At 67.9% G+C, this 441,991-nt stretch carries 447 protein-coding genes, 7 tRNA genes and 2 pseudogenes (2 of these 456 only partly in view); 249 read left to right on the plus strand and 207 right to left on the minus strand.

Annotated elements, in window-relative coordinates; genetic code table 11:
• Positions 1–674 carry the 3' portion of an ABC transporter ATP-binding protein gene (locus tag ACSG06_RS03700; protein ID WP_440988916.1) on the plus strand. It extends 433 nt beyond the left edge of the window, so 674 of the gene's 1,107 nt are visible here — the last part of the coding sequence; its start codon lies off the left edge, out of view; the stop codon is at positions 672–674.
• A gap of 13 nt (positions 675–687) precedes the next feature.
• Here ACSG06_RS03700 and ACSG06_RS03705 read toward each other — a convergent pair whose 3' ends face one another.
• Genes ACSG06_RS03705 through ACSG06_RS03715 form a run of 3 tightly spaced genes read right to left on the minus strand, consistent with a single transcriptional unit; the run spans position 688 to position 2,835 of the window.
• Positions 688–1,440, minus strand: coding sequence for a hypothetical protein (locus tag ACSG06_RS03705; RefSeq protein ID WP_440988917.1), 753 nt, complete (start codon positions 1,438–1,440; stop codon positions 688–690).
• A gap of 54 nt (positions 1,441–1,494) precedes the next feature.
• Complete coding sequence (locus ACSG06_RS03710; RefSeq protein ID WP_440988918.1) at positions 1,495–2,322, minus strand: ParB N-terminal domain-containing protein; 828 nt, start codon at positions 2,320–2,322, stop codon at positions 1,495–1,497.
• Between the two features lie 6 nt (positions 2,323–2,328).
• On the minus strand, positions 2,329–2,835 hold the full coding sequence (locus tag ACSG06_RS03715) for a GNAT family N-acetyltransferase (protein WP_440988919.1): 507 nt from the start codon (positions 2,833–2,835) through the stop codon (positions 2,329–2,331).
• Between the two features lie 126 nt (positions 2,836–2,961).
• Between ACSG06_RS03715 and pyrG the strand changes: the two genes are divergently transcribed.
• Complete coding sequence (gene pyrG / locus ACSG06_RS03720; protein WP_440988920.1) at positions 2,962–4,647, plus strand: CTP synthase; 1,686 nt, start codon at positions 2,962–2,964, stop codon at positions 4,645–4,647.
• Complete coding sequence (gene guaA, locus ACSG06_RS03725) at positions 4,647–5,564, plus strand: glutamine-hydrolyzing GMP synthase (protein WP_440988921.1); 918 nt, start codon at positions 4,647–4,649, stop codon at positions 5,562–5,564. The genes pyrG and guaA overlap by 1 nt, the downstream gene beginning before the upstream one ends.
• Positions 5,565–5,948: 384 nt before the next feature.
• On the opposite strand, the gene ACSG06_RS03730 is transcribed toward guaA, so the two are convergent.
• The gene (locus ACSG06_RS03730) at positions 5,949–6,377 is read right to left on the minus strand and encodes a GNAT family N-acetyltransferase (RefSeq protein WP_440988922.1); all 429 of its coding nucleotides are present in this window, start codon (positions 6,375–6,377) and stop codon (positions 5,949–5,951) included.
• Between the two features lie 76 nt (positions 6,378–6,453).
• Between ACSG06_RS03730 and thiC the strand changes: the two genes are divergently transcribed.
• From thiC to ACSG06_RS03745, 3 genes are all read left to right on the plus strand, one after another.
• Positions 6,454–7,869 carry a phosphomethylpyrimidine synthase ThiC gene (thiC, locus tag ACSG06_RS03735; protein WP_440988923.1) on the plus strand — a complete coding sequence of 472 codons (1,416 nt, stop codon included), beginning with the start codon at positions 6,454–6,456 and terminating at the stop codon, positions 7,867–7,869.
• A 66-nt stretch (positions 7,870–7,935) separates the two neighbouring features.
• Positions 7,936–9,363: an alpha/beta hydrolase gene (locus tag ACSG06_RS03740; RefSeq protein ID WP_440988924.1), complete on the plus strand. Its 1,428-nt coding sequence runs from the start codon at positions 7,936–7,938 to the stop codon at positions 9,361–9,363.
• Between the two features lie 522 nt (positions 9,364–9,885).
• Complete coding sequence (locus ACSG06_RS03745; protein WP_440988925.1) at positions 9,886–10,785, plus strand: PhzF family phenazine biosynthesis protein; 900 nt, start codon at positions 9,886–9,888, stop codon at positions 10,783–10,785.
• On the opposite strand, the gene ACSG06_RS03750 is transcribed toward ACSG06_RS03745, so the two are convergent.
• Positions 10,782–11,558, minus strand: coding sequence for a hypothetical protein (locus ACSG06_RS03750; protein WP_440988926.1), 777 nt, complete (start codon positions 11,556–11,558; stop codon positions 10,782–10,784). The genes ACSG06_RS03745 and ACSG06_RS03750 overlap by 4 nt on opposite strands.
• 114 nt (positions 11,559–11,672) lie before the next feature.
• Between ACSG06_RS03750 and ACSG06_RS03755 the strand changes: the two genes are divergently transcribed.
• Entirely contained in the window at positions 11,673–12,167 is a 495-nt protein-coding gene (locus tag ACSG06_RS03755; RefSeq protein ID WP_440988927.1) for a CinA family protein, read from the plus strand.
• A complete protein-coding gene (locus ACSG06_RS03760; RefSeq protein WP_440988928.1) occupies positions 12,164–12,667 on the plus strand; it encodes a metal-dependent hydrolase in 504 nt (167 codons plus the stop codon). Before ACSG06_RS03755 ends, ACSG06_RS03760 begins: the two co-directional genes overlap by 4 nt.
• 3 nt (positions 12,668–12,670) lie before the next feature.
• Here the strand turns inward: ACSG06_RS03760 and ACSG06_RS03765 are convergent, their stop codons facing one another.
• Positions 12,671–13,405, minus strand: a complete 735-nt coding sequence (locus ACSG06_RS03765) for a PHP-associated domain-containing protein (RefSeq protein WP_440990288.1) — start codon at positions 13,403–13,405, stop codon at positions 12,671–12,673.
• A gap of 218 nt (positions 13,406–13,623) precedes the next feature.
• On the opposite strand from ACSG06_RS03765, the gene ACSG06_RS03770 reads away from it, so the two are divergent.
• From ACSG06_RS03770 to ACSG06_RS03795, 6 genes are all read left to right on the plus strand, one after another.
• Entirely contained in the window at positions 13,624–14,586 is a 963-nt protein-coding gene (locus ACSG06_RS03770; RefSeq protein WP_440988929.1) for a phytoene/squalene synthase family protein, read from the plus strand.
• A 72-nt stretch (positions 14,587–14,658) separates the two neighbouring features.
• Positions 14,659–15,420: an Lrp/AsnC family transcriptional regulator gene (locus ACSG06_RS03775; RefSeq protein WP_440988930.1), complete on the plus strand. Its 762-nt coding sequence runs from the start codon at positions 14,659–14,661 to the stop codon at positions 15,418–15,420.
• A gap of 92 nt (positions 15,421–15,512) precedes the next feature.
• Complete coding sequence (locus ACSG06_RS03780) at positions 15,513–15,719, plus strand: HVO_0649 family zinc finger protein (protein WP_440988931.1); 207 nt, start codon at positions 15,513–15,515, stop codon at positions 15,717–15,719.
• 45 nt (positions 15,720–15,764) lie between these two features.
• Positions 15,765–16,664 carry an HFX_2341 family transcriptional regulator gene (locus ACSG06_RS03785; protein ID WP_440988932.1) on the plus strand — a complete coding sequence of 300 codons (900 nt, stop codon included), beginning with the start codon at positions 15,765–15,767 and terminating at the stop codon, positions 16,662–16,664.
• 58 nt (positions 16,665–16,722) lie between these two features.
• A complete protein-coding gene (locus tag ACSG06_RS03790) occupies positions 16,723–16,896 on the plus strand; it encodes a hypothetical protein (protein WP_440988933.1) in 174 nt (57 codons plus the stop codon).
• Between the two features lie 213 nt (positions 16,897–17,109).
• Complete coding sequence (locus ACSG06_RS03795; RefSeq protein WP_440988934.1) at positions 17,110–19,782, plus strand: valine--tRNA ligase; 2,673 nt, start codon at positions 17,110–17,112, stop codon at positions 19,780–19,782.
• 21 nt (positions 19,783–19,803) lie between these two features.
• Here the strand turns inward: ACSG06_RS03795 and ACSG06_RS03800 are convergent, their stop codons facing one another.
• The 4 genes from ACSG06_RS03800 to ACSG06_RS03815 all read right to left on the minus strand — a co-directional run bounded on the left by ACSG06_RS03800 (position 19,804) and on the right by ACSG06_RS03815 (position 24,651).
• A complete protein-coding gene (locus tag ACSG06_RS03800) occupies positions 19,804–20,640 on the minus strand; it encodes a CPBP family intramembrane glutamic endopeptidase (protein ID WP_440988935.1) in 837 nt (278 codons plus the stop codon).
• 68 nt (positions 20,641–20,708) lie between these two features.
• Positions 20,709–21,938: an MFS transporter gene (locus tag ACSG06_RS03805; RefSeq protein ID WP_440988936.1), complete on the minus strand. Its 1,230-nt coding sequence runs from the start codon at positions 21,936–21,938 to the stop codon at positions 20,709–20,711.
• Positions 21,939–22,001: 63 nt separating this feature from the next.
• Entirely contained in the window at positions 22,002–22,739 is a 738-nt protein-coding gene (locus ACSG06_RS03810) for a DUF1405 domain-containing protein (RefSeq protein ID WP_440988937.1), read from the minus strand.
• A gap of 76 nt (positions 22,740–22,815) precedes the next feature.
• A complete protein-coding gene (locus tag ACSG06_RS03815) occupies positions 22,816–24,651 on the minus strand; it encodes an asparagine synthase-related protein (protein ID WP_440988938.1) in 1,836 nt (611 codons plus the stop codon).
• Positions 24,652–24,870: 219 nt separating this feature from the next.
• On the opposite strand from ACSG06_RS03815, the gene pdxS reads away from it, so the two are divergent.
• A complete protein-coding gene (pdxS, locus tag ACSG06_RS03820) occupies positions 24,871–25,779 on the plus strand; it encodes a pyridoxal 5'-phosphate synthase lyase subunit PdxS (RefSeq protein WP_440988939.1) in 909 nt (302 codons plus the stop codon).
• Positions 25,780–25,789: 10 nt separating this feature from the next.
• Here pdxS and ACSG06_RS03825 read toward each other — a convergent pair whose 3' ends face one another.
• From ACSG06_RS03825 to ACSG06_RS03835, 3 genes are read right to left on the minus strand one after another with little or no spacing between them, the layout of a single operon-like run.
• Positions 25,790–26,212 (minus strand): hypothetical protein, encoded by a 423-nt coding sequence (locus tag ACSG06_RS03825; protein ID WP_440988940.1) that lies wholly within the window; start codon positions 26,210–26,212, stop codon positions 25,790–25,792.
• Positions 26,213–26,216: 4 nt separating this feature from the next.
• Positions 26,217–26,528 carry a hypothetical protein gene (locus ACSG06_RS03830; RefSeq protein ID WP_440988941.1) on the minus strand — a complete coding sequence of 104 codons (312 nt, stop codon included), beginning with the start codon at positions 26,526–26,528 and terminating at the stop codon, positions 26,217–26,219.
• A 40-nt stretch (positions 26,529–26,568) separates the two neighbouring features.
• The gene (locus tag ACSG06_RS03835; RefSeq protein ID WP_440988942.1) at positions 26,569–27,450 is read right to left on the minus strand and encodes a homoserine kinase; all 882 of its coding nucleotides are present in this window, start codon (positions 27,448–27,450) and stop codon (positions 26,569–26,571) included.
• A gap of 680 nt (positions 27,451–28,130) precedes the next feature.
• Here ACSG06_RS03835 and ACSG06_RS03840 point away from each other — a divergent pair.
• A complete protein-coding gene (locus ACSG06_RS03840; RefSeq protein ID WP_440988943.1) occupies positions 28,131–29,513 on the plus strand; it encodes an NAD(P)/FAD-dependent oxidoreductase in 1,383 nt (460 codons plus the stop codon).
• Between the two features lie 20 nt (positions 29,514–29,533).
• Here the strand turns inward: ACSG06_RS03840 and ACSG06_RS03845 are convergent, their stop codons facing one another.
• The 4 genes from ACSG06_RS03845 to ACSG06_RS03860 all read right to left on the minus strand — a co-directional run bounded on the left by ACSG06_RS03845 (position 29,534) and on the right by ACSG06_RS03860 (position 32,170).
• Positions 29,534–30,124, minus strand: a complete 591-nt coding sequence (locus tag ACSG06_RS03845; RefSeq protein WP_440988944.1) for a DUF6149 family protein — start codon at positions 30,122–30,124, stop codon at positions 29,534–29,536.
• 68 nt (positions 30,125–30,192) lie between these two features.
• Positions 30,193–30,390 carry a hypothetical protein gene (locus ACSG06_RS03850; RefSeq protein ID WP_440988945.1) on the minus strand — a complete coding sequence of 66 codons (198 nt, stop codon included), beginning with the start codon at positions 30,388–30,390 and terminating at the stop codon, positions 30,193–30,195.
• Positions 30,391–30,678: 288 nt separating this feature from the next.
• Positions 30,679–31,224, minus strand: coding sequence for an Hsp20/alpha crystallin family protein (locus ACSG06_RS03855; RefSeq protein WP_440988946.1), 546 nt, complete (start codon positions 31,222–31,224; stop codon positions 30,679–30,681).
• A 1-nt stretch (position 31,225) separates the two neighbouring features.
• A complete protein-coding gene (locus ACSG06_RS03860) occupies positions 31,226–32,170 on the minus strand; it encodes a hypothetical protein (RefSeq protein WP_440988947.1) in 945 nt (314 codons plus the stop codon).
• Positions 32,171–32,625: 455 nt separating this feature from the next.
• Here ACSG06_RS03860 and ACSG06_RS03865 point away from each other — a divergent pair, with 455 nt between their 5' ends.
• From ACSG06_RS03865 to ACSG06_RS03925, 13 genes are all read left to right on the plus strand, one after another.
• Complete coding sequence (locus ACSG06_RS03865) at positions 32,626–33,876, plus strand: NAD(P)/FAD-dependent oxidoreductase (RefSeq protein WP_440988948.1); 1,251 nt, start codon at positions 32,626–32,628, stop codon at positions 33,874–33,876.
• Positions 33,877–33,979: 103 nt separating this feature from the next.
• The gene (locus ACSG06_RS03870; protein ID WP_440988949.1) at positions 33,980–34,216 is read left to right on the plus strand and encodes a hypothetical protein; all 237 of its coding nucleotides are present in this window, start codon (positions 33,980–33,982) and stop codon (positions 34,214–34,216) included.
• Between the two features lie 61 nt (positions 34,217–34,277).
• The gene (locus tag ACSG06_RS03875; RefSeq protein ID WP_440988950.1) at positions 34,278–34,685 is read left to right on the plus strand and encodes a DUF7124 domain-containing protein; all 408 of its coding nucleotides are present in this window, start codon (positions 34,278–34,280) and stop codon (positions 34,683–34,685) included.
• Between the two features lie 48 nt (positions 34,686–34,733).
• Positions 34,734–35,147, plus strand: coding sequence for a hypothetical protein (locus tag ACSG06_RS03880; RefSeq protein WP_440988951.1), 414 nt, complete (start codon positions 34,734–34,736; stop codon positions 35,145–35,147).
• Between the two features lie 45 nt (positions 35,148–35,192).
• On the plus strand, positions 35,193–35,723 hold the full coding sequence (locus ACSG06_RS03885; protein ID WP_440988952.1) for a DUF5815 family protein: 531 nt from the start codon (positions 35,193–35,195) through the stop codon (positions 35,721–35,723).
• A gap of 74 nt (positions 35,724–35,797) precedes the next feature.
• A complete protein-coding gene (locus tag ACSG06_RS03890) occupies positions 35,798–36,034 on the plus strand; it encodes a hypothetical protein (protein WP_440988953.1) in 237 nt (78 codons plus the stop codon).
• 201 nt (positions 36,035–36,235) lie between these two features.
• Entirely contained in the window at positions 36,236–39,526 is a 3,291-nt protein-coding gene (gene carB / locus ACSG06_RS03895; RefSeq protein ID WP_440988954.1) for a carbamoyl-phosphate synthase large subunit, read from the plus strand.
• 148 nt (positions 39,527–39,674) lie between these two features.
• Positions 39,675–41,234, plus strand: a complete 1,560-nt coding sequence (locus tag ACSG06_RS03900; protein WP_440988955.1) for a methyl-accepting chemotaxis protein — start codon at positions 39,675–39,677, stop codon at positions 41,232–41,234.
• The gene (locus ACSG06_RS03905) at positions 41,231–42,133 is read left to right on the plus strand and encodes a 2Fe-2S iron-sulfur cluster-binding protein (RefSeq protein WP_440988956.1); all 903 of its coding nucleotides are present in this window, start codon (positions 41,231–41,233) and stop codon (positions 42,131–42,133) included. Before ACSG06_RS03900 ends, ACSG06_RS03905 begins: the two co-directional genes overlap by 4 nt.
• Positions 42,130–42,783, plus strand: coding sequence for a hypothetical protein (locus ACSG06_RS03910; protein ID WP_440988957.1), 654 nt, complete (start codon positions 42,130–42,132; stop codon positions 42,781–42,783). The genes ACSG06_RS03905 and ACSG06_RS03910 overlap by 4 nt, the downstream gene beginning before the upstream one ends.
• A complete protein-coding gene (locus tag ACSG06_RS03915) occupies positions 42,780–43,373 on the plus strand; it encodes a plastocyanin/azurin family copper-binding protein (protein WP_440988958.1) in 594 nt (197 codons plus the stop codon). Before ACSG06_RS03910 ends, ACSG06_RS03915 begins: the two co-directional genes overlap by 4 nt.
• Before the next feature lie 80 nt (positions 43,374–43,453).
• Positions 43,454–44,437: a PrsW family intramembrane metalloprotease gene (locus ACSG06_RS03920; RefSeq protein WP_440988959.1), complete on the plus strand. Its 984-nt coding sequence runs from the start codon at positions 43,454–43,456 to the stop codon at positions 44,435–44,437.
• Between the two features lie 220 nt (positions 44,438–44,657).
• Positions 44,658–45,389, plus strand: a complete 732-nt coding sequence (locus ACSG06_RS03925; protein ID WP_440988960.1) for an NAD(P)H-binding protein — start codon at positions 44,658–44,660, stop codon at positions 45,387–45,389.
• Positions 45,390–45,398: 9 nt separating this feature from the next.
• Here the strand turns inward: ACSG06_RS03925 and ACSG06_RS03930 are convergent, their stop codons facing one another.
• Positions 45,399–47,240 (minus strand): N-acetylmuramoyl-L-alanine amidase, encoded by a 1,842-nt coding sequence (locus ACSG06_RS03930; protein WP_440988961.1) that lies wholly within the window; start codon positions 47,238–47,240, stop codon positions 45,399–45,401.
• Positions 47,241–47,468: 228 nt separating this feature from the next.
• Positions 47,469–48,533 carry a glutamine-hydrolyzing carbamoyl-phosphate synthase small subunit gene (gene carA, locus ACSG06_RS03935; protein ID WP_440988962.1) on the minus strand — a complete coding sequence of 355 codons (1,065 nt, stop codon included), beginning with the start codon at positions 48,531–48,533 and terminating at the stop codon, positions 47,469–47,471.
• A gap of 104 nt (positions 48,534–48,637) precedes the next feature.
• Here carA and ACSG06_RS03940 point away from each other — a divergent pair, with 104 nt between their 5' ends.
• From ACSG06_RS03940 to ACSG06_RS03955, 4 genes are all read left to right on the plus strand, one after another.
• The gene (locus tag ACSG06_RS03940; protein WP_256400490.1) at positions 48,638–49,051 is read left to right on the plus strand and encodes an Lrp/AsnC family transcriptional regulator; all 414 of its coding nucleotides are present in this window, start codon (positions 48,638–48,640) and stop codon (positions 49,049–49,051) included.
• A gap of 168 nt (positions 49,052–49,219) precedes the next feature.
• Entirely contained in the window at positions 49,220–49,486 is a 267-nt protein-coding gene (locus tag ACSG06_RS03945) for a hypothetical protein (protein WP_256296783.1), read from the plus strand.
• 172 nt (positions 49,487–49,658) lie between these two features.
• Entirely contained in the window at positions 49,659–50,237 is a 579-nt protein-coding gene (locus ACSG06_RS03950; protein WP_440988963.1) for an NUDIX hydrolase, read from the plus strand.
• A 92-nt stretch (positions 50,238–50,329) separates the two neighbouring features.
• Positions 50,330–50,644, plus strand: coding sequence for a DUF7853 family protein (locus ACSG06_RS03955; protein WP_440988964.1), 315 nt, complete (start codon positions 50,330–50,332; stop codon positions 50,642–50,644).
• Here the strand turns inward: ACSG06_RS03955 and ACSG06_RS03960 are convergent.
• Both ACSG06_RS03960 and ACSG06_RS03965 read right to left on the minus strand, forming a co-directional pair.
• The gene (locus ACSG06_RS03960) at positions 50,641–50,985 is read right to left on the minus strand and encodes a DUF7977 family protein (protein WP_440988965.1); all 345 of its coding nucleotides are present in this window, start codon (positions 50,983–50,985) and stop codon (positions 50,641–50,643) included. The genes ACSG06_RS03955 and ACSG06_RS03960 overlap by 4 nt on opposite strands.
• Complete coding sequence (locus tag ACSG06_RS03965) at positions 50,975–52,015, minus strand: zinc-binding dehydrogenase (RefSeq protein WP_440988966.1); 1,041 nt, start codon at positions 52,013–52,015, stop codon at positions 50,975–50,977. The genes ACSG06_RS03960 and ACSG06_RS03965 overlap by 11 nt, the downstream gene beginning before the upstream one ends.
• Positions 52,016–52,104: 89 nt before the next feature.
• On the opposite strand from ACSG06_RS03965, the gene ACSG06_RS03970 reads away from it, so the two are divergent.
• A complete protein-coding gene (locus tag ACSG06_RS03970; protein WP_440988967.1) occupies positions 52,105–52,707 on the plus strand; it encodes a MogA/MoaB family molybdenum cofactor biosynthesis protein in 603 nt (200 codons plus the stop codon).
• A 411-nt stretch (positions 52,708–53,118) separates the two neighbouring features.
• Here the strand turns inward: ACSG06_RS03970 and ACSG06_RS03975 are convergent, their stop codons facing one another.
• A complete protein-coding gene (locus tag ACSG06_RS03975; protein ID WP_440988968.1) occupies positions 53,119–53,442 on the minus strand; it encodes a DUF7126 family protein in 324 nt (107 codons plus the stop codon).
• Positions 53,443–53,593: 151 nt separating this feature from the next.
• On the opposite strand from ACSG06_RS03975, the gene ACSG06_RS03980 reads away from it, so the two are divergent.
• Positions 53,594–54,286 carry a phosphoribosyltransferase gene (locus ACSG06_RS03980; protein ID WP_440988969.1) on the plus strand — a complete coding sequence of 231 codons (693 nt, stop codon included), beginning with the start codon at positions 53,594–53,596 and terminating at the stop codon, positions 54,284–54,286.
• A gap of 104 nt (positions 54,287–54,390) precedes the next feature.
• Positions 54,391–54,936 (plus strand): YbhB/YbcL family Raf kinase inhibitor-like protein, encoded by a 546-nt coding sequence (locus ACSG06_RS03985; RefSeq protein ID WP_440988970.1) that lies wholly within the window; start codon positions 54,391–54,393, stop codon positions 54,934–54,936.
• 27 nt (positions 54,937–54,963) lie between these two features.
• Here the strand turns inward: ACSG06_RS03985 and ACSG06_RS03990 are convergent, their stop codons facing one another.
• A complete protein-coding gene (locus ACSG06_RS03990; protein ID WP_440988971.1) occupies positions 54,964–56,409 on the minus strand; it encodes an MATE family efflux transporter in 1,446 nt (481 codons plus the stop codon).
• A gap of 117 nt (positions 56,410–56,526) precedes the next feature.
• On the opposite strand from ACSG06_RS03990, the gene ACSG06_RS03995 reads away from it, so the two are divergent.
• The 4 genes from ACSG06_RS03995 (at position 56,527) to ACSG06_RS04010 (ending at position 59,562) form a co-directional block, all read left to right on the plus strand.
• A complete protein-coding gene (locus tag ACSG06_RS03995) occupies positions 56,527–57,723 on the plus strand; it encodes an outer membrane protein assembly factor BamB family protein (RefSeq protein WP_440988972.1) in 1,197 nt (398 codons plus the stop codon).
• Entirely contained in the window at positions 57,716–58,162 is a 447-nt protein-coding gene (locus ACSG06_RS04000; RefSeq protein ID WP_440988973.1) for a hypothetical protein, read from the plus strand. Before ACSG06_RS03995 ends, ACSG06_RS04000 begins: the two co-directional genes overlap by 8 nt.
• Before the next feature lie 32 nt (positions 58,163–58,194).
• Positions 58,195–59,052: an S-methyl-5'-thioadenosine phosphorylase gene (gene mtnP / locus ACSG06_RS04005; protein WP_440988974.1), complete on the plus strand. Its 858-nt coding sequence runs from the start codon at positions 58,195–58,197 to the stop codon at positions 59,050–59,052.
• 72 nt (positions 59,053–59,124) lie between these two features.
• The gene (locus ACSG06_RS04010) at positions 59,125–59,562 is read left to right on the plus strand and encodes a hypothetical protein (RefSeq protein ID WP_440988975.1); all 438 of its coding nucleotides are present in this window, start codon (positions 59,125–59,127) and stop codon (positions 59,560–59,562) included.
• Between the two features lie 18 nt (positions 59,563–59,580).
• Here ACSG06_RS04010 and ACSG06_RS04015 read toward each other — a convergent pair whose 3' ends face one another.
• The 6 genes from ACSG06_RS04015 to ACSG06_RS04040 all read right to left on the minus strand — a co-directional run bounded on the left by ACSG06_RS04015 (position 59,581) and on the right by ACSG06_RS04040 (position 67,144).
• Complete coding sequence (locus tag ACSG06_RS04015; protein ID WP_440988976.1) at positions 59,581–60,531, minus strand: HEAT repeat domain-containing protein; 951 nt, start codon at positions 60,529–60,531, stop codon at positions 59,581–59,583.
• Between the two features lie 322 nt (positions 60,532–60,853).
• Complete coding sequence (locus ACSG06_RS04020) at positions 60,854–61,525, minus strand: helix-turn-helix domain-containing protein (protein ID WP_440988977.1); 672 nt, start codon at positions 61,523–61,525, stop codon at positions 60,854–60,856.
• A 91-nt stretch (positions 61,526–61,616) separates the two neighbouring features.
• The gene (locus ACSG06_RS04025) at positions 61,617–62,702 is read right to left on the minus strand and encodes a segregation/condensation protein A (protein ID WP_440988978.1); all 1,086 of its coding nucleotides are present in this window, start codon (positions 62,700–62,702) and stop codon (positions 61,617–61,619) included.
• Positions 62,695–66,282, minus strand: a complete 3,588-nt coding sequence (gene smc / locus ACSG06_RS04030; RefSeq protein ID WP_440988979.1) for a chromosome segregation protein SMC — start codon at positions 66,280–66,282, stop codon at positions 62,695–62,697. Before smc ends, ACSG06_RS04025 begins: the two co-directional genes overlap by 8 nt.
• A 33-nt stretch (positions 66,283–66,315) precedes the next feature.
• Positions 66,316–66,654, minus strand: a complete 339-nt coding sequence (locus ACSG06_RS04035) for a DUF7518 family protein (protein ID WP_440988980.1) — start codon at positions 66,652–66,654, stop codon at positions 66,316–66,318.
• Positions 66,655–66,736: 82 nt separating this feature from the next.
• A complete protein-coding gene (locus ACSG06_RS04040; protein ID WP_440988981.1) occupies positions 66,737–67,144 on the minus strand; it encodes a hypothetical protein in 408 nt (135 codons plus the stop codon).
• Positions 67,145–67,672: 528 nt separating this feature from the next.
• Between ACSG06_RS04040 and metG the strand changes: the two genes are divergently transcribed.
• Positions 67,673–69,769: a methionine--tRNA ligase gene (gene metG, locus ACSG06_RS04045; protein ID WP_440988982.1), complete on the plus strand. Its 2,097-nt coding sequence runs from the start codon at positions 67,673–67,675 to the stop codon at positions 69,767–69,769.
• A gap of 18 nt (positions 69,770–69,787) precedes the next feature.
• Here metG and ACSG06_RS04050 read toward each other — a convergent pair whose 3' ends face one another.
• Both ACSG06_RS04050 and ACSG06_RS04055 read right to left on the minus strand, forming a co-directional pair.
• Complete coding sequence (locus ACSG06_RS04050) at positions 69,788–71,590, minus strand: PAS domain S-box protein (RefSeq protein WP_440988983.1); 1,803 nt, start codon at positions 71,588–71,590, stop codon at positions 69,788–69,790.
• Between the two features lie 109 nt (positions 71,591–71,699).
• Positions 71,700–71,987 carry a GYD domain-containing protein gene (locus tag ACSG06_RS04055; protein WP_440988984.1) on the minus strand — a complete coding sequence of 96 codons (288 nt, stop codon included), beginning with the start codon at positions 71,985–71,987 and terminating at the stop codon, positions 71,700–71,702.
• A 138-nt stretch (positions 71,988–72,125) separates the two neighbouring features.
• Between ACSG06_RS04055 and pyk the strand changes: the two genes are divergently transcribed.
• The 5 genes from pyk (at position 72,126) to ACSG06_RS04080 (ending at position 76,830) form a co-directional block, all read left to right on the plus strand.
• Positions 72,126–73,895 carry a pyruvate kinase gene (pyk, locus tag ACSG06_RS04060; RefSeq protein ID WP_440988985.1) on the plus strand — a complete coding sequence of 590 codons (1,770 nt, stop codon included), beginning with the start codon at positions 72,126–72,128 and terminating at the stop codon, positions 73,893–73,895.
• 24 nt (positions 73,896–73,919) lie between these two features.
• Entirely contained in the window at positions 73,920–74,258 is a 339-nt protein-coding gene (locus tag ACSG06_RS04065) for a DUF7312 domain-containing protein (RefSeq protein WP_440988986.1), read from the plus strand.
• 54 nt (positions 74,259–74,312) lie between these two features.
• Positions 74,313–74,885 carry an NfeD family protein gene (locus ACSG06_RS04070; protein WP_440988987.1) on the plus strand — a complete coding sequence of 191 codons (573 nt, stop codon included), beginning with the start codon at positions 74,313–74,315 and terminating at the stop codon, positions 74,883–74,885.
• Between the two features lie 96 nt (positions 74,886–74,981).
• A complete protein-coding gene (locus ACSG06_RS04075; protein ID WP_440988988.1) occupies positions 74,982–76,151 on the plus strand; it encodes an SPFH domain-containing protein in 1,170 nt (389 codons plus the stop codon).
• Between the two features lie 61 nt (positions 76,152–76,212).
• Complete coding sequence (locus ACSG06_RS04080) at positions 76,213–76,830, plus strand: winged helix-turn-helix transcriptional regulator (RefSeq protein WP_440988989.1); 618 nt, start codon at positions 76,213–76,215, stop codon at positions 76,828–76,830.
• A 2-nt stretch (positions 76,831–76,832) separates the two neighbouring features.
• Here ACSG06_RS04080 and ACSG06_RS04085 read toward each other — a convergent pair whose 3' ends face one another.
• The gene (locus tag ACSG06_RS04085) at positions 76,833–77,318 is read right to left on the minus strand and encodes an HTH domain-containing protein (RefSeq protein WP_440988990.1); all 486 of its coding nucleotides are present in this window, start codon (positions 77,316–77,318) and stop codon (positions 76,833–76,835) included.
• 167 nt (positions 77,319–77,485) lie between these two features.
• On the minus strand, positions 77,486–77,725 hold the full coding sequence (locus ACSG06_RS04090) for a DUF7123 family protein (RefSeq protein WP_440988991.1): 240 nt from the start codon (positions 77,723–77,725) through the stop codon (positions 77,486–77,488).
• A 190-nt stretch (positions 77,726–77,915) separates the two neighbouring features.
• Here ACSG06_RS04090 and ACSG06_RS04095 point away from each other — a divergent pair, with 190 nt between their 5' ends.
• Positions 77,916–79,751, plus strand: a complete 1,836-nt coding sequence (locus ACSG06_RS04095; protein ID WP_440988992.1) for a flippase-like domain-containing protein — start codon at positions 77,916–77,918, stop codon at positions 79,749–79,751.
• A gap of 15 nt (positions 79,752–79,766) precedes the next feature.
• On the opposite strand, the gene yjjX is transcribed toward ACSG06_RS04095, so the two are convergent.
• Positions 79,767–80,285 carry an inosine/xanthosine triphosphatase gene (gene yjjX / locus ACSG06_RS04100; protein WP_440988993.1) on the minus strand — a complete coding sequence of 173 codons (519 nt, stop codon included), beginning with the start codon at positions 80,283–80,285 and terminating at the stop codon, positions 79,767–79,769.
• A gap of 232 nt (positions 80,286–80,517) precedes the next feature.
• Between yjjX and ACSG06_RS04105 the strand changes: the two genes are divergently transcribed.
• On the plus strand, positions 80,518–81,480 hold the full coding sequence (locus tag ACSG06_RS04105; protein WP_440988994.1) for a transcription initiation factor IIB: 963 nt from the start codon (positions 80,518–80,520) through the stop codon (positions 81,478–81,480).
• 1 nt (position 81,481) lies between these two features.
• Here ACSG06_RS04105 and ACSG06_RS04110 read toward each other — a convergent pair whose 3' ends face one another.
• Positions 81,482–81,985 carry a GNAT family N-acetyltransferase gene (locus ACSG06_RS04110; protein WP_440988995.1) on the minus strand — a complete coding sequence of 168 codons (504 nt, stop codon included), beginning with the start codon at positions 81,983–81,985 and terminating at the stop codon, positions 81,482–81,484.
• 90 nt (positions 81,986–82,075) lie between these two features.
• On the opposite strand from ACSG06_RS04110, the gene ACSG06_RS04115 reads away from it, so the two are divergent.
• The 3 genes from ACSG06_RS04115 to ACSG06_RS04125 all read left to right on the plus strand — a co-directional run bounded on the left by ACSG06_RS04115 (position 82,076) and on the right by ACSG06_RS04125 (position 84,984).
• Entirely contained in the window at positions 82,076–82,753 is a 678-nt protein-coding gene (locus ACSG06_RS04115; RefSeq protein ID WP_440988996.1) for a type I 3-dehydroquinate dehydratase, read from the plus strand.
• A gap of 120 nt (positions 82,754–82,873) precedes the next feature.
• Positions 82,874–83,248 carry a DUF7575 domain-containing protein gene (locus tag ACSG06_RS04120; RefSeq protein WP_440988997.1) on the plus strand — a complete coding sequence of 125 codons (375 nt, stop codon included), beginning with the start codon at positions 82,874–82,876 and terminating at the stop codon, positions 83,246–83,248.
• Between the two features lie 221 nt (positions 83,249–83,469).
• Positions 83,470–84,984 carry a DUF7289 family protein gene (locus ACSG06_RS04125; RefSeq protein ID WP_440988998.1) on the plus strand — a complete coding sequence of 505 codons (1,515 nt, stop codon included), beginning with the start codon at positions 83,470–83,472 and terminating at the stop codon, positions 84,982–84,984.
• Here ACSG06_RS04125 and ACSG06_RS04130 read toward each other — a convergent pair whose 3' ends face one another.
• The 4 genes from ACSG06_RS04130 to ACSG06_RS04145 form a co-directional block, all read right to left on the minus strand.
• Complete coding sequence (locus ACSG06_RS04130; RefSeq protein WP_440988999.1) at positions 84,985–85,329, minus strand: DUF7347 domain-containing protein; 345 nt, start codon at positions 85,327–85,329, stop codon at positions 84,985–84,987.
• Complete coding sequence (locus ACSG06_RS04135) at positions 85,322–86,026, minus strand: hypothetical protein (protein ID WP_440989000.1); 705 nt, start codon at positions 86,024–86,026, stop codon at positions 85,322–85,324. The genes ACSG06_RS04130 and ACSG06_RS04135 overlap by 8 nt, the downstream gene beginning before the upstream one ends.
• A 175-nt stretch (positions 86,027–86,201) precedes the next feature.
• A complete protein-coding gene (locus tag ACSG06_RS04140; protein ID WP_440989001.1) occupies positions 86,202–87,383 on the minus strand; it encodes a 3-dehydroquinate synthase II in 1,182 nt (393 codons plus the stop codon).
• A gap of 461 nt (positions 87,384–87,844) precedes the next feature.
• A complete protein-coding gene (locus ACSG06_RS04145; RefSeq protein WP_440989002.1) occupies positions 87,845–89,161 on the minus strand; it encodes a phosphoribosylamine--glycine ligase in 1,317 nt (438 codons plus the stop codon).
• Positions 89,162–89,378: 217 nt separating this feature from the next.
• On the opposite strand from ACSG06_RS04145, the gene ACSG06_RS04150 reads away from it, so the two are divergent.
• Positions 89,379–90,656, plus strand: coding sequence for a carboxypeptidase regulatory-like domain-containing protein (locus tag ACSG06_RS04150; protein ID WP_440989003.1), 1,278 nt, complete (start codon positions 89,379–89,381; stop codon positions 90,654–90,656).
• A 39-nt stretch (positions 90,657–90,695) separates the two neighbouring features.
• Here ACSG06_RS04150 and ACSG06_RS04155 read toward each other — a convergent pair whose 3' ends face one another.
• Positions 90,696–91,214 (minus strand): gamma carbonic anhydrase family protein, encoded by a 519-nt coding sequence (locus ACSG06_RS04155; RefSeq protein ID WP_440989004.1) that lies wholly within the window; start codon positions 91,212–91,214, stop codon positions 90,696–90,698.
• Between the two features lie 150 nt (positions 91,215–91,364).
• On the opposite strand from ACSG06_RS04155, the gene ACSG06_RS04160 reads away from it, so the two are divergent.
• Genes ACSG06_RS04160 through ACSG06_RS04170 form a run of 3 tightly spaced genes read left to right on the plus strand, consistent with a single transcriptional unit; the run spans position 91,365 to position 97,243 of the window.
• Positions 91,365–93,473 carry a type II/IV secretion system ATPase subunit gene (locus ACSG06_RS04160; RefSeq protein WP_440989005.1) on the plus strand — a complete coding sequence of 703 codons (2,109 nt, stop codon included), beginning with the start codon at positions 91,365–91,367 and terminating at the stop codon, positions 93,471–93,473.
• Positions 93,470–95,527: a type II secretion system F family protein gene (locus ACSG06_RS04165; protein ID WP_440989006.1), complete on the plus strand. Its 2,058-nt coding sequence runs from the start codon at positions 93,470–93,472 to the stop codon at positions 95,525–95,527. The genes ACSG06_RS04160 and ACSG06_RS04165 overlap by 4 nt, the downstream gene beginning before the upstream one ends.
• 15 nt (positions 95,528–95,542) lie before the next feature.
• On the plus strand, positions 95,543–97,243 hold the full coding sequence (locus tag ACSG06_RS04170) for an Ig-like domain-containing protein (protein ID WP_440989007.1): 1,701 nt from the start codon (positions 95,543–95,545) through the stop codon (positions 97,241–97,243).
• Between the two features lie 219 nt (positions 97,244–97,462).
• Here ACSG06_RS04170 and ACSG06_RS04175 read toward each other — a convergent pair whose 3' ends face one another.
• The 3 genes from ACSG06_RS04175 to ACSG06_RS04185 all read right to left on the minus strand — a co-directional run bounded on the left by ACSG06_RS04175 (position 97,463) and on the right by ACSG06_RS04185 (position 100,626).
• Complete coding sequence (locus ACSG06_RS04175) at positions 97,463–98,500, minus strand: NAD(P)/FAD-dependent oxidoreductase (RefSeq protein ID WP_440989008.1); 1,038 nt, start codon at positions 98,498–98,500, stop codon at positions 97,463–97,465.
• 216 nt (positions 98,501–98,716) lie between these two features.
• Positions 98,717–99,913 carry a redox-regulated ATPase YchF gene (locus tag ACSG06_RS04180; protein WP_440989009.1) on the minus strand — a complete coding sequence of 399 codons (1,197 nt, stop codon included), beginning with the start codon at positions 99,911–99,913 and terminating at the stop codon, positions 98,717–98,719.
• A 92-nt stretch (positions 99,914–100,005) separates the two neighbouring features.
• Positions 100,006–100,626, minus strand: a complete 621-nt coding sequence (locus ACSG06_RS04185; protein WP_440989010.1) for an SAM-dependent methyltransferase — start codon at positions 100,624–100,626, stop codon at positions 100,006–100,008.
• 94 nt (positions 100,627–100,720) lie between these two features.
• Here ACSG06_RS04185 and msrB point away from each other — a divergent pair, with 94 nt between their 5' ends.
• Complete coding sequence (gene msrB / locus ACSG06_RS04190; protein ID WP_440989011.1) at positions 100,721–101,137, plus strand: peptide-methionine (R)-S-oxide reductase MsrB; 417 nt, start codon at positions 100,721–100,723, stop codon at positions 101,135–101,137.
• 15 nt (positions 101,138–101,152) lie between these two features.
• On the opposite strand, the gene ACSG06_RS04195 is transcribed toward msrB, so the two are convergent.
• Positions 101,153–102,109, minus strand: a complete 957-nt coding sequence (locus tag ACSG06_RS04195; RefSeq protein WP_440989012.1) for a PfkB family carbohydrate kinase — start codon at positions 102,107–102,109, stop codon at positions 101,153–101,155.
• Positions 102,110–102,547: 438 nt separating this feature from the next.
• On the opposite strand from ACSG06_RS04195, the gene ACSG06_RS04200 reads away from it, so the two are divergent.
• Positions 102,548–103,504 (plus strand): nucleoside hydrolase, encoded by a 957-nt coding sequence (locus tag ACSG06_RS04200; RefSeq protein ID WP_440989013.1) that lies wholly within the window; start codon positions 102,548–102,550, stop codon positions 103,502–103,504.
• A gap of 19 nt (positions 103,505–103,523) precedes the next feature.
• Here ACSG06_RS04200 and ACSG06_RS04205 read toward each other — a convergent pair whose 3' ends face one another.
• The 3 genes from ACSG06_RS04205 to ACSG06_RS04215 form a co-directional block, all read right to left on the minus strand.
• The gene (locus ACSG06_RS04205; RefSeq protein ID WP_440989014.1) at positions 103,524–104,375 is read right to left on the minus strand and encodes a VOC family protein; all 852 of its coding nucleotides are present in this window, start codon (positions 104,373–104,375) and stop codon (positions 103,524–103,526) included.
• A gap of 160 nt (positions 104,376–104,535) precedes the next feature.
• Entirely contained in the window at positions 104,536–105,924 is a 1,389-nt protein-coding gene (locus ACSG06_RS04210; protein ID WP_440989015.1) for a S8 family serine peptidase, read from the minus strand.
• A 152-nt stretch (positions 105,925–106,076) separates the two neighbouring features.
• Entirely contained in the window at positions 106,077–107,489 is a 1,413-nt protein-coding gene (locus ACSG06_RS04215; RefSeq protein ID WP_440989016.1) for an FAD-binding oxidoreductase, read from the minus strand.
• Between the two features lie 143 nt (positions 107,490–107,632).
• Between ACSG06_RS04215 and ACSG06_RS04220 the strand changes: the two genes are divergently transcribed.
• A complete protein-coding gene (locus ACSG06_RS04220) occupies positions 107,633–108,550 on the plus strand; it encodes a helix-turn-helix transcriptional regulator (protein WP_440989017.1) in 918 nt (305 codons plus the stop codon).
• A gap of 16 nt (positions 108,551–108,566) precedes the next feature.
• On the opposite strand, the gene ACSG06_RS04225 is transcribed toward ACSG06_RS04220, so the two are convergent.
• From ACSG06_RS04225 to ACSG06_RS04245, 5 genes are all read right to left on the minus strand, one after another.
• Complete coding sequence (locus ACSG06_RS04225) at positions 108,567–108,785, minus strand: hypothetical protein (RefSeq protein ID WP_440989018.1); 219 nt, start codon at positions 108,783–108,785, stop codon at positions 108,567–108,569.
• 245 nt (positions 108,786–109,030) lie between these two features.
• On the minus strand, positions 109,031–109,309 hold the full coding sequence (locus ACSG06_RS04230; protein ID WP_440989019.1) for a hypothetical protein: 279 nt from the start codon (positions 109,307–109,309) through the stop codon (positions 109,031–109,033).
• A gap of 183 nt (positions 109,310–109,492) precedes the next feature.
• Complete coding sequence (locus ACSG06_RS04235; protein ID WP_440989020.1) at positions 109,493–109,732, minus strand: hypothetical protein; 240 nt, start codon at positions 109,730–109,732, stop codon at positions 109,493–109,495.
• Positions 109,733–109,800: 68 nt separating this feature from the next.
• Complete coding sequence (locus tag ACSG06_RS04240) at positions 109,801–110,040, minus strand: hypothetical protein (protein ID WP_440989021.1); 240 nt, start codon at positions 110,038–110,040, stop codon at positions 109,801–109,803.
• 429 nt (positions 110,041–110,469) lie between these two features.
• Positions 110,470–111,318: a potassium channel family protein gene (locus ACSG06_RS04245; RefSeq protein ID WP_440989022.1), complete on the minus strand. Its 849-nt coding sequence runs from the start codon at positions 111,316–111,318 to the stop codon at positions 110,470–110,472.
• 187 nt (positions 111,319–111,505) lie between these two features.
• On the opposite strand from ACSG06_RS04245, the gene ACSG06_RS04250 reads away from it, so the two are divergent.
• A complete protein-coding gene (locus ACSG06_RS04250) occupies positions 111,506–112,567 on the plus strand; it encodes a hypothetical protein (protein WP_440989023.1) in 1,062 nt (353 codons plus the stop codon).
• 443 nt (positions 112,568–113,010) lie between these two features.
• On the opposite strand, the pseudogene ACSG06_RS04255 reads toward ACSG06_RS04250, so the two are convergent.
• Positions 113,011–113,103: pseudogene (locus ACSG06_RS04255) on the minus strand (ion transporter); the annotation flags it as partial.
• Between the two features lie 110 nt (positions 113,104–113,213).
• Here ACSG06_RS04255 and ACSG06_RS04260 point away from each other — a divergent pair.
• Positions 113,214–114,077, plus strand: coding sequence for an LLM class flavin-dependent oxidoreductase (locus ACSG06_RS04260; RefSeq protein WP_440989024.1), 864 nt, complete (start codon positions 113,214–113,216; stop codon positions 114,075–114,077).
• A gap of 299 nt (positions 114,078–114,376) precedes the next feature.
• On the plus strand, positions 114,377–116,566 hold the full coding sequence (locus tag ACSG06_RS04265; protein WP_440989025.1) for a hypothetical protein: 2,190 nt from the start codon (positions 114,377–114,379) through the stop codon (positions 116,564–116,566).
• A gap of 55 nt (positions 116,567–116,621) precedes the next feature.
• Here ACSG06_RS04265 and ACSG06_RS04270 read toward each other — a convergent pair whose 3' ends face one another.
• The 3 genes from ACSG06_RS04270 to ACSG06_RS04280 form a co-directional block, all read right to left on the minus strand.
• Positions 116,622–117,071 carry a universal stress protein gene (locus ACSG06_RS04270; protein ID WP_440989026.1) on the minus strand — a complete coding sequence of 150 codons (450 nt, stop codon included), beginning with the start codon at positions 117,069–117,071 and terminating at the stop codon, positions 116,622–116,624.
• 42 nt (positions 117,072–117,113) lie between these two features.
• Positions 117,114–117,626, minus strand: coding sequence for a DUF7978 family protein (locus ACSG06_RS04275; protein WP_440989027.1), 513 nt, complete (start codon positions 117,624–117,626; stop codon positions 117,114–117,116).
• Positions 117,627–117,689: 63 nt separating this feature from the next.
• Positions 117,690–118,463: a Nif3-like dinuclear metal center hexameric protein gene (locus tag ACSG06_RS04280; protein ID WP_440989028.1), complete on the minus strand. Its 774-nt coding sequence runs from the start codon at positions 118,461–118,463 to the stop codon at positions 117,690–117,692.
• 539 nt (positions 118,464–119,002) lie between these two features.
• Between ACSG06_RS04280 and ACSG06_RS04285 the strand changes: the two genes are divergently transcribed.
• The 6 genes from ACSG06_RS04285 (at position 119,003) to ACSG06_RS04310 (ending at position 124,959) form a co-directional block, all read left to right on the plus strand.
• Positions 119,003–119,836, plus strand: coding sequence for an RAD55 family ATPase (locus tag ACSG06_RS04285; protein ID WP_440989029.1), 834 nt, complete (start codon positions 119,003–119,005; stop codon positions 119,834–119,836).
• 57 nt (positions 119,837–119,893) lie between these two features.
• On the plus strand, positions 119,894–120,790 hold the full coding sequence (locus tag ACSG06_RS04290) for an AAA family ATPase (RefSeq protein WP_440989030.1): 897 nt from the start codon (positions 119,894–119,896) through the stop codon (positions 120,788–120,790).
• Positions 120,787–121,386 carry a DUF8135 domain-containing protein gene (locus tag ACSG06_RS04295; protein WP_440989031.1) on the plus strand — a complete coding sequence of 200 codons (600 nt, stop codon included), beginning with the start codon at positions 120,787–120,789 and terminating at the stop codon, positions 121,384–121,386. The genes ACSG06_RS04290 and ACSG06_RS04295 overlap by 4 nt, the downstream gene beginning before the upstream one ends.
• A gap of 18 nt (positions 121,387–121,404) precedes the next feature.
• Positions 121,405–121,725, plus strand: coding sequence for a transcription factor S (locus ACSG06_RS04300; RefSeq protein WP_440989032.1), 321 nt, complete (start codon positions 121,405–121,407; stop codon positions 121,723–121,725).
• A gap of 235 nt (positions 121,726–121,960) precedes the next feature.
• Positions 121,961–124,675: a phosphoenolpyruvate carboxylase gene (gene ppc / locus ACSG06_RS04305; protein WP_440989033.1), complete on the plus strand. Its 2,715-nt coding sequence runs from the start codon at positions 121,961–121,963 to the stop codon at positions 124,673–124,675.
• A 92-nt stretch (positions 124,676–124,767) separates the two neighbouring features.
• Positions 124,768–124,959: a DUF7576 family protein gene (locus tag ACSG06_RS04310; protein ID WP_440989034.1), complete on the plus strand. Its 192-nt coding sequence runs from the start codon at positions 124,768–124,770 to the stop codon at positions 124,957–124,959.
• A 39-nt stretch (positions 124,960–124,998) separates the two neighbouring features.
• Here ACSG06_RS04310 and ACSG06_RS04315 read toward each other — a convergent pair whose 3' ends face one another.
• Positions 124,999–127,314, minus strand: a complete 2,316-nt coding sequence (locus tag ACSG06_RS04315) for a bacterio-opsin activator domain-containing protein (RefSeq protein WP_440989035.1) — start codon at positions 127,312–127,314, stop codon at positions 124,999–125,001.
• A 144-nt stretch (positions 127,315–127,458) separates the two neighbouring features.
• Here ACSG06_RS04315 and ACSG06_RS04320 point away from each other — a divergent pair, with 144 nt between their 5' ends.
• From ACSG06_RS04320 to ACSG06_RS04330, 3 genes are all read left to right on the plus strand, one after another.
• Entirely contained in the window at positions 127,459–127,965 is a 507-nt protein-coding gene (locus ACSG06_RS04320) for a YkgJ family cysteine cluster protein (protein WP_440989036.1), read from the plus strand.
• A gap of 52 nt (positions 127,966–128,017) precedes the next feature.
• Complete coding sequence (locus tag ACSG06_RS04325; protein ID WP_440989037.1) at positions 128,018–128,317, plus strand: hypothetical protein; 300 nt, start codon at positions 128,018–128,020, stop codon at positions 128,315–128,317.
• A gap of 84 nt (positions 128,318–128,401) precedes the next feature.
• Positions 128,402–128,980, plus strand: a complete 579-nt coding sequence (locus tag ACSG06_RS04330) for a hypothetical protein (RefSeq protein ID WP_440989038.1) — start codon at positions 128,402–128,404, stop codon at positions 128,978–128,980.
• Between the two features lie 6 nt (positions 128,981–128,986).
• Here ACSG06_RS04330 and ACSG06_RS04335 read toward each other — a convergent pair whose 3' ends face one another.
• The 3 genes from ACSG06_RS04335 to ACSG06_RS04345 all read right to left on the minus strand — a co-directional run bounded on the left by ACSG06_RS04335 (position 128,987) and on the right by ACSG06_RS04345 (position 131,331).
• Positions 128,987–129,631 (minus strand): FkbM family methyltransferase, encoded by a 645-nt coding sequence (locus ACSG06_RS04335; RefSeq protein ID WP_440989039.1) that lies wholly within the window; start codon positions 129,629–129,631, stop codon positions 128,987–128,989.
• Positions 129,632–129,675: 44 nt separating this feature from the next.
• Positions 129,676–130,569, minus strand: coding sequence for a ZIP family metal transporter (locus ACSG06_RS04340; RefSeq protein ID WP_440989040.1), 894 nt, complete (start codon positions 130,567–130,569; stop codon positions 129,676–129,678).
• Between the two features lie 72 nt (positions 130,570–130,641).
• The gene (locus ACSG06_RS04345; protein WP_440989041.1) at positions 130,642–131,331 is read right to left on the minus strand and encodes an SDR family oxidoreductase; all 690 of its coding nucleotides are present in this window, start codon (positions 131,329–131,331) and stop codon (positions 130,642–130,644) included.
• A gap of 128 nt (positions 131,332–131,459) precedes the next feature.
• On the opposite strand from ACSG06_RS04345, the gene crtID reads away from it, so the two are divergent.
• From crtID to cruF, 3 genes are read left to right on the plus strand one after another with little or no spacing between them, the layout of a single operon-like run.
• On the plus strand, positions 131,460–132,944 hold the full coding sequence (gene crtID, locus ACSG06_RS04350; RefSeq protein WP_440989042.1) for a bifunctional phytoene desaturase/3,4-desaturase: 1,485 nt from the start codon (positions 131,460–131,462) through the stop codon (positions 132,942–132,944).
• 27 nt (positions 132,945–132,971) lie between these two features.
• Positions 132,972–133,862: a prenyltransferase gene (locus tag ACSG06_RS04355; RefSeq protein ID WP_440989043.1), complete on the plus strand. Its 891-nt coding sequence runs from the start codon at positions 132,972–132,974 to the stop codon at positions 133,860–133,862.
• Complete coding sequence (gene cruF / locus ACSG06_RS04360) at positions 133,855–134,769, plus strand: bisanhydrobacterioruberin hydratase (RefSeq protein WP_440989044.1); 915 nt, start codon at positions 133,855–133,857, stop codon at positions 134,767–134,769. The genes ACSG06_RS04355 and cruF overlap by 8 nt, the downstream gene beginning before the upstream one ends.
• Positions 134,770–134,794: 25 nt before the next feature.
• Here cruF and ACSG06_RS04365 read toward each other — a convergent pair whose 3' ends face one another.
• Positions 134,795–135,451, minus strand: coding sequence for a DUF6517 family protein (locus ACSG06_RS04365; protein ID WP_440989045.1), 657 nt, complete (start codon positions 135,449–135,451; stop codon positions 134,795–134,797).
• A 256-nt stretch (positions 135,452–135,707) separates the two neighbouring features.
• Between ACSG06_RS04365 and ACSG06_RS04370 the strand changes: the two genes are divergently transcribed.
• Both ACSG06_RS04370 and dnaG read left to right on the plus strand, forming a co-directional pair.
• Positions 135,708–136,586, plus strand: coding sequence for an ArsR/SmtB family transcription factor (locus ACSG06_RS04370; protein WP_440989046.1), 879 nt, complete (start codon positions 135,708–135,710; stop codon positions 136,584–136,586).
• A 144-nt stretch (positions 136,587–136,730) separates the two neighbouring features.
• Positions 136,731–138,158 carry a DNA primase DnaG gene (gene dnaG, locus ACSG06_RS04375; protein WP_440989047.1) on the plus strand — a complete coding sequence of 476 codons (1,428 nt, stop codon included), beginning with the start codon at positions 136,731–136,733 and terminating at the stop codon, positions 138,156–138,158.
• On the opposite strand, the gene ACSG06_RS04380 is transcribed toward dnaG, so the two are convergent.
• Positions 138,155–138,604 carry a GNAT family N-acetyltransferase gene (locus tag ACSG06_RS04380; protein ID WP_440989048.1) on the minus strand — a complete coding sequence of 150 codons (450 nt, stop codon included), beginning with the start codon at positions 138,602–138,604 and terminating at the stop codon, positions 138,155–138,157. The genes dnaG and ACSG06_RS04380 overlap by 4 nt on opposite strands.
• Before the next feature lie 2 nt (positions 138,605–138,606).
• Entirely contained in the window at positions 138,607–139,986 is a 1,380-nt protein-coding gene (locus tag ACSG06_RS04385) for a DUF92 domain-containing protein (RefSeq protein ID WP_440989049.1), read from the minus strand.
• Between the two features lie 108 nt (positions 139,987–140,094).
• Between ACSG06_RS04385 and ACSG06_RS04390 the strand changes: the two genes are divergently transcribed.
• The 6 genes from ACSG06_RS04390 to ACSG06_RS04415 all read left to right on the plus strand — a co-directional run bounded on the left by ACSG06_RS04390 (position 140,095) and on the right by ACSG06_RS04415 (position 145,411).
• Positions 140,095–141,492: a PAS domain-containing sensor histidine kinase gene (locus tag ACSG06_RS04390; protein ID WP_440989050.1), complete on the plus strand. Its 1,398-nt coding sequence runs from the start codon at positions 140,095–140,097 to the stop codon at positions 141,490–141,492.
• A gap of 52 nt (positions 141,493–141,544) precedes the next feature.
• Entirely contained in the window at positions 141,545–142,153 is a 609-nt protein-coding gene (locus tag ACSG06_RS04395; protein ID WP_440989051.1) for an undecaprenyl diphosphate synthase family protein, read from the plus strand.
• Between the two features lie 114 nt (positions 142,154–142,267).
• The gene (locus ACSG06_RS04400; RefSeq protein WP_440989052.1) at positions 142,268–143,095 is read left to right on the plus strand and encodes a DUF4129 domain-containing protein; all 828 of its coding nucleotides are present in this window, start codon (positions 142,268–142,270) and stop codon (positions 143,093–143,095) included.
• Positions 143,092–143,664: a DUF7269 family protein gene (locus tag ACSG06_RS04405; protein ID WP_440989053.1), complete on the plus strand. Its 573-nt coding sequence runs from the start codon at positions 143,092–143,094 to the stop codon at positions 143,662–143,664. The genes ACSG06_RS04400 and ACSG06_RS04405 overlap by 4 nt, the downstream gene beginning before the upstream one ends.
• The gene (locus ACSG06_RS04410) at positions 143,661–144,914 is read left to right on the plus strand and encodes a DUF58 domain-containing protein (RefSeq protein ID WP_440989054.1); all 1,254 of its coding nucleotides are present in this window, start codon (positions 143,661–143,663) and stop codon (positions 144,912–144,914) included. Before ACSG06_RS04405 ends, ACSG06_RS04410 begins: the two co-directional genes overlap by 4 nt.
• Positions 144,911–145,411, plus strand: coding sequence for a DUF7519 family protein (locus ACSG06_RS04415; RefSeq protein WP_440989055.1), 501 nt, complete (start codon positions 144,911–144,913; stop codon positions 145,409–145,411). Before ACSG06_RS04410 ends, ACSG06_RS04415 begins: the two co-directional genes overlap by 4 nt.
• A 1-nt stretch (position 145,412) precedes the next feature.
• Here ACSG06_RS04415 and uppS read toward each other — a convergent pair whose 3' ends face one another.
• A complete protein-coding gene (uppS, locus tag ACSG06_RS04420) occupies positions 145,413–146,336 on the minus strand; it encodes a polyprenyl diphosphate synthase (RefSeq protein WP_440989056.1) in 924 nt (307 codons plus the stop codon).
• Positions 146,337–146,454: 118 nt separating this feature from the next.
• Here uppS and ACSG06_RS04425 point away from each other — a divergent pair, with 118 nt between their 5' ends.
• Together ACSG06_RS04425 and ACSG06_RS04430 are read left to right on the plus strand one after the other, a co-directional pair.
• The gene (locus ACSG06_RS04425; RefSeq protein ID WP_440989057.1) at positions 146,455–146,649 is read left to right on the plus strand and encodes a cold-shock protein; all 195 of its coding nucleotides are present in this window, start codon (positions 146,455–146,457) and stop codon (positions 146,647–146,649) included.
• A gap of 134 nt (positions 146,650–146,783) precedes the next feature.
• Complete coding sequence (locus ACSG06_RS04430) at positions 146,784–147,188, plus strand: DUF5778 family protein (RefSeq protein ID WP_440989058.1); 405 nt, start codon at positions 146,784–146,786, stop codon at positions 147,186–147,188.
• 11 nt (positions 147,189–147,199) lie between these two features.
• Here the strand turns inward: ACSG06_RS04430 and ACSG06_RS04435 are convergent, their stop codons facing one another.
• The gene (locus tag ACSG06_RS04435) at positions 147,200–147,793 is read right to left on the minus strand and encodes a GNAT family N-acetyltransferase (protein WP_440989059.1); all 594 of its coding nucleotides are present in this window, start codon (positions 147,791–147,793) and stop codon (positions 147,200–147,202) included.
• Between the two features lie 124 nt (positions 147,794–147,917).
• Here ACSG06_RS04435 and ahbB point away from each other — a divergent pair, with 124 nt between their 5' ends.
• The 3 genes from ahbB (at position 147,918) to hemA (ending at position 151,151) form a co-directional block, all read left to right on the plus strand.
• A complete protein-coding gene (ahbB, locus tag ACSG06_RS04440) occupies positions 147,918–149,063 on the plus strand; it encodes a siroheme decarboxylase subunit beta (RefSeq protein ID WP_440989060.1) in 1,146 nt (381 codons plus the stop codon).
• A 118-nt stretch (positions 149,064–149,181) separates the two neighbouring features.
• A complete protein-coding gene (locus ACSG06_RS04445) occupies positions 149,182–149,832 on the plus strand; it encodes a precorrin-2 dehydrogenase/sirohydrochlorin ferrochelatase family protein (protein WP_440989061.1) in 651 nt (216 codons plus the stop codon).
• Entirely contained in the window at positions 149,829–151,151 is a 1,323-nt protein-coding gene (gene hemA / locus ACSG06_RS04450; RefSeq protein WP_440989062.1) for a glutamyl-tRNA reductase, read from the plus strand. Before ACSG06_RS04445 ends, hemA begins: the two co-directional genes overlap by 4 nt.
• A 15-nt stretch (positions 151,152–151,166) precedes the next feature.
• Here the strand turns inward: hemA and ACSG06_RS04455 are convergent, their stop codons facing one another.
• Positions 151,167–151,985 (minus strand): hypothetical protein, encoded by an 819-nt coding sequence (locus ACSG06_RS04455; RefSeq protein WP_440989063.1) that lies wholly within the window; start codon positions 151,983–151,985, stop codon positions 151,167–151,169.
• Between the two features lie 141 nt (positions 151,986–152,126).
• Here ACSG06_RS04455 and ACSG06_RS04460 point away from each other — a divergent pair, with 141 nt between their 5' ends.
• Positions 152,127–152,402: a 4a-hydroxytetrahydrobiopterin dehydratase gene (locus ACSG06_RS04460; protein ID WP_440989064.1), complete on the plus strand. Its 276-nt coding sequence runs from the start codon at positions 152,127–152,129 to the stop codon at positions 152,400–152,402.
• Between the two features lie 2 nt (positions 152,403–152,404).
• Positions 152,405–152,782, plus strand: a complete 378-nt coding sequence (gene lwrS / locus ACSG06_RS04465) for an LWR-salt protein (RefSeq protein WP_440989065.1) — start codon at positions 152,405–152,407, stop codon at positions 152,780–152,782.
• An 18-nt stretch (positions 152,783–152,800) separates the two neighbouring features.
• Here the strand turns inward: lwrS and ACSG06_RS04470 are convergent, their stop codons facing one another.
• Positions 152,801–153,418, minus strand: coding sequence for a universal stress protein (locus ACSG06_RS04470; RefSeq protein WP_440989066.1), 618 nt, complete (start codon positions 153,416–153,418; stop codon positions 152,801–152,803).
• A gap of 159 nt (positions 153,419–153,577) precedes the next feature.
• Between ACSG06_RS04470 and ACSG06_RS04475 the strand changes: the two genes are divergently transcribed.
• Entirely contained in the window at positions 153,578–154,252 is a 675-nt protein-coding gene (locus tag ACSG06_RS04475) for an HAD family hydrolase (protein ID WP_440989067.1), read from the plus strand.
• A gap of 15 nt (positions 154,253–154,267) precedes the next feature.
• Here the strand turns inward: ACSG06_RS04475 and ACSG06_RS04480 are convergent, their stop codons facing one another.
• From ACSG06_RS04480 to ACSG06_RS04490, 3 genes are all read right to left on the minus strand, one after another.
• Positions 154,268–154,600 carry a DUF8000 family membrane protein gene (locus ACSG06_RS04480; protein ID WP_440989068.1) on the minus strand — a complete coding sequence of 111 codons (333 nt, stop codon included), beginning with the start codon at positions 154,598–154,600 and terminating at the stop codon, positions 154,268–154,270.
• A gap of 176 nt (positions 154,601–154,776) precedes the next feature.
• The gene (locus ACSG06_RS04485; RefSeq protein ID WP_440989069.1) at positions 154,777–156,693 is read right to left on the minus strand and encodes a molybdopterin biosynthesis protein; all 1,917 of its coding nucleotides are present in this window, start codon (positions 156,691–156,693) and stop codon (positions 154,777–154,779) included.
• Positions 156,681–157,910, minus strand: a complete 1,230-nt coding sequence (locus ACSG06_RS04490) for a molybdopterin molybdotransferase MoeA (RefSeq protein ID WP_440989070.1) — start codon at positions 157,908–157,910, stop codon at positions 156,681–156,683. The genes ACSG06_RS04485 and ACSG06_RS04490 overlap by 13 nt, the downstream gene beginning before the upstream one ends.
• 105 nt (positions 157,911–158,015) lie before the next feature.
• Between ACSG06_RS04490 and ACSG06_RS04495 the strand changes: the two genes are divergently transcribed.
• From ACSG06_RS04495 to speB, 7 genes are all read left to right on the plus strand, one after another.
• The gene (locus ACSG06_RS04495; RefSeq protein ID WP_440989071.1) at positions 158,016–158,798 is read left to right on the plus strand and encodes a GIDE domain-containing protein; all 783 of its coding nucleotides are present in this window, start codon (positions 158,016–158,018) and stop codon (positions 158,796–158,798) included.
• A 39-nt stretch (positions 158,799–158,837) separates the two neighbouring features.
• Complete coding sequence (locus ACSG06_RS04500; RefSeq protein ID WP_440989072.1) at positions 158,838–159,593, plus strand: hypothetical protein; 756 nt, start codon at positions 158,838–158,840, stop codon at positions 159,591–159,593.
• 89 nt (positions 159,594–159,682) lie between these two features.
• Entirely contained in the window at positions 159,683–160,039 is a 357-nt protein-coding gene (locus ACSG06_RS04505) for an Hsp20/alpha crystallin family protein (RefSeq protein ID WP_440989073.1), read from the plus strand.
• Positions 160,040–160,045: 6 nt separating this feature from the next.
• Positions 160,046–161,719, plus strand: coding sequence for an ABC1 kinase family protein (locus ACSG06_RS04510; RefSeq protein ID WP_440989074.1), 1,674 nt, complete (start codon positions 160,046–160,048; stop codon positions 161,717–161,719).
• A gap of 51 nt (positions 161,720–161,770) precedes the next feature.
• Positions 161,771–162,838 carry an aminotransferase class I/II-fold pyridoxal phosphate-dependent enzyme gene (locus ACSG06_RS04515; RefSeq protein WP_440989075.1) on the plus strand — a complete coding sequence of 356 codons (1,068 nt, stop codon included), beginning with the start codon at positions 161,771–161,773 and terminating at the stop codon, positions 162,836–162,838.
• Between the two features lie 117 nt (positions 162,839–162,955).
• Positions 162,956–163,333 (plus strand): translation initiation factor IF-5A, encoded by a 378-nt coding sequence (locus ACSG06_RS04520; protein ID WP_440989076.1) that lies wholly within the window; start codon positions 162,956–162,958, stop codon positions 163,331–163,333.
• Positions 163,334–163,338: 5 nt separating this feature from the next.
• A complete protein-coding gene (gene speB, locus ACSG06_RS04525; RefSeq protein ID WP_440989077.1) occupies positions 163,339–164,151 on the plus strand; it encodes an agmatinase in 813 nt (270 codons plus the stop codon).
• Between the two features lie 388 nt (positions 164,152–164,539).
• Here speB and ACSG06_RS04530 read toward each other — a convergent pair whose 3' ends face one another.
• Positions 164,540–164,914 (minus strand): 30S ribosomal protein S8e, encoded by a 375-nt coding sequence (locus ACSG06_RS04530; RefSeq protein ID WP_440989078.1) that lies wholly within the window; start codon positions 164,912–164,914, stop codon positions 164,540–164,542.
• Positions 164,915–165,006: 92 nt separating this feature from the next.
• Between ACSG06_RS04530 and ACSG06_RS04535 the strand changes: the two genes are divergently transcribed.
• Both ACSG06_RS04535 and ACSG06_RS04540 read left to right on the plus strand, forming a co-directional pair.
• Positions 165,007–165,471 carry a DUF2240 family protein gene (locus ACSG06_RS04535; protein ID WP_440989079.1) on the plus strand — a complete coding sequence of 155 codons (465 nt, stop codon included), beginning with the start codon at positions 165,007–165,009 and terminating at the stop codon, positions 165,469–165,471.
• 1 nt (position 165,472) lies between these two features.
• Positions 165,473–165,877, plus strand: coding sequence for a DUF7993 family protein (locus ACSG06_RS04540; RefSeq protein ID WP_440989080.1), 405 nt, complete (start codon positions 165,473–165,475; stop codon positions 165,875–165,877).
• A 1-nt stretch (position 165,878) separates the two neighbouring features.
• Here ACSG06_RS04540 and ACSG06_RS04545 read toward each other — a convergent pair whose 3' ends face one another.
• Positions 165,879–167,096 carry a cation:proton antiporter gene (locus ACSG06_RS04545; protein ID WP_440989081.1) on the minus strand — a complete coding sequence of 406 codons (1,218 nt, stop codon included), beginning with the start codon at positions 167,094–167,096 and terminating at the stop codon, positions 165,879–165,881.
• Between the two features lies 1 nt (position 167,097).
• Positions 167,098–167,577: a cation:proton antiporter regulatory subunit gene (locus ACSG06_RS04550; protein ID WP_440989082.1), complete on the minus strand. Its 480-nt coding sequence runs from the start codon at positions 167,575–167,577 to the stop codon at positions 167,098–167,100.
• Between the two features lie 130 nt (positions 167,578–167,707).
• On the opposite strand from ACSG06_RS04550, the gene ACSG06_RS04555 reads away from it, so the two are divergent.
• Complete coding sequence (locus tag ACSG06_RS04555) at positions 167,708–168,067, plus strand: DUF5830 family protein (RefSeq protein WP_440989083.1); 360 nt, start codon at positions 167,708–167,710, stop codon at positions 168,065–168,067.
• A gap of 10 nt (positions 168,068–168,077) precedes the next feature.
• Here the strand turns inward: ACSG06_RS04555 and ACSG06_RS04560 are convergent, their stop codons facing one another.
• Entirely contained in the window at positions 168,078–169,526 is a 1,449-nt protein-coding gene (locus ACSG06_RS04560; protein ID WP_440989084.1) for a DUF7115 domain-containing protein, read from the minus strand.
• Positions 169,527–169,659: 133 nt separating this feature from the next.
• On the opposite strand from ACSG06_RS04560, the gene ACSG06_RS04565 reads away from it, so the two are divergent.
• A tRNA-Met gene (locus ACSG06_RS04565) sits at positions 169,660–169,816 on the plus strand.
• A 277-nt stretch (positions 169,817–170,093) separates the two neighbouring features.
• On the opposite strand, the gene ACSG06_RS04570 is transcribed toward ACSG06_RS04565, so the two are convergent.
• Positions 170,094–170,888 (minus strand): hypothetical protein, encoded by a 795-nt coding sequence (locus tag ACSG06_RS04570; protein ID WP_440989085.1) that lies wholly within the window; start codon positions 170,886–170,888, stop codon positions 170,094–170,096.
• 172 nt (positions 170,889–171,060) lie between these two features.
• Between ACSG06_RS04570 and ACSG06_RS04575 the strand changes: the two genes are divergently transcribed.
• On the plus strand, positions 171,061–171,597 hold the full coding sequence (locus ACSG06_RS04575; protein ID WP_440989086.1) for a hypothetical protein: 537 nt from the start codon (positions 171,061–171,063) through the stop codon (positions 171,595–171,597).
• Position 171,598: 1 nt separating this feature from the next.
• Here ACSG06_RS04575 and phoU read toward each other — a convergent pair whose 3' ends face one another.
• The 5 genes from phoU to ACSG06_RS04600 all read right to left on the minus strand — a co-directional run bounded on the left by phoU (position 171,599) and on the right by ACSG06_RS04600 (position 176,878).
• Positions 171,599–172,270, minus strand: coding sequence for a phosphate signaling complex protein PhoU (gene phoU, locus ACSG06_RS04580; protein ID WP_440989087.1), 672 nt, complete (start codon positions 172,268–172,270; stop codon positions 171,599–171,601).
• A gap of 42 nt (positions 172,271–172,312) precedes the next feature.
• Entirely contained in the window at positions 172,313–173,182 is an 870-nt protein-coding gene (gene pstB / locus ACSG06_RS04585) for a phosphate ABC transporter ATP-binding protein PstB (protein ID WP_440989088.1), read from the minus strand.
• Between the two features lie 18 nt (positions 173,183–173,200).
• Entirely contained in the window at positions 173,201–174,859 is a 1,659-nt protein-coding gene (gene pstA / locus ACSG06_RS04590; protein WP_440989089.1) for a phosphate ABC transporter permease PstA, read from the minus strand.
• Position 174,860: 1 nt separating this feature from the next.
• Complete coding sequence (gene pstC / locus ACSG06_RS04595) at positions 174,861–175,820, minus strand: phosphate ABC transporter permease subunit PstC (protein WP_440989090.1); 960 nt, start codon at positions 175,818–175,820, stop codon at positions 174,861–174,863.
• 62 nt (positions 175,821–175,882) lie between these two features.
• Entirely contained in the window at positions 175,883–176,878 is a 996-nt protein-coding gene (locus tag ACSG06_RS04600) for a PstS family phosphate ABC transporter substrate-binding protein (RefSeq protein WP_440989091.1), read from the minus strand.
• Positions 176,879–177,206: 328 nt separating this feature from the next.
• On the opposite strand from ACSG06_RS04600, the gene ACSG06_RS04605 reads away from it, so the two are divergent.
• Together ACSG06_RS04605 and ACSG06_RS04610 are read left to right on the plus strand one after the other, a co-directional pair.
• Positions 177,207–178,202 (plus strand): PhoU domain-containing protein, encoded by a 996-nt coding sequence (locus tag ACSG06_RS04605; RefSeq protein ID WP_440989092.1) that lies wholly within the window; start codon positions 177,207–177,209, stop codon positions 178,200–178,202.
• A 590-nt stretch (positions 178,203–178,792) separates the two neighbouring features.
• The gene (locus tag ACSG06_RS04610) at positions 178,793–179,467 is read left to right on the plus strand and encodes a TVP38/TMEM64 family protein (RefSeq protein ID WP_440989093.1); all 675 of its coding nucleotides are present in this window, start codon (positions 178,793–178,795) and stop codon (positions 179,465–179,467) included.
• A gap of 4 nt (positions 179,468–179,471) precedes the next feature.
• On the opposite strand, the gene ACSG06_RS04615 is transcribed toward ACSG06_RS04610, so the two are convergent.
• The 3 genes from ACSG06_RS04615 to ACSG06_RS04625 form a co-directional block, all read right to left on the minus strand.
• Positions 179,472–180,023, minus strand: coding sequence for a response regulator (locus tag ACSG06_RS04615; RefSeq protein ID WP_440989094.1), 552 nt, complete (start codon positions 180,021–180,023; stop codon positions 179,472–179,474).
• Positions 180,024–180,119: 96 nt separating this feature from the next.
• Positions 180,120–180,251 (minus strand): HVO_2523 family zinc finger protein, encoded by a 132-nt coding sequence (locus tag ACSG06_RS04620; protein ID WP_440989095.1) that lies wholly within the window; start codon positions 180,249–180,251, stop codon positions 180,120–180,122.
• A 45-nt stretch (positions 180,252–180,296) separates the two neighbouring features.
• Positions 180,297–183,413, minus strand: a complete 3,117-nt coding sequence (locus ACSG06_RS04625; RefSeq protein ID WP_440989096.1) for an adenosylcobalamin-dependent ribonucleoside-diphosphate reductase — start codon at positions 183,411–183,413, stop codon at positions 180,297–180,299.
• A 361-nt stretch (positions 183,414–183,774) separates the two neighbouring features.
• Here ACSG06_RS04625 and ACSG06_RS04630 point away from each other — a divergent pair, with 361 nt between their 5' ends.
• Positions 183,775–184,014: a hypothetical protein gene (locus ACSG06_RS04630; protein ID WP_440989097.1), complete on the plus strand. Its 240-nt coding sequence runs from the start codon at positions 183,775–183,777 to the stop codon at positions 184,012–184,014.
• 20 nt (positions 184,015–184,034) lie between these two features.
• Here the strand turns inward: ACSG06_RS04630 and trpG are convergent, their stop codons facing one another.
• From trpG to trpD, 4 genes are read right to left on the minus strand one after another with little or no spacing between them, the layout of a single operon-like run.
• Positions 184,035–184,664: an anthranilate synthase component II gene (trpG, locus tag ACSG06_RS04635; protein WP_440989098.1), complete on the minus strand. Its 630-nt coding sequence runs from the start codon at positions 184,662–184,664 to the stop codon at positions 184,035–184,037.
• Positions 184,661–186,271, minus strand: coding sequence for an anthranilate synthase component I (trpE, locus tag ACSG06_RS04640; RefSeq protein ID WP_440989099.1), 1,611 nt, complete (start codon positions 186,269–186,271; stop codon positions 184,661–184,663). The genes trpG and trpE overlap by 4 nt, the downstream gene beginning before the upstream one ends.
• Positions 186,268–186,945 (minus strand): phosphoribosylanthranilate isomerase, encoded by a 678-nt coding sequence (locus ACSG06_RS04645; protein WP_440989100.1) that lies wholly within the window; start codon positions 186,943–186,945, stop codon positions 186,268–186,270. The genes trpE and ACSG06_RS04645 overlap by 4 nt, the downstream gene beginning before the upstream one ends.
• Positions 186,942–187,946, minus strand: coding sequence for an anthranilate phosphoribosyltransferase (gene trpD / locus ACSG06_RS04650; protein WP_440989101.1), 1,005 nt, complete (start codon positions 187,944–187,946; stop codon positions 186,942–186,944). The genes ACSG06_RS04645 and trpD overlap by 4 nt, the downstream gene beginning before the upstream one ends.
• Before the next feature lie 113 nt (positions 187,947–188,059).
• Here trpD and ACSG06_RS04655 point away from each other — a divergent pair, with 113 nt between their 5' ends.
• A complete protein-coding gene (locus ACSG06_RS04655; protein WP_440989102.1) occupies positions 188,060–188,785 on the plus strand; it encodes a PKD domain-containing protein in 726 nt (241 codons plus the stop codon).
• A 110-nt stretch (positions 188,786–188,895) separates the two neighbouring features.
• Positions 188,896–188,970, plus strand: a tRNA-Val gene (locus tag ACSG06_RS04660).
• Between the two features lie 37 nt (positions 188,971–189,007).
• Here ACSG06_RS04660 and ACSG06_RS04665 read toward each other — a convergent pair.
• From ACSG06_RS04665 to ACSG06_RS04675, 3 genes are all read right to left on the minus strand, one after another.
• Positions 189,008–189,529: a CNNM domain-containing protein gene (locus ACSG06_RS04665; protein WP_440989103.1), complete on the minus strand. Its 522-nt coding sequence runs from the start codon at positions 189,527–189,529 to the stop codon at positions 189,008–189,010.
• 75 nt (positions 189,530–189,604) lie between these two features.
• Positions 189,605–190,141 (minus strand): adenine phosphoribosyltransferase, encoded by a 537-nt coding sequence (locus tag ACSG06_RS04670; protein ID WP_440989104.1) that lies wholly within the window; start codon positions 190,139–190,141, stop codon positions 189,605–189,607.
• Positions 190,142–190,567: 426 nt separating this feature from the next.
• Positions 190,568–190,882: a lycopene cyclase domain-containing protein gene (locus tag ACSG06_RS04675; protein WP_440989105.1), complete on the minus strand. Its 315-nt coding sequence runs from the start codon at positions 190,880–190,882 to the stop codon at positions 190,568–190,570.
• 134 nt (positions 190,883–191,016) lie between these two features.
• On the opposite strand from ACSG06_RS04675, the gene ACSG06_RS04680 reads away from it, so the two are divergent.
• A complete protein-coding gene (locus ACSG06_RS04680) occupies positions 191,017–192,174 on the plus strand; it encodes a CBS domain-containing protein (protein ID WP_440989106.1) in 1,158 nt (385 codons plus the stop codon).
• Positions 192,175–192,209: 35 nt separating this feature from the next.
• Here ACSG06_RS04680 and radB read toward each other — a convergent pair whose 3' ends face one another.
• Positions 192,210–192,908: a DNA repair and recombination protein RadB gene (gene radB, locus ACSG06_RS04685; RefSeq protein WP_440989107.1), complete on the minus strand. Its 699-nt coding sequence runs from the start codon at positions 192,906–192,908 to the stop codon at positions 192,210–192,212.
• Positions 192,909–192,980: 72 nt separating this feature from the next.
• Between radB and ACSG06_RS04690 the strand changes: the two genes are divergently transcribed.
• The gene (locus tag ACSG06_RS04690) at positions 192,981–193,745 is read left to right on the plus strand and encodes a hypothetical protein (protein WP_440989108.1); all 765 of its coding nucleotides are present in this window, start codon (positions 192,981–192,983) and stop codon (positions 193,743–193,745) included.
• Between the two features lie 95 nt (positions 193,746–193,840).
• Here ACSG06_RS04690 and ACSG06_RS04695 read toward each other — a convergent pair whose 3' ends face one another.
• Positions 193,841–194,098: a hypothetical protein gene (locus ACSG06_RS04695; protein ID WP_440989109.1), complete on the minus strand. Its 258-nt coding sequence runs from the start codon at positions 194,096–194,098 to the stop codon at positions 193,841–193,843.
• Positions 194,099–194,401: 303 nt separating this feature from the next.
• On the opposite strand from ACSG06_RS04695, the gene ACSG06_RS04700 reads away from it, so the two are divergent.
• The 3 genes from ACSG06_RS04700 (at position 194,402) to ACSG06_RS04710 (ending at position 198,801) form a co-directional block, all read left to right on the plus strand.
• On the plus strand, positions 194,402–196,627 hold the full coding sequence (locus ACSG06_RS04700; protein ID WP_440989110.1) for a CDC48 family AAA ATPase: 2,226 nt from the start codon (positions 194,402–194,404) through the stop codon (positions 196,625–196,627).
• Between the two features lie 254 nt (positions 196,628–196,881).
• The gene (locus ACSG06_RS04705) at positions 196,882–198,462 is read left to right on the plus strand and encodes a CARDB domain-containing protein (RefSeq protein ID WP_440989111.1); all 1,581 of its coding nucleotides are present in this window, start codon (positions 196,882–196,884) and stop codon (positions 198,460–198,462) included.
• 105 nt (positions 198,463–198,567) lie between these two features.
• The gene (locus ACSG06_RS04710; protein WP_440989112.1) at positions 198,568–198,801 is read left to right on the plus strand and encodes a DUF8028 family protein; all 234 of its coding nucleotides are present in this window, start codon (positions 198,568–198,570) and stop codon (positions 198,799–198,801) included.
• A 1-nt stretch (position 198,802) separates the two neighbouring features.
• On the opposite strand, the gene ACSG06_RS04715 is transcribed toward ACSG06_RS04710, so the two are convergent.
• The gene (locus ACSG06_RS04715) at positions 198,803–199,720 is read right to left on the minus strand and encodes a DMT family transporter (RefSeq protein ID WP_440989113.1); all 918 of its coding nucleotides are present in this window, start codon (positions 199,718–199,720) and stop codon (positions 198,803–198,805) included.
• A 122-nt stretch (positions 199,721–199,842) separates the two neighbouring features.
• On the opposite strand from ACSG06_RS04715, the gene ACSG06_RS04720 reads away from it, so the two are divergent.
• Positions 199,843–200,478, plus strand: coding sequence for a ribonuclease H family protein (locus ACSG06_RS04720; protein ID WP_440989114.1), 636 nt, complete (start codon positions 199,843–199,845; stop codon positions 200,476–200,478).
• Here the strand turns inward: ACSG06_RS04720 and ACSG06_RS04725 are convergent.
• Entirely contained in the window at positions 200,475–200,936 is a 462-nt protein-coding gene (locus ACSG06_RS04725; protein ID WP_440989115.1) for a hypothetical protein, read from the minus strand. The two genes, ACSG06_RS04720 and ACSG06_RS04725, sit on opposite strands and share 4 nt — an antisense overlap.
• Before the next feature lie 496 nt (positions 200,937–201,432).
• On the opposite strand from ACSG06_RS04725, the gene ACSG06_RS04730 reads away from it, so the two are divergent.
• Positions 201,433–201,966 (plus strand): hypothetical protein, encoded by a 534-nt coding sequence (locus ACSG06_RS04730; protein WP_440989116.1) that lies wholly within the window; start codon positions 201,433–201,435, stop codon positions 201,964–201,966.
• 20 nt (positions 201,967–201,986) lie between these two features.
• On the opposite strand, the gene ACSG06_RS04735 is transcribed toward ACSG06_RS04730, so the two are convergent.
• On the minus strand, positions 201,987–203,228 hold the full coding sequence (locus ACSG06_RS04735; RefSeq protein ID WP_440989117.1) for an ATP-binding protein: 1,242 nt from the start codon (positions 203,226–203,228) through the stop codon (positions 201,987–201,989).
• 77 nt (positions 203,229–203,305) lie between these two features.
• Here ACSG06_RS04735 and ACSG06_RS04740 point away from each other — a divergent pair, with 77 nt between their 5' ends.
• Both ACSG06_RS04740 and ACSG06_RS04745 read left to right on the plus strand, forming a co-directional pair.
• Positions 203,306–203,755, plus strand: coding sequence for a hypothetical protein (locus ACSG06_RS04740; RefSeq protein ID WP_440989118.1), 450 nt, complete (start codon positions 203,306–203,308; stop codon positions 203,753–203,755).
• A gap of 198 nt (positions 203,756–203,953) precedes the next feature.
• A complete protein-coding gene (locus tag ACSG06_RS04745; RefSeq protein WP_440989119.1) occupies positions 203,954–205,045 on the plus strand; it encodes a hypothetical protein in 1,092 nt (363 codons plus the stop codon).
• A gap of 204 nt (positions 205,046–205,249) precedes the next feature.
• Here the strand turns inward: ACSG06_RS04745 and ACSG06_RS04750 are convergent, their stop codons facing one another.
• Positions 205,250–207,514 (minus strand): NADP-dependent malic enzyme, encoded by a 2,265-nt coding sequence (locus ACSG06_RS04750; protein ID WP_440989120.1) that lies wholly within the window; start codon positions 207,512–207,514, stop codon positions 205,250–205,252.
• A 539-nt stretch (positions 207,515–208,053) separates the two neighbouring features.
• On the opposite strand from ACSG06_RS04750, the gene ACSG06_RS04755 reads away from it, so the two are divergent.
• From ACSG06_RS04755 to bioD, 12 genes are all read left to right on the plus strand, one after another.
• Positions 208,054–208,563, plus strand: coding sequence for a COX15/CtaA family protein (locus ACSG06_RS04755; protein ID WP_440989121.1), 510 nt, complete (start codon positions 208,054–208,056; stop codon positions 208,561–208,563).
• A 37-nt stretch (positions 208,564–208,600) separates the two neighbouring features.
• Positions 208,601–208,819, plus strand: a complete 219-nt coding sequence (locus tag ACSG06_RS04760; RefSeq protein ID WP_440989122.1) for a hypothetical protein — start codon at positions 208,601–208,603, stop codon at positions 208,817–208,819.
• A gap of 153 nt (positions 208,820–208,972) precedes the next feature.
• Complete coding sequence (locus ACSG06_RS04765) at positions 208,973–209,755, plus strand: transporter substrate-binding domain-containing protein (RefSeq protein ID WP_440989123.1); 783 nt, start codon at positions 208,973–208,975, stop codon at positions 209,753–209,755.
• Between the two features lie 123 nt (positions 209,756–209,878).
• On the plus strand, positions 209,879–210,505 hold the full coding sequence (locus tag ACSG06_RS04770) for an amino acid ABC transporter permease (protein ID WP_440990289.1): 627 nt from the start codon (positions 209,879–209,881) through the stop codon (positions 210,503–210,505).
• Complete coding sequence (locus tag ACSG06_RS04775; protein ID WP_440989124.1) at positions 210,502–211,260, plus strand: amino acid ABC transporter ATP-binding protein; 759 nt, start codon at positions 210,502–210,504, stop codon at positions 211,258–211,260. Before ACSG06_RS04770 ends, ACSG06_RS04775 begins: the two co-directional genes overlap by 4 nt.
• A complete protein-coding gene (locus ACSG06_RS04780; RefSeq protein WP_440989125.1) occupies positions 211,257–212,150 on the plus strand; it encodes an amino acid ABC transporter permease in 894 nt (297 codons plus the stop codon). The genes ACSG06_RS04775 and ACSG06_RS04780 overlap by 4 nt, the downstream gene beginning before the upstream one ends.
• Before the next feature lie 66 nt (positions 212,151–212,216).
• Positions 212,217–213,167, plus strand: a complete 951-nt coding sequence (locus ACSG06_RS04785; RefSeq protein ID WP_440989126.1) for a hypothetical protein — start codon at positions 212,217–212,219, stop codon at positions 213,165–213,167.
• Positions 213,168–213,267: 100 nt separating this feature from the next.
• Positions 213,268–214,386, plus strand: coding sequence for a biotin synthase BioB (bioB, locus tag ACSG06_RS04790; RefSeq protein ID WP_440989127.1), 1,119 nt, complete (start codon positions 213,268–213,270; stop codon positions 214,384–214,386).
• A gap of 35 nt (positions 214,387–214,421) precedes the next feature.
• The gene (gene bioU / locus ACSG06_RS04795) at positions 214,422–215,525 is read left to right on the plus strand and encodes a (S)-8-amino-7-oxononanoate synthase BioU (RefSeq protein ID WP_440989128.1); all 1,104 of its coding nucleotides are present in this window, start codon (positions 214,422–214,424) and stop codon (positions 215,523–215,525) included.
• Positions 215,526–215,643: 118 nt separating this feature from the next.
• Positions 215,644–216,042: a hypothetical protein gene (locus ACSG06_RS04800; protein WP_440989129.1), complete on the plus strand. Its 399-nt coding sequence runs from the start codon at positions 215,644–215,646 to the stop codon at positions 216,040–216,042.
• 110 nt (positions 216,043–216,152) lie between these two features.
• Positions 216,153–217,367 (plus strand): aminotransferase class I/II-fold pyridoxal phosphate-dependent enzyme, encoded by a 1,215-nt coding sequence (locus ACSG06_RS04805; RefSeq protein ID WP_440989130.1) that lies wholly within the window; start codon positions 216,153–216,155, stop codon positions 217,365–217,367.
• The gene (gene bioD, locus ACSG06_RS04810) at positions 217,364–218,026 is read left to right on the plus strand and encodes a dethiobiotin synthase (protein WP_440989131.1); all 663 of its coding nucleotides are present in this window, start codon (positions 217,364–217,366) and stop codon (positions 218,024–218,026) included. The genes ACSG06_RS04805 and bioD overlap by 4 nt, the downstream gene beginning before the upstream one ends.
• Before the next feature lie 89 nt (positions 218,027–218,115).
• Here bioD and ACSG06_RS04815 read toward each other — a convergent pair whose 3' ends face one another.
• Both ACSG06_RS04815 and ACSG06_RS04820 read right to left on the minus strand, forming a co-directional pair.
• A complete protein-coding gene (locus ACSG06_RS04815) occupies positions 218,116–219,603 on the minus strand; it encodes a hypothetical protein (RefSeq protein WP_440989132.1) in 1,488 nt (495 codons plus the stop codon).
• A gap of 112 nt (positions 219,604–219,715) precedes the next feature.
• Entirely contained in the window at positions 219,716–221,215 is a 1,500-nt protein-coding gene (locus ACSG06_RS04820; protein WP_440989133.1) for a replication factor C large subunit, read from the minus strand.
• 330 nt (positions 221,216–221,545) lie between these two features.
• On the opposite strand from ACSG06_RS04820, the gene ACSG06_RS04825 reads away from it, so the two are divergent.
• The 4 genes from ACSG06_RS04825 to ACSG06_RS04840 all read left to right on the plus strand — a co-directional run bounded on the left by ACSG06_RS04825 (position 221,546) and on the right by ACSG06_RS04840 (position 224,880).
• Entirely contained in the window at positions 221,546–222,412 is an 867-nt protein-coding gene (locus ACSG06_RS04825; RefSeq protein ID WP_440989134.1) for a CPBP family intramembrane glutamic endopeptidase, read from the plus strand.
• Positions 222,413–222,543: 131 nt separating this feature from the next.
• Positions 222,544–223,125 (plus strand): flavodoxin domain-containing protein, encoded by a 582-nt coding sequence (locus tag ACSG06_RS04830; protein WP_440989135.1) that lies wholly within the window; start codon positions 222,544–222,546, stop codon positions 223,123–223,125.
• Between the two features lie 4 nt (positions 223,126–223,129).
• A complete protein-coding gene (locus ACSG06_RS04835) occupies positions 223,130–223,996 on the plus strand; it encodes a hypothetical protein (protein ID WP_440989136.1) in 867 nt (288 codons plus the stop codon).
• A gap of 47 nt (positions 223,997–224,043) precedes the next feature.
• Positions 224,044–224,880: an SDR family NAD(P)-dependent oxidoreductase gene (locus ACSG06_RS04840; protein ID WP_440989137.1), complete on the plus strand. Its 837-nt coding sequence runs from the start codon at positions 224,044–224,046 to the stop codon at positions 224,878–224,880.
• Positions 224,881–224,905: 25 nt separating this feature from the next.
• Here ACSG06_RS04840 and ACSG06_RS04845 read toward each other — a convergent pair whose 3' ends face one another.
• Positions 224,906–225,310: a VOC family protein gene (locus ACSG06_RS04845; protein WP_440989138.1), complete on the minus strand. Its 405-nt coding sequence runs from the start codon at positions 225,308–225,310 to the stop codon at positions 224,906–224,908.
• A 107-nt stretch (positions 225,311–225,417) separates the two neighbouring features.
• On the opposite strand from ACSG06_RS04845, the gene ACSG06_RS04850 reads away from it, so the two are divergent.
• Positions 225,418–226,086, plus strand: a complete 669-nt coding sequence (locus ACSG06_RS04850) for an HAD family hydrolase (protein ID WP_440989139.1) — start codon at positions 225,418–225,420, stop codon at positions 226,084–226,086.
• A 116-nt stretch (positions 226,087–226,202) separates the two neighbouring features.
• Positions 226,203–227,417, plus strand: coding sequence for an MFS transporter (locus ACSG06_RS04855; protein WP_440989140.1), 1,215 nt, complete (start codon positions 226,203–226,205; stop codon positions 227,415–227,417).
• A gap of 27 nt (positions 227,418–227,444) precedes the next feature.
• On the opposite strand, the gene ACSG06_RS04860 is transcribed toward ACSG06_RS04855, so the two are convergent.
• Both ACSG06_RS04860 and ACSG06_RS04865 read right to left on the minus strand, forming a co-directional pair.
• Positions 227,445–228,251 carry an arylamine N-acetyltransferase family protein gene (locus ACSG06_RS04860; protein WP_440989141.1) on the minus strand — a complete coding sequence of 269 codons (807 nt, stop codon included), beginning with the start codon at positions 228,249–228,251 and terminating at the stop codon, positions 227,445–227,447.
• Positions 228,251–228,832, minus strand: a complete 582-nt coding sequence (locus tag ACSG06_RS04865) for an NADPH-dependent FMN reductase (protein WP_440989142.1) — start codon at positions 228,830–228,832, stop codon at positions 228,251–228,253. Before ACSG06_RS04865 ends, ACSG06_RS04860 begins: the two co-directional genes overlap by 1 nt.
• 117 nt (positions 228,833–228,949) lie before the next feature.
• Between ACSG06_RS04865 and ACSG06_RS04870 the strand changes: the two genes are divergently transcribed.
• Positions 228,950–229,390: an SHOCT domain-containing protein gene (locus ACSG06_RS04870; protein WP_440989143.1), complete on the plus strand. Its 441-nt coding sequence runs from the start codon at positions 228,950–228,952 to the stop codon at positions 229,388–229,390.
• Positions 229,391–229,396: 6 nt separating this feature from the next.
• Here ACSG06_RS04870 and ACSG06_RS04875 read toward each other — a convergent pair whose 3' ends face one another.
• The 3 genes from ACSG06_RS04875 to ACSG06_RS04885 all read right to left on the minus strand — a co-directional run bounded on the left by ACSG06_RS04875 (position 229,397) and on the right by ACSG06_RS04885 (position 232,105).
• Positions 229,397–230,215: a DUF4097 family beta strand repeat-containing protein gene (locus ACSG06_RS04875; protein ID WP_440989144.1), complete on the minus strand. Its 819-nt coding sequence runs from the start codon at positions 230,213–230,215 to the stop codon at positions 229,397–229,399.
• 51 nt (positions 230,216–230,266) lie between these two features.
• Complete coding sequence (locus ACSG06_RS04880) at positions 230,267–231,232, minus strand: ZIP family metal transporter (protein WP_440989145.1); 966 nt, start codon at positions 231,230–231,232, stop codon at positions 230,267–230,269.
• Positions 231,233–231,571: 339 nt separating this feature from the next.
• Positions 231,572–232,105 (minus strand): hypothetical protein, encoded by a 534-nt coding sequence (locus ACSG06_RS04885; protein ID WP_440989146.1) that lies wholly within the window; start codon positions 232,103–232,105, stop codon positions 231,572–231,574.
• A 177-nt stretch (positions 232,106–232,282) separates the two neighbouring features.
• Here ACSG06_RS04885 and ACSG06_RS04890 point away from each other — a divergent pair, with 177 nt between their 5' ends.
• A complete protein-coding gene (locus ACSG06_RS04890; RefSeq protein ID WP_440989147.1) occupies positions 232,283–233,152 on the plus strand; it encodes a hypothetical protein in 870 nt (289 codons plus the stop codon).
• A gap of 310 nt (positions 233,153–233,462) precedes the next feature.
• On the opposite strand, the gene ACSG06_RS04895 is transcribed toward ACSG06_RS04890, so the two are convergent.
• Entirely contained in the window at positions 233,463–234,566 is a 1,104-nt protein-coding gene (locus ACSG06_RS04895) for a tyrosine-type recombinase/integrase (RefSeq protein ID WP_440989148.1), read from the minus strand.
• A gap of 334 nt (positions 234,567–234,900) precedes the next feature.
• Here ACSG06_RS04895 and ACSG06_RS04900 point away from each other — a divergent pair, with 334 nt between their 5' ends.
• On the plus strand, positions 234,901–235,176 hold the full coding sequence (locus ACSG06_RS04900) for a winged helix-turn-helix domain-containing protein (RefSeq protein ID WP_502306425.1): 276 nt from the start codon (positions 234,901–234,903) through the stop codon (positions 235,174–235,176).
• Positions 235,177–235,182: 6 nt separating this feature from the next.
• Here the strand turns inward: ACSG06_RS04900 and ACSG06_RS04905 are convergent, their stop codons facing one another.
• On the minus strand, positions 235,183–235,434 hold the full coding sequence (locus ACSG06_RS04905; RefSeq protein ID WP_440989150.1) for a hypothetical protein: 252 nt from the start codon (positions 235,432–235,434) through the stop codon (positions 235,183–235,185).
• 253 nt (positions 235,435–235,687) lie between these two features.
• On the opposite strand from ACSG06_RS04905, the gene ACSG06_RS04910 reads away from it, so the two are divergent.
• The 9 genes from ACSG06_RS04910 to ACSG06_RS04945 all read left to right on the plus strand — a co-directional run bounded on the left by ACSG06_RS04910 (position 235,688) and on the right by ACSG06_RS04945 (position 242,258).
• Positions 235,688–236,164: a hypothetical protein gene (locus tag ACSG06_RS04910; RefSeq protein ID WP_440989151.1), complete on the plus strand. Its 477-nt coding sequence runs from the start codon at positions 235,688–235,690 to the stop codon at positions 236,162–236,164.
• A 98-nt stretch (positions 236,165–236,262) separates the two neighbouring features.
• The gene (locus ACSG06_RS04915) at positions 236,263–236,688 is read left to right on the plus strand and encodes a DUF8023 family protein (protein ID WP_440989152.1); all 426 of its coding nucleotides are present in this window, start codon (positions 236,263–236,265) and stop codon (positions 236,686–236,688) included.
• Positions 236,689–236,941: 253 nt separating this feature from the next.
• The gene (locus tag ACSG06_RS04920; RefSeq protein ID WP_440989153.1) at positions 236,942–238,522 is read left to right on the plus strand and encodes an Env/VP5 family phage fusion protein; all 1,581 of its coding nucleotides are present in this window, start codon (positions 236,942–236,944) and stop codon (positions 238,520–238,522) included.
• Positions 238,523–238,536: 14 nt separating this feature from the next.
• Positions 238,537–239,100 carry a DUF8063 family protein gene (locus ACSG06_RS04925; protein WP_440989154.1) on the plus strand — a complete coding sequence of 188 codons (564 nt, stop codon included), beginning with the start codon at positions 238,537–238,539 and terminating at the stop codon, positions 239,098–239,100.
• Positions 239,097–239,903 (plus strand): hypothetical protein, encoded by an 807-nt coding sequence (locus ACSG06_RS04930; protein WP_440989155.1) that lies wholly within the window; start codon positions 239,097–239,099, stop codon positions 239,901–239,903. The genes ACSG06_RS04925 and ACSG06_RS04930 overlap by 4 nt, the downstream gene beginning before the upstream one ends.
• Positions 239,900–241,099, plus strand: a complete 1,200-nt coding sequence (locus tag ACSG06_RS04935; protein ID WP_440989156.1) for an ATP-binding protein — start codon at positions 239,900–239,902, stop codon at positions 241,097–241,099. Before ACSG06_RS04930 ends, ACSG06_RS04935 begins: the two co-directional genes overlap by 4 nt.
• Positions 241,096–241,257 carry a hypothetical protein gene (locus ACSG06_RS04940; RefSeq protein WP_440989157.1) on the plus strand — a complete coding sequence of 54 codons (162 nt, stop codon included), beginning with the start codon at positions 241,096–241,098 and terminating at the stop codon, positions 241,255–241,257. Before ACSG06_RS04935 ends, ACSG06_RS04940 begins: the two co-directional genes overlap by 4 nt.
• A 2-nt stretch (positions 241,258–241,259) precedes the next feature.
• Positions 241,260–241,625, plus strand: coding sequence for a PD-(D/E)XK family putative nuclease (locus ACSG06_RS22035; protein WP_502306426.1), 366 nt, complete (start codon positions 241,260–241,262; stop codon positions 241,623–241,625).
• 495 nt (positions 241,626–242,120) lie between these two features.
• Positions 242,121–242,258 carry a hypothetical protein gene (locus ACSG06_RS04945; protein WP_440989158.1) on the plus strand — a complete coding sequence of 46 codons (138 nt, stop codon included), beginning with the start codon at positions 242,121–242,123 and terminating at the stop codon, positions 242,256–242,258.
• A 91-nt stretch (positions 242,259–242,349) separates the two neighbouring features.
• Here the strand turns inward: ACSG06_RS04945 and ACSG06_RS04950 are convergent, their stop codons facing one another.
• Complete coding sequence (locus tag ACSG06_RS04950) at positions 242,350–242,637, minus strand: DUF7692 domain-containing protein (protein WP_440989159.1); 288 nt, start codon at positions 242,635–242,637, stop codon at positions 242,350–242,352.
• Between the two features lie 424 nt (positions 242,638–243,061).
• Entirely contained in the window at positions 243,062–244,987 is a 1,926-nt protein-coding gene (locus ACSG06_RS04955) for a tRNA-guanine transglycosylase (RefSeq protein WP_440989160.1), read from the minus strand.
• Positions 244,988–245,096: 109 nt separating this feature from the next.
• On the opposite strand from ACSG06_RS04955, the gene ACSG06_RS04960 reads away from it, so the two are divergent.
• Complete coding sequence (locus ACSG06_RS04960) at positions 245,097–246,176, plus strand: deazapurine DNA modification protein DpdA family protein (protein WP_440989161.1); 1,080 nt, start codon at positions 245,097–245,099, stop codon at positions 246,174–246,176.
• On the opposite strand, the gene ACSG06_RS04965 is transcribed toward ACSG06_RS04960, so the two are convergent.
• On the minus strand, positions 246,173–247,384 hold the full coding sequence (locus ACSG06_RS04965) for an HNH endonuclease (RefSeq protein WP_440989162.1): 1,212 nt from the start codon (positions 247,382–247,384) through the stop codon (positions 246,173–246,175). The two genes, ACSG06_RS04960 and ACSG06_RS04965, sit on opposite strands and share 4 nt — an antisense overlap.
• Positions 247,385–247,508: 124 nt before the next feature.
• Between ACSG06_RS04965 and ACSG06_RS04970 the strand changes: the two genes are divergently transcribed.
• The 3 genes from ACSG06_RS04970 to ACSG06_RS04980 all read left to right on the plus strand — a co-directional run bounded on the left by ACSG06_RS04970 (position 247,509) and on the right by ACSG06_RS04980 (position 253,117).
• A complete protein-coding gene (locus ACSG06_RS04970; RefSeq protein ID WP_440989163.1) occupies positions 247,509–248,261 on the plus strand; it encodes a hypothetical protein in 753 nt (250 codons plus the stop codon).
• Positions 248,262–248,328: 67 nt separating this feature from the next.
• Positions 248,329–252,651, plus strand: a complete 4,323-nt coding sequence (locus ACSG06_RS04975; protein WP_440989164.1) for a DEAD/DEAH box helicase — start codon at positions 248,329–248,331, stop codon at positions 252,649–252,651.
• Position 252,652: 1 nt separating this feature from the next.
• Positions 252,653–253,117 (plus strand): hypothetical protein, encoded by a 465-nt coding sequence (locus ACSG06_RS04980; RefSeq protein ID WP_440989165.1) that lies wholly within the window; start codon positions 252,653–252,655, stop codon positions 253,115–253,117.
• A gap of 445 nt (positions 253,118–253,562) precedes the next feature.
• On the opposite strand, the gene ACSG06_RS04985 is transcribed toward ACSG06_RS04980, so the two are convergent.
• The 9 genes from ACSG06_RS04985 to ACSG06_RS05025 form a co-directional block, all read right to left on the minus strand.
• Positions 253,563–255,179: a DUF7845 domain-containing protein gene (locus ACSG06_RS04985; protein ID WP_440989166.1), complete on the minus strand. Its 1,617-nt coding sequence runs from the start codon at positions 255,177–255,179 to the stop codon at positions 253,563–253,565.
• 93 nt (positions 255,180–255,272) lie between these two features.
• The gene (locus tag ACSG06_RS04990; protein ID WP_440989167.1) at positions 255,273–255,515 is read right to left on the minus strand and encodes a hypothetical protein; all 243 of its coding nucleotides are present in this window, start codon (positions 255,513–255,515) and stop codon (positions 255,273–255,275) included.
• A 133-nt stretch (positions 255,516–255,648) separates the two neighbouring features.
• Positions 255,649–255,719 (minus strand) — tRNA-Pro (locus tag ACSG06_RS04995).
• 55 nt (positions 255,720–255,774) lie between these two features.
• Positions 255,775–256,680 carry an RNA-guided pseudouridylation complex pseudouridine synthase subunit Cbf5 gene (locus tag ACSG06_RS05000; protein ID WP_440989168.1) on the minus strand — a complete coding sequence of 302 codons (906 nt, stop codon included), beginning with the start codon at positions 256,678–256,680 and terminating at the stop codon, positions 255,775–255,777.
• A gap of 3 nt (positions 256,681–256,683) precedes the next feature.
• Entirely contained in the window at positions 256,684–257,259 is a 576-nt protein-coding gene (gene cmk, locus ACSG06_RS05005) for a (d)CMP kinase (protein WP_440989169.1), read from the minus strand.
• Positions 257,260–257,330: 71 nt separating this feature from the next.
• Complete coding sequence (locus tag ACSG06_RS05010; RefSeq protein WP_440989170.1) at positions 257,331–258,236, minus strand: DUF106 domain-containing protein; 906 nt, start codon at positions 258,234–258,236, stop codon at positions 257,331–257,333.
• 36 nt (positions 258,237–258,272) lie between these two features.
• Positions 258,273–258,923 carry an adenylate kinase gene (locus ACSG06_RS05015; protein WP_440989171.1) on the minus strand — a complete coding sequence of 217 codons (651 nt, stop codon included), beginning with the start codon at positions 258,921–258,923 and terminating at the stop codon, positions 258,273–258,275.
• 114 nt (positions 258,924–259,037) lie between these two features.
• Positions 259,038–260,621, minus strand: coding sequence for a S8 family peptidase (locus tag ACSG06_RS05020; RefSeq protein WP_440989172.1), 1,584 nt, complete (start codon positions 260,619–260,621; stop codon positions 259,038–259,040).
• A 207-nt stretch (positions 260,622–260,828) separates the two neighbouring features.
• Positions 260,829–262,682, minus strand: coding sequence for a S8 family serine peptidase (locus ACSG06_RS05025; RefSeq protein ID WP_440989173.1), 1,854 nt, complete (start codon positions 262,680–262,682; stop codon positions 260,829–260,831).
• Between the two features lie 157 nt (positions 262,683–262,839).
• On the opposite strand from ACSG06_RS05025, the gene ACSG06_RS05030 reads away from it, so the two are divergent.
• A complete protein-coding gene (locus ACSG06_RS05030) occupies positions 262,840–263,301 on the plus strand; it encodes an NYN domain-containing protein (protein ID WP_440989174.1) in 462 nt (153 codons plus the stop codon).
• A gap of 63 nt (positions 263,302–263,364) precedes the next feature.
• Here ACSG06_RS05030 and ACSG06_RS05035 read toward each other — a convergent pair whose 3' ends face one another.
• Entirely contained in the window at positions 263,365–265,245 is a 1,881-nt protein-coding gene (locus tag ACSG06_RS05035; RefSeq protein ID WP_440989175.1) for a S8 family serine peptidase, read from the minus strand.
• A 273-nt stretch (positions 265,246–265,518) separates the two neighbouring features.
• The gene (locus ACSG06_RS05040) at positions 265,519–267,351 is read right to left on the minus strand and encodes a S8 family serine peptidase (RefSeq protein ID WP_440989176.1); all 1,833 of its coding nucleotides are present in this window, start codon (positions 267,349–267,351) and stop codon (positions 265,519–265,521) included.
• A gap of 189 nt (positions 267,352–267,540) precedes the next feature.
• Here ACSG06_RS05040 and ACSG06_RS05045 point away from each other — a divergent pair, with 189 nt between their 5' ends.
• The 4 genes from ACSG06_RS05045 to ACSG06_RS05060 all read left to right on the plus strand — a co-directional run bounded on the left by ACSG06_RS05045 (position 267,541) and on the right by ACSG06_RS05060 (position 275,559).
• Positions 267,541–268,380: a TatD family hydrolase gene (locus tag ACSG06_RS05045; RefSeq protein WP_440990290.1), complete on the plus strand. Its 840-nt coding sequence runs from the start codon at positions 267,541–267,543 to the stop codon at positions 268,378–268,380.
• A 144-nt stretch (positions 268,381–268,524) separates the two neighbouring features.
• On the plus strand, positions 268,525–269,112 hold the full coding sequence (locus ACSG06_RS05050; protein WP_440989177.1) for a DUF2150 family protein: 588 nt from the start codon (positions 268,525–268,527) through the stop codon (positions 269,110–269,112).
• Positions 269,113–269,180: 68 nt separating this feature from the next.
• A complete protein-coding gene (locus tag ACSG06_RS05055; protein WP_440989178.1) occupies positions 269,181–271,229 on the plus strand; it encodes a hypothetical protein in 2,049 nt (682 codons plus the stop codon).
• On the plus strand, positions 271,216–275,559 hold the full coding sequence (locus tag ACSG06_RS05060; protein ID WP_440989179.1) for a PKD domain-containing protein: 4,344 nt from the start codon (positions 271,216–271,218) through the stop codon (positions 275,557–275,559). The genes ACSG06_RS05055 and ACSG06_RS05060 overlap by 14 nt, the downstream gene beginning before the upstream one ends.
• Here the strand turns inward: ACSG06_RS05060 and artA are convergent.
• A complete protein-coding gene (gene artA / locus ACSG06_RS05065; RefSeq protein ID WP_440989180.1) occupies positions 275,550–276,434 on the minus strand; it encodes an archaeosortase A in 885 nt (294 codons plus the stop codon). The genes ACSG06_RS05060 and artA overlap by 10 nt on opposite strands.
• 108 nt (positions 276,435–276,542) lie before the next feature.
• Between artA and hmgB the strand changes: the two genes are divergently transcribed.
• Positions 276,543–277,880, plus strand: coding sequence for a hydroxymethylglutaryl-CoA synthase (hmgB, locus tag ACSG06_RS05070; protein WP_440989181.1), 1,338 nt, complete (start codon positions 276,543–276,545; stop codon positions 277,878–277,880).
• A gap of 354 nt (positions 277,881–278,234) precedes the next feature.
• Here hmgB and ACSG06_RS05075 read toward each other — a convergent pair whose 3' ends face one another.
• Positions 278,235–278,942, minus strand: coding sequence for a helix-turn-helix domain-containing protein (locus ACSG06_RS05075; protein WP_440989182.1), 708 nt, complete (start codon positions 278,940–278,942; stop codon positions 278,235–278,237).
• 99 nt (positions 278,943–279,041) lie between these two features.
• On the opposite strand from ACSG06_RS05075, the gene ACSG06_RS05080 reads away from it, so the two are divergent.
• Positions 279,042–279,689: a metal-dependent hydrolase gene (locus tag ACSG06_RS05080; RefSeq protein WP_440989183.1), complete on the plus strand. Its 648-nt coding sequence runs from the start codon at positions 279,042–279,044 to the stop codon at positions 279,687–279,689.
• Between the two features lie 66 nt (positions 279,690–279,755).
• A complete protein-coding gene (locus ACSG06_RS05085; RefSeq protein WP_440989184.1) occupies positions 279,756–280,256 on the plus strand; it encodes a GNAT family N-acetyltransferase in 501 nt (166 codons plus the stop codon).
• Here ACSG06_RS05085 and ACSG06_RS05090 read toward each other — a convergent pair.
• From ACSG06_RS05090 to ACSG06_RS05130, 9 genes are all read right to left on the minus strand, one after another.
• The gene (locus tag ACSG06_RS05090; RefSeq protein ID WP_440989185.1) at positions 280,253–280,894 is read right to left on the minus strand and encodes a DUF7978 family protein; all 642 of its coding nucleotides are present in this window, start codon (positions 280,892–280,894) and stop codon (positions 280,253–280,255) included. The two genes, ACSG06_RS05085 and ACSG06_RS05090, sit on opposite strands and share 4 nt — an antisense overlap.
• A gap of 248 nt (positions 280,895–281,142) precedes the next feature.
• A complete protein-coding gene (locus tag ACSG06_RS05095; RefSeq protein WP_440989186.1) occupies positions 281,143–281,832 on the minus strand; it encodes a GNAT family N-acetyltransferase in 690 nt (229 codons plus the stop codon).
• Between the two features lie 25 nt (positions 281,833–281,857).
• Entirely contained in the window at positions 281,858–282,535 is a 678-nt protein-coding gene (locus ACSG06_RS05100) for a GNAT family N-acetyltransferase (RefSeq protein WP_440989187.1), read from the minus strand.
• Positions 282,528–283,142 (minus strand): GNAT family N-acetyltransferase, encoded by a 615-nt coding sequence (locus tag ACSG06_RS05105; protein WP_440989188.1) that lies wholly within the window; start codon positions 283,140–283,142, stop codon positions 282,528–282,530. The genes ACSG06_RS05100 and ACSG06_RS05105 overlap by 8 nt, the downstream gene beginning before the upstream one ends.
• 74 nt (positions 283,143–283,216) lie before the next feature.
• On the minus strand, positions 283,217–284,671 hold the full coding sequence (locus ACSG06_RS05110) for a hypothetical protein (RefSeq protein ID WP_440989189.1): 1,455 nt from the start codon (positions 284,669–284,671) through the stop codon (positions 283,217–283,219).
• Between the two features lie 84 nt (positions 284,672–284,755).
• Positions 284,756–286,189, minus strand: coding sequence for a hypothetical protein (locus ACSG06_RS05115; protein ID WP_440989190.1), 1,434 nt, complete (start codon positions 286,187–286,189; stop codon positions 284,756–284,758).
• Positions 286,190–286,622: 433 nt separating this feature from the next.
• Positions 286,623–288,734, minus strand: coding sequence for a type B DNA-directed DNA polymerase (locus tag ACSG06_RS05120; RefSeq protein WP_440989191.1), 2,112 nt, complete (start codon positions 288,732–288,734; stop codon positions 286,623–286,625).
• Complete coding sequence (locus ACSG06_RS05125; protein ID WP_440989192.1) at positions 288,734–289,066, minus strand: DUF8156 family protein; 333 nt, start codon at positions 289,064–289,066, stop codon at positions 288,734–288,736. Before ACSG06_RS05125 ends, ACSG06_RS05120 begins: the two co-directional genes overlap by 1 nt.
• A gap of 1 nt (position 289,067) precedes the next feature.
• Positions 289,068–289,739, minus strand: coding sequence for a P-loop NTPase family protein (locus ACSG06_RS05130; protein ID WP_440989193.1), 672 nt, complete (start codon positions 289,737–289,739; stop codon positions 289,068–289,070).
• A gap of 304 nt (positions 289,740–290,043) precedes the next feature.
• On the opposite strand from ACSG06_RS05130, the gene ACSG06_RS05135 reads away from it, so the two are divergent.
• A complete protein-coding gene (locus ACSG06_RS05135) occupies positions 290,044–290,277 on the plus strand; it encodes a hypothetical protein (RefSeq protein WP_440989194.1) in 234 nt (77 codons plus the stop codon).
• Between the two features lie 4 nt (positions 290,278–290,281).
• Here ACSG06_RS05135 and ACSG06_RS05140 read toward each other — a convergent pair whose 3' ends face one another.
• A complete protein-coding gene (locus ACSG06_RS05140; protein WP_440989195.1) occupies positions 290,282–291,298 on the minus strand; it encodes a Cdc6/Cdc18 family protein in 1,017 nt (338 codons plus the stop codon).
• Between the two features lie 126 nt (positions 291,299–291,424).
• On the opposite strand from ACSG06_RS05140, the gene ACSG06_RS05145 reads away from it, so the two are divergent.
• The gene (locus ACSG06_RS05145) at positions 291,425–292,090 is read left to right on the plus strand and encodes a DUF7504 family protein (protein ID WP_440989196.1); all 666 of its coding nucleotides are present in this window, start codon (positions 291,425–291,427) and stop codon (positions 292,088–292,090) included.
• Here the strand turns inward: ACSG06_RS05145 and ilvD are convergent, their stop codons facing one another.
• Positions 292,091–293,821 carry a dihydroxy-acid dehydratase gene (gene ilvD, locus ACSG06_RS05150; RefSeq protein WP_440989197.1) on the minus strand — a complete coding sequence of 577 codons (1,731 nt, stop codon included), beginning with the start codon at positions 293,819–293,821 and terminating at the stop codon, positions 292,091–292,093.
• A 335-nt stretch (positions 293,822–294,156) separates the two neighbouring features.
• Between ilvD and ACSG06_RS05155 the strand changes: the two genes are divergently transcribed.
• Positions 294,157–296,328, plus strand: a complete 2,172-nt coding sequence (locus ACSG06_RS05155) for a glycoside hydrolase family 15 protein (RefSeq protein ID WP_440989198.1) — start codon at positions 294,157–294,159, stop codon at positions 296,326–296,328.
• A gap of 19 nt (positions 296,329–296,347) precedes the next feature.
• Here the strand turns inward: ACSG06_RS05155 and ACSG06_RS05160 are convergent, their stop codons facing one another.
• A complete protein-coding gene (locus tag ACSG06_RS05160) occupies positions 296,348–297,067 on the minus strand; it encodes a class I SAM-dependent methyltransferase (RefSeq protein ID WP_440989199.1) in 720 nt (239 codons plus the stop codon).
• A 184-nt stretch (positions 297,068–297,251) separates the two neighbouring features.
• On the opposite strand from ACSG06_RS05160, the gene ACSG06_RS05165 reads away from it, so the two are divergent.
• The 3 genes from ACSG06_RS05165 (at position 297,252) to pyrF (ending at position 300,235) form a co-directional block, all read left to right on the plus strand.
• Positions 297,252–298,208: a glycosyltransferase gene (locus ACSG06_RS05165; protein ID WP_440989200.1), complete on the plus strand. Its 957-nt coding sequence runs from the start codon at positions 297,252–297,254 to the stop codon at positions 298,206–298,208.
• A 157-nt stretch (positions 298,209–298,365) separates the two neighbouring features.
• Positions 298,366–299,328 carry a beta-ribofuranosylaminobenzene 5'-phosphate synthase family protein gene (locus tag ACSG06_RS05170; RefSeq protein WP_440989201.1) on the plus strand — a complete coding sequence of 321 codons (963 nt, stop codon included), beginning with the start codon at positions 298,366–298,368 and terminating at the stop codon, positions 299,326–299,328.
• Between the two features lie 67 nt (positions 299,329–299,395).
• A complete protein-coding gene (gene pyrF / locus ACSG06_RS05175) occupies positions 299,396–300,235 on the plus strand; it encodes an orotidine-5'-phosphate decarboxylase (RefSeq protein WP_440989202.1) in 840 nt (279 codons plus the stop codon).
• 1 nt (position 300,236) lies between these two features.
• Here the strand turns inward: pyrF and ACSG06_RS05180 are convergent, their stop codons facing one another.
• Positions 300,237–300,410: a hypothetical protein gene (locus tag ACSG06_RS05180; protein WP_440989203.1), complete on the minus strand. Its 174-nt coding sequence runs from the start codon at positions 300,408–300,410 to the stop codon at positions 300,237–300,239.
• Positions 300,411–300,600: 190 nt separating this feature from the next.
• On the opposite strand from ACSG06_RS05180, the gene ACSG06_RS05185 reads away from it, so the two are divergent.
• From ACSG06_RS05185 to ACSG06_RS05200, 4 genes are all read left to right on the plus strand, one after another.
• Positions 300,601–301,185 (plus strand): J domain-containing protein, encoded by a 585-nt coding sequence (locus ACSG06_RS05185; RefSeq protein WP_440989204.1) that lies wholly within the window; start codon positions 300,601–300,603, stop codon positions 301,183–301,185.
• 110 nt (positions 301,186–301,295) lie between these two features.
• Positions 301,296–301,667, plus strand: a complete 372-nt coding sequence (locus tag ACSG06_RS05190; protein WP_440989205.1) for a hypothetical protein — start codon at positions 301,296–301,298, stop codon at positions 301,665–301,667.
• A gap of 80 nt (positions 301,668–301,747) precedes the next feature.
• Positions 301,748–303,361, plus strand: coding sequence for a GTPBP1 family GTP-binding protein (locus ACSG06_RS05195; protein WP_440989206.1), 1,614 nt, complete (start codon positions 301,748–301,750; stop codon positions 303,359–303,361).
• Positions 303,362–303,464: 103 nt separating this feature from the next.
• Complete coding sequence (locus ACSG06_RS05200; RefSeq protein WP_440989207.1) at positions 303,465–304,418, plus strand: M48 family metallopeptidase; 954 nt, start codon at positions 303,465–303,467, stop codon at positions 304,416–304,418.
• 38 nt (positions 304,419–304,456) lie between these two features.
• On the opposite strand, the gene ACSG06_RS05205 is transcribed toward ACSG06_RS05200, so the two are convergent.
• The 3 genes from ACSG06_RS05205 to mch are packed head-to-tail and all read right to left on the minus strand — an operon-like array spanning position 304,457 to position 306,607.
• Positions 304,457–305,131, minus strand: a complete 675-nt coding sequence (locus tag ACSG06_RS05205) for an HAD family hydrolase (RefSeq protein WP_440989208.1) — start codon at positions 305,129–305,131, stop codon at positions 304,457–304,459.
• A 49-nt stretch (positions 305,132–305,180) separates the two neighbouring features.
• The gene (locus ACSG06_RS05210; protein ID WP_440989209.1) at positions 305,181–305,678 is read right to left on the minus strand and encodes a double winged helix-containing putative transcriptional regulator; all 498 of its coding nucleotides are present in this window, start codon (positions 305,676–305,678) and stop codon (positions 305,181–305,183) included.
• Entirely contained in the window at positions 305,675–306,607 is a 933-nt protein-coding gene (gene mch, locus ACSG06_RS05215) for a methenyltetrahydromethanopterin cyclohydrolase (RefSeq protein ID WP_440989210.1), read from the minus strand. The genes ACSG06_RS05210 and mch overlap by 4 nt, the downstream gene beginning before the upstream one ends.
• A gap of 228 nt (positions 306,608–306,835) precedes the next feature.
• Here mch and ACSG06_RS05220 point away from each other — a divergent pair, with 228 nt between their 5' ends.
• Both ACSG06_RS05220 and ACSG06_RS05225 read left to right on the plus strand, forming a co-directional pair.
• Positions 306,836–307,948 carry a helix-turn-helix transcriptional regulator gene (locus ACSG06_RS05220; RefSeq protein WP_440989211.1) on the plus strand — a complete coding sequence of 371 codons (1,113 nt, stop codon included), beginning with the start codon at positions 306,836–306,838 and terminating at the stop codon, positions 307,946–307,948.
• Positions 307,949–308,043: 95 nt separating this feature from the next.
• Complete coding sequence (locus tag ACSG06_RS05225; protein ID WP_440989212.1) at positions 308,044–308,865, plus strand: hypothetical protein; 822 nt, start codon at positions 308,044–308,046, stop codon at positions 308,863–308,865.
• Between the two features lie 69 nt (positions 308,866–308,934).
• Here ACSG06_RS05225 and ACSG06_RS05230 read toward each other — a convergent pair whose 3' ends face one another.
• From ACSG06_RS05230 to ACSG06_RS05250, 5 genes are all read right to left on the minus strand, one after another.
• Positions 308,935–309,255 carry an MTH1187 family thiamine-binding protein gene (locus ACSG06_RS05230; protein WP_440989213.1) on the minus strand — a complete coding sequence of 107 codons (321 nt, stop codon included), beginning with the start codon at positions 309,253–309,255 and terminating at the stop codon, positions 308,935–308,937.
• The gene (locus ACSG06_RS05235; RefSeq protein ID WP_440989214.1) at positions 309,255–309,704 is read right to left on the minus strand and encodes a universal stress protein; all 450 of its coding nucleotides are present in this window, start codon (positions 309,702–309,704) and stop codon (positions 309,255–309,257) included. Before ACSG06_RS05235 ends, ACSG06_RS05230 begins: the two co-directional genes overlap by 1 nt.
• Before the next feature lie 61 nt (positions 309,705–309,765).
• A complete protein-coding gene (locus ACSG06_RS05240) occupies positions 309,766–310,020 on the minus strand; it encodes a hypothetical protein (protein ID WP_440989215.1) in 255 nt (84 codons plus the stop codon).
• A 38-nt stretch (positions 310,021–310,058) separates the two neighbouring features.
• A complete protein-coding gene (locus ACSG06_RS05245) occupies positions 310,059–310,598 on the minus strand; it encodes a hypothetical protein (protein ID WP_440989216.1) in 540 nt (179 codons plus the stop codon).
• 514 nt (positions 310,599–311,112) lie between these two features.
• Positions 311,113–311,183: transfer RNA gene (locus ACSG06_RS05250), tRNA-Gly, on the minus strand.
• A gap of 283 nt (positions 311,184–311,466) precedes the next feature.
• On the opposite strand from ACSG06_RS05250, the gene ACSG06_RS05255 reads away from it, so the two are divergent.
• The 25 genes and pseudogenes from ACSG06_RS05255 (at position 311,467) to secY (ending at position 325,975) form a co-directional block, all read left to right on the plus strand.
• Positions 311,467–312,321 carry a putative RNA uridine N3 methyltransferase gene (locus tag ACSG06_RS05255; protein ID WP_440989217.1) on the plus strand — a complete coding sequence of 285 codons (855 nt, stop codon included), beginning with the start codon at positions 311,467–311,469 and terminating at the stop codon, positions 312,319–312,321.
• Positions 312,322–312,325: 4 nt separating this feature from the next.
• Positions 312,326–313,345, plus strand: a complete 1,020-nt coding sequence (locus tag ACSG06_RS05260) for a 50S ribosomal protein L3 (protein WP_440989218.1) — start codon at positions 312,326–312,328, stop codon at positions 313,343–313,345.
• Positions 313,346–313,348: 3 nt separating this feature from the next.
• On the plus strand, positions 313,349–314,101 hold the full coding sequence (gene rpl4p, locus ACSG06_RS05265) for a 50S ribosomal protein L4 (protein WP_440989219.1): 753 nt from the start codon (positions 313,349–313,351) through the stop codon (positions 314,099–314,101).
• Complete coding sequence (locus ACSG06_RS05270) at positions 314,098–314,352, plus strand: 50S ribosomal protein L23 (RefSeq protein WP_440989220.1); 255 nt, start codon at positions 314,098–314,100, stop codon at positions 314,350–314,352. Before rpl4p ends, ACSG06_RS05270 begins: the two co-directional genes overlap by 4 nt.
• Positions 314,353–314,355: 3 nt before the next feature.
• Positions 314,356–315,084, plus strand: coding sequence for a 50S ribosomal protein L2 (locus ACSG06_RS05275; RefSeq protein ID WP_440989221.1), 729 nt, complete (start codon positions 314,356–314,358; stop codon positions 315,082–315,084).
• The gene (locus ACSG06_RS05280; protein ID WP_440989222.1) at positions 315,081–315,506 is read left to right on the plus strand and encodes a 30S ribosomal protein S19; all 426 of its coding nucleotides are present in this window, start codon (positions 315,081–315,083) and stop codon (positions 315,504–315,506) included. Before ACSG06_RS05275 ends, ACSG06_RS05280 begins: the two co-directional genes overlap by 4 nt.
• Before the next feature lie 10 nt (positions 315,507–315,516).
• A complete protein-coding gene (locus ACSG06_RS05285; RefSeq protein ID WP_440989223.1) occupies positions 315,517–315,978 on the plus strand; it encodes a 50S ribosomal protein L22 in 462 nt (153 codons plus the stop codon).
• Entirely contained in the window at positions 315,978–316,898 is a 921-nt protein-coding gene (locus tag ACSG06_RS05290) for a 30S ribosomal protein S3 (RefSeq protein WP_440989224.1), read from the plus strand. The genes ACSG06_RS05285 and ACSG06_RS05290 overlap by 1 nt, the downstream gene beginning before the upstream one ends.
• 3 nt (positions 316,899–316,901) lie before the next feature.
• On the plus strand, positions 316,902–317,117 hold the full coding sequence (rpmC, locus tag ACSG06_RS05295) for a 50S ribosomal protein L29 (protein WP_440989225.1): 216 nt from the start codon (positions 316,902–316,904) through the stop codon (positions 317,115–317,117).
• Positions 317,117–317,494: a ribonuclease P protein component 1 gene (locus ACSG06_RS05300; protein ID WP_440989226.1), complete on the plus strand. Its 378-nt coding sequence runs from the start codon at positions 317,117–317,119 to the stop codon at positions 317,492–317,494. Before rpmC ends, ACSG06_RS05300 begins: the two co-directional genes overlap by 1 nt.
• Positions 317,485–317,817 (plus strand): annotated as a pseudogene (locus tag ACSG06_RS05305) (30S ribosomal protein S17); the annotation flags it as partial. The gene ACSG06_RS05300 and the pseudogene ACSG06_RS05305, both read left to right, overlap by 10 nt.
• Positions 317,818–317,831: 14 nt before the next feature.
• Positions 317,832–318,230: a 50S ribosomal protein L14 gene (locus ACSG06_RS05310; RefSeq protein WP_440989227.1), complete on the plus strand. Its 399-nt coding sequence runs from the start codon at positions 317,832–317,834 to the stop codon at positions 318,228–318,230.
• Positions 318,227–318,583, plus strand: coding sequence for a 50S ribosomal protein L24 (rplX, locus tag ACSG06_RS05315; RefSeq protein WP_440989228.1), 357 nt, complete (start codon positions 318,227–318,229; stop codon positions 318,581–318,583). Before ACSG06_RS05310 ends, rplX begins: the two co-directional genes overlap by 4 nt.
• On the plus strand, positions 318,580–319,281 hold the full coding sequence (locus tag ACSG06_RS05320) for a 30S ribosomal protein S4e (protein ID WP_440989229.1): 702 nt from the start codon (positions 318,580–318,582) through the stop codon (positions 319,279–319,281). Before rplX ends, ACSG06_RS05320 begins: the two co-directional genes overlap by 4 nt.
• A complete protein-coding gene (locus tag ACSG06_RS05325; RefSeq protein ID WP_440989230.1) occupies positions 319,281–319,799 on the plus strand; it encodes a 50S ribosomal protein L5 in 519 nt (172 codons plus the stop codon). The genes ACSG06_RS05320 and ACSG06_RS05325 overlap by 1 nt, the downstream gene beginning before the upstream one ends.
• Positions 319,796–319,972, plus strand: a complete 177-nt coding sequence (locus ACSG06_RS05330) for a 30S ribosomal protein S14 (RefSeq protein WP_256297180.1) — start codon at positions 319,796–319,798, stop codon at positions 319,970–319,972. The genes ACSG06_RS05325 and ACSG06_RS05330 overlap by 4 nt, the downstream gene beginning before the upstream one ends.
• Before the next feature lie 2 nt (positions 319,973–319,974).
• Positions 319,975–320,367 (plus strand): 30S ribosomal protein S8, encoded by a 393-nt coding sequence (locus ACSG06_RS05335; protein WP_440989231.1) that lies wholly within the window; start codon positions 319,975–319,977, stop codon positions 320,365–320,367.
• 4 nt (positions 320,368–320,371) lie between these two features.
• On the plus strand, positions 320,372–320,905 hold the full coding sequence (locus ACSG06_RS05340) for a 50S ribosomal protein L6 (protein WP_440989232.1): 534 nt from the start codon (positions 320,372–320,374) through the stop codon (positions 320,903–320,905).
• Between the two features lie 3 nt (positions 320,906–320,908).
• Entirely contained in the window at positions 320,909–321,616 is a 708-nt protein-coding gene (locus tag ACSG06_RS05345; protein ID WP_440989233.1) for a 50S ribosomal protein L32e, read from the plus strand.
• Positions 321,609–322,058 carry a 50S ribosomal protein L19e gene (locus ACSG06_RS05350; RefSeq protein ID WP_440989234.1) on the plus strand — a complete coding sequence of 150 codons (450 nt, stop codon included), beginning with the start codon at positions 321,609–321,611 and terminating at the stop codon, positions 322,056–322,058. The genes ACSG06_RS05345 and ACSG06_RS05350 overlap by 8 nt, the downstream gene beginning before the upstream one ends.
• Complete coding sequence (locus tag ACSG06_RS05355) at positions 322,058–322,609, plus strand: 50S ribosomal protein L18 (RefSeq protein ID WP_089735857.1); 552 nt, start codon at positions 322,058–322,060, stop codon at positions 322,607–322,609. The genes ACSG06_RS05350 and ACSG06_RS05355 overlap by 1 nt, the downstream gene beginning before the upstream one ends.
• A gap of 1 nt (position 322,610) precedes the next feature.
• Entirely contained in the window at positions 322,611–323,255 is a 645-nt protein-coding gene (locus ACSG06_RS05360) for a 30S ribosomal protein S5 (RefSeq protein ID WP_440989235.1), read from the plus strand.
• Complete coding sequence (gene rpmD, locus ACSG06_RS05365) at positions 323,255–323,719, plus strand: 50S ribosomal protein L30 (RefSeq protein ID WP_440989236.1); 465 nt, start codon at positions 323,255–323,257, stop codon at positions 323,717–323,719. Before ACSG06_RS05360 ends, rpmD begins: the two co-directional genes overlap by 1 nt.
• 2 nt (positions 323,720–323,721) lie before the next feature.
• Complete coding sequence (locus ACSG06_RS05370; RefSeq protein ID WP_440989237.1) at positions 323,722–324,222, plus strand: uL15m family ribosomal protein; 501 nt, start codon at positions 323,722–323,724, stop codon at positions 324,220–324,222.
• A 265-nt stretch (positions 324,223–324,487) separates the two neighbouring features.
• The gene (gene secY, locus ACSG06_RS05375; RefSeq protein WP_440989238.1) at positions 324,488–325,975 is read left to right on the plus strand and encodes a preprotein translocase subunit SecY; all 1,488 of its coding nucleotides are present in this window, start codon (positions 324,488–324,490) and stop codon (positions 325,973–325,975) included.
• 58 nt (positions 325,976–326,033) lie between these two features.
• Here the strand turns inward: secY and ACSG06_RS05380 are convergent, their stop codons facing one another.
• The 5 genes from ACSG06_RS05380 to ACSG06_RS05400 all read right to left on the minus strand — a co-directional run bounded on the left by ACSG06_RS05380 (position 326,034) and on the right by ACSG06_RS05400 (position 329,895).
• Entirely contained in the window at positions 326,034–326,750 is a 717-nt protein-coding gene (locus ACSG06_RS05380; RefSeq protein ID WP_440989239.1) for a hypothetical protein, read from the minus strand.
• A gap of 178 nt (positions 326,751–326,928) precedes the next feature.
• Positions 326,929–327,003, minus strand: a tRNA-Glu gene (locus tag ACSG06_RS05385).
• 75 nt (positions 327,004–327,078) lie between these two features.
• Entirely contained in the window at positions 327,079–328,326 is a 1,248-nt protein-coding gene (locus tag ACSG06_RS05390) for a helix-turn-helix transcriptional regulator (RefSeq protein WP_440989240.1), read from the minus strand.
• Between the two features lie 34 nt (positions 328,327–328,360).
• Complete coding sequence (locus tag ACSG06_RS05395) at positions 328,361–329,533, minus strand: metal-dependent hydrolase family protein (protein WP_440989241.1); 1,173 nt, start codon at positions 329,531–329,533, stop codon at positions 328,361–328,363.
• Complete coding sequence (locus ACSG06_RS05400) at positions 329,530–329,895, minus strand: YegP family protein (RefSeq protein WP_440989242.1); 366 nt, start codon at positions 329,893–329,895, stop codon at positions 329,530–329,532. The genes ACSG06_RS05395 and ACSG06_RS05400 overlap by 4 nt, the downstream gene beginning before the upstream one ends.
• A gap of 398 nt (positions 329,896–330,293) precedes the next feature.
• On the opposite strand from ACSG06_RS05400, the gene ACSG06_RS05405 reads away from it, so the two are divergent.
• A complete protein-coding gene (locus ACSG06_RS05405; protein ID WP_440989243.1) occupies positions 330,294–330,653 on the plus strand; it encodes a winged helix-turn-helix transcriptional regulator in 360 nt (119 codons plus the stop codon).
• 155 nt (positions 330,654–330,808) lie between these two features.
• On the opposite strand, the gene thyX is transcribed toward ACSG06_RS05405, so the two are convergent.
• The gene (gene thyX, locus ACSG06_RS05410) at positions 330,809–331,552 is read right to left on the minus strand and encodes an FAD-dependent thymidylate synthase (RefSeq protein WP_440989244.1); all 744 of its coding nucleotides are present in this window, start codon (positions 331,550–331,552) and stop codon (positions 330,809–330,811) included.
• 108 nt (positions 331,553–331,660) lie between these two features.
• On the opposite strand from thyX, the gene ACSG06_RS05415 reads away from it, so the two are divergent.
• Positions 331,661–332,587 (plus strand): HhH-GPD family protein, encoded by a 927-nt coding sequence (locus ACSG06_RS05415; RefSeq protein WP_440989245.1) that lies wholly within the window; start codon positions 331,661–331,663, stop codon positions 332,585–332,587.
• A 25-nt stretch (positions 332,588–332,612) separates the two neighbouring features.
• Here ACSG06_RS05415 and ACSG06_RS05420 read toward each other — a convergent pair whose 3' ends face one another.
• Both ACSG06_RS05420 and ACSG06_RS05425 read right to left on the minus strand, forming a co-directional pair.
• Entirely contained in the window at positions 332,613–332,924 is a 312-nt protein-coding gene (locus tag ACSG06_RS05420) for an amino acid permease (protein ID WP_440989246.1), read from the minus strand.
• 129 nt (positions 332,925–333,053) lie between these two features.
• On the minus strand, positions 333,054–334,343 hold the full coding sequence (locus tag ACSG06_RS05425; RefSeq protein WP_440989247.1) for an MFS transporter: 1,290 nt from the start codon (positions 334,341–334,343) through the stop codon (positions 333,054–333,056).
• Positions 334,344–334,531: 188 nt separating this feature from the next.
• Between ACSG06_RS05425 and ACSG06_RS05430 the strand changes: the two genes are divergently transcribed.
• Positions 334,532–335,266 (plus strand): helix-turn-helix domain-containing protein, encoded by a 735-nt coding sequence (locus ACSG06_RS05430; RefSeq protein ID WP_440989248.1) that lies wholly within the window; start codon positions 334,532–334,534, stop codon positions 335,264–335,266.
• A gap of 9 nt (positions 335,267–335,275) precedes the next feature.
• On the opposite strand, the gene ACSG06_RS05435 is transcribed toward ACSG06_RS05430, so the two are convergent.
• The gene (locus ACSG06_RS05435; RefSeq protein WP_440989249.1) at positions 335,276–337,804 is read right to left on the minus strand and encodes an efflux RND transporter permease subunit; all 2,529 of its coding nucleotides are present in this window, start codon (positions 337,802–337,804) and stop codon (positions 335,276–335,278) included.
• Between the two features lie 143 nt (positions 337,805–337,947).
• Here ACSG06_RS05435 and ACSG06_RS05440 point away from each other — a divergent pair, with 143 nt between their 5' ends.
• Entirely contained in the window at positions 337,948–339,183 is a 1,236-nt protein-coding gene (locus ACSG06_RS05440; protein WP_440989250.1) for a hypothetical protein, read from the plus strand.
• Positions 339,184–339,193: 10 nt separating this feature from the next.
• On the opposite strand, the gene ACSG06_RS05445 is transcribed toward ACSG06_RS05440, so the two are convergent.
• Positions 339,194–339,592, minus strand: coding sequence for a DUF7975 family protein (locus ACSG06_RS05445; RefSeq protein ID WP_440989251.1), 399 nt, complete (start codon positions 339,590–339,592; stop codon positions 339,194–339,196).
• Between the two features lie 434 nt (positions 339,593–340,026).
• Here ACSG06_RS05445 and ACSG06_RS05450 point away from each other — a divergent pair, with 434 nt between their 5' ends.
• From ACSG06_RS05450 to ACSG06_RS05460, 3 genes are read left to right on the plus strand one after another with little or no spacing between them, the layout of a single operon-like run.
• Positions 340,027–341,061 carry a thiamine pyrophosphate-dependent dehydrogenase E1 component subunit alpha gene (locus ACSG06_RS05450; protein ID WP_440989252.1) on the plus strand — a complete coding sequence of 345 codons (1,035 nt, stop codon included), beginning with the start codon at positions 340,027–340,029 and terminating at the stop codon, positions 341,059–341,061.
• Entirely contained in the window at positions 341,058–342,068 is a 1,011-nt protein-coding gene (locus tag ACSG06_RS05455; protein WP_440989253.1) for an alpha-ketoacid dehydrogenase subunit beta, read from the plus strand. Before ACSG06_RS05450 ends, ACSG06_RS05455 begins: the two co-directional genes overlap by 4 nt.
• Entirely contained in the window at positions 342,069–343,067 is a 999-nt protein-coding gene (locus ACSG06_RS05460) for an NAD(+)/NADH kinase (RefSeq protein ID WP_440989254.1), read from the plus strand.
• A 7-nt stretch (positions 343,068–343,074) separates the two neighbouring features.
• Here ACSG06_RS05460 and ACSG06_RS05465 read toward each other — a convergent pair whose 3' ends face one another.
• Entirely contained in the window at positions 343,075–344,568 is a 1,494-nt protein-coding gene (locus ACSG06_RS05465; protein ID WP_440989255.1) for a dihydrolipoamide acetyltransferase family protein, read from the minus strand.
• A 207-nt stretch (positions 344,569–344,775) separates the two neighbouring features.
• Between ACSG06_RS05465 and gcvT the strand changes: the two genes are divergently transcribed.
• The 4 genes from gcvT to gcvPB all read left to right on the plus strand — a co-directional run bounded on the left by gcvT (position 344,776) and on the right by gcvPB (position 349,320).
• Positions 344,776–345,879 carry a glycine cleavage system aminomethyltransferase GcvT gene (gene gcvT, locus ACSG06_RS05470; protein ID WP_440989256.1) on the plus strand — a complete coding sequence of 368 codons (1,104 nt, stop codon included), beginning with the start codon at positions 344,776–344,778 and terminating at the stop codon, positions 345,877–345,879.
• A gap of 2 nt (positions 345,880–345,881) precedes the next feature.
• Entirely contained in the window at positions 345,882–346,265 is a 384-nt protein-coding gene (gene gcvH / locus ACSG06_RS05475; RefSeq protein WP_440989257.1) for a glycine cleavage system protein GcvH, read from the plus strand.
• Positions 346,266–346,564: 299 nt separating this feature from the next.
• A complete protein-coding gene (gene gcvPA / locus ACSG06_RS05480; protein ID WP_440989258.1) occupies positions 346,565–347,905 on the plus strand; it encodes an aminomethyl-transferring glycine dehydrogenase subunit GcvPA in 1,341 nt (446 codons plus the stop codon).
• Positions 347,902–349,320, plus strand: coding sequence for an aminomethyl-transferring glycine dehydrogenase subunit GcvPB (gcvPB, locus tag ACSG06_RS05485; protein WP_440989259.1), 1,419 nt, complete (start codon positions 347,902–347,904; stop codon positions 349,318–349,320). Before gcvPA ends, gcvPB begins: the two co-directional genes overlap by 4 nt.
• A gap of 52 nt (positions 349,321–349,372) precedes the next feature.
• On the opposite strand, the gene sod is transcribed toward gcvPB, so the two are convergent.
• From sod to ACSG06_RS05500, 3 genes are all read right to left on the minus strand, one after another.
• Positions 349,373–349,975: a superoxide dismutase [Mn] gene (sod, locus tag ACSG06_RS05490; RefSeq protein ID WP_440989260.1), complete on the minus strand. Its 603-nt coding sequence runs from the start codon at positions 349,973–349,975 to the stop codon at positions 349,373–349,375.
• A gap of 260 nt (positions 349,976–350,235) precedes the next feature.
• A complete protein-coding gene (locus ACSG06_RS05495; protein ID WP_440989261.1) occupies positions 350,236–350,403 on the minus strand; it encodes a DUF7838 family putative zinc beta-ribbon protein in 168 nt (55 codons plus the stop codon).
• A 45-nt stretch (positions 350,404–350,448) separates the two neighbouring features.
• A complete protein-coding gene (locus ACSG06_RS05500; protein ID WP_440989262.1) occupies positions 350,449–350,679 on the minus strand; it encodes a hypothetical protein in 231 nt (76 codons plus the stop codon).
• A gap of 450 nt (positions 350,680–351,129) precedes the next feature.
• On the opposite strand from ACSG06_RS05500, the gene ACSG06_RS05505 reads away from it, so the two are divergent.
• Positions 351,130–351,663: a cob(I)yrinic acid a,c-diamide adenosyltransferase gene (locus tag ACSG06_RS05505; RefSeq protein ID WP_440989263.1), complete on the plus strand. Its 534-nt coding sequence runs from the start codon at positions 351,130–351,132 to the stop codon at positions 351,661–351,663.
• Here the strand turns inward: ACSG06_RS05505 and ACSG06_RS05510 are convergent.
• Positions 351,657–352,613 (minus strand): MBL fold metallo-hydrolase, encoded by a 957-nt coding sequence (locus ACSG06_RS05510; protein ID WP_440989264.1) that lies wholly within the window; start codon positions 352,611–352,613, stop codon positions 351,657–351,659. The genes ACSG06_RS05505 and ACSG06_RS05510 overlap by 7 nt on opposite strands.
• Positions 352,614–352,925: 312 nt before the next feature.
• Between ACSG06_RS05510 and ACSG06_RS05515 the strand changes: the two genes are divergently transcribed.
• From ACSG06_RS05515 to ACSG06_RS05545, 7 genes are all read left to right on the plus strand, one after another.
• Positions 352,926–353,153, plus strand: a complete 228-nt coding sequence (locus tag ACSG06_RS05515) for a DUF7553 family protein (protein ID WP_440989265.1) — start codon at positions 352,926–352,928, stop codon at positions 353,151–353,153.
• Positions 353,154–353,202: 49 nt separating this feature from the next.
• Positions 353,203–353,277, plus strand: a tRNA-Val gene (locus ACSG06_RS05520).
• A 173-nt stretch (positions 353,278–353,450) separates the two neighbouring features.
• Entirely contained in the window at positions 353,451–353,687 is a 237-nt protein-coding gene (locus ACSG06_RS05525) for a hypothetical protein (RefSeq protein ID WP_440989266.1), read from the plus strand.
• A 178-nt stretch (positions 353,688–353,865) separates the two neighbouring features.
• Entirely contained in the window at positions 353,866–354,252 is a 387-nt protein-coding gene (locus ACSG06_RS05530; protein ID WP_440989267.1) for a hypothetical protein, read from the plus strand.
• Positions 354,249–355,865: a DUF7845 domain-containing protein gene (locus ACSG06_RS05535; RefSeq protein ID WP_440989268.1), complete on the plus strand. Its 1,617-nt coding sequence runs from the start codon at positions 354,249–354,251 to the stop codon at positions 355,863–355,865. The genes ACSG06_RS05530 and ACSG06_RS05535 overlap by 4 nt, the downstream gene beginning before the upstream one ends.
• Positions 355,866–356,303: 438 nt before the next feature.
• Entirely contained in the window at positions 356,304–356,843 is a 540-nt protein-coding gene (locus ACSG06_RS05540) for a hypothetical protein (protein ID WP_440989269.1), read from the plus strand.
• A gap of 385 nt (positions 356,844–357,228) precedes the next feature.
• On the plus strand, positions 357,229–357,360 hold the full coding sequence (locus ACSG06_RS05545; protein WP_440989270.1) for a hypothetical protein: 132 nt from the start codon (positions 357,229–357,231) through the stop codon (positions 357,358–357,360).
• A gap of 13 nt (positions 357,361–357,373) precedes the next feature.
• Here the strand turns inward: ACSG06_RS05545 and ACSG06_RS05550 are convergent, their stop codons facing one another.
• The 9 genes from ACSG06_RS05550 to ACSG06_RS05590 form a co-directional block, all read right to left on the minus strand.
• Positions 357,374–358,087 carry a hypothetical protein gene (locus tag ACSG06_RS05550; RefSeq protein WP_440989271.1) on the minus strand — a complete coding sequence of 238 codons (714 nt, stop codon included), beginning with the start codon at positions 358,085–358,087 and terminating at the stop codon, positions 357,374–357,376.
• A 169-nt stretch (positions 358,088–358,256) separates the two neighbouring features.
• Positions 358,257–358,634, minus strand: coding sequence for a PD-(D/E)XK family putative nuclease (locus ACSG06_RS05555; RefSeq protein ID WP_440989272.1), 378 nt, complete (start codon positions 358,632–358,634; stop codon positions 358,257–358,259).
• Between the two features lie 145 nt (positions 358,635–358,779).
• Positions 358,780–359,988, minus strand: coding sequence for an ATP-binding protein (locus ACSG06_RS05560; protein WP_440989273.1), 1,209 nt, complete (start codon positions 359,986–359,988; stop codon positions 358,780–358,782).
• Positions 359,985–360,815, minus strand: coding sequence for a hypothetical protein (locus ACSG06_RS05565; protein ID WP_440989274.1), 831 nt, complete (start codon positions 360,813–360,815; stop codon positions 359,985–359,987). The genes ACSG06_RS05560 and ACSG06_RS05565 overlap by 4 nt, the downstream gene beginning before the upstream one ends.
• A complete protein-coding gene (locus tag ACSG06_RS05570; RefSeq protein ID WP_440989275.1) occupies positions 360,802–361,383 on the minus strand; it encodes a DUF8063 family protein in 582 nt (193 codons plus the stop codon). Before ACSG06_RS05570 ends, ACSG06_RS05565 begins: the two co-directional genes overlap by 14 nt.
• Positions 361,380–362,975 carry an Env/VP5 family phage fusion protein gene (locus ACSG06_RS05575; RefSeq protein WP_440989276.1) on the minus strand — a complete coding sequence of 532 codons (1,596 nt, stop codon included), beginning with the start codon at positions 362,973–362,975 and terminating at the stop codon, positions 361,380–361,382. The genes ACSG06_RS05570 and ACSG06_RS05575 overlap by 4 nt, the downstream gene beginning before the upstream one ends.
• A gap of 81 nt (positions 362,976–363,056) precedes the next feature.
• Positions 363,057–363,209: a hypothetical protein gene (locus ACSG06_RS05580; protein ID WP_440989277.1), complete on the minus strand. Its 153-nt coding sequence runs from the start codon at positions 363,207–363,209 to the stop codon at positions 363,057–363,059.
• Positions 363,210–363,230: 21 nt separating this feature from the next.
• Positions 363,231–363,620: a DUF8023 family protein gene (locus tag ACSG06_RS05585; RefSeq protein WP_440989278.1), complete on the minus strand. Its 390-nt coding sequence runs from the start codon at positions 363,618–363,620 to the stop codon at positions 363,231–363,233.
• Positions 363,621–363,682: 62 nt separating this feature from the next.
• Positions 363,683–364,963: a hypothetical protein gene (locus tag ACSG06_RS05590; protein ID WP_440989279.1), complete on the minus strand. Its 1,281-nt coding sequence runs from the start codon at positions 364,961–364,963 to the stop codon at positions 363,683–363,685.
• Positions 364,964–365,274: 311 nt separating this feature from the next.
• Here ACSG06_RS05590 and ACSG06_RS05595 point away from each other — a divergent pair, with 311 nt between their 5' ends.
• Positions 365,275–365,523 carry a hypothetical protein gene (locus ACSG06_RS05595; protein WP_440989280.1) on the plus strand — a complete coding sequence of 83 codons (249 nt, stop codon included), beginning with the start codon at positions 365,275–365,277 and terminating at the stop codon, positions 365,521–365,523.
• A 5-nt stretch (positions 365,524–365,528) separates the two neighbouring features.
• On the opposite strand, the gene ACSG06_RS05600 is transcribed toward ACSG06_RS05595, so the two are convergent.
• The gene (locus ACSG06_RS05600; protein WP_440989281.1) at positions 365,529–365,792 is read right to left on the minus strand and encodes a winged helix-turn-helix domain-containing protein; all 264 of its coding nucleotides are present in this window, start codon (positions 365,790–365,792) and stop codon (positions 365,529–365,531) included.
• 347 nt (positions 365,793–366,139) lie between these two features.
• Between ACSG06_RS05600 and ACSG06_RS05605 the strand changes: the two genes are divergently transcribed.
• Positions 366,140–367,204, plus strand: a complete 1,065-nt coding sequence (locus ACSG06_RS05605; protein ID WP_440989282.1) for a tyrosine-type recombinase/integrase — start codon at positions 366,140–366,142, stop codon at positions 367,202–367,204.
• Between the two features lie 260 nt (positions 367,205–367,464).
• Here the strand turns inward: ACSG06_RS05605 and ACSG06_RS05610 are convergent, their stop codons facing one another.
• The 3 genes from ACSG06_RS05610 to ACSG06_RS05620 all read right to left on the minus strand — a co-directional run bounded on the left by ACSG06_RS05610 (position 367,465) and on the right by ACSG06_RS05620 (position 368,847).
• Complete coding sequence (locus ACSG06_RS05610; protein ID WP_440989283.1) at positions 367,465–367,740, minus strand: hypothetical protein; 276 nt, start codon at positions 367,738–367,740, stop codon at positions 367,465–367,467.
• 22 nt (positions 367,741–367,762) lie between these two features.
• Positions 367,763–368,350, minus strand: a complete 588-nt coding sequence (locus ACSG06_RS05615; RefSeq protein WP_440989284.1) for a response regulator — start codon at positions 368,348–368,350, stop codon at positions 367,763–367,765.
• A gap of 194 nt (positions 368,351–368,544) precedes the next feature.
• Complete coding sequence (locus tag ACSG06_RS05620) at positions 368,545–368,847, minus strand: Sec-independent protein translocase subunit TatA/TatB (protein WP_440989285.1); 303 nt, start codon at positions 368,845–368,847, stop codon at positions 368,545–368,547.
• Between the two features lie 115 nt (positions 368,848–368,962).
• Between ACSG06_RS05620 and ACSG06_RS05625 the strand changes: the two genes are divergently transcribed.
• Positions 368,963–370,003: a DNA-methyltransferase gene (locus ACSG06_RS05625; RefSeq protein ID WP_440989286.1), complete on the plus strand. Its 1,041-nt coding sequence runs from the start codon at positions 368,963–368,965 to the stop codon at positions 370,001–370,003.
• 20 nt (positions 370,004–370,023) lie between these two features.
• On the opposite strand, the gene ACSG06_RS05630 is transcribed toward ACSG06_RS05625, so the two are convergent.
• From ACSG06_RS05630 to ACSG06_RS05665, 8 genes are all read right to left on the minus strand, one after another.
• Positions 370,024–370,761, minus strand: coding sequence for a YIP1 family protein (locus ACSG06_RS05630; protein WP_440989287.1), 738 nt, complete (start codon positions 370,759–370,761; stop codon positions 370,024–370,026).
• 52 nt (positions 370,762–370,813) lie between these two features.
• Complete coding sequence (locus ACSG06_RS05635; protein WP_440989288.1) at positions 370,814–371,416, minus strand: YIP1 family protein; 603 nt, start codon at positions 371,414–371,416, stop codon at positions 370,814–370,816.
• 3 nt (positions 371,417–371,419) lie between these two features.
• Positions 371,420–372,007 carry a thymidine kinase gene (locus ACSG06_RS05640; RefSeq protein ID WP_440989289.1) on the minus strand — a complete coding sequence of 196 codons (588 nt, stop codon included), beginning with the start codon at positions 372,005–372,007 and terminating at the stop codon, positions 371,420–371,422.
• A gap of 113 nt (positions 372,008–372,120) precedes the next feature.
• Positions 372,121–372,705 carry an NADPH-dependent FMN reductase gene (locus ACSG06_RS05645; protein WP_440989290.1) on the minus strand — a complete coding sequence of 195 codons (585 nt, stop codon included), beginning with the start codon at positions 372,703–372,705 and terminating at the stop codon, positions 372,121–372,123.
• 66 nt (positions 372,706–372,771) lie between these two features.
• A complete protein-coding gene (locus tag ACSG06_RS05650; protein WP_440989291.1) occupies positions 372,772–373,545 on the minus strand; it encodes a helix-turn-helix transcriptional regulator in 774 nt (257 codons plus the stop codon).
• Positions 373,546–373,594: 49 nt separating this feature from the next.
• On the minus strand, positions 373,595–373,939 hold the full coding sequence (locus ACSG06_RS05655; protein ID WP_440989292.1) for a 2Fe-2S iron-sulfur cluster-binding protein: 345 nt from the start codon (positions 373,937–373,939) through the stop codon (positions 373,595–373,597).
• Between the two features lie 403 nt (positions 373,940–374,342).
• The gene (locus tag ACSG06_RS05660) at positions 374,343–376,190 is read right to left on the minus strand and encodes an acetyl/propionyl/methylcrotonyl-CoA carboxylase subunit alpha (protein ID WP_440989293.1); all 1,848 of its coding nucleotides are present in this window, start codon (positions 376,188–376,190) and stop codon (positions 374,343–374,345) included.
• An 80-nt stretch (positions 376,191–376,270) separates the two neighbouring features.
• Complete coding sequence (locus tag ACSG06_RS05665; protein ID WP_440989294.1) at positions 376,271–376,945, minus strand: helix-turn-helix domain-containing protein; 675 nt, start codon at positions 376,943–376,945, stop codon at positions 376,271–376,273.
• Positions 376,946–377,160: 215 nt separating this feature from the next.
• Between ACSG06_RS05665 and ACSG06_RS05670 the strand changes: the two genes are divergently transcribed.
• Both ACSG06_RS05670 and ACSG06_RS05675 read left to right on the plus strand, forming a co-directional pair.
• Positions 377,161–377,754: a hypothetical protein gene (locus ACSG06_RS05670; RefSeq protein ID WP_440989295.1), complete on the plus strand. Its 594-nt coding sequence runs from the start codon at positions 377,161–377,163 to the stop codon at positions 377,752–377,754.
• Positions 377,755–377,834: 80 nt separating this feature from the next.
• Positions 377,835–379,235, plus strand: coding sequence for a cytochrome P450 (locus ACSG06_RS05675; RefSeq protein WP_440989296.1), 1,401 nt, complete (start codon positions 377,835–377,837; stop codon positions 379,233–379,235).
• Between the two features lie 27 nt (positions 379,236–379,262).
• On the opposite strand, the gene ACSG06_RS05680 is transcribed toward ACSG06_RS05675, so the two are convergent.
• Entirely contained in the window at positions 379,263–379,919 is a 657-nt protein-coding gene (locus ACSG06_RS05680; RefSeq protein WP_440989297.1) for a helix-turn-helix domain-containing protein, read from the minus strand.
• Positions 379,920–380,001: 82 nt separating this feature from the next.
• On the opposite strand from ACSG06_RS05680, the gene ACSG06_RS05685 reads away from it, so the two are divergent.
• The gene (locus tag ACSG06_RS05685; protein WP_440989298.1) at positions 380,002–381,354 is read left to right on the plus strand and encodes a cytochrome P450; all 1,353 of its coding nucleotides are present in this window, start codon (positions 380,002–380,004) and stop codon (positions 381,352–381,354) included.
• 25 nt (positions 381,355–381,379) lie between these two features.
• Here the strand turns inward: ACSG06_RS05685 and ACSG06_RS05690 are convergent, their stop codons facing one another.
• The 3 genes from ACSG06_RS05690 to ACSG06_RS05700 all read right to left on the minus strand — a co-directional run bounded on the left by ACSG06_RS05690 (position 381,380) and on the right by ACSG06_RS05700 (position 384,720).
• Positions 381,380–381,640: a DUF8022 family protein gene (locus ACSG06_RS05690; RefSeq protein WP_440989299.1), complete on the minus strand. Its 261-nt coding sequence runs from the start codon at positions 381,638–381,640 to the stop codon at positions 381,380–381,382.
• Between the two features lie 2 nt (positions 381,641–381,642).
• Positions 381,643–383,187 carry an acyl-CoA carboxylase subunit beta gene (locus ACSG06_RS05695; RefSeq protein ID WP_440989300.1) on the minus strand — a complete coding sequence of 515 codons (1,545 nt, stop codon included), beginning with the start codon at positions 383,185–383,187 and terminating at the stop codon, positions 381,643–381,645.
• Between the two features lie 120 nt (positions 383,188–383,307).
• On the minus strand, positions 383,308–384,720 hold the full coding sequence (locus tag ACSG06_RS05700) for a sodium-dependent transporter (RefSeq protein WP_440989301.1): 1,413 nt from the start codon (positions 384,718–384,720) through the stop codon (positions 383,308–383,310).
• Positions 384,721–384,953: 233 nt separating this feature from the next.
• Here ACSG06_RS05700 and ACSG06_RS05705 point away from each other — a divergent pair, with 233 nt between their 5' ends.
• From ACSG06_RS05705 to ACSG06_RS05720, 4 genes are all read left to right on the plus strand, one after another.
• Complete coding sequence (locus ACSG06_RS05705; protein WP_440989302.1) at positions 384,954–385,778, plus strand: alpha/beta fold hydrolase; 825 nt, start codon at positions 384,954–384,956, stop codon at positions 385,776–385,778.
• Positions 385,779–385,996: 218 nt separating this feature from the next.
• Complete coding sequence (locus ACSG06_RS05710; protein WP_256297293.1) at positions 385,997–386,143, plus strand: DUF8555 family protein; 147 nt, start codon at positions 385,997–385,999, stop codon at positions 386,141–386,143.
• 71 nt (positions 386,144–386,214) lie between these two features.
• Positions 386,215–387,930: a YcaO-like family protein gene (locus tag ACSG06_RS05715; RefSeq protein ID WP_440989303.1), complete on the plus strand. Its 1,716-nt coding sequence runs from the start codon at positions 386,215–386,217 to the stop codon at positions 387,928–387,930.
• An 84-nt stretch (positions 387,931–388,014) separates the two neighbouring features.
• Positions 388,015–388,215, plus strand: coding sequence for a DUF7479 domain-containing protein (locus tag ACSG06_RS05720; RefSeq protein ID WP_440989304.1), 201 nt, complete (start codon positions 388,015–388,017; stop codon positions 388,213–388,215).
• Here ACSG06_RS05720 and ACSG06_RS05725 read toward each other — a convergent pair.
• Positions 388,212–389,336 (minus strand): DUF63 family protein, encoded by a 1,125-nt coding sequence (locus tag ACSG06_RS05725; protein ID WP_440989305.1) that lies wholly within the window; start codon positions 389,334–389,336, stop codon positions 388,212–388,214. The genes ACSG06_RS05720 and ACSG06_RS05725 overlap by 4 nt on opposite strands.
• Positions 389,337–389,411: 75 nt before the next feature.
• Positions 389,412–389,879 carry an Lrp/AsnC family transcriptional regulator gene (locus tag ACSG06_RS05730; protein ID WP_440989306.1) on the minus strand — a complete coding sequence of 156 codons (468 nt, stop codon included), beginning with the start codon at positions 389,877–389,879 and terminating at the stop codon, positions 389,412–389,414.
• An 87-nt stretch (positions 389,880–389,966) separates the two neighbouring features.
• On the opposite strand from ACSG06_RS05730, the gene ACSG06_RS05735 reads away from it, so the two are divergent.
• Complete coding sequence (locus tag ACSG06_RS05735) at positions 389,967–390,134, plus strand: FmdB family zinc ribbon protein (RefSeq protein ID WP_440989307.1); 168 nt, start codon at positions 389,967–389,969, stop codon at positions 390,132–390,134.
• A gap of 51 nt (positions 390,135–390,185) precedes the next feature.
• Here ACSG06_RS05735 and ACSG06_RS05740 read toward each other — a convergent pair whose 3' ends face one another.
• Positions 390,186–390,992, minus strand: a complete 807-nt coding sequence (locus ACSG06_RS05740) for an inositol monophosphatase family protein (RefSeq protein WP_440989308.1) — start codon at positions 390,990–390,992, stop codon at positions 390,186–390,188.
• 118 nt (positions 390,993–391,110) lie between these two features.
• Here ACSG06_RS05740 and ACSG06_RS05745 point away from each other — a divergent pair, with 118 nt between their 5' ends.
• Entirely contained in the window at positions 391,111–391,368 is a 258-nt protein-coding gene (locus ACSG06_RS05745) for a DUF8072 family protein (RefSeq protein ID WP_440989309.1), read from the plus strand.
• Between the two features lie 6 nt (positions 391,369–391,374).
• Here the strand turns inward: ACSG06_RS05745 and ACSG06_RS05750 are convergent, their stop codons facing one another.
• Positions 391,375–391,770 (minus strand): DUF5788 family protein, encoded by a 396-nt coding sequence (locus ACSG06_RS05750; protein WP_440989310.1) that lies wholly within the window; start codon positions 391,768–391,770, stop codon positions 391,375–391,377.
• A 104-nt stretch (positions 391,771–391,874) separates the two neighbouring features.
• Between ACSG06_RS05750 and ACSG06_RS05755 the strand changes: the two genes are divergently transcribed.
• Positions 391,875–392,717 carry a winged helix-turn-helix domain-containing protein gene (locus ACSG06_RS05755; protein ID WP_440989311.1) on the plus strand — a complete coding sequence of 281 codons (843 nt, stop codon included), beginning with the start codon at positions 391,875–391,877 and terminating at the stop codon, positions 392,715–392,717.
• 206 nt (positions 392,718–392,923) lie between these two features.
• Here ACSG06_RS05755 and ACSG06_RS05760 read toward each other — a convergent pair.
• Positions 392,924–393,007 (minus strand) — tRNA-Leu (locus tag ACSG06_RS05760).
• Positions 393,008–393,060: 53 nt separating this feature from the next.
• Positions 393,061–393,666, minus strand: coding sequence for a hypothetical protein (locus ACSG06_RS05765; RefSeq protein WP_440989312.1), 606 nt, complete (start codon positions 393,664–393,666; stop codon positions 393,061–393,063).
• Between the two features lie 89 nt (positions 393,667–393,755).
• Here ACSG06_RS05765 and ACSG06_RS05770 point away from each other — a divergent pair, with 89 nt between their 5' ends.
• Positions 393,756–394,250: a DUF309 domain-containing protein gene (locus ACSG06_RS05770; RefSeq protein WP_440989313.1), complete on the plus strand. Its 495-nt coding sequence runs from the start codon at positions 393,756–393,758 to the stop codon at positions 394,248–394,250.
• A 6-nt stretch (positions 394,251–394,256) separates the two neighbouring features.
• Here the strand turns inward: ACSG06_RS05770 and ACSG06_RS05775 are convergent, their stop codons facing one another.
• The 6 genes from ACSG06_RS05775 to ACSG06_RS05800 form a co-directional block, all read right to left on the minus strand.
• Positions 394,257–395,174 carry a DMT family transporter gene (locus tag ACSG06_RS05775; protein ID WP_440990291.1) on the minus strand — a complete coding sequence of 306 codons (918 nt, stop codon included), beginning with the start codon at positions 395,172–395,174 and terminating at the stop codon, positions 394,257–394,259.
• Positions 395,175–395,238: 64 nt separating this feature from the next.
• On the minus strand, positions 395,239–395,952 hold the full coding sequence (locus ACSG06_RS05780) for an ABC transporter ATP-binding protein (protein WP_440989314.1): 714 nt from the start codon (positions 395,950–395,952) through the stop codon (positions 395,239–395,241).
• The gene (locus tag ACSG06_RS05785) at positions 395,949–396,770 is read right to left on the minus strand and encodes an ABC transporter ATP-binding protein (protein ID WP_440989315.1); all 822 of its coding nucleotides are present in this window, start codon (positions 396,768–396,770) and stop codon (positions 395,949–395,951) included. The genes ACSG06_RS05780 and ACSG06_RS05785 overlap by 4 nt, the downstream gene beginning before the upstream one ends.
• Positions 396,763–398,025, minus strand: coding sequence for a branched-chain amino acid ABC transporter permease (locus ACSG06_RS05790; RefSeq protein ID WP_440989316.1), 1,263 nt, complete (start codon positions 398,023–398,025; stop codon positions 396,763–396,765). Before ACSG06_RS05790 ends, ACSG06_RS05785 begins: the two co-directional genes overlap by 8 nt.
• 1 nt (position 398,026) lies before the next feature.
• The gene (locus ACSG06_RS05795; protein WP_440989317.1) at positions 398,027–398,938 is read right to left on the minus strand and encodes a branched-chain amino acid ABC transporter permease; all 912 of its coding nucleotides are present in this window, start codon (positions 398,936–398,938) and stop codon (positions 398,027–398,029) included.
• A gap of 7 nt (positions 398,939–398,945) precedes the next feature.
• On the minus strand, positions 398,946–400,265 hold the full coding sequence (locus ACSG06_RS05800; protein WP_440989318.1) for an ABC transporter substrate-binding protein: 1,320 nt from the start codon (positions 400,263–400,265) through the stop codon (positions 398,946–398,948).
• Between the two features lie 198 nt (positions 400,266–400,463).
• On the opposite strand from ACSG06_RS05800, the gene ACSG06_RS05805 reads away from it, so the two are divergent.
• Both ACSG06_RS05805 and ACSG06_RS05810 read left to right on the plus strand, forming a co-directional pair.
• Positions 400,464–401,303, plus strand: a complete 840-nt coding sequence (locus ACSG06_RS05805) for a proline dehydrogenase family protein (RefSeq protein WP_440989319.1) — start codon at positions 400,464–400,466, stop codon at positions 401,301–401,303.
• Positions 401,304–401,387: 84 nt separating this feature from the next.
• Complete coding sequence (locus ACSG06_RS05810) at positions 401,388–401,600, plus strand: hypothetical protein (protein ID WP_440989320.1); 213 nt, start codon at positions 401,388–401,390, stop codon at positions 401,598–401,600.
• Positions 401,601–401,631: 31 nt separating this feature from the next.
• Here the strand turns inward: ACSG06_RS05810 and ACSG06_RS05815 are convergent, their stop codons facing one another.
• Both ACSG06_RS05815 and ACSG06_RS05820 read right to left on the minus strand, forming a co-directional pair.
• Positions 401,632–402,066 (minus strand): cytidine/deoxycytidylate deaminase family protein, encoded by a 435-nt coding sequence (locus ACSG06_RS05815; protein ID WP_440989321.1) that lies wholly within the window; start codon positions 402,064–402,066, stop codon positions 401,632–401,634.
• A gap of 26 nt (positions 402,067–402,092) precedes the next feature.
• Entirely contained in the window at positions 402,093–402,275 is a 183-nt protein-coding gene (locus ACSG06_RS05820; protein WP_440989322.1) for a hypothetical protein, read from the minus strand.
• Between the two features lie 127 nt (positions 402,276–402,402).
• On the opposite strand from ACSG06_RS05820, the gene ACSG06_RS05825 reads away from it, so the two are divergent.
• Positions 402,403–403,419, plus strand: a complete 1,017-nt coding sequence (locus ACSG06_RS05825; RefSeq protein WP_440989323.1) for an Acg family FMN-binding oxidoreductase — start codon at positions 402,403–402,405, stop codon at positions 403,417–403,419.
• A 93-nt stretch (positions 403,420–403,512) separates the two neighbouring features.
• Here ACSG06_RS05825 and ACSG06_RS05830 read toward each other — a convergent pair whose 3' ends face one another.
• Positions 403,513–404,235 (minus strand): helix-turn-helix domain-containing protein, encoded by a 723-nt coding sequence (locus ACSG06_RS05830; protein WP_440989324.1) that lies wholly within the window; start codon positions 404,233–404,235, stop codon positions 403,513–403,515.
• A gap of 132 nt (positions 404,236–404,367) precedes the next feature.
• On the opposite strand from ACSG06_RS05830, the gene ACSG06_RS05835 reads away from it, so the two are divergent.
• Positions 404,368–405,150, plus strand: coding sequence for a M14 family metallopeptidase (locus ACSG06_RS05835; protein ID WP_440989325.1), 783 nt, complete (start codon positions 404,368–404,370; stop codon positions 405,148–405,150).
• A gap of 33 nt (positions 405,151–405,183) precedes the next feature.
• On the opposite strand, the gene ACSG06_RS05840 is transcribed toward ACSG06_RS05835, so the two are convergent.
• The 4 genes from ACSG06_RS05840 to ACSG06_RS05855 form a co-directional block, all read right to left on the minus strand.
• Positions 405,184–408,222, minus strand: coding sequence for a G8 domain-containing protein (locus ACSG06_RS05840; RefSeq protein ID WP_440989326.1), 3,039 nt, complete (start codon positions 408,220–408,222; stop codon positions 405,184–405,186).
• 128 nt (positions 408,223–408,350) lie between these two features.
• Positions 408,351–409,232, minus strand: coding sequence for a hypothetical protein (locus tag ACSG06_RS05845; protein ID WP_440989327.1), 882 nt, complete (start codon positions 409,230–409,232; stop codon positions 408,351–408,353).
• Positions 409,229–409,681: a UPF0179 family protein gene (locus ACSG06_RS05850; RefSeq protein ID WP_440989328.1), complete on the minus strand. Its 453-nt coding sequence runs from the start codon at positions 409,679–409,681 to the stop codon at positions 409,229–409,231. Before ACSG06_RS05850 ends, ACSG06_RS05845 begins: the two co-directional genes overlap by 4 nt.
• A gap of 25 nt (positions 409,682–409,706) precedes the next feature.
• On the minus strand, positions 409,707–410,105 hold the full coding sequence (locus ACSG06_RS05855) for a DUF5820 family protein (protein ID WP_440989329.1): 399 nt from the start codon (positions 410,103–410,105) through the stop codon (positions 409,707–409,709).
• Between the two features lie 997 nt (positions 410,106–411,102).
• On the opposite strand from ACSG06_RS05855, the gene ACSG06_RS05860 reads away from it, so the two are divergent.
• From ACSG06_RS05860 to ACSG06_RS05875, 4 genes are read left to right on the plus strand one after another with little or no spacing between them, the layout of a single operon-like run.
• A complete protein-coding gene (locus ACSG06_RS05860) occupies positions 411,103–413,175 on the plus strand; it encodes a PrkA family serine protein kinase (RefSeq protein ID WP_440989330.1) in 2,073 nt (690 codons plus the stop codon).
• Positions 413,175–415,463 (plus strand): PrkA family serine protein kinase, encoded by a 2,289-nt coding sequence (locus tag ACSG06_RS05865; RefSeq protein ID WP_440989331.1) that lies wholly within the window; start codon positions 413,175–413,177, stop codon positions 415,461–415,463. The genes ACSG06_RS05860 and ACSG06_RS05865 overlap by 1 nt, the downstream gene beginning before the upstream one ends.
• Positions 415,454–416,764 carry a YeaH/YhbH family protein gene (locus ACSG06_RS05870; RefSeq protein ID WP_440989332.1) on the plus strand — a complete coding sequence of 437 codons (1,311 nt, stop codon included), beginning with the start codon at positions 415,454–415,456 and terminating at the stop codon, positions 416,762–416,764. Before ACSG06_RS05865 ends, ACSG06_RS05870 begins: the two co-directional genes overlap by 10 nt.
• Entirely contained in the window at positions 416,757–418,760 is a 2,004-nt protein-coding gene (locus tag ACSG06_RS05875) for a SpoVR family protein (protein ID WP_440989333.1), read from the plus strand. The genes ACSG06_RS05870 and ACSG06_RS05875 overlap by 8 nt, the downstream gene beginning before the upstream one ends.
• A 15-nt stretch (positions 418,761–418,775) precedes the next feature.
• On the opposite strand, the gene ACSG06_RS05880 is transcribed toward ACSG06_RS05875, so the two are convergent.
• A complete protein-coding gene (locus ACSG06_RS05880) occupies positions 418,776–420,170 on the minus strand; it encodes a DUF7827 domain-containing protein (protein ID WP_440989334.1) in 1,395 nt (464 codons plus the stop codon).
• A 72-nt stretch (positions 420,171–420,242) separates the two neighbouring features.
• Here ACSG06_RS05880 and ACSG06_RS05885 point away from each other — a divergent pair, with 72 nt between their 5' ends.
• Both ACSG06_RS05885 and ACSG06_RS05890 read left to right on the plus strand, forming a co-directional pair.
• On the plus strand, positions 420,243–420,638 hold the full coding sequence (locus ACSG06_RS05885; RefSeq protein WP_440989335.1) for a secondary thiamine-phosphate synthase enzyme YjbQ: 396 nt from the start codon (positions 420,243–420,245) through the stop codon (positions 420,636–420,638).
• 45 nt (positions 420,639–420,683) lie between these two features.
• Positions 420,684–422,141 (plus strand): DASH family cryptochrome, encoded by a 1,458-nt coding sequence (locus tag ACSG06_RS05890; protein WP_440989336.1) that lies wholly within the window; start codon positions 420,684–420,686, stop codon positions 422,139–422,141.
• Here the strand turns inward: ACSG06_RS05890 and ACSG06_RS05895 are convergent.
• On the minus strand, positions 422,138–422,800 hold the full coding sequence (locus tag ACSG06_RS05895; protein ID WP_440989337.1) for a glycerophosphodiester phosphodiesterase: 663 nt from the start codon (positions 422,798–422,800) through the stop codon (positions 422,138–422,140). The two genes, ACSG06_RS05890 and ACSG06_RS05895, sit on opposite strands and share 4 nt — an antisense overlap.
• Before the next feature lie 136 nt (positions 422,801–422,936).
• On the opposite strand from ACSG06_RS05895, the gene ACSG06_RS05900 reads away from it, so the two are divergent.
• From ACSG06_RS05900 to ACSG06_RS05930, 7 genes are all read left to right on the plus strand, one after another.
• Positions 422,937–423,770 carry a hypothetical protein gene (locus tag ACSG06_RS05900; RefSeq protein ID WP_440989338.1) on the plus strand — a complete coding sequence of 278 codons (834 nt, stop codon included), beginning with the start codon at positions 422,937–422,939 and terminating at the stop codon, positions 423,768–423,770.
• Positions 423,771–423,902: 132 nt separating this feature from the next.
• Positions 423,903–425,876 (plus strand): endonuclease/exonuclease/phosphatase family protein, encoded by a 1,974-nt coding sequence (locus tag ACSG06_RS05905; protein WP_440989339.1) that lies wholly within the window; start codon positions 423,903–423,905, stop codon positions 425,874–425,876.
• A 33-nt stretch (positions 425,877–425,909) separates the two neighbouring features.
• A complete protein-coding gene (locus ACSG06_RS05910; protein WP_440989340.1) occupies positions 425,910–427,004 on the plus strand; it encodes a mandelate racemase/muconate lactonizing enzyme family protein in 1,095 nt (364 codons plus the stop codon).
• Positions 427,001–428,518, plus strand: a complete 1,518-nt coding sequence (locus tag ACSG06_RS05915) for an aldehyde dehydrogenase family protein (protein ID WP_440989341.1) — start codon at positions 427,001–427,003, stop codon at positions 428,516–428,518. The genes ACSG06_RS05910 and ACSG06_RS05915 overlap by 4 nt, the downstream gene beginning before the upstream one ends.
• A 122-nt stretch (positions 428,519–428,640) precedes the next feature.
• Positions 428,641–429,708: a zinc-dependent alcohol dehydrogenase family protein gene (locus tag ACSG06_RS05920; protein WP_440989342.1), complete on the plus strand. Its 1,068-nt coding sequence runs from the start codon at positions 428,641–428,643 to the stop codon at positions 429,706–429,708.
• 48 nt (positions 429,709–429,756) lie between these two features.
• Positions 429,757–430,821 carry a sensor histidine kinase gene (locus tag ACSG06_RS05925; protein ID WP_440989343.1) on the plus strand — a complete coding sequence of 355 codons (1,065 nt, stop codon included), beginning with the start codon at positions 429,757–429,759 and terminating at the stop codon, positions 430,819–430,821.
• Between the two features lie 176 nt (positions 430,822–430,997).
• Entirely contained in the window at positions 430,998–431,429 is a 432-nt protein-coding gene (locus ACSG06_RS05930) for an SCP2 sterol-binding domain-containing protein (RefSeq protein WP_440989344.1), read from the plus strand.
• A 46-nt stretch (positions 431,430–431,475) separates the two neighbouring features.
• Here ACSG06_RS05930 and ACSG06_RS05935 read toward each other — a convergent pair whose 3' ends face one another.
• Positions 431,476–433,956 (minus strand): DUF5059 domain-containing protein, encoded by a 2,481-nt coding sequence (locus ACSG06_RS05935; RefSeq protein WP_440989345.1) that lies wholly within the window; start codon positions 433,954–433,956, stop codon positions 431,476–431,478.
• Between the two features lie 156 nt (positions 433,957–434,112).
• On the opposite strand from ACSG06_RS05935, the gene ACSG06_RS05940 reads away from it, so the two are divergent.
• Both ACSG06_RS05940 and ACSG06_RS05945 read left to right on the plus strand, forming a co-directional pair.
• Positions 434,113–434,772, plus strand: a complete 660-nt coding sequence (locus ACSG06_RS05940; protein ID WP_440989346.1) for a helix-turn-helix domain-containing protein — start codon at positions 434,113–434,115, stop codon at positions 434,770–434,772.
• 62 nt (positions 434,773–434,834) lie between these two features.
• A complete protein-coding gene (locus tag ACSG06_RS05945) occupies positions 434,835–435,539 on the plus strand; it encodes an SDR family oxidoreductase (protein ID WP_440989347.1) in 705 nt (234 codons plus the stop codon).
• On the opposite strand, the gene ACSG06_RS05950 is transcribed toward ACSG06_RS05945, so the two are convergent.
• Both ACSG06_RS05950 and ACSG06_RS05955 read right to left on the minus strand, forming a co-directional pair.
• Positions 435,524–437,215 carry a sensor histidine kinase gene (locus tag ACSG06_RS05950; RefSeq protein ID WP_440989348.1) on the minus strand — a complete coding sequence of 564 codons (1,692 nt, stop codon included), beginning with the start codon at positions 437,213–437,215 and terminating at the stop codon, positions 435,524–435,526. The two genes, ACSG06_RS05945 and ACSG06_RS05950, sit on opposite strands and share 16 nt — an antisense overlap.
• Before the next feature lie 79 nt (positions 437,216–437,294).
• Positions 437,295–438,998, minus strand: coding sequence for a histidine kinase N-terminal 7TM domain-containing protein (locus ACSG06_RS05955; protein WP_440989349.1), 1,704 nt, complete (start codon positions 438,996–438,998; stop codon positions 437,295–437,297).
• A 114-nt stretch (positions 438,999–439,112) separates the two neighbouring features.
• On the opposite strand from ACSG06_RS05955, the gene ACSG06_RS05960 reads away from it, so the two are divergent.
• From ACSG06_RS05960 to ACSG06_RS05970, 3 genes are all read left to right on the plus strand, one after another.
• Entirely contained in the window at positions 439,113–440,405 is a 1,293-nt protein-coding gene (locus tag ACSG06_RS05960) for a M48 family metallopeptidase (RefSeq protein WP_440989350.1), read from the plus strand.
• Positions 440,406–440,767: 362 nt separating this feature from the next.
• Positions 440,768–441,385 (plus strand): TetR/AcrR family transcriptional regulator, encoded by a 618-nt coding sequence (locus ACSG06_RS05965; RefSeq protein WP_440989351.1) that lies wholly within the window; start codon positions 440,768–440,770, stop codon positions 441,383–441,385.
• A protein-coding gene (locus ACSG06_RS05970; protein WP_440989352.1) for an MATE family efflux transporter crosses the window boundary here: on the plus strand, positions 441,385–441,991 show its beginning. Its footprint extends 836 nt past the window's final position; only the first 607 of its 1,443 coding nucleotides appear in the window; the start codon lies at positions 441,385–441,387; its stop codon lies beyond the right edge, outside the window. The genes ACSG06_RS05965 and ACSG06_RS05970 overlap by 1 nt, the downstream gene beginning before the upstream one ends.

Consider the following 441,991-nt stretch of genomic DNA (forward strand, 5'->3'; position numbering starts at 1 on the left):
CCGAGCGCGCGAAGGAGCTGCTCGAACGCGTGGGGCTGTCGGCGCGACACGCCGACCGGTACCCCCACGAGTTCTCCGGCGGACAGCGCCAGCGCATCGGCATCGCCCGAGCGCTCGCGCTCGACCCGGAGTTCATCGTGCTGGACGAGCCGGTGTCGGCGCTCGACGTGAGCGTGCAGGCCCAGGTGCTCAACCTGCTGGAGGACCTGCAGGACGAGTTCGGGCTCACCTACCTGTTCGTCGCGCACGACCTGAGCGTCGTCCGGCACATCTCCGACCGCGTGGCGGTGATGTACCTCGGGAAGATCGTCGAGACCGGCCCGGTCGACCAGATATTCGAGGACCCCCAGCATCCCTACACGCAGGCGCTGCTGGACAGCGTCCCCCGCGCGTCGGTCGAGGAGTACGGCCGCCGCGGCGGTACGCTGGAGGGCGACGTGCCCTCGCCACGGAACCCGCCGCCGGGCTGTCGGTTCCACACGCGCTGTCCCCACGCTCGGGACGAGTGCACGAAGGAGCTCCCGCCGGACTACGACGCCGGTGCGGCCCACGAGGCCGCCTGCTTCCGCGTCGACGACGACCACGCGTACTGGGACAGCGAGCCGCTCCCGCACGCCGACGAGGCCGGTAGGGACGCCTCGGTCGGTGGCGGTATCGCCGACTCCGACGACTGAGCGGACCGCCCGCTCACGACCTCTTTCTCGTCGTCTCGACGTCGAGCGCGTCGGCGACGGTCTCGAACGCTTCTGCGACGTCCGCGTACCGGTTCGGCGAGTCGAACGCGAACTGCTCGGGCCTGTTCGGACCGAGGAGTTCGCTGGCGGCTGCGAGCACACCGTCGCCGCGGGCCCAGGACAGTCGGACCACGTGGTGCTCGCGGTCGACCTCGACCCGTTCGAGCGCGGCGAGGTCGAAGCACGCCGAGTCGTCGACGCAGAGCGACGGTGGCGCGAGTTCGTAGTGGGTCCCGTCCTCGTACCAGTCCGCGAGCCTCCCGGCCGGAAGCAGGCCCACGGGCTCGTCGGTGACGGCGCGGGAGACGGCGTCGGCGACGCCGTCGGAGGCCGCATCGTCCAGTTCGACGGTCGTGTGGTCCGGCACGTAGTGGAGGACCTGCCGTCCGTCGCGGAACGCGTCGAGGCGTTCCAGCGTGACGAACCGGTGGACGTCCGTCAGGTCGAGGAGTGCGGTGAGCGGGTCACGTATCTGGTCGACCGCGGCGCGAAGGACGCCGCCCTCGGCCTCGGTCGCGGCCCGGACCCCGTTCGCGATCTCGGGATGGTCCGACGCGAGGCCGTCGACGTCGAGCCGCAGTACGACCGTGTCTGTGTGGTCGAACACGGCCCGTACCGCCGCTGCCGTCGCTCGTGCCTCGGCGCTCGCGTCGCCACTCGTCGTGATGACGAGTACGTGCGTCGGGTCGAATTGGCGGTGGGACACGGACGGCAGAAAGGACCGGGTGGAGTAAACGGTGGGGTGTCGAACCGACGGTCGCTATCCGACTGACGTCGGGACGTCCGGATGGTCACGGTGCCGTTCGAGCGCCGGCGAACACGACCCCCGCCCGGTTCCGGCCAGCCGTTCCCTGACCCGCTGCCACCGCTCGTGCCGGCAGAGCACGTACACCGGTATCGACTCGATGCCGAGGATTTTCGCCACGCAGAGCCGCCCGAACCCCTCGCTCCACAGTATCTCGCCCTCGTGGCCGACGACCACCAGCGGCTCCAGCGAGTGCACGAACTCGCCCCAGTCGTCCGGGTCGTGCTCGACCGCACCGTTCGGTCGGTAGCCGTCGTCCCGCATCGACCGGTAGAGTGCCTCGTGGCTCTCGCGGCGGTCCCGCCAGAAGGAGTCGAAGTCCTCGTGGCCGCGCGGGAACGGCCCGTCGTGGTCCGCGTACCGCGCGACGAGATGGTCGTAGTAGTCGGTGTCCTCCCAGTCGAGCCCCTTCTCGAAGTGCTGGACGAGTCCTCGGTAGCGGGGGAGGTCCGCCAGCGGGAGCCGGTTCTCCCTACTGCTCCAGTCGCCGGTTCGCACGCGGCCGAGTCCCCACGGAAGTTCGACGTCCGGGACGTACTCCATCACCGCATCCGGGTCGACCTCGATGGTGGCCCACGGCTCGGTCGGCACGTCGTACCGGAGGCGGTTGTGGAGCGCCCAGAGCCGTGTGTAGAGCCGGAACTGCGTCTCGAGCGGCACCGGCTGTCGCGAGAGGGCGAGCGCTCGGAACCGGTCGGCGAGTGCGGGACGGATCGACCGGGCGAGGGACGCGGCGGCGCCCTGCCGGAGGACGGTCGGGTCCAGGAGGTCGCGCGGAGACATGGACTCTCAGTCGAGTGGTTTCTCGTACTCGAACCGTTCGGTTTCGAACTGCTCGTCGGTGGTCGTGCGTCGTTCGCCGAAGCCGACCGACTCGTAGAAGCCGACGCCGGTCTCGTTCTCGGCGAACACCGAGACGCAGAGGTGGTCGAAGCCGCGGTCGCGGAACGCCGTCTCCAGCCGGTCCAGCAGCGCGCTCCCGACGCCGTCGCCCCAGTGGTCGGGGTGAACGTAGATGCGGTACAGGTGGGCCACGTTCTCGTCGTCGGCGTCCGGAACGCCCTCGACGTAGCCGACGACTGCGCCGTCGACCGCGGCGACGAAGAACGGTCGTTCGTCGGGCTCGACGTCGTCCGCGACGAGTCTCTCGGGGTCGTACCAGTTCGCGACGATGTCGTCGACGGCGTCGGGCCCGAGGATGTCGTCGTAGACGGCGTGACAGGACGCGTCGGCGACGCGCTGGACGGCGCGGGCGTCGTCGGCCGTGGCCGCGCGCACGGAGAGCGGATCCGTCATGCGTCGACGATTCGATGCGGGACGGGAAAGGTCTGGGGTGGGGGTGTCACACCGTCCCAACGACACCCGTTCGCAAGCGTGGCCGCCCTCCGAAATCGTTTTCATCCGGCCCCGCGGACCATCGGTATGCCGACCGATTCCGAAACGGGGTACGACCCCACACTCGGGAACAAATTCATCTTCGTTACAGGCGGCGTGATGTCCGGACTGGGCAAGGGTATCACGGCCGCGAGCACAGGCAGACTACTGAAGAACGCCGGGTTCGACGTGACCGCGGTCAAGATCGACCCGTACCTCAACGTCGACGCCGGCACGATGAACCCGTACCAGCACGGTGAGGTGTACGTCCTCAAGGACGGCGGCGAGGTCGACCTCGACCTGGGGAACTACGAGCGGTTCCTCGACGAGGACATGACCTTCGACCACAACGTCACGACGGGCAAGACGTACAAGCACGTCATCGAGAAGGAACGGGCCGGGGACTACCTCGGCAAGACGGTCCAGATCATCCCGCACATCACGGACGACATCAAGCGCCGGGTGCGCGAGGCGGCCGAGGGCACGGACGTCTGCATCGTCGAGGTCGGGGGCACCGTCGGCGACATCGAGGGGATGCCGTACCTGGAGGCGCTGCGCCAGTTCGCCCACGAGGAGGACGAGGAGGACTTCCTGCTCACCCACGTCACGCTGGTGCCGTACTCGAAGAACGGCGAGCAGAAGACCAAGCCGACCCAGCACTCGGTGAAGGAGCTCCGGAGCATCGGCCTCCAGCCCGACGTGCTGGTCGGCCGCTGCGGCGAGCGGCTCGACCCCGAGACGAAGGAGAAGATCGCGCTGTTCTGTGACGTGCCGACCGACGCCGTGTTCTCGAACCCGGACGTCGAGGACATCTACCACGTACCGCTGGTCGTCGAGGAGGAGGGCCTCGACGCCTACGTGATGGACCGGCTGAACCTCGACGCGAAGGCGCTGCCCGAGGAGAAGCGCGACAACACCTGGCGCAACCTCGTCACCCGCGAGCGCGAGGGCGAGGTCGACATCGCGCTGGTGGGCAAGTACGACCTGGAGGACGCCTACATGAGCGTGAACGAGGCGCTGAAGCACGCCGGCCTCGCGAAGGGGGTCGACGTGAACGTCGTCTGGGTCGACTCCGACGAGATGGTCAACGCCGACGCCGACAGGACCCACCGCAAGCGCCTGGAGTCCGCCGACGGCATCGTCGTCCCCGGCGGCTTCGGCTCCCGCGGGACCGAGGGGAAGATCCACGCCATCCAGTACGCCCGCGAGCACGACGTGCCGTTCCTCGGCCTCTGCCTCGGCTTCCAGATGGCGGTCGTCGAGGTCGCCCGGGACGTACTCGGCTACGAGGACGCCCACAGCGCCGAGATGGACCCGGAGACGACGAACCCGGTCATCGACATCCTGCCCGAGCAGTACGAGGTGTCGGACATGGGTGGGACGATGCGGCTGGGCGCCCACCAGACCGACATCACCCCCGGCACGCTCGCCGAGGAGGTGTACGATGCCACCGCCTGCACCGAGCGCCACCGCCACCGCTACGAGGTCAACCCCGAGTACTTCGAGGACTTCGCGGAGACGCCGCTCGTGTTCTCGGGCCGTGCGGGCAACCGGATGGAGATCCTGGAGTACGAGGACCACCCGTACTTCCTCGGCACGCAGTTCCACCCTGAGTTCCGGTCCCGCCCCGGCCGGGCGTCGCCGCCGTTCGTCGGCCTGCTCGAGGCCGTCATGGAGCTGGCGGGTGTCGACGGCGCCGACAACGGTGTCGACGGTGAAGAGGTGACCGCCTGATGGTGAACGTCGACGAGTTCATCGACGAGAAGGTCGCCGAGATCGCCGACGCTGTCGGCGACGCAAACGCCGTCATCGCGCTGTCGGGCGGCGTCGACTCCTCGACCGCGGCCGCGCTCGCCTACGAGGCCATCGGCGACCAGCTCACGCCGGTCTACGTCGACACCGGCCTCATGCGCCAGGGCGAGACGGAGGAGATCCGCGAGACGTTCGACTACATGGAGTCGCTCCGCATCGTCGACGCCCGCGAGCGCTTCCTCGACGAGCTCGCCGGCGTCACGGACCCCGAGAAGAAGCGCCACGTCATCGGCGAGCAGTTCATCCGCGAGTTCGAGACGGTCGCCCGCGACGTCGAGGCGGACTACCTCGTCCAGGGGACCATCTACCCCGACCGCATCGAGTCGGAGGGGACCATCAAGTCCCACCACAACGTCGGGGGGCTCCCCGACGTCGTGGACTTCGAGGGCATCGTCGAACCCATGCGCGACCTCTACAAGGACGAGGTCCGCGAGGTCGCCCACGCGCTCGACCTCGACGAGCTCGTCGCCGAGCGCATGCCGTTCCCCGGGCCCGGGCTCGCCGTGCGCATCATCGGCGAGGTCACCGAGGAGAAGCTCGACGTCGCCCGGATGGCCAACCACGTCGTCGAGGAGGAACTGGAGGAGCACGAGCCCTGGCAGGCACTCGCGGCCGTCCTCGGCAAGGCCACCGGCGTCAAGGGCGACAACCGCGTCCACGGCTGGGTCGTCGCCGTCCGGTCCGTCGAGTCCCGCGACGGCATGACCGCCCGCGCCCAGGAGGTCGACTGGGACACCCTCCAGCGCATCCAGTCGCGGATCACGGCGGGTCACGACAACGTGTCGCGAGTCGTCTACGACGTGACCCACAAGCCGCCCGCGACGATCGAGTACGAGTAGCACGCCGGTATTCTTCCTGTCCCTTCGTTTTCAGGGCTGGTGGCTGCGACTGTCGTATCCACCAGCCAGAAAGCCCCTTGTTAGTGGTCAGTCATTCCAGCGGCAACAGCCAGAAAGCCCCTGCTGGCTCGACTCCCGGGACCCGCGCTGCGGTCCTCGCTCCGCTGCGGTCCTTGCGGGGTCCGGGTTCGTCGACCCAGCAGCCCCTTTCAGTCCCGGCCGCCGCACCCGCACCGCACCTCACCCCTCCCCAGCCTCTTGCGCTCCTCGCTCCGCTCCGGTGCTCATCCCTCGCGCGGATGGCTCGACGCGCTCGTTTCACTCGCGCCGTCTCGCCAGCCACGCGCCAGTGGTGGATGGTTTCCAGCAATCGGAAATGCTCGTTCACTCCTCGCCGATGCGGAGGAACATCCCCCGTGAGGCGGGCGCGGTTGGCTCGAACCCCCAGCGCTCGTAGAAGCCGTCGACGTCCGCCATGAGGTTCACGTAGGCGGATTCGGGGGCGGTCTCGCGGAGGTGGGTGACGAGCGCGTCGGTGATCTCGGTGCCGAGCCCCCGGCCCTGGTGGTCGGGGTGGACGACGATGTCGGTGAGCTGGAAGACCGTGCCGCCGTCACCGACGACCCGCCCCATGCCGACGACGGTCTCGGTGCCGTCCTCGCGTGCGACGACGGTGACCGCGTGGTGGCTGTTGGGGACGCCGGCGCGGGCGGCTTCGAGGGTCCGGTGGGACATCCCGGCTGCGTCGCGCAGTTCGACGAACCGCTCGGGTGTCGGCGGTTCCTCGCGGAGTTCGTAGGTCGAGGAGTCCATGTGCGTGCTCCTCCACGCCGGGCGAAAACGCTGTCGAACAGCAGGGTTATAACCTAGTAGTATTACCTAGTAGTCGATGACGCAGCTACGAGAAGCACGCAACGGAGCCGTCACCCCGTCGATGGAGCGCGTCGCCGACCGCGAGGGCGTCGACCCGGAGTTCGTGCGCCAGCAGGTCGCCGACGGGCAGGCGGTGATTCCGGCGAACGTCCACCACGACTCGCTGGACCCGATGATCATCGGCCGGGAGTTCGCGACGAAGGTGAACGCGAACATCGGCAACAGTGACACCACGAGCAGCATCGAGGCGGAGCGCCGCAAGCTCCACGTCGCGGTGAGCCACGGCGCGGACACGGTGATGGACCTCTCGACGGGCGAGGACCTGGACCGCATCCGCGAGGACAACGTGGAGCGCTCGCCGGTGCCCATCGGGACCGTGCCGCTGTACGAGGCGCTGAAACAGGCCGGGTCGCCGGAGGACATCACGCCCGAGATCCTGCTCTCGGTCGTCGAGAAGCAGGCGAAGCAGGGCGTGGACTACATGACCATCCACGCCGGCATCCTCGCCGAGCACCTGCCGTTGACCGACGGCCGCGTCACGGGCATCGTCTCCCGCGGCGGCTCCATCATGGCCTCGTGGATGGAGGCCAACGGGGCCCAGAACCCCTTGTTCACGCACTTCGAGGACATCTGCGAGATCTTCCGCGAGCACGACGTGACGTTCAGCCTCGGGGACAGCCTCAGGCCCGGCTCGGTCGCCGACGCCTGCGACGAGGCGCAGTACGCCGAGCTCGACACGCTGGGCGAGCTGACCCACGTCGCGTGGGACCACGACGTGCAGGTGATGGTCGAGGGACCGGGCCACGTGCCCATGCACAGGGTCGCGGAGAACGTCGAGCGGCAGCAGGCGGTCTGCGACGGCGCGCCGTTCTACGTGCTCGGCCCGCTCGTCACCGACATCGCGCCGGGCTACGACCACATCACGAGCGCCATCGGGGCCGCGATGGCCGCCGAGGCCGGCGCGGCGATGCTCTGCTACGTCACCCCGAAGGAGCACCTCGGCCTGCCCGAGGAGCAGGACGTGAAGGACGGGCTGGCGGCGTACCGAATCGCCGCGCACTCGGCGGACATCGCGAACGACCGGCCCGGCGCGCGGGACTGGGACGACGCGCTCTCGTCGGCGCGCTACGAGTTCGACTGGCGCGAGCAGTTCGACCTCGCGCTCGACCCGGAACGCGCCCGCGAGTTCCACGACCAGACGTTGCCCGGCGACAACTACAAGGACGCCCGCTTCTGCTCGATGTGCGGCGCGGAGTTCTGCTCGATGCGCATCGACCAGGACGCCCGCGAGGGCAGCGACCGCGAGCGCACCGTCGAGATACCGGACCTCGACGAGAGCAAGGCGGCGGAGGTGAACCGACCGCCCGTCGGCACGCACGACGCGAGCGCGATGGCCGACCGCATCGTCGAGCGCGCGAGTTCGGACGACTAGCTGTCAGAATCCGTATCGAAGATCCCTTCGCCACAGACTTTTGTTCGCACCGGAGAACTCGGAAGCATGGACACGCCCACCCGCCGTCGCCTCCTGGCCGCGCTGTCGGCCACGGCGGCGACCGCCCTCTCCGGCTGTTCGAGCGACGACGGCACCGCGAGCGAGACACCGACCGACACCCCGACGGGGACGCCGACCGCGACGGCGACCCCCACGACGACCGAGGAGCCGACGGCACAGGAGACGACCGCCGATGGGTCCGTCGACCCGGCCGCACTCCGGACCGAGGCCCGCGAGCTGACCCTCGCCCTGGCCGACGGCGAGTACGAGCGCGTCTCCGACGCCTTCACCGACGAGGCAGCCGAGGTGCTGACCCCGGAGCGTCTCGAGGGTGCCTGGCGGCAGACCACCGGCGACCGCGGGCCGTTCCGGGCCATCGCGAACGCCGCCTACACCGAGGGCGAGGACGGCAGCCACGTCGTCCTGGTCGAGACGACGTTCGACGCCGGCGCGCTGACCTTCCGCTGGACGTTCGACGCGAGCGGCGAGCCCGTCGGCCTGTTCATCCGCCCGCCGCAGGGCGAGTACAGCCCACCCGACTACGTGGACCAGTCCGCCTTCGCGGAGACCGAGCTCACCCTGCCCTCGCCGGCCTGCGACCTCGGCGCGACGCTCGCGCTCCCGACCGGCGACGGGTCGGTCCCGGGCGTCGTCCTCGTCCACGGCACCGGGCCGAACGACCGCGACCTCACCGTCGGCCCGAACAAGATCTTCCGCGACCTCGCCCACGGGCTCGCCACCCGGGGCTACGCGGTCCTCCGGTACGACAAGCGCACCTTCGCCTGCGACGTCTCGGTGGCCGACGACGTGACCATCGACGACGTGACCGTCGACGACGCCGTCACCGCCGTCGAGCGCCTCCGCGAGGAGGACCGCGTCGGCTCGGTCCACGTCGCCGGCCACAGCCAGGGCGGGCTCGCCGCGCCCCGGATCGCCCGGCGCGCCGACGCCGACGGGATGGCGCTGCTCGCCGCGCCCGCCGGCGACCTCTGGGAGCTGCTGCCGATGCAGAACCGCCACATCTTCGGGCTCGACGGCGAGATCAGCGACGCCGAACAGCGTCGCATCGACGAGATAACCGCGGAAGTGGAGCGCATCACGAACGGGAACTTCTCCGAGGACGAGGACCTGCTGGGCTTCGACGGGAGCTTCTGGGCCAGCCTCCGCGCGTACGACCAGACCGCCGTCGCTGCCGAGCTCGACATCCCTGCCATCGTCCAGCAGGGCGAGCGCGACTTCCAGGTGCCGCCCTCGGACATCGAGGACTGGCGGGACGCCATCGGCGACGACCGCGGCACCTACCACAGCTACCCGTCGCTCGACCACCTGCTGTTCCCCGGTTCGGGCACCTCCAGCCTCGCGAAGTACTACGAACCGAACAACGTCAGCGTGGACGTCGTGGCGGACCTCGACGCCTGGCTCGCCGCGCGGTGACCAGCGACGCAAGCTCACCCAGCGAGTTTACAATTAGTGTAAACTTCCGGCCTGGCGCGCGGCTGGCGAGCGTACCGAACGAAGTGAGGTCGCGAGCCATCCGCGCGAGGGATGAGCATCGTGGTTCGGGAGAGCGTAGCTCTCCCGCCATCACGAAAATCTCCGATTTTCGAACGACAGCGAAGCGAGGAGCGCAAGAGGCTGGGGAGGTGTGAGGTGCGGGTGGTGGGACTGAAAGGGGCCGCGTTCTCGCCAGCCGAGACGACGAAAGGACCGCAGCGGAGCGAGGACCGCAGCGAGTCGCAGGCGGCGAGAACGCGGGGGCTTTCTGGTGGTTCCAGTTACCAGCTCTCCCTGTCCATGAAGGGGCTTTCTGGCTGTTCTCGTCACCAGCAGTTCTTCCGACTCTGTGTACGTTCCGTACGGTCACGACCCATCTAATAGGATTACCACGTCCAGGCAATCCATCCACACGCACTCACGGACGCCAGTTTCATACAGACGCCGTCCGTCGGACCCGCCATGGACACCTATCGCGCGTTGCAGGTCGACGCGTTCACCGACGAGCCGCTGTCAGGCAACCCGGCGGGGGTCATCCCGGACGCTGACGGGCTGGAGGCGGAGCGGATGCAGGCGGTCGCGGCGGAGCTGGCGGTCTCCGAGACGGCGTTCGTGCACCCGAGCGGGAGCGCCGATCTCAGGCTGCGGTACTTCACGCCCACGACGGAGGTGGACCTCTGCGGACACGCCACCGTCGCCACCTTCGGCCACCTGTTCGAGGACGGCGTGGTCGACGCGGACACCTACGCCGTCGAGACGAACGTGGGGGTGCTCGACGTCACCGTCGAGGACGACGGCACGGTGTGGCTGGACCAGGACACGCCGACGGTCGTCGAGGTCGACCTGGACTACGACCGCGTGGCGGACGCGCTCGGCATCGATCCGGCGACGCTGCAGGACGTGGGCGCGGACCTGCCGCTGGCCATCGCGGAGGCGGGGGTGCGCTACCTCGTCGTGCCGGTGAACTTCCTCGAGCACCTGGGCAACGTCGACCCGGACCTCGGCGCCGTCGAGGAGCTCACGGACGAGGTCGACGCCACGGGGCTGTACGCGTTCACGTTCGACGCCGTCGACGCGGACGCACAGCTCCACGCGCGGATGTTCGCGCCGGGTGCCGGCATCCCGGAGGACCCGGTCTGTGGGACGGGTGCGGGCGCGGTGACGGCGTATCTGGACCACTACGGCGCGTTCGCCGACGAGTTCCCGGACGAGGTCGTGATAGAACAGGGGCACTTCGTCGACCGGCCGGGTCGGGTGCGTGCCCGCACCGCACCGTTGCGCGTCGGCGGCCGGAGCGTCACCGCGCTCGACGGCTCGCTGGTCGTTCCCGAGGCGGACGAGGACGAGATCCTGGAGGCCTAGGGCAGCGGGTCGTCGTCGCCGTCGGACTGCTTCTTGCGACCGGAGCGCGTCTCGTCGTCGCCGGAGACGGCGTCGGTCGCGCGCTCGCTGCGATTGGCGCCGTCGGATCCGCCGTCGTCGTCGCCGGACCCGGACGACCCACTCCCGCCGGAGCGGCTCCCGGACTGCGAGCGACCCGACCGGCCGGAACGTCCGCCGCCGGACCCGCTCGACGACCGTCGACTCCCGGACTGACCGGAAGCCGAGCTCGACCCCTCGCTCGTTCCCGAGGACCGCGCCGACCGCCCGCCCGACGCACCGCTCGAACGGCCGGCGGTGGTGCTGGTCGACCCGCCCGTGGAGACGCTCGTTCCCGCTGCGGGGGCGTCGTCCGCCGCGGCATCGCGTTCGACCTTCCGGATCTCGGCACGGAGGTCCTTCTCGACGCCGGAGAGCTGGTCGTTCACCACGTCGAGCACCTCGCTCTTGAGCTGCTCGTCGTCGCTGCCACCGGCCTCCACGGCGATGGCTCGCTCCATCGTCTTCGTCAGCGCGATGGACTTGCCGAGCTGCCAGACGACGAGGCCGACGACCGATAGCGCGATGGTGATGACGGGGTTCGCCGCCGCGATGGCGGGGTCGAACTCCGCCGGGAAGTTGTTGGACAGGATGGTGATGGTCTCCCAGAGACCCAGGTAGATGCCGAGGCCAACGAACGCCATCCCGACGCCGAACGACAGCCACGAGAGCAGTCGGTAGAAGCCGACCAGTTTGAACGTCTGCTTGGTATCCATGGCAGATGGGTCACGACGACAGACCATAACGCCTGCGGCTATCCGACCCGGTGAGCGGCGACGGGCCGTCGGTTAGCCCAACGATTGAAACCACTAGACTGCATGGGTCCGGACATGACGACACAGGCGGACCGACTCGGCGACGAGCTCCGCGACCGCGGAGAGACGCTGGCGGTTGCGGAGTCGTGCACGGGTGGACTGCTCGGAGCGCGAATCACGGCGGTTCCCGGCGCATCGGACTACTTCGACCGGGGACTGGTGACCTACGCCTACGGCGCGAAGGAGCAGCTGCTCGGTGTCGACCGCGAGGCACTGGACGAACACGGCGCGGTCTCCGAGCCCGTGGCGCGACAGATGGCCCGTGGCGTGCGCGACACCGCGGACGTGACCTGGGGGGTCTCCACCACGGGGGTCGCCGGCCCCACCGGCGGGAGCGAGGAGACGCCCGTCGGGACGGTGTACATCGGCGTCGCCTACGCGGGACCATGGGGAAGCGGCTCCTCCTACGCGACCGTCGAGCGATACGAGTTCGACGGCGACCGCGACGCCATCCGCGAGCAGACGGTCGACCGGGCGCTCGCGGACCTGCTGGCCGAGGTGGAGCGATGAACAAGAAAGGGCACGTGATGAACGCCGTCCTCCTGAGCATCGGCATCGGCTACATCCTCGAGCCCGCGGGCACGGAGACGACGTTCGTGCGCATCCTGGAGGTGGGCCTGCCCATCACGCTCGGGGCGCTCTTCCCCGACGTGGACACCGAGTTCGGCAAGCACCGGAAGACGCTCCACAACCTCCCCGTGCTCGGGCTGTTCGTGGCGTTCCCCCACTTCTTCGGCGGCAACCTGCAGTTCGTCTGGATCGGCATCCTCACCCACTACGTGCTCGACGTGATGGGGAGCAAACGGGGTATCGCGCTCTTCTACCCCTACTCGAAGGAGTTCGGGCTGCCGATCGGCGTCGCGGTCAAGAGCGACCACGCGGACCTGATGACGGTCGTCATCACCGCCCTCGAACTGGTCGTCGTCGCCGCCATCGTGTTCTACACGCCGTGGGACACGCTCCGACTCGGCGACAGCATCCAGCAGGGAATCCAGGCGATCGGCGCGTAGGAGTCAGTACACCGCGATGTCGTCGAACCGGCCCTCGTAGGCGATGTGCTGCGGGTGGGTCGGTTCGGTGCCCTGGAGGAACAGCCGGTCGATCTTCGACCACGAGTTCTCGTAGCCGAGGTGGGCGAACTCCGCGAGACAGCGGAGCTGATGTCGGACTCCCGTCCGGCGGCCGACGGTCCGCGGTGCGCCGTCCCGCAGCGCGTCGACGACGTCCGCCGGCCCCTCGACCTCCCGCTCGAAGCGGGTCCAGACCTCGCCGACGCTCGATTTCAGGTGTGCGTACGACGAGCCGAATGGGGGCCAGCCACCGTCCTCGACGATGCGCCGTGCACGCCGCCCGGCACGGGCGAGGAGCTTCGGGTTGTACGCCTCGACGCCGTGGATGCGGTCGCCGTAGGCCGCCAGGTCGGCGCTGGTCAGGCTGACGTTCAGGAACCCCGGGTGCGGCGCGAGGACCACCGCGCCCTGTCGTTCGAGCTCGCCCATCGCGCCCTCGAGCGTGATGAAGTCCGGGACGGGCTCCTCGAGGCCGACCGCGAGCAGGTGCTTGCGCGCGTGCCAGCTCCCGGTGAAGATCTCGCGCGCCGGCACGACGACCAGCTCGTCGTCGCTGAAGGCGGCGGCCCGCTCCCGGATCTCCGGCAACCTGACGAAGTGCGGTGCGTACACGAGTGCGTCCAGCCCGGCCGCTTTCGCCCGCTCGACGACCGCCTCGTCGAGCACCTTCACGTGCATGTCGACGCGGGAGCCCTCGCTGTCGCTCACGACGACACGTTCCCCGACACCAAATTTATCCGTTGCGTTTCTTCGACGTGAATCGTCGGGGCCGCTCGCCGCTGCCCCGACCAGCTCGGTGCCCGGAGCCCAACTGGTTTTGCACGGCACCTATTTTTATTCGCAGCGTGTACTACGATACGAGTAGCCCGCGCAGCCCTCACACAACGGACACTACCATGAAGAAGGACCAGGTCAAGGCAGGCAAGACGATTCAGCAGCAGACGGGGCGAACGTTCCACCTAGCGACGCGGCTCCTCCCGAAACGCATCAGACACGCGACCTACGTCCTCTACGGGTTCTTCCGTATCGCCGACGAGATCGTCGACGACCCCGCCGGTCCCGACCCCGACGAGCAGGCCGCACAGCTCGCCGACCTGCGCGCAGAGGCGCTCGGGCAGCAGCCGACCGACGAGCCCGTCATCGCTGCCTTCGTCGATCTCTGTGACGAGCACGACATCGACGACGAGTGGGTGATCGAGTTCCTCGACGCGATGGAGAGCGACATCGACACGGACCGCTACGAGACCTACGAGGACCTCGAGGGCTACATGCGCGGGTCCGCCGCCGCCGTCGGCGTGATGATGACCGACATCATGGAGCTCGACGAGGAGGAGTACGAGCGGGCGCTCCCGCACGCCATCAAGCTCGGCGAGGCGTTCCAGCTGACCAACTTCGTCCGCGACGTGCGCGAGGACGTCGTCGACCGCGACCGTGTCTACCTGCCCATCGAGACGCTCGAACGCCACGGCGTCGACCGCGACCAGGTCATGCGTCTGGAGTCGAGCGAGGAGTTCCGCGCCGCCGCCGAGGAGGAACTGCACCGCACCGAGGAGCTGTACCGGGAGGGCGTCGCCGGCATCCGATTCCTGCCCGAGGACTGCCAGTTCGCCGTGCTGCTCGCGGCGGTGCTGTACGCCGAACACCACCGGGAGATCCGTGCGGTCGACTACGACGTCATCAATCACGAGCCCGACCTCTCGACCGCCCGCAAGCTCGCTCTCGTCGCGAAGACGCGCTGGCACTGGCTCTGGAACAAGGACCCGGAGGCGGTGTTCCACCGCGTGAGCGCGGTGCCCGCCGGCGAGGCCAAGCACCACGAGCACGGGCGCGGCTGGATGCGCTGGCTGCCGACGCGGTGAGGCGACCGCCCCCACGACCTGTCCCCGCCGTTCGGAGGAAGCTATTTTTTCGTCGCGAAGGTATATCCGGTAATGAGTTACCGTATCGACGAAATCGACGAGCGAATCCTCTATCACCTCGCGGACGACGCGCGGAACACCACCGCGACCGAGATCGCCGAAACCGTCGACGTGACGCCGGTGACGATACGCCATCGCATCAAACAGCTGGAAGAGCACGGCATCATCGACGGCTACACCGCGAGCATCGACTACGAGCTCGCGGGCGAGAAGACACGCCACCAGTTCACCTGCACCGCGCCGGTCGAGAGCCGTCGACAGCTGGCCGCCGACGCGCTCTCCATTTCGGGGGTCATCGACGTCCGCGTCCTGCTCTCGGGCACCCGAAACCTCGTGGTCGTCGCGGTCGGGAACGACACCGACGACACCGCCCGAATCACCCGCGAACTCGCCGAACTCGGGCTCGACATCGACCGCGAGGACATCGTCCAGTCAGCCGTCACACAGCCGTATCAGCCGTACAGTCCCGACGCCGGGCACGCGCTCTCGGTCGCGGACTTCCGCAGCCTCAGCGGCGGCTCCGAACTCGTCGAACTCACCGTCTCCGAGGCGGCGGAGGTCGCCGGGCGGACGCTCCAGGAGGTCGGCGAGAACGGCCTCTTCGACGACGAAATCCTGATAATCAACGTCGAACGCGGCGACCGGAAGTTCACGCCGAAGGGGAGCACCACTATCGAGTCGGGCGACGTCATCACCCTGTTCTCCCGGGAACCGATTCCACAGGCGACCATCGACCGGTTCGACGGCGAGCCCTCTGAGGAGACCACACAGTGAGTGTTGCGTGTGGGGAAGATTTTAGCCGGCTATTTTCTTCGATGCGAAGGTTTGGCCCTAGATTTATATGCGATGCAAAACAATGTCAGTCCATGTCACGCAGTTGGAGTAGCGGTACCACGCCGTTCGACCGGCTCACCTCGCACTACGACGACGTCGACCTGAAGTGTCCGAGCTGCGGCTACGAAGACGAAGACGGCCACTGGAAGGCCGAGACGAACGGCGACACGGTCCTCTACCGGCATCTCTGTCCGAGCTGTGGCTCCATCCGCAAGCGGACGCTGAAGCTGCGGTCGTAGCACGGGAGTACAACCCTTTTGAGCACGTCGGGCGAACTGGCGTGCATGCAGACCCACATCGTCCCGGTCGGCTTCGACTACGACCGGCTCATCGCGCCCCTGGTCCGCGACCAGTTCGACGTGGACCGGGTCATCCTGCTGGAGGGCGCGGTGGGGAGCGAGGCCAACGTCGAGTACTCGCGCAACCTGTCCCAGAAGCTCGAGACGGACTTCCAGAACCTCCTCGGCGCGGAGACCGAGCGCATGGTCGTCGCCGACGTCTACGACTACGACGCCGCGTTCGAGCAGGCGTACGACCTCATCGTCGACGAGCTGGACCGGGGCAACGAGGTCTGGGTGAACATCGCCGCCATGCCACGGACCGTCTCGTTCGCCTTCGCGACCGCCGCCCACTCGCTGATGGTCGAGCGCGAGGAGGACCGCGAGTCCATCCACACCTACTACACCGCCCCCGAGAAGTACCTGGAGACCGAGCTCGCCGAGGAGCTCCGCCAGCAACAGGAGCTGCTGGGGGACCTCGCCGACGCCGGCCTCGACGACGACCTCCGCGAGCGCGTGGTCGCCCGGCTCGACGCCGCCGACGGGCTCCTGAAGGAGTTCGACGAGCGCGGCACCACCATCGGCGCGAAGGAGATCGACGGCACCCACGTCATCGAGCTCCCCGTCGCCTCCTTTTCCAACGTCAAGCCGTTCGAGGAGGTCATCCTGTTCAAGCTCGGCGAGGAGGGCGAGTTCGAGTCCGTGTCCGAGCTCGCGGAGGCGCTGTCGCGGGAGTTGAACGAGGAGTACACGGACTCGTTCCGGTCGAAGGTCATCTACAACGTCGACCGGCTGGGACCGGGCGGGAAGGGGTACATCGAGCAGGAGTCGGCCGGGAAGTCGTACCGGACGCGGCTGTCGCGCATCGGCGAGCTGTGGGTGCGGGCGCATTCGGGCGAGGAGTAGGCCGTCGGCCGTCGTCGTCGGCCGGCAGCTTTTCCTCGCGTGGATGATCGAATGAAACATGGCCGAAAACGTGTTCTCCGGGTGGAACAATCCGGAGTACCGATGGTACTACGCCGCGACGACGTTCCCGGTGATGGCGGTCGTGTTCCTGCTCACGATGAACCCGACGCTCACGATACTGACCGTCGCCGGCATGTCGTTCCTCTGGTGGATGGCCGACCTGGCGACGTGACCGCCTGCCACGGCACCGCTGGCTTTATACCTGCGCGACGACCTCCTTCGAGCATGGAGCACGCCCCTGTCGCCGTAGTACGTACGTAGGGCCAGACAGCGGTGTGCGTCGTTCTCTCGAACTCGCACGCGAGGAGCGACGGCACCGTCGACGCGGGACTGCATCGATTGTATTAAACGGCGATTGGACCACTGACAGCACAACGAGCACCACATGCCAGACGGAGACTACGACCCCCGAGCGACAGAGGAGGAGTGGCAGAACCGCTGGGTCGACGAGGAGACGTACGCGTACGACCCCGAACACGAGGAAGTCGACCCGAACACGGTGTACAGCATCGACACGCCGCCGCCGACGGTCTCGGGGAGCCTGCACATGGGCCACCTGTACGGCCACACGCTGCAGGACTTCGCGGCGCGGTTCCACCGGATGGACGACGGCGCGGTGATGTTCCCGTTCGGCTACGACGACAACGGCATCGCCTCGGAGCGGCTCACCGAGAGCGAGCTGGGTATCCGGCACCAGGACTTCGAGCGCCGCGAGTTCCAGCAGAAGTGCCGCGAGGTCTGTGCGGAGTACGAGGCCGAGTTCACCGAGAAGATGCAGGACCTCGGGATGAGCATCGACTGGAACCGCACGTACAAGACCATCGAGCCGCGGGTCCAGCGCATCTCCCAGCTCTCGTTCGTCGACCTGTACGAGCAGGGCCGCGAGTACCGGAAGAAGGCGCCGGCAATCTGGTGTCCCGAGTGCGAGACCGCCATCTCGCAGGTCGAACAGGAGGACGCGGAACGCCACACGCACTTCAACGACATCCGGTTCGACCTGACCGAGCCCACGGAGTCGGGCCGCGAGAGCTTCGTCATCGGGACCACCCGGCCGGAGCTGCTGCCCGCCTGCGTCTCGGTGTTCGTCCACCCGGACGACGACGAGAACGCCGAACTCGTCGGCGAGACCGCCGAGATACCCATCTTCGGCCACGAGGTCCCTATCATCGAGGACGACCGCGTCGACCTGGAGAAGGGCACCGGCGTCGTCATGTGCTGTACGTTCGGCGACCAGAAGGACATCGAGTGGTACCAGGCCCACGACCTCCCGCTGCGAGTCGCCATCGACGAGTCCGCGACGATGACCGACCTCGCGGGCGACTACGAGGGGCTGAGCACGCACGAGGCCCGCGAGGCCATCGTCGAGGACCTCGACGAGCTGGGCTACCTCGAAAGCAGGGAGGAGCTGACCCACACGGTCCAGGTCCACGAGCGCTGCGAGACGGACGTCGAGTTCCGCGTCTCCAAGCAGTGGTACGTCGAGATCCTCGACCACAAGGAGGAGTACCTCGAGGCCGGCGAGCAGATGGACTGGTTCCCCCAGAAGATGTTCACGCGGTACGAGCACTGGATCGAGGGGCTGGAGTGGGACTGGCTCATCTCGCGCCAGCGCGACTCCGGCATCCCGTTCCCGGTCTGGTACTGCACGGACTGCGGGCAGGAGGTCCTCGCGGAGAAGGCCGACCTGCCGGTCGACCCGCTCTCCGACGACCCGCCCGTCGATTCCTGTCCCGACTGTGGCCACGACGAGTTCGAGCCCGAGGACGACGTGTTCGACACGTGGGCCACCTCCAGCCTGACCCCGCTGGTCAACGCCGGCTGGGACTGGGACGCGGACGAGGGCTTCACGATGGAGAACCCGGAGCTGTACCCGTTCGACCTGCGCCCGCAGGGCCACGACATCATCAGCTTCTGGCTGTTCCACACGGTCATCAAGTGCTACGAGCACACCGGAGAGGTCCCGTTCGACGCGACGATGATCAACGGGCACGTCCTCGACGAGAACCGCGAGAAGATGTCGAAATCGCGGGGCAACGTCGTCGACCCGGCCAAGGTCGTCGCGGAGTACCCCATCGACGCCATCCGGTACTGGGCCGCCAGCACCGCGGTCGGTGACGACTTCCCGTTCAAGGAGAAGGACATCGTCGCGGGCGAGAAGCTGCTGCGCAAGCTCTGGAACGCCTCGAAGCTGGTCGAACACCTCGCGCCCGAGCCAGTCGACGAGCCGGACGAGCTCGCACCGCTCGACGAGTGGCTCCTGGCAGAGCTCGACGCCATCGTCGAGTCGACCACCGAGCAGTTCCGGAACTACGAGTTCGCGAAGGCCCGGGACCGTCTCCGGACGTTCTTCTGGAACACGTTCTGTGACGACTACCTCGAGATCGCCAAACAGCAGGTGGAGGAGGGCGCGGCGTCGGAGACGCCGCGAGACGGAGGCGGCGGAGCCGCCGACGCCGACCCGCGTTCGACGCAGTACGCGCTCCAGACGGCCCACCGGACGTTCCTGCAGCTGTTCGCGCCGCTGATGCCCCACATCACGGAGGAGCTGTGGCACGACATGTACGTCGAGGGCGACGCGACCGACAGCATCCACACCCGCGACTGGCCCGCCCCCCGCGGCTACGAGGCCGACCTCGAAGGTGGCGAGGCCGCGATGGCCGTCATCGGCGCACTCCGTCGCTACAAGTCCGAGAACCAGCTCCCGCTGAACGAGCCGCTCGACCACGTCGCCGTCTACGGGAACGTCGACGGCTTCACCGACGCCATCGCGGGCGTCATGCACGTCGAGTCGTTCGAGCTGCTCGATTCGGCACCGGAGATCACGACCGAGGTCGCCGACATCGGTCTCGACTACGCCACCCTCGGCCCGAAGTACGGCGGCAAGGTCGGCGAGTTCGACGCGGCCATCGACTCGGGGGAGTACGAGCTCGACGGCGACACGCTCTCGCTGGCGGGTGAGACGCTCGAAGCCGACGAGTTCGAGGTCCGCGAGGAGCGCACCTACTCCGGCGCGGGCGAGATGCTTTCGGCCGACGAGGCCGTCATCATCGTCAACTGAGGGCGCTTCCGGACAGCGGTGTTACGTTTTCGAGGGGGCGACCGACGGCACGAGCAGCCGTTCGGCCGCGACGAGGACGACCAGTGAGACGAGCGCGGTCGCCAGCAGCGGGAGCTGGAGGCTCCGGAACGCCGGCAGCCGCCCCGAGGCGTCGAGCGCCCGGGTGACGCCGAACAGGGCCATGCAGTTATGGAAGACGAGCGCGCCGTACAGCGACCGGCCGACGAAGAAGAGCAGGCCGGTTCCGAGGCTGACGACGGTGAGGGTCGCGATGGTCTCCGGCTCGTCGAACGGCGGGCTGTGCGCGACGTGGTAGAGGCCGAAGGCGACGCTCGACAGGAGGAGGGCGAGCCAGGTGGCGATGGCGACGGTGACGCCGCGTCGGCGGAGCCACTCCTCCACCGTTGCGCCGAGGAGTGCCCAGCAGACCACCAGCTCGGCGATGGAGACCGTGAGGACCTGCGCGAAGGCGTTCGTCAGGACGACGGGGTCGGTCGATGCGGGGTCCTGTGCGAGGAACAGCGCCAGCCCGGTGCCGCCGCCGACGAGGACGGCGACGAGCGTGCGCCGGGTCGAGGCGAACCCGAGCCGCTCGCGCGTGAGCAGGCCGGCCACGACGGACTGGCGCGCCACCCAGAGGGCGAGGACGGTCCCGACGAGGACGTTGGCGACGAGGGCGTACACGAGCCGGTCGCCGGCCGCGTCGGGGCGGAGCAGCGTGCGGATGCGGCCTTCGAGCAGGTACGTGACCGCCGTCCAGCCGAGGTAGGTTCCGACCGCGGCGAGCACGGCACGGAACAGCGCGTGCTGGCGACGGCGCTGGCTCTCGGGTGGGGTGGTGCTCGCGCTCGTGCCCATGACGTCCCCGACGCGGTGCTCCCCATTCGTTCTACGCTCGTTACCGCCAGCAGGCACGGGTTCCAGACCTAGCTCGTCGTCCCGTCGGCGATCGGCACCTCCCAGAGCAGGACGAGCGCGGAGCCGACGACGAGGACGGCCCCCGAGACCGCGAGCGCGGCGAGCGGCGTCGTCGCGTCGGAGAGCACGCCGCTGCCGAGCTGGAACGGGACGACGGTCAGCCCGCTCACCATCGCCAGCGCGCTGAGCGTCGTCGCCCGGCCGACCGTGTCGATGCGGTCGTTGACGTACTGGCCGGCGAGCGACCGGGTCACGTCGGCGAGCCCGCGGGCGAACAGGAACGTCGGCAGCGCGAGGATGGGGAGGAAGTACATCCCGACGAGCGCGCCGCCGACGGCGAACGGGAGGACGAGGAACCACGCGCGCAGGCCGATCCGGTCCTCGATGGCGCCCGTGTAGTAGCTCAGACCCGCCCCCACGAGGCTGTACGCCGCGTAGAACGCGCCGAGGAGTGGTTCGACCTGTGCGGGGTCGAGCCCGAGGTCGACGACGACCGTCTCGAACACGGGCTGGAGGTAGACGAACACGAGGTAGGTGACGGCGGCGTACAGCACGTAGTAGTAGACGACGAGCGCGCGGATGTCCCGCTTCGCGAGCATCCCACGGATCACTCCGAGCGACTCCCGGAACCCGAGGGCGTCGGCCGTGCTCGCCTCGTAGGTGTCCGACTCCTCGACTGTCAGGAGGACGAGCACGCCGACGGCGGTGACGGCGGCGGCGACGAACCACGGGTACGAGAGGTCGACGCTGCCGAGCGCGCCCCCGACGACCGCCGCGCCGGCGCCGACCGCCAGCGAGACCGACTCGCCGCGACCCCGGACGTGCGCGAACTGGTCCTCGGAGAGGTCGTCCGTGAGCGTGTCGTAGAGCCAGGCGTCCTCGCTGCCCGAGCGGAAGTTGTAGCCCATCGACCAGCAGACGTAGAGCCCGGCGAGTGCGAGGAACGAGCTCGCGAGGCCGATGCCGACGAGGGTCAGCGCGATGAGCACAGTCCCGACGAGCAGGCTGTTCCGCCGGCCGACCCGGTCGCCGACGTAGCCCGTCGGCACCTCGCCGAAGACGGTCGTGAGGTTGTAGATGGCCTCCAGCGTGGCGATCTGCGTGAAGTCCAGGCCCTGCTGGAGGAAGAACAGGTACATGATGGGGCGGTAGAACTCGACCGCCTTCGTCGCCTTGTAGAGGTAGTACCTCCCGACGTCGCCGTCCGGAAGCCAGTCTCGTGTCGCCGCGCCGGCCATTCGGGCCGACGTACCGCGGTCACCCACTACTGCGTTGCGGTCGCGAGGCACTGCGCCGTCCGTCTACCGCTCGCGCGCCAGTCGGCCCTCCAGCTTCTTCACCCGCGTCGAGAGCGCGAGGAACGTCGCGAGCAGCGTCAGCACGACCGCGCCGGCGGCGGCGACCCGGTGTGGCCCGGGCGTGTGGATGATTCCGGACGCCGTGTACTCCTCTGCCGGGATGAGCGTGTGGTGCGGCGTCCCGACGATGGGGACGAAGTAGTCCACCACGTCGTTGAAGCCGTACCACAGCAGGGCGACGGCGACCGCGCGCACCGGGAAGTCGCTGATCCGGTGGAGGACGAACCCCTGGAGCACCATCGCGAGGTGGCTCCAGAACAGGAAGTTGTACATCGCCGCGTGCAGGTACGAGAAGTCGCCCTTGAACGCGAGCAGGACGAACGGCGTCCACGCGCCCAGCTTCAGACAGCCGAAGAAGGCGAGCGCGGAGAGGTACTCGTTCGGCCGGTCGAGCAACCAGGCCGCGAACGCCAGCGCGATGAAGAGCGTGGCGACGGGGCTGTCCGGGACGACCGGCCACGCGACCAGCGGCTCGATGGCGAACTGGCTCGGGTCCGCGACGAACCCCGGCGCGAACGGGTCGATACCGTAGTAGTAGAAGCCGAAGGCGGTGCCGAGCACGTTCGTCAGGACGACCACCCACGCGAACCTGAGCCCGAAGTCCTCGATCGTCTCGGGTACCGGTGCGACGTACCACGGGAGGTCCTCGCGCGCCGGCGGGTCGGCGAATGGCCACTGCATCGTTCACCGTGTCGCCCGGTCCGCTGATAGCCGTGACGATTCTGGACGGGGACCCGGCAACGGTCGGTCGGACCGTTCAGTCGGCGCCGACACGCTGCCGGCCGTCCGTGGCCAGCCGCCGGGTGACCGGCATCTCGAGGAAGCTGGCGAGCGAGTACAGCGCTCCGAACTGGTTCTCGCCGGCCTCCTGGCGTCGCAGGAGCTCCTGGGCACCCCCCCAGTCGAGGAACGGGAGCGCCTCGAACAGGTCGCGGTTGCGCTCGAAGCAGTCGTGTACGAAGCCGTGCTCGCGGACGAGCTCGCCGTGGTCCGGCCACGGCCCGTAGGTGCCGTGGGCCACCGGCGGGTCGTCGGCGCGTCGTCGCTTGATGGCGGTCAGGTACCGCCCGGCGTACTGGGCGGGGTACGACCGCGAGAGCGACTGCCCGGTCGTGCCGTGGGGGATCGCCGCGAGGTCCGGCGACAGCCGTTCGACCGCGGCGTTGATCAGGCCGCCACGGCGCAGCAGCGACGTCGGTATCTGCAGGAACAGGTCGAGCAGCCGCGCGTCGAGGAACGGGGTCGTCGTCGGGATGGTCTGGGTGGTCCCGAAGTAGAAGAACTGCGAGGTGGCGTTCGTGAGCGGGCAGCGGCCTGCCAGCAGCGCCTCGCGGAGCGACTGGTACTCGACGCCGTGGTCGATGACCTCGCCACGGTCGTGCGTGTTCGCGGCGAGCACGTCCCGTGGCTCCGGGCCGTCGAGGAACGGTGGTGCGTCCGCGGCGCGGTGGTCGACGAACTCCTCGACGGTGTCGATGGAGCCGACCGGCACCTCCACGTTCCCGACCGGTCCGAGCGAGACGTTTGTCGACGGGAGGTGGTGCCCCTTGAACAGCACGTCGCCGTAGTGGCCGGTGAGGAGGTGGTCGACGCGCGAGCGGATGGCGTCCGCGAAGCCGGCGGCGTGGGCCTGGTTGAAGTAGCCGACGAAGTTCATCATCGCGGGGGTCCGCTCCAGCGCACGGGCCTGGTAGTCGGCGTCGCGTCGGCAGAAGACGAACGACTGGTCCGCGACGGCGGCCGATTCCCGTGCGACCCGGTACTCGGTGTTCTCCCACTCGTTCAGGTGGAACAGGGTCGCGTCCCTGTCGAGGGAGTCGAGCGCCGCGAGCACCAGTCGGGAGTCGCTGCCGCCGCTGAGCAGCAACCCGGTCCGGCCCCGGTCGCTGGTCCGGTCGGCGACGGCGCGCTCGAACCGGTCGGCCAGTTCGCGGACGAAGTACGACTTCGGTCGGTCGAGCGGACGGTGCACCGGTCGCCAGTAGCGGCCGTAGGGGAGCGTCCCGTCGCCGTCCGGGTCGACGACGCTCACCGCCGAGGGCTGTGTCTGGCTGACGCCGGTGAGGGGTGTTCTGACCCCGTAGGGGCGCTTGCACGCGAGGTACTCGCTGACGAATCCGGGGTCGAACCCCGTCGTCACGGCGGGATGTCTGTCGAGGGCCTGGATGTGGGTCGAGAACACGACGCCGCCGTCGATACGGACGTAGTAGAACGGACACGTTCCGAGGCGGTCCGTGAGGAGCTCGACCCGGTCGCCGACCCGGACGACGGCGGCGAACAGCCCGTTCACGTCCGCGAGCGCACTCCGACCCACCCGGTCGTAGAGCGACGCGAGGAACGCGGCCGGACGGTCCCGACACCGGCTGTCGCCGGCGTCGCCCTCGTAGCCAGCGATGTCGCCCCAGAGCCAGACGTCCACGTCGCCGGCGCTGGCCGGCTGCGGGCCGGCGACCGACGGATGGTTCGCGACGACGACGGCGAGGTCGTCGTCCCGGGTCGCCTGCACACGTTCGTCGCCTGTCCACCGGAGGTCGTCGACCAGTGCGTCGACGGCCTGAGTGCCGGCGCCGACGACGCCACTGATACCGGGCATGGGGGGCTCGATGGACGCGACGTATTCAGTTATCGAGGTTGTAAGCCGAGGGCGACGGGGTTTACCACATCGATAAACCGGGGCGAGCACCGTGAGCGCACTCGCGGGTCGTCCGGTCGGCTCCGGGTTCCCCGGTGCGGTGGCGCGTTGCAGAAACGTCCAACTCGCGTCGACCCCGGAAAGACACCGGTTAAGTGTGACCGAACCCAAGCCGCCGCTATGACCGAGGAGACAGACCTCGAGGAGCTCAAGCGTGGGACCGAACTCGTCAAGCGCGGGTTCGCCCGCATGCAGAAGGGCGGCGTCATCATGGACGTCGTGGACGAGGAGCAGGCGAAAATCGCCGAGGAGTGCGGCGCGGTGGCGGTCATGGCGCTCGAAGCGGTGCCGGCTGACATCCGAAAGCGCGGCGGTGTCGCGCGGATGGCCGACCCCGCCGACGTGGCCGACATCGTGGACAGCGTCTCCATCCCGGTGATGGGCAAGTCGCGCATCGGCCACCGGAAGGAGGCAGAGATCCTCGAAGCCGTCGGCGTGGACATGATCGACGAGAGCGAGGTACTCACGCCCGCCGACGACGCCTACCACATCGACAAGCGCGAGTTCACCGCGCCCTTCGTCTGCGGCGCCCGGAACCTCGGTGAGGCGCTCCGGCGAATCGACGAGGGCGCGGCGATGATCCGAACCAAGGGCGAGGCCGGCACGGGCGACGTGAACCAGGCCGTCCACCACCAGCGCACCATCAAGGGTGCCATCCGCCAGCTGGAGGGCATGAACTGGGAGGAGCGCGAGAAGTGGGCCCGCGAGCACGAGGCGCCCGCCGAACTCGTCCACGAGACCGCAGAGATGGGTCGGCTCCCGGTCGTCAACTTCGCGGCGGGCGGTATCGCGACGCCCGCCGACGCGGCGCTGATGATGCACCACGAGTGCGACGGCATCTTCGTCGGCTCGGGTATCTTCGGCGCGGAGAACCCCCGCGAGATGGGCACGGCCATCGTGCAGGCGGTGAACAACTGGGACGACCCGGAGACGCTCGCGGAGATCGCCTCCAACCTCGGCAAGAGCATGAAGGGCGACGCCAACGTCGACCTGCCCGAGGACGAGAAGATGCAGGGTCGCGGCGTCTGAAGGTCGGCACTCAGTTCTCGTCGCTGTCCTCGGCCCGGAGCCGTGCGAGCAGCCCGTCGAACGGTGGTCCCCCGAGGAGCAGCACCGTCCCGGCCAGCGCGAGGTAGCCGCCGAGGCCGCCCCAGAGCAGCGCGAACACGAGCGACGGTGCGACGAACGCGCCCACGACGGCGACGACGACGACAGCGGTCACCGCGAGCGGTCTGACGAGCGGCCGCTCCCACACCGACCTGACCAGCGCCACCCGCCGCGACAGGAGCAGTTCGACGCCGACCACGCCACCGGCGGCCACGAGCAGCATCGTCGTGTGGACGTCCACCTCGACGGCGAACCCGATGCCGACGACGATTGCCAGCGCGACCGCTGCGAGGACTGCATCGTCGGCAAGTCGTTCCCGTCTGGTCTTCCCGTCGGCCATCCCCTCCTCCGTCATCGGTTCACTCGAAGAACCCGGTCAGGATAAAACCCAGTCCGAGGAACCAGCATCCGACGACGACCCCCACCAGCCCGTAGTGGCAGGCGACGGCGAGCGCCGGGAGCGTCGCGGGGTCTGCTGCAGCGACAGTCACCAGCCGCGAGAGTGCCGTCCCGGCGGACCCTGCCTCGAGTGCGATGGCCGCCCCCGTCACCGCCGCGACGGCGAGTGCGAGGGCAGAGACGGCGATACCGAGCCGCTGGGCGAGTCGGCCGTACCACTCCGCGGTGGCCGGCTCCCGCACGAACGGCTGCTGGGGGCGGCTGGTTGCCACACCGAACCATGACACGCCTTGACAATATAAATCCACGCCTTCAGCGGAACAGCTCCGCGCCGCTGCCGACCGTGGTCTGGTACGCCCGGGCGTCGACGCCCGCCTCGTCGAAGCCCGAGAGCATCGCGGCGGCGACCCGGCGCCGGTCGGCTTCCCTGCGACAGACCGCGAGCACGCCCGGGCCGGCACCGCTGATGGTCACGCCGGTCGCACCCGCGTCGAGGGCGGCCCGCTTCGCCCCGTCGTAGCCCCGCACGAGCTCGGCGCGGGCGGGCGTGACCACGGACTCCTGCAGCCCGCGTCCCACGAGTTCGGGGTCGTTCCGGTGCATCCCGCTCGTGAGCGTCGCCGCGCTGCCGACCGTCTCGACCACGTCGTCCATCGCCACCGTCTCGGGGACGACCTCCCTGGCGTCCCGCGTCGAGACCACGATGTCCGGCAGGCAGACCACCAGCGGGAGCTCGGCGTCGACCGACGTGATGCCGTCCGCCCGGGCGATGGTGAACCCGCCGACGATGGCCGGCGCGACGTTATCGGCGTGGGCCGCCCCCGACACCACCGCCTCGCCCTCCGCGGCCGCCCGGACCAGCTCCTCGTCGGAGTACCCGCGGTCGTACAGCGCGTTCAGCGCGACCGCCGCACCGGCCGCGCTCGCCGCCGACGACCCCAGGCCAGACGCGGGGCGGACGCCCTTGTCGATCTCGATCCGCGCCGGGGCGTCGAGCTCCTGTGCGACCACGCCCGCCGTGTTCTGGTCCGGGTCGGTCGGGATGTACTGGCTGCCCGCGCCGGTCACCTCGATGGTCGTCTCCGCGGCCTTCTCGACGCGGACCACGTCCGCGGGGGCCGACAGCGCCAGCCCGAACACGTCGAAGCCGCTCCCGAGGTTGGCGCTCGTCGCCGGTGCGCGGACGGTGAGCATGGACTTCCCTTTCGATACTGCGGCCAAAAACCTAGCGGACGGTGCCGAATCTGCGTGTGAGAGTTCTGTGTCGTGGTGCCTCGGCTGCGGTTTCGGGAATCGCTGTCGGACCCGTCCAGAAAATCCCGTCTGTCGATGGCGTCTCAGGTTCCGATACCAGCCAGAAAGCCCCTGCTCGCTCGACTCCCGCGACTTGCGGCGCTCCTCGTCCCTGCGGTGCTTGCTGCGTCGGGGTTCGTCGAGCGAGCAGCCCCTTTCAATCCCACCCGACCGCAACCGCACCGCAACAGCCCTCGAACCTCCCCAGCCTCCTGCGTCCCCGGAAATCAGAGATTTCCGGTGGGCTCACGAGACGCACGCGTCTCGTGACCGCTCCTCGCTCCGCTGCGGTGCTCGTCCACTGCGAGAGCAAGCTCTCGCAAGCCTTCGGTCGCAAGCTCCCGAATACCTCGCGCGGATGGCTCACGGCCTCGCAGGGCTCGGCACGTTCGCCAGCGTGAGAGCGAAGCTCTCACTGGCCATCGGAATCGCTCCGCGATTCCGAGACAGCCGCGCGCCACCCGGGTGATTGGCTGTCGCCGCCAACTGCGGTTCACAATATTTGTAAACTCTGGGGTCGGATCCGAGTGGACCGACTAGCATCCAAAAGACACATCGCCCCTGATGCCGGACCACGAACCATGACAGTCGGCATCGTCGGCGGCGGCATCGCCGGGCTGGCCGCCGCGTACCGCCTCCAGCGCCACGGCCACGACGTGCGCGTCTTCGAGGCGAGCGACGACCTCGGCGGCCTCGCCGCCGTCTACGAGACGTCGGGCGACCCCATCGAGAGGTTCTACCACCACCTCTCGAAGTCCGAGGAGACCATCGTCGAGCTGGCGGAGGACCTCGGCGTCGGCGACCGCGTCGAGTGGATCTACGGCAACGACGGCTACTACGTCGACGGCGTCGTCCACCCGCTGAACACCATCTGGGAGATCGCCGCCTACCCGCACATGAGCCTCTACGACAAGTTCCGGCTCGGGATGCTCACGATGGAGGTCGACGTGCGCGGCGGGATTCCGAGCTTCGACACGTACGACGACCTCGAATCCTACGAGGACGTCCCCATCCGCGATTTCCTGGTCGAGCACACCACCCAGGGCGTCTACGAGAACTTCTTCGAACCGCTGCTGGACGCGAAGTTCGGCGACCGGAAGGACGACGTGTCGGCGGCGTGGCTCCTCGGCCGCATCAAGTTCCGCGGCGAGCGCGACCTGCTGAAGGGCGAGCAGCTCGGCTACTTCGACGGCAGCTTCGCGGTGCTCATCGACGCGCTCATCGAGGGCGTGGGGCGCGAGAACGTCCAGACCGGGGCGCGCGTCGTCGACCTCCAGACCGAGGCGGCGGCCGCGACGGCCGACGGCGGCGCGGTGGCTGGGGCCGCCGACGGTGACACGACGGCCACCGGTGCGGTCGAGTCCGTCACCGTGGAGACCGACGACGGGCGCGAGACGCACGACCTCGACGCGCTCGTCGTGGCCGCGATGCCGAACGTGCTCGAGGAGCTCACCGGCTTCGAGTGCGACATCGACTTCCAGGGTGCGGTCTGTGCGGTCGTCACGATGTCCGAATCGCTCATGGACGAGACGTACTGGCTGAACGTCGCCCACGACGCGCCCTTCGGCGCGCTCATCGAGCACACGAACTTCGTCCCGCCCGAGCGCTACGGCGGCGACCACCTGCTGTACGTCGCGAGCTACGTCCAGTCGCCCGACGAATGGCTCTGGCAGGCCGACGACGACGAGGTCGAGGAGCGCTGGCTCGAGCACATCGGCGAGATGTTCCCCGACTTCGACGACGAACAGGTCGCAGACGTCCGCATCTCGCGGAACCCCCGCGCGGCCCCGGTCTACGAGCGCGGCTACCTCGACATGGTCGTCCCGTACGACCTCGCCGACGAGGTGGCCGAGGGCGTCTACTACGCCGGGATGGCGAGCCGGGCGCAGTACCCCGAGCGGTCGCTCAACGGCGGCATCCTCGCGGGGTTCGAGTGCGCGGACCGAATCGACGAGAAGGGCTGAGCGGTCGGACAGCGGTCGATTTAGCCCTCGACCTCGTCCGGGTCGACGCCGGGCGCATCCTCGGGGGAGATGTCCTCGGGTTCGTCCTGCCCACCGACGACGACATCGCCGTCGGCCGTCTCCACGTACACGTCGTCCGCGAAGCCGCCCTCGGCGTGGGGGTGCTCCGGGTCGTCGAGCTTCTCGGGCGTCGAGGGTGCCTCGGCGACGCCACCTGCGGGCGTGAACTCGCCGAGTGGGTCGTCGATGGTGATGCCGTGGTCGGTGAAGAACTCGCGGTAGCGCTCGTAGTGCTCCTCGAGCTCGTCGGCGGGGAACTCCATCATCTCGGTCCAGCCGTGGTTGTAGAAGTCGAAGTTCGCCTGGACGTGGGTGATCTCGCGGGCCTCCGCCTCGGGCATGTAGTCGAGCGCGGCGAGGTAGGTGTCCATCGTGGCGTCGAAGAACTCGTCGAGGTGCTCGCGGCGCTCCTCGCGATGGGCCTCGTCCGCCCGGTCGAGGAAGATGCCGGTGTGCATGTCGACCAGCTTGTCGTTCGCCACGTCGCCGACGACCGGTGCCGTCAGCGCCGCCTTGAACGCGAAGTGCTTGACGTTCTGGCGTATCTTCATCGTGCCCACGGCTTGGGACTGCATCGGCAAGAACGTCCCGCTGGCGGCACCGTCGGTTCGGTGCCCGCTCAGTCGACGTACGCCATCGCCCGTTCCGTCTCGTCCGGACGTTCGATGCTGATCTCGTGGACCGGTTTGAGGTACGTGATTCTGACGAGTCCCGGTCCGACCGGCTCGACGGAGAGCGTGCTCGCGGCGTCGGGGAGGTTCATCACCTGGCCGGGAGCACACAGTTCGGATTCGACTTTGAAGTTGGTTCCGTGCATGGTAAGCCTTCGTTACCAGACGACCAGGCATGGAGCGCCCGGCCTCGGTTTCTGCCGTGCGTATCCGACCAGCCGTTATGTGTGTTGCGACGGCTCGGAGCAACTGGTAACCAAACGACCGGTAGAATAAATCAACTGACGGTAACGAGGTCGCAAGCGACTGTAAGAACGTATCTACTGGTCTCGAACCGGTCGGCACGCTCCCCGAGGTCGGTCTCCGAGATGGCGGCTGTGAGTGACACGCGCGCCGGTGGGCCGCCGGAAGCGGAGGACCGGAGGGAGTTGCTGCTACTGGAAACCGATGCGTCTGTGCCGTTCTCCCTCGCCCTTCGGCACGTCGATGACGCAGACGCCGTCCTCGTAGGCCGCCGTCGTCTCGTCGACGTCGACCGTCACCGGCAGCTGAACGGTTCGCTCCAGCCGCAGTGGCCGCTCACGCTGGAGCACGCGTCGGTCGCGTCCCTCCTCGACGGTCCGTTCGGCCGACACGATGAGGTGGTTCTCGTCCGCGTAGACCGAGATGTCGTCCTTCTCGAACCCCGGCATCTCCAGTTCGACGCGGAACACCTCGGCGAGCTCGACCACGTCGGCTCGCGGGACGCCGAACTCGACGCCCGGGCCCCCGAACTGCTGGCCCCCTGGCTGCGGAGCCGCCGTGGCGGCCTGTGGGGCTGCCTGCTGTCCCGAGACGGTCGTTCCCTGCTGTGCCGGCGCGGCCATCCCGGACGTGTCGACGCCCGACTGGGCCTGCATCGACGGCGCGTACGCCAGCCCGTACTGCGGGGGTCCGTACGGCTGTCCCTGCTGGGGCTGGTACGGTGGTTGCCAGCTCATCTCAGTAGGCCATCCCGCCGGGTATCTCGATCGGCGTCGCCTGCTGACGCCCCGGCGAGTAGGCGACCTCGGAATGCATCGGTGGGACGCGCTGCCGTGCCAGGAGCGACCCGACCGTGGTCACCTCGCCGGACTGGAGCTGGACCAGCTCGTCCAGCCCGACTCCCGCGGTGGGTGGCTGGCTCGCGCCAGCCACGGTGGACTGGACGCCGCTCCACGGGGACTGGCTCACACCGGCTGCGGACTGCTCACCGCCGAGCGGGATCTGGGCCAGCTCCGACCGGTCGCCAACCTGCCGCTGGATGCCCGGTTGCTGGCTCCAGATCGCCTGCGGCTGCTGCTGGATGGCGGGGAACTGTTGCGTCTGCGGGAACTGCTGTGCCTGGGGGAACTGCTGTGCCTGGGGGTACTGCTGTGCCTGGGGGTACTGCTGTGCCTGCGGGAACTGCTGGGAGGACGGGAACCGGGACCCGCGGGCGAACTGCCGACCGGGCTCGAACGTCCGGCCCGAGAGCGTGGCCTGCGAGTAGGGGGACTGGAGCTGGGGGACCGCCGCCTGCCGTCCGATACCGACGGGTTCCTGCATAGTCGGGAGGTGACCGCCGTGCTGGACGTGTTGCTGCTGGGCGGGCTGTTGCTGGACGGGCTGTTGCTGGACGGGCTGTTGCTGGACGGGCTGCTGGTACCGATCGACCGTCCCCTGCTGCCAGCTGGCCTCGCCCTGGTGTCGCTGTGGGTACTGCGAGACGCCGATGCCCTGGCCGGGTGCCTCGAAGCCGACCTGCTGCTGTGGCTGCGTGGCGGACTGCTGCTGTCCGTACGGGGCCGACTGCTGGTGACTCTGGAACCCACCGAAGGACTCCACGCCCTGCTGGGCGTAGGTGACGGGCTGGGGCTGGTCGGCGTACTGCTGGGACGCCATCCCACCCTGGAACTGTCCGGACATCGCGAGCGATGGATCGTGTGCTGTGCCTGCGAAACTAGTGTTCGGGTCCTGATACATTGTTGGTCTCTGGCTCCGTCGCACCGTCTCTCGAACGCGTGGAGCCAGACGGAAGCGATGCGAGAATTGGAGATAAAGCGGCGAGATAGTTCAGCGGAGTAGGTACTCGGTTCAGGTGGGTAACCGTGTGAGGGTGAAACATACCCGGCCGCGGACACGTACTCCGCGCGGAACGGTTCGAATCGTGTAGCGTCGCGTTTCCAGTTCGTAGGCGGTGCCCTGTCGCTCCCGCCTCGGATTGCACCCAGTTTCCAGCGTGTACGACCACGCTACTGAACGGCAGTGATGAGTCGTGTTAGCAGCCCGCGGTGGCGGCGTCTGGCGTAAACTCGTCAGTGATAGTCCGAGGTTTCGTGAGATAGCAATCCACTTTAACCCCCGCACCAAACCCTCGGGACATGACCGAGTCGTACGTCATCATCGGCGATGGCATCGCCGGTGGGTCCGCGGCGAAGACACTTCGGGAGGAGTCGCCCGACGCCGACATCACCGTCATCACCGACGAGGGTGAACCCCTCTACAATCGAATTCTGATCAAGGAGTACGCGAAGGGGAAGATCCCGATGGAGGACCCGCTGTTCCTCCACGACGAGGAGTGGTATGAGGAGCGCGACATCGCCCTCGAACTGAACACCCACGTCACCCGCATCGACCCGGACGGCCACGTCGTCCACACCCACGAGGGTGCCGAGTACGAGTACGACGGACTGCTCGTCGCGACCGGTGGCACGCCGCGACAGCTCCCCGTCGACAACTCCGACGCCGACGGAATCCACCACTTCTGGACGTTCCAGGACGCCCGTGGCATCGCCGACCACGCCGAGGAGTCCGAGAAGGGCATCGTCGTCGGTGCCGGGCTGCTCGGTATCGACTTCGCGGCCATCTGTGGCGCGCGGGGCATCGACGCGAACTACCTCATGCGGGGCGACTGCTGGTGGCGCTACGCGCTCAGCGAGGACGGCGCGGGCATCATCCACGACGCGCTCCGCGAGCTGGACGTCGAACCGGTGTTCCAGTCCGGCGTCGACCACTTCACCGTCGACGACGACGGTCACGTGACGGGTGCGGTCGACCCCAACGGCGAGGAGTTCGAGGGCGAGTTCGTCGGCGTCTCCATCGGCCTCCACTTCAACACCGAGTTCCTCCGGGGGAGCGGTATCGAGACCGACGACGGCATCGTCGTCGACCAGTACATGCAGACAAACGTCGACGACATCTACGCGGCCGGCGACATCACCCGGTTCTACGACGTCATCCTCGAGGAGCACGCCCAGAACGGCTCTTGGGACTCCGCGAAGAAGCAGGGCGCGGTCGCTGCGAAGAACATGGCTGCCGATGGTGACGCCGAGGAGTTCCGCCACGTCTCCTCGTACTCCATCTCTCACTTCAAGGACCTCCCGTTCGTCTCCTTCGGCCACCCGACCATCGGCGACGACGACCGCGAGCGCAAGTACTCCGACACGGAGTGGCGGCGGCTCACCTTCAAGAACGGCAAGCTCATCGGCGGCGTGCTCATCGGTGACCTCAAGCTCCAGTCGGTCTTCAAGCGCATCATCCGCGAGGAGCGCGACCTCGAGGGACAGAAGGACCTCCTGCTCGAGGAGGACTTCGAGATGGAGATGCTCGACGCGGCAGCTCAGGAGCAGTAGATACCGCGACGCCATCGGACCCGGCTCCCCGACGCTACCTGTCGATTCTCACCTCCGGTAGGCGAAGGTTTAAGCCATACCGTGTCATACGTTGGCATGACCCATGGCAGTTGGTACTACTTCGGGAAGACACGCTCGCCTCGCCGCACGCGAGGTCGGGACGGTTCCTGCAGACGCGACGGCGCTCCGCCACGTCGACCAGCTCGACGACGAGGCGTTCGACCAGTTCCTCCGCCTCGTCGACGGCGACACAGTGAACGTACCACGCGCCGCGGAGGCACCCTTCGAGGACGGCGAGATCATCGTCCACACTGCCTACTTCCGGGTCACCATCCAGTAGCTTCGTACCCCTACTCCTTCCAATCGACATCGTTTTCAGCGCGCCGAGGCGACCTTCTCGCATGAACGGCGACGGCACGATGACGCTGGCGCTCGAGCTCTCGGCGCTGGAGCGTCTCGCGAACCCCGAGGCGGTGTTCGACGACGCACGGCGCTGGAGCAAGTACGTCGGTGTCGTCTCCGACAAGCCCACCTACGTCGTGACGAACTTCACCCGGAAGAACCGCATCCGACAGGACTTCTTCTCGGGGCCGCGCGGCAAGGGCGAGAGCCTCGAGAGCGTCGGCGAGCAGTTCGACACGGACCGCCACGTCTTCGTCGGCACGACCGACGAGGACGCCGACCTCGCCGAAGAGGTCGGCTGGGAGTACCTCCCCATCGAGGACGCCGCCGACGCCGCCGGCTGGGAGATGGCCGAGCCCGAGGACGACGCCGAGCCCGAGGAACCGGTGCGGGACGACTGGCCCTGAGCGCCGTCAGCGTCTGCTTTTATTACGTCAGGGATTGTCGCTCGATGTATGGGAGACGACATCTCCGTAGACGTCGAGGTCGAGGTCGAGGTCGACTCGGAAGAGCTCGAGATCGAGATCGGTGGCAAACGCACGGCGGAGGCCGAACTGGAGACCGACGGCATCGAGATAGAGGTCGAGGTCGAGATAGAGGTCGAAGGCGAGGAGGACGACGAGGAACCCGAGCTCGAAGCGGAAGACGAGGCGGACGAGAGCGAAGAAGGGGACGAGGAAGAAGCGGAAGTCGAAGAGGAGGCGGAAGACGAGGACGAGGCCGAAGAAGCGGAAGACGAGGACGAGGCCGAAGAAGCGGAAGACACTGAAGACGAGGACGAGGCCGAAGAAGCGGAAGACACTGAAGACGAGGACGAGGCCGAAGAAGCGGAAGACACTGAAGACGAGGAAGACGACGAAGAGGAGTAGTCCCAGAGCGCGTCACTTTTCCTTTCGGGACGCCGAGAAGGCGGTATGACCGAGCCACGCGTCCCCGGCGGGTCCGGGACGGAGCTGTCGCTGCCGGACGGTCCGACGGTCGACGTCGGCGAGATCGACCTCGGGATGCGGGAGTACGTGCGCGACGGCGAGCGCTACGCGGTCGTGATGGACGTCCATCCGCCGTCACGTTTCTTCCCGGAGTCGCTGGTCGAGGTGTTGCGGGACACCATCGAACCGGCCGACGAGTTCGACGAGTTCGGAACCGTCCACATCATGGGTATCGTGATGGAGGAGTTCCCCGAGAAGGTCGCCAGCGCGGACGTCTCCGACGACGGCACCGTCGGCTGCTCGATGATCTGGCTGACGGAGTTCACGGACCGCCGGCTCCACGAGATCGTCGTCGAACTCGTCGTCGAGCTGATGGAGCACGCCATCAGTCACAGCGACGACGACACCGCCATGTCCGAGTTCGAGCGTCAGATGCTCGAGTTCGACGTGAGCGAGTTCGTCGAGGCGTACCGCGAGCAGCGGGACTTCGAGAGCGAACACGACCGGGCGCTCTGAGCCGGGACAAAGTGTCTGATTCTCTATGGGTGTCTGACGCCGTTTTATCAGGGTGGGCCACGTGAACGTCACCCATGCAGACCCGCCAGAGCGAGTTCGAACGGATACGCTCCGTTCTCGCGGCGGCGGACACCGACGAACCGATGTCTGCCCGGGAGATCGTCAGGCTCCTCGATGAGCACGACATCGAGATCGACAGCCCGCACCGGGTCGCGACGGTGCTCGGCAGGTACGCAGAGACGGGTGACGTGGAGGTCATCCGGTCACAGCCGTACAGATATCGGGTCCAGCGGTCCGACGCGTCGGGGTAGTTCGCGCCAGTACGGGGGCGGAGTCTCAGGGGTCACCAGTGGCGACTGCAGTGCCGGCAGTTCTGTCCAACGCCAACCGGCGAGCGACGCGTCTGTGCCGCGTCAGCACGCCACGGATTCGAAATTCGAAACGGCGTTACGTTTCTCGTAGTGTATCGTGGCGCTTATTACGATGTGCGAATTGGATATCGACAGACAACCATGACCGGCGGGACATCGGACGACACCGGCGACGGACGCACGATACTTCTCATCGGCAGCGGTCCCATCCAGATCGGACAGGCCGCCGAGTTCGACTACTCCGGCGCGCAGGCGTGCCGCGCGCTCCAGGAGGAGGGCGCGCGAGTCGTCCTCGTCAACTCGAACCCGGCGACCATCATGACGGACCCGGAGATGGCGGACAAGGTCTACGTCGAGCCCATCACGACCGACGCCATCGCCGAGATCATCCGGAAGGAACAGCCGGACGGCGTCATCGCGGGCCTCGGCGGCCAGACCGGCCTCAACGTCACCGCCGAGCTCTCCGAGGAGGGCATCCTCGAGGAGTACGACGTGGAGATCATGGGGACGCCGCTGGACACCATCTACGCGACGGAGGACCGCGACCTCTTCCGCCAGCGCATGGAGAAGATCGGGCAGCCAGTCCCGGCGTCGACGACAATCTCGCTCGACGAGGACGAGTCGGTCAGCGCGCTCACCGAGGACGACCTCGTGGGGCGCGTCGAGGACGCCGTCGACGCGGTCGGCGGGCTCCCGGTCATCGCACGGACGACGTACACGCTCGGCGGCTCCGGCTCCGGTGTCGTCCACGAGATGGACGAGCTCGTCAGCCGCGTGCGCAAGGGCCTGCGTCTCTCGCGCAACGACGAGGTGCTCATCACCGAGTCCATCGCGGGCTGGGTCGAGCTGGAGTACGAGGTCATGCGCGATGCAGACGACTCCTGTATCATCATCTGCAACATGGAGAACCTCGACCCGATGGGCATCCACACGGGCGAGTCCACCGTCGTCACGCCCTCGCAGGTCATCCCGGACGACGGCCATCAGGAGATGCGCGACGCCGCACTCGATGTCATCCGCGAGCTCGGCATCCAGGGCGGCTGTAACATCCAGTTCGCCTGGCAGGACGACGGCACGCCCGGCGGCGAGTACCGCGTCGTCGAGGTGAACCCGCGCGTCTCCCGGTCGTCCGCGCTCGCCTCGAAGGCGACGGGGTACCCCATCGCCCGGGTGACGGCGAAGGTCGCACTCGGCAAGCGCCTCCACGAGATCGACAACCAGATCACCGGCGAGACGACGGCCGCGTTCGAGCCGGCCATCGACTACGTGGTGACGAAGGTGCCGCGCTGGCCCATCGACAAGTTCGAGGACACCGACTTCACGCTCTCGACGGCGATGAAGTCCACCGGCGAGGCGATGGCCATCGGACGCACGTTCGAGGAGAGCCTGCTCAAGTCCCTCCGGAGCTCCGAGTACGACCCCGCCGTCGACTTCGGCGAGCTGGAGGACGACGAGCTCACAGCGGAGTACCTCGAGCGCCCGAGTCCCGACCGTCCGTACGCGATGTTCGAGGCGTTCGAGCGCGGCTTCTCCCTCGACGAGGTCGTCGAGGCGACGGGCATCTACGAGTGGTACGTCGAGCGCTTCCAGCGCATCGTCGAGGCGAGCAAGGAGGTCGTCGACGGGGAGTTCACGCCCGCCGCGACCGCGGGCTTCACGAACGCCGAGATCTCGGCGCTCGCGGGCAACGTGTTCGAGGACAGCAGCCTCACCTGGCTGCCGGAGACACGCGGTGCGTGGCGCGAGGCGACGGAGACGGTCGCCACCGCAGACGGCGAGACCGAGGAACTGCCCGTCTCGGCGGCCCGCGCGGGCGTCGGCGAGGTCGAGGCCGACGTGCCTGGCCGCACGTACAAGCAGGTCGACACCTGTGCCGGCGAGTTCGAGGCGTCGACGCCGTACTACTACTCCTCGCGCAAGCCCGAGTGGTTCTCCGGGCCCTACGAGGGTGCCGACGCCGCGGCGGGCGAACTGCAGGTCGACCGCGACGCCGAGAGCGTCGTCGTGGTCGGCGGCGGCCCCATCCGCATCGGGCAGGGCGTCGAGTTCGACTACTGCTCGGTCCACGCGGTGCAGGCGCTCGAGGAACTGGATATCGACGCCCACGTCGTGAACAACAACCCGGAGACCGTCTCCACGGACTACGACACCTCCGACGGCCTGTTCTTCGAGCCCATCACCGCCGAGGAGGTCGCCGACGTCATCGAGGTGACCGCCGCAGACGGCGTGATGATCCAGTTCGGCGGCCAGACCTCCGTCGACATCGGCGAACCGCTCGCCGACGAGCTCGAACGCCGCGGCATCGACTGCGACATCATGGGGACCTCGGTCGAGGCGATGGACCTCGCGGAGGACCGCGACCGCTTCAACCGGCTGATGGACGAGCGCGGCATCGCCCAGCCCAGCGGCGGGAGCGCCACGAGCGAGGCGGAGGCACTGGAACTCGCCCGCGACCTCGGCTACCCCGTGCTGGTCCGCCCGAGCTACGTCCTCGGTGGCCGCGCGATGCGCATCGTCCACGACGACGCGGAGCTGGAGGAGTACATCGAGGAGGCGGTGCGCGTCTCGCCGGACAAGCCCATCCTCGTCGACGAGTTCCTCGAGGACGCCATCGAGCTGGACGTCGACGCCGTGAGCGACGGCGAGGACGTGCTGCTCGGTGGCATCATGGAGCACATCGAGTCCGCCGGCGTGCACTCCGGCGACTCGGCCTGCGTCATCCCGCCACGCTCGCTCGACGACGCGACCGCGGCCCGGGTCCGCGAGGTCGTGGAGGAGATCGCCGATGCGCTCGACACCGTCGGCCTGCTCAACGTCCAGCTCGCGGTGAAGGACGGCGAGGTGTACGTGCTGGAGGCGAACCCCCGCTCCTCGCGCACGGTCCCGTACGTCTCGAAGGCGACGGGCGTCCCCATCGCGAAGCTCGCGGCGAAGGTCATGGCCGGCGAGACGCTCGCCGACCTCGACGTCGACGAGCAGGTGCCGACGCACTACTCGGTGAAGGAGGTCGTCCTGCCGTTCGACCGCCTCCCGAACTCGGACCCGCGCCTCGGCCCGGAGATGAAGTCCACGGGCGAGGTCATGGGCACCGCGAGCACGTTCGGGATGGCGTACTGGAAGGCACAGGACGCCGCGGGCAACGCCATCGAGCCCGGCGGCGTCGCCGTCGTCGACCTCGACGTCGAGGGCTTCGACGAGTACTTCGACGTGACCGCGTTCGACGACGTCGAGGCGGCGATCATCGAGGGCACGGTCGACCTCGTCGTCAGCGACGACGTCGACGCGCTGAAGACCGCCGTCGAGGAGGAGGTCGCCTACCTCTCCACGGAGGCCTCGGCGAGGGCGTTCCTGGAGGGACTGGCCGCGAAGGCGGGCGACCTCGAGGTGCTGCCCGTCGGGGAACGCCCCCGGACCCGCCAGCGCTGGGGCTGACCCGGCCGCGACGGGCGCGCCGCGGCGAGCTCTGACGGTTCCGCTCGCAGCCCGAAGCGAGGCGATTCGACGGACTGCACGGCTATTTTGGCCCAATTTGGGACGGAACTGGGAAAATTCACTTTAACTAATACGTTCAGGTACGCCCATGGTAACTGGGGTACTTCGAGGGGCGACGAGCCGGCTCCGGCGCGCGGTCGACCCGCGGGCGTCGCTGACGGGGAAGTTCGTGACCGCCGCGGTCGCGTCCGCCCTCGTCGCGGGCATCGTGGTGGCGGTCGCCGTGTGGCAGGCGACCGTCCACCTCGCGACGACGTTCGGGGAGGCACAGGCGATCTACCGCGGCGGCATCCTGGCGCTGGCCGTCGTCGTCTCGGGACAGGTCGTCGCGCTCACGCTCGTCGAGCGGTCGGTCGTGCGCGGGATCAGGGATCTCGACCGCGAGACGCGACGGGTCGCCGAGACCGGGCGCTTCGAGACCTCCTTCGAGCCGACGCGCCGGGACGAGGTCGGTCAGCTGGCGTGGAGCGTCGCGGAGCTGCGCGACCAGCTCGCCTCGCAGGTCGACACCGTCGAGTCGCTGAACCGGGAGCTCGCGACGACGGCGACCGCCCAGACGCGGACGCTGTCGGCGGCCCGCCGGGGCGACCTCACCGGTCGGATGGACGAGGAGACCGGCGTCCCGCAGTTCGACGCACTCGCGACGAGCTACAACGGGATGATGGACCAGATGGAGACGATGGTCGCCGAGGTACGGGCGTTCTCGCAGTCGGTCGCCGACGCCGCCCGCGAGGCCGACGAGAACGCCAGCACGGCACGGGAGGGTACCGCCGAGGTGACCGACGCGACGCAGTCCATCAGCGAGGGCGTCGACAGCCAGCACGCCCAGCTCGAGCAGACCGCGCAGGCGATGGCGGACCTCGTCGACCGCGTCGAGGCGGTCGCCGCCCGCGCGGAGACCGTCGCCGAGAAGTCGGAGGCAGCGGCCGCGGCGACCGACGAGGGGGCGGCCGCGGCGACCAACGCGCTGGACGCCGTCGAGACCATCGAGGAACGGACCGCGGCCTCCGTCGACGAGATCGAGTCGCTCTCGCGGACCGTCGCGGACGTCTCGGACCTCGCCGACCGGGTGCGCGACCTCACCGAGCAGACCGAGCACCTCGCGATGAACACCGAACTGGAGGCGAAGAAGACGAACGACGACGGCAGCATGACCCACCTCGGCCGCCAGATACGCGAGCTCTCGAACGACACCGAGGCCGCCGCGGCCGAGATCGAGGACGCGCTCGAGTCCGTCGAGGCGGACACCGCGTCGGCGCTCGCCGAGATCGAGCGCACGCAGGCCGCCGTCGAGCGCGGCACCGACACCATCGGGTCGGCGCTGGGCGCGTTCGACGCCGTCGAGGACGTGGTCGAGGAGTCCGCCGCGGACGCCGCTCGCATCGACGCCGCGACGGACGTCCAGACGGAGCGCGTCGCCGAGATGCGCGCGAACGTCGAGACCGTCCGCGAGATCGGTGCCGAGACCGCGATGGAGGCCTCGCAGGTGGCGACGACCGCCGGCGAGCAGGAGACGGTCATCGGTGCCATCGAGCAGCGCGTCGACTGGCTCGCCGAGAGCGCCGGCAAGCTCGAACGGGCGCTGGAGCAGTTCACCGTGCGGTCGCCGGAGTCGACGTCCGGGGCTCCCGTGGAGGGGCGTCGATGAGCGGCGACCCGGACGCCACGGCACCCTCGGCCGTCGGCCCGTCGCCCGACCTCGGGCCGGCCGACGCGGTCCGCGCACAGCTCGATGCCCTCGCCGCGACCGACGTCGACGTCGCCGCCGCGCAGGCCGACGGGGCGGTCCCCGACAGCGTGCGGACGCTGTTCGACTTCTCGGCACCGGCCTTCCGGACCGCCCACGGCTCGCTCGACGGCTTCGCGACGACACTGCTCGGCCCCATCTACGACCGGCTCGTCGGCGCGGACGCGATAGAGCGCGGTCCCACCGAACGCGAGGGCGAGACGTTCACGCAGGCCGTCCTGGCCCGGCATCCCGACGGCGACCGCACGTACGAGTTCGCCGTCTCCCGGCAGACCGGCGGGAAGTACGTTGGCTGCTGGATGACGACGGCCATCGACCTCGTCTACGACGGCCGGAGCCCGACGTTCCGGCGCACGCCGACGGTCCGGTTCGCGGACCGCGAGGTCACCTGCGAGGTCGGCGACCAGCTCCGTGCCGTGCTGCTCGCCGCCGAGGGACACTCGCCGCACAACGACGTGACCCAGGTCGCCAACTGTGGCGGCAACGGGCTCTGTGGCACCTGTGCCGTCGGGGTCGACGGCGAGGTGAGCGAGCCGGAGTCGCGCGAGCGACGGCGGCTGAACCTGCCACCCCACGACGAGGAGCGCGGCCTCCGGCTCGCGTGCCAGACCCGCGTGCAGGGCGACGTGACCGTCAGCAAACACCGGGGACTCTGGGGCCAGCACGTCGAGGACGTGCCTCCGGACGACACCGGGGCGGTGGCGGGCGACGACGACCCACCAGAACCGGTCCCGGTCACCGACGCCGAGTACGCCGGCACCCACGACTACGCCACGCTCGCCGGAGGTGCGTCGCGATGATGGACACCGACGCGGCCCAGACCGACGAGTCCATGCGCGACGGGCTCGGCATCGACAGCCTGCTCGGACTCGGCGCGGCGCTCGGCCTGCTCGGCTGGGGGCTCACGCAGTTCATCGCCGGCCGTCCCGGCGTCGCACTCGACGCGGTCGGGGTCGAGGGCACCGTCGTCGTGGTCGGTTTCTGGGCGGCCGCGACGGTCGCGATGATCGGTGTCGGCCTGCTCGCCGGCGCACGGACGGTGCGGTACAGCCCGCTGCTGTGGCTGTGGGTCGCGCTCGTCGGCGGCGCCCTGGCCCTCGATGCCGCCGTCGTCTTCGGGCTGGTGTCGTCGCCGGAGCTGGCGCGCACGCTGCTGTGGACGCCGTGGGCCGCCGTGCTGGCGCTCGGCTACCTGGTCACCGGCGTCGTCGCCACCCATCGGACGCGGGCGGCGTACCTCGTCGGCAGTCTCGCCGCCGGCCTCGTGCTGCTCGCGGCCGTGCTGTTCCCGTCGACGGTGCCGGACTGGGCGTTCGTCGCGACCGGCGTCGTCCACGCAGTCCCGCTGCTGGTCGACGCACGCCTCGGTGGCGGGACCGACGAGCAGCCGGTCGGAACCGGCTACGAGTTCCGCGACGTCCCGGCCGCGAACACGGAGGAGGAGTCATGAGCCGAGAGGATAGCGGGTCCGGCGGCGGGCGGGACGTGCGCCGACGCGACCTGCTCCGGACGACCGGGGTGGCGCTCGCCACCGCCGTCGGCACCGCCGGGTGCCTCTCGAACCCCTGGGGGCCCGAACGACGGGCCGCCGACGGTGGGACTGGCGGTACGGGCACGGACGACGACTCGACGACGCGGGGGTCGACGACAGCGCGTCCGGGGACGACCGCCGAGACGGAGCCGACGGCCACCGAGGCACCGACCGAGACGAGCGAACCGGCTACGACCGGCGTGCCGCCGGAGGAACGCGAGCCCGACCTCGTCGTCGATGTCGCGACGGACGGGTTCAGCTTCGCGCCGGAGACGTTCTCCATCGCGGCCGGCGACACCGTCCACTGGGTGTGGCAGAGTTCGGGCCACAACGTCCGGGTCCGGGAGAAGCCCGACGGCTCCGACTGGACCGGCACACCGGGGACGGCTTCGGACACCTACGACGAGGGGTACCTGCACGCCCACACGTTCCGGGCCAGCGGCCGGTACGAGTACTTCTGTGCACCGCACCAGACGCTCGGGCTGGAGGGCTCGTTCGACGTCGAGTAGGAACCGCGTGCGGTCGCACTGACCGGCTACGTACCTTGGCTGTACCTACTCCACGCCCCACAACGTAGAACCGCTGACAGATGACGGACCCGGGCGACGGCGACACGGGGGTCGCCACGGACGGCGGGTACGAGGTAACGGGCTGGGAACCACGGACGCATCTCGACCGGTTCGCCGTCCTCGTCTACGGTGGCATCGTCCGGAGCGCGCACTGGGCGGTCATCCTGCTCGCGCTGGCGACCTTCACCGCACAGCTCGGGCTGGTCGTCTACGGCATCAGCGTCAGGCCGACGCTCGGGATACTCACCGTCGCGTCGATCCTGCCGGCGCTCGTCATCGTCGGGGCCATCTGGCGGACGAATCCGACCGGGAGGGACCCGCTGGGGCCGCTCGCGGTGACGTTCCTGCTGTCGGTACTGTTCGCGAGCTTCGCCGCCGTGGCGAACTCCGCGTTGCGGTCGGTCATCGCGGCCGCCCTGCCGAGCACGCCGCTGTTCCCCGTCGCGCTCGTGGTGTTCTTCTTCCTCGTCGTCGGACCCGTCGAGGAGACCGTGAAGTGGCTCGCGGTCCGCATCTACGCCTACAACGGGAGCCAGTTCGACGCCGTCATCGACGGCGCGGTGTACGGTGCGGTCGCCGGCCTGGGCTTTGCCACCATCGAGAACGCTCTCTACATCACGCAGGCGGTCATCCAGGCCGGCTCCGTCTCGACCAGCGCGAGCCTCGCGGGCGCGGTGGACACGGCGACCGCCCGCTCGTTCGTCGGCCCGGGCCACGTGCTGTACTCCGCCATCGCCGGCTACTACCTCGGGCTCGCGAAGTTCAGCGACGACCACTGGGGCCCGATCGTCGTGAAGGGCCTGCTCCTCGCTGCCGTCATCCACGCGACGTACAACACCATCGCGACCCTCGTCGACTTCGGCGCGGCACCGTTCGTCGGGGGCAGCATCGGTTTCATCGCCTTCGTGTTCGCCTTCGAGGGCGTCGTCGGCTACGTCCTCTACCGGAAGCTCTCGAAGTACAACCGGCACTACCGGGCGGGTGCGACCCACGCGAACGGCTGACTGACGACCGAACGCAGCCCACTCCCGGGGAGCCACCCTGCGGGAGTGGACGGCTCGCACGACACGTAGCCCTCCGTCAACCCGCCGACGGAGACCGGGCGGAACCGCTAGCGGGAACGCTGGTCTTCGTCGGCGGGTTCGGCGACGGATCCCGCTGATAGGAAGCCGACCAGATGGTCGCGCGGAACGTTTTACTCACCACAGCACGTAGATTGTCACCGTGTCGCACGAATCGTTCCGCGTGCTGGTCGCCGACGCCTCGACACCGGTCGGTCGGGCACTCGTGAACTACCTCGCGGACACCGAGTACGTGGTTCGCGCGCTCGTTCCGGACCGGGGCGGGGAGTCCCTCGCGCGACAGGCCGGCGCGACAGAGGTCTGCGTCGCGGACCTCGCCACGGGCCGCGGTCTCGACGGCGCGGTCAGGGACGTCGACGCCATCTGCTGTAGCGTCAGGGACGGCGGCCTCGCACACGTCGTCGGACGACTCGACACGGGCGTCGGCGTCAGGAACCTCGTCGACGCCGCGAGCGACGCCGACCGTCCGTACGTGGTCCTCCACTCGAAGATCGGTGTCGGCGACTCGGAGAGCGGCATGGTGCTGCCGGTGCGGCTGGTCAAGTACAGGGTCCTCGGTGCGCTCGACGCCACCGAGCGCTACCTCCGTGACTCCGGCGTCCCGCACACCATCCTGCGGACCGGGCGGACGACGAACGCCGATGGGAGCGGGTCGGTCGCGACGAGCGAGGGCGAGGACACCATCGCCGGACGCATCCCCCGGCCGGACCTGGCGTGGGTGATGGTGGCCGCGCTCACCACGCCCGAGGCGCGCAACCGGACGTTCGAGGTGGCCGAGGTCGCCTCGCCGACGCACGAGGGCGTCGAGTTCGAGTGGCGCGGCCCCGAGGCGGGGCTCGTCGCCCGGCGGTCCGGCTACTCCATCCCGTCCTGAGGGGCGCGTTCAGATGTTGCCCGCGAGCGTCCGGTAGTGGTCCGCGATCTTCACGTCCCACTGGTCGTCGGTCGCGTAGTAGACGTTCATGCCGTCGAGCGTCGGGCCGTTGTAGCGCCAGTTGCCGGGTTCGAGGTAGAGGTCCGAGATCTCGCCCATCACGTGCCAGACGCAGTCAGCGAAGCTGTCGAACTCCATCGCCCCCTCGTAGGGGTTCGAGTCGACCGCGCCCCAGCCGAACAGGTTGCGCTTGTCCTGGGCGATCTGCGAGGTGCCCCACGCCGACTCGTGGATGGCGTGGGCGGCCTGGTAGACGGCGTTCACGCCGTACTCCTGCTGGACCGCGACGAAGGTGTCGCCGAGGCCGACGAGGGGACTGTCCGGCATCTCGGCGGCGATGGCGTCGTCGATCTCCTGGCCGGTCACGTCGACGGGCACCGTCAGGTCGGTCTGTACGTCGAAGTCGGTGCTCGGTTCGTCGCCGGACCCGCCTCCCGAATCGAGTTCGAGGTACTGCTCGACCGACCAGCCCCAGACGTCGGCGTCCTGCCAGTGCAGGCCCCACCAGGTGTAGCCGTCGGCGTCGACCGGGCCGTTGACGACCGCCGCGGTCGCGCCGTCCGAGACGGTGTCGACGACCGTCTCGCCGGTCCCGGGCTGTTCCCGCGTGTTGAGCGCTGTCGTCGCACGGACCGTATCGCCCTCGGCGAAGGCGGGCGAGCTGCCGTCGTCACCGTCGCCGTCGCCACCACCATCGCCGTGGCCGACGCCGTGCCCATCGACCGGGGCGGCGTCGAGGTACTCGGCGACGCACCAGCCGGTCATGCCGCTGTTGAAGGCGATGCGCCACCAGGTGTAGCCGTCGGCCTGCTGGGGGCCGGCGCGGACGTAGCCCGCCGACCCCTCGGGCGCGGTCCAGACGTCGGGTGCGTCGAGCGCGTGGTCGTCGTGGACGACGAGGTCCGCGGTCGTTGCGACGCGCTGGTCGTGCAGGAACTCGGTCGAGGCGGTGCCCTGGTAGCGCTCGACCGTCCAGCCGACGATGCCGTTCTCGTAGGCGATCCTGTACCAGGTGTAGCCGTCTGCCTCCTGCGGGCCGTCCTTCACGACCCCGCGGACGCCCGCCTGGTTGGTATGGCGGACGTTGTCGCCGATGGTCGGCTCGCTCCGGACGTTGACGGACGTGGTCGTCGCCACGACGTCGCCCGCCGAGAGGGAACCGCCGGTGGCGCCGTCCATCTGCTGGAGGAGGTAGTCCCAGTCCCAGGTGCTGCCGGGGTCGACCTTGCCGCCGGTGACCGTCGAGCAGTCGTAGGGGGACGGGACCTGCGAGTGGCCGATGAGCCCACCCTGACCGTCGTAGGCGCTGCAGGGTGCGATGTCGAAGGTGGGGTGGGTCTTGGGGATGTCGTAGCTCTCACAGAGCCACGCACAGAGCTGGCCGACGGCCTCGTACATGGCCTCGGAGAAGTCGGTCTCGTTGGCGTAGCCCTCCATCTCGATGGAGATGCCCGTGTCGTTGTAGTCGCCGTTGCCCTGTGTCCAGGCGACGTCGGACAGCTCGACCATCTGGGTGATGTTCCCGTCCGAGTCGACGACGAAGTGCGAGGAGACGTCCGCGTCGGGGTTCTTGAACCAGTTGATGCCCGAACTGGCCGAGCCCTCGATGGTGTGGACGACGATCCACCGCATGTCGCTCGCCGAGCGGCTGCTGCTCGTGTAGTTCGAGTAGTGTGCGCTCTCGAACGTCATCTGTGGTCTCTCTGTGGCGGTCGCACTTCCCGCAGCGCCAAGGAGGACGCTGCCAGCGACCGCGCCGGTGCCTGCCCGTAGGAACTTTCGTCGAAGCATCGTTCCGTGAAACAATCGGTGAAAATAAAAAACTACCGGTGATTACTGATAAAGACACGGCCAGGTTCGTGGCGAAGGATTTACGCCTCCCGGTCGCGGTCCCTGGCAGGACGGGCCGGAGTCACGAACCGGGCGACGGCAGCATCGCCACTCGCCGGTGCTGGCCATCAGCTCGAAGACCGGTACGTAGCGGCGTGGAGAGAACGGGCTGGGACGCCTACGTCCCGTTCAGTCGGCGACGATGGTTCGCTTCGAGGCGGTCATCCCGAGCACGTCGTCGAAGAAGGAGAGCGAGTCGTGCGGGCCGGGGTTCGCCTCGGGGTGGTACTGGCGCGTGATGATGTCGAGGTCCTCGCTGTCGAGGCCCTCCGGCGTCCCGTCGTTGACGTTGATCTGCGAGACCGAGAGCGCCTCGGGCGCGTCGGCGACCGTGTAGCCGTGGTTCTGGGTGGTCATCACGACGCGACCGGAGGCCTCGTCGCGGACCGGCTGGTTGACGCCGCGGTGGCCGAAGTCCATCTTCTCGGTGGTGCCGCCGAGCGCACGGGCGACGATCTGCTGCCCGAGGCAGATACCGGCGATGGGCACCTCGCCGACGAAGGTGTCGACGAGCTCGACCGCCGCGTCGAAGTTCTCCGGGTCGCCGGGGCCGTTCGAGATGAACAGGAGTTCCGGGTCGATCTCGGCCACGGCGGCCTCGGTAGCGTCGTACGGGAGCACGTGGACCGTCGCGCCGCGCTCGACCAGCGAGTCGACGATGGAGCGCTTCGCGCCGCAGTCGACGAGTGCGACCGTCGCGCCGTCGCCGTCGGCGTTGTGGACGACGGGCTCGTCGACGGAGACCTGTGCGCCGATGTCCGTGTGGTCGCTCATCGGCACGCAGTCCTCGAGCTCGGCGAGCGCGTCCTCCGGGGTCACGTCGTCGCCGACGGCGATGCCACAGGCCATCGCACCCTCCTCGCGGATGTCGGTGACGAGGTCGCGCGTGTCGAGGTGGTCGACCGCCGGCACGCCCTCCTCGGTGAGCCACTCGGCCACGTCGTCGGTCATCTCGCGGGTGACCGCGGCGCGCGGGTGCACCCGGTCGGACTCGAAGCGCTCCGGACGTACCCCGTAGTTCCCGATGAGCGGGTACGCGAAGGTGAGTATCTGTTCCTCGTACGACGGGTCCGTGAGGCTCTCCTCGTAGCCCGTGTACGCTGTCGTGAAAACCAGTTCGCCGTTTGCTGTGCCTGGAGCACGACCACGTGCCTCGACCACGTGGCCACCCTCCAGTGCTACGTAGGCGTCCATCGTTACGAAGTACGTATGATGCCACGTCAATAAACCTTGCTTTCGAAGCGTCGTTACGAATTTCGTAATCGTCAAGTGCGCCCCGGTGGTAGATGACCACCTCCATGGACGAACTCGACCGCGAGATACTGAACATCCTCCGGCGGGACGCCCGGACACCCTACACCGAGATCGCCGAGGAGGTCGGCACCAGCGAGGGGACGGTCCGGAACCGGGTCGAACGGATGACCGGCGACGACGTCATCGAACGATTCACCGTCGCCACGCGTACGGGTAACGTCAAGGCGATGATCGAGATCGGCGTCGCGATGGACGTCGAGACGACCCAGATCTCCGAACGGATGGCCGACTGGACGGAGGTGGACTTCGTCTGGCAGGTCTCCGGCGAGGAGGACGTCGTGCTCGTGGTCGACTGTGCCGACACGCAGGGCGTGAACGACCTCATCACGCAGGCCCGCGAGATGGAGGAGGTCGTCTCCACGAAGACCCGACTCATCCTCGACGAGCGGCTCGGCTGACGGTAGTAACGGGCTGTTGCCACACGGTATGGCCACGTTACGACTCGGCGCTGTCTGTCGATTCCGCCGATATCGCCGGCCACAAACACTTTATACCACTGTGGTTCTGGTAGGTAACCAACAGATAACTATATCTGGTAACCAACGGTACCGACAACTGGTACATACATGGCCACCCCCAGCAAGCGGTTCGGTGAGGACGACGTCAAACTGGAGGCGAGCGTCGACACGGGCGCGGCGTTCGTGATGATGATGCTCGCCCAGATGGTGCTGCTGTTCACGTTCTGGATCACGCTGTGGCCGACGGCCTTCGGTATCCCGCAGGACGTCCGGCTGGTGACCGCCATCGGCGGCTTCTTCAGCGGCGCTGCCGTGCTCGGGCTGTACGGCGGCATCAAGTCGCTGATGGCACAGACCGTCGAAGCAGAGGCGTGAACGAGACGAACTAGGGGTTGGGTGGTCATCCCAGGGGAACGGGAGACGGTACGGGCGTGCGGCCGAACGGGTCCACGGTTCCGGGCAGCGATGCGACCGGCGGGCTCGGGTCGTCGGTGGTGGCCCGTGACGAGTCGAAGTCCATTTTAGCAGGGTACTCGATTGTAGAGCCATGAGTACGTCTGACCCGTCCGACGGTACGGCCGAGGACCTCCCGCACAAGAACGCGCGGCAGGAGGTCATCGCGGTCGACCCGGACGACAACGAACAGGGACTCGTCAACCGGCTGGATGCCCACACCGGCGAGGGCATCCGACACCGGGCGTTCACGTCGCTGGTGTTCGACGAGGACGAGAACATCCTGCTCGCACAGCGCGCCGCCGAGAAGCGCCTGTGGGGCACCTGGTGGGACGGGACCGTCGCCTCCCACCCCGTCGAGGGCCAGAGTCAGGAGGAGGCGACCCGTGAGCGTCTCGAGGAGGAGCTCGGCATCACGCCCGACCAGTACGAGAACCTCCAGCTCACGGATCGGTTCGAGTACAAGCGCTACTTCGAGAACGCCGGCGTCGAGCACGAGGTCTGTGCCGTCCTGAAGGTCACGCTCTCCGACACCACGCTCGACCCCGACCCGGAGGAGGTCGAGGGCCTGATGTGGGTCCCCTACGAGCACCTCCACGACAACCCCGAGTTCTACCGTCAGCTCCGCCTCTGCCCCTGGTTCGAGATCGCGATGCGTCGTGACTTCGACTGAGGGGACCGACGCCCCGGAAAGTATGTGTTAACACGTAGCAAGGATTTATGCTGGGGAGGGTCGTAGCCCAACGTGGAGGCGGTCATCCACAGATGTCGTCAGCACGAACCCCACCCGAACCGACCGACCTGCGGCTCTCCCGTGGCGAACTGTGGCTCGTCCACCACGTGATGGTCGAGCGACTGACCGGGCACGACGAGGACGACCCACAGCCCTGGTGGGCGCTCAACATCGCCCGGAAGCTCGAGACCGGCGAGCCGACACTGACGACGTTCGAGGCGTGGCGACTGCGGCGTGACCTGCTCGACTACGTCGACCGGGAGGATACGCCGGCGTCGGACGTCTCGCGGGCGCAGACCATCGTCGACCAGCTGGAGGCGGAGTTCGGTCGGGTGCCGCTCAGCTAGGGTCGCGTCGTCCCCCAGACCGCGACGAGTCCGAGCAGCAGCGCCGGCAGCATCGGGAACGCGAGCAGCGCGACCCAGTACGGCAGCGACGGCGGGCGGTAGAGGATGACCACCGGCATCACGAGAAAGGAGAAGGCGATGACGCCAACGACCACCCAGCCGCGCCAGTCCCACTCCCTGTCGACGGCTTCGGGATGGACGCCGTCGGCCGGTCGGTGGACGTAGCCGTCGTCACCGTCACCGGCGGCCGCGGTCCCCCCGTCGATGGTCGTGGGTCCGTCACCGTCGGCAGCACCGGTCGAATCGTCCGCCTGTCCCTCCGAGTCGGCGTCAGAGCTCACTATCCGGAATTACGACCACCTTCCCAAAGCCCTCACGGTTCTCCAGCAGCTCGTGCGCCCGACCCGTCTCGCTCATCGGGAGCGTCTCTCGGATGCGCGGCTCGAACGTGCCGTCCCAGACGAGTTCGAGCACGGTCTCGGCCTCGCCGGGGGTCGCCATCGTCGAGCCGATTATCTCGAGCTGGCTCCAGAACACGCGGTTGACGTTCGTCGTCGCGTACGGGCCGGTCGTCGCCCCGCAGGTGAGCAGGCGGCCGCCGGGCGCGAGGCACTTCAGCGAGTCCTCCCAGGTTTCCTCGCCGACGTGGTCGACGACCACGTCGACGCCGCGGCCGTCGGTCGCCTCCTTGATCCACGACGCGAAGCGCTCCTCCTCGTAGTTGCAGACGTGGTCCGCGCCGCACTCGCGGGCGTAGTCGAGCTTCGCCTCGCTGCTCGCGGTCGCGTACACCTCCGCCCCCGCGTAGTCGGCGATCTGGACGGCGGCGTGGCCGACCCCACCGGAGGCACCGAGCACCAGCACGGACTCGCCGGCGGTCACGTCGCCCCGGGAGATGAGCATCCGCCACGCGGTGCCGAAGACCAGCGGCGCCGCCGCCGCGGTCTCCCACGAGACGTCGTCGGGCACCGGCACGAGGTTCGTGGCGGGGAGGACGGCGTACTCGCCGTGGACGCCGGGGAGGTGCTCGCCGATGACCTTGAAGCTCCGCGAGAGCGTCGGGTCGCCCTTCCGGGTGAACTCGTCGTCGTCGGTCGCGATGCCGGACCAGACCGCGACGTGGTCGCTCGGCTCGAACCGCGTGACGTCGGCCCCGACAGCTTCGACGACGCCCGCCGCGTCGCTGCCGGGGATGTGCGGCATCTCGAGCTCGAGACCGGGGAGCCCCCGTCGGGTCCACACGTCGAGGTGGTTGAGCGCGCCCGCCTTCACGTCGACCAGCACCTCGTCGGCGTCGGGCTCCGGGTCCGGATAGTCGTCGTACTCGATGACGTCCGCATCGCCATGCTCCGAGAACTGGACGGCCTTCATGCGCGAGGCGACTCGCGGTGCGGCAAAAAGCGTGCCGACGCGGGCAAGCCGGACAAGAGCTATGCCGTCGCCGACGGAACCCGCCGGACATGAGCGACGACGAGCACGGTGGACACGATCACCACGACCACCACGACGGACGCGACCACGACGGGCACGGTGACGAGACGGAACACGACCACGAGCATCACCAGCACGACGAACACCACCTCGGGGTCGCGGTCGTCACGGTGTCGAGTTCGCGCACGCTCGACGACGACCCCTCGGGCGACCGCATCGAGGCGCTCCTCACCGACGCGGGCCACGAGGTGGTCGTCCGCGAACTCATCGCGGACGAGTACGACAGCGTGCAGGGGACCGTCGACCGCCTCACCGACCGCGACGACGTGGAGCTCGTGGTCACGACCGGCGGGACGGGCGTCACGCCCGACGACGTGACCGTGGAGGCCGTCGAACCGTTGCTGGACAAGCGCCTGCCAGGCTTCGGCGAGCTGTTCCGGCGGTTCTCCTCCGATGAGATCGGCACCCGGACCATCGCCACGCGAGCGATGGCTGGCATCGACGAGGGCGTCCTCGTCTGCTGTCTGCCGGGGAGCGAGGCGGCCGTCAGGCTCGGCGTTGCAGAGCTCGTCGTCCCCGAGGCCCCACATCTGGTCGGACTGGCACGTCGCGAGGACCGAGCCGACGGCTGAGGGGTGTTCGGGTGCGTCGAAAGGGAAGGGGGAGTGATGCTGGATGATATCCAGTACCGGGAGACCACGCCTGTCAGGGAACGAGGGAGTGACCCTCTGACACCGACCTATCTGTGTCCTCGTGGTCTCCATCCGACGAGACTGCACCTATCTACTTGAACCGGTACAACCGTACAGACGATTTACCGGTTCTGAACGGTCTTGAACAGTCGTGAGTCCGTCTCGTCGCTGGGAAACGTGCGACTCGACCGCACACGGGATGACGAGCGGAAACAGCCGAATACCGGGTCTCTGGGTCGCCTCACCGTCGAAACCGTCCTCCACGGAGTCGCGGCGCTCTGTTCGAGAGGAACCTGTCACCGTCGGGACGATGTCGCGCGCGCGGCGGACGGTCCAGCCCGCAACAGCCAGTTACTGTCCCGCCAGCTCCTCGGCGACCGTCGCCGAATCCAGCAGCGCCGGGTCGACCGCCAGGTCGGCCTGGCCGCTGACGAACTCGGGGAGCGAGTCCGCGGAGTAGACGACGATCCGTACGTCCGGGTTCAGGTCCTTCGCGACCGGGATGCCGGTCGCCTGCCCCACGTCGGTCAGGACGAACAGGTCGGCGTCGACGATGCCGGCCTCCTCCAGCCCGGGGCGGTTCGCCACGCCGTCGACGACGTGGACCGTGAAACCTGACTCTTCGAGTTCGCGTACCAACTCGTGCTCGTCGGGACCAGCGAAAATCGCGTGCATCACCTCCACGAACGAGGCGGGAGGCTTTGTGCCTTTCCCGTCGGAGCCGCGGACCGGGTCCCCGTCCGCCGGCTCCGCTGGAATCGACGACGAGGGTGGCCACTCGCGGAACCTGAAAACGGTTAAGTGCCGACACGCGCGAGTGCCGGGTATGAGCGACCTCCCGGAGGATTTCAACTGCACCATCACGAACTGGGAGTACATCTACGGCCTCTGTCGGGACGTGAGCGAGGACGTCAAGGAGGACTCCTTCGAGCCGGACGTCATCGTCGCACTCGCCCGCGGCGGCTGGTTCGCCGGGCGTTGCATCTGTGACTTCCTCGGGATGGACGACCTGACGAGCCTGAAGATGGAGCACTACGTCGGCACCGCCCAGAAGGCCGACGAGCCCCAGGTCCGCTACCCGATGCCGGAGGGTAGCGTCGAGGGCAAGGACGTGCTCATCATCGACGACATCGCGGACACCGGCGGCAGCATCCGGCGGGCCGAGGAGTACGTCGAGGAGCGCAACGCTGGCACGGTGAAGACGGCGACGCTCCAGCTGCTCCAGACGAGCGAGTTCGAGCCGGACTACGTCGGCGAACGCCTCGAGGAGTGGGCGTGGATGGTCTACCCGTGGAACTTCATCGAGGACATGATAGACATCATCTCGGGGCTGATGGAGCGCCACGAGCAGTCCTCGTTCCAGAAGGCGGACATCCGCCACTTCCTCGCGGAGGACCACGACCTCCAGCGCATCGAGATGGAGATCGCCCAGCCGAACCGCATGACCGAGGTGCTCACCGAGATGGAGCGCCGCGACGTCGTCGAGCGGGCGGAGGACGGCGGCTGGACGCTGGTCTGAGTCGGTGGGTCGAAACGACCGACGGACGGGACCACCCGGACTAATTTCTGCCCGATTCGTATCCGTACGAAGATATTTGTGGTGTGGGGGCGACTGTCAGGGAGATGATCGACGACCTGACCGCGGCGCTTGCGGACGCGGAACCGCTCACCGTGACCAGTCCGGCGTTCGAGGACGGCGACCGACTGCCGGACTGGACCGGGTTCGTGAACGAGAACGAGCGCCCCGAGCTCCGTATCGGGGGCGTCCCCGACGCGGCCGAGTCGCTGCTGGTGACGATGGTCCATCCCGAGGCGGCCGACGTGGTGGACCACGAGTGGGTCCACTGGCAGGCCTGGGGCATCGACCCCGAGACGACCGTGCTTCCGCGAGACGAACCGCTCGAGGGCGCGACCGAGGGCTACAACGACTTCCTCCGGCAGGGCTGGGGCGGTCCGTCGCCGCCGCCCGAGCAGGTCGAGACCTACCGGTTCAGGGTGTACGCGCTCGATATGGACCTCGACCTCCCGGCGGCGACGCGACGTGCCCGCGTCGCATCCACCATCGGGCTGGAGGGGTCGGTGCTGGCCGCCGGGGAGCTGACGGGACGGTACGGTGCCGATCAGGGGAGCGTGTTCCTGACGGAGGGGCCACGCGGGCTGCGGCCCTGATCGGGCGACGAACCGCCGTCTCCCGGCTCAGTCCGCGCCGTGTTCGCTCCCGCCGTCGGTCACGGCGGGCTCGCGCTCCCGACCACCCTCGACGACTGTGTGCTTCCACGTGCCGCGGGTGAACCAGGCCATCGCGGCGAGCGCACCGACCACGTCGCCCAGTGCGACGGCCGCGAACACCCCCGTGGCGTCCCAGCCGAGGACGAACACGAGCAGGTACGTCGTCGGGACGCGCACGAACCAGAGCGCGAGCACCGAGAACACCAGCGCCGTCTTCGTGTCGCCGGAGCCGCGGAACGCGCCGAGGAACACGGGGAACAGCCCCATGAACACGAACGCGGGGGCCGCGATACGGAGGTACTCCGCGCCGTAGACCAGCGTCTCGGCAGCCTGCGCCGTGTCGGCGGTGAGCAGCGGCCGGAGCACCAGCGTCGGCACCGCGAAGATGACGACCGCGACGACGAACAGGCTCAGGGCCGCGAACTTCGCCGCGAGCCACGTCGCCCGCTCCGCGCGCTCCGGTTTCTCCGCGCCGAGGTTCTGTCCGACGACGGTGTTCGTCGCCTGCCCGAGCCCCATCGCGGGGAGGAAGACGAGCGAGATGACCCGGTTGCCCAGCCCGTACGCGGTGACGACCGCGGGCGGGAACGTCGCGACCATGCCCGTCAGCGCGATGAGCGCGAGCGAGGTCATCGACTGTTCGGCCGCCGAGGGGACGCCGATGCGGACGATGTCCCGGATGGTTCCGAGGTCGGGGACGAGGTCTGCCGCGCCCACGTCCGGTCCGGCGTTCGTCCAGAACAGCAGGTAGAGCCCGAGCAGGGTGGCGACGCCGCGGGAGAACACGGTCGCCAGCGCCGCGCCCTCGATGCCGAGCTCGGGGAACGGGCCGACGCCGAAGATGACCAGCGGGTCGAGCACGACGTTCAGCGCGACGGAGACGAGCATGATGCGCAGCGGCGTCCGCGTGTTGCCGTAGCCACGGAGCAGCGAGACGAAGACGAAGAAGCCGAAGAGGAACGGCATCCCGAGGAAGAAGATGCGCATGTAGTCTGCCGCCAGCGGGACGATGACCCGCTGGGTCTCGGGGTCCGCCGGTAGCACGGCGAGCATCGGGTCGGTGAGGACGTAGCCGACCACGCCGATGACGACCGAGAGCGCGCCGACGAAGCCGATGGTCTGGCCGGCGACCAGGCTCGCCGAGCCGTCGCTGTCGGCCCCGGTGTACTGCGCGACGAGGATGGCGCCGGCCGCGGTGAACCCGCCCCCGACGGAGATGAGGAAGAAGATGAGCGGGAACGCGAGGCTCAACGCCCCGACGGCGTTCGAGGAGTACGCGCCCAGCCACGCCGTGTCGGCGAGGTTGTAGGTGACCTGCAGCAGCTGGATGGCCACGAGCGGCCACGCCAGCCGGAGCATCGGCCGGGCGAGCTCCCCCTCGGTGAGCTTCGTGTTCGTGTGCGAGTCGACCATTACGATTCGAAAACGTCCCGCAGTCATATCAATGCGAGTAGCGGACGATAGCACGTGGCAGGGGTCGCGCGGACCGACAAGACACTTGGTCCCTGATACCATTGGCCGACACCAGTGATGTCACCACCTCGACTCTCCCGCCGCGGGCTGCTCGCCGGCGGCGTCGGCGCGCTGGCCGGCGGCCAGCTCCTGCGTTCCGACGTGTTCCGCGGCGCCTTCGACGCCGATCCGTCGGTGTCGACGGACGAGTGGCTCCTGCCGGGCCGGTCGCCGGCGCGGCGGAACCACGTGCCAGTCACCGGTGGCACCGAACTCTCCCTCGCGTGGGAGCGGTCGTTCGACGGCGGTTCCGGCTACCGTGTCGTCGTCGCCGACGGCCGGGCAATCGTCCCCGTTTCGGACGACGGGGTCTACGCCGTCGAACTGGCTGACGGCTCCACCGCGTGGCGCGCCCGTCCACGCATCGCAACGGGGTACGGGGTCGCACTGGGGGCCGGGCACCTCTGCTGTTCGACCGGCGACGGGTTCTACGTCCTCGGGCGTGGGGGGAACTCGAAGTGGTGGCTCCCGGGTTACCACTACCGGACGGTGGAACGTGCAGGGTTCCTGTCGACGTTCCTGCCGGTCGGGTCGACCCTGTTCACCGTCGGGCGACGGGGGCTGGAAGCCCGCGATATGGAGACGGGCCTCCGGCACTGGGTGGGTGAGCGAGCCGACGGCAGCCGACTCCGACTGGCCGCGAACCCGCTCGCGTTCGACGACGGGACGCTCTACTGTGCGGGGGGCCGCTACGGGACGTCCCCGTTCGTCGCCGTCGACGCCGAGGACGGGACCCAGCAGTGGACGACGGCCGAGTTCGAGTACGAGAGCCGGCACCTGGCCGTCGACGGGGACACGCTCCTGGCGACCGGCGAGACAGAGGACGGCGGCCGCATCCAGGCGTTCGCGGTCGACGACGGGGCCCTCCGCTGGCAGCAGCCGACGTCGACACAGCCAGTCGACCCGACGGTCGCCGATGACCTCGTGGTCTGTGCCAGCGAAGGGAGGCGACTCCACGCGTTCGACCGTGCGACCGGCGAGCGGCGCTGGACCGTCGACAGGCAGGCAGGAGTGCACGAACTGCTCCGTACAGACGACCACCTCTACGTCCACACTCCCCACGGGGTCGAGGTGCGCGACCCGTCGACCGGCGACAGACGGGTGCGCCACGAGCTCGCCGGCTCCGAACCGTCCGGGTTCGCCTACGCCAGCGACCACCTGTTGGCGCTCCGCGGCGACCGGCTCTTCGCCCTGGAGGTGACCGACGATGCCTGAATCGTCGCAGGGGAACGACGTACCGACCCTCGACGACGACCCCACGCTCGGAGAGCGGTTCGGGATGACCATCCCGCTGCTGGTCCCGGCGTGGCTCGTGACGTACCCGCTGCGCTGGCTGCTCGACAGACAGACGCTGGTCCCGGGTCGCCTCGGCCTCGTGTGCTGGGGCGGCATCGCCCTCGCGTTCGCGTACCGCGCGACGCACCCGGACACCGACGAGGTCGCCGCCGTCGTGTTCGCGGTCGTCGTCGCGGCCGTCTTCTACGTCGTGGAGGCGGTGATCGCACCGCCGTTCCCGGCGGTCCGGGGGCAACCGGTCTACCTCGCGGGTCCTGCCCTGACCGCCGTCGGTGCGCTCATCGTCGGCTACGTCGTGGCGTACCGCGGAGGGCTCGAACCCATCGTCGGGCTGTTCGGGGCTGACGACGACTCGTAGCGGTTTTACGCGCGCCCCGAGTTCGTGGAACCATGACTATCGGCGTCATCGGCGGCAGCGGCATCTACGAGGCCCTGCCCCTCGAGAACGTGGAGCAGCGCAGCGTCGAGACACCGTTCGGCGAGCCCTCGGACGACATCACGCTCGGCGAGCTCGCCGGCAAGGAGGTCGCCTTCCTGCCGCGACACGGCCCCGACCACCAGCACACCCCGACGAACGCGCCGTACAAGGCGAACATCTATGCGCTGAAGTCCGTCGGCGTGGACCGCGTCATCGCGACGAACGCGGTCGGCAGCCTGCGCGAGGACCTCCCGCCGCAGACGCTGCTCGTGCCGACGCAGATCTTCGACCGGACGAGCCAGCGCGAGCACACCTTCTTCGGCGACGGCATGGTCGTCCACATGGGCTTCGCCGACCCGTACGACCCGCCGATGGTCGAGCACCTCGCCGACGCGGCCGAGCGCGCCGACACCGACGCCGACGTCGAGGAGGGTGGTACGTACGTCTGCATCGAGGGCCCGCAGTACTCCACCCGGTCCGAGAGCGAGTTCTACCGCGAGCAGGGCTGGGACGTCGTCGGCATGACCGCCATCCCCGAAGCGAAGCTCGCCCGCGAGGCCGAGATGAGCTACGCGACGGTCACCGGCGTCACCGACTACGACGTCTGGAAGCGCGACAGCGAGGTCACGCTCGACGAGGTGCTCGAGAACGCCGCCGCGAACCAGGAGTCCATCAACGCGGTCGTCGAGGAGGCCGTGCGCTCGATGCCGGACGACTTCGAGAGCGACGCCTGGTCGGCCCTGGAGGGTACCATCAACACGCCGAGCGAGGCGATCCCGGCCGACACCCGCGAGCGCGTCGACCTGCTCGCCGGCCAGTACCTCGACTGAGCCCGCCGGCCGGCGAGAACGTCGCCGGTCCCACCGACCGACTTTTGCCGACCGGCCCCGTTCGTCACTCGCATGAACGTAGACGACGAGCTCGTCGAGCAGGTCGCGGCGCAGCTCGACGGCGACGCGGAGACCGCCCGCGGGTTCCTGGAGGGCATCGACGCCGCGGTCGGCTCCATCTGTCCGCTGTGTCGCGAAGGCTACGTCGTCGAGACCGACGACGAGCGCTTCTTCCCCTCGCGCGGCCGGCAGGCACGGTCGCTCAACCTCGGCGTGATGGAGCTGTCGCTGTCGAAGTCGCGGGAACTGCACGAGACGAACGAGGAGCAGGTCGTCACGCCGTACACCTGCACATCGGCGAACCCGACCGACGTCTGCGCGCTCGCGGGGCTGTTCCACGAGCAGGTCGCCGTCGAGACCGTCCGCGGCGTCGCCGAGACAGACCGCGCGGTCGCCCGACGACGGTCCTACGTCGCCGACCGGCTCCGCCGCGCCGGCGAACGCCTCTGACCGCCGCTCCTCACGGTGTCACTCGTCCGACTCGAGCAGCTGCTCGACCGGCGCATCGATGTCTTCGGCGAGCCACCAGAGCCGCTGTCGGAGGTCGTCGCCGATGGTCACCGACCCCGAGTACTCGGTCGCGACGGTGACGAACGCCGTAGCGGCGGCACGACTCACCCGGTCGTCGTCGTCCCCGATCGCGGTCGTGAGCGCGCTGAGCGCCTCGGGTAACCGGTCCGGGTGTGCGACCCCGACACGGCCGATGGCGTACGCGGCGGCCAGGCGCTGGCTCGTCGTCGCATCCAGGACGAGTTCGGCGAACAGTTCGTCGACCTCGGGGACGGTCGCCGGGTCGTTCACCGCGACGGCGGCGAGCAGGTCGATGGCCGCGGTCTGGAGTGCGGGCACCGGTTCGCGGGCGTTCGCCACCGCGTCGTCGACGACCGGGAGCACCTCCTCCGGGTAGCGCGTCGCCACGTCGGCCAGTGCGCCCGTCGCGTACGTCCGGACGTCCCACTCCTCGTCGTCCGTCGTCGCGTCGCGGAGCTGCTCGACAGCATCGAGAACCGTGCTCGGCCCGGAGGCGGCGAGCTGTGCGAACACCGACGCGACCGCCGCGCGGACGTACGGGTCGGCCGTCGAGAGAGCGGGTGCCAGCGACTCGACCCAGGCGCTGAACGTCCGTGGTGCGCCCGCTGCGATGGCGGCGAGCGCGTCGGCGGCGCGCCGGCGGGCGCTCGCGTCGTCGTCGTCGAGCCGTGTGATGAGCGCGTCGACGCAGTCGTCGAGTGCCGTCGGCTCGGCGCCGGCGATGTGGTAGAGCGCGTCGGCGGCGGTCGTCCGCGTCGTCGCGTCCCCGGCCGCGAGCAGGCCGCGTAGCTCGTCGACGTGCCCGACAGCGCCCGCCGGGTCCTCGCGCGCCAGTTCGCACAGCTCCTCTGCACGGTCGGTGTCGTCGGACCCACTCAGCAGTCCCATCTACCCGTACGTCGTCGTCGGAGACCAAGAATCCCTGTCATCGGTGAGAGAAACGCCCGCGGTGGGCTGGCGAAGCAGATCGCGGTGACGCCTGACGGATGTGATGGGCTTCGACTGACGGTGGATGCGGTGTGGGCCAGCCAGCCCGGCGAGCGTTCCGGCATCGCAGACCGCCTGACATCGGCGACCTGGCGTGCCAGACCGCCGCCCCCTTTCCCCCTCTGTGTGACCGGGACGACGGTCGGAAGTACATATTTCTTATGGCCACTTGATACCGATGCTTGCTATCTCAAATACTTTATATCCGCCGTCGAGGCGGGGCTCAGCCCCGTCGTGTCACGCGCTGATCCAGCTCCTGCTCGAGGGCCGTCTTGAGCACCGTCTCGGTCGCCCGTCGCAGCCGTTCCGACGCGGCCTGGTTCGAGATGTCGAACTCGTCGGCGATGTCGTCCAGTGTCGACTGTCGCGGGATGGCGAAGTACCCGTTCTCGACGGCACGAACCAGCGCCTCCCGCTGTTCCGGCGTCAGGTCGAGCGTCCCGTCCGGTTCGGCGGGCCCGTCGACCGACCGGCCCAGCCGGTGCAGGTCGAGCTCGTAGCCGTGCTCCCTCGTCCGTTCGTGGAAGCGCGTGACGCTCGTGTCGTCCGGGAACCTGACGCGGAAGAACCACCGGTCGGTCGCCCGGGCCTCGAGCACCGCCGCGTTCGTGTCCACGAAGATCGACAGCAGCCCCGTCGGCTCAGACCCCCACCTGAGCCGGTAGAGCACGCGGCCGTCGTGTCTTTCGAGCGTCGTGTAGCTGACCGCCGGTGCGGACTCGTCGATTGCTCGCTCGAACGCGTCGGTGTCGCCGGTCACCCAGACGTAGGGCGCCACGTCCCCCGACGTGGGCACGACCGGTTCGAACTGTAGCTGGACCTCGATCTCACCCCCGCCGACCGACGCCGGACCGAACGCGTCGGTGTCGACCGAGAACTCCGCGATTACCCCCATACAGAAAGTACAGGATATTTGAACATATCTATCTTCGGGTCGGTAACAGCGGCGAGGTCCGGTGAACGAAGTCGAGGTGACCCGTCGGCGGTCAGTCGGCGACGGCCTCGTCCGAGACTGACGCCGCGGTCGGGTCCTGCACCCAGAGGTCGCCGAACAGCTCGTCCTGCTGGAGCGTGACCTGTCCGCGGTGTGCGAGGAACAGCAGCGCGAGGAACGTCAGGACACGCGTCCCACCGCTCTCCTGGATCTCCGCGAACAGCACCTCGGCCCGGCCCGCGTCGTAGTGCTCGCGGAGCGACGCCCGCACGTCCTCGATGACCTCCTCGATCTCCTCCTCGTGGGTCGTCCCGGTCACGTCGTCCTCGGTCGGTTCGTCGTCGACGCGGCGGTCGTCGCCCGCGTGGTAGTCGAGCGTCTGGGTGCCACGGCGGAACCCCTTCGGCGAGTCGCTCGTGTCGTACTCGCGGCCCTCCTTCCACCAGGAGCCGCGCTCGGCCTCGCGCAGGTCCCGGACCAGCTCGTCGAGCGTCTCCGGGGTCCCACGGGCGTGTTTGCGTTCGAGCCGACGCTCCATCTCGGCCTCCAGCCCGGCGACGGGGTCGAAGTCCGGGTCCGCCGGCGGCGACTGCGGCTCGTCACCGAACGGCTGCTCCCACGGTGCGGGCTCCTCCTCGTCCTGCTCGTCGCTCCCGTGGATGAGCTCGTCGCCCTTCATCCGCAGGAGGACGCTCGCGTAGAACAGCGCCCGCCCCGACGTCCGGAGGTCGACCGACTCCAGCGCGTCGAGGAACCGGTCGGTCACCCGCGGGATGTCGATGTCCCACGGGTCGATCTCGCCCTTCTTCGCGAGCTGGACGAGCAGTTCGACCGGCTCGACCTCGTCGTCCTCGGTGTCCTCGATGGCGTCGTCGTCCGGGAGCACCGGGGCGATGCCGTCGTCGTCGTCGTCGGCTGTCTCCTCGCTGGCCGCCGACTCCGCGTCGTCCTCGTCCGGCAGCACGTCATCGACGTCGCCCTCGCCGTAGAACTCGTCCGGGTCGGCGGCCTCGTCTTCGCTGTCGTCTCCCGCTTCGTCGGCGAGGAAGTCGGCCTCCTCGCCGGGGGGTGTCCGGTCCTCGTGTCCCGCGATGGTGAGCATCTCCTCCGGATCGCCCTCGGAACCCTCCTCAGTCATCGGCAGAGACCTCCATATCCGCAGCATCGCCGTCGGAGAGGTCGATACCCGTCACCGCGGAGACGTTGTCGGACTGCATCGTCACGCCGATGGCGCGCTCGGACCGGTCGAGCATCGCGGTCCGGTGGCTGACGACGACGAACTGCGCCTGCCCGGCGAGCTCGTCGACCATCTGCCCGACGCGCTCGGCGTTGACCGCGTCGAGGAACGCGTCGATCTCGTCCAGCGCGTAGAACGGCGCCGGGTTGTGGCGCTGGATGGCGAAGATGAACGCGAGCGCCGTGAGTGACTTCTCGCCGCCGGACATCGCGTCGAGGCGCTGGATGGGCTTGTCCGCCGGCTGGGCCTTCATCGTCAGGCCCCCGTCGAACGGGTCCTCCTCGTCCTCGAGGTGGAGCCGCCCGGAGCCGTTCGAGAGCCGCGTGAAGATGTCCTGGAACTGCTCGTCGATGTCGTCGAACGCGTCCATGAACGTCTCCTTCTTCTGGGCCTCGTAGGAGTCGATGCGCTCGCGGATTGCGTCGCCCTCCTCGACGAGCGTGTCACGGCCCTCCTCGAGCTCGTCGAGGTCGGCGCGGACGTCGTCGTACTCGTCGATGGCGAGCATGTTCACCGGCTCCATCGCCTCCATGTCGCCCTGGAGGCAGTCGACCATCTCGACGACGACGTCGTGGTCCGGCACGTCCTCGGGGTCGTACTCGCCGACCTCCTCGGCCAGCGACTCGATCTCCCAGTCGAGCTGGTCGCGCTTCTCCGTGTAGGAGTCCAGCTTCGACTGCACCGCGTCGACCTGCTGCTGGACCGAGTCGCGCTCGGTCTGGGCCGACTGGAGCTCCTCGCGGAGCTCCTCGCGCTCGTCTTTCAGCTCGGAGAGCTCGTTCTCCAGCTCGAGCACCTCGCGGCGCTTCGATTCGAGCGTCTCCTCCTTCTCGGCGACGTCTTCCTCGAGCTCCTCGATCCGTTCCTCGTGCTTCGCCTTCTCGTTCTGGGCGGCCTCGATGTCGTCGTGGAGGTCCTCGATGGCCTCCTCGGCGTACTGCTTCTCGAGCTGGAGCTCGTTCAGCTCGGCGTCGAGCTCGTCCATCCGGTCCTCGATGTCGTCTATCTCCTCCTGGATGGACTCCTTCTGCCGGGTGAGCTCCGGGATGCGCGAGTCTGCGAGCTCGGACTCGATGTCCGCGACCTCGCTCTCGAGTTCGGAGATCTCGGCCTGCTTGTCCTCGATGTCGGCCTCGATCTCCTGCATCTCCTCGTCGACGGACTCGCGCTCGTCCTCGATCTCCTCGCGGCGGTCCTCGAGGTCGGCGATGCGCTTCTCCCGTTCCGCTATCTTGCGCTCCGCGCTCTCGATGTCGCTCTCGATGCCCCGGACCTCGTCGACCGCGTCGGACTTGCGGTCGCGGGCGTCGTCGAGACGTGACTCCACGGCCTGGATGTCCTCGCGGAGCGACTGCCGCTCCTCCTCGAGCTCGGAGATGCGCTCGGCGACCCGTTTCAGCTGCCCCTCGCCCGAGGAGTCGAACGAGTAGCGCGACCCAGACGAGGAGCCGCCGGTCATCGCGCCCGACTTCTCGACGAGGTCGCCGTCGAGCGTGACCAGCCGGAACTCGCCCTGCATGTCCCGCGCCGTATCGAGGTCCTCGACGACGAGCGTGTCGCCGACGACGTGGCTGAAGATGCCCGCGTACTCGTCGTCGAAGTCGATGAGGTTGTACGCGAAGTCGACGACGCCGGGCAGGTCGGGCGCGCTGGGGAGCGAGCGGTCCCGCATCTTGTTCATCGGGAGCATCGTCGCCCGGCCAGCGTTGCGCGATTTGAGGTGCTCGATGCACTGCTGGCCGACCACGTCGTCGCGCACGACGACGTTGGCCATCCGGCCGCCGGCGGCGGTCTCACACGCCGTCGCGTAGTCGGGGGCGACGCTGCCCAGCTGGGCGACCGCGCCACGGACCCCCTCGATGCCCGAGTTGAGAACCGTCGTCACCGAGCGTCCGAACGACGAGTCGCCGGACTCCCCGGCCTTGGCCTCCAGCTCGGCGTACTTCTGCTGTTCGGCCTGCAGGTCGTCCTCGACGTCGGCGAGGTCCCCCTGGTAGGACTCCTTCTCGGCCTTGAGATCCTCCACGACCGACGCGATGGAGTCGACGTTCTGCTCGGCCTTCTCCAGCTCGTCCTCGAGGTCCGAACGCTCGGCCTCGAGGTCCGGGATCCCCTCGCGTTGCTCCTCGATCTCCTCGTCTATCTCGCTGGCCTCGTTCGAGCGACGGCGGCGCTCGTCGACGAGCCGGTCCTTCTCGCGCTGGAGCTCGTTGACGGCGTCGCGTTCGGCCTCCAGTTCGGCCTTCTTCTCCTGGAGGTCGTTCTTCAGCTCGTCGTACTCCGTGTCGATGGCGTCGATCTCGGCCTGGACCTCCTCGAGTTCGCCCTCCTTGGTGGCCACGTCGGCCTTCAGCGAGGACTTCGACACCTTCGTCTCGCGGATGTCCGCCTCGACGTCGTCGACCTCCTCCTGCTTGCGGTCGATCTTCACGAACGACTCGCGCCGCTTCGTCTCGGCGGCCTCGATCTGCTCCTCGCTCGCCTCGATCTTGTCCTCCAGCCGGGAGATGTCGCCCTTGATGCCCTCGATCTCGCGCTTGATGGCGAGCTGTTCGTCCTCGCCCTTGCGTTCGATCTCGGCGTTCAGGTCCTCCAGGTCCTCCTGCAGGCGGACGACGGTCCCCTGCTTCTGGTCGAGGTCGCGCTGGAGCTCCTCCAGTTCGGCCTCCTTCTTCTCGATGCGGTCCTCGACGGACGCGCGCTCCTCGCGCTTGTCCTCGAGCTCCGCGGCTTTGAGGTAGCCCTCGTACTGCTCCTTCTCGCGGCGGAGCCGCCGGTAGCGCATCGCCGTCTGGCGCTCGTCCTCGAGCTGGTCGAGGCGCCCCCGCTTCTCCTCGATGCGGAGCTCGGCCTCGTTGATGCGCTCCTGTACCGTCTCGAGTTCGGCCAGTGCGTCCTCCTTCTTCGCGTCGAACTCCGCGACTCCCGCGATCTCGTCGATGATCTCGCGCCGGGAGTGCGGGGTCATGTTGATGATCTCGGTCACGTCGCCCTGCATGACGACGTTGTAGCCCTCCGGGGCGACCCCGGCCTGTGCGAGCAGGTCCTGGATGTCCGAGAGGTTGACCGAGCGGTCGTTGAGGTAGTAGTAGGAGTAGTAGTTGTCCTCGGTCTCCTTCACCCGTCGTTTCACGCGGATCTCGTCGACGTCGCCGACGTTGTCGCTGCCGGCGGCGTTGACGACCTGCGAGCGCGAGAGCGTGCGGTCCTCGTTGTCGAGGACGACCTCGACGATGGCCTCGCGCGGCCCGCCGGAGCGGTCGCCGTCGTCGTGGCCGGGGTTGTAGATGAGGTCGGTGAGCTTCTCGGCGCGGATGCCCCGCGTCCGGGCCAGCCCGAGTGCGAACAGCACCGCGTCGATGATGTTGGACTTGCCCGAGCCGTTCGGCCCCGTGACCACGGTGAAGTCCTCGTAGAACGGGATTCGCGTCTTGCGGCCGAAGCTCTTGAAGTTGTCCAGAACGAGTTCTTTGATGTGCATGGTGGTCAGGCGTCGGGGGCCGCGATGGGGGGATTACGCGACGATGATGTCGTCGCCGAGCTCGGACTCCTCGCTGTCGTCCCCGCCTTCTGCGTCGTGGTCCTTAGCGCCTTCGCTCCGGGCGCGAGCGGCCGCCTGCTCGACATCCTCCTGCTCGGCTTCGGAGCGGTCCTCGCCCGGAGTACCGGGCTCGGGAGCGAGCATCTCGTCGACGGACTCGGCACTCGAGTCGGCCGTTCGCTCCTCCTCGAGCTCGGATTCGAGAATACGAACGCGTTCTTTCGTTTCGACCAGTTCCTCCGTCAGTCCGCGAACGGTCGCTTCGAGTTCGTCCACGGTGGCCTCGAGGTCTTCCACCCGGTTCTTCGGCATGTTACATAACCCGTGCACGGGAGAACATAAACCTGCGTCAGACACGTCACTCGAATCTGACAGTTGTTGGGCGACGGACAGGTCAGATGTCGAGTTCGTGCCAGCCCGTCATCTCGCCGCCGTAGCCAACCCGCGCCCGGGCCCAGACCGTCTCCGGGAGCTGCCCGCCGCCCGATACGTCGCTGAACAGTAACTGCACGGAGATGTACTTCCGCTCGCCGGAGAGCCGCACCGACCGCTCGGCGCGTGCCGTCCGGTCGCCCACCGTCACCTCGCCCTCGGCCTCGAGGTCCGTCGGCACCGTCCGGTCCACGTAGAGGTCCAGGCCGAGGCTCACGTTCTCGCCGTGGGGGTCAGCGCTCACCCCCGTCACCAGCAGGTCCTCCGGCCCGCCGCCCGACTGCGGTGGGTCGCCGAACTCGGCACAGCCCGCGAGCGCCACGCAGCTCCCGACGCCGGCGGCTCGTCGCAGGAATCGACGACGGTCCATCTGTCGTGTGCTTCGCCGGTCACGTGGAAAAAGGGTGCTGTCGGCTCGCGGTTCGACTCGAACCGTGACCTGAAACACCCTGGATTCGTTAGCAGTGTCGGTTCGCGGGTGATGGAGGTAGCCGGCGCCAGCAACGGCGAGAAACCCCCGCCAGTCGTGAGTGTCTCTCGGACCCCGAACAGACAGAAAGTCCCGAGTCGCTGGCGTCGGGGGACCCGCTGCCGGAGCCGAGAAGCTCGGGGGGAGCTGGCTGTTGTCGGGACCAGCTGCCGCTCGAAACACTCCGATATCCAGCAGCGAAGCGTTTTTAGAGACTCCCCAGCAACCGGTACTCAGTGACGCAGCCGACCCATCGCGTCCCGACGAACCGCCGTATGCGCCTCGCGTGAGCCGTGCGTGGGGATGGACGACGGCGGACCGGGTCGGTCATACGACTGTTTCCTGCCGCGCCGAACTCCCGACGACGACGGGCACCGCAATCAGACCGGAATCAGCGGGTTTTAGGCCCGCACGAGAGTCAACGAGAACATGAGCCACGACGACTTCCCGACGGAACAGCCAGCGGTGGTGACGTGTGGATTGCCGTACGCGAACGGCGACCTGCACGTGGGCCACCTCAGATCGTACACCGCAGGAGACGTGCTGAGCAGGAGCCTGCGGAAGCTGGGCCAGCAGACGGCGTTCGTCTGCGGTTCGGACATGCACGGCACGCCCATCGCGGTGAACGCCGACGAGGCAGGCGTCTCCCCCGAGGAATTCGCGATGGAGTACCACGAGCAGTACCAGGAGACGTTCCCGCAGTTCAACGTCGAGTTCGACAACTACGGGCACACGCACGACGAGACGAACACGGAGCTCACCCAGTCCATCGTGGAGACGCTGGAGGAGAAGGGCTACGTCTACGAGAAGGAGATCAAGGTGGCCTGGGACCCCATCGAGGACCAGCCGCTCCCGGACCGCTACGTCGAGGGGACGTGTCCGTACTGCGGCGAGCACGCCCGCGGCGACGAGTGCGACGAGGGCTGCGGTCGCCACCTCGAACCCGGCGAGATCGAGGACCCGGTCTCGACGCGCACCGGGAACCCCGCCGAGTACCGCGAGCGGCCGCACCGGTTCTTCGAGGTGTCGGAGCTGTCGGAGTACCTGAGCGGCTTCCTCGACCGGCTGGAGGGCACCTCGAACGCCCGGAACCAGCCCCGGGAGTGGATCGAGTCGGGGCTCGAGGACTGGTGTATCACCCGCGACCTCGACTGGGGCATCGACTACCCGGGCGAGGAGGACCTCGTGCTGTACGTCTGGGTGGACGCGCCCATCGAGTACATCTCCTCGACGAAGCAGTACAGCGAGCGCGTCGGCGCTGACGAGTACGACTGGGAGCAGGTCTGGAAGGAGACCGAATCGGGCGAGGCCGGCGGCGAGGTCGTCCACGTCATCGGCCGGGACATCATCCAGCACCACACCATCTTCTGGCCGGCGATGCTCGAGGTCGCGGAGTACAGCGAGCCCCGCGCCGTGTGTGCGACCGGCTTCGTCACCATCAACGGCAAGGGCCTCTCTACCTCCCGGAACCGCGCCATCTGGGCGCAGGAGTACCTCGACGAGGGGTTCCACCCGGACCTCCTGCGGTACTACCTGACGACGATGGGTGGCTTCCAGCAGGACCTCGACTTCTCCTGGGACCGCTTCCAGGAGCGCGTCAACGGCGAGCTCGTCGGCACCGTCGGGAACTTCCTGTACCGGAGCCTGCTGTTCGCGTACCGGAACTTCGGCGGCACGCCGGACGTCGAGCTCTCCGCGGAGGTCGAGGAGCGCATCGAGGCGGCCATCGACGACTTCACCGCGGCTGTCAACGAGTACGAGATCCGCAAGGCCGGCGACGCCGCGGTCAAGCTCGCCCAGTTCGGCAACGAGTACATCCAGCGCAACGAGCCCTGGAAGCTCGACGACGAGGAGGCCGCGCCGGTCATCCGCGACTGCGTGCAGCTCGCGAAGGCCGTCACCGTCCTCATCGAGCCCGTCGCGCCGGGCAAGGCCGAGGCCGCATGGGCACAGGTCGGCGGCGAGAGCGACGTGCACGAGACCACGGTCGAGGCCGCGCTCGAACCGCCCGCCGCCGAGTTCGACGAGCCGGCCGAGCTGTTCGAGCAGGTCGAGGACGAGCGCGTCGCGGAGCTGAACGAGAAGCTCGCCGAGCGCGTCGCCGAGGCCGCGTCGGACGACGACGCCGGCGACGACGAAACCGAAAGCGAGGAGGCCACTGGCGACGAGGCATCCGACGTGAGCGACGAACTCGAACCCCTGCTGGAGGACCGTATCGGCTTCGAGGACTTCGAGGCGCTGGACATCCGCGTCGGGCGCATCGAGAGCGCCGAACCCGTCGAGGGCGCTGACAAGCTGGCGAAGCTCGAGGTCGACATCGGCTTCGAGACGCGACAGGTCGTCGCCGGCATCAAGCAGCTCCACGACCTCGACGAGCTGCCGGGGACGAAGGTCGTCCTGCTGGCGAACATGGAGAAGGCGGAGCTGTTCGGCGTCGAGTCCAACGGCATGGTGCTCGCGGCGGGCGAGCAGGCCGACCTGCTGACGACCCACGACGACGCCGAGCCGGGCACGAAGGTCCGGTAGGCCGGCGTCGCAGTGCTGCTACGGGCCGCTCCCGGGGCCGACCTCGACCTCGGTGAACTCGAAGCGCGCACCGCCGGACTCGCCTTCGGTGACGGCGACCGTCCAGCCGTGTGCGGTGGCGATCTGTTCGACGATGGCGAGCCCGAACCCGGTCCCGCGCTCGTTCGTCGTGTAGGATGCCTCGAGCACCTGTTCTCTGCGTTCTTCGGGGATGCCGACCCCGTCGTCCTCGACGTAGAACCCGTCGTCGAACGCGCCGACCCGGACCGTCAGGGGGTCGTCAACGGTGTCGGCGACGTCCGCGCCCGTCCGCTCGTCGGCCGTCCCGCGAGCGTCGCCGGTCGCGTGCTCCCGCGCGTTCCGGAACAGGTTCTCGAGGAGCTCCTGGAGCCGCCCGGAGTCCGCGGTGACCACGACGTCGTCGGGAGTCGCGAGCAGTGCGTCCGCGGTGTCGACGACGGACCAGGCGCGTGACGCCACCGCCGAGAGCGGGGCGGGCTGGACCTCGTCGACGGTGTGGCCGTGACGGGCGAGCGAGAGCACGTCCTCGACGATGTCGAGCATACGTTCGTGTGCCGTCTCGATGTCGTCGAGGTAGCGCTCATCGCCGTTCTCGCGGTAGATGTCGAGGCTCGCACTGGCGACGTTGATGGGGTTCCGGAGGTCGTGACTGACGACGCTCGCGAACTCGTCGAGTCGTTCGTTCTGTCTGCGCAGTCGCTCCTGACGGGCCTTGCGTTCGGTCACGTCCCGGACGACACCGGCGGTGCCGCGGAACTCGTCGGTGAACGGGAGCAGGCCGAAGTGGATCTCGGCGGGGAACGTCGAGCCGTCGGCCCGGCGGATGTCGCGTTCGACGGTCGCCACGTCGTGTGCCGAGTCGAGCAGCTCCTTCCGGGCCGCCCGTGCCCGTTCGAGGTCGGTCTCGTCGAATATCTCGGAGGCGTGCATCCCGACGAGCTCGTCCCGGTCGTAGCCGGTCAGCGTCGACATCGCCTCGTTGACGGCGGTGAAGTAGTAGTCCTCGTCGAACGTGTAGACGCCGTTGCCGACCGTCTCGACCATCGCCTCGTAGCGTTCGAGCTCGAGCTCGCGCTCCTTGCGTTCGGTGACCTCCCGGGAGTAGACCGAGAGCCCGTCGTCGTCGGGGTAGACGCGGACCTCCAGCCAGTAGTCCGCGGGCTCGTAGTACGTCTCGAAGACGGTCGGCTCCTGCCGTTCCATCGCTCGCTCGCAGTTCTCGTACAGCTCGGTCTCGGCGGCCGCAGGGAACGCCTCGAGCAGTCGCTTGCCGACGACCTCCTCCGGCGAGCGTCCGGTCCGGGCGGCCATCTGTGCGTTCCAGAAGGTGACACGCCAGTCGGTGTCGAGCGCGTAGAACGCGTCGGTGACGCGCTGGAGGACGTCCTCCACGGCCTCCCTCGTCGGCGAGGTCGCGTCGTCCCCCGCCGCGTCGAGGAGGCGGTCGGCGAAGGCCGCCGGCCGGTCGACCGCCACGTCGGCCGGGACGTAGTCCGTCGCGCCGGCGGCGAGGGCCTCGCTGGCCAGTCGCTCCGAGCCGTCGCTCGGACAGCAGACCACGGGGAGCGCCGGATACGCGGCCGAGAGGTCCCGGAGGAACGCACAGAGGTCGGTCGTCTCCCGGTCGTCGACCAACAGACAGTCGACCGCCTCGCGCGACGCGTCGAGATACGCACGGAGCGACTCGTCGGGGGCGGGTTCTGCGAGGGAGACGTCGGCGCGGTCGTCGTCGAGTCGGCGAAGCGACTCGACGACTGCAGGATCGGTAACTGCCGTCAGCACCCGTTTCTCGGCCGCCATGTACCGTTTCTCAAACAGTCACTCTCGCGAGCGGTGATAACGGTACTGGCTACCGCGACGGCCCAGTCGGGTGGACGATCGGGAGGGCTCGTCGGCGACTCGGAGTCGGTCAGATGTCGGTGACGAGTTCGGCGAAGTCGGAGGTCGGGATGGCCTCCATCGTCTGCATGTCGAGCCCGTGGCGCTCCATCGCCAGTGCGACCTTGAACGCCTCGTTGCGGCCGTTCGCGTCGAAGATGACGACGAAGTCGTAGTCACCGAGGATGGCGTAGGTGTGCTCCAGCGTCGCGTCGAACTCCTCGATCTCGACCTTCAGTTCGCCCCAGATGGTGGCGAGCTCCTGCACGTTGTTCACGTCGCGGTCGCGGACCCTGACCAGGGAGATGAACTGGGCCATGCTCTCGAAGATATGCCGCAGCCATGTGAGTCTGTTGCCGACGGTGATAGGTGGCGTCGGGCGACGACTCGGCGACGCGACTACTCGAAACCGAGTTAATCATGGGTCTTTTTGAACCGGTCGGCCGTATCGGGGGCCATGAGAAACGCGAAGATCGTCTGCACGCTCGGCCCGGCGACCGAGTCGGTGAGCGCGATCAGGGAGCTCGCCGAGGCGGGGATGTCCGTCGGACGGATCAACTCGAGCCACGGCACCCTGGAGAGTCGGTCGGAGCTCGTCGAGCACCTCCGCCAGGTCGACGAGGAGACGGCGGAGCCGGTGGCGACGATGGTCGACCTCCAGGGGCCGGAGGTCCGTACCGCACCGCTTTCCGAGCCCATCGTCGTCGAGACGGGCTCGACGGTCCGGTTCGTCGAGGGCGACACCGCGACGCCGACCGAGATCGGGCTCTCCTACGACATCGGTGCGGTCGACCCGGGCGACAGCGTCCTGCTCGACGACGGTCGCATCGAGACGACCGTCGAGCGCGTCGAGGACGATGTCGTCGTCGCACACGTCGACGCCGGGGGCGAACTGGGCGGACGCAAGGGCGTCAACACGCCCGGCGTCGACCTGAACCTCGACGTGGTCACCGAGAAGGACCGCCGCGACCTCGAGCTGGCGGCCGAGTACGAGGTCGACTTCGTCGCCGCGAGCTTCGTCCGGAGCGCGAGCGACGTGGTCGAGGTGTCGGAGGTGCTGGAGGAGCTCGGTGCCGACCTCCCGGTCATCGCGAAGATCGAGCGCGCCGGCGCGGTCGACAACCTCGAGGAGATCATCGACACCGCCTACGGTATCATGGTCGCCCGCGGCGACCTCGGCGTCGAGTGCCCGATGGAGGACGTGCCGATGATACAGAAACGCATCATCCGCAAGTGCCGCGGGACGGGGACGCCGGTCATCACGGCGACGGAGATGCTCGACTCGATGGTCGAACAGCGCCGGCCGACCCGCGCCGAGGCATCGGACGTGGCCAACGCCGTCCTCGACGGCACCGACGCCGTGATGCTCTCCGCGGAGACCGCGGTCGGGGCCCACCCCGTCGCGGTCGTCGAGGCGATGGACCGCATCGTCCGCCAGGTCGAACGCAGCGAGGAGTACGAGGAGCTGAACGAGCAGCGTGTCCCGGCACCCGGCGACTCGCGCACCGACGCACTCGCCAGGTCGGCACGCTACCTCGCCCGCGACGTGGGTGCGAGCGCGGTCGTCGCCGCGTCAGAGTCCGGCTACACCGCGCTCAAGACCGCGAAGTACCGCCCCGGCGTCCCCGTCGTGGCGACGACTCCGACGGACCGGGTGCGCCGCCAGCTCTCGCTGACGTGGGGCGTCGCCGCCCAGTACGCGCCCTTCGACGCCGACGGCATCGACGCCGTCATCCAGAACGCCGTGCAGGCCGCGCTCGACTCCGGCGTCGCCGACAGCGGCGACACCGTGGTCGTCCTCTCCGGGATGATGACCGAGCTGGAGGGCACCCAGACCACGAACACGCTGAAGGTCCACGTCGCCGCCGAGACGCTCGCGACGGGCCGGTCGGTCGTCTCCGGCTACGTCACCGGCCCGGTGGTCCGCGCGCCCGACGGTGACCTCACGGACGTCCCCGAGGGAGCCGTCCTCGCGCTCGACCCCGGCTTCGAGGGCGAGTTCGAGGGCGACGTGACCCGGATCGGCGGCATCGTCGACGCACGGCCCGGCATGACGGGCTATCCCGCGATGGTCGCACGGGAGGTCGACGTGCCGATGGTCAGCGGCGCGAACCTCGCGGACGTCCCCGACGGCACCACGGTCACCGTCGACGCCGACCGGGGCGTCGTCTACGAGGGCGAGATACGGCGACGGGAGGAGACCGGGGCGCGACCCACCGGGGTTTAGTAGCCGCGTCACCTACGTCCAGTCATGGAGGACGAACCGCCGCGCGACGGTGCCGACGACGACGCATCGACGCCGTCGCGGTCCCGCCCGTCAGCGGACGCCCCCGATGCGCCCGGGGACGAGGTGAGCGCCGGTCGCGACGACGGTGCCGACGAGTTCGAGTGGGTCGACGACGGTGACTGGGACCCGCCGAACGTCGAGCGGCGCGCGAGCGACGACGCCCAGGCCGTCTCGGTCGGCTACGTCGACATGGACGAGGTCATCGAACCGGGCGACGTGAGCGTCGAGAACGCGGTGTTCGTCGCCATCGGTGTGCTGGGGACCATCGGACTGCTGTTCTACATCGTCCAGCTCGCGGGTTGACTCCAGTCGACAGGGCTGCGAAATGTTAATCGGTCGCGGCTCCTAACTCCGACCATGGCACCGCTACTCGACGTCGACCTGCTCCCGTTCCTGCTGTTTCTGGCCGGAACGGGACTGATGATACTGGAGGCGCTCGCACCGGGTGCGCACTTCATCGTCATCGGCGTCGCCCTGTTCGTCGCGGGGCTGGTGGGGATGCTGTTCTCGCCGCTCGGCACCGCGCCGGCGATGGCGATGATGGTCCTCGTCGTCGGGCTCGCGACGCTGTGGGTGTACCGGGAGTTCGACTTCTACGGCGGGAAGGGCACCGGGCAGACGAGTAGCTCCGACGACCTGCGCGGCGCGCGGGCGACGGTCACGGAGACCGTCACCGCGACCGACGGGCAGGTCCGCGTCGTCGAGGGCGGGGGCTTCAACCCGAACTACAGCGCCCGGACGGAGTTCGGCGAGATCGCCGAGGGGACCGAGGTCATCGTCACCGACCCCGGCGGCGGCAACGTCCTGATGGTCGCCCCGACCGACCGGGAGGACGAGATCGACCGCGAACTGCGACGCGAGCGGGAACGGCGGGAACGCGAGACGGCGACCGATCACGACACCGAGAACGAGGACGTCGAACCCGCCTGACGGCGTCGTCGTCACCTTCGGACCATATCGACTCCAGACAAATCAGTTGTGTTACAAACGGGAAGGCTTTTGTCAGTCTCGTCGTGAGGTTTATTTATGGAACCGACTCCGCTACAGACGCTCCCGGCGCTCGGGTTCGTGTTCGCGATTATCGGAATCCTGATAATCGTCGCCCTGGCGTCGGCGGTCAAGATCGTCCAGCCGACGGAGAAGCGGACGCTCACGGTGCTCGGCCAGTACCGCGGTCTGCTCGAACCGGGCATCCACTTCGTCCCGCCGTTCGTCTCGAGCACGGTGAGCTTCGACATGCGTACACAGACGCTCGACGTGCCGCCGCAGGAGGCCATCACCCGCGACAACTCGCCGGTCGTCGCCGACGCGGTCGTCTACATCCGTGTGATGGACGCGAGCAAGGCGTTCCTCGAGGTCGAGGACTACAAGAACGCCGTCGAGAACCTCGCCCAGACCACCCTCCGGGCGGTCATCGGCGACATGGAGCTCGACGACACGCTGAACAAGCGTCAGGAGATCAACGCCCGCATCCGCGAGGAGCTCGACGAGCCCACCGACGAGTGGGGTGTCCGAGTCGAGTCCGTCGAGGTCCGCGAGGTCAACCCCTCGAAGGACGTCCAGCAGGCGATGGAGCAGCAGACCTCCGCCGAGCGCCGTCGCCGCGCCATGATCCTCGAGGCGCAGGGTGAGCGGCGCAGCGCGGTCGAGAAGGCGGAAGGTGACAAGCAGTCAGAGATCATCCGCGCACAGGGGCAGAAGCAGAGTCAGATCCTCGAGGCGCAGGGTGACGCCATCTCGACGGTCCTGCGTGCGAAGTCCGCCGAGTCGATGGGCGAGCGTGCGGTCATCGACAAGGGGCTGGAGGCGCTGGAGACCATCGGTACCAGCGAGTCCACGACGTTCGTGCTGCCCCAGGAGCTCTCGTCGATGCTCGGCCGCTACGGCAAGCACCTCACCGGCAGCGACATCAAGGAGAGCGAGAAGGACCTCGACAGTCAGGACTTCGACGCCGACACCCGCGAGATGCTCGGCCTCGACGACATCGAGGAGATCATCGGCCAGATCGACGAGGAGGCCGAGATGGACGTCGAGAAGATGGAACAGCAGGCCGAAGCCGTCAAGCAGGGGCAGGACCCGCGCAAGATCAAGAGCTCGGAGGAGGTCATCGACGAGGCCGACGACGAGTTCACCGGCGGCGACTACGACGTCTCCCAGGACATGAGCGAGGACGAAGAGCTGACCGAGACGGAGTAGTCGGCCCGGTTCGAACAAGCGAAGCGGTTTTATCGCTGGAGAAAGTACCGAAAGTTAGTTCATGGGAGAGCCGGGACCGGTCGACGAGCAGAAACGGTCGACCCTGAAGCGCTTCGCCGCGGTCGGAGCGGCGAGTCCGTTCGCCCGGTTCGCGGACGTCGATTCGACCGACACCGGCGAGAGCGAGGTCCGGGACGCCATCACGGGCTACCTCACCGCCACCCCCGGTGCGCACTTCTCGAAGCTCCGCGACGACCTCCAGCTCGGCACCGGGGAGACCCAGCACCACCTCCGTCGGCTCGTCGACGACGGGAGCGTCGAGGTGTACCGCGACGGCGACTACAAGCGTCTCTACCCTGCGGGTCGGTTCTCCGACTTCGAGAAGCGTGCGCTGGGCTACCTCCGCCGCGAGACGCCGCGTGGCATGCTCGTCGAACTGCTCCGGACGCCGGAGGCGACGGGGAGCCACCTCGCGGACGCGCTCGACGTCTCCCGGCCGACGGTCAGCAAGTACGCGGGCGAGCTCGACGACGCCGGTCTCCTCTCACGCGAGGACGGCTACCGCGTGGAACGCCCCGAGACGGTGCTGATGCTCGTCGTCAGGTACGCGGACTCGTTCGACGAGAGCGCGGCCGGGTTGGCCACAGAAGCGGATTCGCTGGTGCGGTTCGACGGCTAATCCTACGCGACGGTCGGGGCCGGCAGTTTCCCCTCCTCGAGATGGTCGACGTCCTCGTCGAGTGACGACAGGTACGAGAGCACGGTGACGTGGTCCGCCTCGCCGCGACAGCACGGTAGCACGGCGACGATGTCGCCCCCCCGCCGGACGACGGTACAGACCAGTGGCGTCACGAGCACCTCGTTGTGGTCGCCCGTGATGGCGTTGTCCTCGACGCGGTGCGAGAAGGCGGGTTCGAGCGTGACGCCCGTGCGCGCCGCCCACTCCGCGAACTCCCGGTACTGGTCGGTCACCTCGCTGGGCACGGTCAGGTCGACCGCGCTCGGCCAGGTGTGCACCTCGTAGTCCGCGATGGTCCCCCGCTCCGCGAGTTCCTTGACTGTCTCGATGGCGTGTTCTCTCGGCCCGATGGTCGGCGTATGCGCCCTGACGTAGACGTCGACCGTGAGCGATTCGGTGTCCATGACTCCCTGAATGTATAACATCATCGTTCATTATAAATCTGCGTGCTCGCGGTAAAATCTTCGAGAGTGTCCGGTCGGCAGGGGGAGTCGCGACGCGACTGGGGGGCCGCGTCGCTGTCGAACGTTGTGTGTCGCGGACCCGTCAGGGGCCCGCCACGAAAGATGACAGACGATCGTACGTATGAGCCGAGTCAGACCGTGACCTTCCAGGTCGTCGAGGAGGAGTAGCCCCACTTCTCGACGGCCACGTCGAACTCACCACGCTGGATGGCGGTCATGTTCGTCCCGACCTCCTTCGCGGTCATCTCGAGGTCCTCACCGATGAGCCTGGACTTGAAGTAGGTCTTCGTCTGGGCATTCTCGCGGAGGTACTCCAGAATCCGGTGCTGCTTGGTCGAGAGGTCGGTCGTCGCGGCCGTGCTCGTGCTCATACCTCACCGTAGGCGAACGACGACCTTAGGGGGTTTGGTACAGCCGGTTAATCCACTCACGTCGTGCGATTTTCTCCCGTTCGATGCCCGAAACGAACCGCGCTCGACTCCCGGTTGGTACGGGTGGTTAACGGGTCAGTCCTGGGACGGTTCAGAAAGTTCTTACCGACGGCTCGCCGAGGAACGTCCAATGAGCGAGGAGTCGGTCTCGGTCAGCGTCGTCCTCCCCGCCTACAACGAGGAGGCGACGATCAGGACGACCGTCGAGACCACGCTGTCGACACTCGCGGCCTTTCTCCCCACGGACTCGTACGAGGTCATCGTCGCCGAGGACGGCTGCGAGGACCGGACACCCGAGATCGCAGACGAGATGGCCGCCGAGGACGACCGGGTGCGACACTTCCACTCCGACGAACGACTGGGCCGCGGCGGCGCGCTCGAACGCGCGTTCCGTGCGAGCCACGGGGACACGCTGGTCTACTTCGACACCGACCTCGCGACGGACATGCGCCACCTCGAGGAGCTGGTCGAGAGCGTCCGCACCGACGGGTACGACGTCGTTACCGGCTCGCGCTGGATGGCCGAGAACGTCGCGGACCGTCCCGCCAAGCGGGGCGTCCCGAGCCGCGTCTACAACGGGCTGACGCGGCTGTTCCTCCGGTCGGACCTCCGCGACCACCAGTGCGGCTTCAAGGCGTTCGACCGCGAGGCCCTGTTCGCCCTGCTGGACGACGTGGAGGACCAGCACTGGTTCTGGGACACCGAGGTGCTCGTCAAGGCCCAGCGACGGGGATTCCGGGTGAAGGAGTTCGCGGTCGACTGGGAGCCCAAGGGCGACACGAAGGTCGACCTCGTCCGCGACGTGTTCGGCATGGGCAGCCAGATACTGCGGACGTGGTGGGAGCTGTCGGTCTCGCCGCGCGTGAACCGCCGGGTCGGCATCGTCGCCGGCACGCTGCTCACCTTCGTCGCCGTCTTCCTCATGGCGTTCCTCTACCTCGAACCGGACACGGTCTGGTCGCACCTGCAGGCGGCAGACCTGACGCTCGTCGCCGTCGCAGCGGCCGTCTACGTCCTCTCGTGGCCGCTCCGGGGGCTGCGCTATCGCGACATCCTCGAGGAGATCGGCTTCCGCTCGAAGGTCGGCTTCCTGACCGGGGCCATCTTCGTCAGCCAGACCGGCAACCTCGTGTTCCCGGCCCGGCTGGGCGACGGCGTTCGGGCGTACGTGATGAAGGCCCGGCGCGACGTGCCGTACTCCTCCGGGTTCGCGTCGCTCGCGGTCGAGCGCGTCTTCGACCTGCTCACCATCACGGTGCTCGCGGGCTCGGTGATGCTCGCGCTCGTCGTGACGGGCGATGCGAGCTCGGTCGCCAGCGCGCTCGCCGGCGAGACGGTCGGCCCGCGCTACCAGTCCGCCGCACGGTACGCGAGCTACGTCGCCGCGTTCGTGGGCACGGCTGCGGTGGCCGCCGTCCTCGCGATCGTCGTCTCCGCACGGTCGGACCGGAACCTCGTCCGCCCGGTCGTCGACCGCCTCAGCGACGACTCCTACGCGATGGAGGTCATCGCCGTCGTCGAACGGTTCGTCGGCGACGTCCAGACCGTGGCAGGCTCGCGGCGCTCCTTTGCGGTCGTCGGCGGGTCGAGCCTGCTCGTCTGGACGCTCGACGTCGTCACGGGTATCGTCGTGATGCTCGCGGTCGGCATCGAGCTCCCGGTCGCGACGCTCGTCGCGGTCGGCTTCTTCGCGGTCAGCGTCGGCAACCTCGCGAAGGTGCTCCCGCTGTCGCCCGGCGGCGTCGGCCTGTACGAGGGGGCGTTCACCGCGCTGGTCGTGGGGCTCGCGCCGGGCGTCACCGTCGAGCTCGCCGTCACCGCAGCCATCGTCGACCACGCGGTGAAGAACGTCGTCACCGTCATCGGCGGGCTCGGCTCGATGCTCGCGCTGAACGTCTCGCTCACGGAGGCCGTCGAGGAGAGCACGGAGGCCCGGGAGGCCGAGGCGGTCCCGAGCGAGTCCTGAAACCGCGTCGACCGGCTAGTCGTCGTAGCTCGCGGTGACGAAGGGCCCGAGCGCACCCGCGACGGCCGACCGGAGGGCATCCTCCCTGTCGACGGTCCCCCCGGTGAAGATGCCGATGGCGCCCTCGTCCCTGGCGACGCCGTCGCGGTCGAACTCGTCGTCCATCACCGGGCCGAGCTCCTCGCCCGACCGGATGCGTGCACCGAGGCTGTCGGGGAGACGGACGCTCGGCCCGGCCGCGAGCTCGACCACGTCGCCGTCGGTGACGGCGGCCCACATCACGAGGTACAGGTCGTCGGTCCCGAGGGATGCCACCCCGCCCTCGATGCCGACGGCGAGGGTGTACCCGCCCGTCTCGTAGGCACGACTGGCGCGGTTCCGGGCGCCCATCCTGGTCTCGTCCAGCCCCGTCGGCTGTTCGGCGACGCCGGAGTCGACCGCCACCGCGTCGACGGTCGCTCCGGGGAGGTCGCCGATGGCCGCCTCTGTCGCCGCGACTTTCACCGGGTTCTCGCTGCCGACTGCGACTCGCATACCCAGATGTCGCGGTGCGAGCGGGATGTGTGTTGTCCTCCGCGGCTCCGAACGACTATATATTAATGTTATGATTTTTAGCTACGAATCGTCGTTTCGGGCCACGAATCCAGAGGATACGAAAAGAGTTCCAAAACATTTATACGTAGTCACTACGACTCCTGTCTACAGCACCAGCGCTTCCGGTTTCTCCAGGCTGAAACCCTGGCCGGTAGCCCCCGCCTTCGCACCCATGACGAACGCACGAACCCGAACACGACCACGAGACGAGGAACAGACCGACGAACAGACCAAAGACAGCGGCCTCAGCTGCCCCGAGTGCGGCGGCCACGTCGTCAGTGAGGGCTCCGAGACAGTCTGTGGCGACTGCGGCCTCGTCGTCGAGGAGGACCAGGTCGACCGCGGGCCGGAGTGGCGCGCGTTCGACGCCCAGGAGAAGAACGAGAAGTCCCGCGTCGGCGCGCCGACGACGAACACGATGCACGACAAGGGCCTCTCGACCAACATCGACTGGCGGAACAAGGACGCATACGGCAACTCCCTGGGCTCGCGCCAGCGCGAGAAGATGCAGCGCCTGCGCAAGTGGAACGAGCGGTTCCGCACCCGCGACTCGAAGGAGCGCAACCTCAAGCAGGCCCTCGGCGAGATCGACCGCATGGCGAGCGCGCTCGGCCTCCCGGACAACGTCCGCGAGACCGCCTCCGTCATCTACCGTCGCGCCCTGAACGAGGACCTCCTGCCGGGCCGCTCCATCGAGGGCGTCGCGACGAGCTCCGTCTACGCCGCCGCGCGCCAGGCCGGCGTCCCGCGCAGCCTCGACGAGATCAGCGACGTGTCCCGCGTCGAGAAGAACGAGGTCGCGCGCACGTACCGCTACGTCGTCCGCGAGCTCGGTCTCGAGGTTCGCCCCGCAGACCCCGAGAGCTACGTCCCGCGGTTCGCGTCTGGACTGGACCTCTCGGACGAGGCCGAGCACCGAGCGCGCGCGCTGCTCCAGAACGCGAAGGAGAAGGGCGTTCACTCCGGCAAGTCGCCGGTCGGCCTCGCGGCCGCCGCCGTCTACGCCGCCTCGCTGCTCACGAACGAGAAGACGACGCAGGCCGCCGTCAGCGACGTCGCCGACATCTCCGAGGTCACCATCCGGAACCGCTACCACGAGCTGCTCGAAGCCGAGGACAACCTCGGCCTCGTCTGAGCTACAGCTCGCCGAACGCCGCGTCGTAGGTGACGCGACCATCGATTCTCCCCGCCACGTCGTCCACGAGCCACAGCACCTGGAACGCCTCGTCGGGCAGGTCGAACGGGTGTTCGAGGCCGTACGGCGTCGCCGGCTCGAAGCCGAACCGGCCGTAGAACGCCGGGTCGCCGTGGAGCACGACGAGCTCGTACCCCGCCTCCCGACACGCATCGAGCCCGTGGCGGATCAGTCGGCTCCCGGTCCCTTCGCCCTGTCTGTCGGGATGGACGGCGACCGGCGCGAGCGTGAGTGCCGCGTCGGTGCCGGCCACGGTGACTTCGGTGAACAGCACGTGGCCCACGATGCGTCCGTCGTCCTCGGCGACGATGGAGAGCTCGGGGACGAACGCGTCGCTCTCGCGGAGCGCGGCGACGAGGTCGGCCTCGTCGTCGGTCGGGAAGGCGGTACGGTGGATTGCCTCGACGGCGGCCCGGTCGGCGGGCGTCTCCTGACGGAAGTGCACGACCGACTCCACGACGGCGACGAGCCTAACTGAACCGGTAGCGCTGCCACCATCGCGCACGTTTTTGCCGGTCCGCACAGTAGGCCGCCCATGGACTTCGACTCGTTCGTCCTCTGTGCCAGCACGGCGGACCTCGCCGCCGAGCCGGCCGCCCGCGAGCACGCCGACGCCGTCGAGTTCCGGATGGACCTCGCGAGCGACCCGCTGGACGCGCTCGACGGCTACGACGGCGAGCTGCCGGTGCTGGCGACGAACCGCGCGCGCTGGGAGGGCGGCGAGGGAGGTGACGACGACGAGCGACTCGACGCGCTGGCGACTGCGGCGACGGACGAGGCGGTCGAGGCCATCGACGTCGAGCTGGCGTCGGTGCGGGACGGTGACGGCCAGCGCGTCGTCGACCGCGCCCGCGAAGAGGGTGTGGCCGTCGTCGTCTCCACCCACGACTTCGAGGGAGCAGGCGACGCCGAGACGATGGCGACCGCGCTCGACGCCGGACTCGAACACGGCGACGTGGCCAAACTCGCCGTCACCGCCGCCGACCGCGAGGACGTGCTCTCGCTGCTCGCGCTCGCGAACGAGTACGACGTCGACGGCGACGCCGTCGCGACCATCGCGATGGGCGAGGCCGGCCGCCACTCCCGGGTCGTCGCGCCGCTGTACGGCTCCCGGATCGGCTACGCACCGCTCGACCCCGCCGACGCGACTGCTCCGGGGCAGTACGACCTGGCGACGACCCGCCGGCTCGTCGACGAACTGACCTCGCGGTAGCGTCGACGCACGGACATCCCCACACGGGACAGGGCGTAGCCGGGACTGGGCGACCGACTCCGGTCTGGACGTCACCGCGACAACCCGAACCGTATTCACGCAGCCGACACACGTCAGGGTATGGGACGGATCCGGCGACTGGTCGCGGTGCTGCTCTCCCTGCTGTTCCCGGGGCTGGGGCACGTCTACGTCAGCCGGTACCGCCGCGGGCTCGGTTTCGCGGTGACGGCCGTGGGGGTGGTGCTCCTGCTCGGCCCGCCGCTCCCGACCAGTGGGCCGGTTCTCGAGTCGGCGCTCGCGGCCTGGGAGTCGGCGTCGTTCGAGGCCAACGTCGCCCTGAGCGCCGTCGAGTTCGCCGCGATGCTCGACGTGTACCTGCTGGAGCGGTCGACAGACGACGTCGACACCGGTGCGAGCTGCCCGAACTGTGGCCGTGAGCTGGACGAGTCGCTCTCGTTCTGTCCGTGGTGTGCCCACGAACTCCCCACGGACTGAGCCCCGTTTCACGACACTCGAATGACACTGTTACGTTCTGGATGGCCGACACTACGGTTGGTGTCGTTTATCTCCTGCTTCCCGGCGGCCTCGACGCGTCTACCCGGACATAACGACTGGTTACTGCGTGGTACGGGCAGCAAAAACATCGTCATTACTGTTAGAAATGAAAGACTAACTTGATATCATAGTACGAGTATCTTGTGGCTAGATTCAGGCACATGGATAGCACACCCTCGGAGACCCAGAATAGGGGGGTCTCGGAGCTGTTGGGGCTCGTCCTGCTGTTCGGGATGGTCGCGGTGGGCATCGCGGCGATACTACTGGCCGGTTCGGTGGCGGTCGACAGTATCCAGGAGGAGGCATCGGTGAGTTCGGCGCAGATGGGGATGCACGAACTCGACTCACGGGTCGGCGACACGGCCGGCGGTCCGGTGGGAATCGACCTCGGCAGCCGCGACGGCGTCTACCGGGTGGTCCGGAACGGGTCGGTCAGCTTCACGGTCAACGACCAGGCGACCTGCTCGGCGACGACCCAGCTCGGGAGCGTCCAGTACCACGACCGGCGGGGCAACCGGCTCGCCTACGAGGCCGGTGGCATCTGGCGGCTCGACAGCGACGGCGGTATCTCGATGGTGTCCCCGCCGGAGATCGAACACGAGGACGGCATGCTGCGCATGGACCTGACGAACATCTCGGGCGAGTTCGACGGCGGGCAGGCCGTGATGCGGTCGGCCGACGTGAAGGACGACGACGAGATCGTCAGGGAGCTCTACCAGGGCGGCAGCGGCTGCTTCCCGCCGGACAACATCACCATCACGGTCCAGAGCCAGTTCTACGAGGCGTGGGGTCGGTTCTTCGCGAGCAACCTGAACGAGTCGACGACGGTCGTCGACGATAGCGCGCGGACGGCGTCGGTCGCACTCCCCATCGACTCGACGTTCACGGTGAACGCCTCGAACGACTCCGTGACGTCGAGCACGCAGTTCAACGCGACGGTGGAGCTCCTCGGGACCGAGCTGTCGGGCCTCGACACGAACAACGACCGGGCGCTGTACGGGCCGACGACGTTCCGCGTCGTCGCCGGCAGTGACGAGTACACCCCGTGGCCCGACGGCGACCCGGACGACGGCGTCGCGAGCGAGGCCGCCGAGGACGACGTGAACGACCCGACCGAGGGCGAGCACCAGACACATCAGCTGACGGACGTCGCTCCCGGCACGCCCATCACGGTCCGGGCCACGTCGTGGAGCTGTAGCTGGTACAGCGACGCGGAGGACACCGGCCAGGACATCACCGTCGGCGGCGACGACTACGACCAGTGGCGCTGCACCGACGTCGACGACCAGCGCATCTCGTTGAACTCCTCCGGCGAGAGCTCGAACCTCGTCGTGCTGCAGGACGGCGAGCAGGTGCCCAACTTCGGCGCGGCCGGCGCAGAACAGCGCGGTCTCGACGAGATCCTCGGCTCGCGCATCGACGGGACGGGAACCCTCCAGCTCGCGCCCAACGAGTTCGTGTTCCTCTACGAGCTCTCCGAGGAGGACGCCGACCCGGACGACGCCGACGGCTCCGGCGACCCGGACTACAACGACGCGGTCGTGCTCGTGACCATCGAGCAGTCGTGGAACGGCGTCGGCGACTTCTCGATCCGCATCGAGAAGGACCAGATACTCGTCGAGGAGGACGACGAAGAGGACAGTCTCGCGGCGCCGTCGCCGCTCACCGGGGTCTGATCACGCCGTGGTGGCCGCGTCGAGCACCGTCGCGCCGACGACCAGCCCGAGCTCGGTGAGCTCGTAGCCCACGCCGTTCTTCTCGACGAGGCTGCCGCGCAGGCGACCCAGATGGTAGTTGAACTGCCCGGAGTCGCGTGTCCCGACGCGCGTCCGCAGCTCCGAGAAGGAGAGCCTGTTCTCGGTGGTCTCGTCGGCGTTGACGACGGCCAGCTCGCGGACGATGCCGAGGCGCGTCTCGTTGCTCAGCAGCTCGAAGACGCCGCTGAGGTCGAGGGTCGAGAGGTCGTCGTCGGCAGCCTCGACCGCCACAGCGGCCGCCAGCCCGGGGGCGGTTTCACTCATCGTCGAGGACGACCTCGTCGATCTCGACGTCGGTGACCGTGGGCTGGTCCGCGTCGTCCTTCCCCCACGAGAGGACGGGGTAGACGCGGTAGGATTCGGCGTCGCTGCCGTTCTCGAACCGGAGCGTCGCGGGCTCGCCACGCGCCAGCGACGTGTTCAGCTGCTGGCGGGCCGCCCGGTCGAACCGGTTGGTCCCCTGGACGCTCTTGCCCTGGCGCACCGCCACCACGTCGACCTCGAGCCCCGCTCGGCTCGTGCGCTGGTTCACCCGCAGCGGGACGGTGTGTGCGGGGTCGTCGAGTCCGGTGAACGTCAGCGTGGCATCCTCCGCCTCGGCGAGCGCGCCCATCTCGCGTTCGAGCTCCTCGTTGGCCTCCTGCATCCCCTGCATCGAGACGCGGAGCGAGTTGGCCACCTGGTCTTTCACCTGGCGGCGGAACTCGTCGACCACGTCGCCGAGGGGTTCGTCCTGCCGACCCGGGCCGGAGGGATGCTGTGGCCCCGGTGCGTTCTCGGGGCCCGAGGACCAGCCGCCCTCGGTCCAGACCGGCTCGGGGTCGGGCTCCGGCGGCGTCTCCGGGGGTCGGAGCCCGCGGTGGAGCACCTCCTCCCAGGAGAGGTCCAGCTCCTGCTTGCGCCGCTTCATCCGCTCGAACACCTCGTCGTCGTCGACCGTGATCCGCACCTCTCGTGCCATGATGTGAGTTCTAGATAAGCAAGATGATAAACCTTTCGCCAAAAACTCACACTGGACTCACATCGAAGTGAGTTCACGACGGCCAGCGCGGAACGGTCGGTCCGCCCCGGCTCGCGAGCGACGGGGCTGTCGCTCGGCAGGCAGGCGTGGAGAGAAAGACACGGCCGTCTGCCAGCTACTTCTCGACGATGCTCTCCTCGATGGCCTCGCCGAAGTGCCGCGCGGTGTCCTCGTAGTAGACGAGCAGTTCGTCGCCCTCCTCGACGTCGGTGATGGCCTTCCGGCCGTCGCGCGTGTGGACCTTGATGGTCTCGGCGTTCTGCAGCAGCGTCTCGAACCGGTCGCCGTCGCGCTCCAGCTCGACCCGGAACATCGGGCGCTGCTCGATCTTCGCCCGCCCGACGATGGCCTCGCGCGTGTGGCCCTCGGTGTCGACGACCTGCACCTCGTCGCCCGAGCCGACCTCGCTCAGGTACTTCGTCCCGCCGCCGGGCGTCCGGACGTAGGCGTGGACCGCCCCCGCGTTCACGCGGAACGGTCGCGACGCGACGTACGGCGACTCCGCGGTCTCGGCGTGGACGAACACCAGCCCGCGGCTCATCGACCCGACGAGCATCCCCTCGTCGTGGTCGAGCAGCGAGCCCGTATCCACGCAGACCCGGTCCGCGCTCCCCGTCTGCTCGACGGTCCGGACCGTCGCCCACGAGAGGTCCAGCTTCTCGCGTTCGGACTCGTCTCGCACCTCCACCGTGCGCCGGATCTCGTCCGGGTCGTCGCTGTCGAGCAGCACCGCGTCCGCGCCGAGCTCGAGGGTCTCGAACGCCGTCCGGGCGTCCTCCGCGTTCGAGACCCCCGCGACGAGGCTCGTCTCGTCGCCGATGCGCGCGATGAGGTTCTCCAGCGGGATGATGGTCCAGTCCTCGCCGACGACGACGGTGTAGTCGCCGCTCTCGGCCGCCGCCTCAGCGAAGCGCTCGTACTCCTGTCCGAGGATGCGGACGTACGCCCCGTCCGCGTTCCCCCGCCGCAGCGTCGAGAGGTCCGCAGAGCCGGAGAGGTCCGTCGGGAACTCGACCGTGCCGTCTCCCTCGCCCTCCTTCCCGACGATGTAGGCGTCGGGCTCGGCGGGCTCTTCCTTCTCGTCGTCCTCGTCCTCCGCGTCGTCGATGACGTCCACGTCGCCGCCGCTCCGGAACGCCGCGACGTTCACCGCGCCGAGCTCTCGCACCCGCTCGACGTCCCAGTCGTCGACGAGCACCCAGTCCACGCCGGCCTCCAGGCCGGCGGTGATGCGGCGCTTTCGCGCCTCCCAGTCGCCGACGGCGTCGTCGGCCTTCAGCCAGACTTCGCGTGTCATGGTCGCACCGTCGTCCGGTGGTGGCTTGAACGTGGCGTTCGTGACGAGTACAGCAGGTGTTAATGAGATCGTCTCCTGCTGGTGGGGACCGGAGTGTCTGGACCGGGAACAGCCAGAGTACTCCATCATCGACGAGAACGACTGGTTTCGACGACAGCCAGAAAGCCCCGAGGTGCTGGAGTCGGGGGACTTGCTGCGCTCCTCGTGCCTGCGGTGCTTGCTGCGTCCGCCTTCCTCCAGCGCCTCGCCCCTTTCAGTCCCACCCACCACGACCGCACCGCACCTCAGGCCTCCCCAGCCTCCTGCGGTGCTCGCTGGCGCTGCGCTCCTCGTCCCTCGCACGAGCGTCTGCGAGCGGCCTCACTTCGTTCGGCACGCTCGCCAGCCGCGCGCCACGGTGGCTGGTTCGGCACTATCGCGGCCGAAAGTTTACAATAATTGTAAACTCTACTGGGTTCGCGCTACGACTGTGGCCCGAGATACCCCCACGCCTGCAGGCGGTCCCCCTCGCCGTCGATCCAGCGTTCGCCGATGTCGTCGCGGTAGTACATGTTCGGCATGACGATGTCGTCGATGCGACCGTAGGCCTGTTCGCGGGCCTCGGCCATCGTCTCGCCCGTGCCGGTGACGACGATGGGCATGCCGTTGTCGCCGGCGACGCGCCACTGGCCGTCGACGTTCTTGGCGTCCTCCAGATGGATACCCTCGCGGCTCTCGGTCTCGAAGACGACGGCGGCGTTCCGTGAGTTCTCGTCGTACGTCTTCTCGTCGTCGAACGGGAACGGCGGGAGGACGACGCGGACGCCGATCTGGTAGCCGCTGTGGACGTCGAGGTCGGGGTCGTTGCCGTGGGCGAGGTCGTAGAAGAACTGGCCGGTGTTGGACTCGAAGGACTCCTCCTGCAGCGCGATGGTCGGGTAGCCGAAACGGGGCGTGAACTCGAGCGGGTAGATGCCGTTCGCGTTCACGATGCAGTTGACGTCGATGCTGCCGACGTAGCCCTCGTCGGCGAGCCAGCCCTCCAGCCTGCCGAGCGTCTCCTCGAACAGCCGGTTGCGCCCGCCCCAGAACATCGCGGTGCCCATCTCGCCGGTGGAGGGGCCGATGTTGCCCGGGAACAGCTTCTTGTGCTCGAAGTTGAAGTTCACCTGGTCGACGAAGGAGTTCCCGTCGAAGAAGCCACAGACGGCGATCTCGACGCCCTCGACCTTGCGCTGGAGCTGGAACCCCTTCATCCGGTGGCCCCAGGCCTTCTCGTACGCGCGGAGCACCTCCACCACGTCGCTGCCGTCGTCCTCGTTGCCGACGTACAGCAGGCGCTTGACGTTCTGGACCTCGCCGAGGGGTTTGATGACGTACGGCGCGGGGTGTTCCTGCACGTGCTGGATGGCCGCGCCGAAGTCGTGGAACACGTGGTGCTCGATGGTGTTGACGCCGTGTTCCTCGAAGATGTCCATCGCGTAGCCGCGGTCGTCCTCGAGTCGGTCCGTGTTCGATGTGCCGCCGACGACGGCGGTGCCGGCCGCACGCAGCTCCTGGGCGAGCTGGCCGGTACCCACCTCGTCGCCGACCCAGATGTCGTCGAAGACGACGACGTCGGCCCAGTCGACCTCGGCCTGCCAGTCGTCGGTCTTGGGGACGAAGCCGTCGCCGATCTCCCGGTCGCGCTCGCCCTCGATGTAGTACTTGACGTCGTGGCCCTCGCGGTGGACCTGCCAGGCGAGGTCGGTGATCAGTGCGGCGTCGGCTGAGACGAACAGGAAGTGTTTCGAGTCCATGGCTGTGAGAGTGTCCGGGGCGGGAGTCGGTTCGGGACCCACGGCGGACCGACGAGCGCCACGGTGAAAAAACGGCCCCGTGACGCGACCACCCGTTCCACCGGTCGATACGACACCCGTTCCACCGGTCGATGCGTCGGTTTCGGGGATTCGACAGGAATTACAGGGCCCGATACCGGAGAAATTTAAGTGAGTACGGGTTAGACACTGGGTCAACATGCGATTGACAGTGGCACTGGTCTGTGTCGCGCTGCTCGTCTCCCCCATGACGGTGGCCGCCAGCTCGATGGCTGCCCCGGCGAGTACGGCCGACACCGACGTAACACTCCGTGTGACCGTGGTGAACGCGCAGGGGGACCCCCTGGGCAACGCCGAGGTGACCGTATCGTACGATGGTGAGGAAGAGACGAGCGAGACGTTCTCCAACGGCGAGGCGCTGTTCGACGTCCCGGAGGGCGCGACCGTCGAGATCATGCCGAACCACCCGATGCTCGTGAAGAACAACCCGCTGACGGTCGAGAACGTCTCGGGCAACACCGAGATCACGGTGACCATGCATCCAGCCTCGACCGGACAGATCTCCGTGGTCGACGGGAACGGTAACGCCGTCGCCGATGCGGACGTCCAGCTCCGCAAGGAGGGCCGAACGGTGCTCGCCGACACCGGGACGACGGGCAGCGACGGGACGTACACGACGCCGGAGCTCGAACGTGGCAACTACACCGTCGAGATCACGAAACCGGGCTACTACGAGGAGCAGACCACCGTGATGCTCTCGGGCGACACCGACGTCTCCGTCGAGGTCGAGCAGGGCAGTGTCACGGCCGACTTCAGCGTCGTCGACTCACACTTCTCCCCCGCCGAGCCGGTCCGTGCGAACATCGAGATCGAGGACGCGACCGGGACCATCGGCACGTTCGAGACCGACGCCAGCGGGAGCCGCAGCGTCAGCCTGGACGTGAACACCCGGTACACCGTGACCGTCACCAAGGAGGGCTACGAGTCCGTCAGCAGCTCCTTCCGTATCGGCGAGCGCGACCGGAGTCAGACGTTCGAGATCCAGCGGACGCCCCGGCTGACGGTCGAGCCGATGAACACGCAGGTCGTGGTCGGGCAGAGCGTCCGTGTCGACGTCACCGACGAGTACGACGAGCCCGCGGTCGGTGCCGAGGTACGCATCGACGGTGAGACGGTCGCGACGACCGACGAGAGCGGGACCGCGACGCTCACCGTCGAGCAGACCGGCGAGGTCGAACTCACCGCGGTCAACGGCTCGGTCGAGTCGCCAGGGGTCGTCATCGAGGCGTTCGAGCCGCGGACCGACGCGCCGACGACCACGGCGCCGAACGCGACCGCGACGTCCACGATGACCGAGACCACGCAGGCACCGGGGACCACCGAGGAGACCGACGACGGCGGGACGCCCGGCTTCGGCGTGGCCGTCGCACTCGTGGCACTGGTCATCGCCGCACTGCTCGCACGGATCAGGGGCTGAAATCGGACCGGGCTCCCCCCGCGGTTTCTGCTGCCATCTCTACTCGAAGAGTTCCTCGTGCCGCGACGCGAGGTCGGTGTAGGCCCCCGACGAGTAGGCGGTCGCGATCTCCTCCGGGTCGACGCTCGTCTCCGACAGCGGCACGACCGTGGCGGGCACGCCGCGCGCGAACGACTCCGCTGGGACCGCGAACCCGTCGGGGAGGACGGTGCCGGCCGCGACGACGCTCCGCTCGCCGACGGTCGCGCCCGAGTTGAGCGTCGCGTTGATACCCACCAGCGACCCGGTCTCGACGGTGGCGTCGTTCAGCACCGCGCCGTGGCCCACCATCACGCGTTCGCCGACCTGGCTGGCGTGGAAGACGGCGGTGTCGCCGACGTGTGACTCCGCGCCCACGCGGACGGTACCCACGTCGCCACGGAGGACGACACCCGGCCAGACGCTCGCATCGGGCTCGACGCGGACGTCGCCGACGAGCGTCGCATCGCGGGCGACGAACGCGTCTTCGTGAACGGTCGGCGTCGTCGACTCGAACGCGTAGTTCCGACGATCTACCATGTCGTTCGGTAACGTGACACAGAACTAAAACGGTTCGTGTCGAGGTCGTTCGCGCATACCGATTCTGTCGAAATCGGGCAGTATGTGGCACTCAAACGTGTTTTAGCGGTAACCTTTACGTTCTCAAACGTCGTATAGTGAGTGGTTAGTATGGGGTACGATGAATCAACCGAACAGTCAGAGGACCACGAAACCGACGCGGGGGAGTCGGTCGACGTCGTGGACGGGGACACCGAGACCGCCATCTGGGGAGATGGACCGCACACCGAGGGGGACGGCGGGACGACCGAGCAGCCGACGGACCGGGCCGACGCTGCGGCCGGGGAGACCGCCGGCGGAGCGGAGCCCGAGTCCGTGGACGCGGACGACGTGACCGCGGACCGGACCGCCGAGACAGCGTCCACCGACGAATCGGCGCAGCGACCCGTCTCGAACATCTTCGAGGACCCGGCGGACGACCTGGTCGTCAGGCCCGACGAGGACGACAGCAACGCGGACTGGGAGATACTCGACGAGGGACTCGTCGAGGACCTCGTGGTCCGACCCGAGGAGGAGACACAGACGGAGGGCGAGGACGACGAGCTCGACGAGCTGGTGCTCTGGGTCGAACAGCAGGAGCCACCCGAACCCGAGGACATCCGCGAGACCGTCCTGGCCGAGGTGAAGGCGTACTTCGACGCCGCCGACCTCGACACCGAGTTCGCCGACCGACCGACCGACGAGTTCATCGACTCGCACTGGTTCGACTTCGCCTATCTGGACGACCGCGTCCAGGTCGAGCGCTACTGGGTGAACAAGCCCTACGCGTACGTCTCGGTGCTGTTCCACCCGGAGACGAAGGAGTTCAGCTACGAGGTCAGCGAGGTCGTCCTCGACGGCTTCGAGCGGTACGTCCGCGAGGACCTCACGCGCATCCTGCGCAACAGCCTCATGTACCACGACATCGGCGACGACGTCGAGCGCGAGACCGTCTTCGAGTCGAAGGCCAAGGAGATCATCGCGGAGCACGCGGCGACGGTGGACGACGGCTCCATCTACAAGCTGCTGTACTACCTGCTGCGGGACTTCCTCGACTACGGGAAGATCGACCCGCTGATGCGCGACGGCAGCCTCGAGGACATCTCGTGTGACGGCGTCGACGTCCCGGTGTTCGTCTACCACGGTGGCTATCGCGACCTGCGGACGAACGTCACCTTCGACAAGGACCGGCTGAACTCCTTCACGGTCCGACTCGCCCAGCGCGCGGGCAAGCACATCTCCGTGTCCAACCCGCTCGTCGATGCGAGCCTGCCCGACGGGTCGCGCATCCAGCTCACGCTGGGCAGCGACATCGCCACCCGGGGTGCGAACTTCACCATCCGCAAGTTCGCCGACGTGCCGTACACGCCGGTCGACCTCATCAAGTGGAACACGTTCGACGTCGACCAGATGGCGTACTTCTGGCTCGTCATCGAGAACAATCGGTCGCTCGTGTTCGCGGGTGGAACCGGCTCCGGGAAGACGACCAGCATGAACGCCATCGGCTTCTTCATCCCGCCGAACGCGAAGGTCGTCAGCATCGAGGACACCCGCGAGATCACGATGCCGCACGACAACTGGATCCAGTCCGTCTCGCGGCCGCCGGTCACCGAGGGTGGCCGCGGCGAGGTGTCGATGTACCAGCTGCTCCAGGCCAGCCTGCGCCAGCGCCCCGAGTACCTGCTCGTCGGCGAGATACGCACGGAGCAGCGCGTCGCACTGACGTTCTTCAACGCCATCGCGACCGGCCACACGTCGTACACGACCATCCACGCCGACTCCGTCGACGGCGCGCTCGCCCGCCTGCAGAACGCGCCGCTGTCGGTGCCGAGCCAGATGATCCAGGACCTCGACGTCATCGCCATCCAGAAGCAGATCTTCGACGACGACACCCGCGTCCGGCGCAACAACGTCGTCGCCGAGATCCGCCCCTCCGACGACCTCTCGGAGATCGAGACGAAGGAGGTGTTCCGGTGGGACCCGGCCGACGACGAGTACGATCAGGTCCGCGACTCCGAGCTGCTCGACGAGATCGCAACGGAGCGCGGCTGGACCGCCGAGGAGCTCGCCGACGAGCTCGCGGTCAGGGCGGAGATACTCCAGTACCTCGTCGACGAGGACATCACCGACTACGGCACGGTCACCGAGACCATCCACCGGTTCGACCGCGATCGTGACGGCGTGCTCGCACAGGTGCGGGCGGCCGAGCTGTCGGCGCCCGTCGAAGCGGAGGCGCGATGAGCACGCCCGGCGGGATCCAGACTCCGCTGAGCGAGGGGCAGACGCCGCTTCCCGAGTACGAGGTCAGCCAGTACTTCCCGCGCTCGCGGGAGATGACCGCGGAGGAGATGGGCGCGCTGCGCGAGCAGTACGGCTCCATCCGCGCGTACTTCAAGGCCCACCCGGGCCGGTACCGCGACACCCAGCGCTGGCTCAACCAGGCCCGCATCGGCACCACCTACGACGTGTACCTCACCCGGAGCGTCCACCTCGCCCTCCTCACAGGGGGTGCAGGGGCGCTCCTCGGCGGGATGCTCGCGTGGCTGCTGGCCGACGCCGGGGTCCTCGCGAGCCTCGACTCGCCGCTCACCGTCGGCGGGAGCGTCGGCCCGTTCCTCGCGGCCAACCGCGTGCTGCTGGCCGGGCTCCTCCTCACGCTCGTCGTGGGAGGCACGGCCGCCGGCAGCACGTGGCTGTTCCGCTACTACTACCCGCAGAACGTCGTCGCGAACCGCGAACGGGCGATCAACGTGATGCTGCCCCACGCGCTCACCTACATGTACGCGCTGAGCCACGGCGGCATGAACCTCATCTCCGTCTTCGAGTCGCTCGCGCGGTCCGAGGACACCTACGGCGAGGTCGCCGCGGAGTTCGACATGATCGTCCGCGACATGCAGCTGTTCGGCAACGACATGGTCACCGCGCTGCGCAACGCGCGCAACCTCACGCCGAGCGACGAACTCGAGCAGTTCCTCGACGACCTCATCGGTCTCCTCGACTCCGGCGGTGACGTGACGGCGTTCCTCGAGGACCAGGCCGACAACTACACCGAGGCCGCCAAGGAGGAGCAGGAGGGGTTCCTCGAGACGCTCTCGGTCCTCTCCGAGGTGTTCATCGTCGCGTTCGTGGCGGCACCGCTGTTCCTCGTCGTGACGCTGATGGTCATCAGCTTCCTCGGCGGGTCGACGCTGCTGCAGATGGCCGCGCTCATCTACGTCGGGCTCCCGCTCGGGATGCTCGGCTTCCTGCTGCTGATCGACCTGCTCTCGGCGCCCTACGTCCAGCCCGGCGACGTCCGGCTGGAGGAGGTGCGCGAGCAGCCCATCGACACGACCGCCGTCGCGGACGACGAGCGCTTCCACGCCTACGAGCGCGGCAAGCGCAACGAGCGCCTCGTCGCGTTCGCACGCGACCCGCTCGCCGCGCTACGGACGGATCCGCCGCTGACGCTCGTGTTCACCGTACCGGCCGCCCTCGCGTTCGTCGCCGGGATGGTGCTCCGGGGCACGGTGACGCCGTCGGTCGACGCGCTGCTGGCCGACCCGGTCACGGTGACGACCCTGCTGTTCGTCCTGCCGGCGCTCGTCGTCGCGGTCCCGCTGTCGTACTACCACGAACGCAAGCGGCGCCGCGAGAACCTGCTCGCCGCACGTTTCCCGGACACGCTGAACGTCCTCTCCAGCGCGAACCACATGGGCATCCCGCTCGTGGACGCACTGGACATGGTCGCGCGCTGGTCCAAGGGGAGCCTCGCCGACGAGATCCGCGTCGTCCGCAACGACGTGCGCTGGAACCACGACCTGACAGACGCGCTGCTGGGGCTGGGCAACCGCCTGAACGTGCCCCACATCAGCCGCACCATCAAGCTGGTCGCCGAGGGCGGGCGCTCGTCCGGTGACATGTCCCGCATCCTCGCCATCGCGGCCGAGGACACCCGGGCACGCCACCGCATCGAGCGCGCCCGCCGCCGGGCGATGTCCTCGTACCTGGCCATCGTCATGATCGGCTTCGGGGTGTACCTGCTCGTCATCGTGCTCATCGACGCGAGTTTCCTCGGCGCCATCGCCGAGGCGACCGCGACGACGCCCGACGACGTGCCCACCGGGGCCGGCGTCGTCGGGTTCACGAACGTCCCGCTGGACACGTACCGCGCGCTGTTCTTCCACTCGGTCGTCGTCATGGCGGCCGGGGCGGGACTGCTCGCTGGCAAGCTCGGGTCGAACGACACGCTGTCCGGACTGAAGTACAGCATCGGCCTCACGCTGGTCGCGCTCGCGACCTTCGTGCTGGTCTGAATCAGGGGGGATATCATGCACTACAGACACAACACCAACACAATCAGGGGGAACGACCGTGGCGTCTCGCCGGTCCTCGGAGGCATCCTCGTCTTCGGGCTGGTGCTCGCCCTGCTCGTGCTCGCGCAGGTCAGCCTCGTACCCGCGCTGAACCAACAGACCGAGTTCGAACACAACCAGCGGCTCGTCGACGACGCGACCGAGCTCCAGGGGAGCGCCTACCGGGTCTCCACCAGCGGCGGCACCGAGTCCGTCGAGGTCGGCACCGGCGTCCGCTACCGCCCGATGGCGTTCCTCGTGACGCCCACCGCCGGCAACGGCAGGGTGTACACCGAGGCCGGAACGGTCACCGTCAGCGGCGCTGTCGCCGCCGACCCCGAGGCCGCCGATTACTGGAACGGTGGCGACTGGTCGGAGTCCACCCGGAGCGTCGTCTTCGACCCTGCCTACCGGGAGTACATCACCGCACCCCAGACGCGCTACGAGGGGACCGTCGTCGTCAACGACTTCGACGGGACCACCCTGCTCGTCGACGAGGGCCGCCTCGTCGACGGTCGTCGCATCACGCTGCTGACGGTCGACGGCGAGGTGTACGAGGAGAGCACCCGCTCCGTCGTCCTGACGCTCCGGGCGGTCAGCCAGTCCACGCAGACGGTCGAGCTTCGCAACGAGACCGACCCCATCCGCATCACGGTGCCGAGCTCCCTCTCGCCCGAACAGTGGAAGGAGGACGTGCTCGCCGACCAGCTCGACGAGTCCGGCCTCCCCGACGGTGACCCGTCCGACGACCGTCACGTCCTCGACGTCGTCGACGGCCCGACCGCCGGCACCGTCACCGTCCTCCTCGAACCCCGAGTGACCTACGAGTTCACCATGGCACGCCTCGGCATCGGCAGCGAGTACGACACCTCGCCCGATCCGGCCTACGTCACCATCGTCGACTCGGGCAACGCGACGCTGCGCCCCGGCGAGGTGACGACCGTCACCTTCGAGGTCCGCGACGCGTTCAACAACCCCGTCGCCGGCGTCCCCGTCTCGACGACGGCGTCCGGCAACGCACTCGAACTGGACGCGGACAGCACGGTCTCGACGTCCTCGAACGGCCGTGCCACGTTCGTCTTCCGGGCGAACCGCGACGGACAGACGACCGTGAGCGCGAGCTTCGGTCCCGACGCCGCACAGACCGCCTCGACGACCGTCGAGGTCGTCGACCCCGAGATCACCGACCCGGACGACAGCGTCGGTGGCGTCATCAACCCCGACACGCAGGCAGGGAGCTTCGAGCTCCGGAGTGCCGAACGCATCGGCAGCCCTCCGGGCGGCGGTGACATCGTCGAACTGCGGTTCGACAACGACGGGATGGACCGCACGCTCACGCATGTCCGGGTCAACCTCTACATGCAATCGAACCCCGGTTCGGGGCAGAACGCACGTCCAGTCAACGCGACGTTGGGGAACTTCGATGGCTCCGAGACCTACGCGAACCTGACCATCGGCGGGCAGTTCGTCAACCTGCCGTCGGGTGACCAGCCGCTGTTCGACGAGGACACGCTCGTCGTGCTCCGGATGGAGTTCTACACCGACGAGGACCAGACGGGACGGTACTCCGGTCAGAACTCGGACGACTTCTTCGTCCTGACCCTCACCTTCGACGACGGGTCCACCTACGTGTACTTCGTCCCCTCACAGAATAGCTCCGACCCGCTACAGACGTAGTACTGCTTCGACTCGAACCCTGATTCGACCCTCGATTCTCTCCTGACCGTTAATGACCTCGCTCACGTCGTTGTAGACGTGCTTGGACGGCAGACGACGATGCAGTCGGTGCCAGCTGCGGGTGGGGCCGCGATGGCCGAGGCGAGACGACTCCTGTCATAGCTCGGCGGGGCGCACCACGCGACCCGTCACCTTTTCTGTCGAACGCGAGCGACGGCATCACTCGTGACCGAGGATGCGCTCGCCGACCGTCCGACCGTTCTCGAACGCGAGGTGGACACGACCCTCCCCGGCGACCCAGTCCCCGGCGACGAAGAGTCCCGCGTCCTCGGCACAACGGGCGTCGGCGGCGTCGATGCTCGAATCCGGGAGTGCGTAGCGCCAGCCCTGGTCGTCCACCCAGTCCGGGTCGGTGAGGCGGGCGTCGTCCAGCAGGTCGGCCACGAGTTCGGCCACCACGTCTGCCGCCGAATCCAGCGGCTCGTCGTAGCGCTCGACCGACCAGTCCGGGGCCATCTGGACGACGAGCAGGCTCTGGCCGTCGGGGACGTGGCCGGGCTTGCACTCCTCGCGGGAGAGCCAGCCGACGGGGTGTGCGCGGTCGGGGTCGACGAGCGCGTACCACGGGCGTTCTAGCTCGAACGGGTAGTGCAGCAGCACCGTCCGGATGGTCCGGAACGCGACCGCGTCGACGGCGACGTGGAGCCGGTCCAGCCGCTCGTCGTCCCAGTCCGTCGCGGCGAGCAGGTCGGCGGTCTGGGGTGCTGGCGGCGTCAGCACCACGGCGTCGAACGGGCCGTGTGACTCGCCGTCGGTGTCGGTCAGGGTCCACTCGCCGTCGTCCTCGTGGGCGATGGACTCGATGCGGGTCTCGGTGTGGACGGTCGCCCCGGCCCGCTTCCTGACCCGCTTCGCGAACTGGGTGATCCCCTCGGTGTAGGTCCACTTCGGCCCCTCGTCGCCGCGGCCCTCGGCGATGGTGCCGTCGGCGTCGTGGGTCCACACCGGCAGCTCGATATCGGCGAGGCCGTCGCTCCCGAGCTCGGCGAGGAGGTCGTCCACCCAGGCATCCTCGCCGGGCTTGATGTAGTTCGCACCGTGGTCGTAGCGACAGCCGTGCTTCCGCCGGGTGGCTGCACGGCCGGAGATGCCGCTGGCCTTGTCGTACAGCGTCACCTCGACCGGTGTGTCGCGGCAGGCGTCCGCCACGCCGACGCCTGCTACGCCGGCGCCGACGACGGCGATGTGTCTGGTCATCGGCCGACACTGGGGACTACGCCCCCATAGTCCCCGCGCCGGACTCGTTGGGTTGCCAGACCAGCCACTGATGCTGATGACGGAAATGGCGAACAGGCGACGCGCTGGCGGGCTACGTGGTCACGCGACGGTGCGTCGCACACCGGCCTCGGCCGTCGCGTGGCTCGTCGTCAGAACACGCCACGTCTGGCCGCGGCTTCGTACAAGAAGGGTCGGTCAGTTCGTCGTGACGAGCTCGACGACCTCGCGGTGGTCGAGCTCGGTGTCGCCGCCCATCTGCCGCTTTGTCCGGCAGTTGAGCCCATGAAGCAGGCCGTCGCCGATGTCGGAGTGGAGGTGGTAGGCGAAGTCGCTGGTCGTCGAGCCGCCGGGGAGGAGGAAGCAGTCGCGCATCACGCGGCCCTGTTCGTCGCCCATCGCTTCGGCACCGCCGGGGAAGACGGCGATGACACCGAGTTCGTCGAACAGCGCGGCCTCGATGGCCTGCTGGACGCCGGTGCCACCGAACTCGGTGACGAACTCGCGGATCTGCTCGAGGCCCTGCTCCTGCTCATCGGAGACGTCGGCGACGATGTCGAAGTCGTCGTCGCCGGCGTGGTAGTCGACGACGCCCTGCTCCGCTGCGTTCTTGAGTGCCTTCTCGGCGTGGGCGCTGACCGGGACGAACTGGAGGTGGTCGTAGTCCGGGTCGTCGGTGATCTCGTCCCAGTTCGCCTGCGCGGCGGGGGTGTCCATCTTGTTCGCGGCGACGACCATCGGCTTCGTGCGCTTTCGGATCTCGCGGGCGAGGGCCTCGCGGTCCTCGCGGTCCCAGGTCTCGGGGTCGAGTTCGAGTTCCAGGGCGAGGATGATCTGTTTGATCTCGTCCTTGTTGGTGCCGAAGGCGGACATCTGGTCGGCGAGCTCGATCTCGATGGAGTGATCCTCGGTGCCCTGATACCGGTTCTCGAACTTCTCGATGCCCGTCTCGAGGATGCCGACGTACCACTGGTCGAGCTCGTTCTCGAGGAAGTCGATGTCCTCGCGGGGGTCGTGGTCCTCGGTCGGCTCGCCCTCGAGGTCGGTCTCGCCGGAGAAGTCGACGACGTGGACCAGCACGTCCGTCTCGTTCAGGTCGGTGAGGAACTGGTTGCCCAGCCCGCGCCCCTCGTGTGCGCCCGGGACGAGGCCGGCGACGTCGACGAGCTTCGTGGGGACGTAGCGGGTTCCCTCGCGGCAGTAGCCCGTGTCCGGCGTGCAGGACTCTTCGAACTCCGGGGCGGCGCAGTCCACCCGGACGTACGCCTCGCCGATAGAGGGGTCGATGGTCGTGAACGGGTACGCGCCCTCGGGCACGTCGTTCATCGTCGCCGCGTTGAAGAACGTCGACTTGCCCACCGAGGGCTTACCGACGAGACCGATGTTGTAGCTCATTGCACCATCGGACGCCATCGGCCGGCATAAGGCTTGAAATCCGCGTTCGTGATGGTATGGGGTGGCATAGCTCGCGAATCGCCTGGCGCTGGTCAGCGCGACGACGGCTTCCGTGCGACGACGACCTCGGCGGCGTGCTCGTGCGGCTCGTCGCCCGAATCGTCCGCGAACACGAGTTCTCGGCTGTCGACGACCTCCCAGTCGTCGTAGTAGCCGGTCAGTTCATCCTGCCCGTAGAAGTGCTCGTTGTCGGTCCAGTCGGGGGGCGTCGGGACCTCCGGGTGGTCGACGAACGCGAACACCACGTGGACGCCGCCGGTCTTCGTCTGCGTCTTGAACTGCGCGAACTGCCCTGGGCGGTTCGACGGTTCGATGTACTGGACCGCGCCGACCGAGTAGAAGACGTCGAGCGACGTCGGTACGTCGAGGTCGTTCCCGTCCGCCCGGAGCGTCTCGACGGTGACGCCGCGCTCGCCCGCCAGCCGTTCGGCCTTCTCGAGTCCGGCCGGCGACACGTCGACTGCGTACACCGTCCAGCCCTGCTCGGCGAAGTAGACTGCGTCGCGGCCCTCGCCGGCACCGAGGTCGAGGAGGGTCGGGTCGTCGCGGTCGTCCGGCGCGTGCTCTAGAGCTTCGATAGCGAGGTCGTTCGGCTCTGTCCCCCAGTAGTACTCCTCGCGGCCGTACACCGCCTCCCGCTCCTCGTGGTTCATGTTCGCCCTCTCTCGTGGGGCTCCTAGTCTGTGTCGGTGCACGACCTCCACCGCGACCACGGCCTCTTTGCCCGTCGCGCACCTACGCTGAGTCATGAGCGAACGAGACAGCACGACCGAACGGGACGTCCCCGAATCCGAGTCGGAGTGGCGCGAACGTCTCGACGACGAGTCGTACCACGTGCTCCGCGAGCAGGGCACCGAGGCGCGGTTCTCCGGCGAGTACGTCGACCACTTCGCGGACGGGAAGTACCGCTGCAAGGGCTGTGGCGAGGTGCTGTTCGACTCGGAGACGAAGTTCGACCACGGCTGCGGCTGGCCGTCGTTCTACGCCGCGGACGAGGGGAAGATCGAGAAACGGGAGGACCGCAGCCACGGGATGCGCCGCATCGAGGTCGTCTGTGCGAACTGCGAGAGCCACCTCGGGCACGTGTTCGACGACGGTCCCGCGCCGACGGGCAAGCGGTTCTGCATCAACTCGGTGGCGCTGGAGTTCGAGGGCGAGGAGTAGGGGCCCAGCGCGGGCTCAGTTCTCTCGGTCGTCGAGCACGTGGAGCACCCGCTGGCGCCCGGGCACTGCCGTCTGCACGCCCTCGTCGGTGGTCGACAGCGCGGCCGCGACCGTCGCCAGCTCGACGGCACGCCCGAGTTCCGCGCCCGCCCCGAGCTCCGCCGCGAGGTAGCCCGCGAACACGTCGCCCGCGCCGGTCGTATCGACGGGGTCGACGGGCGGTGCGTCGACGTGGAACGACTCGCCACCGTCGCCCTCCTCCACCTCGACGCCGCGTTCGCCGAGTGTCCGGACCACGGTCCCGTCGAAGCCGTCGAGCGCGCCGGCCAGCAGCGTGGCCTCGCCCTCGTTCGGGGTCACCACGTCGACGGCGTCGTGGGCGAGCACCTGCGCCGCACCGTCGGCCGGCGCGGGGTCGTAGACGACGACCGGGCGGTCCTCGGCGTCCGAGAGCTCGTCCAGCGCGGCGAGCGCCGCCTCGGCTGGAAGTTCGTTCTGGATGAGTAGACAGTCGGCATCGCGGAGCCGGTCGCCGTGTCGGTGTGCGTACTCCGGCGTCACCCGCCCGTTCGCGCCGGCGACGATGGCGATGTGGTTCTCGCCCGTCTCGTCGTGGACGACGATGGCCGCGTAGCCCGTCGGCGCGTCGACCCGTTCGACGGCATCGACCCCGACGCCGCGCTCGGTGAGCGTCTCGACGACCGCGTGCTCGTCCTCGTCGGTGCCCACACGGCCGAGCAGGCTGGCGTCCGCTCCGGCGGCCGCTGCGGCGACGGCCTGATTCGCGCCCTTCCCACCGAGGAACGTCTCCGTGAGGTGCTCGTGAACCTCGTCGGGGACCGCGTCGACGCGCACCGTCTCGCCCGCGCCGGGAAACCAGTCGTAGGCGTCGGCCAGTTCGCGGATTCGTTCGCGGGAGAGGTAGCCCACGTGGTCGACGTTGACGCTCCCGAAGCTGACGACCCGTGCCATGGCTTCGTGGTTGGCGCGGGCGTATAAGACGATTCGGCTCTCAGTATCGGTGGTATCCGGTTGGAACTGCTGGAGTGGCTACGCGGCGACTGTAACTACCTCGAAAGCCCCGAGGCGCTCGGCTCCCGCGGCTCGTTGCGCTCCTCGTTCCTGCGGTGCTCACGTCGCCGGGGTTCGCCGACCGCCTCGCCCCTTTCAGTCCCACCCGACAGCACCGCACCTCGAACCTCCCCAGCCGACTGCGATGCTCGCTTCGCTGCGCGTCTCGTCCCTCGCGCGAGCGTCGGCGAGACACGCTCGCTGCGCTCGCGGTCTCGCCAGACCGCGCGCCACCCGGTTGATCGGGCAGCATCGCCCCCGGTTGCGAGCGACCGTCGCACAGCCGTCCGCGTTGCCACGTCCGGACGAACTAAGACCCGGGACCGCAGACTCCCGCGCATGACCCGTCGCGTCATCGTGGACACGGACACCGCGGGGGACGACACACAGGCGATCCTGCTGGGCGCGCTCTCCGAGGCCGTCGAGCTGGAGCTGCTGACCATCGTCGCCGGCAACGTCGAGTTCGACTACCAGGTGGAGAACGCGAAGTACACGCTCGAGCTGGCGGGCGTCGCGGACGAGGTGCCGGTGTACGAGGGTGCACGTCGGCCGCTGGTCAAGGAGTTCGAGCACGTCGACCACGTCCACGGCGCGGGCGGCCTCGGCGGCGACCTGTTCCCGGACACGGGCATCGAGTCCGCGGAGGGCTACGGCCCGGACGCTATCGTGGAGGCGGTCCGCGAGTCGCCGGGAGAGCTGACGCTGGTCTGCATCGGGCCGCTGACGAACATCGCGCTGGCACTCCGCCGCGAACCCCAGCTCGGTGAGCTCGTCGACGAGGTCGTGGTGATGGGCGGCGCGGTGAACACGCTCGGGAACGACACGCCGTCGGCGGAGTTCAACTTCTGGGTCGACCCGGACGCTGCGAAGGTCGTCATGCGCGAGCTGGACGTGACGCTCGTCGACTGGGGGCTGACGATGCGACAGGCGACCATGACGGCCGACGAGCTCGCCCCCATCGAGGCGGCGGAGACGCCCTACGCCGACTTCTTCACCGAGATCACCGCCCACCTGCGCGAGTTCAGCGAGGAGCGGTTCGGCTCGGACGCGACGACCCAGCCGGACTCGCTCGCGATGGCGGCCGTCATCGAGCCCGAGCTCGTCGAGGAGGCACCGGCGTACCACGTCGACGTGGACGAGCGCGAGGGACTCACCAGGGGGTACAGTATGGTCGACGAGCTCGGCATCACCGGGGGCGAGGCGCGCACGCGGGTCGTCGAGTCCATCGACGAGGACCGGTTCAAGACCATCTTCACCGATATGCTCGTCCACGGCGACCCCGACCGGTCGCGGTAGCGGTCGGGTCCAGTGGGTGTCAGGGCGTTCGGAGTCGGAGCGTGATGCCGTCGGGGTCCGTCAGCTCGAGGCCGTCGCCGTCCTCGGGTCGCCGGGCTGTTACGTCGGCGTCACGGAGCCGGGTCTCGACCGTCTCGAGGGCTGTCCCGTCCGGAAGGAGGAGCTCGAACCAGCGCAGCCCGCGCCCCGTCGGCGGGTCGCGCCGGTTGTTCCACGTGTTCAGCCCGAGGTGGTGGTGGTAGTCGCCGGCGGCGAGGAACAGCCCCGCGTCGGCGTAGCGCTGCCGGACGTTCAGTCCGAGTGCGTCGACGTAGAACCGTTCTGCCGCGGCGAGGTCGCTCACCTCCAGGTGGACGTGACCGACCGTCGTCCCGTCCGGGACACCCGACAGTCTGCAGGCGCGGTCGGTGAGGGCGTCGATGTCGAGCGGGTCGACCCCCATCCGGAGGCGACCGTCGTCGGTCACCGGCCACTCCGACCGTGGTCGGTCCCGGTACAGCTCGACACCGTTGCCCTCGGGGTCGGTCAGGTACAGGGCCTCGCTCACGCCGTGGTCCGACGCACCGGTGAGCCGCCAGCGTTCGCGGACCCGGCGGAGCACGTCGCCGAGGGCGCCCCGCGAGGGGAACAGGATGGCGACGTGGTACAGCCCCGTCTCGGTCGCCGTGCGTTCGGGGGCGTCTGGGTCCGCCCGGAGTTCGAGCAGCGGGTCGGTCGCCGTCCCGAGGGTCGCCCGCCCGTCGCTCCGAGACGTGACGTCGAGGCCGACGACGTCACGGTAGAAGTCGACCAGTCTGTCGAGGTCGTTCACGACGAGCGCGACGCGCCCCGGTCTGGTTCCGGCTGGGAGGTCGGTGTCGCCGTCGTTCATCCCCACACCATGGTCGCCCACCGGCAAAAGCACTCCTGCCGGTGACTGGACAGGTCGCAGGCGGTGACCGACCACGGCCCGTTCGGGCTCAATCGGGTCCGTGCCGTCGAAGAAAGACGCGTTCGGAGCCGCGTCGGGACGCGGTTCTGGTCGCCGGAGGCTACAGTGCGTCGACGATGTTCAGGTAGCCACTGCCGTAGTACTCCTTGCCGTAGCCCGACGGCACGTCGGCAGCTCGCTTGAGCGCCGACTCCAGCTGGTTGGCGTTGTAGTCCGGGTTCGCGCTCTTGACCAGCGCTGCGGCGCCGGCGACGTTGGGTGCCGCCATCGAGGTGCCGGCGACCCAGCTGTAGGTGTAGTCGATGCTCTCGATACCCGTGACGTTCCCGTCGCCGTCCGTCGCGTAGGTCGGCTCGGCGATGGTGTTCAGCACGAGGTCGTAGTACCAGCCGGGAACGTTCGCGCTGTAGGCTTCGGGACTGTAGTTCCCACCTGGTGCCCCGAGGTCGACGGCGTTGGTGCCGTAGTTCGTGTAGACGGCCGGCGTCTGGGCCGGCTGCTCGCCGCCGTAGTCGCTGGCGTCGTACCCGAAGCCGACGGGACCGGTCGCGGACACCGACAGCGCCTGCGCGCCCTCGTTCGGCAGGCTGATGACCGGGTTGCACTCGATCTCGCCGTCGTCGTCGAAGTCCATGCAGACCTGGCCGTCGTGCTGGAGGTCGGCGGCGTCGTTGCCCGCGGAGATGACCAGGAGGGTGCCCTGACTGTTGGCGTACGTCATCACGCGGTTCAGCACCTTCCCGTAGAAGGAGCCGAACTCCTGCCGGACTACCGGGTAGGCGCCGATGGAGAGGTTCGCGACGTCGGCGCCGATACTCGCGCTGTAGGCGACCGCCGCGAGGATGTCGCCGAAGGAAGCGAGCGCGTTCGGCGAGAAGACGCGGCAGTCGACGAGCTCGGTCGCCGGTGCCGTCCCGATGACGCCCGCACCGTTGTCGCTTGCACCGACGATGCCGCCGACGTGCGTGCCGTGGTAGCCGCCCGCCGGGTTCGCCGCCCCGAAGCCGTCGCCGGTGAAGTTCCGCGACAGGTCCTCGTTCACGTTCAGGTCGGGGTGACCGGCGGCCACACCCGTGTCGATGATGGCGACCCTGGTCCCTTCGCCCATCGTCGTCTCGTGGGCTGACTCGACATCGAGGTCCTGTTTGTCCCACTGGAGGTCGTACAGTGGCTCGTCGGAGACGGTGCTGTCCTCCAGTGTCGGTGCGTCGGTGTTCACCTCGGGCTCGCCGATCTCGATGAGGGTGTCCGGTCCGTACTCCGCAACCCGGTTCGAGGACGACAGTGCCTCCTCGTCGCCCGAGACGACCGCGAGTCTGGTCCCCGGCATCTCGTGTACCACCTCGACGCCGCTGGGTAGGCCTCGTCCCTTGGTTCGGACGATGAACCGGTCCGTCGATGTCGCCGCCGTGACCGTCGATCCGACCGCGATTCCCCCGAGCAGTGCCCCGCTTACCTTGAGAACATCTCTTCTGGTACTAGGTACCATGATACTATCTGACGTGTAATCGGCCATAAAACTTATCTAATTAAACGAGTCTCGCCGGTAGTTCACTGCACCGTCTCGGTAATCGCCAGCAGAGTCGCTTTTCGAATCGGTGTCCGGGGCGAATTCGGGTCGTGTTCGTCCGAGGTCGTGGGTCACCGACCACCGTGGCCGGACGGGCGGACGTTCTGGTTCCGGTCGAACAGGTTCGTGGGGTCGTACTCGTCCTTCAGCGCGACCAGCCGGTCGTACGCGTCGCCGAACGTCGCCTGCACCAGCTCGTCGTTGTCCTCCAGGAAGCCAGCGAAGTTCAGGTAGAGCGAGCCGTCCGAGAACCGTCGCACGTCGGCGAGGCAGTCCCGGACCCACGCGACGTTCGCCTCGTCGGCGTCGGGGTCCTCCCAGTTGGCCTCCACACCGAGGAGGAACGGTGCGTCGCGGCCGCCGAACGCGCTCTCGTCCATCCCGACGTCCGCGATGGCTCCGCCGAGCTGCCAGACGTCCACCGTCGAGAGCGGGGACGGCGCCGCGGCGGCCCAGTGTCCGATGCGGTCGATGGCGGCGTCGGAGAGTCCGTCGAGGTAGCACGACTTCCAGTAGTAGCGCAGTCCGTCCGGGTAGTCCGCGTCGAGGAGCTGCTGGAACTCCACGTAGGGCAGCCTGCCGCTCGCGTCCGCGAGGGGGTCCGCGAACTCCCGAAGGGGCTCCAGAGTGGCCGCACCCTCGTCGGGGTCGCCCGCGTAGCACCCCATGATGGCGAACTTCTGCCGGTGCCGGTCACCGGCGTCGAACAGCTCCTCCTCGGGGAGCTCACCGGCGAAGACGAGGCTGCTCACCTCGCGCGGCGCGTCCGCGACGAACTCGCGATACGACCGCAGGACGGGGCCGAGCTGGTCCGCCGGATAGAACACGAGACACGTCGCCACCGCCGGGCCGACCGGGTGGAGCTCGAACTCGAAGCCGGTCACGACGCCGAAGTTCCCGCCACCGCCGCGGAGGCCCCAGAACAGCTCGGGGTTCTCCGTCTCGCTGGCGCGTACGAACTCGCCGTCTGCGGTGACGAGCTCGACCGATCGGAGGTTGTCACAGCTCAGGCCGTGCTTGCAGCGCAGGTGGCCGATGCCGCCGCCCAGGGTGAGCCCGGCGACCCCCGTGTCGGAGACGACGCCCCCCGGCGTCGCGAGCCCGAACGCCTGCGTCTCGTGGTCCACGTCGGCCCACGTCGCCCCGCTCTCGACCCACGCCGTCCGTGCGTCGGGGTCGACCCTGACCGCCGTCATCGCCGAGCAGTCGACGACCAGCCCGTCGTCGCACACCGCCGTCCCGGCAACGTTGTGCCCGCCGCCACGGACAGAGAGCGGGAGGTCGGTCTCGCGGGCGAACCCGACTGCCCGCTGGACGTCTGCGACGCCGGCACAGCGCACGATGAGCGCGGGCGACCTGTCGATGACACCGTTCCAGACGGCACGCGCGTCGTCGTAGCCGGCGTCGCCGGGGCGGACGAGCTCGCCGCGGAGCGTCGATTCGAACTGCTCGACCGGTCCGTCGTCGGGTGCTGTCGACTCCATGTCTCACGGGAGGACAGCGCGGCAGTTGGCCTCACCCATCGGACCACGTTCGGCACGTGAACGCCGTCTCACGCCGTGAACAGTCCGGGCTCGCACAGGGGGAGTTACTACCCGGGGTCGCGTACCTCCACGTAGAACCGGCCATGGGAACCGACGAAGACGCACCGGAAGCAGACCGCCCCCGTCGCGAGCCCGGCTCGCCGATACTCGAGGCGCTGCTCGAGAACGCACGCAACCGCCAGCACCTCGGCCGCCGGCTGGACGGGGCCGGCGAACGGCCCGGGACCGCCTTCCTCGGCGATCTCGTCCGACACGGCCCCGCCCTGGAGTCGCTCCGTCGGGAACCGCTCGACCGCCGCGAGATCGAGGAGCGCCTCGATGTCTCCCGTGCCACCAGCCACCGACTGACCCAGTGGCTCGACGAGCAGGGGCTCGTCGAGAAAGCGGAGGGGCGGTTCCGGCTCACCGGACGCGGCGAGGCCGTCGCGGACGAGGTCCTCCGGTTCGAGGCCACCGTCGCGACGGTCACCCGGCTCGGCCCGCTGCTCGACGTCATCTGCGAGGACCACCAGGAGTTCGTCGTCGAGCCCTTCGTCGACGCGACGGTCACCGTCGCCGAACCGACCGACCCGTACCAGCCCATCGAACGGTTCGTCGCACTCGTCGACGACTCGGAGACGTTCCGCGGGTTCAACACCAGCCACATGGCCCCACTCGTGCTCGGACGGTTCCACGAGCGACTGTTCGACGGGACCGACAGCGAGGTCATCTACCTCCCCGGACTCGTCGAGAAACTCTTCGAGACGTACCCGGACCGTGCCATGGCGGCCATCGAGAGCGGGCACCTCGCGCTCAGGACCCGTGACGACCTGCCGTACGGACTCGCGCTCTTCGACGACCGCGTCGGTATCGGCGGGTACGACGAACGGACCGGCCAGATGCAGGTGTTCGTCGACACCGATTCGCCCATCGCCCGCGAGTGGGCCGAGCGCGTCTACGCCTCGGTCAGGGCCGACTCGGACCCCATCGACGCCGACCGGTTCGGGCAGTTCGAAGGCTGAGAACGCGGTGGCAGCCTCAGACGCCCCCGTGCATCGCCTGGTTCTCGTCGTCCGCGAGGTTCTTGCAGCGGTTGGTGTCATCGCTGTCGAACTGGCGCTGACACTGCGCGGTCCAGGAGACGTCGGTGGGCGGGGACCGTTCGCTGGTCGGTTCGGGTCGGGAGAAGTCGGTCGACTCGTCGATGTGCGGCGTCGTGCTGGTGGTCTCGGGCGTGGTCTCGGGGCGTGTGCTCATGTGGTGAATCGTTCGGGTGGTGTGGTCGGTCGCTGGCAATTCGGTGTCGGGCGGGCCGCGCGTGCTGCGAGTACGTGGCTCATCGTGTCCCTACCTCTGCACCAATCTATCATAAATGTTCATGTTGGTATCGACGTTGCCGTGACACGCCACCGGTGGCGCCCCTCGCCGTCGAGCGCAGCTCCGACCCGGGCGGACGGCGCGGCGGTGGTGCCGCCGAGAAACGGTGGTTTCGCCCCCGGCGCTCAGTCGACGACGATGACGCCGAGCGAGTTGAGCAGGAGCGCACTCAGGATGCCGATGACCGCCGCGCCGCCCAGCACGCCCTGGAGCGCGAGGACGACGACGACCGGCGTCATGACGAGCGCCAGGGTGACGGCGATATCCGGCCAGGTGAGCACCTGCGACATCTGCGTGATGCGGTACATCGCGTACGGGACGCTGACGGCGACGATGAGCTGGATCAGTTCGCTGTGCGTGACCGTGGGCAGCACCGTCGGGAGGTCCAGTTGCAGTTCGAGCATCTCGTGTCCGCTGGTACGACGTCGGAGGGGGTAAACCACCGAATCGATGTATCTGACGAACATATCATCCTGGTAATCCGAGGGGGCCGGGCGAGTTCGTGCTCGGGGCCGGCAGCCCGACGTCCCGTCCCGGTTCTGCTCGTTCGTCGCGCCGATACTCGACTCTCGACTGTCGTGCGGTGCTCAGTCCGTGTCGAGGTGGGTCAACAGGTGGCCGATGACGAGGCCGACGATGATGACCGTGGCGAGCGGACTGATGAGCCTCTGGACGGAGAGCACCACCAGCAGCGGCACGATGCAGGTACCGGCGATGAGCAGCATCTCCGTCCACTTCAGCGTCGGTCGCCTCGTGATGATTGTTCCGGCACCGATGGGGGCCATCAGTGCGATCAGTGCGAGCGTCACGGTCGTTCCGAAACTCATGGTGTGGGTCGTTCCTCCGGGGTGGGTTGGTCGTGGGGGTGAACGGCTCGATGGTCGTGCGCGGTTCCTCAGTCGGTGTCCAGGAACGTGGTCAGGTGCCCGAGCAACAGCATCACGATGAAGGCACCACCGAGCAGGCTGATGACGCCCTCGCTGGCGAGCAGCCAGACCGCCAGGAAGGCGTTGATGACGATGGCCGGGGCGAGTCGGCGCCACTTGACGTCACGGACCTGGTTCATGACGACGTGCAGACTCACGGGAATCCCGGCTGCAGTCGCGAGTTGGGCAATCTCGAAGGGAGTTGGCATCGTGTGTCCGTAGCTTCCCGACTGGCACCCAAGAACCGGCGACTGGTGGTAATGTGCTATCACGTCCGTGGACACCGTCCCGGAGCGCACGACCCCGACTCGCACGAACGGGACATCGAAGCCGGGCGGAGCGGCCCCCGGCGCTGCAGCAAGAGACACCGATCAGCGCCATCCCAGCACGGGGTTCTGGATCAGCTGTCAAGAGAGACAAGCCACCCGGAATCGAGCCGAGCGTCTGCTGACCGCGACGGTGCCGGGTGGTGACCCGGTAACAGGTCGGCTTCGGCACTCGGAGGGCCCGTCACCGCCGGGGGTCACCCCGGTTGGGGACCGCCGCGAGCGCGGCCGAGTTCTCGACCTCGACCCGTGGGCGCGCCAACGCTCCGGCCGGTTCTTGCAGCGACTTTCGGTCCCCCTGCCCGCCACAGCTCACTGCGAGCCGTTCGCGTCGTACTCCTGGTAGATGACCGCTCCGCACGCCTTGCAGTGCGAGGCGTCTCGGTCATGGCCGGTGAGGCCGCAGCTCGGGCAGGTCACGTCCACGACGTCCTTCTGTGCCCACTCGCGGATTATCTTGCTCGCCTGCCACGGCAGCACGATGATGCCCGCGATGATGGTCCCGGTCGTGATCCAGCGGCCCGCGGGCGTCATCGGGACGATGTCGCCGAAGCCGACCGTCGACACCGTGACGACCGTGTAGTAGAACGCGTCCCCGAAGTTCGAGACGCCCGGGTTCACCGCGTGCTCGGCGCTGTAGAACAGCCCCGCCGAGACGAAGAAGATGACGAGCACCGTCAGCAGCAGCTTCAGTGCCCGGAGCGCGTTGTCCGAGATCGTCCCGAAGAAGAACTCGGCGTCGCGGGTGAACCGGTAGAACCGCAGGACGCGGATGACGCGGACGACCCGCAGGAACCCGATCTCGAGCGCGACCGCCGGCGTCGGCGTCGCGAGCACGACGAGCGTCGGGAGGATGGCGACCAGGTCCACGACCGTGTACGGGTTCGTCGCCTCCGCCACGCGGTCCTGGGCGCCGTAGAGCCGCAGGACGTACTCCACGAGGAAGACGAGCGCGACGCCGACCTCGAGCGCCCAGAGCCGGGCCTCCGTCGCCGCCGACACCGGGTACGTCTCGACGACGAAGATGGCGACGAACAGGAGGTTCAGCCCCATCAGCGAGATGTCGATCGCCTTCCCGAGCCACGTCCGATGGTCGAGCAGGTAGAACCTGACCGTCTCCCGGAGTGTCCGTCCCTCGCTCCCGGTCGCCGTCGACTGCATACCGTGTTCGTATGCACGGGTCACCGTAGTCCCTCGGGTTGTCCGATGATGTGTTCCGATGGAATCTCCTCGACTGAACGTGGGCGTAGCTGAGGACAACGACGGCGAACGGAGCTGTTCCCGCCGCACCAGCAAGTACCTATTTACGTCGACGTGACAACGAGAGTCCAACAACTGGTGTTTGCACGTGACGCGTGATGACTCGTCGACTGAGGACGCGACCGACGGCCGAACCCGAAGACAGGTAGTTGCCGCTCTCGGGGGTGCAGCAGCGACCGGGCTGGCCGGCTGTGCGGGTTCGAGCGACGGTGCCGACCCCGCGACAGCCACACGAACAGAGACCGCAGCGGACACGCAGACCCCGACAGCGACGGCGACCGACACCGCGACCGCGACGGCAGAGCCAGAACCACAGTTCCCGCAGCGAATCGAGCCAGACCTCTCCGACAATCAGCTCCGGGCGGAGTACGAGAACAGCATCGTCACGCCAGGGAACTACCACGAGAAGATGGAGAACGCGACGCACGAAGAGACGGAGGTCGTCGGCCTCGACAACATCGCCGCAGCGTTCGCAGGCGACCGCGTCGAACAGGTGAAGAACGTTGCAGCTGCAGCCGCCGCACAATACGACGCCCGAGCCGAACGCGGATCCGAACTGGCAATGGTCAAAGCAGTCAACGACACATTCGACTGGTTCACCTTCGAAGACGGTTGCAGAGTTGACCTAGAAACAATGATAGAAGGGCAAATGGCTCTCGGAATGTCTGTAAACACCTTCGAAGACGAAAACGGTGAATTGAGAAGAGACCTGATGAACAATGCAACACATGTCACAAGACCATCAAGAGAATGGCTAGGACCCTACAGTGAAAGCGAATTCATGGATTCAGGAAATGATGGCCAAGTTTCGTCAATGGAATTCGAGATCATGGAAAGTATTGACTGGGATATCCCAGAAGGAACAACGCAAAGAATTCATGACGGATGGGGTAACTTCCTCTGGGGCGCAAGAAATAGTGACGCCAACCTTGTCTTCAGTCGTGAAGGAGGACTCCTGACAACAGAGAAACTACGAGAATCACCAGAAGTAGCCAGAGATGTCAAAGACGAGGTCAATGAAGCCTACGCAACAGCAGAGATGGAAGGCTACGATCTCAGCGAAGACTACCTAGCTGTCGAAGAAGAGGCAGGAGAGCTAGTCTACAACGTAGTAACCGAAGACCAGGCAGAAGAGATAGCAGCCCTGTAACAAACTTTCTCTCCCACTTTTTTCTTCTATTTACTGACTATCTTCGTAGTAAGCTCCTGGATGTCTTCTAACTTCTTCAGATCCAAGCCCTCCTCTTGGGTAGTCTGGCCAGAGCGCTCCATTTACAGCTTGAGTGCTGCCCGTATATGTTCCTAGGTCAGAATGTTCTGGTTCTATTCTATCACCCGGTGTAATCCGAAATTCTCCAAGTGCTCTGTCGGAGCCGGCCATGAAGTAGTCGGTGCCGTCGACAGTCTCTATTTCAGCGAAGACTTCCAGCAGTAGAAGCAGCGGCAGGCGAACTCGTCTACGACGTCGTCACCGAAGCGCAGGCGGAAGAGATCGCCCGGAAACATCCCCTCCACTGTCGTACTCCGCTCCCGGCCGCCGCGTGGCTTCATTCGATGTCCGTTTCTGTGACACTGTCATTCGCCCGCCACAGCTCACTGCGAGCTGTTCGCGTCGTACTCCTGGGAGATGACCGCCCCGCACGCCTTGCAGTGCGAGGCGTCCCGGTCGTGGCCCGTGAGGCCGCATCCGAACACCGCCAGGGTGAAAACTTACGTCGTGTCGGCTCCCTCAGAACGCAGGGATTTCCCGTCCGGCACCGCGGCCCGCCACGTGAATCCCGCAGCGAGGACCATCGATGTCTCACCCACCACCGAAGCACGGCCTGTACCTGCAGAACTGCAACGTCTACCTCGGCGACCTGGCGACGCCGACGAACATGCTCGAGTACGCGGTCGCCGCCGACGAGGCGGGCTGGGACGGCGTGTTCATGGCCGACGGCCTCTACCCCGAGTTCCCCTCCGTCGACCCCTGGACGACGCTCGCCGGCATCGCGACGCGAACGAGCGACGTCGTGCTGGGCACCTGGATCACCCCGGTCTGCCGCCGCCTGCCCTGGCAGCTCGCCCACGACCTCGCCACCCTCGACCGGCTCTCCGACGGCCGCGTGCTCCTCGGGGCGGGCCTCGGCTCGGAGGGGAACTACACCACCTTCGGCGAGGAGTGGGACCCGAAGCGCCTCGCCCGCCGCTACGAGGAGGTGCTCGAGATCCTCACCGAACTCTGGACCGGCGAGCACGTCGACCACGACGGCGAGTTCTACACGCTCGACGGCGCGGTGCTCCCCTACACCCCCGTGCAGGAGCCACGGATCCCCATCCTGCTCGGCTGCTGGTGGCCGAACAGGAACCCGTTCCGGCGCGCGGCCGACTGGGACGGCATCATGCCCGCCGCCCCCTCGTTCTGGGGGTCGGAGGGCGAGCAGGGCGAACCCGTCACCGGCACCGTCGAGGAGGAGCTGACCGAGATGCTGGCGTTCTACCGCGAGCACACCGACGAACCGAAGGAGCTCCTCCTGCCCGTCGACATCCCCGAAGCCCCGGCCGACTTCGCTGCGCTCTGCCGAGAGGTCGGGGCGACCTGGCTCCTGACGTCCTCGCTGCTCGACGACGAGAGCCACGCGGACAACCTGGCTCGGATCCGCGAGGGGCCGCCGGTCTGACGCTGCGCAGACTTCCAGCCTCCCGGCCGTTCGGCGGGGTAGGCGACTTCTGCTGCCACTGTCGGCGCTGAAATCGAGTACTGGCCTCGGCACTCATAGGGCTCGTCACCGCCGGGAGCCACCCCGGCTCGGAGCGGGTGCGTCGTCATCGGCCACCCGGGGCTACACCGCCGGCGGAAAAGAGCGTTCTCACTCGCCCTGCTGGTGACGGTCGTACCGTGTCGAGGGAGGCGACGTCCCGGAGTGCGACGCACGGAAAGCAGTTATAGTCAGCCAGCCAATGATTCTGGGAGCGAATCATGGCGACGAACGATGGGGTCGACGGTGGGGGACAGGACGGGGAGCGTGACGACCCCGTCGACGACGAGCGACGACGGCGGCTCCTCCTGGCCGCGGCCGTCGCGGCAGTCGGAACGGGTGGCATCGCTGGCGCGTGGGCTCTTTCACAGGACGACGACGGGGGCGACACCGACCCGTCGCCGTCCGCCACGGCGACCACGGCCGAGCCGACCGAGCAGGCCGACGAGGACACGCCCGCCGCGGTCCCCGAACTGGTGGCGCGGTACGCCCCGGACCTCTACTTCGGCGCGCTGGAGAAGTGGTTCCCGACCGACCCGCGACCGTACGTCGTCGAGACCGACGCGGGCCGGATGGTAGACGGGTTCACGGCGCTCGATGGCTACGCTGCCGCGTACCGGGAGACCGGAACGCCCCCGAACCCGGTGGCGTTCTACAACGTCGTCGAGGCGGCCGCCGGCGTCGACGCGCTGCAGTACTGGTTCTACTCCACGTTCGACCAGTTCACCGTCAACTTCCACTGGCACGACTGGGAGCTGCTCCAGGTGTTCGTCGACCGCGAGACCGGGACGCCGCTGTTGCTGTCGGCGAGCGCGCACGCCCGGTCAGTCCCGAACAACGAGTTCCGCGACCCGGCGTTCGGCGGCGACCGGCGACCGGGCATCCTCACCGAGGTCGGCTCGCACTCGAGCGCCAGCGAGGTGAACGAGCTGCTCCCGAGCTTCGAGCGGCTCCCGGCCGGCGGTCGGGACGCCGACGTCACCAACGAGGTCCTGGGGTTCAGCCTCAACCTGGGGTCGCCGTTCGCCTACGGGCTCCCCCGCGACGAGGGGGCGAGGCTCCCCTTCGTCATGCCGGAGCTCGACGGCCACCGGCTCGACGACCACCCGTCGCTCTCGGTCGGGACCGACGACTTCGTCGACGAACGCGTGACCGTGAGCGACTGGCGGGACCTCGCGCGACCGCCGGGCGACCTCCCGCTCCGCGAGCCGGGGCTCACGTTCGCCCACGCCGACAGCGCGACGGACGCCGACGTCCGGTACACCTTGGAGCCGCTGTCGACGGTGGCCGACGCCGTGGACGGCTTCAGCGGACCCCAGCTCAGCTTCGAGTTCGCCATCCCGGGGTTCGTCGAGGACCGCTTCGCGAGCTTCATCACATCGGTCGGCATACCGTGGGAGCAGCCGCGGTTCGCGGACCCCCTCGACGACGTCACCGACCCCGCGCACCGCCGGTACATCGACGGGAGCGAGCCGTCCGGCCTGCTCGACCGCGTCGTCGGTCGCGCGCGGCAGCTCGGGAGCGGTGCGACGGGCGCACTCGACGGGGTCGCCGACGCGGCGCAGGAGGCAGCCGCAGATGTCGCGACAGTCTCCCTGTTCGGGCTGCCGGTCGAGGCCGCCGTCCGCCTCGCCAGCGAGGACCCGGTCGCGACGGTCACCCGCGACGGCGCGTTCGGCTTCCTCCACGTCGCCCCCGGCGAGCACCTCCTCGCCGTCAACGGGCCGGGATACGCACCGGTCGCGCAGCGCTTCGTCCACGAGGGCGGGACGTTCCGCGCCGGGTCGGACGGCGAACTCACGCTCGTGGCGAACGAGGACGCCGGCTGGCTCCGCGGCGACGGCCGGAGCGCGAACGGGATCAGCCACGTCCGCGTCGTCGAGGACTACGCCGGCGTCGTCTACGACGGCGAACCCACGGAGGAGGACCGGTTCGCGGTCGCCGTCCACCGCGACGGTCTGTACACCGTCGAGGTCGTCGACCGCGACGGCCGACCGGGTGCGTACCGGGTGACGCCGGACTCCTTCGACGACACCGGTGACGCCGTCCGGGAGGTCGTCGAGACCGGGAAGCTGCCGCTGACGACGACGCTCCGGGACGAACTGGCCGCCCTGCTCGAACTGGCCCGTTCGCTCGCTGGTGCGGACGGAGCCGGCGGCGAGGTGCGCGACCGACTGGCCCGGGCACTGGAGGCGGCTACTGGGGCAACTGCAGCCGCCGAACGTGGCGACGCCCGCACGGCAGACCGGCAGCTCTCGACCGTCGTCTCGTTCCTGACCGAAGCACTCGAACTCCTGTCCGGGTCCGACGACGACGAGGGCTACGACGAGGCCGCCGTGGCGGTGCTCCGACCCCGGACCGAGGCCGCCGTCGACCGGGCTGGAGAAGCCATCGACGCCGAACTCGTGTAGGGTATCCGGTGCGGCGGCACCGGCCGGGCCCGCGGGATCCGCGGAAAAGGCGTTCTCACTCCTCGCGTCGGCGGGCGATGTACACGTCGTACTGGGGGGTGTCGGCGACGGGCGAGCCGACGCTGGAGAGCGGGTTCGTCACGCGGCCGGCGTTCTCGCTGCCGACGAAGACGACGCTGGTGTCGACCTCCGCGGCGACCTCGCGGATGCGCCGGGCCACGTCGGTCGTCTCGCTGGCGACGGGTTCGACGTTCTCGATGAGCTCGCAGCGGAACTCGGCGTCGGGTGCGAGGTCGAGGACGCGCTGACGGAGCTTGCGCTCGATGACGCCGACGTCGAACGTGTCCTCGGGGTCGAGCCAGCCGCGCTCGCGGGCGTACTCCGGATCGTCGGGGACGACGGTGAGGACGACCAGCTGTTCGTCGCGGAACGCCGCGAACTCGGTGGCGCGTCGGAGTGCGGTGGTCGAGAGCGCTGCGCCGTCGAACGGGACGAGAAGGGTCATGGACGATGCTACCGCCGCCGGTGACAATACGCTTTCCCCGGCTCAGTCGATCCGGGCACCGAGGTAGCCACCGAGGCCACCGAAGACGATGGGGAACGCGAGGCCGGCGTAGAGGACCGTCTCGACGAGGCCGGGGGCTGCGGGCAGTGGTGAGGTGAGGACGGTGACGAGCAGGAGACGGCAGGCGACCGCACCGAACAGGTAGCCGGTGGTGACCGCCGCGCCGGTGACTGCTGCGTCGCTCGGTTCGACGTCGCCTCGGCCGCGACGGTGGAGCAGCATCCCGCCGGCGAGCACGAGGACCGTCGCCGGGACGACGACGGGGACGACGCCGTCGGTTCCGATGCGCGCCCCGCCGACGAGGATGGGGACGCCGTGGCTGGCGTAGAACCGCCAGCCGGTCCGGACGACGATGTCCGTGACCAGCGGCTCGCCAGCCACGGCAGCACGCAGGACGAACACGACGCCGGTCAGCAGGTACCCCGCGAGGAAGGCGACGAGGCCGACGGCGGTCCCGGCGTAGAGCGTCGCCTCGTCGAGGATGGTGTCGCTCATGCGATGCTGTCGCCCGGCTGTCGAGTTAATCGTTCCGTTCGGCGCCGCGATGAACGAAACGGCTCAGAGGCCGGTCGGGACGTCGAAGAACGTCGTCTCGATCTCCTCGTCCCAGCTCGCGACCCAGTCCTGCAGCTTCCGGACGCCGAAGGTCTCCGTGGCGTAGTGCCCGGCGAGGAACACGTTCAGCCCGGCCTCGCGAGCCTCGTGGTAGGTCTTCTGCTTGCCCTCGCCCATCACGAGCGCGTCGACGCCCTTCGCGCCGGCCTCGCCGACGTAGTCAGAGCCGTCGCCGGTGGCGATGGCCACGTCCCGGATCTCGTCGGGGCCGAAGTCGATGGTTCGGACGGGCTGGCCCCCGGTGGAGAGGTCGCTGGCGAGCCGGTCGCGGAGCTCGTCGACGGTGAACGCGTCGCTGGCACGGCCGCGCTGGCCGACGTGCTCCGGGCCGACTTCCCCGAAGGGTTCGCGGTCTTCGAGGTCGAGCAGGTCGGCGACCCCGGCGGCGTTGCCGAGCTCCGGGTGGGCGTCGAGCGGCAGGTGCGAGACGTACAGCGCCACGTCGTTCTCGACGAGCGGCGCAACGCGGCCGTACGTCCGGTCGGTGATGCGCTCGATACCGCCCCAGGAGATGCCGTGGTGGACGACGATAGCGTCGGCTCCCCAGTCGGCCGCGCGCTCGAACGTCTCCTTCACGCCATCGGTGCAGAACGCGACGCGCTCGACGCTTCCCTCCGCGGGCCCGACCTGCAGCCCGTTGGCGCTGGCGTCGAGGCCCGCGAAGTCCGCCGTCCGGAGCTCGTCGTCGAGTCGCCCGCAGAACTCGGTGAGTCGCATGCCCGAACCGAGGGTCGCCGCCGAGAAAGACCCTGCGCTCCCGCGATAGCTGTCGCTCCCGCGCTGGCGAACAGGCACCACTCTCCTGCCGACGGCGACGTGGCGCACACCCGCTGCCCGCCGTCGGACCGCTCTCAGGTCACGTCGCGTCTGGCCGCGGGATGTGATTTAAACGATTGCACAACCGCCATGGCGCGCGGCTGGCGAGACCGCGAGCGCAGCGAGCGTGTCGAGCCATTCCGCGCGAGGGATGAGGAGCGCAGCGCCAGCGAGCACCGCAATCGGCTGGGGGGGTGTGAGGTGCGGTGCGGTCGCGGTCGGGCGGGACTGAAAGGGGCTGCTCGGTCGACGAACCCCGACGAAGCAAGCACCGCAGGGACGAGGAGCGCAGCGAGTCGCGGGAGTCGAGCGAGCAGGGGCTTTCTGGTTGTTCGCGGTCCCAGAGATCTCCACGAATAGGAACCCACCGCCAACCGAACTCCCAACCTCAACCACTAGCCGCCGTAACGGTTACCTACGCACCGACCGACTCCCGGGGTATGGAACGGTTGCCGACGGGAATCTCCCGGCTGGACTCGATGATCGGCGGTGGCGCGCCACCCGGGAGCGTCGTGTTGCTCGCGGGCGAGGTCGGGGCGGGCGCCCGGGAGTTCGTCTACACGAGCGTCGCGATGAACGGACTGAAGGAGTCGGACCAGGAGCTGTTCGATCTCTACTACGGGAACGCCCACGACGACGCGCGGTTCCCGGACGAGGTGCACTACGTCTCGTTCACGTCCGAGAGTGCGGCGCTGCTGGAGGAGATGCGGTACGTGATGGACGACGAGCTGGTCGACGCCGGGACGAAGCAGGTCGAGTTCGCGGACCTGTCGAGCCAGTACTTCCAGCTGTCGCAGGTCCCCCGCGAGTGGTACTCCGACGCGACACCGGACATCGGGTCGCTGGGGGACCGGGACCGGCGCGGGACGCTCAACGCCATCGGGGAGTACCTGAACGAGCACGGGGCGGGCAACCTCGTGGTCATCGACTCGGTGACCGACCTGCTGAGCGCGGCCGAGGAGCAGATGGACTGGAACCAGATCACCCTGCTGATGAAGGGGCTGAAGAAGGCCTCCTACCGGTGGGGTGGGCTGGTGCTCCTGCTGGTGAACACCGAGGCCCTGTCCGAGAACCATCTCGGCCGGCTGATGGATGCGACCGACGGGACGCTGTTGTTCGAGTGGGAGTCGGGCGGCTCCGAGCGGGCACGCACCCTCGTCGTCAAGCAGTTCCGTGGGGTTCTCTCGCGGCTCGAGGACGAGAACATCATCCAGTTCGAGACGGAGATCCACGACGGCGGGTTCGACATCAGCGACGTGCGCAAAATCCGTTGACGGCCGCCGCTTCGTCTGCAACAAGCCTTAAGCGGTTCCCAGCCGAACTGCGGACGAATGGCGAGCGAGGAGCACGTCGACCTATCCGTGCAGCTACCACCGGAACTGGGGGAGTGGTTGCACGACAAGGCGAGTGAGCAGGACGTCCCTCCGGAGGCGCTGCTGGAACAGCTCCTGTCGGCGTACCGGACGGTCTCCGCGGCGAACGAGGACGACGCCTACGACCTCACGTCGCTGCTGGAGGACCGGAGCGGGGAGCTCGACGAGCGCCTCGAATCACAACGCGAGGAGTACACCGACCTGATCCAGGACGTCCGCGAGCGCGTCATCCAGGTGAAACGCGAGACCGACGGGAAGGCGCCCGCGGACCACAGCCACGAGGAGTTGCTCGCGCGACTCGACGAGCTCTCGGCGGCGGTCGAGCAGTTCGACGGCGTCCGGGACGATCTCGACGACATCGACGAGGCGGTCGCGGAGCTCTCGGCGGAGCTCGACGCCGGGTTCGACAACTACGAGACCATCCTGCGGTACCTGAGCGATACGACCGAGGACCTCGACGCCAAGCTGACGAAGCTCGCACGGCTGACCGTCGATCTCCGCGAGGAGGTGCTGCGGCTGGCCGCAGCCGAGGCACGGCGGTCCGCGGTCGACACGCTCCGGCTCGCGGCCAACCGCGAGGGCATCGAGCGCGCGAAGTGCGGGGAGTGCTCCTCGACGGTCCGTCTCTCCCTGCTGACCGAGCCCGCGTGTCCACACTGCGCGAGCTCGTTCACCGACGTCCAGGCCAGCGACTCGTTCGGCCCGTTCGGCTCGAACCGGCTGCTCACGGGTGATGCCCCGGCGCTGCCCGAGGGTACCGATTCCGACCTCGCGGAGGGCCTCGAGGAGGACCTGGACGAGAGCTTCTTCGAGGGCGACGACCGGTCCGCACCCGACATCGAGGAGAGAGAATGACAGAGGACGACGACAGTCACGACCCGCTCGACGACCTCGTCGACGAGATGGTGGACACCAGATCGGTGCCGCTGGACGACGAGGGCGAAGCGGACGACGGGGACACCGACGACGCCAGCACCGACGCCGAACCCGGTGGCGACGAGCCCGCCGACGATGACGTGCCGAGTGTCGAGGACGTGACCGCAGAGGTCGTGGCCCCCGGCGACGAGTCACCGCCCGAACTGGAGGGCGAGACCGCCGGCCCGCTCGGCGAGATGGCCGACGAGTTCGAGCGTCGCCGGGCGGAGCGCGACGCCGAACCCGACGACGACGACCTGTTCGAGTCCGTCGACGTCGGGGACGTGGACAGCGAGGCGCTCTGGGAGCAGGTGTCCACCGACGAACCGACCGCCGAGCCGGAACCCGACGCCCCGGAGGTCCGCGTCGTCTCCAAGAGCAAGTACTGCCAGCGCTGTGAGTACTTCACCGACCCCCCCGAGGTCGGTTGCACGCACGACGGGACGACCATCCGGAGCGAGGCGAGCATGGACGAGTTCGAGGTCGTCGACTGTCCGAAGATACTCGAGGACGAACGGCTAGAACGCACACGGTAGCTACCCGACACTACAACGATGCAATTCTGCGACGACTGCGGTTCGATGATGAAGGCACAGGGCGACGAGTGGGTCTGTTCGAGCTGTGGCGCCAGCGAGGCCCGCGGCGGCGACGAGAGCGAGTTCGTCAGCACCGAATCACAGACCGACAGCGAGGTCATCGAGACCGAGGAGAACGCCGAGTTCGAGGGCAAGCCCACGGCGACGGACGTGCGCTGTGACGCCTGCGGCACCGAGGAGGCGTGGTACTACATCCAGCAGACCGCCTCCGCAGACGAGCCGCCGACGCGCTTCTTCAAGTGCACCGAGTGCGGGAAGAAGTGGCGCGGCTACAACTGATTCTCCCGGGGAGCGCCTCGGACAGCGGGTGGTGGCGTCGACCGTCCTCGAGTCCGTGACGCGTGCGGGGTTGTCCTCGTGTCTGCCGTCGGCCCCCAGAACCAGCCGTCCCGACCACGGTTCGGACGGCGAAGAGTCGGATGTCGGGAACGTTAACAATTGTTCACTCGGAACCGAGTGGCAATTTTCTCCACCGTGCTTGGTGACTATAGGGCTCGCTACCGAATCCCGTGCTATGAGCTTGCACGACAGGGGCGTTCGGCAGGACGTCCGGGAGCTCGGCGCGCTTCTGGGCGACGTGCTCGAGGCGCAGTCCTCCACGGGAGCGTTCGAGACGGTCGAGTCGGTCAGGACGGCGGCCATCGACTACCGACGCGGCGAGGACGACGACCGGGACGAACTCGCGACGGAGCTCGACGGGCTCACCCCGGAGCTCTCGAGCGTCGTCGCTCGCGCGTTCACCACCTACTTCGAGCTGATCAACCTCGCGGAGGAACGGGAACGGGTCCGGTCGGTCCGCCGGGGAGAACAGGACGGCACGCTCTCGGACGGGGTCCGCGAGGCCGTCGCGGAACTGGCCGCGGACGACCCCGAGCGCGTCCAGCAGGTGCTCGACGACGTGCTCGTCGAGCCGACGTTCACCGCGCATCCGACCGAGGCGCGCCGGAAGACGGTGAAGGCGAAGCTCCGGTCGGTCGCCGACCATCTGGAGACGCTCGACGAGCAGCGACTCACCGACGACGAGGCAGCACAGGTCGAACGCGACCTCGAGGCCGAGGTGACGAGCCTCTGGCAGACGCCGCAGGTCCGGGACCGCCAGCCACACCCGACCGACGAGGCGCGCAACGTTCAGTGGTACCTGGAGAACACGCTGTTCGACGTGACCGCGGACGTGTACGCCGACCTCGAGGACGCACTCGGCGAGTCGTTCGACGACCTCGACGTGGGCAAGCTGTTCGAGTTCCGCTCGTGGGCCGGCAGCGACCGCGACGGCAACCCCTTCGTCACGCCGGAGGTCACGACCGAGACGCTGTCGCGCCAGCGCCGGGTCGTCCTCGAGCGCTATCGCGACCGGCTGAAGTCGCTGTCGGGCATCCTGAGCCAGGACGCCGACCGCCTCGACGTCGGCGAGCAGTTCGAGGCGTCGCTGGCCGCCGACCGCGACCGCCTCCCCGGCGTCGTCGACGAGGCCGAGGCGCGCTACCCGAGCGAGCCCTACCGCCAGAAGCTGAAGCTGATGCGGGAGCGCCTCGACCGTGTGGACGACGTCCGCCCGGGTGGCTACGAGGACGCCGCGGAGCTCGCCGCCGACCTCGACGTGCTGGCCGACAGCCTTCGCGCCAACGGCGGTGCGGCCATCGTCGACGCGCAGGTCGAGCCGACGCGGCGGCAGGTCGCCACGTTCGGCTTCTCGCTGGCCAGCCTCGACCTTCGCGACCATCAGGAGAACCACACCGAGACGGTCGCGGCGGCGCTCGACCGCGAGGGGATCGACTACGACGCACTGGACGAGGACGAGCGCGTCGCGACGCTCACCGAGGCCATCCTGCAGGACGAGCCGATCGTCGACGTGACCGACACCGAGGCGCTCGGCGACACCGCGACCCGGGTGCTCCGGCGGTTCGACCACCTCGCCGACTGGCAGGCCGAGTTCGGCGCGCAGTCGATCGACACGTACTGCATCTCGATGACCGAGGAGCCGAGCCACGTGCTCGAGGTGCTGTTCCTCGCGGACCAGGCCGGCGTCGTCGAACTCCCCGGCTACTGCGGGCTCGACGTCGTCCCGCTGCTGGAGACCGAGAGCGCCCTCTCGGGGGCCCGGCGCATCATGGGCACGCTGTTCGAGAACGAGGCCTACGCCGCGGCGCTCGCGGCCCGCGGGGAGAGCGACGCGGACGACCCGTCACTCGGAACGCAGGAGATCATGCTGGGCTACTCCGACTCGAACAAGGAGAACGGCTTCCTCGCGGCGAACTGGTCGCTGTACGAGAACCAGCGCCACCTCGCCGACGTCTGCGACGAGTTCGACGTGACCCTGCGGCTGTTCCACGGTCGCGGCGGCTCCATCTCCCGCGGCGGCGGCCCGATGCACGAGGCGCTGCTCGCGCTGCCGAACCGGTCCGTCACGGGGCAGGTGAAGTTCACCGAGCAGGGCGAGTCCATCGCAGAGAAGTACGCCAACCCGCGGGTCGCCGAGCGCGAGATCTCCCAGATGCTCAACGCCCAGCTCCGTGCGCGACGCAACGCCATCGAGACGCCCGAGGAGTCGGTCCCCGACGAGTGGGTGACTGCGATGGAGACGATGGCCGACGCCGCCCGCGAGGAGTACCGCGACCTCCTCGAGACCGAGGGGTTCGTCGACTACTTCGAGCAGGCGACGCCCATCACCGTCATCGAGGACCTGAACCTCGGCTCGCGCCCGGCCTCGCGCTCGGGCGACCGCAGCGTCGAGGACCTCCGGGCCATCCCGTGGGTGTTCTCGTGGACGCAGTCGCGCTGCATCCTGCCGGGCTGGTACGCGCTCGCGACCGGCATCGACGCCTACCTCGATTCGGGCGGCGACGTCGAGACCCTGCGCGAGATGTACGACTCGTGGCCGTTCTTCCGGTCGACGCTCGACAACGCCGCGCTCTCGCTCGCCCACACCGACCTGGAGATCACGAGCCACTACGCCGAGCTGGCCGACCCGGCCCTGCGCGAGCGGTTCTTCCCCCGGGTCGGTGCCGAGTACGAGCGTGCCACCGACCTCGTGACGAGCATCGCGGACCGCGAGACGCTGTACGCCCGTGACTGGTTCGGAGAGAGCCTGCGCCGGCGCAACCCCTACGTCGACCCGCTGAACCTGCTCCAGACGCGGCTGCTCGCCCAGAGCCACCGGACCGACGCCGAGGAGCGCACCCTCCGGCTCACGGTCAAGGGGATCGCGGCCGGGATGCAGAACACCGGCTGAACCCCTATCCACGTAGGTATGCGGCCGTGAACCAGAGTGGCTTGGTCCTACCCTTACGGTGGTTCGTGGTGTAGCGTCACGTGGAAGGGAAGATGACCTCAGCAGAACCAGAGGCGGTCACATCGAGCGAGGAGACAGAGGCGACGTGTGCAGGCTGCGGTGCCCCCGTCGAGACCGACGAGTGGCACCCTGCCGCGACCACGAGGACCGACACGGGCGCCGTCCAGATCCTCTCGTTCTGCGACCGCAGCTGTCGGGACCGCTGGCAGGACCGAGCGGAGTAACCTACCGGACACACCGGACAGCAGCCACGACCGCCTGTCTCAGGACCGTTCGCCTGCACGGACGTCGCGTTCGTGGTCGGGCGCCGGCACGTCGAACAGGTCGGTGAACAGCTTCTGCTGAGCGGCCCTGAGGTGTTCGTGGAAGGTCGGCGAGGAGATGTCGAGCGTCGCCGCTATCTCCTCGGCGTCGCTCTCGCGGGGCCACTCGAAGTACCCGTCCTGCAGTGCGGCCTCGAGCGCCTCGCGCTGGCGGTCGGTGAGCTGCTCCTCGAGCGTCGACCGGAACTCCGAGACGCGACGCTCGGGACGTTTCCGCTCGCGCTTCGCCCGGAGGTCGACCGAGTCGAACGTCTGCTCGAAGGAGTCGATCAGCGACCGGATCGACCCGGACTTCGGGAGCTCTGCGACCAGCTCAGCCGACCGGTCCTCGACCACGATCCTGCGGACGGTGCCCCCGTGCTCTGCGAGCTGGGTCGAGATGGGCGGGTCGACGACCGTCAACGTCACCAGCGCCTCGTCGCTGTCCTGTTCGAGCACCGAACAGCCCTCGACGTGGTCGAACGAGCGGACCGTGTCGAAGAACGATTCGTCCGGCCCGCCGGTGATGGTGAAGTACTCGACGAACGTGTGGTCGTCGAGCGCGGTCGCCCCCTCCAGCGTGGCCGTGACGCCGTTCTCGTCGACCGCCCGGAACAGCGGGTTGGTGGCGTCGCGCAGCGTCAGCTCGATCTGGATGGTGCCGTCGGCGATGAGCGCGGCGCGGCGCTCGGTCGCGTTGATCGCGAGACCGACGACGTTCCGGAGCTGTGAGAGGGCCTCCACGACCCCCTCGGTGAACACGCCGGGTTTGGTCGCGAACACGGTGACGACGCCGTACTGCGAGCCCTTGTACGACACCGGGACGGCGGCGACCGACCGGAACCCGTGCTCGCGCGCGACCTCGACCCAGGGGTCGCCCGAATCGAGCGACGCGAGGTCGTCGACCCGTTCGACCGACTGGGACGCGACTGCCTGGCCCGCCGGGTGGGTGACCACCTCGCTGACGGGGACCCTCGCCTCCGGCTCGAACTCGTCGTGGGCCGCGCTCGTCGCCAGTTCGACCGTGTCGCGTCGGGAGTCGACGCGGCCGAGCCAGGCCGCCGCGAACAGCGACGACTCGACGAGCTCCTCACAGACCGTCTGCTCTACCATCGTCCGGTTCGCGGCGTTGACGAGGGTCTCGTTGACCTGCTGGAGGACCCTGTTGAGCTGGGCCAGCCCCTCCAGTTCGTCTCGCTTCCGTTCCAGGGCCTGCTCGCGCTCCTTCCGCTCGGTCACGTCGCGGAAGTACACCGAGAGCCCCGTCTCGGAGGGGTAGGCACGGACCGAGAACCACGTCGACAGCGGCGGGAAGTACTCCTCGAAGGAGACGGCCTCCTGTGTCTCCAGTGCGTGCTCGTACTTCGCCTGGAACCGACTGTCTGCGGCCTCGGGGAACCGGTCCCAGACCAGGTCGCCGACGACCGCGTCCCCGTCGACCTCGATGAGTTCGGCGGCGCGCTCGTTGACGTACCTGAAGCGGAACTCGGTGTCGAGCGCGAAGAACGCGTCCGTCACGCGCTCGAGGTGGGACTCGAGTTCGGACTCGAGCCGCTCGCGCTGGGAGACGTCCCGGATGACGCCGGTGTAGTGGATGCCCGACGTCGTCTCGAACCGGCCGAACGTCACGAGGACGGGCACGTCGTCGCCGTCGGCGTCGGTCGCGGTGAACCGAACCGGCTGCCACTGACGGGCGGGTCCCTCGTCGTCGGGCGCGAACGGCGGCAGGAGCGTCCGGTCGCCACCGTCCTCGGGGAGTAGTCTCGAGAGGTCCTCGCCCTCGAGCTCGCCGTCCTCGAAGCCGAAGATGTCCGCCACCGCGGGGTTGGTCTCGGTGACGCGACCGTCGCTGTCGGTGGTCACGACGGCGTCCTGCGCGTGGTGGGCGAACACCGCAAAGCGGTTCGCGGCGTCGGTGAAGTCGACGCTCGTGGAGACGTAGGCGGCGAGCTCGCGGAACGGCACCGGCTGGTCGTCCGTGAGGGTGTGGAGTACGCCGTCGCCGACCACCGCGGTCGCGTCGAGCGCCGGGTCGGTCGTGACGTGGACGAACGGTACCGTCTCGGCGTGGGTCTCGTGCACCTCGGCGAGCCCGTCGTCGCGGTCGCGGTCCTCGCAGACGACCACGCAGTCGGCGCCGTCTGCACGGAGCCGGTCGTCCAGTTCCGCGACCGAATCGACGGTCTCGACGGAGAGCCCCGAGCCGGGACCGTCCGGAAGCTCCGGTTCCGGAGTCGGGTCGGCGGTGAGATACAGAACCCTGAACTCCTCGCTCATTGCGTCTATCTCTTCCCGGTCTCGACCGGTAAATGCGTTGTGTTCGGCATCATGCTACTGTTCCGTGCTCGACCTCTATACCTGCTTGTCCGCCACGGCGCCGGGTGGCAACCCATTTGAGCCTCGGGGCCCGACTGTCCCCCGATGGAAGCGTCCAGACGCGTCGAGGTTCACCCCGGCTGCGAGGTGGTCGTCGACTTCGACCCGTCGCTCACGTTCGAGTGCGTCGACGACTGCACCTGGTGCTGCCAGCACGGTGTGTTGCTGTACGAGCCCGACTTCTTCGCACTGGCCGAGCACGCCGACCTGGCCGACGCGACGACGGAGTTCCGGGGACAGGACTTCGTCCGCAAGGAGGACAAGGAGCGCGAGGAACACGTCGGCGAGGACGGACAGGCCTGCTACTTCCTGCGTGACGACGGCCTCTGCTCGCTCCACCTCGAGCACGACTGGAAGCCCGCCCGGTGTTCGGTGTTCCCTCTCGCTGTCACGGTCGAGGACGGCGACCTCCACGTCGACATCCGCGACAGCGCCCACGAGCACTGTGAGGGACTCGACGTCTCCGAACGGAAGGTCGTCGACAACCTCGACGCGTTCCTCCCCGAGGTGCTGTGGGAGCTGGACGACCCGGAGAGCGACCGGGAGCTCTGAGCCAACTCGACTAGGCCGACCCTTCTGGGCGCTCCGTGGACACGGTTCGACCATGAACGGACCAGACGGGAACGACCCCGACAGCAGCACGATCCACGACCCGGCCCACCAGTCGACCGAACACGTCGGCATCCTCAGCCAGGGGAGCAACGTCTTCTACGACCCGGAGCGGTCCGTGTTCTTCCGGACCGAACACGGCAGTGACGACGAACACACCGTCGTCCCCGGCTCGGAGCGAGAGCTCTCCCCCGGAGAGACGCTCGGTGAGGCCATCGAGACGCTCGGCGAGAAGACCGGGTGGGAGTCGCTCTCGGAGTGGGCCGAGGAGCACCTCGAATCGGACGAGCGATAGGGCCGACACGCGTGGTTCCGGCAGGCTGAAACCCGCGTTTCACCCAGGACAGGACACTTTGTCTACGCCCGCGTCGGCTCACACGTGCACCGACGTGCCCTCCTCACCGCCGCCGCCACCGGCGTCGTCGGCCTCGCCGGCTGCCTCCAGGGCCCGCTGGGCGTTGCGGGCGGTCGCTCGCCGGGTTCCCAGCGGGAGCGCTGGGGTGCGGAGCCGCCGTGTCCGGGGTTCGACCCGACCGCCGACCGGACGGTCTGCACCGGTGGCGGTCACCCGATGCCGAGCGGCGTCCCCGTCGCGCTTCAGCCCCCGGTGGACGCTCCGCTCCAGGCGGGGACACCGTTCGCCATCACACTGCGGCCGCGGACGGACGTACCGCTGACGTTCGCGCCCGCAGACTGGACGGTCCGCAGACTCCGGGACGACCGCTGGACGGACGTGGCGTCGGGCGACGCGGCGGACGGGTTCAGGACGGTCTACCCCGGCGAGCGGTACGAGTGGCGGATCGACGCGGCCGAGGATCCGGCCACGGACGACGAGGGGACCGGTATCGCCGCCTCGCTCGACCCCGGGCGGTACGCCTTCTCGCTCACCGCGAGCGTCGGCCGCGGCTGGACGGAGGGGGACCGGTTCGAGTGCGTCGCGCTCGTTGCGGTTCGCTGACGGGGCTCACGCCGTGGCTTCGTCGCGGACGAACGCGAACGTGACGTTCTCCTTGAACTCGTACTCGTGGACCTGTGTGTACCCCCAGCCCGTGACCAGCGATCGTATCTCCGTCGGGTCCACACCGAAGCCCGGGTGGGTCTCGACGATGATGACACGGGGGCGGATGGTCATCCCCTTCAGGATCGGCTCCTCGGCACCCTCGCAGTCGAGCTCGAGGACGTCACACTCCTCCAGGTCAGCCGGGCTGACGACGGTCGAACCGGTCTCGTCCCCGTACACCTCCTTGCCCTCGGCGACGATGGCGTGTCTGACGTCGATGCGGTCGTCGACGCGGTTCAGTCGTGCGGTTTCGCGGACCCGCTCGGCGAGCTCTCGGCCTCCCTCGTACACGACGACGGACTCCCCCTGCCGGGCCGCGACGACGGCGGTCACGCCGTGGCCACCCCCGACCACCACCACGGAGTCGTCTGGGCGGGTGAGCTCCCGGAGAGGGTCGATGGTGCCCTGCTTGTAGTCCTCGGAGACGACGTTCGTATCCAGGAGTCTGCCGGTGTTGAGCGAGACACCGTTGTACACCTTCACCTTCCGTGGCAGATGGTCTCGGACGGTGTTGTCGTACAACTTCTGGGCGAGGCCCCGTAGTACCATATCCAACGACTACCGGTGACTGATATAAACGTTCGTTGCTGCGGTCACCCGACGAGCAGCCAGGCGACGAAGACGACGATGCCGCCGAGGGCAGTGCTCCCCACGGCGTGGACGCGGAGCCGGTCGAGCAGGTGGTGGGCGTCGTCGGAGACCTGGGCGACCTCGTACACCTCGCCACCGATCTCACAGCGCGGCAGGAAGTCCATCGCGACGTGCAGGAACACGCCCGCCGCGAAGCCGAAGACGGCGGCTGTGACGAGCGGTTCGCCGGAGAGGTCGAGGAAGCTCGCCGGGATGGCGGTCAGGCCGACCCCCGTCGCCGGCAACAGGATGACCGTCGGGGTCTGTCCGTTGCTCGCGAGGCGGCGCGCGGCTGCGTAGCCCGCGGGCCCCTTGTGCGAGACGATAGCGAGGCCGAGGCCGACCCCGAGTTCGGGCATCGTGCCGTAGACGATGCCGATGATGACGCCGGCGGCGAGCGCGTGGGCGGAGAGCTCGACGGCGGTGTGGTCGAAGCCGAGGTCGACGTGGGCGAAGCGGTGCCCGAGCGTGTGCGAGCCGAAGCCGGTCAGCAGTCCGGCTGCGACGCCGGCGCCGGCGTACTTCATCCCGGTCGCGGGGTTCGCTGCGCCCTGTGCCAGCCCGAACGCCTGCGGGAGGAGGAAGAGTGCGGCGCTGACGATCATCGCGCCCGAGGCCAGTCCGTAGCCCCAGACGAGTGCCCGTGCGTGCTGGTCGCGTGCCCTGACGCCCAGCGGGATGGCGAGCGCCATGGCGAAGAACGCGACCCACGCGATACCGACGGGCTTCATCGCGTCGGTGCTCGGTGCGGCGACGACCGCGGCAGCACTCAGTGCGAGCAACGACGCGACGGCGACGAGGCCGACCCTCGAGAGGTCGTCGACGCCCCGCCAGCTGAACGATTCAGTGGAGCCCATTGTTGCTAACAACAGGATTCGAATTAATAAGGGGTTCGATTACCGCAGTCCGGTGTGGAGCGACGACCCCGTCTACCGGGTCGCGGACTTCCACTCCCGCAGGCCGACGACCGCACCGTCTAGCTCCTCGGCTGGACACTCGGTGGCAGCCCAGACGAACATCGGAGCGACCTCGTCCGGGTCCCGTCCGCCCGGGCCCGAGAGGTCGGTCGCGACCTGTCCGGGGTCCACACAGCCAGCGACGAACGGAGTGTCGACGGCGAAGGCGCGGGTGACGGCCTCCGCGGCGGCCTTCGAGACAGCGTACGAACCGATACCGGGCTTCGCGTCGCGCGCGATGGAGCCGGTCGGGACGAGCAGTCGGGCCCCCTCGTTCAGGTGCGGGACGGCCTCGCGGAACGTGGCGAACACCCCGCGGGCGTTCGTGCGCAGGTGGTCGTCGAACGCGGAGTACGCCTCCTCCTGTACGGGCGTCTCACCGGGGTCACCGTGATAGACGCCCGCGTTGGCGACGACGAGGTCGATGCCACCGCCGGCGCCAGCCCGCGAGGCGATCTCCACGAGCCGTTCGACGTCGAACTCGTCCCGGACGTCCGCCCTGACCGACGTAATCGCGTCGCCGTGGCGGTCGAGTAGTCCGTCGAGGTCGTCGGGGTCGCGGGCACAGGCGACCACGTGTGCCCCCGCCGCGACCAGCTCGTCCACGACCGCCGCGCCGATTCCACGACTCGCACCGGTGACGACCGCTGTCTGTCCGTCCATACCCCACCTTCGCGCTCGGTCCGCAGGAAAGCATCGGTCCCGGAACCGACAGTTCGGGGGCCGGCTGGACCGACGACCCCAACCAGGTTTGCGGCGACTTTATGCAGGTCTCGTTACAACAGAGAGGCATGAAATCCCTCGCAGGAGAGTCGGTCGTCGTGGTCGGGAGTGGCTTCGGCGGGCTCTCGACGGCCTGCTACCTCGCGGACGCCGGCGCGGAGGTGACGGTCATCGAGAAGAACGAGCAGCTCGGCGGCCGGGCCTCGGTCCTCGAACGCGACGGCTTCCGGTTCGACATGGGCCCCTCCTGGTACCTGATGCCAGACGTGTTCGAGCGCTTCTTCGGCCACTTCGACCGCGAGCCGACGGAGTACTACGGGCTGGAGCACCTCGACCCCCACTACCGTATCTTCTTCAAGGACGGCGACCAGGTCGACATCACCCGCGACCTCGAACGCACCAAGCAGGTGTTCGAGTCGTACGAGACCGGTGCCGGCGCGGCACTGGAGCGCTACCTCGACAAGTCCGAGGAGAACTACGACGTCGGCATGGAGCACTTCGTCTACGAGGACCGCGCGTCGTTCCGGGACTTCGTGGACATCGACGTCGCCCGGCAGGCCCGCGGGCTCTCGCTGCTCGGGTCGATGCAGGACCACGTGGAGCGCTACTTCGACCACCCGAAGCTCCAGCAGATCATGCAGTACACCCTCGTGTTCCTCGGCGGCTCGCCGAAGAACACGCCGGCGCTCTACAACCTCATGAGCCACGTCGACTTCAACCTCGGCGTCTGGTACCCCGAGGGCGGCATGGGCGGCGTCGTCGACGGCATCGTCGAGATGGGCGAGGAGCTCGGCGCGGAGTTCCTCGTCGACGAGCCCGTCACGGAGATCAAGGGCCGCTACGGCGGCTTCCTCGTCGAGACCGACCGCGACAAGCACCTCGCCGACATCGTCGTCAGCGACGCCGACTACGCCCACACCGAACAGGAGCTCCTGCCCCCGGAGAAGCGCCAGTACAGCGCGGACTACTGGGAGTCCCGGACCTACGCCCCCTCCGCGTTCCTCATGTACATGGGCGTCGAGGGCGACGTTCCGGCGCTCGAGCACCACACGCTGGTCCTGCCGACGGACTGGAACCAGCACTTCGACCAGATATTCGAGGAGCCGGCGTGGCCGGAGAACCCGGCCTACTACCTCTGTGTCCCGTCGAAGACCGACGACACGGTCGCGCCGGAGGGCTACAGCAACCTGTTCGTGCTCGTCCCCATCGCGCCCGGGCTGGACGACGACGAGGAGATCCGGGAGTGGTACCGCGAGCTCATCCTCGACGACATCGCCGAGTTCGCCGACACGGACCTGCGCGACCGCATGGTCGTCGAGGAGACGTTCTCCGTCTCGGAGTTCACCGACCGCTACAACTCGATGCAGGGCACCGCGCTCGGGATGGCCCACACGCTGCGCCAGACCGCGATGTTCCGGCCGCCGCACCGCTCGAAAGCCGTCGACGGGCTCTACTTCACGGGCTCGTACACGACGCCCGGCATCGGCGTCCCGATGTGCCTCATCAGCGGCGACATCACCGCTGACGCCGTGCTGGAGGACTACGGCGAGTGAACCGACGATGACCGGGGTGAACGGACCGTGACCGGAGTCGTCCCCAGTCTCGCGTCGACCCTCGCCCGGGTCGTCCCGTCGGAGGACCGCCTCTCGGGCTACCTGCTCCGGCTCTCCAGACCGAGATTCTGGTTCTATCTGGCCGGCCCGGTCGTCGTCGGCGTCACCTACGCCGCGAGCGGCACCGCCGACCTGCTCACGCCCCTGACGCTCGCGCTGTTCGCGTACTTCCTCGTCCCGGCGAACGTGTTCCTCTACGGGGTCAACGACGCGTTCGACCGCGACGTCGACGAGCACAACCCGAAGAAGGAGGAGAAGGAGGTCCGGTTCCGCCGGGACGCCATCGTCGGCGTCGTCGTCGCGTTCGCCGGCGCGCTCGGGGCCACGTTCCTGTTCGTCCTCCCGACCGCCGGGGTACAGGTGCTCCTGCTGTACTTCTTCCTCGCGGTCGAGTACAGCGCGCCGCCGCTGCGGTTCAAGACCACGCCGTTCCTCGATTCGCTGTCGAACGGGCTGTACGCGCTCCCGGGGGTCATCGCGTTCGTCGCCGTCGCCGACGTGCTCCCGCCGGCGGCGGCCATCGCGGGGGCGTGGCTCTGGACGATGGCGATGCACACGTTCTCGGCGATCCCCGACATCGAGCCCGACCGCGAGGCCGGCATCAGCACGACGGCGACGTTCCTCGGCGAGCGAGCCACCTACGTCTACTGCGCCGTGGTCTGGCTCGCCGCCGCCGCCGGCTTCGCGCTGGTCGACTACCGGCTCGGCCTGCTGCTCGGGGTCTACCCCGTGTTCGTCACCGGCGTCGCGCTCTCGGACGTCGCCGTCGACCGCGCGTACTGGTGGTTCCCGTTCCTGAACACGGCCGTCGGGGCCGCCATGACGATGGGGAAGCTCTGGGTGATGGTGAATGGCTGACCGGGCGCCGACGGACGGTTCAGGTGGTCCGTCGACCGACACCGGGGACGACGGCTTCGACCGCCGCCGGTTCGAGGCCCGCCTCGACGAGCTGGTCCGCGAGCACCGGTTCACCATCGCCGTCGTCTTCCCGCTCGTCGGTGCGGTGACCCTCGTCGCCAGCGCGGAGGGCTGGCTCCCCGACCCGCTCGCGTACAACCCGCTGTTCGTGCTGTTCGGCGTGCTCGTCATGCGGCTCCCGCTCGTCGCAGGGGTGCTCCCGCTCGTGGGCAAGCGGGCCGCGGCCAGCCTCGGGCTGCTGACGCTGTACGCCTACGGCATCGAGCTCGTCGGCATCCGCACGGGCTGGCCGTACGGCTACTTCGAGTACGAGGTGCCGCTCGGGCCGATGCTGTTCGGGGAGGTGCCGGTCGCGCTCCCGGTCTTCTTCTTCCCGCTGGTGCTCAACGCCTACCTGCTGATGCTGCTCCTGCTCGGGAGTCGGGCGCGCTCGCGGGCGGTCCGGCTGCTCGTGACCGTCGCGGCCGTCGTCGCCATCGACCTCGTGCTCGACCCCGGCGCGGTCGCGGTGGACTTCTGGGAGTACGCCGCGCACCCCGACGGCGTCGGCGGCTACTACGGCGTCCCGGCGTCGAACTACGTCGGCTGGGTGCTCTCTGCGACGGTCGCCGTCGTGTTGTTCGACGTGGCGTTCGCCCGCGAGGACCTGCTCGACCGGCTGGCCGACTGCGAGTTCATGCTCGACGACATGGTGAGCTTCGTGCTGCTCTGGGGCTGCATCAACGCGCTCTACGGCAACTGGGTCCCGGTCGTCCTCGCGGTCGGCTTCGGTATCGGCCTGCTCGCGACCGACCGGTTCGACTTCGCCATCGGCGACAGCGCGCTCGTCCGGGCCGTCCAGCGGTAGGACTCACTCGACCCGTCGCGGCGACTCACTCCACCCGCCGCATCGCCTCGAAGACGCGCTCTCTGTCGCGCTCGGGATTCGGATTCACCGCGACGTCGACCGCCAGCCGTGCGCCCGACGCCTGCCGGTGGATCGCGTCGGCGAACTCCTCGGTGGGGTACATCCCGCCGGCCATGGCGTACGCGCCCCGCGTCGGCCAGATGCAGGCCCAGAGCGTCGACGGCAGGGTGAACTGGCCGTCGACCACGTCCTGTTCGATGACGTCGTCCGAGAGCGGGTAGGCCACGTCGTAGCAGAACGCCCGGGCGGGGCGACCGTCGCCCCGGTCGAAGTCGCGCTCCTCGACCGTCTCGACCGCGGTGAGGCCGTCGGCCTCGATGCTCTCCTTGAACTCACGTTCGGCGTAGCTGGTGGCGATGCCGAACACCGACGCTGGGTCGACGCCGAAGGAGTCCAACGACGGGTCGAACTGCAGGTCGGTGGTGAAGAACGCGCGGCCCGCGAGGTCGACCCGTGGGTCCGCGATGGCCTCGTAGACGTCGACGCTCGCCGACTCGACGTAGATGGCGTTGAACGCCTCGATGGAGAAGAAGGGGAGTTCGAGCGCGAGTTCCGACTCCGTCCGGGCCAGCTCCCAGCCGAACTCGGCGAGCAACGCGTCGGGGAGGCGCGGGGCACTCATCGATGCCAGCTACGCCCCCGAGTGCCTTCGGCGTGGCGGTCCCGACGGTGCGGTGGTCGGCCGAGGAGCGGTGCGGAACGATGGGATTTCCCACCTGCAATCGCCATTTCAGCTTCGGAGTTATCTCTTTCCGGACACGATTTACTGCTCGCTGAAGAGAAACCACAACCGCAAGACGTGACCGCCCCAGATAGCTCAAAACCAGTTTTCAGCTTGCACAATTGGTTTACCTGTCCCTGTTGTAGAGTGGAGTAGCATGTCGCGGCTCCTCCCGTTCCGCTCCGACGAGACGACCCCCACCCCAGAAAAGCCACCGCGGGTGGTCGACCTCGACAGCGACGACGCGGACCAGGTGTTCGGGGCGCTCTCGTCCGACACCGCCAGACGGATCTACACCTGTCTGCACGAGGAGCCGCGCACCCCGAGCGACATCGCGGAGGAGATAGACTCCTCCATCCAGAACGTCAGGTACCACCTCGAGAAGCTGGAGGACGCCGGCCTCATCGACGTCGTGGACGTTTGGTACTCCTCGCGTGGCAACGAGATGAACGTCTACGCACCACAGTCCGGCCCGCTCATCGTCTCCGGCGACGAGCAGCGCTCCTCGCGGCTCCGGTCGGCGCTCAGCCGGTTCGTCGGTGGCGTCGGCGTGCTCGCCGCCGCGAGCCTGTTCGTCCAGTACGGCCTGCCGCGCCTGCTCGGGCGCACCGGCTGGGGGGTAACCGGCGGCTCGGGCGGTGCGGTCGAGCCGACCGGTGGCGGCGGTGACGACGCCGAGTTCGTCGCCCGGAACGCGAACGAGACCACGGCAGCCACGACCGCCCGGGGCGACGTGGAGGTCGCGGCGGAGACCAGTACCAGCACCAGCACCGCGCAGCCCACGGCGACCGACGGGGGCAACGTGAGCGTGTTCGACCAGAGCACGGCGACCGAGACCGCCGAGATGGCGGACGCCCCCGCCACGCAGGCGCCACAGACGACCACCGAGAGCGCGTCGTCGGGCGCAGACGCCGCCGCCCAGGGTGCCGACGCGCTGCTCGCCACCATCGAGCCCGGCCTGCTGTTCTTCGCGGGCGGCCTGCTCGTGCTCACGCTCGTCCTCGGCTACTGGTACTGGTCCGGCGACCGGTACTGACGCGGGGCGTGGCCCTCGGGGATACGTTCACGACACTTCTCCCGATAACAACAGGTATGAACCGGGAGCCCGTAGCTCCCGTGTCCATGAACCAGTTCATGGCAACATCACCATCACACGCCCCCCACACGGGGCAGATCATCAATGGAGGATACATCCAAATATCTCATTCACGCGACGGTAACGGCCGACGGGGTGGTCGAGCGGAGTGACGTCGTCGGGGCCATCTTCGGCCAGACAGAGGGGCTCCTCGGCGACGAGCTCGACCTCCGGGAGCTGCAGCAGTCCTCGAAGGTCGGACGCATCGACGTCGAGATCGACAGCGACGCGGGCCGGTCGCACGGGAGCGTCACCATCGCCACGAGCCTCGACAAGGTAGCGACGGCGACGCTGGCGGCCGCCCTCGAGTCGTTGACCCGCGTCGGCCCCTGCAAGGCGACCCTCGAGATCGAGGACATCGAGGACGTCAGGGCGGCCAAGCGACGCCGCGTCGTCGACCGGGCGAAGGAACTGCTCGCGACCGCCTTCGACGACTCGATGATGAGCTCGGAGGAGATCCTGCGCGAGGTCCGCGAGCACGCCCGCGTCGCCGACATCTCCGAGTACGAGGGGCTGCCGGCCGGCCCCCGCGTCGAGGAGAGCGACGCCGTCGTCGTCGTCGAGGGCCGCGCGGACGTGCTCCAGCTCCTGAAGTACGGCATCAAGAACGCAATCGCCGTCGAGGGGACCGACGTCCCCGAGGCGGTCGCGACGCTCACGCAGGACAAGACCGTCACCGCGTTCCTCGACGGCGACCGGGGCGGCGACCTCATCCTGAAGGAGCTCTCGCAGGTGGGCGAGGTCGACTACGTCGCCTTCGCGCCCGAGGGCAAGTCTGTCGAGGACCTGCTCCACCACGAGGTGTTCGAGGCCCTGCGCGAGAAGGTGCCGTTCTCGGTCGTCGCCGAGACGAGCGCGCCCCACGAGGCCATCGGCACGCCCGAGGCGGTCTCGATGTCGACCACGGGGAGCGACGACGGGACGACAAGCCGACCGGAACCGTCCACCGCAGGCGGGTCGACCGGGACGGCCACGGAGTCGGCACAGACCGAGTCGGCGGTGGTCGAGGCCGCGACGGAGGCCATCGAGTCGACACGGACGGCCACCGAGGAGACGACCGGGGATGCCGTCGACCCGGAGAGTACGACATCGGCGGACCCGCCTGCCGAAACGACGGAGGCGGCCGCGGCCGAGTCGACAGCGACGGAAGCGGCCGACGGGGCGGCCCCGCCCGACACCCTCCGGGGACACGTCGAGGCGGTCGTCGCGGGTGGCAGCGGACAGGTCAGACTGCTCGACGACGAGCTGGGTCTCATCGACGAGGGCCCGGCGGCCGAGGCGTTCGACCTCGTTCGCGAGGCCGAGCCGGTGCCGCATGCGGTCGTGCTGGACGGCGAGCTGAGCCAGCGCGTGCTCGACGTGTCGGCCCAGCGCGGCGTCGACCACGTCGTCGCGGCGTCGCTCGGCGAGTTCGTGAAACGACCGACCGGGACCAGGATCAGGACCGCGGAGCGGCTCCTCGGCGACGCCTAGAGCGTCAGCCGGTACCGGACGGCGTCGCGGTCTGTCTCCTCGCCGTCAGCCGTCTCGTTCTCCCCGTCACGCCCGTAGTAGCCCGGTAGCGTCTCGCCTGCCTCGAACCCGAGCTCCTCGTACAGCGCGCGTGCCGACGCGTTCTCGGCCGCGACGACCAGCTCGGCGACCCGACAGCCCTCGCGTCGGAGCCGGACCAGGACGGCGCACAACAGCCGACGGCCGCGCCCCTCGCGCCGATGTGCGGGAGCGACGACCAGCTCGGCGACGTGGGCGACCTCGCCGGTGAACGAGTGGCTGTAGCCGACGGGCACCCCGTCTGCGGTCGAGACGAGTGTCACCCCGGGTGGGAGTTCGTCGAACAGGCCCTGGACCGGCGCGTCGAGGAGGCTCTGGAGCGCCCGGAGCGCCGGCAGGTCCGCCGGTGTCGCCTCGCGGACCGCCATCGTCACGGGAACGCCGCGCCGCCCACCACGAACGCCACGAGCACCGCGACGAGGGCGCCGGCGAGGGTGGCGAAGAAGTTCACGCCCTGGTTGCCGAGCACGTCCCCCTCCAGCGTGGCGCCGAGCAGGCTGTCGACGGTCATGCCGCCGACGCCGGCGACGAACACCACGCCCGCACCGGTCGCGGTCACGGTCGCCGAGCCGTCGACGGCGGGGAACACGAGGAAGGCGATGGTGGCGACGAACGCCGCGCCGGCGAAGCCGGCGAGCTCGCCCTGCCAGGTCACCGCACCGTCGGTGCCCGGCTCGACCGGTTTGAGGGTCGTGATGAGTCGTGGGGAGTCGAACACCGCGCCGATCTCGCTGGAGAGGGTGTCGCTGAGCGCCGTGGCGATGGAGCCCGCGAACGCGAACAGGAAGATGGTCCCGTCCACCCGGAGCAGCGCCACCCCGGGGTCGGCGGCTGCGAAGCCCAGTACCGCGACGATGGCGACCGCGGCGTTGCCGAGGACGTTCCCCGTGCCGCGGGCGCCCTCGTTGTCCTCGGCGATGCCGCGCGCTGCCTTCGTGTCGTACCGGTACTTCGTCGAGAGCGCGCCGATCGCGAAGAAGGAGATGAGGACCGCGAACCAGCCGATGCCGCCGAGGACGATGGTGAGGATGGAGAGCAGGACGCCCGTCAGCATCCCCTCGACGGAGGCGGTCTGGAGGGCGAAGGAGAGGTAGCCGAGGACGAGTGTAACGCCGATGGCGGCCGCGATCTCCTGGTTGTGGACGGCGGGCGCGAGCTCGAACAGCAGCCAGAGCAGGAGGCCCACGGAGAACAGCACCAGCGGGTCGTCGCGTTCGAACAGCGCAGCTCGCAGCAGGGCACCGAGGAACGCACCGCTCACGGCGAGGAACACGATCTTCGGGAGCGTCCCGGCGATGGGCTGGTCGAGCAGCACGCGGGCGACCAGCTGGCCGGTGATGCCCGCGACGACGCCGCCGGTGACGAAGCCGGTGCTGACGTGGAACGGGTACGGGTACCGGGTCTTGACCAGCTCCGAGGTGAGGTTGCCGTAGACGAGCAGGAGGACGGAGCCGACGAACACGTCGACCTGCAGCGGGGGGACACGGCCGGTACCGACGAGGTCGGTCACCGTCAGCAGTCCGAGGCCGACGACCGCGAGTCCGAAGCCGATGAGGCCGAACAGGCGTCGCTCCTTGCGGTCGCCGGGGCGAGCGAACAGTTCGAAGAGGGGGCCGTCGGTCACGATGGCGGCACCGACGAGCACGGCTGCGGCGACGGTCATCGCCGCCTCCGGCCCGACCGCTGGCAGGAGCAGCACCAGCGAGCCGACCGCCGCGAATGCACCCGCACGTCGAACTGGGGAAGTCACGCGGGCGCTTCTTTTCCCGGGGCTTACTTACCGTTTCCGAACGCCCTCGTCCGGACCCCCGTGAACCGCCACAGCGTCTATACCGCTCGACTGTCTCTCCCAAGAGAGATGGTGTCTCCGCCGGACCGGTCAGCGCTGCTCGACCACACGCAGGCGAAGCTCGCTATCGTCGACGAGGACGGGACGATAACGTACGTGAACGCCGCTGCCGAGCGGATTCTGGGGTACAAGCCGGAGCGGCTCGTCGACACCGACGCCTTCGGCTACGTCCATCCGGAGGACCGCGAGCGCGTGATGGCCGCGTTCGCGGCCGTGGTCGACGGCGACCCCGACGTGGCGTCGGTCATCGAGTACCGGTACCGCACGGCGGACGACGACTGGGTCTGGCTGCAGAGCCGCATCACCGAGCTCGAAGGGGCCGACGTGGACGGGTACGTCGTCAGCTCCAACGACGTGACCGACCGGGTGGCGGCACAGCGAGAGCAGCAGACGACCGAGACACGGCTGCAGGAGATCGCCGCGAAGGCCAGCGACGTGCTCTGGATGTTCAGCGGCGACTGGTCGGAGTGTCTCTTCGTCAACTCGGCCTACGAGCACGTGTACGGACAGCCCGCCGACGAGGTGCGCGAGGAGCCGGAGCGCTTTCTCGACGCCGTCCATCCGGACGACCGCCCGCTCGTCAGGGCGGCGATGAGACAGCTCTCGAACGGGCAGGCCGCGGAGGTCGAGTACCGGGTGAACCCAGATCTGGGGTATCAGTCCTGGGTGTGGGTGCAGGCAGAGCCCATCGTCGTCGACGGGGACGTCGAGCGGATCGTCGGCTTCAGCCGGGACGTGACCGACCGCCGACGGCGCGAACAGCAGCTCGCGGTGATGGACAAGCTCCTCCGACACAACATCCGGAACGACATGAACATCGTCCTCGGTGAGACCGAGCAGATCGAGTCGAGCGGTCGGCCCGATGTCGCGCGACGGAAGCGGTCGATCCGGGATACCGCGACCCAGCTCATCGCGACAGCGGAGAAACAGCGGGACCTCATCGAGCTCCTCACGAACCCCGGCACGCCGGAGGTGGTCGACATGAGCCAGACCGTCGAACGGGTGGGTCGGCAGATGCGGGAGCGGTACCCCGACGCCGAGATAGATATCGATTCCCCCGACCGTGCGACTGCGCTCGCCCTCCCCACCATCGAGGACGCGATCGCCGAACTCGCCGAGAACGCCATCGTCCACGCGACCGACGGGCAACCGACGGTTCGGCTGGGCTGCCGGACGACCGGCAGGACCGTCGAGGTCGAGGTCGCAGACGACTGCGACCCGATTCCGGAGTACGAGTACCGCGTCATCACGGGGGACCACAAGATGGACGACGTGTACCACAGCAGCGGCATCGGGCTCTGGCTCGTCTACTGGCTGGTCGAGTTCTCGGACGGCGAGATCGAGTTCGACGCGCCATCGTCGTCGGGCAACCGCATCCGGCTGACGTTCGCACGCCCGGCCGACTGAGTCGCCACGGCGAGTCGACAGGTTCACGCACGAGCGTGTGAAACTGGGTGGCGTGGGACTGTACGACCGCTACCTCGCCTATCGGATCCGCCGCGACGAGACGCCGCCGCCGGCACACGTCGCCCTCGTCATCACGGAGCGCGACCTGCTGGAACAGGGCGCGTACGAGACGCTCTCGCGGTTCTTCGAGCTCGCGTTCGAGGTCGGCGCCGACCGGATCACGGTGTACGTCAGCGTGCTCGACGAGGCGGCGGCGCCGACGCTCGCCCGTCAGTTCGACGACCTCGACGCGCCGCGACCGGTCGCGGTGCGGGGGCCGGACGACGACGAGCGCGCCGACGCGCCCATCCAGGTGAGCATCGGCCTCGGCGGGAAACACGAGTTCACGGCCGCCGTCCAGGGCGTCGCGAAGGAGGTCTCCCGCGGCGAACTCGAACCCGGGGCGGTCGACGAGGAGGAGATCGAGCGGCGGCTCGTGTTCCCCGCAGAGCCGGACCTGGTCATCAAGACCGGTGCCGAGCGGCTCTCCGATTTCATGATCTGGCAGTCCGTCTACTCCGAGCTCTACTTCACCGACCTGAACTGGCGGGACTTCCGCGACCGGGACTTCTACCGTGCGATCCGGGAGTACCAGGACCGCCAGCGCAGATTCGGACGGTAGGGGGGCGGGACGTCGAACCGCCGTCGTCCGGTTGCGAGACCCCGCGAACCCCCGGATGTTCCGACCCGGAAAACGAGAGGTTGTTTTAGGACCGTCCGTCTCCTCACCTCGACCGTGACGCGATTCGCCCTCCAGACGGTCGCGATAGCCCTGCTGGTCACCGTCGCACTCGGGGTGGCGGCGGGCTCGCTGGGCGGGCTCTCGGCCGACCTCGGCCCGGACGAGCAGGGGGTCCGGACGCCCGAGGACCCCGAGAACGGGAGTTCGTCGCCCTCGAGCGCGGTGACCGGCGGGGAGACAATCGGCCAGGAGACGTACCTCCGGCTCCTCGCCGCGCTGTGTGCGACCGCGCTGGTCTGTTGCTACGTGCTGTTCCCCGACTCCCGTCGGGTGGTCGTCCTCACCGGGTGTGCGGGCGTCGTCGGCACCGCGGGGTACCTGCTCTACCGGCCGACCGCCGACGTGTCGGTGCCCGCGTTCGCGACGAGCGACGCGCTCGGGCTGGCAGGCGTCGGCGTGCTGGTCGGACTGGGCCTCGCCGTGGCGGGCCTGCTCTGGCGGTTCGACGTGCTCGCTCCGGACACCGACCGGTCCGACGACGGGGAGACGCGAGCGGTCGCCCACGACCGTGCCGGGGCGGCGACCCGACACCCTGCCAGCACCGCCGGGACGGATCCGGTCCGGCGTGCCTGGCAGCGGATGGTCGCCGACCTGCAACCGCCGTCGCCGGGGGCCCGCACGCCCGGCGAGTTCGCCGATACGGCGAAGGCCGACGGGCGGGACCCCGACGCAGTCGACCGGTTGACGCGGTTGTTCCACGAGGTGCGATACGGCCGGCGTCGCCCCGAGGACTGTGCGGACGAGGCGCGACGGCTCGCCGAGCGAGTCGCAGCCGCGGACGCACCGGAATCACACGACGGCACCGACGAGGTGGAGCGATGAGCCGCCTGCCCGGCCCACGCGGGCTGTTGCTCGCTGTCGGCCTCTCGCTGGTCGGTGCGGGACTGCTCGGGACCGTCGCGCCCGGGCTGGTCGTCGGCGACGCCGTCGCACTCGTCGTCCTCGTCGCTGGGAGCCTCGTTGCGGTCGCGCTGGCCGTCGTCTTCGCCCGGCAGGACACGGAACGGACGGTCGACCGGGCGACGACCCCCGACCGAGCGGGGCCACGAGTCCCCGGACGGTCCGCCGACGAGCAGCTCGCGAACGTGACCGCTGCGGGTCGCGTGCGCGGCGACGACGCCCGGGAGGACGTGTACGAGCGACTCACCGCGGTCGCGGTCGACACGCTCGTCGCCCGCTACGACTGCACGCCGGACGAGGCACGACGGCGGCTCGACGAGGGCACCTGGACCGACGACCCCGTCGCTGCCGCGCTGTTCGTCGAGGGTGCAGCGCCCGACTGGACGACACGGGACCGGCTCCGGACGCTCTGGACCGGCGAGCCACCGCTCCGTCGGCGCGCCCGGCACGCGCTCGCGGCGCTCTCGGCACTCGCCGGAGGTGGGCGATGAGCTGGCACCGGACGACGACCGAGCGCTGGCGCTGGCTCGTCCCCGTCGCGCTCGTGCTCGCGCCCGTCGGCGTCGTCTCGTCGAACCCGGCGGTCGTGCTCGGGGCGGTCGTCTGCGTCGGCGTGGCGGCGTTCGCCCGCGCATCGCCCGAGACGGACCCGACCATCGCCTGCGAGCGCCGGTTCGAGGAGCGAGACGACGGCACCGTCGCGGTCTCCCTCCAGGTCACGAACGACGGTGACACCGCCCTGCCCGACGTGCGTGTCCTCGACGGCGTCCCGGCGGACTGCGCCGTCGTCGACGGGACGCCGGAGCTGGCCTGTTCGCTGGCGGCCGGGGCGTCGCGGACCCTCCGCTACCGGGTCGAAGCCCCCGAGTCCACCCGGCGGTTCGACGACCCGTTCGTCGTGGTCGCGGACCGAACCGGCCGGGTCGAACGGCATTCACGGGTCGATGCCGGGGCGGGCCGACTGGGGGGTTCGCGACCCCTGCCGGACGCCGAGCCGGTGGCGCTGCGCCCACCGAGAGGTGGCCCACCGGGGCCGCTGACAGGGACCGAGTCCGGCGAGGGGCTCGCGTTCCACTCCGTCCGCGAGTACCGTCGGGGCGACCCGCTCGCCCGGGTCGACTGGTCCCGGCTGGCGCGGACCGGCGACCTGTCGACGGTGACGTTCCGGGCCGAGCGCGCCCCGACCGTGGTGCTGGTGGTCGACGCCCGGTCTGCCGCGTACGTGGCGCGGGCCGACGACGCGACGCCGGCGCGGGACCACGCTGTCGACGCGGCCCGGACCCTCGTCACCGGACTCGCGGACGCGCAGGTCGGCCTCGCGGTGCCCGGCTCGGGCGTGTCGTGGACGCCGCCGGGCACCGGGCGAGCCCACCGCGCGAAGCTCCGCCGCGAACTCGACGAGGACCCGGCGCTGGTCGCACCGCCAGCGGGTCCGGACCCCGACCTCGAATCGGTCGCGTCGACGCTCCGGGCGCGCGCACCGGCGGACGCACAGGTCTGCCTGCTGACGCCGCTCTGTGACGACGCCGTGGCGACGCTGGCCCGGCGGCTCGACGCCGGTGGGACGCCCGTCTCGGTCGTCAGCCCTGACCCGACGACGACCGACGGGCCCGGAAACCAGCTCGCCCACCTGGAGCGCGGAGCGCGGGTCCGGGAGCTCCGCCGGGCAGGGATTCCGGTGCTCGACTGGGTCGAAGGTGACGCCCGCGAGGCGTTCGCCCGCGCGGGGTGGTCCCGATGACGGAGACGGACAGCAGCGGGCTCGCTACTGGTGGGACGCCCGCCGTCCTCGTCGCGCTGGTCGCCGCACTCGCCGTGACGTTCGTCGCGAGCGTGACGGTCCCCGGCACCGTGGTCGCGGTCGCCGGGACCGCGGCGCTCGGGGCTGGCACGGTCCACGATGGCCGTCGGCTTCGTCTCGTCGGCGCGGCGCTGCTGGTCGGGTCCGTCACCTACGGCGCGTACGGTGGCCTCCCGATTCCAGCAGTGCTCGGCGGAACCATTGCCGCGCTGGTCGCCGCCGACGGGGGCGAGCGGGCGGTCGCCCTCGATGCACAGGTCCCCCGGGCCGCGACGGCGCGGCTGGTCCTCCGGCGGACGGGGACCACGCTCCTCGTCGCGGCGGTCGCCGCCGGCCTCGGCTACGGCGCGTACAGGGTCGGCTCGGGGGAGGCACCGGCCGCGGCGGCCGCGCTGCTGCTCGTCGGTGCGTTGCTGTCGGCGGCCGCGCTCCGGTGAGTCAGTCCGCCGTCGTCGACTCCTCGGTGACGCGGGAGGCCTCGTCGTGCTCGCTGCCCGAGAGCGAGTCGCGGAACTTGCGGACGACGCTGGTCGCCTCGGCGAGCTCGGTCGTCCCGAACGCCTTCACCAGGGCGAGCGCCCGACGGGCCCGGGTGCGTCGCCAGGACTGCTCGCGGTTCTCGTAGGTCCGTATCGCACGCAGGAAGTCCACCTTCGAGAACTCCGGCCAGTACGGCGCACAGAAGAACACGGCTGCCTCGTTGCCGTTGGCGTGCCACGGGAGGAAGTTCGAGGTGCGCTCGGCCCCGCCCGTCCGGATGATGAGGTCGACGTCACGCACTGCCTGGCCGTAGAGCCGGTCCTCGATGGTCTCGATGTCCACGTCACCGGGGGCGAGTTCGCCCTCGTCCACGGCGCGGGCGATCTGCTGTGCGGCGGTCAACAGCTCGTTCCGGCCGCCGTACGCCAGCGCGATGTTGAGGACGAACTCGTCGTAGCCCCGGGTCTGCTCCTCGGCGTGGCGGACCGCCGAGCGGACACGCTCGGGGAGCATCTCGGCGTCGCCGATGACGCGGATGGCGACCTCGTGCTCGTGTATCTGCTCGTGGTCGGCGAAGTCACGGAGCTTCTCGGCCATCAGGTCGAACAGCGGGTCGAGCTCCTCCTGTGGGCGTTCGAAGTTCTCCGTCGAGAACGTGTACAGCGTCAGCTCCTCGACGCCGACGTCGCGGCACCACTGGAGGATCTGCTCGCTGGTCTTCGCGCCCGCCTTGTGGCCGTCGGGTGCGTCGTCGCCGCGCTGTCTGGCGTACCGACGGTTGCCGTCCTGGATGACGGCGACGTGGGTCGGCGAGCCGGATATCTCCCGCTTCAGCAGCTGCTCGTACGCGGACTGCCATCGCTCCCGGACCCACGCTCGCATCACCGGACCTTCGACGGAACGGCTAATGGGTCTTGTGCTGTCTGACCGGTGGGCGGTACTGTGGTGCGCGAGCACGCCACACACCTTTTTATCCGATGCCGTCGTGATTCCATGTGGAATGGCAACAGGTACTGTCGATTTCTTCAAGGAATCGGGCGGTTACGGCTTCATCGCGACGGAGGACCACGACGAGGACGTGTTCTTCCACATGGAGGACGTCGGCGGCGAAGATCTGGAGGAGGGCCAGGAGGTCGAGTTCGACATCGTCGACACCGACGACGGGCCGCGGGCGCAGAACCTCACGCGACTGTAGTCGTACCCCCACAGGCGAGCGGCTTCCGGGCGGGCGGCGTGCCGTCTTTCCCGTGTCACAACCCCATTTTTCGCACGACCAGTGGCACGACCGTACCGTGAGCGATTTGAGTGACCAGGGCCTCCGGTCGAGCAATGACCGACGCCATCGACGACGACCTCGTGACGCGGACGAAGGCACTGCTCGAACCCGGCGACATCGACCTCAACGGCGTCATCGTCCACACGGAGTACTCGGGCCAGGAGGACCTTGAGATGATGCAGGCGACGCTCGACGCGGGCGACGTCATCGCCGAGCACGCGGGCCACGACCCGAAAGACGTCTACGTCAACTCCGGCAACGACGACCCCGACTTCTCCTCCAACCAGCATCAGGGACTCACCATCGACGGCGAGGAGTTCGTCTGGGAGTGCCAGCAGCTCCTCCGGCAGGGGAGCTTCGACGTGGTGATCTACTACGAGGCGTCGGCCGACCACGAGGGCATCGTCGCCGGCATCGAGGAGCTCGGCTACGACGTCACCGGCGTCCGCGGCGACTGACCGGCGGGTCGCTACAGCTCCTTCCTGAATATCGTGTTCGCCGCGGAGCCCCCGAGCCGGTCGCGTGCGTCGACACGGACCGCCGGACGGTACTCGTCGAACCCGACGTAGAGGAACCGGATGCCGTCCTCGCTGCGCTCGTCCACGACGTCGACGCGGTCCGCGTACCCGGTCGGCAGCTCGTCCTCGGCGACCTGCACCAGAACCAGCGACGGCTCGTAGCCGCAGGCCCGGTAGAACCCCTCGACGTCGTCGGCCGAGGCGACGCTGACCACGGTGGCGTGCTCCCGTGCACCGTCCTCGAACGCTGTCAGCAACTCACGGCCGATGCCGTTGCCCTCGTACCCGTTCCTGACGCCGATGGCGGCGAGGACGGCGGTGTCGTCGTCGACCTCCGGTCCGTCGGCGTAGCCCGACGCCGCACCCAGCAGCACGCCCTCGCTGCCGTCCTGGTCGTCGGCCGTCTCGGCGAGCACGAACAGTTCCGGAAACTGCTCGAACCGCTCGCGGAACACCGCGGGGGACACGTCGTGGCCGACGAACTCGCGCTCGAAGGTGCGCATCGCGGCGAGGTCCGCGACGGTCGCGGTCCGGATTGTCGCCATCGTCCGATGTCTCTCGGGAGCCCGGCAAGTGCGTTGTGGTGGTTCGTGACCTGGTCCGAGCTCGTCCCTGCAGCGGAACACGGAGAGCGCGCCGTTTTTACCCGCGCGAACCCCAGACGGGGGTATGGGACGGGCCGTGGAGTACGAGCTGGACAGAACCGACCGCGCCGTCGTCAACGCCTTCCAGGGGGGGTTCCCGGTGGTCCGCCGACCGTTCGACCCGGCGGCGGCCGCGCTCCGGGACCGCGGCGTGCAGGTGAGCGCCGACGAGCTGGTCGAGCGCGTCCGGACGCTCGACGACGAGGGCGTCCTGAGCCGCTTCGGGCCGCTCGTCAACGCACAGGAGATCGGCGGCACCGCGACGCTGGTCGCGATGCACGCCCCCGAGGACCGGTTCGACGAGGTCGCGGAGCAGGTCAACGCCCACCGCGAGGTCGCGCACAACTACGAGCGCGAGCACCCCCACCTCAACATGTGGTTCGTGCTCTCGGTGGCCGACGGCGAGGACGAGACCGCAGACGACCGCGTCGAGTCCGTCCTCGCGGAGATCGAGGCCGAGACGGGACAGGAGACGTACAACCTGCCGAAACAGCAGGAGTTCCGCGTCGAGGCGAAGTTCTACCTCGACGGCCCCATCGCGGACGGCGACCTGGACCTCACCGGGCTGGGCCCGAGCGTCGAACCCTCCGGTCGCAAGACGCTGACGCCCCGCGAGCGCGACCTCGTCCTGGAGATACAGGACGGGTTCCCGGTGACTGCGACGCCGTACCGGGACGTCGCGGAGACGCTCGGCGAGGATGTCGACTGGGTGGTCGAGACGGTCCGCCGGTTCGAGCGCGAGGGGAAGATCCGCCGCGTCGGCGTCATCCCGAACCACTACGCGCTCGGCTACACCGAGAACGGGATGACCGTCTGGAACGTGCCCGACGACGTCGTCGACGAGGTCGGCCCCGCCGTCGCCGGCCTCGACTTCGTCACGCACTGCTACGAGCGCCCGCGTCACGACGGCGTCTGGCCGTACAACTTCTTCGCGATGACCCACGGCCGTAGCGAGGCGGAGAGCCAGGAGCGCATCGAGCAGGTGCGCGAGAAGATGGCCGAATACTGGGACGTTGACGAGGAACCCTCGTCAGCCCGCCGGACGGAGTCCGGCGACGTTGACGACGGCGACTGGGACTCGCTGTTCTCCTCGCGCATCCTGAAGAAGACCGGCATCCGGCTCGCGGAGCGCGCCGACGCGAACACGGACGCCGAAGTCGAGGCCCGGTGACCGCGGTCGCGGCGCCCCACGCCGTGCATTCCCACCCGGTGGGACCCCCCGGTGAGCTTTTGTCCGTCGCTTCCCTCGCTCCGGTAGAGCTGATGCCACCACACCGGAGGCGATGTCGATGATTCCGTTGCTCCACGACTTCACCGGTACCACCGTCCTCGTCGTCGGCGGCGGCCGCGTCGGCGCGCGGAAGGCCCGGCGGTTCGCCCGCGAGGCCCGCGTCGTCGTCGTCAGCCCGGCGTTCGCCGACGATTCGGAGTTCGGGGACGTGGAGATGGTCCGTGCGGCGCTCGCCCCGGACGACGTCGACGACTGGCTGGACCGGGTCGACCCGGCGCTGGTCGTCGCGGCGACGGACGACGGCGAGCTGAACGCGGCCATCGAGTCCGCCGCGACGGCGCGGAACGTGCTCGTGAACCGGACCGACACGCACGGCGGGCGCGACCCCGGCAGCGTGGTGGTACCCGCGACGGTCCGGGACGACCCCGTCGTGGTGGCCATCTCGACCGGCGGGGCGTCGCCGGCCCTGTCGAAGCACCTCCGCGAGACCCTCGAGGAGGACATCGAGGGCGCGGGTGCGATGGCGGAGCTGACCGGCCTCGTCCGCGAGGAGCTGCAGGCCAGCGAGGTCCCGCCAGAGAGGCGGCGCACCGTGGTACGGGACGTGGTTCGGTCGCCCGACGTTTGGACAGTTTTACGTACAGGTAACCCCAACCTCCGCCAGATAGCGCGCGAGGTCGTCGCCGACCGCGCACTCGACGAACCATGATAGGTGCCTCTGGCGTCATCTCCGGCGTTCGCGTCTCGCACTCCGTCGCCAGTGTCGACGACATCGCGGCGGCCAGCGGGGCCACCCAGCGCGAGGTCGTCGCCGACCTGACCGCACGCGAGGGCGTCCACGAGGCGTTCTGTCTGCACACCTGCAACCGGGCAGAGGCGTACGTCGTCGCGGACGACCCGGCGACCGGCCGGGCGGCGCTCGAATCCTACGCCGAGCCCGTGGAGAACGACGACGCGGTCGTCCGGATGGACCACGAGGAGAGCCTGCGGCACCTGCTTCGCGTCGCCGCCGGCCTCGAGTCCATCGTCCTCGGCGAGGACCAGATACTCGGCCAGATCCGCTCGGCCTACGAGGACGCCCGCGGCGCCGACGGCCTCGGGCCGATGCTCGACGACGCCGTGCTGAAGGCCATCCACGTCGGCGAGCGCGTCCGCGACGAGACCGACATCAACGAGGGCGTCGTCTCGCTGGGCTCGGCCGCCGCGAACCTCGTCGCCGCCGAGCGCGACCTCCCCGAGTCGACGGCACTGGTCGTCGGTGCGGGCGAGATGGCGACGCTCGCGGCACGGGCGCTCGCCGACAGGGGCGTCGCGGAGCTCGTCGTCGCGAACCGCACGCTCCCGCACGCCGAGCACCTCGTCGGCGAGGTCGAGGTCGACGCCAGGGCGGTCACGCTGGCGGCCCTCGACAGCGCGACGCGCGATGCCGACGTGGTCGTCACCGCGACAGGCAGCGACGACCCCGTCATCGCCCGTACAGATCTGGACGACGGACGCGAACGGACGGTCTTCGACCTCGCACAGCCACGCGACGTCGAGACGGCGGCCCGCGAGCTGGACGCCGTCGACGTGTACGACCTCGACGACCTCGAGGACGTCACCGCGGAGACGCGTGAGAAGCGCCGCGAGGCGGCCGGCGAGGTCGAGACGATGGTCGAGACGGAGTTCGACCTCCTGCTCGACCAGTACAAGCGAAAGCGCGCGGACGAGGTTATCGCGGCGATGTACGAGTCTGCAGAGCGCGTGAAGGCCCGCGAGGTCGAGACCGCCCTCGCGAAGCTCGACCTCGACGACGAGGAGCGGGAGGTCGTCGAGTCGATGGCGGACTCGCTCGTCGGGCAGCTGCTCGCCCCGCCGACGAAGAGCCTGCGTGACGCCGCCGCCGAGGACGACTGGGCGACCATCAACACGGCGCTCCAGCTGTTCGACCCCGAGTTCGGCGGCTCCCCGCCGGCGTTCGTCGGGGCGATGACGGCGGGCGACGAGGACGTCGACCTCCCGGCGAGCGTCGTCACGGACGACGACTGAGGGTTCTGGCCGTTCTCAGCGGAGGTACTCGTCCACGTAGCGCGTCGTGGCACGGAGCGTCGCGTCGCTCAGCTGCCAGGTGTGCGTCCAGTGCCGGGGCTCGAGCTCGCGCCCGTCGTGGGTCGCGAACGACGCGTGGTCGTAACAGCCCGAGCCGTGCCAGCGCGTCTCCCCGCCGAGGAGGGTGTCGTCGGCGTAGGAGGTCGCCAGCGGCGTCACGACGACGGTCTCGAGGTCGCGCCGTACGACCGCACCGAGATCGTGTTCGCACCGGCTGCCGTTGACCGCCGCCGCGATATCGGGCCGGACGACGGTGTGGAGCCACTCGTGGACGGCCATGTTCTCGGAGACGGCGCGGTCGTCCCAGAGCTCGGTCGCGCCGAGGTTCGCGAACGCGACGGCGCCACCGCTGGCCACGTCACGGTTCGCGGCGCCGTAGCCGAGGGCCTGGTCGAACGGGAGCCGCGGGAGGTAGAGGTGGCAGGCACCGTCGTCGTACGCGTCGCGGTCGCGGAGCCAGCGCTCGACGCTGTCGAAGAGGGCGGGTTGGTCGGTCGTCGAGACGCCGTCCGGGGGGACCGGGTCACCCTCGGTGATGCTCGTCTCGACCGTCACGCCGAGGGAACGCTCTGCACGGGCGGCGACCTGTTCGACGCCGACGCGGACCGCGTCGCGGACGGACCGCGTGGTCTCGTTCCAGCCGAACCGCGTGTCTGGGTGGACGGCGACGGCGAGCCGTGGCGTCGGCTGTTGCGCCGGGCGACCCGACGAGAACCCACAGAGGGCGGTGGTGCCGACGGCCGCGAGGAGCCGTCGTCTGGAGGGCGGATGCACGTCGGAACCGTCGACGGTTCGGGGCGTAATCTTTGGGGTGGCGTCGACTGGCGACCGGGTGGAGACCAGCTGGTGACCGCCCCACTCCGTCGTGGTGCCGGGCCCCCAACGATTATCCCGGCGCCCGCCCTTGGCTCGGGTATGGCAGACGTGCTGTCCGACGAGGAGGTCGACGAGCAGCTTCCCGAGGGCTGGGAACGGGACGGCGACGAGATCGTCCGGGTCTTCGAGTTCGACGACTACATGAAAGGCGTCAACTTCGCACAGTTGACGGGCGAGATCGCCGAGGCACAGAACCACCACCCGGAGATGACCATCCGGTACAAGGAGCTGGAGATCAGGTTCACCACGCACGACGCCGGCGGCATCACCGGGAACGACATCGAGATGGCGGAGATCCTGAACGCGGAGCACTAGCGGTGCAGGCGGCGTACGTCGTCCGGGTGCGCTTCCGGCTCGCCCCGACCGAGGGGCGGGTGGCGGTCGACCCGGCGACGTTCGAGACGACCGTCTTCTGGTCGGCTCCCGAGCCCGGCAGCGACGGCTGGCTCTTCTTCCGCGACCACTGCTGGCATGGCGAGTTCAACGCCCCGGCCCACGCCCGGGAGCTGCTCTCCGAGGCGCTCGGCGTGCCGGTCGAGGACGCCTCCTTCCGCGAGCTGCGGACCGACGAGGCGTACCGCGAGGCGCTGCAGGCCGCGGTCGGCGCGAACCTCGACCTGTTCAACGCTGACTCGACGAGCGAGGCGCTCTCGAAGTACCTCGGGAGCTCCATCCACGTCGTCGACGAGCTGTGAGCGACCGTCGACGGCGTGTCAGTCCCGCAGGCGGGCGATGCGTGCCGAGCCCGACGCGGCGTCGATGTGGACCTGCACCCTGCGGTCGCCGGCCGTCGCGGGCACGATCCACGAGCCGGTGGTCCGGTACGGCTCCTCGGTGACCGTCGGGTCGTCGTAGCCGTGGGCGCTCAGCTCCTCCAGCGCGAGCTCGGTGGCCTCGTCGGCGTCGTGGATGGTCGGCTCGTCGGTCATCCGGATGGTGACCACCGGCACGTCCGCGGTCCGGACGACGCGCTCGGTGACGCTTCCGATGATGGCCCGGTCGACGCCGGTGCGACCGTGGGTCCCCATGACGATCATATCGGCGTCGGCTTCCTCGGCGTAGGCGAGGATGGCCTCGTGGGGGACGCCCTGCCGGACGGCGGTCGTCACGTCGACGCCGTCCTCCCGGGCGGCGTTCCCGACCGTCTCGACGGTCCGTTCGGCCTCCTCGGTCGCCCGCTCCGCAGCGGTCTCGTCGCGGTAGGGGTCCTCGGTGACCACGGAGAGGACGTGCAGCGTCGCGTCGTACTGTCTGGCGAGGTCGATGGCGTGGCGTCGCGCCCTGTTCGTCGCGTCACTCCCGTCGGTGGGGAACAGCACCGTGTCGTACATACGTGACCGTTCATCGTCATGGGCCTTAAACGCGGGCGACGATTCCCGACAGGCAGTATCGTGGCATGTCTGGGCCCTGTGGGGCGGTTCTGGCCCCGAGTCACACGGTTCCACACCCCCGGAAGACACTTACCGGGAAGCGACCTAGTTCAGTACCCGATGCCGCCCGAGTACGACTACTGGCTGCTGGACCTCGACGGCACCCTCGTCGACGTGGACTGGTCGTACACCCGCGAGGTGTTCGACCGCGTCGGCGACCGTCTCGGCCGCCGGTTCACCGACCAGGAGGCCCACACCCTCTGGCACGGGCTCACGGGCAGCCGCGACAAACAGCTCCGCGCGTGGGGGATCGACCCCGCGGAGTTCTGGCCCGCCTTCCACGCCGTCGAGGACCCGCAGGTCCGCGCCGAGAACACGTTCCTCCACGCAGACGCCGAGTTCGTCGGCGACCTCGACTGCCCCGTCGGGCTCGTCACGCACTGCCAGCAATTCCTCGCCGACCCCGTCATCGACGAGGTCGGCATCCGCGACTGGTTCGACGCCATCGTCTGCTGCACCGACGACACCGGCTGGAAGCCCGACCCGACGCCGGTCTTCCACGCGCTGCGGGACATGGGGCTGACCACCCCGCCCGTCGCCACCGACGGCGGCGCCCCGACCGAGGGACGCGGTGTCCTCGCCGGCGACGGCAGCGGCGACGTGGGCGCGGCCTGGAACGCCGGGCTCGACGCCATCCACGTCGAACGCCACGGCCACGACTTCCGCGGGCACTGCGTGATGGGCGACCACCGCGTCGAGACCTTTGCTGATCTGTGGGCCGACGACCGGTACTGAGTCGCCACCCGAGAATCAGTCCTCTTCGTCCTCCTCATCGCCGTCGGGCAGCCGATGGACCGTCCGCAGCCACCGGTCCTTGGCCGCCTGCCCGGGGAAGGCGTACCGGTCGTACGTGATGTCCCAGGGCGTCCCCATCACCGGGCCGACGGCCTTTCCGGTCAGACTCCGCCAGCTTCCGACCGCGACGAGGACCGCGACCCCCGAGAGGAGCGCCGCGACCGCGACACCTCGGGTACCGCCGACGGAGACCCCGACGAGCACGACGGCCATCGCGAGCCCGGCCACGGTGACCCCGAACAGCGCCAGTCGGGCGTGTCTGCCGGTGATCTCGACGGAGTCGGACATCGTCCTGTCGGCGGTTCGTACCGGGTACAAATAATGTTTCCCACCGGGAGATGACCGGCCGATGTATGGTTGCAGGTCGACGCCCCAAATCGATTCACGAGCGTTGATTGCGGTATCTCGATGCGACACGACTGTTCCAGTGTCGGGTTCGCGGGACGAGGCGCAGGGGCGACGACCTACAGCGAGTAGCCCGCCAGCCCGTCCGCGAGCCCAGACTCCGGAGCCAGCGCCGCGACGAGCGTCTGCACGCCCGGCTTCCCCACACGCTCGGGGTTCCCGAGCAGCCGGACGCGCTCGTGTCCACAGGAGACGAGGGCCATGTCCAGTTTCTCCGCGGTCGCACGCAGCCCGAGTGCCACGCCCGCGTCGCCCGACCGGACCACCCGGGCAGGGCTCTCGTGGGCCCGCCGCCCGGCGTCGAAGCCGTCGATGGCCTCGACGACGTCGTGGCGCTCGACGCCGCGGTCCTCGGCCAGGTCCGCGAGCGCGTTCGCGAGCGTGGTCCGGAGTCCGGACGCAGTGGTCCGGTTGACGAACCGGAGCTCGCGGTCCACGAGGTCGGCCAGCCCAGACACCTCGTCGGGGTTGCCGTGCGGGACGACCAGCCCCCACTCGCGGGTCCAGTCCGCCAGCAGTTCGGGTTCGTCGCTCTCGCCCTCGCGGTCCAGGTCGACGGGACCGGCGGCGACTGCCACGTCCGGCACGTCGGCGCGGAGCCGCCGGAGGCCGGGACGCGTGCCGACGCCGAGGTAGCGCGCCGACGAGACGCGGTCGAGGGCGAGCGACAGCAGGGGGTCGTCCTCGCCGACGCCGAAGACGGCCGGCGGGCGCACGTCCGGCGAGAACAGCTGGACGGTGACGGTCTCGCCCGACTCGAGGTAGGTCACGTCGGCGGGCAGCTCGACGACGCCGTCTGCCTCCGCGAGGCTGGTCGTCGCGCCGGAGCCCTTGTCCACGGGGTAGACCAGCGTGCGGCCGTCGCCAGACTCGACCAGCCCGACGGAGACGAACCGGTGGCGCCCCTCGGCGTGGCGCTCGCGCTCGACGAGCTCGCCGGTCGTCGTCGCCATCGTGGACTCGGGGAGGCCGGCTGCCCGGCGGATGGCGGGGGCGACGAACGTGCGGAAGATGGTGAGCGCGGAGACCGGGTAGCCGGGGAGGCCGACGTACGCGCTGTCCGCGAGCTCCCCGACGAGCATCGGCTTGCCCGGTTTGACGGCGACGCCGTGGACGAGGAGTTCGCCGCGCTCCTCGACGACGCGGTACACCACGTCGACGGCGCTCGCGCTGGTGCTGCCCGAGGAGAGCACCAGGTCGCACTCGTCGGCGGCCTGCGAGAGGACCCATTCCATCTCGTCGTAGTCGTCGCCGGTGTGCGGGTAGAGTTCGGGGATTCCGCCGGCGTCGGCGACCCCGGCGGCGACGCTGTAGCTGTTCACGTCGTAGATCTGCCCACGCTCGTCGTGGAGCTCCTCGCCAGGTCTGACGAGTTCCTCCCCAGTCGAGACGATACCCACCGTCGGTTTGCCCCGTACCGGCACCGCGTCGACGCCGAGCGCCGACAGCAGGCCGATCTCGCGAGGGGTGATCCGGGTCCCGGGGCCGAGCGCGCGTTCGCCCGCCGCGACGTCGGTACCGGCGAAGGCGACGTTCCCGCCGGGGGTGACGCTGGTCCTGACGGCGACGTGCTCGCCCCCGTCGCCGTTCTCCACGCGGTCCGTCTCCTCGACCATCACCATCGCGTCCGCGCCGTCGGGCATCACCGCGCCGGTCGATATCTCGACGCACTCGCCGACGCCGACGGTCACGTCGGGTTCGGTGCCGGCGTCCACCCGGCCCACGAGGTCGAGCGTCGCTGGCTCGGTCTCGCTCGCGCCGAAGGTGTCCTTCGCCCGGAGCGCGTAGCCGTCGAGCTTCGCGCGGTCGAAGCCGGGTACGTCGCGCGCGGCGTCGATGCGCTCGGCGAGCACCCGACCGCGTGCCTCGGCCAGCGGCACGGTCTCGGAGTCGGGTTCGAGGTCGAGCCCGGCGATGGCCTCGTGGGCCGCCTCGGGGGATGCCAGCTCGCGGAACTCCTTCCTCACGGCGACCACCCCCAGCGCTGGACGGCGACGAGGTCGCCCTCCGGCAGGCCCTCGATGCCCTCGCGTATCTCGACCCAGCCGTCAGCGAGGCCCACCGAGGAGTGCGACAGCGGCCCGTCGCTCCGGATGGGGACCGCGACGCGCTGGCCGCCCTCGGCGTCGAACCGCACCCGGACGTACGTCCTGACGCCCGGCTCCGAGGGGACCTTCCGGGCGAGCATCGCGGGGCCGGTCGGCGGCTCCTCGTGCTCGCGCCCCTCGGCCCACGTCACGGCGGGCCGGAGGAACTGCACCGCACCGACGACACACGCTGCGGGGCCGCCCGGGAGGACCACGACCGGCGTCTCTTCGACCGTCCCGAGCCCGAGCGACTCGCCGGGCGTCGCCGCGATGCCGTGCACGAACAGCGAGCCAGCGCTCGCGAGCGCGTCGGGCACGCGGTCGGACTCACCGAGGCCCGAGCCGCCCGTCGTCGCGACGACGTCGGCCCCGGCGGCCGCCTCCTGGAGCGCCTCGCCGATGGAGGCGACCTCGTCGCCGACCGGGTCCTGACGCCGGGCGACGCCGCCCCAGCGTTCGACGAGCCGGGCGACGGTCAGCGAGTCGGTCTCGACGCTCTCGCCGGGGCCGGGCTCGTCGTCGACGAGGTCGTCACCGACCGGGACGACCGCGACCCGCGGCCGCTCCCTGACGGTGACCGTCTCCACGCCCGCGGCGCGCAGCAGTCCGAGGTCCGGCGGGCGGAGCTGCCGGCCGGGGTCGTACATCGACTGCTCGGCGGCCACGTCCGAGCCGACCGACGCGACGCCATCGCAGACGGCGACCGGGTCGAACACCTCGACGGTGTCGTCGACGCGTGTCGCCCCGCCGACCGGGACGACGGCGTCCGCGCCCGACGGGAGCGGCTCGCCGGCGTCCACGCGGTGTGCGCCCCGCGTGCCACCGCCGTCGCCGATGTCGCCGTCGGCGGCAAGCAGCGCGGGTGACCGGTCGCTCGCGCCGAACGTCGTGCTCGCCGCCACCGCGAACCCGTCGACGGCCGCACGCGACTCCCCCGGTACCGCCCGACGAGCGGCCACGCTCTCGGCCAGCGTCCGCCCGTCCGCGTCGGCGACCGCGACCGTCTCCGTCCTGTCGACCGGCGACACCGCCTCGCGGAGGCGCTCCCTCGCGTCGTCGATGCGAGTCCGCTCGCGGAACCCGGACTCGCGCCTGCGTTCGTCCATGTTCGGAGAGACCGCGGGCGGAGGCAAAAACGTGCGGGACTGTCGCACGGGACGACGGCCGGAGACATATCGATTATTATACGCTACGGTTCGAACCGCCGGACGATGACGTTCACGCCCTTCCACCAGCTGTTCGCCCTCGCCGGGCTCCTCGCGCTCGGCTACGGCACGGTCGTCGGCGCGAAGGCCTACCGCATCGGTCGCGACGACCCCATCCCGACGTACCGGCTCCGTCACGGCGGCACGTGCGAGGTCGAGGGTGTCGCGGCGGTCCACGAGGAGACCGTCTCGGCACCGTTCACCGGCACCGACTGCCTCGTCTGCCGCTGGACCGTCGAGGAGTACCAGCAGTCCGGCAAGCACAGCCACTGGAAGACCGTCGACTCGGGGGTCTGGTTGCGGCCGTTCGTCCTCGCGGACGACACCGGTCGGGTGCTCGTCGACCCGGACGGTGCCGAGTTCTCGCTCGGGGAGGACGACACCATCCGGGTCGACGGCGGGGACGCACCGCCCCACCGCGTCCAGCAGTTCATCGACGCGAACGACCGCGTCGACGACGAGGACCGCGAGCTCGACCTCGGCGTCGTCACGTTCTCGACGGGCAACGACCGTCGCTACGTCGAGGAACGCCTCGACCCGGGTGACGGTGCGTACGTGTTCAGCCACGCCCGGGCGAACCGCCGACCCGGCAGCGGCGTCGAGGGCGTCGTGGCCGGGCCGCCGGCCGACGGGACGGGCTCCTGGCTGGAGCGGCTCGTCGGCCCGGGCTTCCTCGTCTCCGATACGACCGAGGCTGGCGTCGTGGGGCGGCTCCGCTGGAAGGCGGTCGTCCCGACGCTGCTGGGTGTCGGTCTGGTCGCGCTCGGGCTCACGCCGCTGCTCCAGTGAGCCGATGTCTTTTTGTTCGGAGCGGCACGCAACGAATACATGCTCGATGTTGTCGGGTGGTTCACATCTCTGCCCCGGTGGCAGGCCGTCGCGGTCACCGCGGCCGCGGTCGGTGTCCTCGTCGGCCTGTTCATGCTCCGGTCGCTGCCACGTGTCGCGACGTGGTGGCCGCAGTCCGTCAGATCGGTGGCGGTCGGCGAGCGCGTCACCGTCACCGGCACGGTCGAGCCGGCCGACGGGACGACGACCTCTCCCATCACCAACGACCGCTGTCTCGTCTACCGGAACGACGTACGTTCCCGGCGGAACAACCCGTACGACGAGCTGGACGACCGGAAGACCCGCGAGGACTTCGAGGACCGGTACCGGCACTCGGTCGCGTTCGACCTCGACGACGACACCGGCCACATCCGTGTCGACCCCGACGGGATGGGGCTGTACGGCGAGCCCATCGACACGGGCGACGGTGACCTCGCCGCGGCGAAGCAGTTCGCGAGCAACCGGCAGGGGAGCTTCCTACAAAACCCGGATATGAAACACGAGGACGTCTCGTTCAGGCTCACCGCACGCCAGCTCGAACCCGGCGACACCGCGACGGTGACGGGCATCGTGGCGGAGCGCGACAGCGAGCCCGTCCTCGTCGCCAACGACGGGCTGGTCGGCTTCACCGGCTCGGTGGTGACCGGCACACGGGCCGGCTACCTGACGTACCTGTTCCGGCGAGCAGTCATCTGGTGTCTCGGAGCCGCCGCGGCCGTGTTCCTCGTCGAGATCCTCCTCTCGGCAACGGGCTGAGCCACCTCCCGGCCCGGGCGTGCAGGGAGTTGACACGCGTCGGTTCCGTCTCCGCGGCCTTTTTCGTCCCCGACTCCCAAGTGAAGTGCATGTCAGCGCTGCGTGACGCGTTGCGGGACCTGCCCGACGCCGTGTTCGCCGACTTCCTCGAGTCCGAGGAGGCCTACCTCCTCGTCGTCGACCTGCCGGGCGTGTCCTCCGAGACGCTCGACATCGTCGTGAGCGACGGCCGGGTGCGTCTCGAAGCGCGCCGCGAGAAGGACGTGCCGGCCGAGTTCCGCTACGAGCGCGAGGACCGTTCGATGTTCCTCGACGCCGAGTTACCCCTCCCGCCGGACGCGACCGCCGAAGGCGCCGAGGCCTCGGTCGACCGTGGCGTCCTCGAGCTCCGCCTCCCGAAGCGCCGCGCGGAGGAGACCCGCATCGAGATCAGCGACGACGAGTAAGCCGGGGTGGTCACGCTGGTCAACCTTCGTGCGTACTGGCGCTTCTTCGTCGTGGCGAGACAGTTCCTCCCGCTGCTGTTCGCCTACGCTCGCGACCGTCGCCGGTACCTGCTGTTCGGCGGCCGCCGGCAGGTCGACCGCGAGACGCAGGTCCGGCGCGCCGAGCACCTGCTCTCGTCGCTGCTCACGCTCGGCCCGACGTTCATCAAGCTCGGCCAGCTGCTCTCGACCAGGCCCGACGTGCTTCCGAAGGCGTACATCGACGTGCTCTCTTCGCTGCAGGACGACGTGCCGCCAGCGGACTGGGCGGACGCACGGGTCGTCCTCGAGGAGGAGCTCGGGCCCGTCGCGGAGACGTTCGACGAGTTCGACACCGACCCCATCAGCGGTGCGAGCCTCGGGCAGGTGTACCGCGCGACGGTCCGCGGCCAGGACGTCGCGGTGAAGGTGCGCCGACCCGGCGTCGAGTCGCTCGTCGAGGCCGACCTCCGGGTCATCAAGTGGTCGCTCCCCATCCTGATGCGCTTCGTCGGCGAGGCGCGAGCGTTCTCGCTGGAGAACCTCGCCGACGAGTTCGCGAAGACCATCCGCGAGGAGATGGACTACGAGCGCGAGGCGCGGATGCTCACCGAGATACGGGCGAACTTCGCGGAGTTCGACGGCGTCCGCATCCCGGCGGTCCTCGACGACTACTCCGACGCACGGGTGCTCACCATGGAGTACGTCGGCGGGACGAAGATTAACGACGTCGAGCGCCTCGACGAGCTCGGCATCGACCGCAGCCGGGTCGCCCAGACCCTCCAGGAGACGTACCTCCAGATGATCATCGAGGACGGCGTGTTCCACGCCGACCCCCACCCGGGCAACCTCGCGGTCACCGACGACGGCACCATCGTCTTCTACGACTTCGGGATGTCCGGTCGCGTGGACGAGTACATCCAGGACCGCATCGTCGAGTTCTACATCGCCGTCGCGAACCAGGACATCGACGGCATCCTCGACTCGCTCATCGCCATCGGCACGCTCTCGCCGGAGGCCGACCGCGACGTGATGGGCGACGTGATGGAGCTCGCCATCGCGGACGCCCGCGGCGACGACATCGAGCAGTACCGCGTGAACCAGATCGTCAGCCAGATCGAGGACTCCATCTACGAGTTCCCGTTCCGGCTGCCCGAGAACCTCGCGCTCGTGCTCCGCGTCGCGACCGTCGTCGAGGGGGTCTGTGTCACGCTGGACGAGGACTTCGACTTCATCAGCACGGCGACGGAGTACCTCACCGAGCAGGGCTACCGCGAGGAGTCCATCAAGCAGTACGTCGAGGAGACGGGCGAGCAGGCCTGGGAGTCCGCCCAGTCGATGCTCCGCGTGCCACCGAAGCTGGAGAACACGCTCGACCGCGCCCAGCGCGGCAACCTCACGTTGCAGGTCGAGCTGAACGACCAGAAGGGCGTCATCGACCGGCTCGCAAAGCGCATCGTCTACGGGCTGGTGTTCTCCTTCTCCATCCTCGCGACGGCGTACCTCTACCAGGGTGCCTCGCTGTACGCCGCGGGGGTCTCCGGTGCCGTCGGCGTCGTCGGTGGTATCCTGCTCTGGCTCTCCTTCCGCGAGAAGAAGGGCATCCGCGCCCAGCCGCAGTTCACCAGGCAGAACATGCGGAAGCGGCGGGGCGAGGACTGACACTGGACCCGGTGCCGGTACACGTTTCTCGTCGCCGCACACAGTTCGAGTATGGACATCGCCGAGTTCGGACTGGAGCGGTGGTTCGGCAAGTACGAACACGGAGCGGACATCATGCTCGCGGAGTCGGGCATCCGCCCCCTCGACTCCTCGCGCTTCGACACCGACCCGGGCGAGCTGAACTACGTCATCCCGACCGACGGGGACCCCGAGTTCCGCGCCGAGGTCGGCGAGCGCTACGACCGCGGGGCCGACGAGGTGTGTTTCACCTGTGGCACACAGGAGGCGAACCTGCTCGTCTTCCTCTCGCTGCTCGACGCCGGCGACCACGCGGTCGTCGTGACGCCGACGTACCAGGCGCTGCAGGCGGTGCCGGAGTCCATCTGCGACGTGACGACGGTCGACCTGCAGGAGCCCGCGTGGACGCTCGACGTCGACGCCGTCGCCGACGCGATGCGCCCGGAGACGAAGCTGGTCGTGCTGAACAACCCGAACAACCCGACCGGCCGGTACCACGACGAGGCCGTCGTCGGCGAGCTGTACGACGTGGCCGCCGCACACGACGCCTACCTGCTCTGCGACGAGGTGTACCGGCTGCTCGACGACGAGCCGCTCCCGCCGGTCGCGAGCATGGGCGACCACGGCATCTCGACGACGAGCCTGACGAAGGCCTACGGGCTGGCCGGACTGCGCTTCGGCTGGATAGCGGGGCCGGAGACGGTCGTGCAGGACGCGGTGCGCTGGAAGGACTACACGACCATCTCGCCGCCCATCTTCGGCCAGCACGTCGCTCGACAGGCCCTCGGCGAGCAGGAGGACGACATCCTGCGCGAGAACCGCGAGCTGGCGGCCACGAACCGGGCCATCGTCCGCGAGTTCGTCCACGAGCACGGGCTGGACTGGTACGACCCCGTCGGCGTCAACGGCTTCGTCACGGTGCCATCGGGGTTCGACGACGGCCGCGAGTTCTGCGTCCGGGTCGTCGAGGAGGAGAGCGTCGTCCTCGCACCCGGCGACCTGTTCGGCTTCCCCGAGTACTGGCGGCTCGGCTTCGGGCTCCCGACCGACGAGCTGGAGGAGGGCCTGGCCCGCGTCTCGCGAATCATCGAGGGCGCCTGAGCCGCCCTCGCGTCGGGCTGACCGACGCGTCGTCGTGGGGCGTGTCGCTACGCCCACAGAGCACCTCGTTGGCGCCGTTCCAAACGGTTTATACACACGCGGGCAGAATCCCGCCACATGGCTAAAGAGCAGAAGGAAGTGCGTGACCTTCAGGAGGGCAGCTACGTGATGATCGACGACGTCGCCTGCAAGATCAACGGCTACTCCACGGCGAAGCCGGGCAAGCACGGCAGCGCGAAGGCCCGCGTCGAGGCCGTCGGCGTCTTCGACGGCAAGAAGCGCTCCATGTCCCAGCCCGTCGACGCGAAGTGCTGGGTCCCCATCATCGAGCGGAAGGGCGGCCAGGTCGTCTCCGTCGAGTCCGACACCGTCGCACAGGTCATGGACCTCGACACCTACGAGACGTTCTCGATGTCCATCCCGGCGGACCTCGAACTCGAGCCCGACGACGAGATCGAGTACCTCGAACTCGACGACCAGCGAAAGATCGTCTGAGGCCGATGTTCCCCGGAGCCATCGCCGACCGCGACGACGCAGCCTACGTGGTCGTCGGGGCTCCACTCGACGTCTCGACGACCTTCCAGCCGGGCACGCGGTTCGGACCGGACCGCATCCGGCGCTTTGCCGAGACCTTCGACGACTACGACCACCACACGGACAGCCATTTCTCCGACCTCGGCGTCGCCGACCACGGCGACGTGCGCGCCTGGGACGACGCCGCGGAGTACCTCGACTACCTCGAAGGCGTCTGCACGGACGTGGTGTGGGACGACGCCACGCCGCTGGTCCTCGGCGGCGAGCACACCGTCACGCTGGCGAACGTCCGCGCCACCGACCCCGACGTCTTCGTCTGCCTCGACGCCCACCTCGACCTGCGGGCGGAGTACGACGGCAACGAGCTCAGCCACGCGACCGTCACCCGGCACGTGCTGGAGGTGGCGGACGAGGCGGTGATCCTCGGCGCGAGAACGGGAAGCGAAGCCGAGTGGGAGCGAGCGAGCCAGGACGACGTGACCGTCGTGCCGCCGGACGAGGTGGCCGACTGGACGCCCGAGTTCGGCGACCGGGACGTCTACTGCTCGGTCGACATCGACGGCGCGGACCCCGGGTTCGCACCGGGGACCGGGACCATGGAACCCTTCGGGCTGACGCCCCGCGAGATGCGGGACGTCGTTCGGGCTGTCGGTGCGACCGGGGACGTGGTGGGGTTCGACGTGGTCGAGGTCAACGACCGCGACGACGGGCAGGCTGCTTCGCTGGGTGGGAAGCTGCTGCGAGAGTTCGTGTTCGCGGATGCTGCTGGTTCTGGGTAGGTTCTGACTGTTGGTTTCCTGCGAGTTGCCTTCGGCTTAGTCATTGGACCTGCTGGTGACGACAACAGCCAGAAAGCCCCGACGTTCTCGACTCGGAGGACTCGCTGCGCTCCTCGTGCCTGCGGTGCTTGCTTCGTCCGCCGTCGTCGACAACGTCGCCCCTTTCAGTCCCGCCCGACCGCGACCGCACCGCACCTCACGCCTCCCCAGCCGATTCGCTCGGTCGCAGGCTCCCTCGCTCATCCCTCGCGCGAGCGTCGGCTCACTGCCTCACTTCGTTCGGCACGCTCGCCAGCCGCGCGCCACCTGGAAAATCTGGAAACCGAAGCAAACCGAAAGCACACCTGTCGCTACGCGAGTTCCGAGAGAGACGGGAAGAGAGAGCCGCTTATTCGTCGACGGCGACGGCGTTGACCTGGCCGGTCTGGCCGGGACGTGAGGTGACGCGGGCGGTGCCGGCGTCGGTCTCGATGAGCGCGCCCTTCGTGATGATGTTCCGGCGTACGTAGTTCGGGTTGGCGTCGTTCTCGACGACGTCCTCGATGGTGGCCTCGACGGTCTCGCCGCCCTTGTTCACGTTGGCGACGTCGGTCGCGAGGGCGCGGGTCTTCGTCGTGTTGCCGCGCGTGTCGACGGTGCGGAATCGCGGCTCGCCGACCTGGGTCTCCGTGGGGAGACGGCCGAGCTGGTGCTTCTTTCGGTTGCGGATCGGGCGCAGTCGCCCACCGGTGCGCTTGCGGGTGGAGCGTCCCTGGTCTTGCATACCCGGCAAGAGTCCCAGGAGCTACTTGAATCGCTCGACTTGGCACGGGCCGAATCGGAGGGTTTAGGCCGTCCTCGGCCGACCGGCGAGACATGAGTCTCCGCGTCGCCGTGGCCGCGCCGTTCCGCCAGCGCGGCAAGGACGAGCTCGCCGAGAACGAGTTCGTGGTCGCGCTGTCGCTCGACCGCGACTGGTTCTCGCCGGATCAGGCGAAGCGGCTGGTCGACGTGGCGACGGGCGAGGGGCTGCTGGAGCGCGACGACAGCGGGCTGCGCCCGACGTTCGACCCGTCGTCGGTGTCGGTGCCGGAGGGGTTCGTCCCCGGCGAGGACGTCCTGCGCTCGCGCTCGGCGTTCGAGCAGGTGCTCGACGACCTCGTCGCGGACGGCCACGAGAAGCACGAGGCGGTGGGCGAGATCAACCAGCTGCAGGGCGAGCTCGACGTGACCATCGAGGCCGCCGCGGTCGTGTACGCCCGCCGGAACGGACTGGACGTGAGCGACGTACGCGAGAAGGCCGTCGCCGAGCTGGCGAGCGACGACGAGGAGGGGACGTAGGATGGTCGAGGACCGGGTCACCGACGGCGTCCGCATCGCCCAGCTGCTCTCCTCCGAGCTGGACGGCCGCGAGGACGGCACCTTCGCCCGGTTCGCCGTCGTCGACGCCGACCGAGACGTGGCGCCGACGGTCGACGGCGCGCTCGCCTATCGGGTGACCTGTGACGGCGAGGCCGTCGCCGAGGTGTTCGTCCAGCCGGACCGCACGCGGGTCGAACTCCGGACGGGTCTCGACGCCGCGGTCGAGCGGGCCGAGGCACTGGCGACGGCGGCCGACGGCACCGTCGACCTCCGTGTCCGCCCGAAGGCGGTCGAGCCGCCCCGCGTCGTACTGTTCGTCGAGTCCGGCGCGGCGGTCAAGCGGGCAGCGGACGTACTGGTGGCGGCGGTCGAAGCCGAGTCCTGAGTCAGGCGCCCTCGACCGACTCGTCCGTCTCCGCGGGTTGCTCCTCGAAGTACCGTTCGAACCGTGGCGCCGACTTCATCAGCACGGTCCCGAGAACGCTCATCGCGAGCACGTAGCCGACGGCGAACGCGGGGATGACGTCGGCGAGCGCGCCGGTGCCGACCTCCAGTGCGAGCGCGGCGAGCACCAGCGAGAACTCCCCGCGGGCGACGAGCGCGATGCCGGCCCGGCGGGCACGTCGTTCGCTCAGCCCGTACCGGAGTCCGCTCCAGTAGCCGCTGACGAGCTTGCTCGCCGAGGTGACGACGACGGCGACGGCGAGCAGCGTGAGCGCCGTGCCGGAGAGCGCGCCGAGGTCGGTCTGGAAGCCGATGGCGAGGAAGAAGATGGCCGCGAACAGGTCGCGGGCGGGCGAGAGCAGCTTCTCGACGCGGTGGACGGCGTCCGTCGCGCTGACGGCCGTCCCGACGAAGAACGCGGCGACCGCCTCGCTGACGCCGAGCTGGAGCGCCAGCCCGCCGACGAGCGCGACCACGCCCAGCGTCGTCAGCACGAACAGCTCGTCGGAGTCGACAGCGAGGGCGCGCTGGATGACGGGTGTCCCCACCCTCGCGACGACGACGAGCACCGCGATGAACCCGAGCGCAATTGCGACCGCGGAGAGCGCCGCGCCGCCACCACCGCCGAGGACGAGCGCGGAGAGCACCGCGAGGTAGACCGCGATGACGAGGTCCTCGACGACGAGCGTGCCCAGGACGACCTCCGCCTCGGGGTCGGCGACCCAGCCGAGGTCGATGAGCGACTTCGTGACGATGGCGCTCGAGGAGATGTAGACGATCCCGGTGACGAACGCGACCTCGACCGGCGTGAACCCGAACGCGAGCCCGATGGCGACGCCGACGGCAGCGTTGACGACGAGGTCGATGCCGCCGATGACCGCCAGTCTCTCGCGGTTCGCGAGCAGCTGGTCGATGCTGAACTCCACGCCGATGAAGAAGAGCAGGAGGACGACCCCGAGCTCGGCGAGCAGGTCGACGAACTCGTGCCGCTGCAGCACCGCGAAGGAGACTCCGGCGACCTCCGGGGCGTTCGGCCCGACGACCAGTCCGATGACGATGTACGCCGGGATGACCGACTGGCCCAGGCGGTACGCGAGCGTCCCGGCAACGGCGAGTACGGTGATCGCGAGCCCGGCTTCCAGCAGGAGTCCCGAGGCCATCCTACTGGTCGACGAACTCCTGCAGTGCCTGCTGTTCCTCCCGGGTACCGAGCACCACGAGGATGTCGCCTGCCGTGATGGTCTCGCCCGGGTCCGGGTTCGGGAGCGTCTCGTCGCCGCGCTGGATGGCGATGACGGAGACACCGGTCTGGTTCCGCACGTCACAGCCGGAGAGCGTCTGCCCGACGATGGTGGCGTCCTCGCCGATCTCGACCCACTCCAGGATGGCCTCGCCGAGGGGCACCTGCGTGCGGTCCAGCTCGATGGGCTGGAAGTACGCGCCGCTCAGGATGGCCCCGAGCTGGCGGGCGGTCTCGCCGTCCACGTCGGCGATGCGCTGGCTGTCGGCGTCGGGGCTCGGTCGGTGGAACAGCTCGCGACGCCCATCGTGGTGCATCAGCACGACCAGTCGGGCACCTCCGCCGACCTCGAGTTCGAACTTCCGGCCGACGCCGGGGACGTCGGTCTCGTAGACGGTCATGTCCGACCCGATGGCCGCCTGTGACTTAAAGAGCGATGGCAACCAGCTGTGGCGATTCCGACCGGGAGTCCGGCCGCTCCTCGGCGGACGCTCACAAGCCTTAATCACACCACCGTCCCACATCAGGACGATGGCAGACGAGCGCGTCGAACTCGGCGTGGAGCTCCTCTCGAAGCTGGAGGACGACGAGCTCGCACTCGCCGAGGCGATGGACCGCATCGAGACGGTGACCCGGGACCCCGCCACCGTCCGCGAGATCCTCGATACGGCGGTGATGCGCGGGGTCATCGAACGCGAGGACGGCGTCGTACAGACCACCGGCAGCAGTGGCTTCGTCAGCCAGACCGCGGACGTGGTCCGCCGGGAGGGCGACTACGAGTGCCGTCGCTGTGGGGCGTCGATCTCGACGGGGCACTTCGTCCAGCTGGAGGCGGGCGAGCTCGGCCCGTTCGGGCCGGAGTGCGTGCGGAAGGTCACCGGGCGGGACTGAGTCGACGGCGCTACCGACCGCGGCTGAGCTCGTCGACGAGCTGGTGGAGGAGGTCCTGCTGGCGCTGGAGCAGCTCGTTCTGGTGGTCGACCTTCGACTCGAGCGTCTCGATGCGTTCGAGCAGTTCCTCGTCGCCGGCGGAGGTCGCTGGCTGGAAGCCGGCCTCTGCGAACTTCGAGTCCGAGAGCGGCTCGTCGTCCTCGTCGTCGGTGTCCTCGCCCCCGGTGTCGTCCTCGACGGCCTCCTCGACCGTCGACGCGACCTCGTTCGGGGTCGCCTCGGCGGTGTCGGTTGCTGACTCCGAGGCGGTTGGTGGCTCCGTGGCGGCCGACGACTCTGTGGGAGCCGACGACCCCGTCGCTGTAGGTGCGGACTCCTGCTGGACGGCGTCCGTCACGCCCTCGGGGTCTGCCGGCTCCCCCTGCGGGTCCTGCTGGGGTTCCGGTTGCCGATCCTCGGGCTGCTGCGTCTCGGGCTGCTGCGTCTCGGCCGGCTCCGAGCGCGGCTGTGTCTGGTTCGCCTGCGACCGGCCTGCGGCGGACCGGCCGGTGGCGGGCTGGTCCGTACTCGGCTGGCTTGCCTCGCCACCCTGGCCACCTGCGCCCGACTCCGCAGCGGGCTGCTCGGCGGCCTGGGGCTGGGGGTCCGCGCTGGCGGCCGTTCCCTGGTCGGTGTCCAGCGGGTCGCCCTGTGGCGGTGCCGGGTCGGGTGCTGTGGCCTCTCCACCGTCGTCCGGCTGGACGGTGTTGCCGGCGTCGAGTGGGTCCACACCCTCGCCGAAGTCGACGGCCGCTGGCTCGTCGGCCTCGTCTGCCTCCTCGGGTGCGACGGCCTCGTTCAGCGCGTCCAGCGAGGACACGCCGTAGTACGAGAACAGCGAGCGCTGGAGGTACTCCTTCACCTCGGCGGCGCGGTCGTTCGAGACCTTCATCCGTTCGGGCCGACCGTCGACGGTCAGTACGAGCTGGGTGGCGACGCTGCCGTCCTCGAAGTCGAGGCCGGTCACGTCCGCGAAGTGGTACTCCTCGTAGTCCTCGTCCCAGACGGCGCTCCCGACGTGTTTGACGAGCCGCGCGGAGGTGATGACGAGCGTCAGCTCGTCGAGGCGGAACGTGCGTGTCACCTTCTCGTCGGGGTCCGTCACGCCGCTCGCGTTCAACACACCGGCGAGTACGGGGTGGACCACGTCGTCGGTGGCGTTGGAGGGGACGGTGAACTCCTCGGTTCCATCGAGGGAGTAGTCGAGGCTGATGCGGGTCTTGCGGCGACCCTCCTTGACGGTCATCCGCTGTGCGTCGTGGGGGTACTCGTCGACGGACTCGTCGCTGAGGAACCCCTCTGACTGGTAGATGAGTGTTCGGGTCGGCGTCACGTAGAGGGCGTTCTCGCCCCCGAGCGAGACTTCGGCGGCGATATCTTCGCCCTCCAGCGCCGATTCCACGATGCCCGGGACGTCCATGCTCACTGCTTTACCACCCCACGGTATAAATCCGTGGGGCTGTCTAACCGCAGGCCGGGAGCCATGCGACCGCAGGACAGCCCGGGGAACAGTTGAGAAGGCTTAAGTCGTCCACCCGGTAACGAGGGAGTGAGGCCGGGTGGCTTAGCTGGACATAGCGCCGCACTCATAGGGTTTCAGAGATTCGGTGCGGTACCAGAGCCTTGGAAGGCTTACGCGTGACCTCGGGGCCCGCCGAGCCTCGAACCTGGGTCATGCGGAGATCGCGGGTTCGGAGCCCGCCCCGGCCATTCTCAAGTCGTCACGAGCCGACAGGCGAGTGGCGACGCCGTAGATGGCCGGGTGCGGGCGGAGAACCCGCTCGCGGCTCCCGCGAACGTAGCGAGTGGGAGGTCGATGCACGACGAACGGAGTGAGGAGTGCATCGGAAGTTCGGAGCCCGCCCCGGCCACTTCTGACGTGGAGGAACGAACGCCAGCGAGTGACGAGTCCGGCCATTCCCACGTCGTCACGAGCCGAGCGGCTCTGCTGACGGTGGCGCGGAAGCGGGGAAACAGCGAGTGTCGGCTACTCCGTCGGGTCGACGAGCTGTGAGCCGTCCTGTGCGACGAGGCCCTTGTCGATGGCGGCGTCGATGACGGCGCGACACTCCTCGATGTTCACGTCGTACGCGCCGACGGCGACGTCCTCGATCTCGCCCCGCTCGATGGGGAAGTCGCGGTTCTGGAGCAGTCGCACGACCTTGTTGTACGTCTGGGGCGAGGGGTCGACCGTGCGTTGCTGGCCGCCGGTGGCGTTCGACGGCGACTCGTCGGCGGACCCGGCAGCGCCGGTGCCTGCGGTGCTGCGGTCCACCGCGTCGCCGAGGGGGCGACCGTCCTCCGTGGTCTTGGCGTCGCCGGGCTGGTCGGCGTTCGCGTCGGGCTCCTCGAAGCTGACGGCGTCCTCGGGTGTCGAGAAGACGGAGTCGGTGCCGGTGGTCTCGGTGGGGTTCCCGAACACGGACGTCTGGTCGTCCCCGTCGTCACCGGGTTTCCGGAACGTGATCTCGTCCGCGCCGTCGACGGCCTGCCCCACCGTGGGCTCGTCGGCCGTCTCGGCGTCGTCTATCGGGGGTGACGGCGAGTCGTCCTCGGGTGATGCGAGCGCCGTGGGGTCGGTGAAGCCTGCGGCGGTCGTCCCCGTCTCCTCGTCCGTGGCGTCGGTCGTGTCGGGCTCGTCGGCTTCGGCCTTCGAGTCGTACTCCAGCTCGAGTCGGACCGACGTGATCTGGGAGAACTCGACGGGAGCAGCCTCCAGCATCGCCCGGAGGTTCTCGTAGGCGTCCTCGGGGTCGTCCACCTCGATTGTCAACGAACTCACAGAACACCACCCGTCAACGCTGTGCACCATCCACGGCCGCATGTCAGGTCCGTCATCGGCGTAAATCACGACATCCCCCTATCTAAAACTTAGGCTATCCAGCTGATACTCCTCGTTTCTTGCCGTTTCACCGTGGGAAAAAATAATATGGTTCGGCTACGTGGGAGTACCCATGAGCCAGAACGAACGTGGGACCGCTGGTGGGGCGTCGGTCCAGCTCACATCCGAGCGCGTGCTTGCGGCGTTCGACGGGCACGCACCGGAGACGACGGCGTCGCTCGCCGAAGAGCTGAACGCCGCGGGCGAGCGCGTCGACGAGACGTGTCGGACGCTCTGTGAACGGGACGCGCTCGCCCGGCGCGAGCTGGACTGTGGGCACGGCACCGTGACCGCCTGGTACCGGCCGGCCGAGGCCGGGGCAGACCTCGAGGAGCGAGCCGAACAGGCACTCGCGGAGCTGTCGGTCCCGGGCACGAGCGAGATGATGCGCGACTGGCGACGCGACGCCGTCCGTGCGGCGTTCGAGTTCGTCGTCGAGGAGGGGCCGGTCGTCGAATCGGAGTTCGTCGAGTACGTGTTCCCGACACAGAACGCGGGCTACGACGACCCGGCAGCCTGGTGGGAGATGGTGGCTCCGCGGCTGGCCGAGGTTCCGGGCGTCTCGCCGCCGGCCGAGGGCGAGGTGTGGACCAGCGACGTGAGTTGCTGAGTCAGTAGATCAGTTCGTCGTCGTTCTCCACCATGTACAGCGTCCGCGCGGCGATGTTCACCGCGTGGTCGCCGATGCGCTCGAGGTCGCGCACCGTGAGCAGCAGCCGCGAGACGTCCTCGAGCACGGTCTCGACCTCGGTGCCGTCGTCGAGCTCGCTCTCGATGAGGTCGCGGACGACGGTCTGGCTCGCGTGCTCGCACATCGCATCGAGCTCGTCGTCGCTCTCGTTGATGTCGAAGCAGGCGTCGGTGTCCTGTGCCGCGTAGGCCTCCATCGCCCGCTCGACCATCGAGACGGTCTGGTCGCCGATCGCCTGCACGTCGACCTCGGGGTAGACGTCGTGGCGGGCGTCGAGCGTGTACTCGCCGAGGTTCGTCGCGAGGTCGCCGACCCGTTCGAGGTCGGTGATGATCTTGAACGAGGCCGCGATGAAGCGGAGGTCGCCGGCGACGGGCTGCTGGAGGGCGAGCAGGTCGACACACTGCTGTTCGATGTCGAGGTAGAGCGAGTTGATCTCGCTGTCGCCGTCGATGACCTCCCACGCGGCGTCCTCGTCCTTGTTCTCGAGGGCGGTGAGCGCGGTCCGCAGTCGGTCGACCACGACCTCGCTCATGTAGAGGACGTCCTCTTCGAGACTAGCCAGTTTCTCCTGGTAGTTCTGTCGTGCCATTGGTGAATCAGAGCGTGGTGGGGGTGGTGTGCGTTGCGTTGCTCATCCGAACTTGCCGGTGATGTAGTCCTCGACGCGTTCGTTGTCGGGGTTCTCGAAGATCTTCTTCGTGTCGTCGAACTCGACGAGCTCCCCACCGGTGAGGAAGACGGCGGTCTTGTCGGAGATGCGCGCCGCCTGCTGCATGTTGTGGGTGACGATGATGACGGTGTAGTCCTCGGCGAGCTCGTCGATGAGGTCCTCGATCTTCGAGGTGGCGACGGGGTCGAGCGCGCTCGCGGGCTCGTCCATCAGGACGACCTCCGGGTCGGGTGCGATGGCCCGTGCGATGCAGAGCCGCTGCTGCTGACCGCCGGAGAGGTCGAGGCCGGACTCGTGGAGCTGGTCCTTGACCTCGTCCCAGAGCGCGGCGCGCTTCAGTGACTCCTCGACGATTGCGTCGTGGTCGCCGCTGATGTTCTGGATGTTCAGCCCGTAGGCGACGTTGTCGTAGATGCTCTTCGGGAACGGGTTCGGCTTCTGGAACACCATGCCGACACGGCGGCGCAGCGCCACCGGGTCGACGTCGTCGTCGTAGACGTTCTTCTCGCCGAGGTAGAGCTCGCCCTCGACGCGTGCGGCGTCGATCATGTCGTTCATCCGATTGATGCACCGGAGGAACGTCGACTTCCCACAGCCCGACGGGCCGATCATCGCGGTGACCTTGTTCTCGGGCACCTGCATCGAGATGTCCCGGAGCGCCTGGTCCTGGTTGTACCAGACGTTGACGTTCCGGGCCTCGACGATGGTCCGCTCGTGGGTCGTCCGCGAGCCCTGACTGCCCTCTTCGAGCCCGGACGTCACGTCGGTCTCGAGGAGCATGTCGTCGTCCGTCGGGTCCTCGGTCGCCGATTCCACGTTGTCGTTACTCATGTTCTCTTGGCTCATTGGTCACGTTTCTCGCTGATACCTGTTGCGCAAGACGATGGCGATGGAGTTCATCGCCAGCAGGACGGTGACGAGGACGACGACACCGGCCGGCACGGCCTTCTGGTAGAAGTCCGCCGTCGCGAAGTAGCTCGCCCAGCTGTACACCTGCAGCGGCATCGCGCTCACCGCGGAGTCGAACGAGTTGGGGAACGAGTAGAGTACGTTCGGTGCGCCGATCATGATGAGCGGTGCCGTCTCGCCGATGGCGCGGCCGAGCGCGAGGATGGTCCCGGTCAGGATGCCGGGGAACGCCCGGGGCAGGACGACGTTCTTCATCGTCTGCCAGCGCGTCGCGCCCATCCCGTAGGACGCCTGGCGCATCTCGTCGGGCACCGACCGGATGGCCTCCCGGGCGGAGATGATGACGATGGGGAGGATGAGCAGCGCGAGCGTCGCGCCGCCAACGAGGATGGTGCCAGCCGGCTGGCCGAGCCGGGTCACGAACAGGCCGAGTCCGAGCAGGCCGTAGACGACCGACGGCACGCCCGCCAGGTTCGAGATGTTCACGTCGATGAACCGGGTGTAACGGTTGTCGGGGGCGTACTCCTCCAGGTACAGCGCCGCGCCGACGCCGATGGGGAACGAGAGCGCGGCGACGGTCACCATCAGGAGGATGGAGCCCGCGATGGCCGGGTAGAGGCCGGCGTCGGCCGCGGTGCCGCTGTGGGAGCTGGTCAGGAACTGCCAGTCGACCCAGGACTGCGGACCGGCGTAGCCGACGGTGTCGACGACGAACTCGCCGAGCAGCGCGCCACCGACGACGACCGCCGGCAGGGCCAGTCCGACGCGTTCGTCGGGACGCGTCGTGAATGCGCCGCCGACGAACGCCGCTGTCGGGACGACGGCGACCGACGCGAGGATGACCGACGGCACCGAGCCGACGCCGAACGCGGCCGGGCCGACGAACGCCGACGCGGCGATCGCGACCAGGGCGACCACGCCCATCGACAGGCCGGTGCGCCGGTCACTGATGCTCGACGCATAGAGCGCGACGGGCGTCGCCGCGAACACGCCGATGGTCAGCATCAACAGCACCCAGTCGAGCGGGACGACCGGCGAGGACTGGACGACGGCGGCGAGACTCGGGACGACCTGGGGGAGGCCGGCGACGTCGCCGATGATGCCCGGGAAGCCGAACAGGGAGCCGTAGAATGCGAGGCCCGATACCACGAACCGGGTCATGAACGGGATCCGGTGACTCCGCTGCTGGAGGGCGACTGTCACCGCCACCGGGACGGCGAAGGCGAGCACGTAGGCGAACCAGACGAGCGCGGGCAGCACCTCGACGAAGATGATGGCCACGCCGCCGCTGAACAGCAGGCTCACGACGAGCAACCCGACGGTCGTCGCGCCGAGTTTGAGCGCGCCGACGTCAGCCGTGGCGAGGTAGCCCGCCGTCACGAGCGTCGGCAGGACGAACGTGAGCAGGAACGTGAGGTGCCAGCCGGCGTCGGCGGTGAGCGGCTGGATGGCGTCGTTGGCGACGTACACCAGCAGTATCGACAGGATGACGAGGCCGAACAGGGTCGACGCCAGCAGCAGGTACCGGAAGATGGTCCCGACCGTACGGCTGACCTGTCCGAACCCGTCGGCGTAGCTTCTGCGTTCTTCCGTCGCCATCTCAGTACTCCTCCCTGTACCGCTGTGCGATCCATTCGCTGATGACGTTCATGACGAGTGTGATGACGAAGAGGGTGAGCCCGATGGCGAACAGGCTCCGGTAGGCGAGCCCGCCGCCGGTGATGTCCCCGGTGAGCAGGTTGACCATCGTCGCGGTCATCGGCGAGCCGCCGTCGAGATACGCGGCGGGGTTGAACGGGTTGTGGAACTTCGCCTGGGCGCCCGCGGCGACGGTGACGGCCATCGTCTCGCCGATGGCCCGCGAGAGCGCGAGGATGAACGAGGAGAGGATGCCCGAGAGCGCCGCCGGCACGACGATGCCGGTCGACACCTCGAACTTCGTCGCGCCCATCCCGTAGCCGGCCTGCCGGAGATCGTCGGGCACCGCCGACATCGCGTCCTCGCTGATGGACGCGACCATCGGGATGATCATGATGCCGACGACGATGCTCGCCGACAGCAGGTTGAACGTGCCGATGCTGGGGAACACCACTCGCAGCGCGGGCGTGATGTAGATGAGTGCGAAGAAGCCGTAGACGACGGTCGGGATGCCCGCGAGGATCTCGAGTGCGGGCTTCAGGACCGACCGGATCTGCGGGTCGGCGTACTCGCTGAGGTAGATGGCCGTCGCGACGCCGAGCGGGAGCGCGATGATGGCCGAGCCGAGCGTCACCATGATGGTCGAGGTGACGAGCGCCAGGACGCCGAACTTGCCTTCGCCGATTATCCACTCTGTACCGGTGAGGAACTCGACGACCGACGCGGTCTCCCCCTCGATGCCCACCAGCGGCGCGGTGATGGTGAAGAACTTGGCCGCCTCCGTCACGAGCAGCACGATGATGGCTACCGTCGTGAAGATGGAGAGAACGGCACAGAGGAAGAAGAAGGAGCGTGTCAGCAGCTCCGGGGGCGCGTTTGCCGTGTTCCGTGTGAGGTCTTCTGTGAGGTCGTCCGTGCTCATTGGCTGTCGTTCGTGTTTCCGCTAGTAGTGAAAAAGCGCTTCGTTCGGCCGTCAGCGCCGTCTCAGCTGGAGTTCGCTTCCTCGATGGCGGACTCGAGGGCGTCCATCTGCTCCGACTGCTGGTCGTCGTCGAGGGGCACGTAGCCGACCTCGTCGGCGACGATCTCCTGGCTGGTCGAGTTCTCGATCCAGTAGCGGGCGAACTCGGCGATGTGCTCCTCCGCGAGGGCGGACTTCTTCGGGTAGGTGAACAGCGGCCGGGAGAGGGGCGCGTACTCGCCGGACTTCGCGGTCTCCAGCGAGGGCTCGACCGGGCCATCCCCGTTGTCGATGGCGAGGGCCTTCACGCGGTCGGTGTTCTCGCTGTAGTAGGCGTAGCCCATGTAGCCGATGGCGTACTCGGAGCCCTCGACACCCTGGATGATGGTGCGGTCCTGCTCGGTCGCGGAGTAGTCCTGGCGGTGGGTCACCTCGCTGTCGCCGGCGTGGAGGATGGCCTCGATGAAGTAGTCGTACGTCCCCGAGGCGTCCGAGGGGCCGTACAGTTCGAGCGGCTCGTCGGGCCACTCCGAGTTCACGTCGGCCCACGTCTCGGGCTGCTCGTCACCGGACCAGAGGGTCCCGAGCTCCTCGACGGTAATCGAGTCGACCCAGTCAGCGTCGTTGTTGACGATGACGGTGAGCGCGTCGGTCGCGACCGTCAGCTCCACGGGCTCGACACCGTTCTCTGCGCAGGCGCTCTCCTCGTCGGGCTGGATGGGGCGCGACGCGTTGTTGAAGTCGGTGCGGCCGGGGCAGAAGTGGTTCGCGAAGCCGCCACCGGAGCCGGTGGACTGGAGGTTGAACTCGACACCGTCGTGGTCGTTCTTGAACCGCTCAGACATCGCCGTCGAGAGCGGGAAGACGGTCGAGGACCCCGCGATGTCGATGGTGCCGGAGAGGCCGTCGCCGCCGCCGTCGGAACTCTGGTTCTCGGTACACCCGGCCAGTGCGAGTGCTCCGACCGTACTCGTTGTGGCTGCCACGAATTCACGTCGGCTGAAGCGGTCGTCTGCCATTACCGGAGACAGGGCGACATCCGAATAAATACCCTGCTATGATAAATATATAGATATACATACCGTAATTGAGTGCTGTGTACTCACATGGGCGAAGAACGGTCGGGATACCGCCACACGTGACGGGGGCACACCGGAAATCGGACACGCTGCCGATGCTGGCGGTGCAGTGGGCGTAACCGGGCCCGAACCGGTGGTCTGCTCCGGACCGCTATTTCGCCGAAATACGGCTACAGTCACGCAATAGTATTCCGTTACTGGTGTCGCCGTCGTAGCGGAATATATAGGAACAGGCAGATTTATTTTGTACCCCACCGGACGACCCCACATGGAGACCCGCAAGGTCCAGGTCACTGGTGGTTCGACGTTCACCGTCTCGCTACCGAAGTCGTGGGCGACGGACAACGGTGTCTCGGCCGGGACGACGGTCGAGTTCTACCCCGAGGACGACTCGCTGCTGCTGACACCCCAGAGCGAGGTCCAGCGGACGAAGGGCCACCTCGACGTGTCCGACCTCGACGGCGACCGACTCACGCGCGCGGTGATGACGATGTACGTCTCCGGCTTCGACATCATCTCGCTGGAGGCAAACCGCATCACCACCGACCAGCGCCGGGCCATCCGCGAGGCCACCCAGAGCCTCGTCGGCGTCGAGGTGCTGGAGGAGACCGGCGACAAGGTCGTCATCCAGGACCTGCTCGACTCCTCCGAACTCAGCATCCACAACGCCGTCACCCGGATGCGCCTCATCGCCGAGTCGATGCTGCACGACGCCGTCGTCGCGCTCGTCGAGGACGACGACGACATGGCCCGCGACGTGCGCGAGCGCGACGACGACGTCGACCGCCTCTGGTTCGTCGTCTCCCGCATCTTCCGCGCCACCCTGCGCTCGCCACGTGCCGCCGAGGAGCTCGGCCTCCCGCGCGAGACCTGCTTCGACTACCACTCCAGCGCCCGTCAGCTCGAACGCATCGGCGACCACGCCGCCAAGATCGCCTCCCACGCGCTCAACATGGAGGAGATCGACGGCGAGCTCGGCGAGGCCCTCCTCGAACTCCACGACGACTCCGCCGAGGTCCTCGAACACGCGATGGACGCCCTCTTCGCCGACGAGAGCGACGAGGCAACCCGTCTCGCCAACACCGCCCGCGAGAGCATCCTCGACATCGACGAGCACACCCGGACCATCGACGAGCTCCTGCGCGAGCGCGACCCCCACACCGCCCAGTCCATCGGACTCGTCGTCGACTCACTGTCGCGCTCGGCCGACTACGCCGGCAACATCGCCGAGACCGCACTCCAGAAGGCCGCGCCGCGTCCCTGAGATACCGACCACCTGCGTTCTTCGCCCCGCTGCTTCTGCGACGTAACTTGACTTCCCACGTGGCGCGCGACTGGCGAGACTGCGCGACCGCAAGGGAGCGCGTCGAGCCATTCGTGCGAGGGACGAGGAGCGCAGCGCCAGCGAGCACCACAGGAGGCTGGGGAGGAGTGAGGTGCGATGCGGTCGCGGCCGGGTGGGGCTGAAAGGGGCGGCCGTCTCGACGAACCTCGACGAAGCAAGCACTGCAACGGAGTGAAGCGCGCAGCGAGTCGCGGGAGTCGAGACGGCCGGGGCTTTCTGGCTGTTCGCGGTTCCAGAGAGTATCACGATTGACGGGGCTTTCTGGCTGTTCGCGGTTCCAGAGAGTATCACGATTGACGGGGCTTTCTGGCTGTTCGCGGTTCCAGAGAGTATCACGATTGCCGGGGCTTTCTGGCTGTTCGCGGTTCCAGAGAGTATCACGATTGCCGGGGCTTTCTGGCTGTTCGCGTTCCCGTTTCGAGCAGTGAATCCTGCAGTCCCGGTTCTACGGAATCCAACGACTGATAGGACCGAAACAGGGTAGGCCGTCGAACGCAGACGGGCACACGATGCGAGTCGAGTTCGGTCGGCGGGCGCTGGCGGGCGCGGTCGTCGCCTGCGTCGTGATCGCGAGCCTGCTCACGTCGCCGGATGCGGCGATGGGGTACGTCGCGACGATAGCGAACGATCCGGTCGCGTTCGCCGGCGTCCTCGTCGCCCTCTACGCCGTCCGCCCGTTCCTCGCGTGGCCGGCGACGCTGCTGGCGGTCGTGGTGGGCTACGGCTACGGCGTCGCCCTTGGGGTGCCGGTCGCGCTCGTGGCCGTGGTCGGCACGTCGCTCGTCCCGTTCTACGCGACGCGGTGGTTCGACGGCGGGACGCTGGCGCCGACCGACACAGACGACGACGCGGACGGCCGCCTCCGGAGGCACATCGAGCGCTACTTCGGCGCGACGGGCGACGTGCGTGGGGTGACCGCCGCACGACTGGTTCCCATCCCGGCGGACATCGTCTCCTGTACGGCGGCGGTCAGCGGCGTCTCGACGTCGGCGTTCGTCGCGGGGACGCTGCTCGGCGAGCTCCCGTGGACGATCGCGGCGGTCGTCGTCGGCAGTTCGGCGAAGGAGCTGTCGACGGGCGGGCTGGGTTCGGTGGGGCTGCCGCTCGGGGTGGTGACCGTCGCCGCGGCGCTGGCACTGCTGGCCGGCCCGGCGTACCGGAGCTACGCGCAGTCCGCCGAGTAGGTGGTCAGTCCTCCGCGTAGAGGTTCTCGAAGCGCTCCTCGGCGGCAGCGGTCTCCGCGGCGAGCTCGTCGCCGACCTCTCTGAGCCGGCTCTCGAGCTGCTGGTACGCACCGGTCTCGGCCAGCTCCTCGGCGTCGAGCTCGTCCTCCAGCGTCGCCAGCTTGTTCGCGACCTCCTCGTGCTCCCGTCGCGTGTCGTCGAAGCGGTTCTTGACACGCAACGATTCGACCAGCCGGACGAGCTGCGAGCGGGAGACGGGCTTGGTGAGGTAGTCGTGGACGTCCAGCTCCAGCAGGTCGAGCCCGGGGTCGACCGCGGTGACCATCACGACCCAGCCGTCGTAGCCGTCGGCGCGCAGGCGTTCGAGCACCTCGTCGCCGGTCAGGTCGGGCATCCGCCGGTCGAGCAGGACGATGTCGACCGAGTCGTCGACCGTCTCCAGTGCCGCCTCGCCGCCGTAGACGGCCACGGCGCGGTACTCCTCGGCCAGCCATGTCGCGTAGAGGTCGGCGAGTCGTTCCTCGTCGTCGACTACGAGTATCGTCGGTCGTGGCATGGGTCGTCAGGGCTACTGCTATGATGACAATCTGCCAACAAACGTAGTGCTTTCGGCCAGTCACCATGCCGGTGCGTGCCCCGGCCGATCGGGGGCTCAGAACGTGAACGGGTCAGAACAGTCGACGACGACGCCGTGCTGCGGACAGACGTACTTGCAGTGGCGCTTGAACAGGTGCTCCTCGCACATCGGGCAGCGCCGGTCGGTGCGGGCGTCGTCGGCCGTCACGCCCGGAGATAGGATGGACCGGATGCTAAAACTGTCGTCCGGAGCCTAGCACTCCGACCAGCCACAGGACTCGCACGTCTTGCAGCCCTCGGAGTAGTACAGCGTCATCGACCCGCAGTCGGGACACTCGGGGCTCTCCCCGGCGTCGATGAGCGACTGCGTATCGTCGTCCGCGCCGCTGGTGTCCTGTGCGACCGCACCGCCGTCGGTCTCGCGGGACTCGGCGGCGGCCTCGCGTTCGGCCTTCTCGGCGGCGGTCTCGTCGAGCGTCGCCTGCTGCGGGTAGTGCGCGCGCTCGATGTCGCCGTCGAGGTAGCGCCGCATCGCGGTGCCGATGGCGTCCGGGATGGACTGGATCTGCTCGCCCTTGTCCCAGGCGACCTTCGGGCTGCGGATGCCCTCCAGTTCGTTGGCGATCTCCTCGGGGTCGACGCCCGACCGGAGCGCCGTCGAGATGGTCTTCGCCAGCGCCTCGGTGAAGGAGGCGGTGAAGCCACCCGAGTTGCCGATGTTGGCGAACAGCTCGAACGGTCGACCCTGCTCGTCCTCGTTGATGTTGACGTAGAGCTTGCCGTAGCCGGTGTCGATGCGCTGGGTCACGCCGTGGAGTACGTCCGGACGTGCGCGCTTGTCGGCGTAGGCCACGCCCTCGTCGGCGGCTTCGAGCAGTCCGGCGACCTCGCGGTCGAGCGCGGCCTGCACGTCGTCGTTGTCGAGGAAGCCCTCGATGCCGCCGAAGATCTCCTCGATCTGGGCGACGAGCTGCTCGGCGGCCTCGTCCTCGTCGGCGAAGTCGGCGTTGTCCGCACGCGTCGTCAGCACCTGCTTCGAGCGGGTGCCGTCGCGGTAGACCGTGACGCCCTTGCCACCGTTGCGGTAGATGTAGCGGTACACCTCGTCCATGTCCTCGATGGACGCGTCGTTCGGGAAGTTGCAGGTCTTCGAGATGGCGGAGTCGACGCCCTCCTGGCAGGCGCACTGCACGGCGGCGTGCTCCTTGCCGGAGAGGTCCTGCGTGGTGACGAACAGCTCCGTGATGGCGTTCGGCACCGCGTCGAGGCCCTCGACGCCGTCGAACTCGTTGTTGGCCATCTGCTCCTCGGCCTCGGCCATGACCGCGTCGACGTCGATGTCGTTGGCCTCGAGCACGCGGAGGAAGTAGTCGTCGAACTCGACGAGCATCTCGTCGCCCTGCACGTCGTCGGAGACGTTCTTGTAGTAGGCGACGTTGTAGATGGGCTCACAGCCACCCGTCGTGTTGCCGACCATCGAGGTCGTGCCGGTCGGCGCGATGGTCGTCGTGTTGTGGTTCCGGATGGAGAAACCGCCCTCCCAGTCGTCGGCGTCGAGGCCGGTGTGGTGCTCGAACCAGTCGGCGTACTCCGTGGGGTTCGCGTACTTGGAGTCGCCCCAGTCGTCGAAGGAGCCGCGCTCCTCTGCGAGCTCGTGGGACGCCCACTTCGAGCCGTGGTTGATGTGGCGCATGAGCTGGCGGGCGACCTCGTTGCCGGGCTCGGAGCCGTACTCGATGCCGAGCTGGACGTAGAGCTGGGCCAGTCCCATCACGCCGAGGCCGATCTTGCGCATCGCGCGGACCTTCTCCTCGATCTTCTTCACGGGGAAGTCCGACATCGTGACGACGTTCTCGAGGAACCGGGTCCCCATCTCGATGCGGCGGTCGAACTCCGCGACGTCGATGGCCTCCTCGAGGAAGGCGTCGACGGCCGCCTCCATGTCCTCGTACTCGTCGGCGTGCTGTTCGGACCAGACGCGCCAGTCCGGCGCGTCGAGGTCGGCCAGCGTGGAGAGGTTGATGTGGCCGAGGTTGCAGGCCTCGTACTCCTCGAGGGGCTGCTCGCCGCAGGGGTTGGTCGCGAGGATGCGGTGGTCCGGGTGCTCCTCCACGTCGAAGGAGTGCATCTTGTTCACGCGCTCTAAGTAGATGACGCCGGGCTCGCCGTTCTCGTGGGCGCCCTCGACGATGTCCTCCCAGATGACCTCGGCGGGCATCGAGAGCACCTCGCCGACCTCGACGTACTCGCCGAGGCCGAACATCTCGTAGAGCTCCTTCGTCTGCGGCGTGGCGACGTGGGGCTCCTCGGTGCGCGGGTTGGTGAACGTGAACTCCTCGTCGTTCTCCAGGGCCGCCATGAAGTCGTCGGTGACGCCGACGGAGATGTTGAAGTTCGAGAGGTGGCCCTCGACGGCGTTCCGGAGGTGCTTCGGGACCTTCCCCTCGTCGTCGATGAGCTCGCGCGCCTCCTCCAGTGCGTCCGCGAAGGAGGTGTGCGTGTAGTCGTCGGGGTCGTTCAGCCGGAGGGTCTGGGCGAGCGAGACGTCCTTGTTCTTCGCGTGGATGAACTGGATGACGTCGGGGTGCGAGATGCGCATGACGCCCATCTGGGCGCCGCGTCGCGCGCCACCCTGCGCGATGGTCTCGCACATCTGGTCGAACGTCCGCATGAAGGTGATCGGGCCGGAGGCGATACCGCCGGTCGAACCGACCGCGTCACCGTAGGGGCGGAGGCGCCAGAACGCATAGCCCATGCCACCACCGGACTGGAACACCTGGGCGGCCTCCTTCGCGGTCTGGTGGATGTCGTCGATGTCGTCGTCGGGGGAGTCCACGAAGCAGGCCGAGAGCTGCTGGAGCTCGTCGCCCGCGTTCATGAGCGTCGGCGAGTTCGGCATGAAGTCCAGCTTCGACATCATCTCCTGGAACTCCGTGGAGACGTCCTCGACGTGCGTGCGGACGTCCGCCGGCAGCTCCGGGACGATGGTGTCGTAGGCGAACTTGTTGACGTTGTAGATGGTGAGCTCGGTCTCCGCGTCGTCCTCGGCAGTGACTCCCGTGCCGAAGACCTCGGCGGCCAGCTCGTCCCGCCGCGGGTGGTCCGGCTTGAGCTGGGCCGGCGTCACCGTGATGGTCTCGTCCTGCTTCTCGGCCTCGTAGACCGCCTCGGCGAGCGCGATGTTCTTCCCGACGCGCTCGAACAGGTCCTCCTGCTCCTCGATGAGCTCGCCGTCAGCGTCCTTCCGCAGGTAGCGCGCCGGCAGAATGTTCTGGTACGCGTTGGCGGTCAGGCGCTCCTCGAGGGTGTCGCCCTCGGTTCGCTTGACCGGTAGCTCGAGTTCGTCGGCGGACAGATCCGACCGACTCATTCGTGTCCCTCCCCACCGGCAGCAGCCCGCTGCCGACCGTTTCCGTGTGTCGCGTTTGATGTCGTTTGCATCGTTCGTAGACGAAGTTTCGTTACCGTTGCACCCATCATAAATGGACAGGTTACGGTTCGTTTGTCCTATTGAAAGCTCGGTTGTGTTCGGAGCGTGGCCACTGTGTCAGGATGCTCCGGTGGCCCGAGCCACGGCTGTCTGTGGCTAGACGAAGGTACGCGTCGGCGGGTCAATAACCCCTCGGATACCGAAGTGAAAGTGAAACGTGACCGAACTGACCAGGGGTGACGGTTACGGACCAACTAGTTTCGCCCGCATCCTTATGCCCCCGCGTCGTGTCGGTCGGGGTATGGTAGACCCGATGCTCCTGCTGCCGTTACAGTCGAACATCGAGCTCGCCGGAGCGGCGGTGCTCCTGATCCTCGCGCTCGCGGTCATCTTCAAGATCATCCGGGTGGCGTACAGCATCGCGGTGAAGGTGATCGTCATCGCCATCGCGGCGCTCATCATCCTCTACGCGCTCGCGCTCGTCGGCTTCAACCCGCTGGGCCTGCCGGCTGCTGTCGCACCTGTCGTCTTCGGTTTCTAACGCCAACCCCGGCCGCGCGGTCAGGCACCGCGCGCGTCGGTGATGGAGTCCAGGAAGTTGTCGACCACGTCGTGACCCCTGCCCGTGAGCACCGACTCCGGGTGGAACTGCACGCACTCGATGGGGTGCTCGCGGTGGCGCACGCCCATGACGAGCTGTTCGGTGCCATTCTCACCCGCGTGGTCGGCCGTCGCGGTCACCGCGAAGCAGTCCGGGACGGTCTCGGCGACCAGCGAGTGGTACCGACCCGCCGAGAAGCCCTGCTCGATGCCCGCGAACACGCCCGCACCGTCGTGGTCGATGGGCCAGGCCTTCCCGTGGACGGGGGCCGGCGCGCGCCCGACGCTCCCGCCGTAGGCGTAGACCGCGGCCTCCAGTCCGAGACAGACGCCGAACGTCGGCACCTTGGGGCTGACCTCGCGGAACACGGCGGGCGTGACGCCCACGTCGCGCTCGTTCCTCGGGTGCCCCGGCCCCGGCGAGACGACGACGGCGTCGGGCTCGAACGCGCGGACCTCGTCGAGGCTCGCCGTGTTCCGCAGGACGAGCGTCTCCGGCTCCGCGCCCGAATCGATGAGCGACGACTCGACGTACTCGACGAGGTTGTACGTGAACGAGTCGAAGTTGTCGACGAACAGCACGCGCGTCATCGCGGCACCTCCGGGACCGGCTCCTCGGGTTCGCGTTCGATGCGCCGGAGCGCCGTCAGCACGCCGTCCATCTTGGACTCTGTCTCCTCGTACTCCGCCGTGGGGTCGCTGTCGGCGACGATGCCCGCGCCCGCACGGACGCGAACGCGGTCCTGTCCGTCCGCGGCCGCGCCGCGCTCGACCGTGGCGGTGCGGATGACGATGGCCACGTCGGCGTCGCCGGTCCACGAGTAGTAGCCGACGCCGCCGCCGTACAGGCCGCGGGGCTCGTCCTCCAGCGCGTCGATGATCTCCATCGCGCGGACCTTCGGCGCGCCGGTGAGCGTCCCGGCGGGGAAGGCGGCGCGTGTGGCGTCGAACGCATCGGCATCGGTGGCGAGCGCGCCCGTCACCGTGGACTCGATGTGCTGGACGTGGCTGTACTTCAGGACGTTCATGAACTCCTCGACGCGGACGGTGCCGGGTTCGGAGACCCGGCGCACGTCGTTGCGCGCGAGGTCGACGAGCATCGTGTGCTCGGCGCGCTCCTTGTCGTCGGCGAGCATCTCGCCCGCGAGCCGGCGGTCCTCGACGGGACTGTCGCCGCGCCGGCAGGTACCCGCGATGGGGTTCGAGGTGACGCGCCCGCCGCCGACCGAGACCAGCGTCTCCGGGCTCGCGCCGACGACGTGGCGGTCGCCGTGGGCGAGCAGGTACATGTACGGCGACGGGTTGACGTCCCGGAGTGCGGCGTACAGCCCGAGCGGGTCGCAGTCGCCGACGAGTTCGCGGGTGCGGGAGACGACGCCCTGGTAGATGTCGCCGTCGAGGACGTGCTCCTTCGCGTTCCCGACCGCGCGCTCGTACGCCTCGCGCGAGCCGGCCGTCTCGCCGGTCCGGACGAAGCCGCCGGGGTCCGGTTCGGCGGCCGCCGCGAGCACGCCCGCGACGTACTCGACCTCGGAGACGAGCGAGTCGTACACTGGACCGGCATCCTCGTCGGCGCTGACGACGGGCGTGACGACCAGCGAGACCTCGTCTGCGTGGTGGTCGAAGACGAGGGTCTTCGTCGTCAGCACGAACTCGGCGTCGGGCACGTCGGAGTCCGGCCTGTCGAGGCCGACATCGTCCAGGAACAGGTCGTACACCGATTCGTATCCCAGGAACCCGACGAGGCCGCCGCCGAGCTGCTGTCGCTCGGTGTCGGGGAAGCCGACGGGTTCGGCGTCGGGCATCGCCGACCGAAGCGTGTCGAGCGTGTCGTCGCCGTCGGGCGCGACGAGCCCCTCGTAGCGCTCGTCGCAGACCGTCACGGTGGCCTCGTTGTCGGTGATGCTGACGACCGCGGCGGGGTCGTAGCCGACGAACGAGTAGCGCGCGTGACGGTCGCCGTCGTCGGGCCGGAAGGCGCCGTCGGGGTCGCTGGAGGCGGTCTTCTCCGCGCTCTCCAGCAGGAACGAGTGCTTGGCCTCGTCGGAGAGCGCGGCGTACGCGCCCAGCGGCGAGCTGTCCACGTCGAGCGTCGTCTCCGCGCGCACGACCGCCGGCCGCTCGGCCGTCGCGGTGTCGTCGACGAGGTCGCAGAAGGTGTCGCGGTCGGGGACCAGTGCAAAACCGGCGTCGTTCATGGCTCCACCGTCGGCCGCTCCGTGGCCGCCTCGCCGTCGGTCGTCGCCTCCCGCGTGGCGGCGACGAACGCGGCGACCGCGTCGTGGTCCTTCACGCCGCCGCTGGCCTCGACGCCGCTGGCCACGTCGACGGCGAACGGGTCGACCGTCGCGACCGCCTCGCCGACGTTCGACGGGGTGAGCCCCCCGGCGAGGACGACCGGCACGTCGAGGTCGGCGGTCGCCTCGCGGGTACGCGCCCAGTCGTGCGTCTCGCCGGTGCCGCCACCGCCGTCCTCGCCGATGGAGTCGACGAGCAGCGCGTCGACCACATCGACGTACCGCTCGGCGGTCTCCGGTACGGCCGCGTCGACGTGCTTGACGACCCTCGCGTCCACCCGCGAGCGGAGGTACGCCACGTCCCCCGGCGGCAGGTCGCTGTGTATCTGGACCGCGTCGGGTTCGATCTGTTCGACGAGGGTGGCGGCCCTGGCCGGTGCGTCGGGCATCGTCACCAGCACGGTCGTCACGAACGGTGGCGCGTGGGCGACGAGCTCGGCGGCGCGTGCGGCCGAGATCTCGCGCGGCGAGTCCACCGGCACGTCGACGACGAAGCCGATGGCGTCCGCACCGGCATCGACGGCGGCGTCCACGTCCGCTTCGCGGGTGAGCCCGCAGACCTTCACCCGGGTCATTGTGCGACGGCCGACTGGAGGTCCGCCAGCCGGTCGGCGGCGTCGCCCGACGCGATGGCCTCGCGCGCCCGTTCGACGCCGGCCTCGATGCTGTCGACCTCGCCCGCGACGTAGATCGCTGCGCCGGCGTTCGCGAGGATGATGTCGCGCTTCGGCCCGGTCACGTCGCCGCGGAGGATGCCCGTGAGGTCTTCGGCGTTCTCCTCCGGCGAACCGCCGGCGACCGCGGCGACGGGTGCGCGGTCGAGTCCGAGGTCTTCCGGGGTGAGCGTGTACTCCGCCACGTCGCTGCCGGTGACCTCCGCCACCACGGTCTCGTCGTGGATGGCGATCTCGTCCATGCCGGAGCCGTGGACGACCAGGGCGTGTTCGACGTCCATCCGGGCGAGCGCGCGACCGAGCACGGGGACGAGGTCCGGGTCGTAGACGCCGACGACCTGCGCGTCGGCACCGGCAGGGTTCGTCAGCGGCCCGAGCACGTTGAACACGGTCCGCATCCCGAGCTCCTGGCGCGGACCGATGACGGCCTTCATCGCCGGGTGGAACACCGTCGCGAGCATGAAGCCGATGCCGTCGTCCTCGATCTGGGCCTCGACCGCGGCGGGTTCGGCGGCCACGTCGACGCCCGCGACCTCCAGCACGTCCGCGCTCCCCGACGACGAGGAGACGGAGTAGTTGCCGTGCTTGGCGACGGGGACGCCCGCGCCGCTGGCGACGAGCGCGCTCGTCGTGGAGACGTTGATGGTGTCGTAGTCGTCACCGCCCGTGCCGCAGGTGTCGACCAGCGGTGCCCGGTTCGGCGAGATGGTCCGCGCCGCCGCGCGCATCCCCTCGGCGAAGCCGGCGATCTCGGCCTCCGTCTCGCCCTTCGCGCGGAGGGCGGAGAGCATCGCCCCGATCTGGGCGTCGGTCGCGTCCTCGAAGACGTGGCCCGCGACCTCGCGGGCCTCGGTCTGTGTCAGGTCCTCCCCCGCGGCCACACGTTCGATGTAGTCCTGCATTGTAAGTCACCAATGTATGGTTTCGTCTTACGATGTACAAAATCGTACATCAACTTAAACGTGTCGTCACTGGCGAGGGTTCAAGTACGGGAACGGGGCCACTCCGGGGCACGATGTCGGGAGACCACAGTCGACGACACGTACTGCGCACAGCCGCCGGCGCCCTCGCCACGGGTGGACTCGCCAGCGTCGCCCTCGCCGGGACGGGGGCCGCGGACGACGACGAGCCCACACCGAAGGCTGGCGACGAACCGCCGGTCGCCGTCCACGGCGCCGAAGCCGTCCCGTCCGTACACGGGACGCGGTACCGGACGGTCGTCGGGCGGGAGGTCCGGTTCGCCCTCGCCCGGATGACGACGATGGTCGTCCGACCGGGTGCTCCCCGCGTCAGCGAGTGCACCTGGACCATCGACGGGACGGCCTCGCTGACGGGCCCGGCGGTGACACGGACCTGGAAGACGACGGGCACACGGGAGATCGGTCTCACCGTCGAGTACACAGACGGCACCGTCGCGCGGCAGACGCTCCGCGTCGACGTGGTCGAGCAGAACGAGGCACCGCTCGCCGTCCCCGACGTCTACCCCGCGCGCTGGTTCGACGACGGAGCCGCCGTGACCGCCGGCGAGGTCGTCACCTACGACGCGACCGCCAGCGAGGACGACGACGGCGAGATCGTCGCCGCCACCTGGGACTTCGACGGCTACACCGTCGACGGGATGGTCGTCGACCACGAGTTCCGCCGCACGGGCCCCAAGGCGGTCACCCTCACCGTCACCGACGACGACGGCGCGACGGCCGAGACGGAGCTGTTCGTCTACGTCGAGCGCCCCGAGCGCTGACCCCGCGCCGTCGCCCTGTCTCGGACCACCATACGCCGCCCCAATCGAAACCCTTTTTTATACCAGCGGTGAACGATTGAGTGCACGCAGCACAGAACCAGTGCGCCACTGGGTTGGTGGTCTAGTCTGGTTATGACACCTCCTTGACATGGAGGAGGCCGGCAGTTCAAATCTGCCCCAACCCACTTCTGACGACGCAACGACGCGAGACTCTCGTGTGCCTCACTCGGCGTCGTCGACGTAGTTCTCGATGGCACCCTCACCACCGATGGCCGCGCTGAGTCGCCGCGTCGCAACGTCGAAGACGGCGACGAGCGGGAACAGCACCAGCTCGACCACGCGGAGCGGCCGCGCCACCCGGAGCGCCCACTGTAACGCGTTCCCGAGCCCGTAGGACTTCGGGACGATCTCGCCGAAGACCAGCACGGTCGCGCTCGCGACCACGGTCGCCAGCACCACCGCGACGCCCGTGGAGAACGACTCCACGAGCAGCGCGGTCGTGATGCTCGATATCGCCACGTTCACCACGTTGTTACCGACCAGCAGCGTGACGAGCAGCCGGTGGGGGTCGTCGCGCAGCTCGGCGAGCTGTGCCGCCCGCCCGTCGCCAGTCGCTGCGTGCTCGGCCAGCTGTTCGACCGGAAGCGAGAAGATGGCCGTCTCGCTGGAGGAGAAGAACGCGCTCAGACCGACCAGTACGACCACCGCGACGATACCGAGGGGGACGAGCGGAAGCGCGACCATACCACCCCGTCCCGCCACACCGGGAAGAAACCACGGTCGGCCCGCGGTCGCCTCGCTGTCCTGCCCGCCGGCCGCTCAGTCCACGATCTCGACGCCGTCCTCGCCCACGCGCACGTCGAGCAGGCTCTTGACCTCGTGGTCCATCGGCACCGGGTCGGACTCCACGCGACGGATGACCGTCACCACGTCGACGACGTTCGCGCCGACCTCGTCCAGCGCCTCCGTGATGGCCGCGACGAACGCGCCCGTGTTCGTCAGGTCGTCGAGCACGAGCACGTCGTCGCCCGGCTCCACGTCGTTCAGGTAGAGCCGGTCCGCGCCCGCGTCGAAGCCGTACTCGTCGTCGAAGCCGTACTGCCGGTCGCGGATGACCACCAGCGGGATGTCCGAGACGAGCGACACCGCCGTCGAGACGTGGACGCCCATCGTCACCGGCGTCGCGATGACGTCCGCGTCGGCGAGGTCCGCCACCTGGCAGATGCCGTTGACGACCTCGCGGACGAGCTGCGGGTCGAGCGTCGGGATGCCGTTGCTGATGGGGTGGACGAGGTACGGGCGTCCGTCCTGGTCGATGACCGGGGCCTCGTGGACCGAGCGTTTCAGGGCGTCCATGTTGGTGGGGTGTCTGTCGGTAGCGGGTAAAACTGCGTGGATTTCTGTTCGTGTCCTCGTTTGCGGCTGTGGCTCTCTCTGTTGCTTGTGATACAAACAGCGAGAAAGCCCCGACACTCTCGACTCGGGAGACTCCCTGCGCTCCTCGCTTCGCTGCGGTGCCTGAGCGCTACGCGCTCAGACTAGCGAGAGCTTCGCTCTCGCGTCGCTTGCTTCGTCTGCCTTCGTCGAGAGCGTCGCCCCTTTCAGTCCACCCGACAGCTCAGCACCGCACGTCACCTCACGCCTCCCCAGCCGTCTGCGATGCTCGGTCGCAGGCTCCCTGCGCTTCTCATCCCTCGCGCGCTGGCGCCTCGCGGCTTCGCTGTCGCTCAGCACGCTCGCCAGCGCGCGCCGATGGTGAGAATCCGGGCTCGTCGAATGCTGTCACTTCCGTTCCTCGTCCCGCAACCGCAGATTCTCGTGGATGCCGAGCACGAAGGCGGGGACGACGACGATGAAGATGTGCTCCTCGATGGGGATCCAGAGCAGTTCGACGCCGGTGCGCATGGGGATGGAGAACACGCCGACCTCGAGGGTGTACCAGTCCCAGAAGTACGCGACGGGGTAGAGCACGGCGATGGTCCGGCCGGCGCGGGCGAGCGCGTCGGCGCGGAGCAGCAGCAGGAACGCGGCGGTGCCGAAGACGACCTCGGTGGCGAGGTAGGTCCACGGGCCGAGGACGGTGATGTCCGGGAGCATGCCGGGGGCTTGGGGCCGGACCGACATGGTTCCGCTGCCGTTCCGCACTGGGGGCAGACCCGGTGTGCCGACGCTGGCGTGATGGGAATTGGCGGTATCTTCAAGACCGGTCGGGCGGAATCTACAGATGTACTATGGATATTTCTGATATTGCGACCGAGGAGTTCATCGAAGTCGACGTGAAGACCCGGCTGGGGAAGGTCCGCTCGCTGTTCGAGCAGGACAATCCGAAGGGCATCATCGTCACCCGGGATGGCGAGTACGATGCAGTTCTCTCCGAGCGCGAGCTCATCCAGTCCCACGTCGAGGACGACGCCAAGGTCGCGGCGCTGGTCAAGCCGAGCCGGAACGCACCGGCACCCAAGGTCGACCGCTACGAGGACATTCGGGAGACGGCACGTGTCCTCGTCGAGGGCGGCGTGAAGGTCGCACCGGTGTTCGAGGGTGACAACCTCTGGGGCATCGTCACCGCGGACGCGATCCTCGAGGCGGTGCTCGACAACCTCGACGCGCTCACCGTCGACCAGATCTACTCCGACGACCCCGTGACGGTCCGCGACGACGACGGCCTCGGGAAGGTCATCAACCTGCTGCGAGAGCACGGCATCTCGCGGCTCCCGGTGCTCGACGACGCGGGCGGGCTGACCGGCGTCGTCACCACGCACGACATCGCCGACGTGGTCGTCCGCGGGATGGACAAGACGACCCGCGGCGAGCGCGTCGGCGACACGGACCGGATGCTGGACCTGCCGGTCTACGACATCATGACGAGCCCGGTCCAGACGGCGACGCTCGACGAGTCCGTCGAGGACGCGGTCTCGCGGATGCTCGAGAACGACCTCGGCGGCCTCGTCGTCGTCGACAGCGATGACGACAGCCGGGTCGTCGGCGTGGTCACCAAGACGGACGTGCTGCGCGCGCTGACGTTCACCGAGGAGGAGCACATGGACGTCCAGATCACGAACATCTCGCTGCTGGACACCATCTCCCGCGAGGAGATCCGGGAGTCGCTGACGGACGTGCTCGACAAGTACCAGAAGATGCAGGTGGTCCACGTCCACGTTCGCTTCCAGGAGCACAAGGAGAAGCTCCGTGGCACGCCGCTCATCTACAGCCAGATCCGTGTCCGCACGACCAACGGGCAGGTCGGGGGCTCCGGCGAGGGCTACGGCGCCGAGAGCGCGTTCCGCGTCGCACTCGACAAGCTAGAGCGCAACGTCCTCGAGATGAAGAACTACCGCTCCGACGAGGAGTACCGCGGTCAGCTCGCGCGGAAGCTCAACGAGCTGTAGGAAGCGGGGCTGACACCCCCGGTCCGGTCCGTCGCTCAGAGCTCGGTCGCCGCGATGCCGGCGTCCGTTATCTCGAACTGTATCGATTCACCTGCGGGTTTCGCACGATGTTTCTCCAGCGTCGCCCGCCGGTTCCCGCCCCGGAAGCGGTCGATCCGGACGACGGTACCCATCCAGTGCTCCAGCGTGTTCCCGCCGAGCGCACGCGTTCGGTCGCTGTCGGGGTCGCTGAACACCTGGTTCGTCAGGAGCACGGCGAAGTCGTGCCGGCGAGCGAGCGACAGCAGGTGGGTCACCTGACGGCCGACCTTCCGGAGCGCGTCCCCGGCCTCGCCGTCCTCCCCGCGTTTCAACCGGTAGAAGCCGGTCGCGGAGTCCACCACCACGAGGTCCGCGCGCTCGGCGAACCCCTCGACGTCGCGGACGGCCTCCTCCTGCTCCCCGAAGTCGAGTGCCTCCTCGACGACGATGCGGTCGGTGATGTCCGCGATGTCCTCGTCGGCGTGCTCGGCGCGGGCGCTCGCGACCTGCTCGAACCGGTCGAGCGAGAGCCCCTCGGTGTCGACGTAGACGACGGTGCCGCCGTTGGCGGCGGTCTCGACGGCGGTCACCAGCGCGACGTTGGTCTTGCCGGCCGCGGGCGGACCGTACACCTGTGAGACGGTGCCGCGCTCGAAGCCGCCCCCGAGGAGTTCGTCGAGCGGCTCGTACCCGGTGGTGATGCTCTCGGTCACGTCTCCCCCTGGGTCGGCTCCGGATAAAAGTCCACGGAAGGCATTAAGCCCGACCGCATGGAAGTTCGGGAAGTGATAGTCGTCGCGACGGCTGACTTCGAGCTGTACCACGAGGTCGTCACCGAGCTCCGGGACCGCGGGGTGACGTTCACGACCGTCGAGCCGGGCGACCCGCTCCCCGAGGGGACCGACGTGGTCGTCGTGGCGGAGGGCGAGGCGGTCGAGACGGGCGAGGCGGACGAGGGTGACCCCGCCCCGGGCGTGCACGTCGTCCACGCCTCGCCCGATGCACCGCGACGCGCGGTCGACGCGGCGTTCGCGTACCTCCGGGGCGGCGACGGTCGGACCGTCGTCGGCGTGGACCCCGGCCGCAAGCCCGGTATCGCCGTGCTGGCCGGCGACACCGTCGTCGCGGCGTTCCAGGTGCCACGCGACGACGCGGCAGCGGTGGTCGAGGCGGAGGTGGCCGACGCGACGGACCCGGTCGTCAGGGTCGGCGACGGCGCACGGCTCGACGGCGCGGCCATCGTCAACGAGCTGGAGGACGTGCGCGTCGAACTCGTCGACGAGACGGGGACGACGCCGTACCTCGGCACCGGTGCGCGCGGGATGGGCGACGTGCTCGCGGCGGTGAACATCGCCCGGCTGGAGGGCGAGGTCGTCGAGAAGCGGGAGGTCGAGCCGACCGCCGGCGAGCTGCAGGTCATCAAGGACCGGTCGCGCGAGCAGTCCACGGAGAACCGGGCTATCGACGAGGTGCTCGCCCGGCGGGTCGCCGCGGGCGAGTTGAGCATCGAGGAGGCGCTGGCGCGACACGGTGAGAGCGACGAGGAGTAGCTGAACGGGTCGCGAGAGAGAGAACGTCCGGCCGGCGCCCTGGAGTCCCCCGACTCCACGGTGCCGGCGGTCGTGGTGTGGTGTACCGGGCGTCGTTAGCGGGCGGTCCAGTCGCAGTCGGAGCACGCCGGCACGCCCTGGACGTTGACGAGGTCACCGGTACAGGACGGGCAGTCGGTGGTCACCGCGACGCCGCCGTCGGCGATGGCGGTCGGTGTCTCGTCGGTCGACTCGGTCTCCGCGTCGGTCTCGTCGTCGCCGGCGGGTTCCGCACGCCGCCAGACGCCGAAGTTGAACGGGTGGTGGTCGTAGATGTTCTCGCGCTCCCCTGTGGTGTCGTTCTCGGTGGGCATGGCCTCGTACCTATCAGAAAACCATGTGCGCATTCCATATAAGGTTAGCTGACGGAATGTATAGGGGGCTAAAGAGTATTAATACAGTCTAAGGTTCGTGGCGATATGCCTATGTATGACACATATCTGGACGGGTCCTGCAGCCCGACCATCACGTGGCCGGTAGGATTTAGGGTGCACCGCCGCGAAATTCGATGTGTTACCATGGCACAGTATCGTCCCGCCGGCTCGCACGCAGCCCCCGGTAGCAAAAGACATATCGGGCCACGAAACCGAGTGGCCACCATCCCCGTAGCCTGAATCATGAACGAAGTTCAACTGGAGGTTGCCAAGGCGTACCCGAACGACTCGGGGCGCGGTATCGCCAGGCTCGACCCGGATACGCTGTTACATCTGAAGTTGAGCCCCGGCGACATCATCGAGATCGAGGGTGCAGACACCACCGCGGCCAAGGTGTGGCGTGCGGACCGGCAGGACTGGAACACAGACACGGTGCGCATCGACGGGTTCACCCGTCAGAACGCCGACGTGGGCATCGGCGAACGGGTGACGATCCGGAAGGCGGAGGCGACGAAGGCGGAGACGCTCGTGCTCGCTCCGCCCGAAGAGGCGTCCGTGCAGTTCGGCTCCGACGCGGCCGGCATGGTCAAGCGGCAGATACTGAAGCGGCCGGTCGTCGAGCGCGACATCGTTCCGGTGATGTCCTCGACGAACCACCCGTTCATGCGCTCGCCCGGCCAGGCCATCCCGCTCATCGCGGTCGAGACCGAGCCGGAGGGCGTCGTCCTCATCACCGAGGACACCGAGGTCGAACTCCGCGAGGAGCCCATCTCGGGCTTCGAGAAGACCGGCGGCGGCATCACGTACGAGGACATCGGCGGACTCCAGGGCGAGATACAGCGGGTCCGCGAGATGGTCGAGCTGCCGATGAAGCACCCACAGATCTTCAAGAAGCTCGGCATCGAGCCGCCCCAGGGGGTGCTCCTCCACGGGCCGCCCGGCACGGGCAAGACCCTGCTCGCGAAGGCGGTCGCCAACGAGACCTCCGCCAGCTTCTTCTCCATCGCTGGCCCGGAGATCATCTCGAAGTACTACGGCGAGTCCGAACAGCAGCTCCGCGAGATCTTCGAGGACGCGAGCGAGGAGTCGCCGGCCATCATCTTCATCGACGAGCTCGACTCCATCGCACCCAAGCGCGAGGACGTGACCGGCGAGGTCGAACGCCGCGTCGTCGCCCAGCTGCTGACGATGATGGACGGACTGGAGGCCCGCGGGCAGGTCATCGTCATCGCGGCGACGAACCGCGTCGACAGCGTCGACCCCGCCCTCCGTCGCCCCGGCCGGTTCGACCGCGAGATCGAGATCGGGGTGCCCGACGAGGTCGGCCGCGAGGAGATCCTCCAGATCCACACGCGCGGCATGCCCCTGTCTGACGACGTCAACCTGTCGCACCTCGCCGACGAGACGCACGGCTTCGTCGGCGCCGACATCGAGAGCCTCACGAAGGAGGCCGCGATGAAGGCTCTGCGCCGGTACCTCCCCGAGATCGACCTCGACGAGGAGGACATCCCGCCGAGCCTCATCGACCGGATGATCGTCAAGCGCCAGGACTTCCGCGGCGCACTCAACGAGGTCGAGCCGAGCGCGATGCGCGAGGTGCTCGTCGAGCTCCCGAAGATCACCTGGGACGACGTCGGCGGCCTCAAGGAGGCCAAGGACAACATCGAGGAGTCCATCGAGTGGCCGCTGAACCAGGCCGAGAAGTTCCAGCGGATGGGCATCGACCCGCCGAAGGGCGTGCTGCTGTACGGCCCGCCCGGCACCGGGAAGACGCTGATGGCGAAGGCGGTCGCCAACGAGACGAACGCGAACTTCATCAGCGTGCGTGGCCCGCAGCTGCTCTCGAAGTGGGTCGGCGAGTCCGAGAAGGCCATCCGGCAGACGTTCCGGAAGGCCCGGCAGGTCTCCCCGACGGTCATCTTCTTCGACGAGCTCGACTCCCTCGCCCCCGGCCGCGGCGGCGAGATGGGGTCGAACGTCTCCGAGCGCGTCGTCAACCAGCTCCTGACCGAGCTCGACGGGCTGGAGGAGATGGGCGACGTGATGGTCATCGGCGCGACCAACCGCCCGGACATGATCGACCCGGCGCTCATCCGCTCGGGCCGGTTCGACCGGCTCGTGATGGTCGGCCAGCCCGACGTCGAAGGCCGCGAGCAGATCCTCAAGATCCACACCGAGGACACGCCGCTCGCGACCGACGTGAGCCTGCGCGAGCTCGCCGAGCTCACGGACGGCTACGTCGGTTCCGACCTGGAGTCCATCGCCCGCGAGGCCGCCATCGAGGCGCTGCGCGAGGACGAGGACGCCGAGGCCGTCGACATGCGTCACTTCCGCTCGGCGATGGAGAACGTCAGGCCGACCATCACCGAGGACATCCTCGACTACTACGAGCAGATGGAGGACGAGTTCAAGGGCGGCACCGCCGACGTCGGCCAGGACCGTCGCGGCGGCCGCATCGGCTTCCAGTAGTCGCGGTTCGGGATTTTTGCGGGACGTTCGCGTGACCGCAGTGTGCGCGATCCACCGGCAGCGAGCGGTGCGCGGTTCGGAACGAGCGCTTGCGAGCGAGAGCCGCGTTGGCGAACGGGGAGCCTGCGACCCGCCGGGCGTTTTCACCCCTGTTCTTGCCGGGAGCGGTTCGAGCGCAGCGCGAACCCGAGCGGGAAACGATGGAATCGGCAGACGCGCTTAAGTTCCTCCCCCGTCCATCTCCAGAGAAGCAGATGCCGTCGGAAGCACCCCGTCCAGTTCCCGGGTCGTCACCCCTCAGGGCGGACGAGCGCTATCGCCCCCACCGTGACCCACAGGTCATCATCCTCGTGCTCATCGTGCTGGGGACGTTCGCCGTCATGCTCGGCGGTCTCGGCACCGGGCCACCCTTCGGCGACGACAACAGCTCCGACGGGCCGGTGTTCCCGTTCTACGACTACGACGGCGACCAGCAGCCGGAGCCCGAAGCGGTGACGCTGTCGGCCGACTCGACCGTCCTCGACCCCGGTGACACGGTCGAGTTCAGCGTCGTGGCGGGTGACCGACCGGTGGCGAACGCGACGCTGCAGGTCGCTGGACAGTCGGTGGAGACCGACGCGAACGGCACCGCGACCGTCCGGCTGGAGACCCCGGGCGACTACACCGCCCGGGTGGTCGAACCCGAGGACGCCAACAACACGGTCGCCCGGCTCCCCCTCCGGGTCCGCCGGTTCAGCGTCCCCCTCTCGGCGTCGGTATCGGCGCGCAGTGTCGTCACAGAGGAGGTGCTCCGGGTGACGGTGACGCGCGGGGACATCGACGAGCCGGTGACGGGCCGTGTCGTCGTGGTCGACGGCCGGACAGTCCGGACGAACGGGTCGGGCGTGGCGACGCTCGCGTTCGACACCGCCGGCGGCTACGAGCTCCGTGTCGAGAAGGAGCGGACGGAGATGGAGCGGTTCCAGTCGGTTCGCATCCCCGTCTCGGTTGAGCGACGCCCCGTCGGGCTGGACGTGACGCTCTCGCCGAACCCGACGCGCGTCGACGAGGCGACGACGGCGACGGTCACCAGGGCGGATACGGGCGAGCCCGTCAACGCCTCGGTGACCGTCGCCAACGGGAGCGTCTGGACCGGGGCAGACGGCACCACGCGGGTCGAGCTGAACGCGAGCGGGGCGTACGACGTGACCGCCAGCGCACCGCAGACGGACGCGGTACGGTTCACCGACGGGACGGCGAGCCTGCGTGTCCGACCACGGCTGGTCGGGCTCGACCTCGCGGTGAACAGAACGACGGTCCCGTCGGGCGAGCGCGTGACGTTCGCCATCACCCGGGCGACGACCGGAGAGCCGGTCGCCGGCTCCGTCGAACTGTTCGGGACGCGCTACGTCACGGACGAGGACGGCGAGTTACGCATCCGGTTCCAGGTGCCGGGCGACGTGACGGCGGTCGCGCGGGCTCCGGAGACGCCCCGGGAGCGGTTCCTGCCGGACGGGACGAACCTCACCGTCGTCGGGGCGGACTACACTGTCACCGAACTCGACGCGCCGGCGACCGCCGAGCGCAACGGGACGGTGGCGGTCGCCGCGACGGTGACCAACGAGGGCAACGCTCGCGAGTCAGATACCGTCACGTATCGCATCGGTGACACGGTGTTCGCCACGGAGACCGTCGACCTCGCCCCGGGCGAGTCCACCCGGGTCGAGTTCACGGTCGAGCAGCCGGGACTGCCGCCCGGCGAGTACGTCCAGACCGTCGCAGTGGGCCGTACTACCATGGAAACGGCCATCGAGCTGACCGGGAACGAGTCCCGGATCCGGCTGGCACTGGCGTGAGTGAGACGGGGTCGGACGGCGGATAATTACCGGGGCCATTCACACCTGAACGAAAAACAGTTTCTACTGGTTATAAGTTCCTGCGTCCGGTAGCATCGGTCGACGATGTCGGGCCAGTCCCTCCTCGGCCGCATCCCCGAGCGCCCCATCGATACCGTCTCGCGGTCGGTCCCCCGATCCGTGCGGATGGTCGCCTTCTGGAGTGCCATCTCCCTCCCCGTCGTGAACCTCGGCCTCCTGGTCTCGAGCCTCAACAGCACGCCGAAGACGGTCGCGTTCGTCCTGCTGCTCGTCTGGAACGCGCTCGCGCTCATCGTCGGGAAGCAGTACGACCCCTGACCTAGCTCGTGTTCAGCAGCGCGACCTCCCGCGCGACGGCCCGTCGTTTCACGACGACGAAGCCGGCGAAGATGACCAGGAAGCCGGCGACGGTGTAGGGCGTGATGGCCTCGTCGAGCACCAGCCAGCCCGACACCGCCGCGAACACCGGCGCGACGTACGAGACCATGTTGATCTCGACGGGGCCGAGCCGGTCGAGCAGGTCGAAGTAGACGAGGAAGCCGAGTGCGCTGGCGACGACGGCGAGGTACGCGAGCGCGAGGATGGCGGTGTGGTTCCACTCGACCATCGCGAGCGACTCGGAGGGCATCGCGAGGCTGACGACGTGCATCAGTCCGGCACCGAGCAGCATCGACCAGGCCTCCATCGTCTCGATGGGCAGGTCGCCGTCGACCCGCCGGGTGAGCACGCTCCCGAGCGCGAACGCTGCCGCTGCGGCGAACACGAGCGACTTCGAGACGACCGCGTCGGTCAACAGTCGCTCGGGGTCGGGGTTCATCAGCACGACCACGCCGACGAGCGCGAGGAGCATCCCGAGCCAGGTCGCGGCGGTCACGGGCTCCTCGGGCAACAGCAGTCGGGCGAACGCGGTCGTCAGCACCGGGGAGAGCGCGACGAGCACGGCAGCCGCCGCACTGCTGACGGGACCGGTCTCCCCGACGAACAGCAGCGCGTGGTAGGCCGCGATCATGAACACGCCGCCGATGGCCACCTCGGTCCAGCCGGCTCTCGTCGTCGGGTACCAGTCGTCGACGGCGACGACGGCGTAGCCGAGCATCAGCACGCCCGCGATGTCGTAGCGGAGCGCGGCGAACAGCACCGGCGGGATGAACTCGACGCCGGCCTTGATGGCCATGAACGCGCTTCCCCAGACTGCCGCGAGGAAGAGGAACAGCGCGACGTTGCGGTACCGGGACACGTCCCCTGTGAGTGTATCGACGGTAACAGGACTTTCCCATCCGGGGAAATCGGCCTCAATCTGTGCGTGGTACTGACTGTCACAGCCGTTCGATTTATATAATCCAACACGCTACTGCAACCATGGCCGCTCACGGCCGACCCGCCCTGCGGGACCTGTTCGACGAGTCGCCGACGCCGCACATCGCTCACCCGCCCGAAACGCACCATCGAGACTTCTACGTCGCCACAGACGGTTCCTACAGAGACGACCGTCCCGGCGGGCTGGGTGCCGTCATTGAGACGCGTGACGGAACGCGAGTCGCACGCGTCGCGTCGTCCGACTCGCCGCCAGACAACAACGTCGCGGAGTACCGGGCGCTCCACCTCGGGCTGGACGTGCTGGCCGCACGCGCACCGCCGACAGCCCGTGTGGGTATCCTCGTCGACCACGACGACCTCGCCGCGAACGTCAACAACGCGTTGCTCGCGGCACGGCACCCGGACTGGGAGCCGACGAGGCGGTTCGACGTGCCCGACGCCAGCCTGAACCACTGGCGTGGCATCAGGGCCCGTCTCTCCGGCTTCGGCGAGGCCCGCGCCGCGCGCATCCACTCCGACCAGAACCCGGCACATCCGCTGGCCAACGATCCGTCGCGCTATGCACACGTGAACCAGGAACCCGACCGCTGTGTACTCCCCGAGCCGGTGGAGCCGTCCCGGACGACGGGCCCGCAGTACCCGCCGCCGTCCCGGGCGGACCGCAACGCCTCGGACTAGAGCAGGCGTCGCTCGACCAGTCTGACCGTGTGCCGGTCGGCGATCTCGAGGACGACCCGCTCGCCCGCGTAGATCGGACGCTCGACCAGCAACGAGCCGTCGACGCTCAGGTCGAACAGGTAGTCAGTATCCTCCGCGAGCCGGCCCGACAGGTAGGCCCGCTCGCCGTAGTCGAGGTCGCGAGTCCGCTCGTGGACCGTCCGCAGGTCGTCGTACAGCTGCAGCTGGAACCCCGCTTCGATGGTCCCAGAGGCGGTCGAGAGGATCTCGAGCTCGGCGGCCGGTGTCGGCGTCGAGGCCGCGTCGTCGGAGGCGGCGTCGGTCGCCGGTGCGTCGTCCACGGTGAGGGACGTGTCCGGATCGTCGCCGTCGGTGCTCGACGAGTCCCGCAGGGTGACGCCAGCACAGCCGGCGGCGGCGACAGACCCGGCGACGGCGAGGAACTGACGACGCTCCATACAGGAGAGTGCGGTCGGACCCCCAAAAGTCCGAAGGTAAGACAAACGGTCGTTTGAGATACCACTCCACAACTGTCAGATAAATTTGTAGATGGGTCGCTTCCCGGTCCCGCCAGTATTCCCTCGAAACCGCCGCAGGCAGATTCTGATTCATCGTCGCCGCCGGCGCACTAAATGTCAGACACTGATATGTTCATTCGACCAGATAACATTGAAGTCCCTCCGGGGCAATGGGTGCTAAGGCAGAGGCTACACACCACGCGGGGAGACGGGAGGATTAGGACACTACCGTCTTCTCCCTCCGACGGCATAAGCCTTACCCACACAGAGGCATCGCTGTGTCGTCGGCAGGTGGCCACGCGGCAGCCAGCGTCAGGGCCGCAGAGCCACGACACCATGTCAAACGACCACCCGAAACCGACAGACGGACGGCGGAATCCCGGAGCGACGTGTAGACGACCGACCACCCACCTGCGGGACCGGACGGTGAGGGACGATGCCTAGCTCCAACGTGCAGGAGTCCCAGCAGCGTACCAGCCGGGCCGACGTGGACGCTGTGGACGTGACGGAGCTGGCGGAGCACATCGAGGAGGTCGACGAGGACGGCGCCTCGTTCACGTACCGCGAGTGGCTGCTGCTCGCACCGGCGGCGCTCGCGCTCTCGTACCTGCCGCTGGTGCTCGCGTTCGGACAGGAGCTCCTCTACTCGACCCGCGGTGGCGAACCCCACCTGCTCGGCTTCGCTCTCATGGCCGCACTCGTGGGCGTGGCGGCCACGGCGACGGGACACCTCTTCGACGACGCGAAGCACGTGGCAGAGACGACCGACTGGTCGCCGAACCCGACCCACTACACCGTAGCCGGGACCGCTGTCGTCACCGTCGCGCTGGTCGGCAGGGTCCTGTTCCTCGACGGGACCATCGCACGTCCGGCGGAGTTCGTCGGTGGCGTCGTCATCGTCTCGGTGCTGCTCTCCTCGGTCGTCGCCGGCCCCATCTACGTGTTCCGTCGGCGCCGCCGACTGGAGTAGGGGTCACCTGTCGGCCGGGCCTACAGGACCGTCGCCAGCCCGAGGGGGAGCAGGAACAGGACGACGAAGGCGAGCGCGACCACCGCACGGGCGAGCAGTCTGCCGTGGCGACGGACCCCGTACCAGTCCACGAGCCAGTCCTCGACGCGGTCGACCGCCCAGACGACGCTCGACACGAAGAAGCGGACGACGTGGACGACGAGGTCGCCCACCTCGGCGAGCGCGCCGGCGGGCGACGTCTCCGCGAGATCGCCACCGTTGCCCGCCGGGCGCCGGGCGCGACGGCCGCGATCTCCGGGTTTGCTCTCGCCACCACCACCACTACCCCCGGTCTCGTCTGCGACCGGCAGGTCGGTCCGGTCCGCGCCCGCGGCGTCGTCTTCGCCGGGCACCGTCCCGCCGGTGCCGGCCGCATCCTCACGGCGGGCGCGTGCCACCACGTCGCCGCCGATGGCCGGGAGCGTCGACCGGCTCTCCGAGAGGTCCGGTGTCGCCCCCGAGTCGGTGGTGTGCTTCCGACGGAACTGCACCCGCCGAAGCGAGGGCTCCCAGTCGGCCATCACGAGTGCCTCGCCGTCGGCGAGCGACTGGACGTCCTCGGCCGCCTCCGACCCGGCGACGCGGTCGACGACCGACGTGTCGTTGTCCCAGGTGAGTCGGTGCCAGACGAGCCAGTCGCACTGCGTGATGAAGTCCTTCGACACCGAGGCCGGCCGCTGGGAGAGCCCGCAGATACCCAGGCCGCGCTTCCGTCCACGCTTGGCGATGCGGATCAGCGTCTCCGAGAGGTCGTCCGACCCGCCGCGCTCGGGGAGGAACTCGTGGACCTCCTCGACGAGCACCAGGTACGGGTGTCTGGCCGTCTTCTCGGCGTCGAACAGCGCGTCGAGCACCGCCTCCAGGAGCTCGTCCGCCTCCGCACCGAGCTCCGAGACGTCGAACAGGATGGGGACGTTCTCCTCGACCGCCAGCCCCGCGAGCGAGGCGGGTTCGACCTCGCGCGGGTCGAGGTCGCAGTGGTCTCCGGAGCCGACGGTCAGCATCTCGTAGCGCTCGGCCAGCCCGTAGTACTCCGCGTCCGTGTCGACGACGAGCAGCCCCCGACCGCGCTGGAGCAGCTCCTCCGCGACGACGCTCGCCGTGTTCGACTTGCCCGACCCCGACTTCCCGGTGACGAACCCCCGTCCGGTGAGCACGTCCGCCGTGGGAAAGCGGACGCTCTCGTCCTCGGCCACGGCGAGCCCGTCGTCCTCGTCGCTCATTCGGCGGTTGGTACAGGCCGGACCACCATAGGTTTCCCCCCGGAATCCTTTTCGACCCCGACTGTGTCGGCTCGACCATGCGGACGCCGAACTGGCTGGACGACCCCGTGCATCGAGCCGCCGTCTCCGTCGCGGCGTCGACCGTCGTGCTCACGCTCGCGATGGTCGGCATCCTCGCGTTCACCAACGGCGGCAACGCCGGCGTGAGCGGGCGGCTCCCCGCGTACGTCTTCGCCGCGGCGCTTTCGTTCGTCGTCACGCTGTTCGTCCTCGACGACCCCGCGGCCGACGGTGTCCAGATCATCGTCGCCGTCGCCGGCATCTCCCTCGGCGTGTTCGCGCTCGTCTCACTCGCCGGCGAGGGCGTCGTCTACGCTGTCGAACATCCCGGCGACGTGTTCGTGCCCCAGCTCCTCCTGTACATCGCCGCCGCCGGCCTCGTCTGTACGGGCGTCGGCGTCTGGGGGCTGCGGCACTGGCGGGAGTTCACGGCCCACGAGACGGAGGATGACGACCGGGCAGGGTAACGCCGGGTGCTCACCGTAGCTGGGCCGAAGGGTGACGGCGGGGGCTCGTGACGTGAGTGAGCCTGCAAACAGTATCCGAGTGAGGCCCGCGCCGCTCGGTAGTGGGGTGACTGTCGCGGCGTTTCGGGACGGGGCCACCAAGTACTTGTTCTATCGTTTTGACAATATGCCATGGATAGACGATGGTTTCTCGCAAGTATGAGCGGCCTCGCAGTCGGACTTGCGGGATGTACGGGAGATACCAACGGATCACCAGCGGGGGAGAGCGAAGGCCCGACAGACGTCCAATCCACCGTACAGCGAAACGATAGAACCGACAACGCGACTGAAACAGGGACGGAATCGGACGAGGGGACGGCACTCCCTGCGACCGAGACGCTGCTGGATCGTCACTACGAGTCGGTCTCCGAAATGGCGTTCGCCTCCGAGGAACGGTTCGAACCGAGTGCCGCCGAATCACCAACCGTCGAAAACAGCATCCGTAGCGACGGTGAGGGAACGCTACTCGAAGGAACCGACGCTGCTCGAAACGTCAACACCGACGGGAAGCAGACGGTCTGGTTCTCGGGCAACGCCCGGATCAACCTTCAGACGTACGCCTCGAACCCGGACGGGTTCACTCCGCCGTACATGATGCGGCGTTGGGTCGGTAACTTCATCAGCCTCGGAGCGTTCGAAGCTGTCGACACCGACGACGGCACGGCCGTGTTCGAAGCGACCAGCGCCAACCAGGCGGTCGCGGAGGAAGCCGAAGCCGACTTCCGGTCGGTCGACATCCAGGTTACGGTCGCCGAAGCCGGGTACATCCGCTCGATAGACGCTGAAGTACTCGTAGCAGAAAGCCCCGAAGCCGACGAAGTGGACACCATCGGATACAGCTACGAGATCGGGAATACGGGCGATGTAACCGTATCGCCCCCGGCGTTCGCCGATACCCTGACCCGCATCAATGGCTCGATTACGGCGGACAACTCCGCCATCATTCTGGAACACACTGGTGGCCCGAGCGTACCCGCAGGCGAGGGAGTGTATGTGGAGGACGCCGACGGGACCGCACAGGCTAGTGAAACGACGTTCCCCGAGCAGTTCGAATCGGGTGACACGGCCTACGTCTACTGGAGCGGGACACCCGAGGACGACTACGACGAGGCAACTATCACTATCGGTGATGAGCCGGGGTCCGTCGCACGAAACTTTGCTTTCCCGGACGACGCTAACAGCCGCGACGTCACTCTTCGAGGACGGTCTGACCGGAATTTCTTCAGGGTGTATATCGATCAACAGGTGTGACGGTACGGTGCGCTCGGAACGCAGCGGTGGAGACGGCTCGTCCTACTCGGCGTCTGCCGCAGCAGCACCAGCATCGTCGTAGGATCACCGTTAGTCTCGACCGGCTCCACCTCGCTCACGGGTCAGACGTTCTCCGTTCGCATCGGGGTGACCCCGTCACCTCGCACCGCTCGAAAAAGTGGACCAGGATGCGACGGCGACGGCCTACTCGTTCTGCTGTGCGTCCACCACGGCGACACCCGCAAGGTTCACGATGTCCTTGACCTCGTCACCGCGCTGGAGCACGTGCACCGGCTTGTCCATGCCGACGAGCATCGGGCCGATGGCCTCCGCGCCGCCGAGACGCTGGAGGAGCTTGTAGCCGATGTTGCCGGCCTCGAGGTTCGGGAACACCAGCACGTTCGCGGGCTCCTCGAGGTCCGTGAACTCGTAGGTCCCCTCCAGTATCTCCTCGACGACGGCGGTGTCGGCCTGCATCTCGCCGTCGACGGGGTAGTCGACGTCGCCGTCGTTCCGGAGCATGTCGGCGGCCCGGCGGGGCTTGCGCGTGCCGGGGTTGTCGACGCTCCCGAAGTTGGAGTACGAGAGCATGGCGACGCGCGGGTCGACGTTGAAGCTGCGGGCGAGCTCTGCGGTGTGGTCGGCGACCTCCGCGAGGACCTTCGCGTCGGGGTCCTGGTTGACCGTCGTGTCGGCACAGAAGATGACGCGGTTCTTGAACGTCAGCATGTAGACGCCGGCGGCGTAGTCGGCGTCCTCGGCGGTGCCGATGACCTGCAGCGGCGGACGCAGCGCCGACGGGTAGTGGTGGGTGAGCCCCGTCAGGAGCGCGTCGGCGTCGCCGCACTCCACCATCACGCTGCCGTAGTAGTTGGTGTCGCGGCGGATGAGGTCCTCGGCCTCGCTCTTGGTCAGACCCTTGCGCTTGCGGACCTGGTAGAGCCGCTCGGCGTAGTCTCCGTGGCGCTCGTCGTCGGCGCGTGGGTTCGCGATGGTCGGTTCGAAGTCCAGCCCGAGGCGCTCGGTCGTCTTCGTGATGCGCTCGTCGTTGCCGATGAGGATGGGCTGGGCGATGCCCTGCTCCTCGAGCTGGTACGCCGCGCGGATCATCTTCTCGTCGGCGCCCTCGGCCAGCGCGATGCGCTTGGGGTCGGACTTCGCCTTGTTGAGCACGACGCGCATCATCTCCCGGGACTTGCCCAGACGGGCCTCGAGGCGCTCCTCGTACGCCACGAGGTCGAGCTCCTGCCGGGCGCAGCCGGAGTCCATCGCGGCCTTCGCGACGGCGGGTGCGACCTCGAACAGCACGCGCGGGTCGAGCGGCTTCGGGATGATGTAGTCCGGACCGAACTGCAGCGGCTGGTCGCCGTAGGCCTTCACGACCGCGTCGGGCACGTCCTGCTTCGACAGCTCGGCGAGCGCGCGCGCCGCGGCGACCTTCATCTCCTCGTTGATCTCCGTCGCGCGGACGTCGAGCGCGCCGCGGAAGATGAACGGGAAGCCGAGCACGTTGTTCACCTGGTTCGGGTAGTCCGAGCGCCCGGTCGCCATGATGACGGTGTCGTCGCGGGCGGCCTTGGCCGCCTCGTAGCCGATCTCTGGGTCCGGGTTCGCCATCGCGAACACGATGGGGTTGTCCGCCATCGACCGGACCATCTCCTGGTCGACGAGCCCGCCGATGGAGAGCCCGACGAACACGTCCGACCCGTCCATCGCGTCGGCGAGGCCGCCCTCGTCGATGTCGCGGGCGAACTCCTGCTTGTACTTGTTCACGTCGCCCGCCTCGGCGCGGGCTGTCGTGATGATGCCCGAGGAGTCACACATCGTGATGTTCTCCTTCTTCGCACCGAGGGAGACGTAGAACCGGGCCGTCGCGAGCGCCGAGGCACCCGCGCCGGAGAAGACGATGTCGAGGTCAGCGAGGTCCTTCCCCGCTATCTCGGCGGCGTTCAGCAGCGCGGCCCCGGAGATGATGGCGGTGCCGTGCTGGTCGTCGTGGAAGACGGGGATGTCCATCTCCTCCCTGAGCGTCTCCTCGATGGTGAAGCACTCGGGCGCGGAGATGTCCTCCAGGTTGATGCCGCCGAAGGTGGGCTCCATCGCGCTGACGGCCTCGATGATCTTCTCGGGGTCGTCCTGGTCGAGCTCGACGTCGAACACGTCGATGTCGGCGAAGCGCTTGAACAGCACGCCCTTGCCCTCCATGACGGGTTTCGAGGCCTGTGCGCCGATGTCACCGAGGCCGAGGACGGCCGAGCCGTTGGAGACGACGCCGACGAGATTCCCCTTCGCGGTGTACTTGTACGCGTCGTCGGGGTTGTCGGCGATGCGCCGGCACGGCTCCGCGACGCCCGGCGAGTACGCGAGCGAGAGGTCGCGCTGTGTGTTCGTCGGCTTCGTCGTCGATATCTCCAGCTTCCCGGGCGGTTCCGCCTCGTGATAGTCGAGTGAATCCTCGTCGAGTCCCATACGAATGCCACCACATGGTACGACTAAAAGCTAATCGAACCAACTGTTCGACAGTCGTCGAAGATTGGCGGAGTGGGAGGGAGTTCGAGAACGAGTGCAGCGTGGATTTCGGGTCGACTGCGACGATGACCACCCAGCCGGGTGGCGCGCGACTGGCGAGCGTGCCGAGCGCTAGCGAGGTCGCGAGCCATCCGCGCGAGGGATGAGCGAAGGAGCCTGCGACTGAGCGAATCGGCTGGGGAGGTTCGAGGGCGGTTGCGGTGCTGTGCGGGGGTGGGACTGAAAGGGGCCGTCGTCTCGGCGAACCCGGACCCGACAAGCGACGCGAGAGCGGAGCTCTCGCTAGTCTGAGCGCGTCGCGCTCAGGCACCGCAGGAACGAGGAGCGCAGTCGTGGTCCCGGGAGTCGAGACGACGGGGGCTTTCGAGGTGTCGACAGCAGCCCATCAGACTGTGCTCGAATCGCCCATACACTCTCTCCATTCTCACACCCTCGGAAGGACCGTGCGCTTGATATGGCCGTACTCCCGAGAACGGAGTATGAACTGGCTCGACCGCCGGAACGTCGCCATCCTCGGCGCGGTGACGACGGGGCTGACGTTCCTGCTCATCCTGCTCGGCGTGTACACAGCCGCGACGGGGACGGGACTCACCTGTCGGGGACAGTGGCCGCTCTGTGGCGGGCCGCTGTTCGGTCTGCTGCCGCCGAACGTGGCGTCGTACCCCGAATGGATCCACCGGTTCGTCGCCTCGATAACCGGCTTCTTCATCCTCGGGACGGCCTACGGCGCATGGAAGGCGTTCGACAGCCGGCGTATCCACGCCGCCGTCGCCATCTCCATCGCCGTCCTGCCGGTGCAGGTCCTGCTCGGCCGCCAGACCGTCGTGACCTACACCGCGGGCGTCCAGACGCTCCACCACGGCGCGGCGATGATCATCTTCGCCGGGCTCGTCGGCGCGACCGCGTGGATGTTCGACCGCAGTGGCGAGAGCGGCACGACGACGACGGCGGACCGCGAGGGCACGACGCGGGCCGTCGACGCGGACTGACCCCACAGTTTTCACGCTCGGTGGCGAAGCCGCGGGTATGCTCCCCGCTGGAACCAGTTCGATCTTCGACTGGGGCGACGACTACTTCGTGAAGGAGTACCGGAACGCGACGGTCTACGGCGACCGCGAGGCCGCTGACGTCCTCCACGAGGGCGAGGTTCGCGTGCTCGCCAACGGCTGGGTCGAACTGCCGACCGGGCGGCTCATCTCGCCCGACGCGGTCCACCACGTCGACCCTGCCCCCGAGGACGACTGAGCGTCGCCGGGGAGTCGTCCGAGCGTCGCGACCGTCACCGATGCCGCGTCGCAGGGAACGTTCGCAAAACCGACAGACAGGGCCGAGGCCAACCCGGCAAGAATCTCCGGAAGCTGCGAACCGTTTTATATCGGGGTATCATACTCCACCGATATGGATAGACGCAGCTATCTCAAGGCGAGTGGTGCAGCAGTGACGACTATCTCTCTGGCGGGTTGTATCGACTCGTTCACCGGTGGTGGCGGTGGCGGGGAGAACACGATTATCCCGGGGACAGCGTCGGGCTTCCCACCGTTCGAGATGAAGGAGGGCGACGAGGTCGTCGGCTTCGACATCGACCTGCTCGAGGCCGTGGTCGACGAGACGGACTACCAGCTCGCGGCCTGGGAGGACCTGAACTCGTTCGACTCGCTCATCCCGTCGCTGCAGAACGGCAACATCGACGTCATCGCGGCGGCGATGACCATCACCGCGGACCGTGACGAGAACATCGACTTCAGCGACCCCTACTACAGCGCGAACCAGTCCATCCTCGTCCGCGAGGGCGGCGACTTCCAGCCGTCGCAGCTCTCGGACCTGCAGGGCCGGCAGGTCGGCTCGCAGTCCGGGACGACAGGCGAGGGCGTCGTCCAGGGCATGATCGAGGACGGCGACTTCCAGGAGTCGAACTACAACGCCTACGACACGTACGTGCTGGCGGTCACCGACCTCGAGAACGGCAACATCGACGCGGTCGTCCTCGACGAGCCGGTCGCGGCGTCGTTCGCGTCCGAGCGCAGCGTCAGCGTCGCCTTCGTCTACGAGACCGGCGAGGAGTACGGCTTCGGCATCCGGAGCGGCGAGAGCGAGCTCCAGACCGCGCTCAACGACGGACTCGCGACGGTACGCGAGGACGGCACCTACCAGGACCTGACGGCGGAGTGGTTCGGCGAGTAATCCCCGATGGTGCTGGACCCCACCCCGGCAGCCGTCCCGCTCCAGGGCGGGCTCGCTGACGCCGCGAGTCGGTTCTTCCTCGACAACCCCGACTGGGGGTACGTCTGGAGCAACCGCGACGCGATGCTGGAGGCGACCGTCGTCACCGTCCAGCTGACGTTCGTGTCCATCGTCCTCGGGTTCGTCATCGGGCTCCCGGCGGCCGTCGCCGAGGTGTACGGCCCGCCGTGGCTCCGCGTCCCCGTCGAGACCGTCGGGGTCGTCGTCAGGGCGGTGCCCATCCTGGTCATCCTCATCTACATGTTCTACGTGTTCTCGGTGTCGAGCAGCCCGTTCATCGCCGCGACGTTCGCGCTCGGGCTGCGCTCGGGGGCGTACCAGTCACAGATCTTCCGGGGCGCGATACAGAGCGTCGGCGAGGGCCAGATGGAGGCCGCCCGCTCGGTCGGTATGACCAAGCTGGAGGCGATTGCCTACGTCATCGTCCCGCAGTCGCTCCGCCGGTCGATCCCGGGCTTCCAGAACGAGTTCACCATCGTCCTGAAGGACACGAGCATCGCCATCATCCTCGGGGTCACCGAGCTGCTCGGCACCGCCGAGGACCTGTTCCTCCAGCAGAACCGCACCGGCACCGCGCTCGAGCTCATCCTCGCCATCAGCCTCGTCTACTTCGTGCTGACGGTAACGACGAACCGCGGGCTGGAGTTCGCGGGCGACTACTTCGGCGTCCCCACGGGTGAGAACGCATGAGCGACCCGCTGCTGCGGGTGGAGGACCTGCACAAGAGCTACGGCGACGAGGAGGTACTCAAGGGGATCAGCTTCGACCTCGAGAAGGGCGACGTGGAGGTGCTGTCGGGACCGAGCGGTTCGGGGAAGTCCACGCTGCTGCGCTGTGTCAACCGGCTCACCGAGCCGGACTCGGGGACCATCTACCTCGACGGCGAGCGCGTCAGCGGCCCCGACACCGACGTGAACGCGCTCCGGCGGCAGGTCGGGATGGTGTTCCAGGACTTCAACCTGTTCCTGCACCTCACCGCGCTCGAGAACATCACGCTCGGCCTGCGCCGGGTGAAGGGGCTGGGCAAGGCCGAGGCCCGCGAGCGGGCGATGGAGCACCTCGAACGGGTCGGCCTGGCGAACCAGGCGCAGTCGTACCCGGCCGAGCTCTCGGGCGGGCAGAAGCAGCGCGTCGGCATCGCCCGGGCGCTCGCGATGGACCCGAAGCTCATGCTGTTCGACGAGCCGACGAGCGCGCTCGACCCCGAACTCGTGGGCGAGGTCACCGCTGTCATGCGGGAGCTCGCCGACGAGGGAATGACGATGCTCGTGGTGACCCACGAGATGGGGTTCGCGCGCGAGGCCGCCTCGCGGATGATGTTCCTCGACCAGGGGAAGATCGTCGAGCGCGGCCCGCCCGACCAGCTGTTCGAGCACCCGACGGAGGCACGCACCGCGGAGTTCCTGCAGCGCATCACCAGGCTCCACGGCGGTGAGACGTCGTGAGCTACGCCGAGGACATCCGACGGGTCCGGGCGCGGGAGGGGCGGTCGGTCGGCTCGCTGGCCCTCATCGCACTCGGCGCCCTGTTCTGGGGCTACCTGCTCCTGCGCTGGCTCATCAACTGGAACTGGGTGCCGTTCGGCACGCCCGGCGAGCCGCTCGTCTCGCCGGAGGCGCTCGGACTGACCGGCGGCACAGCGACGGCGTTCCAGTCGCTGCCACAGCTCGCCGAGGGGGCGTACATCACCGTGCTCATCACGGTCATCGCCATCCTCGCCGGGCTCGTGCTCGCGGTGCCGCTGTCGGTGGCCCGTGTCTACGGACGCTGGAGCAAGTGGGCGTCGCTGTCGTTCACGGAGCTCATCCGTGGGACGCCGCTCATCGCCCAGCTCTACCTGCTGTACTACGGGCTGAACCTCTCGCAGTTCTTCCGCGGGCTCACCGAGTTCGGCCCGTTCACGCTACGGACCGCGCTCTGGGTGGCCCTCATCGGCTTCACCATCAACAGCGCGGCGTACCAGGCGGAGTACATCCGGTCGGCCATCGAGAGCGTCGACCCGCAGCAGCTCGTCGCGGCGCGGTCGGTCGGGCTGACCCAGCGCGAGGGCATCCGGCACGTCGTGCTCCCGCAGACGCTGCGCTATGCGATTCCGGGCTGGACGAACGAGCTGGTCTACCTCATCAAGTACTCCTCGCTGGCGACGTTCATCACCGTCGCCGAGCTGTTCCGGCGGGCCGACGCCGTCGCGAGCGACACCTTCGACTACACGGCGATGTTCACCGTCGTCGCGCTGGTGTACATCGGCATCGTCATCACCGCCACGAAGCTGATGGGCTACGTCGAGGACCGGGTCTCGCTGCCCGGGCTCGGCCAGGCCCGCGGGCGGTCGTGACGGACTGACGACCGACCCGCCCACCCCCGTCACCCTTTAGCGCGCTCGGTCCCGAGTTCCCACCCGATGACCGACGTGTCCCCCACCCGCGAACGGGGGCTCACCCCATCCCAGCGCGACCGGTTCGATAAGCTCCGACGTACCCGGAGCCTCGCCGAACTGGCCGACGTGACCGCCGCCGACGGCGAGCACGCGGCCTACCTCGCCGCCAAGCGTGAGTGGCGCACCCTCCAGGAGCGCCGCCTCGACCCGACACCGGAGCCGGGGGTCCCCGGGACGACCGTCGCGGTAGGCGACCGCGAGTTCCACGTCCACGGCATCACCCACGCCGACACCGACGCCGAGCGCTCGTTCCTCCGCGAACACGTCGCCGACTTCCTCGATTCTGGCGCGTCGGTGTACTGCGAGCAGGGAATCTGGCGGATGTACTTCGCGGACTTCGACCGCCCTCGCGAGATGGACGACTACCGCTGGGCGATGGAGCGCTGTCGCGAGCTCGACGTGGACTCCCACCTCGACGAGCTGCCCGGCAACTTCGAGGGCCTGCTGGAGGACGTCGACTCGTTCACCGGCGAGTTCAAGGCGGCCGTCTTCTCGCTCGTCGAGGACGGCAGCGACGTCTACGGCGAGACGTTCGAACGCACCCTCGGCGATCTCGCCTCCGACTTCCTCACGAGCCACGAGGGGCTGGCGACCGGCGACGACTACGAGTCGTTCAAGCTCACCAGACGGGCCGCCACCGACCCCACGCACCTCGTCGACCTCCAGCACTACTACCGGACGACGTTCCTCCCGCAACCCCTCGAACGCGAGTGGCTCCGCCGGCACGACCCCGAGCTCGAACTGATGACCCACGCCCGCAACGAGCGCATGGCCGACTACGGGATGTACCACGCCAGCCCCGGCGACACGGTGCACCTCCTCGTCGGCGCGGCCCACCAGCCCGGGATCGAGTACTACCTCGACCGGTTCGACGCGGGCGAACGGACGCTCGAGGGGTTCGAGCTGACGGAGTGACGGAGAACCGTCGTCGGAACGCATCGTCGAACGCGCTCCCGTACCAACCTTCCACGACCAGACCCCAAGAACTAATAACCCGTCAACCACCGGACCTAGCGTGGTTTACGAGACGGGGAACCCGACGGTCGACGACGCCATCGAGCGCGTGCTCGCGGGCGAGCGCCTCGACCGCACGGACGGCCTGGCACTGATCGCACAGCCGGTGGCGGACCTCGCGCCGGCGGCGGACTACGTCCGGTCGGAGCGCGGCGACGGCACTGTCGACGCCTGCTCCATCGTGAACGCGAAGGCGGGCAACTGCGCGGAGGACTGCGGCTTCTGCGCGCAGTCGGTCCACTTCGACACCGGCATCGAGACGTACGGCTTCCTCGACCCCGAGGAGATACTCGACGCCGCGAAGCGGGCGGAACGCGACGGCGCACAGCGGTTCGGCATCGTCGTCGCGGAGAAGGGCGTCTCGAAGGAGCACCGTCCCGAGGAGTGGGAGGAGGTCGTCCGGGCCATCAGGCTCGTGCGCGACGAGACGGACGTCGAGGTCGATGCCAGTCTCGGCATCCTCACGCGCGAGGAGGCCGAGATACTCGCCGCCGAGGGCATCGACCACTACAACCACAACATCGAGACCTCGCCGCGGTTCTTCCCCGAGATCGTCGACACGCACTCCTTCGAGGACCGGGTGCAGACGCTCGAACTCGCCAAGGACGTGGGGATGGACCTCTGTGCCGGCGTCATCCTCGGGATGGGCGAGACGCCGACCGACCGCGTCGAGGCGGCCATCGCGCTGCAGGAGGTCGGCGTCTCCTCGCTCCCGGTGAACATCCTCAACCCCGTCGCCGGCACCGCGCTGGGGGACGAACTCGGCGACTCCGCCGACATCTCGACCACGGAGATACTCCGGACCATCGCGGTGTACCGGCTGCTCCATCCAGACGCCCGGGTCCGGCTGACCGGCGGGCGGGAGGTCAACCTCGCGGTCGACGAGCAGCACCTCCCGTTCGAGGCCGGCGCGGACGGCATCCTCACCGGCGACTACCTCACCACGGGCGGGCAGTCTCCCGGCGACGACATCGAGGTCATCGAGCGTGCCGGTCTCGAACCGAACACCGAGTCGAACGAGTTCGACCCCGAGGCGGTGAAGGCCCGGGGCGAGGACCCCGACGAGACTGTCGAGACCGCCGCCGGGACGGCGACGAGCAACGCGGAACTGGACGACTGACCGACGACCCGAGACTCATCCCACACGACACAGCCATGGACGACGTGAACTTCGCGGTACTCGGAACGGGCGGTATCGGCCGACGAACGCTCGACGTGAGCCAGCACAAGGACGGACTCACGCCGGTCGCGGCGTGTGACCGCAACGGCATCGCCGTCGACCACGACGGGCTCGACGTCGACGAACTGCTCGCCGCGACGGAGGGCAACGTCGCCAGCGAGCACGCCGGGGACGGCATCGGCGACGACATCGGCGACGACGACAGCGACACTGACGACGACAGCGACGCACTGACCGACGGCGGCACGGCCGTCAAGCAGCACGGCGACGGTGCGGGCGTCGTCGCCAGCGAGCAGGCCCGGCCGACCGAGACGCCAATCCAGGACGTCATCGACGAGTCCGACGGCATCGACGCGGTCCTGCTCGCGCTCCCGAACCTCACGCACGACTTCATCCCGCAGACTGCCGAGCGGTTCGCAGAGGTGGGCTACGAGGGCGTCCTCGTGGACGTCCTCAAGCGGTCGCGTGTCATCGGGCTGCTCGACGAGCGCGAACCGCTGTTCGAGGAGTCGGGCATCACCTTCGTCTGTGGCGCCGGCGCGACGCCCGGCTTCCTCACCGGCGCGGCCGCGCTCGCCGCCCAGTCGTTCGTCGAGGTCGAGTCGGTCGAGATCTGGTGGGGCGTCGGCCTCAGGTCCGGGTACGAGGACAACCGCGGCACCGTCCGCGAGGACATCGCCCATCTCGACGGCTACGACATCGAGAGGGCCCGCGAGCTGAGCGACGACGAGATCGAGGCCGTCGTCGACGCCCACGACGGCGTCATCGAGTTCGAGGACATGGAGCACGCCGACGACGTGCTGCTCGAACGGGCCGGCATCTGCGACGCCGAGGACGTCACCGTCGGCGGCATCCTCGACGTGCGCAGCGACGAGAAGCCGACGACGACGACGGTGCGAGTGACCGGCCGCACGTTCGACGGCGAGCGCGGGACGAACACGTTCGAGCTCGACGACGCGACGAGCATGGCCGCGAACGTCAACGGCCCCGCGCTCGGCTACCTCAAGAGCGCGGTGCGGATGAACCGCGTCGGCGACTACGGGGTGTTCGGTCCGGCGGACCTGCTGCCCGGGTTCTGACCACCACAAACACTCCCGGCAGCCCTCGGTTGGATTAACGAGACCGGACCGGAATCCTATTGTACTACTGTCAACAGTTGCGAACTATCGCGGCCGTGGGGGCCGCGGTGGATACACCATGGCAGGTTCGACAACGACGACTGACGTATCGACCGGCGCGAACGAGACATCGGTGGGTGACCTCGACGGGAGCATCGTCGCGGTGCTCGGCTACCTACTGCCGATTCTGGGGCTCGTCTTCTTCCTCATCGACGACAACGACTTCGTCCGGTACCACGGGCTGCACTCCTTCCTGTACGGCCTCGTCGCGGCCGTCGTGTTCCCCGTGAGCTTCACGTTCGGGGTGGGCGCGGGACTGGTCGCCGACGGGGTCCTCGGGGCGCTCATGGCGCTGTTCCTCTTCCCGATCCTCCCGCTCGCCATCGCCGTCCTGCCGCTCTACTTCCTCTACAACGCCTACACCGGCGGGACGTACGCGGTGTTCGGGCTGAAGCAGATCGTGACTGCGGTGGTCTAGCAGGCCCGCCTCCCTGCTCCCGTCGCGGGTCGTGATACCCTGATTCTGCAAGCCGGCTCCCGCCACGGTATCGAACCGTTCAAGACCCGGTGACTGACATCTACGACCAGATGACAGAGCGCGGGTTCGACCTCGCCAACCGTGTCGCCGCCCGACACGACGCCGACCTCTACCGCGACGTCGCACCGGTCGACCGGGTCGCCGAGCGGAGCTACTTCGCCCCCGACCCCGGTCGCGACCTCCCCGTCCTCGACGGCGAGGAGCACCTCGTCTTCGCCGCGAACAACTACCTCGGCCTCACCCAGCACGAGCGCGTGCAGGAGGCCGCCGCGCAGGCCGCCGACGTGGTCGGCACCGGTGCGGGCGCCAGTCGCCTCGTCACGGGCGACACGCTCGTACACCGCGACCTCGAACGCCGGCTCGCCGAGGTCAAGGGGACCGAGCGCGCGCTCGCGTTCTCCTCGGGCTACGCCGCGAACGTCGGCACCATCGCCGCCCTCTCGCCGGACGTGGTGTACTCCGACGAGTTCAACCACGCGAGCATCGTCGACGGCTGTCGGCTCTCCGGGGCCGACGTCGTCGTCTACGACCACCGCGACGCCGACGACCTCCGGGAGCGGATGGCCGAGCGCAGCGGCTCGGCTCCCGACGCGGCCGCCGACGAGTCCTGGCTCGTCGTCACCGACTCCGTGTTCTCGATGGACGGCACCGTCGCGCCGCTCGCCGAGCTCTGCGAGGCCGCCGAGGCGTTCGGCGCGTGGCTCATGGTCGACGAGGCCCACGCGACCGGCCTGCACGTCGACGGCGGCGGCATCGTCCAGCGCGAGGGACTCGAGGAGCGCGTCCACGTCCAGATGGGGACGCTCTCGAAGGCGCTCGCCAGCCAGGGCGGCTACCTCGCCGGGAGCGAGGCACTGATCGAGCACCTCGTCAACGAGGCTCGCTCGTTCGTCTTCTCGACGGGGCTCGCACCGCCGGCGGCAGCGGCCGCCAGCGAGGCGCTCCACCTCGCCCGCCACGGCGAGTGCCGCGACCGTCTCTGGTCGAACGTCGGCCAGCTGCGCAACGGGCTCGAGTCGGTGGGCTACGAGGTCTGGGGCGAGACGCAGGTACTCCCCATCGTCGTCGGCGACCGGACGGACGCGCTCGCACTCGAACGGGCGGTCAGGAAGCGCGGCATCGTCGCGCCCGCCATCCGCCCCCCGACGGTACCCGAGGGGACGAGCCGCATCCGCGTCGCGCCGATGGCCACCCACTCCCGGAGCGACGTCGAGCACTGCATCGAGGCGTTCCGGGCGGCCGGCGAGGAGGTGGGCCTGCTGTGAGGTTCGCCGTCGTCGGTACCGACACCGGCGTCGGCAAGACGGTCGTGACGGCGGGCGTCACCGGTACCCTCCGCGAGCGTGGCGTCGACGCCCGTGCGGTCAAACCCTGTCAGACCGGCTATCCGCCGGACGACGACGCCGCGTTCGTCCGAGCTGCCTGTGACGACGACGAGGCGGCGACCTGTCTGGGCCGGCTCGAACCCCCGCTCGCGCCCCGCGTCGCCGCCGAGCGCGGGGGGACCGAGCTGGACTTCGCCGACCTCCGGAGCCGGGCGGCGGACGCGCTCGACGCCGCAGACGTGGGCGTGCTGGAGGGCATCGGCGGCCTGCGCGTGCCGCTGACCGACGACCACGACGTGCTCGACCTCGTCGCCGACCTGGACTGCGAGGCCCTGCTCGTCGCCCGGTCGGGACTCGGCACGCTGAACCACACCGCCCTCTCGGTCGACGCGCTCGACGCCGCAGGGGTGTCGGTGCGGGGCATCGTCCTCAACGAGTGGGCCGGCGAGACGGTCGCCGAGCGGACGAACCCGGCCGAACTCGAACGGATGACCGGGCTGCCCGTCGAGACCGTGCCGCCGGTCGACATCGACGAGCCCGCCGACGCGGTCGACCTCGTGGACGCACAGCTCTCCGACTCGTTCCTGCCGACACCGTAGGTCGTCTCCCCGCAGGCCCACTGACGCCGTCAGCGTCGCCACTCGCCGTCGAACGCGCGAAAGAAGGTGGTCGGTGTCTTCCCCTGGTTTCAGACCGCAGCGCGCGGCGCGACGCTGGCGGCGACGAGCCGCTCCTCGTCGTCGTCATCGTCGGACTGCACACTGCTGGTCTGGTCGGCGTCGGTCATCGTGACCGTCACGTGGCTCGAGTTGCCCGTGGCGACGGTCTGGGTGGTGAAGCGCTCGTGACCGGCGAGCACGACGACCGTCTCGTCGCTGATCTCCACCATCCGGTAGGTGTGGTCCTCGTCCATCCGGTAGACGCCGTCGGTCAGCGGCCCGCGGCTCTCCAGCCAGTCCTGGAAGATGCCGCTGAACTCGTCCTGCTCGGAGGCGTTGTCGAACCGGAGCGTCCAGGCGTAGCCGTACTTGTAGGCGTCGCCGTAGCTCTGGTTCTGGAAGACCATCACGCGGTCGGCACCCCAGCCTTCGGCACCGTCGGCGGCGCGCGGGCCGCTCACGCCGGCCCGGAGCGAGGAGCGCAGGAACAGCTCGCCGCGCGTACTCGTGGAGTAGTGGTTCCAGACGGAGTCCTGGCCGCGCTCGACGCTCAGGTCGAGCGGCCGTTCCTCGTCCGGCATGTGGTTGTGCATGATCTGCTCCATCGAGATGGGCGGGTTGTCGTACAGCGTCTGGAACTCGCTGGTGGAGTTGACGCGGAACTTCGTGTAGCGCTCGCCCATCACGTACGGACCGAGCGTGTACATCGAGAACGGCGAGGAGTTCGCCCACGCGGAGACGTTCCGCGAGGCGGCGTCGCGGTCCATGTACTCCTCCTGGTACTCGCTCTCGAAGTAGACCGCACTGCCCTCGACGAGCGAGGTCTCGACGTCGCCGAGGTTGACGCCCTCGCTCGTGAGGTTGGCGGCCAGGCGGTCCTGGCTCCCCTCGTAGAACTGGATGGCGTGCAGGAACTCGTGGGCGAGCGTGACCTCTGCCTCCTCGGGGCCCTGCGGGCGGCCCTCGCCGCTGCTGGCGTTGATGTACCGCATGACGACGTTGACCTCGACGCTGCCGTCCGGGCCCGTCTGCGGGGAGGCGTAGCCAGCGACGTAGACGTCGGGCGTGCCGTTCGGGGCGATGCCCATGACGGCCTGGAAGGACTCGTTGCTGAACCCGAACTGGTCGAACGTGTACGGGTTCGTCTGCTCGGGCGAGAGCGAGCGCACGGACGGGCCCGTGTCGAGCTCCACGCCGGCCATCTCCATGACGTTCAGGTAGACCTGGTTGGCATCGAAGCCGAGGCAGGCACCCTGCACCTGCACGAGGTCACCCTCCTCGCTCCGGTACTCGCAGGGCTCCTCCTGCTCCTCCTGTTCGTCGTCCTCCTCGTCCTCGCCGTCGGACGTGGTGGTCTGCGTGTCGGTCTGTTCGGCGGTCGTCTGTGCCGTCGTCATCTCGTCGGTCGGCTCCCCCGTGGTCTCGACTGTCGTCGAGTCCCCTCCCTGGTCGGTGGTGTTACACCCCGCGACCAGCAGCATGAGGGCCAACGCGACTGCAAGAAGCGCTCGCTTCATGTGAGAACTATTCACAACACAGGAGTTGGTACGCTTAGGCGTTGCGGTCTCGTTTCACCGGAAACAGCGAGAAAGTTTCCGCGAGTTCCGGGGAGGGCGTCGGGGGTGAAGGCTAGAGCCAGTCGTCGAGTCCGGACTGTCCGTCGTCTGTTCCTTCCGCTTCGGTGTCAGTATCGTCCGGTGCCGGTCCGTCGTCCGCGTCGGCCGCGCCACCGAGTGTCGTCTGGCCGTCATCGGCGTCGTCGCCGTCGGCTGCGGCCGGCTCACCGTCGGTCGCTGCGTCGTCGCTCTCCCCGTCGGACTCGAACTGCGCGAACGCGTCGCCGGCGTTCTCGACGACGGCGTCGTCCCGGCGCTCCTGGGCCTCCTCGACGATGCCCTGGACCTTGTTCGTGTCCTCGCCGCTGCCCGTGACGAACGACACCTCCGACGCGTCGAGGTCGTACAGCATCGTCATCCGGACGGTGAGCTCGCGGGGCTTGCAGTGGTGGGTCATCTCCGCGAGGAACGGCATCACCTCGCGGCGGGCCGTCGCCATGCTGAAGCCGCCCCGCTCGGCGATCTTCCGGGCGATGCCGTCTCGCCTGTTCCGGGTGGCCTTCGACCGCCCGAGCTTCGACCAGTACGACGGCGGGCCGTAGCGGGTCCAGCCACCGTGGTCGTGCCGGCGCGATGCCGCGACGCCCGCGGCGACGTTGTCCGTCGCGTAGCGCCAGAACGAGTAGTCCTGCGTCGCCCGGACACGCCCGAGCCAGCGGTCGGCGTTCGCGAGGAAGCCGTAGGCGTCGGCCAGCTCGTCGCCGCGGTAGTCCTTCGGGACGTTGTCCTCGACCCAGTTGAGCAGGTCGTCCGGCGTCTCGTCCACGTCGTACGACGCGTACAGCGCCTCTTCGGCGGACTTGTGCTTGATGACGTCGTCGAGGAAGTCGAAGATGCCCTCCGTGCGGTCGCGCTCGCCCATCACCACGTCGTCGACGGTGAGCCGCTCGTTCCGCTCGGCGAGCGCCTGCAGGTCGTTCACCGCCGACCGGAGGTCGCCGCTCGTCTCCCGGGCGATCTTGTCGAGCGCGTCGTCGTCGTACTCGATGCCCTCCTGTCGACAGATGTCGCGCAGGACCGGGACGATGGAGCGCCGCGAGACGTCCCGGAACTCGATCTCCTGGCACGCGTTCCGGAGGCTGTTGCTCATGTCGTAGAACTCGTTCGCGATGAGCACCATCGGCTGGTCGGCCTCCTTCACGATGCGCGTGACCTCCCGCGAGCCGCCGTAGTCGCTGTTCCCGTGGAAGTTGTCCGCCTCGTCGACGACGAGCAGCTGCCGGCCGCCCGCCCCGCCGAGCGTCTGGTTCTTCGACGCCCGGCCGGCGAAGCGTTTGATGTCGTCGGCTGTCCGGGAGTCGCTCGCGTTCAGCTCCATCACCGGCCAGCCCATGTCGTTGGCCAGGGCGTGCGCCGCCGAGGTCTTGCCCACCCCCGGCGAGCCGTGGACGATGGCTGCCTCGCGGTGGTCGTCCCAGGTCTCCGCCCACTTCCGGAGGGCGTCGCGGGCCTTGTCGTTCCCGCGCACCTCCGAGAGCGTCGATGGGCGGTACTTCTCCGTCCAGTCTGCCATTACCGGCAGGAGGGGCGGGCCGCGTTTAGTGGTTGCGCTCGACGGCGTCGGTGGATGGTTCACGGACCACCCTGGCTCACCGCAGTGGTCGGTAGAGACAGGTATCTGCTGTATCGCGGTGGGGAGCATCCACTCCGAAGGCGAACACGGACCGCCGGGGACAGACAGGGACAGGAGACGGTGGACGAGCTGGCATCCCCTCGTGGATACTGGCTTGCGCGGTGTGGGTGACGAGCGGACGTGAAGGACCCCGGTTCCAGATCTCTACTCACATTTCGGTGGTAAGTAATTGTGATATAACATTAACTCTGCACCGGAGGAAGTGACGATATGACCGACAGCTCACGTTCGAGGTTCGGGAGTACCTCCGTCGGGAACCCATGGCTGTTTTTCGCTACGACCTACGCCATCACCTGGGCCTTCTGGCTGGCGGCGATCGCCCTTGGAGTGCGGTTCGATAGCGCAGTCGGACTGGTTTTGCTGCTAGTGGGCCTGACTGGTCCAGGAGCCGCTGGAATCGGTTTCGTCTACCTCGTCTACGATGAGGAGGGGCGAGTGGATTTCTGGAATCGGCTCGGCCAGGTTCGCCGAATCGGTGTCCGGTGGTTCCTCATCATACTCCTGCTCCCGGTGGCGGTAACTATCGTCGCAGCAGCTGTCGAGAGATTGTTTGGTGGCCCGGGCGTCACGTTGGGTGCGGGAGTACGGGAGTTCGGCGTGAACCCACTGGCGATCCTGCCATCGCTGTTCTTCGCGACGCTCCCACCCCTCCTCGAAGAATTGGGATGGCGAGGCTATGCGTTAGATCGCCTTCAACTGAACTGGTCAGCGTTGAGCGCCAGCCTGATTCTGGGTGTCGTCTGGGCAGTCTGGCATCTCCCGCTCTTCTTCGTCGAAGGCTCGTTTCAGGCGGAGAGTGTCGGATTCGGGACGACGGGGTTCTGGCTGTTCATGACTGGAATCGTAGCGCTCTCGGTGGCCATCACCTGGGTCTACAACAATACCGCGCGCAGTATCCTCGCTATCATCCTGTTGCACGGGTGGGTCAACTTCGTCTCCGAGATGGTCGAGGTCGCCGACGTGTTCTACTACGGTCACTGGGTGCTGCTCGCTGTGCTGCTCACATCCATCTGGGGGGCGAAAACCCTGACCACTGCCGGGGAGCTGCCACGACCGCCACGAAATACCGACACGTAGGCTTCCCCACCGGAGTATCCCCGGTCCGTAAACATTCGCTCCTCTGCGGATCCACACTTGGTTCCCACGCCCGGAGAATCATCGCTACGGACTCCCCCCGAGACGACGTACTGACACCTGGTGAGACACCCATGGCCGACTTCCTCGTCATCTACGGCACCGGTGAAGGACAGACAGCGAAGGTCGCGGACGCGATGCGGACGGACCTGCGCGAACGCGGACACGAGGTGACGACGTACGACGTCACCGCGGCCCCGGCGGACCTCGACGTGACGGCGTTCGACGGAATCCTCGTCGGCGGCTCAATCCACGTCGGGAAACACCAGGACAGCGTGGTCGCGTTCGCCCGGGAGCACCGCGACGCGCTCGAGACCCGCCCGTCGGCGTTCTTCCAGGTGTGCCTCTCCAGCGCCAGCGAAGACACGGAGCGCCGGGCGGAGGCAACGGGCTACATCGACTCGTTCGTCGAGAGGTCGGGGTGGCAGCCGGACCTGGTCGCCAGCTTCGCCGGTGCGCTCCGGTTCTCGGAGTACGGCTTCCTCAAGCGGCTGATGATGAAGAAGATCGCCGCCGAGGCGACCGGCGACACCGACACCTCGCGCGACTACGAGTACACCGACTGGGAGGCGGTCGACCGGTTCGCAGTCGAGTTCGCCGCGCTCGTCGAGGACGCGCACCCGGACGCCGACGGGCTCGCCGAGGTTGAGGGGTGACGTGATGCCCACGACCACGCAGCGGGTGCCGTCCCGTCCCCTCGTCGCCGCCTCGCTCGCGACCCTCGTCCTGACTGCCATCGCGGCTGGTGCGGGGGTGTTCGCCCCGTCGCTGTACCGGGACAGCGACGTCCTGCTCACGCAGCTGTACGGGCAGGACCTGCTCACGCTGGTCGTCGGCGTCCCCGCGCTCGCGGGGTCGCTGTTCCTCGCACTCCGGGGCTCGCGCCGGGGCTACGTCGCCTGGCTCGGCGTGACCGGCTACCTGCTCTACACGTACGCCTCCTACGCCGTGATGACGGCGTTCAACCCGCTGTACCTGGTGTACGTCGCGCTGTTCGGGTTGACGCTGTTCACGTTCGTCGCCGGGATGGCCCGGCTGGATGCCCGGGGCCTGCGTCGTGCGGTGGGGGACACGTCAGTCCGGGCGGCCGTCGCCTACCAGCTCGCCGTCGCGGTGCTCGTCGGCCTGCTCTGGCTCGCGGACGTGGGTCCAGCCTCGCTCGGGGGGACGACCCCCGCCGCGATGGCCGACACCGGGCTGGTGACGCCGGTCATCCAGTCGCTCGACCTCGCGGTGGTGCTGCCCGCGTTCGTGCTCTCGGCGTACTGGCTGCACCGGGGCCGGGCCTGGGGCTACGCCTTCACAGCCGTCCTGCTGGTGAAGGCGACGACGCTCGCCCTGGCGGTCCTCGCGATGGTCGCGGTGATGCTCGCCGACGGGCAGGCCGTCCCGCTCCCGCAGATCGTCATCTTCGGCGTGCTCGGCGCGGTCGGGCTGGTCGTGACGGCGCGGTTCCTGCTGGTCATCGACTCCGGTCGTGGGCCGACCGTGCCATCGACCGGTGCTGACCCCGCTGTCGACGACTGAGGACGGCCGGCGACGACGCTTTTGCCCGGTCGACACCTACGAGAGCCATGACAGACCTCTCCGGGACGGTCGCACTGGTCACCGGTGCGAGCCGTGGCGTCGGGCGTGGCATCGCGATCGAACTGGGCACGGCCGGCGCGACGGTGTACGTGACGGGACGCAGCGTCGCCGACGGAACCGAGGGACTCCCCGGCACCGTCACCGAGACGGCCGAACTGGTCACCGAGCGCGGCGGCGAGGGGGTCGCGGTCCGGTGCGACCACACCGTCGACGCCGACGTCGAGGCGCTGTTCGACCGCATCGAGCGCCGGCAGGGCCGCCTCGACCTCCTCGTCAACAACGTCTGGGGCGGCTACGAAGCGTACGACGAGACGTTCGACGCGCCGTTCTGGGAGCAGCCGCTCGACCGGTGGGACGCGATGTTCGACGCGGGCGTCCGGGCGCACTTCTCGGCCAGCCGACTCGCGGTCCCGCTCCTGCTGGCGAGCGACACCGGGCTCATCGTCGCCACGTCCTCGGGTGACGGCGAGAAGTACCGCGGGAGCGTCCCCTACGACGTCTCCAAGACCGCCGTCGAGCGCCTCGGGAAGGCCACGGCGCACGAACTCCGCGAACACGGCGTCGCGTCGGTGGTCGTCCAGCCGGGGTTCACGCGGACCGAGCGGGTCGTCGCCACGTTCGAGGCGGCGGGCGAACCGGTGCCCGAGGAGACGCACTCGCCCGCCTACGTCGGCCGGGCCGTCGTCGCGCTGGCCGGTGACCCGGCCGTGATGGAGAGATCCGGCGACGTTCACGCCGTCGGCGACCTCGCCCGCGAGTACGACTTCACCGATTCCGACGGCAGCCAGCCGCCCGCGTTCGAGCTGGACACCGAACCACTGTAGGTCCGAACCGCTGTCGGCGGTGGGCTCAGGAGAGCGGGCGATTCAGTTCCAGCAGCGTCCCGTCCGGGTCGCGGACGTGCGCCGTCCGGATGCCCCACTCCACGTGGTCGGTAGGCGGGGCGACGGCGTTCCCGCCACCGTCGACGGCGGTCTCGTACGCTGCGTCGAGGTCGTCGACCCGGAGGACGAGCGCGGCGTCGTCGCGCCCCCGGACTGTCCGGTCTCGCTCGTCGTCACCGGGCAGCGCGTCGAGCATCTCGTCGGCGTCGAACAGCGCGAGCGCGACCCCGTCGGCGTCGAAGTCTGCGTAGCCGCTCGTCTCGTCGCCGAAGGTCGCCTCGAAGCCCAGCGTGTCGCGGTAGAACCGAAAGCAGTCGGCGTACGCGTCGACGAGGAGCCTGACGTGTGTGAGGCCGTACTCCTGGGACATGGCCTGGGTGACGACGGGCGGCCCGATAAAGCCCATCGTCGGGGGCTGTGGGAGCTGGCCCCACACGACCACAACACCCAACTCCCGACCACTACAACACCCGACAAGTGACGACCTACGACGCGATCCTCTTCGACAACGACGGCGTGCTGGTGGACCCGCCGGCGCACGACGACCAGGTGGCGGCCATCCACGACGCATTCGACGAGCTCGGCATCGAACCGGTCGACGACGACCACGTCACGGCGCTCACCGGGGGCGTGACGCCCGACCTGCTCGCCGAGCTGGAACGCACCTACGACGTCGACCGCGAGGCGCTCTGGGACGCCCGGGAGCGCCACGACGAGCGCTCGCAGTTCGAGGCGTTCCGTGCGGGTCGGCGGGACAGCTACGACGACGTGACCGCGCTGGCCGACATCAGCCAGCCCTGTGGCGTGGTCAGCAACAACCACCACACGACGGTCGAGTTCATCCTCGACCGGTTCGCGTTCGGCGCGCAGTTCGAGACGTACTACGGCCGGCCGATGACCATCGAGAGCATCTCGCTGAAGAAGCCGAACACGCACTACCTCGACCTGGCGATGACGGACCTCGGCGGCGGGTCGGCGCTCTACGTCGGCGACAGCGAGAGCGACGTGGTGGCGGCCGAGCGCGCCGGCATGGATTCGGCGTTCGTCCGCCGCGAGCACAGCCGGGCGGTCGAACTCTCGACGGAACCGACGTACGAGGTGGAGACGCTGCACGCGGTGCGGGAGCTAGCGAACGACACCGCCTGAGTATTCCGCCCGCCCGAGCTGTCTGAATCCGTACCAAAACGGATTCCAGCAAGGCTGTTTACAGAAGTGAATTTCCGGGAAACCCTACAAGTTCATCTCCCGTACGTCTAGCTGTGATGGCGACGGACGACTCGGTCGTGCGGCGGTACTACCTGTTCCGCGCGACGAACGCCGCCGGCTTCTACCTCCCCATCAGCGTCCTCTACCTGCTGGACCAGGGGTTCGGGCTGGCGTTCGTCGCGCTGGTGCAGGCGACGTTCTCGCTCGCGATGCTGGCCGCCGAGATCCCTTCGGGCTACCTCGGCGACCGGATCGGCCGGCGGGCCAGCCTGGCCGTCGGCAACCTGCTCCGGGCGGCGGGGATGGCGGGCTACGCCTTCGTCGAGACGCCCGTCGGCTTCGTCGCGATGCAGGTCGTCTGGGCGACGGGCTGGGCGTTCCGCTCGGGCACGGGCGACGCCTGGCTCTACGAGCTGCTCGCCCGGACCTGCGACGACGACGAGTTCGCCCGCATCAAGGGCCGGGGCAGCACCGTGTTGCTCCTCACCTCCGGCGTGACGGCCATCGCCGGCGGGCTGCTGTACGGCGTCGCCCACGAGCTCCCGTTCCTGCTCAGCGCGACGCTCGCGGTCTCCGGGGTCCCCGTGCTCTACACGTTCCCCTCGGTCCAGGTGGCCGACGAGGACGCCGACGTGTTCACCGTGCGGGAGGCGGTCCGGATGCTCCGCGTGCAGGCCAGTCGCGAGAGCGTCCGCTGGCTGGTCGCCTACGTCGCGCTGTTCTCCGGCCTGTTCGGGCTCGCCCGGATGGTCGAACAGCCGGCGCTGGACGCGCTCGGGGTCCCCGCCGCCGGGCTGGGCGTCGTCTTCGCCGCCTTCAAGCTCGTCTCCGCGGGGGCAGCCTCGACGGCGGGCTGGTTCGAGGAGCGCCTCGGCGCACGGGGCGTCTTGGGGCTGCTCGTCCCCGTGTTCGCCGTCGCGTTCGTCCTCGGGGCGCTGTTCCCGGTGTTCCTCGTCCCGACGTTCTTCCTCTACCGGAGCGTCCGGTCGGTCGTCCAGCCGGTCCAGAACCAGTACCTCAACGACCGGCTCGCGGACGTCGGTCGGGCGACGGTCCTCTCGGGCGTCTCGATGGTACTCTCGCTGTCGAGCGGGTTGTTGAAGCTCTCGCTGGGTGGCGTCGCCGAACAGCTCGGGCCGCTCGCGTTCCTGCCCAGAGCCGGGGCGGTGCTCGTGGTCGTCGCAAGCGTCCTCTGGTTCCTCACGCGACCGGTCCGCGCGGGGACGGGGACGACGACCGCCACCGCCGATGAGGCGACGCCGTCGGACTGAGAAGCGGCTCCCGTCGAGGGCGGTCGCTCAGGGCGACCGGTACTCAAGGCCGAACTCTCGTTTCAGCACGTCGTGCCACTCGTCGGGGGCGACCGGTTCCTCGCGCTCGTCGCCGTCTGATTCGCGGACGAACGAGTCGCGTTTCAGCCTCGCGTGGCCCGTCTCGGTCGCGATTGTCACGATGGGGTCGCCGGTGAAGGTGGACTCCGGCGCGCTCTGGAGGTAGTCACAGGTCGCCTCGAAGTAGCCCAGCTCGCGTGGCTCGTCGGTGAACAGGTAGCGGTCCTGCCAGTCGTCGTCGCCGGCCCTGCGGTACTGGGTCAGGTGCGTCTCGTCGGGGCGATCGCTCTCGACGACGCGCCAGTCCACGCCGACGGGGCCGGTGACGACCTCGCCGCCGACGGGGAGCGGTCGGCGCATCGTCGGCGTTCCCATCCCCACGTCGACCAGGTACCGGCGGTCGAACGCGACGACGTTCGTGTGGTGGTTCGCGGGCGGTGTGGCGTCCCCGTCGTCGCCGACGACCCGTGCCGCGACCCGGTGGGTGTCGACGCCGAGTTCTGCGAGCAGCCAGCCGAACAGCCCGTTGAGTTCGAAGCAGTAGCCGCCCCGCTCGCGTTCGACCACCTTCTCGTACAGGTGCGGGAGCGCGAGGACGACGCCAGCACCGTCGTCAGCGTCGTCGAACGGGTCGCCGACGATGGCGAGGTTCTCGAACGGCACCGCACCGACGTGGGCGTGCTGGAGGCGGCCGACGGTGTCCAGGTCGACGGCACCGACGTCGACGCTCGCGGGGTCGACGCCGATCCGTTCGAGGTAGCGGTCGGGCTCCATCAGTCGCCGGTCACCGGGTCGAACGTCTCGGTGACGGCGGTCGGGTACGACTCGACGCCGGCGTAGGCGACCAGCTCCTCGCCGAGGCGGTCGACGCGGTCGCCGAGGTCGTCGTCGACGAGCTCCCCGGCCTCGAACGCCGCCCCGGCGTCGCCGATGCCGACCTGCAGCGGGAGCGTCCACGCGCCGACCGCCCGGGCGACCGACCGCATGTGCTCGAGCGTCGGCGTCGGGTAGCTCCCGCCCGCGACCGCCAGCAGCCCGACGGTGGTCCCCTCGAACTCGTCTGCCCCGCAGTAGTCGAGCGCGGTCTTCAGCGGCGAGGCGTACGAGCCGTGGTACACCGGCGAGCCCAGCAGGACCGCGTCGGCGGCCGCGACACGCTCGCGGAGGGCCGGCGCGTCCCCGGCATCGCGGTCGTCGCCGTCACGGGGCGGGAGGTCGTACTCTCGGAGGTCGAGCAGTTCCGTCGTGGCCCCCGCGGCGGCCGCCGCTGCGAGGGCACGTCGCGTCGCCGTTCGGGTACCGCTGTCGTCGCGCAGACTCCCCGGGAGTCCGAGCACGTGTACGTTCCGTTGCATGAACCGGGATACCGGACGTGGCCACTAAAGCGCTCGCTGAAACGTGTTTTTGTACGGGATCTGGCTGGTTCGTGGGCCGGTCGAAGCTTTTTGTCCGCGCGTGTCGGACAGTCGAACATGGGACGTTCCTTCGGCGGCACGGTCCTCCGACTCATCGTCTGGGCGTTCGTGCTGCTGGTGTTCCTCGGCGTCGTCACCACCGTCGTCGGACTGGTCCTGGGCATCCTCAGCGCGGTGTTCACCGCGGTCGTGGTACTGGGGTTGCTCGTCCTGTTCGGCGCGGTCGCCGCCGGGCTCCTGTCGCTGTTCGCCGGGGGCGACGGCGGGAACGACGGGGGCGCGGCTGACTGGTTCGAGGCAGAGACGTCGGTCGAGACCACCGTCGACACCGGGGGCGAGGACGCAGCCAGCGAGGCGGCACGGCTCCGCGAACGCTACGTCGCCGGCGAGATCGACGAGGTGGAGTTCGAGCGCCGGCTGGACCTGCTGCTCGACGACCCCGAGGCCGAGCGCCAGTTCGACGTCGGCGACGACCGGGACCGGGAGCTGGACTGGTGACCCGGTTCAGAGCGCCCGGAGCGTCACGTCGCCGTTCGTCGTCTCGACGGTGACGCGCTCGCCGCCCCCGTTCAGGTCGCCGACGACGCGGTCCGAGCGGTCGGTCGAGCGGCCGAGCGACAGCCCCGCGACCGAGACCTCGCCGACGCTGGTCTCGAGGGCGAACGTCGCCTCGAGCTCCGGGGCGGCACGGACGGTGACGTCGCCGTTGGTGGTCTCGACGGGCACGCCACCGCGGAGGGCGCGGAGCTCCACGTCGATGTCGCCGTTGGTCCCGACCGCCCGGTCCAGCCCGGCGACGCCGGTCGCCTCGATGGGCCCGTTGGTCGTCCGCATGGCGACGTAGCCGTCGACGTCCTCGGCGGTGACCGCGCCGTTCGAGGTGGCCAGCGTGGCGTCTCCCGCCACGCCCGTCACCGTCACGTCCCCGTTACCCGTCTCCACGCGGTCGACCGGGACGCCTGACGGGACGCCGATCTCGAAGTCGACGACGACCGGCCGCGCGAGCAGGTCGAGGTCGTCGGGGTAGTCGGCCACGATGCGGACCGCGCCGTCGGTGGTCTCGACCCTGATTGCGACCTCGTCGAGCGCGTCCTGCCCGCCGCGGGTGCGCTTGGTCGCGGCCACGGAGACGGCGTCGCCGTCGGTCGCCGTCACCGCGATGTCGCCGTTGCGACCGACGACGCTGACCGGCGTCCCGCCGTCGACGTCGACCGTCCGGTCGACGGACTCCGTCACCTCCTCTGTGTCGTCGAGGAGGCTACAGCCCGCCAGAGCGGTGGGGAGGGCGATGCTCGCGGCCGAGAGGACCGTTCTGCGCTGCATGGCTGGAAGTTCAATGCAGCGACACAAAAGTGCGCCGGGGGCGTGTGACCGTCACACGAACAGCAGCGGGACCATGACGCCGAAGCCGCCGACCAGCCCGGCCGTGAGCTCGGGGTAACCGTTCGAGTCCAGCCCCTCGCCCGCCTCCAGCGCCTCCGGGATGAACTCGGTCAGCACGAGGAACACCATCGCGCCGGCGGCGAAGCCGAACCCGAACGGGAGGAACTCGCGGGCGCTCCGCACGAACGCGAACGCGATGACCGCGCCGATGGGCTGGGGCAGGCTGGAGAAGATGGCCGCGCCGACCATCCGCCAGCGTCCGACGCCCATCGCCCGCAGCGGGATGGAGATTGCCAGCCCCTCCGGGACGTTGTGGATGGAGATGGCGACGGTCATCATGATCGCCAGCACGGGCACGGTGAGCCCGAGCATCCCGATGCCGCCCGCAAGCCCCATGTCCGCGAAGGAGACGCCGACGGCGACCCCCTCCGGGAACGAGTGGACGGTCAGCACGCCGAGCACGAGCACCAGCTTCTTCAGGTCGCCCTCCGCGACGATGTCCGGGTGGACCAGCTCCGCGTGGTCGTGGCTGTGGCCGTGCTCGTCGTGGTCGTGCTCGTGGTCACCGTCCCCGTGGCCCTCGGCTGCGTGGTCGGGGTCGTGCTCCTGCACCCCCTCCACGGCTCCGCCGTCGGTCGCCCGTTCCGGCTCGTCGTCCGCGTACTTCCCCACGTCGACCCGGTCGAGCACGTCGTCGGCGACGACGACGAGCAGCACCCCGACCACGACGCCCGCGAGCAGGATGGCCGGGAAGCCGTCGCTGGCGGCGAGGCCCTCGTTCATCAGGCCGAACAGCGACGCCGAGACCATGATGCCCGATGCGACCCCCCACAGCGCGACGTTCCACCGGTCGCTCACGTCGTCGACGAGGAAGAACGGCAGCGCCCCCAGACCCGTTGCGAGCGCGGTCGCCAGCCCGGCCAGGAAGACGACGACGAGATTGCCCACGAGACTCATGTGTGGAGGTAGCTGCTCAGCGGAGATAAATCCTATCACGAACGTTACAACTTTTCGGTCGGCCTAAACGGTGTCGTGGTGGGATTCCTGCACACGAGGACTGGTTGTCGGGTTGTGTGCTGTGAGTGCGAGGTAGGTCTCGCGTCGATTCGGGGTGTTCGGGGTGGTTTGCGGATTGCTGTTCTATCCCGCTTGGGGACTCAGGTAAGGTGTACACACAGCAACTGCAGCCTCGTGTGCATATTCGGAGGATCGGGTTTGTTGATGTGTGACCCCCTGGGATTTCGTATCGAATCTATCCTCTCGGTTATTCTGTAGTCTGATTGTGATGGCTACCCTTCACTTGGCAGTTCGCACGTCCCACAAGTATAGTGGAATCCATATCATCACTACAGTTGAGCCCAAGATTGTCAGCGTACCTGCTAATCGGAACCACCCTATGAAAGTGATTCCTGCTACTGAATTGGAAGTGAATAGGGGAATAAGACTAATTGCTGCAAATATCATACCGAGAGCCCAAATCAAGAAGGCTAATATCGCTGTGTAGAAAGAGAGTTCAAGAGATTTTAGCCATTCGAACATTGAAATTCGTACTTCCTGCAGCTGACGGTTCGGACGTCGACGACCTTCACCACTCCACTGATAATATGAGCGCCGTTCTTGCTCGATTATCTCTTCATCACCAGATAGATCAGACAGGGCGTTAGCCACCGTATCAGACGTATTCGCAGGGCAATTGTCTTTGATTGATTCGAATACTGTTTCCGGCTGGTGTTCCTTGTGCGGGTTATTGTACAGTAATTTTATTATTTCTCGTTTGGTATTCTGATTTGGCCCGTTATACTTCCGAAGTAGCTCCTCTTCTTCATCCATCCGTAACCACCCGACTGCAGTGGCTCGTGATGCCAATCATAGCTTCGGTCTTACCCCTATGATTCACGTCACAACCCATATTTTATTTGAACTGTCCTGGCTTTATATGTTATTGGCGCTCGTCGAACGGATTGCATTATGGCTCAAGACTCAGAAAATCGCGGGGGCGGAATAAGTATGGCGGCGGCAGAAAGTGAGAAACAGGGACGCATTCCAGATGCTCTAAGAATTTTCCAGGATTCAGAAGTTCAACGAGATATCTTGCTGTATTTCGTGTTACCCTCGATAGCTCTGATGGCTATCTACGCACTCCCCCGGAGCGAACAGTTGCTGGAATTTGAGGCTCGAAACCCAACCCTCGTTGGTATTCTTGGATCGAACTTGGCCCACCGGAGCCTGTCACACATCTCCAACAACATTGCAGGATACTGGCTCCTCGGTGGAGGCGCGTATATTCTGACGGAGCGGACGAAATCCGCTCACATCTACCGATATGCCTTCATTGCGTATCTGGTGATTCTTCCATTCGTCGCCAGTTGGACGGTTATCCGTATCTTCTCGAATCATCCCGAGATACTCGCTGAATATGAAAGTGTAGGCTTCTCTCAAACTGTCGGCGCAGTAACCGGGTTCTTGCCGATCGCGATTGCGAGCTACTACTCGAAGTTAATCAGAGGAAATGTAATCTGGACCGCAGATGTGATGTGGAGCACAATTGGTCTGTTCGGTCTCGGTATCTCCGTGGCATTCTACAATCTGGGACAGCTGAATAATTCAATATTGGTTGTAGCAGGGATGGCAGTATTCGTTCTAATCTACGTGGGCCATCGACTAACCCAGCAACTCGACTTTCTAGCGGACCGGCGGGTGTTCTATTTCATTTTCAGCGTTCTGCTCTTCCTGATTGGGATTCAAAGCCTATTCCCATCATCTGCCCCGGCAGGAATCTATGCACACATGGCTGGCTACGTGTGGGGTTTCCTGCTTCCGTTAGCGGGAATTACCGGGGCCGAGATCTTCCGAAGGATACGAGCCTCCATGGATTAAGTTGGGCAACGACCCCCATGTCGAGAATGTCAAGTTGAATCGGCGGAAGGTGGGGTGGGGGCTGAGTATTTTTCTGCTTTGTGCCCTTGGGCACACTCTGAACAGCGGTCACTCGGTCCGTCCTTGGCTACTATAGAACTGGAACCACGGTCGATCGCTCCGCTCGTCGTCCTCGTCCACATTTCTCTCACGGAGTTCGAGAAATGGGACCACGGTTGCTCGCTGCGCTCGCAACCTGCTCCCATTTTGCTCCACTTCGTTCCGCAAAATGGGACCGCCGAGCCCAGCAATCCCCGTTCTGCGTGGGGAATCAGTCATCGTCGTCACCCCCATCGAGGAACTCCCGACGAGACTGCATCCGCCGAATCGGGTCCGGGTGGTCGTAGTGCGCTCTGATGACCTCCGGCGTCGCGTTCACCCGCTCCGCGACGACCTCCGGCGGCCAGCCGTTGTCTCGCATGTTCGTAATCGCACCTGACCGAATCGGGTGCGGGGAGCGGCTCGACGGACACCGAGCCTCCAGGCCGTGCTTCAGTGCCTCGCAGGACGACGTGCTCCGCCCGTGCGGACACTGCCCCCAACGGCAGGGCTGCGTCATGATGTAGACCTCGCGGCGGACGCTTGACTTCGACACGCGAGCGTTCGCACCCTTCTCCGTCGTGAACAGCGGGCGGCGTTCGTTCGGCTCCGACCGGTCGACTCGGTTCACCTCGATGTACTCCTGCACCCGGTCCGCGACCTCGCGGGAGAGGGCCACCGGGCGCTCACCGTCGCGCTTGTTCTTCAGGGGCGTCCCCGTCTCCGGTCGGTGCCTGAAGTAGACGAACGGCAGCTCGGCGTTCTCTAATGCCTCGCGCTCGATGTCGTCCTGGTGCTGGAGCCGGTCAAGGTCATCGCGGTCGAAGTAGCAGTCCGTGAGATCGAGGGCCCGAAGCCCACCGAGACGGCACCCAGTGTGCCAGAGGAGTTCGAACATCGCCTGCTGGCGGGACGCACGGGCGTAGCGATTCAGGTTTTCGCGAATTGTCTCCGCGCGGTGCGCAGAGAGGAGTTCGTCGTTCACCCGGTCGGCCAGGTCCGCCGACGGAACCTCGATCTTCGCGGGCAGGTTGTCGTCGACGGCATCGAGCCGGGCACAGAACCGGATGAACCGCTTCAGCGTCCCCATCTGCGTGTTGAGGGTCGTCACTGCCAGGTCGTCCGCACGGCGTGACGAGTCGAAGCGGACGATATCGCGGCTCGTCAGCTCGTTCATGTTGTCGATGCCCTCCGACCGGCACCACTGGAGGAACGACTGCATCCGGTACCTGTAGCTCTCTATCGTCTCGTCTGCGCGGGTCGACTCCAGCCGTTCCAGCCAGATATCGAGCGCGTCCGCTGGATGAATCGGCTCCAGCTCGTCGCCCGCGCTCATCTGTAGACCTCGCGGGTGACGATACCAGTCAGGAGGGGCGATACGTCGCTACCGTACGGGGATTTATGGCCCGTTCTGTCGTTTTCGTACATGGGTTTCGTACCCTGATTACGAGACCCCACGCGGGCCCGATGCTGCAACATCGGGGCCCGCAACTTTCCTGCGAACCCGTGCTCCGCCAGCACCGGGTCCGCGCGGGAACTCGTCTCACCTACTACCCTGTATGCGAACCACTTAGCCTTTACCAACAGGGTAGTTGGTAGAACACACTCGATGGTTTGATTATCCAGATGGAGGGAAATAGTGATACAACGCCCGGACGACCATGGAGCAAATGCGCCCCCGTCTCGCCGAGTGGATGACTCCGGTCGACAGGGACATCCTCGAACTGCTGAAGAACGACGGGGGAGTACACGAACTCGTTCTGAACCCTCGCCACATCTCGGAGAACATCGACTGGAATCACCAGACGGTCCGAGAACACGTTCTCGCGCTTCGAAACCACGGGCTGATCGAACATCACGACGAGTCGAAGGGCATCTATCGACTCTCCGACCTCGGGCGTGCGTATCTCGCGGGTGAGGTAGACGCTGAGGAGCTGGAAGAGTAGCGACCGTCACGGCCGTCCCTCCTTCCCGTACACGTCGACGTAGGCTCCTGCGTCCGTGACCAGCTTCAGTTCGTCCCGCTTGAAGGTCTCGCCGCGCTGCTTGTCGTGCAGTTCGTCGAAGCTCCCGTCCAGGTCGGGAATCCGCGAGCACTGCTTACACCAGAAGTGGTGATTCGTCGGCTCCCAAGATCGGTGTCCGGCCGGGCAAGTCCATCGCCAGCGATGCGTCTTATCATCTACGTTAACTACGTTTGCCATCCGCATCGAAATCGAGGGACGGCACTGTAATAGTACGAATCCTTATACCCGGAGTGAAAGTGAAAGTGGTCCTGAGAATGGACGAAAGTCTAGAATTTAATAGAGATAGTAACTGAAACGGGCGAATTACGAGAAGGAGATGGGGTGGAAGTGAACTATTAATTTGGACTATCATTCTCGGTCTATAATCATAAATTGTCTAAACGTGACACTCTCGGCCTGTTCCCACATGTAAACATTTAATTTCATTGCTATGGAGGCTGTGACCGTGATTGTTCCGGTACTAACGATAAGTGGCCTTATTTTTGGACTTCTTGGAATCGTAATCAGGGTGCTACCTGTAATAAGCAGACGCATTAGGAATACTGTGTATTCAGTACTTCCAAATGTCAAAACAAGATATAGATTATTCAAAGATATTGAAAACAGCGACAGAGGAATACGATTTACTGTTAGAGATAAACGGGTGAGGAAGGAGTTTATTGATTATGTGGAAAAATACGGAAATGATTCACCACCCAATCAGGTCCCAAGAGAAATAAGGAATGGCGCTGATCGAATTGAAGTAACCTACCCAGATGGGTCTACTGACGAGTTCTTTCGTGGCGCCTTCAGTCAAGAAAAGTTAGCCGATATTGTCTACAAATCAATTGAAAAGAGTTGCCGAAACTGGGGGACAGTAATCGCAATAATTGGGACCGGAGTTGCGGTTTTGGGTGTGATACTCTAGTTGTAATCACACTGGTACCAGAACTTCTGTTTATCGCTCTTGGTTTGTAGTCTTGATACTCCCCATTAAGTGCTAATTCCCGAAGCCTCGGGCGTAGTATGTCAACTACAACGATGGGGCCTGACTGGCTCCACAACCCGAGTGGAATCGACTTCATCGACAGCTTCCTCGCACCGTTCTTCGTCGCCGCGACGTTCGCAATGGCGGGCATCGCCACCGTCGGCGTCGACGCCCCGGTCACGCTCTATATGAGCGACGTGGTGTACGCGATCTCGAACGGCCCGAGCATCACCGTGGGCGCGGTCGTCACGCTGCTGGCTATCGGCATCGCGTGGGCGACCAACCAGCCAGACATCATGGAGCCCGAGAGCCCGCTGGAGTGGGTCGGCCCGGTGTTCATCATCGCCAACCTGTTCTACGTGCTCGTTCCGGCCTTCGCCGATCTGATCGCGTCGTTCTGGGGCTTCGGCTTCCTCATGATCGGCGTGAACGGAGCCGGGTTCTACCTGCTCGCGTACCAGTAACCCCGCTTTCCCCTACCCATTCATGAGTACCCACCAAGCCGCTGAACCCGGGAGAATCGTGCTCCGAGGTTTCGACCCGGAGACGACCAAGCAGCTCGAACGTATCATCACCACGGCGGGCATCCGCCAGCGCATCATCGATCGAGAACCCGACGGAGGCCAGCATGAGTGATCCGACCGCGCGGCTGGTCGGGCTCGCGTTCTGTGCCGTTGTGCTCGTCGGCTCGCTCGTCTGGTTCGGGGTGAGCCTCGCATGAAGGCCGTGCGCCGTCTCGCGGTCATGGTCATCGCGGCCATGCTCCTCTCGACCGCCCTCGTCGCTCCGGTCGCTGCGTCGACTCCCGACGACGATGACGACGGGACCGGCTTCGCCGGAGACCCCTGTGGCCGTGACGTAATCGGCGTCGCCGTCGACATGCTCCAGGGCAACTTCGACAAGTCCACCGAGTGCCGAATCGAAGAGATTCGACAGGGCAACCAGGAACAGGAGATGCAGGACATCCACAGCCGGGCTGAAACGCTCTCCGTCTCTGCTGACAGCTTCCTCGACGGCACCCACAACAGCCTCGAAAACGCCCGTACTGTGGCGTGGACGAAGGCCGAGGTGGCGACGCTGAACGCCCTGGAGAACAACAGCACACAGGCAGAGACGCGCGTCGCTGCTCGGAATGCTGTCCGGCGGTACTACAGCCGGATGCTTCAGAACGTGATTGCGGACCGCAACGCGAAGTGGGAGGAGTTCGAGTATCTCGACGAGGTACGCCGGAACGAGTCCCTCAACAGCACCACGTTCTACATCGACTGGGCAGCCAACGACGACCGGCTCGACCTGAGCATCACTAACCGCACAGTCGCCGACCGCTACAACTACACTCTCCCCAACGGGTCGGTCGTCCAGTTCGCCGCGATGGACGCGAAGGGCGACGGCTCGCACGTCGGCGGCGGGGGTATCGGCCAGTACTACGGCCCGCTCGTCGAAGGTGCGACCCTCGTCGGGAACGACGACTACGGCAACGACGGCGTCGCCAACGTCGACGTGTTCTCCGAGTACGACGGCCAGCAGGTCCACGTCTACAACGGCTCGCGCTGGTGGGCCATCATCACCGAGATCGAGAGCCAGAACCAACAGATGCTCGACAACATGAACAGCACCGTCAACGGGCTTTATGGCAGCTACGTCCGGGGCGAACTCGACATCGACGAGTACCAGTCTGTCCAGGCGGCGGCGATGGACAGCAGCCAGAACCTCGACGAGACGGGTTATTCGTTCTACTCGGTAGTGGCACTCGCGCAGGCCGGGGCGACGACTCCCAACCTGAACACGACGGGCTCGATGACGATCTCGACCGATGAGTTCACCCCGAACAACTCCACCGAGGAGCTAACCGGGCTCGTCGTCGGTGACCCGCCGGACGGCTCCGGTAACTGGACCGTCGGCGACACGTATGACCCGGCCAACGGGAACGGGACGCTGACGTTCCACGTCGAAGCATCCAACCGGAGCGTCGTGCTCACCGAACCGTTCGAACTCTCCGGCGCGACCGACAAGGACGGCGACGCTATCGCTGTCGTCGAAGGTCAGGAGTACAACTACCGTACGAACGACTACGAGGAACTCGGCGAGAAGCTCGACCGGATGATCGAGCTCCGCCAGGAGGAACAGGAGCGCATCGAAGAGGCCGCCAACGGTGGCGGGAGTGGCGGCGGCATCGGTTGGCCCGACTTCGGTACGGGCGCGAGCCTCGCCCTCGGTGGCGGCGTCGTCATGCTCGCGCTCGCGGCCGTACTGGTCGGCATCGGGGTCAAACTCTACTTCGAGGTGATGACGCCGTGAGAGGAGCGGCGGTCATGGTCATCGCGCTCGTACTCGTCACGGCCGGCGCTGTCCCTGGGGTAACCTCCGCACAAGACGGGGACAACGCGACCGCGACGAACGGGACGACCGAGGAGCCCAGCGCCTCGACGATTCGCGCCGATCTCGGCGCTGGCGTCACCCTAGTCGAGATGGAATACTCGCCGGGTCGTATCGTGCTCACCCTCGAAGCCGACACTCCGGCGACCCTGCTGAAGTGGCAAGACAGTATGGGCGCGATGAAGGAAGCCAACCGTCGCTCGTCAGACTCCGGTCTCTCGGCTGTCGACATGGACGCTTACGAACACGAGGTATGGCTCGACCGGGGGATGAACCGCGTCGTGCTCGACGTCGAGACGTGGCGCGGCACGTCGACCGTCTCGGTGTGGACCACCGAGAAGGAGTTCGTCATCTCGAAAGACCTGCCCTCGGGCAACCCGCTCGAAGCCTTCGGTGGTACGCAGGGCGTGTTCGCTGGCGTCGGCACGTCCGTCCTGGCCGCGCTCACAGCGACGGGAATCATTCTCCGCAAGGAGCAGGGCGAGGTGATCGAGGCATGACCATGACCGGCGACACCAGCGCGACGTTCGACGGCTGGGCCGACCGCCTCACGTACGTCCTGAGCAACGCGCAGGCGCTCGTCGCGGGCCTGCTCGTCTCTCTCGGTGTGCTGCTGTGGCTGTGGCGGCCTGCCCTCCCGCAGGTGCCACCATGGACTGGCGGCGTGTTCGCCACCATGCTGCTGTTCGGGCCGCCGCTGACGGGGCTGTTCGTCACCATCATCAAGCTGTTCTGGAAGCTCACCCACGAGGAGGTGTACCACATCAACGCCGCCGAGGACGTGCGCCGGAAGCTGTACGTCAAGCCCGAGGTGTGGGAGGACAAGACCGTCGACGGTCCCGCCCCCTACCAAGTCAACGAGAACACCGCGTGGGAAGTCCGCGAGTTCGAGTATCACGACGACACGGGCGAAGTAGTGGTGACTGGCTGCTACATGAGCCAGATGCAGGACTCGGCGCTCGTCACCTTCAAATCACTCGTGTACGACCTCCACGACCGGTTCGTCTACGCCTGGCTCGAACGCAACGAGCTGCGCGGGACCGAGACGCGCCGCGCCCTCGAAAACCAGCAGGAGGTCATCAACCGGAACGCCGAGGCGACAGAACGCGGCCTCATGCTCGCGCCCGACACGGTGCGCGAGCAGTGGGACGACACCATCGACCGAGTACACGGGTCGGACGACCGGCTCGAAATCGACGAGATCGAGGACTACAGCCAGGGATATGACCCAACTCGGAATCCGAACGCCGAGCGAATCGGGCCGGAGCGATCGCCGGAGATGAAGGAGGGCGATGACCTATGACCGACCAGCAAGAGCTGTTCACGGCTGGCGGCGCAATCGAGTGGCGCGACGGGAACACCCGCCGTCCGAACGACCGGGTACACCACCACGCCCCCCACGTCCAGAACGACCGAATCGCTCGTGCGCTCTCGGTCCGAGCGGAGATGTACGAGCCTGAGGCGTGGGACCGCCCCGATCTCGCGCCAGGGCAGGCGAAAGACCTCGACGAACATCGTCAGCTGCTCCGCGTCGCCGGGACCGAGCGATTCACCGAGGCGTTCGAGCACGGGAACATGAGCACGCTGAAGAGCTTTCCCGGCGACCCCAGCCAGCAGGCCGACGTGTCCGGTATCAAGGAGATGGACCGACTTCGCGGGCTGATGCGCGGACCCGCACCCATCATCTACATCTTCGCGCCGCCGGGTGCTGGCAAGACGAACTTCGCGCTGCTGCTCGCCCAGCTCTGGCAGGAGCGACAGCCCAACGACGCGCTGCTGGCGTCGAACATCAAGACGCTCGAAGAGACGGACGAGTGGGTCGACGACAAAGGCCGCGTGCGGGACGGCTGGCTCGGCAGCTACGGTGAGCTGACCGAGTGGCTGAAACAGGACGGCGACGTGCTCGCCGGAAACCCGCGCCCGAAGCTTTTCGTCTGGGACGAAGTGAGCAGCGCCGGGTCGGGCGTCGGTGAGCAGGGGTACACGATGCGCACCAAGATGGGGCCGCTGCTGTTCAAAATCAGGAAGTACGGCGGCTCGATCATCGTCATCGGACACGACCCCAACAGCGTCGCGCCCCTGGTTCGGGAGCTGGGGACCATCGTGAAGAAGATCGACGTGAAGGAGGCCCAGGTATTCGACTCCATCAAGAACGGTTCCGCCCGGAACCCGCTGGGCGACCCGATCTCCGGCATCCCCCCGACGGACCTCACGTACAACGACAAGGAACCGACGAAGTGGTCCTGGGAGGATTCCCGTACTGGCGACGGGGACACCTCCGAAGACTTCGAGGATGCGATGGAGGCGGTCGCGATGTACAACATCGTGACGGCTCGCGAGGAGCCGGAGAAATGGGACAGCGAGAGACCTGTTGCATGGCGTAAACTGGCGGGAGCGACCCCGTGGGACCACTCTACCTGCAAGAGACGGTACGACCGGTACACGGACGACGGGAAGTACCGCGACGAGGTGCAACAGGTCGCGGAGGTAATCGCATGACAGCGCGGGTCTGCGAGCGTGTTGTAGTTGCAACACCCCATCCCGTACTCGTGGGTCATACGCCGGTCGCCCCGGTCTTCGACCGGCGCGACCTCGCCCATGACCGCGCCGCGCTCAGAGTAGAGGAGTCGATATATATCAACGCGCGAGGCGCGTAGCCATGCCGTCGAAGAAAGCCAATCAGTACGGCACGGCGGCGGAACACTACGTCATCGAGCAGCGGAATCTGACACCTGCACGTTGCTACTGGCACGATGCGAAGTTCCAGAACGGCACGCCCGTCGAGATCAAGGCGTGTGACGTTGACTCGACCGGCTACTTCCAAATCTACGAAGAAGCCCATCGGAAGCTTCGTCGAGCTGGTGGCTGGTATGCGTTCGCTCCGTATCGACGATCTGGGTCAAGTGCACGGATTGTCACGGTGCGAATGCGCCGCTCGTCGAAGATGCCGCTGATGAAGTGGTCAGGGACTGGGGGGCACCGAGAGAGTCGGAAAACGAAAGTTCCGATTTCGTCCGTCCTATGATATCAGGAACCAGATCACGATTTCACAGACTAACTTATCGTGGTGGAACTGGGTACGAACAGCCCCTCACATCCGGGTAAAGAGGGACCTATATCCTTGAGCCAACAACTGTGGTTTTGCGTACTGCTCAACGTTCGAATTTCGTGGGGGTACTCGATGGCCCTCTTTGGCCCCCTATCTTCATGGTCGGATTGTGTACCAAGAGTCAGTCTGTCGGAACTATCGATAGACATGATACGAGGGCCAGATTTGGAGTTGAAACATACCATGTCAAAGGTGCATTGATTCCACCTCTTGAAACCGGTATCGCAGTGGCCCGAAACACGCCCAATCAGACCCAATCCGGACAAATTGTGTGTATACGTGTGCACAGAAATCTCCCAATCAGGCGGACCCCAACCTAGAGTTTCAAGTGCAAACAATACTAACTGGTATGTAGCCAACAGGTACCTACTGAGAAAACGTAGGTGCGGCTGGAGGTGTTGATAAAACCACATGAAGGAAAGATCTTCATTTGACTTCCTTCCCCCGTACGGGGAGCCGGAAGTCACGACCACGGGGAAGGACGCCAACGAGGTTGCGCTCGTTGCCGCCCTTGCCGCTCTGGCTGTCGCGTACCTGCTGTCCAAGTGACTGAGGACAGCTCAAGCTAGGGTATCGTGCGACAAATATCCCTTGGGTGGTCAAACATCCAACTTTTTGAAGCAGAAACCGAGTAACAGGGTTAGCAGCGTTCAGATTTAATTGACTCAGTAGCTTCGAATGAGATTCCTCGGAGATGAAGATTCGCAAGTTCGACGAGCTCTCTTCGTTGGTTGATTGTTAGGTCCTTGCGCTGGGGGACCTTTTTTACGAACTCCACAGCACCGGTCATGTCCTCACAAGCGTATGCGACGGCATCGGATCGGTTGCAGTCGTAGTAGTTCGCGGCGGCTTGGATGGCGTCATATCGCCATTCGTTGCCATCGTCGGTGCGGATGCGGACGCTTCCGGGGGTGTCTCGTTGACCCATGGTCGTGAACACGAGCTGCAATTCCTAGTTTTCTGCGGTGAGCGAGTGTACGCCGACATATAAATGAGACTGTCGAGGGGGTCCGCGACGAGCACGTGTCGGGCCCGATCTCCTCGCTACCCCCGCGCTCGTGAACACGGCGACGGACACCGAGGCGCGACTCGTGTTCATATCCGGACGAGGTAGTTCCATGACGTGTGACCCCGGGGGGTCGAACCTAGAAGTGATATCGGATTCCTCTGCAGTCAATAGAACGGTTGTGCCCCACAATGTGAATCAGAAATTCTTGAACCCTTATTTAATGTCCTGCGCTGAATACAGAGGCTGAGTTCAGCTCGAAGAACAGGTTCGATTCACCGACGATGATACGAATTTCCTGATAGCCGGTGTGGAGTGGTATTGGAGACGGGGGTCTGATGGGCCATTAAGCGTCATTGACCGCATCATATAGTTCCTCAAGATGGTCGTTTCGGAAGTACTCGGCGAGTTGTTGGACGGAGAGGTTTGTTGGGAAGAGAGTGGTATCGTATTGGGTCCGTGCAAAACTGTCTTCGATAACGCCTCTGTATGGTTTGGTGGTAGCGTAGCCGATGATCTGGTTGAAGCGGTCGCCGTACTGGTCAAGGTACTGCGTGAGTCGATCGCGGACGAGTTGTTGTTGTTCTGTATCGACCTTGGACAGGACGTATTCGTAATTTCGGACTGGGTCTTGAGTCTCGCAGGGTTCTGGGACAGGACCATAGAGCCCAGAGAGTGAGATTTTGTAGTATTTGTGGGCAATGTCTTCAAGTGTGTTGGCGACGGCTTTGTGGGTGCGCGATTCACTATAGGGCTTGACCTGACTGCAGGGGAGCACAAGGAGGACGGGGCAGCCGATTGGTTCGACCGGCTCCTTGGTGGCATCGAAGTCAGCCGGAGTATATGCGAGCGAGATTGAGTCAGAGCGAGTCTCTTTGCTATCGGTTTCGACTGGGGTTGTACCAGTACCTTGGAGCATGAGCTGTTTTGTTTGTGTTCGAACAGCTTTATCTGAGCCCGCGACGTTACTGGCTTTGATTTTAGGGGTAATGTCTTCGGCGAAGCGCTGGGCGCGCTTGAGTCCCTGTCGAATCTTCGGGTGGGTGTTCGTCTGTTGGAGGACGTAATTGAGGAGATCGTTGTCCCGGATTTTGTCGCGGACGCGTTCGATTTCGTCTTGATAGATTTCGAAGTTGTGTTGAGCGAGGAGGGCATAGTAATCGCTTTTGAGGAACCCGTGGGGATCGTCGTAGTCGCGACCAGGTGCGTCCAGTGTTTGTTGCATTGCCGGGATGTTCATCTCCTGGCAGGCCGAGCACTGGCAGGTCCAGGTGTCATCAAGGTCCATCACATCCTGTCGCCTCCATGTCTCTGGGTGGATTATTTTCTGGTATTGAGCCGACTGGACGAACGAGGACGAGTCGAACGAGTCCACGCCCAGCAACGAAAGTAAGGCGAAGAGTTCGCCGCTAATGCCGAAGACGTGCAGGCCGAGTTCATCACGACGAGCTTTGGGGATGGCCATACTAGCTCCTTGCACGATGTCTATCAAGAGCTCAATGTTGCTACGGAGTGGGACCAGGGAGCCGACAGCGAACCCGTCAAATGAAGCCTGGTCTCCGACTTCGTCAAGAACCCGACGGACAAACCAATTTATTGACTCGTAGTCGTGGCCGTGGATCGAGAAATAGACGCTTGGGCGCTGAAAGTCCCCACCAGCCGCGTTCTCTCGCTCCTCAAGTAAATTGAGGGTCTGTTTCGCGCTTGCAATACTTGACTCCATCCGTGCATACCGTTCCTCTTCCTTCAGGTCCGGTGGAATCGGATAGTCAAGCGTGGCGATGATATCTGCACCGTAATCGAGTTGTAAATCTAGGATGCTCTCAGGGTCAGTGTAGATCCCCCATTCGTTGTCCTCGCCACCGTCACTCGGCCGGTCGCCGAATGTCTTTGCATTCATCAGCTTGTAGCCGCCCGAATCCACGAACAACGGCTGTGTAAAATCAGCAGCTGGTTCAACGGCGTTCGAACGGGGGTCCCGGTCTGAATACCACTCGTGCATCGATTTGGACCGCCACTGCTCCAAATCTGCAGGTGTGATGTTAAAGTCGAGGAACCCCATCGCCTGAAACATCGCGCCCTGGAACCGGTCGTCAGCAAACAATCGATTCCGGGTTCGACTCCACAGACCGCCAGATCGAACAGTTGTGCCGCCAATCAGATTCACGACCGGGAAAAACGCCGGTGTTTCAACCGATCCGCGAGGTGTCTCGATCCGACCAATGCGTGCATCACCATCCGCCGACACGAAAGAGGAGTGAAACGCCGACATTCAGATACAGTGTGTTCGCCGTCAGGGGTGGTAATGATTCTGATTCCACCGCAACCTCGTCAGTGACTGGCGAACATTGATGTCGCGCGGGATCTTTGGAGATCCTGCTATGGCTGATTCGATTCCAGAGATTGAATGGTACGACGGGGCCGCTTCAGGGCAACAGCGATCCGCGTTGATGCGAATGCAACCCGATCGCATCATGATTTCCCATGCCACCGCCTGCAATCGCCCCTGGGACAACAAGTATCATTCCCGGTCCGAGTATACGCTGTTTGTCGATTCAGGTGGGTTCAGTCACATGATGCAAGGAACCGGTGAATATGAGACGTCCGACGATGCTTATCTCTCCTATCTCAACAAGGAGGCCCCCGCCTATTGGGCGCTGAGAGATTATCCATGCGAGCCAGGTCTCCTCGAGAAGCATGATCGAACTGTATCAGATCACATTGATTATACAGTCGATCATCACGTGCGGTTGTTAGACGCAGCGAGCGAGCAATCCATTCCCGGGCAACCAATCGCTGTGCTTCAGGGCTGGACAGTCGATGAATATCTCAAGTGTTTCGAGGCTTTGCGTGACCGCGGTGCGCTAACGAACTATCTTGGAATTGGCTCAGTCTGTCGACGACACCAGCCAGAGGAGGTCGCCCGAATTATCGTGCGGTTACATGAGGCGTTACCCGGGTGGGTGGACCTGCATGCGTTTGGAGTAAAGAATGAAGTGCTGCAGTACAGCGAGGTATTAGATGCGCTCCGGAGTGCTGATTCTGGGGCGTACGCCTACGCGTTCAGTCGGCATCAGCGACAGCCCGGAGAATCGTTTACGTTCCGGGATGCTGCAAGAGGATGGTTGACGTGGCGACGACGGCTTCGAGAACTCTCTGGAACGATGTCGCTAGATAGAACGAAATCTCCGAGCGAGAGTACCGATCGAGAGTGCGACCGGACCGATCAGACTGTCCGCGACCGGGTGTGGACGGCGATGTTTGATTTGTTGCGTTCGAATGCCATGCCAGTTTCGACACGAGACATCGGCTTGGCTGCCAGTGTCCAGAGTTCGGAGTTTGATCAAGTGGAGGCGACGTTGCAGGCGATTGCGAGTGCTGGGTGGGTGAAACGTGTTGAGGAAGACGAGGAGGTGTTATGGTTGGCTGGCCCGACAGCGATTGCTGAGTTCGAAAGTTAGCGCCAGTCCCAGTTGACGATTGTCTGATTATGATAGGTGAGAAAACGGGGGTTGAGATCGTGAGCTTCTGAGATGGTGAGTGATATACTATCTCTCGTCTGGTCATATTCGTGCGCAACGTGGAGTGTGTCTGGGTGGATTGCAATGAGACCGTAATCGAGGTCAGCGTGGCATTGGGGGCATACGATGAGTAAATTTGATTTTGCGTCTGGGCCATTGTGGGGGTTGCCAAGAGGTTTGAGGTGGTGGCCTTCTGCGTAGGGCTGTGTGGGCGTTCGTTTCCGCTGTTCGCCACAAACTTGGCAGGTAGAGGTGTAGGTGTCTTTGAGTTCGGAGACGATAGTGGTGTTTCGGATGACACGCGAGGTGGTGTAGTCGGCCCTGTCGGGTGGATAATAATCGGGTGACTGCTCGTCTGGATGTGGTGATGCTTCTAGTGGTGATCCGTGAGCAGTGGTTGCTTTGAGCCCTGTTGTCTCGGGTCCGGGGAGTTGGTAGTCGTTGGTGAGAGCCCATTCGAAGGCTGGTTTTCCGGGCTTTAGGCTTCGTGCATCGCTTCCTCGGGTGGTGAGGATACCGCTGTGGTATAGCACTGATTTCAATTGCTGGACTGTTGGGACGTAATAGAACGACGGGTCCTGAAGTTCCTCAAGAATGGTTTGCTGATCCGAGTCGGAGTTGAGAAGGGATGAGAGGTTATCACGGTGGTTGTCTCGGATAAATGCGGTAAGGGCGAACTCTGGGGCCCGCTGATAGAGGGCAAGAAAGAATTCTGGAAGTGAGAGAGTAGATCGCGAACTGGTCGCTGTACTATCAGCGAGCGCGCGGAGAAGTCGGATGAGGCGCGGTGAATTGGCGACGCCTTGTTGGAGCGCGGGTTTCCAACAAGGATGAGCATCCACAAGCCGCGTACTACTCCCATAGAGGTCTTCGATCGCGGTCAGTCCACCAGTGATCGATCCGAACTGCTCACGCGTCGTTGCAAGGAGCTGTTCTCCCGGAGGAGTAATGGAATCCGTATGCCGATTGATCCACCCGAAGCGTTCGGCGCCGCGTTGGGCATCAACAAGGTCTCCACCGATTTGGTAGCGGTCGTAGGCGGCTGCAATTGACGTAGTTTGATCGATGGTTTGACGTACAAATAGGTATCCGATGAAGTTCTTCGGGTGATTCAGATTAAACACAGGGAAATCACGCGTTGATCCCATTGTTTGTCTAGGGGGTTAATCCACTCATGGTAAAGATTTGGGCTGTCTCAAACGCTATCTCAAGTGTTCAGAATTGTTATCATGATGGGGAACTATTATTTTGAGGCGAGTCCGTCTTCGGGCCATGGATACGGTTGAGTTTCTTGTGACCAAAGTTGCGCCACCGCTATCGTCGCTGCTATTATTGGTATTAGTCTACTTGCAGTTCCGAATTCAGCGCGAGCAGTATCTGCCTGATCTCGTCATCCAGCGTGCGGGACATTACAAATCGGTCTGTGCAGCCACTGAGGAATATCCTGACCCAGAGGACGTAAATGAGGATCAATTGCTCTTCGAGGTCGAAAATCTCGGAAAGGGTAAAGCCGATCGTGTCCGTGCCGAATCACAATTGACGGAGATCAACTCGGGGGGGCAGGGGACGGGTGATTCGTCAGAGCCTCTTTTTCCTGAATTACAATCCAGCCCTGCCACCCTTGGACTTGATGTTTTCCGGGCAAATGTGCATCAGACACCTTGGAAGGACACCCACGAACAAACGATCCCGGGTGAACAAAAAGAGACAGCGTACTTTGCCGAGATCGGCGTGAAGACGGCTGATTCGGCGATGAATATCGATGATTTGTTGCAACGTGAGTACCCGCAGAAATCGGCGGCCAGGCTCAAAATCTGGCTTGTTTATGAGGATACGTTCAAGACGAAAGATTATCGCCGCCGAATCCTGGATATCGTTATCTTCCCGGGCCTCAGCAGGGATTTCGAAGAGGCGGTGTTGTCTGGCATTCACTATCCGCGATTCCTTCGGAAAAACGATTATGACGATGTTATTCTTGAAGCAAAAACGCAACTCGAGAAACATCGACAAAACGACACCGACTAACCGATGGTGAGCTTCTCGTGGCTATGTGGACAGCAGTTTTTTCTATAAGCCCATATTGGTAAGTCTCATGCGATATGTTGACCGGTTTACGGACTTTTCAAACTTGGACGTAGACCCGGAGATTGCGGCCATTCTTCGCGCGACTGTCTACAATCAGCAGCTGTTCAATGATCCTGCTGATGATGACGAGGCGACCTATACGACCCATTCAGTCAAGCACGCCTCGAAAGACAAACCCAGAGCAGATTACAGACCGGTCAACGACATTGAGGAGCAGTACGAGGTCCAATACGAAGAGATTCTTGATTTGCTCGGGTACAGTGGGACGGCACTCCAATTCCAGCTCGAGAGTTGGGAGACGATGAACTCACTCGAAACTCGTGCCCAGCAGTCGGGGCGAGATCAGGGTGTGGTCATCACAGCTCCGACCGGATTTGGCAAGACTGGCTGTTTTATGGGGTATGTGATGCATCGGTTATTCTCGAATCTAGATAATGACTACGGGACTCGTCAGAACGTTAGTGGCGACACCGCCATTCTCGTGTATCCTAGTCGGGCGTTGCTCCATGATCAGTTATCCCGTGTGATGGACATCTTATATCAAAGGAAAGAGGCGGGGGAGGAAATCCCAACATTTGGGATTTGGTACGGGAACACCCCGCAAAGGCGAGGGCAGGCTGGGGATACGTCGCGAAGCACAGCTGAATACTCTCGAGCCGGCACCGTTTTTACTGGAGCACAATATTGGGATACCTCCGCGCCAGATAGCCGGCTGTTTATTAATGACGACCCTGACGGGCGGTCATCGTATACGCTGGAGAATCGCGGTGGAGAGTCGTTGTTTGATTCGAGCGAGTTCTATCTTGGTCGGAGCCAGATTGTCGATCAGGAGCCGAACATTTTGCTGACGACGTTGGAGTCACTGGAAAATATCGCGATGAAACCGCATTACGACCTCGTCAACAGGGCGGATTATTTTGTCTTTGACGAGATTCATCAATACAGTGGCTTGCGGGGCTCGCATGCCGCAAATGTGATCCAGAACATCAAACGGGTCCGGAATCGAGAAGCTGACGGTGAGACGTCACCGGGAGTGTTTATTGGTTCGAGTGCTACAATCCAGAATCCAGGTCGATTTGGTCGGCGTCTCTTTGGCTTATCGATTGATTCAGCGGTTCCGAATGGAACAGAAGAAGGGTATGCGAAGGAGGACTTGCAGGTGGTTGCGCCGACGGAGACGGACATTGATGATGGGAATTCGGACAAGCAACACTACTATTTCATGCTGACGCCTCCCGGTGATGATGGGCCAGATGTTGCATCGCAGTTCTTACAGCATGGCATGATGCTGGGTCATTCACTTCTTGAACCGACCGCTGAGAACGAGAAGACAGATCGGTCAAACATCCTCTCGTTTATCGATAGTAAAAGTCTGCTTCGGAGCCTCAATACCAAATTTGTCGATGCTGATCGGCATCGGGAACTCTACCAGCATCATTTCGATCATGGCGGGGAGGGCGATTGGCGGGTCCTTGCGGAGGAGACGAAGCATGTTCCGCAGTCGGATACGCCGCTTGATGAGCCGAGATTAGTGTATTCTGATTCTGAGCATACGATTGATGAAATTCCATCGCACGATCTTACGCTCGGCACGAAGTTTTTGGAGGTCGGTGTGGACATCGAAACTCTTGGATACATTATTAATTATCGTGAACCGAATAGCGTAGCTGCATTAAAGCAGCGGGCAGGCCGTGCCGGCAGGTCATCCGGGGACGCCCACATGTTTACGTTGCTTTCGAGTTACAGTGGGGATACTAACTTCTACTACCGAGCGGATGGCTTCGTCGACCAAGATATCTCAACGCCACTACGGACGGAGAACCACGTTGTAGATGAGATTCATAAGTGGTTTTACCACTACTACTGTGAACTAGCAGCGGTGGCGGAACAGAACGACTGGAGACACCACGAATCAGCAATTCTCACGCGATTCTTTGAAAGAGAGGGTTGGGAGTTGTACGACGAATTCCTTCAGTCGCCCCAATCGGTGTTTCAGAACTTGGTCGATGTGACGGTAAATACGGACTCGCTGTTGGATAATTCACTGGCACAGGCGTGGAATCCGGTTGAGAACGAGGTTAAACAGATCAAAACATATTTCCGTCAATTTAGTGGTGCGCTCGAGAGAGAGGCAGATAAGGTATTTTTACAACAGGACGCTGTGGCAGACCTCTTGGGGCAGTTTCGACGGAAATTGCTCAAGCACATAAATACCTTTATCGAGTTAGCGAACCGAGAAGGGGAGACAGGGTTAGAAGAGTCGCTCAAGCATTTCCGGGACGAAATCCAATCGATTCAGTTCGATGATCCCGAGACTGCAGCGCAGGAGCTCAATCAAGTTATCAGCTCAAACTTTGGTGTTGTAGGAGATGTCCGAGACTTGCCGCAACAGACGCTTGACGATGATCCTGTGCAGTCCTTCTTTGATTTAACCCAGACTATCAAAACAATCGAAGAGGGGGCGACTTCAGGGAAAATTCAGCGCCAAAATACGCGCCGACGTATCCTCTATTATCTTGAACAATCGTTCAAGCAAATACGTGAATACAAAAACATTCGATTTAGGCAAGGGAGTATCTATGCCGTAAAATATCTTCTCCGTGGTGCGTATTATTTCGAGAAGGCTCTCCGCGTTGACCGCGGCAACGAAGACGCCGACGACCCAACCGTAATGGGTAAAATTTGGTATGTGCCACCAAATTACTTCGCAGATACGGGGTGGTACTTCGATCTCGAACGACCAAATGACACGTCAACAGAGAAGTCTGTCGACAAACTCCTCTCTCAATATCTGCCATTCCGGACGGAATACGCCGCCGGAGCAAGCGAACGAGGAAGTGCGGATGCCATGAACGTATTCCAGCCCGATGTCGTCCGCAACGAAGATGGTGAGTTAGAATTCAACTTCTCAGAACTCGGTGAAGTGCATAACAACGTTCTCATACCTGATCAAATATCGCTCAAACGCGTCGAAGACATCTCCGGACGGGGAAACAAGATCGTCCCATATGACGCAAATACGTACGAAATCCTCTCACCAAATGAGGTCACGCTCTACGATAAGGAAGAACGCGAATTTGGCCAGATCTATTCGAGGCCCGAAATTGCTACCCGGGTCAACGACCCTACAGAAGTTTCCACAAAACGGAACAAACACAGTGATCTTCTCGATCTTCGGTCGGTCAACGCTCAGGCGTGGGTCGAATCTGTAAGTCTCGAAATCACCCCCACCAAAGAAGGTTATAACGGGCCGAGTCTCGACTACGACGCCCCCACAATCGAAGAGACGATCTACGCTGGCGATCAGCGACTGGGCTATTCTCTGAATACACGGGCTCTCACACTGTCGATCAACTCATTAATTGAACGGTTCCGAGACAGTGACGGGCGTATCAATCTCGATCGCAACCGAATTGCGCAGCATAAAGCCCTCGACACGATCGAAAACGACCGCATCATTTCGGTGACAGCATCCCATCTCTTGACAATGTTAGTAGCCGACGTCACCGGAGTCAATACCCAAGTCCTACTCTACGGAACTGACCGCCCGACCGACAGCACCGACAGCGACCAATATAAAGTCCATACCTTTGAACAAATCGAAGGGGGCCAGGGAGTCGTTGACCTATTTTGGGACACGCTGGACAGTCGTCCCGAAAAAATCTTATCGTCCCTGTACCGGTTGACCAGAAACACACAAGTCCTTAATGAAGAACTCTGGAGTCATGATCTGAACACCGATACCCCAGCGTGGGACGAGATCATCACACGAGTTGGGGCAAGCGGCCTGAACACCGAAACCGAGACTGATAGCCGAACTGATGCAGAACAAGCCGCTGTAGAGATCATTCAAGATCGCCTCGGCTTCACCTATCCACAAACGATCAACCGACTGCAGAACGAAATGCAGACCACGCTCAGCCAGATCAAGCAGCTTGCGGATGACTATAACGTCGACATCCATGAGCTGGCTGAACTGAAAGCAGAGATCGCGAAGGCTCGCCTCGTCAACGAAGATCAAACGAACGGCGAGGAACTTCCAGCGCGTATCCGGAGCGAATTTGACCATATCTTCTCCGAGATCGACCCCGAGACCATCCGAACAGTATTTCTCTCGCCGGATGTAGACGGGTGTGAGGCAAACCTCCAGCTCAAACGAACCATCTTCAATGTTCCACAATCGGAGATTCTCAGCAATGGTGTGCTCCGAGAAATAGAAGACTGGCTAGTGGACCGCGAACCGGTCGAAAACGAGATGACCGAAATGAAAACGCGATCGAAACTCAGCGCTCACACTGACGACGATTATGCATACTTTCTGAGGTTCTAACATGAGCGCCTCAAACTGCAGTCCGTTTGGCGAGACCCAAGAAAAGCTCTATGGGTACGCTGCTCGCCTGATGGACAAGAATCTTGACGTCGTACTATGCATTCCTATCATTGACGATCCAGTCGAATTTAACGTCGAAGCGCACAACGCAAAAGGAACAGCACAAACCCGACTCGGAGATGAACTCCGAAGGGCAACCCAAGAAGTAGTCATCTACACGAACAAGTCAGAAATGTCCCGATCACTTCGGGACCCCCTCGAAGACGTCTGTACACTCGTTGACCACCCCGAAATCGAATTCCAGATGTGCGTGGCCACAAACGACGTCATGCTCCCAAACGCCGAATACAACGGGACCACCGTTCAGCCAATCGACCAACCCTACGTCAATTTGTGCAATCACAATTACGAGACCCCAATCGCATTCTTGCAAGCAGTCCTCGATTACCCACCCCCAGAACCCTAACAGGATATACTGAATTCTCCACTCATCCTGAGGCCAGTCCACGGTCACCAGATAATCACCCTGGAAGCAACTCACAGAGCCCGCACCAAAGGGGAAGGACCGAATAACATGATGCAAACATGCAACAGCTGACGTGTTCTGTGCGAACCTTATGTACCGGCGGAATGCTCCCATCACCACCGTTTCGAGTGTTTCATCTGGAATCGGCGGTGCGGAGGTGGGGCGGGGGCTGAGTATTTTTTCTGCTTTGTGCCCTTGGGCACACTCTACAAGGGGATGTTCCCGCTACGCAGGAACGACCCGCACCGTCGGCGGCACGATTTCGAGCTCGACGAACCGCTCATGACCACATGACCAACCAAAGTTGAGCTACACGAGGCGAAGGACGCAACTCAGGTGGGGAAAATAGGGGTACGAGACAGTGATGCCTCTACTCGGGCCCGCGCTACCGGGCGAGTTCTGAGAACACGCCGGTCTTGCGCTCCCCGTCGATCTTCGCGACGACCCTCGCACCCGCCAGGTCGATCACGTCGTAGCCGCACTTGTGCCAGGCCTTCCGCGCCTCGGCCAGCACGTCCTGGATGCGTGGCTTGTTCGTTGACTTGAGCAGCGACAGCATCGTGTCGATACGCACCGTCTCCACGCTGCCGCCATCGCCCACCGAGACCTCGGCACCGTACTTGTTCAGCCACAGCTGGAACGGAGACGACTCGGCCTGACGGCTGTTCATCCCGAGGATCTTCGCCGCTCGGTCCGCCGCGTTCTTCACCTGGTGCTCGGTACTCTCGATGATGCCCTTCAGTTCGTCGTGGAACTTCCGCGATGCGAAGCTCACAACGCCGTCGTCGTTCTTCAGCACCGCGCCAAGGCGTTCCAGCGCCCGGTAGATGGTACTGACCGCGTGGTCGGTCTCGTCGGCTATCTCCTCGTAGTGCTGCCCACCGCCGTCGGTCAGCAGCTGGTCGAGGACCGCAACGTCGGCGTTGGTCATGTCCCGGAGCGACGTGACGAGCAGGTGTTCCTGCTCGGCCTCGATCTCCGGTGTCGGGTCATCGTACATCGCGACGGTCTCCTCACGGACTGCCGGTCGGAAATGGTCGTCTTCGATGTACGTCGTCGGGTCGGGCTCGGTCGGCACACCGCCCCATTCGAGGAAGTTCAGCAGCGTCTCCTCGATTTCGCGCTCGGCGTCGTCCAGGTCGCGCCAGATAATCGGGTTACCACCGTTACGTTGCTGGTTCACTAGCACGCCCACCTTTGGGTGGTACAACGGCTCTTCGGGGTCGCTGTGGACGTGTTTCGGGTGGTAGTGCTTGAACTGGAACCCGTACCGGTGGCTCGGAATCAGCTTCTTCGCACTATCCGGACCGACCCAGAGCCGGTGCATGTACCCGACGATGCCCTCGTTGTCGGCCTTGTACTCGACCTTCGTCCCTTTCTCGTCGGCCAGCAGGTGCATCACCTGCATCATGGTCCCGCTCGCGAGCATCTTCGATGCCATCGACCGGCGGACCCGAACGTATCGCTCGTAGGCTGTGACCCGAGAGTGGGCTGAACTCGGTTCGTCCCTGAAGTACCGCGAGTTCATCGACAGCCCCGCGTGGGTGGCAATCGCGTCGACGATGCCATGCATCAGTTTCGGCACTTCGTCGGGGTCGACGTTGCTGGCCTTCAGCTCGACGTCGACGCCCTCGGTGCCGAACCGCTTCCACCAGCGTTGACCGAACCCGAGTTCTTCCCCGCTTTCGCGGTGGCGCATATCCTCGAACCGTGGCTCAATCAGCGGGGAGAACTTGCGACGGCCCTCGCCCGTGCAGGTGATGTCCCACGAGTACAGCGCGTCTCCCTGCACGTTGTCGCTGGGACGGGGCGCAATACCGGTCTTCGAGTAGTTGCACTGAATCTCCCAGCGTTCGCCGTCGATCTCCGTCTCGAACTCAGCGTACCCGTCGAACCGACCGACGATAGCCTTCGCGAGCAGCATGTACGGTCCGAGCCCGTAGTGAGGGTACTTCAGATAGGCCTCGAACTCGTGGGCCTGCGTCCCCGTCTGCGTCGTCACTGTCGCCCCTCCGACTCGTCGGGCGTCGGCCAGTCCCAGCGCGTCGTCTCGCCGCTCTCAGCGTCGTACAGCCGGGACGCCTGGACGAACGCACTACGCATCGTCGCTCGCACCTCCGTCCGTGACGATCTCCGTCGACGGCGGCGCGCGCTGGCCCTTCCCGAGTCGACGGAGCCGGTGCGGGCACCCCTTCGCGTGACCCGCCTCGGTCCCGTCCGTCATCCGGGTGCAGCGGGCGCGACAGTCGTCGCACCGGAACTCCCGCGACGTGGTGGGCTTCGGACGGGACCGCTCCCGAACGCGAAGCTCCTCGTGCGAGATACCGACAGAACTCACGGATGACCACCTCGCGGGCCGTCGCGACTGCTATGTGAGTGTCTAAGGAAACAGGTCCCTAACCCGAGAATTGGATTTTCGGGCGTTTCGGGTGGATATACTCTCCGTTGTTGGAGAGTTGCTAAATTTCGAGTGGGACCGCCGAGAATTGAACTCGGGTCCTACGGACCCCATCCGCAGAGGATACCACTACCCCACGGTCCCGTACGTCAACCGATGCCCGTTTGCCGTTTAAGCGTGTCGTTTCGTCGGCACCACGCTACACCAGCACGCGCTCCAGCTCGACGACGGTTCCGGAGTCGGCGTCGGGGTCGCCGACGAGCGTCCCGAGACAGACCGCGGTGCCGCCGGGCAGGTAGCAGGCGACCAGGTCGCCCTGCGCGCCGCCCTCGACCGAGATCACACCGGGCGCGTACACCTGTGCGCCCTGGGCCACCTGCTCGGCGGCTGACGGCGCAATCGTCACGCTGGGGAGGTGCGTGAGCGCGCGTTCGGCGGGCTGGACGACCTCGCGGAGCGGTGCCTCGTCGCCGTCCTCGACCCAGAACGCGAGCGCGTCGACGAGGTCGTGGTAGGTGACGAGCGTCGAGTCGTCGAACGGGTCGGTGGCGGTGCGCCTGAGGTGGCCCATGTGCGCGCCGGTGCCCAGTGCGAGTCCGAGGTCGTGACAGAGCTTCCGGATGTAGGTGCCGGACTCACAGCGGACACGGACGAGGGCGCGGCGCTCCTCGACCTCGAGCACGTCGAGGTCGTACACCTCGCGCACGCGGAGGTTTCGGGAGACGGCGCTCTTTCGCGGGGGCTTCTGGTAGAGCGGAGCCTCGAACTCGCGGGCGACGGCCTCGACGTCGCCGGGGGCGCGGCCGTGGAGTTCGAGCACCGCGACGTACTCCTTCGCGCCCTCGAGGAACACCTGGGCGAGCCGGGTGGCGTCGCCGAACAGCGTCGGGAGACAGCCGGTGACCTTCGGATCGAGGGTGCCGGAGTGGGCGGCCTCGTCGACGGTGGCGTCGCTGCCGGCGCGGTCGAGTGCGTCGGCGACGGCGTCCCGGCACCAGCCCGTGAACTGGTGGGCCGACGGGCCGGCGGGCTTGTCGAGGTTGACGACGCCGAACTCGAGCAGTTCGGCGGGCGAGCGCTCGTCGGGCGGTGCACGGAGGGACATGGGTCAGAACTCGTAGTCGAGCTCGACCGGTGCCTTCCCCTCGTCGGTCTCGGGGTCGTAGGACTCCACCGCCCTGACGAGGACGTGCTGGACGTGCTCTGCGTTCCAGCGCGCGGTGTTGACGCTCAGGTCGTAGATGGAGAGGTCGCCGATGTCGATGCCGTAGTACTCGTGGTAGCGCTGGGCCTCGCTGGACTCGCGGGCCGCGGTCTCCTCGGCGGCGAGTGCGGGCTCCTTGCCCTCGCGGTCGGCGATGCGGTCGCCGCGCACCGAGAGGGGGGCGTCGAGCCAGAAGCGGAAGTCGGCCTGCTCGGCGGCGAGCCAGCCGGCGAGGCGCGACTCGAGCACGAGGTCGTCGCGCTCGACGGCGATCTCGCGGAGGCGTCGGTCGAGGTCGCGGTCGATCTGGTCGTCCTCCTCGGCGAGCTTGTTGAACTCGAGCGGTGTGTAGCCGCGTTCGTCGGCGAGCTCGCGGAAGATATCGCCGCCGGAGACGTGGTCGAGGTCGAACGCATCGGCCAGCCCGGCCGCAGTGGTGCTCTTGCCACTGCCCGGCGGGCCGGAGACGGTGAGCAACATATCCTATCTGCGCGGGTGGCCGTAAAATGGGTTGTGATTGGACGCCGGGACGACGGCCGTGTGTGCCGGTCCTACGTCGGCGTCGCGTCGAGGTCGAGCGTCTTCCGGATGAGCTGGGTGAACCCCATCGAGCAGAGGAAGTACCAGACGATCCACGCCGGCATCGGGCCGATGGCGCCAGCCATCCACTCGCGCTCCCCGAAGATGGGCAGCACCATGCTCTGCTCGGCGGGGCCGAGGTGGCCGGGGTCGAGGATGGTCCAGTACATCCAGAGGAACGCCGGGATGGTCAGGAGCATGATCCACGCCATCGGGCGGAAGTTCTCCTTCATCATCTCGCCCTGGTCGCCGAGCGCGTCCATCTTCTCGTCCTGGATGCGCTCGAGGGCGGCGTCGTCGCCGGCCTCCTTGGCGGCCTGCTCGCGCTCGGTGATGTTCTGCATCTTCTGCTGGATCTGCTTGACCTTGCTCCGGTCGACCATGTTCGCCTGCAGCAGCGTCGAGTAGAGCCCGGTGATGAGCGCGACCGAGAGGATGACCGCGTAGAACGGGAGCACGTCGTTCAGCGGCTCGAAGATGACGTTGATGCTGCTCCCGACCGCGTTGCGGATGGGGGTGTAGTAGTAGCCGGCCATCATGCCGACCGAGACGACCGCTGCGAGCTTGTCGCGGGTGTGCCAGCTCGAGCCCTCGCTGTCGACCTCGACGGACTCGCTCGCGACGGTGATGTCGTCGTCGAGCGCGTCCTGCACGGCGTCGGGGTCGACGACCACGAAGCCGTCCTCCTGCTCGCGGAGGATCTCGCTCTGGATGAGTCGTCCCCAGCGGCCGCTGTCCATACCGTCCTCGTCCTTGACGTCCTTCCACTCGACCTCGTCGGCCCCGTCGTTGGAGGCGTCCATGACCGTCTGCAACGCCTCGGAGGTCCCGGGGTTGTCCGAGAGGAAGTCCTGTATCTGTTCCGCCGTCCAGGCCATATGGGAGCCTGTTGGCAGTCGTGGGATAAGAGTCTTTTACTCTGTGACAGCCTCGATGGCGGCCTTCACGTCGCCCCAGACCGCGTCGGGGGCCTGCTCGCCGTCGACGGCGACGAACTCGTCGGTGCCCTCGTAGTACTCGACGACGGGGAGCGTGTTCTCCTCGAACACGTCGAGGCGGTTCTCGGCGGCCTCCTCGGTGTCGTCCTCGCGCTGGACGAGCTCGCCGCCGCACTCGTCACAGACGCCCGCCTCCGCGGGCTGGCTGTACTTGACGTGGAAGTTCGCGCCGCAGTCCTCGCAGACGCGGCGGCCGGTGAGCCGGTCCACGAGCTCCGACCGGTCCACGTCGAGGTAGAGGACGAGGTCGAGGTCGGTCATGTCGGCGAGCTCCTCGGCCTGTTCGAGGTTGCGGGGGTAGCCGTCGAGGACGTAGCCGTCGGCCGAGGAGAGCGCCTCCTCGACGATGGCGTTGACGACGGCGTCCGGGACGAGGTCGCCGGCGTCCATGTACTCGCCCGGCGTGTCGTACTCGAACTCCATGTCCGAGATGTCCATCTCCTTGTTCGAGCGGAGCGCGTCGCCGGTGGTGACGTGCTCGACGCCGAACTCGTCGACGATGTTCGCGGACTGGGTTCCCTTGCCTGCGCCCGGTGCACCGAGGATGAGGATGTGCGGACTGCTCATACCTGGGCGGTCGAACCCGGGACGTAAAGAGTTAAAGAAAACGGCTGGCACGGGGGTCGACCACCACCGGTCTACGGTGGACCGGGCGGGTGAGCCGACCGACTGTGGCGCGGATTACTCGTACTCGGTGATGGTCAGGTCGAAGCTGCCCGACCCGGAGTAGGAGTCCACGGTGACGTAGAGGTCGGTCGACGTGTCGGGGCTGTCGATGACGACCGTCTCCTGACTGTCGACCGTGTAGGAGCCGTAGTCGTAGCTGCTCGAGGACGGGCACGCCGCCTCGCCGTCGTTGACGTAGAGGTCGAAGTCGGCGTCGGACGGCCCGTCGAGGACGACCTCGACCTGGCTCGGGGAGCTGTACTCCCACGCCCACGTGTAGCAGGCGGAGTCCCAGTAGCCAGACAGCGAGTCGGAGACGCTCCCGGAGGTGGAGCCGCCGCCACCACCGCCGCCGCCGCCACCGCCACCGTCACCGGGCTCGGTGGTGACCGCGGCCTCGGCGTTCACCTGCCCGCTCCCCTGCTCGTCGCTGGAGAGACCGATGTCCGTGGCGGTGTTCTTCAGGTGGCTCCGCAGCTCCGCGTTCGTGAGGTCCCACTGGGCCGCGGCGAGCCCGGCGACACCGGAGACGACGGGCGTCGCCATCGAGGTGCCCGAGAGCTGCTCGTAGGAGCCACGCGCCTCGGTCGTCGTCGAGAGCACGTCCACGCCCGGCGCGCAGAGCTCGACGCTGGACCCGTACTGCGAGAAACTCGCGAGGTTCTCGTTGTCGTCGACCGCCGAGACCGCGACGCACTCGTCGTAGGCGGCGGGGTACGACACCGAGCCGGAGCCGTTGTTCCCCGCCGCGGCGACGACGAGCGCGCCGTTGTTCGTCGCGTAGCTGACGGCGTTCTTCATCGTCTCCGTGTAGCCACCGCCGCCGAGGCTGAGGTTGATCACGTCCGCGCCCTGGTCGGCCGCCCACTGGACCGCGTCGGCGATGTCCGCTGTGGAGCCGCTGCCGGTCTCGTCGAGCGCGCGTCCGTTGATGAGCGTCGAGTTGCTCTGGCCGGCGACGCCGGTGCCGTTGTCGATGACCGCCGACGCACAGCCCGAGACGTGGGTCGCGTGGTACTCGTCGCTCGGGGCGTCGGGGTAGGGGTCGCCGTCGCCGTCGGCGAAGTCCCTGCCTGGGTCCGAGGCGTAGTTCGCCGCCAGGTCGGGGTGGTCGTACTGTGCGCCAGTGTCGACGACGGCGATGGTGACGTTCGAGCTGCCGAACGTGGTGTCCCACGCGCCCGGGGCGTTCACCTGCTGTGGTGCGTACTGGTCGCCGAACTGCGGGTCGTTCGGCGTCGCCAGCGCGTGCATCGTCTCGTTGCGCTCGGCGTACTTCACACCATCCTCACGTGTCACCGCCGACACGAAGTTCTCGCGGGCCTGTGTCGACGCCACGTCGGGGAACTCCACGGCGACGTAGCCGAGGTCGTCGTTCTCGTGGACGATGCGTGCGTTGGCGGGCACCGCCGACCGGATCGCCGCCCGTCGGTCGGTGACGTCAGCGCTGACGCCGACGAGTATCTCCTCCTCCTTCGGTCCGGGCGACCGACTCGGGGTCGCACTGGTGATGCCGCCGACCGCAGCGGCCGCGCCGAGCGCGCCCGTCGCTTTCAGGATGCCTCTTCGTCCGAACTGTCGGTTGTCATCATCTGCCATGACCGAGTGGCCGGTCAGAGAGACGACACTAAAGGCTTGCGATATTGGCTATGTTCATCTATGATTTCCGATGGAAATGGAATTTGGTTATAAAAATGTGTCGGCCTCGGCTCCCGGTCGTCCGGAACTCCCTCGGGAAGCGTAGAAAAATCAAAACCGCGGCGATATGATAAAAAGTCTGAGAGTGGCTCGACGCGGTGGCGCGCGTTACTGACCGAGCTCTTCGACGCTGACCGTGTAGCTACCGGAGCCGGAGTAGGAGTCGACGAGGATGCCGATCTGCTGGCCCGCACTCACGTCGTCGAGCGTGATCTGCTCCTGGCTGTCCGGCGTGATGGAGCGTCGGTCGTAGTCGTACTGGCTCGGCGTCCGACCGTCGGTCGTGACGTAGAGGTCGAAGTCGGACCAGTTGCCACCCGACAGCGAGACGGTGACCTGGCACGGGTTCTGCAGGTCGTTGGTCCACGTGTAGTTGTCCGAGTCGTAGTAGCCGTAGAGGTAGCCGTCCGCCGAGCCCGTGGAGGACTCGTCGCCACAGCTGCCGCCGTCCTCGGACTCGACGGTGATGGAGACCGAGTCCGTCGTGCTCGCGCCATCGTCGTCGGTGACGGTGAGGCTGGCGCTGTAGTCGCCGGCCTCGCTGTACGTGTGGGTGACGGTCTGGCCCGTCGCGGTCGCGCCGTCGCCGAAGCTCCACTCGTAGGAGCTGATGGAGCCGTCGGGGTCACTGGAGCCGGAGCCGTCGAAGGTGACCTCCTGGCCGACGGTGACCGTCGCCGACGAGGCGTCGATGGACACCGTCGGGGCCTCGTTCTCCGGCGGGTCGGGGTCGTCGCCGCTGCCGACGAGGTTCGCGGCGTCGACGCGGCCGGACCCCTGCTGGTTCTCGGGGAGCCCGATGTCGACGGCCGTGTTCTTCAGCTGGTTGCGCAGCTCGGTGTTCGACCAGCCGGGGTTCGCCGCGAGACCGAGCGCGGCGACGCCCGCCGCTGCCGGGCACGCCATGGACGTGCCGGAGATGCGGTTGTACGGCGAGTCCGTCCACGTCGAGAGGACGTTCACACCGGGTGCGACGACCTCCTGCTTCTCGCCGTAGTTCGAGAAGCTGGCGAGGTTCTCGTTCTCGTCGATGGCACCGACCGCGATACACTCGTCGTAGGCGGCCGGGTACGACACCGAGCCGGAGGAGTCGTTGCCGGACGCACAGATGATGGTGACGCCGTTGTCCGCGGCGTAGCTCACGGCGTTCTTCATCGTGTTGGTGTAGCCACCGCCGCCGAGGGACATGTTGATGATGTCCGCGCCCTGGTCGGCCGCCCACTGGACGGCGTCGGCGATGTCCGCCGTGGAGCCGCTACCCTGCTCGGAGAGTGCACGACCCGAGAGGATGCTGGAGTTCGACATACCGGCCACGCCGTCGCCGTTGTTCGTCGTCGCGGACGCGATGCCGGCGACGTGGGTGCCGTGGTACTCGCTCGACATCGAGTCCGGATACGGGTCGCCGTCGTCGTCGACGAAGTCGTAGCCCTTGTTCGAGCCGAACTGGCCCGCGAGGTCGGGGTGGTCGTACTTCACGCCCTGGTCGATGACCGCGATGGTGACGTCCTCGCTACCGAGGGTGGTGTCCCACGCGGCCGGTGCGTTGACGAGCTGCGGCGCGTACTGGTCGCCGAAGCGGGGGTCGTTCGGCTCGGCGAGCGCGTGTAGCGTCTCGTTGAACTCCGCGTAGCGCACGTGCTCGAGCGACTCGAGCGTCTCGATGATGTCGTCGTCCGACATCGTCGTGACCTCGGGCTTGGACAGTGCCATGTAGCTGAGGTCGTCGTTCTCGTGCGTGACCGACATCCCGTTCGGGAGTCGCTCGTCGTTCGCGGTCGTCGACGCGACGTCGGTGACCGAGTACGTGTTCGTGACGCCCACGAGGATCTCGTCCGGTCGTGGGCCCGGCTGTCGCGAGGGTGTCGCGGAGGTGAGCCCCGCGAACGCTGCTGCCGCCCCCACGGCACCAGTTGCCTTCAGGAAGGTACGTCGTCCCCAATCGTGACTGCTATCGTCTGTCATGAGACACTCCTACCGAGACCCCCTTGCCTATTTAAATTTTTGTAGATTCCATTGCTAATTTTAATACAGATACAAATTGAATTCTAGTTGCAAGTAGTTGTGTGTTGGCTCCAGCCGAACCGCCACGGCTTTGAGCGGCACCGAGAGAGGAGCAGATATGGACGAGCGATTCAGACGGCTCCTGCCCGGCACGGAGCCGCATCCGCGAGCACGCGTGGGCCTGTTCGTCGACGGCCCGAACGTGCTCCGCGACGAGTTCGACGTCGATCTCGACGACGTCCGGACGGCGGCGACCGACGTGGGCGACCTCGCGGTGACCCGGCTGTACCTCGACGAGCACGCGACGCCCGGCCTCATCCAGGCCGCCGAGGCCCGCGGCTTCGAGGTCGTCATCACCAGCGGGGACGTGGACGTGAAGCTCGCTGTCGACGCGACCGAGACCGTGGTGACCGAGGCCATCGACACGCTCGCGATCGCCTCGCGGGACACCGACTTCAAGCCGGTGCTCGAGAAGGCAGGACGCTACGGCATCCGCACGCTGGCCATCGCCCCCGGCGAGCACGGCCGCTCCGACGCGCTCCGGAACGCCGCGAACGAGGACGTCGTCATCGAGGAGTAGCGCCGCTGGCAGGGGAGCGAACGGGGAAGAAGGCGGCGGGAGTGGTTCCGTGGTGCGCTGGCCTTACTGACCGAGCTCCTCGACGCTGACCGTGAAGCTGCCGGAGCCGGAGTAGGAGTCGACGAGGATGCCGATGTCCTGCCCCGCGCTCGGGCTGTCGATGATGACCTGCTCGTCGCTGTTCATCGAGATGGAGCGCTTGTCGTAGTCGTACGTGCTGGGCGTGCGCCCGTCGAGCGTCACGTACAGGTCGAAGTCGGCACTGCTCGGCCCGGTCAGGGAGACGGTGACCTGGCACGGGTTCTCGAGGCTGTTCGTGTAGGTGTACGACGTGGAGTCGTAGTAGCCGTAGAGGTAGCCGTCGGCCGAGCCGCCGGCGGACGTGTCACCACAGCTGCCGCCGCCACCGTCGTCGGACTCGACGGTGATGGAGACGGAGTCGGTGCTCTCGGCACCGTCGTCGTCGGTGACGGTGAGGCTGGCGCTGTAGTCGCCGGCCTCGCTGTACGTGTGGGTGACGGTCTGGCCGGTCGCGGACGCGCCGTCGCCGAAGCTCCACTCGTAGGAGCTGATGGAGCCGTCGGAGTCACTGGAGCCGGAGCCGTCGAAGGTGACCTCCTGACCGACGGTGACCGTCGCCGAGGAGGCGTCGATGGACACCGTCGGTGCCTCGTTCGACGGCGGGTCGTCACCACCGCCGCCGGCGGCGTCGACGATGTTGAGCGCGTCGACGCGACCCGCACCCTGCTCCTCCTCGGAGAGGCCGATGTCGACTGCCGTGTTCTTCAGGCGGCTGCGCAGCTCGGTCGGCGAGAGGCCGGAGTCGGCTGCCTTGCCGAGCGCCGCGACGCCGGACGCCGCCGGGCACGCCATCGACGTGCCGGATATCTTGTTGTACTCGCCACCGAACTGGCTCTTGTACTCGGTCCACGTCGAGAGGATGTCGACGCCGGGTGCGGCGACGTCCAGGTTCGGTCCGTACTGCGAGAAGCTCGCGAGGTCCTCGTTGCTGTCGACCGCGGAGACGGCCACACACTCGTCGTACGCGGCGGGGTAGGAGACGGAGCCGGAGCCGTCGTTACCCGCCGCACAGATGGGGAGCGAGCCGTTGCTGACGGCGTAGCTCACGGCGTTCTTCATGGTGTCCGTGTAGCCACCGCCGCCGAGGCTCATGTTGATGATGTCCGCGCCCTGGTCGGCCGCCCACTCGACGGCGTCCGCGATGTCCGTCGTGGAACCGCTCCCCTCCTCGGAGAGGGCTCGTCCGGACAGCAGCGTCGAGTCAGACATGCCGGCGACGCCGGTGCTGTTGTCGGTGGTCGCCGCCGCGATGCCGGCGACGTGGGTGCCGTGGTACTCGTCCGCCATGGAGTCCGGGTACGGGTCGCCGTCGCTGTCGACGAAGTCCTGCCCCTTGTCGGAGCCGAACCGTGCCTCCAGGTCGGGGTGGTCGTACTTCACACCCTGGTCGACCACCGCGACGGTCACGTCCGAGCTGCCCTGGGTCGTGTCCCACGCCGACGGTGCACGCACCTGCTGTGGCGCGTACTGCTGGTCGAACAGCGAGTCGTTCGGGGTCGCGAACGCGTGCACGGTCTCGTTCTCCTCGACGTAGCGGACGCCGGACTGCTCGCGGAGCCGCTCCGCGAGGGCGGACTCGGCCTGTGCCGCGGCCGCGTCCGGGAGCTCGACCGTGAAGTAGCTCAGGTTCTCGTTCCGGTGGGAGACGTTCGCCTGGCTCGGTAGCTCGTTCTGCACGCTCGACTCGGTGGACGACATGCTGTATGCCGCCGAGACGCCGACGATGAGTTCGTTCTCACGCGGCTGCGGATCCCGTCCGGGGGTCGCCGAGCTCATGCCCGCCAGTGCCGCGGCCGAGGCCGCCGCGCCGGTCGCTTTCAGGAAGGTACGTCGTGCCCACGATTGCGTGTTATCGCCTGTCATGACACACAACGGCAGTCACGCGTCCACTACTTATATTTTTATGAATCCGGTGTAAATTTATTTTGAAGTTATAATATTTGCTCGCTATTTTCGTAAAAGTTGTATGTTTAAGTGGTTAAAAACTATAATCAACTCGTCGCCTGTTCCTGGGATGGATTGCCGGTACCGTGCTGAACCGACCGAATCCAGCCGCTATGGCGTTTGGAAACGAAGGATGCGGTTCGACCGGAACGTCTCCGGCGAGTGACACGGCGGCCGGGAGGGTGTCGAGGCCTACTGGCCGAGCTCCTCGACGCTGACCGTGTAGCTACCGGAGCCGGAGTAGGAGTCGACGAGGATGCCGATGTCCTGGCCGGAACTGACCGCGTCCGCGATGATCTGCTCCTGGCTGTCCTGCGTGATGGAGCGCTTGTCGTAGTCGCTCGTCGTCGGGGTGCGCCCGTCGAGGGTCACGTACAGGTCGAAGTCGGCACCGCTCGGGCCGTCGAGCGAGACGGTGACCTGGCACGTGCTGTCGAGCGAGGTCGTGTAGGTGTAGGACTCGGCGTCCCAGTAGCCCGACAGCGAGCTGTCGGCGGAGCCACCGGTGGACGCGTCGCCACAGCTGCCGCCGCCACCGCCGTCGGACTCGACGGTGATGGAGACGGAGTCGGTGCTCTCGGCACCGTCGTCGTCGGTGACGGTCAGACTGGCGCTGTAGTCACCTGCGGCGCTGTAGGTGTGGGTGACCGTCTGGCCCGTCGCCGTGGTCCCGTCGCCGAAGCTCCAGTCGTAGGAGCTGATGGAGCCGTCGGAGTCACTGGAACCGGAGCCGTCGAAGGTGACCTCCTGACCGACCGTGACCGTCGCGGACGAGGCGTCGATGGACACCGTCGGTGCGTTGTTGCCGCCGCCGCCACCGCCGACGATGTTGGCCGCCGAGACGCGGCCTGCGCCCTGCTCCTGCTCGGAGAGGCCGATGTCGACGGCCGTGTTCTTCAGCTTGCTCCGGAGCTCGGTCGCGGTGAGGCCCGGTTCGACCGCCTTGCCGAGCGCAGCGACGCCGGACGCCGCCGGACACGCCATCGACGTGCCGGAGATGCTGTTGTACGGCGAGTCGTTCCAGGTCGAGAGCACGTCGACGCCGGGGGCGGCGACGTCCAGGTTCGGCCCGTACTGCGAGAAGTCCGCGAGGTTCTCGTTCTCGTCGACCGCCGAGACCGCGACGCACTCGTCGTACGCGGCGGGGTAGGAGACGGAGCCGGAGCCGTTGTTCCCGGCCGCACAGATGGGGAGCGTTCCGTTGTTGACGGCGTAGGACACCGCGTTCTTCATCGTGTCCGTGTAGCCGCCGCCACCGAGGCTCATGTTGATGATGTCCGCGCCCTGGTCGGTGGCGTACTCCACGGCGTCGGCGATGTCCGCGGTCGACCCACTGCCGCCGCCGAGGGCCCGGCAGGCGAGCAGCGTCGAGTCGGACATCCCGGAGACACCAGTGCCGTTGTCGGTGGTCGCCGAGGCGATGCCGGCGACGTGGGTGCCGTGGTTCTCGCCGCTGGGGGCGTCGGGGTCACCGTCGCCACCCGCGAAGTCGTAGCCCTTGTTCGTGCCGAAGCGGCTCTCGAGGTCGGGGTGGGTGTAGTCGACGCCGGTGTCGACGATCGCCACGGTCACGCCCTCGCTGCCGAACGTGGTGTCCCATGCCGAGGGTGCGCCGACCTGCTGTGGCGCGTACTGCTGATCGAACTTGGGGTCGTTCGGCTGTGCGAACGCGTGGTGTGTCGCGTTCTCCTCGACGTAGCGGACCCCGGACTGCCGCTCGATACGCGTGGCGACGGCGTCCATCGTGGAGGGGCCGTCGTCCCGTACCTCGACGGCGATGTAGCCGAGATTCTCGTTCTCGTGGACGACGTTCGCGTCCGAGGGTAGGTCTCGCTCGACCGTCTGCTGGACGGAAGCCATGCTTGTCGACGACGAGATTCCGACGAGGAGTTCGTTCTCCTTCGCACCAGGCTCGCGCCCTGGGGTTGCCTGCGTGAGTCCCGCGAAGGCGGCGGCACTCGCGGCGGCACCGGTCGTCTTCAGGAAGGTACGTCTGTTCGTACCGCGTGGGGTATCATCTGCCATGCCCACCAATAGCAATCACCGCTGGTCATTTATATCTTGGCAACCCGGAACTGAATTAACTAGGATTCTATACGAGTGGTTGTCAGTTCACGACCGTTTGTCGCCGCAGTCGCGGCCGCACCACTGGTCCAGAAGCCGAGAGAAGAGAACGATATATTACTTCCGCGTTCACGCACGCACGTACTGATGATGGAGGACCTCGACACCCCCGTACTCGACAACCACCTGCACCTCGACCCGGACCACGGCCGCGGCATGGCGGCCGTCGACGACTTCGCACGGCTGGGTGGCACCCACCTGCTGGTCGTGAACAAACCGTCCTGGCACCTGGGCGACCTGCCGACCGACCGCGAGTCCTTCCGGCACGTGTTCGAGACGACCATCGGCGTGGTCGCGGCCGCCTCGGAGCGACTCGACGGGCGCGCGTGGCCGGTGCTGGGCGTCCATCCCGGGCTCGTCTCGCACCTCGTGGACGACGGTCACTCCCCCGAGGCGGCGCGCGACCTGATGCAGGCCGGACTCGACCTCGCCGCGGAGTACGTCGCCGACGGCCGCGCGCTCGCGCTCAAGTCCGGCCGCCCGCACTACGAGGTCGAAGACGCGGTCTGGGACGCCTCCAACGCGGTGATGCGCCACGCGTTCTCGCTGGGCGCGGACCACGACTGCGCTGTCCAGCTCCACACCGAAGCCAGCGACGACCTCACCGAGGTCGCGGCGTGGGCCGAAGCGGAGGGCCTCGACCGGACCCGGGTCGTCAAGCACTACGCCGGCGGCGAGCTCGCGGGCCCGATCCCGAGCGTCATGAGCGAGAAGGACCGGCTGGCGGTCGCGGCCGCGTCGGACGCGCCGTTCCTGATGGAGACGGACTTCGTCGACGACCCCGACCGCCCCGGCGCGGTGCTCGGCCCGAAGACGGTCCCCCGCCGCGTCCGCTGGCTGCTCGAGGAGGGCCACGACGAAGCCGTTCACCGGGCGCACGTCGAGACACCAGAACTCGTCTACGGCGTCGACACGACCGCGACGCTGTAACCGCGGGACGACCGCCAACCGCTGTCCCCACCACCACGGTGTGTCCCGGTTCACCACGTCGTGTCGTATCCACACACGGCCGTCTCTCCCCGGACTGTCCCACTGTAGAGAAAGGCATTTCACTACGCCGGGGTAGGTTGTGGTATGAGCACTCCCCCGACCGAATACTACTCGGCGGAACGCTGGCAGAACTGGATCGACCGAGTCGAAGAGGAGGACGTCGACGCCGAAGACGAGGACTCGATGCGCGTGTTCGACCTCATGCAGGACGACGCCGCCATCGCCGTTGCGAAGATCGTCTCCGCGAGCGACGACGGCGAGCTCGACGAGGAGGAGGCCTCCGAGAAGATCAACGAGATCGGCGACATCGTCTTCACCGAGCCCGACTTCGACGACGAGGACAAGCTGTTCCTGGTCGGGAGCGTCCAGGAGAGCCTGAGCATCGTCCTCCACTCCGCGATGGAGTACATCCACGCCGGCGCCGCAGACGAGGCGTCCATCCCGGAGTACGTCTCGGCCGCCGCCGAGGCCGAGTCCGAGGAGGACATCGAGAGCGCCCGCGGCTACCTCGTGAAGGCCGGGACGCTCATCATCGACGGGGAGGAGCTCTCGCCCGAACTCGGCGAGGAACTCGAGTACGGCCCGGTCGCGCAGTGGCTCAACGGCCTCGCCAGCCTCCAGTCCGCGATGGAGGACCCCGAGGTCGTCGAGGAGGACGAGGACGCCGAGTAATCGGGGCCTACTCCCTCGGTATTTTGGTCATAAGGGTTTTACTCGCGCCAAGCTAATCAGCGCGTAACATGGGGTTTTTCGACGACGAGCGTGGGGTGAGCGTCCAGGTGGGCGCGGTCGTCCTCCTGGCGTTCGTCGTCATCGCGATCTCGGCCTACCAGGTGCAGGTGGTCCCCAGCCAGAACGAGGAGGTCGAACTCAACCACAACCGCGAGGTCCAGGAGCGGATGCAGGACCTCCGCGACACCGTCGGGACGGTGCCTGCTCGCGGCGTCGGCGGCTCCGTCGCCGTCCCGCTCGGCACGCGCTACCCGGCACGCAGCATCTTCGTGAACCCGCCCCCACCGACGGGGCTGTTGCGCACAGTCGGCACGACGAACGACTCGGTCGGCTTCACCGTCGACAACGCCTCCGCCCTCGACGGGGAGACTGCAGACTACTGGAACGGCACCGCGCGCTCGTTCTCCACCGGTGCCATCGTCTACGTCCCGCGGTACAACGTCTACGAGAGCGCCCCGACCACGGTGTACGAGAACTCGCTCGCGTACAACCGCTTCCGGACCGCGAACATCACCCTGACGAACCAGGACGTGTTCGACGGGAACCGCATCACGCTCACCGCGCTCGACGGCGAGGTCCGCCGGGAGGGCGGGACGGCGTCGCTGACTGTCCGGTCCGTGACCCCCAACCCGCGGACGGTCACCGTCGAGAACACCACCGGCGAGCAGCTGACCGTGACCATCCCGACGACCCTCTCGGCGGCCGAGTGGGAGCGCCTCCTCGCGGAGTCCGGACAGTACGACCCGACCGACAGCGACCCGAACGCGTACGTCAGCGCCGTCCGGTCGAATCGCACCCTCGACACGTCCGGTCAGGTCCCGCTCTACCTCGTCACCTTCGAACTCGAACCGGACGAGGAGTACCGCCTCCGGCTCGCGAAGGCCGGCGTCGGCACGGGCGTCACGCCGGTCCAGGGCGGGACCTACCTGAGCGCCGAGGGCGGCACCGACCGGAGCGTCTCCGCGGGCGGCAGCGAGACCCTGACGGTCTCGGTCAGCGACCGGTTCAACTCGCTCCAGAGCGGCGTCCTCGTCAACGCGAGCGTCGAGAGCGGCGGCGGCTCCATCTCGGGCGACGCCGACCGCCGCACCGGTGACGACGGCCGCGTCTCCTTCGTCTACGACGCCCCGTCGAGTCCCGGCTCGGCGACCGTCGCGATGAACATCTCGACCAGCCCGAACGCCTCCGAGCGGGTCACCTTCGACATCACGGTGACAGCCGGCGGCGGGACCGGTGGCGGCAACGGCGCGTACAACGTGACGTGGCACCACCCGGACAACGCGACGCTCTCGACGGGCTCGATCACCTGTTCGCAGGACCCTCCGGGTGCCGTCTGCACCATCGACGCGGGCGGCCAGTCCTCGGTCGACCTCCCGATGGTGATGTTCACCGACACGGTCGCTGACGGTGCAGGCGTCGATTACGCGGTGAGCAACGGGACCGTCGGGAGCGTCTCGCCGACCAACGGAACGACGAACAGCACCGGCGAGAACCGGACGACGCTGACCGTGACCGAGAACGGGTCGGTGACGACGTACGTCACCAGCGGCGCAGGTGGCGACCGGGTAGAGTTCACCGTCGAGGGCGTCGCGAGTGGGCCGCCGGGCGACACCACGCCACCGCAGTTCGCGCCGATGACGAGCGTGAGCATCAACAACCCGAACGGCAACAAGGCCGACCAGCTGACGTTCGACTACGACACGAGCGACGACGTGGCGGTGCAGAACGTCAGCTTCACTGCGGTGAACGACCAGGGGACGACGCTGGTCGACTCGTTATCGATTAACCCGAACACGACCACGACGTACAACATCCCCGAACAGAAGATGAACCAGCGCACCGTGACCGTGACCATCCGGGTCAACGACACGAGCGGGAACTACGAGGAGTGTACGTTCACGATCAACAGCGCAGGGGTGACACAGGACAAGTCACAGGCCACCTGTACGACAGCCACCCCGATGTTGCAGCCCGTGCCGGGTGGCCCGTCCTCGCCGTCTTCGGACCGTGCGGGGCCGTCGCCGAGGAGGTGGATCGACGTCCGTGTGGCACCGTAGCCCCGCCCGCCTCCGGGACGACGCCCGTGCCCAGAGCCAGGTCCTCGCGTTCGTCCTCCTGTTCGGATTCCTCGTTCTCGCGGTGACTGCCTGGCAGGTGAGCGTCGTCCCCGCCCAGAACGAGGAGGTCGAGTACGGCCACAACCAGCAGGTCCACGAACAGCTGCAGGAGCTCCGGAGCCGCATGGTCTCGGTCAGTGCGGGCGGACGGGGAGGCACGGTCACCATCCCGCTCGGAACGACGTACCCGGACCGCACCATCTACCGGAACCCGCCGGCGCCGGCGGGGCAACTACGGACGGTCTCGGGAGGCGGCGCGGTCACGCTGAACGTCTCCAACGCGACGCCGGTCGACGGCGAGACGGCCGACTTCTGGGGCACGGAGCTGAGCTACGGCACCGCACTGCTCACCTACCGGCCGGGCTACCACGAGTACGAGACGGCACCGTCGACGGTGCTCGACAACACGCTGCTGTACGACCGGTACGACTCGACCACCATCGTCCGGTCGCCGCAGTCGCTCGTCGACGGCCGACGGCTCTCGCTGCTGGTCGTCTCGGGGAACGTGAGCGAGACCCGGACCGGCATCACCCGGGACCTCTCGCTCCAGGTGTCACCGACGAGTAGCTCGACGAACACGGTCCGCGTGCGGAACGACTCCGGTCCGGTGACGATGACGGTCACGTCGTACCGGTCGGCGACCGTCTGGAACGAGAGCCTCGCCGCGGACGGCCAGCTCGACGAGGATGGCGGCTACGTCGCCGGCGTCGGGAACCGCAGCACGCTCACCGTGGGCGGGGAGACCCTGTACCGGGTCGGCATCACGTTCGTCGCGAACGAGACGTACGCGGTGCAGACCACGCGCGTGAACGTCGACACCGCGTCGTCGCCCGACGAGGCAGCGCCCGACCCGGCGTACGTGACGGTCGTGGACGGCGACGACGGCAGCGTCGAGGCCGGCTCGAGCCACGAGTTCTCGGTGGAGGTGCGCGACCGGTACAACAACCCGGTTCCGGAGGCGTCGGTGAACCTGACCCTCGGCGGGAGCCCGGGGAACCTCACCGTCGCCGGCACCAGCCAGCGCACGTTCACGGACGTCGTGGTCGGCGACGACGGGCAGCTGACGGTCCGCTACGACGCGCCGGACTCGGTGACCAGCCGGACCGACGTCACGGTGAACGTGAGCCTCACCGGCGACCCCCGGAGCGGGTTCGACGCGAGCGCACCGCTGAACGCGACGGTCGCGACGACGGTGACGCCGGACGACGGTGGTGGCGGCGGCAGCGGCGGCAGTGGCGGCGCGTACACCGTCGAGTGGGACCGCAACTCTACGGTGACGGTCGACCGTATCACCGCACCGACGGAGACCTTCACCGCCCGCATCGTCGAGGGGCTGGCGAACCAGCCGGTCGAGTTCACGGTCAACGACACGAGCGTCGCGACGGTCGCGAGCGCGGACGGGCAGACCAACGCCTCGGGGGCGGCCGACGCGACGTTCGACCTGCACTCCGACGGGACCTTCCTCGCGTACGTGACCAGCGGCGGCAGCGGCGACCGGCTGGTCGTCGAGGTCGTCAGCGGTGCGCTCTCGCCGCTGGTCTGGCAGACCGCCGCCGACTGGGACGCCGCGACAACCGAGTCGAACGTCGTGCACGCGGACCGCGGCGACCACGACGCGGGCGCGGTGCAGCTCGGGTATCCGACGGCCGACACCGGCCTCGTCGCGTACTACCCGGTCGACGAGAACAGCGGCTCGACCGCCGACGACGCGAGCGGCGGGAACGACGGGACCGTCGACGGCGCGACCCAGGGCGTCCCCGGCATCCTGAACACCTCGGCGTACAGCTTCGACGGCGTCGACGACTCGGTGCAGGCGCCGACGGACCTCTCGTCGTCGCTCGGTACCAGCGGGACGGTGTCCGCGTGGATCAAGACGACCCAGAGCGGCGACGACACGATGTGGCAGGCGCCGGGTATCACCGGCGTCGAGAGCAACGGCGACGGCAACGACGTGTTCTACGGCTGGATCGACGCCTCGGGCAACATCGGCGTGATGGCGGGCAACACCGACGGCGCCCTGAGCACGACCGAGATCAACGACGGAACCTGGCATCACGTCGTGCTCGTCCGGAACGCGACCACGGGCGAGACGCGGGTGTACGTCGACGGCGTGCTGGAGGACACCGCGACCTCCGAGACCGGCGCGAAGACGAGCGCGTTCTCCGGCATCGGCGTCATCGAGGACACCGGCGGCTCACCGGAGTACCTCGACGGGCGGCTCGACGACGTGCGGCTCTACGACCGTGCACTCACCGACGCCGAGGCGCTGGCACTGTACGACTCGACGTGGAACGGCACCATCACGACTGCCGAGGGGACGACGTCGGTCGCGGTCGACCCCCGGACCATCCGTCTGGAGAACGTCACCGCCGACGTGCCGCCGGGGACCAGCATGACCGTCTTCGTCGAGTCCGACCCGGAGGACGACGGGACCTGGAACCGGAGCGACCCCGTCTCCATCGTCGACGGCCAGCAGTCCTACGCCGTCGGCGACGGGAACTTCGGCACCTCCAGCGACCAGTTCCGCGTCGTCGTCGAACTCAATACGACCGCGCCGGCACAGAGCCCGTGTCTCGCCGGTCTCACCGTCGAACCCGACGGCGCGAGCGGCGTCGCGGTCGCCGGCGACTGTCCGACCTACGACGCTGGCGGCACGCCGCCGACCGCGTCGGTCACCGCCTCGCCGTCGAGTCCGACCACGCGCGACACCATCACGTTCGACGGCTCCGGCTCGTCCGACGCCGACGGCACCATCAGCTCCTCCGAGTGGAGCTTCGGCGACGGCACCACCGCGACCGGCGCGACGGCGACGCACACCTACAGCGCGCCCGGCACGTACACGGTCACGCTCACGGTCACCGACGACGACGGCCTGACCGACAGCGCGACGCGGACGGTGACGGTCCGGCCCGCCGCGCTGCTGACGGCGGTCCAACCGGACCCCGGCACCCTCGCCGAACCGGATGGCGAGTTCGTCGCCGTCGCGGTCGACGGCCCGACGAACACGACGGACTGGGTCGTCCGCGACGACGAGACCGGCGCCGGAGCCACCCAGGCGACGTTCCCCGGGACGAGCGACGGGACGCTCTGGTTCGTCCGGAACGCCAGCGCGTTCCAGGCGCAGTGGTCCGTCCCGGCCGGCGTGACCCTCGTCGAGTTCCAGCCCGGCACCGACACCGGACTGCTCGCCAACGACGGCGAGCCGCTCGAGCTCGTCAACACCAGCAGTGGCGTGGTCGTCGACGAGTTCGCGTACGGTACGGCGACCACCGGCGACGGGTGGAGCTACACCTACGGCAACGCGACCGGTGTGGCGACCCGGGACGCCGACGGGGCCGGCTGGTACGTCGACACGGACGCCCCGAGCGACTGGTCGGACGTGGTCGAGACCGACCTGTTCGACCCCGCGCCGAACGCGTCGTTCGACTACACGCCGTCGACCCCCGACACGAGCGACACCGTCACGTTCGACGCCACCGACAGCACCGTCGCCGGCTCGGGGAGCTACCAGTGGGACTTCGGCGACGGGTCGACCGAGACGGGCCAGAGCGTCACCCACAGCTACGGCGACAACGGGACCTTCACGGTGACGCTCACCGTCACCGACGCGAACGGCAACACGGACACGACGACCCGGAGCGTCCAGGTCGACAACGTGGCCCCGACGGCGTCGTTCACCACGTCGCCGACGAGTCCGAGTACGAGCGACACCGTCACGTTCGATGCAGCGGGCTCGGCAGATACCGACGGTAGCGTCGTCTCCTACGAGTGGGACTTCGGTGACGGCACCACCGCGACGGGCCAGAGCGTCACCCACAGCTACGCCGACGACGGCACGTACACCGTGACGCTCACCGTCACCGACGACGACGGTGCGACGGACACCACCACGACGACTGTCACCGTGTCGAACGTCGCGCCGTCGGCGTCGTTCACGGCGTCGGTGTTCGACATCGACGGCGACGGGACGGCGGAGTACGTCTACGACGCGTCGGCCTCGAGCGATTCGGACGGCTCCGTCACGACCTACGAGTGGGACTTCAACGAGGACGGGGTCTACGAGGTCAGCACGAGCGATCCGGTGTACGTCCTCGAACCGCGGACGTTCACCGGCTACCGGACCGTCTCGCTCCGCGTCACCGACGACGACGGCGCGACGGGTACGACCTCGCAGAACAACGTTCCGGTTCCGACCCCCGGGCTGGAGACGTTCGCGGTCGTGGTCGCCGTGCTGGCCGGGGCGGCGTTGCGCCGGCGGGGTTACATCTGACCGGTGAGGCGCCGCCAGTCCGCCGTCGCGGTGTCGACGACGCCGCCGACGAGCTCCTGCAGTTCGGGCAGCATCGACGACAGTCGAACGTACACCCAGAGCAGGACGACGACGATGAGCACCTGCGAGACGAGGTACTCGGCGACGTAGTACGACGCCAGCCGCGGGTCGGTCACGCCGTAGAGGCTCCCTGTCACACCTGCCGCGAAGCCGAACCAGGGCCCACCGAGTGCGCCCGCGACGAACATCGCCCGGACGACGTTGAGGAGGTAGACGAACGCCCCGATGCCGACCGCGAAGGCGAGTCGTCGTTTCGGCGGTGCCCGCGTGGCGACGACGAGCCCGGCGAACAGCGAGATGGCGCTGATGCCGGAGCACGCGGAGACGATGGCGATGCCGTACCGCGGCGGGAGGCCGACGAAGTAGACGGCGTTCGGGTAGCCCTGGGGACCGTAGCCGATGACGGGGTCGAATCCGACCAGCGAGAGGCCCCACGCGGTGTGGGCCGCGACGCCGCCGAGGACGGCGCGGTGGATGGGTTCGACGAACTCGAACGGCAGGAACAGCAGTCCCATCACGGCGAAGGCGACGGTGAGACGGGTGCCGGCGTCCGCACGGCGTGCGACCAGAGACACGGTGTACGCCGAGAGGACGACCGTGACGAGCCCGATGCTCCCGAGGAACGTCCGCGACGTCGTCAGGTAGTCGAGGCTGGTGTACGCCCAGAACAGCGCGAACGTCGACCACCCGGCCAACGCGACGGCTCGTGCGGGCTCCTCGTGGTCGGTCAGGTAGCCGAGGCAGGCGACCCACAGCGCCACGACGCAGGCCACGAACACGCCGTCGACGAGCGTAACTGTACGCAGGAGCGGCACGGAGGACCGTTCGACCGTCGTGGGGATGAGTGTTACCCCCGGCGGTTTACGTCGACTGTCGAAAGATTCATCGACACGCACAAATAGCCGGTCCACCCAGTCCATCACATGACAGCTGTGGGCATCGACGCGGTCGAAGTCTGGACTGGCAACCTGAAACTCGACCTCGCCGAGACGTTCGCCGACGAGAAGGGCAAGGACCCCGCGTACTTCACGAAGGGGCTCGGTCTGCGGGCGTCCTCGCTGCCGGACTCGTACGAGGACATCGTGACGATGGGCGCGAACGCGTCGAAGAAGCTGATGGACCGGAAGGGACTCGAGCCCGACGACATCGGCCGCATCGACGTGGCGACGGAGTCGAGCTTCGACAACTCCAAGCCCATCTCGACGTACATCGCGGGCTGTCTCGAGCAGGTGTACGAGGGCGACTTCCACCACGCGAACAAGGGCGAGCGCAAGTTCGCCTGCATCGCGGGCACCCAGAGCATCGACGACGCGTACAACTGGATCCGCGCGGGCCGGAACCGCGGCCGGGCGGCGCTGGTCGTCGCGACCGACACGGCGCTGTACGCCCGGGACGACTCCGGCGAGGCGACCCAGGGCGCGGGCGCGGTCGCGATGCTCATCGACGAGGACCCGGACCTCGTCGAGCTGTCGACCGAGCAGGGCTACGGCAGCGCCGACGAGACTGACTTCCTGAAGCCGAACCAGCAGTTCCCGAGCGTCGACGGCAAGCGCTCGGTGCAGGTGTACCTCGCCCGGATGCGCGAGGCGCTGGAGGACTACGAGAGCGTCGCCGGCGACGTCCGCCTGGAGGACTTCATCTACGCGCCGTTCCACACGCCGTACCCCGGGATGGTGCGGAAGGCGGCGGCGCTGGCGTACCGCCACGTCACCCGCGACACGCCGGTCGAGGAGGAGCTCGCCGAGAGCATCGGTCGACAGCCGCGCCGCGAGAGCTTCGACGACGACGGCGAGTACGAGGAGGCCGTCCGCGAGTACATGGACGCGCTGAAGGAGACCGAGCAGTACCAGGACTGGTACGCCGCGACGGTCGACCCGACGCTGACCATCTCGCGCGACGTCGGCAACTGGTACACGGGCTCTGTCCACCTGGCCCGCGTCTCGGCGCTGAAGACCGCGCTGGAGTCCGACCGTGACGTGGCCGGCGAGTCGATGCTCGTCGCGTCCTACGGCTCGGGTGCGCAGGCGGAGATCCACGGCGAGGTCGTCCAGGACGGCTGGGCCGACGAGATCGCGGCGCTCGACGTCGACGAGCAGATCGCGGAGCGGTACGACCTCTCGTGGGCGGAGTACGAGCAGGTCCACGACCGGCACAACCACGAGATGGACTCCGAGCTGGAGGAGTTCACGACGCCCGAGGCCGAGTTCGTCTTCGACGGCTGGGGCCGGATGGGCGAGCGGAAGTACACGTACGTCGAGTAGTCAGAGCGGCGCCTTGACAGGGTGCGGCCGGTCGCGTAGTGCGGCCGGTCGCGTCAGCGGGGCGAACCCAAGCGTGCGGCGAAAGAGGCGATGGGTCGGGAGCGGCCGACCACGGACCCAGGGCGGGGTCCGACGCCGGCGGGAGGGGTCGGTGGATGGCGACGGTGGATGGCGGGGTGGGCGGCCGTCGCCATCTCATCCTGTGCCCGGGACGTATAAAAACCGGGCCGGCGGTTTTCTGGCTCGGAAAGCGTCGTCAGACGTGCCGATGACGGTGGTCCGTCTCGGTTTTCTCGGAGCACGACTCCGACTCGCAGCGCGGTGGGTCGGCGGGCGACGACGAGGAGCGAGTACTCAGGGCAGCGACGCGAGCGACTCCAGCATCTCCTCGGTCGAGGCGTTCGTGACGGCCAGCGAGAAGCCGTCGGCGCGGGCGAGCTTCGGCGCGTGCTCCCAGAGGTCCTCCTCGTCGATGCCGTGGAGGACGACGGCGTTGGGTGTCGGCGTGACGACGCGCATCGCGACCAGGGGCGACTCCCCACGCGTTATCTCGGTGAACACGAGCGCCCGCGAGGTGGACTGCCCGTAGAGCCGGTAGAACTCCTCGGACGAGAGCCGCGTGATGGCCGCGATCGAGTCGATGACGGTGTGCCCGGAGACGCTGGTCGCGTGGCCGGACTGTACCTCCGTCGCGTCGATGGCGTCGTAGAGCCGCGAGAGCGAGACGGTCGTCGGGTACTCGCGCAGGTCGCGGACGATGTCGCTCTCGAAGCCCGCCGAGAGGACGCGGGCGTACTGGCGGATGTGGTCGCCGCCGCGGGACTCGTCGATGGTGAGCAGCGCCTCGACGATGCGGCTCACGACGCCGATGCCGGGGTTCTCGCGCCGGCCGCTCTCGTAGTCGGAGATGACCGACGACGAGACGTCGAGTTCGGCCGCGAGGTTCGTCTGGGAGATGTCGAAGTCGGTGCGCCACTTCCGCAGGGTCGAGCCGGGGTCCGCGGAGAGGGTCACCTCGCCGGCGATCTTCGTCGCCAGCTGTCGGCGTGGGCTGTCGCTCATCGTCCGGTGGTCGGGGACGCGGCGCAAAAGCGTATCGAAAGTCACCTTCGACAGGTGACGAACCCGAAGGGTTTTGCTCCGAGCGACGATGCCTCGGGTATGCCCTCGACAGTCGTTCACGTGGCACTCGCCGGCATCGTCGCGTGTGCCCTCCTCGGTCGCGCGTTCTCCTGGCGCGCGCTGCTCGCGGTGCTCGGCCTGACGGTGCTCGTCGACCTCGACGTGTTCCTCGGGTTCGTCGTCGTCGGTGCCCATCGGGCGGCGTTCCACTCGCTGGTGTTCCTCGCCGCCATCGGCGTCGTGTTGCTGTACGACCGGTCCCGCGGCGCGGACTCGTTCCTGCGCGCGCGGTTCGGCCCGACCGCCCACCGCGTCGGTGCCGTCGCGGTCGTCGCCGCCGTCTTCGGCGCCATCGGCCCGGACCTGATGACCAACGGCGCGAACCTGTTCTGGCCGGTCCACGACCAGTTCTACGCGTTCAACGGCGAGATGTACCTCTCCGACCAGAAGGGGTTCGTCCAGACGTTCGTCGAGCTTGAGAGCGAGGAGCCCGCACAGTCTGTCTCCCGTGGCTCCACGCAGGAGACGCAGTACCACACCGGCGTCGACACCAACCCGGACCGCTCCGGCGAGGCCGAGGTGCAGGAGCGGGTGTTCCCGCTCGCGGACAGCGGCGAACAGCTCCTGCTCGTCGTCACCGGCGCGTTCGTCATGGCGAGCCGGCTGTTCGACGAGTACGCGAGCTGAGCCGACCCCGACCCGGCCGACACCGACACCCGCACGACTGAAGCCACAGCCTCCCGAATCCCGACCATGGTCAGACCGTACGACGCCGAGACGGACCGCGAGGCACTCTGGCAGGCCAAGCGCGCGTTCGAGCTGGGCCTCGGCTCCGGCACCGGTGGCGACGACAAGCAGGCGAAGTACGAGGACAAGCTCACCGACGAGTACCGCGAGTCCTGGTTCGCGTGGGTGGACCGCTGTGTCGCCGAGGACGAGCGCTGTGTCCTCGTCGAGCCCGCCGACGATGACGACTCCGCCGATGCGCTGGCGGGCTACGTCTTCGTCCTACCCGAGGAACTCGCGCACGTCTGGGACGCGGCGGTGCTGAACGAACTGTGGGTCGCCCCCGCCAACCGCGGGACGGGACTCGCCGACGACCTCGTGGACGAGGCGGTCGCGTTCGCGCGGTCACAGGACCTGCCGCTCGACCGGCTGGTGCTCGACGTCGACCGGGAGAACGAGCGGGCGAAGGCGTTCTACGAGCGACACGGCTTCGCGCACTGGGGCGAGATGGTCGCCCGCGAGCTCTAATCCTTCACGAGGTACGCACCGACGCCGCCGAGCCCGCCGAACACGACCGGGTAGACGACACCGAGGAAGATGACGGTCGAGAGCAGCGGGATGGACAGGCTGTACTGGCCGGAGATGCCGAAGAACTCGACGGTCTCGGTGTGGCCGAACAGGACGGCCCCGACCAGCGCGAACAGGAGATAGCCGACGAGGGTCAGCGCGCCGGCGGCCACCGCGTTCGGCAGGTCGGCGGTGACGTCGCTCACGTACACGGCCGCGAACCCGGCGACCAGCAGCACCAGCGGTGGCACGAACAGCGCGAACCCGACGAGGCCGCCGCCGGCCGCGTCGATGAGGTTCACCGAACTGGAGCCCGACGGCGTGCTGTAGGTCAGGTCGACGAAGTGCGCGTTGTACAGGGTCATCCCGGCGGCCTTCCACGACGGGACGGTGTCGCGGACGGACTGGACGAACGCCCGGTCGATCGCCTGGTCGAAGTTCTCGGGGTCCGGGAGCGTCGTCTGCGTCCACAGCAGGAACGTCAGCAGGTAGCTCGCCACGAACGCGACCGCGCCGGCCCCTGCGCTGATGGCTGCCGCACGCAGGTCGACGCCGGTCTCGCTCGCCCGTGCGTTTCCGAGGCTCGTGTGCGATGACATGACAGGAGCGGGTTCTGGCTCAGATGTTAAAAATTCACGGCAAACACACAGTGGGTTCCTTTCGTTGCGTTGGCCATATCACATTTCGGGCAACTATCGTAGGGGTCGCTTTCAAGTACCGGGCCGGCGAATCGAATCCGGCAGTCGTCGTGAACCGGTTGGTGTCGCCCCGTCACGGACCCCCGGTCATGGACGGCTGGTCCTCGGCATGCGGTCGGGGCCGGCCCGCAGTCAGGGACGGCGCGCGGTCAGGGCCGCCCCGTCACGTCGAGTTCGGCGTCGCTCGCCGCGTACTCCTCGCGGGTGATGCTGTAGCGGTGCTGGGTGACCGGCTCGCCGTCCTTCAGCGCCCAGTTGCGGAACGCGCCCTCCGTCCGACCGCCGAAGCGCTCGACGTAGCGCTCGATGGCACGCATCGAGTTCTCGTTGCCGGCGACGTGCTCCACGGCGACGACCTCGAGGTCGAGGCACTCGAACGCGAGCGCGACGAACGCGGCCGCTCGTTCGCCGGAGTAGCCACGACCCCAGAACGGCTTGCGGAGCCACGTCCCGAGCGTGCCGGTCCGTCGGTCCCAGTCGATACCCATACCCGCGCCGCCGGCGAGCACGAGGTCGGTGTCGGCGTACGGGCCGCGGGGCGACGGACCGTCGATCCCCTCGGGCGCGTCGTCCGGGGCGACGTACAGCTGGTAGCTGGCGTCCTCGCCGGAGTCGAGGCCGTCCCGGGTCGTCTCGAGGAACTCCAGACTCTCCTTCGGGGTCGCGTGTGGCTCCCAGGTCAGGTGCTCGGTTACCTCGTCGATGGCCGTGTCGCCCGAGCAGACCCGGTAGAGGGCGAGCGGGTCCAGTACCTCGGGGCTCGACGGGAGCATGGTCAGGCGGTCGGTGTCGATGCGTCGCGGGAGCAGTCCCTCCCAGTCGGTGAACGTGATCGTCATGGCTGGTTCGTGTCGTGTGCGGTGGTCAGTCGTCGTGGAACGTGTGGTCGCGGTCCGGGTCGCTCGCCTCGTACTCGGCGCGGCTGATGCTGTACCGGACGGTGTCGACGGGCTCGCCGTCGAGCGTGATCTGGTTCCTGATGGTGCCCTCGCGGCGGCCGCCGAAGCGGTCGACGTACCGCTCGACGGCCCGGCGGGAGTTCTCGTTCTCGACGAGGTGCGTCACGCTCACGACCTCGAGGTCGAGGCGGTCGAACGCCAGCGAGACGAGCGCCGCGGCGCGCTCGCCCGAGTACCCCCGGCCCCAGAACCGCTTCCGGAGGCCGAACGCGAAGTACGCGCTCCGCGCCTCCCAGTCGGCGAGCAGTTCGGCCTCGCCGGCCGGGGGGCCGCTCTCGCGGGCGTCGCCCGCTCGGCTGTCCGAGGCGCGTCGCGCCTCGCTCGCACCCTCCTCGCTGTCCTTCGGCCTGACGACGTAGGTCGCGCCGATGCCGTCCGTCCAGCGCTCGTGGCGGGACGCGAGCATCTCCGCGGTGTCGTGCGGGTGCTCGTGGGGCGAGACCGGGATGTACTCGAACGCTTCGGGGTCGACCGCGTCCGTCGAGAGGTGTCGATACCGCTCGTACAGGTCCGCGTCGGCGGGCGACTCGTGTTCGAGGCGGAGCCGCTCGGTCTCGATGCGGTCCGGGAACAGCTCACTCATCGACCGTCAGCTCGACGTCGACGTCGGCAGCCTCGTACTCATCGCGGCTGATACTCCAGCGGTGGAGGTCCTGCGGCTCGTCGTCGAGGGTGAGCCAGTTCCGCAGCAGGCCCTCGTACGTGCCGCCCCAGCGCTCGACGTACTTCTCGATGGCGCGCTTCGAGTTCTCGTTCCCCGCCACACAGCCCGCGCCGACGAGTTCGAGGTCGAGGCGGTCGAACGAGAGCGCGACGAGGGCGTCCGCCCGCTCGCCGGAGTAGCCCCGGCCCCAGAACGGTTTGCGGAGCCAGACGCCGAGCCGGGCGGTCCGGCGGTCCCACAGCGGGATGAGGCTCGCGACGCCGGCGAACTCGCCCGTGCCGTCCTCGCCGGTCTTCGGGGACAGCGCCCAGTTCGCGCGGCTCCCCTCCGTCCAGCGCTCCCCGGACTCGGCGAGGTACTCAGCCGTCTCCTTCGGGGTGTGGTGCTGGCCCTTCGAGATGAACCGGCCGATATCGGCGAACTCGTCGCTGCTCGTGTACTCGTACAGCTCGAACGCTCCCATCGACTCGTCGAGACGTTCGTACCGCAGTCGCTCGGTCTCGAGCGTGGCGGGGAACAGCTCCATACCCTCGCATCGGCCACTGGCGTAAAAGCCGTTCGCCAGGGATGCGAACCGGTCGCACGCTTCCGGGCCGGGCCTCAGACCCGCTCGCGCAGGTCCCGCGCCGCCCGCTCCGCCGCGGCCGCCACGCGGGGCGAGCCTGCACAGTCCCGCACCCACGAGAGGTAGTCGCGGTCGGAGTCGATGCCGACCGCACCGAGGGCCAGCGCGGCCTCCCGGACCGTCCGGTCCGGCTCCCGCGAGGGGTCCGCGAGGTCGCGCACCGCACGCCGGAGGTCGCCGCGGTCCTTCCCGACGTCCAGTCCGGCCGCCAGACAGTACGCGAGGGCGACCGTCGCCGCCTCGGCGTCCGGTCCCGCTCCCCCGGCGAACTGCCGGAGGCGGCCGAGCGCGTCGCCGACGAGGTCGGGGTCGTGGCGGGCGAGCACGCCGGTGGCGACGATGGCCCGGAACCGGGCGTCGGGGTCCTCGTCGCCGAGGTGGCCCCGGACCGCCCCAGCGACCGGTGCGACGGCGTCGGGCTCGTCGCGGGCGAGCTCGGTCAGCGCGAACAGCGCCCGGGCGCGGTTCTCGGGCGACTCCTCGTCGAGCATCGCCCGCAGGCGGTCGATGGCCGGCGGTGGCCCACCTCCACCGACGACACGGTCGAGCAGCCCGCCGTCGTCGTCCGCGCTCGCGACGAGGGCGGCCGCAGTCTCCGGGTCCTCGGCGGCGACGCCGACCGCGGTCGCGGCGCAGCGCCGGACGCCAGCGTGGTCGTCGTCGAGCAGCTCGACGAGCCGCGTCCGCGTCTCGGCGTCGACCGTCGCCAGCCCGGCCAGCGCGGTGACCGCGGCCGTCGCCGGTCCCTCGTCGGCGAACGGGTCGGCGCGCAGCCGGTCGAGCACGTCGAACAGCGCGCCGCGAGCGGCGCTGACGCGCTCGGGCTCCTCGCGAGCGACCCGGGCGAGCGCGGCCGCCGCGGCGGTCGGGTCGTCGTCGGTCTCCAGCCGGTCCACGCAGTCGGCGACGTCGATGGCGTCGAGGTCCGGTTCGTCGTCCCCGGCGGCCTCGACTGCCCGCCGGTACAGCGCCCTGCGGTGTGGGTTGCAGATCTCGTAGTACGTCGCGCCGACCTGGTCGACGGACGCCGCGGTGCAGCTGTCACAGCCCTCGGCGGTCCGCCGCGCGGTCGCCCGGAGCCCGTCGTCGTCCAGGTACGTCGTCGTCCCGTCGGCGGGTTCGAGGCTCGCCCCGGCCGCGCCGTAGGCGAGGAACAGTCGCGTGAGCGCCGCCAGCTCGTCCGCGTCGGCCGGGCGCGGCACCGTGGTCGCCTCGGCGTCGTCCCACGACAGCGTCGAGAGAAGGTCGCCGAGCGAGCGCACGTCGGCGCTGTCGGCCTCGCGGATGTCGACGCCGTATCGCCGGAAGAACGCCGCGAAGTCGGTGGCGTCGATGGCGTGGCGCGCGCCGCGTCGGCTCGCGACCGCGGGCTCCTCGTCGAACGCGACGAAGACGGTGTCCGGGAGGGCGAAGACGAGTGGGTCGTCCATACGTCCCGGTCCGTGTCCGGGCGTATAAGTTCGGCCCAACGGCGCCGCCCGTCGTGCCGGTGAGCCCCGCGGCAGCGCCCGGACTCAGGTCACGAACAGCTCGTCCTTCGCCCGCTCGCACGCATCCCGCAGCGCGTCGGTCCGCGCGCAGTCGGCCACCCAGTCGACGTGCTCGGCGTCGCCGGGGCCGCCGAGGTGGCCGAGCGCGAAGACGGCCTCGCGGACGACCCGGTGGGGCCGCCGTGTGGGGTCGGCGAAGGTGCGGACGAGCGCGGTGAGGTCGTCGAGTTCGTGGCCGGTGTCCTGCCCCGCGTCCGCGAGGACCCCGAGCCCGACGACGCCGGCCGCGGCGACGTGGCTCTCCTCGTCGGCGAGCCGGGCGAAGTCGGGGAGCCAGTCCGCGCCGCGCTCGGGGTCAGCACGGGCGAGGTTGGCGAGCGTGACCCCCGCGAGGAACCGGATTCTGGGGTTCTCGTCCGTCGTCGCGGCCCGGACCGAGTCCGCGTAGGGGTCGACCTGCGCGGGGTCGCTCCGCGCGAACTCCCGCAGTGCCGACAGCGCCTGCGTCCGACAGCGCACGGAGTCGGTCCCGAGCATCCCCCCGAGCCGCCTGATGACGGGCGGGCGACGCTCGGCGGCGGACCCGCCGAGGCTCTCCTCGTCCACGTCGAGCAGCGCCTCGGGGCGCTCCCACGCCAGCGCCGCGATGGCGGCGGCACTCGCTCCCCGGATGCTCTCGTCGTCGTCGCCCAGCCCCGCGACGAGGTGCTGGCGGACGGTCGCGTCGATGGTCCCGAGGTGGGTCAGCGCCGTCGTCACCGCCCGCAGGAAGTCCACGCTGACGATGTGTGCGCCGCGCTGGGCCTCGAACGCGTCGACGAGCACGCCCGAGACAGGCCGCAGCCGGTGCGGGTCGTGCGCCCCGATCTCGGCCAGCCGGCTCGCCGCGTCCGTCGGCAGCGCCTCCTCGCGCAGTCGGTCCGCGAGGTCGAACGCCTCCTCGTGCTCGGGCGGGTCCGGCTCCCGTCGGGTCGCGTCGACGTACTCCCGGTACACCTCGCGGTGATGCTCCTCGCAGAGCCGGTAGCACGTCGCCGACCCGGCCGTCACGGTCAGCTCGCGCACCTCGCACTCGTCGCACTCGTCGGTGAGGTCGACCGCCCGCTCGCGCGACGCCTCGTGCCGCCAGTAGCCGGGCCGCCGCGTCGGCCGCATCGCCCCGCCGGCACGGGCGTACGCCTGCACCACCCGCGTCAGATCCGCCAGCTCGTCGGCGTCCGCCGGCCGCTCGAACCGCGCGTGCGAGGGCTGCCAGGTGACCCCGCCGAGTCGGTTCGCCAGCCCCGTCAGCGTAGCCTCGTCGAGTTCGCGGTCCACGTTCGTCCCGAGGACCCCGCGCAGGAACGGCCCGTACGCCGCGCGGAACGCGTCCGCACTGGCGACCCCGGCCGCCTCGACCGGCGGGTCGAAGGCCACGGCCACGGTCGCCGGGAGGTCCCAGCCGGTGTCGAAAGCCATGCGCTCCGTTTCGCCCGCCAGCGCTTAATATCTGCGTCAGACAGTTCCGCGAGGAATCGAGCTAAGCTGTGTGTCCTCGGTGAGCTGGTCTGCGACCGACCGGAATCTCCCGATGGGTGTCGCGCTCGCCCGAACCGCTAACAGCCAGAGAGCCCCTGCCTGCTCGACTCCCGCGACTCGCTGCGGTCCTCGCTCCGCTGCGGTCCTTGCGTCGTCGGGGTTCGTCGAGCAGGCAGCCCCTTTCAGTCCCACCCACCGCGACCGCACCGCACCTCACGCCTCCCCAGCCGACTGCGCTCCTCGCTCCGCTGCGGTGCTCGTCCCTCGCACGTGCATGCCGAGCGGCCTCGCTGCGCTCGGCACGCTCGCCAGCGCGCGCCGGTAGTGGACGGGCTGGCCTCGAAGTTTACAAATATTGTAAACCTTCGCGCGCTCACAGATACGCAGACAGCGCGGCGTCCCGGCGCTCGCGGAGGTAGCGGTCGACGCGCTCGCGGTCCCAGCCGAGCGGGGAGACGACGCTGACGGCGGCCCGGGTCAGCAGGTCGGCGTAGAAGTCCGGGTCGTAGCCGCCGGGCGATTCGAAGTCGAGGCGGACGCGCTCGGCGGTGCGGCCGGCGTCGTCGTCGACGACGACGTACCGGACCGGCTGGCCGGGGTGGCGGGCGACGTCGTGGCGCTCGTACCGCCGGAGCGCGCCGACGGTGCGGGTCTCCTGCGTGTACTCGTCGGGGCGCTTGCCCACGCGCTTGGTGACGACGAGCTCGGCGGGGTCGACCCGGCCCGCGTGCAGGTCGACCAGGTGCGTGCGGAGGCGGTCGACGACGGGTTCGGGGGCGCGCTCGGCGTCGAGGATCTCGAGGAGGTCGCGCTGGCAGTCCGCGACCCACGTCGGGGTCGACCGCTGGCGGGCCTCGATACCGCGGAGCTTGAACGAGCCGTCCTCGGCCCGGCCGACGTAGCGGGTGAGCGCGCCGGCCTGGGTGCCCCGCCGGGGGACGAACGCCACCCAGTCGTAGCCCGCCTCGTACTCGAGCCGGATGCCGGCGTCGTCGGTGACCCGGGCGGCGACCGATTCGAGGGGTTCCTGCTCGGCGCCCTCGCGGGGGGTCACCCACACCGAGTCGACGATGGCGTGGACGACGTGCCAGCCCGCACGCTCCAGTTCGGCCTTCGCGTCGAGCAGCACCTCGCGGGCGAACGCGTTGATGGTCTCGTGGCACTCGATGCGGCCGAACTTGGCGTTCCGGTAGCCCTGGTAGCCGAAGCAGGAGACGAGCACCCACTTGATGGCCGCGGACTTCGCGGCGAGGCCATCGTCGTCGGCGTCGTCGGGTAGCTCGGCGAGTTGCTCCTTGAACCCGGCGCGGTCGTCGAGCAGCGGCGCGAGCACGTCCGGGAGGAAGCCCGGCTCGTCGCAGATGGCGTAGCCGAGCCCGGGGACGTCGTCGCGGTCGGCGTGGCAGTCACAGCCGACGGTCTCGGGGCTGACGTTGTGCTCGCGGATGACGTTCGGGTACAGCGACGCGAAGTCCAGCTCGTGGACGTCCTCGTGGAGCCCCACCTCGGGCGAGAGGGTGACGCCGCCGCGGTCGGCCGCGTGGAGGGTCCGCGCGGGCTTGAACCGCTCCGGCTCCCACTTGTTCCACGGGACCAGCACGCCCCGCGAGAGCGCCTCCCGGCTCTGCATCGCGGTGAGCACGGTGCCGATGCTCGCCCACGCGGTCTCCTGCAGCGGTCGCCACGAGCGCTCGACCATGTAGCGCAGCCCCGCGAGGCTGGACTCGTTCCAGAGGAAGCTGGAGCCGGTGACGACGATGGCTCGCCCCGGCACGGCGTAGCGCGCCGGCGAGTGGCCGACCCGGCCGTAGCTCTCGTAGGTGCTCTCGCCCGCCAGTCGGGTCCAGCCCGGGCGTCGGCCGAGGTCGAGATCGACGCCGTGCTCGTCGGCGGCCGCGGCCAGCGTCGGCACGAGGTCGGCGTGCGAGAGGAGGAGCACGTCGGGCTCCACGTCGTCGAGCCGACGGGCGAGCGTCCGCAGCGCGGCGCCGGGCGTCCCACCCGCCTGCTCGCCGTCGATCCGGAGCGAACCCACGCGGTCGTGGGCCAGCGCCGCCTCGTCGATGCCGATCTCGAGCGTGCGGAGCGGCTCGGTCGGCACCGGCGAGGTGTCGGTCTCGACGCAGTACCGGAACCCCGGCGCGAAGTCCACGTCGAACAGCCGGAACGTCCCCGGGGCGTGGCTCCCGCGCTCGTGGTGGTGGCGCACCTCGCGGGCGAGCGTGCGGACCTCCGAGACGCGCTCGCAGTCCACCCGGAGCACCGGTTCGGGCTCGTCGGCGTGGAGGTCGAGCCGCCACTCCTCGGTGTCGGTCGCGACGACCTTCGGGTCCGCTTCGAGCGCACCCTGCAGCTCCGCCCGGGCGTCGTCGGGCCCGGCGACGTACAGCGTCGGGTGGTAGTCGGTGTTCTCGACGGCCACGGCGTCGTCGCCGTCGCGGTGCCACTCGACGACCCGGTCGTCGTGGAAGTCGAGCGCGAACATCAGTCGGGGGTGCCGGTGCCGTCGTCGTCCGCGCCGGGCGTATCGGCGTCGTCGATGCTGGTGTCGGCCACCTCGTCGTGGCCCTCAGCGGCCGCCAGCCGCTCGTGCAGCTCGCGGATCTCCGCCTCGTGGGCGAGCAGCATCGACAGCAGCGTCGCGACCGCGGGGTCGGTCGCGTTCCGGTAGCTGGCGGCGTGGGCGGTCGCGTCGGCGCGCTCGAACAGCCGGTCGAAGTCGAGCTGGTGCTCGTACCGGAGCGCCCGCCGGAACGGCTGGTAGCGCTCCTCGAACTCGCGGAGGCGGTCGCGGTAGGTGGGGTTCGTCCGGCCCATCTCAGACACCCCCGAAGGCGGCGAGTGCGGGGTCGTCCGGTCCGAGGGCGTCGGTGACGACGGCGTCGACGGCGGCCCGGTCCGCGACCGCACCGCACCGGTCGACCCAGTACGGCACCGTGGTCTGCCAGCCGCCGTCGACGGGGTAGACGGTGGTCTCGAACGATTCGCCCTCGTAGCGCAGTCCGAAGTCGGTCCGCGTGCAGTCGAGCTCGCGGTCCGCCACGGCGGCGACCGCCTCGCGGGCCTCGCCGCGGGCGGTCACGAGCACCGGTACGTCGCAGGCGTCGGCGAGGTCCGCCAGCACGGCGACGGTCGCCGCGCGCAGGTCGTCGGCCTCCCGCTCGGGCACGTCGCCGTCGCGGTAGAGCGAGCCGAGGTTCGGACAGACGACGAGGCCGGTCCGGCCGTCGACGCGGCCGACCAGCTCGCGGACGAGGTCGTGGTGCTGGTAGGCGGTGAACGCGCGGGCGACCTGCACCCGGTCGAGCAGCCGGTCGGTCGGCGCGAGCTCGGCGAGCGCGTACGTCGTCGCCGTGTTCCGGGCGTCGACCCAGTACGCGGGCCGGCCGTCGGTCAGGGTTCCGGCGACGAGCCGGTGCAGCGCGGTCGAGCGGGCGTCGGGCGTTGCGAGCAGCGTCAGTCCGGGGTCGAGGGTCGGTTCGTGCTCCATACCAGTGCGTTGTCACACGGAGGGGAAAAGCGCGAGCTGGGCGTGTCCGGAACGTCCGGGAACGACGAGAGTGCCGACACACACCGATAGGGCCTCTGTCGCGGCCGTCAACGTCATGTCCGGAAGTCGTCCGGAAGTCGCGTCCGGAACCCGTCCGGACGTCGTCCACAAGCTGCGTCCAGCAGTCGCGTCCGAAAGTCGTCCGGAAGTTGCGCCCGGAAGCCGCGCCCGGAAGCTGCGTCCGGTGGTCGTCCTGGGGACAGGCGACGGCAGTTTCTTTGTCTCGTCACGTCATCACCCCGGTATGAGTCGCATCCAGACACAGCTACTCAACGCGGGTCTCGGGTTCACACTCGGCTACGTCGTCGGTGCCTGGCTCCGGGGGCGACGCACCGGCATCGCCCTCGGTCTCGCACTCGCCGCGGTATCTGGTGTCGCCAGCGGGCGGGTGTACGACCAGCTCGACCTCGACGAGATCGAGGACGTCGAGGACCTGGAGGACCTCGACATCGAGTCGGCCGCATCCACGGCGGCGTAGGCGGTCAGGGGATCGGCGCGGGCTCGACCACCCGGTACGTCCGCCCCCGGCCCTCGCCCTCCTTGGCCAGCAGGTCGTAGTCGCAGAGCTTGGTCAGGTAGCGCCGCCGGGTCCGTGGGACCTTCGGTTCCGCGACGCGCTCCTCGTAGCGTTCTCGTATCTCGGCTCCCGAGGGCTCCCCGAGCTCGTGGACGATCTCGTAGAGCACGCGCTGGTGCTTCGAGAGCTTCGAGAGCGTCTTCCGGCGCACGTCGTGTTCGGCCTCGGGGATGGCCGCGGTGACGTGGGCGGGCTCGACGGTCTCCGCGCCGGCCTCCTGGGCCTGGCGGGCCGCCGTCCGGAGCACGTTGATGGCGAGGCGCGCGTCGCCGGCGGCGGCGTCGGCGATGCGCGCGAGCTGGTCGTCCCCGACGACGCCCGGCTCGAACCCCATGCGCACCCGGTCGTCGAGGATGGCGACGAGCTGTTCGGTCGTGTACGGCTGCATCCGGATGGACGCACAGGTCCGCAGCCGGCTCTGGAGGCGCGGGTCGAGGTCCGCGAGGAACTCCTCCTCCCGGTTGGCGACGAGGAGGAGGGCGACGTGGGGGAGCTGGTAGAGGTCGTACAGCACGTCGGTGTCCCGCAGTACGTCGACCTCGTCGAGGATGACGACGTAGGGCTCGCCGTACTCGCGGAGCCGGCGGACGAGCACGTCGGCCGCGGTCGCCTGCCGGTGCGTCTCGACGCCCTCGCCGACGTTCTCGAGCAGCCGTTCGAGCACGGCGAACCGGGTCGAGTCCGTCCAGCAGTTGACGTACTCGTGGGCCACGTCGCGTACCTCGCGGCAGAACTGCGAGACGATGTACTGCGCACAGCAGGTCTTGCCCGTGCCGGGCGGCCCGTGCAGGAAGACGTTGCCCGGCCGGTCGTCGTCGGCGACGGGTGCGAGCGCGGTCGAGAGCTGGTTGCACTCGGCGTTCCGGTGGCGCACCTCGGAGGGGACCCACTCGTCGCGCAGCACCCGCGGGTCCGTGATCATCGTCGGCCCCTTGGGGCGGGGGGACCGTAAGTCGACGGAGACCGGAGTGGAAGTGGTCCGGGACCCCGACGACCGACAACGATAAGTCGCTGAACCGTCGTCTTCCGGTAGCTTCGGCGGGTAGTCATGACGCAGGCGTACCGCTTCGAGGAGGTCCTCACCGACGCTGTGCTCTCGCGCCACCGGGACCTGCTGGTCGCGGGCCCGAGCCGCGAGACGGTCCGGCCGGTTCCGACGCGTATCCTCGCGGCGGCAGCCGACCCCGCCGACGGCGCGGCACTGGTGACGACCCGCGACGCCGCGCGGACCCTCCTCGACCGGGTCGGGATGGAGGTCCCCGCGCTGGAGCGCGACCGCATCGGCGTCGTCGACTGCACGCCCACCCACGACGTGGTCCGGGCGAACCCGCGCGAGCGCCACTGGAGCGTGCCGTCGCCGACGGACCTGACGGGCGCGAGCATGGCCATCAACGAGTGCCTGGAGACGCTCCGGGAGGCCGGCGTCGCCCGGCGACACCTCCTCGTCGACTCGCTGTCGACGCTGCTGCTCTCGACCGACGCCGAGACCGTGTTCCGCTACGCCCATCAGGTGCTGCTGTCGGGCGGTGCGACGGGGCTGTCGCTCTTTCCGGTGTACACGAACGTCACCGACGGCACGGACTTCGAGCGGCTGAAGCACCTGTTCGACGGGCTGGTCCGGGTGCGGCGACGCGACGGCGGGCGCGAGGTCCGGTTCGTCGGGATGGAGGGGGTTCCGGCCGGCTGGGTCCGGCTCGCCGACGCGGTCGAGTAGTCAGTCCTCCCGCTTCACGCCGGGGTTCGACACCGCGCCGTTGGCCGCCGAGCCGAAGTCGCGGCCGTACTTGGCGAGCACGCCCGAGGTGTACGCCGGCTCGGGCTCGTCGCGTGCGTCGAGCCGAGATTCGATCTCCTCGTCGCTCAGATCCACCGAGAGCTCCCGGTTCGGGATGTCCACCGTCACCACGTCCCCGTCTTCCAGCGCACCGATGGGTCCCCCGACGTAGGACTCGGGGGCGACGTGGCCGACCATCGGGCCCCGGGTCGCGCCGGAGAACCGGCCGTCGGTGAGCAGCGCGACGTCGTCCTCGTGGCCCGCGCCGACGACGGCCGCGGTGACGCCGAGCATCTCGCGCATCCCCGGGCCGCCGCGTGGCCCCTCGTTCCGGATGGCGAGCACGTCGCCGCTCTCGATGCGGTCCTCCTGCACGTACTTCATCGCGGCCTCCTCGCTCTCGAAGACGCGGACGGGGCCCTCGTGGTGGAAGTTGTCCTCGCCGGTGACCTTCAGCACCGCGCCGTCGGGTGCGAGGTTGCCGGTGAGGATCTTGATGGCGCCCTCCTCGTGGAGCGGTTCGTCGGTCGTGTAGAGGAAGTCGGCCTCGATGTCCTCGTCCGGGGGTAGCTCGCCCTCGCTCTCGAGGTGGGCCAGTTCCTCGGCTATCGTCCGGCCCGTGATGGTGGCCGCATCGCCGTGGAGGTAGCCGCCCTCCAGCAGCCGCCGGAGGACGACCGGCACGCCGCCGAGTTCGTGGAGGTCGTTCATGACGCGCGTGCCGCCGGGCTGGAGGTCGGCGATCTTGGGGGTTCGTTTCGATATCTCGTCGAACTCCTCGATGTGGAGCTCGATGCCCGCCTCGGCGGCGAGCGCGAGCAGGTGGAGCACCGCGTTCGTCGAGCCGCCGATGGCGACCTGGAGCGCGATGGCGTTCTCGAAGCTCTCCTTGGTCAGGATGTCGGAGGGCCGGCGGTCCTCCTCGACGGCTTCGAGGGCGAGCTCGCCGGCGCGGTGGGCGACCTCGTACCGGGACTCGTCCTCCGCCGGCGGGCTGGCGCTCCCGAGCGGCGCCAGCCCGAGCGCCTCCGAGATGGAGGCCATCGTGTTCGCGGTGAACATCCCGCCGCAGGAGCCCGCGCCCGGGCAGGCGTGGCGTTCCAGCTCGTCCAGCTCGTCCTCGGTCATGTCGCCCGAGGCGACCGCGCCCACGCCCTCGAATACGTTCTGGACGGTGACCTCGCGCCCGTCGTGCTCGCCGGGCATGATGGACCCACCGTACAGGAAGACGCTCGGGAGGTCGGTTCGGATGCTCGCCATCAGCATCCCGGGCAGGTTCTTGTCGCAGCCCGCGACGGTGACGAGCGCGTCGACGCGCTCGCCGAACGCCACGAGTTCGACGCTGTCCGCGATGACCTCGCGGGAGACCAGCGACGCGCGCATCCCCTCGGTCCCCATCGAGATGGCATCGGAGATGGTGATGGTGCCGAACTCGATGGGCATCCCCTCCGCCGCCTCGACGCCCTCGATGGCCGACGCGGCCACGTCGTCCAGATGGACGTTGCAGGGCGTCACGTCCGCCGCGGGGTTCGCGACCCCGACCATCGGCGCGGAGAGGTCGGCGTCGTCGTAGCCCATCGCGCGGAACATCGCCCGGTGTGGTGCCCGCTCCGGCCCTTCGGTGACCTCGCGACTGCGGAGCCCCTCGGGCTTCTCGGGTCGGTCGTGCATGGTCGAGGGTAGCCACGCGACGGCTTAAGTCCCGTCGCTGGGACAGATGTTGCTGCCGAACCCGAACGTGTGATGCTGTCTGGAACCGGACCGAGTTGATCGCGAGTCGAGAGCGCACTCTCGCAGGCCGCCGGTCGATCCGTCGCCGGCGCTCCCCGCCGGCTGACTGCTCAGCTGTTGGCGCGGAACAGTTCACAGCAACCGTCGACCTCCGAGCAGCGGGTCCCACCGTCGCCAACCGGGTTCCGGACCGCCATCAATCAGTGCGGAAAAAGTTCCTCATGAATTGAGTAAATCTTTTATTACGGACGTTCGGATGTGTGCAAGAGGCACCCATGAGTGATGGACACACACGACGGCGATTCCTGAAGGCAAGTACCGCAGCGGCCGCCGGTGCAGGGCTGCTCACGAGCGCATCGACGCCCGCGCTGGCCGGCGAGGAGTACGGGAACAGCGACAAGGACGCGGTCGTCTCGGCTCCGACCGACCAGGGCGCGGTGCTGGCGTCGCTGAACCAGTACCCGAGCTACGGCGGCGGCGGGCGGTACGGCACCCTCATCGAGGAGGTCGTCGCGTCCCGGTACGACATCGAGCACGTCCGCGACGTTCACACGATGCTGTGGGACGCAGACCTCGGCGAGACGCTCGACGTGCGCGAGGACGCCGCGGGCAGCGAGGTCTCCTACGAGTCAGCGCAGGTCCCGGAGGTCCACGTCCACAACTGGTTCCAGTTCTCGTCGGGCTACTGGGCCGACCTGTACCAGGACGTGCTCGTCAGTCCGAACCGCCACTCGCTGCACGTCCGGAACGAGGTGCAGTTCGACCAGGCGAACACCCACACCCTGTTCACCCTGCTCAACCCGGCCATCGACGACTTCGACTCCGCGGGCGAGGGCGACGAGGCGTACACGACGACGGCCGACGGCTACGAGCTGGTCGTCGCCACCGACGGCACGTGGTACCTCGCGCTCGCCCAGCACCGGCCCTCGACCGGGAAGACGAGCTTCGACGGGCACCGCATCGGGCTGGAGGGCACGACGAGCGGCGGGGACCGGGCGGCGTGGCAGGACATCTACGTCGAGAACGACGGCTACATCGACTCGAACGGCTACAACGCGGGCAACGTCGACGTGGGGACCGGGCTGTACGTCGGCACCGACACGACCGTCACGTGGGAGACCGTCGTCGGCTTCGGCGCGAGCGAGAGCGAGGCGGTCGCCAACGCGACGGCCAGCCTCGACGCCGGCTACGCCGCCGAGCGCAGCGACTTCGTCGATGCCTGGGAGTCCTGGCACGGCTCGGTGACCAGCTCGCCGACCGGCGACGCGACGGCCGACGCGCTGTACGAGCGCTCGCTCACCGCGATGAAGGCCGCACAGGACCCCGCCGGTCCGACCGTCGCCGGGCTGTTCGAGCCCCACGGCGACCAGTACACGTACGTCTGGCCCCGGGACCAGACCATCATGATCCAGTCGTGGCTCGCCGCCGGGGCAGCGGCGGAGGCGCTCGAGGCGCTCTCGTTCCTCGACGACGTCCAGCTCAAGTCGGACACGTACCACGACGACCCCACCGGCCGAACCCTCAATCGGAAGGGGACCTGGTGGCAGAACTACTACCTCGACGGCTCGAAGAACTGGGAGATGCTCCAGGTCGACCAGGTCGGTGGCCCGATCTACGCCCACTGGCTCTGCTGGCAGGAGGTAGACGGGGGCGCCGCCTCGTCCACCATCCTCGACGACCACTACGCCATGTCGAAGCTCGCCGCGGAGTTCCTGCTGGGCTACGACAACGGCTACGGGATGGTCGACCGGCACAACGACCCGTGGGAGGAGAACTGGGGCTACAGCACCGAGGGCGCGGCGGCCGCCATCGCCGGGCTCCGGTGCATGGCCGCCATGGCCGACGCGAAGGGCGAGTCGGGTTTCGCGAGCACCTGCCGGAGCACGGCGAACACCTGGGCGTCGAACTTCGACGGCTACCACTACAAGACGAACGCCTTCCTCGGCGACCACTACGTCACCTGCGACTCGCCCGCGTGGGACTCGAGCTACGGCGGCCAGCCCGCCGCGGACGAGCGCCCGGACGCCGCCGCGTTCATGGCGTACTGGCCGTGGAACGTGAAGGCCGCCGACAGCCCCGAGATGGACTCGACGGTGGCAGCGACGGGCGACCCGTCGTGGACCGCGAGCAACACGCCGTGTCTGGACCGCTACCCCGGCGACGACTACACGCCGACGGACTCGCCGGAGGACGGCGGCTGGCCGCTCACCGAGGCGTACGCCGACGTGGTGCGCTGGCAGGGCGGCCGCGACGCGAACGCCGTCTCGGACTACGTGTTCAGCCACGCGAGCCAGTGGGGGACCGCGGCGGGACTGCTCCCCGAGCGCGTCGACGGGAACGGGGCCGTGCGCTGGAACTCGCACCTGAACTGGTCGCAGGCGATGTTCGTCCTGCTGACGGAGAGCCACGTGCGCGGCGCACCGTTCGGGCTCGCGCCGGACAGCTGAACCGGCCGGGGAGACCGATTCACTCCCCCGACGCTCGCGGCTTCCGGGCGACGTAGTAGGGCCGCGGGTCGAGCGGCGTGGGCCGGCGGTCGTCGGCGCTCGGGACGAGTCCGAGCACGTCGAAGCCGACGGCGGCCAGCTGCCGGCGCTGTGCCGGTGGGACGATGGCGTACGTCCGGTCGACGCCGTTCGAGTACTCGACGAGCGCGTAGCGCGACCGGAGCGTCCCGGCTCGACGGTTCCGTGCGACGAACCGCACGGTCTCGGCCACGGCAGCGCGGTCGGTCGGGTCTGCGACGAACCGGCTGAGCTGGTTGTTCGCGTCGAAGGCGAACAGGCCACCGGGCTTCAGGACCCGCCACGACTCGAGGATCGACCGCATCCGGTCGGCGGCGGGCCGGACGTCGTCGAGGCCTCGGTCCGCGAACAGCACGTAGTCGAACGACTCGGCCGGGAAGGAGAGCTCGGTGGCGTCGCCGACACGGAACTCGACGTCGGGGTGGAGCGCCTCGGCCACCTCGATCATCGTCTCGCTGACGTCGACGCCGACCACGTCGAACCCGCGCTCGGCGAGCGGAGCCGTGACCCGACCGGAGCCACAGCCGAGGTCGAGGACGCGGCCGCCGTCGTCGACGTACTCGTCCAGCAGTCGGCGTTCGACCGGCCGAAGCCCCTCGCGACCGACCTCGGCGTACTTCTCGACGGCGCCGTCGCCCTCGTAGTACTCCAGCCGCTCCATAGAACGCCCAGAACGCCCGGACTGTTTGTATGTAGCCGATTACCCGCCGAGCCGCGAGGACGGCCGTTCTGGCCCCCGTACGTGGGGTAACGTCGGCTTGCGACGGTACGGCCACCGTACCCCGTCGCCAGCGTCGCGTCACCCTTTCAAAAGGTTCTTGCGCGGACGCGGCACACGAGACGACATGGACCCCGAGGTCGCCGTCGCGCACTATCCGGAAGGTGCCGGCCACGCCACGCGGATGCTCGCCGTGGCGAAGGCACTCGAAGCCCGCGGCGCGACCGTCCGCCTCGCCGGTGGCGGTCCGGGGAAGCGGTTCGTCGAGCTCAACGGCTACGAGGAGTACGTCCCCGCGGTCGTCGACTACATCGGCGACTACCAGGACGGCGGGAACCTCTTCCGCGTAATCACCCACAGCGTCCCGATGAGCGGCAAGCGCGTCTACGACTACGTGCAGTGGCTCCGCCGGACCGAGCCCGACGCGCTCGTCACCGACGACATGTTCGCCGCGATGGCCGCCACGCTGACCGGCACCGACCTCCACGTGCTCACGCACAACTCGCCGCACTTCTACGAGGCCGCCGTCGAGGAGTGGTTCACCTGGCTGCTGACCAAGCACCAGCTCTACGAGTCCGAGCAGTTCCTCTACCCGGCGGTGTGGCCGGCCTGCGACGACGACCCCGAGGGCGTCACGCACGTCCCGCCCGTCGCGCTGGAGTGCGACGACGACCGGACCGTCGAGCCGTTCGACGTGCTCGTGGTCCCGAGCCACTACTCCGACGACCTCGACCGGCTCGTCGCCGGGCTCCGCGACGACGGCCACAGCGTCACGGAGGTCGGCGACGACGACTGGGAGACGGTGCCCGCGATGCTCCCCCACCTCGAGGCCGCCGACGTGGTCGTCTGCTCCGGCTACTCGACGGTGATGGAGGCCGCCGTCGCCGGCACCCCCTGCATCATCTGGCCGTTCACTGACGAGCAGCGCGGGGTCGGTCGCGTCATCCAGGAGGCCGGCGTCACCGGCTTCCAGATCGAGCACTCGGTGCCGCACATCCGCCGCGCCGTCGCCAACCCGCCCGACCCACCCAGCTTCGAGAACGGGGCCGAGGTCGCCGCCGACGCCATCGTCGACGCGCTGTAGGAACTGCACGTCTCCCGAGTCGAGACCGCCGGGGCGGTCTGGCTGTCCGACACGCTTCTGTCGGCGTCCGAAACCAGACACACTCCTCGGACATTCGACACCGGACACGGTTGCCACCGCCGTAACCGGTTCCCAACCACGACACCATATCCCGACAATGGCAACGGTCGGCGTCGGCGCACGCCTGCACTTCGGCTTCCAGAACCTCTCGCTGGCGCACGCCCGGCTCTACGGTGGGCTCGGCGTCGCGCTCGCGGAGCCGCGGGTGCGGGTCACCGCCGAGCCGGCCGACGGGGTGGACTGCGCCGACGCGACCGTCCGACGGTACGCCGAACGAGCGATCGAGCTCCTCGACGTGCCGGGTGCGGCGGTCTCGGTCGCGGAGACGCTCCCCAGACACGTCGGGCTGGGGAGCGGCACGCAGCTCGCGCTGGCGACGCTGGCGGCGGTCGCACAGGCCTACGACCGAGACCCCGAGGTCCGCGAGCGCGCACCGGACCTCGGCCGGGGCGGGCGCTCCGGCGTCGGCGTCGCCGCGTTCGAGGACGGCGGCTTCGTCGTCGACGGGGGCCACCCGACCGCGCGGTTCACCACGGACCCACCCGCGGCGGGCGAGTGGTCCGTCCCGCCGGTGGTCGCCCGCCACGGGCTGCCCGACGACTGGCGGTTCGTACTCGCCATACCGGACGCGGCACGGGGGCGCAACGGCGGCCGCGAGGAGGAGAGCATGCGCGCGGTCGTCGAGCGCGCCGACCCCGCGATCGCCGACGAGGTCGCGGGCGTCGTGAACCGTCGACTGCTCCCCGCCGCGGCGGAGGGTCGACTCGACGAGTTCGGGGACGCCGTCGCCGCCGTCGGGCGCCTGAACGGCGCGTGGTACGCCGACGAGCAGGGCGGCGTGTTCCGGCCGCCCGTCGGGACCGTCGTCGACGAACTCGCCGGCCACCCGGCGGTCACCGGCGTCGGGCAGTCGTCGTGGGGGCCGACGGTGTACGGGCTGACCGACGTGGACCGTGAGGACGCCGCAGCAGCCGCGGCGCGCGAGGCGCTCCGGGCCGCCGACGTGGACGGCGAGGTACGCGTCGCCGCACCCGCGAGCCGCGGCGCGCGGGTGGAGTGAGGCTGTTTGGCGAGACCCCCGTCCGGCTTCGACAGGTCCAAGATGGCCCCCCGCAGACACCGAAGCAATGCGCTTCTTCGACCGACTCGCGGCCCGCATCGACGACCGGGACACGGTCGTCTCCGTCGGGCTGGACCCCGACCCGGACCGCATCCCCGAGTTCCTCGCCGACCACGACCTGCCGCGCTGGGCGTTCAACCGCCGCATCATCGACGCGACCCACGAGCACGCGGCCTGCTTCAAACCGAACGCGGCGTTCTACGAGGACGCGGACGGCTGGCGTGCCCTGCGGGAGACGGTCGCCTACGCTCACGGGAAGGACGTGCCGGTGCTGCTCGACGCCAAGCGCGCCGACATCGGCAACACGACGCGGCAGTACGCGAAGCTGCTCGACGTCGTCGACGGCATCACCGTGAACCCCTACCTGGGCCGCGACTCCCTCGCGCCGTTCCTCGCCCGGGAGGAGGCGGGCGTCATCATCCTCGCCCGCACGTCGAACCCCGGCGGCACCGACTTCCAGGACCTCGAGCTCTCGACGGGCGAGCCGCTGTACGAGCGCGTCGCCACCCGCGCCTCGGAGTGGAACGAGCACGGCAACGTCGGCCTGGTCGTCGGCGCGACCACGCCGGACGAACTCGAGGACGTCCGCGAGCGCGTCCCGCACCTCCCGTTCCTCGTCCCCGGCGTCGGCGCGCAGGGCGGCGACGCGGAGGCCGCCGTCGAACACGGGCTCGTCGAACTGCCGGAGGGCACCGAGTCCGCGGCCCGCGGCGTCGAGGTCGGGCTCGTCAACTCCTCGCGGGGCATCATCTTCGCCGGCGAGAACGCAACGGGCGAGGACGAGTTCTTCGCGGCCGCCGGTGACGCCGCCCGCCGGCTCAAGCGGCGTCTCAACCAGTATCGATAGCCTAGTACTGGTACGTGTCGCCGCCACGCCCGGTCGGGTCGGCCCGCGACGCGCAGTCGAGGCACATCCCGTGCTCGCGTTCGTAGTGCCGGTCGCAGACCATCGCCCCACAGCGGGCACAGTGCTGGGTCGCACGGGCGTCCTCGCAGATCTGGCAGAGGGTCTCGACGCTCATGCGAGGGAGTAGCACGCCGCAGGCCTTGAGTCTGTGCCAGCGCCGACCCGGGACGGTCGGGGCCTCCGGCTGTTCGCGGTCGCTCCCGTCCCGGCAGTCGGGTCGCCGCTCACGCTCGAACAGACGCGCCAGCCGACCCGTAGCCGTGCCACCGAGAGATATTAGGTCGGGTAGTCCGTAGCTCCGTCTCGTGCGAGACTCACCGCTGTTGTTCGGTCTGGCGGCGGTGTTCGCGGGCCTGACGACGGTGCTGTTCGTGGTCGCCATCGTCACCCGCGAGCTGTTCGTCCTCGGGATCGCGGCCCCGCTAGCCCTGACCACGTACCTGTTCTGGTTCCAGGCGAGCGGGCGGCTGCGGGAGCGCGTCGACGCGGGCACGTACCGCGACGCGTTCGGGCAGCGCCGACGGGCGGCCGAGCAGAAGGCGGCGGAGGGGCCGCGAGGGCCCAGAAGCCGGTTCGGTCGGGAGGCGCGCCGGGCGGCCGAGGAGCGCCGCCGTCGTGCCCGGGCCCGTGCGACAGCGGCTGGCGCGGGGACGGGCGGTCGCAGGCAGCGAAGCCAGCGCGACCGACGCCGTCGTGCGCCGCGGACCACCGAGGGACCGACCCGGCGCGAGGCGCTGGACCGGTTGGACCTCGAATCGGGTGCCGATCAGTCCGACGTGCGGGAGGCGTACCGCGAGAAGGTCAAGGAGGTCCACCCGGACACGACCGGCGGCGACGAGGAGGCGTTCAAGCGCGTGACGGCGGCGTACGACCGGCTGTCCGAGGAGTAGTGCCAGCCGGCTCCCGGCGATCCGAGCCGTCTGACGCGTCGTCACGGTCGACCGACGGTGTCGTGACGCCGGGGTGTGGTCTTTTGAGGCCAGAAGTCGATGGGGGACGTATGGTCCCCGAGACGGTCGACCGACGGCGGAGTCGAACCGCCGTGGTGCTGGCCATCGTGCTCACCGGTATCGTCTACGTCGAGTTCTGGGACGCTACGGTGCCACCGCTACCGGAGGTGGGGACGCTCTTCCTGGCCATCGGCGTCGGAATCGCGGCGGCGGTCCTCCAGCTGGCCTACGAGGACGCTCTGGAGCCGCCGACGGTGCTCGACAACACGCTGGCGTTCCTGCTGCTGCTGGGGGTGGCACTCGTCGTCGGCCTGCTGCTGTTCCCGCGCGGGCTGCCGGTCGCCGTGGAGCTCGGGATGCTCGCCTGGTTCTGGACGACGGCCGTCGCCCGGCTCGTGCTGTTCTACGGGAAGCGGGGCTGAGTCGGTCTCCCGAGCGCTCCCATGTGAACTAGACCCAATATACGGGAAGGCTTTTCCGTACTGTATGCTAACGCGACACCATGAGCCCCGACAGGGCCGTGCTGGAACGGGCCCTCGAACGCGGCGAGCAGGAAGGCGGCAACGTCGAATTCAAGGAACGGCTCAGCAAGGACGTCCACCTGGCGGACGGCCGACGCGAGAGTCTGGCGGCGCAGCTCCGTCATCGCGTCCTCTCCGGCGACGGGGAGGCGCTGTACGTCGTCGGCGTCACCGACGACGGCGGCCTCGCGGGCATCGCGCCCGACACCTTCTCGGAGTCCATGGACGTGCTGAGCCTGCTGGCCGAGGAGGCCGGTGCACACCTCGAGGACGTCCAGACGTGGGGTGTCGGTGACGACGACGATCGGGGCATCGTCGGCGTCGCGGTGGTCCGCGAGGGTGCCGTGCTGGAGACCGACGACACGCACATCGTCGTCGGCACGGCGGGCCACGTCGACCACGGCAAGTCCACGCTCGTCGGCTCGCTCGTCACCGGACAGTCCGACGACGGCGACGGCTCCACGCGGGGCTACCTCGACGTGAAGCCACACGAGGTCGAACGCGGGCTCTCCGCGGACCTCTCGTACGCCGTCTACGGTTTCGACGACGATGACGGCGCGGTCCACATGGACAACCCGCACCGCAAGCAGGACCGCGCCCGCGTCGTCGAGGAGGCAGACCGCCTGGTCTCGTTCGTCGATACGGTCGGCCACGAGCCGTGGCTCCGCACCACCATCCGGGGACTGGTGGGCCAGAAGCTCGACTACGGGCTGCTGACCGTCGCGGCCGACGACGGCCCGACGAAGACCACCCGCGAGCACCTCGGCGTGCTGCTCGCGACCGAGCTGCCGACGCTGGTCGCCATCACGAAGGCCGACCTCGTCGACGAGGAGCGCCTGCGCGAGGTCGAACGCGAGGTCGAACGCCTGCTCCGCGAGGTCGACAAGACGCCGCTCCGGGTCGAGCGCCACGGCGTGGACGCCGCCGTCGAGGAGATCAGCGACACGGTCGTCCCCATCGTCACGACCAGCGCGGTGACGATGGACGGGCTGGACACGCTGGACGAGCTGTTCGAGCGCCTCCCGAAGACAGCCGGCGACGACGGCGACTTCCGGATGTACGTCGACCGGACCTACTCCGTCACGGGCGTCGGCGCGGTCGCCTCCGGCACCATCATGGCCGGCGAGGTCGAGGCCGGCGACGAGCTGCTGCTCGGCCCGATGCCCGGCGGCGACTGGCGGCCGGTCGAGGTGCGCTCCATCGAGATGCACTACCACCGGGTCGACGAGGCACGGGCGGGCCGCATCGTCGGCATCGCGCTCAAGGGCGTCAGCGAGTCCGAGATCTCCCGCGGGATGGCGCTCGTCCCCCGCGAGAGCGACCCCGCCACCGTGCGGGAGTTCGACGCCGACGTGATGGTGCTCAACCACCCGACCCGCATCGACGACGGCTACGAGCCCGTCGTCCACGTCGAGACCATCAGCGAGGCCGCGGTCTTCCATCCCGAGGACGGCCAGCTCCTCCCGGGCGACACCGGTCACGCGACGGTCCGGTTCAAGTTCCAGCCCTACCTCGTCGAGGAGGGCCAGCGGTTCGTCTTCCGCGAGGGCCAGTCCAAGGGGGTCGGCACCGTCACCGACGTCCACCGGGAGTGACCCGCCCCGGCTCCACACCGCTCGTCCTCGAAGGCGCCATGACCACGCATGGCCCCGCTGCCCGATAACGGTTTCAGACCTCCGGCCGTACCCCCTATCTCCGATGGATTCCCACGCGCTGGCCACCCGCCTCCTCACCGTCGCCACCGGGGTGGTCCTCCTCGTGCTGTACCTGCTGCTCGGTGCCCTGTTCGCCGGCGTGTTCGCCCTGCTCTGGGCCGGCAGTCCCGACCCCGTCTGGCTCGCCGTCGCGCTGCTCGTCTCGGCGCTGCTGTTCGGCTACGCGAGCTACCGCGGCGGCACCGCCCGCATCCTCTCCTCGCTGGAGGCGGCCGAACTGCCGCGGGACCGCGCCCCGGAGCTCCACGCCCGCGTCGACCACCTCGCCGAGCGGATGGACGTCGGGTCGCCGACGCTGCTCGTGGGCCGGATGCCCATGCCCAACGCGCTCGCCATCGGCGGCCGCGCAGACGGCAGCGTGGTCGTCCTCGACGCCGGCCTGTTCCGACTGCTCACGCTGGACGAGCTGGAGACCATCGTCGCCCACGAGCTCGCGCACATCGAGAGCCGCGACAGCCTCGTCCAGACGCTCGGCTACAGCGTCCTCGAGACGTTCAGCGGGCTGCTCTTCCTCCTCCTGCTCCCCGTCGGCCTGCTCGTCGTGGGGGTCCGGCGTGCTGTCCGGCTGCTGCTCGGTCGCCCGATCGAACCGCTCGACCAGCACGTCAGACGGGTGTACGTGGTCGTCGCCGGGGTCGTCGTCGCCGCCACCGTCGTCGCGACGCTGCTGCTGCGTGCACACTCCCGTCGGCGCGAGCTCGTCGCCGACGACCGGGCGGCCGACGTGACGGGCCGGCCGGCCGACCTCGCCCGTGCGCTGACCCGCATCGAGCGCGCCTCGAATCCCGACCGGGGACTGCTCTCCTCGCTGTACATCCACGGCGAGGACGAGGGCGGGCTGACGCGCCTGCTCGCCACGCACCCGCCGATGCGCGAGCGCGTCGAGCGCCTGCTCGACCGCGCGGACGATGCCTGGACGGCCATCGAGATCGAGTAGCGACTCCGCAGGAGACTGCCGGAGGTCGAGGGTCCGTCCTACCGCCAGGGCGGTTCGACCAGTTCGTCCAGCCGGTCGACCACGTACGTCGGCGCCGGCTCGGGTGTCGAGCCGTCGGCGAGCCACACCGAGCGCAGGCCGGCGGCGTGGGCGCCGCGGACGTCCGAGCCGAGCGAGTCCCCCACGTGGACCGCCCGGTCGGCCTCGGCGTCCAGCAGGTCGAGCACGTGGTGGAACGGCTCGGGACTCGGCTTCGCCGGCGCGTCGTAGCCCGCGTGGACGACGTGCTCGAACCGGTCCCCGAACGGGAGCGCGCCGAGCTTCGCGGTCTGCATCTCCGGTGCGCCGTTGGTGACGATGGCGAGCCGGTGGTCGGTCGCGAGGGCGTCGACCACCTCGGTCGCGCCCGGCAGCGGGTCGACCGCCGTCTGGTCGCGCGTCTCGGTGTACGCCTCGGCGACGGCGTGGCCGGCGTCAGGTGCCAGCCCGCGGTCCGCGGCGAGGTCGGCGAAACAGAGGCGTCGGAGCTCGGTGATGCCGTCTGCCCGCTCCGAGTAGTCGTCGTAGACGCCCACGTAGTCGTCGGCGTCGAAGACGGGCTCCACACCGGCGCGGTCGAACGCGAGCGAGAGCACCTCGTCGACGCTCCGCCGGTACCGACAGAGCGTGTGGTCGAGGTCGAACAGGACCGTGTCGATGTCGGCGTCGGTCATCCGGTGAAACCTGCGTCGTACTGGGTGATAAAGTGCTGGCCTTCGGGGGTCAGTCCGCCTCGGCGACCACGTAGCCGCCGTCGACACGGTCGGCCAGCCCGAGGCGGACGAGCCAGTCGAGTTCGTTCGTGACGGTCTGGGTCCAGATGTCGGTCCAGGTGTTCGGGTTCTTGTGGCGCTCCCACTCCGGGATGGCGTCACGGACGCGCTCGAAGGTCTCCGCGGCGGTCAGTGGCCGGTCGGCGTCGCGGAGCACGCCGAGGACGTCCTCGGCACCGAAGACACCCGCGAGGAACGCCTCGCGGAGGAACTCGGTGTCGGGCTCGCGTCGGACGCGGCTGTAGCCCGACGGGCCGCGCTCGACGAGGCCCAGTCCGCGGAGGAACGTCAGCCAGGTGGCGGCGTCGTCGCGCGCGACGAGGTCGGTGCGTTCGAGGAGCCGGGCACAGCAGTCGTCCTGGCTGTCGGGGACGAGCGGGACCGCGCGCTGGGCGTCCGCGACGAACGCGAGGTCGTCGGGCGCGGCCGGGACGTGCTTGACCCTCACAGTCCGAACGAGTCCGCCAGTACCTCCTCGTCGGTCTCGCCGTACACCTCGGTGGGGCCGCCGACCACGTCGACCGTGACCTGCGCCGGCGCGAACACGCTCTCGTCGACCTCGTAGAAGTCCCAGTCGACGTCGTCGAACACCTGCTCGAACGGCTGGCCGTACGTCTCGCCGGCCGAGGAGGGAATCTCGTCGAACCGGTCGAACTCCTCCCGCACGGTCAGGTGGACCTGCCCGCCGTAGGCCAGCGCGTCGTTCGTGCGGGCCATGGCGCTCTCCTCGGAGGCGGCGACGGGTGCGACGGGCGCGGTGCCGGAGGCCGAGATCACGTCGCGCGGGTCGTAGCCCAGCTCCGAGAGCCGGAACACCGCGAGCTCGGCGGCGCGGGCGGCGATGCTGACGCTGCCGGCGAGGCTGGCGGTCCGGAAGCCGACGAGGAAGACGGAGGAGGGGTTCGTCTCGGTCATGTCGGCGACGTGCTCGGCGACGGCCTCGCCGGGGAGCGCGTCGGACTCGACGGTCAGGACGGTCAGGTCGAAGGCATCGTGGTAGCCGATCTTCCGGAACACGTCCTCGGTGCCGACGAGGGCGCGGGCGGGGCCGCTGCCCAGTCCCTCGAAGTCCCCGACGCCGACCTCCCAGCCGGCCTTCTGCGAGCAGAGCAGCGCGAGGTCCGGGTGGTCGGTCACGAGGTCGACGTACCGGAGCGGCGCACCGGCCACCTCGTCCATGCGTGTCTGCACCGTCGCCAGCCCGGCCGTCTGCATCTCGGTGAGCAGCGTGCCGGCCTCGATGCCGCCGTCGAAGTCGACGCCGAAGTCGAGCACCGTCGCCTCGTTCTCCAGTTCGTACGCGCCGACGTCGAGTACCTCCGCGAAGTCGATGGCCTCGTCCACGAGCTCGATGGCCATCCGATTGAGACTCTCCATGTGCGGGGGTTGTGCGGCTCCGCGTAAAGGGTTTCAGTTCTCCCGACGGGCGTCGGAGCTGGCTCCCGCCAGCAGTCACAGCGTGCGGGTCGGGCGCGCCGGGTTCTGGTTCGACCGCGGGGAATCGACGGGGTCGGTAGATCCGGGTCGCGTGGCGACCCGACCGACACCGCTGTGACGGTGATAGCGGAAACTAGTTGGCAGCCCCGACCCAGTGCCGAGGTGGATATGCGAAGACGAGTCGCCGCCCTCGCGCTCGCGCTCTGCCTGCTCGCTGGCCTCGCGTCCGGGACGGCACCGACGGCCCAGCAGGAGAGCGCGTTCGGACAGCCGGACGCGGTCGACCCGGACCGCGTGCTCGTGCGGGCGGATGTCCCCGAGAACGGCGACGCGACGTTCACCGTCGAGTACCGGGTCGCACTCGAGGACGAGAACGCGACCGCGGCGTTCGAGCAGCTCCGGACCGACATCGAGCAGAACACGTCGCGCTACCGCGACCGGTTCGGGGAGCGGCTCCGCCGGACCGCACGCACCGCGGAGAACACGACCGGCCGGGAGATGGCCGTCGAGAACGTCACCGTGACCGCCACGGAGGGGTTCGACGGCCGGTACGGCGTCCTCCGGTACAGCGCGACCTGGCGCGGGTTCGCCGCGGTCGACGGGAACGAGGTCCGCATCGGCGACGCCCTCGCCGGGTACTACCTCGGCGAGAACTCGACGCTCCAGATCGAGACACCGGCGGGCTACCGTGTCGCAAAGGTCGCACCGACGGCCGACACGCGCCGGGATGGCGTCGTCTCCTGGCGCGGGCCGCTCGCGTTCGCGAGCGACCGACCGGTCGTGGTCGCGAGTGCGGCGAGCGAAGGTCAGCTCCCGTTCCCGGGCTGGCTCCTCGCCGCCGGCGCGCTCGTCGTCGCCGGGACAGCCGCGTTCGGGCTCTACCGTCGACGGGCCGCGGACCCGGCGGCCGAGGACGGCCCGTCACCGACGGCGTCCCAGTCACCGGCGGCGGGCTCCGGGGAAGCCGTCGGTGACGAGGATGGCTCCCCGCCACGGGACGGAGCGAGCGAACCGGTGGCCGGTGCGGCAGCCGACGCCGACCCGATGGCCGACATCGATCCCGAGCTGCTCTCGAACGAGGAGCTCCTCGAGCAGACGCTCCGCGCCCACGGCGGGCGGATGAAACAGCAGGCGCTCGTCGACGAGCTGGACTGGAGCGAGACGAAGACCAGCCACGTCGTCAGCGACATGCGCGAGGCTGACCGGCTGGACAGCTTCCGCGTGGGCCGCGAGAACGTGCTCGTCCTCCCCGACGTGGACGAGGGGGTGTTCGAGCGGTGACCGACGGACGTGAACGGGATGAACGGTCGTCAACTGGCGTCAATCCGGCGCGAGGACCGTGGCGGTTCTTGACGGTGGGGCGACAAGGGGTGACCGTGAAGCGAACCCTGACCGTCGCCCTCGCCCTGCTGCTCGTGCTCGCGCCGGTCGTCGCCCTGGGCCACGTGGACACCGGCGGTGCGAGTGCCAGCCCCGCCAGCCCCCAGGACCCGACAGCGAACGTGTCGCCGGGCAGCCAGCTCGCCAGCGTGGTGAGCGCCGGGCAGGCGGAGGTCGACGCCGCCTACGAACAGCGGCGGCTCGCCGTGCGTCTCGCCCAGGCCGACGACGACCCCTCCCGCGCCGCCATCCTCGCCGAGACGCGCGACTCGCTCGTCGACCGACTCGCCGAGCTCCAGGACGACGTCGACGAGATCGACGACGACGAGGTCGACGACGGCGAGTACACGGCTCGCCTCGCCGGAATCGTTGCGAACGCGCGGGCCGTCCAGCAGGAGGCCCGGCGCGCCGGCGCGCTCGCGAACCGCCTCCCGAACGACCTCCGCTCCGAGTACGGTATCGGGAACGGCACGTTCGCCGGTATCCGCGAGCAGGCCGCCGCCCTCGTCGACGCCGACACCGAGGCCTACGTCACGGGCGTCGTCGGGGAGGACGTCGGCGAGGAGTTCGAGGACGAAGCGGACGACGACGAGGACGGCGAGGCCGACGGGAACGAGACGGACGGCGATGGAGGCGACAGCGACGGGACCGATGGCGACGGGACAGAGGGAGACGGAACCGACGGCGACGGTGACGGTGGCACGACGACGGACGATGGCTCGGACGGCGATGGCAGGACGACCACCGACGGTGACGGCTCTGACGGCTCGGACTCCGACGACGGCGGCAGCGATGCGGCTGTCAGGCGACTCCGGTGAGCGATCACGGCCGACGCCGCTGACCCCTGCCGCGGATGGCCGAAGTATCAGGCCGTCCGTTCTCGACGCTCACTCCGTCGAGCGACGGCGTCGCGCCTCGCGCCCGAGGTGCTCCTCGACGGCGTCGACCTTCGCGTCGGCCGTCGTCTCGACCGCCCGCTTGTCGTCGATCTTGAGGAACGTCGAGACGCGGTCGCCGTCGACCGCCTCGTGGGCCGCCTGTGCGGCCGCGAAGACGGTCGCGGCGTCGTCGGCCTCGATGGTCGTTCCCATCGGCGTCGTCTCGTAGGAGACGTCGAACTCCTCGAGCGCGGCCACCGCCTTCGCCACCTCCGACGCCATGCTCCCCTCGACGACGGGTGCGACCGACAGGAAGGCGACGGTCGTCATCAGTCGTCGGTGAGGTGGACCGTGACCATCCCGTCGAAGTTCAGCAGGAGGCGCTGGGTGAGGTCGCCGAACAGGGCCTTGCCGCTGGGGGAGCGACGCCGGCCGGAGATGAACAGGTGATCGCACTCCTGTTCCGCGGCGATGTCGAGGATCGTCTCCTCCTCGTGTCCGACGGCGGCGATGACGTCGTAGTCCACGTCGACGTCCGAGAGCGCGCGGCGGCCGACCTCTGCGGCGAGCCGCTTCGCCTCGGTCTCGGCCTCGTCGAGCGAGTAGCCGCCCGACTTGCTCTCCAGACGGGAGGACATCCGCTCGTCGTACTCCTCGTCGGGCATCACGTGGAGCAGTCGTAGCTCCGCTCCCGTGCCCGCCGCGACCACGCCTGCTTCGTGGACCAGCTCGCGTGTCGTCTCTGACTTGTTCCGGATGACAACGAGTATTCGTTCCATAGCTGACCCGTTCACGAGGCAGTTTAAAAATGGTTGTCGGTGTCGGTCGACCACACCCACGTCAGTAGTACGCACGCTCCTCGTCCGATTCGAGGTGCCGGCGGAGGAGCCACTCAGCACCCAGCCCGACGACCATCACGCCACCCGCGACGAGGACGTAGTAGACGACGACCTCCGCGACCACCGCCGCGGGCAGGATGACCAGTCCCATCACGAACGCCAGCGTCGCCAGCACGAGCAGCGGGAGCACCAGCCAGCGCATGAACACGGAGTCCTGCGCGAAGTTCCACGCCGACGACAGCCGGTTTCGTGTCATGCTGGATAGCTCTCGCCTACCGGACAAAAAACCTCGTCCTAGAGCCGGCGCTCGACCGCACGGTACGTCGCCGCGAACGACGTCGGTCCGCGGATGACCTCGGCCGCCAGCTGGAACGCGTTCAGCGTCACGTCCGTCTCCGCGCCGTCGAGGACGACCGCCCAGGTGCCGCCCTCGGGTTTCGTCCACTCGCCGTCGTGTGCCGACAGCAGCGTCTCACCGAAGTAGCTTCCCAGGGCCAGCACCGTCGTCTCGTCGGCGTCGCGCGCCTCGGCGACCTCGTCGGCCGCCGCGAGCGAGTCGAGCGACCGGTCGAGGTCGGGATGCCCGGCGGCCAGCGTCTCGGCCTGCTCGGCGAACGCGGCGGTGGGGTCGGGTCCGTCGTCGTCTGTCTCTTCGGGCGGCTCCGTCGCTGGCTCGCCCGCCTCGCTCCTCGTCGGCCCTCCCTCCGGCTCCTGCGGTCCCGCGCTGGACGTGACTGGCCCGGCGGACGGGCCCGTCTCGCCGGTCGTCGTTCCGTCCGGTGTCTCCGTCCCGCCGCGGTCGAACAGTCCCGAGAGTCGCTCGATGAAACCCATTGCTTTCATTCGGCGGTTCGAAGGGGAAAAACTTGGACCACGCAGTGAATGTGGAATCCGCCGGTAGCGACGCTCTCCCGCGATTCGTTGGCGGATTGTGATGTCTCCCCGGCTATCCTGGCGGGCCGTGCGCTGGGCTACGGCCCCCGGCCCTCGTCCTGGATGCTGCTGTAACTCGACGGCGGCACCTCCTCCTCGAAGTACGAGCGGAGGGCGGCCTTCGTCCCGACGGACGATCACCGGCCAGGAACGCGAACGCGATGGGGGCCCAGAACAGGAGCGCCCCGATCGTCGAGGACACGCTCTCCCCTTCGGGACCTCGTGGAATGAACATAGTCACAGTCAGTGCAGCGGTCGCCCGCGCCGCGCCGCGCTGCTCGTCGTGTTGCGGTCGACAGAAGTGCGCTGGCTGGGCACGGTCGCTCCACTGCGTTCCGCTCCCTGATTCAGATCCCAGTGGGATTTTTGGAATTTCGGACGACTCGCTCCGCTCGTCGTCGTGAAATTCCAAAAATGCGCTGGCTGGGATTTGAACCCAGGTTGTGACCATGGCAAGGTCACGTGATACCACTACACTACCAGCGCCCGTTCGCATTCTGAACAACTGCAGGAATAAATAAAAGGCTTCCGAATCGGTCGCCCCACGGCAGTGAGAACCACACGACGGAGGCGGGATATGGTATATTACTCTACCGCCTGCACGCGTGACGCGTAGCAGGCACCCCGACACGCAGTATCGTGTCAACGCGAAACATCCATCTGCGGGCGTGTGGGGCCGTCACAACCGGGAAAACAATCCGGCACCCTTTTAACCGATACCGGAATAACATCGGCACAGTCTAGTGACGAGGCGTCGAAGCGTCACGGCATGACAGTCAGCGTACTCGTGCCGTCGTCCCTCGTCCGGGAAGCCGAGGACAAACGCGAGGCAACTCGCAAACTCGGTTACGTCGCCCGCGCGGCGACGGTGTTCCGGGCAGATCGCCTCGTCGTCTTCGACGACGAAGACGGCGAACGGAGATGGGGCGGCGGGTTCGTAAGCACGGTACTCGCCTACGCGGCAACGCCCCCGTACCTCCGAAAGGAGGCGTGGGGGCAGCGAGGCGAACTGGAGTACGCGGGCATCCTGCCGCCGCTCCGCGCCACGTCACAGACCGGCTCCGAATCGAACGGTTCGGGGTCGTTAAGACAGGGAATCGTGACCGAGGTCGGACCTGACAGGCGCGTACGGGTCAATTGCGGCTTGCAACACCCGATCTCCCTCGTGACGCCCCCAGAAATGGGCGAACTCACGGAGGGGGAGCGCGTGACCGTCAGGGTCTCTTCGCGACGTCCGGTCCGTGCACGGCTGGTCGACGAACCCCTCCCGGGGTTCTCGGTCGAACGCATGGACCTGCAGACAGCACTCGGCCGTGAGGACGCCGGGCTCCGTATCGCGACCTCGCGCCACGGTGAACCGCTCACCGTGGGGCGACTCGCGAGCCTGGCCGGACGTGTCGAGGGCGATGGGGCGACCATCGCCTTCGGCGCGCCCGAGAGAGGGCTGCCTGCGATACTCGGATTCCCCGAGGCCGATGTACCGGCCGGCGGGGACGAGGACGCCACCGAACCCATCGGCGGGTTCGACCTTTGGCTCAACTCGATTCCGAACCAGGGCAGTGAGGTCGTTCGCACCGAAGAAGCGGTGTTCGCGACGCTCGGACTGCTCACGCTCACAGAGTGATACGATGCCACAACCAAGCAGACCACGCAAAGGTTCGCTCGGGTTCGGCCCGCGAAAGCGCGCCTCCTCGGAGGTTCCGCGCTTCTCGAGCTGGCCGGACGACGACGGACAGCCGACGCTGCAGGGATTCGCCGGCTACAAGGCCGGTATGACCCACGTGGTGATGATCAACGACGAGTCCAACTCCCCCCGCGAAGGGATGGAGGAGACCGTCCCAGTCACCATCGTGGAGACACCGCCCATGCGGGCGGTTGCCCTGCGAGCGTACGAGGACACACCCTACGGAAAGCGTCCGCTCACGGAGGTCTGGACCGACGAGTTCCACGACGAACTCGACCGCGTCCTGGACCTGCCTGAAGACGCCGACGACAACACCGACGAGCTCCACGAGGCCGTCGAAGCCGGCGACGTCGACGAGGTCCGGGCCATCACGCACACGGTCCCCTCCGACGTCTCCGGTGTGCCGAAGAAGAAGCCCGACGTGATGGAGACCCGCATCGGCGGGGGCTCCGTCCAGGACCGGGTCGACTTCGGCCTCGAACTCGTCTCCGAGGGCGGCGTCCACGAGATGAACGACACCTTCCGCGCCGGTGAGTACACCGACGTCTCCGGCGTCACGAAGGGCAAGGGCACCCAGGGCCCCGTCAAGCGCTGGGGCGTCCAGAAACGCAAGGGCAAGCACGCCCGCCAGGGATGGCGCCGGCGCATCGGTAACCTCGGCCCGTGGAACCCGAGCCGCGTTCGCTCGACGGTTCCCCAGCAGGGCCAGACCGGTTACCACCAGCGCACGGAGCTCAACAAGCGCCTCATCGACATCGGCGACGCGGAGGATGTCGACGACGTGAACGTCGACGGCGGCTTCGTCAACTACGGCGAGGTCAGCGGTCCGTTCACGCTTGTGAAGGGCTCGCTCCCGGGTCCGGACCAGCGCCTCCTGCGCTTCCGCCCGGCCATCCGACCGAACGACCAGCCGCGCCTCGACCCCGAGGTACGGTTCGTCTCCACCGCATCGAACCAGGGATAATCCATGCAGGCAACCATCTACGACCTGGACGGCGAGGAGACAGGCACGCTCGACCTGCCGGAGGTCTTCGAGAGCCGGTACCGACCGGACCTCATCCGACGTGCCGTCCGCGCCGCACAGGCCAACCGGAAACAGGACTACGGTGCCGACGAGTACGCCGGCATGCGGACGTCCGCTGAATCGTTCGGCTCCGGCCGCGGCATGGCACACGTGCCGCGGTCGAACGGCCAGGGTGCCCGCGTCCCCCAGGCAGTCGGGGGCCGCAAGGCACACCCGCCGAAGGCCGAGAAGAACCAGGGCGAGGACGTCAACACCAAGGAGCGCAAGCAGGCGTTCCGCAGTGCACTCGCCGCGACCGTCGACGCAGAGCGCGTCGCCGAGCGCGGGCACGAGTTCGACGAGGACCTCGCGCTGCCCGTCGTCGTCGCCGACGACTTCGAGGACCTGCTGAAGACCAAGGAGGTCGTCAGCTTCCTCGAGGGTCTCGGTGCCCACGACGACGTCGAGCGCGCCGACGAGGGGCGCTCCATCCGTGCCGGCCGTGGGACCACCCGTGGCCGCAAGTACAAGCAGCCGAAGTCGATCCTCTTCGTCACCTCCAGCGAGGCCGGCCCGTCGAAGGCCGCACGCAACCTCGCCGGTGTCGACGTCGCCACCGCGGCGAACGTCAACGTCGAGGACCTCGCGCCAGGTGCGCACCCGGGCCGACTGACCGTGTTCACCGAATCCGCCGTCGAGGAGGTGGCAGACCGATGAGCTCGATCATCAAGTTCCCCCTCGTGACGGAGAAGGCGATGAACGACATGGACTTCGAGAACAAGCTCCAGTTCATCGTCACCATGGACGCGACCAAGCCGGAGATCCGCGACGCCGTCGAGGACCGCTTCGAGGTCGGCGTGGAGAAGGTCAACACGCAGAACACGATGAACGGCAACAAGAAGGCCGTCGTCCGCCTCTCCGAGGACGACGACGCCCAGGAAGTCGCCTCGCGAATCGGGGTGTTCTGACACATGGGACGCAGAATCCAGGGTCAGCGCCGAGGCCGCGGTGGGCCGACGTTCCGTGCCCCCAGCCACCGGTACAAGGCTGACCTCCGACACAAGACGCCCGAAGATTCGGACGTCGTCAGCGGCACCGTCGTCGACATCGAGCACGACCCCGCCCGGTCCGCACCGGTCGTGGCGGTCGAGTTCGAGGACGGCGACCGACGCCTCGTGCTCGCGCCCGAGGGCGTCGCCGTCGGCGACGAACTGCAGGTCGGTGTCTCCGCCGAGATCGCACCCGGCAACACGCTCCCGCTCGCCGAGATCCCGGAAGGGGTCCCGGTGTGCAACATCGAGCGCCAGCCCGGTGACGGCGGCAAGTTCGCCCGCGCGTCGGGCACCAGCGCCGACCTCATCACGCACGACCGCAAGGCGACGGTCGTCCAGCTGCCCAGCGGCGAGATGAAGCGCCTCGACCCGCAGTGCCGCGCCACCGTCGGCGTGGTCGCTGGCGGTGGGCGCACGGAGAAGCCGTTCGTGAAGGCAGGCAAGAAGTACCACAAGATGAAAGCGCGCGGCACCAAGTGGCCGAACGTCCGTGGCGTGGCGATGAACGCCGTCGACCACCCGTTCGGTGGCGGTGGCCGCCAGCACCCCGGCCGACCGAAGTCCGTCTCGCGGGACGCCCCGCCGGGACGTAAGGTCGGTGACATCGCCTCCCGGAAGACCGGTCGAGGCGGAGGTGGCAAAGAATGAGTTCCGAGTACAGAACCGGCCGTGAGGGCGAGGAGTTCGCCTACCGCGGTCACACGCTCGACGAGTTGCAGGAGATGAGCATCGAAGAAGTCGCGGAACTGCTCCCCGCTCGCCAGCGGCGAAGCATCGAGCGCGGTCTCTCCGTCGAGAAGGAGAAGCTCGTGGAGAAGGCACGCGGCAAGACCGAGGAGGAGACGGCCAACAACCCGATCCGGACGCACCTGCGCGACGTGCCGGTGCTCCCGGAGTTCGTCGGCCTGACGTTCGCCGTCTACACTGGCCAGGAGTTCAAGCGCGTCAAGGTAGAGCCCGAGATGATCGGCCACTACCTCGGCGAGTTCCAGCTCACACGCTCGTCCGTCACGCACGGACAGGCCGGTATCGGCGCGACCCGCTCCTCGAAGTTCGTGCCACTGAAGTGAGGTGAACTGAATGGGAATCAACTACAGCGTCGACGCGGACCCGGACACGACGGCCAAGGCCATGCTCCGGGAGCGTCACATGAGCCACAAGCACAGCAAGGCCGTCGCTCGCGCCATCAAAGGCAAGACCGTCGACGAGGCCCGAGAGTATCTCGAGGCCGTCGTCGAGGGCGAGCGTTCGGTCCCGTTCAAACAGCACAACAGCGGCGTCGGCCACCGCAGCGACATCGATGGCTGGGACGCGGGTCGCTACCCGGAGAAGGTCTCGAAGGCCTTCCTCGACCTGCTCAGCAACGTCGTGAACAACGCGGACCAGCAGGGCTTCGACGGCGAGACGATGGAGATCGTCCACGTCGCCGCCCACAAGGTCGGCGAGTCGCCGGGCCGGAAGCCACGCGCGATGGGGCGTGCCTCGGCGTGGAACACGCCGCAGGTCGACGTCGAACTCATCGTCGAGGAGGTCGATAACTAATGGCAGACGAACACCAGTTCATCGAAGACGGACTGCAGAAGTCCCAGATCGACGAGTTCTTCGCCGAGGAGCTCGGCCGTGCGGGCTACGGCGGCATGGAGGTCGCCAAGACCCCGATGGGCACACAGATCGTGCTCAAGGCCGAGAAGCCCGGGATGGTCATCGGGAAGGGCGGCGAGAACATCCGGAAGGTAACGACCACGCTCGAGGAGCGCTTCGACCTGGACGACCCGCAGATCGACGTGCAGGAGGTCGACGAACCCGACCTCAACGCACGTATCGTCGCGGACCGTCTCGCGAACGCCCTCGAACGTGGCTGGTACTTCCGCAAGGCAGGCCACACCACGCTCGAGCGCATCATGGACGCCGGCGCCCTCGGCGCCGAGATCGTCCTCTCGGGCAAGGTCACCGGCGCCCGCTCGCGCGTCGAGAAGTTCAACGACGGCTACATCAAGCACAACGGCGAGCCAGCCGAGACCATCGTCGACGAGGGTCAGGGCGTCGCCGTGATGAAGCTCGGTACCATCGGCGTGACGGTGAAGATCATCCCGCCGGAGGCCGAGCTGCCCGACGACTTCGAGATCTACGACGACGCGGACGTCGAGGAGCTCGCACCGGAGGCCGTCGAGGCCAACGAGTCCGTCGAGGAGCTGCTCGAGGAGCCCGAGGAGGGCGAGCTCGAGGAGCTCGAAGCGGAGGCCGCCGAGGCCAGCGAGGACGACGAGACCAGCGAGGTCGAGGAGGAGGTCGTCGAAGAGGTCGTCGAGGAGACGCCCGAGGAGTTCGACGACGAAGAGGTCGAGGTGCCCGGCGACGACGACGTCGCCGAGGAGCTCGACGAACTCGACGAGGCCGTCGAAGAGGAGGCCGCCGCGATGGTCGAGGAGATGGACGCGGCAGACGACGAGGAGGAGGAGTAATCCATGGCGATCCTTCGAGCCAGCGAGATCCGAGACCTCACCCCGCGCGAGCGCGAGGAAGAGCTCGACGAACTCGAGACGGAACTGCTGAACGCGAAGGCCGTGCAGGCCGCCGGTGGTGCCCCGGAGAACCCGGGTCGCATCGGTGAGCTTCGCAAGACCATCGCGCGCATCAAGACGATCCAGCAGGAAGAAGGCGACTTCGAGGACGACGAATAATGGCGCTGACACCCGAGACGCTGCCCCGGCACGAACTCAACGGTCTGACGGTGACCGTGGTCGACGCGGCGAACCCCGACCTCGTCGGGATAGCCGGGCGTGTCGTCGTCGAGACGACGAACACGCTCCACGTCGACCCGGTCCCGGCCGGCGAGGCCACGGGCGACGCTCGGGTTCGCCAGGTGCCCAAACGCGGCACGACGTTCGAGTTTCGGCTCACAGATGAAACCGCCGACCCCGCGAAGGGGTCGGGGACCGCCTCCGAACCGGACCACCCTACCGGCGAGGACGCGGCCCACGTTACGGTGGATGGAGCCAGACTGCTCTCACGACCCGCACTGCGCACCGAAACGACAGGTGATTCGAAATGGCGATAGGACTTGACGTAACACAGCCTCCGGAACCCGAAGACCCGGAGACATACGACTACGAGAAGTGTCCGTTCTATGGCGGCCTCTCCGTTCGAGGGCAGACCCTCGAAGGCGAGGTCGTCTCGACGGACATGGAGAAGACCGTGGTCGTCGAGCGGGAGTACGACGTTCACGTACCGAAGTACGATCGGTACATGAAGCGTCGGTCGCGCGTCCCGGCACACGTGCCGGGCGTGCTCGAGCCCGAAGTCGGCGATACGGTCCGAATAGCAGAGTGCCGACCACTGTCGAAGACGAAATCGCACGTGGTCGTCGAAGTAACTTCCGAAGGAGGTGACGCCTGATGGAGGCCCTGAAGGCCGACGTCACGCAGGGCCTCGAGAAGGGGTCGCTGATCCACTGTTCCGACAACAGTGGTGCCCGCGAGCTGAAGATCATCTCGGTCTCCGGCTACCACGGCACCAAGAACCGGCACCCCAAGGCTGGCATCGGCGACAAGGTGACCGTCTCGGTGACCAAGGGGACGCCCGAAGAGCGTCGCCAGGTCAAGGAGGCAGTCATCATCCGCCAGCGCAAGCCCATCCGCCGTCCCGACGGCACGCGCGTGAAGTTCGAAGACAACGCGGCCGTCCTCGTCAACGAGAACGAGGAACCGCAGGGCTCGGAGATCAAGGGTCCCATCGCGCGTGAGGTCGCAGAGCGCTTCGGAAGCGTCGCATCCACGGCTACGATGATAGTATGACACGACAACCACGCAAACAGCGAAACAACGCCGAGCACGCGCCCCTGCACCAGAAGGGCAAGCAGCTCAACGCGACGCTGGCCGAGGACCTCCGCGAGGAGTACGGACAGCGTCGTGCCCGCATCAACGCGGGCGACACGGTCGAGGTCATGCGCGGTGACTTCGCGGGCGACGAGGGCGAGGTCCTCGACGTCGACGTGAAGGCCGGCACGATCTCGGTCGAGGAGGTCACGCTCGAGACCGCCGACGGCGAGGAAGTGCCGCGCCGTCTCGAGCCGTCGAACGTCCGCATCACGGAGCTGGACCTCGAGGACGAGGTGCGGGTCGCGCGTCTGGAAGGTGATGACGAATGACCAAGCACCAGAAGCGACTCTCCGTCCCGAAGTCCTGGCCGGTCGAGCGAAAGACCGAGACGTTCACCGTGAAGGCCGACTCCGGCCCGCACGGCGAGGCCGGCGTCCCGCTGGTCATCCTCCTGCGGGACGTGCTGGGCTACGTCGACTCGAAGAAGGAGGCCCGCTACGCCCTCAACCAGGACACCGTCCTGGTCAACGGCGTCGCGGTCTCCGACGAGCAGCGCCCCATCGGCATGTTCGACATCGTCGCGTTCACCGAGCGTGACGAGTACTACCGCGTCTTCCCCGACGAGGGCGGTCGGCTCTCGCTGACCCCCATCGAGGCGGACGCCGCGGACTCGAAGCTGGGCAAGATCGTCGGCAAGCGCCAGGTCACTGGCGGCGAGACGCAGCTCACGCTGCACGACGGACAGACGCTCCAGCTCGAGGACGCCTCCGAGTACGGCGGGAACGACTCGCTCGTCGTCTCCAACGAGGGGACCGACATCGTCGCGCACTTCCCGTACGAGGAGGGTGCGCTCGTCACGGCCGTCGCCGGCAGCCACGCTGGCGAGGTCGGCGAGATCGAGCAGATCGACGTCACTCCCGGCTCGGGCTCGAACACGGTCACCGTCACGCAGGACGACGGCCAGTTCGAGACCATCGAGGAGTACGTCGTCGTCATCGACGAGAACTTCGTCGGAGGTGACGACTGATGTCGGAGGCCGAGTTCCACAAGATGCGTGAGCCCACCATCGAGAAGGTCGTCGTCCACATGGGCGTCGGCGAGGGTGGTCGCGAGCTCGCGAACGCGGAGGACATCATCGAGGCGGTCACGGGTCAGGAGTCGGTCCGGACCAAGGCCAAGTCGACGATGCCGGACTTCGGCATCCGTCAGGGCGACCCCATCGGCACGAAGGTCACGCTTCGTGGCGAGGACGCCCACGAGTTCCTCGAGACCGCGCTCGCACTCGCGGACGTTGCCGAGACGCAGTTCGACGAGACCGGCAACTTCAGCTTCGGCATCGAGGAGCACACGGACTTCCCGTCCCAGGAGTACGACCCGAACGTCGGGATCTTCGGGCTGGACGTCACGGTCAACCTCGTCCGCCCGGGCTACCGCGTCGCCAAGCGCGACAAGCGGTCCCAGCCGATCCCGTCGAACCACCGCCTCGTCGCGGAGGACGCGATCACCTTCGTCGAGGCCAACTTCGACGTCGAGGTGACACGATGAGTGAAAGCGAAGAACTAGACACCGGCGAGCACGCCGCAAAGCGGACCGGTCAGATGGAGGAGTGCCAGCGCTGTGGCCGCAAGCAGGGCCTCGTTGGCAAGTACGACATCTGGCTGTGCCGGCAGTGCTTCCGAGAGATCGCCCGCGACATGGGCTTCAAGAAGTACCGATAACAATGACAGGTAACGACCCATTCAGCAACGCGCTCTCCGGCATCGACAACGCCGAGGGCGTCGGGCATCTCACCCACACGGTATCGCCCGCCTCCAACGAGATCGGGAGCGTGCTCGAGGTCTTCTACGACCGCGGGTACATCGACGGCTTCGAGTTCGTCGACGACGGCAAGTCCGGTCGCTTCGAGGTCGAACTGAAAGGTGCGATAAACGAATGCGGCCCCGTCAAACCGCGCTACTCCGTCGCGTCCGACGAGTTCGAGACGTGGGAGAAGCGGTTCCTGCCGGCACGCGACTACGGTGCGCTCATCGTGACGACCAGCCAGGGCGTCATGAGCCACTACGAGGCGCGCGAGCAGGGAGTCGGTGGCCAGGTTATCGCATACGTGTACTAAGACAATGCGAGTAGAACTGGACATTCCGGACGACGTAACAGCCGAGATGGACCATCTCGACCTCACGGTCGAGGGTCCGAACGGGTCGGTCACACGCCGACTCTGGTTCCCCGACATCACCGTGAGCGTCGAGGGCGACCAGGTCGTCGTCGAGTCCGACGCATCCGACGCGAAGACGAACGCCACCGTCGGCACCTTCGAGAGTCACATCACCAACATGTTCCACGGTGTGACCGACGGATGGGAGTACGAGATGGAGGTCTTCTACTCTCACTTCCCGATGAAGGTGCAGGTCGACAACGGCGCAGTCGTCATCGAGAACTTCCTCGGCGAGAAGGCACCGCGACGAACGAACATCCACGGCGACACCGACGTGCAGGTCGACGGTGAGGAGCTGACCCTCTCCGGCCCTGACAAGGAGGCCGTCGGACAGACCGCCGCCGACATCGAGCAGCTGACCCGCGTCAGCGGGAAGGACACTCGCGTGTTCCAGGACGGCGTCTACATCACGAAGAAGCCCGCGAAGGGAGGTGCCTAACGCATGGCAGACGACCCACAGGAACTCGAAGATATCAGCGGTGTCGGCGAGTCCAAGGCCGATGCGCTCCGCGCAGCCGGCTACGAGACCGTCGAGGACGTGAAGGCCGCGTCGCAGTCCGAGCTCTCGGACGTCGAGGGCATCGGGAACGCGCTCGCCGCCCGTATCAAGGCCGACGTCGGTGACCTCGAAGTCAGCGAGGACACCGAGGCCGAGATCGAGGGCGACGAGGACGAAGAGGAGGAACCCGAGGAGGACGTGGAGACCGAACTCCAGCCCCGCGGGCTCGCGGACAAGACGCCCGAGCTCTCCGAAGAGCACGAGCGGCTCCTCAAGCAGCGACAGAAGGTGGGCAAGCCCGCCTTCAGGCGGCAGGACTACCACAAGAAGAAGCGCACGCCCGAATCGTGGCGGCGCCCGACCGGTGGTCTCTCGAAGCAGCGACGCGGCATCAAGGGCAAGGGCCCGAAGGTCGCGGCCGGCTTCCGGACCCCGAAGGCGGTGCGCGGCAAGCACCCCTCGGGCTTCGAGGAGGTCTACGTGCACAACGTGGACGACCTCGAGGGTGTCGACGGCGACACGGAAGCGGTCCGCATCGCCTCCAAGGTCGGCGCTCGCAAGCGCGAGCGCATCGAGGAGCGTGCGGAGGAGAACGGCATCCGCGTGCTGAACCCGACCTACGTCGAAGTCGAGGTGGATTCGGATGACTGATCTGTCCGCCCAGAAGCGACTGGCTGCAGACGTCCTCGACGTCGGCAAGAACCGCGTCTGGTTCGACCCGGACGCACAGGCCGACATCTCGGAGGCGATCACCCGCGAGGACATCCGCGAGCTGGTCAACGAGGGTACGATTCGAGCCGAAGAGAAGCGCGGCAACTCCAAGGGTCGCTCCCGCGAGCGGAAGGCCAAGCGCGCCTACGGGCACCAGAAGGGGCCCGGCAAGCGCCGCGGCAAGAAGGGCGGGCGCTCCGACCCGAAGAAGGAGTGGCAGAACCGCATCAGAGCGCAGCGAAAGAAGCTCCACGAACTCCGTGCTGAGGGCGAGATCGACCGCACCCAGTACCGCGAGCTCTACAACAAGGCCCGCGGTGGCGAGTTCCGGAGCGTCCAGTACCTGCTGAACTACATCGAAAACAACTACGGTGACCAATAATGGCGACAGGACCACGATATAAGGTTCCGATGCGTCGTCGCCGCGAGGTCCGGACGGACTACCATCAGAGGTTGCGCCTGCTGAAATCCGGCAAGCCACGGCTCGTCGCTCGAAAGAGCAACAAGCACGCCACGGCGCAGCTGATAGTCCCCGGCACCCAGGGCGACGAGACACTCGCGAGTGCGACCTCCGAGGACCTGGCGGACTTCGGCTGGGAGGCGCCCACGGGCAACCTGCCCGCGGCGTACCTGACCGGACTCCTCGCAGGCAAGCGCGCACTCGATGCAGGCGTCGAGGAAGCGGTGCTCGACATCGGCCTCAACACGGCGACACCCGGTTCGAAGGTGTTCGCGGTGCAGGAGGGCGCGATCGACGCCGGTCTCGACATCCCGCACAACGACGACGTACTGGCCGAGTGGCCACGGAACCGCGGCGAGCACATCGCCGAGTACGCAGAGCAACTCGACGAGCCGCTCTACAGCGGTGACTTCGACGCAACGGACCTTCCCGAGCACTTCGACGAAGTGCGCGAGACCCTGATGGAGCGATAACATGAGCGGCAACAACTACAACGACGGCTGGGAACCCGTCACACGGCTCGGTAAGAAGGTACAGGAGGGCGAGATCGACTCGATGGAGGCCGCCCTCAACTCCGGGCTCCCGCTGAAGGAGCCGGAAGTCACTGACCAGCTCCTGCCGGGGCTGGAGGACGAGGTGCTGGACATCAACATGGTCCAGCGGATGACCGACTCCGGTCGGCGGGTGAAGTTCCGCTGCGTCGTCGCTATCGGCAACCGCGACGGCTACGTCGGCTACGCCGAGGGGCGTGACGATCAGGTCGGAGCCGCCATCCAGAAGGCAATCGGCATCGCCAAGCTGAACATCATCGACGTGCCTCGTGGCTCGGGCTCCTGGGAGGACCGGAGCACGAAGCCGCACTCGCTGACCCACCGCACGTCGGGCAAGGCCGGCTCGGTCGAGGTCGAGCTCATCCCCGCCCCGCTCGGGCTGGGGCTCGCGGCCTCCGACACCGTCCGCAAGGTGCTGGAGCTCGCGGGCATCGAGGACGCCTGGACCAAGAGCTACGGCAACACGCGCACGACGGTCAACTTCGCGAAGGCGACGTTCAACGCACTGGAGAACGCCTCCCAGTCGCGTCGTGCACGTCTCCAGTCCGCCGAGGAGGTGGCCGAGTGATGCAGGCAGTCGTCCAGCTCCGCGGCGAGGTCGACCGCTCCGGCGACGTCGACGACACGCTGTCGATGCTCAACATCAACCGCGTGAACCACGCGACGCTGGTGCCCGAGACGCCCAGCTACCGTGGCATGCTCACGAAGGTCAACGACTACGTCGCGATGGGCGAGCCCAGCCAGGACGTCCTGGCGACGGTGCTCGCGAAGCGTGGCGAGGTAGAGGCCACCGGCGAGGCACTCACGGACGAGTGGGTCGCCGAGGAGACCGACTACGGCAGTATCGACGAGCTCGCCGAGGCGCTGCTGGCCGAGGAGACGACCCTCACGGACGAGGGTCTCTCCCCGGTCCTGCGCCTGCACCCCCCGCGCAAGGGGCACGACGGCATCAAGCACCCGACCAAGGAGGGTGGCGAGCTCGGCAAGCACACGACCGAGGAGATCGACACGCTCCTCGAGGCAATGCGATAACAATGACGAGCAAGAAACGACGCCAGCGCGGCTCGCGCACGCACGGTGGCGGTACCCACAAGAACCGTCGTGGGGCCGGCCACCGTGGCGGCCGTGGCCGTGCTGGCCGCGACAAGCACGAGTTCCACAACTACGAACCGCTCGGCAAGCACGGGTTCAAGCGCCCGCAGGACGTCCAGGACGACGTCGTCGAGATCAACGTCCAGAAGCTCGACGAGGACGCGGTCCTCTACGCGGCCGAGGACCTCGCCGAGCAGGACGATGACACGTACGTCATCGACGCCCGCGACGTGGTCGACGGCGGCTACGACGCCGACGTCGTGAAGGTGCTCGGCGGTGGGCAGGTCCGCAACGAGCTGGCCGTCACCGCAGACGCCTTCAGCGCGAGCGCCCGTGGCCTCATCGAGGAGGCCGGTGGCGAGGCCGTCCTCTCCGAGCGCGCGGAGAGCGCCGAGGAGGACGAGGCCGACGAGGACGAAGGCGAAGACGCGGCCGCAGAGTAGCCCGTCGACGCCGTCTGACGCCTTTCTGCGGTTCTCTCGACGACCCACCGACGAGGAGCCAGCGGCCCGACCGACGGGTCGCTCGCGGGGCCGTCGTCAGTGCGAACCGACATCCGCTCGTCACGGCCGGAATGTCGCGCTTCGTCTCGAAGCCCATCTTCAGGGTGCGCTCGGTCTCGCCCCCGATTTCGGCAGGTGCGTGCCCGCGGCTCCGGCGCGAGCAAAGCGAAGTACATACAAGCATCCGTCCGGTTTGTCCCCGTATATGGGTTGGAAAGAAGCCGCCGAACCGGTCCTTACCAGGATGCCCTCGGTCCAGCGACCGGACGGTCACGTCCCCTTCAAGCGGAAGCTGGGCTGGACCGGCGGCATACTGGTACTGTACTTCTTCCTCACGACGATCACTGTCTACGGAACACAGCCTGTCGGCGTCGGCGGAGGCGACGCGTTCGGACAGTTCCGGTCGATCCTGGCCGGTGCCAATCGCTCGATACTGCACCTCGGCATCGGGCCGATAGTCACCGCGAGCATCGTCCTGCAGCTGCTCGGCGGCGCGAACCTCCTCGGACTCGACACGGACGACCCCCGTGACCAGATCCTCTACCAGGGCCTCCAGAAGGTGCTGGTGCTGGTGATGACGGTGCTCACCGCCGTCCCGATGGTGTTCCTCTCGTCTGGAATCCTCCCGGCTGCGCCGGGTGCACAGGAGGTCATGGCGGGCTTCGTCGGCGTCGGAAACGCGCCGATGGCCACGAAGCTGCTCATCTTCGCCCAGATCTTCATCGGTGGCGTCCTCATCCTGTTCATGGACGAGATCGTGAGCAAGTGGGGCGTCGGCTCCGGTATCGGGCTGTTCATCATCGCCGGCGTGAGCCAGCGGCTCGTCACCGGGTTCATCGCGGTGTTCCGCGACTGGTTCAGCATCGTGGCCGGCAACACGAGCGTCAACGTGTTCACGCAGGCCGGGTTCCAGGACCTCCTGTTCAACCAGGGTCACATCATCGCGCTGGTGACCACGCTCCTCATCTTCGGTATCGTCGTCTACGCGGAGAGCGTGCGCGTGGAGATCCCCCTGAGCCACGCACGGGTGAAGGGTGCCCGCGGTCGCTTCCCGGTGAAGCTCATCTACGCCAGCGTCCTGCCGATGATCCTCGTCCGCGCGCTGCAGGCGAACATCCAGTTCCTCGGCCGCGGTCTCAACAGCCTCGGGAGCGCTCCCGCCTGGCTCGTCGAGTACAACAGCAGCGGGCAGGCCATCGGCGGGCTGTTCTACTACCTCGCTCCGGTCCAGCGTCCCAGCGACTGGATCTGGTGGGGTGACCAGACCGGGACGGCAGCGACCGTCGCAGCACAGGAGGGCGTCATCCACGTCATCGCCCGTGTCGGCGTCGACCTCACGTTCATGATCGCCGGCGGGGCCATCTTCGCCATCTTCTGGGTGGAGACGACCGACATGGGTCCGAAGTCCACCGCCCGACAGATCCAGAACTCCGGGATGCAGATCCCCGGCTTCCGCCAGAACGTCGGCGTCATCGAGAAGGTCATGGAGCGCTACATCCCGCAGGTGACCGTCATCGGCGGCGCGCTCGTCGGCCTGCTCGCCGTCATGGCGAACATGCTCGGCACCGTCGGGAGCGTCACCGGCACCGGTCTGCTGCTCACGGTCTCCATCACGTACAAGCTGTACGAGGAGATCGCCGAGGAGCAGCTCATGGAGATGCACCCGATGATGCGCCAGATGTTCGGCAACTGACGTCCGAAACCCCGTTTCGATTCTCGTCTCGTGTCGACCACCACCGCAGAGCAGCCGCTCAGTCGGCGAACGACCGCGCGAGCCGGAACAGCGGTTCGATGTCGGCTCTCGTGTAGTCGGTGAGCAGGCGCTCCAGCTCGGCGAACTCGTGGGTGTCGGTGCGGCCCTCGACGAGTTGGGCGACGTACGCCTCGCCGAGCACCCTGCCGATGTGGACGTTCGTCACCGTCGGGCCGTCGATGGCGGGATGGTTCGCGACCGGGCCGACGTCGTAGTCGGCGTAGTGCGTCGACTCGACCGGGATCCCCTCCCAGCGACAGACGTCCTCCAGTGCGACCGTGGTGCGCCAGGATTCGAGGCGCTGGGCGTAGGCATCGACCGCGAGTGGGTTCAGGTCCACGTGGTGCTCGAACAGCGCGTCGAGGCGGCTGGCTGCCTCCGGCCACGTTCCGTGTTCGACGGCCCGCTGTGCCCAGCCGCCGAGGTGGATCGCGTCGAACCGGTTGCCGTTGTGGGTGAGGACGGCGTCGGCCTCGCGCCCCCGACACCAGTCGTCGATCCGTCTGAGCAGGTCGGCCGTCGCCTCGACGCCCCAGCCACCGTCGCGGAAGAGGACTCCCGTCTCGACGGGCGCGCCGGGCGCGCGCTGGTGGCCGAGGCCGACCGCGACGAGCTCGAAGTAGTCCGTGTCCCGGAAGTCGCCGCCCTCCGGCGATCGGTTCGGGCTCGCGGTCTCGATGTCGATCGCGAGGAGGCTCTCGGGGATGGTGGGCATCGCTGTCTTCGTTTGCCGGCCTGGGATATGAACGTGTGGTCGGGAAGCCGGGCTCCGTCAGGGATTCGAACCACGGTCGCTCCACTTCGTTCCGCTCCCTGATTCGAATCCCTGGGCGTGCGCGCTTCTGTCCTCGCAAGCCACCTCGCTGTCGCTCGGTGACTTGCTTCGTGAGAAGTGCTCCGTCAGGGATTCGAACCCTGGTCCTTGCCGTGAGAGGGCAAGATGATTGGCCGGACTACACCAACGGAGCGGTGTGCTTCTTCGCATCACCTGCTTTCGGCGGTACAAGTAAAACCCTTGCGTTTCGGCCTCGCCGTGGGGCGGTTTACCGTCCGTCGTCCTCGCCGTCTTCGCCCTCCTCGTCGTCGAACGGCGAGCCGACGGCGTCTGGTTCGTGGCCGGCGAGGCTGACGATGTTCTCGCGGCCGACGCGGAGCTTGCTGATGCTGCCGTCGTCCTCCATGTCCGAGAGCAGCATGCTGACCTTGGACTTCGACCAGTCGGTCTCGTCGACGATGTTGGACTGGCGCATCCGGCCGCCGTTCTCGGTGAGGAGTTCGACGACGCGGTCCTCGTCGGTGAGCAGCTCCTCGTCGGGGACGCTGGGTTCTTCGGGTTGTGACGCTGTCGTCGCGTCACCCCCGGTGGCGTCGGCCGGACTGCCGGTGGCCGTCGCGCCGGTGTCGTCGCCGTCCTCGCGACGACGGAGCCAGACCACCGCACCGGCGCCGGCCACGAGCAACAGCCCGAGCATGACGGGGAGCATCGGGAACGAGCTGCCGCCGCCGCCCTGTTCGGGCGTCGTGGCGGTCGAGCCACCGCCGCCCGTGGTGGTGCCGCCACCGCCGCTGGTCCCGCCGCCGCCCGTCGTGGTCCCCGCGGCCGACCCCGCGACGTAGACGACGCGCGGGCGCTGGTCGGAGAAGCTGCGTTCGCCCTGCCAGGTGACGCTGTCGCTCCCGGCCGGCGTGGGGGCCGAGAACTCGCCCTCCGGGGAGACGCTCTCGAACACGAGCCCGTCGCCGGGCAGGAAGACGAGCGACTGTGCGGGGCCGATGTAGAACCCACCCTCGAACACGTCCGCGACGACGACCTGGTCGCCACTGGTCTGTGCGAACGCGGTCCAGCGGAACGACATGTTGACGATGCCGACGTGGCCGTCGAACGTCGGTTCCTCGCTGGCGCCCCGACGGAACGCCGTCGCGGTCATCTCGCGCCCGGTCTCGTTGCGGCCGAACGCGACCAGGTTGCGCGCGCGGCGCTCGAAGTTCGTGTACAGCTCGGTCTCGTTGGACTCGAACTCCGTCGCGAACTCCTGGAACTGCTGGCGCTCGGACTCGTTCGCGAGCTGGCGCTCGTAGTGGATGGCGAACCGCGCAGAGCCGTTCTCGAAGACGCGGATGCGGAACTGTGTGCGGTCGAACTCCTGTGCACTGCCGAGCGCGCCCGTCGAGTTTGGAGGAGCGTGGACAGACCCGTCTGGCCCGGGTGCCGCCGCCGTGGCGCCACCGGCGAGCACGACGACGCTCACCGCGAGCAGGACGAGCGCTCCCACACCGAGTAGCCGACGCATTCGTCACCCCTTACTCGGGGAGGGATTAAGAACGCTAGGTCCGCGGGTCGAACTGCTGTCCGCGGGTGACCACGGCCTCGATGTCCGACCAGACGTCGACCGAGGTGCGTGGGTCGTCGGGCAGCAGGACCAGATCCGCGTTCGTCCCGGGTTCGACCCGGCCGGCGTCGACGCCGAGGAGCTCCGCGCTGGTGCGTGTGGCGGCCTCGAACGCCGTCTCGGGTGTCATGCCGTACTCGACCATCAGCGCCAGCTCCTGGGGGATGTCCGCGAACGTGTTGAACGGGGTGCCCGCGTCGGTGCCCATCGCGATGGTGACGTCCGCTGCCAGCGCGTGTTCGAACGCCTCCTCGAACGCGGCCTGTGCCTCCCTGGCCTTCTCGACGGCGTAGTCGGGGATGGGTGCGGTCGCTGCGTTGTCGACGATGCCGGCGAGCGCGCTCGCCGTCGGGACCCAGTAGGTGCCGCTCTCCGCCATCTCCTCGGCGGCCACGGCGTCCATGAACGTGCCGTGCTCGATGCTGTCGATACCGGCTTCGACGGCGTTGCGGATGCCGTCGGTGCCGTGGGCGTGAGCCGCGGTGGGGACGCCCTTCGCGCTCGCGGCGTCGACGAGTGTCCGGAGTTCGTCGCGTGTGAGTTCGGGCGCGCCCGTGTTCGCACCGGGTGTGAGCACGCCACCGGTGGCCATGCACTTGACGACCGCGGCGCCGGCCTTGAGCTGCTCGCGGACGGCCTTCCTGATCTCCGCGGGGCCGTCGGCCTCGCGGCCGAACCAGTGGCCGTGCCCGCCGGTCATCACGACGTTGCGGCCGCAGGCGACGACGCGTGGCCCGGGAAGGACGCCCGCCTCGACGGCTGCTGCGGCCTCGAGTGCGATCTCGTCGGGCGCGCCGAGGTCCCGGACGGTCGTGACGCCCGCGGCGAGCGCGTCGCGGAGGTTGCTCGCCGCGCGGTAGGTAAGCGACGCGGTCGACCGGTCGACGTCGCTCGCCGGATCGGGGCCGGCGTCCATCATCAGGTGGACGTGGGCGTCGACGAGTCCCGGCGCGACGTACGCCCCGTCGGCGTGGACGGTGGTGTCCGCGTCCACCTCGGTGGCGTCCTCGACCCGGGTGATCTCACCGTCGACGGCGACCACGTCCGCCTCGCGGGCGCCCCGGTGGTCGACCACGGTTCCGTCCCGGACGACGAGTGTGTGGCTCACGCGTCCTCCAGCTCCTCGGTGTCCGCGTCGGTCACGCGCTGCTGGACACGCGCTGCCGCATCTCGCGCCCCGTGCTTGCTCGCGTAGCCCTCGCCGCTGTCGGCGAGGATGCGCCCGTTGTCGGCGACGAGCCGCCAGCGGTACTCGCCCGCCTTGTCTCGGAACACCTCGAAGTGGGTGTCCTCGAACGTCGGGACGGCGGCGTCCGGTGCGTGCTCCCGGACTCGACCGATCGCGTCACGTGCGGATGCCCTCGTGGTGTAGCCCTCGCCGCCGTCCGCGATTATCTCACCGTTGCTGGCGACCAGCCGCCAGCGGTACTGTCCGGCGCGGTCCTCGTACAGTTCGAACGTCGCGACCATACCGGTGGTTCGACGAGTGGTCACAAAAAACTGGACCCGCGCGGGATGACGGATCGCACGGGAGCTCCAGTCGACGCGAAGAGTGGTGGTGGTGGATTGGCGTCGTTTGGTGGTGGTTGGGGGTGTGCCTCTGACCAGAGTTGCGATGGGGGGGTTGGGTGGGGGGTCGTCCAGTCAGGGTGGATGGCAGCAGACGAACGGGTAATCCGGGTCTGCCGTCACACCCTATCATCACGTTGAACCTACCCCTACATAAAATTACCGCAGAAAATCGCTAATGGTTATCCCAGGGTGTTACGTTCGAGACCATTGGTCATGCAACCGTCGAATTGCCATTAGATAGAAATAAAAGGAGCGACCAAGTAATAGATACAAACCGAAACCCGGAGCGTGTTACCATGAGACTACGACAACCCACTGACTTCCTGATACTCGAAGCACTGCAGGCGCAGGGTCGCAACGTCGCGACGAACCTCGCCCACCACACCGACAAGAGCCGCAAGAACATCAACAGCCGGCTGCCGGTGCTGGCCGACTACGGCCTCGTCGAGAAGATCGGTCCCGCACAGCGCTCGGGCCTCTACGAGATCACAAAGAAGGGCCGCATCGCGCTGATGTACCAGGACAAGTACGACGAGGTAGAGGACTTCGGCGCCCTCATCGAAGGCCCCCACGCGAGCGACCCGCAGCCCGACGGACAGGGCCAGGCGGCGCTCGTCCGTGGTGCCGACGACGAGGAAGACGAAGACGACGAGTGACGGCCGCCGCGGTGCCGTTCGCTGTGCGGTAGTCACGACCTCGTAGCGTCCCCGCCCACACTGCGCTTTCGGGTCCACGGCCCGACCTGCTCTCCGCTGTCTCGACCGCCGAGCGACGGCGCTCCAGAGTCGAGTCCCCTGCCGCCGGTTCCCGCCTACGGCGCGAGCCGGTTCTTCCGGTTCTTCATCTTCGACTCGTAGTGCTCGAACGTGATGGGACACCACTCGCCCGCCAGGTCGAGCACGCGCTCGGTCATCTCGCGGATCTCCCACTGCGCGTCGGCCGCCGCGCGCATGTCGGCGACGTGCATCAGCATCCGGGCGTTCATCGACATCACCATGTTCACCTTCGTCCCGATGGGCAGCACGAAGCGCGCGTCCTCCGGCGGCATCCCCAGGTCGAGCAGCTCCTGGTAGTCCTCGACGGACTGCCGCACCGAGCGCTGGAACAGCTCCTCGCGCTTCGCGACGGTCTCGTCGTCGACCGCGCCGGTCCGCTGGTTGCGCCCCACCCAGTCCGGGTCCGACGCCGACGGCGGCGTCACGACCATCGCGCCCTCCTCGACCTCGGCGGGATCGACGTCGTCGAAGCTCACGTAGCGCATCGACTGGACGTCGAAGCTGACGTGACGATGCCGGGTTATCTGTGCCATGCAGGAGCGGCTGATGCCCTTCACCGCGAACGTCGCCTGCACGTGCTCGAACGGGCCGAAGTGGCCGTGGTCGAGCAGGTGGCCGATGAGCGTCTCCTGTTTCTCCGCCATGGTCTCCCCGTCGATGCTCTCCATGACCGTCTCGAACGACTCCTCGCCCACGTAGCCGTCGTAGTAGTCGTTGCGCGCCGCCGTGCAGATGAGCTCCTCCGGGTCCTCCGTGGCCTCGAGTAGTTGGACCTTCATGCGTGTCGTCGTACTGGCTCTCGCGGGGGAGGGTAAAAATTCGGTTCCATTCGTGTCGCCCGCCGGAACCACTACCCCTAAACCACCACCCTCCCAAGCGACGACGAGATGAGCACGTCCGAGGAGTGGACGTTCCCCGACGACGTCGACCACGAGGCAGTGCAGGACGCCCTCGTCGAGTGGTACGAGGCCGACCACCGCGACTTCCCGTGGCGACGCACCGACGACGCCTACGAGATACTCGTCTCGGAGGTGATGAGCCAGCAGACCCAGCTCGGCCGCGTCGTCGAGGCGTGGGCGGCCTTTCTCGAGCGGTGGCCGACGACCGCGGCCCTCGCCGACGCCGACCGCGCGGACGTGGTGGGCTTCTGGACCAGCTACTCGCTCGGCTACAACAACCGGGCGAAGTACCTGCACGAGGCCGCGCGGCAGGTCGAAGACGAGTACGACGGCGCGTTCCCCGAGACGCCGGACGAACTGCAGGAGCTGATGGGCGTCGGCCCCTACACCGCCAACGCGGTCGCGAGCTTCGCGTTCGACAACGGCGACGCGGTGGTCGACACGAACGTCAAGCGCGTGCTCTACCGCGCGTTCGACGTGCCCGACGACGACGAGACGTTCGAGCGCGTCGCACGGGACCTCATGCCTCCCGGCGAGTCCCGCGTCTGGAACAACGCCATCATGGAGCTCGGCGGCGTCGCCTGCGAGAAGACACCCAGCTGCGACGAGGCGGGCTGCCCCTGGCGCGAGTGGTGCCACGCCTACGAGACGGGCGACTTCACCGCGCCCGACGTGCCGACCCAGCCGACATTCGAGGGCAGCCGCCGACAGATGCGCGGCCGGGTCGTCTCCGTGCTGAAGGAGTACGACGAGCTCGCGCTCGACACGCTCGGGCCGCGGGTGCGTGTGGACTACTCCCCCGACGGCGAGCACGGCCGCGAGTGGCTCCGGGGGCTGCTGTCGGACCTCGCCGACGACGGGCTGGTGACCGTGGCGGAGCAGGAGGGAGAGACGGTGGCGTCGTTGCGGCAGTAGCGTTCTGCGTCCATGCGGACAGACCTCACGACCGGAACCAGCGTAGCAAACGGGCCAGCAAGCCACCTTCTTGCTTCTGAGCGTTGGGGTCGTCTTCCTCGTCGGGCCGGTTGATCGACCCGTCGAGATTCACGTCCGGACTCTTCTCCACCTCCTCGTCAGGCGCGCTTCCGACGGTGTACGTCGGCGTGAACGGTTCTGGGGTGTCACCGCCGGTGGAGCGTTCGCTCAGCTCGGATTTCGAGACGGGACGGAAGATGCCGTGACCACAGTTCCGGCACTCGTTCGGGTTCTGTGTGTGGATCTCCGCGCAGCGTTTGCAGGCCCAACCCCTCATACGGACGAGAAGTGTTTGTGGTCTGAAATAGTTGATTGCCGACGCGAGCGTGGCTGCAGACGAACGGGGCGGGGACCGTTCTGCTCGCTGCGGCCGAAACGGGCGCCGAACACCGACGACCTGCCCGCGTCAGTCCTCGGCGACAGAGCTGGTGGACTCCCCAGTCGCCGGTGCGGGCGGTTCGTGCGTCCCGAACTCGGGGTGGGTCTCCTCCATCCAGCGCCAGACGACGGCGCCGGAGGCGAACATCAGCAGTGCCGTCAGGTAGAACGCGGCCTCGAGGCTCACGGCCTCCATCGAGAGCCCGATGAGTATCGCGCCGACGCCGTAGCCGGCGTCGCGCCACATCCGGTAGACGCCCATGCCCGCGGCCCGCCAGGTGGGGTGGGCGGCGTCGCTCGGCACCGTCATGAGGTTCGGGTAGAGCAGCGCCATCCCGAGCCCGGAGACGGCGGCGAGGGTGACCCACGCGAGGTAGCCCTCGACGAGCACCATCCCGAGGACGCCGCCGCCGGCGAGGAACATCCCGGCGACGACGGGCGGACGGCGGCCGATGCGGTCGGCCAGCCCGCCGGTCGCGATCTGCGTGAAGTACATCGCGCTGTGGACGCCGACGACGACGCCGACGGCGTCGATGCCGAGCCCCTGGCTGGTGAGGTACAGCGGCACGGCGATCCAGAACAGCGTGTCGACGAAGTTCTCGACGTGGCCGGCCTGGGCGGCCGCGAACAGCGTCCGGTCACCGTAGGTCGCGCGCCGCAGCACCGCCTCGAACGGGAGGTTCGCGTCCTGGTGGTCGTCGTCGCCCTCGCCCTCGGCGAACTGGAGCGTCTCCCTGACGAGGAAGACCGAGGCGAGCAGCGCCAGCACGACGACCACGGCGAGGAAGTAGAACGGTTCGGGTCGGAGGCTCGTCCGCGCCGCGATGAGTCCGGTGAGCCAGGCACCGACGGCGACGCCGGTGTAGCCGAACGCCTCGTCGATGCCGACCGCGAGCCCGCGCTGTTCGGGGCCCGCGAGGTCGATCTTGGCGTTGATCGCCATGCTCCAGGTGAGCGCCTGATTGACGCCGAGGAGGACGTTCCCGACCGTGATCCACCACCAGTTCGGCGCGAAGATGAGGACGACCGGCAGCGGCAGCGCGGTCAGCCAGCCCAGCACGAGCACCGGCTTCCGGCCGTACTCCTCGCCCCACTTCCCGGCGTAGAGGTTGAGCAGCGACTTGACGAAACCGAATGAGACGACGAACGAGCCGATGACGAGGAACGACTCGACGCCGAGGACCTGCTCGCCCAGCACGGGGACGACGGAGCGCTCGGACCCGATGGTCAGCCCGGTCGCGAACACGAGCAGGACGTGCAGGGAGAACTGTCCGAGGTGCGCACGGATACCCTGTCGACGGTCGGTCGTCGTCCCCATCGTCATCGACCGCCCCCGCGGGCCGCCCTCGCGAGCAGCCGGGCTCGGCCGGCGACTCCGCGTGTGCCTCGCTGTGGCTCGTCCGTCTCGTGGTCCGTCATCTTGCCATGCGGTACGTCGAGCCCCAGGATACCGATACTGCCGGTCATGACCGGCAGCCTATAGCGCCTGGGGACGTACACCGTCGTATGAGCCTCTACCAGTCGTCGTTCCGGGTGCGACACGAGTGCCCGTACCGGGCGCTGTCGGAGCGGTACCCCGACCTGACGATACGGGAGTGGTACCTGAGCGACTGCCAGGTGCTCGAGATCACGTCGTCCGAGACGCCGACCGACGAACTGCTCGCGGAGATCGAGCGCCTCGGCGACGTACTCCACCGCTCGGTCGACGCCTCGGGCCTCCACGTCGTCACGCAGTCCTGTCTCTGCACGCTCGAGGACTCCATCATCGAGCGCTTCGAGTCCCACAACTGCCTCTACCAGCCGCCGACCGTCCACCGACAGGGATGGGAGCACTACTCAGTCGTCGCGTTCGACGAGGGCGATGTCCGCGCTCTGCTGGGCGAACTGGACGACGACCGCGACATCGAGCTCCTCTCGAAGACCGCCATCGCGGAGGAACACGTCCCGCACAGCATGCTCGCACCGGTGGACCGGCTGTTCGAGGACCTCACCGACCGCCAGCTGGCCGCGCTCCAGCTCGCGCTCGAAGGCGGCTACTACGAGCAACCTCGCGCGGTCTCGACACGGGAGCTGGCCGAGACGACCTCGGTCGCGCGCTCGACGTTCGAGGAGCATCTGCGGAAGGCGGAGAACAAGCTGCTCACGAACGCCGGGGAGTTCCTGCGACTGGTGACGGCGGCGTCGACCGACGACCCGTTCGGGGTCGCGGCGGACCGGGGGGCCGAGGGGACCGCGGACTGACCTCCGGTCTCAGTCGTCGCTCGCCCCGACGGCGGTTCCGCGGGTCACGTCGCTCGCGTGTCCGACGCGACGCGCCCAGAGCAGCAGCATGCTCGGGAAGACGAACACGCTGACGAGGAACGACAGCGAGAGTGCGAGCACGACGAGCATCCCGAACGAGCGCAGCTGCGGGCTGACGTGCAACAGGAGCGTGGCGAACGCGCCGCCGGAGGTGAGCGTGCTCCCGAGCAGCGCGCCACCGGTGCCGGTGACGGCGGTCCGCAGGGCGATGACGGGGTCGTCGCTCCGGCCGAGTTCGTGGGCGAACCGGTCGCTGATGTGGATGTTGTAGTCGACGCCGAGGCCCACCGCGAGGCTCAACAGCAGCGCGGTCAGGAGCGTCACCGGGGTGTCGGTGACGTACATCCCGGCGAGCACGAGCCCGATGACGAGCGCGATGGGGACGACCGTGAGCAGGCCGAGCGTCGCGCTCCCGTCGGTGAGCCGGTAGACGAGCGCGAGCACGATGGCGATGATGCCGAGTGCGATGACCATCGTCTCGACGATGCCGTCGGCCATCTGCCCGAGTTCGGCGTTGGCGAACGTCGCCTGCCCGACGGCGGTGGCGGTCAGGTCGCTCTCGCTCTCGACGACGCCGGCGACGCCGTGCATGGCGTTCGCGCGGTCGTCGACCTGCAGGCCCTGCTCGACGGGGACGAGCAGCCGGACGCTGCGGAACTCGCCGTCGGTGCGCTCGACGACGCGGCTGGCCTGCGCCGGATTGGCCCCGTACAGGGCGGCGTACACGCCGGAGACGTTCCGGTCTGGCACGCCGTCGCCGTCGGTGTCTGCGTCGGCGAGCGTCGCGGCGAACGACTCGTTCTGTGCGGCGGTGCGCTCCATGACAGACAGCGGGGAGACCACGGGTGCGGCGCCGTTGCGGCTGAAGGTCGCCTCGCGCTGGGCGGCGTCGGCGGTGGCCGCGTCGACGCGTTCGAGCGCGGCGGCCGTGGTCACGTCACCCTCTATCAGTATCGAGGTGTAGCGCTGGCTGTCGCTCTCCGCCTGGTACTGGGAGTCGACGTAGTTGCTGTTCTGGTACCACTCCGTCTGTGTCGCCTCCCAGGCGAGCGGGCCGGGGAGCTCCTCCTTCCAGTCGGCGACCTCCTCGGAGGTCTGGTAGCCCTGGCGGTCGAGCTCGGACCAGGCGGCCGCGCCGCCGGCACCGGCGAGGACGGCGACCACGACGACGACCGGCGCGGCGACGCGGGCGGCGCGCACGCCGGCGGTGAGCAAGGGTTCGAGGTAGCGACCCTGCCCGAGCGGTGCCTTGCGGCGGTCGAGGCCGACCCGCTCGAGCAGGCCGTCGATGCTGACCTTCAGCGCCGGGACGAGCGTCGTGAAGACGACGAACGCCGAGACGACGCCGAGGGTGATGCCGATGCCGAGCTGGCGGATGGAGCCGATGGGGCTCGTCAGGTTCGAGAGGAACCCGACGGCCGTCGTGACCGTGACGAGCAGGAGCGCGACGCTGACGGCCGAGAGCGACCGGTACATCGGTTCGCGGATGCCCTCGCCCTCGCCGCGCTGTTCGCGGTAGCGCATGAACACGTGGAGCCCGTAGTCGATGCTCAGGCCGGTGATGAGCACCGGGCCGATGATCATCGTCACGCCGGCGGGGATACCCAGCCAGCCGAGGATACCGAACATGCAGAGCACGGAGACGACGACCCCGAAGAAGCCGACCACGACGTCGACGAGGTCGCGGTACGCGAACCCGAGGACGGCGAGGATGAGCAACAGCGCCGCGGGGAGGATGAGCTCCGTGGTGTCGGTCCAGATCTGCGACTGGTACGGAGCCTGCGCGTGCTGGCCGAGCGTGAAGTACTCGGCACTCGCGTCGGACTGCTCCACCGTGCCCTCGTAGAGCGCGCGCTGGGCGTCGGCCGGCGGCCCGAAGCTGTTCGCACCGGGAGCGGTCTCCATGGTGAACACCATGCGGCGGCTCTCGGCCGTCGCGGTACCGGGTTCGTACTCCTGCGGCAGCAGCTGGAGTGCCGGCGACCCCTCGCTGAGCGTGCGCGAGACGAGCGTGCGGACCTCGTCGGCACTCGTGGATTCGAGTGCCGTGATCTGTGCGTCGAGGCTCGCGTTCCGGTCGCCGGCGGCCCGCGTAGCCACGATGTTCGAGACGCCGAGAATCGGTTGCTCGTCGGCGAGCGCGTCCGCGACGGACTCGTTCGCGCGGACGGTCCGCTGGTACTCGAGCGAGGCGAGCAGCGACTCCTTCGTGAGCACGTTCCCGTCCGTCTCGCGGACGTAGACGCTCGAATAGGTCACGTTGCTCGACCTGTCGAGCCCACCGTAGTACGTCTCGATGTAGTCCGCCTTCTGGGCGACGGTGGTGTCGCCGAAGGCGTCGCTGTCGGTGCTCGCAGCCCCACCACCTTCGAGCTGCGTGATGCCGCCGATGACCCCCGCACAGACGAGGAGCATGACGAGGAGGACGATTCTGTTGTGGTCGGTGACCGTTCGGACGACCCTGTCTAACCCAAACATTCTGCATCTGGACAGATGACGAACAGGTCGTTATAATCAGGTCCTTGGTTTCAGACTCTGCAACTACCCCATTGTGACCCCGTCACACGCCCGATCCGGCCGTCGGCCTGTGCCTTCATATCGGTGGCCTCGGTGGGTGGGGTATGGCGAGTGCGACCCTGACGGAGCCCACGGTCCTCGCACACACGAAGCGCCGGCTGTTCCCCGACGACGCCGAGCAGGCCTACGCCGTCGTCGACACGCAGTTCGCGCAGACGAACTGGGTCGCCGGCGCCGCGGTCCCGGCCGAGGTGCGCGAGACGCTCGCACCGTTCAACCACGTGCGGGTCGGCTCGGGCTACCCGGACCTGGTCGGCGTGCGCACGCTCGAGGACGACCTGCTCGCTGTCGAGCGCTTCGGCGAGAACCCGCCGCTGGTCGCCGTCGAGGCGAAGGGGTACACCGAGGCCGGCGGGGTCGACGTCGAGCGCGGCATCGTCCAGGCGTACGACCGGCTGCACGAGGCGAACGCGGCGTACGTCGCCGCCCCCGAGCCGGCCATCTCGCAGTCCGAGCGCACGCTCGCCCGCCAGCTGAACGTCGGCGTGCTCGGGGTCGACGAGTCCGGCTCGGTCGCGACGCTCGAACTCCCTCGGATCGTCGGCAACCGGACGACGGGCGAGGCGACGGCCATCCGCTTCCAGGCGAGCGCACAGGGCGTCGCGGACCGCTCGTTCGGCCTGAACCACCCGAAGAACTACCTCGGGTACCCGGTCGCGCTGGCCCACGACGGCGACACCGGGTCGCTGCTGGCCGAGCACGTCGTCGCCGCCACCGACAGCGCCCGCGGCGGCGCGTCGTTCCTCGGACTGGTCGACCTCGATGGCTCGCGCGAGGAACTCACACCGCTGGGTCGGGAGGTCGTCAGGTTCGCCCGCCGCGAACACGGCGACCTCGATTCCGCCCTCCGGGAGTTCGAGAACTGGAAGCGCTCCCGGAAGCGCTTCTCCGACGTCGCGCCGCGCTGGGGGCTGCTCACGAGGCGCGTCGTCTTCGACTACCCCGCCACCCAGCTGCTCGTCGAGGAGCTCCAGCACCTCCACGACGACGGTTTCCCCGAGCCGACGCTCCCGCAGTTCGTCCGCTACCTGCACGAACTCCACCCCTCGTTCACCGTCGAGCTGTTCCTCCGCGGCACCGAGGACGTCCGCGAACGCGCGCTCACCGCCGACGGCGAGTTGCGTGTCGAACCGCTGCACGACGGTTCCGTCTACCACTCCCCGACCGTGTTCCAGCTGAAGGCGATGCTGTTCCACGCGGGCATCCTGACCGAGCGCGGTGCCGAGCCCTCGAATCTGGACCCGGACGCGGACGTCTGGGCGCTGCGCGACCGGGCCTGATTCCGCCGGGTCAGATCTCGATCGCCCAGAGTCGGAAGTCCTCCGGTCGACCGTACACGGCGGTGAACACGTCGTCGACGAGCTGTGCGATCCGGTCGTCGTCGGTCCGGACCGTCACCCGGGCGTGGGTGCCCTCGGCCTCCTCCGGGCTGACGAGTTCCTCGATGGTCGCCGACGGGTAGTCCCGAACGAGCTCCTTCAGCCGCGCCAGCTCGTCGTCCGTGCAGTCCAGCGCGACGGTGTCGTCGAAGTACTGGACCCACGGCGCGCCGTGTTCCAGCTCGGCGTCCGCCTCGTCGGGCTCGGTCGTCAGCGTGACGTACGGGCTCCCGCGCTCGCGGTGGGCGGCGAACGCGTCGACGACGAGCTCGCGCCGTGCGGCCGCGTCTGTGGCGTCGAAGCGAGTCATGGGTCGGGCTTGGCACGGTGACTGGAAGAACGTGGCGTGTCCCGCCGGGCTGTCCCACGGGGAGGTCGTCCACGAATCCGGTTGCGGACCACTGGCTCACGATCCCGCCCGGGGACCCCGAACAGCCGGTTCGGACCGTCCAGCCATCTATATATACTGTCAGAATTGCGGTGGCCGGACCTCTGGTCGCCCCCCACCAGCGTCTGCTGGATGGACTCCGGACACTCCGCCCCGGATGGGAGACGAGACGTTCCGTGAGGCGAGTGACCGTACCGCCACCGTGTGGTTTTCGGGCTAACTGGGGACGGCCGTCGTTGCCGTGGTTCCGTCCTCCTGTCCCCGTACTGAACCGTGCACGACCGAATCGAACAGCATTCTATCAAATTATATATTACACGAACAATTATGGGGTATCCTCTGCTCTATACTGTTGCATGGTAACGATAGACATGGAAACGGAGGACGGACAGACCGAGATCCTTCGACGGATGCTCACGATCCGTGCGTTCGACACGAAAGCCGGCGAACTGTTCGCCGACGGAGAGCTCCCGGGATTCGTCCACCTGTACATCGGAGAGGAAGCCGTCGGCGTCGGTGCCGTGTCGGCACTCGAGGAGGACGACTACATCACGAGCACGCACCGTGGACACGGCCACTGCATCGCGAAGGGGCTCGACACGTACCGCATGATGGCCGAACTGTACGGCAAGCGTGACGGCTACTGCAACGGCAAGGGTGGCTCGATGCACATCGCCGACGTCGACGCCGGGATGCTCGGGGCGAACGGCATCGTCGGTGCGGGGCCGCCACTGGCGACAGGGGCGGCACTCACGGCGGACATGAAGGACACAGACACGGTGGCGCTGGCGTTCTTCGGCGACGGTGCCGTCGCACAGGGGCAGGTCCACGAGGCGATCAACCTCGCGGCGACCTGGGACCTCCCGGCGGTGTTCGTCAACGAGAACAACCAGTTCGGCGAGGCGACGCCGGTCGAGAAGCAGCACAACCTCGAACATCTGAGCGAGACGGCCGAGGCGTACGACATCCCCGGGTTCACCGTCGACGGGATGGACGTCACGGCCGTGTACGAGGCGGTGAAGGAGGCACGCGAACGCGCCGCGAACGGGGACGGACCGACCTTCATCGAGGCCGACACCTACCGGTACGAGGGGCACTTCGAGGGCGACCACCAGCCCTACCGGTCCAAGGAGGACATCGAGATCTGGAAGGACCGCGACGCCATCGAGTCGTTCAAGAACCGCCTCGTCGACGCCGGCACCATCACGCAGGAGGAGTTCGAGGCGATGCGCGACGAGATCGAGGCCGAGATCGACGATGCCGCCTCGAAGGCGAAGGAAGCGGACTACCCCGACACGAGCGAAGCGTACGAGGACATGTTCGGTGCGTCTGTTCCGGAGATAAACGAGTTTGCGACGCAGATGCGGGCGGACGGTGGTGAGACCCGATGAGTACCGAGACCCAATCCGGCGGTGACGTATCGGACACACAGACGATGACGATCCGCGAGGCGATCCGGCTCGCCCTCCGGGAAGAGCTCGCACGAGACGAGGACACGTACATCATGGGCGAGGACGTCGGCGAGTTCGGCGGGGTCCTCAGCGTCACCGGCGACCTCGTCGAGGAGTTCGGTGAGGAACGCGTCCGGGACACGCCGATCAGCGAGGCCGGGTTCATGGGGGCCGCGGTCGGCTCCGCCGCGACGGGCATGCGCCCCGTCGTCGAGATCATGTTCTCGGACTTCCTCGGCGTCTGCTCCGAGCAGATCCTGAACCAGATGGCGAAGAACCGCTACATGTTCGGCGGCAAGACGGAGATGCCGGTCACCGTCCGGACGACCGAGGGCGGCGGCATGGGTGCGGCGAGTCAGCACTCGGGGACCATCCACACGTGGTTCGCCCACCTCCCCGGCGTGATGGCCGCCACGCCCGGCACACCGCGCGCGGCGAAGGGGCTGCTGAAGACCGCCATCCGCTCGAACGACCCGGTGTTCTTCTTCGAGAACAAGGAGATCTACGAACGGGAGGGCGAGGTCCCGCTGGACGAGGACTACACCATCCCGCTCGGGCAGGCGAGCGTGGAGCGCGAGGGGGAGGACGTCACCGTCGTCGCGACACAGCGACTGGTCGGCGAGTCCGTGGACCTCGCGGAGGAACTCGACGGCGAGACGAGCGTCGAGGTCATCGACCTCCAGTCGCTGTACCCCATGGACACCGAGACGGTCCTGAACAGCGTCCAGAAGACCGGCCGTCTCGTCGTCGCAGACGAGAGTCCGCTCTCCTACGGCACCCACGCGGAGGTCGTCACCCGGGTCCAGGAGAAGGGTTTCTTCAGCCTCGACGCGCCGATCCAGCGCGTCGGCGTTCCGGACACCCACATCCCGTTCAGCCCGGTCCTCGAGGAGGAGGTCCTCCCGGGCACCGACGAGGTCCGCGCAGCCATCGACCGAGTGGTCTGAGTGACGGCGACGGTCGGACTCGTCGTCAACCCCGCTGCGGGCAGGGACATCCGGCGGCTCACCGGCGGAGCCAGCATCAGCGACGACTACGAGAAACGGCGAACCGCCGAGTGCGTCCTCGCCGGCCTCACCGTCGCGGACGACGTCGCGGTGCAGGTGATGCCCGACCGTGGGACGCTGAGTCAGCGGATCGTCGACAACGCACCCGAGCAGCTACCGACGAGTCTCCTCGAGATGACCGTCAGCGCGAGCGGCGAGGACTCCCGACGTGCGGCCGCCGAGTTCGCGGACGACGCGGACGCGATCGTCGTCCTCGGCGGCGACGGGACGAACCGGGACGTCGCGCGGGCGTCGGGTGACGTGCCACTCGTGAGCATCTCGACGGGGACGAACAACGTCTTCCCGAACGCCGTCGATGGGACCGTCGCCGGCGGCGCTGCCGCCCTCGTCGCGACGGGTGCCGTGCCCCGGTCGACGACGACGTACAGGCACGGGATGGTGGCGGCGGTCGCCGACACGGCCACTGGCGAGCATCGGATCCAGGGCCTCGCGACACTGGGGATTCTCGACCAGATGTTCATCGGGACGCGCGCCATCCTCGACGCCGAGACCATCGTCGGTGGCGTCGTCTCGCGGGCGTCGCCCACCGAGATCGGGCTCTCTGGGATCGCCGGCGGACTCACCTTACACAGGCCCGGCGAGGCCGGGGGCGTCGGATTCCGACTCGGCGCTGCCGAGACGTCGCCACGGACCGTCCAGGCCATCACCGTCCCCGGCGTGGTCGAACGGCTCGGCGTCCGGGAGTGGAAGGGACTCGCGGACGAGGAAGCGATGCGGTTCGACCTTCCGCGCGGGGTCGTCTCCGTCGATGGCGAACGGGAACTCGAGGTGAGCGACGCCACCATCGAGGTCCGTCCGGTCGCAGACGGCCCCCGGGTCGTCGACATCGACGCGGTGTACGAACACGCCGCGAACGACGGCTACTTCCGGTCCGACTGAGCCGTCCTCAGCGTCCACCGGCGGCGACGACCAGCGGCCACGGGTTCTCGACGTGGCCGACCAGCGATTCGAGGAACCGGGCGGCGTCCGCGCCGTCGACGATGCGATGGTCGAACGAGAGGTCGAACGAGATCTGTTTGCGAACGCCGACGCCGTCGTCCGTGGGAACGACCGCGTCCCGGATGGTGTTGACACCGAGGATGGCGACCTGCGGTGGGTTGATGACCGGGTCGAACGACTCCACGCCCAGCACGCCGAGGTTCGAGACGGTGAACGTCCCACCGGAGAGGTCGTCCATCGAGTACTCGCCCGACAGCGCCCGTTCCGTCACGGCCCGTCGCTTCGCCGCCAGTTCGGTGAGCGAGAGATTGCCGACGTCGCGAACCACGGGGGCGACGAGGCCGGAGTCGATGTCGACGGCGACGCAGATGTTCTGTGTCTCGTGGAGGCGGTGGACGTCGTCCTCGAAGGTGGCGTTGAACGCCGGATGCTCGTCGAGGCTCGCGGACACCGCGAGGAGCAGGACGTCGTTCACCGTCACCTTCGTGTCGAGCCCCTCGTCCGCCGCCGCTGCAGCGTCGAGGAGCTCCTCCGCGAGTGCGGTGCGATGTTCCGTGACGTGGACGGCCTCCCGGTAGCTCTGGCCGAGCCGGTCGGCGATGGTCCGGCGCATGCCCGATAGCGGCCGTTCCTCGTCGTGGGTCCCCGGCGGCTCGGCCTCGGTGGCGTCCTCGTCGAGCTCCCCTGCGGCTGCGGCTTCGACGTCGGCCTCGGTGATGGACCCACCGGGGCCGGAGCCGGAGACCGCCGAGAGGTCCACACCGGCCTGTCGAGCGAGACGGCGGACCCGTGGCGGGGCGAAGACGTGCCGTTCGCTCTCCGTGGCTTCGATCGTCGTGGCTTCGGGCGCCGTTCCTTCCGGTTCGGTCGCTGGTTCCGGTTCCTCGGCCGCGGCCGCCGCTGCCGCCTCGACGTCCGCTTCCGAGACAGCGTCCTGCGGCCCCGTTCCTTCGACGGTCGTGAGGTCGACGCCGAGTTCCTCGGCGAGCTTCTTCGCACGAGGCGTCGCCTTGACGCGGTCTGTCGACCCCTCCGGTGCCGACCCCGTCGAGGACTGGGCGGCCGTCGACTGGGTGTCGCCCGGGTTCGCCTCCGCTGCTGCCTCGCTGTCTCCCGATGCCTCCGCAGCTGCGGCAGTCCCTGTTTCGTCAGCCGGACCGTCCTCGCTGCCCGCCTCCGCGAGCAGCTGGGAGACGTCCTCGTCGGCGTCCCCCACGATGGCGATGTCCCCGCCTGGCTCGACACTCTCACCGACACCGAGGAGGATGTGGTGGACGACGCCGTCCTGTCGGACGCTGACCTCGCCCGTGGTCTTCTCGGACTCGATCTCCGCGACGACCTGGCCCGACTGGACCTCGTCGCCCTCGTCGACGAACCACTCGACGACTGTCCCCTGGTCCATGTCCATCCCGAGCTTCGGCATCTTGACAACAGTTCCCATGCTAGTCATATTCACGCAAGAAAGGGATAAATCCTCTTTCACCCGCGTCGACAGCACGCTCGCGAACTGGTGTCGAGACCCATCGACGGTCCTCGAAACCGGCGTCCGTCTGGGGGGACGGTGGACGAACTCCTGCATCCCTCCGCGACACGTTCCGGTAGCTCCGCGATACGAAAACATTACTTGCCGGCGAGAGAGGGTTCGGGTATGGCCCTCAGGACACCGCCGTTGCGCGGACGCCACGAGGAAGCCGGTGGGTCGTTCACGGACTTCGGCGGGTGGGAGATGCCCGTGGAGTTCGCGGGCATCCGCACCGAGCACGAGGCGGTCCGCGAGGCCGTGGGCATCTTCGACGTCTCGCACATGGGCGAGGTCGAGGTCCACGGCCCGGACGCCACGAAGCTGATGCAGCGGCTGACCACGAACGACGTGACGGCGCTCTCGCCGGGTGACTCGCAGTACGCCTGCATCACCGACGAGGACGGCGTCATCCTCGACGACACGGTCGTCTACCGGCGGCCCGACGAGGGCGAGACGCCGACGTACCTGTTCGTCCCGAACGCGGGCCACGAGGACTGGATGGTCGAGCGCTGGACCGAGCACCGCGACGAGTGGGACCTGGACGCGACCGTCGACGACCGCACCGAGGACTACGCGATGTTCGCGGTGCAGGGTCCGGACGCGGAGGACCACGTCCAGGACGCCGTCGAGAACGGCATCGAGGTGGCGTCGCTGTCGCGGTTCACCGCGACGATGGCGAGCGTGGCCGGCGCGGAGTGTCTGGTCGCCCGGACCGGCTACACGGGCGAGGACGGCTTCGAGCTCGTCGTGCCGTGGGACGCCGCCGAGGACGTGTGGGACGCGTTCGACGGCGTCGAGCCGTGCGGGCTCGGTGCCCGTGACACGCTCCGGCTGGAGGCGGGGCTGCTCCTCTCGGGGCAGGACTTCCACCACGAGGAGAACCCGCGCACGCCCTACGAGGCGGGTATCAGCTTCACCGTCAAGCTCGACACCGAGTTCGTCGGCCGCGACGCGCTCGAGGCCCAGAAGGAGCAGGGCGTCGACGAGAAGCTCGTCGGCATCCGCCTCATCGACCGCGGCATCCCGCGCCACGGCTACGACGTGACCGACACCGACGGCGACGTCGTCGGCACGGTCACGAGCGGGACGATGAGCCCGACGCTCGACGAACCCATCGGACTCGCGTACGTACCGACCGACCTGGCCGACCCGGAGACGATGCTGCGCGTCGTCGTCCGGGACCGCCCGAAGAAGGCCGTGGTCGAACCGCTCCCCTTCTACGAACGATAACAATGAGCTTCGAGACACCCGACGACCGGCAGTACAACGAATCGCACGAATGGGCACTGCGCGACGGCGACACCGTTCGCGTCGGCATCAGCGACTTCGCCCAGGACGAACTCGGCGACGTGGTCTTCGTCGAACTTCCCGACGTGGGCGAGGACGTCACGCAGGACGAGGCGTTCGGCGTCATCGAGTCCATCAAGGCCGTCTCCGACCTCTACGCGCCCGTCTCGGGCGAGGTCACCGCGGTCAACGAGGACCTGTTCGACGCGCCCGAGATGGTCAACGACGATCCGTTCGGCGACGGCTGGATGCTGGAGATCGCGCTGGCCGACGAGGCAGAGCTCGACGCGCTCCTCTCCGCGGACGAGTACGCGGACCAGGTCGCCTGAACGGTCGGCCGCCACACCGTCTCGTCCCCGTGACATCGCCCCGTCGGAGCCTGCGGTCCGCCGTCCGTCACCAGTCTCCGGGCACCGGCGACTCGGGCCGGGAGCTGGTGCGGGGGCGAATCCTGCCGGCAAGTGTGCAGGAACGAGCGTAGAACACACAATCCATTGCTGGTTGTATGCAGGTACATGCATACTACTCCGGTTCGAACCACGGTAATCATATGCCAGTAGTCCCAACCGCGTTCCGTGACACGAACGACGGCCGTGGGACAGCCACGGGCGGGTACATCTGAGACACCATGAGCGGACACCACTCACCACAGGGAAGCCCCTTCGCGCCGCACACCGCTGCCGACACCGAGGCGATGCTGGACGCCGTCGGCGTCGACAGCGAGGCCGAGCTGTTCGACATCCCGGACCCCGTCAGGTTCGACGGCGAGTTCGGCATCGAGCCGCGGAGCGAGCGGGCGATCCGGGCGGAAGTCGAACAGACACTCGAGAACAACGACGACCTGGTGGAGCTGCTCGGCCGGGGCCACTACAGCCACTACGTGCCCTCGCTGGTGGACCACCTCTCGCTGCGCTCTGAGTTCCTCACCTCGTACACGCAGTACCAGCCGGAGGTCACGCAGGGGTTCCTGCAGGCGCTGTTCGAGTACCAGTCGCTGCTCGTCGAGCTGACGGGCCTCGGCGTCGCGAACTGCTCGATGTACGACGCCGCGACGGCGCTGGGCGAGGCCGCGACGCTCGCGGACCGCCTGCGCCAGACCTCCGGGACGCGGGTGCTCGTCCCCGAGCAGCTCGCCGAGGGCCGCCGCGAGGTGCTCGCGAACTACGTCGCGGGGACCGACCTCACCGTCGAGGAGTACCCGATGGACGACGGCAACGTCGACGTCGAGGCGCTCGGGAACGCACTCGACGAGTCAGCCGTCATGGTCTACGCGGAGAACCCGACGGTCCGGGGCTGCGTGGAGGAGTCGCTCGAGACCGTCGGCGACCTCGCACACGACAACGAGGCGCTGTTCTGTCTCGGCTCGGACCCCGTCTCGCTCGCGCTCCTGCAGGAGCCCGCGAGCGTGGGTGCCGACGTGGTCGTCGGCGCGGCCGACGTGCTCGGCCTCCCGACGAGCTACGGGATGGGACTGGGCCTCTTCGCCACGCGCGAGGAGTACGTCCGGCAGGTGCCCGGACGGCTCGTCGGCGCGAGCACGGACGACACCGGGCGACGGGCGTACACGCTCACGCTCCAGACGCGCGAGCAGCACATCCGGCGCGAGCGCGCCACCTCGAACATCTGTACGAACCAGGCGTGGGTCGCGCTGCGGGCGGCCATCCACGCGGCGTCGCTCGGCCCCGACGGGCTGACAGACCTCGCGAAGGAGAGCGTCACCGACGCAGCCGAGCTCGCCGCCCGCGTCACCGAGGTCGTTGGCGTCAGAGCGCCGGTCCACGACCGGCACCACGTCCGGGAGTTCGTCGCCCACACGGACCAGCCCGCCCCCGCGGTCGCGGCGGACCTCGAGGAGGAGGGGTACGCGGTCCACGTGCTCGGGGAACACCACATCCAGATCAACGCGAGCGCACTCCCCGAAGGCGAGACCGACGACTTCCTCGCGGCACTCGCGGAGGTGGCCCGATGAACTACGATCAGGCGCGCTGGACCGACGACGACGAGCGCTACGAGCCGCTGCTCAGCGAGAAGCACACCGCCGAAGGCGACCTCGACGACTCGCCGCTTCCGGACGAGCTGACCCGGGATTCGCTGGAACTGCCCGATCTGTCCGAGCCCGAACTCGCCCGACACTACACCCGCCTGTCGGAGATGAACTACGGCGTCGACTCCGGGCCGTACCCGCTCGGCTCGTGTACGATGAAGTACAACCCGAAGTTCACCGAGGACGTCGCGGCGCTCGATGCCGCCGCGGTCCACCCCGACCGCTCGCCGGAGAGCGTCCAGGGCACCCTCGAACTCCTCTACGACCTGCAGGACTACCTCGGCCGTATCGGCGGGATGGACGCGGTGACGCTCCAGCCGCCAGCGGGTGCGGCCGGCGAGTTCACCGGCGTCCTCGTCGCGAAGGCGTACCACGAGCACAACGGCGAAGACCGCTCCGAGATCATCATCCCCGAGAGCGCCCACGGCACCAACTTCGCCAGCGCAGCCCTCGCGGGCTTCGACGTGGTCGAGCTCCCCGGCGGGGACGACGGTCGAGTCGACCTCGAGGCGCTCGAGGCAGCGCTCTCCGACGAGACCGCGCTCCTCATGCTCACCAACCCGAACACGCTCGGGCTGTTCGAGCGCGACATCGAGGAGATCGCCGAGATGGTCCACGACGCAGGCGGCCTGCTCTACTACGACGGCGCGAACCTCAACGCGCTGCTCGGCCGTGCCCGCCCCGGCGACATGGGCTTCGACATCATGCACTACAACGTGCACAAGACGTTCGCGACGCCCCACGGGGGCGGCGGCCCCGGCGCGGGCCCGGTCGGCGTCGTCGACGAGCTCGCGCCGTTCCTGCCGAAGCCACAGGTCGAGCAGGACGACGGGACGTACGAGCTGTTCGACCCCGAGCACTCCATCGGGAAGGTCCACGGCTACCTCGGCAACTGGCTCGTGCTCGTGAAGGCGTACGCGTACATCGCCCGACTCGGTGACCCCGGGCTCTCGGACGCGAGCGCCAAGGCGGTGCTCAACGCGAACTACCTCGCCAGCCAGATCGAGTACGAGGTGCCCTACGGGCCGTTCCACCACGAGTTCGTCGCCAGCGCGGGCGCACAGGACGCCGCCGACGTGGCCAAGCGGATGCTCGACTACGGCGTGCACCCGCCGACGACGAAGTGGCCCGAAATCGTCGGCGAGGCGCTGATGACCGAGCCCACCGAGATAGAGAACCGGAAGACACTCGACCAGCTCGCCGACGCGTTCAACGCCGTCGCGGGCGAGGACGACGACGCGCTGGCGGCCGCGCCGGAGCGGACGACCGCCCGGCGCATCGACCAGACCGCAGCCGCACGCGACCTGCGGCTCTCCTGGCAGTCGCTCGACGAGGGGTAGACCGCGGCCGCTCGGGTCTCTTCGAAAGACGGGACGACAGAGCTCTTCCTTCCTACTCGAACAGCGCGATAGCCTCCCCGTAGCGTCGGGTCGGTTCCTGCCAGTCGACCACGGCGAAGAACGCGTCGACGAAGTCGCCGCGAGCGGGGCCGTAGTCGTGGTAGTACGAGTGCTCCCAGACGTCGAGTGCGAGGATGGGGTGTGCACCCCAGAGGGCGCCCTGGTCGTGCTTGTCGACGACGACGTTCCGGAGCTGTTCGCTGTAGGAGTCGTAGACGAGCAGCGCCCAGCCACCGGCGGCCGAGGCGGCCGCCTCGAACTCCGCCTTCCACGCGTCGTAGGAGCCGAAGTCCGCCTCGATGCGGTCGCGGAGCGCGCCCTCGGGCTCCGCGCCGCCCTCGGGGCTCATGCAGTTCCAGAACAGGTCGTGGAGGATGTGCCCGGAGCCGTTGTGGGTCACGTTCCGCATCGCGCCGGCGGAGCCGTCGGTGGTCCCTTCCTCGCGGTTCGCAGCGAGCGTCTCGTCGGCGGCGTTCCATCCGCCGACGTAGCCCTGGTGGTGGGTGTCGTGGTGCCAGCGCAGCACCTGTTCGCTGACGTGCGGTTCGAGCGCGTCGTAGTCGTAGGGTAGCGGGTCGAGTTCGTAGTTCGCCATTGCAGACGGTGCTACCGGCGAGAACGGGATATATGTTCGCTGAAATATATTTTGGTAACTCGGGCGACGTGCGTGTCGGGGTGTGCAGTCGCGGGTTTCCGGAGCCGACCGCATTTGCTATCGCGACATGTGATTTATGGTGGCTGTTTGCGACTGTCGTATCGGTCGGAGCACTCGTCGGCAGGTGGTTCGACACCGGCGGAATCGGTACAGCCGCGGCTCGGCGAGGGTGAGGCTGCGGAGAAGTCCGTTCGTGCCGTTCAGGCTTCGCTCGTGTCGACGTTCGCGTCGATCTTCACGAATCCGTAGTCACACTCGGTGCAGTGCCACTTGACCTTCTCGCCGAGGTGGACGTGCGTGCTCGCGGCACGGTAGAAGGTGACGTCGCTCTCGCAGTCGGGACAGTAGTGTTCCGTCTCCAGGCTCATGCGAGCCAGTCCGTGGGGACGGGACTTTATTGATTCGAAGCGCGCTCAGCCGAACAGTTCGTCCAGGTCGACCGTTTCGTCGTCCGCCCCAGCTCCCTGGCGGTCGGTGCGCTCGACCGATACACCGTCGACGAACCGGTCGAAGGTCTCGGACCCCACCTCGTCCGTCGCTGTCTCCGGTTCGGCATCGGCGAGCGCCATCACCTCTTCCGGAGACGCCTCGGGGAAGGTCTCGAACAGTTCGTCTGGCGCGGCGCGACCCTCGGGGAGCGACATACCGTTGTATGCGGCCGACTACCACATTAATCTACGTCAGACGTCTGACGTACGCGAGTGTCGCCACGCACGTACTGGAGTCCCGTGAGCCCGCTCACTCCACGACTGGCGTCGCCTATCGGTGGGGTGGGGGTCGATGCGTACGACGACCGGGCGCCGAGTGGGTCCGTGGGCTCGCACGGGGATGAGCCGGGGGCGGGGAAGTTCGAGAGGGACCGGCGTCGGCGGAGCAGCTCTCTCACCCCGGGGCGCCGGCGGGTTCCCGGGCGTCGTGGCCAGTTTCTGGTGGTTTCAGCCCAGAATCGACGCGCTACGCTGTGTTCGGGGCTCCTGCGGAGCGTCCCGTTCTGGCCGCAATAACTCATCGTAAACTGTATAGCGCGATATAAAATGTCCGCGTCGTCCCCGTTCGCGCCCGGAGTTAAGTGGGGCTCGCCCGAAGCAGGGTGCATGAAGATATACACCGGCCGTGGCGACGACGGCATGACCGACCTGCGGGACATGTCCCGCGTGTCGAAGACCAGCCCGCGCATCGAGGCCTACGGGACCGTCGACGAGCTGAACGCGCTCGTCGGGACCGTCCGTCCGACCGGGCACGACGACATCGACGAGAAGCTCGCGGGTGTGCAGAACCACCTCCACGTCGTGCAGGCCGACTTCGCCAACCCGGACCCCGACGAGGACGACCCGATCATCACGGCGGAGCACGTCGACCAGGTCGAGTCGTGGATCGACGCCTACGACGACGAGCTCGAGCCGCTCCAGTCGTTCATCCTCCCGACGGGCAGCGAGAAGGGGTCGCGGCTCCACCACGCACGGACGGTCTGTCGCCGGGCAGAGCGCCGGGCGGTCGCGCTGGCGGCCGACGCGCAGGCCAACGAGGACGCGATCCAGTACCTGAACCGGCTGTCGGACGGGCTGTTCGTCTGGGCGCGCGTGGTCAACGCTCGCGAGGGCGTCCCCGAGGAGAGCCCGAGCTACTGATCGGTGCGTTCGTAGACGACCATCCCGCCGCGCTCGTGGCGTTGAACGGCGCCACGTTCTTCGAGTACGTCGAGGTGACCGACGGCCTCGCTCATCCCCGAGAACTGCTCGGTGACGGGCAGGTCCTCGAACAGGCCGGCCATCACGTCGACCGCCGTCTTCGGGCCGTCGAGCAGTTCGCGAACGTCGGCCGTGCGCTGTTCGTGTGCGTCGAGGATCTCCTGGATGCGGCCCGCGGGGTCGGTGATGACGTCCCTGTGGCCGGGGAGGAGTCGGTCGTAGCCGGCGTCGCGCTGGCGCTCCAGACAGTCGTTGTACCGGGGGAGGACGCGAGGCCGCTCCCCGCCGGGTTCCGGCGGCGGCTGGAGGAACGGATTCGGCGTGATGTCCGGCAGCACGTTGTCACCCACGATGGAGACGGTGTCACCGTCGTCGTCCTCGTAGGTGAACGTCAGTTCGCCGAGCGCGTGCCCGGTGACCTCGTCCACCGTGAGCTCGGTCCCCGCGGCGGTGACGGTGTCCCTCGCCGCGAGCGTCTCGTCGACCTCGACGTCGGGCGCGTAGTTGAGGAACGCTTCGGGGAGCTCGGTGATGGTGTCGGCCGTCGCCGCGGACATCCCGTTTCGCTCGAAGAAGTCGGTGAAGAACTCGCGCTCGTAGGCCCACCGTCCGGCGAAGTCGCCGACGATCTCGGCGCAGGACTCGCTCGCGTACACCGTCGCGCCGCGCTCGGCGAACCGGTGGGCGCTCCCGAAGTGATCGGGATGCGGGTGGGTCACGAGCAGCTGCTCGACGTCGTCGGGCGTCAGGTCGTGCTCCTCGAGCGCGCTGAGGAGTTCGGCCCAGGCCTCCTCGCCGTCTGGCCCGGGGTCGACCAGCGTGCGCCCGGCGAGGTAGGCGTTGATGGGACCGACCTGGAAGGGCGTCGGGATCGGATACCGCTCGAACATACTCGGGAGTGACCCCTCTCGGTGGTAAACCCTTGGGCCTCGGCGAAAACGGTGGGTCGGCGGGACAGGCAGGAGCGGGGGCCGGGTGATGCCCACGGTCCCCTGGCGCGTCGGGGCGCGCCGATGGCATGACTGTCGTTCGCTATGGGGTGTCCAGACGGCGGGTTGGCACGGTGTGGATTCCTCGCCGACCGCAGTTTTAGGTCGGCCTAACAATCACAAAAAGCTGCCGGTTTTGGGTGGCCTAAAAATCGAGGGTTCTGTCCTATCATCGGCGACAATTTTATAGCTCGTTCCGGCGTACTCTCGTCTATGAACCGCCACTTCAGAGATGCCCGATACCACGCCCGACGCACCGTCGAAGAACTCTACGCCGGCGTCGAGATGGAACTCGAACCCGTCCGCGAGCGGGTCGAAGCCCGCGTCGAGGAGTACCGCGGCGTCGAGGAGCCCGAACCCGAGCCGACCCGCACCGACCGCGTCCGCAGCGTCGGGCGGAATGCGCGTGACCGCCTCGGCGGCATGCCCATCAGCCGGTAAGGCGGAAAGCAACCCTTAAGTTTCACAACCGGGTAGCGACAGGTATCGCGGGTTGGTGGTCTAGTCCGGTTATGACACCTCCTTCACACGGAGGAAGTCGGCAGTTCAAATCTGCCCCAACCCATTAAGTTTCTTACCGCTGCTTAAGGAAGAGCGAACGCGCCGTAGCGGCCGTTCTCGCGCACGAAATCGACGGAATTGGGGTTGGCGATTCGGGCGGTCAAAATCCTATCTCAGTAAGTCACTTAACGCGGCCCTTCGCAGTCGGGCGGTTTTCATATCCGAAGGGTGGTCAGCGTGAGTGCCGAGAGCCAGCTGGGTATCTCGGCCGAGGAGCTACGGGTCCGGGAGAAGGCGCGTCCGAAGCCGACCACGTCGCGAGAGTTCCGGTGCGAGGAGTGTAAGGCTCGCTGCACCCGGCTGACCGAGGGCGGTGAAGCTGGCCATGCGTACTTCTGCTCCCGGCGGCTCCGACGAACAGGAGCCGAGCGCGAGCGGCCGACGCTGGAAGACCTCGAGGGAGGTGACGCGTGATGCCGCGGTGCAGTATCTGCGGTTCCAGCGTCGAGCACCCGCGCGAAAGCGTCTACATCGAGGGTTACGACGACCGTCGCGAGCGGGTTCGGTACTCGATTCTCTGCCGGGCGTGCCAGCCACAGCGGCCGAGGGAGAACCAGTACACCCCCAGGCGGCTCCCGCGAGGTGAGCGGCGGTGACGTACGACCGGGAGTTGCGGGAGCGTATCGTCGAGGCCATCGGCGAAGACCCCGCGCGGTTCCTTGACCATGACCTGGTCGGGGACGACGACGCGCGGCGACTCGCGGTCGCGCGTATCGAGGGCATCGACCGACTCCAGGTAATCAACTGCTGGAAGCAGTGCGAGCGGGCGCTGGCCCGCGACACCCGCGAGAAGGTGCTGGCGCTGCTCGACCGCCGTCGCGACTATCTGCTCGAACACGGCGAGCGCGGCGACAGACCGCGGCGCGACCCCGAGACCATCGAGGAGTGGTCTGCCGAGACGATCTACCTCGATGCCGATGGGAACCCTGTCGAACGCGGACGGAGCGCGACCGCGAAGCTGCACGAGGTGAGACAGTGACGGGGCAGACGGTGACGCAGCCCCACGAGTTCGAGGCGTACCTGAAGTACCCACAGTACGGGCTGGGTCCATACCAGCTGCTCGCGAAGGCCATCGTCGGTCGTTTCGATGGATACGCCGAGTTCGAGACCGAGATAGACGGCGAACCCTGGGAGATCCAGTGTAACTACTCGAAGACGGGTATCGCGCCCCGCCCCAGCGACAACATCGCTGGTGAGGCGCTGTACTCGTGGGACATCACGTGCAAGGGTGAGGGCCGTCGGAAGTTCTCGCCGATAATCGAGCCCCGCTTTCAGGACATGCGCCATCGCGAGAGCGGGGACGAACTCGGGTTCGGGAAACGCTGGTGGAACCGGTTCGGCACCGAAGGTGTGGACGTCGAGCTGAAGGCGAGCAACGTCGAGCCCGAGGAGGTGCCGAAGCTACTCCACGGCATCGTCGACGCGGTCGCGACGCACGCGGGGCTGTCGATGAACTCGCGGTACTTCACCGATGAACCGAGCCCGGCGCACTCCCGAGTGACGGCCTACGAGCGGTACGTACGAGTCCGACGGGGGATCGCGTCGAAGCTGCTGGCGAGTGGCACGATGATGAAAGCGATACACCTGCTGGCCGACGAGAAGGGGACCAAGGCCGAATACAAGGTCAACAACGAGGAGATCGTCGGCTACATGCACCGCCTCTGGGTCGACCCGGAGAGCGCACAGAAGCTGATTCCGAGCCACCGGTACGGCTTCCAGTTCAAGCACTACCACCCGAAGACCGTCAAAAGCGACCCCGAGAACCCACTGTATCACCCGAAGATTGGCGTGCTCATCAATCAGGAGCGCAACGGGGGCGACCCCATCGTCTGGCGCGACCTGGACGACGCCGAGCGCGAGATCGAGGAGACGCTACTGAACTTCCTCGAATGGGGTGACGTGCCGACCGATCCGGACCCAGGGACGTACGTCGAAGACGACCATTTCCGACCGGGTGCTCGCGAGGAGACCGTCGCGATGTACGACGACCCGACGCCACAGATCGAAGCCGAGCAGGAGCACCTGCTGGTCACGTCGTTGCGGGACATGACGGACGCCGACCTGGACGTGCTCGACCAGCTGCTGACCGACGGCGGTGGGCAGCACTACGAGGAGATCGCCGAGGAGACTGGGCGTGGGGTGAGTACCATCTACCGGGCGCTGAAGCGCCTCGGTGCCGTGCTGGAGAACGACGACGGCGTAGTGAGCTTCGCGTCGCGGAAGTTCCACGACGAGCTGAAAGGTATCATCGAGAGCACCGAGCACCAGGTGAAGAACGCAGCCGACCGCGCGGCGAAGATCCTCGGGATGAATCGGTGTCAGGCTGAGTCGTCGGCGTTCCAGCTCTGGCTGAACAAGTACGGTGCGGAGGTCACAGTAGCAGACGACGGGAGCGTTGAGACGGTGCGTATCGAGACGATGCTGTCGAAGCTGAAAGCGACGGCGAAGCCGCGCATTCAGGACGTGCTTGCAGAGGGTCGGACGGCGTGGCACAAGAGCGGGTACGACGTGATCGATCTGGCCGGTGCCGAGGTCGTCGCGAAGATTGACGGAGAGCGCGAACGGGGCGTGTTCGCTGCGCTCGCTGGGTAGCGCGGCCCCGAGTAGAGGCATCACTATCCTGCGCCCCTGTTTTTCCCATCTGAGTTGCCTACTTCGGGGTTCTCGGTCAATTTTGGTTGGTCATCTGGTCATGGGGTGGCTCGTCGAGCTCGAGATCGGGCCGGCGACCGCGCGGGTCGTTCCCGGCGGGCGGGAACATCCCCTTGGAGAGTGTGCCCAAGGGCACAAAGCAGAAAAAATACCCAGCCCCCGCCCCACCTCCGCACCGTTGATTCCAGATGAAACACTCGAAACGGTGGTGTTGGCGAGATCGCTTTTGATGTAACGGCTCTGGTGGAACCCTCTTTGTCAGACACTATCTGCGGTGAAACACTCGGTAAGTAGGAATGCTCATCTTTCAATTGGCTTGATAAAATAGGTGTTTCAGAGAGGTTATGATATTAGTGATAGTGATTCATACTAACCAATATGAAGCGACGCCACCTGCTTCAAATGGCCGGTACTGGGATCTGTTCGACGGCTAATGCAGGCTGCCTCGGTGGGCTCTCGACAAATTCGGTAAGCGGTAAGCCGATGGAAGTGGGTGTTGAGCAGTCATCTTCGGACCACGATGCATTGGAATACAGAGCCGAGATGATTGAACCCCGAATAACGGAGTCGCATACTGCAACTGTTAGAACGGCTGCCGAAAATACTGGAAATGAAGAAATTGAAATCCAGGCAGACCCGAGCAATCCCACCTACATATATTTAGAGGGACACTCGTTAGAGCTTATCTTGATTCCTGTGGGTGAATTTGATTATCAACGAGAGGGCGATCGTTGTTGGAGTCCTGAGAATACATTGGGGAGCGATCTCCTCGTCAAACAGACTGTTCTCCAACCGGGTGAACAGGCAGTCATCGAGTACGAACTGTGGACTCCAAAAGAATCACAGAATACTTGCATTCAACGCGGAAGATACGAGTTCGTTGATGCTTCTCGAATGCTCATCCTGACGATTACATAGCTGATTGAACGAACAGTACTTTTCCTCTATCTACCAGGAGGAGTACAACGGCGCTCCTGGGTTCGACCCCCTGGGGCCGCATGTTGAGAGATTCGATTCCTCAACTATGCACACGAACTGGAGATTGGCATGTGTACGTAGGCTCAATCACCGTTGCCTCAACCGCATTTCCACCCCAACCGGCCGACACAAACCGTGCGATATACGCCAAAATAAGGGTTTCAGTCACTCAAAAAACTAGGATTCTGGGGTAGTGTGTACGAAACGACCTTTGTCAGGGAGTCACACTAACCCGTTCTCGGGAGAGCTATTCTCCCCTTCTATCTGAAAAGATTTCTGTCCGTATAGAACAGCACCCATGAATCCGATTCCTAGATTCACACCCATGAAGAAGGTGACAAGAGAGCCTGAAGACGAAAGGAAGGCCACGGAAGCTGCCACAGTCTGTACAGAAAACATCACAGAAATAACGGTCTCTTTTTTCATTATTTCAATAATATCTACTGTAGGGAGTTAGTTATTATTCTATACTACTGAGACGTTATAGTTGGAACCATATTGGCAATGGGCGGAAGTGAGTAAATCGCATACTGGACTCCATGCCCCTCATTTTGCGCGGCTATAACACCCGCTGAGGTCGAAAGAATAATCCCGGCAAACGTGGCTGGAACCGCTCCACTAGCTCCCCAGGCTTGCAACAGGCCAGATACAACAATTGACCCGACTACAACATCTCCGGTGACATCGTCGTCAGTCCATGCCTTGACATTTGGTGGGACTGCAATTACATTTTTTGCGTAATCATTCTTTCCATCATGGTGGGGAGATACGTTCGAGTTCTCGGTCTCTTCTCTGGCTCTATCCGCAATTCTGCGTCCTCTCTCAGTTAAACAGATATGAGGCATACCGTTTCGTTCTAAGAACTCGATATTACCTTTTCTTTTTTCTTCGTTGAGGTGATTGGCTGCATTCTCAAAGTCGATCGCGGACTTGGGGATGATTCTCTCATTGTCCCTCAGCTCGGAAAGGAGCGACTCTTGCCTTTCAGTTAGAGTGAGGTCCGCCTGGCTCTGGTTACTATTATTTTCGATGCGACCATCTCTCAGTTCTAAACGGTCCTTAGATATCATTTTAACTGTGTTTTCTTCATTCGTATCAGCCTGACTTATTCCAGAAAGTGCTGCAATACCTGCGGTTACTGTAGCGGACTGTAAGAACTCTCGTCTGTTATGCCAATTTGGCATATCAGATTATTCCAGACACAGGACATAAATAATTACCGATATCTATGCGTTTTGGAAATGAAAATTTTTTGCCAGTATTGTGCCTATGTCTCTTATCAGCTGTGTCGGCTTGGCCACCTAGCATCTTTTTCATCGGTGTGACTTGTCTTGTCACCGAGCTACGGCAGTCTCAGCGCATCACCTGCTTGATCTTTACCTTCGCCTTTTCGCTGTCCCGATGCCCGCCGGTCGGCGACCACAGCGTCCGCAGCGGGAGCTGCTCCGGCCGCGTCATCCGCGTCTTGAGTACTCGGATCCTGTCTCCGTGCTCGCGGTAGACGACGAACCCGTACCAGCCACCAGCGTTCCGTAGCTTCTCGTGGTACTTGCGGTAGATCTGGAAGTAGCCGGTCGAGACCATCGCGCTCTTGATCTCGACTGGCGTGCCGTTCTGGAACCGGGCATCGCACCAGCTCGTGTGCTGGCCGTCGAGCACTAGCCCGCGCTCGTCCGCCAGATGCTTCTCCGCGAGCGAACCGTACCGGCTCGCGTTGCTCGACCGACTCACGCGAACGCACCTCGCGGGCGTGATTTATATATAGCGAGCCGCCGGGGCCGCGCGCGGTCATGGTCACGCTCGACGTGAAGTGAGAGCGCGCCTATGACCACGGCGGGGAGAGTCGAGTTGTTGGTTGCCGCGAGGGCTCTCGCCTTCATGCGATTGCCTCCTGCACGGTGGCAACCGTGTCGGCGTGCTCGCCCGAATCGTACTCCTTCCAGCGACGGCGGCACCATTCGCCCGAATACAGGCCGTTCAACCGCTTCTGCGCGATTTTCTCGAACGACAGCGCATCGTCGCCGTTCCTCGTCTTCTCGTCGACGACCGTCCAGATCGCCAACTCCCGATACGCGTCTTCTCGGGAGATGTGCGACTCAGATTCGCCCGATTCGGCCTCCTGGCCGTCGTCCCACGACCACGGTGCCGGGTCCTTGTCGTTGGGCTGCCACATCGAATCGGGCCAGCCCGTGATGGTCGGCGTGATCGGGTCGACTCCCTCCCGGTTCTTGACCGTCTCGTAGAACCGCGCGACCTTTTTCGACTCCTTCTCGCAGACCGTACACAGCTCCCTGACGGCCGGGTGGAGGTCCTTGCCGTCGTGGCCGATGATGACGATAGCGCCCGCGAACTTCCGAATCTTATAGACTAGCGTTGCGAGCTTCGTACTCGCCTCGTGGCCCTGCTTGCCCCGCCCGGCTGCCTGCGACGAGGCTTCGTCGAAGAGGAACAGCACGGGCCGGGTGTTCTCGGCGAGGATATCGTCCATCTCCGAGTGCATCACGTCTTTCAGCTGGGCCCAGTTGGAGACCCAGCGCACGCGGTCGCTCTCGTCGGCCAGCGTCCGGATGTTCGTGAGTACGAGCGCGTCCTGGTGGCCTTCCTCAACTCGTTCCTCGACCCAGTGGCGGGCAACGAGTGAGCCCGACCGGGTCTTGCCGGTGCCTGGCTCACCGTAGATGTAGAGCCGGAGGTGGCGCTGGACGGCTATCTCGCGGATGTGCTCGATGTCACGCCAGCCGGATACGTCGATTTCGTCGTTCTGACTGCCGACCTGTTGGCGGAGATCGACCGCGTCGCCTTGGTCGACAGCGCGGGCGAACGCTTCGGTCTGCTGGGTGCGTCGCCAGCGGCGGTACATCTCGGTGTCGGTGACGCTGTCGGGCCAGTCGCCGTCGATCCATCCTCGACGATACGCGCGCTCGAAGACGCCGTGGAACGCGGTGAGAGCTTGCCGCGTCGTCGTATCGCCGACTTCCCCGGCGTGGTTGAGTACGTAGCCGTTCTCGCGCTTGTGACGGCCGTCCTTCCAGTCCTTCGCCTCACTGCTCGCCCACTCGCCGGAGCCGCCCTCGTCGTGGCTCACGGTTCCTCACCACCGTCTGCGACGGGGTCGGTCATCTGGTCATGGTCATCGAGCTGGCCGAGGTCGCCCTTCGCCTCCCGAAGCCACTGGCCCTCCTGATCGGGCGCGGGCGCGTCGGGGAGATCTTCGACTTCGTTCTCCATCTCGTCGATGAGTGCCTGGATCTCCACGTCCGGCGCGACGTTGGCCTTCTCGTCCTCCGCTGCCGCGAGTAGCAGCGTCGCGTCGTGAACCTGCGTCGCGTAGCTGTGGACCGTCGACTTGAGCTGACTGTACGCGCGCTTCACCCGGTGGTGGTGCTCGTAGATCTCGTCTACTCGCGTTGCGGACTCCCACGCTTCGGCCGGTGGAAGGTCGGCTTGTTCGCACCCACGCACTTCGAGTTCGTCGATATCGTCGTAGTACTTGAAGGCGGTCACGACGGCGTCGAAGGTGCCGTCATCGGGCCGGAGTGGGCTGTAGCCGGTGACGGTCTTCTGGTCCCAGAGGTCGGGCGCGACGCCCTTGCCGTCGTACTTGGCAGTCTCGAAGTTGTCCCCGTCGACGGTGCCGGGGTCGGCGACGCCGACCTTGATCCACTCGTGGGGGTCGAGCCACTTCGCGAGCCGGTCCCCGACCGCGTAGGCGGGGATGGCGAGGATAGCGACAGGTGCGGCGAAGTTGACGAGTTCCGGCGGCGGCGAGGGCACGGTCTCGACGGCCCACGCGGCCCACACGCCGACGGCGAGCACGGTCAGGGTGATGGGAACCTTGTACTCGGCGAGCAGGTAGACGGCGTAGTCCCAACGGCTCGCGAAGGTGGGGCGGTAGCGGTCACTCAAGGTCACGCACCCCCTGCGGTGGATTCCGCTTGTGCTTCCAGGCCGCTAACGAGACCATGCAGACGGCGACACCGAAGCCGCCGAGCCAGCCGCCCGTCGACGAGGTCGCACCGAACGGGTTCGCCGACGGGAGATCGGTCGAGATGACGAACTGTTTCTCGGTGGTCCAGACTGTGATGGTAGAGGCACCGCGCCAGGTCTCGACGTCGAGCACGACGCGCTGGCGGCCACGGTCGAGCCAGACGCGATGCTGGTAGGCGTCCATGTCGACAGCGGCGAGGTCGTCCCCGCCGCGGTCGTTGGCGGCTTTCATCGCACCCATGCTGTCCTGCCAGTTCAGCATCGTCGCAGGCTGTTCGGCGTGCAAGATGAGCACGATTTGACCGGGCTTCTTCTCCATGTCGACGAGGGTGACACCCGCGCCGAGATCGGCCCGCACTGTTGACGCGTTCTGGCCGTCGGGCACTGCCGTCGTCGCGGTCGCGTTGTCCCCGTCTTGTGCAGAGGTTACCCCAGGGACGACGCCGACCGTGACGAGCGCGAGCGCGATGACCATGACCGCCGCGCCTCTCACGGCGTCATCACCTCGAAGTAGAGTTTGACGCCGATACCGACGAGGATAGCAGCGATGGCGAGCATGACGACACCGCCGCCGAGGGCGAGCCCACCCGCGCCGCCGAGCCGCGGCCAGCCGATGGTGCCGCCGGTGTCGGGATTCGAGGCGTCTTCGATGCGAACCTGTTCCTCCTGGCGCAGCTCGATGAGCCGGTCCAGCTTGTCGCCGAGCTCGCTGAAGTTCTCGGTTCGATACTGGTACTGGGTGGTGTTGACGGTGGAGATCTCCTGGCCGTCTCTCCCCTCCGCTCCGACGAGTGTGAACGGCTCGGAGAGGAAGAACGAGCGGTTGCTGTCGGAGACGTGGAAGGTGACGCTCCCGTTGATGGTGGCGGGGTCGTAGGTCTGGCCGGTCTGCCAGCTGTCGCCGGGCACGTCCGAGGCGACGAGCAGGCCGGTGAACTGCTCGGTGGTGTTGTTGGCGGTGAACTCGCTGGTGGCGATGGTCATCGAGCCGGTGGAGTTGAGATCGGGCGTCTCGGCTCCGGCCTTTGCGAGCGCGCTCACCGCGTAGATGCTGTAGTAGGTGTCGTTGACGCCGACGCCGGTCTGGTCGGCCGTACACTGCACGGAGCGGTAGTCGGAGATGTTGAAGTTTCCACGGACGTAGCTCCCGTACAGACCGTTCACCGTCTGATTCGCATTCGAGAGCATCTGCTGGTTCTGGTTCTCGATGCGGTCGATGACGTTCCACCAGCGGGTGCTGTTGTAGGCCGTGACGGTGTCGTTGTCGTAGGTCGAGCGGATGTGAATCCAGGCAACGTCTTCGGGGCCGTAGTCGTCGGAGTTCGGCCACGTCGCGCCCTCGACGAGCGGGCCGGAGAAATGACCGATGCCACCCCCGCCGATGTGGGTACCCGACGCGGAGCCGTGCATGGCTTCGACCTGGGCGATGCTGCCGTTCGGAAGGGTGTAGTTCAGGGTGTCGGTGAGGTTGTACGCGCCGAGACCGTGGTTGAGTCGGTCGTCGGTGGTCATGTAGTCGACGACGAACACGGACTGGTTCAGGCTCTCATTCTGGCGGGTCTGGGCGAGATACATGAACTCCTGCCAGTTTGCGTTGCGCTCGGCGATGACGTTCGTCAGCATCCGACTGTAGTAGCGTTCGATGGCGTCACGGGCGGCCACGCGGGTCTCTGCCTGGGTCGCGTTGGCTTCGAGTGCATCGAGGGAGGCACACTCGGCCTTGGTCCAGGCGACCGTGCGCGCGTCGTTGAGAGCGTTGCTATAGGCGGTGAGACTGGACTGCTGGTCCACGGCGAGGGTCTGGGCCTGGGCGTGGATGTCCTGCATCTCCTGCTCCTGGTTGCCCTGGCGGATCTCCTCGACGTTGCACTGGTCACCGCCGGTCACGGCGTCGTAGGCCGCGTAGGCCGGGCTGAGGAACTGGACGGCCTTCTCGACGATGTGCTCACCACAGCCAGGTGTCGGGTCCGGCGGCTCGGGCTGCACTGTAGCGTCTCGGGGCGAGGCGGTCGCGGCCGCTGCTGGCCCGGCGACGACGGTCGACACCAGGAGCATGACCATGACCACGCGAGCGACGCGCTTCACGCGAGGCTCACCCCGAACCAGACGAGCGAACCGACGAGCACGACCGCACAGAACGCGAGCCCGACCAGCCGGGCGGTCGGATCACTCACGACGCTCACCCCGGTCGGGTTCGCGGTCGATGACGCGCTGGCGGATGCCTGCCGTGGTGATGATGCGTTCGAGTTGTTTCGTCGTTTCAGGGTCGAAGCCACGGAGCACGATTCTGCCGGGTTCTGCGGATTGGTGGGTACTCATGAATGGGTAGGGGAAGCGGGGTTATTCGACGTAGCTGACGAGGATCGCGCCGCCGGACTGGACCATCGCGAGGACGAACGAGATCGCGTCGATGCCTGCGAACGCGCGGACAGCGGGAATCAGCACGTACGCCGGAACGATACCGAGGGTGACGGCGAGGATGACGAGTTCGTAGTTTTCGTAGCTACTGCCGTCGATCTCGTTGGTGGCGACGATCCAGACGGTGCCCGCGATGGAGAGCAGGGCGGCGGCGGTCAGCTCCACGCTGGAGGCCGACCAGAGTACGTCCGAGAAGGCGAAGTTCCCGAACACGTTTACTTGCATCCCGATGGTCCCGAGGGCGATTGCGCCCATGAACGGGACGAGGATCAGCGCTACAACGTCGACGAGGTCGATCTGGTTTCTCGACATACTGCACTCCAGCCGTGCAGGAATCAGTACTTAACCCTCGCAATCAAAAGACGGCCATACGATTATAGCTCCGTGTCCAGACCAGCAATCTCGAGCAATTCTTCAGTATCTTGATTGTCGATCCAAATCAGGAACCCTCTGTCAACAATGCTGATTCTTCTATTAGTTTCGTCGTAATCCAAAATAATCGGCATTATATCCTTCTTCACCTGAAGGGATGCGGTAGACTGGAGCGCTTGGGTCAGGTTTCCGGGATTCAAATCCTCTCCCCTAGGATGTTCACTTTGGATTTCTTTTCTCATATCCGAATATATTAGTCCGTGCTCAAGCTCTTCTGCTTCCGTCGTTAGAATCGGGTACAGAAGCCACTTATACATCTCCAATTCTGTATCTTGGAAGCCGTCAGAGAAATCTCGTAAAAACGCTCTGTAACGAGCACTCTGGTCACTAACGACCGAATTCACAACCTCTGTTGCGTCTTTGTCCTCAGCAAGTCTTGATAACGATTTTTGAGTTTCGGAGACACCTTCATCTACACAAACTTCTCTACAGCATTCTTGGACAACGTAAACGCTCTCGAAACAATTCTTGATTAATTCATCTTTAAAATTAAGATTGAATTTAACATTGAGGATGTTCTCGCCTTTTTCAATTACTCTTCTTAGCTGGTTGTGATTCCAGTCGTCAGCATTCACCGAAATAACGCGGCCGGTAAGATCACCGTTCAGAACAATTAGACGGTTCTCTTCCAACCATACTCCAACCACGATAAAGCAGAATGGAGATGCTTCATGAAATGCTTTCAATTCGATAGCAAAGTCTTTCTGGGTCTCGACGGGGAGATAATGAAAGTCCTCCAGTACAATATATTTATCAAAATTAATCTCCTCAAGTGCCTGTATTATGTCGTTTACGTCGGTCGGATCTAATTCTAAGTCCCTAGTCGTTTCTGTTTTTGAGCCCGAGACAGAAGTTTCGGAACTAGCAGATCCCCCAATACCCTGTAATTTAGCACTGATTGATGCTTTGATTTTTTGCGTTCCCGAAATTGTCTTCTCCTCAGAAAGGGTGACTTCGTAACCGGCTTTTTTCAAAATTGCCGTGTTGATTTCTTTCACATCCCACTTGTTACTGCATTGGATATTGATTTGATCCTTAGAATCAATACAGTGCTTTCTGAGACAAGTTTTACCCTGCTTGGAGCTCCCATAAATCACGACATGTTTCCCCCTATTCAGGTCATCCCGTAATTTGTCGTCAACCGGCTTCCGCTCGACATAATTCTGAGGTAGGTCTCTGGTTATACCATATACATCGTCTACAGTTGCTGGTTCGTTACTCATCAATTCCCATCACCATTGAAAACAGCCACACTCATTAAACCTAACATACATTTATAAACTGATAATAACCTCGATGGAACAACCTATTCAACCCGTTCACAATTACGACAATTGACACAACATGGTAACGTTGAACATGATGATGGTCGTTGCCTTTGGACCACTTTCACTGGCGGAAGAAATTACAAGACGGGTGTATCTTAGCCCCTAATCTGGTTATTCAGCAGTCTATGGGGTACTCGATTACAGTTTCACTTTCACCCCGCGCAAGGATTCGGACTTTTACATAAACTCCCCTCAGTCCCGGTCGGATGGGATTTCGAATCAATCTCGACGAAAAGTTGGATCGCTGGCGATGGACCTGCCCGAACGGACACCGGAACTGGGAGCCGACGAACAACCATTTCTGGTGTCAGGCGTGCGCTCGGGCGGATCTCGAAGCCGTCTTTCAGGAACTCCACGACACTAGAACGGGTGAGACCCACGAGCGCGACGAGTTAGAGCTGGTCACTGAGTGGGGACCGTACCACGACGTGTACGGTGAGGAGGGTGCGCCGTGACAGACTCAGTCGCCCGACTCCGAATCGAGTTCGCCCTCCCGGAGATCTTCGTCCAGGTACCGCTCGCCGAGGTCGGTGAGCGAGTAGTATCCGTCATCGGCTCGGTCGAGGAGGCCGTGTTCAGCGAGTTCCCTGCATCGCTCTCCGGCGTACTTGGAGTGGATGTCGATGTTCCGGCCGATGACGACGGGTGGAACCTCACCGGCGTCGCGGATATATTCGAGAATAGCGTCGTCGGCTGGCTTCATCCACTCCGCACGCTGTCGCATACTCTCCCCGTGACGGATGCGGACCATAGTTGTATCGAAGGGGAGAGGTTTGAGTTCCAGATGGGTGTTCAGAGACTCCTATCTAGGAAAGAACTAAGAGACTTCCATATGGAAAGGTGTGATAACGGAAGCCGCTCGCGGACCCGTCGCTACCCGGTGGGTCCATGCTCGAAAACTGGCGGACCCGGTGTTGGAGCACCGGTCCGCGCGGGCTTCCGTATCCACGCTACGGAAACCATGTACAAAATCGACGACACGGGGCATAAATCCCCGCACGGTAGCGACGAGTCGCGTCTGGATCTCACTCTCTCCGGCCGGTCATGGTCATCTGCGGAGGGTTCGGCCTGATGGGTCTAGACCCAATCGAGCCCGACGTTGCGATGCAGATGTACCTGAGCACGCGCGAGGGCGAGCTGCGGGACAAGACGCTCACCTCGCAGCGGTACCGGCTGCTTGCGTTCACTCGCTGGTGCCGCGTCGAGGAGATCGAGAACCTAAACGAACTCGACGGGCGAACCCTCCATTCGTTCCGGGCATGTCGACGGCAGGGATTCGACGACTACGACGTGAAGTTTCTGGACGGCTACGACCCGCTCGAACCCCAGACCCTCCATAACCACCTCTCGACCCTCCGGGTGTTCCTGCGGTTCTGCGCGCAGATCGACGCGGTGCCGGAGGAGCTGCCGTCGAAGGTGCTGCTCCCCCGCGTCACGGAGAAACAGCAGGTGAGCGAGACGACGCTGGACCCGGACCGCGCCGAGGAGATTCTGGGATATCTCGACCGGCACCACTACGCCACGCGCAAGCACGTCACCACATTGCTGCTGTGGCACCTCGGGTGTCGGTCCGGTGGGCTTCGCGCCATCGACCTGGACGATCTCGACCTGGAAGGGTCGCATCCGAAGGTCGACGGCCCGGCGGTCCACATCGTCCACCGACCGGAGCAGGGGACGCCGCTGAAGAACGGCACCAAGGGGACTCGATGGAACGCGATTAGTCACTACGTCGCCCAGACCATCGAGGACTACGTTCGCGGTCCGCGGAAGGACGTGCGCGATGACCATGACCGCGAGCCGCTGCTGACGACCTCGCACGGCCGCCCCCAGACCGGGACGATTCGGAACACGGTGTACGCGGTCTCTCGGCCGTGCTGGTACAACGAGGAGTGTCCACACGACAGGGACCCGGACACCTGCGAGGCGGTGGACTACAACTTCGCGTCGAAGTGCCCGTCGTCGCGGTCGCCTCACGACTTCCGTAGTGGGTCGCTCACCCGGCATCTGCTCGAAGGGACACCGAAGGACGTGACGCAGGACCGGATGAATGTCTCGGAGACTGTTCTGGACCGGCACTACGACCGGCGAACTGCTCGCGAGAAGATGGAGCAGCGACGGAGGTACCTACCGGAATGATGCGCGCAAAATCGGCCTACGAGATGGGTAGAGAGTGCTGCGATAAGCCGTACTCGCAGTCCTGCCCCAACCCATTTTCCTGCCGACATCGACGAGGAGCGCAGCGACGAGTCCGTCGGCAGGAGATGTGGTCGGCGGATTTGAACCAGGGAGCGGAACGCAGTGGAGCGACCGAGGTTCAAATCTGCCCCAACCCACTGAGTTTCTTACCGCTGCTTCAGGAGAAGTGGACACACAGTCGCGATGACGCTTCCGTGCGGTTACGCCCCGGAGAACAGCAGTAGATACGTCATCAGTCCCGCGAGACCGAGCCCCCAGGCGACACAGATGGGGCCGAAGACGATCCACACGCCACGCTGCATCGCGTCGCTTTCGCCGAGGTCCGTACCCCCGAGGACCAGGTCGAGCGTTCCGTAATCCAACCGGTCGTTCCGGCCACCGAGTGCGAAGGACGTCCGTCTCGCGCCGGCCCAGACCAGAAAGGCGCTGAACAGATAGGTGACGAGGGCTCGCAGGAGCAGGCCGGTGTCTATCATCACGGGGAGTCTGCGGTGTCTCTCACAATCGCGAACGTCCGGGCCCGCGGTTGATCTGCTGGAACGACTCCAGGATGGCATCGAAGTCCGCAACCGTCCGTCGGAGGTCGTTCTCCAGCGCCTCGACCTCGTCGCGGAGCGCGCGCAGGTCGGACGTGTCGTCGAGGACGCCGGGGCCGTGTTCGAGTTCGAGGAGCCGGCGTTTGGTGGCGAGCTGGAGGTAGCGTCGGAGGTCGTCGCCGTGTTCGCGTGCGGTCAGCTGCTGTTCGATGACCGCGACGAGGTCGTCGGCCTGGATGGGCTTGCAGACGTAGTCGTCGAACGACAGCTCGAGGATGTCGAAGTCGGGGTCGACGGCGGTCACGACCACGACCGCGGGGTCCTCGTCGCGGCGTTCGAGCCGCTCCATGACCTCGTCGCCGGAGCAGCCGGGCATCCGTCGGTCCAGCAGGACGACGTCGACGCCGTCGAGCTCGGAGAGGACGGCCTCGCCGTCGTAGACGGTCCGGACGTCGTACTCGTTCCGGAGCCAGAGTGTGTACATGTCGGCCAACTTCTCCTCGTCGTCGACGACGAGGACCGTCGGTTGCTCGGTGTCGTGCCCGGGCATCACTGCCCAGAACAAAGATTGCAACCGAGTTATACGTTACTGCAGTCGAGAAATCGTGCTGTCGCCGTCTCCCCCCAATCGTGCTGTCGCCGTCTCCCCCCCTCGGTGTGGTCGATGGCGCGGCTGTCGTTCGTGTGCTATCGGCCTGTCGTCCGTGTGCTATCGGCCTATCGGCCTGTGCTATCGGCGCGTGGTCACGCCAGCGAGGCGCTCTTGTCGGTGTCGACGTCGTCGACCGACTCGGTGGTCGTCTCGATGTCGTCGACCTCGGCCACGGCCTCGTCGTCCGAGTCGGACGTCGTCGACACTGTGGACTCCTTCGCGGCCTTCAGTTCGCGCTCTACTTCGTCGCGACCCTTCTGGAACTCCCCCATGGCCTCACCGCTGGATCGTGCGAGCTTCGGCAGTTTGTCCGCGCCGAAGAGCAGGATGACCAGCAGGAAGATGAGTAGTATCTCCGGGCCGCCGATTCCCCCTATGAACAGCGGTATCATCATGGCTCTAACCGAACAGTAGTACGTCGTATGAGTAGATAAACATATCGTAGATGATAGTTGGGTCGCCGGGATGCACAGCTTTACGTCCGGAACGGCGCAACCGAGCGACGACGCGATGGAGACGGAACACGCCTGCACCGTCGGCGACGCCCGGGACATGACGACGCTCGCGACCGACTCGGTCGACCTGGTCGTCACGTCGCCACCGTACCCGATGATAGAGATGTGGGACGAGACGTTCGCGTCGCTGAACCCGGCCATCGGGGACGCGCTGGACAGCGGGGACGGCGAACGGGCGTTCTCGCTGATGCACGACGAGCTGGCGGCGGTGTGGGCGGAGCTCTCGCGTGTCGTCCGTCCCGGTGGCATCGTCTGCTGCAACGTCGGCGACGCGACGCGCACGCTCGACGGCAGCTTCTCGCAGTACCCGAACCACGCCAGGGTCACGGCGGACATGCGCGAGCTCGGGTTCCGGCCGCTACCGGACGTGCTCTGGCGCAAGCCAACGAACAAGGCGAACAAGTTCATGGGGTCGGGGATGCTCCCGACGAACGCCTACGTCACCCTCGAACACGAGTACGTGCTGGTGTTCCGCAACGGCGCGGACACCCGACCGTTCGAACCCGGTCTGGACCGTCGCTACGAGAGCGCGTACTTCTGGGAGGAGCGCAACGACTGGTTCTCCGACGTCTGGACGGACCTCACCGGTGCGACGCAGGAACGGCACGTCGACGACGCGGTGCGTGACCGCTCGGCGGCGTTCCCGTTCGCACTTCCCTACCGGCTCGTGAACATGTACTCGGTCTACGGCGACACGGTGCTCGACCCGTTCTGGGGCACCGGCACGACAACGCTGGCGGCGATGCTCGCTGGCCGGGACTCCCACGGCTACGAGCTCGACGCCGGGTTCGCGGCCGCCTTCGACGACCGGCTCGAGGACCTGCCGGCGCGCTCCAGGGCGCTGGTCGACGACCGCCTCGACCGGCATCGCACGTTCGTCGAGCGCTGTCGGGACGACGGTGACGCGCTCGGCTACGAGGCCGAGCACTACGAGTTCCCGGTGCGGACGAAACAGGAGCGCCGCATCCGGTTCTACGAGGTGACGGACGTCGACGGGACCGACGACGGCTACCGGGTCTCGTACGAGCCGCGGTAGCGGCGGAGCGGCGTGCCGGCTCAGACGAGCGTCGTGAGCACCAGCAGCGAGAGCGGGATGCCGGTCACGACGGCCGCGGCCAGCCTGTCGACGTCGGCCTCGACGCTGAGGCCGGCCGAGAGGATGTGCAGCTGCCAGACTGCGGTGAGCACCGCCGCGACCGCGAGATACGGTTCGATCGGTGCGATGGCGGTCCGGACCGCCTCGGGTGCGGATTCGAGGTTCGTTATCGTCGCGTCCCCGAGCGCGAGCTGGAGGGCGACGAGGCCGGCCACGAGCCGACCGAACTCCGGGACCGCCGCCCAGCCCGCGACCGAGAACGAGCCGGCGAGGCTGGTGTCGCCGCCGACGAGCAGCCCGCCGAGGTACACCGTGATGCCGCCGGCGAGCCAGAGCAGGAACGGGGCGAAGATCACCGTCCCCAGGAATCCGTTGGCTGCCTCCCGGACGAGCGAGCCGGCGTCGCGCTCGATCTCGGCGGGCTCGTCACAGCCCTCGACACCGGGTGTGTCGTTGCCGAAGACCTCGCAGGTGGGTCCCGGCGGTCGGTCCGGGTTGTCGACCATCACGGTCCCGTCGACGGCCCCGGCCAGGATACCGCCGAGGATGGTGACCCCGACGGCGAGTGCGATGGCGAGTCCGACGACGGCGAGCGCCGCCACGGGCAGTGTCGAGGCGGTCCCGTGCTCCTCGAAGAAGGCTCGCGGGTCCAACAGGAACTGACGGAGGGCGGTGAGTACGGAGTGGCGGGCTGACATCGGTCGGGCGTAGTGGTGGGGACCCTGAAAGCCTTCTCCTTGCCCGGACAGGTCAGATAATGTACCACTGTCGGAGCAGCACGCCGATGGCGGGGAACGCCCGGAACCCCATCCCGAAGGCGATGCCCGCCGGAACGATGCCGAGGATGGCCGCCCGCTGGCGGCCGAGGTCGTGGCGCACCGTCAGCCCGACGACGTAGAGCCCGATCGCCCAGAGCCCGACCAGCGACCGGACGTACGGGTTCGGGACGCCGGCGACGACGCAGGGGGCGGTCGCGTAACAGAGTATCTGGACGGTCTCGCTCACGCCACCGCGGCCGGGTGCGAACGGGACCAGCAACACGGTCTGGAGCGCCGCGAGCAGGTGGACCGCAGCCGGTGCCACGAGCAACACGACGACGCCGAGCCAGAGCGCGGCCGAGAGCGGCTCGCTCCCCGCGACGACCGGGTAGGCGTCGTCGACGAGCGCGAAGCGGACGCTCTCCTCGACGAGGACGACCACCATGGCGAACACGAGTCCGGGGGCCTGGTCCGACGGCGCGATGCCGTTCGTGAAGAAGCGCCGCGGCCGGAGCAGCACCTCGACCCACGCGCGGGCCAGGCCGCCCGGGCCGCGGGCGCGGCCGCCCTCCGGGTTCTCGGTCCACTGGGTCATGTGTCAGTCGCTCCTGAGGGTGTGACAGCTCCGACAGCGCGCCTCGTAGGACTCCTCCGCACCGACGACGATGGTCGGGTCGTCGCGGTGGGCGGGCTCGCCGTCGACGAACCGCTGGGTCCGCGTCGCCGGCTCGCCACAGACTGCACAGATGGCCTGCAGCTTCTCGACGTACTCCGCGGTGGCGAACAGCCGTGGCATCGGCTCGAACGGCTCGCCGCGGTACGTCTGGTCCAGGCCGGAGACGATGACGCGGCGACCCTCGGCGGCGAGATGGTCGCAGACCTCGACGAGCGTCTCGTCGAAGAAGTTGCCCTCGTCGACCGCGACGACCTGCTCGCCGTTCAGCTGCTCGACGATGTCCCAGACGCCCTCGCCCTGGGACTCGACGGCGACGGCGTCCCAGCTGCGGCCCTCGTGCGAGCCGACGGTGTCCCTGCCGTACCGGTCGTCGAGCGCGGGCGTGAACACCGCCACGTCCTGTCCCGCGATCTCGGCGCGTCGGAGGCGTCGGAGCATCTCCTCGGTCTTCCCCGAGAACATGCTGCCCGTGATGACCTCCACCCACCCGCTGTTCGTGATGGCGTGCATCTGCACGGAACCGCGTGAGCCGTCGATAAAGACGTTACTCTCTCGGGTCGATGATGGGTCGTTCGTTCTCGACAGCGCACGGGCATTCGGAGCGTTCTCCGAACCCCACCACCTCACTCCGCACCGACGTTCTCCTGACTCTCGAACGATGCGGGGTCGGGTTCGATGTTGGCGTACTGCACGGCACGCTTCCCGAGGGTGGCGACGCGCTCCGCGAGCTTCTCGTCGACGAAGTTCCCGTCGTCGAACGCCTGGTACGCCTGCGGGATGGCGGCCTGGTGCGGGATGACCCACGCGTTGAGCGCGCGACAGACGGAGCGGAGGTGTTCGAGCGCGGTCACCGGGAAGTGCCCCCCGGAGACCGCCAGCAGGCCGACGGTCTTGTCCTCGAACTCGTCGAAGCCGCAGTAGTCGAGCGCGTTCTTCAGTGGGGTGGCGTAGGAGCCGTGGTACATGGGCGTGCCGAGCAGGACGGCGTCGGCCTCCTGCACCGTCCGCGTCAGCCGGGGTGCGTCGCCCGCTGCGTCCTCGTCGGCGTCGTACACCGGCAGGTCGTACTCGCGCAGGTCGACCAGCTCGGTGTTCGCGCCGGCGTCCGTGGCGGCCGAGAGCGCGTGGCGGAGTGCCTTCCGGGTGTAGCTGCCGTCTCTCAGACTGCCGCAGAGTGCGATGACCGTGGGGTCGTCGTCGGTGGACATGGATTGGGTCACGACGTCCGGGCTGAAATAGCTGCAGGGCGTGTGACGTGCCGACGACCGCCGCACTCAGAGCTGTATCTCGGTCGCCTGCTCGCGGTAGGACTCGAACTCCTCGCGCAGCCAGGCGACCGCGTTCGGGCTCGTGTTCCGTACCACGACCTGGACGCCGTTCTCGGTGTAGATCCCGAAGCTCGCCTCGGTCGTCCCGTCCTCGTGGTCGACGAGCATCAGCCCGAGCGGCGGGAGCTCGTCGATCTGGTAGATGGTGACGCCGTCGGCGTCCTCCATGATGTAGTCGGCGTACGTCGTCGCCAGCTCGGTCAGCGCGTCGGCGCTGAACACCAGTTCGGTCTCCAGCCCTGCGGTCTGTATCCGCTCGTTGAACGTCTCGACGTACGCGCCGTGGACGGCGGGCGAGACGCCACGCACCCGTGCCGCCGTCGACACCAGGTCGACGGTCTCCTGCATGGCCTTGTCGGGGGCGTGGATGTCGGACTGGGTCACCTCGCCGCCGACGAACATCTCGGGGGGGACGAGGCCCGATTCGGGCAGCGTCGAGAGCCACTCGTCGACCTCGCAGATGGCGTCGACCGCGTGCTCGAACTGGTAGAACTGGTCGACGACGTGCCGTCCCGACACCGTCAGTTCGAAGCCCTCGTCGCCCCGGTGGACGAGGCCGGCGAGCTCCAGTTCCCGGATCGCCCGTCCCACCGTCGACCGGGCGACGTCGCAGTCGGCCGCCAGTTCGGGCTTCTCCTTCGGTTCGTCGTACAAAGACGCCAGAAACAATCGGCGCTTCGAGAGTAGCTTCAGCACTTCGCCTACGTCATCGGCACCCATACCACGAACGTGACGGTCGATTGCTATACCGATTACGGCATCCCGACGCTCACTCCCGCCGTCCCCAGACCAGCTTCTCGCGGTCGAGCCTGACGGTAGTGTCCCCGTCCACGCGCAGCTGGCAGGACAGCCGCGGGTAGCCGAAGCGGTCGGCGAGCCGGTCGTGCCAGTGGTCGGGCGGCTGGTCGTCCACGAGGCGGACACCACAGGTGGCACAGAGGCCGCGCCCGCCACAGTTGAGTCGGCGGGTCGCCGGGGAGTGCGGGGAGATGCCGTGGCGCAGCAGCACGTCCCGCAGGCGTGCGCCGACCGGCGCGACCAGCAGGTGCTCGTCGTCGCCATCCGTGACGGTGACGTACGCGATCTCCTGGCTGTCGCCGGGCACGGTCGGCATTCGGCCCACACGGACAAAAGCACGGGGAGAGACCGGCCGCAGGTGGTGGGTAAAACCGGTTTTTGAGCTTGGGATAGTTGAAAGGCCCCCTGGGTTCAACGTGAAGACGTGCCCCGCGGCGCTCCGGCCCTCCCGGCCGAAGCCGACCCACGTCAGTCGTTGCCCCAGTGGGTTGCCCACCGACCCGACCCCACCGCCCTGCGTCCGGGGCACTGCCCGACCCCGCGCCCTGCCGGTCCCCGCAGCGCACCCGCTTCCCGGTGCACTGCCCTCCCGCCATCCATCTGCCACGCCGGAGTCGCCAGCCCACGAACTCCGGCGGGCTCCGTTCTACCGTCGCTAGCAGCGCGAGGGACGGCGTCGTCGATTCCGCGAGCAATCAGCCTCGGAACGTCTCGTCCGGCTACTCCATCACGACCAGCACGTCGCCCATGTCGACGCTCTGGCCCTCCTCGACGGCTATCTGGGTGACGGTACCGCCGCGGGAGGCGACCACGTCGTTCTCCATCTTCATGGCCTCCAGCACGACGAGCACGTCGCCGGCGGCGACCTCGTCGCCCTCGTCGACATCCACGGAGAGGATTGTCCCCTGCATCTCCGCGTTGACCGTCTCGCCGTCGCCCTCGACCTCGACGCCGCCGCCGGACGCGCCGCCGCTCGCACCGGAGCCGCCGTCGTCACTGCCGCCGCTGCTGCCACGCGGGCCGCTCGTGCCGCCGACGGGCATGGCGCCGCGCTCCTCGAGGTTGACGTCGAAGCGCTTGCCGTTGACCTCGACGGTGAACTCGCGCTCGACGACGTCCTCGTCGTCGCCCGCGCCGCCCGCGTCGGAGCCCCACTGCGCCTGGGCCTCCGCGATGCGGTCGTGGTCGAGGTGCTCGTCGAGGTACTTCGTCGTGTGCGTGCCGTGGACGAACGTCTCGTCCGAGAGCATCAGCCGGTGGAACGGGACGATGGTCGTGACGCCCTCGATGTCGTACTCGCGGAGCGCGCGCAGCGAGCGCTCGATGCACTCGTCGCGGTCGCTTCCCCACACGACGAGCTTCGCGATCATCGAGTCGTAGTCGGTGACGATCGTGTCGCCCTGCCGGAGCGCGTCGTCCATCCGGACGCCGATGCCACCCGGCGGGTCGTACGTCGCGAGCTTGCCGCCCGGCGCGGGTGCGAACTCGTTGGCGGCGTTCTCGGCGTTGATGCGGAACTCCATCGCGTGGCCCGAGAGGTCGACGTCGTCCTGGGAGAAGTCGAGCTCCTCGTCGGACGCGACCTTGAGCTGCCACTTCACGATGTCGATGCCGGTGAGCTCCTCGGTGACGGTGTGTTCGACCTGGATGCGCGTGTTGACCTCGAGGAAGTAGAAGTTCGCGTCCGGGCCCAGCACCTCGCCGGCTTCGGCGTCGCGCTCCTCCTCCTCGACGAGGAACTCGAATGTGCCGGCGTTGTAGTAGCCGGCCTCGTCGGCACCGCGGCGGGCGGCCGAACCGATCTTCTCGCGCAGTTCGTCCGAGAGCGCGGGGCTCGGGCCCTCCTCGATGACCTTCTGGTGGCGGCGCTGCAGCGAGCAGTCGCGCTCGCCGAGGTGGCGGACGTTGCCGTGGTGGTCCGCGAGGATCTGCACCTCGATGTGGCGCGGGTTCTCGAGGTAGCGCTCGAGGTAGACGTTGTCGTTGTCGAAGTACGCCTCGCCCTCGCGCTTCGCGCTCTCCAGCTGGTCGGCTGCCTCGTCGGCGCTCTCGACGATCTTCATGCCACGACCGCCACCGCCACCCTCCGCCTTGATGGCGATGGGGTAGCCGTGCTCCTCGCCGAACTCCTCTACCTCCGCGGGGTCCTCGACGGGGTCGGTGGTCCCGGGGACGATGGGGACGTCGGCCTCCTTCATCGTCTTCCGGGCCTTCGTCTTCTCGCCGAGCTGCTCCATCGAGTCGGCGGCCGGGCCGACCCACGTGATGCCGTCCTCGGCCTCGACCTTCTCGGCGAACTCGGCGTTCTCCGCGAGGAAGCCGTAGCCGGGGTGGATGGCGTCGGCGTCGGCCTTCTTCGCGGCCTCGATGACGGCCTCGTGGTCGAGGTAGGAGTCCGCCGCGCGGGCGGGACCCACGTTGTACGCCTCGTCGGCGTAGCGCACGTGGCCGGAGTTCTTGTCGGCCTCGCTGTAGACGGCCACGGTCGACACGTTCAGCTCCTCGCAGGCACGCATGACACGCACCGCGATCTCCCCTCGGTTCGCGACGAGAACCTTCCTGAACATTCTTGCCGAAATCGTCTCGGACGACGCACGTTATTGTATCGGTTCTTGCCACTCGGGTCAACCGGTGGGCCAGCCCGGGTTCACGACCGGCCGTTCCGCCGGTCGACGAGCCGCTGGAACACCGCCGACTCGGCCTTCCGAAGCAGGTTCGACGCCGTCGACGGCGCGCAGTCGAGCGCTGTAGCGACGGTTTCGAGGTCGCCCTCGCGGGGTACCGTGTAGTAGCCGCAGTCGACCGCCACATGGACGGCCTCGCGCTGGCGGTCGGTCAGCGCGCCGACGAGCGACGGTCGGCGGGTGTCGTACTCGCCGATGCCGCGCACGTCGACCTCGAAGCTCTCGGGCAGCTCGTCGAGCATCGTCCGCAGGTCGTCGCCGTCACCGATTATCGTCATGCCCATCGCGGCCTCCCGGTCGTAGATGATGGGCGGGACGACGACGAGCGAGAGCGCAGCGAAGGCCGCCCGCCAGTCCCGGTCCTCGTCCCGGATCTCCTGGCAGGCGTAGACGTAGAACGACTCGTCGTCGACGTCGGTGATGTCGTACCAGTGGATGGAGTCGACGCCGTCGATGACCGGCTCGTAGCGCTCGCGGTCGGCGACGACGTAGAACAGCTCGTACTCCACGTCCTGCTCGTAAACGACGTGCCAGGTCTGGAGCTCCTCGTACTGGACCACGTCCTCGTGGCGGATGAACTCCTGCATCGGGTGCAGCCACTCGTCGGGTTGGCGGATGCGCACGTCGAGGTACTTCACGACCTGCCACCCCACTCGGTGAGGACGCTACGTTTCATCTGTTCGTTCGTGGTTCACGGCCGTCCCCCTTCGTCGTTACTGCCGTGGGGGAGGTCCGGGCCGGCGAAACCGGTTTGTCTGCTCGTGCGCATGGTTCGCACATCATGCCCTCTCGCCGGTCCCTGCTTGCGGCACTCGGTGGAACGATTTCGGTTTCGCTCGCCGGCTGTCAGGCGATGTCCGAGAACGGCGACGAGCCAGCGACGACACGCCAGCCGACGGACCGGGATACGGGGACTGCGAATCCGACCACATATCGGACCGATACATCAACACCCGCCGAGGCAACGAGCGAACCCACCGACAGCAGTCGGACTCGGACGTACCCGGAAGAGGTTCCGTATCCGATGATCGGATACGAGGGTCGGCTGTTGTCCGGTACCGAAGAACCCTCGAACAACGTTACAATTGTCGCCAGTCAATCTGACGCGGACGGGCTCGAATTTCAGGACGACGAGTGGGTGTGGCGTGGTGAGGACCTGACGACGGCGGATCTGGAACAGTTTGTTGAGGAGACGCGCTTCGGTCGGGAGTACGTTCTAATTGTTCATCGACAGGTATCGGGGTCTGACGCTCGACTCCTCGTCCAGAATCTCGACAGGATGACCGAGAGCCACGTCCGTATCAACATCACGGTTACCGAGGGAACGCTGGCGAATAGACCACGGAAGACTATCCTCGTCCGCATCCCCGTCGGCACCGCTCCCGCACCGGAGTCGGCGACCGTGAACTTCTCAACGCCACACGGCGACGACGTGGTCGAATCCTGACCTCGAATCCCGCGAACACACTTAAACGAACTAGGCACGACGACGGAACCGCCATTCGCCGTCGCCGGCAATCTCCAGCTATGAGTGGCCAGTCGACCCACCACGAGCCCCGCCCGGCCGAGACCGCCGACGACGGCGACGGCGGCTTCCCGCCCGGTCCCGACGGCCGCCCCGTCATCGGGAACACCCTCCAGTTCACGAGCGACCCGCACGCCTTCTACGACGAGCTCGCCAGCTACGGCGACGTGGTCGGCTACAGCGTCGCCCGCCAGCGCATGACCACCGTCCTCCATCCCGACCTCGTCCAGCAGGTGCTCGTCACCGACTCCGAGAAGTTCGGCAAGTGGGACATCTCGGACTTCGGCACCGAGTTCGCACCCGACGGCCTGCTGTTCACGGAGGGCGCGCAGTGGCGCGAGCAGCGCACCCTCGCCCAGCCGGCGTTCCAGCTCGACCGGGTGCGGAGCTACGGCGACGCGATGGCGACGTACGCCCGCGAGCTGGTCGACGACCTCGACGACGGCGAGACCATCGCCGCCAACGAGCGGTTCTCCGAACTCACCATGCGCATCCTCGCCGATTCGCTGTTCGACCTCGACGTCGACGGGAGCGAGGCCGGCGCGGCCATCACCCGCGCGGCCGAGGCACTGAACGAACGTGCCGACCCGGACGGACTCGGGACGTTCGTGCCCCAGTGGGTTCCGACGCCGTCGAACAGGCGGTTCACGGGCGCGATGGCGGAGTTCGAGGAGACGGTCGACCGACTCGTCGCCGAGCGCCGCGCCACCGACGACGGCGCACGGGACGGCGACGCGCACGACGACCTGCTCGCGATGCTCATGCGGGCCGGGGAGGACGGCGACGGGATGTCCGACAGGGAGCTCCGGGACACGATGCTCACGTTCCTGTTCGCCGGCCACGAGACGACCTCGCTGGCGCTGACCTACACCACGTACCTGCTCGCGGAGCACCCCGACGTGGCCGACCGTCTGCGGGAGGAGATCGACGACGCCGTCGACGGCGACACGCCGGACACCATCGACGTGTTCGGCCTGGAGTACCTCGACCGCGTCTGCACGGAGTCGATGCGCCTCTACCCGCCCGCGTACGTCGTCTTCCGCGAGGCCCGCGAGGACGTCGAACTCGGCGGCTACGAGATTCCGGCGGGCACCAAGCTGACCCTGCCGCAGTTCCACATCCACCACGACGAGCGCTGGTACGACGCCCCCGGCGAGTTCCGCCCCGACCGCTGGACCGACGAGTTCGAGGCCTCGCTGCCGGAGTACGCCTACTTCCCGTTCGGCGGCGGCCCGCGCCACTGCATCGGGATGCGCTTCGCCATGCTCGAACTCAAGCTCGTGCTCGCGACGCTCCTCCGGCACTGCCGGTTCGAGTACCGCGGCGACGGGCCGCCGGAGCCGACGATGGGCGCGACCTACCAGCCCACCGAGGACGTCCGGCTGCGGGTGACGAAGCGGTAGGGCGGGGACCTTCGGCTCCCCCGGGTCTCATCCGAACGTCGCGTCCACGAGCCCCTGCTCTGCCTTCCTGAGCACCGTCGAGGCGGCGCTCTCGGAACACCCGAGCGACTCGGCGACCTCCGAAAGCGACCCTTCCCGTGGCACCTCGTAGTAGCCGAGCTCCCGCGCGACCGAGAGCGCCTCGAACTGGCGCGCGGTCAGCCGACCGGCGAGCGACCCGCCGATGCCACGGGGCTCGCCGACGCGTTCGATGTCCACGGAGACGGACTCCGGGAAGCCGTCCACGACGCCGCGGAGCGCCGCCGGGTCGCCCAGCACGGTCAGCTGCACCGAGCCGTGCGGGCCGAAGACGACCGGCGGGACGACGACGATGTCCTGTGCTTCGAGCGCGGTGCGCCATGCCATCGTCTCCGACCCGATGGCCAGCTCGACGTAGGCGTAGAACGTGTCCGCGTCGAGTGGGACGAGTTCGAAGTCGATGACGGCGTCGAGTTCGTCGAGGGCGTCGCGGGTGGCGTCGACCTCGCCGACGACGAGCGCGAGGAAGAAGTCGACGCCACGGTCCTCGTCGGTGTGCCAGGCGAGCAGCTCCTCGCGGACGAAGTCCTCGCCGAGGGTGAACCCCTCCGGCGCGGGCAGGCGGACCTCGTCCGGCAGCTGCAGGGTCACGTCGAGCGACTGCATGCCCCAAACCCCGCCGGCCGTATTTAAAAAGCTTCAGTGGTTCGGCCGAACGGACAGGCGGGAGCGTGCCGTAGCGTGTCGTATGAGCGAGACAGAGGGTGCGACGACGGACGGGGCGAGGACGACACCGCCCGGCCCCGACGGGCTGCCGCTGCTCGGGGAGACGCTGTCGTTCATGCGGGGTGGCCTCGACTGGGGAACCGAGCTCCGGGAGGAGTACGGCGACGTGGTGGCGTTCGACGCGTTCGGGAGGGAGTTCGTCGCGGTGTACGACCCCGACATCGTCGAGGAGGTGCTCGTCGCGCGGAACGACGAGTTCCGGAAGGGCGAGTTCGAGAGCGCAGCGGGCGACGCCATCGCGCCCGGCGGGCTCATCTTCGAGGAGGGCGATGCCTGGCGGCGCGACCGCCGGCTGCTCCAGCCCGCGTTCACCCCGGACCGCATCCGGTCGTTCGCCGACGTGATGGTCGAGACGACCGCCGAGTCGGTCGCCGACTGGGGGGACGGCGCGACCGTCGATCTCGCCGACGTCTGCCCGCGGCTCACGCTCGACGTACTGACGCGGACCCTGCTCGACATCGAGCTCGACGGGGAGGGCGGCGACGTGGTCCGCGCCGCCGCCGGCGCGATCACCGACCGGGCGAACGCCGGGACGATGGCGCTGCCGGACTGGCTCCCGACGCCGAACAAGCGGCGCTTCGAGCGCGCGTCGGCCGACCTCGACGACCTGCTCGCCGACCTCGTCGCCGAGCGTCGCGGCGACGGCCCGGACGGCCACGACGACCTGCTCTCGACGCTGCTCGACGCCGAGTACCCCGACGGCTCGCGGATGGACGAGGAGCGGGTCCGGGACCAGCTCGTCACCTTCCTGTTCGCCGGCCACGAGACCACCTCGCTCGCGCTCACCTTCGCGCTCTGGCTGGTCGCCGGCGATGACGACGTCCGGCAGGGACTCGACGCGGAGTACGAGACGGTCCTCGGGGATGCGGACCCGACGTTCGCGGACCTCCCCGCCCTCGAACTGACCGATGCGGTCGTCAGCGAGGCGCTCCGGCTGTACCCGCCGGTGTACCTGCTCTACCGCCAGCCAGTGCGGGACACGACGCTCGGCGGCTACGCCGTCCCCGAGGACACGACGCTGCTGCTCGGGACGTACGCAGTCCACCACGACGCGCGCTGGTGGGACGAGCCGGAGGCGTTCCGTCCCGGGCGCTGGCTTGACGACGACGGCGACCGCCCCGAGTACGCCTACTTCCCGTTCGGCGGCGGACCACGACACTGCATCGGGATGCGCTTCGCCCGGATGGAGCTGCGGCTCGCGCTGGCGACCATCCTGCAGCGCTGCCGGTTCGACCGCGTGAGCGACGACCTCGACCTCGACCCGGGCGCGACGCTGGACGTGGGCAGTGTCGAGCTGCACGTCGAGAAACGGTGAGACGGGGGTCGCGACCGCGTCCGGCTCAGAACCGGTCCGCGCGCCCGGAGGCCGCCCAGGCGTTCGTGGGTGCGCCGTCCGGGACCCGCCCCGAGTGCCCGCGGGTGCTCCGGAGCCGGCCCGCGAACGACCACTTCCTGCCCGACCAGGTCTCCTCGCTCTCCTCCTCGGCGGCCTGCGCCTCGAGGTCGCGGAGGTGTGCCCCGACGACCGCGGCGATGGCCGCGGCCTCGTCGTCGGTGGCGTCGTCGGGCACGTCGAGCGCCGCGAGCAGTTCCTGGCTCATGGCTACAGCGGGATGTTGCCGTGCTTCTTGTCGGGCTGGTCCTCGCGCTTCGAGAGCAGCATGTCGAGGTCGTCGACGAGCCGGGAGCGCGTCTCCGTGGGCTCGATGACGTCGTCGAGGAAGCCCTGGTCCGTGGCGGTGTAGGGGTTCGCGAACTCCTCGCGGTACTCCTCGATGAGCTCGTCGCGGAGCTCGTCCGGGTTCTCCGCCTCCGCGAGCTCGTCGCGGTAGAGGATGTTGACCGCGCCCTGCGGGCCCATGACCGCGATCTCGGCCGTCGGCCAGGCGTAGTTCACGTCCGCGCCGAGGTTCTTCGACGCCATGACGCAGTAGGCGCCGCCGTAGGCCTTCCGGGTGATGACGGTGAGCAGCGGCACGGTGGCCTCGGAGTACGCGTAGAGGAGCTTCGCGCCGTGGCGGATGATGCCCCGGTGCTCCTGCTCGGTGCCGGGCATGTAGCCGGGCACGTCGACGAGCGTCACGATGGGGATGTTGAACGAGTCACAGAAGCGGACGAAGCGCGAGCCCTTCATCGAGGCGTCGACGGTGAGCGTCCCCGCGTTCACCCGGGGCTGGTTGGCGACGACGCCGACGCTGTGGCCGTCGAGCCGTGCGAAGCCGACGACGATATTCTTCGCGAAGTTCTCGGCCACCTCGAAGAACGAGCCCTCGTCCGCGACGGCGTCGATGACGTCGACCATGTCGTAGGGCTTCTGCGGGCTGTCGGGCACGATGTCGAGCAGCCTGTCGTCCTCGCGGTTCGGGTCGTCCCACGGCTCGACGCGCGGCGGGTCCTCGACGTTGTTCGACGGGAGGTACGAGAGCAGGTCGCGGATACGGTCGAGCGCGGCCTCGTCGGACTCGCAGGAGAACTGCGCGACGCCCGTCTTGCTGGTGTGTGTCTTGGCCCCGCCGAGCTCCTCCTGGGTGACCTCCTCGCCGGTGACCGTCTTGATGACGCCCGGGCCGGTGATGTACATGTGCGCGCTGTCCTCGACCATGAAGATGAAGTCCGTGATGGACGGGGAGTAGACGGCACCGCCCGCACACGGACCCATGATGCAGGAGATCTGCGGGACGACACCGGAGGCGAGCTGGTTCCGGTGGAAGATGTTGGTGAAGCCCGCGAGCGAGTTCACGCCCTCCTGGATGCGCGCGCCGGCGGAGTCGTTCAGCCCGACGATGGGCGCGCCGACCTCCATCGCCATGTCCATCACCTTCGTGATCTTCTCGGCGAACACCTCGCCGAGGGAGCCGCCGAAGACGGTGAAGTCGTGGGCGAACACGAACACCTTCCGGCCGTCGACGTCGCCGTAGCCGGTGACCACGCCGTCGCCGAGGATCTTGCGCTCCTCCATCCCGAAGTTGTGGGAGTCGTGGGTGCGCAGCTGGTCGAACTCGTGGAAGGTGCCGTCGTCGAGGAAGTACTCGATGCGCTCGCGGGCCGTCAGCTTGCCCTTGTCGTGCTGGGACTCGATGCGGTCCTCGCCGCCGCCCAGCAGGGCCTCCTCGCGCAGTTCCTCGAGTTCCTCGATGCGGTCCTCCATCGTCACGGTGACCACCCAGCAGTCATTGGTCCAATCGTCTCTCACCTCGCCCAAAAGGTTTCCGTACTCCGCAACGTCGATCGTCGAAATTCGGTGGCAGTTTTTGTCGCCGTCGGGGACTCAGGCGGCCGCGCCGGTCCCGTCATGGGTCCAGCGCACGAGGGAGACGACGACCGCGGCGACGACCGTGCCGACGACCCCGAGCACCCACGACGGGAGCGTGACGCCCGCGACCCCGAGCACGCCGACGAACAGCGTGAACGCGAGGAACGGCGGGATGACGACGCCGACCAGCAGCCGCCACGCGTCGGCGAGCCCCGACGAGAAGCGCGTCCCGCGGACGAACTCGTCGACCGCGTCGCCCCCGAGCACCCACGCGGCGAAGACGACGAACGCGAACAGGCCGCTCGTGAGCACGAAGTCGACGACGGGACCGGCGAGCGCCTCGAACAGTTGGGGGACGAACGCGCTGACCGTGCCGGTGACGAGGACGATTCCACCGACGGCCACGACCGCCTGCTGCCTGCTGCGGCCGCGCTCGTCGACGAGGTACGCGACGACGATCTCGAGCATGCTGATGGACGACGAGAGCGCGGCGAGGGTGACGACCGCGAAGAAGCCGAGCGCCGCGAGACGGCCCGCGGGAAGCTCCGAGAACGCGGTGGCGACGCCGACGAACAGCGCGCCCGGGCCGCTGGTCTCGATGTCCGCGCCGGGGGTGGAGAACAGGAGCGGGAAGACGACGAGGCCGGCGAGCACGCCGACGGCGGTGTTGAGCACGGCGACGAGCGTCGCGTCCGCAGGCAGGGACCGGTCCTCGCCGACGTAGCTCGCGTAGGTGATCATCGTCCCGGCACCGACAGAGAGGGTGAAGAGGGCCTGCCCGGCGGCGGCGAGGACGATGTCGAGGAAGCCGTCCTGGACCGCGCCGAGGTCGAAGGAGAGGTAGAACTCGTAGGCCTCACCTGCGCCGGAGAGTCCGCTCACCCAGACGGCGAGCCCGATGAGGGCGAGGAAGACGACGGGCATCATCACCGTGGTCGCGCGCTCGATGCCGTCGCGCACGCCGCCGTAGACGACGCCGGCGGTGAGCAGCAGGAAGAGCACGTGGAACGCCGCGGCCTCCGGGCCGAAGGCGATGCTCTCGAAGTAGGCACCGGGGTTACCGAAGTACGCACCCGTCGGTGAGGCGACGAGATAGCGCAGTATCCAGCCGCCGACGACGCTGTAGAACGAGAGCAGGACGAGGCCGGCGACGACGCTCAGCAGGCCGACGTGGCCCCAGTTGCGCGAACCGGAGAGGTCCCGGAGCGCGCCGACGGGGCTCTTCTGCGAGCGACGACCGATGACGAACTCCGCGAGCAGGCCGGGCACCCCGACCGCGAGGACGATGCCGAGGTACACCAGGAGGAACGCGCTCCCGCCGTTCTCGGCGGTCATCCACGGGAACCGCCAGAGGTTCCCCAGTCCGACTGCGCTGCCAGCGGCGGCGAGGACGAAGCCGATCCGCCCCGTCCACGATTCACGTGCCATTGATAGCCACGGGTCCGCGCCGCATCAAGAGCGTTACGAAGACCGAACCGTCAATCGCTAAATATCACGGTTTTCGGGCTCTCTGTCGGACGTTTGTACGTTTCAGGGTGGAGTGAATCGAAGCCAGTCTGGTCGGCACGCGCTGCCAGCAGGCCCGCGAGACTGTAGGACGAGGGCCCGTACTCGCGGGCTCACGACGTAGCTATTTGTGACCATCCGCCGAACAGTGCTGCATGCCACCACTCCCCGAGGATCCCGGGCCCGCCACCGAGATGTACCGCCACCGGACGGACACGCTGGTCGACGACCGGGGCGACGGCCCCGCGCTCGTGCTCAGCCACGGGACGCTGATGGACCGGACGATGTTCCGCCCCCAGATGGACGCACTCGCCGACGACTACCGCGTCGTCGCCTACGACAACCGCGCCCGCACCGACAACTGGCAGGGGCCGTACGACCTCGACGACCTGACCGACGACTGCCGGACACTGCTGGACGCGCTCGACATCGACGCCTGCGTCCTCGGCGGGATGTCGATGGGCGGGTTCATGGCGCTCCGGTTCGCCCTGCGCTACCCCGACCTCCTCGACGGCCTCGTCCTCGTCGACAGCATGGCCCAACCCCACCCGGAGGACGACCGGGAACGCTACGGCGGAATGGTCCAGCAGGCGAAGGCCGCCGACGAGATGCCCACCAATCTCGCCGAGGTCGTCGCCCACATCGTCTTCGGGCCGACGACGAACGAGCAACAGCCGGAACTGGTCGACGCCTGGAAGCAGCGCTGGCTCACCTACCCCGGCGAGGCCGTCCACGACGAGGTGCACTCATGGCTCGACCGCCCCGGCGTCGCCGACCGACTCGACGAGATCGACGTGCCGACGCTGGTTGTCCACGGCGCGGAGGACCTCTCCATCGACCCCGAGTACGGCGAATCGATGGCTGACGCCATCCCTGACGCCCGGTTCGTTGAGGTGCCCGAGGCCGGCCACTCCTCGAACGTGGAGAACCCCGAGATCGTGAACGACGCGCTGCGGGAGTTCCTCGACGACGTGTACTAAGCGGGGCCAGAAGTTTACGAACATTGTAAACTTTCACCATCGGCGCGCGCTGGCGAGACCGCGAGCGGTGCGCGGGGCGAGCGCCAGCGAGCCCCGCGATGCGAACGGGGGCTTTCTGGTGATACTCGGTTGATGCTGCTCTCTCGCGGGCCGCAGACCAATCCACGCGGGCCGAATCTGAGGAAAGACACTTCCGGACAGCACCCACAGTCCCGTCCATGCGCAGTGAAGAGGAGATACGGGAGCAGTACGAGTTCCTGAAGGAGGAGCTGGACGACGAGGACATGAAACACGAGGGCGTCAAGCAGATGTTCACGTACTACAAGCGGGCACTGGGCTGGGTACTGGAGGAGGAGCACATCTAGCAGCGGGCGCGACCCGGCAGGCGAACGCCGAGAGCGTCGGACTTTTCCCACAGCCACGCAACGACCGCGACATGGACGTACGAATCGCGGGCGACGGGCCGGCCGCCGAAGCGGTCGCAGCCGCGCTGGCGGACACGGACGCCGAGCCCGAGCGGGTCGACGCCGACGGCATCGCGGGCGCGGACCTCGCGGTCGTCGTCGCACCGACGGGAGACGATGCGCTCGCGACGGCGACCGAGGCCGCCGACGGGCCGTGGCTGGCGGTCGAGCTGGGGGGCATCGGCGGCTATCCGGTCGCGGGCGTCGACGCCGCGGTCACCGGACTGGCGCCGGGGCGTGGCTGTTTCGACTGCCTGCGGGCGCGGGTCGGCTCGAACGCGAGCGAGACCGACGACGGGGCCGTCGACGCACCGACCGCCCGGCTCGCGGGCGCGGTCGCCGGGCGGGAGGCCGTCTCGGCGGTCGAAGGTGACGACGGGCGGACGGCCGGCGACCTCGTCGGCCGCATCCACGAGCTCCCGCACGAGGACCGGCGGTTCCTGCCCGTGCCGGGCTGCTGTGGCACCACGGACGACGAGCTCCGGCGGGACCACGCCGCGGTGAGCCTCGACGAGGCCGTCGAACGCGCCGAGCGCACGCTCGACGGGCGCGTCGGGCTCGTCAGCGACATCGGCGAGCTGGAGTCGTTCCCGGCGCCGTACTACCTCGCGACGACCGCCGAGACGTCGGTGTACTCCGACGCGAGCGCGCCGGGGCAGGCCGCCGGCGTCGCCGACGACTGGAACGCGGCGTTCATGAAGGCCGTCGGCGAGGCCCTCGAACGGTACAGCGCGGCCATCTACCGGAACGCGGAGTTCGAGCGGGCCCCGCCGGGGATGGTCGGCGACGGCGTCTCTCCCGACGCGGTCGTCCGGGCGGACGACGCACCGGCGGTGGACCCCGAGGAGCCCATCCCGTGGACGACCGCGACGGAGCTCGCGTCCGACGAGCAGGTGCCGATGCCCGCCGAACTCGTCCACTTCCCGCCGCCGGAGGAGCGGTACACGTCGGCCATCACGACCGGCCTCGGGCTGGGCACCTCGGGCGCCGACGCGCTGGTCGCGGGACTCACCGAGGTCGTCGAGCGCGACGCGACGATGCTCGCGTGGTACTCGACGTTCGAGCCGCTGGAGCTGCGGGTCGACGACGTGGACTACGAGCGGCTGGCCCGCCGTGCCCGTGCCGAGGACCTGGAGACGACCGCGCTGCTGGTCACGCAGGACGTGGACGTACCCGTCGTCGCTGTGGCGGTCCACCGCGAGGGCGGCGAGTGGCCGCGCTTCGCGGTGGGCTCGGACGCCGCGCTCGACCCCGTGGCGGCCGCCCGGTCGGCACTCGCGGAGGCGCTCCAGAACTGGATGGAGCTGCGCTCGATGGGGCGGGCCGGATCGAACGAGGAGGCCGGCGCGATCGGCCGGTTCGCGGACTTCCCCTCCGCCGCGTCGGACTTCCTCGAGGCGGGCGGGCCGATTCCGGCTGGCAGCGTCGGACCGGACGACGTGCCCGCGGGCGAGCCGGCGGTCGACGCGCTGGTGGAGCGTGTGACCGACGCCGGGCTGACGCCGTACGCGAGCCGGCTGACGCCGTCCGACGTGGAGACTGCCGGCTTCGAGGCGGTCCGGGTCGTGGTGCCCGGCGCACAGCCGCTGTTCACCGACGACTCGGCGTTCGGTGCCCGCGCCGAGACGGTGCCCGAATCGCTCGGATTCGAGGCGCGGCTGAACCGCCAGCACCACCCGTATCCATGAATCGGTAATCGGTCGTAAATCGAGTGCCACCCGGGATTTAAGACGGGCAGGCTCGTTGGTAGATATGGTGTGCCAACTACTCACATGAGCGAACGCTCGGCGGCCGGGGGAGAGCCAGTATCGGAGTTCGAACTATCCTGTGCGACGTGTGGTGGGCAGCTGTCGCGGACACCGGTTTCGGGAGAGACGCTCGGCGTGAACGTCGAGCGAGAGGTGGTGCTCGCGGAGTGCACTGACTGCGGGCGACGGTACTTCCCGCGGGAGACGCTGGACGAGCTGACCTAGACGTACAGCGTGGCGCGGACCATGTCGCGGGTGCCGGGGCCGAGGCCGACGGCGACGATGGCGACGAGGAGCATCACGGTGAAGCGCGGACTGTCGTCGAACACCGTCTCGTCGAACACCCAGAGCACGAACGTCGCGGCGACCATCTTCACGACGAGGAACGGGAACGCGTCGAGGTAGGCGGGCAGGTACTGGCCGGCCACGTCGACGATGAACCGGTTGACGGGGTGTTTGCCCTGCAGGTTCGCCTGACCGGTGAGCGCCGGCATCAGGTTCAGGCCGACGAAGTTGGCGACGCCGTCGACGGCGTGCGCCCAGAGTATCACCGCGCCCATGAAGCCGGTGCCGGCGTTGATCTCGGGTTTGAACGTCTCGATGGCGTACCAGACGCCGCCCGCGACGACCGTCGACGCCAGGAGCACGACGACGGTCACCTGCGGGTAGAACGAGACGTAGGACTGGGTGGCGGCCGCCCAGCCGAGGTAGACCAGGCTCGCGGCGAGGATGCCCGAGCCGATGACGAACAGCGGGTACTCGAACTCCCGGTCGACGACGTTCTCGGCGAGGAACACCGCGACGACGACCGCCGCCAGCGCGACGAAGAAGACGGTGAAGTAGATGACCGGGCTGATGAGGAAGCTGTTCAGCGGGTACTGGAAGACGGGTGCCTGCCCGGCGGTATCACGCGCCGCGTCGTTCACGTCCTCGATGACCCGGAGGGTGCCCCCGAAGAACATGAACGGGAACAGCCCGTAGAACAGGGCCCGGTAGCGCTCGATCCGCAGCCGCTTGACCAGCAGGCCGACGCCGACGAGCATCAGCAGGAGGATGAGGGCGTAGCCGATTTCGCTCACGACGGTGTAGCCCGGTTCGGCGACCGGTCCGAGGCTCGCGGGCACCGATCCGCAGCTCTGGGGCTGGACCTGTGCGCCGTCGGCCCAGGCCACGCAGTTCCAGTTGTGGGCGTCGGCGTACACCGGCCCCCAGAAGTACTGCCAGATGAAGTTCGCGTACACCGCACGCGGGAACAGCACCGACCCGAGGCCGAGCACGGCCGTCAGCAGGCCGACCGCGCCGACCCACGCCCGTTCGATGCCGATGCGGTCGATGAAGTCGCTCATACACCGACGGGCGGACGGACGGGCCATTACCCTTCTGGTCTCCCGTGGCGCGGTCACTCGACGGTAACCGGGTCCCTACTCCTCCTCCTCGTCCGCGATGGGCAGCTCCTCGGACTCGTGGGGCGTCCCGAGGATGACCATGGTCTGCGAGCGCGCAAAGCCATCCATCTGGGCGATGCGGTCGAACATCAGCTCGCGCAGCGCGTCGGCGTCCTCGGCGTACACCCGGCCCATCACGTCCCACTCGCCCGTCGTCAGGTGGACCTCCTGGACGCCCTCGATCTCCTGCAGCCGCTCCAGCGTGTCCTGCTCGCGGCCCTGCTCGACGCGCAGGCCGATGATGGCCGAGATGCCGAGGTCGATCGCCTTCGGGTCCAGCTTCGCGTGGTAGCCCTGGATGACGCCCGACTCCTCCAGCCGGCCGACGCGGTCGTGGACCGTCGCGCTCGACATGTCGATGCGGCGGGCGATCTCGCTGAACGTGGTCCGGGCGTTCTCCTGGAGGATGCGGAGGATCTGCCGGTCCGTCTCGTCGAGTTCCATACCACCCGGTACCGTCCCGAGGGGAAAAAAACGCGACCCTCCCGGCCGGAGTTTTATCACCAATCCTGGTGTATGTTCACGTTGGGCATGGGACTGCTAGATTCGGTCAAAGGGCTGTTCAGTACCGACGAACGAACGTTCCAGTACGTCTGCGACCGGTGCGAGACGGAGTTCGAGTCGACGAAGTCGGACATGTCCGCGGTGACCTGTCCCGACTGCCGGTCGACGAAGATCCGGGCGGTCTCCCCCGCGTGAGCCGGCCGGCGACGGCTCACCTCTCACCGTTCCGTGACGCACTGCTGCCGGCTATCCCTGCCGCACGCCCTCGACGGCCTGCGCTGCCGCAAGCGCCTCGTCGTGGACCGCGCCGTTCGAGGCCACCAGCCCGCGGCTGTCGTGCCGCCAGCGCTCGCCGTCGAGGTCGGTCACCGTACCGCCGGCCTGCCGGACCATGTGGACGCCGGCGACGGTGTCCCACGGGTTCGCGTCGACGTTCGTGATGGTCGCCTCCAGCCCGCCCGCGGCGACCATGCCGAGGGCGGCCTGTGCGCAGCCGACGCGGCGCATGTCGCCGAACCGTTCCACGACCTCGCGGCAGGCCGTCGCGTACTCGTCGCGGCGGTCACGGGGCCACCAGATGGTCGGGCAGGCGACGGCGCGGTCGGGGTCCGAGATGTCGCTCACCGAGAGCGCATCGCCGTTCCGTGCCACGTCCACATCGTCGGCCGTGTACACGTCGTCCAGCGCGGGGAGCACGTTCGCTGCAGCGACGGGTTCGCCGTCGACGACCGCCGCGACGCTCGTCGCCCACACCGAGAAGCCGCGGACGTAGTTGTTCGTCCCGTCGATGGGGTCGATGATCCACGCCGGGCCCTCGTCCGGGACCTCCTTCAGCTCGTCCTCCTCCTCGCCGACGATGGCGTCCTCCGGGAACTCGTCGCGGATGGTCGAGACGACCTCGCGCTGGGCGTCGCGGTCCGCCTGCGTCACCACGTCCGTCTTCCCGTCTTTCTCCTCGACGGCGATACCGGTCCGGAAGTGCCCCTCGGCGACGGCCGCCCCGGAGCGTGCGGCGCGCTCGACCAGCCGAGCGCGGGCTGCGTACTCTGTCATGCCTCCACTCGGGGGAGCCGTGCAAAAAGGCCCTCCGGTTCGTGGACTGCGGCGCGAACCGGACCGACGGGCGCAGCATACCGACGCCGATTTGCCGGGCGACGTACACGGGTCGGGTATGAACCGGCTCGCCAAGCGACTGTACAACATCGCACCGGACCCCGTGACGCTCACCTTCGCCGACGGCTCCGAGGTGTCGCTGTCGATGCACAGCGCCGAGTTCTTCCAGGACGACCTCGAGGCCGAGGGCGAGACCGACGACGGCACCACCTACCGCATCGTGAACGGTGACGACGACGAGACGCTGCTCGCCGCGCGTGAGACCGAGGACGGTTGGACGGTGGTCGGCGACGTGACCGGCGTCGAGGCGGCCTGAATCCGGTTACCGGATCAGCGCCAGCAGCTCCCGCGCGTCGTCCAGCTTCTTCTGTCGCAGCTCCTCCTCGATGTCGGGGGTGTCCAGCCCCTCGATGGCGGTGAGTGCCCGGTCGAGTCCGTGGATGCTCCGCACGAGGGATTCGCCCTCCTGCTCGGTGATGTCCCCGTCCTCCAGCCGCTGTGTGCGCTGGAGTCGCTCCCGGCGGAGCTGGGTCTCGACCTCGTCGATTCGCTCCCGTTCGCTCTCGGGGATGCTGTCGAGGTCCTTGCAGGCGAAGACGAACTCGCGCACGTCGATGGTCGTGCCCTGAACGGCGAGTTCGTCCGGGAGGTCCTTCCCGACCGTTCCGGACGGGCGGCGCACCTCGTGGAGCAGGTCGCGGCGTGTCTCGTCGTCCATGGTCGAATCGATGGCCGGCGGGGTGATAGGCGTTCGGAGCAACCGATTGCTCTAGCTGTGCTGACACGAGAGATTTTACGTCCCGAGGGCCGTAGCCCCGGACGATGCACGGGGTCGATGCGACCGAGGTATTCGAGCGGGTGAGCCACCCGACCCGGGTCGAGATACTCGACGCGCTGGCGAGCGCCCAGCGCGACGCCCCCGCCGACCCGTGGCTGGCCTACACCGAACTCCGAGAGGCGGTCGGCATCCGCGACAACGGCAACCTCAACTACCATCTCGACCAGCTCGGCGACCTCGTCGTGAAGGAGGACGCGGGCTATCGACTCTCCCGCGTCGGGATGGGGCTCGTCGGCACCGCCTCCTCGGGCGTCCTCGACACGGACTGGACGTGGGGGCCGGTCGACGTGCCCGGCGAGTGTCGCCAGTGTGGCGACCCGCTCCAGCTCCGCTACGAGGACGGCGTCCTCTGGCTCACGTGCGACACGGACGGGCACGAACACGGGCTCTGGGTGCCGCCGAGCCTCCTCGAGGCTCACCCCGAAGACACACTGGTCGAGCGCATCGCGTTCCTCGAGAACCGGTGGGGCGAGCTGACCCGACGGGGCATCTGCTCGGAGTGCCAGGGGAACGTCGACGGGGAACTCACCCGGCTAGAGGATGGTGGGCACCACTTCCTCGGTCACTGCGACCGCTGCGGCTCCCAGCACGGACTCCCGGTCGGCCTGTTCCTCGTCGGCCACCCCGACGTGCAGCGGTTCTACTACGAGCACGATGTCGACGTCCGGTCGACCCCGTACTGGACGCTCGACTTCTGCCGCCCCGGCGCGGAGACCGTGGTGTCGACCGACCCGCTGCGCGTCCGGGTCGACGTCACCCACGACGGCGACACGCTCTCGCTCACGCTCGACCGCGCCGGCGACGTGGTCGCGACCGACCGGTCGTAGCGACCGTCGTCCCGGAGCCGTCGCTCGGTTCGTGGCGTCGTGAGGATGTTGCGAGGGCAAGACGCTCCGTCTTGCCGCATTCGGCCGCGGACGTCGTCCACGGCGTCATGCGAGGGAAGGGATTTGAACTTCGGTCGCAGCGAGCTGCTCCCCAGCTCAAATCCCTCCCTCGTGCATTCTGGCACTCGCGTTCGCTCGTGCCATCATGCGAGGGAAGGGATTTGAACCCTCGGACCTCTACAGGAGCGGATCTTGAGTCCGCCGCCGTTTCCAGGCTTGGCTACCCTCGCACGTACTCCAGAGTCGTCGTGGCTCGTGGTAAAACGTTGCGAACCGGCACGAACTACCAGCCGTCGGCGACGGTCCGGACGACGCGACCGAGCGCGTGGGCGACGACGCTGCCGATCATCACTGCACCGCCGCCGAGGACGACGAGGCCGAGCGCCCCCGAGGGGTCGTCCGGGATTACGCCGAGCCGGGCGAGCACGAAGCCGACCGCGACGGTGCCGGCGAACGCGACCGCGCCGACGGTCTGGAGGGTCCTGACGCCGACGTAGGCGAGGTCGGTCGGTTCACCGAGGTCGAGGTCGCGACCCGACGAGACGGCGACGACCAGCTCGACGACGGCGTGGGCGACGAGCAGGAAGCCGAGTCCTGCCGCGACGAGGATGCCGCCGTTGAACAGGAGTTCGCCGAGGTCGACGATGGGGGACGGCCCCGTCTCGCTGCTGGCGGCGGCGCCGCTCTCAGGCGGGGGCCCCATCGGCACCGAGAGGAGCGCGCCGACGAACAGCAACAGGAGCGAGAGGACCGCCAGCACGACGGCGAGGCCGACGAGGGCCGCCTCGACGTACAGGCCGTTGGCGACGAGCCAGCTGCCGGGTGCATCGCGGATGCTCGGCGGCCCGTCGCCCCCGCCTGCCGACCCGGACGGCCGGCCGTGTTCCATGGTCGGGTACGCGACAGGTCGCGGAAAATGTCTTGTGTTCTCGACGGGAGTCCGAAGGGGTATGCCGGGGGAGGCCGTACGTGCCTGTGATGGACGAGCACACGCTGGACACCGGGGTCGCGCCGCCCGCGACGGGCGACCCGGCGGGCTGGCGTGCCGACAGACCGGAGTCCAACGGTTGGGAACACGGCACGCTCCGCCGTGCTGTCATCCACGGGGTCCGGCTGTACAACAGCGGCGAGTTCCACGAGTCCCACGACTGCTTCGAGGACGAGTGGTACAACTACGGCCGCGGCTCCACGGAGTCGAAGTTCCTCCACGCGATGGTGCAGGTGGCCGCCGGCGCGTACAAGCACTTCGACTTCGAGGACGACGGCGGGATGCGCAGCCTGTTCCGGACCGCGCTCCAGTACTTCCAGGGCGTCCCACCCGACTACTACGGCGTCGACGTGCTCGACGTCCGGACGACGCTCACGAACGCACTCGAGGACCCCGAGGTGCTGCACGGCTGGCAGATAGCGCTCGACGGCGAGTTCCCGACCGCTCGCGAGCTCGACTTCGAGTACGCCGAGGGACTGGACTGACCCCGCTCACGCGGCCGCCGACTCCTCCTCGGTCTCGGCCCGTTCGCGGCTGACGACCCAGATGCCGAGTGCCATCAGCGCACCGCCGACGGCGAAGCCCGGGCCGAGCGTCTCGCCGAGCAGGGCCGCGCCGAGGGCCGCCCCGACGACCGGCTGGGCGAAGAAGAACACCGAGATGGTGCCTGCCGGCACGTACTCGAGTCCCTTGTACCAGAGGTACCAGGCCGCCGCCGTGGCGGCGACGCCGAGGTAGAGCACGGCGAGGACGGACGTGGTGTCGGTGGGGAGCGACGCGATCCCGCCCGGCGTCCCGGCGAGCTCGAACGCCGACAGCGCGCCGAGCATCGGGACGGAGGCGACCGTCGCGTACGTCGCGGCCGTGAGCGCGGAGTACCGACGGACGACGCGGACGCCCTGCACGGTGTAGGCCGCCCACGTGACGCTGGCTGCGAGCAGGAGCACGACGCCGAGCAGGCTGCCGGCACCGACCGCGGCGAGGTCGTACTGCCCGGCGACGACGGCGACGGTCCCCGCCAGCGCGATGGCGATGCCCGCCGTCTTCGCGGGCGTGACGCGCTCCCCGAGGACGACTGCGCCGAGGAAGACCGTCGCGACCGGCGTCAGCACGGTCAGCAGCGACGCCTCGCTCGCGGTGGTCAGCTCCGTGCCGACGAACTGCGTGGCGTTGGTCAGGGTGACCCAGGCGCCGAGTGCGACGAACGTCGGCCAGTCGTCGCGGTCGACCGTCGCCCGGCCGTCCCCCAGACCGAGTACCGCGAGGAGGACGGCCGCGCCGACGGTGACCCGCAGGAACCCGAGCGTGAGCGGCGGGATACTGCCGAAGCTCCACTTGCTGACGACGTACATCCCGCCCCACAGCGCGGCCGCTGCGAGCGGGGCGAGTGCGAACACGTAGCGACGGATCTCGGTCACTGGTGGGGAGATGAGACGGTGGGACGACGGATGGCTGCTGCGATGTGGGGCCGGGCTACGCGCCGAGGTACAGCTTCGAGACCTCCTCGTTGTCGAGGAGGTCCTCGGCCGCGTCCTCGAACCTGACGGTGCCCTGGTCGAGCACGTAGCCACGGTCGGAGATGCCCAGGCCCTTCTTCGCGTTCTGTTCGACCATCAGGATGGCCGTGTCGAGCGCGTTCACGTCCTTCACGTGCCCGAACACCTCGTCGGCGGTGTTCGGCGCGAGCCCGGCCGACGGCTCGTCGATGAGGAGCACGTCGGGCTCCATCACGAGCGCCCTGGCGAACGCGAGCACCTGGCGCTGACCGCCCGAGAGCGTCCGGGCCTTCGACTTCCGCCGCTCGTCGAGCAGGGGGAACTGGTCGTACAGCTCACCGATGACCCGGTCGAGACCCTCCTTGCGGGCGACCCCGCCCATGCGGAGGTTCTCGTCGATGGTCAGCGACCCGAACACGTTGTCGGTCTGCGGGACGTAGCCGATGCCCGCGCGGACGATGTCCTCGGGTGCCATCCCGCCTATCTCGTCGCCGTGGTAGGTCACAGACCCGGTCCACGGCGTCAGCAGCCCGAAGGCGGTCTTGAGCACGGTCGACTTGCCGGCCCCGTTCGGGCCGATGAGACAGACGATCTCGTTCTCGTCCAGGTGCAGGGAGAGGTCCGTGAGCACCTGGACCTCGCCGTAGCCGCTGTCGACGTCGGCAAGTTCGAGCACGGGGGTGTCGCTCATGCGTCACCTCCGAGGTACGCGTCGATGACGCGCTCGTCCGTCTGCACCGCCTCCGGCGGGCCCTCCATCAGGACGTTCCCCTGGTTCAACACGACGATGGGGTCGGCAAGCTCCATGACGAACTCCATGTCGTGCTCGATGATACAGAACGTGGTTCCCTGCTCGTTGAGCCGGCGGATCTGCTCGGCGAGGTCGTTCCGCAGCGTCGGGTTGACGCCGGCGACCGGCTCGTCGAGCAGCAGGATCTCCGGGTCGGCGAGCATCGCCCGGGCGAGCTCGACCAGCTTCATCTGCCCGCCCGAGATGTCGGTCGCGGGCTGGGTCGCGAGGTGGTCGATCTCGAACTCCTCGAGGATGCGCTGGGCCTCCTCCATGTTGTGGGACTCGGCCGCGGCGACCTCGCCGGGCGACGTGAACAGCTTCACGAACGACTCGCCGGGCTGCTCGCGCGGCCCGACCAGCATCGCCTCGCGGACGGTCATCCCCTCGAGCTTGCGCGGGGTCTGGAACGTCCGGATGAGGCCGGCGTCGGCGATCTCGTAGGGCTCCTTGCCCGTGACGTCGATGCCGTTGACCTCGACGCGACCGCCGTCGGGCTCGTAGAAGCCCGAGATGAGGTTGAAGATGGTCGACTTGCCGGCGCCGTTCGGGCCGATGAGCCCGGTGATGGTGCCGCGTTCGACCTCGAAGGTGGCGTGGTCGGTGGCGACGAGGCCCCCGAAGCGCTTCTGCAGGTCGTCGACGCGGAGGACGACGTCCTCCTTCTCCATGTCGGCGCCCTCGTGGCGCTCGCGCATGGACGTGGCGCCCTCACTCATCGGGACCACCCCGTGCCTCGCGCACGCCGACATCTGGCCCTTCGGGCACCTCGTCGACGGTGCCGGGCCAGATGAGTTCGCGCTGCGGTGGCAGCACGCCCTCCGGCCGGAAGCGCATCAGCAGGATGATGATGGCGCCGATGAGCAGCAGCCGGAGCGGGCCGCCGAACCCCGTGAGCGAGAGGACGACCTCGGTCGCGCCCACGTCGAACGAGAAGGAGACCTGGTTGAGGAACCGGGTCCCCTCGCGGATGCCGACGACGACGAAGCCGCCGAACAGCGCGCCGCGGTTCGAGCCGCTGCCGCCGAGGATGACCGCGACCCAGACGTAGAACGTCGTGATGGGGTCGAGGTCGCCCGGGCTGACGTACAGGTTCAGGTGCGCGTAGAACACGCCGGCCAGCGCCATCACGAGGCTGCCCAGCACGAACGACTGCATCTTGAACGAGTACGTATCCTTGCCGAGTGCCCGTGCGAGATCCTCGTCGGCCCGGATGGTCCGAAGCACGCGCCCCCACGGCGAGCGGTGGACCCGCCGGAGCACGGCGTAGCTGACGCCGAGGAACACGAACACGAGCGACACGTTCAGCAGCGCCCGCCAGAACGGCGTTCCCAGGACGATGTCCTGGCCGAACGTGACGCCGAAGTCGAGGAGTGGCACGGCGATCGTGACCGAGCCACCCGGGACGAGGTCGATGGTGGTCTCGGGCATCGACTGCGGGAACGTCGCGAGCACCGGCCAGCCCTCGAAGAAGCTGGGGATACCGCGGACGCCCGCGCTGCCGTTCGTCAGTCCCTGTTCGTTCAGCACGATGAGTCGGATGACCTCCGCCAGCCCCAGCGAGGCGATGGCGAGGTAGTCGGCCCGGAGCCGCAGCGTCGGGACGCCGATGGCAACCGCGATGACGGCCGCGACGACGAGGGCGACGACCAGGCCGATCATGGGGTTGAACCCGCCCGCGATGGGCGAGGAGCTCGCGCTCATCAGTGCGGTGCCGTACGCGCCGATACCGAAGAACGCGGCGACGCTGAAGTTGATGAGCCCGGTGTACCCCCACTGGGAGTTCAGGCCGAGCGACAGCAGCGCGTACATGCTCGCGAGACCGAGCAGGAACAGGAAGTACGACGGGTTCAGACTGCCGGTCAGCAGTCCGAACACCAGGAACAGCGCGAAGCCGACGACGAACAGCGTGACGCCCTGCTCCGCGCGGGTCAGCCCTGCGAACTCGTCGGTGGGGTCGCTGAGCCAGCTCATCTCAGGTCGCCTCCCCCATGATACCGTTCGGTCTGACGAGCAACACGGCGACCATGATGACGAAGACGACGGCCTCGGCGTACTGGGTGCCGATGGGGATGCCGTAGTCGGTCAGCAGTGGCATCAGCTCGTGGACCATCCCGATGAGGAACCCACCGAGCATCGCGCCGTAGACGGAGCCGATGCCGCCGAGGATGACGGCGGCGAAGATGAGCAGCAGCAGCGAGAAGCCCATCCGGGGCGAGAGCTGGTTGAACAGGCCGAGGAAGACGCCCCCGGCACCGGCCAGCCCCGCACCGATGACCCACGTCCAGAGCTTCACCCGGGCGGTCCGGATGCCGCTGACGCGGGCCAGCTCGGGGTTGTCGGCCATCGCGCGCATCTTGCGTCCGAGGTCGGTGTACTGCAACAGGACGTGCAGTCCGGTGACGAGGATGGCCGCCGAGAGGACGATGGCCACGTCGTGTTCGGTGATGCGGATGTCGTACTGGATGAGCCCCTCGATGGGCCGGAGGGTCTGGACGTCGTACCGGGTGAAGTCCGCGCCGAAGCGGAGCTGGATGATGGCCCGGTAGATGAACGCGACCCCGATCGACGTGATGAGCATCCCGATCGAACCCACGTCCATCGGTTTGTAGATGAGACGCTCGGTGACGACCGCCACGACCGCCGCGACGGCGATGCCCGCGAGCAGCGCCACGAAGAAGCCGAACGGGAGTCCGAGCACCGCACCCCCGAGACCGCCCACCGCGCCGAACGTCACCAGCGCGGTGTAGGCTCCGATGGTCATCGTGTCCCCGTGGGCGAAGTTCGCGAAGTCCGCGATGCTGTACACGAGCGAGAGCCCGATGCTCCCGAGCACGATGATGCTGCTGAATATCAGACCGTTCGCGAGATATTCGAGAAGGGGCATCGGTGGCTTAGCCTTCGATGAAGCCGATGCCGACGTAGTCGTGGTTCTGGACCTCGAGGATCTGCAGGAACCCCTTCGGGTCGCCGTTCTCGTCGAAGTCGATGGGGCCGCTGACGCCCTGGTAGTTGACGTCGTCGGGACCGCCGCCGTCGGCGAGTATCTGGTGAGCCGCCTCGTAGGAGGTGACCTCCTCGCCCTCGGGGCCGCTCACCCGACGGACGGTCTCCTGGAGCGCCGCGCCGGTGAACTCGTCCGCCGCCTGGATGGCCAGCGCCGCGTTGATGACGCAGTCGTACGCGTAGGCGGACCAGACGGTCGGCGCCTCGCCGTACTCGTCCTCGAACGCCGAGGCGAACTGCTGGTAGTTCTCCTCCTCGACGGGCGCGGACGGGACGACGATCTTCATGCCGTTCATGCTGCCCTCCGGCGTGTTCTCGAGGACGTCCGTCCCGGAGACGGAGTCCGCGCCGTACATCGGCGCCTCGTACCCGCTGGAGTACATCTCGTTGACCATCGTGGTGAACTCCGGCTGGTAGGTGATGAACAGCCAGGCGTCGGCGCCGGAGCTGTTCATCTGCGAGACGACGCTGGAGTAGGACTGCTGCTCCTGGTCGTGGGAGTTGTTGTACGCGATCTCCCCGTCCCAGTTCGCGACGAACGCGTCGGCGAGGCTCTGCCCGTAGTCGTTGTTGACGTAGGTGACCGCGACCGACTCGTGGCCGTCCTCGGCCATGATGTTCGCCAGCGCGAGCGACTGCGTGCGGCCCGTCGGCGACATCCGGAGCAGACCCGGGAAGTCGGTCAGGCTCAGCCCCGTGGAGTTCTGGCTGAGCTGGACCACGTCGGTGCCCTGGACGACGCTCTCGTAGATGGCCAGCGAGACGCCCGAGCCCACCGCGCCGATGAGGAACGGGACCCCGTCCTGGTTGACGAGCTTCTGTGCCGCGGAGACACCGCCCTGTGGTTCGGACTGGGAGTCCTCGACGATGATGCTGAGCTCGCCGTCCTTCACGCCGACCGCGTTCACGTCGGCGAGTGCGAGGTCCTTCCCGCGCTGGTTGCGCTGCCCGAACGCGGAGAGCGAACCCGTGGTCGAGTCCACCATGCCGATCTCGAACGTGCTCATCCCGCCGCCGCCACCGCCGTCCGTCGTCTCGGTACCGTCGCCACCACCACCACCGCCGCCGCCACCATCGGTCGGCGTGTCGGTCTCACCGCCGTCGTCGCTGTTCGTGCTGATGCAGCCGGCCAGCGCCGCGACACCCGCGCCACTGCCGACCTTGAGTACTGTTCTCCTGTCCATATCTCCCGTGCTGTCTGGTGCCATGGTCTGTGCTGAATAATTATACTGGTAGAGTTAACCCCTGCCCTACCATGGTCGGGGACTCTACCGACCTTTGGTCTGTGGTAACGATAACCTCTCCGTATGTGTGTTGTTCTCTCCCAAGGAATATATTCATTTCCCAGTGGAGAGAAGGAATTGGTCGGGTCGCGGTATAGGGTGGTCGAGCAGCTATCGGGTGGCATGATACCACCCATCGCCAACAACTTCGTCGCCGGCGAGACACCGGCGGAGGCGGTTCAGCACGCCCGGGAGCTGAACCGTCGCGGCGTGGCGGTCATCCTGAACCTGCTCGGGGAGCACTACGACGACCGCGCCGACGCGGACGCGGACGCCGACGCCTACGTCGGCCTCGCCGAGACCATCGCGGCCGACGACCTCGACGCCTGCATCTCGGTGAAACCCAGCCAGATCGGGCTCTCGCTCTCCGACGAGGCCTTCCGCGAGAACCTCGCCCGCATCGTCGCCACCGCCGACGACCACGGCGTGTTCGTCTGGATCGACATGGAGGACCACCCGACGACGGACGTGACCCTCGACGAGTTCGAGCGCCACGCCCGCGAGACGGACGGCAACGTCGGCGTCTGCGTGCAGGCGAACCTCAAGCGCACTCGCGAGGACCTCGAACGGCTCGCCGACCTCCCCGGGAAGGTCCGGCTCGTCAAGGGCGCCTACGACGAGCCCGGCGACATCGCCTACCGCAAGAAGGCGAAGGTGGACGAGGTGTACCGCGACCTCCTCGCGTTCATGTTCGAGGCGTTCGACGACGGCATCGCCGTCGGCAGCCACGACCCCGCGATGATCGAGTACGCCGCCGAGCTGCACGCCGAGCACGGCACCCCGTACGAGGTGCAGATGCTCATGGGCGTGCGCGAGGAGGCACAGACCGACCTCGCCGCTGAGGGCGTCGAGGTCTGGCAGTACGTCCCCTACGGCGGCAAGTGGTTCTCGTACTTCTACCGCCGGGTCCGCGAGCGGAAGTCGAACGCGCTGTTCGCGCTGCGGGCGGTCGTCGGGCGGTGACCGGTCACCGGCTGTCTCGGTAGCACGGGCATGGGCTCACTGTGCAAGCCGACGCTTTTCACCCTCCGCGTTCAACTATCGGGCATGTATCGGCGTCTCCGACGGTGGCTCGCCGAACGCTTCGGCGGTGAGAGCGGCGACGAGGACGACGAATCGGAGACCGGGCGGTTCGTCCCCTCGCCACTCGACCTGTCGGTCCGGTTCGCCCACGGCAGCGGCGACAGCAGCGTCGACCGCGAGCTGACGAAGGTCCAGGAGGAGGCGAGAACGCTCGACGAGGGGCGACGGCGGGACTGAATCGGACGCCGCGGAAGCGGCGACCGTTCCCTCACCAGGTCCGCGTCGGGAGCAGGTCGATTGCGCGTGCGACCCTGGTCTCGCCGTCGTGCGGGACGATGATCCGCATCTCCTCGTTGTAGTCCGCCAGCAGCTCGCGGCAGGCACCGCACGGCGGAATCACGCGTGCCTCGTCGGCGTCGTGGTGGTCCATCGGATACGCGACGGCGACACACGTCTCCAGCTCGTCGTGCCGGTAACCGTCCGCGATGGCCGAGCCGACGGCGACGGGTTCGCCGCACATCGACGCGCGGCCGACTGCGGCCGGCAGGCTCGCACCGAAGTAGACCTCGCCGTCGGTCGTTCTGAGTCCGGCGGTGACGATGTGGGCACCGTCGAAGAACTCGGGGTCGAACGTCCCTCGATTCCTTTCGACGGTCTCCTCGATGAGGGCTTCGTCGGCGGCGGAGAGCGGTGAGGACTCCATACCCGTGCAGGCCGTTCGTTATGCTTCTACGTTTCGGACTGCTGTGCTGTCTCCGGGCTCCCCGCCTCGTGCTCGGTCACGAACCCCTCGGTCTCCCGACGGACCATGCTGGGGAACCGCTGAGCGAGCGCGATTTCGTCGTCCGGTCGCTCGTGATGACCGGCGCCGTCGACGCCACCTTCCGGGTCCATGTCGGCACCGTCCGTCATCGCCGAGCCGTCGTAGTCGAGGGGGCCCGTCGCGTGTTCGTCAGCCGGTGGACACTGCGTCCATCCCCGGCTGTCGGGAACCGCAATCCGCAGTTATGTAGCTCCCTCACGTATCCTCGATCGAGCCATGCCCGATACCCGAACACCACCAGACCCGGCCGAGTTCCCGGCTGCCGACTCCCTGCCGGCACAGGCGACGTTCCTCCTGCGGTACGCGATCCTGGCGCCGTCGAGCCACAACTCGCAGCCGTGGGCGTTCGCGGTCGCGGACGGGTCGATACTGGTGTACGCGGACGAGTCCAGACGGCTGGACGTCGCCGACCCGGACGGACGGGAACTGCTCCTGAGCGTCGGCTGTGCAGTGGAGAACCTGGTCCTCGCAGCCCGGCGGTTCGGCCTCGACCCGACGGTCGAGTACGGGCCGTTCGAGGAGTCGCCACCGTCTCCGGGGCCCGACCTCCGGCACGTCGCGACCGTCGGGCTCGCAGCGACTGCGTCGGTCGACGAGGGGGCGGGGGAGACGGCCCTGTTCGACGCCATCGGGGCCCGGCGGACGAACCACCAGCCGTTCGACGACCGGCCCGTCCCCGGGTCGGTCCTCGAGACGTTCCGGGAGTACGCGACCGCTTCCGGGCTCGGACTCGAGCTGGTCACCGACCCGGCGCGCCGGGCGGAGATCGCGACGCTGCAGACCCGGGCAGACGAGCGACAGTTCGACGACCCCGCGTACCGGACGGAGCTGGGTCACTGGATCGGAACCGGCGCTCTCGGTGCGAGCTGGCTGACGGCCCGCGTCGGCCAGCTGGCGGTCAGCCACCTGGATATCGGCGAGCGGGAGGGTCGGAAGAACTCGAAGCTCGTCACGAGTGCGCCGGTCGTCGCCGTTCTGACCGTCGCGACCGTCGACGAACCGTCACTGCTGGCGGCGGGCCGGCTGTTCGAGCGTCTCTCGCTCGCCGCCACGGGCGAGGGGCTGGCGGTCCACCCGATGAGTCAGATACTGGAGCTCGACGACCTCCGAACCGAACTGGCGGGGCTGCTCGGACTCGGGGACGAGACACCGGTGCACCTCTTCCGGCTCGGGTACGCCGAACCGGACTCGACCCGTACGCCCCGTCGGCCGGTCGATGACGTACTGCTGTGACGGCGGTGCTTCCGGGCGCGGCCAGCCCCACGGCTCGCGGTCGTGAGCCATCGGTGAGGAACGGGTCCGCGGGTCGGCCGGTCGTCCCGGCCGTTACGGGTCCAGCAGCTTCGCCTCGGCCTTGCGCAGGTGCTCCAGCAGCGTCGTCTTGGAGATGTCCATGTCGTCGGCGAGCTCGCGGGTCGAGGTGCCGCGTGGCCACTCGAAGTAGCCGGCCTCGCGGGCGTGCTCGAACACCTCGCGCTGTGCGGCGGTGAGCGTGTCGAGGCGCTGCTCGCGTGGCGACTTGGTCCCGGAGTCCGACGAGGTGATCGAGGAGACCGTCACCTCGGCGTCGGCCTCCTGGCGGACGCCGTCGAGCTGGTCCTGTATCTCGGTGCGCTCGCCGGCGAAGCCGACCTGCCACTCCTCGCGGCCGTCCTCGATGCGGACCGGCGCGCTGTGGACGAAGCCGTGCTGGAGGAGCGTCGGGCAGACCATGTCGTTCGGGTTGTACTCGAGGAAGAACTCGCGGACGACGTTGCCCGGTGCGTTCCGGGCCCGCCCGAAGCGCTGCTGGAGCTCCTGGACCTCGCCGGCGTGGTCGGTCTCGCGGATGGCGTCGAGCAGTCGCTCGACCTCGCGTTCGGTCGAGCCGTAGGCGGTGAACAGTCCGTTGACGGTGTTGGCCGGTCGTGCGTCGGCTCGGGGCGAGTCGTAGATCGCGTGGGCGAGGACGCCTCCGTTTCGTCGGTTCGTCGCCTCGATCGCCCAGCAGTTCGGGTGCCACAGTTCCAACGTCAGTCTCGTTCCCGGTGTCTGGTCGGCCAACGCCATAGGTCTTTCAGCCTCTGCAGCGTCTTGTGTGTGTCGCCCTAACAGACCCCGGCCGACCATGGTCGGGACGGGTCGAACCCGCGCCGAGAGGTTCGAACGGTTTTACTCCCCCCGACCCCTGAACCGTGATGAATGCAGGTGACGAAGCTGGGGGAGGGTCGCGCCGAGGTCGCCGTCGTCGGCGGCATCCACGGCGACGAACCCTGCGGTATCCGTGCCATCGAGCGACTGCTGCGGGACGCCCCCGATGTGCGTCGACCGGTGAAACTGGTCGTCGCGAACGAGGCGGCCGCAGAGCGTGGGGTCCGGTACGTCGAGGAGGACCTGAACCGGGCGTTCCCGGGCTACCCGGACGGCGAGACACACGAGAAGCGGCTCGCGTACGACCTGGCCCACGAGATAGAGGGCTGTCGGACGCTGGCGCTGCACTCCACGCAGTCCCACGCCGAGCCGTTCGCGGTGGTCGACGGGGTCGACGACTTCGCCCGCGAGGTCTGCCCGCGACTGCCGGTCGCCTCGGTCGTCGAGACGGGACGGTTCGTCGAAGGACGCATCTTCAAGGCCGTTCCGGACACCATCGAGGTAGAGTGCGGGCTGCAGGGCAGCACGGACGCGGCGGCGAACGGCTTCCTGCTCGTGCTCTCGTTCCTGACGGCGACGGGCGTGCTGCCGGGCGTCGCACCCGACAGGGCCACCCCGCTGTTCCGGCTCGACCGGCGCATCCCGAAGCGAACCGCGAACGAGTACGAGGTGTTCGTCGAGAACTTCGAACGCGTCGACGCGGGCGAGACGTACGCCGCCGTCGAGGGCGAGGCGGTCGTCGCCGACGAGCAGTTCTACCCGGTGCTCATGTCGTCGCACGGCTACGAGGACGTGTTCGGCTACGCGGCGGACATGGTCGGCACCGTCGGCTGAGACGGGCGAGACGGAGCGCGGTTCGGCCCGAACTCACTCCTCCGGCAGTCCACGTCCCAGCCCGATCGGCGTGCGGCCGTCCGGCCCGACGAACAGCCGGTCGAGCCGTGCGCCGTCCTCGCGGAAGCCGACGGTGAGCGTGTGCTGGCCCGAGTCGAGGTCGAACAGTCGCCGGTCGTGCCAGTCCTCGGTGTCGGGCTCGGGGGCACGCTCCCACGCCCAGCTGCGCCGACCGCCGACGCCGCCCCAGCGGATCCAGTCGCCGTCGTCGACGCGGAGCCAGAACGAGTCGTCCTCGCCGGACGGCCCGAGCGCGCGGCTCCAGACGCGGTACCGGCCCGCGTCGACCTCGAACTCGTAGGTCAGGAGCCCCTCGCTCGGCGGTTCACCCGAGGCGTCGACGCCCTCCGCGACCACGTAGCGCCCGGTCGCCGCGCTGGGGTCCTCGCGGACGCGGAACGGCTCGGAGACGTCGGCGTTCTCGGCGTCGAACCACGCCTCGGCTCCGGTCGGGTCGCCCCCGACGTAGCCGCCGGCGACGCGTTCGTCGCGGCTCGCGTGGTCGGGGACCGGGTGGCCCTTCACGGCGCGCCCGTACTCCGCGTACAGCTCGCGGTTCGTCTTTCCGACGAGGTTGCTTGCGTCGGTGCCGAACAGCTCCGAGAGGTCGCCACGCCCGAGCTGGTCGGCCATCTCGCCGTCGGGGATGGGGACGTGGTCGGGTGCCTGTGCGTCGTAGTACACCTGCCGGCCGTCGAGGACAACCCCGCCGTTGTCCGCGAACACCTCCTGTGCGCCGCGGTCGTCCGGCTCGTCCAGGCCGACCGAGAGGGCCTCGCCGTCGCCCGCGAAAGTGCAGTTCTCCAGCTTGATTCGCCGGGCTGGCCAGTGGTGGCCGTCCTCGACGCTGACGTCCCGGTCGTTGTCGAACCGGCAGTCCCGGTAGACGGTGACGCCCCGGGGGAGCGGCTTCGCGCCGGTGGTGAAGCCCTCGACCTCACAGCCCTCGAAGACGACGTGGAACGGGTACGGAGTGTTGCGGTTGATGCCGACGCTCTCCAGCCGTTCGGGGTGCTCGTCCGCCTGTTCGTCGTCGACGACGGCCTCGGTGGCCTCGCGTCCGCGTCCCCAGACCAGCCGGGCGTCCTTCACCCGGAGGTTGTGGCTGTACCGGACGCTGATGCCGTTGTTGCCGCCCTCGGCGTTGCCGTGGTCCGGTGCGGCGACGTGGCCCCACGAGCGCACCAGCGGGCCGACGTTGAACGCCGTGAACCCCTCGACGACGCTGTAGTCGGCGTAGCGCTCGTGGCTCCAGCCGAACTGGTGGCGCGAGAGGTCCATCCCGCCCCCCGAGGCGAAGGTGGTGTTGTTCCGGACCGACTTGAGCGGGACGTACGCCGAGGAGACCTTGCCGTCGTAGACGTGGTCCGAGTCGACGAGGAACGGCATCCGGTCCTCGTCAACGTGCTCCAGCGGGAAGTTCGCGACCGTCCCCCGGATGCGGTCGATCTCCTCGCCGGGGCGGAGTTCGCGGTCGACGAGCGGCCGGTTCCAGAAGACGAACCCGTGGTGGCGGTGCCCCGCCGCGACGTTCTCCTCGACGGTGAGCGCGGGCCCCTGGAACCAGAAGCCGTGGCCGCCGTGGCCGAAGTCGTCCACGTCGCCGGGGTCGTGCTCGTCCCTGCTGGAGTCGAAGTCACGCGAGTCCGGCAGGTCGCCGCTGCCCTCCGAGCGGAGCGCGAAGTTGCCGACGAACGAGCCGCGCTCGTTGCCCGCCTCGGCGACGAAGCCCGCGCCGAAGACGTCGTGGGTGACGGAGTCCGTGACGTCGACGTAGCTGTGGTGGTTGACGACGCCCCAGCCCGGACTGCCGTCGACTGCGACGCCTTCGACCGTCTGGGCGGTGTCGGTGTCGATGCCCGTCTCGTGGAAGTGCAGCGCGTACCGGGCGCGGGGGTTCGGCGGCACGTCCTCCGGCGGGTTCCCGTGCTGGGGGTCCGTGAACGCGTAGGACTTGTCGGTCCGGCCGAGGCCCTCGAAGGCGGCGTAGCGCACCTCGACGGCCTGGGACATGAACATCACGTGGCCGCGCCGCGGGACGTCCTGGCTCTCGGACTCGAACCTGATCGTCCGGTCCAGGTTGAGCACGTAGCTCGGCAGGTCGTCGGCCGGCGGGACGTGGTCGAAGTCGAGGCGCCGGTCGACGCTCACCCGGCTCCCGTCGATGCCGGTGACGAACAGCTCCTCGTCCTCGTTCGCGCCGGGGTTCATCCCGGGGACGACGAGGCGGTCGCCCTCGTCCCAGTTCGTCGGGGCACCGTCGAGTTCCAGCGTCGTCGCCCCGCTCGTCGGGTGGCTGGCGAGTTCGGTCCAGGTCGTCTTCTCCGCGCCGTGGACGCGGACCTCGCCGAGCGCGAGCAGGCCGGTGCTCAGGCGCTCGGGGTCCCAGTCCTCGTCGATGGGGCCGAGGTCGGCGAACGTCACGCGAGCCTGTCCGCGGCGGCCGACGGGCCGGCCCTCGCGGCCGATCTGGAGGACGCTCTCCGGCGTCGTCACGAGCGTCTCGACGCGCAGGTGCGAGTCCTCGCGGGGGTCGAACGCCAGCGCGCCGTCGACCCGGAGCGTCTTCAGCCGCCCGGTCGAGGCACCCGACAGCGTGACGGTCACGTCGTCGGGGATCTGCGCCCGTGCGAAGTCGTCCGGCACGGACCCGCCCCACGTCCCTGGGTCGTCCCAGCGGCCGTCACGGCTCGCGCGGTGGGTCACCTCGGACTCGGGGACGAGCGCGAGTACGTTGCCGGGGTCGTGATGACCCGGCGGACTGGCGCTCCCGCTGGCGGCCGGCACCTCGACGCCGCCGACCACGTCCGAGAGCGCGGGGATGCCCCAGTGCCCGAGGCCGATGCCGAGTGCGCCGGCCCCGAGCGTCCCGAGTACGGCCCGTCGGCTCGGGGCGCGTTCCTGCAGTTCGTCGCGTCGTTCGCGGAGCTGTTCCGTCGGGACGGAGACGCCGGAGCCATCACCCTCCGACGCGCCGCCCTCGACACCGCCGCCGTCGTGTTTCCCTGACATGCAAAGCCCTCCGTGGGGTCACCGGTCTGTTCCACGGGAGAACCCAGTGTATAATAAATGTGCGTCACCGTTGACCAGCGCCGTTCGTGACCGGCGCTCCCGGTGGCCGATGCGTCGCTGTCCTGCCTTCAGGCACTGCTATCCGCGGTGTCGCGACGGCCGATGGCCGCGAGGATCGCCTCCGGGCCGACGCCGGTCAGTGCCGCGACCTCGTCGGCCGGTCGGTCGAACGTGTCGAACGCGAGCAACGCGCCCTGAAGCCGGACGATACGGTGGCACTCGGCGTCGGTCCGCCCGTCGGGGTCGAACCGGGGCTCGCCGCCGGTGGCGAGCTCGACGTGGTAGCTCGCGAGCACCGCGTCGCGGTACGTGTCGTCGTCGACGCCCCCGTCGGACTCGACGAGCGAGACGAGGCGGGCGAGGACGGCGAGGCTGGTCGAGAGCAGGTGCGCCGTGTCGGCGTCGGTCTCGTGGGCCGCCTTCGCACCGACCGCGGCGCGCTCCAGCCGTTCGAGCAGCACCGCGAGCGCGAGGTACGGCTCCGGGTCGTCGGGCTCGTACACGAGCTGGGCGAGCAGCTGGCCCTGCCAGCGGCCGGCGTTCCGGACGACCGTCTCGACGGCGGTCCCGAGCGGGTCGTCGACCGGCAGGTCTTCGCCGGCGTCGGACAGTCCGTCGGGTGCGAGCAGCGGGACGTCGAACCGGTCGGCGTACCGGCTCGCCGAGGTTCGGAACCGCTCCTCGGGCGGGTGGCTCAGCACGTCGTCCGCGAGGACGGTCGGCTCGGGCAGCCCGAGCGCACCGGCAGCCTGCGAGCCGAGCGAGAGCAGCGGCGACAGCCCGGCCGCGAGCACGTCCTCGGCTGGAGTCGCGTCCTGGGTCTCGAGCCGGGCGGTGACGCTGTTCTCTCCGGCATCCCCGTCCGTCGGCTCGGTGCGGTCCCCGTCCGCCGGCTCGGTGCGGTCCCCGTCCACGTTCGCCGCGGGCTCGTCGTCGGGTTCCTCGCTCATATGTCCTCTTCGGGCGCGAACTCGACCATCGTCAGGTCGCGGTCGAGGTGGCAGTACTCGTGGGGCGGGTCGCCGACGACCTCGGCGATGCGGTGCTCCGAATCCAGGTCCGCCCCGTCGGGTTCGCAGAGCTCGTGGCTCGGGCAGTCCGTGTGCGGGCAGGGACCGGCGAGCTCGACCTTGCTCCCGGCGTAGGCCTGCCGCGAGGGGACGTTCGCCCGGACGCCGATGGCCTCGACCTCCACGGCGCGGACCCCCTCGTCGTGGACCGCACAGTCCAGCGTCTGGGCGTTCTGGCGCACGTCCGTCACCTGGTACTTCACGCCGTCGGTGAGGTTCAGACACTGGCTGCGGTATGGACAGCCCTCGCAGGCGCTCGCCTCGCCCTCGTAGACGAACTCCGCACCGGGGTCGGCGAGCCGTGCCCCGATGAGCGTGACCTTCGACATGTCGCGGCGTACGCGAGGCACCCGGTTAAGACTGTCCCGTCAGCTCGTGGAGCTTCGCGATGTAGTCCTCGCGCGGCACCTGGTACACGTCGTCCGGGTCGATCTCGCCGTCGGCGAAGCGGCGGGCGAGCTCGACGGTGCCCGCCACGCCCGCCTCGCGGCTCTCGTACCGATGTGTCTCCTGGAGCTCCACCTCCGGCTCGAGGGAGAGGGTGACGAACCAGTCGCCGGAGACGGCGTCCTCGTGGGAGACGCCGGGCCGCCGGTGGTTCCGGCGGCCGCGCGTGAGGTACAGCGTCGGCAGACACGGCGCCGGGAACTCGGTCGAGTCGAACACGTCGGGCCGGTAGGCGAGGATGCAGCGCCCGTCGGGCTCCTCGTTCCAGACGACCCACCCCTCGGGCAGGTCGGCGAAGTCGCTCATGGCCGCGGGTAGGTGGCGGCACGGTTAATGGCTCCCGGTCTGCGGTGTGGGTCATTCGCCGTCGCCCGGTCTCCGTGGCCGAAACCGAAACGCATCCCTCAGGCAGCCACGAACGGGCGCTTCAGCGGTTGTGGCGCCGGTAGTATTTAAATAGGTTCGGCGAGTGGCGGCAGGGCGGGGGGTGTCCCTCACGCTGGCACGCAAGTGAACCGACTCGTTTAAACTGTAGTTCGAGTTCTGGTAGATATCTCTTGGGGGCACGACATCTCTCGCGGTCGCGACCGTCCCTGCCGCGGCGAACACCGAAGGAACGTCGAGACGCCGACTGCACCAGCGGCCAGCTGACGACCCGAACCTGCCGACTGCACGGACGGTACGGTCGTCTGGACCGGCGTAAGCTCGGATATATCCGACGTTGCACGGGACGGCCCTGCTTCCGGGGTGCCCGACCGATGCGGTCGGTAGGTGGCTGCTACCTCGTCGCCCCTGTTCGCAGTGGTGATGCTGCCCGGTGCCGACCGTGCTCGGGGTTCCACCGTGTCAATCGAGTGGAACGACCGGCCAGGTATATAAATGTCCGCTCCACGGGCCGCGAACAGCGGGTAGCGGAGCCACCCTCCGACGAGAACAAACCGATTCCTTTAAAGTGAGTTTTCGTCCAGCTAAATATTTGTTGGGGTCAAACTTATGCGCGTCCGCATCTGACCTAGGGATACCACTCGGTATCCCCCGCACTACTGGTGGTGGTGGCCCTGCGGTCCCGAACACCGTCGAGTGGCCGTCACGCGCACGGTAGTGTCACGAGTTCACATATGTCACGACGAACGTCCGGACGGATGGGGCGCGGCCAGGGCGGGCGCGCCGACGACACCGACGCGACCGGACGGGCCGGTCGGGGCAGGGATGACCGAGCACGTGCTGGACCGACGGCGAAGCACGAGCGCGTTCGGCCGCCCGACGCGCGAGTCGCCGGTCCCGACGAGATACCCATGATAGCATGACCGACACCAGAGAATCACTGGCGGAACTGAGCACCGACTACAAGGAGTCGATACCGGCCGACCTGCGGGAGACCAAGCCCTTCGAGTGGTACCTCGACGAGGTGTACGAGGACCCGCTCGTCGCACGGAACGCGCACCAACGCGTCGCCGATATGTTCGACTTCTACGGCACCGAGTACGACGAACGCGAGGGCATCGTCAAGTACAAACTGGCGACGGAGGACCCCCTCAACGACGGGGAGAACACGTTCTACGGGAACGTCATCCACCAGTCCATCCACGAGTTCGTCAACAAGGTGAAATCCGGGGCGCGCGGACTGGGGCCGGAGCGCCGCATCAAGCTGCTGCTCGGCCCGGTCGGGTCGGGGAAGTCGCACTTCGACCGGATGGTCCGGCAGTACTTCGAGGACTACACCCTGCGCGACGACGGCCGGATGTACACGTTCCGGTGGACCAACCTCTGTGACGTGGTCCGCGACCAGGACCCCGCCGACGACGTCGTCCGGTCGCCGATGAACCAGGACCCGCTCGTCCTCCTCCCGAAGCGACAACGCCAGGCCGTCCTCGACGACATCAACGAGGTGCACGACGCGCCGTACACCATCCGCAACGAGCAGAGCCTCGACCCCGAGTCGGAGTTCTACATGGACCGGCTGCTCGAGGAGTACGACGACGACCTCGAGACCGTCCTCCAGAATCACGTCGAGGTCATCCGGTTGACCGCCGACGAGAACAAGCGCCAGTGCCTGGAGACGTTCGAGCCGAAGGACAAGAAGAACCAGGACGAGACGGAGCTGACCGGCGACGTCAACTACTCCAAGATCGCCATCTACGGCGAGAGCGACCCGCGCTCGTTCGACTACTCCGGGGCGTTCTGCAACGCGAACCGGGGCATCTTCTCCGGCGAGGAGCTGCTGAAGCTCCAGCGGGAGTTCCTCTACGACTTCCTGCACGCCACCCAGGAGATGACCATCAAGCCGAAGAACAACCCCCGGATCGACATCGACCAGGTCATCGTCGGGCGGACGAACATGCCCGAGTACAAGGACAAGAAGGGCGACGAGAAGATGGAGGCGTTCAACGACCGCACGAAGCGCATCGACTTCCCGTACGTCCTCGGCTACGAGGAGGAGGCCGACATCTACCGGAAGATGCTGAACAACGCCGACGTGCCGGACATCGACGTCGAGCCCCACACGCTGGAGATGGCGGGCCTGTTCGCCGTGCTCACCCGCATCGAGGAGCCCGACACCGAGACGGTCGAGATGATACAGAAGGCCAAGGCCTACAACGGGGAGATCGACGACGGCGACGACATCGACGTCAAGAAGCTCCGCGACGAGGCCGAGGCGAAGGCCGAGATCGGCGAGGGCATGGAGGGCGTCTCGCCCCGGTTCATCGGCGACGAGATCGCCGAGGCCATCATGGACTCCAAGCACCGCACGCGCGGGTTCCTCTCGCCGCTGACGGTGTTCAACTTCTTCGAGGGCAACCTGGAGCACCACGGCTCCATCCCCGAGGAGAACTTCGAGACGTACTACCGCTACCTCGAGCTCGTCCGCGAGGAGTACAAGGCTCGCGCCATCGAGGACGTCCGCCACGCGCTGGCGTACGACGTCGACGAGATCCAGCGCCAGGGCGAGAAGTACATGGACCACGTCATGGCCTACATCGACGACGACACCATCGAGGACGACATCACCGGCCGCGACCAGGACCCCGACGAGAAGTTCATGCGCTCCATCGAGGAGAACCTCGACATCCCCGAGGACCGCAAGGAGGACTTCAGACAGGAGGTCTCGAACTGGGTCAGCCGGCGCGCACGCGAGGGTGACACCTTCAACCCGCAGGACAACGAGCGCCTGCGCCGGGCCCTCGAACGCAAGCTCTGGGAGGACAAGAAGCACAACATCAACTTCAGCGCCCTCGTCAGCGCCAACGAGACCGACGACGACGAGCGCAACGCCTGGGTCGACGCGCTCATCGAGCAGGGCTACTCGCGCGACGGCGCGACGGAAGTGCTCGAGTTCGCCGGCGCCGAGGTCGCCAAGGCAGAGATGGAAGACTGATGAGCACCGGAGACGACTACGTCACGGCCGGCGACCGCGCGCTCGAGGACACGTACGAGGCACCGATGACCCTCGCCGAGTACGTCGACCGGGCGTTCGAGCAGCCCTCCATCGCCAGCCACGCCTCGAAGTACCTGCTCCAGGCCATCGAGGCGGCCGGGACCCGGACCGTCGTCGAGGAGGGCGAGGAGAAGGAGCGCTACCGGTTCTTCGACGACCCGTACAACGACGGCCAGCACGCGGTGCTCGGCAACACCGAGGTGCTCAACTCGTTCGTCGACGACCTGCGGTCCATCGCCGCCGGCCGTGGCAAGCACGAGAAGATCCTCTGGTTCGGCGGGCCGACCGCCACGGGGAAGTCCGAGCTGAAGCGCTGTCTCGTCAACGGGCTCCGCGAGTACTCGAAGACTGCGGCGGGGCGGCGCTACACGGTCGAGTGGAACGTCGCGGCAGCCGAGGGCAGCAGCCGCGGCCTGAGCTACGGCGACGACCTCGGCGGCGAGGACGAGAGCGACTGGTACGAGTCACCCGTGCAGGCCCACCCGCTGTCGGTGTTCCCCGAGTCGGTCCGGACGGACCTGCTCGCGGAGATGAACGACCGCGTCGACTCCGACGTCCCCGTCCGCGTCGAGGAGCGACTCGACCCGTTCAGCCGCGAGGCGTACGACTACCTGGAGGAGCGCTACCGGCGGGCGGGCCGGGAGGACCTGTTCTCGGCCATCGCGGACAGTCGGCACCTCCGCGTGAAGAACTACGTCGTCGACGTGGGCCAGGGCATCGGCGTCCTCCACAGCGAGGACGACGGCTCGCCGAAGGAGCGCCTCGTCGGTTCCTGGATGCGCGGGATGCTCCAGAAGCTGGACTCCCGCGGGCGGAAGAACCCGCAGGCGTTCAGCTACGACGGCGTGCTCTCGCAGGGCAACGGCCTGCTGACGGTCGTCGAGGACGCCGCACAGCACGCCGACCTGCTCCAGAAGCTGCTGAACGTGCCGGACGAGGGCACCGTCAAGCTCGACAAGGGCATCGGGATGGACGTCGACACGCAGCTCGTCATCATCTCGAACCCCGACCTGGAGGCGACGCTGAACCAGCACGCGGAGCGACAGGGGATGGACCCGCTGAAGGCGCTCAAGCGACGGCTCGACAAGCACGAGTTCACCTACCTGACGAACCTCTCGCTGGAGACCGAGCTCATCCGGCGGGAGCTGACGGGTGAGACGTCGGTGTGGACCGCCGAGTCCTACGACGACCTCGCCGCGAACATCCGGCAGCCGGTGACGCTGTCGGTCAAGCGCGGCACGGACGAGCTGACCGACCGGGAGTTCGCCCCGCACGCGATCGAGGCGGCGGCGCTGTACAGCGTCGTCACCCGGCTCGACGACGAGGACCTGCCGACGGGGCTCGACCTCGTCGACAAGGCCATCCTCTTCGACCGGGGCTACCTGCAGGAGGGCGACACCCGGCGGGACGCCGAGGAGTTCGAGTTCGCGGAGGACCCGAAGGACGGCACCCACGGCATCCCCGTGACCTACACCCGGGACGTGCTCGCGGACCTGCTCCACGAGGACACCGACCGCCACCACCCGGACCTGCCCGTCGAGGACGTGCTCATGCCGCGTGACGTGCTGAACGCGATGGTGGAGCACCTCGTCGACGCACCGGTGTTCTCGACCGGCGAGCGCACCGAGTTCGAGTCCCGCGTCGCCCAGGTGAAGAACCACGTGTTCGACGCCCAGGAGCAGGACGTCGTCGACGCGATGCTCCACGACAGCACCGTCGACGAGGCGACGGTCGCCGAGTACGTCGAGCACGTCTACGCGTGGGAGACCGACGAGCCGATCGTCAACGACCGCGGCGAGCGCGAGGAGCCCGACCCGCTGAAGATGAAGGTGTTCGAGGTCGAGCACCTCGGCCGGTTCGACGAGTCCGAGTACGAGGGCGACGACCCCAGCGACGCCGTCGCCGACTTCCGCCGCGAGAAGATCATCACGGCGCTGAACCGCCACGCGTGGGAGCACCGCGACGAGGACTTCGCCATCGAGGACGTCGACCTCGCCGCAATCCCGGTCGTCCGCGCGGTGCTGGAGTCCAACGACTGGGACGACGTGCGTCGCACCTACGAGGACTTCGAGCCGAGCCAGTGGGACGACCCGCCGAGTGGCACCGAGACCGCCGACCTCAAGGCGAAGACCATCGCGGCGATGGTCGACCTGCAGGGCTACTCCGAGGCGTCGGCCGAACTGACCAGCAGACACGTCATGGGACAGGTGGCATACAGATGGGACTGAAGGACGACCTCGACCGGTTCCGCGAGGTCGGCGAACAGCGCCGCGAGGACCTGAAGGAGTTCATCCAGTACGGCGAGCTGGGCCGCAGCGGCGCGGACCAGGTGAAGATACCGATCAAGATCGTCGACCTCCCGAGCTTCGAGTACGACCGCCGCGACCAGGGCGGCGTCGGCCAGGGCGACGCCGACGTCGGCGACCCCGTCGGCCAGCCCCAGCCACAGCCCGGCGAGGGCGACGAGGGCGACCCCGGCGAGGAGGGCGGCGAGCACGAGTACTACGAGATGGACCCCGAGGAGTTCGCACAGGAGCTCGACGAGGAGCTCGGGCTCGACCTCGAACCGAAGGGCAAGCGCGTCATCGAGGAGAAGGAGGGTCCATTCACGGACATCACCCGGAGTGGTCCGGACTCGACGCTCGACTTCGAGCGGATGTTCAAAGAGGGGCTGAAGCGCAAGCTCTCGATGGACTTCGACGAGGAGTTCCTGCGGGAGGTGCTGAAGATCGACGGCTGGGGCCCGCGGAAGGCGTTCGAGTGGGCCCGCGGCGAGAGCCTCCCCGTCTCGATGGCGTGGCTCGACGACGCCTACGAGGAGATCCCCCGCGAGGAGCGCACGAAGTGGGCATCGCTGGAGGAGGTCGAGGAGAACGTCGAGCGCCAGACCGTCACCGAGAAGATCCGCCGGGAGGGCATCAAGCACGTGCCGTTCCGGCGCGAGGACGAGCGCTACCGCCACCCGGAGATCATCGAGGAGCGCGAGAAGAACGTCGTCGTCGTCAACATCCGCGACGTGAGCGGCTCGATGCGCGAGAAGAAGCGCGAACTCGTCGAGCGCGTGTTCACGCCGCTCGACTGGTACCTCACCGGGAAGTACGACAACGCCGAGTTCATCTACATCGCCCACGACGCCGACGCCTGGGAGGTCGAGCGCGAGGAGTTCTTCGGCATCCGCTCGGGCGGCGGGACGAAGATATCGAGCGCGTACGAGCTCGCCGCCCTGCTGCTCGAGGCGTACCCGTTCAGCGAGTGGAACCGGTACGTGTTCGCGGCCGGCGACTCCGAGAACTCCAGCAACGACACCGAGGAGCGGGTCATCCCCCTGATGGAGGAGATCCCGGCGAACCTCCACGCCTACGTGGAGACCCAGCCGACCGGCACCGCCATCAACGCGACCCACGCCGAGGAGGTGGAGAACCACTTCGCCGGTAGCGACGACGTGGCCGTCGCGTACGTCACGGGGCCGGAGGACGTCACCGACGCCATCTACACCATCCTCTCCACGGAGGGTGATTCCGATGAGTAATCCAGACAGACTCGAGAAGCAGCGCATCGCCGACGACCTGCAGGAGCACGTCGTGGAGGCCCGGAACCTCGCCGAGAAGTTCGGGCTCTCGCCGTACGAGGTGAACTACTGGGTCGTCGACTACGACGAGATGAACGAGCTCATCGCCTACGGCGGCTTCCAGCACCGCTACCCGCACTGGCGCTGGGGGATGCAGTACGACCGCCAGCAGAAGCAGGGCCAGTACAGCGGCGGGAAGGCGTTCGAGATCGTCAACAACGACGACCCCGCCCACGCGTTCCTGCAGGAGTCGAACACGCTGGCCGACCAGAAGGCCGTCATCACGCACGTCGAGGCCCACTCGGACTTCTTCGCGAACAACGACTGGTTCCAGCTGTTCGCGGAGGGCACGCCGAACGCGGCGGCGATGCTCGAACGCCACGCCCGGGCCATCTCGGAGTACATGCAGGACCCCGAGATCGAGCGCGCCGCGGTCGAGAAGTGGATCGACAACGTGCTCACGCTGGAGGACAACATCGACCAGCATCGTCCGTACCAGGCGGTGAGCACGGTCGTCGACGACCCCGAGGAGCTGGACCCGGAGGACATCGCCGACCGGCTGGGCGACCTCGAACTCTCCGAGGAGGTCCGCCGCGAGGTGTTCGACGACGAGTGGCTCGACGCGCTGGAAGGCGACGAGCCGCCGGCGACGTTCCCCGAGGAGCCACAGAAGGACGTCATCGCGTTCCTCCGGACCCACGGCAAGCAGTACGACCGGGACGCCGAGAAGGCGACCGACATGGAGCCGTGGCAGCGCGACGTGCTGGACATGATGCGGGAGGAGGCGTACTACTTCGCCCCCCAGAAGATGACGAAGATCATGAACGAGGGCTGGGCGAGCATCTGGGAGTCCCGGATGATGACCGACGAGGGCTTCGCCGGCGACGACGAGTTCCTCAACTACGCCGACCACATGTCGGCGGTGCTCGGCTCGCCCGGGCTCAACCCGTACAGCCTCGGCAAGGAGCTCTGGCAGTACGTCGAGAACACGACCAACCGACGCGAGGTGCTCGACAAGCTGCTCCGGGTGAAGGGCATCACGTGGCGGAACCTCAAGGACAGCGTCGACTTCGCGGCGATCCGCGAGCTGCTGCAGCCGCCCGCCGCGCTCGGGAGCATCGACGCGGACTCGCTGGATGCGCTCGCGGAGCTGCCCGACGAGTACCTCGACCGCGAGGCGCTCGACCGGGCACTCGCGGGCGAGATCGACGTCGACCGGTACCCCTGGAAGGTGCTCTCCTACGAGGGGATGTGCCGGCGGCACTACTCGCTCGTCCGGCGGCCCCACCGTGGCTTCCTCGAACGGGTGAGCCAGTCGGAGCTGGAGCGCATCGGGCGCTACCTGTTCGACGACCAGGTGTACGACAGCGTCGAGGAGGCCATCGCCGACGTGGACTACGCGGCGGGCTGGGACCGGATGCGCGAGGTCCGCCGGAGCCACAACGACGTGACGTTCGTCGACGAGTTCCTGAGCCAGGAGTTCATCGACGAGAACGGGTACTTCACCTACGAGTACTCGCAGGCGACCGGACAGTACCGCGTCGCCAGTCAGGACGCCGCGGACGTGAAGAAGAAGCTGCTGCTCCAGTTCACGAACTTCGGCAAGCCGACCATCGCGGTGTACGACGGCAACTACAACAACCGCAACGAGCTGTTGCTCGGCCACGAGTACAACGGCGTCATGCTCGACGTCCGGCAGGCCAAACAGACCCTCGAACGCGTGTTCGAGCTGTGGGGCCGCCCCGTGAACCTCCTCACCGTCGTCAAGGAGGTGTCGGACCACGACCGCGAGGTCGCCCGCCGGCGGAACCGCGAGCCGGAGCCGAAGGAGCAGGGTCGACTCATCCGCTACGACGGGGAGTCGTTCGACGAGCAGGACGTCCCGTGGGAGGAGGTCGAACACCTCGCGGCCGACGACGTGGACTACGACACCAAGCCCGAGGACTGGCTCGCCTGAGCCCGCCTCGGACCCCTATCCTCGACGGCCCGCGAGCACCCGGCCGCCGATGCCGATACAAAGCCCGACGAGCGCCGCGAGCGCGCCGAACCCCGGTTGCCCACCGTCCTGGGTCCGTCGGGGACCGGGTACCAGCGTCGGGTCCTCCTGGATGGTGTCGTTCGTCAGCCGCACCTCCAGCTCGCCGCTGACGGTCCGTGCACCGCCCGCGATGCTGACGTCCCACCGGGTCGTCCCCTCGGTCAGCGGGCTGGTGTCGAACGCCACCTCGACGGTCCCCTGCGAGCGCGGGCCGACGGTCACCTCGCGGGTGACGTTCGTGTCCTCCATGCTGACGACGACAGTCGCGGTGCCCTCGCGCTCGCCGCTGTTGACGACGCTCACCGCGAAGGTCGCGTCCCGGCCCTCGATGACGGTGTCGGGTGCCTCGACGTCGACGACCTCGAGCACGGCGCGGTCCGGCTGTGCGCCGGCGGGCAGGACGCGGAACTCGGTCGCCGAGGCGACGTCCCCGCCGCCGGCGTAGGGGTTCGACCGGTTCACGACGAACCGGGCGACGTAGCTGGTGTCGGGCTCGAACACCGTGGCGTTCGGCGGGATACCGACGACGAACTCGTCGTACTCCGGGAGGTGGAGGAACGTCGCGTTCGAGAGGTCGACGGCGGGACCGTCGCTGCCCCGCGTGATGCGGAAGCTGACGCCGTCGGTGCCGTTGCCGGTGAGGTCGTCGACATCGTCCACGTAGCCGTGGATGCTCTGGCGCTCGACGAGCACGAACAGCCACTCGTCCCGTTCGATGGTGCCGCTGATACCGGAGCGTGCGAACGCGGCCGACACGTCGGACAGCGGCGGGCCCTCCAGGACGGTGATGGACGAGCGCCGGAGCGGGTCCGACTCGACGACGACGACGTCCTCGGCGACCACGCTCCCGTCGTGTCGGACCGAGACGGCGTACCGTCCCTCGGCGAGGCGGGTCTCGCGCTGCGGCGTCGTCCGCCGTGCGTCGAGCACCCGGTCGGGCTGGTCGACGGCGACGGTCCGGTTCGCGACGGCGTCGCCTCCCACGAAGCCGGCGTGGTAGGTGTTCCAGCGCAGGACGACGACGCCGTCGCGGTTCTCGTCGGCGACCCGGACGACGAGCCGGTAGTCGAGGCTCTCGTTCTCGATGACCACCGTCGCCGTGGTCTCGTTGCCCGCGAGTCCGACCGGGATCCGCACCACGTCGCCGGGCTGTTCGTCGGTCCCGTTCGGCACGGACCAGCCCTCGTCCTGCGCCGGGGTCCAGACGCTGTCGCTCCCCGTGTCGCCCCCCGTACCGTCGGCTGCCGCCGCCGTGCCCGCCACACCAGCCGTCGCCACCACCGCGACGGCGAGCAGGCAGAGGCAGGCGAACGTGTGCCCCCGTGCCATCTGTCGTGTTACCACTCACCTCATCCTACCCCGTCAAGAAGGTTCTCGTTGTCGGCCCACGAACCGCCACCCATGCACCGCGAGCAGTTCACGGTCGAGACGGACGAGCGCCTGACCACCGTCGACGTGACCGAGCGGGTCCGGGCGGCCATCCCGGACGACGCGACCGGGCTCTGCACCGTCGCGACCGGACACACGACGGCGGGGATCGTCGTACAGGAGGGCGAGCCGCGCCTCCGCGACGACATCGAGGCATTCCTCGGCGACGTGGTCCCGGACGACGGCTGGCGGCACGACGAGATCGACGACAACGCCGACTCGCACCTGCGTGCGACCCTCGTCGGGCGGGACGTCTCCACGCCGGTCGAGGGCGGCGAGCCGGAACTCGGCACCTGGGGGTCGGTACTGCTCGTCGAGTGCGACGGCCCGCGTCGGCGGACCGTCGAGGTCTGCGTTGTCGAGGGGTAACCAGTCGCGTCCCCCGTTCAAGGTCGCCCGGCACCCAGCTAGACCGTGACCAGCACCGCCATCGTCCGGTTCCGCCGGGACCTGCGGCTCCACGACAACCCGACGCTCGTCGCCGCGAGCGAGGCCGACCGCCTGCTGCCCGTCTTCGTCGTCGACCCGCGTCGCGTCGGCGAGCGCGAGTACGGTGGGCCCGACTCCTTCCGGTACCAGCGGCTCGGCGGCCACCGCGCCCGGTTCCTGCGCGAGAGTCTGGGCGACCTCCGGGACCGACTCCGCGGGCACGGGAGCGACCTGCTCGTTCGGCGGGGCCACCCCGAGGACGTACTGCCCGAACTCGCCAGCGAGGTCGGCGCCGACGCCGTCCACGAGCAGACCCTCCCGACGACCGAGGAGCGCCAGACCGGGGCGGCCGTGGGTGACGCCCTCGCCGCCGAGGACGTCGCCCGCCGGACTCACTGGACGCACACCCTGCACCATCCCGACGACCTGCCGGTGCAGCCGACCGTCATCGACGACACGTTCACGCCGTTCCGGCGGCGCGTCGAGGCCGAGAGCGAGGTTCGCGAACCGGTCGGTGTGCCCGACCTCCCGCCGCTCCCCGACGACGCGCCGGACGCCGGCGAGCTCCCCGACCCGCTCGGCAGCGCCCCCGAGCAGTCGGCCGACGAGCGCGGCGTGCTCCCCCTCCACGGCGGCGAGACGCGCGCCCTCGAACGGGTCGAGGAGTACGTCTGGACGGGCGACCACCTGCGCGAGTACAGGGAGACCAGGAACGGGCTCGTCGGCGCGGACTACTCGGCGAAGTTCTCGCCGTGGCTCGCCGCGGGCTGTCTCTCGCCCCGGTTCGTCGCGGACGAGGTGGACCGCTACGAGGCCGAACGCGTCGCCAACGATTCGACGTACTGGCTCCTGTTCGAGCTGCGCTGGCGCGACTTCTTCCAGTTCCAGTTCCTGAAACACGGCGGCCAGCAGTTCCGACGGGAGGGTATCCGGAACCGCACGGACATCGACTGGCGCTGGGACGAGCGGGTGTTCCAGCGGTGGGCAGCCGGCGAGACGGGCGTCCCGTTCGTCGACGCGGCGATGCGCGAGCTGGCGGCGACGGGCTACACCTCGAACCGGGCGCGCCAGAACGCGGCGTCGCTGCTGGCGAACGACCTGCGGCTGGACTGGCGGCGCGGGGCGGCCCACTTCGAGACCCTGCTGGTGGACTACGACCCGGCGTCGAACTACGGCAACTGGGCGTACATCGCCGGCGTGGGCAACGACTCGCGGGACCGCGCGTTCGACGTGCTGAGCCAGGGCGAGCGGTACGACCCCGACGCGGGTTTCGTCGCGCGCTGGTGTCCCGAACTCGCGGACCTCGCGGCGGTCGACCCCGGGTACACCCGGGAGCCGTGGACCGCCCCGAGCGGGGCGCTGGTCGACGCCGGCGTCGAGCTCGGCGTGGACTACCCGCGGCCGATTCCTGCGCTCGGCGACCGCTACGACGCGATGTCCTAGAGCACGTCGCTGCGGTCGCTGACGATGCCGTCGACGCCCCGGAGGCCGAGCAGCCGGACGATGGCCGGCGACCGGATCGTCCAGACGTTCACCTCGATGCCGGCGTCGTGTGCCCGGGGGACGAGCTTCGAGAGCAGCGGGAGGAAGTAGTGCGGGTGGACGTAGTCGCAGTCGAGCTCGGTCGCGGTCTTCACCGGGCGGTTCCGGAGACTGTCGGTGAGGAACGCGGTCGGTACCGAGGGCGCGGCGTCCCGGGCCGCTGCCAGGGCATCCTGGTGGAACGAGGAGAGCATCGCGTCGCCGTCGTGGGCGGCCAGCGTCTCGGCGACGTCGGCGGCGACGCCGACCTCCTTGCACTCGACGTTGAGTCCGAGGGAGCCCGGAACCGCGTCGAGGACCTCGGCGAGCGTCGGGACGCCCTCGCCGCTGCCCAGCACGTCGAGAGCCGCGAGTTCGTCGCGGGTGAGGTCGGCGACCCGGCCCGCCCCGTCCGTGACCCGGTCGACCGTCTCGTCGTGGTGGACGACGACCTCGCCGCTGGCACACCGACGCACGTCGAGCTCCATCACGTCGGCACCGCTGCTGGCGGCGTGGTCGAGCGCGGCCAGCGTGTTCTCGGGGGCCTCGTCGGCGAACCCGCGGTGGGCGATGAGTCGCACACGCGTCTCGTCGCTCCGAGCGAGTTTACGCGTTTCGTCGACCGGTCGGGCGCGGTCGTCTCCGGAGAGGTAAATTGCCGATAGTAATCACCATTAGCAGAAGACTTTTACCACCGGCCTCGGTTCGTCCAGTCGCATGCGAAACAGACGAACCTACCTCAAGAGTCTGGGAGGAATCACACTCGGAACCGCCGCGCTGGGCACGGCCGCGGTGAGTTCCGCGTCCGCGGCGAGCACCTACGCGGACGACTCGACGGAGGGCACGTGGCACTCCGGCTGGCAGTCCTACGACGCCTACAACGAACTCGACAACCAGTCGGCGACGTTCGAGGAGAACCTCACGTACTCCTTCTCGCCGGCCCAGCCGGCACCGTTCGGCGAGTGGAGCGTGTACCTCAGCGCCCTCTCGACCACGGTCTGTACGTACGACGACACGGACGACCTCGCACCCCTCGTCGGCTACAAGAAGACCAAGTTCAACTGGCGGGAGTCACAGGACCAGCACGTCGAGTACCCCGAGAGCGGCAACGACGACTGGATCGGTGGCCACAACCACGACGAGAACGACGACCTCTTCTGGGAGACGGTGGAGTTCGGGGTCGACACGGCCGAGTACGTCATCAGCCTCGCCGACGAGGTCGTCCCCGACCCGGTCGGGCCGCTCCTCGACACGAAGAACTACATCCAGGAGGCCGTCGAGTTCGCCGACGACATCGGGGGCTGGTGGGACAACTGGAACTCCGCGAGCTACGAGTGGCGCGACCACAACCGCGCGCTCCACACCTCGTTCGTGATGATCGAGCTCGACCAGCTCGAACCGGGCGCGTCCATCGAGATCGATATGGAGACGTTCGCCAACCAGCGCCGGAACCCGCCCGAGGCCGGCGGCGCCGGCATCGGCTGGCAGCGCCGCTCCAACCTCTCGAACACCCTGACCGCGCCGGACTACGAGTCGCCGGACCCGACGTAGCTCCCGCCGTCCGAACCGGCCCGACCGGCGGACGCCGACGACGTGGGACTCCCGGGCTGCCTGTCGCCCGGTTTAACGACACGTCTCACGACGGCCGAACCGCTTTCCTGCTCGGGACGGTTGGTCTGGACGATGACGGAGTCGCCCGGCCGTTCGACCACGCTCCCGGCACTCGTCGTCGCCGCGGTCGTGGTCGTCGCCATCGCTGGGTTCGAACAGGCGGTCTCGCGGCTCTACCTGCTGAACTTCAGCACGGCCGGCCCCAACGCGACGGCTGTCCTCGCCGTCCTGCTCGTGAGTGCCCCAGCCGTCGGCCTCGCGACGGTGCTCCCCGACCGGTCCCGGACACGTGTGCTGAACGGGTGTGCCCTCTGCAGTCCCGTGCTACTGGCCGTCGCGCTGCTTGCGGGGCCGGTCCCCGGTGTCGTCGCCGCCAGCGCGACAGCCGCCCTCGCGTTCGTGCTGCTCGTCGCCGTGGTCGCCCGCAGGCCGGGCGCGGTCGCGACCGGTGCGACCCTCGGACTGCTCGCGCTCGTTGCCCTCCGGTCGCTGCGCCACGGCGCGTCTCTCGCCGCGACGACGGCGGGCCGTGCGGTGCTGTTCGGGCTGGCCCTCGGCGTCGCGGCGGGCTGGCTGGTCCTGGCCCGCCGCACGGACTCTTCCCCCGCGTTCGACGCCGACACGGGGCCGCTCGCGCTGTTCCTGTTCGTGGAGGCGGCGTTCCTCGGTGCACCCGGTGCGGTGGCGACGTGGGGCCTGACGAGTCCGACGACGGCGACCGTCTCGGCGGCACTCGGCCTCGCCCTCGCGGGTGGGGTCGTCGCGCTCCGCGGCCCGCCGGCCCGCGTGACCCTGCCGGTGCTCGCGGTCGGCTTCCTCCTCGCCGTCGCGGACCTGCTCTGGGTCGGCCTGACAGCGGGGACCGCGGTCGGCGTCGCACAGGGCTGTGCCGTCGGGCTGCTGGCGCGTGGCGTCGCCGACGCCCGGTCGTCACCCTGGCGCTGGCGGCCGGCGGCCGCATCGCAGCTGCTCGCCGTCGTCCTGCTGTTCCTGTTCGTCTCGTCGCTCAACTGGGCGTACATGCCCGCACCGCTGGACTCGCTGACGCGCGGCCGGAGCGGGCTGTTCCTCCTCGGGCTCTGTGCGACGCTCCCGGCGGCGGTGTCGCTGACGGGCTGGCTGGCGGGTCGCGCCACGTCGGCCGGGGATGCCACGACGGGCGGCAACCCGGGGCCCGTCGGAGCCGGCGTCGCGTCCCTGTCGCCCGTCGACGGTGACCGACGCGCAGCGATGCTGGCCGTCGGCGGCGGGCTCGCGGGGCTCGGCTCGGTGGCTCTCCCGGACCGCCGTGGCGCGGCCGACGCGGGGGCGCGTCCCCTGACGGTCGCGACGTACAACGTCCACCAGTTCCTCGCGCCCGACGGCGACTACAACCTCGCCGCCGTGGCGCGGGTGCTCCGCGAGACCGACGCCGACATCGTCGGGCTCCAGGAGTCAGAGGGCAACCGGCTCACATCGGGCACCGTCGACGGCGTGCGCTGGCTGGCGGACGAGCTGGGCTACCACCACGACTACGGTGCACCGACGAGCGCCGCGAGCTACGGGGTCGCGCTGCTGTCGGCGTGGCCGATCCGCGAGAGCGAGGTCGTCTCGCTGCCGACGCACGACTCGCCCCGTCGGCTGGCGATGCGGTCGGTCGTCGCGACGCCGGCCGGCGACGTCCCCGTCGTCTGCACCCACCTCCAGACCCAGCAGGGCGGCGACCCCGCCGCGGTCGCGGTGCAGGGGGAGCAGGCACGACGCGTGGTCGAACTGGCGGGCGACGACCCGCGGACGGTCCTCCTCGGCGATCTCAACGTGACGCCCGGCGACGACCCGGCGTACCGGCTGCTCGCAGAGGCGTTCACCGACGCCTGGGTCGCGGCGGACGCCCGGTCGCCCGCCGACGGCGGCACCTACCCCGCCGACGCTCCCGTCGAGCGCATCGACCACGTCTGGACCGGTTCGGGATGGGCGGTCCGGTCGGCGGCGACCCACGGTGACTGGGACGCCTCCGACCACCGGGCGGTGTCCGCCGTACTTGAAGACCCCGACCAGTCCGTCTGAAGGTTGAGGGGGCTGGCGTGTGAGAGAGTCACTATGCAGATAACCGGCGTCACCCAGCACCATCTCAGCCACCAGCTCGACGGGCACTTCGAGCCGACGTGGATCCCGGGCTACCCGCAGTCCAGCCACGAGGTGGAGCTGTTCGAGGTCGAGACCGACGGGGGAATCACCGGGCTCTGTGCCAGCCCGAGCTTCGCTGGCGGGCTCTCCTACGAGACACCGCTCTCGCTGTTCCTGACCGGCGAGGACCCGCACGACGTGGACGCCATCAGGCGGAAGCTGGAGAGTATCGACCTCATCGGGCCGCGGCCGTGGCACCTCGAACTGGCGCTCTGGGACATCATCGGCAAGGACGCCGGCAAGCCCGTCTACGAACTCCTCGGCGGGAGCGACGACCCCATCCCCTGCTACGCGAGCACCGGCGAGGTGCAGGACGCCGACGAGCGCATCGAGTACGTGCAGGAGCGCGTCGACGAGGGCTTCCAGGCGGTGAAGCTCCGGGTCGCCGAGAAGGAGGACGTCGAGGTCGTCAGGACGGTGCGGGAGTCGTTCCCCGACCTGCCGCTGATGGTCGACGCGAACAAGGGCTGGGCGGTGCGCGTGATGGCAGAGGAGGAGCAGTGGCGCTACAAGGACGCCCTCTCCGTCGCCCGCGAACTGGAGGACATCGGGGGTATCGAGTGGTTCGAGGAACCCCTCCCGAGGCACGACTACGAGGGCTACGCCCGGCTCCGCGAGGCGACGGACGTGCCCATCGCCGGCGGCGAGTTCAACGACCGGCCCGGCGAACTGCACCGGTTCCTCGCGCACGACGCGCTGGACGTGCTCCAGCCCGACGCCGCGCTCGCGACAGGCATCCGGGCGGGCGTGAGCGTCGCCGAGGCCGCCGCCGAGCAGGGCGTCGAGTTCGTGCCCCACACCTGGACGAACGGCATCGGCTTCGCGGCGAACCTGCACGTGATGGCCGCCGCGGGCTCGCCGTGGTGCGAGTTCCCCATCGAGCCGCCGTGGACGCCCGAGGTTCGGGACTTCCTCCTCGAGGAGACGCTCCACCACGAGGGTGGGTACATCACACCGCCGGACGGTCCGGGCCTGGGCGTCGAGCTCGACGGAGGTGTCCTCGCGTGAGCCTCCCCGAGGACGTACTGGAGAAGCACCGCTCGGTCGCCGACGACGTCGTTGGCGAGGAGACGTACGGCCACCTCATCGGTGGCGAGTGGGTCGAGAGCGACGGCGGCGAGACGCGAGTGACTTGCGACTCTACGACGGGCGAGCCGCTGGCGGAGGTGCAGCAGGGGACCCGGAGCGACGTCGACCGCGCCGTCGCCGCGGCGCAGGAGGCGTTCGAGGGACGCTGGGGCGAGAAGTCGCCACAGCAGCGCGCCGAACTGCTGCACCGGGTCGCCGACATCGTCGAGGAGGAGAAGACGAGCATCGCGCGGCTCGACTCGCTGGAGGTGGGCAAGCCGAACAAGCACTCGCTGCTGGTGGACAACACCATCGTCGTCGACCAGCTCAGACATTTCGCGAGCCTCGCCCGGACCGCCGACTCGGGGCGGTGTCCACCGTCCGGCGACGACAAGCACATCTACACGCGCCGGGAGCCCTACGGCGTCGTCGGCTGCATCAGCGCGTGGAACTTCCCGGCGATGTTCGTCGCCTGGAAGCTCGGCCCCGCGCTCGCGGCGGGCAACAGCGTCGTCTACAAGCCGTCCTCGCGGGCGGCCCTGTCGACGCTCGAGCTCGTCCGCATCTTCGACCGGGTGCTCCCCGACGGGACGGTCAACGTCGTCACCGGCGCGGGGAGCGTCGTCGGCGACGCGCTCACCGGCCACGATGACGTGGCGAAGGTCAGCCTGACGGGCTCGACCGGCGCGGGACAGGCCGCGATGCGGAACGCGGCGAACCGGATCGCGCCCGTCTCGCTCGAACTCGGCGGCAACAACCCGAACATCGTGTTCCCCGACGCCGACCTCGACGACGCCGTCGAGGGCGCGCTCGTGGCGATGCTGTTCAACCAGGGCCAGCAGTGCACGGCGGGCTCGCGGCTGTTCGTCCACGACAAGGTTCGCGACGAGTTCTGCGAGAAGCTGTACGCGCGACTCGACGAACTCGGCGTCGGCGACCCGCTGTCGCCGCTGACCGACGTCGGGCCGCTCGTCGACCCGGACCACGCCGCACTGGTCCGGAGCTACGTCGAGACGGCCATGGAGGAGGATGCGACGGTGCTGTACGAGGGCGACATCCCCGACGAGCTGGCTGACGCGCCGTTCGTCCCGCCGACGCTGCTCGGCGACGTGGCAGACGACGACACCGTCGCCGTCGAGGAGGTGTTCGGTCCCGTCGCCGCGCTGTTCACGTTCGAGTCCCGCGAGGAGGTGCTCGCGCGGGCGAACGACACCGAGTTCGGGCTCGCGGCGGCAGTCTGGACGAACGACCTGGACCGCGCCCACGAGGTCGCCGCCGACCTCGAGGCCGGGACCGTCTGGGTGAACACCTACAACGACATGTTCGAGCCGGCGCCCTACGGCGGCTACAAGCAGTCCGGGCTGGGTCGCGAGCTCGCCGCGGAGGCGCTCGACGACTACAGTCAGACGAAGTCGGTGAAGGTGAACCACGGCGACGTGCCGAACCTCGGGTGAGGGAACGAGTCGAGAGTTGACGCCGACTCGCCGTCCTCGCAACCGCCGGACAGCGACCGCGCCACGCTATTTTTACACCAATTTTCATTACATTTAAGCCGGTCGCCACCGAATTCCGGGCCATGCGCGCAGTCGTATTCCAGGGTGCGGAGGAGCCGATGACCGTCGAGGAGGTCGACCGGCCCGAACCGGGCGACGACGACATCCTCGTCGAGACCGAGGCGTGTGGCATCTGCCGGTCGGACTGGCACGCCTGGCGCGGGGACTGGGAGTGGATCGGGGTGATGCCCCAGCCAGGGCTCGTCTTCGGCCACGAACCCGTCGGGAAGGTGGTCGAGGTCGGCGACAACGTCGACCGCTTTGCCGTCGGCGACCGGGTCACCAACCCGTTCAACCTCGGCTGTGGCGGCTGCCATCACTGCCGGGACGGCCGCGGGAACATCTGCGAGCGCTCCATCCCGATGGGGTTCGTCCCCTTCCAGACCGGCGCGTTCGCCGAGTACTACACCGTCCGGAACGCCGACTTCAACGCCGTCACGCTCCCCGACGAGGTCGACCCGGTCGACGTGGCCGGGCTGGGCTGTCGCTTCGCCACCGCGTTCCACGGGCTGGCCCACCGGGTCGACGTGACGCCGGGCGACTGGGTCGCGGTCCACGGCTGCGGCGGCGTCGGCCTCTCCGCGGTCCACGTCGCCGACGCACTCGGCGCGAACGTCATCGCGGTCGACCTCTCCACCGAGAAGCTGGAGCGCGCCCGCGACCTCGGCGCGGACCGCACCGTCGAGGTGGGGGAGGTCGACGACGTCCCACAGGCCGTCAAGAAGTTCACCGAGAGCTCCCGCGGCGCGGACGTGGCGGTCGACGCGCTCGGCATCGCCGAGACCTGCCGGAACGCGGTCAACTCGCTGGGAAAGGGCGGCCAGCACCTCCAGATCGGAATGACCACCAGCGAGGAGGGCGGCGAGGTCTCCCTGCCGGTGGACACGATGGTCACCGACGAGCGCGAGTTCTACGGTACCTACGGCATCCCGCCCAACGAGTACGACGAGATATTCCGGATGATGGCGACCGGCAAGCTCGAACCCGGTCGCATCGTCAGCGAGACCGTCTCGCTCGAGGAGGTGCCGGGCGTCATCGAGGGTCTGGGCGACTACGAGACGGTCGGTATCCCGGTCTGCGACGGGTTCTGACCGCCGAACGGGCAACAGACTCATAGCTCGCCCTGTGGACTGGAGTGTATGGACGAGGAGCCACGGTCGGACGGAGCCGACTCGAACGACGGCGGCGAGACGGTGCCGCTCGAGGACATCCCGCTCCACTCGACGAACATCCTGACGGTCCTCGACCAGGACGGTATCGTCCGGTACGAGAGCCCATCCGTCGAGCGTGTCCTCGGCTTCGACCAGGACGAACTGGTCGGCGGGTCGTTCACCGAGTACTTCCACCCCGACGACCGCGACCACCTCGTCGAGGCGTTCGAGACGCTCGTCTCCAGCGACGACTACACCGTGCAGTCGGTCGAGTACCGACACCTCCAGGGCGACGGGAGCTACCGCTGGGTCGAGTCGGTCGCCGCCTCGGACCCGACGCCGGAGGGCTACTACGTCGTCAACACGCGGGACATCTCCGACCGGAAGGCCCGCGAACAGGAGCTCGAACGGACGAACGAACGGCTGGCGGAGTTCGCGAGCGTGGTCAGTCACGACCTGCGGAGCCCGCTGAACGTCGCGGACCTGCGGGTCGACCTCGCACGGGAGACGGGCGAGCTGGAGCATCTCGACGCGGTCGATCGCGCCCACGACCGGATGGCGACTCTCATCGACGACCTCCTGGCACTCACGCAGGCCGGCGACGACGTGGTCGAGCCGGAGCCGGTCGACCTCGACGCGCTCTGCCATCGGTGCTGGGGCACCGTTCCCACTGCGGACGCGACGCTGGAGGTGACAGCGGACGAGTCGGTCGAGGCGGACCGCTCCCGGCTGCGACAGCTGCTGGAGAACCTCATCCGTAACTCGGTGGAACACGGGTCCGAAGCCTGTGAGAAGGGGTCGGACGACGGCGGCGTGACTGTCACCGTCGGCGAGCTCGACGACGGGTTCTACGTCGCCGACGACGGGCCCGGTATCGCCAAGAACGATCGCGAGCGGGTGTTCGAGAGCGGCTTCAGCACGGACGAGGACGGCACCGGGCTCGGGCTGGCCATCGTCCGGGAGGTCGCCGACGCCCACGACTGGACGGTGGCGGTGACCGAGAGCGATGGCGGCGGGGCCCGCGTAGAGCTCAGCGGTGTCACGGACGACTGACGGTGTCTGTGCACCCGCTGCGGCGCGGCGCACTCCCCAGCCGAGGGGTCCACGTCGGACTGTGCCGAGTCGCGGCGACGGCTGCAGCCGAGGAGCCTGACCAACCGGCCGGACCGCTTAAAGACACGACTCCGTCCGGGGGAACGGGTAAGGCGGAGGCGGGAGAAGCCGGTGCCATGGCCATCGCACTGCCCAGCGAGGCGGACGAGTGGATCCAGGAGTGGCGCGAGCAGCTGAACGAGTCCGACCGCTACAGCGAGGTCGGCGAGGGGTGGGGCGTCGGCTTCGACGGCTCGTTCCTGTTCGTCATCGAGCCCGACGACACGTACGACGGCGACGCCATCCACCTCTACGTCGACCTGGAGGACGGCGAGTGCACCGCAGCCCGCATGGTCGACGGCGAAGAAGCCGTGGACTGGGGGTTCGCGTTCCGGGGCAGCTACACGAACTGGAAGCGGCTCATCCACGGCGAGGCCGACCCCATCGAGGGGATGATGAGCGGCGAGTTCGACCTCGACGGCGACATGCAGAAGGTGCTCCAGTACAGCAACGCCGCGGTCGTGATGACCGAGAACGCGGGTGCCGTCGACACCGAGTTCGAGTACTGAACCTGTCCAGCGGGCGGGGTGCTCCCCCGCCCTGTTGCTTCTGCCGTTACTCGACGACGACGCTGCCAGTCATCCCGGCCGCCTCGTGCGGGATGCAGACGTAGCGGTGCTCGCCGGCCGTCTCGAACGTGTGGACGTACGACTGTCCGGACTGGACCGCACCCTGTCCGTTCTCCCAGCCCTCCCGGGCGGCCGACTCGCTGTCGAAGCCGCCGGAGGCCCAGTAGCCCGCACCCTCGGGTAGCTCGTCCTCGGAGGCGGTGACGGAGTGGGCCTCGCCGCCGGCGTGGGTCCACGCGACGGTGTCGCCCGGCGAGACGGTCAGCTCGGCGGGGGCGAAGGAGACGGCGTTCATGTCGACGACGTGGTCGGCGTCCTCGGGGACGCCCTCGACGACGTTGGGGCCGCCGGAGAGCTCGGTCTCGTCCGCCTCCCCGCCGCCGGAGTCGGACTGGCCGACAGGCGCGGCAGCGGGCGCCCCGGCGATGGCGAACTGCGCTCGCAGCGAGGTGTCGGCGTAGGCGCTCGCGGCCGCCGAGACGCCGGCACCGTCCTCGATGGCGCTGCCGAGGTCGCCGAGTGCGGCCTCGAAGCCCTCGTAGGCGTCGTGGTCGGCCTCCTCCAGCGCCTCGTGGACGCGCGCACCTTCGAACCGGCCGAAGGCGTCCTCGACGATGCCACCTGCGGCGTCGCCGTGGGAGCCGCCCGCTGCAGCGACGACGGCGTACGTGGCCTCGACCGCGCGGTCGTTGAACGCCCGGACGGCCTCGGTCGGGTCGCCGGAGCCGGCCGTGCTCCGGGCGTCGGAGAGTGCGCCCTCGAAGGACTCGTAGAGCTCGTGGTCGGCGCCCTCGAGTGCCTCGTGGAAGCCGCCTGCACCTGCCTCGAAGTGGCCGAACGCGTCCACCAACACCGCGGTGGCGCGGTCGGTCGCCCCAGCGACGGCGAGGGCGCGGGCGTCGAAGGCGCGTGCGGCCATGTAGCCGCTCTCGACGGCACTGACCTGTGCGGTCGAGCCGGCCTCGGTCTCGAAGGAGAGCAGCGCCTCCATCGCACCGCTGGCGTGGGTCTCGACGGCCGCGTCGTCGCCCTCCTCGAACGCGGTGACGAGCCCGTTCAGGTGCTGCTCCTCGAAGGTGTGGTAGAGCTCCTCGCTGGTGTGTTCGAGGGTCTCGTGGAGGTCGGCCTCGTTCTGCTCGAACGTCTCGAACAGGCCGCTCGCGACGGCGGCGGCGGCCGACGCCTCGCCGGACTCGTATCGCTCGACGGCGTCGGCGAGTCGGGCACGGAAGAAGCCCGCCTCCAGCAGGGCCGGTTCGGAGCCGGTACCGAGCGCCTCGGTGGCGGTCACCAGGGCGTCGTCGACGGTCTCGGCGGCGGAGCTGACGCCCTCGTCGTCGCCCTCGTCGATGGCAGTCGAGAGCGCGCTCAGCCCGTCCTCTTCGAACTGGTGGTAGGCCTCCTCGCTGGCCTCCTCCAGCGCCTCGTGGGCACGGGCGCCCTCGAAGTGCGCGAAGACGGCCTGCACGGCGCTCTTCGCGGCGTCGGCGTGGCCACCCTCGTACAGTCGGACGGCGTCACGGACCCGGGCACGGTAGACGGTGAGGGCGGCGGCGTGGGCGAAGTCGGTCGACGGGCCGCCCATGCTGGCCAGCGCGGCTGCGTCCCAGCCGAGGGACTGGAAGACGGCGACGTGACCGCTCCCGGCGACCGTCTCGGTCGGGGCGATGCGGTAGGAGCCGTCGATGGCGGCGGTGAGCGCGGTCTCGACCTCCGTGCGGACCGCCGCGGCGTCCTCGTCGCCGGCGGCCTCGACGACCCCCTCGATGCCGCCCTCGAACCGGGCGTAGGCGTCGCCCTCGGCGGCCTCGAGCGACGCGTAGACCGGTGCGTTCTCGAACCGTCGCTGGACGTCCTCGGCGAGCGTCGCGGCACCCTCGAACGCGCCGGCACCGGCCAGCATGGCGGCGTCGGAGAGCGTCGCACCGAGGTACTGGAGGTCGAGCGCCTGCGCCGCGGCGTCGCCGATGCGGTCGCGCTGGGCGGCGTGCAGCTGGTCGCTCGCGATTGCTGCCTCCTCGTTCGCGCGCCCGAGATCGCTCGCGGCGAGCCCCTCGGTGCGGAGCTCGCCGAGTGCCTCCTCGAACTCCTCGTAGCTCGTCTCACTGGTCGACTCCAGCGCCTCGTGGGCGTTGTACTCGCCCGAGGCCTCCTCGAAGCGGGCGAACGTTGCCTGTGCGCGGGCGCCGCCGGCGTCGGGACTCCCGGCGAGTCCGAGCGACACCGAGTTCCAGAGGCGGGTCCGCATGGCGTTCCACTCGGCGGCGACGGCGACGTCGGTCGCCGCGAACTCGTCCCCCTCCCCGTCGTCGCGCTCCGTCTCCTCTGGCTCCGTCATCGTTCCATCGGTCGGGGTCACCGTCCCGCCCTCGGCGTCGTCGGAGCCGACCATCGTGCACCCTGCGAGGCTGATCGTCGCGGCGAGTGCCCCGCTTCCCTTCAACCAGTCGCGTCGTGTCTGTCGCATGCTTTTAGGCTCGCCTAAATAATGAAGTGGCTTTCGGTTTCGGCCCACCTAAAACACTCGTTCCGTGGCTCGATTCGGGCCTCGTTTGTACCTGTCGATGTACACCGTACCGAGCGACCCGAACCCTTTCCTGTCGACCACGCGAACGGGCGCAGCATGAAGTCCGTGGGGTTGCGGATCGAGCCGGAGGACGGGGCGTTCCCGGGTGTCGATACGGTACTGGCGGCGCTGCCGGACGTGCGCCGCGACGGCCTGTACGTCCTCGACCGGCTGGGCGACGGCACCTACGCCATGCTCTACCGGGTCGTCGGTGGCGACGGCGACGAGCTGCGTGCCGTCCTCGCCGACCACGAGGAGGTGCTGGAGTTCGACGTGGTCGACGCCGGCGACCGACGCCACTACGTGTTCGTGAACGTCCTCGCCCGGGAGTCGGTCGACGCGCTGCTCGACGTGGTCGAGGCGCACCGCCTGCTGCTCAACCCGCCGTTCCGGGTCACCGACGACGGGCTGTGTGTCACGGTGTCCGGGGACCCGGACTCGCTCCGCGAGGCGTTCACCGACGTCGAGGACCTCGACATCTCCCTGACTGTCGAGTGGACCGGCGGCTTCCAGCCGGACGCGCCGACGCCGCTGGCACGGCTCACCGACCGCCAGCGCGAGGCGCTGCAGGTCGCGCACCGACTCGGGTTCTACGAGACGCCGCGGGAGGCCTCGTACGAGGAAATCGGTACAGAGCTCGACTGCGCGCCATCGACGGCCAACGAACTCCTGCGGCGGGCCGAGGCGTGTGTCGTGGACGCGCTGCTCGACGGCTGAGCCGTCCGCGCGGTCGTCGGGTCGACCGAGCTTCTTTGACCCGAGAGCCCCATCGGTAAGCCATGTCCGTCAGCTTCGACTTCTCGGACCGGGTCGCCATCGTGACCGGCGCGTCGGGAGCGCTCGGCAGTGCCGTCGTCGACGCATTCCGCGACGCGGGTGCGACCGTCTGCGCCGTGGACGTCGTCGAGCCGAGCGACGAGGATTCGCTGCTCGACCCCGACGCGGGGACGACGTTCTACCAGGCCGACCTCACCGACGAGGCCGCGGTCGAGGCCCTCGTCGAGCAGGTCGTCGCGGACCACGGCCACATCGACCACCTCGCGAACATCGCCGGGACGTGGCGCGGCGGCGACCACGTCGAGGACACCGAGCTCTCGGAGTTCGACCTGCTCTGGAACGTGAACCTGAAGACGGCGTTCCTCGCGACGAAGCACGCCCTGCCCCACCTGCAGGAGTCGGCGGGCTCCATCGTCTCGGTGTCCGCACGCTCCTCGCTCGAGGGCGGCGAGGGCGACGGCCCGTACCGCATCACGAAGGCCGGGATCAGGCTCCTGACCGAGACCGTCGCCGAGGAGAACCGGGGGACGGTGCGCGCGAACTGCGTGATGCCGTCGGTGCTGGACACGCCGATGAACCGCGAGATGATGACGCCGAGCGACGACTGGGTCGACCCGGCCGACGCGGCACAGGTCATGCTCTTCCTCTGCTCCGAGGCGGCCTCGCCGACGAGCGGGGCGGCCGTGCCGGTCTACGGCGAGGCCTGATCCGGGGCGTCGGTCGGCTCGACGCGCACCCCCTCGAAGTCGAACCGCGCGCCACCGGATGCCGAGTCCGTGGCCGACACCGACCAGCCGTGGCTCTCGGCGATGCGCTCGACGATGGACAGCCCGAGGCCGGTCCCCCCGCTGCCGGAGACCCCCGACTCGAACAGCTCCTCGCGGTCGTCGGGGAGGCCCGTGCCGTCGTCGGCGACGTAGAACCCGTCGCCGTCGGTCCGGACGTCGACCGTGATGGTCAGCCCGTCGCCGGTCCCGTCGGAGCCGTGTTCCACGGCGTTCCGGTAGCAGTTCTCGAACAGCTGGACGGTCCGGTCCGAGTCGGCGTACACGACTGCATCGCTCGGGACGTCGAGCGTCGCCGCCCCGGTGTCCGCGGTCTGCCAGGCGCGTTCGGCGACCGCCTCCAGCGAGACCGGCGCTGGATCGGTGGCCGTCTCACCCTCGCGGGCGAGGACGAGCAGGTCGTCGACGAGCGCCTCCATCCGGTCGTGGCTCTCGCGGATGGTCTCGACGTGTGTGGGGTCGTCCGTCTCCTCCAGCAGGTCCAGATAGCCCTGCGCCACCGCGAGCGGATTCCGGAGGTCGTGGCTGACGACGCTGGCGAAGCGGTCGAGTCGTTCTGTCTTGCGTTCGAGCTCCCGACGGGAGGCGTGCTGTTCGGTCACGTCCCGGAGGACGTACACCTGACCGGTGTCGTCTCCGAACCCGGTCGTGGCGACGTCGAACACCCTGTCGTCGAACTCGAGGAACTCCCGGTGTTCGACGCCGCCGTCACAGAACACTTCGAACGGTGACGGGAGCACGGTCTCCACGGGCTCGCCGACGACGGTCTCGTCCGCGAGACCGAGGAACGTCCTGGCGCGACCGTTCACGTCCCGGACGCGTCCCCGGCCGTCGACCACCACGACGCCGTCGCCGATGGCCTCCATCACGGCGGGGCGGGCGACGGGCGCGAGCGAGGTGAGGTCGAACCGCAGGACCGACAGGGTGATGACGATTGCCGAGACGCAGAATCCGAGCGCCAGCAGGCCACTCACCCCTGGGACGAACATGTCGAGCGCGTTGGCAAGCCACGGGATGAGGATGGCGACGAGCATCGTGATGCTCTGGCCCCGATAGGCGTCGTTCGACCGCAACGCCGCCCGGATGACGAGTACGGTGCTCACCGCGACGAGTACGTACGCGTAGAGCATGTGGACCCAGAACCCCGTTCCCCAGACGATGTCGGTCTCGTTGCCGGCGCGCTGGACGACCCCTTCGAACACGAGCGAGTGGCCGCCGACGCCGAGGGCCGTGATACCGGTCCCGTCGTTGGTGAGCGCGGTCACCAGGAGCAACACGGGGTGGACGGCCAGCAGGAGCACACCCGGCCAGGTGAGGACGTCGTCGAAGCTGGCGTACCGGAGTGCGAACAGGAAGAGGAACGCGGTGGTACAGGCGAGACCGAACAGGGCCAGCGCGGCCGCACGATACCCCCAGACGGAGCCGGTCGGGGCCACCTCCGCACCGAGGGCACTGGCCAGCCAGACGGCGACCGAGAGGAGGACACCGGCCAGTTCCGCCGCTCCGTCCGTGTGTCGATTCCGCCAGCTCAGGACCGCCAGACCCCCGGTCGTCGTGGCGCCGCCGACGTAGACGAACGGGAGCACCTGTTCGAGCATTCGACCGACATTAGTGAACCCCCAGCAAGATAGTTCCGGCCAGCGACCGGCTGAATGCTTTCGTACGAAAGCTCGGGGCTCACTCGTGACCGGCGATCACGCCGGGCACCCGTACCCGCACCGTCGTCCCGTCGTCGTCGCTCTCGAACGTCAGCTCCCCGCCGAGGGCGTCGACGCTCCAGCTGACGAGCCAGAGGCCGAGCCCGCTGCCGTGGTCGAGCGCGGTCTCCGCCTCCCGGTCGAGGGCGTCGAGCTCGTGGTCGGGGATGCCGGGACCCTCGTCGCGGATCTCGAAGATCGCGTCGCGGCCGTCACCCGTGTCGGCGGGAAGGGTCTCCACGAGTGCGACGGTGGCCCCGGTGCCGTCGGTCGACGCCGCGTGCTCCACGGCGTTCTCGACGAGGTTCGCGAAGACCGTCCGGAGCAGTTCGCGGTCGGTCCGCAGCTCGAGCGCCGGGGGGACCGAGACGGTGACCCCGTCGCCGCAATCGACCCCGTCCAGCACACCGTACAGGAGTTCGTGCACGAGGACCGGTTCGACGGTCACGTCGCGGTCCATCGTGCGCTCGATGTCGCGGGCCTTCTCGCCGAGGGCGAGCAGCCCGTCGGTCTCGTCGGCCGCGGTCGCGAGCATCGTCTCCAGCTCGGGGTCGTCGGTCCGGGAGCGGACCTCGTCGAGGTAGCCCTGCACGACGGTCAGGTCGTTCCGGAGGTTGTGCCGGAGGACGCGGTTGAGCACAGCGAGACGCTGCTTCCGGGCGAGCTCGTCGGTCACGTCCTGCAGCACGACGGTGTACCCGAGGGTGGCGTCGCCGGGGCCGGTCAGCGGCGTGACGACGGCGGTGAAGGTGAGTCGCTCGCCGTCGGCGTAGACGCTCACGTGTCGCTCGCCGCCGTGGTCGTCGGTGGCGTCGATGTCCAGGTGGTCGTCGAGCGGGTTGGTCAGGGCGGCACGCTTGGCGGCCCCGAGCAGCGACTCGGCCGCCGGGTTGAGCGTGACGATGCGGTTGTCCTCGTCGACGACGACCACCGGGTTGCCGAGGTCGTCGATGGCGGCGCGTTCGCCCGTCCGCCGGGTCGCCGGGTTGAGCGCGAACATCTCGCTGCGGAAGAGCGCGTACATGTCCAGTGCGACGTGCGGGATGAACGCGACGGCGACGAAGTTGAGCTCGGGGGACGGTCCGACCTCGAACAGCCAGAGGGTGACGGCCACGAGGGGCGGGATCGGCGTGAGCGCGATGGCGACGGCCTGTGTCCGGTAGAGCGGGCCGTAGCTGAGGACGGTGTCGATGAGGAGGAAGATGGAGACGGTCAGCACCGCCGCCAGCAGCACGAACTGGAGGTAGACCGGGAGGCCGACGGCGTAGTCGGCGGAGGCGACGCCCTCGGTCTGGACGACCTCGAACGATTGCCAGGCGAGCCCGTGGAGCGGGTTCGTGACGACGACCGCGCTGAAGGCGACGGCGTCGGCGACCAGCAGCCCGAACCACGGGCGGCGGAGGGCCTGCCCCCGGCCGGTGTACTCGAACGCGAAGGCGACGTAGCCGACGACGACGACGGCCGCACCGACCCAGAACAGCGACTCCAGCACCTCCCGGGCCAGCGGGTCGAACACGAGCATCGCGACCGCCTGTGAGCAGCAGACCAGCACCTGGCCCGCGATGACGACCAGGAACGACCGGCCGCCGGGCTTGTCGGCGAAGCGCAGGACGTACCCGAAGAAGGCGAGGTTCACCACGCCCGCCAGCAGCGCGAGGAGGGCCGGCCAGGCGAACGTGCTCATCACGTCAGGCTATCGAGTGCATCCACTTGCTGGTTCCGGCCTCGGAACACCGGTCCGTAGGTCCCCCCGCAGCGACCGCCAGGGTTTTCGACGGGACGCACCTACCGGGCACCGATGCTCGCGTACCACGCCCTGTTCGTCGCCCTCGTCGTCGGGACGGAGCTGTTCTTCGCCGGTCTCTCCATCGTCAACGTCCGGTACGGCGCACGCACCGCACGCGACCGGTCGGACTGGATGCGCGAGACCCTCGGCGTCGAGGACGTGGAGTCGGTGCTCGACTACCAGCGCGCCCGGGTCGGGCTCTCGCTGCTGGAGACGGTGACGACGCTCGGGTTCCTGCTGCTCGCGCTGTACTCCGGCGTCGTCACCGAGGTGGTGGTCGCGCTCACCGAGACCGGGCTGTCGCCGTTGCTGCAGGGTGTCGTCTTCGTCGTCCTCGCGCTGCTGGCGACCCGGGTGCTCGGTGCGCCGTTCGACCTCTACAGCACCTTCGTCGTCGAGGAGGCGTTCGACTTCAACAACCAGTCGCCGACGCTCTGGGTGCGGGACTACCTCCTCGGGACCGTGCTGAGCCTCGTCATCGTCGGTGGGCTCGCCGCCGCGGTGCTCTGGTTCGTCGAGAACGTGCAGTACTGGCCGGCCGCGGGCTGGGCGCTCGTCGTCGGCTTCTCCGTCGCGATGCTGGTGCTCAAGCCCCGCGTCATCGACCCGCTGTTCAACGACTTCACCCCCGTGGAGGAGAGCGACCTGCGGGACGCCGTCGACGAGGTGTTCGAGCGCGCCGGCTTCCGCTGCGAGCAGGTGTACGAGATGGACGCCAGCAAGCGGTCGGGGCACTCGAACGCCTACTTCGTCGGGTTCGGGCGCACCAAGCGCGTCGTGCTGTACGACACGCTCGTCGAGTCGATGGAGATCGACGAGATACAGGCGGTGCTCGCCCACGAACTCGCCCACTGGAAGCGCAAGCACATCCCGAAGTTCGTCGCGCTCGCGGCGGTGCAGTTCGCCGTCGTCTTCGCCGCGCTGGGCTACCTCGCCGGCCAGCCCTGGGTGTTCGACCTGTTCGGGTTCCCGGCGGAGGCCACCTACGCCGGCCTGTTCGTCGCGGTGCTGCTCGTCGGCCCGGTCATGCAGTTGAGCGCGCCGCTCCAGAACTACCTCTCGCTGGCCTACGAGCGGGAGGCCGACACCTTCGCCGTGGAGACGATGGGCGCCGACCCGATGGCGAACGCGCTGGCCGCGCTCGCCGCCGACAACATGACGAACCCGTTCCCGCACCCGCTGTACGAGACGTTCCACCACGACCACCCGCCCATCCCCGAGCGCATCCGGTACGTGCAGGAGATGGGCGAGGAGGCGGCAGAATCGGTGGATGACGGTACGAGCGACGGCACGCCCTCTGCCTGAGAGGTTTACGAATACTCTGAACCTTCTATCTGCATCACCCTCCGAACAGCCGGGTGGCGCGCGGCCGTCCTCGTCGCCGAGCACCGCGAGGGTTCCACGAGCGCAGCGAGTGGGACGCGGCGAGGCGACGGAGGAGTCTCGCCAGGCGGCGAGGACACGCTCGCGCGAGGGACGAGGTGCGCAGCCGTGGTCCCGGGAGTCGAGCCAGCAGGGGGCGTTCTGGTTGTTTGTGCTCCTCAGTCCATCAGCTTGCGGTGGGGGTACTCCGGCTCCGCCATCCCAAGCGTGCCAGTCACACTCACCCGACAGTCGTCCGAGAACCGGCCACTTTAGTAGCTGGCTGACTGAACGTTCATTCAACGATGGGCGATAGCAGCCGGTTCGCCGCCGCAGCCGAGGACGACACGCGGGCCGCCATCATGCGGGCCACGTACGACGCCCTGACGAGTCACGGCTACGCGAACCTGACGATACAGCGGATCGCCGACGAGTTCGAGAAGTCGAAGTCCCTCCTCTACCACCACTACGACGGCAAGGACGACCTCCTGGTGGACTTCCTGCGGTTCATGCTGGAGCACTGGGAGGCGAAGGCGGAGTGTCGGGAGGGGCAGGACCCGCGGGTGCGCCTGGAGGCGCTGCTCGACCGGGTCGCCGCGGTCGAGCTCGACGAGGAGACCGCCGCGTTCACCGCCGCGATGGAGGAGCTGCGCGGGCAGGCGCCGCACGACGCGGCCTATCGCGAGCAGTTCACGGAGCACGACCGCGCGCTGCGGGAGCGGTTCGCGGCCATCATCGCCGAGGGCATCGACGACGGGGCGTTCGAGGCGGTCGACCCCGCGGTGACCGCGGAGTTCCTGCTGACGACGGTCAACGGAATTCGCATCCAGCGTGTCACCCGAGACGACGACGGCGGCGTGGCGGCGGCCCGGGCCGAGCTCGACGCGTACCTGGCCACGCGACTGTACCGGGGTGAGGCCTGATGGGCATCTTCGACGTGTTCCGCGGGCAGGACGAACTCGACCTGACCTCGGGCGGCATCGGCAAGCCGCTGTTCCTGCTCGCGCTGCCGATCGTCATCACGAACCTGCTCCAGACCGCGTACAACCTCGCGGACACGTTCTGGCTCGCCCAGCTGAACGAGACCGCGGTCGCGGCCATCACGTTCGGCTTCCCGATGGTGTTCCTGCTCATCTCGCTCGGGATGGGGCTCTCGGTGGCGGGCAGCGTCCTCGTCGCCCAGCACACCGGCGCGGAGGAGGAGGCCGAGGCCGAGTACGCCGCCTCGCAGACGGTGCTGTTCGCACTCGTGGCGTCGACGCTGCTCGGCGTCGTCGGCTTCATGCTTGTCGACGAGGTGCTGTGGCTGCTCGGCGCGCGCGGCGACGTGTTCCGCGAGGCGACGCAGTACATGGAGGTCATCTCGCTGGGGATGCCGTTCATGTTCGGCTTCTTCGTGTTCATCTCGCTGATGCGGGGCTACGGTGACACGGTGACGCCGATGATCGTGATGTTCGGCACGGTCGTCCTCAACGTCGCCATCGACCCGCTGTTCATCTTCGGGTGGGGGCCGATCCCGAACGGGTTGG

This window comes from Haloarchaeobius baliensis, assembly GCF_052060055.1.
Classification (GTDB): Archaea; Halobacteriota; Halobacteria; order Halobacteriales; family Natrialbaceae; genus Haloarchaeobius; species Haloarchaeobius baliensis.

Bases quoted from the DNA above. Each gene is read 5' to 3' on its own strand.
- ACSG06_RS03710 (WP_440988918.1), bottom strand. From the start codon at position 2,322: ATGTCTCCGCGCGACCTCCTGGACCCGACCGTCCTCCGGCAGGGCGCC.
- ACSG06_RS03715 (WP_440988919.1), bottom strand. From the start codon at position 2,835: ATGACGGATCCGCTCTCCGTGCGCGCGGCCACGGCCGACGACGCCCGC.
- pyrG (WP_440988920.1), top strand. From the start codon at position 2,962: ATGCCGACCGATTCCGAAACGGGGTACGACCCCACACTCGGGAACAAA.
- guaA (WP_440988921.1), top strand. From the start codon at position 4,647: ATGGTGAACGTCGACGAGTTCATCGACGAGAAGGTCGCCGAGATCGCC.
- ACSG06_RS03730 (WP_440988922.1), bottom strand. From the start codon at position 6,377: ATGGACTCCTCGACCTACGAACTCCGCGAGGAACCGCCGACACCCGAG.
- thiC (WP_440988923.1), top strand. From the start codon at position 6,454: ATGACGCAGCTACGAGAAGCACGCAACGGAGCCGTCACCCCGTCGATG.
- ACSG06_RS03740 (WP_440988924.1), top strand. From the start codon at position 7,936: ATGGACACGCCCACCCGCCGTCGCCTCCTGGCCGCGCTGTCGGCCACG.
- ACSG06_RS03745 (WP_440988925.1), top strand. From the start codon at position 9,886: ATGGACACCTATCGCGCGTTGCAGGTCGACGCGTTCACCGACGAGCCG.
- ACSG06_RS03750 (WP_440988926.1), bottom strand. From the start codon at position 11,558: ATGGATACCAAGCAGACGTTCAAACTGGTCGGCTTCTACCGACTGCTC.
- ACSG06_RS03755 (WP_440988927.1), top strand. From the start codon at position 11,673: ATGACGACACAGGCGGACCGACTCGGCGACGAGCTCCGCGACCGCGGA.
- ACSG06_RS03760 (WP_440988928.1), top strand. From the start codon at position 12,164: ATGAACAAGAAAGGGCACGTGATGAACGCCGTCCTCCTGAGCATCGGC.
- ACSG06_RS03765 (WP_440990288.1), bottom strand. From the start codon at position 13,405: ATGCACGTGAAGGTGCTCGACGAGGCGGTCGTCGAGCGGGCGAAAGCG.
- ACSG06_RS03770 (WP_440988929.1), top strand. From the start codon at position 13,624: ATGAAGAAGGACCAGGTCAAGGCAGGCAAGACGATTCAGCAGCAGACG.
- ACSG06_RS03775 (WP_440988930.1), top strand. From the start codon at position 14,659: ATGAGTTACCGTATCGACGAAATCGACGAGCGAATCCTCTATCACCTC.
- ACSG06_RS03780 (WP_440988931.1), top strand. From the start codon at position 15,513: ATGTCACGCAGTTGGAGTAGCGGTACCACGCCGTTCGACCGGCTCACC.
- ACSG06_RS03785 (WP_440988932.1), top strand. From the start codon at position 15,765: ATGCAGACCCACATCGTCCCGGTCGGCTTCGACTACGACCGGCTCATC.
- ACSG06_RS03790 (WP_440988933.1), top strand. From the start codon at position 16,723: ATGGCCGAAAACGTGTTCTCCGGGTGGAACAATCCGGAGTACCGATGG.
- ACSG06_RS03795 (WP_440988934.1), top strand. From the start codon at position 17,110: ATGCCAGACGGAGACTACGACCCCCGAGCGACAGAGGAGGAGTGGCAG.
- ACSG06_RS03800 (WP_440988935.1), bottom strand. From the start codon at position 20,640: ATGGGCACGAGCGCGAGCACCACCCCACCCGAGAGCCAGCGCCGTCGC.
- ACSG06_RS03805 (WP_440988936.1), bottom strand. From the start codon at position 21,938: ATGGCCGGCGCGGCGACACGAGACTGGCTTCCGGACGGCGACGTCGGG.
- ACSG06_RS03810 (WP_440988937.1), bottom strand. From the start codon at position 22,739: ATGCAGTGGCCATTCGCCGACCCGCCGGCGCGCGAGGACCTCCCGTGG.
- ACSG06_RS03815 (WP_440988938.1), bottom strand. From the start codon at position 24,651: ATGCCCGGTATCAGTGGCGTCGTCGGCGCCGGCACTCAGGCCGTCGAC.
- pdxS (WP_440988939.1), top strand. From the start codon at position 24,871: ATGACCGAGGAGACAGACCTCGAGGAGCTCAAGCGTGGGACCGAACTC.
- ACSG06_RS03825 (WP_440988940.1), bottom strand. From the start codon at position 26,212: ATGACGGAGGAGGGGATGGCCGACGGGAAGACCAGACGGGAACGACTT.
- ACSG06_RS03835 (WP_440988942.1), bottom strand. From the start codon at position 27,450: ATGCTCACCGTCCGCGCACCGGCGACGAGCGCCAACCTCGGGAGCGGC.
- ACSG06_RS03840 (WP_440988943.1), top strand. From the start codon at position 28,131: ATGACAGTCGGCATCGTCGGCGGCGGCATCGCCGGGCTGGCCGCCGCG.
- ACSG06_RS03845 (WP_440988944.1), bottom strand. From the start codon at position 30,124: ATGAAGATACGCCAGAACGTCAAGCACTTCGCGTTCAAGGCGGCGCTG.
- ACSG06_RS03850 (WP_440988945.1), bottom strand. From the start codon at position 30,390: ATGCACGGAACCAACTTCAAAGTCGAATCCGAACTGTGTGCTCCCGGC.
- ACSG06_RS03855 (WP_440988946.1), bottom strand. From the start codon at position 31,224: ATGAGCTGGCAACCACCGTACCAGCCCCAGCAGGGACAGCCGTACGGA.
- ACSG06_RS03860 (WP_440988947.1), bottom strand. From the start codon at position 32,170: ATGTCCGGACAGTTCCAGGGTGGGATGGCGTCCCAGCAGTACGCCGAC.
- ACSG06_RS03865 (WP_440988948.1), top strand. From the start codon at position 32,626: ATGACCGAGTCGTACGTCATCATCGGCGATGGCATCGCCGGTGGGTCC.
- ACSG06_RS03870 (WP_440988949.1), top strand. From the start codon at position 33,980: ATGGCAGTTGGTACTACTTCGGGAAGACACGCTCGCCTCGCCGCACGC.
- ACSG06_RS03875 (WP_440988950.1), top strand. From the start codon at position 34,278: ATGAACGGCGACGGCACGATGACGCTGGCGCTCGAGCTCTCGGCGCTG.
- ACSG06_RS03880 (WP_440988951.1), top strand. From the start codon at position 34,734: ATGGGAGACGACATCTCCGTAGACGTCGAGGTCGAGGTCGAGGTCGAC.
- ACSG06_RS03885 (WP_440988952.1), top strand. From the start codon at position 35,193: ATGACCGAGCCACGCGTCCCCGGCGGGTCCGGGACGGAGCTGTCGCTG.
- ACSG06_RS03890 (WP_440988953.1), top strand. From the start codon at position 35,798: ATGCAGACCCGCCAGAGCGAGTTCGAACGGATACGCTCCGTTCTCGCG.
- carB (WP_440988954.1), top strand. From the start codon at position 36,236: ATGACCGGCGGGACATCGGACGACACCGGCGACGGACGCACGATACTT.
- ACSG06_RS03900 (WP_440988955.1), top strand. From the start codon at position 39,675: ATGGTAACTGGGGTACTTCGAGGGGCGACGAGCCGGCTCCGGCGCGCG.
- ACSG06_RS03905 (WP_440988956.1), top strand. From the start codon at position 41,231: ATGAGCGGCGACCCGGACGCCACGGCACCCTCGGCCGTCGGCCCGTCG.
- ACSG06_RS03910 (WP_440988957.1), top strand. From the start codon at position 42,130: ATGATGGACACCGACGCGGCCCAGACCGACGAGTCCATGCGCGACGGG.
- ACSG06_RS03915 (WP_440988958.1), top strand. From the start codon at position 42,780: ATGAGCCGAGAGGATAGCGGGTCCGGCGGCGGGCGGGACGTGCGCCGA.
- ACSG06_RS03920 (WP_440988959.1), top strand. From the start codon at position 43,454: ATGACGGACCCGGGCGACGGCGACACGGGGGTCGCCACGGACGGCGGG.
- ACSG06_RS03930 (WP_440988961.1), bottom strand. From the start codon at position 47,240: ATGCTTCGACGAAAGTTCCTACGGGCAGGCACCGGCGCGGTCGCTGGC.
- carA (WP_440988962.1), bottom strand. From the start codon at position 48,533: ATGGACGCCTACGTAGCACTGGAGGGTGGCCACGTGGTCGAGGCACGT.
- ACSG06_RS03940 (WP_256400490.1), top strand. From the start codon at position 48,638: ATGGACGAACTCGACCGCGAGATACTGAACATCCTCCGGCGGGACGCC.
- ACSG06_RS03945 (WP_256296783.1), top strand. From the start codon at position 49,220: ATGGCCACCCCCAGCAAGCGGTTCGGTGAGGACGACGTCAAACTGGAG.
- ACSG06_RS03950 (WP_440988963.1), top strand. From the start codon at position 49,659: ATGAGTACGTCTGACCCGTCCGACGGTACGGCCGAGGACCTCCCGCAC.
- ACSG06_RS03955 (WP_440988964.1), top strand. From the start codon at position 50,330: ATGTCGTCAGCACGAACCCCACCCGAACCGACCGACCTGCGGCTCTCC.
- ACSG06_RS03965 (WP_440988966.1), bottom strand. From the start codon at position 52,015: ATGAAGGCCGTCCAGTTCTCGGAGCATGGCGATGCGGACGTCATCGAG.
- ACSG06_RS03970 (WP_440988967.1), top strand. From the start codon at position 52,105: ATGAGCGACGACGAGCACGGTGGACACGATCACCACGACCACCACGAC.
- ACSG06_RS03975 (WP_440988968.1), bottom strand. From the start codon at position 53,442: ATGCACGCGATTTTCGCTGGTCCCGACGAGCACGAGTTGGTACGCGAA.
- ACSG06_RS03980 (WP_440988969.1), top strand. From the start codon at position 53,594: ATGAGCGACCTCCCGGAGGATTTCAACTGCACCATCACGAACTGGGAG.
- ACSG06_RS03985 (WP_440988970.1), top strand. From the start codon at position 54,391: ATGATCGACGACCTGACCGCGGCGCTTGCGGACGCGGAACCGCTCACC.
- ACSG06_RS03990 (WP_440988971.1), bottom strand. From the start codon at position 56,409: ATGGTCGACTCGCACACGAACACGAAGCTCACCGAGGGGGAGCTCGCC.
- ACSG06_RS03995 (WP_440988972.1), top strand. From the start codon at position 56,527: ATGTCACCACCTCGACTCTCCCGCCGCGGGCTGCTCGCCGGCGGCGTC.
- ACSG06_RS04000 (WP_440988973.1), top strand. From the start codon at position 57,716: ATGCCTGAATCGTCGCAGGGGAACGACGTACCGACCCTCGACGACGAC.
- mtnP (WP_440988974.1), top strand. From the start codon at position 58,195: ATGACTATCGGCGTCATCGGCGGCAGCGGCATCTACGAGGCCCTGCCC.
- ACSG06_RS04010 (WP_440988975.1), top strand. From the start codon at position 59,125: ATGAACGTAGACGACGAGCTCGTCGAGCAGGTCGCGGCGCAGCTCGAC.
- ACSG06_RS04015 (WP_440988976.1), bottom strand. From the start codon at position 60,531: ATGGGACTGCTGAGTGGGTCCGACGACACCGACCGTGCAGAGGAGCTG.
- ACSG06_RS04020 (WP_440988977.1), bottom strand. From the start codon at position 61,525: ATGGGGGTAATCGCGGAGTTCTCGGTCGACACCGACGCGTTCGGTCCG.
- ACSG06_RS04025 (WP_440988978.1), bottom strand. From the start codon at position 62,702: ATGACTGAGGAGGGTTCCGAGGGCGATCCGGAGGAGATGCTCACCATC.
- smc (WP_440988979.1), bottom strand. From the start codon at position 66,282: ATGCACATCAAAGAACTCGTTCTGGACAACTTCAAGAGCTTCGGCCGC.
- ACSG06_RS04035 (WP_440988980.1), bottom strand. From the start codon at position 66,654: ATGCCGAAGAACCGGGTGGAAGACCTCGAGGCCACCGTGGACGAACTC.
- ACSG06_RS04040 (WP_440988981.1), bottom strand. From the start codon at position 67,144: ATGGACCGTCGTCGATTCCTGCGACGAGCCGCCGGCGTCGGGAGCTGC.
- metG (WP_440988982.1), top strand. From the start codon at position 67,673: ATGAGCCACGACGACTTCCCGACGGAACAGCCAGCGGTGGTGACGTGT.
- ACSG06_RS04050 (WP_440988983.1), bottom strand. From the start codon at position 71,590: ATGGCGGCCGAGAAACGGGTGCTGACGGCAGTTACCGATCCTGCAGTC.
- ACSG06_RS04055 (WP_440988984.1), bottom strand. From the start codon at position 71,987: ATGGCCCAGTTCATCTCCCTGGTCAGGGTCCGCGACCGCGACGTGAAC.
- pyk (WP_440988985.1), top strand. From the start codon at position 72,126: ATGAGAAACGCGAAGATCGTCTGCACGCTCGGCCCGGCGACCGAGTCG.
- ACSG06_RS04065 (WP_440988986.1), top strand. From the start codon at position 73,920: ATGGAGGACGAACCGCCGCGCGACGGTGCCGACGACGACGCATCGACG.
- ACSG06_RS04070 (WP_440988987.1), top strand. From the start codon at position 74,313: ATGGCACCGCTACTCGACGTCGACCTGCTCCCGTTCCTGCTGTTTCTG.
- ACSG06_RS04075 (WP_440988988.1), top strand. From the start codon at position 74,982: ATGGAACCGACTCCGCTACAGACGCTCCCGGCGCTCGGGTTCGTGTTC.
- ACSG06_RS04080 (WP_440988989.1), top strand. From the start codon at position 76,213: ATGGGAGAGCCGGGACCGGTCGACGAGCAGAAACGGTCGACCCTGAAG.
- ACSG06_RS04085 (WP_440988990.1), bottom strand. From the start codon at position 77,318: ATGATGTTATACATTCAGGGAGTCATGGACACCGAATCGCTCACGGTC.
- ACSG06_RS04090 (WP_440988991.1), bottom strand. From the start codon at position 77,725: ATGAGCACGAGCACGGCCGCGACGACCGACCTCTCGACCAAGCAGCAC.
- ACSG06_RS04095 (WP_440988992.1), top strand. From the start codon at position 77,916: ATGAGCGAGGAGTCGGTCTCGGTCAGCGTCGTCCTCCCCGCCTACAAC.
- yjjX (WP_440988993.1), bottom strand. From the start codon at position 80,285: ATGCGAGTCGCAGTCGGCAGCGAGAACCCGGTGAAAGTCGCGGCGACA.
- ACSG06_RS04105 (WP_440988994.1), top strand. From the start codon at position 80,518: ATGACGAACGCACGAACCCGAACACGACCACGAGACGAGGAACAGACC.
- ACSG06_RS04115 (WP_440988996.1), top strand. From the start codon at position 82,076: ATGGACTTCGACTCGTTCGTCCTCTGTGCCAGCACGGCGGACCTCGCC.
- ACSG06_RS04120 (WP_440988997.1), top strand. From the start codon at position 82,874: ATGGGACGGATCCGGCGACTGGTCGCGGTGCTGCTCTCCCTGCTGTTC.
- ACSG06_RS04125 (WP_440988998.1), top strand. From the start codon at position 83,470: ATGGATAGCACACCCTCGGAGACCCAGAATAGGGGGGTCTCGGAGCTG.
- ACSG06_RS04130 (WP_440988999.1), bottom strand. From the start codon at position 85,329: ATGAGTGAAACCGCCCCCGGGCTGGCGGCCGCTGTGGCGGTCGAGGCT.
- ACSG06_RS04135 (WP_440989000.1), bottom strand. From the start codon at position 86,026: ATGGCACGAGAGGTGCGGATCACGGTCGACGACGACGAGGTGTTCGAG.
- ACSG06_RS04140 (WP_440989001.1), bottom strand. From the start codon at position 87,383: ATGACACGCGAAGTCTGGCTGAAGGCCGACGACGCCGTCGGCGACTGG.
- ACSG06_RS04145 (WP_440989002.1), bottom strand. From the start codon at position 89,161: ATGGACTCGAAACACTTCCTGTTCGTCTCAGCCGACGCCGCACTGATC.
- ACSG06_RS04150 (WP_440989003.1), top strand. From the start codon at position 89,379: ATGCGATTGACAGTGGCACTGGTCTGTGTCGCGCTGCTCGTCTCCCCC.
- ACSG06_RS04155 (WP_440989004.1), bottom strand. From the start codon at position 91,214: ATGGTAGATCGTCGGAACTACGCGTTCGAGTCGACGACGCCGACCGTT.
- ACSG06_RS04160 (WP_440989005.1), top strand. From the start codon at position 91,365: ATGGGGTACGATGAATCAACCGAACAGTCAGAGGACCACGAAACCGAC.
- ACSG06_RS04165 (WP_440989006.1), top strand. From the start codon at position 93,470: ATGAGCACGCCCGGCGGGATCCAGACTCCGCTGAGCGAGGGGCAGACG.
- ACSG06_RS04170 (WP_440989007.1), top strand. From the start codon at position 95,543: ATGCACTACAGACACAACACCAACACAATCAGGGGGAACGACCGTGGC.
- ACSG06_RS04175 (WP_440989008.1), bottom strand. From the start codon at position 98,500: ATGACCAGACACATCGCCGTCGTCGGCGCCGGCGTAGCAGGCGTCGGC.
- ACSG06_RS04180 (WP_440989009.1), bottom strand. From the start codon at position 99,913: ATGAGCTACAACATCGGTCTCGTCGGTAAGCCCTCGGTGGGCAAGTCG.
- ACSG06_RS04185 (WP_440989010.1), bottom strand. From the start codon at position 100,626: ATGAACCACGAGGAGCGGGAGGCGGTGTACGGCCGCGAGGAGTACTAC.
- msrB (WP_440989011.1), top strand. From the start codon at position 100,721: ATGAGCGAACGAGACAGCACGACCGAACGGGACGTCCCCGAATCCGAG.
- ACSG06_RS04195 (WP_440989012.1), bottom strand. From the start codon at position 102,109: ATGGCACGGGTCGTCAGCTTCGGGAGCGTCAACGTCGACCACGTGGGC.
- ACSG06_RS04200 (WP_440989013.1), top strand. From the start codon at position 102,548: ATGACCCGTCGCGTCATCGTGGACACGGACACCGCGGGGGACGACACA.
- ACSG06_RS04205 (WP_440989014.1), bottom strand. From the start codon at position 104,375: ATGAACGACGGCGACACCGACCTCCCAGCCGGAACCAGACCGGGGCGC.
- ACSG06_RS04210 (WP_440989015.1), bottom strand. From the start codon at position 105,924: ATGGTACCTAGTACCAGAAGAGATGTTCTCAAGGTAAGCGGGGCACTG.
- ACSG06_RS04215 (WP_440989016.1), bottom strand. From the start codon at position 107,489: ATGGAGTCGACAGCACCCGACGACGGACCGGTCGAGCAGTTCGAATCG.
- ACSG06_RS04220 (WP_440989017.1), top strand. From the start codon at position 107,633: ATGGGAACCGACGAAGACGCACCGGAAGCAGACCGCCCCCGTCGCGAG.
- ACSG06_RS04225 (WP_440989018.1), bottom strand. From the start codon at position 108,785: ATGAGCACACGCCCCGAGACCACGCCCGAGACCACCAGCACGACGCCG.
- ACSG06_RS04230 (WP_440989019.1), bottom strand. From the start codon at position 109,309: ATGCTCGAACTGCAACTGGACCTCCCGACGGTGCTGCCCACGGTCACG.
- ACSG06_RS04235 (WP_440989020.1), bottom strand. From the start codon at position 109,732: ATGAGTTTCGGAACGACCGTGACGCTCGCACTGATCGCACTGATGGCC.
- ACSG06_RS04240 (WP_440989021.1), bottom strand. From the start codon at position 110,040: ATGCCAACTCCCTTCGAGATTGCCCAACTCGCGACTGCAGCCGGGATT.
- ACSG06_RS04245 (WP_440989022.1), bottom strand. From the start codon at position 111,318: ATGCAGTCGACGGCGACCGGGAGCGAGGGACGGACACTCCGGGAGACG.
- ACSG06_RS04260 (WP_440989024.1), top strand. From the start codon at position 113,214: ATGTCTCACCCACCACCGAAGCACGGCCTGTACCTGCAGAACTGCAAC.
- ACSG06_RS04265 (WP_440989025.1), top strand. From the start codon at position 114,377: ATGGCGACGAACGATGGGGTCGACGGTGGGGGACAGGACGGGGAGCGT.
- ACSG06_RS04270 (WP_440989026.1), bottom strand. From the start codon at position 117,071: ATGACCCTTCTCGTCCCGTTCGACGGCGCAGCGCTCTCGACCACCGCA.
- ACSG06_RS04275 (WP_440989027.1), bottom strand. From the start codon at position 117,626: ATGAGCGACACCATCCTCGACGAGGCGACGCTCTACGCCGGGACCGCC.
- ACSG06_RS04280 (WP_440989028.1), bottom strand. From the start codon at position 118,463: ATGCGACTCACCGAGTTCTGCGGGCGACTCGACGACGAGCTCCGGACG.
- ACSG06_RS04285 (WP_440989029.1), top strand. From the start codon at position 119,003: ATGGAACGGTTGCCGACGGGAATCTCCCGGCTGGACTCGATGATCGGC.
- ACSG06_RS04290 (WP_440989030.1), top strand. From the start codon at position 119,894: ATGGCGAGCGAGGAGCACGTCGACCTATCCGTGCAGCTACCACCGGAA.
- ACSG06_RS04295 (WP_440989031.1), top strand. From the start codon at position 120,787: ATGACAGAGGACGACGACAGTCACGACCCGCTCGACGACCTCGTCGAC.
- ACSG06_RS04300 (WP_440989032.1), top strand. From the start codon at position 121,405: ATGCAATTCTGCGACGACTGCGGTTCGATGATGAAGGCACAGGGCGAC.
- ppc (WP_440989033.1), top strand. From the start codon at position 121,961: ATGAGCTTGCACGACAGGGGCGTTCGGCAGGACGTCCGGGAGCTCGGC.
- ACSG06_RS04310 (WP_440989034.1), top strand. From the start codon at position 124,768: ATGACCTCAGCAGAACCAGAGGCGGTCACATCGAGCGAGGAGACAGAG.
- ACSG06_RS04315 (WP_440989035.1), bottom strand. From the start codon at position 127,314: ATGAGCGAGGAGTTCAGGGTTCTGTATCTCACCGCCGACCCGACTCCG.
- ACSG06_RS04320 (WP_440989036.1), top strand. From the start codon at position 127,459: ATGGAAGCGTCCAGACGCGTCGAGGTTCACCCCGGCTGCGAGGTGGTC.
- ACSG06_RS04325 (WP_440989037.1), top strand. From the start codon at position 128,018: ATGAACGGACCAGACGGGAACGACCCCGACAGCAGCACGATCCACGAC.
- ACSG06_RS04335 (WP_440989039.1), bottom strand. From the start codon at position 129,631: ATGGTACTACGGGGCCTCGCCCAGAAGTTGTACGACAACACCGTCCGA.
- ACSG06_RS04340 (WP_440989040.1), bottom strand. From the start codon at position 130,569: ATGGGCTCCACTGAATCGTTCAGCTGGCGGGGCGTCGACGACCTCTCG.
- ACSG06_RS04345 (WP_440989041.1), bottom strand. From the start codon at position 131,331: ATGGACGGACAGACAGCGGTCGTCACCGGTGCGAGTCGTGGAATCGGC.
- crtID (WP_440989042.1), top strand. From the start codon at position 131,460: ATGAAATCCCTCGCAGGAGAGTCGGTCGTCGTGGTCGGGAGTGGCTTC.
- cruF (WP_440989044.1), top strand. From the start codon at position 133,855: ATGGCTGACCGGGCGCCGACGGACGGTTCAGGTGGTCCGTCGACCGAC.
- ACSG06_RS04365 (WP_440989045.1), bottom strand. From the start codon at position 135,451: ATGAGTGCCCCGCGCCTCCCCGACGCGTTGCTCGCCGAGTTCGGCTGG.
- ACSG06_RS04370 (WP_440989046.1), top strand. From the start codon at position 135,708: ATGTCGCGGCTCCTCCCGTTCCGCTCCGACGAGACGACCCCCACCCCA.
- dnaG (WP_440989047.1), top strand. From the start codon at position 136,731: ATGGAGGATACATCCAAATATCTCATTCACGCGACGGTAACGGCCGAC.
- ACSG06_RS04380 (WP_440989048.1), bottom strand. From the start codon at position 138,604: ATGGCGGTCCGCGAGGCGACACCGGCGGACCTGCCGGCGCTCCGGGCG.
- ACSG06_RS04390 (WP_440989050.1), top strand. From the start codon at position 140,095: ATGGTGTCTCCGCCGGACCGGTCAGCGCTGCTCGACCACACGCAGGCG.
- ACSG06_RS04405 (WP_440989053.1), top strand. From the start codon at position 143,092: ATGAGCCGCCTGCCCGGCCCACGCGGGCTGTTGCTCGCTGTCGGCCTC.
- ACSG06_RS04410 (WP_440989054.1), top strand. From the start codon at position 143,661: ATGAGCTGGCACCGGACGACGACCGAGCGCTGGCGCTGGCTCGTCCCC.
- ACSG06_RS04415 (WP_440989055.1), top strand. From the start codon at position 144,911: ATGACGGAGACGGACAGCAGCGGGCTCGCTACTGGTGGGACGCCCGCC.
- uppS (WP_440989056.1), bottom strand. From the start codon at position 146,336: ATGCGAGCGTGGGTCCGGGAGCGATGGCAGTCCGCGTACGAGCAGCTG.
- ACSG06_RS04425 (WP_440989057.1), top strand. From the start codon at position 146,455: ATGGCAACAGGTACTGTCGATTTCTTCAAGGAATCGGGCGGTTACGGC.
- ACSG06_RS04430 (WP_440989058.1), top strand. From the start codon at position 146,784: ATGACCGACGCCATCGACGACGACCTCGTGACGCGGACGAAGGCACTG.
- ACSG06_RS04435 (WP_440989059.1), bottom strand. From the start codon at position 147,793: ATGGCGACAATCCGGACCGCGACCGTCGCGGACCTCGCCGCGATGCGC.
- ahbB (WP_440989060.1), top strand. From the start codon at position 147,918: ATGGGACGGGCCGTGGAGTACGAGCTGGACAGAACCGACCGCGCCGTC.
- ACSG06_RS04445 (WP_440989061.1), top strand. From the start codon at position 149,182: ATGATTCCGTTGCTCCACGACTTCACCGGTACCACCGTCCTCGTCGTC.
- hemA (WP_440989062.1), top strand. From the start codon at position 149,829: ATGATAGGTGCCTCTGGCGTCATCTCCGGCGTTCGCGTCTCGCACTCC.
- ACSG06_RS04460 (WP_440989064.1), top strand. From the start codon at position 152,127: ATGGCAGACGTGCTGTCCGACGAGGAGGTCGACGAGCAGCTTCCCGAG.
- ACSG06_RS04470 (WP_440989066.1), bottom strand. From the start codon at position 153,418: ATGTACGACACGGTGCTGTTCCCCACCGACGGGAGTGACGCGACGAAC.
- ACSG06_RS04475 (WP_440989067.1), top strand. From the start codon at position 153,578: ATGCCGCCCGAGTACGACTACTGGCTGCTGGACCTCGACGGCACCCTC.
- ACSG06_RS04480 (WP_440989068.1), bottom strand. From the start codon at position 154,600: ATGTCCGACTCCGTCGAGATCACCGGCAGACACGCCCGACTGGCGCTG.
- ACSG06_RS04490 (WP_440989070.1), bottom strand. From the start codon at position 157,910: ATGGACGAACGCAGGCGCGAGTCCGGGTTCCGCGAGCGGACTCGCATC.
- ACSG06_RS04495 (WP_440989071.1), top strand. From the start codon at position 158,016: ATGACGTTCACGCCCTTCCACCAGCTGTTCGCCCTCGCCGGGCTCCTC.
- ACSG06_RS04500 (WP_440989072.1), top strand. From the start codon at position 158,838: ATGCTCGATGTTGTCGGGTGGTTCACATCTCTGCCCCGGTGGCAGGCC.
- ACSG06_RS04505 (WP_440989073.1), top strand. From the start codon at position 159,683: ATGTCAGCGCTGCGTGACGCGTTGCGGGACCTGCCCGACGCCGTGTTC.
- ACSG06_RS04515 (WP_440989075.1), top strand. From the start codon at position 161,771: ATGGACATCGCCGAGTTCGGACTGGAGCGGTGGTTCGGCAAGTACGAA.
- ACSG06_RS04520 (WP_440989076.1), top strand. From the start codon at position 162,956: ATGGCTAAAGAGCAGAAGGAAGTGCGTGACCTTCAGGAGGGCAGCTAC.
- speB (WP_440989077.1), top strand. From the start codon at position 163,339: ATGTTCCCCGGAGCCATCGCCGACCGCGACGACGCAGCCTACGTGGTC.
- ACSG06_RS04530 (WP_440989078.1), bottom strand. From the start codon at position 164,914: ATGCAAGACCAGGGACGCTCCACCCGCAAGCGCACCGGTGGGCGACTG.
- ACSG06_RS04535 (WP_440989079.1), top strand. From the start codon at position 165,007: ATGAGTCTCCGCGTCGCCGTGGCCGCGCCGTTCCGCCAGCGCGGCAAG.
- ACSG06_RS04540 (WP_440989080.1), top strand. From the start codon at position 165,473: ATGGTCGAGGACCGGGTCACCGACGGCGTCCGCATCGCCCAGCTGCTC.
- ACSG06_RS04545 (WP_440989081.1), bottom strand. From the start codon at position 167,096: ATGGCCTCGGGACTCCTGCTGGAAGCCGGGCTCGCGATCACCGTACTC.
- ACSG06_RS04550 (WP_440989082.1), bottom strand. From the start codon at position 167,577: ATGACCGTCTACGAGACCGACGTCCCCGGCGTCGGCCGGAAGTTCGAA.
- ACSG06_RS04555 (WP_440989083.1), top strand. From the start codon at position 167,708: ATGGCAGACGAGCGCGTCGAACTCGGCGTGGAGCTCCTCTCGAAGCTG.
- ACSG06_RS04560 (WP_440989084.1), bottom strand. From the start codon at position 169,526: ATGGACGTCCCGGGCATCGTGGAATCGGCGCTGGAGGGCGAAGATATC.
- ACSG06_RS04575 (WP_440989086.1), top strand. From the start codon at position 171,061: ATGAGCCAGAACGAACGTGGGACCGCTGGTGGGGCGTCGGTCCAGCTC.
- phoU (WP_440989087.1), bottom strand. From the start codon at position 172,270: ATGGCACGACAGAACTACCAGGAGAAACTGGCTAGTCTCGAAGAGGAC.
- pstB (WP_440989088.1), bottom strand. From the start codon at position 173,182: ATGAGTAACGACAACGTGGAATCGGCGACCGAGGACCCGACGGACGAC.
- pstA (WP_440989089.1), bottom strand. From the start codon at position 174,859: ATGGCGACGGAAGAACGCAGAAGCTACGCCGACGGGTTCGGACAGGTC.
- pstC (WP_440989090.1), bottom strand. From the start codon at position 175,820: ATGAGCACGGACGACCTCACAGAAGACCTCACACGGAACACGGCAAAC.
- ACSG06_RS04600 (WP_440989091.1), bottom strand. From the start codon at position 176,878: ATGGCAGACGACCGCTTCAGCCGACGTGAATTCGTGGCAGCCACAACG.
- ACSG06_RS04605 (WP_440989092.1), top strand. From the start codon at position 177,207: ATGGAGACCCGCAAGGTCCAGGTCACTGGTGGTTCGACGTTCACCGTC.
- ACSG06_RS04610 (WP_440989093.1), top strand. From the start codon at position 178,793: ATGCGAGTCGAGTTCGGTCGGCGGGCGCTGGCGGGCGCGGTCGTCGCC.
- ACSG06_RS04615 (WP_440989094.1), bottom strand. From the start codon at position 180,023: ATGCCACGACCGACGATACTCGTAGTCGACGACGAGGAACGACTCGCC.
- ACSG06_RS04625 (WP_440989096.1), bottom strand. From the start codon at position 183,413: ATGAGTCGGTCGGATCTGTCCGCCGACGAACTCGAGCTACCGGTCAAG.
- ACSG06_RS04630 (WP_440989097.1), top strand. From the start codon at position 183,775: ATGGTAGACCCGATGCTCCTGCTGCCGTTACAGTCGAACATCGAGCTC.
- trpG (WP_440989098.1), bottom strand. From the start codon at position 184,664: ATGACGCGCGTGCTGTTCGTCGACAACTTCGACTCGTTCACGTACAAC.
- trpE (WP_440989099.1), bottom strand. From the start codon at position 186,271: ATGAACGACGCCGGTTTTGCACTGGTCCCCGACCGCGACACCTTCTGC.
- ACSG06_RS04645 (WP_440989100.1), bottom strand. From the start codon at position 186,945: ATGACCCGGGTGAAGGTCTGCGGGCTCACCCGCGAAGCGGACGTGGAC.
- trpD (WP_440989101.1), bottom strand. From the start codon at position 187,946: ATGCAGGACTACATCGAACGTGTGGCCGCGGGGGAGGACCTGACACAG.
- ACSG06_RS04655 (WP_440989102.1), top strand. From the start codon at position 188,060: ATGTCGGGAGACCACAGTCGACGACACGTACTGCGCACAGCCGCCGGC.
- ACSG06_RS04665 (WP_440989103.1), bottom strand. From the start codon at position 189,529: ATGGTCGCGCTTCCGCTCGTCCCCCTCGGTATCGTCGCGGTGGTCGTA.
- ACSG06_RS04670 (WP_440989104.1), bottom strand. From the start codon at position 190,141: ATGGACGCCCTGAAACGCTCGGTCCACGAGGCCCCGGTCATCGACCAG.
- ACSG06_RS04675 (WP_440989105.1), bottom strand. From the start codon at position 190,882: ATGCTCCCGGACATCACCGTCCTCGGCCCGTGGACCTACCTCGCCACC.
- ACSG06_RS04680 (WP_440989106.1), top strand. From the start codon at position 191,017: ATGGATATTTCTGATATTGCGACCGAGGAGTTCATCGAAGTCGACGTG.
- ACSG06_RS04695 (WP_440989109.1), bottom strand. From the start codon at position 194,098: ATGCCCACCGAGAACGACACCACAGGGGAGCGCGAGAACATCTACGAC.
- ACSG06_RS04700 (WP_440989110.1), top strand. From the start codon at position 194,402: ATGAACGAAGTTCAACTGGAGGTTGCCAAGGCGTACCCGAACGACTCG.
- ACSG06_RS04705 (WP_440989111.1), top strand. From the start codon at position 196,882: ATGCCGTCGGAAGCACCCCGTCCAGTTCCCGGGTCGTCACCCCTCAGG.
- ACSG06_RS04710 (WP_440989112.1), top strand. From the start codon at position 198,568: ATGTCGGGCCAGTCCCTCCTCGGCCGCATCCCCGAGCGCCCCATCGAT.
- ACSG06_RS04720 (WP_440989114.1), top strand. From the start codon at position 199,843: ATGGCCGCTCACGGCCGACCCGCCCTGCGGGACCTGTTCGACGAGTCG.
- ACSG06_RS04725 (WP_440989115.1), bottom strand. From the start codon at position 200,936: ATGGAGCGTCGTCAGTTCCTCGCCGTCGCCGGGTCTGTCGCCGCCGCC.
- ACSG06_RS04730 (WP_440989116.1), top strand. From the start codon at position 201,433: ATGCCTAGCTCCAACGTGCAGGAGTCCCAGCAGCGTACCAGCCGGGCC.
- ACSG06_RS04735 (WP_440989117.1), bottom strand. From the start codon at position 203,228: ATGAGCGACGAGGACGACGGGCTCGCCGTGGCCGAGGACGAGAGCGTC.
- ACSG06_RS04740 (WP_440989118.1), top strand. From the start codon at position 203,306: ATGCGGACGCCGAACTGGCTGGACGACCCCGTGCATCGAGCCGCCGTC.
- ACSG06_RS04745 (WP_440989119.1), top strand. From the start codon at position 203,954: ATGAGCGGCCTCGCAGTCGGACTTGCGGGATGTACGGGAGATACCAAC.
- ACSG06_RS04750 (WP_440989120.1), bottom strand. From the start codon at position 207,514: ATGGGACTCGACGAGGATTCACTCGACTATCACGAGGCGGAACCGCCC.
- ACSG06_RS04755 (WP_440989121.1), top strand. From the start codon at position 208,054: ATGAACTGGCTCGACCGCCGGAACGTCGCCATCCTCGGCGCGGTGACG.
- ACSG06_RS04760 (WP_440989122.1), top strand. From the start codon at position 208,601: ATGCTCCCCGCTGGAACCAGTTCGATCTTCGACTGGGGCGACGACTAC.
- ACSG06_RS04765 (WP_440989123.1), top strand. From the start codon at position 208,973: ATGGATAGACGCAGCTATCTCAAGGCGAGTGGTGCAGCAGTGACGACT.
- ACSG06_RS04770 (WP_440990289.1), top strand. From the start codon at position 209,879: ATGCTGGAGGCGACCGTCGTCACCGTCCAGCTGACGTTCGTGTCCATC.
- ACSG06_RS04775 (WP_440989124.1), top strand. From the start codon at position 210,502: ATGAGCGACCCGCTGCTGCGGGTGGAGGACCTGCACAAGAGCTACGGC.
- ACSG06_RS04785 (WP_440989126.1), top strand. From the start codon at position 212,217: ATGACCGACGTGTCCCCCACCCGCGAACGGGGGCTCACCCCATCCCAG.
- bioU (WP_440989128.1), top strand. From the start codon at position 214,422: ATGGACGACGTGAACTTCGCGGTACTCGGAACGGGCGGTATCGGCCGA.
- ACSG06_RS04800 (WP_440989129.1), top strand. From the start codon at position 215,644: ATGGCAGGTTCGACAACGACGACTGACGTATCGACCGGCGCGAACGAG.
- ACSG06_RS04805 (WP_440989130.1), top strand. From the start codon at position 216,153: ATGACAGAGCGCGGGTTCGACCTCGCCAACCGTGTCGCCGCCCGACAC.
- ACSG06_RS04815 (WP_440989132.1), bottom strand. From the start codon at position 219,603: ATGAAGCGAGCGCTTCTTGCAGTCGCGTTGGCCCTCATGCTGCTGGTC.
- ACSG06_RS04820 (WP_440989133.1), bottom strand. From the start codon at position 221,215: ATGGCAGACTGGACGGAGAAGTACCGCCCATCGACGCTCTCGGAGGTG.
- ACSG06_RS04825 (WP_440989134.1), top strand. From the start codon at position 221,546: ATGACCGACAGCTCACGTTCGAGGTTCGGGAGTACCTCCGTCGGGAAC.
- ACSG06_RS04830 (WP_440989135.1), top strand. From the start codon at position 222,544: ATGGCCGACTTCCTCGTCATCTACGGCACCGGTGAAGGACAGACAGCG.
- ACSG06_RS04835 (WP_440989136.1), top strand. From the start codon at position 223,130: ATGCCCACGACCACGCAGCGGGTGCCGTCCCGTCCCCTCGTCGCCGCC.
- ACSG06_RS04840 (WP_440989137.1), top strand. From the start codon at position 224,044: ATGACAGACCTCTCCGGGACGGTCGCACTGGTCACCGGTGCGAGCCGT.
- ACSG06_RS04845 (WP_440989138.1), bottom strand. From the start codon at position 225,310: ATGTCCCAGGAGTACGGCCTCACACACGTCAGGCTCCTCGTCGACGCG.
- ACSG06_RS04855 (WP_440989140.1), top strand. From the start codon at position 226,203: ATGGCGACGGACGACTCGGTCGTGCGGCGGTACTACCTGTTCCGCGCG.
- ACSG06_RS04860 (WP_440989141.1), bottom strand. From the start codon at position 228,251: ATGGAGCCCGACCGCTACCTCGAACGGATCGGCGTCGACCCCGCGAGC.
- ACSG06_RS04865 (WP_440989142.1), bottom strand. From the start codon at position 228,832: ATGCAACGGAACGTACACGTGCTCGGACTCCCGGGGAGTCTGCGCGAC.
- ACSG06_RS04870 (WP_440989143.1), top strand. From the start codon at position 228,950: ATGGGACGTTCCTTCGGCGGCACGGTCCTCCGACTCATCGTCTGGGCG.
- ACSG06_RS04875 (WP_440989144.1), bottom strand. From the start codon at position 230,215: ATGCAGCGCAGAACGGTCCTCTCGGCCGCGAGCATCGCCCTCCCCACC.
- ACSG06_RS04880 (WP_440989145.1), bottom strand. From the start codon at position 231,232: ATGAGTCTCGTGGGCAATCTCGTCGTCGTCTTCCTGGCCGGGCTGGCG.
- ACSG06_RS04885 (WP_440989146.1), bottom strand. From the start codon at position 232,105: ATGGATGAAGAAGAGGAGCTACTTCGGAAGTATAACGGGCCAAATCAG.
- ACSG06_RS04890 (WP_440989147.1), top strand. From the start codon at position 232,283: ATGGCGGCGGCAGAAAGTGAGAAACAGGGACGCATTCCAGATGCTCTA.
- ACSG06_RS04895 (WP_440989148.1), bottom strand. From the start codon at position 234,566: ATGAGCGCGGGCGACGAGCTGGAGCCGATTCATCCAGCGGACGCGCTC.
- ACSG06_RS04900 (WP_502306425.1), top strand. From the start codon at position 234,901: ATGCGCCCCCGTCTCGCCGAGTGGATGACTCCGGTCGACAGGGACATC.
- ACSG06_RS04905 (WP_440989150.1), bottom strand. From the start codon at position 235,434: ATGGCAAACGTAGTTAACGTAGATGATAAGACGCATCGCTGGCGATGG.
- ACSG06_RS04910 (WP_440989151.1), top strand. From the start codon at position 235,688: ATGGAGGCTGTGACCGTGATTGTTCCGGTACTAACGATAAGTGGCCTT.
- ACSG06_RS04915 (WP_440989152.1), top strand. From the start codon at position 236,263: ATGTCAACTACAACGATGGGGCCTGACTGGCTCCACAACCCGAGTGGA.
- ACSG06_RS04920 (WP_440989153.1), top strand. From the start codon at position 236,942: ATGAAGGCCGTGCGCCGTCTCGCGGTCATGGTCATCGCGGCCATGCTC.
- ACSG06_RS04925 (WP_440989154.1), top strand. From the start codon at position 238,537: ATGGTCATCGCGCTCGTACTCGTCACGGCCGGCGCTGTCCCTGGGGTA.
- ACSG06_RS04930 (WP_440989155.1), top strand. From the start codon at position 239,097: ATGACCATGACCGGCGACACCAGCGCGACGTTCGACGGCTGGGCCGAC.
- ACSG06_RS04935 (WP_440989156.1), top strand. From the start codon at position 239,900: ATGACCGACCAGCAAGAGCTGTTCACGGCTGGCGGCGCAATCGAGTGG.
- ACSG06_RS04940 (WP_440989157.1), top strand. From the start codon at position 241,096: ATGACAGCGCGGGTCTGCGAGCGTGTTGTAGTTGCAACACCCCATCCC.
- ACSG06_RS22035 (WP_502306426.1), top strand. From the start codon at position 241,260: ATGCCGTCGAAGAAAGCCAATCAGTACGGCACGGCGGCGGAACACTAC.
- ACSG06_RS04945 (WP_440989158.1), top strand. From the start codon at position 242,121: ATGAAGGAAAGATCTTCATTTGACTTCCTTCCCCCGTACGGGGAGCCG.
- ACSG06_RS04950 (WP_440989159.1), bottom strand. From the start codon at position 242,637: ATGGGTCAACGAGACACCCCCGGAAGCGTCCGCATCCGCACCGACGAT.
- ACSG06_RS04955 (WP_440989160.1), bottom strand. From the start codon at position 244,987: ATGTCGGCGTTTCACTCCTCTTTCGTGTCGGCGGATGGTGATGCACGC.
- ACSG06_RS04960 (WP_440989161.1), top strand. From the start codon at position 245,097: ATGGCTGATTCGATTCCAGAGATTGAATGGTACGACGGGGCCGCTTCA.
- ACSG06_RS04965 (WP_440989162.1), bottom strand. From the start codon at position 247,384: ATGGGATCAACGCGTGATTTCCCTGTGTTTAATCTGAATCACCCGAAG.
- ACSG06_RS04970 (WP_440989163.1), top strand. From the start codon at position 247,509: ATGGATACGGTTGAGTTTCTTGTGACCAAAGTTGCGCCACCGCTATCG.
- ACSG06_RS04975 (WP_440989164.1), top strand. From the start codon at position 248,329: ATGCGATATGTTGACCGGTTTACGGACTTTTCAAACTTGGACGTAGAC.
- ACSG06_RS04980 (WP_440989165.1), top strand. From the start codon at position 252,653: ATGAGCGCCTCAAACTGCAGTCCGTTTGGCGAGACCCAAGAAAAGCTC.
- ACSG06_RS05000 (WP_440989168.1), bottom strand. From the start codon at position 256,680: ATGTCCCTCCGTGCACCGCCCGACGAGCGCTCGCCCGCCGAACTGCTC.
- cmk (WP_440989169.1), bottom strand. From the start codon at position 257,259: ATGTTGCTCACCGTCTCCGGCCCGCCGGGCAGTGGCAAGAGCACCACT.
- ACSG06_RS05010 (WP_440989170.1), bottom strand. From the start codon at position 258,236: ATGGCCTGGACGGCGGAACAGATACAGGACTTCCTCTCGGACAACCCC.
- ACSG06_RS05015 (WP_440989171.1), bottom strand. From the start codon at position 258,923: ATGAGCAGTCCGCACATCCTCATCCTCGGTGCACCGGGCGCAGGCAAG.
- ACSG06_RS05020 (WP_440989172.1), bottom strand. From the start codon at position 260,621: ATGGCAGATGATGACAACCGACAGTTCGGACGAAGAGGCATCCTGAAA.
- ACSG06_RS05025 (WP_440989173.1), bottom strand. From the start codon at position 262,682: ATGACAGACGATAGCAGTCACGATTGGGGACGACGTACCTTCCTGAAG.
- ACSG06_RS05030 (WP_440989174.1), top strand. From the start codon at position 262,840: ATGGACGAGCGATTCAGACGGCTCCTGCCCGGCACGGAGCCGCATCCG.
- ACSG06_RS05035 (WP_440989175.1), bottom strand. From the start codon at position 265,245: ATGACAGGCGATAACACGCAATCGTGGGCACGACGTACCTTCCTGAAA.
- ACSG06_RS05040 (WP_440989176.1), bottom strand. From the start codon at position 267,351: ATGGCAGATGATACCCCACGCGGTACGAACAGACGTACCTTCCTGAAG.
- ACSG06_RS05045 (WP_440990290.1), top strand. From the start codon at position 267,541: ATGGAGGACCTCGACACCCCCGTACTCGACAACCACCTGCACCTCGAC.
- ACSG06_RS05050 (WP_440989177.1), top strand. From the start codon at position 268,525: ATGAGCACTCCCCCGACCGAATACTACTCGGCGGAACGCTGGCAGAAC.
- ACSG06_RS05055 (WP_440989178.1), top strand. From the start codon at position 269,181: ATGGGGTTTTTCGACGACGAGCGTGGGGTGAGCGTCCAGGTGGGCGCG.
- hmgB (WP_440989181.1), top strand. From the start codon at position 276,543: ATGACAGCTGTGGGCATCGACGCGGTCGAAGTCTGGACTGGCAACCTG.
- ACSG06_RS05075 (WP_440989182.1), bottom strand. From the start codon at position 278,942: ATGAGCGACAGCCCACGCCGACAGCTGGCGACGAAGATCGCCGGCGAG.
- ACSG06_RS05080 (WP_440989183.1), top strand. From the start codon at position 279,042: ATGCCCTCGACAGTCGTTCACGTGGCACTCGCCGGCATCGTCGCGTGT.
- ACSG06_RS05085 (WP_440989184.1), top strand. From the start codon at position 279,756: ATGGTCAGACCGTACGACGCCGAGACGGACCGCGAGGCACTCTGGCAG.
- ACSG06_RS05090 (WP_440989185.1), bottom strand. From the start codon at position 280,894: ATGTCATCGCACACGAGCCTCGGAAACGCACGGGCGAGCGAGACCGGC.
- ACSG06_RS05095 (WP_440989186.1), bottom strand. From the start codon at position 281,832: ATGACGATCACGTTCACCGACTGGGAGGGACTGCTCCCGCGACGCATC.
- ACSG06_RS05100 (WP_440989187.1), bottom strand. From the start codon at position 282,535: ATGAGTGAGCTGTTCCCGGACCGCATCGAGACCGAGCGGCTCCGCCTC.
- ACSG06_RS05105 (WP_440989188.1), bottom strand. From the start codon at position 283,142: ATGGAGCTGTTCCCCGCCACGCTCGAGACCGAGCGACTGCGGTACGAA.
- ACSG06_RS05110 (WP_440989189.1), bottom strand. From the start codon at position 284,671: ATGGACGACCCACTCGTCTTCGCCCTCCCGGACACCGTCTTCGTCGCG.
- ACSG06_RS05115 (WP_440989190.1), bottom strand. From the start codon at position 286,189: ATGGCTTTCGACACCGGCTGGGACCTCCCGGCGACCGTGGCCGTGGCC.
- ACSG06_RS05120 (WP_440989191.1), bottom strand. From the start codon at position 288,734: ATGTTCGCGCTCGACTTCCACGACGACCGGGTCGTCGAGTGGCACCGC.
- ACSG06_RS05125 (WP_440989192.1), bottom strand. From the start codon at position 289,066: ATGGGCCGGACGAACCCCACCTACCGCGACCGCCTCCGCGAGTTCGAG.
- ACSG06_RS05130 (WP_440989193.1), bottom strand. From the start codon at position 289,739: ATGGAGCACGAACCGACCCTCGACCCCGGACTGACGCTGCTCGCAACG.
- ACSG06_RS05135 (WP_440989194.1), top strand. From the start codon at position 290,044: ATGAGTCGCATCCAGACACAGCTACTCAACGCGGGTCTCGGGTTCACA.
- ACSG06_RS05140 (WP_440989195.1), bottom strand. From the start codon at position 291,298: ATGATCACGGACCCGCGGGTGCTGCGCGACGAGTGGGTCCCCTCCGAG.
- ACSG06_RS05145 (WP_440989196.1), top strand. From the start codon at position 291,425: ATGACGCAGGCGTACCGCTTCGAGGAGGTCCTCACCGACGCTGTGCTC.
- ilvD (WP_440989197.1), bottom strand. From the start codon at position 293,821: ATGCACGACCGACCCGAGAAGCCCGAGGGGCTCCGCAGTCGCGAGGTC.
- ACSG06_RS05155 (WP_440989198.1), top strand. From the start codon at position 294,157: ATGAGTGATGGACACACACGACGGCGATTCCTGAAGGCAAGTACCGCA.
- ACSG06_RS05160 (WP_440989199.1), bottom strand. From the start codon at position 297,067: ATGGAGCGGCTGGAGTACTACGAGGGCGACGGCGCCGTCGAGAAGTAC.
- ACSG06_RS05165 (WP_440989200.1), top strand. From the start codon at position 297,252: ATGGACCCCGAGGTCGCCGTCGCGCACTATCCGGAAGGTGCCGGCCAC.
- ACSG06_RS05170 (WP_440989201.1), top strand. From the start codon at position 298,366: ATGGCAACGGTCGGCGTCGGCGCACGCCTGCACTTCGGCTTCCAGAAC.
- pyrF (WP_440989202.1), top strand. From the start codon at position 299,396: ATGCGCTTCTTCGACCGACTCGCGGCCCGCATCGACGACCGGGACACG.
- ACSG06_RS05180 (WP_440989203.1), bottom strand. From the start codon at position 300,410: ATGAGCGTCGAGACCCTCTGCCAGATCTGCGAGGACGCCCGTGCGACC.
- ACSG06_RS05190 (WP_440989205.1), top strand. From the start codon at position 301,296: ATGGTCCCCGAGACGGTCGACCGACGGCGGAGTCGAACCGCCGTGGTG.
- ACSG06_RS05195 (WP_440989206.1), top strand. From the start codon at position 301,748: ATGAGCCCCGACAGGGCCGTGCTGGAACGGGCCCTCGAACGCGGCGAG.
- ACSG06_RS05200 (WP_440989207.1), top strand. From the start codon at position 303,465: ATGGATTCCCACGCGCTGGCCACCCGCCTCCTCACCGTCGCCACCGGG.
- ACSG06_RS05205 (WP_440989208.1), bottom strand. From the start codon at position 305,131: ATGACCGACGCCGACATCGACACGGTCCTGTTCGACCTCGACCACACG.
- mch (WP_440989210.1), bottom strand. From the start codon at position 306,607: ATGGAGAGTCTCAATCGGATGGCCATCGAGCTCGTGGACGAGGCCATC.
- ACSG06_RS05220 (WP_440989211.1), top strand. From the start codon at position 306,836: ATGCGAAGACGAGTCGCCGCCCTCGCGCTCGCGCTCTGCCTGCTCGCT.
- ACSG06_RS05230 (WP_440989213.1), bottom strand. From the start codon at position 309,255: ATGACGACCGTCGCCTTCCTGTCGGTCGCACCCGTCGTCGAGGGGAGC.
- ACSG06_RS05235 (WP_440989214.1), bottom strand. From the start codon at position 309,704: ATGGAACGAATACTCGTTGTCATCCGGAACAAGTCAGAGACGACACGC.
- ACSG06_RS05240 (WP_440989215.1), bottom strand. From the start codon at position 310,020: ATGACACGAAACCGGCTGTCGTCGGCGTGGAACTTCGCGCAGGACTCC.
- ACSG06_RS05245 (WP_440989216.1), bottom strand. From the start codon at position 310,598: ATGGGTTTCATCGAGCGACTCTCGGGACTGTTCGACCGCGGCGGGACG.
- ACSG06_RS05255 (WP_440989217.1), top strand. From the start codon at position 311,467: ATGACAGTCAGCGTACTCGTGCCGTCGTCCCTCGTCCGGGAAGCCGAG.
- ACSG06_RS05260 (WP_440989218.1), top strand. From the start codon at position 312,326: ATGCCACAACCAAGCAGACCACGCAAAGGTTCGCTCGGGTTCGGCCCG.
- rpl4p (WP_440989219.1), top strand. From the start codon at position 313,349: ATGCAGGCAACCATCTACGACCTGGACGGCGAGGAGACAGGCACGCTC.
- ACSG06_RS05270 (WP_440989220.1), top strand. From the start codon at position 314,098: ATGAGCTCGATCATCAAGTTCCCCCTCGTGACGGAGAAGGCGATGAAC.
- ACSG06_RS05275 (WP_440989221.1), top strand. From the start codon at position 314,356: ATGGGACGCAGAATCCAGGGTCAGCGCCGAGGCCGCGGTGGGCCGACG.
- ACSG06_RS05280 (WP_440989222.1), top strand. From the start codon at position 315,081: ATGAGTTCCGAGTACAGAACCGGCCGTGAGGGCGAGGAGTTCGCCTAC.
- ACSG06_RS05285 (WP_440989223.1), top strand. From the start codon at position 315,517: ATGGGAATCAACTACAGCGTCGACGCGGACCCGGACACGACGGCCAAG.
- ACSG06_RS05290 (WP_440989224.1), top strand. From the start codon at position 315,978: ATGGCAGACGAACACCAGTTCATCGAAGACGGACTGCAGAAGTCCCAG.
- rpmC (WP_440989225.1), top strand. From the start codon at position 316,902: ATGGCGATCCTTCGAGCCAGCGAGATCCGAGACCTCACCCCGCGCGAG.
- ACSG06_RS05300 (WP_440989226.1), top strand. From the start codon at position 317,117: ATGGCGCTGACACCCGAGACGCTGCCCCGGCACGAACTCAACGGTCTG.
- ACSG06_RS05310 (WP_440989227.1), top strand. From the start codon at position 317,832: ATGGAGGCCCTGAAGGCCGACGTCACGCAGGGCCTCGAGAAGGGGTCG.
- rplX (WP_440989228.1), top strand. From the start codon at position 318,227: ATGACACGACAACCACGCAAACAGCGAAACAACGCCGAGCACGCGCCC.
- ACSG06_RS05320 (WP_440989229.1), top strand. From the start codon at position 318,580: ATGACCAAGCACCAGAAGCGACTCTCCGTCCCGAAGTCCTGGCCGGTC.
- ACSG06_RS05325 (WP_440989230.1), top strand. From the start codon at position 319,281: ATGTCGGAGGCCGAGTTCCACAAGATGCGTGAGCCCACCATCGAGAAG.
- ACSG06_RS05330 (WP_256297180.1), top strand. From the start codon at position 319,796: ATGAGTGAAAGCGAAGAACTAGACACCGGCGAGCACGCCGCAAAGCGG.
- ACSG06_RS05335 (WP_440989231.1), top strand. From the start codon at position 319,975: ATGACAGGTAACGACCCATTCAGCAACGCGCTCTCCGGCATCGACAAC.
- ACSG06_RS05340 (WP_440989232.1), top strand. From the start codon at position 320,372: ATGCGAGTAGAACTGGACATTCCGGACGACGTAACAGCCGAGATGGAC.
- ACSG06_RS05345 (WP_440989233.1), top strand. From the start codon at position 320,909: ATGGCAGACGACCCACAGGAACTCGAAGATATCAGCGGTGTCGGCGAG.
- ACSG06_RS05350 (WP_440989234.1), top strand. From the start codon at position 321,609: ATGACTGATCTGTCCGCCCAGAAGCGACTGGCTGCAGACGTCCTCGAC.
- ACSG06_RS05355 (WP_089735857.1), top strand. From the start codon at position 322,058: ATGGCGACAGGACCACGATATAAGGTTCCGATGCGTCGTCGCCGCGAG.
- ACSG06_RS05360 (WP_440989235.1), top strand. From the start codon at position 322,611: ATGAGCGGCAACAACTACAACGACGGCTGGGAACCCGTCACACGGCTC.
- rpmD (WP_440989236.1), top strand. From the start codon at position 323,255: ATGCAGGCAGTCGTCCAGCTCCGCGGCGAGGTCGACCGCTCCGGCGAC.
- ACSG06_RS05370 (WP_440989237.1), top strand. From the start codon at position 323,722: ATGACGAGCAAGAAACGACGCCAGCGCGGCTCGCGCACGCACGGTGGC.
- secY (WP_440989238.1), top strand. From the start codon at position 324,488: ATGGGTTGGAAAGAAGCCGCCGAACCGGTCCTTACCAGGATGCCCTCG.
- ACSG06_RS05380 (WP_440989239.1), bottom strand. From the start codon at position 326,750: ATGCCCACCATCCCCGAGAGCCTCCTCGCGATCGACATCGAGACCGCG.
- ACSG06_RS05390 (WP_440989240.1), bottom strand. From the start codon at position 328,326: ATGCGTCGGCTACTCGGTGTGGGAGCGCTCGTCCTGCTCGCGGTGAGC.
- ACSG06_RS05400 (WP_440989242.1), bottom strand. From the start codon at position 329,895: ATGGTCGCGACGTTCGAACTGTACGAGGACCGCGCCGGACAGTACCGC.
- ACSG06_RS05405 (WP_440989243.1), top strand. From the start codon at position 330,294: ATGAGACTACGACAACCCACTGACTTCCTGATACTCGAAGCACTGCAG.
- thyX (WP_440989244.1), bottom strand. From the start codon at position 331,552: ATGAAGGTCCAACTACTCGAGGCCACGGAGGACCCGGAGGAGCTCATC.
- ACSG06_RS05415 (WP_440989245.1), top strand. From the start codon at position 331,661: ATGAGCACGTCCGAGGAGTGGACGTTCCCCGACGACGTCGACCACGAG.
- ACSG06_RS05420 (WP_440989246.1), bottom strand. From the start codon at position 332,924: ATGAGGGGTTGGGCCTGCAAACGCTGCGCGGAGATCCACACACAGAAC.
- ACSG06_RS05425 (WP_440989247.1), bottom strand. From the start codon at position 334,343: ATGGGGACGACGACCGACCGTCGACAGGGTATCCGTGCGCACCTCGGA.
- ACSG06_RS05430 (WP_440989248.1), top strand. From the start codon at position 334,532: ATGAGCCTCTACCAGTCGTCGTTCCGGGTGCGACACGAGTGCCCGTAC.
- ACSG06_RS05435 (WP_440989249.1), bottom strand. From the start codon at position 337,804: ATGTTTGGGTTAGACAGGGTCGTCCGAACGGTCACCGACCACAACAGA.
- ACSG06_RS05440 (WP_440989250.1), top strand. From the start codon at position 337,948: ATGGCGAGTGCGACCCTGACGGAGCCCACGGTCCTCGCACACACGAAG.
- ACSG06_RS05445 (WP_440989251.1), bottom strand. From the start codon at position 339,592: ATGACTCGCTTCGACGCCACAGACGCGGCCGCACGGCGCGAGCTCGTC.
- ACSG06_RS05450 (WP_440989252.1), top strand. From the start codon at position 340,027: ATGGTAACGATAGACATGGAAACGGAGGACGGACAGACCGAGATCCTT.
- ACSG06_RS05455 (WP_440989253.1), top strand. From the start codon at position 341,058: ATGAGTACCGAGACCCAATCCGGCGGTGACGTATCGGACACACAGACG.
- ACSG06_RS05465 (WP_440989255.1), bottom strand. From the start codon at position 344,568: ATGGGAACTGTTGTCAAGATGCCGAAGCTCGGGATGGACATGGACCAG.
- gcvT (WP_440989256.1), top strand. From the start codon at position 344,776: ATGGCCCTCAGGACACCGCCGTTGCGCGGACGCCACGAGGAAGCCGGT.
- gcvH (WP_440989257.1), top strand. From the start codon at position 345,882: ATGAGCTTCGAGACACCCGACGACCGGCAGTACAACGAATCGCACGAA.
- gcvPA (WP_440989258.1), top strand. From the start codon at position 346,565: ATGAGCGGACACCACTCACCACAGGGAAGCCCCTTCGCGCCGCACACC.
- gcvPB (WP_440989259.1), top strand. From the start codon at position 347,902: ATGAACTACGATCAGGCGCGCTGGACCGACGACGACGAGCGCTACGAG.
- sod (WP_440989260.1), bottom strand. From the start codon at position 349,975: ATGGCGAACTACGAACTCGACCCGCTACCCTACGACTACGACGCGCTC.
- ACSG06_RS05495 (WP_440989261.1), bottom strand. From the start codon at position 350,403: ATGAGCCTGGAGACGGAACACTACTGTCCCGACTGCGAGAGCGACGTC.
- ACSG06_RS05500 (WP_440989262.1), bottom strand. From the start codon at position 350,679: ATGTCGCTCCCCGAGGGTCGCGCCGCGCCAGACGAACTGTTCGAGACC.
- ACSG06_RS05505 (WP_440989263.1), top strand. From the start codon at position 351,130: ATGAAGATATACACCGGCCGTGGCGACGACGGCATGACCGACCTGCGG.
- ACSG06_RS05510 (WP_440989264.1), bottom strand. From the start codon at position 352,613: ATGTTCGAGCGGTATCCGATCCCGACGCCCTTCCAGGTCGGTCCCATC.
- ACSG06_RS05515 (WP_440989265.1), top strand. From the start codon at position 352,926: ATGAACCGCCACTTCAGAGATGCCCGATACCACGCCCGACGCACCGTC.
- ACSG06_RS05540 (WP_440989269.1), top strand. From the start codon at position 356,304: ATGAAGCGACGCCACCTGCTTCAAATGGCCGGTACTGGGATCTGTTCG.
- ACSG06_RS05545 (WP_440989270.1), top strand. From the start codon at position 357,229: ATGAAGAAGGTGACAAGAGAGCCTGAAGACGAAAGGAAGGCCACGGAA.
- ACSG06_RS05550 (WP_440989271.1), bottom strand. From the start codon at position 358,087: ATGCCAAATTGGCATAACAGACGAGAGTTCTTACAGTCCGCTACAGTA.
- ACSG06_RS05580 (WP_440989277.1), bottom strand. From the start codon at position 363,209: ATGAGTACCCACCAATCCGCAGAACCCGGCAGAATCGTGCTCCGTGGC.
- ACSG06_RS05585 (WP_440989278.1), bottom strand. From the start codon at position 363,620: ATGTCGAGAAACCAGATCGACCTCGTCGACGTTGTAGCGCTGATCCTC.
- ACSG06_RS05590 (WP_440989279.1), bottom strand. From the start codon at position 364,963: ATGAGTAACGAACCAGCAACTGTAGACGATGTATATGGTATAACCAGA.
- ACSG06_RS05595 (WP_440989280.1), top strand. From the start codon at position 365,275: ATGGGATTTCGAATCAATCTCGACGAAAAGTTGGATCGCTGGCGATGG.
- ACSG06_RS05600 (WP_440989281.1), bottom strand. From the start codon at position 365,792: ATGCGACAGCGTGCGGAGTGGATGAAGCCAGCCGACGACGCTATTCTC.
- ACSG06_RS05605 (WP_440989282.1), top strand. From the start codon at position 366,140: ATGGGTCTAGACCCAATCGAGCCCGACGTTGCGATGCAGATGTACCTG.
- ACSG06_RS05610 (WP_440989283.1), bottom strand. From the start codon at position 367,740: ATGATAGACACCGGCCTGCTCCTGCGAGCCCTCGTCACCTATCTGTTC.
- ACSG06_RS05615 (WP_440989284.1), bottom strand. From the start codon at position 368,350: ATGCCCGGGCACGACACCGAGCAACCGACGGTCCTCGTCGTCGACGAC.
- ACSG06_RS05620 (WP_440989285.1), bottom strand. From the start codon at position 368,847: ATGATGATACCGCTGTTCATAGGGGGAATCGGCGGCCCGGAGATACTA.
- ACSG06_RS05625 (WP_440989286.1), top strand. From the start codon at position 368,963: ATGGAGACGGAACACGCCTGCACCGTCGGCGACGCCCGGGACATGACG.
- ACSG06_RS05630 (WP_440989287.1), bottom strand. From the start codon at position 370,761: ATGTCAGCCCGCCACTCCGTACTCACCGCCCTCCGTCAGTTCCTGTTG.
- ACSG06_RS05635 (WP_440989288.1), bottom strand. From the start codon at position 371,416: ATGACCCAGTGGACCGAGAACCCGGAGGGCGGCCGCGCCCGCGGCCCG.
- ACSG06_RS05640 (WP_440989289.1), bottom strand. From the start codon at position 372,007: ATGCACGCCATCACGAACAGCGGGTGGGTGGAGGTCATCACGGGCAGC.
- ACSG06_RS05645 (WP_440989290.1), bottom strand. From the start codon at position 372,705: ATGTCCACCGACGACGACCCCACGGTCATCGCACTCTGCGGCAGTCTG.
- ACSG06_RS05650 (WP_440989291.1), bottom strand. From the start codon at position 373,545: ATGGGTGCCGATGACGTAGGCGAAGTGCTGAAGCTACTCTCGAAGCGC.
- ACSG06_RS05655 (WP_440989292.1), bottom strand. From the start codon at position 373,939: ATGCCGACCGTGCCCGGCGACAGCCAGGAGATCGCGTACGTCACCGTC.
- ACSG06_RS05660 (WP_440989293.1), bottom strand. From the start codon at position 376,190: ATGTTCAGGAAGGTTCTCGTCGCGAACCGAGGGGAGATCGCGGTGCGT.
- ACSG06_RS05670 (WP_440989295.1), top strand. From the start codon at position 377,161: ATGTCCGAGAACGGCGACGAGCCAGCGACGACACGCCAGCCGACGGAC.
- ACSG06_RS05675 (WP_440989296.1), top strand. From the start codon at position 377,835: ATGAGTGGCCAGTCGACCCACCACGAGCCCCGCCCGGCCGAGACCGCC.
- ACSG06_RS05680 (WP_440989297.1), bottom strand. From the start codon at position 379,919: ATGCAGTCGCTCGACGTGACCCTGCAGCTGCCGGACGAGGTCCGCCTG.
- ACSG06_RS05685 (WP_440989298.1), top strand. From the start codon at position 380,002: ATGAGCGAGACAGAGGGTGCGACGACGGACGGGGCGAGGACGACACCG.
- ACSG06_RS05690 (WP_440989299.1), bottom strand. From the start codon at position 381,640: ATGAGCCAGGAACTGCTCGCGGCGCTCGACGTGCCCGACGACGCCACC.
- ACSG06_RS05695 (WP_440989300.1), bottom strand. From the start codon at position 383,187: ATGGAGGACCGCATCGAGGAACTCGAGGAACTGCGCGAGGAGGCCCTG.
- ACSG06_RS05700 (WP_440989301.1), bottom strand. From the start codon at position 384,720: ATGGCACGTGAATCGTGGACGGGGCGGATCGGCTTCGTCCTCGCCGCC.
- ACSG06_RS05705 (WP_440989302.1), top strand. From the start codon at position 384,954: ATGCCACCACTCCCCGAGGATCCCGGGCCCGCCACCGAGATGTACCGC.
- ACSG06_RS05710 (WP_256297293.1), top strand. From the start codon at position 385,997: ATGCGCAGTGAAGAGGAGATACGGGAGCAGTACGAGTTCCTGAAGGAG.
- ACSG06_RS05715 (WP_440989303.1), top strand. From the start codon at position 386,215: ATGGACGTACGAATCGCGGGCGACGGGCCGGCCGCCGAAGCGGTCGCA.
- ACSG06_RS05720 (WP_440989304.1), top strand. From the start codon at position 388,015: ATGAGCGAACGCTCGGCGGCCGGGGGAGAGCCAGTATCGGAGTTCGAA.
- ACSG06_RS05725 (WP_440989305.1), bottom strand. From the start codon at position 389,336: ATGAGCGACTTCATCGACCGCATCGGCATCGAACGGGCGTGGGTCGGC.
- ACSG06_RS05730 (WP_440989306.1), bottom strand. From the start codon at position 389,879: ATGGAACTCGACGAGACGGACCGGCAGATCCTCCGCATCCTCCAGGAG.
- ACSG06_RS05735 (WP_440989307.1), top strand. From the start codon at position 389,967: ATGGGACTGCTAGATTCGGTCAAAGGGCTGTTCAGTACCGACGAACGA.
- ACSG06_RS05740 (WP_440989308.1), bottom strand. From the start codon at position 390,992: ATGACAGAGTACGCAGCCCGCGCTCGGCTGGTCGAGCGCGCCGCACGC.
- ACSG06_RS05745 (WP_440989309.1), top strand. From the start codon at position 391,111: ATGAACCGGCTCGCCAAGCGACTGTACAACATCGCACCGGACCCCGTG.
- ACSG06_RS05750 (WP_440989310.1), bottom strand. From the start codon at position 391,770: ATGGACGACGAGACACGCCGCGACCTGCTCCACGAGGTGCGCCGCCCG.
- ACSG06_RS05755 (WP_440989311.1), top strand. From the start codon at position 391,875: ATGCACGGGGTCGATGCGACCGAGGTATTCGAGCGGGTGAGCCACCCG.
- ACSG06_RS05765 (WP_440989312.1), bottom strand. From the start codon at position 393,666: ATGGAACACGGCCGGCCGTCCGGGTCGGCAGGCGGGGGCGACGGGCCG.
- ACSG06_RS05770 (WP_440989313.1), top strand. From the start codon at position 393,756: ATGGACGAGCACACGCTGGACACCGGGGTCGCGCCGCCCGCGACGGGC.
- ACSG06_RS05780 (WP_440989314.1), bottom strand. From the start codon at position 395,952: ATGAGCGACACCCCCGTGCTCGAACTTGCCGACGTCGACAGCGGCTAC.
- ACSG06_RS05785 (WP_440989315.1), bottom strand. From the start codon at position 396,770: ATGAGTGAGGGCGCCACGTCCATGCGCGAGCGCCACGAGGGCGCCGAC.
- ACSG06_RS05790 (WP_440989316.1), bottom strand. From the start codon at position 398,025: ATGAGCTGGCTCAGCGACCCCACCGACGAGTTCGCAGGGCTGACCCGC.
- ACSG06_RS05795 (WP_440989317.1), bottom strand. From the start codon at position 398,938: ATGCCCCTTCTCGAATATCTCGCGAACGGTCTGATATTCAGCAGCATC.
- ACSG06_RS05800 (WP_440989318.1), bottom strand. From the start codon at position 400,265: ATGGCACCAGACAGCACGGGAGATATGGACAGGAGAACAGTACTCAAG.
- ACSG06_RS05805 (WP_440989319.1), top strand. From the start codon at position 400,464: ATGATACCACCCATCGCCAACAACTTCGTCGCCGGCGAGACACCGGCG.
- ACSG06_RS05810 (WP_440989320.1), top strand. From the start codon at position 401,388: ATGTATCGGCGTCTCCGACGGTGGCTCGCCGAACGCTTCGGCGGTGAG.
- ACSG06_RS05815 (WP_440989321.1), bottom strand. From the start codon at position 402,066: ATGGAGTCCTCACCGCTCTCCGCCGCCGACGAAGCCCTCATCGAGGAG.
- ACSG06_RS05820 (WP_440989322.1), bottom strand. From the start codon at position 402,275: ATGACGGACGGTGCCGACATGGACCCGGAAGGTGGCGTCGACGGCGCC.
- ACSG06_RS05825 (WP_440989323.1), top strand. From the start codon at position 402,403: ATGCCCGATACCCGAACACCACCAGACCCGGCCGAGTTCCCGGCTGCC.
- ACSG06_RS05830 (WP_440989324.1), bottom strand. From the start codon at position 404,235: ATGGCGTTGGCCGACCAGACACCGGGAACGAGACTGACGTTGGAACTG.
- ACSG06_RS05835 (WP_440989325.1), top strand. From the start codon at position 404,368: ATGCAGGTGACGAAGCTGGGGGAGGGTCGCGCCGAGGTCGCCGTCGTC.
- ACSG06_RS05840 (WP_440989326.1), bottom strand. From the start codon at position 408,222: ATGTCAGGGAAACACGACGGCGGCGGTGTCGAGGGCGGCGCGTCGGAG.
- ACSG06_RS05845 (WP_440989327.1), bottom strand. From the start codon at position 409,232: ATGAGCGAGGAACCCGACGACGAGCCCGCGGCGAACGTGGACGGGGAC.
- ACSG06_RS05850 (WP_440989328.1), bottom strand. From the start codon at position 409,681: ATGTCGAAGGTCACGCTCATCGGGGCACGGCTCGCCGACCCCGGTGCG.
- ACSG06_RS05855 (WP_440989329.1), bottom strand. From the start codon at position 410,105: ATGAGCGACTTCGCCGACCTGCCCGAGGGGTGGGTCGTCTGGAACGAG.
- ACSG06_RS05860 (WP_440989330.1), top strand. From the start codon at position 411,103: ATGACCGACACCAGAGAATCACTGGCGGAACTGAGCACCGACTACAAG.
- ACSG06_RS05865 (WP_440989331.1), top strand. From the start codon at position 413,175: ATGAGCACCGGAGACGACTACGTCACGGCCGGCGACCGCGCGCTCGAG.
- ACSG06_RS05870 (WP_440989332.1), top strand. From the start codon at position 415,454: ATGGGACTGAAGGACGACCTCGACCGGTTCCGCGAGGTCGGCGAACAG.
- ACSG06_RS05875 (WP_440989333.1), top strand. From the start codon at position 416,757: ATGAGTAATCCAGACAGACTCGAGAAGCAGCGCATCGCCGACGACCTG.
- ACSG06_RS05880 (WP_440989334.1), bottom strand. From the start codon at position 420,170: ATGGCACGGGGGCACACGTTCGCCTGCCTCTGCCTGCTCGCCGTCGCG.
- ACSG06_RS05885 (WP_440989335.1), top strand. From the start codon at position 420,243: ATGCACCGCGAGCAGTTCACGGTCGAGACGGACGAGCGCCTGACCACC.
- ACSG06_RS05900 (WP_440989338.1), top strand. From the start codon at position 422,937: ATGCGAAACAGACGAACCTACCTCAAGAGTCTGGGAGGAATCACACTC.
- ACSG06_RS05905 (WP_440989339.1), top strand. From the start codon at position 423,903: ATGACGGAGTCGCCCGGCCGTTCGACCACGCTCCCGGCACTCGTCGTC.
- ACSG06_RS05910 (WP_440989340.1), top strand. From the start codon at position 425,910: ATGCAGATAACCGGCGTCACCCAGCACCATCTCAGCCACCAGCTCGAC.
- ACSG06_RS05920 (WP_440989342.1), top strand. From the start codon at position 428,641: ATGCGCGCAGTCGTATTCCAGGGTGCGGAGGAGCCGATGACCGTCGAG.
- ACSG06_RS05925 (WP_440989343.1), top strand. From the start codon at position 429,757: ATGGACGAGGAGCCACGGTCGGACGGAGCCGACTCGAACGACGGCGGC.
- ACSG06_RS05930 (WP_440989344.1), top strand. From the start codon at position 430,998: ATGGCCATCGCACTGCCCAGCGAGGCGGACGAGTGGATCCAGGAGTGG.
- ACSG06_RS05935 (WP_440989345.1), bottom strand. From the start codon at position 433,956: ATGCGACAGACACGACGCGACTGGTTGAAGGGAAGCGGGGCACTCGCC.
- ACSG06_RS05940 (WP_440989346.1), top strand. From the start codon at position 434,113: ATGAAGTCCGTGGGGTTGCGGATCGAGCCGGAGGACGGGGCGTTCCCG.
- ACSG06_RS05945 (WP_440989347.1), top strand. From the start codon at position 434,835: ATGTCCGTCAGCTTCGACTTCTCGGACCGGGTCGCCATCGTGACCGGC.
- ACSG06_RS05950 (WP_440989348.1), bottom strand. From the start codon at position 437,215: ATGCTCGAACAGGTGCTCCCGTTCGTCTACGTCGGCGGCGCCACGACG.
- ACSG06_RS05955 (WP_440989349.1), bottom strand. From the start codon at position 438,998: ATGAGCACGTTCGCCTGGCCGGCCCTCCTCGCGCTGCTGGCGGGCGTG.
- ACSG06_RS05960 (WP_440989350.1), top strand. From the start codon at position 439,113: ATGCTCGCGTACCACGCCCTGTTCGTCGCCCTCGTCGTCGGGACGGAG.
- ACSG06_RS05965 (WP_440989351.1), top strand. From the start codon at position 440,768: ATGGGCGATAGCAGCCGGTTCGCCGCCGCAGCCGAGGACGACACGCGG.